The organism is Dictyobacter vulcani (assembly GCF_008974265.1).
Lineage (GTDB): Bacteria > Chloroflexota > Ktedonobacteria > Ktedonobacterales > Ktedonobacteraceae > Dictyobacter > Dictyobacter vulcani.
On the sequence record NZ_BKZW01000001.1, the window covers coordinates 865073 to 1326445 of the forward strand.

The 461373-nt window shown below is 48.5% G+C and carries 381 protein-coding genes, 11 tRNA genes, 3 rRNA genes, 1 other RNA gene and 10 pseudogenes (2 of these 406 only partly in view); 189 read left to right on the top strand and 217 right to left on the bottom strand.

Annotation, left to right across the window (positions count from 1 at the left end; all coding sequences use genetic code 11):
- On the bottom strand, positions 1-91 hold the beginning of the coding sequence (locus KDW_RS03600; protein ID WP_151754692.1) for a cytosine permease. Its footprint begins 1295 nt before the window's first position; only the first 91 of its 1386 coding nucleotides appear in the window; its start codon is at positions 89-91; the stop codon falls past the left edge of the window.
- Between the two features lie 639 nt (positions 92-730).
- On the opposite strand from KDW_RS03600, the gene KDW_RS03605 reads away from it, so the two are divergent.
- A complete protein-coding gene (locus tag KDW_RS03605; protein WP_151754693.1) occupies positions 731-2839 on the top strand; it encodes a GAF domain-containing protein in 2109 nt (702 codons plus the stop codon).
- A gap of 212 nt (positions 2840-3051) precedes the next feature.
- Here the strand turns inward: KDW_RS03605 and KDW_RS03610 are convergent, their stop codons facing one another.
- The 3 genes from KDW_RS03610 to KDW_RS03620 form a co-directional block, all read right to left on the bottom strand.
- Positions 3052-3678, bottom strand: coding sequence for a TetR/AcrR family transcriptional regulator (locus KDW_RS03610; protein ID WP_151754694.1), 627 nt, complete (start codon positions 3676-3678; stop codon positions 3052-3054).
- Positions 3679-3805: 127 nt separating this feature from the next.
- Positions 3806-4816, bottom strand: coding sequence for a cation diffusion facilitator family transporter (locus KDW_RS03615; protein ID WP_151754695.1), 1011 nt, complete (start codon positions 4814-4816; stop codon positions 3806-3808).
- Entirely contained in the window at positions 4813-5253 is a 441-nt protein-coding gene (locus KDW_RS03620; protein WP_151754696.1) for an ArsR/SmtB family transcription factor, read from the bottom strand. Before KDW_RS03620 ends, KDW_RS03615 begins: the two co-directional genes overlap by 4 nt.
- Positions 5254-5402: 149 nt before the next feature.
- On the opposite strand from KDW_RS03620, the gene KDW_RS03625 reads away from it, so the two are divergent.
- Positions 5403-7421, top strand: coding sequence for a sensor histidine kinase (locus tag KDW_RS03625; protein WP_151754697.1), 2019 nt, complete (start codon positions 5403-5405; stop codon positions 7419-7421).
- A gap of 3 nt (positions 7422-7424) precedes the next feature.
- Here the strand turns inward: KDW_RS03625 and KDW_RS03630 are convergent, their stop codons facing one another.
- Positions 7425-8201, bottom strand: coding sequence for a transcriptional regulator (locus KDW_RS03630; RefSeq protein WP_151754698.1), 777 nt, complete (start codon positions 8199-8201; stop codon positions 7425-7427).
- Positions 8202-8246: 45 nt separating this feature from the next.
- Positions 8247-9212 (bottom strand): ROK family protein, encoded by a 966-nt coding sequence (locus tag KDW_RS03635; RefSeq protein WP_151754699.1) that lies wholly within the window; start codon positions 9210-9212, stop codon positions 8247-8249.
- A 376-nt stretch (positions 9213-9588) separates the two neighbouring features.
- Between KDW_RS03635 and KDW_RS03640 the strand changes: the two genes are divergently transcribed.
- Positions 9589-10101 (top strand): hypothetical protein, encoded by a 513-nt coding sequence (locus KDW_RS03640; RefSeq protein ID WP_151754700.1) that lies wholly within the window; start codon positions 9589-9591, stop codon positions 10099-10101.
- 11 nt (positions 10102-10112) lie between these two features.
- Entirely contained in the window at positions 10113-10517 is a 405-nt protein-coding gene (locus tag KDW_RS03645; protein ID WP_151754701.1) for a PleD family two-component system response regulator, read from the top strand.
- 128 nt (positions 10518-10645) lie between these two features.
- Here KDW_RS03645 and erpA read toward each other — a convergent pair whose 3' ends face one another.
- Positions 10646-11047, bottom strand: a complete 402-nt coding sequence (gene erpA / locus KDW_RS03650) for an iron-sulfur cluster insertion protein ErpA (RefSeq protein ID WP_151754702.1) — start codon at positions 11045-11047, stop codon at positions 10646-10648.
- Positions 11048-11278: 231 nt separating this feature from the next.
- Positions 11279-12913: a S8 family serine peptidase gene (locus tag KDW_RS03655; protein ID WP_162004922.1), complete on the bottom strand. Its 1635-nt coding sequence runs from the start codon at positions 12911-12913 to the stop codon at positions 11279-11281.
- Between the two features lie 223 nt (positions 12914-13136).
- Here KDW_RS03655 and KDW_RS03660 point away from each other — a divergent pair, with 223 nt between their 5' ends.
- Positions 13137-14237, top strand: coding sequence for a M20/M25/M40 family metallo-hydrolase (locus KDW_RS03660; RefSeq protein ID WP_151754704.1), 1101 nt, complete (start codon positions 13137-13139; stop codon positions 14235-14237).
- A 363-nt stretch (positions 14238-14600) separates the two neighbouring features.
- Positions 14601-15551, top strand: a complete 951-nt coding sequence (trxB, locus tag KDW_RS03665; protein ID WP_151754705.1) for a thioredoxin-disulfide reductase — start codon at positions 14601-14603, stop codon at positions 15549-15551.
- A 57-nt stretch (positions 15552-15608) separates the two neighbouring features.
- On the opposite strand, the gene KDW_RS03670 is transcribed toward trxB, so the two are convergent.
- Positions 15609-16127: a hypothetical protein gene (locus KDW_RS03670; protein WP_151754706.1), complete on the bottom strand. Its 519-nt coding sequence runs from the start codon at positions 16125-16127 to the stop codon at positions 15609-15611.
- A 188-nt stretch (positions 16128-16315) separates the two neighbouring features.
- The gene (locus KDW_RS03675) at positions 16316-17239 is read right to left on the bottom strand and encodes a class I fructose-bisphosphate aldolase (protein WP_151754707.1); all 924 of its coding nucleotides are present in this window, start codon (positions 17237-17239) and stop codon (positions 16316-16318) included.
- 510 nt (positions 17240-17749) lie between these two features.
- Here KDW_RS03675 and KDW_RS03680 point away from each other — a divergent pair.
- A complete protein-coding gene (locus tag KDW_RS03680) occupies positions 17750-18247 on the top strand; it encodes a hypothetical protein (protein WP_151754708.1) in 498 nt (165 codons plus the stop codon).
- Positions 18248-18356: 109 nt separating this feature from the next.
- Here KDW_RS03680 and KDW_RS03685 read toward each other — a convergent pair whose 3' ends face one another.
- On the bottom strand, positions 18357-19055 hold the full coding sequence (locus tag KDW_RS03685; RefSeq protein WP_162004923.1) for a DUF4397 domain-containing protein: 699 nt from the start codon (positions 19053-19055) through the stop codon (positions 18357-18359).
- Positions 19056-19494: 439 nt separating this feature from the next.
- On the opposite strand from KDW_RS03685, the gene KDW_RS03690 reads away from it, so the two are divergent.
- Together KDW_RS03690 and KDW_RS03695 are read left to right on the top strand one after the other, a co-directional pair.
- Positions 19495-20202 (top strand): RNA polymerase sigma factor, encoded by a 708-nt coding sequence (locus tag KDW_RS03690; protein ID WP_151754710.1) that lies wholly within the window; start codon positions 19495-19497, stop codon positions 20200-20202.
- On the top strand, positions 20199-21461 hold the full coding sequence (locus tag KDW_RS03695; RefSeq protein ID WP_151754711.1) for a hypothetical protein: 1263 nt from the start codon (positions 20199-20201) through the stop codon (positions 21459-21461). Before KDW_RS03690 ends, KDW_RS03695 begins: the two co-directional genes overlap by 4 nt.
- Before the next feature lie 38 nt (positions 21462-21499).
- On the opposite strand, the gene KDW_RS03700 is transcribed toward KDW_RS03695, so the two are convergent.
- Positions 21500-22648: a zinc ribbon domain-containing protein gene (locus KDW_RS03700; RefSeq protein ID WP_151754712.1), complete on the bottom strand. Its 1149-nt coding sequence runs from the start codon at positions 22646-22648 to the stop codon at positions 21500-21502.
- A gap of 140 nt (positions 22649-22788) precedes the next feature.
- The gene (locus tag KDW_RS03705; RefSeq protein WP_162004924.1) at positions 22789-24522 is read right to left on the bottom strand and encodes a S53 family peptidase; all 1734 of its coding nucleotides are present in this window, start codon (positions 24520-24522) and stop codon (positions 22789-22791) included.
- Positions 24523-24809: 287 nt separating this feature from the next.
- Between KDW_RS03705 and uvrB the strand changes: the two genes are divergently transcribed.
- The 3 genes from uvrB (at position 24810) to KDW_RS03720 (ending at position 29002) form a co-directional block, all read left to right on the top strand.
- Positions 24810-26801 (top strand): excinuclease ABC subunit UvrB, encoded by a 1992-nt coding sequence (gene uvrB / locus KDW_RS03710; RefSeq protein ID WP_151754714.1) that lies wholly within the window; start codon positions 24810-24812, stop codon positions 26799-26801.
- Positions 26802-27139: 338 nt separating this feature from the next.
- Positions 27140-28249, top strand: a complete 1110-nt coding sequence (locus KDW_RS03715; RefSeq protein ID WP_151754715.1) for a homospermidine biosynthesis protein — start codon at positions 27140-27142, stop codon at positions 28247-28249.
- A gap of 318 nt (positions 28250-28567) precedes the next feature.
- Entirely contained in the window at positions 28568-29002 is a 435-nt protein-coding gene (locus KDW_RS03720) for an S-adenosylmethionine decarboxylase family protein (protein WP_151754716.1), read from the top strand.
- Between the two features lie 286 nt (positions 29003-29288).
- Here the strand turns inward: KDW_RS03720 and KDW_RS03725 are convergent, their stop codons facing one another.
- Positions 29289-30689, bottom strand: a complete 1401-nt coding sequence (locus tag KDW_RS03725) for a transposase (protein WP_151754717.1) — start codon at positions 30687-30689, stop codon at positions 29289-29291.
- Between the two features lie 402 nt (positions 30690-31091).
- On the opposite strand from KDW_RS03725, the pseudogene speB reads away from it, so the two are divergent.
- From speB to KDW_RS03755, 5 genes and pseudogenes are all read left to right on the top strand, one after another.
- Positions 31092-31837 (top strand): annotated as a pseudogene (gene speB / locus KDW_RS03735) (agmatinase).
- Between the two features lie 529 nt (positions 31838-32366).
- The gene (locus KDW_RS03740; protein ID WP_151754720.1) at positions 32367-33761 is read left to right on the top strand and encodes a hypothetical protein; all 1395 of its coding nucleotides are present in this window, start codon (positions 32367-32369) and stop codon (positions 33759-33761) included.
- A 222-nt stretch (positions 33762-33983) separates the two neighbouring features.
- Entirely contained in the window at positions 33984-34928 is a 945-nt protein-coding gene (locus KDW_RS03745; protein WP_151754721.1) for a radical SAM protein, read from the top strand.
- Positions 34929-35146: 218 nt separating this feature from the next.
- Positions 35147-36136: a polyprenyl synthetase family protein gene (locus KDW_RS03750; RefSeq protein ID WP_151754722.1), complete on the top strand. Its 990-nt coding sequence runs from the start codon at positions 35147-35149 to the stop codon at positions 36134-36136.
- A 16-nt stretch (positions 36137-36152) separates the two neighbouring features.
- Positions 36153-36899, top strand: coding sequence for a ubiquinone/menaquinone biosynthesis methyltransferase (locus tag KDW_RS03755; protein WP_151754723.1), 747 nt, complete (start codon positions 36153-36155; stop codon positions 36897-36899).
- Between the two features lie 83 nt (positions 36900-36982).
- On the opposite strand, the gene KDW_RS03760 is transcribed toward KDW_RS03755, so the two are convergent.
- From KDW_RS03760 to KDW_RS35770, 4 genes and pseudogenes are all read right to left on the bottom strand, one after another.
- Positions 36983-37378 (bottom strand): hypothetical protein, encoded by a 396-nt coding sequence (locus KDW_RS03760; protein WP_151754724.1) that lies wholly within the window; start codon positions 37376-37378, stop codon positions 36983-36985.
- 81 nt (positions 37379-37459) lie between these two features.
- Positions 37460-37771: an NUDIX domain-containing protein gene (locus KDW_RS03765; protein WP_307767749.1), complete on the bottom strand. Its 312-nt coding sequence runs from the start codon at positions 37769-37771 to the stop codon at positions 37460-37462.
- Positions 37666-37923 carry an NUDIX hydrolase gene (locus KDW_RS33615; protein ID WP_233097600.1) on the bottom strand — a complete coding sequence of 86 codons (258 nt, stop codon included), beginning with the start codon at positions 37921-37923 and terminating at the stop codon, positions 37666-37668. The genes KDW_RS03765 and KDW_RS33615 overlap by 106 nt, the downstream gene beginning before the upstream one ends.
- Positions 37907-38826: pseudogene (locus tag KDW_RS35770) on the bottom strand (P-loop NTPase). Before KDW_RS35770 ends, KDW_RS33615 begins: the two are co-directional and overlap by 17 nt.
- 322 nt (positions 38827-39148) lie before the next feature.
- Between KDW_RS35770 and KDW_RS03780 the strand changes: the two are divergent.
- Both KDW_RS03780 and KDW_RS03785 read left to right on the top strand, forming a co-directional pair.
- Complete coding sequence (locus KDW_RS03780) at positions 39149-39649, top strand: redoxin domain-containing protein (protein WP_151754728.1); 501 nt, start codon at positions 39149-39151, stop codon at positions 39647-39649.
- Between the two features lie 113 nt (positions 39650-39762).
- Positions 39763-40998, top strand: a complete 1236-nt coding sequence (locus KDW_RS03785; protein ID WP_151754729.1) for a trans-sulfuration enzyme family protein — start codon at positions 39763-39765, stop codon at positions 40996-40998.
- Between the two features lie 151 nt (positions 40999-41149).
- Here KDW_RS03785 and KDW_RS03790 read toward each other — a convergent pair whose 3' ends face one another.
- The 9 genes from KDW_RS03790 to KDW_RS03825 form a co-directional block, all read right to left on the bottom strand.
- Positions 41150-42148, bottom strand: a complete 999-nt coding sequence (locus tag KDW_RS03790) for a BON domain-containing protein (RefSeq protein WP_151754730.1) — start codon at positions 42146-42148, stop codon at positions 41150-41152.
- 251 nt (positions 42149-42399) lie between these two features.
- A complete protein-coding gene (locus KDW_RS03795) occupies positions 42400-43029 on the bottom strand; it encodes a DUF4126 domain-containing protein (protein ID WP_151754731.1) in 630 nt (209 codons plus the stop codon).
- 122 nt (positions 43030-43151) lie between these two features.
- Positions 43152-44534 (bottom strand): glycoside hydrolase family 1 protein, encoded by a 1383-nt coding sequence (locus KDW_RS03800; protein WP_151754732.1) that lies wholly within the window; start codon positions 44532-44534, stop codon positions 43152-43154.
- 195 nt (positions 44535-44729) lie between these two features.
- A complete protein-coding gene (locus KDW_RS03805) occupies positions 44730-46784 on the bottom strand; it encodes an FAD-dependent oxidoreductase (protein ID WP_233097602.1) in 2055 nt (684 codons plus the stop codon).
- Between the two features lie 50 nt (positions 46785-46834).
- A complete protein-coding gene (locus KDW_RS33620) occupies positions 46835-47137 on the bottom strand; it encodes a 2Fe-2S iron-sulfur cluster-binding protein (RefSeq protein WP_233097603.1) in 303 nt (100 codons plus the stop codon).
- A 207-nt stretch (positions 47138-47344) separates the two neighbouring features.
- The gene (locus KDW_RS03810; RefSeq protein WP_151754733.1) at positions 47345-49753 is read right to left on the bottom strand and encodes an FAD-dependent oxidoreductase; all 2409 of its coding nucleotides are present in this window, start codon (positions 49751-49753) and stop codon (positions 47345-47347) included.
- 32 nt (positions 49754-49785) lie between these two features.
- Positions 49786-51117, bottom strand: a complete 1332-nt coding sequence (locus KDW_RS03815; RefSeq protein WP_151754734.1) for an NADH-ubiquinone oxidoreductase-F iron-sulfur binding region domain-containing protein — start codon at positions 51115-51117, stop codon at positions 49786-49788.
- A complete protein-coding gene (locus KDW_RS03820; protein ID WP_151754735.1) occupies positions 51110-51850 on the bottom strand; it encodes a hypothetical protein in 741 nt (246 codons plus the stop codon). The genes KDW_RS03815 and KDW_RS03820 overlap by 8 nt, the downstream gene beginning before the upstream one ends.
- 3 nt (positions 51851-51853) lie before the next feature.
- Positions 51854-52384 (bottom strand): NADH-quinone oxidoreductase subunit B, encoded by a 531-nt coding sequence (locus KDW_RS03825; protein ID WP_170296553.1) that lies wholly within the window; start codon positions 52382-52384, stop codon positions 51854-51856.
- A gap of 554 nt (positions 52385-52938) precedes the next feature.
- Between KDW_RS03825 and KDW_RS32640 the strand changes: the two are divergent.
- From KDW_RS32640 to leuB, 3 genes and pseudogenes are all read left to right on the top strand, one after another.
- Positions 52939-53240, top strand: a pseudogene (locus tag KDW_RS32640) (Gfo/Idh/MocA family protein); the annotation flags it as partial.
- Positions 53214-54011, top strand: coding sequence for a Gfo/Idh/MocA family protein (locus KDW_RS03830; protein WP_233097762.1), 798 nt, complete (start codon positions 53214-53216; stop codon positions 54009-54011). The pseudogene KDW_RS32640 and the gene KDW_RS03830, both read left to right, overlap by 27 nt.
- 122 nt (positions 54012-54133) lie before the next feature.
- A complete protein-coding gene (gene leuB / locus KDW_RS03835; protein ID WP_151754737.1) occupies positions 54134-55252 on the top strand; it encodes a 3-isopropylmalate dehydrogenase in 1119 nt (372 codons plus the stop codon).
- A gap of 29 nt (positions 55253-55281) precedes the next feature.
- Here leuB and KDW_RS03840 read toward each other — a convergent pair whose 3' ends face one another.
- From KDW_RS03840 to KDW_RS03885, 10 genes are all read right to left on the bottom strand, one after another.
- Positions 55282-55506 (bottom strand): hypothetical protein, encoded by a 225-nt coding sequence (locus KDW_RS03840; protein ID WP_151754738.1) that lies wholly within the window; start codon positions 55504-55506, stop codon positions 55282-55284.
- Between the two features lie 23 nt (positions 55507-55529).
- Positions 55530-59723: a hybrid sensor histidine kinase/response regulator gene (locus KDW_RS03845; protein WP_151754739.1), complete on the bottom strand. Its 4194-nt coding sequence runs from the start codon at positions 59721-59723 to the stop codon at positions 55530-55532.
- Positions 59720-60067: an Hpt domain-containing protein gene (locus tag KDW_RS03850; RefSeq protein WP_151754740.1), complete on the bottom strand. Its 348-nt coding sequence runs from the start codon at positions 60065-60067 to the stop codon at positions 59720-59722. Before KDW_RS03850 ends, KDW_RS03845 begins: the two co-directional genes overlap by 4 nt.
- Before the next feature lie 144 nt (positions 60068-60211).
- The gene (locus KDW_RS03855; RefSeq protein ID WP_151754741.1) at positions 60212-62308 is read right to left on the bottom strand and encodes a methyl-accepting chemotaxis protein; all 2097 of its coding nucleotides are present in this window, start codon (positions 62306-62308) and stop codon (positions 60212-60214) included.
- 77 nt (positions 62309-62385) lie between these two features.
- Positions 62386-62988 carry a chemotaxis protein CheW gene (locus KDW_RS03860; protein ID WP_151754742.1) on the bottom strand — a complete coding sequence of 201 codons (603 nt, stop codon included), beginning with the start codon at positions 62986-62988 and terminating at the stop codon, positions 62386-62388.
- Between the two features lie 115 nt (positions 62989-63103).
- On the bottom strand, positions 63104-63469 hold the full coding sequence (locus KDW_RS03865; protein ID WP_151754743.1) for a response regulator transcription factor: 366 nt from the start codon (positions 63467-63469) through the stop codon (positions 63104-63106).
- Positions 63470-63574: 105 nt separating this feature from the next.
- Positions 63575-63946 carry a response regulator gene (locus KDW_RS03870; protein WP_233097604.1) on the bottom strand — a complete coding sequence of 124 codons (372 nt, stop codon included), beginning with the start codon at positions 63944-63946 and terminating at the stop codon, positions 63575-63577.
- Positions 63947-64000: 54 nt separating this feature from the next.
- Positions 64001-65404, bottom strand: coding sequence for a DUF4388 domain-containing protein (locus KDW_RS03875; protein WP_151754744.1), 1404 nt, complete (start codon positions 65402-65404; stop codon positions 64001-64003).
- 934 nt (positions 65405-66338) lie between these two features.
- Entirely contained in the window at positions 66339-67061 is a 723-nt protein-coding gene (locus tag KDW_RS03880; RefSeq protein ID WP_151754745.1) for a response regulator transcription factor, read from the bottom strand.
- A gap of 88 nt (positions 67062-67149) precedes the next feature.
- On the bottom strand, positions 67150-69864 hold the full coding sequence (locus KDW_RS03885) for a sensor histidine kinase (RefSeq protein WP_151754746.1): 2715 nt from the start codon (positions 69862-69864) through the stop codon (positions 67150-67152).
- Between the two features lie 528 nt (positions 69865-70392).
- Between KDW_RS03885 and KDW_RS03890 the strand changes: the two genes are divergently transcribed.
- Positions 70393-72081, top strand: coding sequence for an alkaline phosphatase D family protein (locus KDW_RS03890; protein ID WP_162004927.1), 1689 nt, complete (start codon positions 70393-70395; stop codon positions 72079-72081).
- Positions 72082-72184: 103 nt separating this feature from the next.
- On the opposite strand, the gene KDW_RS03895 is transcribed toward KDW_RS03890, so the two are convergent.
- The 3 genes from KDW_RS03895 to KDW_RS03905 are packed head-to-tail and all read right to left on the bottom strand — an operon-like array spanning position 72185 to position 75625.
- Positions 72185-73192, bottom strand: a complete 1008-nt coding sequence (locus KDW_RS03895) for a lipocalin-like domain-containing protein (protein ID WP_162004928.1) — start codon at positions 73190-73192, stop codon at positions 72185-72187.
- On the bottom strand, positions 73128-73640 hold the full coding sequence (locus KDW_RS34815; protein WP_162004929.1) for an MMPL family transporter: 513 nt from the start codon (positions 73638-73640) through the stop codon (positions 73128-73130). Before KDW_RS34815 ends, KDW_RS03895 begins: the two co-directional genes overlap by 65 nt.
- Positions 73589-75625, bottom strand: coding sequence for an MMPL family transporter (locus KDW_RS03905; protein ID WP_151754749.1), 2037 nt, complete (start codon positions 75623-75625; stop codon positions 73589-73591). Before KDW_RS03905 ends, KDW_RS34815 begins: the two co-directional genes overlap by 52 nt.
- Positions 75626-75994: 369 nt before the next feature.
- On the opposite strand from KDW_RS03905, the gene smpB reads away from it, so the two are divergent.
- Together smpB and KDW_RS03915 are read left to right on the top strand one after the other, a co-directional pair.
- Complete coding sequence (gene smpB / locus KDW_RS03910) at positions 75995-76492, top strand: SsrA-binding protein SmpB (RefSeq protein ID WP_151754750.1); 498 nt, start codon at positions 75995-75997, stop codon at positions 76490-76492.
- A gap of 8 nt (positions 76493-76500) precedes the next feature.
- Complete coding sequence (locus KDW_RS03915; protein WP_198925184.1) at positions 76501-76869, top strand: VOC family protein; 369 nt, start codon at positions 76501-76503, stop codon at positions 76867-76869.
- A gap of 116 nt (positions 76870-76985) precedes the next feature.
- Here KDW_RS03915 and KDW_RS03920 read toward each other — a convergent pair whose 3' ends face one another.
- The 10 genes from KDW_RS03920 to KDW_RS03965 all read right to left on the bottom strand — a co-directional run bounded on the left by KDW_RS03920 (position 76986) and on the right by KDW_RS03965 (position 86915).
- Positions 76986-77180 (bottom strand): hypothetical protein, encoded by a 195-nt coding sequence (locus KDW_RS03920; RefSeq protein ID WP_151754752.1) that lies wholly within the window; start codon positions 77178-77180, stop codon positions 76986-76988.
- 246 nt (positions 77181-77426) lie between these two features.
- Positions 77427-78137, bottom strand: coding sequence for a GNAT family N-acetyltransferase (locus KDW_RS03925; RefSeq protein WP_162004930.1), 711 nt, complete (start codon positions 78135-78137; stop codon positions 77427-77429).
- A 100-nt stretch (positions 78138-78237) separates the two neighbouring features.
- Positions 78238-79221: a GNAT family N-acetyltransferase gene (locus KDW_RS03930; protein ID WP_151754754.1), complete on the bottom strand. Its 984-nt coding sequence runs from the start codon at positions 79219-79221 to the stop codon at positions 78238-78240.
- A 79-nt stretch (positions 79222-79300) separates the two neighbouring features.
- Positions 79301-80131, bottom strand: coding sequence for an ABC transporter permease (locus KDW_RS03935; RefSeq protein WP_151754755.1), 831 nt, complete (start codon positions 80129-80131; stop codon positions 79301-79303).
- Between the two features lie 12 nt (positions 80132-80143).
- A complete protein-coding gene (locus tag KDW_RS03940; RefSeq protein ID WP_233097607.1) occupies positions 80144-81100 on the bottom strand; it encodes an ABC transporter ATP-binding protein in 957 nt (318 codons plus the stop codon).
- 293 nt (positions 81101-81393) lie between these two features.
- Positions 81394-81588, bottom strand: coding sequence for a hypothetical protein (locus KDW_RS03945; protein WP_151754756.1), 195 nt, complete (start codon positions 81586-81588; stop codon positions 81394-81396).
- A gap of 176 nt (positions 81589-81764) precedes the next feature.
- Positions 81765-82124: a hypothetical protein gene (locus tag KDW_RS03950; protein WP_151754757.1), complete on the bottom strand. Its 360-nt coding sequence runs from the start codon at positions 82122-82124 to the stop codon at positions 81765-81767.
- 111 nt (positions 82125-82235) lie between these two features.
- Positions 82236-84728 (bottom strand): transglutaminase TgpA family protein, encoded by a 2493-nt coding sequence (locus KDW_RS03955; protein WP_151754758.1) that lies wholly within the window; start codon positions 84726-84728, stop codon positions 82236-82238.
- Positions 84729-84741: 13 nt separating this feature from the next.
- A complete protein-coding gene (locus tag KDW_RS03960) occupies positions 84742-85944 on the bottom strand; it encodes a DUF58 domain-containing protein (protein WP_151754759.1) in 1203 nt (400 codons plus the stop codon).
- A 2-nt stretch (positions 85945-85946) separates the two neighbouring features.
- Entirely contained in the window at positions 85947-86915 is a 969-nt protein-coding gene (locus tag KDW_RS03965) for an AAA family ATPase (protein WP_151754760.1), read from the bottom strand.
- A gap of 311 nt (positions 86916-87226) precedes the next feature.
- On the opposite strand from KDW_RS03965, the gene KDW_RS03970 reads away from it, so the two are divergent.
- The 4 genes from KDW_RS03970 (at position 87227) to KDW_RS03985 (ending at position 90384) form a co-directional block, all read left to right on the top strand.
- The gene (locus KDW_RS03970) at positions 87227-87523 is read left to right on the top strand and encodes an acylphosphatase (protein WP_151754761.1); all 297 of its coding nucleotides are present in this window, start codon (positions 87227-87229) and stop codon (positions 87521-87523) included.
- Positions 87524-87550: 27 nt separating this feature from the next.
- Positions 87551-87841, top strand: coding sequence for an Asp-tRNA(Asn)/Glu-tRNA(Gln) amidotransferase subunit GatC (gatC, locus tag KDW_RS03975; RefSeq protein WP_151754762.1), 291 nt, complete (start codon positions 87551-87553; stop codon positions 87839-87841).
- Between the two features lie 6 nt (positions 87842-87847).
- The gene (gene gatA, locus KDW_RS03980; protein ID WP_151754763.1) at positions 87848-89305 is read left to right on the top strand and encodes an Asp-tRNA(Asn)/Glu-tRNA(Gln) amidotransferase subunit GatA; all 1458 of its coding nucleotides are present in this window, start codon (positions 87848-87850) and stop codon (positions 89303-89305) included.
- 104 nt (positions 89306-89409) lie between these two features.
- Complete coding sequence (locus KDW_RS03985; protein WP_151754764.1) at positions 89410-90384, top strand: D-alanyl-D-alanine carboxypeptidase family protein; 975 nt, start codon at positions 89410-89412, stop codon at positions 90382-90384.
- Between the two features lie 75 nt (positions 90385-90459).
- Here the strand turns inward: KDW_RS03985 and KDW_RS03990 are convergent, their stop codons facing one another.
- Positions 90460-91458, bottom strand: coding sequence for a sugar phosphate isomerase/epimerase family protein (locus KDW_RS03990; RefSeq protein ID WP_151754765.1), 999 nt, complete (start codon positions 91456-91458; stop codon positions 90460-90462).
- A 207-nt stretch (positions 91459-91665) separates the two neighbouring features.
- A complete protein-coding gene (locus KDW_RS31530; RefSeq protein WP_162004931.1) occupies positions 91666-91824 on the bottom strand; it encodes a hypothetical protein in 159 nt (52 codons plus the stop codon).
- 147 nt (positions 91825-91971) lie between these two features.
- Here KDW_RS31530 and KDW_RS03995 point away from each other — a divergent pair, with 147 nt between their 5' ends.
- The 5 genes from KDW_RS03995 to mfd all read left to right on the top strand — a co-directional run bounded on the left by KDW_RS03995 (position 91972) and on the right by mfd (position 98732).
- On the top strand, positions 91972-93228 hold the full coding sequence (locus tag KDW_RS03995) for a metallophosphoesterase family protein (protein WP_151754766.1): 1257 nt from the start codon (positions 91972-91974) through the stop codon (positions 93226-93228).
- 16 nt (positions 93229-93244) lie between these two features.
- Complete coding sequence (gene pth / locus KDW_RS04000) at positions 93245-93964, top strand: aminoacyl-tRNA hydrolase (protein ID WP_151754767.1); 720 nt, start codon at positions 93245-93247, stop codon at positions 93962-93964.
- A 23-nt stretch (positions 93965-93987) separates the two neighbouring features.
- Complete coding sequence (locus KDW_RS04005) at positions 93988-94707, top strand: helix-turn-helix transcriptional regulator (RefSeq protein WP_151754768.1); 720 nt, start codon at positions 93988-93990, stop codon at positions 94705-94707.
- 62 nt (positions 94708-94769) lie between these two features.
- The gene (locus KDW_RS04010) at positions 94770-94952 is read left to right on the top strand and encodes a hypothetical protein (protein WP_151754769.1); all 183 of its coding nucleotides are present in this window, start codon (positions 94770-94772) and stop codon (positions 94950-94952) included.
- Between the two features lie 267 nt (positions 94953-95219).
- Entirely contained in the window at positions 95220-98732 is a 3513-nt protein-coding gene (mfd, locus tag KDW_RS04015; protein ID WP_151754770.1) for a transcription-repair coupling factor, read from the top strand.
- A gap of 93 nt (positions 98733-98825) precedes the next feature.
- Here mfd and KDW_RS04020 read toward each other — a convergent pair whose 3' ends face one another.
- From KDW_RS04020 to KDW_RS04035, 4 genes are all read right to left on the bottom strand, one after another.
- Positions 98826-100247, bottom strand: a complete 1422-nt coding sequence (locus tag KDW_RS04020) for a hypothetical protein (RefSeq protein WP_151754771.1) — start codon at positions 100245-100247, stop codon at positions 98826-98828.
- 65 nt (positions 100248-100312) lie between these two features.
- On the bottom strand, positions 100313-102583 hold the full coding sequence (locus KDW_RS04025) for a DUF2079 domain-containing protein (protein WP_151754772.1): 2271 nt from the start codon (positions 102581-102583) through the stop codon (positions 100313-100315).
- Positions 102584-102706: 123 nt separating this feature from the next.
- A complete protein-coding gene (locus tag KDW_RS04030; protein ID WP_151754773.1) occupies positions 102707-103720 on the bottom strand; it encodes a glycosyltransferase family 2 protein in 1014 nt (337 codons plus the stop codon).
- A 212-nt stretch (positions 103721-103932) separates the two neighbouring features.
- Positions 103933-104706, bottom strand: a complete 774-nt coding sequence (locus tag KDW_RS04035) for a glycerophosphodiester phosphodiesterase (RefSeq protein ID WP_151754774.1) — start codon at positions 104704-104706, stop codon at positions 103933-103935.
- A 178-nt stretch (positions 104707-104884) separates the two neighbouring features.
- Here KDW_RS04035 and ssrA point away from each other — a divergent pair.
- Positions 104885-105255, top strand: a transfer-messenger RNA (tmRNA) gene (gene ssrA, locus KDW_RS04040).
- 91 nt (positions 105256-105346) lie between these two features.
- Here ssrA and KDW_RS04045 read toward each other — a convergent pair.
- The 10 genes from KDW_RS04045 to KDW_RS04085 all read right to left on the bottom strand — a co-directional run bounded on the left by KDW_RS04045 (position 105347) and on the right by KDW_RS04085 (position 112039).
- Entirely contained in the window at positions 105347-106501 is a 1155-nt protein-coding gene (locus KDW_RS04045) for a tyrosine-type recombinase/integrase (RefSeq protein WP_151754775.1), read from the bottom strand.
- Between the two features lie 60 nt (positions 106502-106561).
- Entirely contained in the window at positions 106562-106768 is a 207-nt protein-coding gene (locus KDW_RS04050) for a helix-turn-helix domain-containing protein (protein ID WP_151754776.1), read from the bottom strand.
- Positions 106769-106778: 10 nt separating this feature from the next.
- Positions 106779-108434 carry a hypothetical protein gene (locus KDW_RS04055; RefSeq protein ID WP_151754777.1) on the bottom strand — a complete coding sequence of 552 codons (1656 nt, stop codon included), beginning with the start codon at positions 108432-108434 and terminating at the stop codon, positions 106779-106781.
- Between the two features lie 44 nt (positions 108435-108478).
- On the bottom strand, positions 108479-108679 hold the full coding sequence (locus KDW_RS04060) for a hypothetical protein (RefSeq protein ID WP_151754778.1): 201 nt from the start codon (positions 108677-108679) through the stop codon (positions 108479-108481).
- Positions 108679-108810, bottom strand: coding sequence for a hypothetical protein (locus KDW_RS34820; RefSeq protein ID WP_269822427.1), 132 nt, complete (start codon positions 108808-108810; stop codon positions 108679-108681). The genes KDW_RS04060 and KDW_RS34820 overlap by 1 nt, the downstream gene beginning before the upstream one ends.
- An 875-nt stretch (positions 108811-109685) precedes the next feature.
- Positions 109686-110156: a hypothetical protein gene (locus KDW_RS04065; RefSeq protein ID WP_151754779.1), complete on the bottom strand. Its 471-nt coding sequence runs from the start codon at positions 110154-110156 to the stop codon at positions 109686-109688.
- The gene (locus tag KDW_RS04070; RefSeq protein ID WP_151754780.1) at positions 110099-110578 is read right to left on the bottom strand and encodes a hypothetical protein; all 480 of its coding nucleotides are present in this window, start codon (positions 110576-110578) and stop codon (positions 110099-110101) included. The genes KDW_RS04065 and KDW_RS04070 overlap by 58 nt, the downstream gene beginning before the upstream one ends.
- 77 nt (positions 110579-110655) lie before the next feature.
- Positions 110656-111057 carry a hypothetical protein gene (locus KDW_RS04075; RefSeq protein WP_151754781.1) on the bottom strand — a complete coding sequence of 134 codons (402 nt, stop codon included), beginning with the start codon at positions 111055-111057 and terminating at the stop codon, positions 110656-110658.
- Positions 111058-111075: 18 nt separating this feature from the next.
- Positions 111076-111573 (bottom strand): lytic transglycosylase domain-containing protein, encoded by a 498-nt coding sequence (locus KDW_RS04080; protein WP_151754782.1) that lies wholly within the window; start codon positions 111571-111573, stop codon positions 111076-111078.
- A gap of 253 nt (positions 111574-111826) precedes the next feature.
- Positions 111827-112039, bottom strand: coding sequence for a hypothetical protein (locus KDW_RS04085; protein WP_151754783.1), 213 nt, complete (start codon positions 112037-112039; stop codon positions 111827-111829).
- Between the two features lie 476 nt (positions 112040-112515).
- On the opposite strand from KDW_RS04085, the gene KDW_RS04090 reads away from it, so the two are divergent.
- The 3 genes from KDW_RS04090 to KDW_RS04100 are packed head-to-tail and all read left to right on the top strand — an operon-like array spanning position 112516 to position 113721.
- Positions 112516-112929, top strand: a complete 414-nt coding sequence (locus tag KDW_RS04090) for a hypothetical protein (RefSeq protein WP_151754784.1) — start codon at positions 112516-112518, stop codon at positions 112927-112929.
- Positions 112930-112945: 16 nt separating this feature from the next.
- The gene (locus KDW_RS04095; protein WP_151754785.1) at positions 112946-113371 is read left to right on the top strand and encodes a hypothetical protein; all 426 of its coding nucleotides are present in this window, start codon (positions 112946-112948) and stop codon (positions 113369-113371) included.
- A 5-nt stretch (positions 113372-113376) separates the two neighbouring features.
- Entirely contained in the window at positions 113377-113721 is a 345-nt protein-coding gene (locus KDW_RS04100; RefSeq protein WP_151754786.1) for a hypothetical protein, read from the top strand.
- 63 nt (positions 113722-113784) lie between these two features.
- On the opposite strand, the gene KDW_RS04105 is transcribed toward KDW_RS04100, so the two are convergent.
- Positions 113785-114099: a hypothetical protein gene (locus tag KDW_RS04105; protein WP_151754787.1), complete on the bottom strand. Its 315-nt coding sequence runs from the start codon at positions 114097-114099 to the stop codon at positions 113785-113787.
- A 628-nt stretch (positions 114100-114727) separates the two neighbouring features.
- Between KDW_RS04105 and KDW_RS32645 the strand changes: the two genes are divergently transcribed.
- From KDW_RS32645 to KDW_RS04115, 3 genes are read left to right on the top strand one after another with little or no spacing between them, the layout of a single operon-like run.
- Entirely contained in the window at positions 114728-115324 is a 597-nt protein-coding gene (locus tag KDW_RS32645; RefSeq protein WP_198925186.1) for a hypothetical protein, read from the top strand.
- The gene (locus KDW_RS04110) at positions 115284-117980 is read left to right on the top strand and encodes an Eco57I restriction-modification methylase domain-containing protein (protein ID WP_198925187.1); all 2697 of its coding nucleotides are present in this window, start codon (positions 115284-115286) and stop codon (positions 117978-117980) included. Before KDW_RS32645 ends, KDW_RS04110 begins: the two co-directional genes overlap by 41 nt.
- 2 nt (positions 117981-117982) lie before the next feature.
- Positions 117983-118627: a hypothetical protein gene (locus KDW_RS04115; RefSeq protein WP_151754788.1), complete on the top strand. Its 645-nt coding sequence runs from the start codon at positions 117983-117985 to the stop codon at positions 118625-118627.
- 246 nt (positions 118628-118873) lie between these two features.
- On the opposite strand, the gene KDW_RS04120 is transcribed toward KDW_RS04115, so the two are convergent.
- On the bottom strand, positions 118874-119365 hold the full coding sequence (locus KDW_RS04120) for a restriction endonuclease (protein ID WP_151754789.1): 492 nt from the start codon (positions 119363-119365) through the stop codon (positions 118874-118876).
- Positions 119366-119809: 444 nt separating this feature from the next.
- Between KDW_RS04120 and KDW_RS04125 the strand changes: the two genes are divergently transcribed.
- A complete protein-coding gene (locus KDW_RS04125; protein WP_151754790.1) occupies positions 119810-121303 on the top strand; it encodes a sensor histidine kinase in 1494 nt (497 codons plus the stop codon).
- A gap of 200 nt (positions 121304-121503) precedes the next feature.
- Here KDW_RS04125 and KDW_RS04130 read toward each other — a convergent pair whose 3' ends face one another.
- A complete protein-coding gene (locus KDW_RS04130; protein ID WP_151754791.1) occupies positions 121504-121989 on the bottom strand; it encodes a hypothetical protein in 486 nt (161 codons plus the stop codon).
- A 413-nt stretch (positions 121990-122402) separates the two neighbouring features.
- Between KDW_RS04130 and KDW_RS04135 the strand changes: the two genes are divergently transcribed.
- From KDW_RS04135 to KDW_RS04150, 4 genes are all read left to right on the top strand, one after another.
- Positions 122403-123974, top strand: a complete 1572-nt coding sequence (locus tag KDW_RS04135; protein WP_151754792.1) for an MFS transporter — start codon at positions 122403-122405, stop codon at positions 123972-123974.
- A 610-nt stretch (positions 123975-124584) separates the two neighbouring features.
- Entirely contained in the window at positions 124585-124785 is a 201-nt protein-coding gene (locus KDW_RS04140) for a hypothetical protein (RefSeq protein ID WP_151754793.1), read from the top strand.
- A gap of 337 nt (positions 124786-125122) precedes the next feature.
- Positions 125123-126301, top strand: a complete 1179-nt coding sequence (locus KDW_RS04145; RefSeq protein ID WP_162004932.1) for an AI-2E family transporter — start codon at positions 125123-125125, stop codon at positions 126299-126301.
- A 78-nt stretch (positions 126302-126379) separates the two neighbouring features.
- The gene (locus tag KDW_RS04150) at positions 126380-126835 is read left to right on the top strand and encodes a hypothetical protein (protein ID WP_151754795.1); all 456 of its coding nucleotides are present in this window, start codon (positions 126380-126382) and stop codon (positions 126833-126835) included.
- Positions 126836-126979: 144 nt separating this feature from the next.
- Here KDW_RS04150 and KDW_RS04155 read toward each other — a convergent pair whose 3' ends face one another.
- From KDW_RS04155 to lexA, 3 genes are all read right to left on the bottom strand, one after another.
- Complete coding sequence (locus KDW_RS04155; protein WP_233097608.1) at positions 126980-127777, bottom strand: DedA family protein; 798 nt, start codon at positions 127775-127777, stop codon at positions 126980-126982.
- 97 nt (positions 127778-127874) lie between these two features.
- Positions 127875-128957 carry a hypothetical protein gene (locus tag KDW_RS04160; protein WP_151754796.1) on the bottom strand — a complete coding sequence of 361 codons (1083 nt, stop codon included), beginning with the start codon at positions 128955-128957 and terminating at the stop codon, positions 127875-127877.
- Positions 128958-129250: 293 nt separating this feature from the next.
- A complete protein-coding gene (gene lexA, locus KDW_RS04165) occupies positions 129251-129895 on the bottom strand; it encodes a transcriptional repressor LexA (RefSeq protein ID WP_151754797.1) in 645 nt (214 codons plus the stop codon).
- 340 nt (positions 129896-130235) lie between these two features.
- On the opposite strand from lexA, the gene KDW_RS04170 reads away from it, so the two are divergent.
- On the top strand, positions 130236-130772 hold the full coding sequence (locus KDW_RS04170; protein WP_151754798.1) for a bifunctional nuclease family protein: 537 nt from the start codon (positions 130236-130238) through the stop codon (positions 130770-130772).
- On the opposite strand, the gene KDW_RS04175 is transcribed toward KDW_RS04170, so the two are convergent.
- Both KDW_RS04175 and lysA read right to left on the bottom strand, forming a co-directional pair.
- Positions 130769-131374: a hypothetical protein gene (locus KDW_RS04175; protein ID WP_151754799.1), complete on the bottom strand. Its 606-nt coding sequence runs from the start codon at positions 131372-131374 to the stop codon at positions 130769-130771. The two genes, KDW_RS04170 and KDW_RS04175, sit on opposite strands and share 4 nt — an antisense overlap.
- Before the next feature lie 89 nt (positions 131375-131463).
- A complete protein-coding gene (gene lysA, locus KDW_RS04180; RefSeq protein ID WP_162004933.1) occupies positions 131464-132798 on the bottom strand; it encodes a diaminopimelate decarboxylase in 1335 nt (444 codons plus the stop codon).
- Positions 132799-133008: 210 nt separating this feature from the next.
- Between lysA and KDW_RS34825 the strand changes: the two genes are divergently transcribed.
- The 10 genes from KDW_RS34825 (at position 133009) to KDW_RS04225 (ending at position 140900) form a co-directional block, all read left to right on the top strand.
- On the top strand, positions 133009-133467 hold the full coding sequence (locus KDW_RS34825) for a glutamate--tRNA ligase family protein (protein ID WP_198925188.1): 459 nt from the start codon (positions 133009-133011) through the stop codon (positions 133465-133467).
- Positions 133464-134531, top strand: a complete 1068-nt coding sequence (gene gltX, locus KDW_RS04185) for a glutamate--tRNA ligase (RefSeq protein WP_198925339.1) — start codon at positions 133464-133466, stop codon at positions 134529-134531. Before KDW_RS34825 ends, gltX begins: the two co-directional genes overlap by 4 nt.
- A 93-nt stretch (positions 134532-134624) precedes the next feature.
- The gene (locus tag KDW_RS04190) at positions 134625-135281 is read left to right on the top strand and encodes a DUF6483 family protein (RefSeq protein ID WP_151754801.1); all 657 of its coding nucleotides are present in this window, start codon (positions 134625-134627) and stop codon (positions 135279-135281) included.
- A 235-nt stretch (positions 135282-135516) separates the two neighbouring features.
- Positions 135517-136152: a CPBP family intramembrane glutamic endopeptidase gene (locus tag KDW_RS04195; protein WP_162004934.1), complete on the top strand. Its 636-nt coding sequence runs from the start codon at positions 135517-135519 to the stop codon at positions 136150-136152.
- Between the two features lie 308 nt (positions 136153-136460).
- Positions 136461-137411, top strand: coding sequence for a UDP-glucuronic acid decarboxylase family protein (locus KDW_RS04200; protein WP_151754803.1), 951 nt, complete (start codon positions 136461-136463; stop codon positions 137409-137411).
- A gap of 591 nt (positions 137412-138002) precedes the next feature.
- Positions 138003-139172 carry a lysylphosphatidylglycerol synthase transmembrane domain-containing protein gene (locus tag KDW_RS04205; protein ID WP_162004935.1) on the top strand — a complete coding sequence of 390 codons (1170 nt, stop codon included), beginning with the start codon at positions 138003-138005 and terminating at the stop codon, positions 139170-139172.
- A gap of 138 nt (positions 139173-139310) precedes the next feature.
- Positions 139311-139499, top strand: coding sequence for a 30S ribosomal protein S21 (gene rpsU, locus KDW_RS04210; RefSeq protein WP_151754805.1), 189 nt, complete (start codon positions 139311-139313; stop codon positions 139497-139499).
- A gap of 137 nt (positions 139500-139636) precedes the next feature.
- Positions 139637-140209 (top strand): rRNA maturation RNase YbeY, encoded by a 573-nt coding sequence (gene ybeY / locus KDW_RS04215; protein WP_151754806.1) that lies wholly within the window; start codon positions 139637-139639, stop codon positions 140207-140209.
- Complete coding sequence (locus KDW_RS04220; RefSeq protein ID WP_151754807.1) at positions 140206-140631, top strand: diacylglycerol kinase family protein; 426 nt, start codon at positions 140206-140208, stop codon at positions 140629-140631. Before ybeY ends, KDW_RS04220 begins: the two co-directional genes overlap by 4 nt.
- Before the next feature lie 38 nt (positions 140632-140669).
- A complete protein-coding gene (locus KDW_RS04225) occupies positions 140670-140900 on the top strand; it encodes a hypothetical protein (RefSeq protein WP_151754808.1) in 231 nt (76 codons plus the stop codon).
- A gap of 95 nt (positions 140901-140995) precedes the next feature.
- Here the strand turns inward: KDW_RS04225 and efp (KDW_RS04230) are convergent, their stop codons facing one another.
- From efp (KDW_RS04230) to KDW_RS04240, 3 genes are all read right to left on the bottom strand, one after another.
- Positions 140996-141565, bottom strand: coding sequence for an elongation factor P (efp, locus tag KDW_RS04230; RefSeq protein WP_151754809.1), 570 nt, complete (start codon positions 141563-141565; stop codon positions 140996-140998).
- A gap of 108 nt (positions 141566-141673) precedes the next feature.
- Positions 141674-142726, bottom strand: a complete 1053-nt coding sequence (locus KDW_RS04235) for a THUMP domain-containing class I SAM-dependent methyltransferase (RefSeq protein WP_151754810.1) — start codon at positions 142724-142726, stop codon at positions 141674-141676.
- A 382-nt stretch (positions 142727-143108) separates the two neighbouring features.
- Positions 143109-143906: a hypothetical protein gene (locus tag KDW_RS04240; RefSeq protein WP_151754811.1), complete on the bottom strand. Its 798-nt coding sequence runs from the start codon at positions 143904-143906 to the stop codon at positions 143109-143111.
- A gap of 380 nt (positions 143907-144286) precedes the next feature.
- On the opposite strand from KDW_RS04240, the gene KDW_RS04245 reads away from it, so the two are divergent.
- The 3 genes from KDW_RS04245 to KDW_RS04255 all read left to right on the top strand — a co-directional run bounded on the left by KDW_RS04245 (position 144287) and on the right by KDW_RS04255 (position 146675).
- Entirely contained in the window at positions 144287-144760 is a 474-nt protein-coding gene (locus KDW_RS04245; protein WP_151754812.1) for a MerR family transcriptional regulator, read from the top strand.
- Positions 144761-145024: 264 nt separating this feature from the next.
- Positions 145025-145810: a lipoate--protein ligase family protein gene (locus KDW_RS04250; protein ID WP_151754813.1), complete on the top strand. Its 786-nt coding sequence runs from the start codon at positions 145025-145027 to the stop codon at positions 145808-145810.
- A gap of 28 nt (positions 145811-145838) precedes the next feature.
- Complete coding sequence (locus tag KDW_RS04255) at positions 145839-146675, top strand: PIG-L deacetylase family protein (protein WP_162004936.1); 837 nt, start codon at positions 145839-145841, stop codon at positions 146673-146675.
- A gap of 78 nt (positions 146676-146753) precedes the next feature.
- On the opposite strand, the gene KDW_RS04260 is transcribed toward KDW_RS04255, so the two are convergent.
- Positions 146754-147815, bottom strand: a complete 1062-nt coding sequence (locus KDW_RS04260) for a C39 family peptidase (RefSeq protein ID WP_151754815.1) — start codon at positions 147813-147815, stop codon at positions 146754-146756.
- Positions 147816-148331: 516 nt separating this feature from the next.
- Between KDW_RS04260 and KDW_RS04265 the strand changes: the two genes are divergently transcribed.
- Both KDW_RS04265 and KDW_RS04270 read left to right on the top strand, forming a co-directional pair.
- Positions 148332-148604, top strand: a complete 273-nt coding sequence (locus tag KDW_RS04265) for a hypothetical protein (protein WP_151754816.1) — start codon at positions 148332-148334, stop codon at positions 148602-148604.
- Between the two features lie 61 nt (positions 148605-148665).
- Positions 148666-150270 (top strand): asparagine synthetase B family protein, encoded by a 1605-nt coding sequence (locus KDW_RS04270; RefSeq protein ID WP_151754817.1) that lies wholly within the window; start codon positions 148666-148668, stop codon positions 150268-150270.
- A gap of 48 nt (positions 150271-150318) precedes the next feature.
- Here KDW_RS04270 and KDW_RS04275 read toward each other — a convergent pair whose 3' ends face one another.
- Together KDW_RS04275 and folP are read right to left on the bottom strand one after the other, a co-directional pair.
- A complete protein-coding gene (locus KDW_RS04275) occupies positions 150319-151743 on the bottom strand; it encodes a bifunctional folylpolyglutamate synthase/dihydrofolate synthase (RefSeq protein WP_151754818.1) in 1425 nt (474 codons plus the stop codon).
- Positions 151744-151750: 7 nt separating this feature from the next.
- Positions 151751-152656: a dihydropteroate synthase gene (folP, locus tag KDW_RS04280; RefSeq protein ID WP_233097609.1), complete on the bottom strand. Its 906-nt coding sequence runs from the start codon at positions 152654-152656 to the stop codon at positions 151751-151753.
- 307 nt (positions 152657-152963) lie between these two features.
- Between folP and KDW_RS04285 the strand changes: the two genes are divergently transcribed.
- Positions 152964-153458, top strand: coding sequence for a hypothetical protein (locus tag KDW_RS04285; RefSeq protein ID WP_151754819.1), 495 nt, complete (start codon positions 152964-152966; stop codon positions 153456-153458).
- Positions 153459-153534: 76 nt separating this feature from the next.
- Entirely contained in the window at positions 153535-154653 is a 1119-nt protein-coding gene (locus tag KDW_RS04290; protein WP_151754820.1) for a polyprenyl synthetase family protein, read from the top strand.
- 26 nt (positions 154654-154679) lie between these two features.
- Here the strand turns inward: KDW_RS04290 and KDW_RS04295 are convergent, their stop codons facing one another.
- A complete protein-coding gene (locus tag KDW_RS04295) occupies positions 154680-155921 on the bottom strand; it encodes a WD40 repeat domain-containing protein (RefSeq protein ID WP_151754821.1) in 1242 nt (413 codons plus the stop codon).
- A 496-nt stretch (positions 155922-156417) separates the two neighbouring features.
- On the opposite strand from KDW_RS04295, the gene KDW_RS04300 reads away from it, so the two are divergent.
- The 6 genes and pseudogenes from KDW_RS04300 to ligA all read left to right on the top strand — a co-directional run bounded on the left by KDW_RS04300 (position 156418) and on the right by ligA (position 166364).
- The gene (locus KDW_RS04300) at positions 156418-158226 is read left to right on the top strand and encodes a M28 family peptidase (RefSeq protein WP_151754822.1); all 1809 of its coding nucleotides are present in this window, start codon (positions 156418-156420) and stop codon (positions 158224-158226) included.
- Positions 158227-158358: 132 nt separating this feature from the next.
- Positions 158359-160011, top strand: a complete 1653-nt coding sequence (locus KDW_RS04305) for a putative manganese-dependent inorganic diphosphatase (protein ID WP_151754823.1) — start codon at positions 158359-158361, stop codon at positions 160009-160011.
- 258 nt (positions 160012-160269) lie between these two features.
- Positions 160270-162528, top strand: coding sequence for a sodium-translocating pyrophosphatase (locus KDW_RS04310; RefSeq protein ID WP_151754824.1), 2259 nt, complete (start codon positions 160270-160272; stop codon positions 162526-162528).
- A gap of 145 nt (positions 162529-162673) precedes the next feature.
- Complete coding sequence (locus KDW_RS04315) at positions 162674-163759, top strand: phospholipase D-like domain-containing protein (protein WP_162004937.1); 1086 nt, start codon at positions 162674-162676, stop codon at positions 163757-163759.
- 174 nt (positions 163760-163933) lie between these two features.
- Positions 163934-164221, top strand: a complete 288-nt coding sequence (locus KDW_RS04320; RefSeq protein ID WP_151754826.1) for a putative quinol monooxygenase — start codon at positions 163934-163936, stop codon at positions 164219-164221.
- A gap of 56 nt (positions 164222-164277) precedes the next feature.
- Positions 164278-166364: pseudogene (ligA, locus tag KDW_RS04330) on the top strand (NAD-dependent DNA ligase LigA).
- Positions 166365-166464: 100 nt separating this feature from the next.
- On the opposite strand, the gene KDW_RS04335 reads toward ligA, so the two are convergent.
- Together KDW_RS04335 and glyA are read right to left on the bottom strand one after the other, a co-directional pair.
- Positions 166465-168195: a serine/threonine protein kinase gene (locus KDW_RS04335; RefSeq protein WP_151754829.1), complete on the bottom strand. Its 1731-nt coding sequence runs from the start codon at positions 168193-168195 to the stop codon at positions 166465-166467.
- 292 nt (positions 168196-168487) lie between these two features.
- Complete coding sequence (gene glyA, locus KDW_RS04340; protein ID WP_151754830.1) at positions 168488-169783, bottom strand: serine hydroxymethyltransferase; 1296 nt, start codon at positions 169781-169783, stop codon at positions 168488-168490.
- 723 nt (positions 169784-170506) lie between these two features.
- Here glyA and fusA point away from each other — a divergent pair.
- Positions 170507-172567, top strand: coding sequence for an elongation factor G (gene fusA / locus KDW_RS04345; RefSeq protein WP_151754831.1), 2061 nt, complete (start codon positions 170507-170509; stop codon positions 172565-172567).
- A gap of 75 nt (positions 172568-172642) precedes the next feature.
- On the opposite strand, the gene KDW_RS04350 is transcribed toward fusA, so the two are convergent.
- The 4 genes from KDW_RS04350 to KDW_RS04365 all read right to left on the bottom strand — a co-directional run bounded on the left by KDW_RS04350 (position 172643) and on the right by KDW_RS04365 (position 177273).
- Complete coding sequence (locus KDW_RS04350; protein WP_233097610.1) at positions 172643-173893, bottom strand: MFS transporter; 1251 nt, start codon at positions 173891-173893, stop codon at positions 172643-172645.
- 221 nt (positions 173894-174114) lie between these two features.
- Positions 174115-176106 (bottom strand): aldo/keto reductase, encoded by a 1992-nt coding sequence (locus tag KDW_RS04355; RefSeq protein ID WP_151754832.1) that lies wholly within the window; start codon positions 176104-176106, stop codon positions 174115-174117.
- Positions 176107-176223: 117 nt separating this feature from the next.
- Positions 176224-176580: a hypothetical protein gene (locus tag KDW_RS04360; protein WP_151754833.1), complete on the bottom strand. Its 357-nt coding sequence runs from the start codon at positions 176578-176580 to the stop codon at positions 176224-176226.
- A 39-nt stretch (positions 176581-176619) separates the two neighbouring features.
- Complete coding sequence (locus KDW_RS04365; protein ID WP_151754834.1) at positions 176620-177273, bottom strand: LON peptidase substrate-binding domain-containing protein; 654 nt, start codon at positions 177271-177273, stop codon at positions 176620-176622.
- 426 nt (positions 177274-177699) lie between these two features.
- On the opposite strand from KDW_RS04365, the gene KDW_RS04370 reads away from it, so the two are divergent.
- A complete protein-coding gene (locus KDW_RS04370) occupies positions 177700-178398 on the top strand; it encodes a protein kinase family protein (protein ID WP_151754835.1) in 699 nt (232 codons plus the stop codon).
- Positions 178308-179015: a hypothetical protein gene (locus KDW_RS04375; protein ID WP_151754836.1), complete on the top strand. Its 708-nt coding sequence runs from the start codon at positions 178308-178310 to the stop codon at positions 179013-179015. The genes KDW_RS04370 and KDW_RS04375 overlap by 91 nt, the downstream gene beginning before the upstream one ends.
- A 479-nt stretch (positions 179016-179494) precedes the next feature.
- On the opposite strand, the gene KDW_RS04380 is transcribed toward KDW_RS04375, so the two are convergent.
- Positions 179495-180826 (bottom strand): putative glycoside hydrolase, encoded by a 1332-nt coding sequence (locus KDW_RS04380; RefSeq protein ID WP_162004938.1) that lies wholly within the window; start codon positions 180824-180826, stop codon positions 179495-179497.
- A 216-nt stretch (positions 180827-181042) separates the two neighbouring features.
- Here KDW_RS04380 and KDW_RS04385 point away from each other — a divergent pair, with 216 nt between their 5' ends.
- Positions 181043-181996, top strand: coding sequence for an SDR family oxidoreductase (locus tag KDW_RS04385; protein WP_151754838.1), 954 nt, complete (start codon positions 181043-181045; stop codon positions 181994-181996).
- Between the two features lie 98 nt (positions 181997-182094).
- Here the strand turns inward: KDW_RS04385 and KDW_RS04390 are convergent, their stop codons facing one another.
- The gene (locus KDW_RS04390; protein ID WP_151754839.1) at positions 182095-183102 is read right to left on the bottom strand and encodes a Gfo/Idh/MocA family protein; all 1008 of its coding nucleotides are present in this window, start codon (positions 183100-183102) and stop codon (positions 182095-182097) included.
- A gap of 47 nt (positions 183103-183149) precedes the next feature.
- Positions 183150-184277, bottom strand: a complete 1128-nt coding sequence (locus KDW_RS04395; protein WP_233097611.1) for a DegT/DnrJ/EryC1/StrS family aminotransferase — start codon at positions 184275-184277, stop codon at positions 183150-183152.
- A gap of 379 nt (positions 184278-184656) precedes the next feature.
- Here KDW_RS04395 and KDW_RS04400 point away from each other — a divergent pair, with 379 nt between their 5' ends.
- A complete protein-coding gene (locus tag KDW_RS04400; RefSeq protein ID WP_198925189.1) occupies positions 184657-185331 on the top strand; it encodes a sugar transferase in 675 nt (224 codons plus the stop codon).
- A 740-nt stretch (positions 185332-186071) separates the two neighbouring features.
- Here the strand turns inward: KDW_RS04400 and KDW_RS04405 are convergent.
- From KDW_RS04405 to KDW_RS31535, 11 genes are all read right to left on the bottom strand, one after another.
- A complete protein-coding gene (locus KDW_RS04405) occupies positions 186072-186800 on the bottom strand; it encodes a response regulator transcription factor (protein WP_151754841.1) in 729 nt (242 codons plus the stop codon).
- Positions 186801-187640: 840 nt separating this feature from the next.
- Positions 187641-188087, bottom strand: a complete 447-nt coding sequence (locus KDW_RS04410; RefSeq protein WP_151754842.1) for a divergent PAP2 family protein — start codon at positions 188085-188087, stop codon at positions 187641-187643.
- A 20-nt stretch (positions 188088-188107) separates the two neighbouring features.
- Positions 188108-188332, bottom strand: coding sequence for an exodeoxyribonuclease VII small subunit (xseB, locus tag KDW_RS04415; RefSeq protein ID WP_151754843.1), 225 nt, complete (start codon positions 188330-188332; stop codon positions 188108-188110).
- A 23-nt stretch (positions 188333-188355) separates the two neighbouring features.
- Positions 188356-189576: an exodeoxyribonuclease VII large subunit gene (xseA, locus tag KDW_RS04420; RefSeq protein WP_151754844.1), complete on the bottom strand. Its 1221-nt coding sequence runs from the start codon at positions 189574-189576 to the stop codon at positions 188356-188358.
- 5 nt (positions 189577-189581) lie between these two features.
- Positions 189582-190106 carry an acetyl-CoA carboxylase biotin carboxyl carrier protein gene (locus KDW_RS04425; RefSeq protein WP_151754845.1) on the bottom strand — a complete coding sequence of 175 codons (525 nt, stop codon included), beginning with the start codon at positions 190104-190106 and terminating at the stop codon, positions 189582-189584.
- Between the two features lie 79 nt (positions 190107-190185).
- Complete coding sequence (gene efp, locus KDW_RS04430; RefSeq protein ID WP_151754846.1) at positions 190186-190743, bottom strand: elongation factor P; 558 nt, start codon at positions 190741-190743, stop codon at positions 190186-190188.
- A 15-nt stretch (positions 190744-190758) separates the two neighbouring features.
- Positions 190759-191859 carry a M24 family metallopeptidase gene (locus KDW_RS04435; protein WP_151754847.1) on the bottom strand — a complete coding sequence of 367 codons (1101 nt, stop codon included), beginning with the start codon at positions 191857-191859 and terminating at the stop codon, positions 190759-190761.
- Positions 191860-191875: 16 nt separating this feature from the next.
- Entirely contained in the window at positions 191876-192313 is a 438-nt protein-coding gene (aroQ, locus tag KDW_RS04440; protein WP_151754848.1) for a type II 3-dehydroquinate dehydratase, read from the bottom strand.
- 6 nt (positions 192314-192319) lie between these two features.
- Positions 192320-193978 (bottom strand): 3-dehydroquinate synthase, encoded by a 1659-nt coding sequence (aroB, locus tag KDW_RS04445; protein WP_151754849.1) that lies wholly within the window; start codon positions 193976-193978, stop codon positions 192320-192322.
- 27 nt (positions 193979-194005) lie between these two features.
- On the bottom strand, positions 194006-196666 hold the full coding sequence (locus KDW_RS32655; protein WP_151754850.1) for a CHAP domain-containing protein: 2661 nt from the start codon (positions 196664-196666) through the stop codon (positions 194006-194008).
- 45 nt (positions 196667-196711) lie between these two features.
- Positions 196712-196864, bottom strand: coding sequence for a hypothetical protein (locus KDW_RS31535; protein WP_162004939.1), 153 nt, complete (start codon positions 196862-196864; stop codon positions 196712-196714).
- A gap of 332 nt (positions 196865-197196) precedes the next feature.
- Between KDW_RS31535 and KDW_RS04455 the strand changes: the two genes are divergently transcribed.
- A tRNA-Val gene (locus KDW_RS04455) sits at positions 197197-197270 on the top strand.
- Between the two features lie 38 nt (positions 197271-197308).
- A tRNA-Val gene (locus KDW_RS04460) sits at positions 197309-197385 on the top strand.
- A 137-nt stretch (positions 197386-197522) separates the two neighbouring features.
- Here the strand turns inward: KDW_RS04460 and KDW_RS04465 are convergent.
- The 10 genes and pseudogenes from KDW_RS04465 to rpsB all read right to left on the bottom strand — a co-directional run bounded on the left by KDW_RS04465 (position 197523) and on the right by rpsB (position 208371).
- On the bottom strand, positions 197523-198935 hold the full coding sequence (locus KDW_RS04465) for a S53 family peptidase (protein WP_151754851.1): 1413 nt from the start codon (positions 198933-198935) through the stop codon (positions 197523-197525).
- Positions 198936-199344: 409 nt separating this feature from the next.
- Positions 199345-200583, bottom strand: coding sequence for a flavodoxin-dependent (E)-4-hydroxy-3-methylbut-2-enyl-diphosphate synthase (gene ispG, locus KDW_RS04470; protein WP_151754852.1), 1239 nt, complete (start codon positions 200581-200583; stop codon positions 199345-199347).
- Positions 200584-200602: 19 nt separating this feature from the next.
- Positions 200603-201805 (bottom strand): M50 family metallopeptidase, encoded by a 1203-nt coding sequence (locus KDW_RS04475; protein WP_151754853.1) that lies wholly within the window; start codon positions 201803-201805, stop codon positions 200603-200605.
- A gap of 128 nt (positions 201806-201933) precedes the next feature.
- Positions 201934-203109, bottom strand: a complete 1176-nt coding sequence (locus KDW_RS04480) for a 1-deoxy-D-xylulose-5-phosphate reductoisomerase (RefSeq protein ID WP_151754854.1) — start codon at positions 203107-203109, stop codon at positions 201934-201936.
- A 170-nt stretch (positions 203110-203279) separates the two neighbouring features.
- A complete protein-coding gene (locus tag KDW_RS04485) occupies positions 203280-204185 on the bottom strand; it encodes a phosphatidate cytidylyltransferase (protein ID WP_151754855.1) in 906 nt (301 codons plus the stop codon).
- Positions 204186-204350: 165 nt separating this feature from the next.
- Positions 204351-205123, bottom strand: a pseudogene (gene uppS, locus KDW_RS04490) (polyprenyl diphosphate synthase).
- Between the two features lie 11 nt (positions 205124-205134).
- Complete coding sequence (frr, locus tag KDW_RS04495; RefSeq protein WP_151754856.1) at positions 205135-205692, bottom strand: ribosome recycling factor; 558 nt, start codon at positions 205690-205692, stop codon at positions 205135-205137.
- 82 nt (positions 205693-205774) lie between these two features.
- Positions 205775-206509, bottom strand: coding sequence for a UMP kinase (gene pyrH / locus KDW_RS04500; protein ID WP_151754857.1), 735 nt, complete (start codon positions 206507-206509; stop codon positions 205775-205777).
- A 136-nt stretch (positions 206510-206645) separates the two neighbouring features.
- A complete protein-coding gene (gene tsf, locus KDW_RS04505; protein WP_151754858.1) occupies positions 206646-207242 on the bottom strand; it encodes an elongation factor Ts in 597 nt (198 codons plus the stop codon).
- Positions 207243-207462: 220 nt separating this feature from the next.
- On the bottom strand, positions 207463-208371 hold the full coding sequence (rpsB, locus tag KDW_RS04510) for a 30S ribosomal protein S2 (protein WP_151757293.1): 909 nt from the start codon (positions 208369-208371) through the stop codon (positions 207463-207465).
- A gap of 649 nt (positions 208372-209020) precedes the next feature.
- Here rpsB and KDW_RS04515 point away from each other — a divergent pair.
- From KDW_RS04515 to KDW_RS04530, 4 genes are all read left to right on the top strand, one after another.
- Positions 209021-209752, top strand: a complete 732-nt coding sequence (locus KDW_RS04515) for a response regulator (protein ID WP_151754859.1) — start codon at positions 209021-209023, stop codon at positions 209750-209752.
- Positions 209753-209900: 148 nt separating this feature from the next.
- A complete protein-coding gene (locus tag KDW_RS04520) occupies positions 209901-210467 on the top strand; it encodes a Crp/Fnr family transcriptional regulator (RefSeq protein ID WP_162004940.1) in 567 nt (188 codons plus the stop codon).
- 11 nt (positions 210468-210478) lie between these two features.
- On the top strand, positions 210479-210667 hold the full coding sequence (locus KDW_RS04525) for a helix-turn-helix domain-containing protein (RefSeq protein WP_162004941.1): 189 nt from the start codon (positions 210479-210481) through the stop codon (positions 210665-210667).
- Positions 210667-211338 (top strand): ABC transporter ATP-binding protein, encoded by a 672-nt coding sequence (locus KDW_RS04530; protein WP_151754862.1) that lies wholly within the window; start codon positions 210667-210669, stop codon positions 211336-211338. Before KDW_RS04525 ends, KDW_RS04530 begins: the two co-directional genes overlap by 1 nt.
- A gap of 35 nt (positions 211339-211373) precedes the next feature.
- On the opposite strand, the gene dxs is transcribed toward KDW_RS04530, so the two are convergent.
- The gene (gene dxs / locus KDW_RS04535; RefSeq protein ID WP_151754863.1) at positions 211374-213311 is read right to left on the bottom strand and encodes a 1-deoxy-D-xylulose-5-phosphate synthase; all 1938 of its coding nucleotides are present in this window, start codon (positions 213309-213311) and stop codon (positions 211374-211376) included.
- Between the two features lie 959 nt (positions 213312-214270).
- Between dxs and KDW_RS31540 the strand changes: the two genes are divergently transcribed.
- On the top strand, positions 214271-214516 hold the full coding sequence (locus KDW_RS31540) for a hypothetical protein (RefSeq protein ID WP_162004942.1): 246 nt from the start codon (positions 214271-214273) through the stop codon (positions 214514-214516).
- 278 nt (positions 214517-214794) lie between these two features.
- On the opposite strand, the gene KDW_RS04540 is transcribed toward KDW_RS31540, so the two are convergent.
- Complete coding sequence (locus tag KDW_RS04540; RefSeq protein ID WP_151754864.1) at positions 214795-216042, bottom strand: Glu/Leu/Phe/Val family dehydrogenase; 1248 nt, start codon at positions 216040-216042, stop codon at positions 214795-214797.
- 80 nt (positions 216043-216122) lie between these two features.
- A complete protein-coding gene (gene gatB, locus KDW_RS04545; RefSeq protein WP_151754865.1) occupies positions 216123-217610 on the bottom strand; it encodes an Asp-tRNA(Asn)/Glu-tRNA(Gln) amidotransferase subunit GatB in 1488 nt (495 codons plus the stop codon).
- Between the two features lie 650 nt (positions 217611-218260).
- Between gatB and KDW_RS04550 the strand changes: the two genes are divergently transcribed.
- From KDW_RS04550 to KDW_RS31545, 4 genes are all read left to right on the top strand, one after another.
- Positions 218261-218845, top strand: a complete 585-nt coding sequence (locus KDW_RS04550) for a GTP-binding protein (protein WP_126626005.1) — start codon at positions 218261-218263, stop codon at positions 218843-218845.
- Positions 218846-219253: 408 nt separating this feature from the next.
- A complete protein-coding gene (locus KDW_RS04555; protein ID WP_151754866.1) occupies positions 219254-219943 on the top strand; it encodes a LuxR C-terminal-related transcriptional regulator in 690 nt (229 codons plus the stop codon).
- A 520-nt stretch (positions 219944-220463) separates the two neighbouring features.
- Entirely contained in the window at positions 220464-222821 is a 2358-nt protein-coding gene (gene glgP, locus KDW_RS04560) for an alpha-glucan family phosphorylase (protein ID WP_198925190.1), read from the top strand.
- A gap of 657 nt (positions 222822-223478) precedes the next feature.
- Positions 223479-223634: a hypothetical protein gene (locus tag KDW_RS31545; protein WP_162004943.1), complete on the top strand. Its 156-nt coding sequence runs from the start codon at positions 223479-223481 to the stop codon at positions 223632-223634.
- Between the two features lie 200 nt (positions 223635-223834).
- On the opposite strand, the gene KDW_RS04565 is transcribed toward KDW_RS31545, so the two are convergent.
- Positions 223835-224449: a GtrA family protein gene (locus KDW_RS04565; protein ID WP_151754868.1), complete on the bottom strand. Its 615-nt coding sequence runs from the start codon at positions 224447-224449 to the stop codon at positions 223835-223837.
- Between the two features lie 445 nt (positions 224450-224894).
- Entirely contained in the window at positions 224895-225350 is a 456-nt protein-coding gene (locus KDW_RS04570) for a VOC family protein (protein ID WP_151754869.1), read from the bottom strand.
- 373 nt (positions 225351-225723) lie between these two features.
- On the opposite strand from KDW_RS04570, the pseudogene KDW_RS35775 reads away from it, so the two are divergent.
- The 4 genes and pseudogenes from KDW_RS35775 to KDW_RS04590 form a co-directional block, all read left to right on the top strand.
- Positions 225724-225783, top strand: a pseudogene (locus KDW_RS35775) (hypothetical protein); the annotation flags it as partial.
- A complete protein-coding gene (locus KDW_RS04580) occupies positions 225773-226390 on the top strand; it encodes an HAD family hydrolase (protein ID WP_233097764.1) in 618 nt (205 codons plus the stop codon). The pseudogene KDW_RS35775 and the gene KDW_RS04580, both read left to right, overlap by 11 nt.
- 24 nt (positions 226391-226414) lie before the next feature.
- Positions 226415-227362 carry a quinone oxidoreductase family protein gene (locus KDW_RS04585; RefSeq protein WP_151754872.1) on the top strand — a complete coding sequence of 316 codons (948 nt, stop codon included), beginning with the start codon at positions 226415-226417 and terminating at the stop codon, positions 227360-227362.
- A 259-nt stretch (positions 227363-227621) separates the two neighbouring features.
- Positions 227622-228842 carry an aminotransferase-like domain-containing protein gene (locus KDW_RS04590; RefSeq protein ID WP_198925191.1) on the top strand — a complete coding sequence of 407 codons (1221 nt, stop codon included), beginning with the start codon at positions 227622-227624 and terminating at the stop codon, positions 228840-228842.
- Positions 228843-228893: 51 nt separating this feature from the next.
- On the opposite strand, the gene KDW_RS04595 is transcribed toward KDW_RS04590, so the two are convergent.
- The 5 genes from KDW_RS04595 to KDW_RS04615 all read right to left on the bottom strand — a co-directional run bounded on the left by KDW_RS04595 (position 228894) and on the right by KDW_RS04615 (position 238385).
- Positions 228894-230447: a hypothetical protein gene (locus KDW_RS04595; protein ID WP_151754873.1), complete on the bottom strand. Its 1554-nt coding sequence runs from the start codon at positions 230445-230447 to the stop codon at positions 228894-228896.
- Positions 230448-230515: 68 nt separating this feature from the next.
- Positions 230516-231385: a flippase activity-associated protein Agl23 gene (locus KDW_RS04600; RefSeq protein WP_151754874.1), complete on the bottom strand. Its 870-nt coding sequence runs from the start codon at positions 231383-231385 to the stop codon at positions 230516-230518.
- A 12-nt stretch (positions 231386-231397) separates the two neighbouring features.
- On the bottom strand, positions 231398-233692 hold the full coding sequence (locus KDW_RS04605) for a flippase activity-associated protein Agl23 (RefSeq protein ID WP_162004944.1): 2295 nt from the start codon (positions 233690-233692) through the stop codon (positions 231398-231400).
- A gap of 58 nt (positions 233693-233750) precedes the next feature.
- Positions 233751-236324, bottom strand: a complete 2574-nt coding sequence (locus KDW_RS04610; protein WP_151754876.1) for a DUF2298 domain-containing protein — start codon at positions 236322-236324, stop codon at positions 233751-233753.
- A 252-nt stretch (positions 236325-236576) separates the two neighbouring features.
- Entirely contained in the window at positions 236577-238385 is a 1809-nt protein-coding gene (locus tag KDW_RS04615; protein WP_151754877.1) for a phospholipid carrier-dependent glycosyltransferase, read from the bottom strand.
- Between the two features lie 211 nt (positions 238386-238596).
- Between KDW_RS04615 and KDW_RS04620 the strand changes: the two genes are divergently transcribed.
- Positions 238597-239082, top strand: coding sequence for a BsuBI/PstI family type II restriction endonuclease (locus tag KDW_RS04620; RefSeq protein WP_151754878.1), 486 nt, complete (start codon positions 238597-238599; stop codon positions 239080-239082).
- A 17-nt stretch (positions 239083-239099) separates the two neighbouring features.
- Here the strand turns inward: KDW_RS04620 and KDW_RS32660 are convergent, their stop codons facing one another.
- From KDW_RS32660 to KDW_RS04640, 5 genes are all read right to left on the bottom strand, one after another.
- On the bottom strand, positions 239100-240032 hold the full coding sequence (locus KDW_RS32660) for an AAA family ATPase (RefSeq protein ID WP_198925192.1): 933 nt from the start codon (positions 240030-240032) through the stop codon (positions 239100-239102).
- Positions 240033-240082: 50 nt separating this feature from the next.
- Positions 240083-241603: a Clp protease N-terminal domain-containing protein gene (locus KDW_RS32665; RefSeq protein WP_198925193.1), complete on the bottom strand. Its 1521-nt coding sequence runs from the start codon at positions 241601-241603 to the stop codon at positions 240083-240085.
- A gap of 330 nt (positions 241604-241933) precedes the next feature.
- Positions 241934-242009, bottom strand: a tRNA-Arg gene (locus KDW_RS04630).
- Positions 242010-242144: 135 nt separating this feature from the next.
- A tRNA-Arg gene (locus tag KDW_RS04635) sits at positions 242145-242220 on the bottom strand.
- Between the two features lie 331 nt (positions 242221-242551).
- Complete coding sequence (locus tag KDW_RS04640; RefSeq protein ID WP_198925194.1) at positions 242552-242971, bottom strand: ArsR/SmtB family transcription factor; 420 nt, start codon at positions 242969-242971, stop codon at positions 242552-242554.
- Between the two features lie 289 nt (positions 242972-243260).
- On the opposite strand from KDW_RS04640, the gene KDW_RS04645 reads away from it, so the two are divergent.
- Positions 243261-244433, top strand: coding sequence for a hypothetical protein (locus KDW_RS04645; RefSeq protein ID WP_151754879.1), 1173 nt, complete (start codon positions 243261-243263; stop codon positions 244431-244433).
- A gap of 177 nt (positions 244434-244610) precedes the next feature.
- Here KDW_RS04645 and aspS read toward each other — a convergent pair whose 3' ends face one another.
- From aspS to KDW_RS04665, 4 genes are all read right to left on the bottom strand, one after another.
- A complete protein-coding gene (aspS, locus tag KDW_RS04650) occupies positions 244611-246404 on the bottom strand; it encodes an aspartate--tRNA ligase (protein WP_151754880.1) in 1794 nt (597 codons plus the stop codon).
- A gap of 299 nt (positions 246405-246703) precedes the next feature.
- Complete coding sequence (locus KDW_RS04655) at positions 246704-247639, bottom strand: hypothetical protein (protein WP_162004945.1); 936 nt, start codon at positions 247637-247639, stop codon at positions 246704-246706.
- A complete protein-coding gene (locus KDW_RS04660; RefSeq protein WP_162004946.1) occupies positions 247551-248105 on the bottom strand; it encodes a hypothetical protein in 555 nt (184 codons plus the stop codon). The genes KDW_RS04655 and KDW_RS04660 overlap by 89 nt, the downstream gene beginning before the upstream one ends.
- Entirely contained in the window at positions 248090-249148 is a 1059-nt protein-coding gene (locus KDW_RS04665) for a Stp1/IreP family PP2C-type Ser/Thr phosphatase (RefSeq protein ID WP_151754883.1), read from the bottom strand. Before KDW_RS04665 ends, KDW_RS04660 begins: the two co-directional genes overlap by 16 nt.
- Before the next feature lie 250 nt (positions 249149-249398).
- Between KDW_RS04665 and KDW_RS04670 the strand changes: the two genes are divergently transcribed.
- The 5 genes from KDW_RS04670 (at position 249399) to KDW_RS04690 (ending at position 256447) form a co-directional block, all read left to right on the top strand.
- Positions 249399-250697, top strand: a complete 1299-nt coding sequence (locus KDW_RS04670; RefSeq protein WP_151754884.1) for a zinc-binding metallopeptidase family protein — start codon at positions 249399-249401, stop codon at positions 250695-250697.
- A 660-nt stretch (positions 250698-251357) separates the two neighbouring features.
- Positions 251358-252533 (top strand): glycosyltransferase family 4 protein, encoded by a 1176-nt coding sequence (locus KDW_RS04675; RefSeq protein ID WP_162004947.1) that lies wholly within the window; start codon positions 251358-251360, stop codon positions 252531-252533.
- Between the two features lie 93 nt (positions 252534-252626).
- Positions 252627-254168 (top strand): sugar transferase, encoded by a 1542-nt coding sequence (locus KDW_RS04680; protein ID WP_162004948.1) that lies wholly within the window; start codon positions 252627-252629, stop codon positions 254166-254168.
- A 4-nt stretch (positions 254169-254172) separates the two neighbouring features.
- The gene (locus KDW_RS04685; protein ID WP_151754887.1) at positions 254173-255309 is read left to right on the top strand and encodes a glycosyltransferase; all 1137 of its coding nucleotides are present in this window, start codon (positions 254173-254175) and stop codon (positions 255307-255309) included.
- Positions 255310-255706: 397 nt separating this feature from the next.
- Positions 255707-256447, top strand: a complete 741-nt coding sequence (locus tag KDW_RS04690) for a hypothetical protein (RefSeq protein WP_151754888.1) — start codon at positions 255707-255709, stop codon at positions 256445-256447.
- A gap of 119 nt (positions 256448-256566) precedes the next feature.
- Here the strand turns inward: KDW_RS04690 and KDW_RS04695 are convergent, their stop codons facing one another.
- Positions 256567-257778: an acyl-CoA dehydrogenase family protein gene (locus KDW_RS04695; RefSeq protein WP_151754889.1), complete on the bottom strand. Its 1212-nt coding sequence runs from the start codon at positions 257776-257778 to the stop codon at positions 256567-256569.
- 436 nt (positions 257779-258214) lie between these two features.
- Positions 258215-259855 carry an IS1634 family transposase gene (locus KDW_RS04700; protein ID WP_151754429.1) on the bottom strand — a complete coding sequence of 547 codons (1641 nt, stop codon included), beginning with the start codon at positions 259853-259855 and terminating at the stop codon, positions 258215-258217.
- A 167-nt stretch (positions 259856-260022) separates the two neighbouring features.
- Here KDW_RS04700 and KDW_RS04705 point away from each other — a divergent pair, with 167 nt between their 5' ends.
- Positions 260023-260655: a glucosaminidase domain-containing protein gene (locus KDW_RS04705; RefSeq protein ID WP_151754890.1), complete on the top strand. Its 633-nt coding sequence runs from the start codon at positions 260023-260025 to the stop codon at positions 260653-260655.
- 93 nt (positions 260656-260748) lie between these two features.
- Here the strand turns inward: KDW_RS04705 and KDW_RS04710 are convergent, their stop codons facing one another.
- Positions 260749-261627: a CHRD domain-containing protein gene (locus KDW_RS04710; protein WP_151754891.1), complete on the bottom strand. Its 879-nt coding sequence runs from the start codon at positions 261625-261627 to the stop codon at positions 260749-260751.
- A gap of 304 nt (positions 261628-261931) precedes the next feature.
- The gene (locus KDW_RS31550; protein ID WP_162004950.1) at positions 261932-262069 is read right to left on the bottom strand and encodes a hypothetical protein; all 138 of its coding nucleotides are present in this window, start codon (positions 262067-262069) and stop codon (positions 261932-261934) included.
- Between the two features lie 193 nt (positions 262070-262262).
- On the opposite strand from KDW_RS31550, the gene KDW_RS04715 reads away from it, so the two are divergent.
- Entirely contained in the window at positions 262263-263474 is a 1212-nt protein-coding gene (locus KDW_RS04715; RefSeq protein WP_151754892.1) for a tRNA dihydrouridine synthase, read from the top strand.
- A 263-nt stretch (positions 263475-263737) separates the two neighbouring features.
- Here the strand turns inward: KDW_RS04715 and KDW_RS04720 are convergent, their stop codons facing one another.
- Positions 263738-263938 (bottom strand): hypothetical protein, encoded by a 201-nt coding sequence (locus KDW_RS04720; RefSeq protein WP_151754893.1) that lies wholly within the window; start codon positions 263936-263938, stop codon positions 263738-263740.
- A gap of 956 nt (positions 263939-264894) precedes the next feature.
- On the opposite strand from KDW_RS04720, the gene KDW_RS04725 reads away from it, so the two are divergent.
- Together KDW_RS04725 and KDW_RS04730 are read left to right on the top strand one after the other, a co-directional pair.
- Positions 264895-265608 (top strand): SRPBCC family protein, encoded by a 714-nt coding sequence (locus KDW_RS04725; RefSeq protein ID WP_162004951.1) that lies wholly within the window; start codon positions 264895-264897, stop codon positions 265606-265608.
- Between the two features lie 168 nt (positions 265609-265776).
- Positions 265777-266367: a DUF1003 domain-containing protein gene (locus KDW_RS04730; protein WP_151754895.1), complete on the top strand. Its 591-nt coding sequence runs from the start codon at positions 265777-265779 to the stop codon at positions 266365-266367.
- 640 nt (positions 266368-267007) lie between these two features.
- Here the strand turns inward: KDW_RS04730 and lepA are convergent.
- Together lepA and mnmA are read right to left on the bottom strand one after the other, a co-directional pair.
- Positions 267008-268816, bottom strand: coding sequence for a translation elongation factor 4 (lepA, locus tag KDW_RS04735; RefSeq protein WP_151754896.1), 1809 nt, complete (start codon positions 268814-268816; stop codon positions 267008-267010).
- Complete coding sequence (gene mnmA, locus KDW_RS04740; protein ID WP_151754897.1) at positions 268813-269991, bottom strand: tRNA 2-thiouridine(34) synthase MnmA; 1179 nt, start codon at positions 269989-269991, stop codon at positions 268813-268815. Before mnmA ends, lepA begins: the two co-directional genes overlap by 4 nt.
- Positions 269992-270448: 457 nt before the next feature.
- On the opposite strand from mnmA, the gene KDW_RS04745 reads away from it, so the two are divergent.
- A complete protein-coding gene (locus KDW_RS04745) occupies positions 270449-270853 on the top strand; it encodes a hypothetical protein (RefSeq protein ID WP_151754898.1) in 405 nt (134 codons plus the stop codon).
- Between the two features lie 131 nt (positions 270854-270984).
- Here KDW_RS04745 and KDW_RS04750 read toward each other — a convergent pair whose 3' ends face one another.
- The gene (locus tag KDW_RS04750; RefSeq protein ID WP_151754899.1) at positions 270985-271266 is read right to left on the bottom strand and encodes a hypothetical protein; all 282 of its coding nucleotides are present in this window, start codon (positions 271264-271266) and stop codon (positions 270985-270987) included.
- 209 nt (positions 271267-271475) lie between these two features.
- On the opposite strand from KDW_RS04750, the gene KDW_RS31555 reads away from it, so the two are divergent.
- Complete coding sequence (locus tag KDW_RS31555; RefSeq protein ID WP_162004952.1) at positions 271476-271646, top strand: hypothetical protein; 171 nt, start codon at positions 271476-271478, stop codon at positions 271644-271646.
- A 468-nt stretch (positions 271647-272114) separates the two neighbouring features.
- Here KDW_RS31555 and KDW_RS04755 read toward each other — a convergent pair whose 3' ends face one another.
- The 4 genes from KDW_RS04755 to KDW_RS04770 form a co-directional block, all read right to left on the bottom strand.
- Positions 272115-273338: a glycosyltransferase gene (locus tag KDW_RS04755; RefSeq protein ID WP_162004953.1), complete on the bottom strand. Its 1224-nt coding sequence runs from the start codon at positions 273336-273338 to the stop codon at positions 272115-272117.
- 177 nt (positions 273339-273515) lie between these two features.
- Positions 273516-274352, bottom strand: a complete 837-nt coding sequence (locus KDW_RS04760) for a hypothetical protein (RefSeq protein ID WP_151754901.1) — start codon at positions 274350-274352, stop codon at positions 273516-273518.
- Positions 274353-274427: 75 nt separating this feature from the next.
- The gene (locus KDW_RS04765; protein ID WP_151754902.1) at positions 274428-275276 is read right to left on the bottom strand and encodes a histidine phosphatase family protein; all 849 of its coding nucleotides are present in this window, start codon (positions 275274-275276) and stop codon (positions 274428-274430) included.
- 416 nt (positions 275277-275692) lie between these two features.
- Positions 275693-276718: a DUF929 family protein gene (locus KDW_RS04770; RefSeq protein WP_151754903.1), complete on the bottom strand. Its 1026-nt coding sequence runs from the start codon at positions 276716-276718 to the stop codon at positions 275693-275695.
- Between the two features lie 289 nt (positions 276719-277007).
- Between KDW_RS04770 and KDW_RS04775 the strand changes: the two genes are divergently transcribed.
- From KDW_RS04775 to KDW_RS04785, 3 genes are all read left to right on the top strand, one after another.
- Positions 277008-277424: a VOC family protein gene (locus KDW_RS04775; RefSeq protein ID WP_151754904.1), complete on the top strand. Its 417-nt coding sequence runs from the start codon at positions 277008-277010 to the stop codon at positions 277422-277424.
- 144 nt (positions 277425-277568) lie between these two features.
- Positions 277569-277642: transfer RNA gene (locus tag KDW_RS04780), tRNA-Glu, on the top strand.
- Between the two features lie 78 nt (positions 277643-277720).
- A complete protein-coding gene (locus KDW_RS04785; protein ID WP_151754905.1) occupies positions 277721-278968 on the top strand; it encodes a molybdopterin molybdotransferase MoeA in 1248 nt (415 codons plus the stop codon).
- A gap of 37 nt (positions 278969-279005) precedes the next feature.
- On the opposite strand, the gene KDW_RS04790 is transcribed toward KDW_RS04785, so the two are convergent.
- From KDW_RS04790 to serS, 4 genes are all read right to left on the bottom strand, one after another.
- On the bottom strand, positions 279006-280091 hold the full coding sequence (locus KDW_RS04790; protein ID WP_151754906.1) for a sigma-54 interaction domain-containing protein: 1086 nt from the start codon (positions 280089-280091) through the stop codon (positions 279006-279008).
- Between the two features lie 43 nt (positions 280092-280134).
- Entirely contained in the window at positions 280135-281673 is a 1539-nt protein-coding gene (locus tag KDW_RS04795; RefSeq protein WP_162004954.1) for a DUF4388 domain-containing protein, read from the bottom strand.
- Between the two features lie 296 nt (positions 281674-281969).
- Positions 281970-282053 (bottom strand) — tRNA-Ser (locus KDW_RS04800).
- Positions 282054-282305: 252 nt separating this feature from the next.
- Positions 282306-283586: a serine--tRNA ligase gene (serS, locus tag KDW_RS04805; RefSeq protein WP_151754908.1), complete on the bottom strand. Its 1281-nt coding sequence runs from the start codon at positions 283584-283586 to the stop codon at positions 282306-282308.
- Between the two features lie 150 nt (positions 283587-283736).
- Here serS and KDW_RS04810 point away from each other — a divergent pair, with 150 nt between their 5' ends.
- The 9 genes from KDW_RS04810 to KDW_RS04850 all read left to right on the top strand — a co-directional run bounded on the left by KDW_RS04810 (position 283737) and on the right by KDW_RS04850 (position 294427).
- Positions 283737-284561 (top strand): sugar phosphate isomerase/epimerase family protein, encoded by an 825-nt coding sequence (locus KDW_RS04810; protein WP_162004955.1) that lies wholly within the window; start codon positions 283737-283739, stop codon positions 284559-284561.
- 622 nt (positions 284562-285183) lie between these two features.
- On the top strand, positions 285184-286821 hold the full coding sequence (gene abc-f / locus KDW_RS04815; protein ID WP_162004956.1) for a ribosomal protection-like ABC-F family protein: 1638 nt from the start codon (positions 285184-285186) through the stop codon (positions 286819-286821).
- 239 nt (positions 286822-287060) lie between these two features.
- Positions 287061-287534, top strand: a complete 474-nt coding sequence (locus KDW_RS04820; protein WP_151754911.1) for a ribonuclease FAU-1 family protein — start codon at positions 287061-287063, stop codon at positions 287532-287534.
- Positions 287535-287588: 54 nt separating this feature from the next.
- On the top strand, positions 287589-288023 hold the full coding sequence (locus KDW_RS04825; protein ID WP_151754912.1) for a hypothetical protein: 435 nt from the start codon (positions 287589-287591) through the stop codon (positions 288021-288023).
- A gap of 174 nt (positions 288024-288197) precedes the next feature.
- Positions 288198-288554, top strand: a complete 357-nt coding sequence (locus KDW_RS04830; protein WP_151754913.1) for a GlsB/YeaQ/YmgE family stress response membrane protein — start codon at positions 288198-288200, stop codon at positions 288552-288554.
- A gap of 309 nt (positions 288555-288863) precedes the next feature.
- Positions 288864-289328 carry an HAD family hydrolase gene (locus tag KDW_RS04835; RefSeq protein ID WP_162004957.1) on the top strand — a complete coding sequence of 155 codons (465 nt, stop codon included), beginning with the start codon at positions 288864-288866 and terminating at the stop codon, positions 289326-289328.
- 13 nt (positions 289329-289341) lie between these two features.
- Entirely contained in the window at positions 289342-290286 is a 945-nt protein-coding gene (locus KDW_RS04840; protein ID WP_151754915.1) for a DMT family transporter, read from the top strand.
- Between the two features lie 39 nt (positions 290287-290325).
- The gene (locus tag KDW_RS04845; protein ID WP_151754916.1) at positions 290326-291690 is read left to right on the top strand and encodes a GNAT family N-acetyltransferase; all 1365 of its coding nucleotides are present in this window, start codon (positions 290326-290328) and stop codon (positions 291688-291690) included.
- Between the two features lie 259 nt (positions 291691-291949).
- Positions 291950-294427 carry an AMP-binding protein gene (locus KDW_RS04850; protein ID WP_151754917.1) on the top strand — a complete coding sequence of 826 codons (2478 nt, stop codon included), beginning with the start codon at positions 291950-291952 and terminating at the stop codon, positions 294425-294427.
- On the opposite strand, the gene KDW_RS33630 is transcribed toward KDW_RS04850, so the two are convergent.
- From KDW_RS33630 to KDW_RS04865, 4 genes are all read right to left on the bottom strand, one after another.
- Positions 294422-294589 carry a hypothetical protein gene (locus KDW_RS33630; RefSeq protein ID WP_233097615.1) on the bottom strand — a complete coding sequence of 56 codons (168 nt, stop codon included), beginning with the start codon at positions 294587-294589 and terminating at the stop codon, positions 294422-294424. The two genes, KDW_RS04850 and KDW_RS33630, sit on opposite strands and share 6 nt — an antisense overlap.
- A 47-nt stretch (positions 294590-294636) precedes the next feature.
- Entirely contained in the window at positions 294637-295212 is a 576-nt protein-coding gene (locus KDW_RS04855) for a GTP-binding protein (protein WP_151754918.1), read from the bottom strand.
- Positions 295213-295227: 15 nt separating this feature from the next.
- Positions 295228-295722, bottom strand: coding sequence for a roadblock/LC7 domain-containing protein (locus KDW_RS04860; protein ID WP_126626057.1), 495 nt, complete (start codon positions 295720-295722; stop codon positions 295228-295230).
- Between the two features lie 61 nt (positions 295723-295783).
- Positions 295784-296149 (bottom strand): roadblock/LC7 domain-containing protein, encoded by a 366-nt coding sequence (locus tag KDW_RS04865; protein WP_151754919.1) that lies wholly within the window; start codon positions 296147-296149, stop codon positions 295784-295786.
- Positions 296150-296442: 293 nt separating this feature from the next.
- Here KDW_RS04865 and KDW_RS04870 point away from each other — a divergent pair, with 293 nt between their 5' ends.
- Positions 296443-296994: an N-acetylmuramoyl-L-alanine amidase gene (locus tag KDW_RS04870; RefSeq protein WP_151754920.1), complete on the top strand. Its 552-nt coding sequence runs from the start codon at positions 296443-296445 to the stop codon at positions 296992-296994.
- Positions 296995-297031: 37 nt separating this feature from the next.
- Here the strand turns inward: KDW_RS04870 and guaB are convergent, their stop codons facing one another.
- From guaB to KDW_RS04895, 4 genes are all read right to left on the bottom strand, one after another.
- Complete coding sequence (guaB, locus tag KDW_RS04875) at positions 297032-298534, bottom strand: IMP dehydrogenase (RefSeq protein ID WP_151754921.1); 1503 nt, start codon at positions 298532-298534, stop codon at positions 297032-297034.
- A gap of 397 nt (positions 298535-298931) precedes the next feature.
- The gene (locus KDW_RS04880; protein WP_151754922.1) at positions 298932-299099 is read right to left on the bottom strand and encodes a lmo0937 family membrane protein; all 168 of its coding nucleotides are present in this window, start codon (positions 299097-299099) and stop codon (positions 298932-298934) included.
- 344 nt (positions 299100-299443) lie between these two features.
- On the bottom strand, positions 299444-301720 hold the full coding sequence (locus KDW_RS04885) for an ATP-binding protein (RefSeq protein WP_162004958.1): 2277 nt from the start codon (positions 301718-301720) through the stop codon (positions 299444-299446).
- Positions 301721-301723: 3 nt separating this feature from the next.
- Positions 301724-302881, bottom strand: coding sequence for an AAA family ATPase (locus KDW_RS04895; protein ID WP_151754924.1), 1158 nt, complete (start codon positions 302879-302881; stop codon positions 301724-301726).
- A gap of 289 nt (positions 302882-303170) precedes the next feature.
- Here KDW_RS04895 and KDW_RS04900 point away from each other — a divergent pair, with 289 nt between their 5' ends.
- From KDW_RS04900 to KDW_RS31560, 3 genes are read left to right on the top strand one after another with little or no spacing between them, the layout of a single operon-like run.
- Complete coding sequence (locus tag KDW_RS04900) at positions 303171-304139, top strand: ABC transporter ATP-binding protein (RefSeq protein WP_151754925.1); 969 nt, start codon at positions 303171-303173, stop codon at positions 304137-304139.
- Position 304140: 1 nt separating this feature from the next.
- Positions 304141-304932, top strand: a complete 792-nt coding sequence (locus tag KDW_RS04905) for an ABC transporter permease (RefSeq protein WP_151754926.1) — start codon at positions 304141-304143, stop codon at positions 304930-304932.
- Between the two features lie 29 nt (positions 304933-304961).
- Complete coding sequence (locus KDW_RS31560; RefSeq protein WP_162004959.1) at positions 304962-305135, top strand: MOSC domain-containing protein; 174 nt, start codon at positions 304962-304964, stop codon at positions 305133-305135.
- Here KDW_RS31560 and KDW_RS04910 read toward each other — a convergent pair.
- The 5 genes and pseudogenes from KDW_RS04910 to KDW_RS04930 all read right to left on the bottom strand — a co-directional run bounded on the left by KDW_RS04910 (position 305132) and on the right by KDW_RS04930 (position 311420).
- The gene (locus tag KDW_RS04910) at positions 305132-305641 is read right to left on the bottom strand and encodes a vitamin K epoxide reductase family protein (RefSeq protein ID WP_151754927.1); all 510 of its coding nucleotides are present in this window, start codon (positions 305639-305641) and stop codon (positions 305132-305134) included. The two genes, KDW_RS31560 and KDW_RS04910, sit on opposite strands and share 4 nt — an antisense overlap.
- 142 nt (positions 305642-305783) lie before the next feature.
- On the bottom strand, positions 305784-306809 hold the full coding sequence (locus KDW_RS04915) for an ABC transporter ATP-binding protein (RefSeq protein ID WP_151754928.1): 1026 nt from the start codon (positions 306807-306809) through the stop codon (positions 305784-305786).
- 27 nt (positions 306810-306836) lie between these two features.
- Positions 306837-307918 (bottom strand): annotated as a pseudogene (locus KDW_RS04920) (ABC transporter ATP-binding protein).
- A 198-nt stretch (positions 307919-308116) separates the two neighbouring features.
- Positions 308117-309799: a RecQ family ATP-dependent DNA helicase gene (locus tag KDW_RS04925; protein WP_233097618.1), complete on the bottom strand. Its 1683-nt coding sequence runs from the start codon at positions 309797-309799 to the stop codon at positions 308117-308119.
- A 154-nt stretch (positions 309800-309953) separates the two neighbouring features.
- Positions 309954-311420, bottom strand: coding sequence for a response regulator (locus KDW_RS04930; RefSeq protein ID WP_162004960.1), 1467 nt, complete (start codon positions 311418-311420; stop codon positions 309954-309956).
- A gap of 397 nt (positions 311421-311817) precedes the next feature.
- Here KDW_RS04930 and KDW_RS04935 point away from each other — a divergent pair, with 397 nt between their 5' ends.
- The 3 genes from KDW_RS04935 (at position 311818) to KDW_RS04945 (ending at position 315296) form a co-directional block, all read left to right on the top strand.
- Positions 311818-312945: an ABC transporter ATP-binding protein gene (locus KDW_RS04935; RefSeq protein ID WP_162004961.1), complete on the top strand. Its 1128-nt coding sequence runs from the start codon at positions 311818-311820 to the stop codon at positions 312943-312945.
- A 197-nt stretch (positions 312946-313142) separates the two neighbouring features.
- On the top strand, positions 313143-313679 hold the full coding sequence (locus tag KDW_RS04940) for an RNA polymerase sigma factor (protein ID WP_233097619.1): 537 nt from the start codon (positions 313143-313145) through the stop codon (positions 313677-313679).
- 12 nt (positions 313680-313691) lie between these two features.
- Positions 313692-315296, top strand: a complete 1605-nt coding sequence (locus KDW_RS04945) for a WD40 repeat domain-containing protein (protein ID WP_151754931.1) — start codon at positions 313692-313694, stop codon at positions 315294-315296.
- Positions 315297-315495: 199 nt separating this feature from the next.
- Here the strand turns inward: KDW_RS04945 and KDW_RS33635 are convergent, their stop codons facing one another.
- The gene (locus KDW_RS33635; RefSeq protein WP_233097621.1) at positions 315496-315663 is read right to left on the bottom strand and encodes a hypothetical protein; all 168 of its coding nucleotides are present in this window, start codon (positions 315661-315663) and stop codon (positions 315496-315498) included.
- 304 nt (positions 315664-315967) lie between these two features.
- Between KDW_RS33635 and KDW_RS04950 the strand changes: the two genes are divergently transcribed.
- Positions 315968-317119: a hypothetical protein gene (locus tag KDW_RS04950; RefSeq protein WP_198925195.1), complete on the top strand. Its 1152-nt coding sequence runs from the start codon at positions 315968-315970 to the stop codon at positions 317117-317119.
- A 430-nt stretch (positions 317120-317549) separates the two neighbouring features.
- Here KDW_RS04950 and KDW_RS04955 read toward each other — a convergent pair whose 3' ends face one another.
- Positions 317550-317771, bottom strand: a complete 222-nt coding sequence (locus tag KDW_RS04955) for a hypothetical protein (protein ID WP_151754932.1) — start codon at positions 317769-317771, stop codon at positions 317550-317552.
- Positions 317772-318068: 297 nt separating this feature from the next.
- On the opposite strand from KDW_RS04955, the gene KDW_RS04960 reads away from it, so the two are divergent.
- The gene (locus KDW_RS04960) at positions 318069-318290 is read left to right on the top strand and encodes a hypothetical protein (RefSeq protein ID WP_151754933.1); all 222 of its coding nucleotides are present in this window, start codon (positions 318069-318071) and stop codon (positions 318288-318290) included.
- A gap of 129 nt (positions 318291-318419) precedes the next feature.
- Here KDW_RS04960 and KDW_RS35780 read toward each other — a convergent pair whose 3' ends face one another.
- The 9 genes from KDW_RS35780 to KDW_RS05005 form a co-directional block, all read right to left on the bottom strand.
- Positions 318420-318548, bottom strand: a complete 129-nt coding sequence (locus KDW_RS35780; protein ID WP_151757296.1) for a LuxR C-terminal-related transcriptional regulator — start codon at positions 318546-318548, stop codon at positions 318420-318422.
- 85 nt (positions 318549-318633) lie between these two features.
- Positions 318634-318705 (bottom strand) — tRNA-Arg (locus KDW_RS04970).
- Positions 318706-318941: 236 nt separating this feature from the next.
- Positions 318942-319916, bottom strand: coding sequence for a tyrosine-type recombinase/integrase (locus KDW_RS04975; protein WP_162004962.1), 975 nt, complete (start codon positions 319914-319916; stop codon positions 318942-318944).
- Between the two features lie 10 nt (positions 319917-319926).
- On the bottom strand, positions 319927-321837 hold the full coding sequence (locus KDW_RS04980; protein WP_151754935.1) for a hypothetical protein: 1911 nt from the start codon (positions 321835-321837) through the stop codon (positions 319927-319929).
- Positions 321837-322070, bottom strand: a complete 234-nt coding sequence (locus KDW_RS04985) for a hypothetical protein (protein WP_151754936.1) — start codon at positions 322068-322070, stop codon at positions 321837-321839. Before KDW_RS04985 ends, KDW_RS04980 begins: the two co-directional genes overlap by 1 nt.
- A gap of 498 nt (positions 322071-322568) precedes the next feature.
- Positions 322569-323672, bottom strand: coding sequence for a hypothetical protein (locus KDW_RS04990; protein WP_151754937.1), 1104 nt, complete (start codon positions 323670-323672; stop codon positions 322569-322571).
- Positions 323673-323746: 74 nt separating this feature from the next.
- Complete coding sequence (locus KDW_RS04995) at positions 323747-324148, bottom strand: hypothetical protein (protein WP_151754938.1); 402 nt, start codon at positions 324146-324148, stop codon at positions 323747-323749.
- Positions 324149-324166: 18 nt separating this feature from the next.
- On the bottom strand, positions 324167-324664 hold the full coding sequence (locus tag KDW_RS05000; RefSeq protein ID WP_198925196.1) for a lytic transglycosylase domain-containing protein: 498 nt from the start codon (positions 324662-324664) through the stop codon (positions 324167-324169).
- 281 nt (positions 324665-324945) lie between these two features.
- Positions 324946-325158, bottom strand: a complete 213-nt coding sequence (locus tag KDW_RS05005) for a hypothetical protein (protein WP_151754940.1) — start codon at positions 325156-325158, stop codon at positions 324946-324948.
- A 196-nt stretch (positions 325159-325354) separates the two neighbouring features.
- Here KDW_RS05005 and KDW_RS05010 point away from each other — a divergent pair, with 196 nt between their 5' ends.
- The 5 genes from KDW_RS05010 to KDW_RS05030 all read left to right on the top strand — a co-directional run bounded on the left by KDW_RS05010 (position 325355) and on the right by KDW_RS05030 (position 331167).
- Complete coding sequence (locus tag KDW_RS05010; RefSeq protein WP_151754941.1) at positions 325355-326200, top strand: hypothetical protein; 846 nt, start codon at positions 325355-325357, stop codon at positions 326198-326200.
- A 429-nt stretch (positions 326201-326629) separates the two neighbouring features.
- Positions 326630-327373, top strand: a complete 744-nt coding sequence (locus tag KDW_RS05015; RefSeq protein WP_162004963.1) for a ComEA family DNA-binding protein — start codon at positions 326630-326632, stop codon at positions 327371-327373.
- The gene (locus tag KDW_RS05020) at positions 327374-327649 is read left to right on the top strand and encodes a hypothetical protein (protein ID WP_151754943.1); all 276 of its coding nucleotides are present in this window, start codon (positions 327374-327376) and stop codon (positions 327647-327649) included.
- Between the two features lie 136 nt (positions 327650-327785).
- Positions 327786-330050, top strand: coding sequence for a ComEC/Rec2 family competence protein (locus KDW_RS05025; protein WP_162004964.1), 2265 nt, complete (start codon positions 327786-327788; stop codon positions 330048-330050).
- A gap of 544 nt (positions 330051-330594) precedes the next feature.
- Positions 330595-331167, top strand: coding sequence for a hypothetical protein (locus KDW_RS05030; protein WP_151754945.1), 573 nt, complete (start codon positions 330595-330597; stop codon positions 331165-331167).
- A 46-nt stretch (positions 331168-331213) separates the two neighbouring features.
- Here the strand turns inward: KDW_RS05030 and KDW_RS05035 are convergent, their stop codons facing one another.
- Positions 331214-332224, bottom strand: coding sequence for a tyrosine-type recombinase/integrase (locus KDW_RS05035; protein ID WP_151754946.1), 1011 nt, complete (start codon positions 332222-332224; stop codon positions 331214-331216).
- A gap of 262 nt (positions 332225-332486) precedes the next feature.
- On the bottom strand, positions 332487-332894 hold the full coding sequence (locus KDW_RS05040) for a hypothetical protein (RefSeq protein WP_151754947.1): 408 nt from the start codon (positions 332892-332894) through the stop codon (positions 332487-332489).
- An 833-nt stretch (positions 332895-333727) separates the two neighbouring features.
- Between KDW_RS05040 and KDW_RS05045 the strand changes: the two genes are divergently transcribed.
- Both KDW_RS05045 and KDW_RS05050 read left to right on the top strand, forming a co-directional pair.
- Positions 333728-335683, top strand: coding sequence for a sensor histidine kinase (locus KDW_RS05045; protein WP_162004965.1), 1956 nt, complete (start codon positions 333728-333730; stop codon positions 335681-335683).
- 21 nt (positions 335684-335704) lie between these two features.
- Positions 335705-336370 (top strand): response regulator, encoded by a 666-nt coding sequence (locus tag KDW_RS05050; protein WP_151754949.1) that lies wholly within the window; start codon positions 335705-335707, stop codon positions 336368-336370.
- A 23-nt stretch (positions 336371-336393) separates the two neighbouring features.
- Here the strand turns inward: KDW_RS05050 and KDW_RS31565 are convergent, their stop codons facing one another.
- The 3 genes from KDW_RS31565 to KDW_RS05060 all read right to left on the bottom strand — a co-directional run bounded on the left by KDW_RS31565 (position 336394) and on the right by KDW_RS05060 (position 339804).
- On the bottom strand, positions 336394-336570 hold the full coding sequence (locus KDW_RS31565; protein ID WP_162004966.1) for a hypothetical protein: 177 nt from the start codon (positions 336568-336570) through the stop codon (positions 336394-336396).
- Between the two features lie 74 nt (positions 336571-336644).
- Positions 336645-338387 carry a protein kinase domain-containing protein gene (locus KDW_RS05055; RefSeq protein WP_151754950.1) on the bottom strand — a complete coding sequence of 581 codons (1743 nt, stop codon included), beginning with the start codon at positions 338385-338387 and terminating at the stop codon, positions 336645-336647.
- Between the two features lie 397 nt (positions 338388-338784).
- Positions 338785-339804, bottom strand: a complete 1020-nt coding sequence (locus KDW_RS05060; protein WP_151754951.1) for a hypothetical protein — start codon at positions 339802-339804, stop codon at positions 338785-338787.
- A 510-nt stretch (positions 339805-340314) separates the two neighbouring features.
- Here KDW_RS05060 and KDW_RS05065 point away from each other — a divergent pair.
- A complete protein-coding gene (locus KDW_RS05065; protein ID WP_151754952.1) occupies positions 340315-340845 on the top strand; it encodes an RNA polymerase sigma factor in 531 nt (176 codons plus the stop codon).
- 18 nt (positions 340846-340863) lie between these two features.
- Positions 340864-342609 (top strand): PQQ-binding-like beta-propeller repeat protein, encoded by a 1746-nt coding sequence (locus KDW_RS05070; RefSeq protein ID WP_151754953.1) that lies wholly within the window; start codon positions 340864-340866, stop codon positions 342607-342609.
- 84 nt (positions 342610-342693) lie between these two features.
- Here the strand turns inward: KDW_RS05070 and KDW_RS05075 are convergent, their stop codons facing one another.
- The 3 genes from KDW_RS05075 to ade are packed head-to-tail and all read right to left on the bottom strand — an operon-like array spanning position 342694 to position 348374.
- Positions 342694-345654: a molybdopterin-dependent oxidoreductase gene (locus tag KDW_RS05075; protein WP_151754954.1), complete on the bottom strand. Its 2961-nt coding sequence runs from the start codon at positions 345652-345654 to the stop codon at positions 342694-342696.
- Positions 345655-346623: an FAD binding domain-containing protein gene (locus KDW_RS05080; protein WP_151754955.1), complete on the bottom strand. Its 969-nt coding sequence runs from the start codon at positions 346621-346623 to the stop codon at positions 345655-345657.
- 5 nt (positions 346624-346628) lie between these two features.
- Positions 346629-348374: an adenine deaminase gene (ade, locus tag KDW_RS05085; RefSeq protein WP_151754956.1), complete on the bottom strand. Its 1746-nt coding sequence runs from the start codon at positions 348372-348374 to the stop codon at positions 346629-346631.
- A gap of 342 nt (positions 348375-348716) precedes the next feature.
- On the opposite strand from ade, the gene KDW_RS31570 reads away from it, so the two are divergent.
- Both KDW_RS31570 and KDW_RS05090 read left to right on the top strand, forming a co-directional pair.
- Positions 348717-348992 carry a hypothetical protein gene (locus tag KDW_RS31570; RefSeq protein ID WP_162004967.1) on the top strand — a complete coding sequence of 92 codons (276 nt, stop codon included), beginning with the start codon at positions 348717-348719 and terminating at the stop codon, positions 348990-348992.
- Positions 348993-348996: 4 nt separating this feature from the next.
- Positions 348997-349968, top strand: a complete 972-nt coding sequence (locus KDW_RS05090; RefSeq protein WP_162004968.1) for a uroporphyrinogen decarboxylase family protein — start codon at positions 348997-348999, stop codon at positions 349966-349968.
- A gap of 54 nt (positions 349969-350022) precedes the next feature.
- Here the strand turns inward: KDW_RS05090 and KDW_RS35785 are convergent.
- From KDW_RS35785 to proS, 8 genes and pseudogenes are all read right to left on the bottom strand, one after another.
- A pseudogene (locus tag KDW_RS35785) lies at positions 350023-351446 on the bottom strand (putrescine aminotransferase).
- Between the two features lie 493 nt (positions 351447-351939).
- Positions 351940-352533 (bottom strand): hypothetical protein, encoded by a 594-nt coding sequence (locus KDW_RS05100; RefSeq protein WP_151754958.1) that lies wholly within the window; start codon positions 352531-352533, stop codon positions 351940-351942.
- A 182-nt stretch (positions 352534-352715) separates the two neighbouring features.
- Positions 352716-352976, bottom strand: coding sequence for a hypothetical protein (locus tag KDW_RS05105; RefSeq protein ID WP_151754959.1), 261 nt, complete (start codon positions 352974-352976; stop codon positions 352716-352718).
- A 379-nt stretch (positions 352977-353355) separates the two neighbouring features.
- A complete protein-coding gene (argJ, locus tag KDW_RS05110; protein ID WP_151754960.1) occupies positions 353356-354519 on the bottom strand; it encodes a bifunctional glutamate N-acetyltransferase/amino-acid acetyltransferase ArgJ in 1164 nt (387 codons plus the stop codon).
- 82 nt (positions 354520-354601) lie between these two features.
- Positions 354602-354793: a hypothetical protein gene (locus KDW_RS05115; RefSeq protein ID WP_151754961.1), complete on the bottom strand. Its 192-nt coding sequence runs from the start codon at positions 354791-354793 to the stop codon at positions 354602-354604.
- Between the two features lie 5 nt (positions 354794-354798).
- Positions 354799-356544, bottom strand: coding sequence for a proline--tRNA ligase (locus KDW_RS05120; RefSeq protein ID WP_151754962.1), 1746 nt, complete (start codon positions 356542-356544; stop codon positions 354799-354801).
- Positions 356545-356553: 9 nt separating this feature from the next.
- The gene (locus KDW_RS05125; protein ID WP_151754963.1) at positions 356554-357225 is read right to left on the bottom strand and encodes a B3/B4 domain-containing protein; all 672 of its coding nucleotides are present in this window, start codon (positions 357223-357225) and stop codon (positions 356554-356556) included.
- Positions 357226-357267: 42 nt separating this feature from the next.
- Positions 357268-358723, bottom strand: a pseudogene (gene proS / locus KDW_RS05130) (proline--tRNA ligase).
- A 580-nt stretch (positions 358724-359303) separates the two neighbouring features.
- Here proS and KDW_RS05135 point away from each other — a divergent pair.
- The 13 genes from KDW_RS05135 to KDW_RS05195 all read left to right on the top strand — a co-directional run bounded on the left by KDW_RS05135 (position 359304) and on the right by KDW_RS05195 (position 372741).
- Positions 359304-359681: a plastocyanin/azurin family copper-binding protein gene (locus tag KDW_RS05135; protein ID WP_151754964.1), complete on the top strand. Its 378-nt coding sequence runs from the start codon at positions 359304-359306 to the stop codon at positions 359679-359681.
- A 754-nt stretch (positions 359682-360435) separates the two neighbouring features.
- A complete protein-coding gene (locus KDW_RS05140) occupies positions 360436-361563 on the top strand; it encodes a hypothetical protein (RefSeq protein ID WP_151754965.1) in 1128 nt (375 codons plus the stop codon).
- Between the two features lie 96 nt (positions 361564-361659).
- On the top strand, positions 361660-362670 hold the full coding sequence (locus tag KDW_RS05145; protein WP_151754966.1) for an ABC transporter ATP-binding protein: 1011 nt from the start codon (positions 361660-361662) through the stop codon (positions 362668-362670).
- A 36-nt stretch (positions 362671-362706) separates the two neighbouring features.
- Positions 362707-363381, top strand: coding sequence for an ABC transporter permease (locus tag KDW_RS05150; RefSeq protein WP_233097625.1), 675 nt, complete (start codon positions 362707-362709; stop codon positions 363379-363381).
- 11 nt (positions 363382-363392) lie between these two features.
- A complete protein-coding gene (locus KDW_RS05155) occupies positions 363393-364046 on the top strand; it encodes an ABC transporter permease (RefSeq protein ID WP_151754967.1) in 654 nt (217 codons plus the stop codon).
- Between the two features lie 90 nt (positions 364047-364136).
- The gene (locus tag KDW_RS05160; RefSeq protein ID WP_151754968.1) at positions 364137-365114 is read left to right on the top strand and encodes a glycine betaine ABC transporter substrate-binding protein; all 978 of its coding nucleotides are present in this window, start codon (positions 364137-364139) and stop codon (positions 365112-365114) included.
- A 196-nt stretch (positions 365115-365310) separates the two neighbouring features.
- Entirely contained in the window at positions 365311-366219 is a 909-nt protein-coding gene (locus KDW_RS05165) for an LLM class F420-dependent oxidoreductase (RefSeq protein WP_151754969.1), read from the top strand.
- Positions 366220-366240: 21 nt separating this feature from the next.
- Positions 366241-366759 (top strand): TIGR03668 family PPOX class F420-dependent oxidoreductase, encoded by a 519-nt coding sequence (locus KDW_RS05170; RefSeq protein ID WP_151754970.1) that lies wholly within the window; start codon positions 366241-366243, stop codon positions 366757-366759.
- Between the two features lie 99 nt (positions 366760-366858).
- Positions 366859-367644 (top strand): RNA ligase family protein, encoded by a 786-nt coding sequence (locus KDW_RS05175; protein ID WP_151754971.1) that lies wholly within the window; start codon positions 366859-366861, stop codon positions 367642-367644.
- Positions 367645-367723: 79 nt separating this feature from the next.
- The gene (locus KDW_RS05180; protein ID WP_198925198.1) at positions 367724-368905 is read left to right on the top strand and encodes an AAA family ATPase; all 1182 of its coding nucleotides are present in this window, start codon (positions 367724-367726) and stop codon (positions 368903-368905) included.
- Positions 368906-369044: 139 nt separating this feature from the next.
- Positions 369045-370754 carry an ABC transporter substrate-binding protein gene (locus KDW_RS05185; protein WP_151754972.1) on the top strand — a complete coding sequence of 570 codons (1710 nt, stop codon included), beginning with the start codon at positions 369045-369047 and terminating at the stop codon, positions 370752-370754.
- A 77-nt stretch (positions 370755-370831) separates the two neighbouring features.
- Positions 370832-371794 (top strand): ABC transporter permease, encoded by a 963-nt coding sequence (locus KDW_RS05190; protein ID WP_151754973.1) that lies wholly within the window; start codon positions 370832-370834, stop codon positions 371792-371794.
- Positions 371795-371808: 14 nt separating this feature from the next.
- On the top strand, positions 371809-372741 hold the full coding sequence (locus KDW_RS05195; protein ID WP_151754974.1) for an ABC transporter permease: 933 nt from the start codon (positions 371809-371811) through the stop codon (positions 372739-372741).
- Here KDW_RS05195 and KDW_RS05200 read toward each other — a convergent pair.
- Together KDW_RS05200 and KDW_RS05205 are read right to left on the bottom strand one after the other, a co-directional pair.
- Positions 372738-373661: a protein DA1 gene (locus KDW_RS05200; protein WP_151754975.1), complete on the bottom strand. Its 924-nt coding sequence runs from the start codon at positions 373659-373661 to the stop codon at positions 372738-372740. The two genes, KDW_RS05195 and KDW_RS05200, sit on opposite strands and share 4 nt — an antisense overlap.
- 83 nt (positions 373662-373744) lie before the next feature.
- Positions 373745-374617, bottom strand: a complete 873-nt coding sequence (locus tag KDW_RS05205) for a GNAT family N-acetyltransferase (RefSeq protein ID WP_151754976.1) — start codon at positions 374615-374617, stop codon at positions 373745-373747.
- 519 nt (positions 374618-375136) lie between these two features.
- Between KDW_RS05205 and KDW_RS05210 the strand changes: the two genes are divergently transcribed.
- Entirely contained in the window at positions 375137-376417 is a 1281-nt protein-coding gene (locus tag KDW_RS05210) for an alkaline phosphatase family protein (protein WP_151754977.1), read from the top strand.
- A 57-nt stretch (positions 376418-376474) separates the two neighbouring features.
- On the opposite strand, the gene KDW_RS05215 is transcribed toward KDW_RS05210, so the two are convergent.
- From KDW_RS05215 to KDW_RS05225, 3 genes are all read right to left on the bottom strand, one after another.
- Positions 376475-379231, bottom strand: a complete 2757-nt coding sequence (locus KDW_RS05215; RefSeq protein WP_151754978.1) for an ABC transporter permease — start codon at positions 379229-379231, stop codon at positions 376475-376477.
- The gene (locus KDW_RS05220; protein WP_371876246.1) at positions 379231-379920 is read right to left on the bottom strand and encodes an ABC transporter ATP-binding protein; all 690 of its coding nucleotides are present in this window, start codon (positions 379918-379920) and stop codon (positions 379231-379233) included. The genes KDW_RS05215 and KDW_RS05220 overlap by 1 nt, the downstream gene beginning before the upstream one ends.
- 153 nt (positions 379921-380073) lie before the next feature.
- Positions 380074-381381: an RNA-guided endonuclease InsQ/TnpB family protein gene (locus KDW_RS05225; RefSeq protein WP_151754980.1), complete on the bottom strand. Its 1308-nt coding sequence runs from the start codon at positions 381379-381381 to the stop codon at positions 380074-380076.
- A 758-nt stretch (positions 381382-382139) separates the two neighbouring features.
- On the opposite strand from KDW_RS05225, the gene secD reads away from it, so the two are divergent.
- From secD to KDW_RS05240, 3 genes are all read left to right on the top strand, one after another.
- A complete protein-coding gene (gene secD / locus KDW_RS05230) occupies positions 382140-383540 on the top strand; it encodes a protein translocase subunit SecD (protein WP_151754981.1) in 1401 nt (466 codons plus the stop codon).
- An 11-nt stretch (positions 383541-383551) separates the two neighbouring features.
- Positions 383552-384841: a protein translocase subunit SecF gene (secF, locus tag KDW_RS05235; protein WP_151754982.1), complete on the top strand. Its 1290-nt coding sequence runs from the start codon at positions 383552-383554 to the stop codon at positions 384839-384841.
- A gap of 167 nt (positions 384842-385008) precedes the next feature.
- The gene (locus tag KDW_RS05240; protein WP_162004969.1) at positions 385009-385905 is read left to right on the top strand and encodes a VOC family protein; all 897 of its coding nucleotides are present in this window, start codon (positions 385009-385011) and stop codon (positions 385903-385905) included.
- Positions 385906-385942: 37 nt separating this feature from the next.
- Here the strand turns inward: KDW_RS05240 and KDW_RS05245 are convergent, their stop codons facing one another.
- The 4 genes from KDW_RS05245 to KDW_RS34840 all read right to left on the bottom strand — a co-directional run bounded on the left by KDW_RS05245 (position 385943) and on the right by KDW_RS34840 (position 388839).
- Positions 385943-386449, bottom strand: a complete 507-nt coding sequence (locus KDW_RS05245) for an HD domain-containing protein (protein ID WP_162004970.1) — start codon at positions 386447-386449, stop codon at positions 385943-385945.
- 338 nt (positions 386450-386787) lie between these two features.
- Positions 386788-387372, bottom strand: coding sequence for a CHAD domain-containing protein (locus KDW_RS34830; RefSeq protein ID WP_151754985.1), 585 nt, complete (start codon positions 387370-387372; stop codon positions 386788-386790).
- Between the two features lie 2 nt (positions 387373-387374).
- Positions 387375-388187: a CHAD domain-containing protein gene (locus tag KDW_RS34835; protein ID WP_151754986.1), complete on the bottom strand. Its 813-nt coding sequence runs from the start codon at positions 388185-388187 to the stop codon at positions 387375-387377.
- Entirely contained in the window at positions 388147-388839 is a 693-nt protein-coding gene (locus KDW_RS34840; protein ID WP_151754987.1) for a Ppx/GppA phosphatase family protein, read from the bottom strand. The genes KDW_RS34835 and KDW_RS34840 overlap by 41 nt, the downstream gene beginning before the upstream one ends.
- Before the next feature lie 306 nt (positions 388840-389145).
- On the opposite strand from KDW_RS34840, the gene KDW_RS05265 reads away from it, so the two are divergent.
- Together KDW_RS05265 and KDW_RS05270 are read left to right on the top strand one after the other, a co-directional pair.
- Positions 389146-389231 (top strand) — tRNA-Leu (locus tag KDW_RS05265).
- Between the two features lie 233 nt (positions 389232-389464).
- Positions 389465-389551, top strand: a tRNA-Leu gene (locus KDW_RS05270).
- A gap of 46 nt (positions 389552-389597) precedes the next feature.
- Here the strand turns inward: KDW_RS05270 and KDW_RS05275 are convergent.
- The 4 genes from KDW_RS05275 to KDW_RS05285 form a co-directional block, all read right to left on the bottom strand.
- Positions 389598-391106 (bottom strand): serine/threonine protein kinase, encoded by a 1509-nt coding sequence (locus tag KDW_RS05275; RefSeq protein ID WP_151754988.1) that lies wholly within the window; start codon positions 391104-391106, stop codon positions 389598-389600.
- A gap of 319 nt (positions 391107-391425) precedes the next feature.
- A 23S ribosomal RNA gene (locus KDW_RS05280) occupies positions 391426-394388 on the bottom strand.
- Between the two features lie 132 nt (positions 394389-394520).
- Positions 394521-394676, bottom strand: coding sequence for a hypothetical protein (locus KDW_RS31575; protein WP_162004971.1), 156 nt, complete (start codon positions 394674-394676; stop codon positions 394521-394523).
- 17 nt (positions 394677-394693) lie between these two features.
- A 16S ribosomal RNA gene (locus KDW_RS05285) occupies positions 394694-396172 on the bottom strand.
- A gap of 753 nt (positions 396173-396925) precedes the next feature.
- On the opposite strand from KDW_RS05285, the gene rrf reads away from it, so the two are divergent.
- Both rrf and KDW_RS05295 read left to right on the top strand, forming a co-directional pair.
- Positions 396926-397042 (top strand): 5S ribosomal RNA (rrf, locus tag KDW_RS05290).
- 212 nt (positions 397043-397254) lie between these two features.
- Entirely contained in the window at positions 397255-400167 is a 2913-nt protein-coding gene (locus KDW_RS05295; RefSeq protein ID WP_151754989.1) for an ATP-dependent DNA helicase, read from the top strand.
- Here the strand turns inward: KDW_RS05295 and KDW_RS05300 are convergent.
- Positions 400157-400621 (bottom strand): lipocalin-like domain-containing protein, encoded by a 465-nt coding sequence (locus tag KDW_RS05300; RefSeq protein WP_151754990.1) that lies wholly within the window; start codon positions 400619-400621, stop codon positions 400157-400159. The two genes, KDW_RS05295 and KDW_RS05300, sit on opposite strands and share 11 nt — an antisense overlap.
- A 470-nt stretch (positions 400622-401091) precedes the next feature.
- Here KDW_RS05300 and KDW_RS05305 point away from each other — a divergent pair, with 470 nt between their 5' ends.
- Entirely contained in the window at positions 401092-401616 is a 525-nt protein-coding gene (locus KDW_RS05305) for a DUF4126 domain-containing protein (RefSeq protein WP_151754991.1), read from the top strand.
- Positions 401617-401736: 120 nt separating this feature from the next.
- Here the strand turns inward: KDW_RS05305 and KDW_RS05310 are convergent, their stop codons facing one another.
- Complete coding sequence (locus KDW_RS05310) at positions 401737-403053, bottom strand: MFS transporter (RefSeq protein WP_233097626.1); 1317 nt, start codon at positions 403051-403053, stop codon at positions 401737-401739.
- A gap of 557 nt (positions 403054-403610) precedes the next feature.
- Here KDW_RS05310 and KDW_RS05315 point away from each other — a divergent pair.
- From KDW_RS05315 to KDW_RS05360, 9 genes and pseudogenes are all read left to right on the top strand, one after another.
- The gene (locus tag KDW_RS05315; protein ID WP_151754992.1) at positions 403611-404246 is read left to right on the top strand and encodes a hypothetical protein; all 636 of its coding nucleotides are present in this window, start codon (positions 403611-403613) and stop codon (positions 404244-404246) included.
- A 338-nt stretch (positions 404247-404584) separates the two neighbouring features.
- Positions 404585-404989: a GntR family transcriptional regulator gene (locus tag KDW_RS05320; protein WP_151754993.1), complete on the top strand. Its 405-nt coding sequence runs from the start codon at positions 404585-404587 to the stop codon at positions 404987-404989.
- Positions 404986-406092, top strand: a complete 1107-nt coding sequence (locus tag KDW_RS05325) for a DUF1648 domain-containing protein (RefSeq protein WP_151754994.1) — start codon at positions 404986-404988, stop codon at positions 406090-406092. The genes KDW_RS05320 and KDW_RS05325 overlap by 4 nt, the downstream gene beginning before the upstream one ends.
- 998 nt (positions 406093-407090) lie before the next feature.
- Positions 407091-408568 (top strand): annotated as a pseudogene (locus tag KDW_RS34845) (isochorismate synthase).
- Positions 408569-408577: 9 nt separating this feature from the next.
- On the top strand, positions 408578-410410 hold the full coding sequence (gene menD / locus KDW_RS05340) for a 2-succinyl-5-enolpyruvyl-6-hydroxy-3-cyclohexene-1-carboxylic-acid synthase (RefSeq protein ID WP_151754997.1): 1833 nt from the start codon (positions 408578-408580) through the stop codon (positions 410408-410410).
- 7 nt (positions 410411-410417) lie between these two features.
- The gene (gene menH / locus KDW_RS05345; RefSeq protein WP_198925199.1) at positions 410418-411296 is read left to right on the top strand and encodes a 2-succinyl-6-hydroxy-2,4-cyclohexadiene-1-carboxylate synthase; all 879 of its coding nucleotides are present in this window, start codon (positions 410418-410420) and stop codon (positions 411294-411296) included.
- 287 nt (positions 411297-411583) lie between these two features.
- On the top strand, positions 411584-412402 hold the full coding sequence (gene menB / locus KDW_RS05350) for a 1,4-dihydroxy-2-naphthoyl-CoA synthase (RefSeq protein ID WP_151754998.1): 819 nt from the start codon (positions 411584-411586) through the stop codon (positions 412400-412402).
- A gap of 148 nt (positions 412403-412550) precedes the next feature.
- On the top strand, positions 412551-413735 hold the full coding sequence (gene menC, locus KDW_RS05355) for an o-succinylbenzoate synthase (RefSeq protein ID WP_151754999.1): 1185 nt from the start codon (positions 412551-412553) through the stop codon (positions 413733-413735).
- Between the two features lie 83 nt (positions 413736-413818).
- Positions 413819-415354, top strand: coding sequence for an o-succinylbenzoate--CoA ligase (locus KDW_RS05360; protein WP_151755000.1), 1536 nt, complete (start codon positions 413819-413821; stop codon positions 415352-415354).
- On the opposite strand, the gene KDW_RS05365 is transcribed toward KDW_RS05360, so the two are convergent.
- The 4 genes from KDW_RS05365 to KDW_RS05380 form a co-directional block, all read right to left on the bottom strand.
- A complete protein-coding gene (locus KDW_RS05365; protein WP_151755001.1) occupies positions 415328-415882 on the bottom strand; it encodes a methylated-DNA--[protein]-cysteine S-methyltransferase in 555 nt (184 codons plus the stop codon). The two genes, KDW_RS05360 and KDW_RS05365, sit on opposite strands and share 27 nt — an antisense overlap.
- 106 nt (positions 415883-415988) lie before the next feature.
- Positions 415989-417083, bottom strand: a complete 1095-nt coding sequence (locus tag KDW_RS05370; protein ID WP_151755002.1) for a winged helix DNA-binding domain-containing protein — start codon at positions 417081-417083, stop codon at positions 415989-415991.
- Between the two features lie 252 nt (positions 417084-417335).
- Positions 417336-417932 (bottom strand): Uma2 family endonuclease, encoded by a 597-nt coding sequence (locus KDW_RS05375; RefSeq protein WP_151755003.1) that lies wholly within the window; start codon positions 417930-417932, stop codon positions 417336-417338.
- Positions 417933-418335: 403 nt separating this feature from the next.
- A complete protein-coding gene (locus KDW_RS05380) occupies positions 418336-418929 on the bottom strand; it encodes a Uma2 family endonuclease (RefSeq protein WP_162004974.1) in 594 nt (197 codons plus the stop codon).
- 343 nt (positions 418930-419272) lie between these two features.
- On the opposite strand from KDW_RS05380, the gene KDW_RS05385 reads away from it, so the two are divergent.
- The 4 genes from KDW_RS05385 (at position 419273) to KDW_RS05400 (ending at position 420947) form a co-directional block, all read left to right on the top strand.
- A tRNA-Ser gene (locus KDW_RS05385) sits at positions 419273-419359 on the top strand.
- 9 nt (positions 419360-419368) lie between these two features.
- Positions 419369-419440: transfer RNA gene (locus tag KDW_RS05390), tRNA-Trp, on the top strand.
- A 295-nt stretch (positions 419441-419735) separates the two neighbouring features.
- Entirely contained in the window at positions 419736-419954 is a 219-nt protein-coding gene (locus tag KDW_RS05395; protein WP_151755005.1) for a hypothetical protein, read from the top strand.
- Positions 419955-420767: 813 nt separating this feature from the next.
- A complete protein-coding gene (locus KDW_RS05400; protein ID WP_151755006.1) occupies positions 420768-420947 on the top strand; it encodes a hypothetical protein in 180 nt (59 codons plus the stop codon).
- A gap of 58 nt (positions 420948-421005) precedes the next feature.
- Here the strand turns inward: KDW_RS05400 and KDW_RS05405 are convergent, their stop codons facing one another.
- A complete protein-coding gene (locus KDW_RS05405) occupies positions 421006-423591 on the bottom strand; it encodes a tetratricopeptide repeat protein (protein WP_162004975.1) in 2586 nt (861 codons plus the stop codon).
- A 150-nt stretch (positions 423592-423741) separates the two neighbouring features.
- On the opposite strand from KDW_RS05405, the gene KDW_RS05410 reads away from it, so the two are divergent.
- From KDW_RS05410 to KDW_RS05420, 3 genes are read left to right on the top strand one after another with little or no spacing between them, the layout of a single operon-like run.
- The gene (locus KDW_RS05410; RefSeq protein ID WP_151755008.1) at positions 423742-424710 is read left to right on the top strand and encodes a hypothetical protein; all 969 of its coding nucleotides are present in this window, start codon (positions 423742-423744) and stop codon (positions 424708-424710) included.
- Between the two features lie 9 nt (positions 424711-424719).
- Positions 424720-425040 (top strand): hypothetical protein, encoded by a 321-nt coding sequence (locus KDW_RS05415; RefSeq protein ID WP_151755009.1) that lies wholly within the window; start codon positions 424720-424722, stop codon positions 425038-425040.
- A complete protein-coding gene (locus KDW_RS05420; RefSeq protein WP_198925200.1) occupies positions 425018-425557 on the top strand; it encodes a hypothetical protein in 540 nt (179 codons plus the stop codon). The genes KDW_RS05415 and KDW_RS05420 overlap by 23 nt, the downstream gene beginning before the upstream one ends.
- Before the next feature lie 145 nt (positions 425558-425702).
- Here KDW_RS05420 and KDW_RS05425 read toward each other — a convergent pair whose 3' ends face one another.
- From KDW_RS05425 to KDW_RS05455, 7 genes are all read right to left on the bottom strand, one after another.
- Complete coding sequence (locus KDW_RS05425) at positions 425703-428156, bottom strand: DNA polymerase domain-containing protein (protein ID WP_151755010.1); 2454 nt, start codon at positions 428154-428156, stop codon at positions 425703-425705.
- A 143-nt stretch (positions 428157-428299) separates the two neighbouring features.
- Positions 428300-429367, bottom strand: coding sequence for an SGNH/GDSL hydrolase family protein (locus KDW_RS05430; protein ID WP_151755011.1), 1068 nt, complete (start codon positions 429365-429367; stop codon positions 428300-428302).
- Between the two features lie 54 nt (positions 429368-429421).
- Positions 429422-430684 (bottom strand): Gfo/Idh/MocA family protein, encoded by a 1263-nt coding sequence (locus KDW_RS05435; protein ID WP_151755012.1) that lies wholly within the window; start codon positions 430682-430684, stop codon positions 429422-429424.
- Between the two features lie 228 nt (positions 430685-430912).
- On the bottom strand, positions 430913-432121 hold the full coding sequence (locus tag KDW_RS05440; protein WP_151755013.1) for a sensor histidine kinase: 1209 nt from the start codon (positions 432119-432121) through the stop codon (positions 430913-430915).
- 126 nt (positions 432122-432247) lie between these two features.
- On the bottom strand, positions 432248-433231 hold the full coding sequence (locus tag KDW_RS05445; RefSeq protein ID WP_151755014.1) for an MBL fold metallo-hydrolase: 984 nt from the start codon (positions 433229-433231) through the stop codon (positions 432248-432250).
- A 20-nt stretch (positions 433232-433251) separates the two neighbouring features.
- Positions 433252-435171 carry a PAS domain-containing sensor histidine kinase gene (locus tag KDW_RS05450; RefSeq protein WP_233097766.1) on the bottom strand — a complete coding sequence of 640 codons (1920 nt, stop codon included), beginning with the start codon at positions 435169-435171 and terminating at the stop codon, positions 433252-433254.
- Positions 435172-435586: 415 nt separating this feature from the next.
- The gene (locus KDW_RS05455; RefSeq protein ID WP_151755016.1) at positions 435587-437827 is read right to left on the bottom strand and encodes an ATP-dependent Clp protease ATP-binding subunit; all 2241 of its coding nucleotides are present in this window, start codon (positions 437825-437827) and stop codon (positions 435587-435589) included.
- Positions 437828-438472: 645 nt separating this feature from the next.
- Between KDW_RS05455 and prfA the strand changes: the two genes are divergently transcribed.
- The 3 genes from prfA (at position 438473) to KDW_RS05470 (ending at position 441466) form a co-directional block, all read left to right on the top strand.
- Entirely contained in the window at positions 438473-439552 is a 1080-nt protein-coding gene (prfA, locus tag KDW_RS05460; RefSeq protein WP_151755017.1) for a peptide chain release factor 1, read from the top strand.
- Positions 439553-440043: 491 nt separating this feature from the next.
- Entirely contained in the window at positions 440044-440802 is a 759-nt protein-coding gene (locus KDW_RS05465; protein ID WP_151755018.1) for an HAD family hydrolase, read from the top strand.
- Positions 440789-441466 (top strand): hypothetical protein, encoded by a 678-nt coding sequence (locus tag KDW_RS05470; RefSeq protein WP_151755019.1) that lies wholly within the window; start codon positions 440789-440791, stop codon positions 441464-441466. The genes KDW_RS05465 and KDW_RS05470 overlap by 14 nt, the downstream gene beginning before the upstream one ends.
- Positions 441467-441589: 123 nt before the next feature.
- On the opposite strand, the gene KDW_RS05475 is transcribed toward KDW_RS05470, so the two are convergent.
- Together KDW_RS05475 and KDW_RS05480 are read right to left on the bottom strand one after the other, a co-directional pair.
- Positions 441590-442309, bottom strand: a complete 720-nt coding sequence (locus tag KDW_RS05475; protein WP_198925201.1) for a cysteine hydrolase family protein — start codon at positions 442307-442309, stop codon at positions 441590-441592.
- A 62-nt stretch (positions 442310-442371) separates the two neighbouring features.
- Entirely contained in the window at positions 442372-443145 is a 774-nt protein-coding gene (locus KDW_RS05480; protein ID WP_151755020.1) for an NUDIX hydrolase, read from the bottom strand.
- Positions 443146-443582: 437 nt separating this feature from the next.
- Here KDW_RS05480 and KDW_RS05485 point away from each other — a divergent pair, with 437 nt between their 5' ends.
- The 13 genes from KDW_RS05485 (at position 443583) to KDW_RS05545 (ending at position 459623) form a co-directional block, all read left to right on the top strand.
- Positions 443583-444512, top strand: coding sequence for a serine/threonine protein kinase (locus KDW_RS05485; protein ID WP_151755021.1), 930 nt, complete (start codon positions 443583-443585; stop codon positions 444510-444512).
- A gap of 29 nt (positions 444513-444541) precedes the next feature.
- Positions 444542-446740, top strand: coding sequence for an ATP-dependent DNA helicase (locus KDW_RS05490; RefSeq protein ID WP_162004976.1), 2199 nt, complete (start codon positions 444542-444544; stop codon positions 446738-446740).
- A gap of 109 nt (positions 446741-446849) precedes the next feature.
- Positions 446850-448112, top strand: a complete 1263-nt coding sequence (locus KDW_RS05495; protein WP_151755023.1) for a hypothetical protein — start codon at positions 446850-446852, stop codon at positions 448110-448112.
- A 91-nt stretch (positions 448113-448203) separates the two neighbouring features.
- The gene (locus KDW_RS05500) at positions 448204-448545 is read left to right on the top strand and encodes a histidine triad nucleotide-binding protein (RefSeq protein WP_151755024.1); all 342 of its coding nucleotides are present in this window, start codon (positions 448204-448206) and stop codon (positions 448543-448545) included.
- Positions 448546-448576: 31 nt separating this feature from the next.
- Positions 448577-449392: a glycosyltransferase gene (locus tag KDW_RS05505; protein ID WP_151755025.1), complete on the top strand. Its 816-nt coding sequence runs from the start codon at positions 448577-448579 to the stop codon at positions 449390-449392.
- Positions 449275-449748, top strand: coding sequence for a glycosyltransferase family 4 protein (locus KDW_RS05510; RefSeq protein WP_151755026.1), 474 nt, complete (start codon positions 449275-449277; stop codon positions 449746-449748). The genes KDW_RS05505 and KDW_RS05510 overlap by 118 nt, the downstream gene beginning before the upstream one ends.
- A complete protein-coding gene (locus tag KDW_RS05515) occupies positions 449745-450899 on the top strand; it encodes a glycosyltransferase family 4 protein (RefSeq protein WP_151755027.1) in 1155 nt (384 codons plus the stop codon). The genes KDW_RS05510 and KDW_RS05515 overlap by 4 nt, the downstream gene beginning before the upstream one ends.
- Before the next feature lie 13 nt (positions 450900-450912).
- Positions 450913-452046: a glycosyltransferase family 4 protein gene (locus KDW_RS05520; RefSeq protein ID WP_151755028.1), complete on the top strand. Its 1134-nt coding sequence runs from the start codon at positions 450913-450915 to the stop codon at positions 452044-452046.
- 262 nt (positions 452047-452308) lie between these two features.
- Entirely contained in the window at positions 452309-453109 is an 801-nt protein-coding gene (locus KDW_RS05525) for a DUF4352 domain-containing protein (protein WP_151755029.1), read from the top strand.
- Positions 453110-453312: 203 nt separating this feature from the next.
- Positions 453313-455160 carry a S9 family peptidase gene (locus KDW_RS05530; RefSeq protein WP_151755030.1) on the top strand — a complete coding sequence of 616 codons (1848 nt, stop codon included), beginning with the start codon at positions 453313-453315 and terminating at the stop codon, positions 455158-455160.
- 553 nt (positions 455161-455713) lie between these two features.
- Entirely contained in the window at positions 455714-456916 is a 1203-nt protein-coding gene (locus KDW_RS05535) for a protein kinase domain-containing protein (protein WP_162004977.1), read from the top strand.
- A 214-nt stretch (positions 456917-457130) separates the two neighbouring features.
- Positions 457131-458321, top strand: a complete 1191-nt coding sequence (locus KDW_RS05540; protein ID WP_151755032.1) for an FHA domain-containing protein — start codon at positions 457131-457133, stop codon at positions 458319-458321.
- Between the two features lie 123 nt (positions 458322-458444).
- On the top strand, positions 458445-459623 hold the full coding sequence (locus KDW_RS05545; protein WP_151755033.1) for a protein kinase domain-containing protein: 1179 nt from the start codon (positions 458445-458447) through the stop codon (positions 459621-459623).
- 47 nt (positions 459624-459670) lie between these two features.
- On the opposite strand, the gene KDW_RS05550 is transcribed toward KDW_RS05545, so the two are convergent.
- A complete protein-coding gene (locus KDW_RS05550) occupies positions 459671-460153 on the bottom strand; it encodes a response regulator (RefSeq protein WP_151755034.1) in 483 nt (160 codons plus the stop codon).
- 188 nt (positions 460154-460341) lie between these two features.
- Positions 460342-461373: the final stretch of a GAF domain-containing protein gene (locus KDW_RS05555; protein ID WP_151755035.1), read on the bottom strand. 1116 nt of this gene lie beyond the right edge of the window; the window shows 1032 of its 2148 coding nt (coding positions 1117-2148); the start codon falls outside the window, past its right edge; the stop codon is at positions 460342-460344.

Sequence of the window (461373 nt, forward strand, 5' to 3'; positions counted from 1 at the left end):
CATGCGTTCTGGCCTGTGGAGAGACACGTTCGATTCCATGTGTCTCGATACCCTGTTCCATGACAGGGGTATCAACTGTATCTGTAGCCAAGAATGAAGGCTCCTTTGTAAATAAGGAAGACAATAATGCGACAAATAAAAAAAACAGACTAAAAAAAGCAAACAAATATGCGAAAAATCTCCATCAGCTCTTCAATTATAACAGGGAAGGATGATCTTCTGTCAACTTGTAAATACAAGTGTAAGCATTCATGTATGAAGAACTGCACATATTCTCAGTCACTAAATACGGAGACAACCAAAAGATTTTCTCAATAAAAACATCCAGTAAAATAAATTTCCTCAAAAGTATTCAGTTAATAATCATTTATCATTGATGAAAAAATGCCAAAAATAAGCGAAAAGCTTCCATTGAAACAGGCACAATTCAGTGCTTTTCAACTACTTTCTTAATGAAAATGTTTAAGCGAAGGTTAAACTCTAGACGTAGAGCAAGAAAATGGGTACAATGGCTCATATATAGTTATGGACGGAGTATCCATATGAAGCTAACCTGTAAAGGGCGACCAATGATGTAGCGCTCCCAAGTCTACACCATCTGGTCGCCCATCAACACATTCGGCACAATGTACACAGAATTCGAGACTTCTATGACAACCACGGTTCCAATGGTTGCAGCGGTGGTGACAGACGCACACCTGTGCTAGCAGTTGTCAGATCAGGAGGTTGCATGTCTTTCAAGGCAAGTACAAATCATCAGCTTCCCTCTTGTTCCCCCACCGACTCGGAGCAGTCGCTTGAGCAGTTACAATTGGAAATTAGCGAACTGCGCAACGAGATCGAGATGCGGACACAGGAGAATACCCTACTTAATGAAGTAATTTCCACCGTCGGCTCAACGCTGAGGCTTGATGATGTGTTACGTCACCTTGTGGACACAGTCGTCCGCGCTACGTCCTGCCAGATGGCATTCATCTATCTTTATGACAAAGACAAAGAACGACTGGTGCTGGCCAGCACCAATGAACGCTATCGCCACCTGGTAGGAAAAATCACGATGGGGGTTGGAGAAGGGATTGCGGGTTGGGTTGCACTACACCAAAAACCAGTCTTCCTCACTGATGAGGCCCTGGAAGATCCACGCTTTTGCTATTTCCCTGAGTTGGAAGAGGAAAAGTTTCAGTCCATTATGACTGTGCCGATCATCACAAAAACACGCCATCTGATCGGCGTCATCACGCTACAGGCCATCGCTCCTCATGAGTTTACAGAACAACATCGTTTATTTATCACCAATACTGCGTCCCTTGTTGCCAGTGCCATTGAAAATGCACAACTCTACGAAAACACACAACGCAAACTGAGCACGCTCACCACACTTTCCATTCTCAGCCAGACGATCAGTTCTGGTCTGTATCTCGATGATATGCTCCGTTCACTTGCAACCCTGACCGTACAATTAATGGAAGTAGATTTATGCGTCATTATGCTGATGGATCAGGCACGTGAACGTGATCTTGAAAGCTCCCGGCAAGCCAGACGCCTGACAGTGCGCGCTTCCTCCCCTAATCTCAATGATCGCGCTCAGTTTCACGCCATCGACATTGATCGCACGACCCTTGAACGCCTGCGCGAGTTGAATGAAGCAAATCTGGCAAAAGACAATACCCAGTCCTCTCTTGAGCTTGATCTAGAAAATGAACATGCGCTCGAACGGCTCAATCCACTCAAAGATAATCAATATCGTGCCTTGATTTCAGCCCCGTTGATCTCTGGCACGGAACAGCTAGGCTTGATCAATTGTTATTCGAACAAAGCCCGGCGCTATTCACCAGAAGATCAAACGCTCCTAACCACTATCGCTAATCAGGCCGCGATTGCCATTAAGAATAGCTACCTGGTAAACCAGCTGGCACAAAAAAATCTGGTGAAAGGTTTCTTTGACGATTTGATGCAGGGCACCAGCGATTCAGAGGATTCACTGCGGCAACGCGCGCATTTCCTTGGCTGCGATCTGACACGTGCACATGCGGCTGTAATGGTGGAAATTACGCACGTGGATGCGCGCTGGGATGATGCCACAGCTACTCCCCAGAAACAGGCCAGGCCAGAACGGAAACGCGATCTGCCACGTCCGGCCAGTTCAGATAATCCAGCCTATTCCCAGGGAATCACCTTACAGGCCGCATACAAGCGTATGGGAGGTATTGTTCGACGTCGCATTCAAGATAATTATTCAGGCTCAGTTTTCTATGAGCATGAAAATTTGATTACGTGCATTCTTCCGCTCAGCAAGGATCCCAATGGCTCACGCCTGAAACTCTGGCTTAAGGACCTGGCAGTGCAGATGCGCAATGAATACGATGTCTTCCTGTCAATCGGTATTGGCAACACCTGCCAATACATCAATGACTACCGACGCGGCTTTGCAGAAGCGAATGAAGCACTACAAATGGGACAGAATCTACAGGAGCCGAAATTGACGGAAGGAAAGAGAGTTCCTATCGTTACCCATTTCAATGATCTGGGAGTCTATCGCTATCTCTATAAAATCGCCCATATGGACGATTTGCGCGATGTGTACCAGGATCAAATTGCCCACATTGATAACTATGACCGGCGCAAAAATACTGATCTTCTGGATACACTGGAAACATATCTTGAGTGCGCGGGCAATCTGACCAAGACATCAGAAAAGCTTTTTGTACACCGTAACACCTTGATCCAACGTCTGGAACGTCTTCAGTCACTGTGCGATATTGATTTGCAAGAACGCAGTAACTGGCTGACATTGCAGGTTGCAATTAAAGTCTATAAGTTACGTAGTAGCGGCGAGTAATCAGTAGTCTGTTGTATCTTCTGGCTCTTGATGATCTTTCACAAATAAATCAGGTATAAAGAGGGGCATCGAGCCCCTCCTGCCGGGGTATGGGGTGCCCCCCACTCATCTCATCCCCTCGCCTCCCACCATAGGTGGGAGAGCTTTTTATACCTTCTTTAAAATTAAAGATCATCAAGAGCTAACGACAGGAAAAATACAGGATGGAATGACTATTGCGCGGCAATGCCACGAAAGAAGATTTTTCCGACGTGGATAACGATATCTTCTGGGGAAAGTTTATCTTCTGAGATCAGGCGTTCATAGCTTTTCGGAGATAACAAGCTTAAAAAAATACTGGTCATCACACTCGTTGGGAGCGTGGCATCGAACTCTCCCCGTGCCTTCCCTTCTTCTAAGAGCAAAGACACACGCTCAACTACACTTTCCCATAAAGATTTGATGCAATTTCCTTTTTCCGCAAACAGGCGGCGCATATCAACGCTATGATAAATGGTGGAGAGGAGTTGTGTACGTTTGTGGAACAGTCCTGCATACATAAAATACAGCAGCGCCTCTAACTTGGCCTGGGGAGAGGACTGGGCATCCAGGCTGGCATCCAGATGGCGCAAAATCTCTTGCATATCGCGAGCAAAAATGGCCACAATCAAATCATCTTTGCCTGGAAAATGCAGATAGACGGTACCTTTAGCGATGCCAACCCGGCTGGCAATTTCATCCATTGAGGTTTCATGGTAGCCGCGCTCTAAAAAAACCTCTTCAGCAACCTGAAGGATTAATGTCTCGCGTTCCTGCCGCTGCTTTTCTTTCAGGGAACGTGGTGATTGTGACGTTTGCATCGCTGTACCTCTTCACTGCTGCCATAAAGGCATCTTCTTGCGCTTAAATGCCTGCCACACAAAAATAGCACGGCTGGCATTCCATGTCAAGCAAAACACAGCATCATCTGTCAAAACGGCATAGCTCTTACTTTGTCAGAGATTGGGCGCTGACCGCCTCATGATCATGATCACAGCACTCATCCTGAGCACCTGAGCTTAAGCGACAATAAAGGCTTTCATCGCCACAGCAGGATGAAGCATGATCCTTACATTCAAACTGGATCGTCGCATGGCTGATATTATATGTCGTTTGTAACATGGTCTGAATCTGGCCTAAGGTTCGCGCGTTTTCCTGGGGGGCCAGATCACAGATGGAGACATGGCAGGAAAGGGCCGACATACCACTGGCAATACACCAGACGTGTAGGTCATGCACGTCATTCACCCCATCGAACGACTTGATATCTTCCACGAGTTGTTTGAGGGAGATATCAGCAGGAACAGCTTCAAGCAAAATGTCGGTGGTTTCGCGTACAATACCCCACGCGCCAAAAGCGATGAACGCGGCAATACCTACTGAGAGCAGAGGATCCACAAATGTCCAGCCAGTAAAGTAGATGATCGCACCTGCGAGAATAACTGCAACCGCAGCGCCGACATCGCCAAACACATGCAGACTTGCTGCACGCATATTAAGATTATGGCTCTCCTTACTCAATCCAAAACCAATAAACAGATTGATGGCAATGCCAATACCAGCCGATACAAACATGATCAATGGCTCAACAGGCTCAGGATGCTGAAAGCGTTGCAGGGCTTCCCAGGCGATAAAAACGGCGATCAGAATTAAAGAGATTGCGTTCAGCAAGGCAACGAGAATACCAACACGATGATAGCCATAGGTTTTACGCTCGTTTGAAGGTCGCTCAGCCTGTCCCGCAGCAAACCAGGCCAATCCCAACGCAAAAAGATCAGTTAAGGTATGTCCCGCATCTGATAGCAAGGCCAGTGAGTGCGACAGAATGCCACCTACGATACCAGCCAGAAAAATGATAATCGTCAGAAAAAAAGCGGTTCGCAGCGTCTTTCTGGCCATGCCATGCGTATGATCGTGATGATGTCCATGCGCGTGTGTATGTGTATGTCCTGAACTCATTGCGCTACCTCACGATCTACTGCACTTCCTGATATCTGGCCTTCAGCAGTATGATCAATACCCATGCGTAATAAGTGGCGAATATGTTCATCAACCAATCGGTAATAGACCACGCGACCGACTTTGCGCATCGTCACCACTTTCTGTTGCCGTAACACTCGTAACTGATGAGAGATAGTCGTATCGTCACGCCCGAGTCCAGCGGCCAGATCACAAACGCATAACTCACCTGTTGGAGAGGATAAGAGAGCATGCATGACCTGCAAACGTGTTGGATCACTCAACACAGAGAAAAGCGTGGCGATCCGCAAAGCATCATCTACTGGAAGCCCGTTATGCCGAATCGCGGCCACATGTTCAACATGGATTACGCGCTCCTGACATATCTCATCAATAGCAGAAATATTGGCAGGAGAAACAACTGATTTCGCAGCCATACTCTTCTTCATCCTTTCCTCGCATACCTGCACATACGTACAGCTATTCATCTAATCAGTATACCATATTCCAGGCCAAGGCTCAAGAAAGATTTGCCATACAGCCCGGTTGACTTGCGATAGTGGATTTTAAAGTGCTACACTTAAGTGTGTCTACTGCATTTAGCTCTGAACAGCATACAACTCATGTCTGGTGGCAACGTCTGCGTCCCAGACTTACAATCTTATATCTGGTGGTCGCATTGCTTCTAGTGCTGATCAGTGGAGCAGGGCATTTACGTCTGTTTCATGAGTTTGGGAAAGTCTTTGGCGGTTTTACCTGGGCTATTGATAGTGATAGCTCCAATGGACAAATTGTCATCATCACCACCCCCCCACAACTGCCTCCTTTTGCGATTCCGTCCGGGTCGCTGACCAGTGATACCCATATCATTAAAGCCAATAATACGCCTGGTGCAGCTGGTATGCAGAAAGTATATCAACATGCACACCCGGGGGAGATCATTACCTACACCGCTGGAGGTGACCAGACATCATCGATGATCTTTACCCGGCCAACCTCTGTTTTTAACTGGGATTTGTGGTGGCAAACCTTTGGAATGACCTTTATCGCTGGCATAAGCTGGCTGATTGTCGGCATCGTCTTACTCGCGACAGCCTCTGAATGGACGGGAGCGGTTGAAGGACTCACCTTACTTCCACCTGCAATGTTGCTTCTGCTCTATAGCCATTGGGGAAATATTCAAAGCGCGACCCCACCGGATTTTATTGTGCAAATGGTCTGGATCCCTTGCTTTGCCTTACTGGGAGCCGCCTTCATCCATCTAAGCCTCACGTACCGACCAATTGCCATGATGAAAGAGCGCAATCCTAGCTGGCTCATCGACGGCTTACCTTACGCTCCCCTATTGCTCTTGATAGGATATGAATGGCTCTCTTTTTTGACAATTGGCCATGTACCCATACGTACAAATATTGAGCTCAGTCTGGGCTATGCAGTACTGGGAGGAGTGGTTAGCTTAAGTATTGGCATCGTCTCAATCCTCCAGATGCTGAATCTCTGGCCAGCAAGCAAGCGTCGCCCTCAGGAAGTGCGCGGACAAATTATTCCTTCGCGAATCCGCCATCACATCGGTGATTTGTTAACATTATGGATTGGTGGGATCGGCCTTGGTTTCTGCTTTGGAGTATTGCCGATACTACTCACTGGAAAAACCCTGCTGCCGCTCTCAACCTTCTATATGCTCGCTACTATTTATCCACTGATCTTGCTTTACGCCATTCGTTCTCTCCGCTTGATCGCTCGCTTGCATGTCACTCTCGACCAGCGTGAGGAGGCACTGCAGGAGCAACAGAAGACTGCCCGCGTCTTACAGAAAACGAATGAAGAACTTACCCATGCAACTGAACTTTTGCTGCATGCTGATGCGCACCTGCGCTCTCTTTTGTCACAGCGCATCCACGATCAACCCAAACAACAGGCGCTACGCATTCGCTCATTACTTGGTTACTGGCAGCATAAGCTACGGCTGGAGATGGAGCGTTCCATAGATGGAAAAGTAACTGCGCCGCAAATTATTGAGGCATTGGGGAAGGTGCGTAAAATCAGCGAGGAGCTTGAAAGAGATCTCCATGGCTTACAACTGCTGGTCGAAGATGCTTACCAAAGGCGTAGTCTGGGCTTAAAACTACACCTGGAAAAGCTTGTACGCGAGGATTTACCCCAGTTGCATCCTGAATCTTCTCTGCAGATTCAAGCCGATCTCTGGGCCCTGGATGCGTTAAGTCTGGATTTAGAGCAAACAGATATCGGTGAGAAGATTGCGGAAGCCATCTCCTACACGGTGACACAGGCTTTACTCAATATATATAATCACGCGGGAGCAAGCTTCGCTACCGTGCGCACCACATGCGAGGAAAACATCCTCAAAGTGGAAATCGCTGATGATGGCCATGGTTTTAATATTCGCAATGTTCCACCCGAGAAAACAAGTCTGTTCAAAGGTGAATTAAAAGTGCGCGCCGCCCACGGCACCCTTCACATAGAGTCTTTTCCCAGTCCTGGACCCAACCATGGCACGACCATCCTGCTAGAGATTCCTTTACCACCAGAGGCACAACTTCCAGTCTCTCAAGCATTACCTGATTATAAAGAACAATATAATTAAGCTTTATAGTGGTGAAGGCTCGCGCCGCAGTCCAGCGTAGGCTTCATAGGCATGAGCCAGCAGGACACGGCGACCTGGATCACTGGGGGCACCTTCTATCGAAAAGAAATTGTACAGTTCACTGACAAGATTCTCAACCGGACCAATATTGGGAGCGCCTTTGGTATTCAGAAAGCCCATGCGTAAAGCAATATCATCATTGCTTAATCCTTGAGCAATCAAGGTGGCGCATTCTTCCTGCCGCGGCGTCAGGCGCAAGCCACGTAGGCGTTTAAGCAGATAATTCAAAACCTCGGGATCAATAAAGGTTTCTTTACGCTGCACGACCTCGGCAGCAATATGTTCTAAATAGTCGGGTTCCATATTGTTGAAAAGCGCATAACCATGCAAGCCTGAAGCTTTGCCCGCGCGCCGACTACGACTGCGAAGAGTCCCCCGACGTGTATACTCATGCCGAAATACCTCAGCCGCCAGCGTCCAACTAGGATCCTGCGTATAGATAACCACACGGAGACCCGGAGCGATCTCTAACAACGCACGCCCCAGTTCCACGCCATTGCTTGAGCCGAGGCGCAGATCCGACAGAACTAACCAACCAGAAAGTGCAGCATTTTCAGCCTGTTGCAGACATAACTGCTCAATCAATGTGATCGCGCCCTGGGCATCCCCAGACTGTCCTTGAATTTGTAGAAGCGTTGTCTCTTCCACAAATTCACATACTCCTCGGCGTTTAACGGGAGTATCGTCAATCACAATCACAGGAATCTGTGTGTTTTTCATAGAAATAGTATATGTTCCAAAATCTAGCCTTGTCCAGGATGTATGTTAGAGACCAGCAAAAGGTACAATCGAACCAATCAAGGCGGCATCGTTTCTCAGACAGGATGATACAACTTCGGTCCGCTGAGACAAGGCCAGCGGAAAACGGGCGCTAATCAGTGTGCGTATCTGCGCAAGCAAACTTTCGCCTCCATATAATACACCACCGCCTAAAATAAAAATACCTGGTTCAAATAAGCTGATATAACAACTAATAGCTTCAACCAACCAGCGCGCAAGTTCACGATAAATTTGTAGCGCCAGATTATCGCCACGCGCCGCCTCCTCACCCAATAATTGATGGCTAAACACTTCATGACGCTGAAAACGCTGGGTTAAGGTTGTTTCTTCACCACGTCGCAGGGCCCGTTGCACCATCCGTTTGACCGCTTCAATCGAGAGTAACGTGTTAATGCAACCAGGCTTACCACAACTACAACGCGGTCCGGTGGAAGATATAGGAACATGACAGACATGGCCGACATATTGCCGGCCAGAGCGCTCAAGCTGACCATCTATCACCAGCGATGCACCTACCACCGCGTTTACGGTTAAGTACAGTAAGCGCTGGTGGGCTTTTCCAGATCCAAAACGATGCTCTCCGAGAATAGCGGCATCGACATCAGCATAGATGTGAGTGGGAAGTGCATAACGACTTTCGAGGAGGTCCGAGAGGGGAAAATTATTGAGGGAGGGGAGAATCGGTACGTGCAATGGACGACGGGCCGCGCTATCTACTGATCCAGGGAGACTGATACCTATACCAAGGACTTCCATTTCGTGCTCCCTGGCATGTGTTAGCATCATATCAATTGCGCGTAAATATGGGTCAAGGGTTGCGACTGCTGGACGACTCCGTAATGTTTTGGCAATACAGCGTTGTTGCACATGCCCTTCCTGATCAATTAATGCAACCGTTGTTTGCCCTCCTCCAATCTCTACCCCAACCGCAACGCCCTTTGCTACGCTCATGGGCACCTGTCCTGCATGTCTGCATTCTAGTAATACACTAGAACTCTTGTTCTTATTATGCTACGTATCAAGCAATAGAGATGAGAACGATTTATACTTGTATATACCAGAAGTATAATCAGTAATAGAACATATGTCAAGTACAGATGTTTTGAATATCTGTACTTTAACTATTGCATGTTAAGCTGACAGAGCAAGAAACGAAGTGCTACTATAATTATTGGAAAACTTGTACGGATGCGACTGGCGTTGTAAGCTATGAGAGATTACATTGCTTTACTGATAACATTGAAATGAGGTAGCAGTACAGCAACAATGCCCTGTGGCGTTGCTGATATGTTGTATTGTTGGTTAAAGTACGCAAGGAGTTTCTACTGTGCCTGGCAAACATAATTCTGAACAATCTGGTAAAGCCCCGATTCTGGGACAGGGCCATAATTTGAGCAATGCAGAAGGGGAAATGATCAAACAGATGATCCGCGAAGAACAACATTCTCAACGCGAGCTGTTCATTCCTCAAGAAGATCTTGCTGACGAGGCGACAACCACCATGTCACCACCAACTGCTCAAGTGATCGCCGCCAGCCATATCCGCCCGATCCTTGAGATGTTTAACCGCGATTTTCTTTATGGACAGGGACGCTTCTACGAGTATAAGGCCGGCCTGATTTTTAAATGGGGAGATGGTTATTCACGTCGCCATATCTGGGCAACCGTGGAGGATGGCAACCTGGTGCTGGAAACCAGCCATGCAAAAAAATGTGATAAGCCTTATTGTAATGGCACCCACCATGTTCTGACTCCCGAGCTCTATACCGATCAAACATTGATCAATCAGGAACTGGGCGATCGTTTCCGCCGGCCTGTCTATGAAAGTACCGAAGATTAGGAAGAAATATTGTGGCTACTACTATTATTACACTGGAAAAAGATCTCTTTTTCTCGGTGAAAATTCGCGATACGCTCAGTCATCATGCTATGGATGTCTTGATCGCTCGCAATCTGTCAGCCTTTGAAAAGGGCTTACAGACACCCCATAAGCCAGTTCTGGCAATTGTGAATATCGCGATCCAGGGTGTTGATTGGGAAGAGGCGATTCGGGCAGCCGTCGTTCAACAGGTGCCAGTGCTGGCCTTTGGCTCGCATATGGATCTGGAGGCACGGAAACGTGCACTTGAGGCGGGTGCCAACAAAGTCGTGGCTAATTCAAAATTCACCAGCGATATGCCTGGCCTGGTACAGCGCCTGCTGACCACACCTGCTGAAAGCGACCAGGATAACGACACATTCTCTGAAGACGAGTAAATTGCGCCGGTTAGTACATGATACAAAAAAAGGAAGACTCCCAGAATATGATATTCACGGGAATCTTCCTTGCTTAGCATAGCGAATCAGTCTACAAACTGGCTTGCTATGCTATTTTCATCTATTCATTAGTGACCGCAACCGCAGCTACGGGACTCGCCACCGCCATCGGCAGTTTTGAAGGAATGACCACAGCCACAGCTTGAGACAGCATTAGGATTATTCACGGTGAAGCCAGCACCCATCAAGCTATCAACATAATCGACTTCACTACCTGTGATATACCCCAGGCTCATGTCGTCAACGAAGATTTTGATGTCGCTCATGGAGATGACGGTATCGCCATCCTGCTCTTCATCAAGAGTCATGCCGTACTGGAGGCCTGAGCAACCACCACCTGCGACGAAAACGCGCAGACCTAAAGCGGGATCATTTTCCTGCTTGAGCAGCTCGCGAACTTTTTCTGCTGCGGCGGATGTCATGGTCAGAACACTTGTCTCGGTCGCCGATTGCTGGTTCTGCTCAATCATATAAATTCACCTCTCCGAAAGGGTTGCCAAGGAACCCTTTAACTATCCAGATAACATAATTGTTGTGGCTACAACTACTTTTGCGTGTATTGTAACCTACAAAAAGTGAAGCGTCAAGAAATGATGCCCACTAATAAAAACAAGGAACAGTAAGAATTTATTTCCACTTTGACTTGAATAAAAAAACGGGATGAATCGGACAATGGATTAATTTCTCTATTTTTTATAAATTTATATCCCAAAGCGTTGTTGCACATAAATCATATTAGCAAGCAGACTGGTTAGATCAGGTGGAGTGCCAAACGCAATATCGCTCCGTTGCTCCTGTCCAACTGAGAGACGAGTAATGATGTTGGAAGCAGACCACCCCTGTGCCATCAAATGTGCTCCCAGAGCAGTGATCATGGCAGTGGAAAATGACGTCCCGCTCCAGTCGGCCCAACCGTTATAATTCGTTTCGCCGGTGGGGAAGGTGGGCGAGATGAACACTCCCCGCACAGCATCTTGCAGGCCATTTTTATCTAAGAGCCCCGGACTATCGCCGCCAAAGGTGGCCACACCCGCTTCACTGGTAGGTAGATTAGCTGCGTTCGCGAATTGGGAGGGCATAAAATGGCTATTGACAGAGCTCACCCCCAGGGTCGAAGCATAACGGGCAGGCACCCGTGGCGGGCGCGGTGGCAGGTCCATCTGGACGGCCTGGGTAGAATCATTGCCAGCCGCAGCAACGATGAGAGCCCCGTGAGCCTGCAAACTTTCAAACAGGAGGCGCAAACCTTCTTCCAACGAGGTTAATGCGTGTTGAGCTCCCAATAATTGGGCGGTGGGCCATTGGCGCTCTTGAAACCATAGATATGGCAAACGCCGCATATCTGGCATAATGGTCAGACTGAGATTAATAACCAGCCGACGTATAGTGCCGGAGACCAGCTCGTGCTCTAGATCAGTGAGAATCGCAAAAAGCGTATACAGGTCACTCCCACCAAAATCATTCAACGCCCGTACCAGGCGAATCCGAGCACGTGGGGCCAGGTCGCGAATAATGCCAGAGACAAAAAGACCATGATCAGGCATTAAATAATAACGCGTAAGCTGGTCGGCATCATGTCCTGTACGGACATCATTGGTCAGTGTATAACGATCATACTCAACCACAAACGAGCCGTCTTCCAGGCGCATATCCTCAGCCAGACGTTGTAACAGCCAGTTGCGGCGTAGCTCTGGACGTGTGGCGGCGCTGCGAATTCGATCAGCATGATGGGCCGTATCAAGCACAACCACGACCACATCTTCCGCTGCTCGCGCATCCAGCGACAGACCTTGCGGAGCAAATTGTAAATGCCATCCAGGCAGTGTATTGGCAGAATCTGGTAGGTCCAGAGCCGGCGCGGGACGTGGTGGGGCCACCGGGCCACCATCATTGTAAAATAATGGGGCCGCCGTCACTAACCAGTTCGGCATCGCTGAGATAATATGCAGACCTATTTGTGCGAAATACGCGACATTCGCATGTATATAAGAAAGAGCTGCAGGCAAAGGATCACCATCGCGAGTATCAAGTTGCCGGGCATGAAAAAACAGTGCGATGAGCGGTTGCTTACGATCCAGACCAAAGACAAAGGCACGACGACGCACCGGTGGCATCACCGGACTCTCACTCCAGCGGCCTGCCGTCCCATAATGGTCTACCGTCAATTGATAACGGACTAACAACTTATTCAGTTGGAGACGAATCTGTTCGGCTACTGTGTCAAGAGCATCATCTAGAGGAATGCGAGTCAGACGAGCAATCACAATCATTTCGCCAGGAATCCAGTGAAACAACCCGGCTGGTGTTCCCATGAATTCCGTTGAACTACGAGACATGCACGGAATCCCCCCTCCACGCAAATGTGGTATTTGAAACCATTTGAAAATAAAGGCGGTGGTACTGCTTCCTGAGAGCGCGGTACAAGCTGAAGCGAAGAATGTCACCATTATAACCTAAAGGGGTGCAACTGGACAACAAAACCATACTACTGGCTGTATTCATCGGAAAGGCTGGCTAGTTCGTTGTGATATTATGAGGATGTAGAGGAGAGCGAAAAAAATGTTTATCTATGCCGAACAACTTTACCGTACACTGGAAGAAATAATTCGTATTCCCAGCACTTCGGGACAAGAAGAATATGTGCGTGCTTATCTGGAAAAGCACCTGACAAGCCTGGGTTTGCAGACCCGGGTTGATGCTATGGGAAACTTGATTGCTACCATGGAAGGCGAAGGAACGCCCATATTGCTGAATGCCCATATGGATCGTGTAGCGCCGGGACTTGGGCACACGCCTATCTTAAAAGATGGGGTGCTCTACAGCGATGGGCAAACCAATCTGGGCGCTGATGATGCGGCAGGCATCACCATTATTTTAGAGGTGATACGTCGCGCCATCGAACAACAGATACAACTTCCTCCCCTGGTTCTACTCTTTACAGTACAGGAGGAATGTGGTTTGTGTGGTGCCAATAACTTTGATGTTAGCCGTTGGAACGTGGCCGATGGCCTTGTATTTGATAATGCGTTTGAAGCTGGTGTAGTCGTCTCGAATGCTGCTTCATATGAGACATTCGATATCACCATCCATGGCAAGTCCGGGCATCCTGGCAAAGATCTCACAGGCACGGTAAGTGCGATTGATATTTTCCGGCAGGCGAACTTCGTCAGTGGATCACTTTCATTGGATCAGACACGTATCAATATCGGCCGCATCAATGGTGGAGTTGCGCGTAATGCAGTGCCCGATACATTGACGATTGAGGGTGAGATACGCAGTTTTGAGTCCGCTGAAATACGTCAGCAATATAAAATGCAGATACAGCAGGCTTTTGAAGAGACCGCCCAACGTTTGGGAGGGCGTGTCAGTATCAACTTTAAGATGCTACATGAGAGCTATAGCATTAGTCCAGATGAACCGCTGCTTAATGCCTATAGAGTAGCCCTGGCACAACGCGGGGCCAACCTGCAGATGCAGCCAACGTTCATCGGTAGTGATACAGCAGGCCTGCGTCCAAATATCCGGGCGTACACTATTTCGACTGGCGTGGTCAATGAACATACCACCGAAGAGCATATTGCGCTCGAGCCCCTCGAACAAATCGTGATCGATACCCTCCATATCCTTCACCTCTGGCGCACACAAACCAGCCAGCAATAAACCATCAATAACAGCCTGGTTGGAAACTTCCAACCAGGCTGTTACCGGATAAACGCCCCTCACCTTTCCTTCGAGAACGAGAGAGCCTGGCAGTTCGTAGCATAAAACTTGCCACAAAGTGCATCAGACCAGTAAAATGGTGATGGTAATCAAACCACAACCCATAATCATAATTATTGAAAAGCAATCGTGAACAGTCAGCTCTAACCACATAAGAAATTGGCCAGGAATAGACTGTTGTTTTACTCTATGCAGGTACATAGTTAAAACGGACAGCCAGCACATCAGGTTCTCGGCATAAATTAACCCGCCCATGTGTTATCATTGGCAGAAGTTAAGCACGCAAGTAAGGAAAAAATCAGAATGGCAAAAATATACGGTGTAATCATCATTGGCTCTGGCCCGGCAGGCTATACAGCAGCTATCTATGCAGCTCGCTCAAATTTATCTGTACTCATGCTGCAGGGATATTCCGCTGGTGGACAGTTGATGCTGACCAGTGAAGTCGAAAACTTCCCTGGCTTTGAGACGGGCATTTTAGGTCCTGAGATGATGGAGAAATTTGAGAGTCAGGCTCGCCGCTTTGGTACAGAAATGCTACCCGAAGATGTTATCTCTGTTGACTTTAGCCAGCGCCCATTTACGGTCAAAACAGATCTGGGTGAATACCAGTCTCGCTCAATCATTATTGCGACAGGAGCCAGCGCCAAATGGCTGGGACTGCCAAGTGAGAAACAGCTACAAGGACGCGGTGTGACCGCTTGTGCGACGTGTGATGGCTTCTTCTTTAAGAATCGAGATGTCATCGTGATTGGTGGTGGCGATACCGCTATGGAAGAGGCAACTTTCCTGACACGTTATGCCAACCATATTACCATCGTACATCGCCGTGATACGTTCCGCGCCAGTAAGATCATGCAGGATCGTGCCGCTAAAAATCCTAAAATCAGCTTCTTGATGAACAGCGAAGTAACCGAGGTGCTGGGTGATGAAGCAGTAACTGGTGTGCGCTTACGCAATACCAAAACTGGCGAGGAGAGCACTTTTGATACCCAGGGTGTCTTCCTGGCGATTGGTCACCAACCCAATACTGAACTGTTTAAGGGTGTTATCGATATGGATGCAGCCGGATATATTGTTCCGTCTGAATTCACGATGACAAACATTCCTGGTGTCTTTGCCGCTGGCGATGTCACCGATCATCGCTACCGTCAGGCTATCACCGCCGCTGGAGACGGCTGTCGCGCTGCCATTGATCTGGAGCGCTGGCTGGCTGAACAGGGTGATGATGTTGGTGTCGAAAACTGGAATTAATTCAATCACAAGCTTCTAGCAGTATTCAGTGATGCCACAAGCAGTCTACATTTCTTTTTAGACTGCTTGTGGGGCATAAAGCTCATTTATCAGCCCCTGAAAGGAACTTTCACTCAGTTGCCGTTGCCCAAAAACAGCTATCCGCTCAAGAAGCGCAAAAATACTTTCTTCGTTATATCCCTCCAAACCCGCTAGCCCTTCTTCTTCGGCCAGTTTCCGGCCCTCTTCTTCCACACATGCTCCATCTTGAAATAATACATGACGCAACAGGTGTCCATCTACAAAATACCAGAAACCATAGATGTTCGCGGCACATTCGATCACAAACGCAAAAATACGTCGGTGTTGAGAGAAAGCAGCCAGCATTTGTTCACGCCAGGTGATAATACACAAAGGATCACATACTACTGTCCATGCGTCGATCTGACCTATGGCGAAAGGCACAGGTAATTCTGAAGACAGGGCTTGTGTCGCCTGAAAAGTCTGGCCCGTTAATAAAAATGTACTAGGAAAGCAGGCGATGAATTCTCCTATTGTCATATCTTCTACGCAAAAGGCAGTTGTGTGCCATAGCATACTCGCACCTCCTTTTCCCTGCTATTTTACCATGTATCAATACTAGCTCTATATATCTAAGACGATGAAAACTATCCAAAATGGATTTGCTCTGGTCTGATCCTTCCAGTAACAAAAACTCCCCCCACGCTGTTAACGCAGGGGGAGTTTTCAAACACGCTTCTTAGCGAAAAATGTTTGGGAAATGCTTATTTTACTGAACCTTCATAGATTCCCATGATATTGCCCAGGAATTTAACGGCATCGGCGCGGTTACGCTGGAAAGAGTTACGGCCAATAATTGAACCGAAACCACCACCATCGCGAATTGCGCGTGCTTCATCAAATACCTGATCATCAGCAGCGGTTGCGCCACCGGAGAAGATCACAATACGACGACCATCAAATGAGCTCTGAACGACATGTTTGACGCGTTCAGCCAGGGTCGAAGTAGGAATCTCGTACTTCTGGTATACTTTCTGGGCTTCAGGAAGTTCGACCTTCGCACTTGGTAGTTTGACTTTGATGATATCAGCTCCCAGTTGTGCCGCAATCTGGGCAGCATAGGATACGACATCAATAGCGGTCTCGCCTTCTTTACTTAAAGAACTACCGCGAGGATAGGACCACACGACGGTAGCCAGACCAGCGGACTTGGCTTCCAGCGTCAGTTCACGTAACTGCTCATACATGTGAGTACGCTCGGTGGATCCCGGGTAAATAGTAAAGCCAACAGCAACACAACCCAGGCGTAACGCATCCTCAACCCCTGAGGTAATAGCAGAGATAGGATCACGCTCATCATTGAGCACGTCATGGTTGTTGCACTTTAAGATCAGCGGAATTTCGCCAGCAAAATCGGAAATACCAGCCTCCAGGGAGCCGAGAGGAGCAGCATAGGCATTACAGCCCGCTTCAATGGCCAGTTGGAAGTGATAGCGTGGATCATAACCCGCCGGGTTAGGAGCGAAACTACGTGCTGGACCGTGCTCAAAGCCCTGGTCTACTGGCAGAATCACCATTTTACCGGTGCCACCCAGACGACCATGGTTGAGCATGCGAGCCAGATTTGTACGAACGCCAGGATTTTCGCTGGAATACCAGCTTAAAATTTCTTTGATACGGTCTTTCATTGTTATATCCTTATTGTACTTTCCTGCAAGGAACCTACCATATTTACAGTGGTAGTATATACCCTCTATTGTATCACGATGGAAGTGGGACACGTATGTCAATACTATACATTTCCATCGTTTATAAACATGAAAAATCCAGCGGAGGTGGATCCCAGGGGTTGCCCACTTCCTCTGTTGTTTAAGTAAGCACTCTTAGTGTAGCACACAGCCAAAAAGGCCACAAGCATAAGCTTTATAGCTGATTATATGCACATAAACTACAAAAATTACTGATTTTTCATCCGGAAATCGCAGCCAGATACCTATCTGCGGCGCTCGCCACTGCTCGATGAAACACATAATATACATTTGCAAAAATGTGTTTTATGGTATATCAGCAACTTACTAAACCTGTTACTGCTCTTTATATTGATACGTTTCAATATCCAGACACCAGAGATGAGAGGCTTTATTTCTGCTTATCCACAAAGAAGATGACATAAAGCACATTAGAAGGAGATAGATAGTATGGGCGGCAGTAGTTTTGATCTGATCGCGCAAGAATTGCAAAAACAAAATCATATCATGGAAAAGTTGAAGGCAGAAAATATCAGCCTGCGCCAGCGACTTATGGATCTACGTGCAGGACAGGGCATCTTCCTTGAAATCGATGGGACACGTATGGCACTCGATATCCAGGAGTCAACCGGGCCCGGGGCTACCAGTGATGCTCCCCGGCAGTCGCTACCAGCGAACATTGAACAAGGGCCAGATACATCCACTGCTGAAGCCAGACAGACAAAGCCGATAACACCAGTGGAAGCAAAGACTGCTCCACTGTCAGTTGAACGCAAAGAAGCCAAACAACCCACATTCCTGGAAGAAATTATGCTCGATGAATTCCAATCGGCACTTACATCACCTCAGGCGACCTTACAGGATCCTGAAAAGAAACCCAAAGAATCTGCAGAAGAACAAAAAGCTGCGTTACGCCGGGAATTAATGGGAAGTTTCCTGCTTGAATAAACTGTTCCATGGTCTGAAACAAAAGGGCAGAGAAAAGGCAAACACTATTCAGCCTTTCTCTGCCTTTTTTAAATGCTATAAGCAACTCAATGTTGCATGACAACGTTCGTTATGAACTGGCTCCAGTCGTGGTCGAGACGACAAATTGTAACGACGGCGTACCTTTATATAATCCGAGCGCGAAGACGCTGGTGATGGTATCCTTTTTGAGGGTTGCCTTCACTGGAACAGTAACGCCAGCCCGCACTGCGTGTACATCAAATGTATATGATCCAGCCGGCACTGTCAGGTAATTACTGGCTCCTTTGTAACCAAGCTCAGTAATCACATGCTTCCCCTTCACCAACACATCAACAGGACCTGCATTAGGGGACAAATGATAGACACGAACCTTCGCTGAACCCTCTTTGATGGAGTTATCATCAGCGAAGGTCTGCAAATCTAAACCCTTCTCTTTGGTCCCAATAGCAGCAACTGTATAGACATGACCCGAAGGGATGCGGCCAGAACTGGTAATTACTGCAGCCTTGATGCCCTTGCCAGCCGGAGCCACTTTAATTGTGTGCTCACCGGATGGTATTGCGGTATAGCTGGTAACAGTTCCAAAAGCTAGATTCTTGAGGACCGCTTTTCCGTCCACAAACACATCAACAGGACCTGCATCAGGAGACGCATGGACGATACGGACCAGGGACGTGGTGTCTGCAGCCGCAAATGCGTTGCCTGACATACCAATAAAGAGGACAAGAATACTGAGGGTCAAAAAGAGGTGCTTAAAGCAGATGCCGAATGATCTTTTTTGTTTCATTCTCACTCTCGCTTCTTCCATGCTGCTGGATTCATCATCGCTAATGTAAGCCCGGCAGCTTTACGAAGGAAAGAAAGGGGTCCCTCCATCCTTCATCTTAGTGACGCTCTAACCACCTAAAAAGTAGTAAAAATAAGTCACCCTGATAAAATTTGTTATCTACCTCAGCAGGAACATTTATGCTATATATCCGGCAATATTGCTTATTGGACTGAACAACTGTGCGGCAGGTTGAAGAGTTGGGCGCTAAAAACATGTGACATACATATTTAGCGTTTGAATTCCTACCCTGTTTGTAATTTCTTTACGTCGTGTCTTTAGGTGATTTTTAAAAGATGAGCATATCATCACAGCCCTGTGATTAAAATACCTGGAGTACAAGGAGGCGTGTATCCAGCCCTCAGCCAATGGAGACTAAGGTCACTGGCACGAACGAATTGTGAGGCAAAATCAACCAATAACAAACAAACAAAGTAAAGAAGAGATCGTTGTTCCTCCTATTATTGAAGATCAGCACTCCAGAGATGGAGACTGGCAAGCAGCAATGGTCACGCGTTTTCTTGCAGGAGACGAGTATGCATTCACTCAGATAGTGGATCAATACGGCTCCCTGCTTCTGCGTACAGCTTATTTATTAGTACGTGATGAGGAAACAGCACGGGACATCGTGCAAGATTCTTTTATTCTGGCCTGGAAGAATATGCGTAAACTACGTGAACGGGTGTATTTACGGGCCTGGCTTTTAAAAATTGTAGTGAATCAAGCAACTAGCTTTAAAAGACAGCTAGCCAGACGTACAGCTCTTTTTAAAGAGCAGCTGGTTCAATATACCACTGATCTATCAACTGAGGTAACCGATGTGCACAAAGATAGTATAGAAGACACTCTCGATATGGCCCAGGCTATCAATACATTACCTTTCAATCAACGCACCGTCCTTGTGCTTTTTTACTATCATAAAATGACAATGCCTGAAATTTCTGAAACATTAGGCGTGGCTGAAAACACGTTGCGTAAACGCCTTCAGTCAGCACATGAGAAATTACGACGCGTGCTACATGCCCATAGCACGCAGACACCAGTTTCAACACAACAGGCAGATCGCCAGGATGCACCAATGACCTTAAACAGGGGAGAAGTACAATGAACCAGCGTGGCAGGGATGACCATGAGCACTCATCTAATAAAGCGCAGCACTCTTCAGGTGTGACAACCAATCACACGATGGAGTCAAACATCGCCCACTTCCTGCGAGGAGAAGCAGAAAAAATACATTTTACGCCTGCCTTGCGTGCTCGGATCTTGCAAGAAATACCTTCACCGCGATCGCAACAGCGTACAAGGCTCACCTATATCGTGTTAGCCTCAGCGACGGCATTCATCCTGGTACTAAGCGGGCTCACCTATCTCTGGCGTCAGCCAGAAATTCAGACCACTGGTATCTACTATGTACAACATAAAGAGATTACAGTGGCCCCACAACTTGCCAATGGAGGACAGTTACTTTCCTTAGATCCTACCGAACAGCGCATCGTCTATCAACCTGCCAATCAAGCTGGTGTCCTCTATATGGCAGATCTCATAAATCCGGTCCAGAGCAATGCACTGGCGATGCGTTATGCCAGAGATATGGCCTGGGCACCCGATGGATCAGCCCTGGTAGCAACAGTACTGCCACCCATGACCGCCCAACCCCTCCTCGCACTTGTTCCCAATGGGCAATATATGCATCTCCTTGGACAGAATACGGCGCTGGCTGCAGACTGGTCACCTACCCATAGCGATCAAATCATGTTTGCCCGCCAACAAAAAGGTCAGACTCAACTCTGGTCCACGAATACATCAGGAGCAGTCGTCACGTTACAGCTGACGATGCATGAGTCCCTCTTGATACACCATATGAATTGGTCACCCAATGGACAATATCTGGCTTTGATTGCCTCGCAGAACAAAACAGTGACCAGAGCAACGCTTGATCAGCCCGGCCGCGTAATCTATATCATGGATATTCAAACCCATAAGCTGAACCAGCTGATGGCACCAGGCAATTTTCAGGTGGGAAATGTGAGCTGGTCACCCGATGGACATGCGTTGACATTCGAACAGATCAATCCCAATCAAAAGACGATCCTGCAAACAGTTACGATCAACAAACCAGGGGAAATCAGCAGTATCACTCCCAAACAACATCTGGATGGCTGGACATGGTCACCAGACGGCCATGCCCTGGTTTACAGCGATGGAGGCAGGCTTTCAGCCTATGTATTTCATGGCTCGCCGATAATTTTTCCACAAACGCAAGCACGCTATGTTTCGCCATTCTGGCTGAAAAATGGACAGATCCTCTGTATGAATGTGACCGGTGACAAGGGCGTCCTTACACTCCTAACTCCACAGAAAAAATAAGGAGGCATCCTGGTGGATGCCTCCTTCATAACAAACCGTTAGAGAGCAATATTGACGGTACCCGGATCAAACCCATCAGTATTCTTCGAACCAAGGACCAGCGTCACAGTAGTGACATCCTGAGGTATCAAGAAAACAGCCGATCCAGCCTGATCCTTTACTTGAGAGGCAAAATTCAATGGAATGGTCGCTTGCACTGGTGCGATGGACGTATCGCCGGATTTTACACGCAAGTAATCAAAGGGAGAGCCAGCAATGACTGGCTGCATTAAAGGATTTCCTATCTTCAAATTAACCGAAAGGTAACGCATTCCTTTGGGAGCCTGCTGACCATCCAGGCTCATTTGTGTTGTAACCTGGGTAACCAGATAATCCAGACTCAAGTAACTGGTCTTTTTGTTGACATCACTCGTTTTTGCTGCATACTTGCCCATATCAGCATGAGGCTGCAGTGGGATATTCAGACGAGCCTCAGCAGCGGATCCCAGCAGCAATGTCAACTGATTTACTTTGGTAGCAGCAGGCACCACAAAATCAACAGTATTACTCCTGGTTTCACCAGGTGCAACGGCAGTATAGTCTGAGGCATAGACCGGAGCAAGTTCATTCCCACCGGGAAGCAATAGATGGGCAATAGTCGGGTAGATCAGCACGGCAGCTTTTTTATTTTTATTCGTTGCCTGCACATGCAACCTGAGCATACCATCTGAATGCGTTTGAGGATCATCAATAAAATTAGCTGCTTGCTGTGCATTCACCAGCGTAATATCCATCCCCGCATAATTCACGGTTGTCTGTAGATCACTCGTCGTAATAGCCGCCTGGGTCGCTTTTCCAATACCGAGCAGGGGCAATACAAAGTAGCCAGCCACGCCTAAAATCAGCAAAACCGCCATGACTAATAGGACCACTCCAATCGGTCCCACACGACGGCGCTGTGAACTGGATGACAATGGAGGGGCTGAACCCATCAAGAGATCCTCATTCTGCGTTGACCGTGGGGCTGAGGATTGGGCTGGATACTGTCCTTGAAATCCTGGAGAAGAAGGCTGTTGTGGTTGGGATGGAAAACGCTGCTGCTCTGAATTTGATAAGATAATTGGTAATCCGCAATTAGCGCAAAACCGTTGCCGGGGATTTGTTTCTGTGCCACATCGTGGACAATAAGGGGGAAGTGCCTGTGCCATACCTATGCTGCTCCTTGCTAGTATCTTTGCTTGCTCTGCTTTTTCTATTGTACAACACAAGTGATAAGGCAGAAACAACATAGGTACGAAGTCAGGGCTCACCGATCGATAATAGGGTCTTATCGATCGGTGCTTAAAACTTATCGACCTGCCACGGCGTAGAAATCTCGAAGATTGGGCGTTCCCAATCCTGTCGTATAATCCCAACCTTGAGCAGCACGATAATAGAGATTATCTCCCTGGGTTACATCATAGTAAGCACGATTATTCTTCTTAGCGACATCATAAAACATCTGAGGGGAATAATTAAATGCTTTACCTTGCTTTAATAACCCCTGGTTCACAAGAGCCAGAGCAGTTGCCCAGATAGGCGCGGCAGCACTGGTTCCACCAACCGAGCCCCATTGTCCCTGATAATAGACAGCCAGGCCATATGCGGCAGCGGAAACATCAGGAATCTGACGCTTACCATTAGACTGGTTATTTTTAACACCAGACTGATTCTGCCAGGAGGGCATGCTAAAGACTTTACTTAAACCACCACCTGTGCCCCAACGGTTTTTACAACTACTATGATTAGAGCCATCTGACCAGGAAGTCTCGTTAGCACGTGACTGTCCTCCATCTACTTGTAGAATGGTTCCACCCACGGCAACAGACCAGGGATCGCTGGCCGGAAAACTCACGGCGAGATTACCATAACTGTGGCTACCGAAAGCGCCACAATCACCGCTGGCGACAAAAACGGTCATATGCTCAACCTTGGTCAACTGCTGAATGCTTTGATCCAGGGCACGCAGATCTGATTGGGACATTTCTTCTTCGGCCGCTCCCAGACTGATGCTGACGGTACTACCGGCATTGGCATTATTGACATTATCATTCAGAATCTGTTGCAATTCATCATTGACATTCACCCAGATATCGGACGAATTGTTGCTCGTGCCATCTGTTTGATACACTTTGATATTCGCAGAACGAGCCAGACCGGCCGCCATTTGAATATCTAATGTCGATTCTCCCAATGTGTCCTGTGGATGACCATCAACATTAATTGATGTAACTTTTCCTTTGAAGCTGATGCAGTCCAGATAATTCTGCACATCACTGCGCATTGAGCCATCAATCTCTACCAGATTGATCGTCATATTTTCTCCATGCAAGCCTTGATTCCAGAGTTGATCAACGCCATAAGCATGGGCAATGTCCTTTGGCAATAATGTTTGATCAGGAGGCGAGCAGTCCGCAGCCGGTTTTTTTGACTGCGCCGGAACCGCTGGCTGGAAAGAGGCTTGATGGACTGGCTGGGTACTATAATTGTCCAGACCTGTCACCGCTTCAATAGAACCCACCAGGAATTGAGGTACCATCGCCGGCTTCTTGGCATCAGGTGCATAAAAAGTGCGACCATGATAATTATGGTTCACAAATTTCGTATTCAAGACTTTAGCAAAGGTACTGGCTTTAGCATCGATTGAGAGATGGGTACGCATCTTACTCAACTTTAAGGTGATACCCTGCGGATTAAAAAAGTCCTTGAATTTTTGATAGGTGGCATCATCAATACCAATCTGGTTGGCCAAATTTTCCAGATGTGATGGCTTACCAGGTTCTATTTTTTGATTCTGAGCCTTTTGCATAAGCTTAGGGTCGATTTTAAAGGTAATCCTTGCATGCAAGACGGTGTTATCTGGTACTGAGCCAGTCACCTTTGAGTTCAACGCCTCAGCAGGTATGCCAAGATCGAGGGGGACCGATTTTAAAGCTTCAGTGGTCCCACAACTTGCCAATGGCATCAAAACAAGACACAGGCCAAGCAGGCCAGCGACTATGCGTCCGATACGAACCGAGCTGTTATCTAGCAGCCAACGCATAAATACATACCCTCCGGAACTATAGAATGAAGTGTATGAATACACGACTACGATGTGCATTAATGAAAGAAAAATGAGTTATACCTTTCTGTATCACGCATGAGCTCTATAAAAAAGTTCAACACTGGTTTTTTTATGCTGGAACGTACAGGCAACGCCATGGATGAACACCAAAAATATGGTAGGTTTGAGGTGAAAAACCAGTGCATAGCCCCCTTAAAGTGGTATAATAAAGGGGTAATTGGAAAAAATATTCTATGCTAGCAGAAGATAGAGGAAGACGACGCATGCCAGCATTTAAGGTTGAAGCCCCCTTTGAACCAACTGGTGACCAACCAGAAGCAATAAACCAACTTGTTAAAAGTATTACTGATGGCAACAAATATCAAACATTACTCGGTGTAACTGGCAGTGGTAAAACATACACGGTAGCAAAAATTGTTGAACAGCTACAACGCCCAACTCTGGTACTAGCTCCAAACAAAACCCTGGCTGCACAGCTCTATAGTGAGTACAAAGAATTTTTTCCTAATAATGCGGTTGAATACTTTGTTTCATATTATGACTACTATCAGCCAGAAGCGTATATTGCCCGTACTGATACCTATGTTGAAAAAGAGAGTATGCTAAATGAGGAGATTGAGAAGCTCCGACTTTCGGCCACGCGTAGTCTGTTTGAACGGCGCGATGTCTTGATTGTCGCCTCAGTCTCATGTATCTATGGCCTGGGCAGTCCTGAAGAATATGGCCAGGTAGTTCTGACCCTGAAGGTGGGAGAGGAACGCCGACGCGATAAGATTTTACGCCATTTGACCGAGATTCAATATGAACGCAACGATGCCAATTTTGTGCGTGGCCGTTTTCGCGTGCGCGGAGATGTCCTTGAGATCTTTCCTGCGTATGAAGATGTCGCGGTACGTATTGAGTTTTTCGGTGATGAAATTGAACGGATGACGGATATTGATCCGTTAACTGGCGAGATTCTGAATAAACGCCAGCGCCTGGATATTTATCCCGCTAAACACTGGGTCACCACGCGTGAACGGCTCTTCAAATCTATCGAATTGATTGATGCAGAATTAGAGGAACAGCTCAAGGTTTTTGAATCCGAAGGTAAGTTGCTGGAAGCAGCACGTTTGAAACAGCGTACCAATTTTGATATGGAGATGCTGCGCGAAACAGGCTTTTGCTCGGGTGTCGAAAACTACTCACGCCACCTGGCCGGACGAGGATCAGGTGAACAACCATGGACGCTCCTCGATTATATGCCAGATGATTTCCTGATGGTCGTTGATGAGTCACACGTCGCCCTCCCCCAGGTGCGCGGCATGTTTGCAGGCGATCGTTCCCGTAAACAGGTACTGGTGGATTATGGTTTCCGCTTACCATCAGCAATGGATAATCGTCCTTTGACCTTTCCAGAATTTGATGGTGAACTCAATCAGTCACTATATGTATCTGCCACGCCCGGACCTTATGAGTTTGAACACAGTTTGCAAGTGGTTGAGCAGTTGATCCGCCCTACTGGATTGATCGATCCTGAGATCAGTGTACGACCCACTAAAGGTCAGATCGATGATCTGATCGCCGAAATACGACTGCGTGTAGAGAAAAAGCAGCGTGTGCTGGTGACAACCCTGACAAAAAAGATGTCAGAAGATCTTGCAGACTATATGCAGGAGCTCAATATCAAGGTGCATTACCTGCACTCTGAGATTGATACGATTGAGCGCATTGAGATCCTGCGTGATCTACGCCTGGGTGTCTACGATGTGGTGGTGGGAATCAATCTTTTGCGTGAGGGCCTTGATCTACCAGAGGTTTCCCTGGTAGCTATTCTGGATGCAGATAAAGAGGGATTTTTACGTTCGGAAGGTTCACTGATCCAGATTATCGGCCGTGCGGCTCGTCACGTCGAAGGTAAAGTGATTATGTATGCCGATCGGAACACCAGATCCATGCAACGTGCTATCGATGAGACAAATCGCCGCCGTAAACTTCAGCTGGCGTATAATGAGGAACACAATATCACTCCTCGTGGTATTCAGAAGGAAATCAAAACACTATCAGAGCGTCTCAAAGCGATGAGCGGTAGCGAGGATAAAGGCAATAGCAAGAGTCCCGCTGCAATCCTGGCTGGTATTCCTAAGGATGAAGCATTACGCTTGATCAAAGATCTGGAATCGCAGATGCGAACTGCGGCCAAGCAATTAGAGTTTGAGAAAGCCGGTCAGCTTCGTGATCAGATCATTGAGTTGCGCCGTTCAATGATCGAGTAAAAATTTGTTCATCCAGGAGAGGTATTTTCATACCTCTCCTTTTTTTTACTGCTACTTTACTACAGTTCTCATGAAGCTAATGAAATTAAATATCAGGTGCTTCTCCTACAAATTAAGTCGTATTCGCTATACTGAGTCATATCCATTTATCTATAATTAGTATAACTGCGAAGCATAAGAAAAATTCGACATTAGATAAATACCATCTTTTTAAAAGCTGCGTTTTTTTGCGATCTAAACTCTCACTCTTCCTATAAACATTGTACGTAGCAGCTAAAAATCGAGTATAGTATACTGTGTTTTCTGAATCCAATTATTGAAAGGAATCCGATACAACCATGACCGATCAGCATGAACATTCATCTGAGCAACATCACAGTGATTTGTTAAGCGGACCCAAAATTCTCCCTCGCCGTGTCCGACCAGATATGACCGTCACCGAGCTCATTGATGAGCAGTTTCAGGCGTATAATGGCGCGCGTCTGAATGAGGCGGCTCGCGTTTTTGCAGAGCGTATGTTGAATCCAGAGTTAGATGTTACCGTGGGGCTGACTATGGCCGGTGCTTTAACACCGGCTGGCCTGGGAGGTTGTGTGCTGACGTTGATGGAGTATGGCTTTGTTGATTTTATTGTCAGTACGGGAGCCAATCTCTATCACGATATGCATCATGCACTGGCGATGTCGCTGCATCGCGGTGATTTCCGCCTGGACGATGTAAAATTACAGGAAGAGGGAGTCATCCGTATTTATGATATCCTCTTCGAGGACAAGGTTTTGTTGGATACGGATGCGTTTGTGCGTGAGAGCCTGCGTAGCCTGCCCAATCGACCCATCTCCACATCGGAGCTCCATTACCATCTGGGACAACAATTACTCAAAATCGGAGTGAAGCCGGAATACTCTGTTCTGGCTCAGGCAGCTGCCTGGAATGTGCCTATCTATACATCTTCACCAGGCGATTCCTCTATCGGTATGAATGTGGCTCGCAACGCATTGGAAGGCAGTCTGCTCACACTTGATCCACTGGCAGATGTCAATGAGACAACTGCTATCGTGCACCATTCTACACGTAATGGTGTGATTATCCTGGGTGGCGGCAGTCCAAAAAACTTCTATCTCCAGACACAACCACAATTATGGGAAGTACTTGGAATCCAAAAAGGCGGCCATGATTACTTTGTCCAGATTACCGCTGATGCTCCTCACTGGGGTGGACTCTCAGGTGCAACCCCTTCAGAGGCGGTCTCATGGGGAAAAATTAAGCCTGATCAACTGAATGATACAGTCGTTGTTTATGGAGATTCTACTATTGCTTTACCTCTCCTGACCGCCTACGCGGTGAGCAAAGCGCAGCCGCGCCCTCGCCGGGAACTCTATGCCAGACGCCAGGAAATGCTTGATGAGTTAAAAGAGGCATATGAAACGGGTAAACAGGCCCGTCCTTAGCTCTTTTCTCGATCTAATGCGCAGCGTAGTTGTGTTTAGGTAGAGACCAAAATTTCTAAATGGCATTTAGGTTGATTGCTAAATGCCATTTAGGTTGATTGCTTACTGCTAATTAGGTTGATTGCTTACTGCTAATTAGGTAGAAATGCATTCCCAATTAGGTAAAAAAATCGGCTTTCCTTTGGCATTTGCTTGACAACCTAATGTATAATATCCAACAGTGTGCAGAAAAATGTAGCACACAGTTAAATTGCAGGACGCAACCCATTATGGGGGCTCGACCCCTGCATAATCGGAACATATTAGGAGGAAAATGCGATGCTGGTCCATTTGATGCTTGAACTCTATAACATTGACCGTGACATCCTGAGTGATGAGTCATTGTTGCGTCGCACACTGAGTGAACTGCCAGAGCGAGTCGCGATGGAGAAAGTTAGTCCCGTACATCTCTATGATATTGACACATCGAATCCGCTCGACGCTGGCATGTCAGGCTTTGTCGTTATTGCCCAGAGCCACGTGAGCCTCCATGCATGGCCCGAGTATGGGGAAGTTGATATCGACATTTGTTCCTGCAAGGAATTCAGTCAGGAAGATGCCATCGCATTTGCGAAAGAGATCTTTAAGACCGAGGACGTTGAAGCCCATTTTGTGGTGCGCGCAACCCGTTCACTACGTCCCGAAGAGCCAGATCCAGTGCGCTATGAGCAGGCGATGGAAGCCCGCCGCTTAGCCAAACTGGGGGTGCGCTAAGGGCAATAAGCGTAAAGCGAAGTGTATCTTCGCAAATTTAGCCCCGGACACGGGAGGGTGAGGTGCCAGGCCATATGAAGAGGAAGGCACCTCACTTTTTTTTGTGTTCTCGCCACGGGGGCAGACATGCTACAATATCTTCACAGCAAGCCTGGCTTACTGGCAGAGATGTTCCCTCAGTGACATAGTGTTTGATTCTCGTGTACTCCATCATTTCTCTGCATGAGGTTTCGCACCTGCGGTGCGAACAAGGGTATGAGTCATCCCGAATTTTCGGGATGCTTTTCTAACACCTTTTATCTGACAAAGACTGTAATGTCTGGATATTGGGAGCCAAAAGGTAGCCAAGGCTTGGACGATAGTCGTCCCACAGACGGCTGATCGCCCAACGTAAGCGGTAAAGCGGTGCAATAGCTTTTTTGCATCGCTTTCCGGTTCTTTTGCACTTCAAATGCAAGATCATTTCAACAAGATCCCCGTGGATAGGAGTGAGTAAATGGAGGAGAAAAGCATAAACAAGTGTCACGATACCTAACAGCTTGAGTCGGTTTTCCATCGCGTACAAACGCGGACTCTCCATCGCCAGCTCACTCTTTCCATAGCGGAATACGAGTTCTATTTGCCAACGTCTCCGATAAGCAAAAACAATCTCCCAAGCCTGCTCTGCAGTTCGAATACGCTCATTAGTTACCAGATACCAGACTTTCTTATTCACGCGAACTTTTACGAGATAAAGTTGATACTCGTATTGCTCATGCCATATCGGCGCCCACCAAACATCACAAGGCATCTTTTCACCAGTATGGCTATCACGTATTTCTTTATGAGATAAATACTTTTTATGTAATCCAATCTGCCATAATTTCTTCTTTTCCCCTTTCTCATTGAAAAAGAAATGCCCTTTTTTCCAGCGAATCACAAAACGCACACGTAATTTCTGTAACACTTGTATCCAAGGGCCTGATGCTGCTCCACGATCAAATATGTGAAGGAGCTGATCCCCCCATTTCCGAACAACTTTTCTCAATAACTTTTCTTGTTGTTCTCTTAACTTTGTCGCATCATCACCTCTGGTAGTCCACCAGCTCATCACTGCTACTTTTACCCTTCCTTCCATTCCTATGATCAATGCTGCTGTCCACTGCATTCCTGCCACTGTAATCGCTTTCTTTGGTGGAAAATTAAAGACCAGGCCTTTTTTTGAGCGCTGCAATCTTTTCGCTTTACTAGAAGTTACTGGACAGATTCCTTCTAATTTCTCGCTTTCTGCTTTTTCTATGACACTCTCATCCCAAGGGCAAATAATCCTTTTCCCTTGTTCTCTCATACGTGTCACCTCTTTATCAGCTTCTTCTAGTAAATAGTGATCTATCTGCAAAAAATTCCATTTTATGGAGCGAAGCAGGTTTCCCACTCTCTTCGTTCCAGCAGTCGCTGTTTTTGATTGCTGCGCATATCCATCGAGGTAGGAACCTAATTCACTCAAAAGTAGTCCCTGCTTGTTATTTCTGAAACGAATAATTGCAACGCATACCTGTACTAACGTTCGCACTAACCTCTTATCTATCAGCCTATCAAGCACAATCAAAAGTGGCATAAGAAATTCTTCAAGCAATTGAGCTAATTCCTGTGATGCTCTCTGCGCATCTTGTTCCTCGGGTTGAAGTATGTCATACTGAAATGGCATGAGTTGGGGGCCTCCTGGTTTTTTGCTGTCAGTTGAATTTTTAACAGTTTAACTCAGGAGACCCCTCTTTGCCTAGTTCTTACTTTTCCGGTTTTCTCTCTTTCTTTCCGGCTAGAAATGTTCCTCAAAAATTCGGGATGACTCATAGAAGTATGGGTGCTTTAGCGCCCGAGTGCGGCTGACTGCATGCTCCCCGATGAGGGTAGGAATCAAACACTATCTGAAGAGCAAGCAGTGGAAAAGTAAAGATTGTTACATAAAGGAAAGCGTTGTGTTATGGAAGAAGAGCTGATCAGTCAGTTTGGGGCTCCTGATGCTCCTCATTGTAATCCTGAAACGGCAAAGGTTGCTATTATTCCCGCCCCCCTGGAATATAGTGTGTGCTATATGGAAGGAACACGGATGGGTCCTCAGGCTATTTTAAATGCGTCCAGCCAGATGGAGCTTTATGATGAGGAACTGGATTGCTGTCCGATTGAGGCAGGTGTCTATACCTATCCCGTCTTAGATTATAGTGGAATGGATCACGCGACGGCCTTGAAGACCACTGGAGATGCGGTCCGCAAGGCACTGGCACAGGGACAGATTCCCTTAACGCTGGGGGCGAACACTCGTTATCAGCACCGGTCATTGCAGCCGTTCACGAACAGTATCCGGATCTGACCGTGGTGCATATTGATGCCCATGGAGATCTACGTGATGAATACGAAGGAACCCCACTATCGCATGCCTCAATCGAACGTCGCGTAGTAGCTATGGGAATTCCACTCCTGGAGATCGGTATTCGCAGCTTTAGTCCTGAAGAAGCTGCATTTATGCGCACGCAACCAGATGTCGCGATTGTCTGGGCTTACCAGTTAGCGAAAGGCCTGGCTCGTATTCCCTGGGAACGCCTGAGCAAACATACCTATGTAACCATTGACCTGGATGCGTTTGATCCCGGCGAGATGCCCGCCGTCGGTACACCTGAACCAGGTGGTTTAAGCTGGTATCAGGTCCTTGAACTGTTTCAAGAAATCAATCAGCGCAGCACCATCGTTGGTATGGATGTTGTTGAGTTATGTCCCATGGAAGGCCAGACCCGTGCTGATTTTCTAGCTGCCAAACTGGTCTACAAGATGATTGGCTATCGCCTCTTCTCCAAATAAGCTGACAGCAGTGGATATCTGTAGAGAGCAGATGTGACTATTACAGATATCCCCCTCTTCAATAGCATTAGAGCGGCTACCAAAGTGCTGGCACTTTTTGGCCGTGCCAGACGAGTTATATAGGAAGCATTTTATCCCTTTTCTCCGCCTCACGGCTAGTTTACAGGGGACAGGCCATTATGGGTAGAGTAGTAGAAAGATCAAAAGTTGTGGTATACTAACAGGGACGCGCCCCACCAATCCTGGCATCACGGAGCACAGCGCGTTAAGCATTGCAGAGTAGATGCGGAACGACTGACGGGAGGAAATCTCGATGAAGATCTTGCCGATCTGTCCACTACTTTTAGTACATCCCCATATGGTACGCCATGCCATTCAATCAGATGAGTAAAGGCGCTAAAGAAGGCGATGGAAGACACAAGAAGCTTCCACGTAAGCTCATCCAAACAATACGGGTTGCCAATGCGCCAAAGCAAGCCGCGGAAGCGAATGTCTGATTGCTTTTTACAGCTTGACATTGAAAGGAAACATGACCAGAGAATTCAACAAGCAACGACGAGATGGCTCACGTCCGCCATTTCGCAATTCAACCTCCAACCGCTACGGAGAAGAGAAGTCTTCACGTCCAGCTCGGCCTCGCCTCAACCGAGAAATGGTAGATCGCGCCTGGGAGAATGGAGCAGCACGAACACACGCGGATTACCATCCACGTAGTTCCAATGGATCAGCTCAATCTCCACGTAATAACTGGCGCAGAAATAACAACGACAATTCCTCCCAGCAAACACAAGGTGATCGCCGACCTTATGGCCAGCGTCAGGGCGGCAATTATCAACGCTCAGAGCGTCCTTATGGCAATCAACAGGGTCCACGCTCCCGACCCTTTAATAACGGCAACCGCTTTGATGAAACCGGTGCTGATAAGCCAGGATACGGTAATCGTCCTGCCTATGGCAATCGTTCTAATGATGGGGGTACTGGCCGACCCGGTTATGGCAATCGCCCTGCCTACGGTAATCGTTCTAATGATGGGGATACTGGCCGACCCGGTTATGGCAGTCGTCCTGCCTATGGCAATCGTTCTAATGATGGGGATACTGGCCGACCCGGTTATGGCAGTCGTCCTGCCTATGGCAATCGTTCTAATGATGGGGATACTGGCCGACCCGGTTATGGCAGTCGTCCTGCCTATGGCAATCGCGCAGGTCAGGGATATGGTAATCGCCGCAGTACTGGTGAAACTACCTATAATCCAAAAGGACGTCCGGGATCTCGACCGCAAGCGCCAAATTCCGCTCCATCAGCCCAGCCCGAATATACGCCTGGCACGCGCGGGGCTGCACGCCATACACGTCCGGACAAGAAAGCCGATGGGCGTGGCAATCCACGCCAATCCTTTCGCCCACGTCCTCAAGCTCCACGTGCTCCCAATCCACGCTGGTTAAGCAGGCCAGAAGTTCAGAAAGCACGTGATGAGGAGCGTCAAAAAGAGTACATGCAACAGTTCGAGGGTGATTACGAACAGTTTGATGACTCAGAAATGCCACAGCGACCCTTTATACAGACCGAGCATGGCAAGCGCTACCCTCGTCAACGTAGTGAGCAGGGACCAGAAAAACATGTGACACGCTTACCAAATGGCCGTGTCATCAAAGGTTCGCGGCCCGCTCAACGCAAAAATGCTCAGTTCTGGACAGACATCGATGATGATACGGAAAAGCTCGTCGAGCAGGTAACTGAGCGAACACCTGTAGAAGATCCAGATGCCGAGGATTCCAGATCGACATCTACCAACCGAGCGCCACGACGCTCAGGCACTTCACGGGGTAAAAAGGTTGGTAAAAAAGCTGAGAGTAAAAAGTCATCAGGACCAAGTGGCCCGAAGCCTTCACAAAAAGGCTTTAAATGGCCATCTCAGCAGTAAGTATTCGTTTTTCAAGCAATGATGCATCCCGAATTTTTTCCATGGGGATCAGGATTCCCCCACCGGAGATACTTCTGGACCCAGATCAGCGGCGCATAGCCATTGATCATCCAGCTTGTCGCACGGGGCAAAAATTCGGGATGACTCATGTTTTATCAATGGTCAATTTACTAAACAGCCAACATTGAGTACCCCTCTCAGGAGGGGTTCGGAGTAGCTTGTATGTCTTATCCCAGCTATCTCAATCTCTACGAAACAGGCGAATTGGCAAAACGTGCAAATGCCGCCTGGGATGTTTTGCGCAGTTGTACTATCTGTCCGCAGAATTGCCGCTGTGACCGTACCGCTGGAAAAACTGGCGTTTGCCATTCTGGCACAGAAGCTATTGTGGCCTCATGGAATGTTCATCGACGTGAAGAGCCCCCCATCAGTGGCACACGTGGCGCCGGTACGATCTTCTTTGGCTATTGCCAGGCACGGTGCACCTATTGTCAGAATTTCTCACTCAGCCAGGGTGGTCTGGGACATCGTGTTGGGCCAGAACGCCTGGCGGATATGATGCTCTATTTGCAGAAGAAAAACTGCCATAATCTGGATCTGGTGACGCCAACCCACTTCGTGCCACAAATTCTAGCAGCACTCGTCATCGCCTGTGAGAAGGGCTTACGTCTGCCGCTTGTGTATAATTGCGCGGGTTATGAAAACCTGGAGACGCTACAGTTACTGGATGGTGTGGTTGATATCTATCTGCCAGATTCAAAGTATTCTGATAATAAAAATGCGCTACGTACCTCCAAAATGCCTCGCTATGTTGATCATAATCAGGTGTCTTTGCGAGAAATGTATCGCCAGGTTGGTCCGCTTCAATTAGATGAAGAGGGAATTGCACGGCGCGGTTTACTCATTCGCCACCTCGTGATGCCAGAAGATGTTTCGGGCACCCGTGACGTATTACGCTGGATTGCCGAGGAATTGGGACCTGATACACCAGTAAGCCTGATGGATCAGTATTTTCCAGCCTGGAAAGCTGTCAATGATCCTGTACTTAATCGACGCTTATCCTGGGCAGAATATAATACCGCCCTGGATGCGCTCGATGAGTTTAACTTCACTGCCGGATACGTCCAGGAAGATCTGGTTGAAGTCGATACAACATCTGATACGTAATACTGATAAAGAGTTATCATTATGGCTTTAGCAAGCTAGTCAAGATTACTCTGTCATACAATGGACCAGGCACGTTATAATCTGTAGGGGAAAGCTACATCTCTCAATGTGAGAAAAGTAATGGCAGTCGTAAGGATCTGACATACCTTGTAACCTACATAAGCTGTCAGAGGACATCTGGTTACGTGCTAGAAGACATGTAAAATTGGAGAACCCTTATGAACACTACGGCCACGTTGAGCCGAATATTCGCAGGCATCCAGCCTGAACTTGATCAAGTGGATGCCCTCTTTCAGGAAAGAGCAACATCTGGACTCTCAATCCTTAATTCTGCTTCCATGCATGCGCTTGCTTCACCAGGTAAACGCTTACGGACAGCTTTAACTGTGCTCTCTGGAAAACTTAATCACTATGATTTTGAAAAATTATTGCAATTGAGTGTGGCTTTTGAAATGGTTCACCTGGCCACGCTTATTCATGATGACATTATTGATGAAGCCTCGACACGGCGCGGCAATCCTACCGTGAATGCTCTCTGGGGCGATAAGATCGCTATCCTGTTGGGCGATTATTATCTGGCTAAAACGTCCGGTCTGATTGCTGAGATTGAAAATCCACGCATTGATCGCCTGTTCGCAGATACGGTTGCCACGGTATGTGAAGGCACGATCCTCGAAATGATGACATCCGGTCGCGCGGATCTCACGGTTGAAACCTATTTCGAAAAAATTAAAAATAAGACGGCGTGCTTGATTGCGGCATGTGCTAAAGGTGGCGCGATTTTGAGCGATGCGACGGATGAGCAGGTTGAGTTTCTGCACTCCTATGGCTTAAATCTGGGCATTGCCTTCCAAATCATTGATGACATTCTGGATTACACTGAAGATCAAACCACCATTGGTAAACCTGCCGGCAATGACTTGCGTCAGGGTATGGTAACACTCCCATTAATCTATGCCTTACAAGAAACACCCCAAAATGGCCATCAGGTCCAGGTACAAAGCTTACTCAATAGCGATGAGCACAATGAAAAAGATATATTGGACATAGTAGATTGGGTAACTCACGGCTATGGCGTCACTATGTCGATGAAAGAAGCCCACAATTATGCTAATAAAGCGCGTGAGGATCTTTATCATTTTCCTAAATCGCCCGATCGTGATGTATTAGATGAGCTGATCGATTTTGTGATTAGCCGCAGACGTTAGTGGAATAAAAAAAACAATGACAACAAATACTGCTTTAGAAGAAAAATTTCGTGAAGTCGGGGGCAAACGTCCCTATGTACAGCGACTGTTTGGACGGATCGCTGGTGTCTATGATTTGATGAACAAGTTAATGAGCCTGGGATTGGATGGCTACTGGCGCAAACGCGCCGCACGCTATCTGGCTCTGGCCACTGGTCAAACGGGACTGGATCTTGGTGCAGGGACTGCTGATCTTTCTATCGCAGTTATCAATGGCTCGGGCCCTGGCACCAAAATGATTGGGATGGATATCACTCCCGAGATGCTGGATGAAGGACGCCGTAAGCTAGTTCGCATGGGATTGCAGGACCGCATCGAGCTACGTGTTGGTGATGCCGAACATATCGAGCTCCCAGATAATAGTGTCGATGGTTGTTGCTCAGCCTTTACGGTACGCAACCTGACAAACATTAAGCAAGGATTCAGTGAGATGTTGCGGGTCGTTCGTCCTGGTGGCCGGGTAGTCTGCCTGGAAATCAGCCATCCTCCTGGTAAAATCTTTGGCACGCTCTTCTATCTATACTTCTATAAACTGGCCCCCCTGTTCGGTACGGTGATCGGGAAGGCTTTTGAAGAGTATAACTATCTACCCAACTCGCTTACAACGTTTCCGAAGGCGCCAGCTTTGAAGGAAATTATGGAAGAAGCAGGATGGAGTGATGTGCGTTACTATTACCTCAACGGTGGCATCGTTGCTATCCATGTTGGTACAAAAGCTGAGTGAACAGCTCCCTGGTTGGTGAAGATTGATTGCATTCATTCTGTGGCATAAAATTGGATGAATACAATCAATCTTCACTTTATGTATTATCCCTTTTTTCTTCCAATAGATGAGATGTTTCCTAGAAAACTCTCCAGCGCAGTTGCCAGATCGTGGATCTGGGCGGCTTCAACCATGGAGACCTCATGACCCGCATGTGCAATGCGATACAGCAATTGAACAGTAGGATGTTTCGTCGAGGAGGTTTCTCTAGAAGGGGCGCCAAGCAAGGATGCCCGCATCGCATCGACACTGGCGTTTACTTGCTCTAGATCAGAAACGTCAATAAAACTGGTAGCTCGGGGCGTTGAATCCTGCCCGGATCCATTGCTTGCCTCCCACTGACGCCTGGCACGCTTACCAGCCGAACAATAACAAAAACGTGGTTGGTCCGCATCAGAATTAATTAAACCGCTGTCATCACAAATTGGACAAATTGGCATTGCCTCTCTCCTTGCTCGTCCAGCGTAGCCGCTGGCTCTTTCCCACTATATCATACATAGGAAAGATCCTTCTCTACAGCTCTATGAGAGACATTGACGACCACTCAGATAATCCTTAAGCATGTGTTCACAATCAAAGGCCATGTGGCCTAGAACGGACTCAGGTGCCATCCAGCAGGCCTTCCCTTCACCAGAACTGTGTTCGGCTCCGCCCTGAATATGTCCACGATAAGCAATTGAGACCGCTCGAAAGCGTGGATCGCGATCCACCGATGAATAAATACCTACTAATCCTGTAATCCCAACATCATAGCCTGTCTCCTCATTAGCTTCCCGACAGACACACTCTTCAAGTGTTTCTTTATAACGTACAATTCCCCGGGAATGGTATATCCCAGTCCATCGCTGCGATCTACCAGCAAAATTTTGCCATCTTTTTCTACAATGACGCAGGCACTAAGGATCGGAGAAATCTGGCCTAAGGTCAAAAGAGCGATGAGTCGAAAAATAATACCAGCCAGAAGACCTTTAATCTTCTCTTTCATGCATATCCTCTTCTTTATCTGGCGCTGCTGTTGTATGTTGATCGACGCTTTGTGATTTTCTTGCCGCAAGCTGCTGGACTACTTGCACAGCAACTTGCTCAAATGCCAGGGCCACCGGAGAATCCGCCAGACTAACAACGATCGGATATCCTTTATCTCCATTGGTGACTGCAACAGGATCTAAGGGGATGCGTCCCAGACAGGGCAACTCATCTAATTGGTGCCGGTGTTCATGACTCTCAGGAAAAATAGCAACCGCCTGACCGCAATGAGGACAAACAAAACCATCCATATTCTGTACCACACCCAGTACAGGAACATTGGCACGCTGAAACATCGTGACCGCTTTCGCCGTATCAATACGAGCAATCTCCTGGGCGTGGTCACCAGGATAGCCCCCGCCAGCGCTATCTCACGACATAACGTAGCCTGCGGCTCACTGGTACCCGGAGGCAGATCGATAATCAGATAATCGAGTTCTCCCCAGTTCACGGAATAGAGCAGCTGCCGTATCAACAACCCCAATGCGTCCGGCATGGGCGCAACAGCCTGTTCTTCGCCAATAAAAAAACCCACCGACATAATTTTGATGCCATAACGCAGCAATGGAGGAATCTTTTTCTCAGATGCCAGATCTTTGCGCTCTGCCAGCGGTAAAACCGCCTCTGATTTTGCATCTGCGCGTTTACGGACACCCACCATCATCGGAATGCTAGGCCCATAGGCATCTCCATCCAGCAAGCCAACACGAGCCCCCTGTCGGGCAAGCGATACCGCCAGATTCACACTTACCGTCGACTTGCCAACGCCCCTTTGCCACTGCCCACAACAAGAACAGCACCAATATGTTCTAATTGTTCGCTTCGCATCTGATGACTCATCATCCCTCCCCAAAAAATACAAATACCCTGTCTGTACAAATCAGTATAAAAGTAATTTATGCATTTGACAAGCTCTCGCAGTGAAAAATTTGTATTTTAAGTAAAGGACAGGTTTCCATCAGATCAATTTAAAGCTAGAATAGTGAAAAACAGAAATAGCAAACTCCAATCCACATATGAGTAGGTAGCGCCACACAAGAAGCCATCTTTAGCGGCTGGATGTCAATGGAATTTTTTGTTTGTAGATCAACTAACTATAGGAAGGGGTCGCGCAATACTATATAATAATGGAAAGAATAGTGAAAGTTACCTGGCTATATCATTGATATACTTGAGGAAGTACCATGTCCAATATAAATCAACCCCATATTCCAGAGCTGGAACCTGGACAAATCATACCAGCCTTCAATCTGGCTGGAGCAGATGGTATGCCCCATAGTCCATGGGATTATAAGCAGAGAATGCACCTGGTGATTCTCCTGCTACAACACTCATCCTCTGCCGATGAGCGGAAACTATTACAGGATTATGCACGATCCTATGCAGATTTTCGCGAAGAACAGTGCGCTCTGCTGGCAATTACGACTGATACCGTACTGGTGAACCTGGGGACACAAGAAGAAATGCGTCTGCCCTTCCCATTGCTCTCAGACGTAGATGGAAAAGTTATTGCTCGCTATACACCATGGACAGCAGAAACCCATACATTAGCGCCAGCTATCGTGCTGGCAGATCGCTATAGCGCCCTCTATCAACGCTGGATAGCTGAAAAGCCAGGTGATCTGCCTGGCGTACAGGACCTGTTGGATAGTTTACAATATCTAAATAAGCTGTGCACTCCATAAATGGACCGTTCTTTATTCTAGAGGCGCCAGCACAGGCTAACTTCATCTGGCAATGCCAATGCACAGATGAAGTTAGCTAACGACATCGTTTCCCCTGTCATGAAAGGATAGCTATGACACAACACAATCCATCACAAACAACAGAATGGAATCTGGCAACCAGACTCGTCCATGGAGGCCGCAACAAACACGCAGCGCCTGCAGATGGTGGGAATCCAACTGTTCCACCCATCCATGCCAGTACGACATATGTGCATGAGAGTGTGGAGGCGCTGGATCAGGCGTTTAGTGGCAAGACATCTGCCGGTCAACCCTCCTATGTGTATGCTCGCCAGGGTAATCCAAATGCATATGGCTTTGAGAGCGCTATGGCTGATATTGAAGGTGGCGTGGGAGCAGTGGCGTTTGGCTCTGGTATGGCAGCCATGCATGCGGCTCTGCTGGCCGCTGGTCTGACTACAGGAACAAAGATCGTCGCCTCACAAGATCTCTATGGTCCAACGATCACGCTGTTGCGTAAGTTATTTTCTACTATTGGGACACAATTACTGCTGGCCGATTTTTGCCAATCGGAGATCTATGAGCTGCTACGCAACGAGGAACCAGACGTTATTTATGTCGAAACCGTCTCTAATCCCCTCACCAGAATCGTGGATCTGGATGCTATCAGTGCCGTTGCACGAGAAATCGGGGCAGTCACAATTGTAGACAGCACCTTCAGCACACCCTATCTGACTCGACCGATTGAACATGGTTTTGATCTGGTTGTCCATAGCGCGACGAAATATATCAGTGGACATGGCGATAGTACGGGCGGTGTTGTAATCAGTGCGAAAAATACACTTCTTAATCAGCTACGCGACTACAGCAATCTGCTGGGCGCTATGCTGAGTCCTTTTGAAGCCCATTTGATGCTACGCGGACTGCGTACCCTCTCCTTACGCATGGAGCGCCAGTGTAACAATGCGCTGGAAGTCGCCCGCTTCCTCCAACAGCATCCAGCTGTCGCGCGTGTACACTATCCGGGCTTGAGCGACTATCCATCCCACGAACTGGCCTGCAAGTTGATGGATCACCAGCAGTTTGGTGGACTACTGGCTTTTGAGCTCAAGGAGCAATCTCGCGAAGCAGCTTTTCGCTTTATGAATAAGCTGGATTTGTGTATTTCAGCTACTTCGCTGGGCGATGTCTTTACACTGGTCAGTTACCCTCCTATCTCCTCCCATCGCACATTAAATGCCACTGAACTCCACAAGATGGGTATCAGTGACGGTTGCGTGCGCTTATCGGTTGGTATTGAGGATAGCAAAGATATTATCCAGGATCTGGATCAGGCACTGAACGGCTAAATAGACAAAAAGAAGCAGGCTCGTTACTTACTGCCTGCTTCTTTTTGTTATGGCTACTGAAAAGGCAAGATTCGCCAGAAACATACGTTATGCCAGAAGAAAATGATTGCTGGTAAAAATGGAGATAGATGCGACCTCGCCCCTTATATAGCTACTTGGTATGTCGGATATATTTGCCAGGAATCAAATCCTCACCATCGCCACCCGCAGAAGAGGCCATAACATTTAATCCTTCTGTTTTAGGATTAACTAGCAATTCGTTGTTTACCGAGCGCACGCCCTCAAAGCTACGTGCGATCTCCTCAGCCGCAGCCTTCTGCTGAGCCGTACGGACAGTTCCACTCAAGCGGACAGAGCCCAGACGCGGATACACACCGACCGGCAGGTCTCGGGTGCGCTCATCACGTCCGAGAGCCATGGCCAGATTAGCAGCCAGCTCGTCATCACCAACCAGGCGATTCTTGATCTCAAGTAATCCCTGGACACCTGAAGCCTGATCCTCAACCATATCACCACGCAAAGAGCTGGAGATATTCCCATCCAGATACAACACACTATCCAGCACCCGGACTCTCATACCAGGAAAATCAACATGAATCGGAGCCATATCAAAAAGGACAGATTCAACCTCGCGCTGTAAATCTTCATCTGTGCGGTATGCAGCTAATGTCTGGAAAACGGGTTCGGGCACATTCGTAGAGATTACGCCAGCATCCACTTTAGTGATATATTCTGGGCGCAGCAAAAGATCTTGATTGGCCCTGAGCGAACGAGCAACTACATAGGCCAGTTCGCCACTTTGAGGATATACTGCCACTAACTTCAATGTACCACGTGAATTCGAGCCAGTTTCCTGAACACTACTGCGAGCATCCAATAGTACACCAGTTGCCTGCGTTGGGGATGCGGTTAGCTCATCACAGGTCAGCGAAAGAACTACACCATTACCTGAAGCTGCAGTTACAGCAGAAAAAGGTACATACACAGTTTTCTTCAAAAAGCGACCAACTTTCACACCCAGTGAAACGATGCGCCGCGAATTGGGATCTACTCCCAGATGGGAAAGCGTACCATCTTCTCCATCAGTACAAAATACTTTACCTCCGAAATGGAATGTCTCCATCTCAGAAATGCGAGCTAATTTCTCCATCTAAAATCTAACCTCATCTTAATTATGCAACCAGGACAGCCTGAAACAGACTATATCGTTATACTAGTGTGAGTGTAGCACCTTCTACTCGTGAATGACAAGAGACTTTACTGCTGGCCGATGGCTGATGTATACATATATTACGTACTGGTTAAAAAAAGAATGACAGAGGTCTATTTTGCATATACGGGCAGGCTCATTCATCAAGCCTGCCCGTATATTTTGAACATGGGAGATGTGGAGGAAGCAATTTAGTTCCGTCTCGATGAGCTTTGCTGAAGTGGAGTAGTAACGCCCGCCCGATTGGTTCTTGCCTGACGCCACTTACGAAAACGACGGACAATTTTTGGGGCCAGGATCAGAAAGATGACAATAAAAATGGCAACGGCTACAAGCATGACATACGGAGCCACAAAAGAAAGCAACACACTCAAGATCATCACAATATCTTCACCAATACTCAATCCCGTGTTCAAAAAACCGGCGGTAGTTGCGGTAGAAGTCACGCGTGTGGTGGCTTTGGTAGTATGGGTGACACCAGCGATACTCGCACCCACCGCCAGGGTTACGGCCAGCAACCATTTACTATCCATCATCTGATTACCGGCCGCCGCTGCGACAAGGGCACCTGTGATAGGACGAATAATGGTATGAATGGTATCCCAGACATGATCAACGCCTGGAATCTTATCGGCAACCAGATCAGCCACCGCCAGAATCCCCATCACCACCATAAACCAGGGCTGTGTAATAAAGGAAAAGTTTGAATTGACATGAAAATTTCCAGGAAAAAAGTGCGCTGCTAATGCTAATGAGAGCAAAGGAAGATATGCATTAATACCAGATGCAAAAGCGAGACCTAAGGATGTCCCTATATCCATGCTTATATTTCTCCATACCCAATGAGATAAAAAAAGAGATTCACATCAGTTTGGGGTATTATTATCCCTTTACTATAAACGTAACGTGTCTTCTGAGATCCAAACAACGCTCCAGAGAAGGTTCAAACATGAATCACTTTTCCCTGCAAACCGCTTTTCCCAAAGATAGATTCCCTGAGTTCGGGAGCATAGCGCTCAACAATAGCTTCGGTGATCGCATTCGCCTGACAGATCTCGCCGAACATACTGGCGCTACGGCGAGGTATGCGCCGTTGGGTGATAGGATCAAGCTCGATCAGGCCAAAACGGACATACCAACCATCGTTCCATTCAAAATTATCTACCAATGTCCAATGAAAATAGCCACGCACCGGTATCCCATCCTGACTAGCGCGCTGCAAAACAGCCAGATGCGCCAGCAGAGCCGCGGGCCGAAAATCATCGCGCCGATCACTGAAACCATTTTCAGTAATATAGAACGGTTTATTTCCTCGTGTCCGTTGATAGATCGATTTTAAGACCCGATAGAGCCCCCAGGGATATATTTCGCCAAAGCCATCATTAATACCCTCATCATTACGAGGCACATTTGACCGTACAACTCTGCGTCCAAAGCCTTCACCAGGGAGCAAAGGATCAAAACGCACCATCTCACGGGTGTAATAATTGACACCGTGATAATCGCGTGTACCAGCAACATGCGTGAGCGGCGGTACGACCTGTCCCACAGGAAAGGTCAGGCGACCTGTTTCTGCGGCCTGCAAAGCCGACCAGGTAAACATGCTTTCCTGCAGTGAGGCCGCACTTCTATCTAACGGCGACAACGCGTTGAGAGGATCAAACAGACGATAATGCAGACAATAGCCAATCAAAGCTTCTGGTTGAAGGTTGCGAATTGCATAGAAAGCTTCAACATGCGCCTGCATAAGATTGCGCAGCACCACAAAGGTACGGAGCAGATCTTTTTCGCCAGGGGGAAAAATACCCCTCAAATACCCTTGAAAGGCATATACATTTGGTTCATTAATCGTAATCCAGAAAGAGCAAACATCCTGCAAGGTCGCAACCACATGTTCAACATAGCGCACAAACAAGCGGATATTCTCGGCCTCCGCAAAGCCCCCGCGCTCGGTAAACCAGAGAGGATCGGTAAAATGATGCAGGGTTACGACTGGCGTCATGCGCAGGCGACGCAAATCCAGTAGCATAGCACGATAACGCTCCAGCGCTGTATCATCCCAGCGACCTTCTTCTGGCTCAATACGGCTCCATTCCAGACTTAGGCGTAATGCATTATTCTCCATCTGCTCAGCCAGCAAAAAATCATTCTCCGCATACTCCCACCAATCAGCCGCCTGACCACAGACATCACCACTGTGAATATGCCCTTGCTGTTCCCAAAGATACCATTGATTATTGGTATTCCCTCCCTCACATTGATAAGCAGCCGAGGCAGTGCCCCATAAAAATCCACGTGGAAAACGTAATATACGCTGTTGACTCATCCCATAAGCTCCATAGATTCTCCATGACAGTGTGGTCCCGCCAATAGCAATCTGAACACAGTCAAGCACAATTGCTGACCCGGTGGCTATAACAGGATACTTATAATTGTAACACGAACGGCAGGAAATTCAGGATGAGACAACAAAAACCGAACCTCCGAAGAGATCCGGTTTTTGTTGTCTTCTTTGTGCGGATTAGTCGCGGATCGAGCGAGCAGGCAATGGACGCACCAGCGGGCTCATGACCGGCAGGTCTTTCTTGCCACGTGGTAAGCGCTGACGCACCAGATAGTTTGGTGCATTGGCCAGGTCGTTCTTCTCCAGCGTCACATCTTCGCCAAAGCGGTTGAAGAAGGAGAGCTCAAAGTTCGGGGTCTCACCCAGCGCACCGTGAGGGCACACCTCGACGCAGTCGCCGCAGAAGATACAGCGATCCAACGCGAAGGAGTAGCGTGAGAGCGAACGCTCAGCCATCATCAACGAACCGGTTGGGCAGACCTGCACACAGGCGCCACAGGAAACGCAGTCGGTATCATGCAGGCTGACATTGAAGGGAGTCGAGACAATCGTATTAAATCCCTTACCAAACATACCGTAGCAGTCGGGTCCAATCACATCGTGACAGACACGCACGCACTGGGTACAGTTGATGCACTTGTTGGGATCGCGCAGGATAAAGCTGTGCGAAAGATCCGTGTCATAATCATGATAATCGCTGGGCTCACCATCATGGAAGCGGTTGTCGGCCAGACCATGCTCGATACTGTACTTCTGCAGATCACACTGACCGGCAGCCGGACAGGCACACTGCAGACAGCGAGCCGCCTCACGCTGAGCCTGCTCTTTCAAGTAACCCATCTCGATCAGAGCAAAGCTCTTCTCGCGCTTCTCATATGGCAGCATCGGCATCTTGACTTTGGGCTCAACTGGCTTGTACGGCACGATGTCGAACAGGTCAGGACGGCGCTCCTCAAGCTCCAGGCGGCGTGCCACCTCACTCATATCCTCACCCATCAGATAGGAATGGATTGAGCGCGCACCCAATTTACCTTGCGCCACACTCTCAATAATTGTACTGGCCCCTATCTGGCAGTCACCACCAGCAAAAACACCCTCGCGGTCTGACATGAAGTTATGCGGATTGGTCTGGATCGTCTTCCATTTGGTCCATTTGACGCCGGAAGCATCATCAAGCACTTTGGTATCCACAGCCTGGCCAACCGCTGGTATCACCGTGTCACAGGCAATAGTAAATTCAGAACCTGGGATAGGAACTGGCCTACGACGCCCACTGGCATCGGGCTCTCCCTGCTTAGTCCGCTGATACTCGATACCAACAACCTTACCATTCTCTTCCAGAATCCGCTGCTGGGCAGATCGCACCTGTAAGTGTGTCCCCTCAGCGATACCATCCTCAATCTCCTCGGCAGTAGCGGTCATATCAGCACGCGTACGATAATATGTGGTGTGAACAGTTGCACCCAGGCGCAACGAAGTACGCGTGCAATCAAAAGTGGTAAAACCACCACCAATCACCACGACCTCATCCCCTTCTTTCACAGGAACTGGCTTACCCTCAACTTTATCGTACAGGAAGCGGATAGCGTTGACCACCCCCTCGGCATCCTCACCCGGCACACGCATCGACTTACTGGTCCAACAACCAATGGCCAGATAGACAGCATCAAATCCCTGCGCGAATAGATCATTAAGCTCAAAATCGCGGCCCATCTTGACATTGCTCTGCAGGTCTACACCAAGCTGCCAGACCTGGTCAAGCTCACGATCCATCATATCCTTAGGCAAACGATATTCAGGAATACCATAACGCAACATACCACCGGCCTGTGGCTGCATATCGAAAACCTTGCAGTAATGACCACGCAAGGCCAGATAATATGCACACGAAAGACCTGCAGGGCCCGCACCAACAATAGCGACTTTTTTACCCGTCGGAGGATCCTGCACATACGGCAGCGGAGCATCCAGCAGACAAGTTTCAGCGGCGTGGCCATGCATACGGCAGATGGCAATCTCTTCGTCCACCAGCGTACGGCGGCAAGCCTGCTGACAGGGAGCGGGACAGGTTAAACCCAGGATATAGGGAAAAGGTAGGACCTCTTTGACCAGGCGGGCCGCTTCCTTCATCTCACCCTGAGCGATCAGTTCCAGGTAACCCGGTATATCGATATGTGTCGGACAATCGACCTGACAGGGAGGCTGGCAGTAAGCATTATGGTCTGAGAGCATCAGCTCCAGGTTGGTGCGGCGTAAATGGAATAGGTCATCGGAAGTAGTGGTTACACGCATACCAGGGGAAACGGGGTGTTACAAGAGGGCAAGGGTCGCTCAATGCCGTCGATATGTACCAGGCACATCCGGCAAGCCGAGGTCGGCTCCAGCTTCTCATCATTGCACAAATTTGGGATATCCGAAATCCCGTTGTCAATGGCCACGCTCAAAATTGTCTGTCCCTCATACGCCATCAACATCCTACCATCGATGTTGACTGCAAAACCAGGGTGCCCCAGTTCATTTCGCGTTATTGGACTGGAAAATTCTTGAGACGTGAGAGAGAACGTATCGCGTGTTACGATCGTCATAGTTCTGCCTCTTTTTCGTAGTTCCTGAACAGTAGGAACGACTTCTTATGATGTACGTTTCATAGAATATATCTATCCTTATAGTACCTCAAACAACTAAAAACAACCAGGGAATAGGAGATTTTTCGCTATTTAAGTGCAAAAAAAGAAGACAACAAAAACCGAACCTCAGAAGAGATCCGGTTTTTGTTGTCTTCTTTGTGCGGATTAGTCGCGGATCGAGCGAGCAGGCAATGGACGCACCAGCGGGCTCATGACCGGCAGGTCTTTCTTGCCACGTGGTAAGCGCTGACGCACCAGATAGTTTGGTGCATTGGCCAGGTCGTTCTTCTCCAGCGTCACATCTTCACCAAAGCGGTTGAAGAAGGAGAGCTCAAAGTTCGGGGTCTCACCCAGCGCACCGTGAGGGCACACCTCGACGCAGTCGCCGCAGAAGATACAGCGATCCAACGCGAAGGAGTAGCGTGAGAGCGAACGCTCAGCCATCATCAACGAACCGGTTGGGCAGACCTGCACACAGGCGCCACAGGAAACGCAGTCGGTATCATGCAGGCTGACATTGAAGGGAGTCGAGACAATCGTATCAAATCCCTTACCAAACATACCGTAGCAGTCGGGTCCAATCACATCGTGACAGACACGCACGCACTGGGTACAGTTGATGCACTTGTTGGGATCGCGCAGGATAAAGCTGTGCGAAAGATCCGTGTCATAATCATGATAATCGCTGGGCTCACCATCATGGAAGCGGTTGTCGGCCAGACCATGCTCGATACTGTACTTCTGCAGATCACACTGACCGGCAGCCGGACAGGCACACTGCAGACAGCGAGCCGCCTCACGCTGAGCCTGCTCTTTCAAGTAACCCATCTCGATCAGAGCAAAGCTCTTCTCGCGCTTCTCATATGGCAGCATCGGCATCTTGACTTTGGGCTCAACTGGCTTGTACGGCACGATGTCGAACAGGTCAGGACGGCGCTCCTCAAGCTCCAGACGGCGTGAAACCTCGTTCATATCCTCACCCATCAGATAGGAGTGGATCGATCGAGCATTCAGCTTACCCTGTGCGACGCCTTCAATAATCGTCTTCGCGCCCATCTGGCAGTCACCACCAGCAAAGACACCTTCACGATCCGTCATGAAGTTATGCGGATTGGTCTGGATCGTCTTCCATTTGGTCCATTTGATACCGGAGGCATCATCAAGCACGCGGGTATCCACTGCCTGACCGATAGCCGGAATGACAGTATCGCAGTTCAGGATAAACTCTGAACCAGGGACGGGAACTGGACGGCGGCGACCGCTGGCATCAGGCTCACCCAACTTATTACGCTGGAACTCGACACCGGTAGCACGACCATCTTCAGTGATCACACGAGTCTGGCTCACATAGAGTTGTAGATGTGTGCCCTCGGCCTCACCATCCTCAACCTCTTCAGTTGTAGCACCCATCTCAGTACGACCACGACGATACATAGTGTGCACGTCAGCACCCAGGCGCAACGAGGTACGGGTACAGTCGAAGGCAGTGAAACCGCCACCGATAACGATGACTTCATCGCCGCTCTTCACAGGAACCGGCTTACCCTCAACTTTATCGCCCAGATAGCGGATAGCGTTGACCACCCCCTCGGCATCCTCACCCGGCACACGCAGGTCGTTACTGGTCCAACAACCAATCGCCAGATAGATGGCATCAAAGCCCTGTGCGAACAGATCATCGAGCGTGAAGTCACGACCCAGTTTCACATTCGCCTGGAAATCAATACCCATATCCCACAGCTGCTGGAACTCACGGTCCATCATATCCTTAGGCAAGCGATACTCAGGAATACCATAACGCAACATACCACCAGCCTGTGGCTGCATGTCAAAAACTTTACAGTAGTGACCACGCAAGGCCAGATAATATGCAGCGGTCAAGCCCGAAGGACCACCACCAATAACAGCAACTTTTTTACCCGTTGGGGGATCCTGCACATACGGCAGCGGTGGATCCAGCAGACAAGTTTCAGCGGCGTGGCCATGCATACGACAGATGGCAATCTCTTCGTCCACCAGCGTACGACGGCAAGCTTTCTGACAGGGAGCCGGACAGGTCAGACCCAGTGTGAATGGGAATGGCAACACCTCTTTAACCAGGCGGGCCGCTTCCTTCATCTCACCCTGAGCGATCAGTTCCAGATAGCCCGGAATATCAATATGCGTCGGACAATCAACCTGACAGGGAGGCTGACAATAGGCATTATGGTCTGAGAGCATCATCTCCAGGTTGGTACGGCGCAGATGAAATAACTCGTCAGAATTGGTAGCAACCACCATTCCTGGCTCAGCTGGCGTGTTACAGGAAGGCAAAGGACGCTCCGCCCCTTCAATGTGCACCAGACACATACGACAAGCCGAAGTTGGCTCCAGCTTCTCGTCATTACATAAATTTGGGATATCCGAAATCCCGTTATCAATCGCCACACTCAGGATCGTCTGGCCTTGATACGCTTGCATGGTCTTCCCATCAATGGTTAGCGTAAAACTGGGATGCCCCACATCATTACGCACCATCGGAGGCTGCGAAGCCTGAGCTGCTGGTGAGAAATTATCTCGGATTGATATAGCCATGTACTTCCTCTTCCGAAGTTCCTAGGATCTAACTAAGGCAGAACGTGCTTCGTCACAAAACGATGGGCACGCACCGGAACACAAGTGCCAGTGGGGCAGCGCTGTTCCTGAATATGCGTTGTAAAATGCTCTGGCCAATAACGTTTTGCAGTCTTTAAGGGGTTGGTCGCCTGAACGCCAAAGCCACATAAAGAGCCATTGGGCACATAATCTGCGAATTCATCCAATACATCAAGGTCCCCACTTACGCCGAGATCGCTCACGATCCCTTCGAGGATACCTGTAATACGTTTCACCCCGAGACGACAAGGGACACATTTACCACATGATTCTTTGGTCAGATATGCGCTCTGGCCCATTGCCCAGGATACCATACAGGTATCAACGGGTAGCAATTCTATAATGCCTGAACCAACGATCACACCCGCCTCTTCCAACGGATCAAAATCATATGCTGTATCCAGAGCGGACAGCGGTAAGGCACCACCTTCGGCTCCTCCAACCACCACAGCACCAGCAGCGTTAGCCGCCGTACTGAGTCCGGCATGGTCCAGAATATCACGCAAGGTAGCTCCGAAAGGAACTTCCACCACCTGTGGCTCACTGGTAGGCGATGCGTAAACGGTAAGTAGCTTTGTGCCACCGGTCATCGCTGAACCGACGCTAGCAAACGCTGCCGCACCCTCACGGACGATATATGGTACATTGACCAGCGTCTCGACCGAATTGATCGCGGTTGTTTTGCATATCCATAAGCCATATTGCGCAGGGAAAGGAGGACGTTGCTCAGGCATACCACGACGCCCTTTAATCAGCGCCATTTGCACAGTCTCTTCGCCACCCATGAAGCCCATTTCAGCGCCGAGCACGCTAATAGTACAAGAAAAATCAGTGCTGAGAATATCACGCCCGACAAGATTAGCTTCTACAGCTTCCTGCACGGCCTGCTGGACCGCGGCATGTGCTGCTGCTGAGGTGCTACGAGTAAAAAGATATGCCTCCGAGGCACCTACTGCATAGGCGGCCAGGAGAATGCCCTCGATAACCTGATGAGGATTTTGTTCCAGCAATGTGCGAGCCGCCAATGAGCGGCTATCGGCGTCATAGGCGTTACAAATAACGTATTTCTGATCATCTTCTGACTGCCGTGTAATACGCCATTTTTCACCCGTTAAACGACCAGCACCGCCACGTCCACGTAATTTTGCGTCAATAACCTGCTGATTCACCTGTTCAGGGGACAGTTCGCGAAGAGCTTTTTCCAATGCACTATAGCCACCCTTGCTGCGATAGGCGCTCAAAGAGCGCACATCGGCGTTGGCGCTGTGCTGTAGTACACGATAAGATTGTTCAAATTTAGGCATCTGGCTGCCTCACATGATTAATATTTCCCCATACACCACGCTTACTTGAGGCCAGACCACGTGAAGGTTGATCCTCACGAGTAATGCCTTTGACAGCAGGAGCGGGTTTAAACTTTGGACTCATTGTAGCGATGCCAAAGATATCGCTAAGATCTACACCACGAGCCTGGACGATACGCTTGGCCGCCTGCAATGGAAAATACCCATAGATATCCATCACTGCATCTAGCAGACCAGGAAGGGCACCGGCTTCTTGTGACCAGGTGGCCAACAACATATCAACCTTGCTCAGGTCAATTTCTGGCTCCAGATGATCTTTTACCGGCATAGCCACACAGGGGGTCACAGGCTTGTTGAAGTAATCAACCGCATACTCAGAGATACGCGATTTGTAAAAGCCAGCATGAGAAGTGCCGGTGGCAGGTGCAAGCTTACGTGGAGTGAACTTTTCAGCTCCCTCACGGATGTAAGACTTAAACCACGGACGATCTTTCCACTCCTGAAGGGGCTCATACTCAATCGTGATGGCACGAGGAGGACAGGCTTTTTCACAGAGCAGGCAGGATTCACACTTCAAATTAAACTCGGTCTTCAGACCTTCCTGCGCGATTAATTGAATCAAACCACGGCTGCGCGGTGGCAGTTTGGGCTTCTCATAAGGATAGAGTCGTGTTACCTTTGGCCGAAACATATGGCTAAAGGTCAGACCCATGCCTTCCAGGATACCACGCATACACTATACCTCGATTTCCTTTTCGCCGCGCACTTTCAGACCTTGTTTGGCAATCTTCTCACGTAACTTCAGGATACCTTCAACCAGTGCTTCTGGTCGAGGAGGGCACCCTGGCACATATACATCGACAGGGACGATGGTGTCGACACCCTGCACGGTATAGTAGCTATCGTAAAATTCGCCACCAGAGTTTGCACATTGACCCATGCTCAATACCCACTTTGGCTCAGGCATCTGCTCCCAGAGAAGACGAAGGCGCGGACCCATCTTCACCGAAACGGTTCCAGCCACGATCATCAGGTCAGCCTGACGGGGACTGGAACGGAAAACCTCTGAACCAAAACGAGACAAGTCATAGTGCGCCTGGGCTGAAGCCATCATCTCAATAGCGCAACATGCCAGTCCGTAGCCTAAAGGCCACACGGATTTCGATCGGGCCCAGTTCTGCGCCCACTGCAGCATATCAGCTACGCTTGTAAGCTGAACTGGAAGCTCTTGATCTCCCGGGACATATTCATGGGGTCCGGTCGCCATCGATATTGGGATTGGTTTACGACGACCTGCTGTTTTCCCATTTTCGTTGATTTCGCTGCTCATTATAATTTCACTCCTAGGCAATGGTTCAGCAGCACCTATTGCTTGGTATGGATGATTGTAGGGTTCTTTCTCAAGACGGGGGCGATGTATATACACTCCATCTGCGACCTATTATAGCACGTTTCGCACAACCACGCTATAAACACCCACACAAGCGTGCGCCCCACGCGAGTCCCCTTTTCGGCCGGAATTCAAGGGACAGAATCGCAGTCTCTCCCTTGTCAGACAACCAGACGCTTTGGTAAACTGTGGAGTGTTGATAACATTTCAATGGACCCGACTGGTGCCAACAAGACATCAACACCATCTATTTAATCTGGCTTATCCCAAATTATACGAACGGCATTGCTTTGATCCTATCCACAATGTGGTGTCTGTTTATTAAGACGTATCACCCCTATTATGTGGATACTGCTTTAACAGGTACGTCCTGAAGGTCGCTGCCAATATGCAAAAACGATCAGCAGCATTAGTAGAAAGAGATAGAAAAGATGGATCTCACATCTCTGAACGTTGCCATTGTCGGTTGCGGTAATATTGCCGGAGCCTATGCCAAAACACTCCAACCATATCCACAGATCAAGCTGCTGGGAGCAACCGATATTGATCTGGCACGCGCTGAAGCCTATGCCGCAACGTATGGGGCAAAGTCTATCCTTCACTGGAAGCGATACTTACAGATGAAGCGGTCGATCTGGTGATTAATCTCACCATTCACCATGCTCACGCTGAAGTGATTACTCAATGTTTAAATGCCGGCAAGGACGTGTATAGTGAGAAGCCCCTCGCCCTGACTTCTGAAGATGCCCGGCGTCTGGTCAGTCTGGCACAGGAGAAAGGTCGCCGTTTAAGTGGTGCTTCCATCACTATTTTAGGTGAAGCCCAACAAACAGTATGGAAAGCTATTCGTGACGGATTAGCAGGCACGATACGTCTGGCCTACGCCGAAGTCAACTGGGGCCGCATCGAATCCTGGCATCCAGCACCTGGACCCTTCTATGATGTCGGCCCTCTCTTCGACGTCGGCGTATATCCCTTAACGATCCTGACCAGCATTCTCGGGCCAGCACGCACTATTACGGCCTTTGGTAAAGTGCTCTATCCTGATCGTGTCACAAAAGAAGGCGTTGAATTCCATATCTCTACCCCTGATTTTGCCGTGGCCGCGATCGAGTTTGAAGGCGGCGCCGTAGCTCGACTGACCACAAATTTCTATGTCGGCCATCATGGAAAACAAAAAGGCATCGAGTTTCACGGAGACAAAGGCTCGCTATACTTAAGTGATTGGCAAAACTTCAATGCCAGTGTGGAGCTTGCTGAATTTGGTGGTCACTATGAGCCCATTCCTTATGTCAAAGAACCCTATACAGGTACTGAATGGAGCCGTGGCGTAGTAGATCTGGCAGAGGCCATTCAAAACAATCGCCCACAACGCATTACTGGTGCACAGGCAGCGCACGTAGTAGAGATATTGTGTGGCATTCAAGAGTCATTCCGTACAGGCAAGCCAACCACCCTGACATCAACCTTTACACCACCGGAACCAATGGATTGGGCTCGCTAACCTTACGTACCAGGGGCTCGTCCAGTCCGAATTATTGTTCCACTGCCAGCAAGAAGAAAACGTCTTTGCTGGCAGTGCTCACCCCTAGCAAATGTAGTCAAGCAGAAGAAAGGCAATATCGTATGGGAAACTATACAATCACTGTTCTACCTGGAGATGGGATTGGTCCAGAGGTTACAGAGCAAGCCATTCTCGTTCTAGATGCCATTGCCAGTCGCTACCAGCATACCTTTACCTATCATAAGCGTCTGGTAGGCGTGGCCGCAATTGAGGCTGAAGGTGAAGCTATTTCAGATGAGTCCCTGGCATTATGCCGGCAAAGTGATGCCATTCTGTTTGGTGCCGTAGGTGGTCGTTCTGACTATGCGGGTCGAGATAAAGTCAAACCAGAACAAGCTCTTTTTAAATTACGCAAAGGATTACAGTTTTTTGCCAATCTGCGCCCGGTAAAGCCGCTCAAAAATCTACTCAGCGCCTCAAGCATCAAGCCAGAAATATTACAGGGTACCGACCTGCTGGTGGTGCGTGAGTTAACTGGAGGACTATATTACGGACACTTAGAGCCACCAGTTCCCGGTAAACCAAGCGAGATTCGCCAGACAGAACATGGAACAGAGGCTATCGACACGCTGCTTTATACAGAAGCCGAAATCGAACGTATCCTGCGTGTCGCCTTTGAGGTTGCCCGCGATCGCCAGAAGAAAGTAACTTCTGTGGATAAAGCGAATGTTCTGAGCTCTTCAGTCCTGTGGCGACAGGTAGCGAACCGTGTTGCGGCAGAGTATCCCGATGTTGCATTTGAGCATCTCCTGGTTGACGCCTGCGCCATGCATTTGATCCGCAAACCAACCAGCTTTGATGTCATTGTAACGGAAAATCTCTTTGGGGATATCCTCACTGATGAAGCATCTATGCTCGCGGGTTCAATGGGTATGTTGCCATCAGCAAGCCTGGGTACACAGAAGACAGCCCACGGTCGCCTGGGCCTCTATGAACCAATCCATGGTTCAGCACCCGATATTGCAGGACAGGGCAAGGCAAATCCGATTGCCGCAATCCTCTCCGCAGCCATGCTTTTACACTATTCACTGGGATTAAAGGACGAGGCATTCGCAATCGAGGCCGCTGTCGCAAAGACCATTGAAGAAGGATATCGCACAGAGGATCTGCGTGAGGCAGGAGCGACAATCATCAACACACAGCAAATGGGACAAAAAATCGCAGCCGCTGTGCTTAAATAAGCATATAAAAGCATAGCAACTGCGATTTGTTATCCCATCATCGCTTTCGGGCAATGACCCAGAGCTTTTAATTTTCCCCGGGTCATTGCCAATTTTTGCAGAAGTTCCTCGGAAGAAACCTGCGCTGTATCTACAGGTGCCGCCGTTTCTGAAGTTCCCTGGCTCGCGGCCACCCGGGCCTCTAATTGTGCCAGTTCATCCAGGATCATTTGACGCTGAATATACCAGCGCGTTACCGACCGTTCAACACCCATCAATACACCTGCATTCTATCTTCCTAACGAGTTACTGCTCCATATACTAATGAATTAATAGTATTGAGCAATTCCTCATCTTGATATGGCTTCACCACATATGCACTTGCACCAAGTGACATTGCACGTTGCTGGTGTTTAGCCGCCGCACGTGATGTGAGCACTACCAATGGTAACGTTCGATACTGTTCCTGCGCTCGCACAGTAGAAATCAGTTCATAGCCATCCATACGCGGCATCTCAATATCGAGGAGAACCGCAGCAGGAGTGTCCTGAGAAATCATTTCCAAGGCTTCAACACCATCACGGGCCATTTGAACCGTCCAGCCATGCTGTTTAAGCATATTGCTCACAACACGACGGACACTCGGACTGTCATCGACCACCAGGATATGCTTACTACCACTTTCTGGTGTCGTGGCTGCCGCTGCAGTGGGCCGCAATGGCAGATTTTGTGACTTGTTCGAGACATCAACACGCTGTTTTACCTGTCCAATTGAGGCAACTACGTCACGCTTTAAGAGTGGCATACTACCAATCTTCGAGGAGAGCAACGAGGTTAGCTCAAGCACAAGGACGACGTGACCGTTACCGAGAACAGTACCTCCAGCGATTCCCTCGACATCTCGTAAGTGTGGACCGAGATTCTTCATCACCGTATCAAACTTACCACGGATCTCATCAACCACCAGAGCAACGCGATGACCACCAGCATTTACCAGCAACAACTGCGCCTTATCATCGATAGACGCCGTAGTAGGCAAAGATAAGTACTGTGCCAGCATGTTCAAAGGATACAGGTCATTGCGCACAATCACTGCTGCCTGTCCACCAGAGCTGGTGCGCTTAAAGTTATCCAAGCGACCAATCGACTCTACGTGAACCGTTGGAATGGCAAACTGCTGTCCAGAAACCTTAACCATCATCGCGCTTTGGATAGCCAGGCTGGTAGGGAAGGTCATGGTAAAGGCAGTGCCTAATCCAGGAGCAGATTCGACCGCCAGGGTACCACGTAGACGTGAGACGCTATCGCGTACTACGTCCAGACCAACCCCGCGTCCACTTTCTTCACTCAGGAATTCCGCAGTCGAGAAACCCGGTTGGAAAATCAAGGATACTACGTCATCTTCACCAATGTGCTGATCAGCACGAATAATGCCACGCGCGATAGCCGTACGCCGTACCTGCTCACGATCGATACCATTGCCGTCATCGCGCACCGTAATCATGATCTGATTACCTTCATAAGAAGCCGAGAGCTTGATCTGCCCCATCGGAGACTTACCGCGCTGGATACGTACATCTGGTCTTTCAATCGCATGGTTAACTGCGTTACGAACCAGATGCAACAAAGGCCCGGCAATCTCTTCATAAACAGTACGGTCAACCTCAGTGGTCTCACCTTCCAGCACAAAGTCGATCTCTTTACCCTGTTTAAGCGCCACCGCACGCGCTGCGCGGTACAATCGAGGAGCCATCGTTGACAACGGCACCAGACGAACCTTCATCAAATGATCCTGGAAAGTCGCATTCAAGCGATTTTCACGAGCAAATACACCTTCACATTCACGAATGATTGTATCCATTTCGGTGCTCAATGTTGCCATATCCGAGATACCTTCGCTCAAACCACGAGCAAGTTGATGGAATTCGGTATAGCGGTCAAGTTCTAGTTCATCAAATTCTGATAAGTGAGCAGGTACCGCACGTCCGTTTTGCCCTGTTCTGCTCTCAACTCCCTTAGGAGCAGGCAATCCAAGGGCTGTATTAGAGGCAAGCAAGCCACTCTGAGTACCACGAGAGAGACTTTGATCGCCCTCACCAGGCATAGCCTGGACCGAACGTCCGCTAGGCAAGGTCGCGGCTTCAAAACGACTATCTAACTTCTGGCCGACATCACCCAGACGATTACTACTTACAGCCACGTCCGAAACCAGACGCACCAGACGCTGAATACGCTCCTCAAGTACGCTACGGTTCACCAGCATTTCACCAAAGAGGTTGACCAATTCGTCCAGTTTTTGCAAGCGCACACGCACACTCAGATCACCATGTGTACGAGGTGTAGGTCCATCAGGCGTCTGCTCGCCAGCCACAGTGTTTATCGCTGGTTGGACAGTACTATGATCATCATCATCCAGATCTTCTTCCATGATCTGGTTAGATGAACTGCGCTCGCCAAGGAATTCTACGTAGCGTCTATGCAAATCCCGAACTTTACTGTCCGCAATCACAGCATCATTTCCTGTGATCAACAGTTCTAAAGCCTCTGCCGTATCCAGGATCAGGCTAACCACTGTTGGCGAGATCGCCATGGTCCCTTCCATAATCAGATCAAGCAGATCTTCAGACACATGGCTTAAGTCGGCGATGGTTTTAAAGCCCATCATACCTGCGGCACCCTTAAGGGTATGGGTTGCACGGCGAATACCCTGGATCAGATCCCGATTTCCAGGATTCTTCTCAAGCGCGGCTACGTGCATACTGATCGATTGCAGATGTTCCTCTGCCTCGAGTCGGAAAATTTCTGCCGCCTCTTCGCCAAAGTCACTTGTGCTAAACGAACTTGCCGTCGTAGTCTTACCAGTTGCTTCGGTCACAGGCATCGATACGACAGGAGGTTTTGGTGCCGTCCGGGTTGGATCAGGCCCCATAGGTGCAACATTGGAAGAGGGCACCGTGGTTGTCAATCCATGGGTATTCGATCTACCCTGGTTTTCAGGCGTCGTTCCACCTGATGTTAAACCTGCTGCCAGTGCTGCAGATTCATCACCACCCCTATTCATAATCTGGTTCAGGAATTCCTGCCGAACCTGAATCTCAATGTCGCTACGCAGACGAGATTCTAATTCCTGCATCGATTCGCCATTGAGCGCTGAAGAATTGGCAACAGGCCCTTGCGTCCTTTGGAGATTCGCATATTCCTGGCGCACCTCATAGCGAATCTGCTGCTCTAGCTCGGCTCGCTCACGTGCCGAAACGCTGCTTTGAGCCGCATATTCCTGACGTAACTCTTCACGTAACTGCGCCTCAATCTCAGCTCGTAGGGCAGCGGGATCTCCCTGGCGCTCAAACGTTACCCGTTCACGCAATCCATTAGTATTCGGGTCAACCGTTACATCCCATGGGCTCCAGCCCATATCTTGTCTTAACTCATGAACATTGCGGCCATTCAGCTGCTCAAATGCCTCACCACAGGACTGGATGGAAATATGTAATTGCTGCAGAGTTAACTGCATTTGCTCATCAGTCAGTTCAACCCCACCCGTAATTTTGTGAATAAGGTCTAATACCTTTTTGAGCTTTGCATTAGAGACCCACATCACCGAAAGTGGTAAATAGCGACGAACTTGTTCAGGACTATTGCGCAAGTTCAGGCCCATAGCCTTGCCTGCCCATATTTCCATACGGTCAAGCGCATCTTTTGAACCATTCAAGAAGCCCTTAAATTCACCGCGCTGAGCTTCGATGACACCCATCGCATCTCGCAACTGCGCCACTACATTCTTTAATGAGGCCGCCTGCGTTTCCAGTGATTTCGTCTCGTTCTGGACATCTTCATATGCCTGTGGCAGATGAGACGCCTGTTCTTCAACTGGGAGATTCGCGGGAACTGATGGAAGCATGTATTGCTGCTCATTTACATCAGTTGGGAGCAGGTACTGCTGCTCGTTTCCACCAATCTGACTATCATATTGAGGGTATGTCATTGATGGCTCTTCAGCACGAGAAACACCGGGATCGGCAAATATTGAAAACGGCTGGACAGACTCCGGCATCTCAACAGGACGCCGTGTAGAAGCCATCAACGTATCTAAGGCGCTGGTTGGTGTATTCTGGATAGTGGGCTCCGCTGGAGCAGGCTCTGGCGGATTATATTCTGGCTGCGTTGGAGTCACTGGCACAGGTGACATTGAGGAGGTTGTATCAAAACGCGTCCCCAATGCGGGCTCTTCAGGCCAACCAATATCTTCACCGGATGGAACAGATTGAGTTCGGAAAGAAGCCAACACCTCATCAAACGAAGGCATCGATGATGATAACGGCGATTGAGGTGGAGGCATTTCAAAAAATGGCGTAGGCGGAAGAGAAGAAGGTGTAGCCGGCGTCTGAGCAGGGTAACTTTCCTGAACAGGTGCGCCATCTCCCACAGGAGAATTAGCAGATTCAACCAGAGCACGATAGCGAGCATAGTCGGCATCATCCTCCGCAATCACAGCTTCTTCATCAATACCACCGCGGATACCTCCAGGAGTCTACGCAGACGGTCTAATGAACGCTCTAGAAGTCCCCTTGAGGGATCATCCAGCGTAATTAGACCATCCAAAGCGTCACCCAGGATGTCTTCCATACCATGAGCCACATGGGCCAGGCCAGGAAAGTCCATCATGGAAGCGGAACCGCCAATGGTGTGAGTGCGGCGGTAAGTTTCTTCGAGGGCATCCATGTCGCCAGGTGACTGTGCCAGTCGCCCGAGGTTCGTCTCGATTTCTGGCAAATAGCTATTCACCTCTTCGATAAACGAATCGAGGACGGATAGTTTATCAAATGTGTTCGACATGTTGCGCGTACTCACTTAACTATTCTGGTGTTACCTCTCCCTCGCTCTCCTCTTTCATCTCTAGAGAAGAACAACCATGGGAGAAGTAACACCTTACTTCTATAGACTTACTACATCATAATTGTAGAGAGGCTATATGAACGATTACTGATTCTGGTCGTGAATTTCATTCTGCCAGCTTGGGCGTGAATTAGTAGCCTGACCAGGATACTGTTGTGGCTGCTGCTGATATGGTGACGGAAGCAATCCAGAGTTGGGCACCTGCTGTCCAAAACCAGAATTCGCTGGTGGATAGAAGGGCTGACCCGGATTAGGATTGCCAAAGTTCTGGCTCGGGTTTGAACCACCAAAATTCTGACCCGGATTAGGATTACCAAAGTTCTGGCCAGAGTTGGGAACACCAAAGTTCTGGCCGGAGTTTGAACCACCAAAGTTCTGGTTAGAATTATATTGTGATGCACCAAAACCAGCATTCTGGTTCTGTTGATTATCAAACTCACTTAAATCGCTGAAATCTAACTGATTTCCAAAGAACTGCTGGTTATTACCATTCCCACCAAAGTTGTTCTGGTCTGGCATCTGAGACTGGAAACCTCCAGGTGGCAAGGCAGCTGCATTATTGAAGTCTGACTGACCATTCAGTGAAAACTGTCCAGAACGGGTTCCCATAGAAACTAATGAACCACTATTGCCAGGCTCAGGGAGCGGTGGAAAATTCCCACCGAAGCTCTGTCCCCAACCATTATCGGAGCCAGCACCAAGGGCATTTCCAAAGGACTGATCGCCCTGGTCAGACATTTCACTCATTGCGCTTACATTAGAGAACGAGCCAAGCATGTCATTTGTACGATCTGGCAGGCGGAAAGTTGATACCGAAGCACGCAATTGCTCAGAGAGTTCGGCCAGATAACTTACACTTACTGCTGCTTCCTGTGTACCAGCATCGGTCTGACGTGTGATTTCCGAGATACGACCCATAGCAACAGCAACAGCTTCAGAAACTGAAGTCTGTTCGTTCGCAGCGCGAGCGATATTTTCAATCATTTGCGCCTGTCGTTCTACCGCACTATAAATAGAGTTCAATGAGCGACCAGCATCGTCAGCCAGTTGGGATCCTTTAACCACTTCCTGGGTGCTATCTTCCATAGCCACAACAGCTTCGTAGGTATCACCCTGAATACTTTTTACCAGTGTGGCAATACGTTTGGTAGATTCTGTTGAACGTTCTGCCAGCAGGCGGATTTCATCAGCAACAACGGCAAATCCACGACCATGCTCACCAGCCATAGCCGACTGAATAGCGGCGTTCAACGCCAGCAAGTTGGTCTGATCAGCGATGTCCTCAATGATACGAACAATTTCACCGATTTCGTTCGAACGCTCACCAAGACGTTTAATTTTCTTAGCGGTCTCCTGTACGTTCTCACGAATGAGCATCATACCCTCAATCGTTTGACGCACAGCTTGTTGACCATTATTGGCACTACGGAGCGCTTCCTGCGCCATATCCACACTCAACTGGGCGTTGCGAGCTACGTTCTGGATAAAGACGGCCAGCGCTTCTACAGCCTCAGTCGTCTGGATAATTTGTTTTACCTGTGTCTCTGAGGCCTGAGCCAACTCAGCCGAGCGGTCCAGAATGCGCCGTGTAGCATTGGTTACCTGTACAGCGGTGGATTGTACACGACCTACAACCTTGGCTAGCTCTTCAATCATATAGTTGAACGAGTCGGCCAACACACCCAGAGTATCCGGTGTTACCTCAGCCTGTACACGTAGATCACCATCACCAACTGCACTTACTTCCTGCAGCAACTTCTCAATCTGTGCTTGCAAGGCGGCTGCGTCATTTCCACCGCCACCCATAGCCACACTGGGTGAAGAACCCTGGCCGTCTAAAACAGCATTTAATGAGCTGGCCAGCTGACTTAGCTCACCATCACCATTTACCGCTGCACGTACCGAACGATCTCCGCTGGCAAAATCGCGACAGACCTCTGCCAGACCCAGTAAATTGCTTTTGATACTGCGTTGTATACTAAGAGTAAAGAAGAAACCAATAATAGCAACAATAACAGCACAGGCAAAAGCAACATAACCAGCGGCATTTGCACCTGCACCTAAAGCCAAAAAACCAACGACGAATAAAAGTATTGCAGGAATAATAGCCGAGGAGCCATATAGCCCTAGCTTAAGCGGCCCGCTAATCGCCGAACCGCTTCTATTTTGATCGGGATTCATCCGCCAGACCTCCAGTGATAAAAAATATATCTATCTCAATTTAGGCAACCATACGACAGGTTACCGCCCTATTATCATTAGGCCTTATAGCGCTGCATTTTTTCAGAAAAAAGAATATGGGCTACATCCAGGACTACAATTACGCGATTTGCTAATACCGCGCTTCCTGTAGCATATGGAGCCACCCCGGATGGAATAGTAGCCTGGCGTACATTTCCATTGATGGCTGAGGCTGGAATCGGCAGCATTTCACTCACCCCATCCACAGCTAAACAGATAACCATTTCATTACTCTGTAGCGATAACAAACGCGTACGTGGAGTATATGCCATCTGCTCTACGCCTAAAAACATTCGTAAGTCTACCACTGAGACAATAGAACCACGCAGGTTCATTACCCCTTTAACCCAGGAGACAACATTGGGGACTGGCGTTAACTCAACGAGTCGCTCAACGCCTTGTACCAACTCAGCCTTGACCGCCAGTTCATGATCAGCTAAAGAGAACACGAGGTATTGCTCCCCAATAGCTGCAGGAGGTGGATTTTCTCCATCCGGAGAACCCACACCGAATTGTCCCTGCGCGAGTTGTAGCTGCAGGGCTGCAACTGATGGCGACTGTGAGATTAATTGCTGAATGGCAGCAAAGGCTTCACGTTTTTTCTGATCTTCACTGGACACAAAACTTACTCCATATAGGGCACAAGAAGCGGGAGGCTCTTATGCGAGATCATTGGCGGAAGATAAGCAGAGGCGAATCCTTTGCCCTTGCTTCACCCTCCACCAGTGCAATATCTTAAATAAGACGTCGCACACTAGCTACTAACTCATCACCATTAAAGGGCTTGGTAATATAGAGGTCAGCCCCCTGTCGCATTCCCCAGGCTTTATCCAATGGGGTATTCTTGGACGTCAACAAAATGATTGGGATATTCCGGCTCATTTCTGAGTTTTTCAACTTCCGGCATACCTGGAAACCATTTTGTTTTGGCAACACGACATCAAGTACGATACATTGTGGACGTTCTCTAAATACTTTCTCCACCGCCTCTTCCCCATCAACGGCCGTCACAACATCAAAGCCGCTATTGCGCAGTGGCGTGACGATCATCGTCAGCTCTGTCCAACTATCGTCCACAACGAGTATTTTCTGCCCAGGCATCTGATTATAACCTTTCCTAACAAGCCAATCTGCATTGGGAATTCTAGCTCACCCTTCAAACCGCCCTACCAAAGATGCCGAGCATCAATAGTACTATGACCGGGATTAGCCGCGATAGCGTAAGCGAGGGCGTGTCCCCTCCTGTTGGGCGGGTACACGTTCTTGCCAGTTCGCAAGATGCTTTTTGACTGTTTGCACTAATTCAGCCGAGTCAAATGGTTTCGTTAGATACTCTGTGGACCCCGCTAAGCGGCCTCGCATCTTGTCAAACAAGCCATCCTTCCCACTCAGCATAATAATGGGAATTTGCCGAAACTGCAAGTGTTTGCGTATTATCTGGCAAATTTGGTACCCATCCATCCGCGGAAGTTGGATGTCTAACAAGATAAGGGCCGGCATCTCATCAGCAACAGAGGTCAACGCGCTGAGCCCATCGCCAACGGTCACCACCTTGATATGTTCTCGCTGTAATGTCATTTGCATTGCGCACAGTGGGACTATCGTCTACGACGAGTACTGTTGGTTCAGCCATTAGATTGACCTCCTTCGCGTATCAGGCGACCACATTTCCCCATTATTATCAGCGGGGTTCTGCCAATTTTGTACAATTCCTAAAGAAGAGGGTTGAATAGTGTCTCGACCCCGGGACAATTGGGTGTTTCGATGCGCCCGGTAAATCTGATATTGTTGCACTTCATGATCGATCTCAGACAGGAAAATCCGCCAGGCAACGGTTAATTGCCGACCAATATGCGAATTACCAACTTCGTCGCGCAACAATTCAGTAAAGATCATACGCAAAAAAGCCACCAGGCCTTGTACGGCTTCCCAATAAAATTCTTCGAGTTGCTCGCCCTTCACAAGCTTGTTGAGGGTCAGTATATCATTACAATCAAGTTGACCATAATGGAATGATGTTGTTTCCAGAATAGGAAATTGTTGTCGGGCAAAGGCTTGCAACTGGGGCATAAACCGGCGTTCCAGATAACGGGCGATTTCCATGGAGGGTATATTTCCGCGTCCACGTAAACTGCGCGCATAGGAGCCGTGGTGTACTAATAACCCATTAATACATTCTGAGAGCGTGGTAATCAATCCCAGCAGGTGTTGCTCAGGATTTGAAGATTGGCGCTGCTGCGCCAGTAAATATTGACATTTGATAATAATATTAGATAAATCACTCTGCAGTTCAGTCTCCAGAGCAGTATCTACCACTTCAATCAAATTTAACTCGAGCAGGCGAGCCATAATCCGGGCGACCCGAGCTTCAGGAGACATCAAAGCAAGAGCAACGGCTTGCAAAGTCAGTTCTCCATTGGAGAGGCACAAAACCTCAATACCCTCTTGATTCAGCCCTAAATTGCGAACATCATTGCTTACCTCGGGTTGCCAGCGAGCAACGGTTGTACGGGTCAGATGGGTCACACCTTCACCCATAATCTCTTCCCATTCATCCGCTTGCCGTAAAGCTTCAAGCAACACTGAATCAACGTCTAATGGCTGCATCTTACTTTCCATAGGAATAACCTGGCGATGAAAAGCAAAACGCCCATTGACCCAGCGCAAGGCATGGCTGATGGACTGCGTCACTAAAAATTCAAGTCGACGCTGCATCTCACTGGCGGTCATCCAGCCACGTTCAACCAGCAAAGCTAAAGACATATGCATGTCTCCACGCGCCAACTCACGAATATATTGTGCACGAGGAGGATCCAATTTATTGAGCAGACAAAGCATGCCCAACACATCGGGTTGGGGGACTCCATCTTCATGTAATCCAACAATCTGCCCTTTACGTAAGCTGATCGAAAGTGTCTCTGGTCCTGAGGTCACAAATAACTTTCCAGTTTTTCCACTCAGGGCCAGCATTTTTAAAATAGATTGAAGACCTAGCGTTTGCAGATCTCCATCCATGATGCGGTCTTGCTGCTCCATTCTTTTCCCAGTTCCTTTACCAGACTAGCTTGCGGATGCGATAAATATGTTCTATGCAAGCGGTCTTGTCACAGGCTCCTTGCGGATATCTATCCATAACTCCACATGGCCTGTTATGCCGGCAGCAAATCCCTGCCCCCACTAGCAGGTACGCAAACACAGCCGCCGTTGCTTTCTATGACATATGAGTGGTTTAGAAGACATCCAGATACATATTACGCAGATCCCTGATAACGGTTATACCAGCGTATAGCCCGCATACTGCAAGAGACCCATGTAGCTATGAAAAAAAGAGTTGCGTTGTCACGCACTATGGATGTCATTCTCATCATTGCTCCCATTCCTCCCCCCAACCTAAAAACACTGCTATCTTCCAACCGCATGTTCAGACGAAACAATCACAAACAATATGGGCAACATCTACACATTTCTACCACAAATATATATCTATTTTTATCTTCGCTATGATAAAAAGGGAGATTTTTTCTTCGGTACTTTGAAGAGGCATTTCCTTTTAGCGGCATAGATAAAAGGTCTATCCTCAAAGATAGCGGCTGCTATCCCTTCCCATCATAAGATATTGTGTCTTATCCATATATCCCCTCCCAACCCAATCCTGTTATCCTTCCACACATCAGGAAAGTTCAACAGATCTCCGGCATTAGCATACTAGAAATCCCGACTTTTCACCACCCCACTACTCTTCTGGGTATATCTATATACTATCGCGATTCAGTGCACAATGCCAGAACTTATTATGGCATACAGTAGCATAAAAAGAAACATCTTTGCCACCTTGTTTTTCCTATCCGCATGCCGTAACAATCAGCGTTTCCTGAAAAACTGAAAAATTACCTTCTTTAAAGTGTACTGCTAAATGAGTTAGGTCGCTATAAAAAATCAAGATACGGCATTAAAATTTTATTAAAGTTTTTTATGAATCGCCCTGTGAGCGGAAAACATAGCCAATGCCAGGCTCTGTAACGATATATTTTGGTCGCGATGGCTCGGACTCAACTTTTAATCTGAGTTGCCGAACATAGACACGCAGGTAGTCAGCTTCTTCGCCGTATTCTGGTCCCCAGACAGCACGCAACAGTGAACGATGGGTCATTACTTTGCCAGCATATAACATCAATTGACGCAAAAGTTCAAATTCGGTGGGTGTCAGGCGAACTTCCTGGGAACCAGCCCGGACCTGTCGCCGCACAACATCCATATAGAGATAACCGTCCTCGCTCGTCAATATTTCTGGCTCACGCTCATTGGCAGCTTCCTTTGAACCAGACCGGCGCAAGCAAGCGCGCACGCGCGCCTGGAGTTCATCATTGCTAAACGGCTTGGTTAAATAATCATCGGCCCCAAAGTCCAGAGCTTTGATTTTCTGCTTCTCCTCAGCGACTGCCGAAAGAACAATGATCGGTGTCTGGGTAAATTGGCGCACCTGAACACATACCTCTACGCCATCCATACCTCCCGGGAGACAGATATCCAACAAAATCAAATCTGGTTGATGTAGTCTGACCATGTCCACGGCCTGGCGTCCACTTTCTGCGACCAGAACATCATAGCCTCCAGCCATCAAATTGCGACGCAAGATGCGCTGAATCGGTGGCTCATCGTCCACCACCAGGATACGTTTCCCTTTCACTTTCATGGCGCTTCCTCCTTACAGGTATCCCAACCTCTTACAGGTATCCCAACCTGCCACATTGATCTCCCACCGACACATTTCTTACCTCTTGCTAGCTGCGTGTATGCGATATCCGATCAATTTCATCAGGCCCTGCCAGCATCCTTGTTTCCAGATGGGTAACCGTTTGAGGATGGATAGGCAAGAGGAAAGTAAAACACGAACCTCCCTCATCGGATGCCCCAGCCCAGATACGACCTTGATGAGCTTCAATAATCCCTTTACAGGTTGCCAGGGCCAGACCATTGCCATATGACGAAGCCTGACTTTGGAATGAGGTAAAAATCCGTTCGCAATCATCCTCTGGGATCCGTACACCGTGATCAATTACACGAACGCGTAACTCTTCTTTTTCATGATGCAATATATCAATAACTAAAGAGATAGTAGAAAAATCCGGACTATGACGGGCTGCATTTTCGACTAAATTATAAAAAACTTGTCCCAGCCGTGCATGATCGGCGTAAACCAGTGGTAGGGTCGCGGGTATCTCTGGTAATAATTGCCGCCCGGCCAGTGCGCGCTGCAATTTTTTCGTGGTCGCATAAAGAATTTCAGCCACATCACACCATTCCAGCTTTAATTCCATCGCACCCATTTCGATACGAGATAACTCAATTAAGGCATTCACCAGCATAGTAAGATGATCAGCCTCACTATCAATATCCACCAGCATATCATTGCGATCAGCTTCTTCCCAATCCAGGTCAGACTGTAACAGACCGGTAACGGCTGCCTTAATGGTCGTCAGAGGAGTACGCAAGTCATGAGAAAAGGCTGATAGTAACGCGGAACGATTTTTCTCTTCCCGTACCTGCTCGGTGACATCCTGTACCTGTAATGCAATGGCCTCTAACTGTCCCGATTGGGTGTAAAGAGGATAGCGTGTAAACTGATAGTGATGATCACTGGTTGCTCCTTCGTCGCGCATGCCGTTTCCATTCAGTTCTGAGCGCTTAGAGGCCTGAACATCGAGTGGTTCATTGGCAAGGACACAACGAAATTCGGGACGATACATACTCTCTTGCGCAAAATCTTGCAAATAATTCCGTAGAGCCTGTTCATCACGTATCCGTGGTAATAGATGTGCAAATACTTCTTCAATAGAAGGCCCCAGTGCCTGTCCCTGTACGACTGATGAGACCAGCATATGCAGGTAATAATCCGTAGACATAGCTTCAAGATTCAGTTCACACCATTGACGGGCCGCAGGATTCATAAAAAGGCAGGAACCATCTGGATCTACCACAAACCAGGGATCGCGTACCCAGTTGGTTGATTGTTTTAAATGTGTGATTAAACGGCTGAGTTCACCGATCATTGCAGCCCGTGTCAGAGCGGATTCCGCAGTCTGAGCGAGCAACGCCTGGGTTTCACTAAAAGGGGCATCTGGCTGTAACACTGGCTCTTCCAGGAAGATTGGCGACACGGTCATATGCTCGGTTTCGAGTGATGACTTGAAGGGATCCACGAGTTGTTCGTGCTCAATCGCTGAACGGATCTCCTGCAGGTTTCTTTCATTCTGCGTGAGCAGTTGCTCACTCACCCAACGCATTAAATACGGAAGGCTCACACCAAACGTGCGCTGGGTCTCTTCGCGCATCTCTCTAAGTAGCTTGAGTTCCTCTCGCTCCTGTTCCTCTACAGTACGGGCTTCACGAGTATGCTGGACTAATTCGAAACGCTCAAGGGAAGATTGAAATCTTCTACGCTGGTTAACCGAAGTTAAGAGCATTCCATTATGAATAGCCACGGTTGCTTGATTGGCAAAAAGAGCGAGAATATCGGTCTTGAGTGGTGTGAAGCCACCGGTTTCGGTTGAGCACAGCACTAACACACCATAGACAGCAGGCCCATTTGCTAAAGGATAGCAGTATAATGATCGCAATCCGAGCTCGGTTGCTAACCCCTGATTCTCTGGATAATGCTCATCCGTTGCGAGATCGATCGAAACCACTGGCTGTCTGCGTTTAATGGTTTGCCAGAGAATACTTTTCTCGCTCATATGACTGTGCTGTAAAAGGTGCTCAAGCAACTTTTCATCAAGCTCAGCTTGAGCTTCCAGGTGTAAGGTAGCCGTCTGCCGATCCTGCAGAGTGATAAAGGATGCACCCCCTAATGCCTTAGAGACACCCGTCACGATCTGCTTGAGGACAGTTGAGAGCTCCATCTTTGAGGTAAGCGCGCTGGTAACATCTTTGAGGGCCTGCCGCTGACGATCCTGAATAGCAGCATTGCCTCCCAGTTGGACACTTTCAATCGAGGCAGCCAGCATTTTCACCACCGCGTCAACGAGGCGCTGCAAGTGGTGATCGGCATACGTATGCAGAGCGGTACTCCCTAGTTCCAGAGTACCAAGCACACGGTTTTCTACTTTTAGGGGTGCGATCAAGGTAGAACGCAACTGATGATATGAGCTAAGAGCATCGCCACTTGTGGCAGGAGAACCATCGAGTCCATCAGGATAATCACGAACCTGGAGTGCTGGCTGGTTCAGAACCTGCTGGAGCATAGAATCGGTTAAGGGATGCTGATGCAAAAAAGCTTTCCATCCGCCACCATCACGCTGGCAGACCGTTACCCGCACAGCCTGTCGATCATGGCGCAACAACACAACACCAAACACATCAAACGGGACAGCCGATTCTAGTTCTGCTGCCAGACGTGTATAATCAGGTTTCGCGCCACGCACACTGAAAACAATACGAGCAACGCGTTCTATTATTGCAGACTCTTCCAGAGCGGAGGTATGTGTTCTCGCTTCCATCACTTCCTGCCAGGCTACAGCGACGCATTCATCAACAATGATGAAGATGAAAACTCATCTCTCTTTAAGACGAGATGAGCATCAGGCGTACTGTGTACACTTTTGTTACACATAAACTGCATTACACTTAAAATAATGCAGAGAAACACCAACATTCACCATCACATTTTATGCACACCACAAACAAGTACAACCCAAAAATGGCTCAAATCCCTATCTACCCGCAAAATGTCTGTTTGCTATTGCCACAAAGTATACCACATCCATACTAGTCCAGGTCAATGGCTGCACAGACGATGAAGAGGATTGTTATAAAAATCACGTCAGTATCAAATCGATCTCAAGTAGCTTTCAAACTATCTTTATCTCAATTCTGATCCACAGAAAATTCTGTATTTCTTTCTACTTATTTAACGTAGATTTGATCTGATTCTGTTATAGAATAAGTAATATAGCTAGTGCTTGTGACAAATTTGAAAATTTCTACTTATGCTATTTCAGCAAAGCAGCAGATGGAGCGCTAACACCATGCCCGATATTTGTATTGGCCCACTTGTACGTGCAGTCAGCCCAACCAGTATTGTCATCTGGGCTGAATTGACAGCGGCGGACACCGTGACTTTACATGCTCAATCAGAGATTCCTGGTGAGGTTGCCAGAATGATCAGCCAGGCCACCATTCAAGTCGGAGGTCATTATTATGTGGCCCTACAACTACAGGGCTTGCAACCAGCAACCTGGTATCGTTATCAGCTAACAGGCACCGATCCACACCACGATTTGAAAATGGTGACAACTGAGCAGCCATTACACTATTTCCGAACACTGCCAGATGAAAAAGCAACCGAGGAGGGTACAGCAGTATTACGCATTGCTTATGGCTCATGCCGTAAATCTGAGACCGGACAGCCTGATGTTTTCAGTTTTTTTGGAGACTGGTTAAAGGAGCACTTTACCGAACGTGAGGCGAACTGGCCACATCTGTTGCTGCTCATTGGTGATCAAATTTATGCAGACCAACCTGCACAGCAGCTACGTCAGACACAACCACAGCTAGGCCCTGAAGCAACTAATTTTGAAGAGTTCAGGTTGTTTTATCAGCACGCCTGGGCCTCTGATCCAGGCGCCCGACAAGCACTGGCCTGCATCCCAACCTATATGATTTTTGATGATCATGAGATTACCAATAACTGGAACTCGCTGCCCGACTCGCGTTCCAGAATTATTGAGGCGGGCAAGGAACAAATACTGATTGATGGTACACTGGCTTACTGGATCTACCAGGGATGGGGCAATCTGGATCAGACCAACACAGAGCATCCACTGCTGGCGATTATGCAAGCTGCCGCTCTGAGTGGAGAAGATGTGCTGGAGGCGTTGCGCTCCTGTATTCGACGTGATCTTTATGGCGAAGTACTTTTACCCTGGCACTATGAAATACATTCATCTCCACCTATCTTCGTAGCCAATGCGCGCACTGAACGTACTGCCGTCCTGGTAGACAAACAGGAAGAGATTTACGATCCCATGCGGATTATCAGTCACACACAGACAACGGATCTGCAAAAATGGTCTGATAGCAATCCCGGCACGTTATCTATTATTGTCTCCTCCGTACCAATTCTGCTGCCACCAGCTATTGGCTGGATTGAATACCTCATCGGACAACGCATCTGGCTCAAGAAGCGTGGCGGGCTACGCTGGCTGGGTCGCCAGCTAGCAAGCCTCCAACAAAAAGTTGCCACACGAGCAAGTTTTGATCACTGGCCACTGTATTCCCTTTCATGGCGAGACTTTGTGCTGTTATTTGAGCAACACCAGAAAGATATGCTGATTCTTTCTGGTGATGTGCACTTCTCCTATGCATTGACGGCAGAGGGAACGACAGAGGCGGCCCAGAACCACTATCTTTACCAGTTTGTTTCTACTCCCCTCCAAAACGCCTTGAGCCCATCAGATCAGCGTAAAATAACGTTACAGGCGCGTGTCTCGCGGCTGCGCTATGGAGGTCTTACGCAACAGATCCTGCCTCTGACGCCTGCAGTCAAAGATATACATATCGACCATAATCTCCTGTTTGAAAACACAATAGCAATCCTCAGTCTCCAGACTGATCAGCAAGGACGTTATATGCCCCAGCAAGAATATCTGGGCTATTATCATGGACAGCTACAAAAGATCGCGACCACGGTTCTGCCGAAACAGAATTCCCATTAAGTGCTCGCTCTTCTTGCCTCTAAACAACAAAGGAAGATGCTGAGCCAACTTGTGACAGCATCTTCCTTTTTCTCGCATAGGTAACCTTATAGCGTGGCTACCGTTACGATTTTTTATATCCAGTTAGCTCGACATACCCCTCACCGGCGATGGAATGTCCATGGTTCTGGCCTTTAATACTCACGGCTCCCTCCCAATAGATATTGCCGGTTGATTTTTGTACCACCAGTTCCTGGTTCTTGAGCAATGGCTGAATGGTCAGGGCAGCCTGCAAGTGTGGATCTTTAATCTCGACACGCCAACCAGACGGATAGCGAATACCAGTCTTTGGACTGACCCAGGTATCGAGTGCTTCGAGATGGAGCGCCTGCTCTGGCAACACCACCGATTTTGCGTCGGCGGTAGTATAGCCTGCATAAGTAGAAATGGTTTTACCACTGGCATCACGAATAACGTACAGCATAAGCTCGGTGTTGTTATTTAGCTGGATGCTATACCAATCCCATCCGCCGCCACCGAGCGTCAGGAAGTTTCCCCATTGGTGATCCATCCAGGCCGTACCAGTCACCTTTAAAGGCTGGTTGTGATCCATTAAGGTACCAGCCACAGCCATACGGGTCCGTGAGTAATAATAGGAAAAGCCACCAAGCCCATAAGTAATCAAGCCATTGCCGTTATGCAAGGTCGCATCTTTCTGGCCTGTCAGATTAAGATTAATAGCATAGTCCTGCATTGCAGCCGTCAGATGATCCTTACCATTCAAGCCCTGAGCCGCCCAATCACCAACCCGAACGTTAATTCCCTGCGTGGATTGCCCATCGGGTCTGGACTGACCAAAAGCGGTCATGCTCCGCTGATCATAGTGGAACTCGTTCCGGCTGATATCTGTAATAGCAAAGTGCGCAGGACGCACGGCGGGCAGGGAGCTACGTAGGGCCTGGAAAAAGACCAACTCAAAGCCATACGTACGCTGTTTACCGCTGGCATCAGTGGCCTGCATATGTCCTGTGTAGTACCACCATTCGGTCAGATTATTGTGCGACCCTTCATCCTGAGGAAAGTGAATAGGCGGCAGGTTTGTCTGCTCTGGCTGCTGTTTGACCTGTGGCAATGTTGCCGAGGTAGAAGCTAAACCAGGAAATGTACAGGACGATAAAGTCAATGTAAGTAGCAGGCAAACAAGCAGGGTCCAATACCTGGAAAAACACAGTATGCTTTTTTTCATTTTTTGCCCCTACATGCATATCAGAATCAGTAGATGGAGTGGCTGCATCTTCAGTACCGGAAACACCTGACACGCTAGCTTCAGCCAGAGAAGGGGGATGGCGTTGCACACCAAAGAAGGGCAGCCACCAGTTCCAATCGCCCAACAGACGCATTGTGGCTGGCACCAGCAAACCACGGACCAGTGTGGCATCGATCACCACCGCCAGGGCCATTCCCAGCCCCAGGGCTTTAACCAGGATCATATCAGCAGTAGCAAAACAGGCACTCACCACAATCACAATCACTGCCGCGCTGGTAATAATGCCGCCACTACGCTGTAAACCCAGTGCCACCGCACGGCGATTATCCCGGTCTGCCAGAAAGCCTCCTGAATGCGGGACAACAAGAAGACCTCATAATCCATCGATAAGCCAAAGAGAGAGCAGAACAGTAAGATTGGACTCGAAGCTTCGACAAAGCCAAGGGGTGTAAAACCTAATATCTGGTGCAAAAATCCATCCTGGAAAATCAGGACCAGGGCCCCATAGCTAGCCAGAATCGAGAGGGTATTCATGATGATAGCTTTTAATGGCAGCAGTAGGGAGCGAAACAGTAAGAGCAGCACTATATAGGTGGTAATCGAGATAATCAAAATCGCAATGGGAAAGTCGGTATAGAGAGAATGAACGTAATCAATATTGCCTGCCGTTCCACCATCTACCAGTACTGAGATACCGTTGCCGGGATTGGTATTACGGATGGTTTGGACCAGCGTCTGCGAATTTGGATCAACCATTCCGTATTTGCTGACCACCTGCACCAGCAAGGTATTACCAGAAACAGAGGACTTAAGAAAGGCTCCTAGATAAGGGTCGGCAATTAAATCTGGATGCGTATACAATAATTGATATTGCGACAGCGTAAAGCGTGGATCGGCACTGACGATACTATCCACGCGCTCGACACGCGGATCAGCCTCAATGCGCTTCACATAATAATAGAGATTTTTGATATTATCAGGTGTCAGAGCATTCCCTTTGGTCTGTACAGCCATCAGAATAGGTGTGGTTTCGCGCTGATTAAAACGTTGTACCAGTAAATCATAGGCGGCACGCGAGGGTACATAAGACGGTAAGATCGAAGCATCTGGCGCTGAAAAGCGTACGCCTAAAAAGGGCGCACCAAAGCCAAGCAGCAGCAAGAGAACGGGAAAGAAGACACGTAGCGGATAGCGCATCACGAATTGAGAGAGACGATACCAGTAGCCATGATGAGGATCCAGTTCTGTGTTTACAGCAACCGAACGACGTCCAAAGCGTGGTACGCGTACCGGCAAGGCATTGACCTTCAAGCCCAGAATCGCCAGCATAGCGGGCAACAGGGTGATAGCTGCCACCACAGCGAGAAGCACGACGAGGATACCACCCAATCCGACTGAATGCAGCATGTTGATATGGAAAAAGGTCAGACCAAATAAACCAATCGAGACCGTCAAACCCGAAAAAGTGACGGCACGCCCGGCAGTAGCTACGGTAATCGCTACGGCTTCCTCAATATTTCTCCCGTGCAGCAATTCTTCGCGGAAGCGACTGACCATAAATAGCGAGTAATCTACCCCAAGTCCCAGACCAAAGAGGGTGGTGATATTAAGGACAAAAATGGACAATGGCGTAATATGACCAAGACCAAAAATCAGGGCCAGTGCAACCACAACGGCAAACCCACCCACCAGTGCTGGCAAGATCGCCGCGATCACTGAACGAAAAACCAGGAGAAGTGCAATAATGGCAAAGGGAAAGGCCAGCAATTCTGCTCGTCGCAAGTCATTTTCACTGACACGCTGAATATCCTCATAAAAAACGGGGCCTCCACCAATCTTCGTCTGAAGATCAGGCACTTTCTGCAAGCGCTGCTCCAACTCTGGAAGCTGTTTGGCGGCAACATTGGCATCCGTTTTCATTTGAATATTTACATATGCGGCATGGCCATCCTGAGAGACCTGCCGCGGATTCTCTAGATAACTGGTAACCTGGGCAACATCTGACCAGGAACGAATCCTGGCTAAAGCTTGCTCGGATTGTTGCGTAAATTGTGGATCAGCCACAGTGTACCGATTGCTGGTAAAGATTACCTGCACAATGGTCTCATTCACATGTAGCTTCTGGACCAGCGTATCAATAGCCTTCTGCGACTCTGAATCTGGACTTTCAAATCCACCTGATTGTAGTACCTGGTTTGCTCGGGGAGCAAACGGCAACGCAATCACCGCGGCAAGTACCCACAACCCAACAATCAACCAGCGATGGCGGGTGGCAAATTTGCCTAAACGGTAAAACATAATAGGGCCTTTCTCTAGGACAATGCAAAAGATAACAAACTGTACTCACTCTGTTTTATGACGATACTATTCACCTGGAGGGGTAATACTAGCATCTGCAAAATCTCAACCTTGCCAGGAATGCATATTTTTTCGCGCTCTGGGAACTAACTTCAACTGTATACCCATGATGTTGTATAATAATGGCATCATCCACTACACCTATGCAACTGCATCTTTCCTGCAATGCCCGGAGTTGACAGCTTTTTACTATCCAGTTCTGGCAGGAAAGATGAACCTGCAATGCAGTGTTCCTGGGATATTGCTGTAGACGCTATCGCAACAGCGATATTCCAGATAGACGTCCTTTATCTAGAAGGAGTTTCTCCGATGGCCAAGCCAGCCACCAAAAAGAAAGAGACGGCACCAACAAACCACGTGCCGATTAAAGTTATCTCGGTCAATCGCCAGGCTTATCATGATTATGAAGTCGAGCGCACCCTGGAAGTGGGTATCGCCCTGGTTGGCACCGAGATCAAGTCGATCCGCGATGGCATGATTCAGTTACGCGGCGCGTATGCAATCGCACGCAAAGAAGAACTCTGGCTGGAGAATGCCAATATCGCCATCTACGCCCACGGCAACCGCTACAACCACGATCCGATGCGTAGCCGTAAATTGTTGTTACATCGACGCGAAATCAACCAATTACTGAACCGCGTAGCGACCAAAGGTTTAACCCTTGTGCCCTTGAAAATATATCTCAAAGGCGGACGGGCCAAAATTGAGTTAGGGCTCTGTCGTGGTAAAAAACTGTATGATAAACGCGAAGCCATTGCCAAGCGCGACGCCCAGCGAGATATTGAACGTATAGTACGGGGAAGGTAAAAGAGATCGTGACGATTACCGGGGTCCATCATGCACAGATCACTATTCCAGTGGGAACAGAAGAACAGGCGCGGCACTATTATTGCCACTTACTTGGCCTGCCTGAAGTTGAGAAGCCAGATTCGCTCAAGGGGCGAGGTGGCTTCTGGCTACAAGTAGGAGATCGCCAGGTGCATGTTGGGGTGGAAGATGGTTTTGAGCGCACCAGCACTAAAGCGCATCTGGCCTACCAGGTCACCGATCTTTCAAGCTGGAAACAGAAGCTAGAGGCACACAACTTTAGTATCCTGGATGGTATACCCATTCCTGGCTATGATCGCTTTGAGACCCGCGATCCTTTTGGTAATCGTCTGGAGTTCATTCAGCCCCTCACGTAAAATCCCACCGCCACGAGCCGCCTCTCTAGCGAGGGCGGCCCGATTGATGAATGCATAAACGCAAAAAACTGATCCCGAAAAAAATAGTAAGCAAACAGCAGACATAATCAATCGTATTATTCTTCAGGAAAACGATCTGAGTTTGTGGAACGCGCCTTGATGTGATTATATAACGTCCATAAGGCAATAACAGCACCAGCAAGAATCAAACCAATCGCCACAACCAACAGGATCAGCAGAAGTCCACGCATATTATCCGCATTCGCTGCATTTCTCATACTGGTAGCAGCCACCATCAATAATACAGGCATAGAAAATTTTTATTCTACCTTCCTATTTGTACATGATTATGCCCTCGCGAGCAATCATAGCACTATGTACTAGGACTCTATAAAGCGGATAAAGGTAACAATTTTGAGCGTGAATAAACTGCCAGGCAGTTTTATTATTCTTGATTCTTGCCTGTAAATCAGCATATAAAAACATATAAAAAAACACGCCAGAAGCGTCATTCTGGCATGCTGTAGCACTAAAAAATGTCCAAACATATTCTTTTTTTATCCAGCAACGCATGGTAGAGCAACTTTCGGCTCGACGATACGCCTCTGACCTCCAAGCGCTTTTTCATAGATAGCATATTTTTGTGTTTGATAGACATCCGCAGATGAATGCTGATTTCTGGCTTGACTCGACTCATGAGGTTGAAGCTCAACTTGCAGGGTCAACATACCATCAACGGCTGAAAAAAATGGCTCGGCCATCTGCTCCATAGCAATGGACATACATAAAAACTGCTGGATCAAGCAATATCCTTCATAGAGAAGAACTTCATACAATCGCTCACTAGAACTATCAATCGAGATGCGTACCTTGATTTGCTGGTTACCCACAATGATTTGCTGGTCACCCACAATCACCAGGCCAAGTTGACGGATACGTTCTTCCCCCAGACGTATCAACAATGACTCGATACCGCGTCCATGATACTCAGGATCAACATATAGCCTTAATGCAAAGATAGGCTCGGACTGCTCGCTCTGGCGCTGCACATCGGCATAGCCAATAATCTCTCCTTGCCTGGTTACAATCAGCCAGGCATCCTGAGACAACTGGAAATAAGCATCTTGCCAGATACTTCTCAGTTTCTCCTCAGAACACTGGCCTGCGTACAGTGGATTTTCCTCCTGTATATTGATCAAACGTGCAACCGCGGAAAGATCCTGTAACCGTGGGGCACGTGCAGATAACTGGTGTAAACGTATAATCACAACGGTGCTCCATTCTTCACGTGAGAACTCACTGCTAAATACACATGCGTCCTCACGTGGGTTAGATGGAGACAAGAGATAGTCAGGCTGTAGGCCCCCTCTATTCTGCTAAGGTTTGAGTGCCTAACGCCTTACCGCCTCGTAGCTCCTTCATATAATGGCTGGATTGCTGGGTTATATGCATGCCAGCCCGCTCGTATAAACGCGTCGCGCCGGTCAGACTCTGTGCATCCACCGAGAGATAGACCTGATGAATACCGCGCTTAAAAAATTCGCCAAACGTGTAGTGCAAAAGGGATAAGGCCAGACCGTTACGCCGCCAGGGCCGCCGAATGCCAAGAACATGTATCCAACCATCTGTATCTCTTTCAATAGCACAAAGTGAGATACCAGCAATTTCTTTGCCATCCATGGCGATATACCAGAGCGACGGATCAAAATCTGCTCGCTTCACCATCCAGCGCGACCATTCTTCATAGGACTGGCTGATAAAGCCCCAGTGATCTTGAAAAATGTCTTCATCCGCTTCATAAATGGCATGAAACATATCCGGCGTTGCTGTCACGATACGGATGTTTTCCGGCCATGAGGGGGCGGTGGGTTGGGTTTCCAGTTCAATTCCCATCCGCCAGAAGGTACGCTCTGGCTGAAATGCATGTCGCTCAAGTGCTTTCAGCCAGGCTTTATTTTCATGCATCGCATATGCCTGCAAGGTCACACGTACATCCGGAGCGGCCAGGGGCACCTGCTGCTGTGCCCAGTGTTCGGCTGTCTCTAATAGAAAGTCATCAATGCCATCCTCAAGATATGCAGGATGAACGCTACAGCGAATAGAGAGGCGAGCATGCCGGGTGTGCGCCATCAAAGCATAGCCAACAACTTCTTTCTGGGCTGAAAAAACGAGCCAGCTATCCGTAGCAAGATTGATCTCAGGTGAAGACCATAGCACACGTAATTCATCTAAAGTCATAGTCACCATGCCCAGCCAGTGCAACTGGCTAACCGAGATAAGCGCAAAGACCTGCTCCACATCCTCCTGGACGGCCGGGCGCACAATATAGGTATCCGCAAGTGTACTTACCATGATTTTTTCTCCATTCCTTTGGAGAGTGGAAGCGACCTGATACACGCTTCCACTCCTGCTTCACTAGTTGTGCTGGCAATTAGCCATTACGTTTGAGCTTACCGGTGCGCTTGGCGTAGCGCTCAGCCAGGCTAAAGATGTAGATGCCCACAGGCACACTGATCACGCCAATGATAATCAGAGGCCAGGTACTGTTCCACACGATAGGCGACCAGATCGGTGTGCCATCCAGAATACCGGAGCGCAGTCCAGTCAGGACGTAGGTAGCCGGGGAGACCTTGGCCAATGGCTGCATCCAGGCGGGCATAACGCTGATATCGTAATAGACACCCGAGACGAGCAATAAAAGCGCGCGGATAATATAAGACATCTGCGAGCCACGCTCGGTAAAGAGCAAGGGCAAGACTGAAGCAGCAATACCAAAACCGATGAAGGACACACTGCCAACCAGTAACATAAAGATCGCGGTCAGGTAATTGGCTCTGGCCAGATCCAGATGAAAGAACGATCCTACAATCAAAAGTTGCAAAAAGGTAAACAGAAGTCCGTGCGCAATGGCATACCAGCAGCTACCGACCAGGTGTGTAAAGCGTGAAATAGGTGCCATGAAGGTATGCTCAATCGTGCCTTCCCAGCGCTCGATGGTGATCAAATCGGTCACACCTTCGAAGGTTACGCTGAGATAGGACCAGACCGAGGTACCAATCAACAGGAACAGAATCAAGCGATTCGTATCAACACCTTTCCCACCCCAGTTTTGTGCGCTCGCCCCCAGGAAGGTAATAGAAAGGGCATTGGCAACGTTATAGACCAGCCAGACAATTTCCCAGGCCCAGTAGCGCTTCGTCAGATTCCAGTTCCGTTCGAAGAACGCATAACTGGCTCGTGCCTGATGAATCAAAGAAGACATGTAGATTCCCCCTTATTCTTCTTCCTCGCGCTGGGCTTCCAACGCTTCAAAAGCTTTCTCCCAGCTGCCATAACGCTTCACTTGTTCTTCCGTGATCAGGTGGGCAGCGGTATAATGCATAAAGACTTCATTCATCGAGACTGGCTCGACCTGGCCGCGTATATCGGCCACGACGCGTTTCAGGGCCTGAGTCTCACCCATAGCCACAATGCGTCCCTTATCAATAATGGCTACCCGATCACAAAGAGCTTCCGCCTCATCCATGTCGTGCGTTGTAATCAGAATGGTGGCATCATGCACGTCCCGCAATTCGTTGACAAACGTCTGCACGTCGATCTTGGAGCGTGGATCAAGTCCTGTCGTTGGCTCATCCAGCAACAGCAGGATAGGTGAGGTCAGGAAGGCACGTGCGATCGCAACTTTCTGTTGCATACCACGGGACATATCCTCTAATGGTGCATCAATGCGATCCGGCTTGATTCCCAGGCGTGTCAGAATCTCGCGGATGTTCTTCCTCGCTTCTGCACCGCTCATATTGTAAAGTCGCGCTGCGTACAGCAGGTTCTCCATGGGAGAAAGCTTTTTGAAGAACGAGGCCTCAACACTGACCCGATTGATCAATTTCTGTACAACAGCCTCATCCTTAATAACGTCATAGCCGAAAATACGCACCGTACCTTCATCCGGAATAAGTAAGGTGGAAAGCATACGGATCAAGGTAGATTTTCCCGAGCCGTTGGCACCCAGGATCCCCACAATCTCGCGCCGCTTAACGGTCAGATTTACGTTATCTACCGCGCGCACTTCACGTTTCTGTTTAGCTTCTACGGCTTCTTTGTGCCAGCGACTCAGAAGAGGACGTGACTTTTTAAAAATTTTTGATACGCCATCAATAACAACGGCATCATTGGCCGGATCAATCGTAATATCTTTTAACAGAGAATTCATTTCTAAATCCAGAGTAGCCAAGAGTTTTTCTCCTTCGCAATATCCAGTCCTGTTATCACCCTGGATAGCGTAATTTGACGGGTGAATTTGTACATCGTACATTTGAACAGTCCAGGATCTGTACAAGTTGCCAGTAACAAATCAGTCGCTTCTACCATTTCATCTTCCTACCTCCAAATAACATCACACCCTCCTGTGGCAAACAAAACACCATACAATTCCAGAAAAAAGCACAATAAAAAACCGCGGGACTGGATTTTCTGCTTCACCAGTGCCCACGGCTTGAGGGGTTTCTTCTTACATTCGACTCACCGTCAAATTATGTCCGGTGGTCTCCCCCAGGAGATGGGCGCACTGATCCCAATGGCGACAAACAATGGAAGTCCACTATGCACAAAGGCAACAGTATGCATGTTGTTCATGGCATCAGGCAAAACACGAGTTTTGTGGTCGGTAATATCTGGGAATTCACACGCGCAGGTGGTGAATAGCATACGACCAGTTATCATGCTTGCCATCTCCTTTCATTAGATTTGCGAAAAATATGTAGAAAATCGTCTCACGAATACGTGAGGTATTGGGGATTACACATGTAATCCCCGCTCAGTTCAAGTATACGGAATACACTTGCGATATGTCAAGAGGAATATCAGAACAATTTCATGACCAGAATAACCAGTGCAAACTATTTCTGCTTTAGATAGGTTTTTAACTTGCCTTGCTGGATAACCTGCACCAATTTAATGTGCCGCTCAATGGCATCATCTGCGTCCTCAGCCGCAAACTCACAGACTGGTAAACGCACCAGCGTATGATAGCCACCCTGCTGGGGATAGACATACGTCACATAGGCACGCCCCATATTCGGATCAGCAAAAGTAGCAACAACATACTGCTTCTTATCGGGCGCGATGGCAATATGCCGGGCCAGATCAAGCGTCTGCAGGCGCATAGGTGCAGCACCCGGGAGCTCTAAATCCCGTTTTTCAGGAATCACCAACGGTATTAAAAATTGCTCTGAATTGACAACTTCATTCTCAGACATGGAATCCTCCTACCAAACAATAACCATAGAAATTGCAGCCCACAGTTAGCATGACAGGAGGCCGCAACCTATAGTGTACGAGAATGGACACTATAGGTCAAGCACTCCATGCTAAAATTCAATCTGCGGAGTTTTGCGCTTGCGCCGTTTTTTCTGCACGCTTTTATAGAAGCGCACCAATGCATCCGGTACGCGCCGTAAGAAGGCCGGATGCCTGAGTACATAGAAAAACAGGTGCAAGCGCAAGCGTTTCCATAAACCAGGCAATTCATTACTCTCATCCGCAGACCGGGGATGTTCAGAACTTTCAGGATCAGCCCAGCGTTCACGCACATAGATATCTGCCAGACGATCAAGCGCCACTGCATCATCCTTTGTGGATAGAGCCGAACCGGCAAGATAGCGAAAATACTCATATGGCGTCTGTGATGAGCTACGCTTAATACCCGCCCACTCAGCCAGAGTACAGACACGACCATACAACTGCGTGGCCAGACTATACTGGCTAAAAAGCCGTCGCCACCAGAATGCAAAAATCACGCCTGCCATGACAATCAAAATCAAGATACTTCCCAGGGTAATATACAATTGGGTCAAAAACTGTTCCTGTGCTTGATTGTTTGTTGAACCGCCACTACCACTATCAGCAGGATTATCAATATTACGATTACGATGAGCATTGATTCCCGGTGCTGGTAGCGTAATATGATTGTCTCCAGGAGTGGTTGAACTACTACCAGTATATTGATCAGGCAAAGGACGCGTAAAGGTTTTAAAACTGGCCGACGGCTCAAAATTAATCCAGCCATAGCCAGCAAAATAGACCTGAGTCCAGCTATGCGCATCCACACCACGAATTACATACTGACCACTGTCATACGTACCGGGAGCATAGCCAGCAACTTCTCGGGCAGGGATGCCCAGCGAGCGGGCCATCAAGGTCATAGCCGTTGAAAAATAGTTACAATAGCCGTCATGATTTTTATTATCAAACAAGAACCATAGCACGGGATCCGCCCCGGCCCGGGGATGAATATTCGTATTGTAACTGTAGTGCAAACGCAGATAACTTTCCAGCGCCTCTACCTTGTCATACATCGTCTTCGCCCCGGACTGTGCGACAATTTTCTCCGCCAGATCTTTAATACGTTTGTCTTTCTGTAAATAGGTAGGCACCACACTAAAATCTTTTACTGTCTGGGGATTAAAATATTCAATGGGCTCTTCTGCATTAGGATTTTGATTGGGATTAAAGGCAGGGGCATCAGCGGGCATGGGAATGGCACGCAAAGATTCTTTATCTGCCGACGAGGCCGTGGAGACGACGGTATAATGCATACCAGCCTTCAAACTGGTCGTGTCATCTCCCAGCCAGGCAATAATCCCTCCACTCCCGTCTAAAGCATTGGCAGGTACAGACATTTGAATAATATCGGAGGCACCCAATAGATATGGTTGCTGCTCACCTGGAGCTAATACCACATCAATTGTCTGCTTTACCGTATGGGTTTTCTTTGTGCTGGTAACCAGCGTCGTGTTGGCGGCAATATGATACTTTTGATCGGAGTAAGCAATTGACCAGCCTTGATCATATGTATCATACGTCACCAATGTAAGATATTGAGGGTCAGGAGTATCGACCTTCACTTTAAAAACGGTATCGGTGGTCAGATTGGGATTGCCACCCAGAGTAAGCGTGTCTTTGAAATTGCCATGATTGGCAGCGACTTGATTGTTTGAGTTAGCAAAGGAATTATTAAACACATTAGCAAACTGCCCCAGCGGTCCTTTTGTCGTCCAGATCTGCGCCAGATGCGGCTCTGCATAGTAGCCAGGAAGAAGCCAGGAAAAAAGCAGGATGCCAATGGTGATCACGATTCCGGTTTGCATGAAATCCCAGCTAAGATCATCCGAGTAGCGCAGACCTTTGCGTCGCCAACCATAGATGGCTTGATAGAGATTGACCCGCAACAATAACAGCAGCGCGGCCAACAGAAAGATAGCCAGCAAAATTACATAAGGAGTAGCAACGCTATTCAAGTTGAAGATCAAAGCAACCGCATTCAATACCACGACAAGCCAGGGATGATGCCAGCGATACAGTAAAAGCGCGCTGAAGTAGGTGAGTATATAGCAAGCAAAGATGATAAACAGGAAGAATATGCCATCTTCACCATTAGGTCGATTCGCCGATACAAGTGCAAACCAATGAGCGGCTCCCTGTAAACCCTGACTCATACTGCCATTATAAAAAAGTGCCAGCATGCGCCAGACGGCGAAGAGGATCCCCAGGACGATTGCACTTCCATAGACGAACACAGGAGGGAAATGCCGCTGCTTCGCCGACCAGACACCAAATATCAAGGCTAAGAGGGTTGAAAAAGTCAGTGTATTCAGATTATCAACCCAGTTAGCGACCTGGATACACCAGGTCACACAGAAGACCAGCAGGGCCAGGAGAAAAAATGAAAACCAGCCTTCATCTAAATGAACAGCAAAACTTTTCGCCGAAAATTTATTCTCATTGCTGGCCCGACTACGCCGGGGCCTTTCTGGAGGATCTGTAATAAGTTTGGAAAGACGTTCCATCGCCGCATTGCGCATACGTTCACCTCTGTTATCTTGAACGCATAGTAGAACCAGTTTCTAAAAGCTGAGAAATCGCTTCACCACTTCGCACATGAATGACCGGAATGCCGGATCCTTCGAGCAAAGCAAATGTGTCTTCGTCTGGTGGTTGCTCTTCAAAAGAGGCAGCATCAAGTCCTATCACCGCCGTTTGGACACCTCGTAACTTCAGGTGGCGCAAACTTTCATGCCAATCCTGTGAATTAGCCGGGGTAATAACGATAGCAACCGTATTTCTGCCAAAGTGGAATGAGTCCATGGCCAGAGCTTCTTTAAGCTCAGGACCAGGACCAGCAGTTACGACGGCCAATAGTTCCAGCACACGCTCAATCTGCCGCTCTCCACGGTCAAGCGAGAGCACTTCCCGTCGCTCGCCATTGACAATCATGCCCAGAGAAAAATCTTGCTGTAACAGGTACGTTGCCAGTGTGGCTGCAATCGTCACCGCATATTCTTCAGTAGACTCTTCACCCTCACCAGCCTGCACGGCTTCATGGAGATCTAAAAAGATCCAGGCATCCACCGCCGGGTCCAGATCAAATTCTTTGACCATTAATTTATTGTAGTGCGCACTGGAACGCCAGTGAATACGGCTCAATGCATCACCACTCACATATTCACGGATAGTAGTAGGTGTCGTTGTCGTCTGCAGTGCACGGCGAGAATGCTTGCCTCGTCCCGGCAATCCACCGGTAAAAAGGGTGAAATTCGACAAAGGATATACACGCGGCAGAACCATTACTTCCCTGGCAGGCGCCAGCACAATGTGGCGCCGAAACAGGCCAAAAGGATCGCCGCTCATAGCCATGACGGGTCCCAGTTGAAAACGGCCACGCTGTCGACAAATGCTGCGGGCACGCCATCTGGCTCGCTTGCGTCCACCCATGCTGGCAACATAGCCAGCCCAATGGCCTGGCAACGTGGAACCATCAGCAATCTGTACCCAGAGCTTTGGCATTGCACTCAGGTTGTCCAGCATCAATTCCTCTTCAAACATTTCACCAACCTGTACCCGCCCTACTGACGAGTTGCGGCGAAAAACCATCTGACGCAGACTGAAGCGCGTCCATATCCAGGACAACACAAACATGACCACCAACACATAGGTAAGCACATACAGCACTTTCCAGGCACTGCTCACAGCAAAAAAGGCCAGAACCAGAATAAGTAAAAAAACTTGCCAGGGACGCATCGTTAGCGCCCCCTTCCACCAACCCACGCATTTGGTACTGGCACTTCTTTTAAAATCTCATCCAGGAGATTTGCTGAGGTGACCGAGCGTACACGTGCAGCAGGCGTAACAATGATACGATGGGCGAGTGTAGGCTTGGCTAATAATTTCACATCATCAGGAATCACATAGCCACGGCCACGAATGGCGGCCAGAGCCTGGGCAGCACGAAAAAGGGCCAGAGAACCGCGCGGGCTCACACCCAGATAGATCTGTGCATGCTTGCGCGTCGCGTTAGCGATGGCCACAATATATTCACGTATCGATGGATCAACATGTATGCTACGTACCTGCTGCTGAATCAATACCAGTTCTTCAGCGGTCATAATCTGGGCCAGATCTTCGAGGGGATGATGGTGTTGATGGCTATCCAGAATATTGATTTCATCTTCTGGCTTTGGATAACCAAGCTGAATACTCATCATGAAGCGATCTAGCTGGGCTTCTGGTAAAGGAAAGGTACCTTCATACTCAATGGGATTCTGGGTAGCCATGACCATAAAGGGCTGTGGCAGACGGTACGTTACACCATCCACGGTAATCTGCGCTTCTTCCATGGCTTCAAGCAAGGCAGATTGGGTTTTGGGAGTCGCTCGGTTCACCTCGTCTGCCAGCACAATCTGTGACATAATCGGTCCCGGGCGAAACTCAAAGTTGCCATTCTTCTGATTGTAAATAGAGACACCAGTCACGTCACTTGGTAACAAATCAGGCGTAAACTGGATACGTTTAAAAGAGCAACCAATTGAACGCGCAATTGATTTAGTAAGTACAGTCTTACCGACTCCAGGGACATCTTCAATCAAAATATGCCCATGGCAAATTACCGCAATCAAACTAAACGCAACGGGCTCAGCTTTACCTACAATGACCCGTTCAACGTTTCCAATAACACGCTGCACAGCGCTAGCAAGGTCTTGTACTGACTGCATTCATTACTCCACTCAAGATTTTATTTGAACGGACGCATCGACACTATTTATTCAAAACTGCGAGGAACAGCGACTGGTATCTACTATGGTATCACTTACCCATCCTGAGTACAACAAAGCTATGCTGTTCATGGTGAAGATAACGGTGCGCAGACTTTTCTAATTAGTACGATGCGTGATATGTTTTTGTTGCATCCTTCTTTATAAATATACGCCTATCCTTATTCATATATCTCAGGAATAGTTATAATATCTTCGTCCACCCTAACAGGGACTATCCTCAAAGGCCAGTCTATGCTATTATGGAAGACATGAGCCAGAACAATCCGCACCAAAAAGAAGAACTCTACGCAGTGGTAGTCGGACTTGTACAGGGTGTAGGTTTTCGCTATTTTGTCGTCCAGAGGGCCCTTACCCTGGGATTAGATGGATACGTTCGTAATGATAGTACTGGCGACGTTGAAGTAGTCGCCCAGGGGACGCACTCCGCTCTCGAACAGCTTCTGGCCCTGTTGCGACAGGGACCATCAGCGGCACAGGTACACGACGTACAGACAACCTGGAGACAACCCACGGAACATGTAAGCGGCTTCCACATCAGATGGTAGCAGGTTAGAGATAGAAGAGGATACTGTATGATTGATCGCGAGACGGTACAAAATGTAGCCAAACTCGCCAGACTGGGGCTGAGCGAGGAAGAGGTTGATACCTTTGGCAATCAACTTTCCGCCATTCTTGACCACATCCATATTTTACAGGAAGCGGATGTGAGTGGCGTTTCCCCAACAGCACATGCCTCGCGCAAGACCAATGTGATGCGCGTGGATGCGCCAGAGCCATCCTATCCACCCGAGGTGTTGCTGGCGAATGCTCCTGATCAGGATGAAAATTGCCTGAAGGTTAATGCGGTACTGGAGGAGGAGTAGGCTACGATGACTGAGTTATATAAGTTAAGCATTACTGAAGCTGGCGAACTGTTACGTCAGCGTAAAATTTCGGCCGTCGAATTGACACAGGCTCATCTGGAACGCATTCGTGAGGTAGAGCCGAAAGTAAAGGCCTTTACACTGGTCACCGATGAGCTTGCGCTCGAGCAGGCCAGGGAAGCCGATAAGCGCTTTGCGAGCGGCGACAATCTCCATCCTCTAACGGGTATCCCACTGGCTATAAAAGATGTCATCTGCACCAAAGATATTACCACCACCAGTGGCTCACGGATGCTAGAGAACTTTAAGCCTCCGTATAACGCAACGGTCATGGAGCGCTTGAATGAGACGGGCTTTGTCATGGTGGGTAAGACCAACATGGACGAGTTCGCGATGGGATCCTCCACCGAACATTCAGCATTCTTTCCCACCAATAATCCCTGGGACCTTGAACGGGCTCCTGGCGGTAGTAGCGGCGGCTCGGCGGCGGCGGTTGCGGCTGGCATGGCAATGGGCTCGTATGGTAGTGATACCGGCGGCTCGATTCGCCAGCCTGGATCACTCTGTAATCTGGTTGGACTGAAACCAACCTATGGCCGTGTCTCGCGCTTTGGCTTGATTGCCTTTGCGTCTTCGCTGGATCAGATCGGACCCTTTGCCCGCAACGCTCGCGACGCAACTCTCCTGCTCCAGGCCATTGCTGGTCATGATCGCCGCGATGGTACCAGCTCAACTGAACCAGTCCAGGACTATGAAGCTGCGCTCTCAGGCAGCATCAAAGGATTGCGCATTGGTGTTCCCGAGGAATATTGGGTTGAGGGTACACAGCCTGGCGTGGTCAGTACGGTTAAAGCCAACATTGAACGCCTGCGTGAACTCGGTGCGGAAATCAGCCCGGTCTCACTCCCTCATACAAAATATGGTGTCGCCGCCTACTATATCATCGCTCCAGCTGAGGCCAGCTCAAATCTGTCTCGCTACGATGGTGTGAAATATGGCTACTCCTATCGCGATACCAGCGATATGTGGGAAGCGATGGAAAAGACGCGCGAAATTGGCTTTGGTGCCGAGGTAAAACGCCGTATCATGCTGGGTACCTATGCACTCTCAGCCGGTTATTATGATGCATATTACAAACGGGCAGAGAAGATCCGCGCGCTGATCAAACAGGACTTTGATCAGGCTTTTGAGAAATTCGATGCTCTGGTGAGTCCTGCGGCGCCTACCGTCGCCTTCAAAATTGGTGAAATCTCAGATCCCTATCAGATGTACTTGCAGGACGTCTTTACTATTCCTGCGAACCTGGCTGGTATCTGCGGCGTCTCAATCCCTGGTGGCTTCAATGATGGCCTGCCAGTTGGACTGCAATTGCTGGGCAATGTCTTTAAAGAAGATGTCATCTTACGCATTGCTGATGCCTTTGAGAAAGTCACCGATTACCATACCCTCTGGCCTAACCTATAAAACTTCTTTTTTGACGCTCTGTTCCTTCTCATCTATCTTTACAGGAAGGACCAGAGCGCCTTTTTTACCATCTACTATAAAAAATGAATAGGTAATAGAGTATAATGGGACGTCGTATTCTTGTAGTTTCTCTTCTTTGCCTGGCAATTTTTTTGCTGATTTTAACTTCCGTTCTTGTTTTTACCCCCGCAGGCACCTCTTTTCTCACGACGACCGGCATCACCGCCCCACCAACTCCGACCCCGCTACCACTGGCATCACCAACACCTGTGCCAACCCCTCAACCAGTATTGACAGCAAAAGGCTCACCTCCCGACATTACAGCCACCGCCAGCCTGCTCCTCGATGCCGATACAGGCCATGTCCTCTATGAGAAACAAGCGGAAAAACCATTGCTGATGGCTAGCACAACGAAGATTATGACTGCTTTGATCATCATTCAAACGGCGAATCTAGATCAGCCTATCCATGTCCATCAGGATGCCATTGATCGGGTGGTACTGGATGATGGAAGTAGCGCAGGCCTGGTAGTGGGGGATGTGTTGCCGCTCAGGGATATGCTCTATGCTTTGATGCTAGCCTCTGGTAACGATGCTGCCTATGCGATTACCGATGAACTGGGTGGTGGAGATCGAACCGTCTTCGTTGCACGCATGAATCTTTTTGCCCATCGCCTTCACCTCTTCCAGACACATTTTAATAGTCCTGACGGCCTGACTGCCGACAGTACAACACACTACACCACAGCCTATGATCTGGCGATCTTAAGCCGCTATGCCATGAGTATTCCACTCTTTGCGCAGATTGTGCGCACACAAACCTATACCGCCCACGCTCCCAATCGGGATCTGGTATGGACCAACACCAATAAGTTGCTCGGGACATACCCGGGCATCAGTGGGATTAAAACAGGACACACCTTTGGCGCCGGCTACTGTCTGGTCTTCTCTGCGGCACGCGGGCAGCACCATTTGATTGGCGTCATTTTGAATAGTCCGGATGAAACACTGCGCAATAAAGAAGCAGCCACGCTGCTGGATTGGGGTTTTCAATTACCAGTGCTACCACCAAAGGAATAACTCTGCAGATCAGTTTTTCTATACAAAAAGAGGACACCGTTATGGCGTCCTCTCTCTTTATCGCGCTGAATACCCTTATTTTTTGCTGAAAGCCGCATCAAAAGCCACATTTGATGGTGCAAAGTCAGAGCGACGTACAAAGGCCAGCGCATCCTGGGCTCCATACTCACGATCCATACCAGAATCTTCCCATTCGATGGAGAGCGGACCCTGATAACCAATGCGGTTCAATGTACGGATAATCGACTCGAAATCCACATCGCCATGGCCAGGTGAGACAAAATCCCAACCACGCTCAGCCTCACCAAAATTCAGGTGGGAAGCCAGGATGCTGCGGCGACCATTCAAATGGCGCTTGGAATCCTTCACATGCACATGATAAATGCGCTCCGCGAATTCTGCCAGGAAGGTGGCTGAATCCAGGAACTGTGGTACCAGGTGGCTGGGATCAAAGTTGATGCCAAAACCTGGACGATTGTTAATGGCATCCAGTGTCTTACGCGTCGTCACAAAATCATAAGCGATTTCGGTGGGGTGAACTTCCAGAGCAAATTTGACACCCTCTTGATCAAAGACATCGATAATAGGATTCCAGCGCTGCGCGAATTCTTCATAACCGCGCTCGATCTCGGCAAAATCATTGGGCGGGAAAGAATAAAGCATATGCCAGACGGCCGAACCAGTAAAGCCAGTCACACGGTCGACTCCAAATTTGGCGGCGGCACGCGCGATATCTTTCATACGCTCAGCAGCCCGTTTACGCACACCTTCTTGTTCGCCATCGCCCCAGATTTCGGCAGGCAAAATATTTTTATGGCGCGGATCAATTGGATCACAGGTTGCCTGACCGATTAAGTGCGCACCAATGGCATACACTTTTAAGTTGTGCTTATCTAAAATCGCACGTAGAGACTCTGCATAGCCAGGCTCATTGAGGATACGTACTTCATCAAAATGCTGACCGGACGAAGCCAGTTCAAGGCCATCAAACCCCCAACGGCTCGCTTTGGCAGCAAGCTCTTCTAAAGGCAGGTCGCCCCATTGGCCAGTGAAAAGTGTTACAGGTCGTGCCATTACGTCCCCCTTACAAAAACTTTTTCGATCGTTCCATCGACCAGGCTATATATATAAAGGAGAAGTCGCCACGCTGGCCGATCAGAAACTGCACTATCATTCGAACTTGAGTATACCATAAGGGACACATGTTTTTCATCTGCATCAACAAATCATGCCATTCAATCGTGTGAGCGAAGTCGCCTGACTGGTTGTCACGTTTCCGCACTACTGATCAGCTTTCCATTGTTGCGTTGTGGCGATTTCGCTAGCCACGATTGAGTGACGTTCACGATTGCTTTTTAATACAGGGCTTTCCAATTCTCGTTGCAAGCGGGGATGCAAGGGGCGGCCAGCCCCTTGCCGGAGCGCGAGGTGTCCTCGCATCTCCTCCCTCTTCTCCCGCCGAAGGCGGGACAAAAAGAGAATTGGAAAGCCCTGCTTTTTAATAGTAGACTACTAGTAAGGTTGTCTCAAACATGATAAAATAAGTCTCACTTACAAGTATTATATATTTTGAATAGAGTATGCTGCATGCGTTACGCAATCTTTACCGATATTCACGCGAATTTAGAAGCACTAGAAGCAGTGCTTGCCAAAATTGATGAAATATCTCAAGAGGAGCCAATCGATGAGGTCTGGTTCCTGGGAGATCTGGTTGGCTATGGACCAAATCCCAATGAGTGCATTAAGAAACTGCGAGAACGCACGGATGTTATTATCGCTGGTAATCACGATTGGGCTGCGGTCGGAAAACTAGATTTAGATGATTTTAGCGAGGCCGCCCGCATCTCTGCGGAGTGGACTGCGACCCAACTCACTGATGAGAATCGCGAGTTTCTCGCGAATCTACCCGAGCGAATTCAAAAAAATGAGTGCTTATTGGTCCATGGTAGTCCTTATGGACCGCTCTGGGAATACCTGACTGAAGAGATTCTCGCAGAGCGAAGTTTTCAACACTTCAATAGCCGCTTCTGTTTTGTCGGCCATACCCATGTGCCTGTTATTTTCCAGCAACCCGATACGGTGGCAAACACACCCACTCGTCCTCTTGAAGTCGATGAAATCACCGAAGGTCTCGATGAGACAGAGAGTGAGCCACAAATCGATGAGGATGAGAAAAAAGCGGTGGTCGAAGCTCTGCTCGAAAAAACAGAGACCAGTGGAGCAAGCCATGCATTTGCCCAGAACAATCCGGCAGCTGAACAAACTGAAGGTCCCCATACCGAGGCCGAACATCTGCAAAATCTGGTCGCAGATGCAGCTGACGCCATCGCAGATCTACAACATCAGATCGCAGATGATGCTCCTGAGGTCAACCCTGATACTCCCTCTGATCTCAAAGAGATAATTACCAACCAGAAAACCAAAGAGGATGAAGAACAGGTAGAGATCCAGGAAGAGAATACAGACGACGAGACATTTGAAGAGCCCGTCGATGAAGTCTCATCTGAAGAGACCATCCAGAGTGCAGAAGAGCGCAGCAATCAGGAGATCGAAGAGCTCCTGACGCTGCTAGGCCTGAGTCAGAGTATGATTGAGGTCACGAACGAGATGCTGGTGCCACCCGAGGGCTTCTGGCAGGCTCCATCCGGCTATCGCGCGATTGTGAATCCCGGTGGTGTCGGCCAACCACGTGATGGAGATCCACGAGCAGCCTTTATGGTGTATGATACCGAACGTGGCTTCGATTTTTATCGCATAGCTTATTCATTTGGAAAAACACAGGAAAAAATCGAGAAGGCCAAATTGCCGCATTATCTGGCAACACGTCTGGCTTTCGGTCGCTAACAGGTAAGATATAGGTATGAAATTAATCATCGGCCTGGGCAATCCCGGCTCCCAATATGAAAAGACACGCCACAACGTGGGTTTCCACGTTGTGGATTTCCTTGCTACCACGTATTCTATGCGCTGGGAACGTCGTGGCCGGGCCATGATCGCAAATGGCACGATTGGCATTGAAAAAGTTGTGCTGGTCAAACCAACTACGTTTATGAACAATAGCGGCGAGGCGGTTGGTGAGCTGGTACGCTGGTTCAAAATCGAGCCTGATGATATTCTTGTCATCTATGACGAATTAGACTTACCGATGGGACAAATACGCCTGCGCCCGCAGGGCAGTTCCGGTGGACATAATGGCATCAATAGTCTGATCAGTCATCTCCATACCAACCAGTTTCCACGTCTGCGCGTCGGTATTGGCCGTCCCGCTAATTCGCGGATCGATACCGTCAATTATGTACTGGGTGTGCCAGCGGGAGACGAGCGTATCGAGCTAGAAATCAGCGAGCGCAAGGCCGCGGAGGCGATCCCTCTGTACCTGGAAAAAGGATTGGAAGCAGCTATGAACCTGCTCAATGTAGATCCTGAAGCGCAGAGAAAAGCTGAAGAAAAAAAGCGCCTCAAACAGGAACGGCGAGAACAAGAGAAACGCCTTAAAGCCGAGCGTATTGAACAGGAAATGACCTCAAAACAGGCAGCATCAGGTCAGCAGGAGCCAGAAAATCTCTCCGTCTCCGACTGACCCAGTCAGGGAAGAGGTTTTCTATGTATCATCCAACCACGCGTCTGTTGACCATTCTTGAATTACTGCAAACGCATCTTCATCTAAGTGGAGATGAACTGGCACGGCGCCTTGAGGTAGAGCCGCGCACGGTACGTCGCTATATTGGTATGTTGCAAGATATGGGCATGCCCATTGAAGGCAATCGTGGTCCCGGTGGTGGGTATCGTTTACGAGCTGGCTTTAAACTCCCTCCCCTCCTGTTTACAGAAGATGAAGCCACCGCCGTGGTTCTGGGTCTGCTGGGCACATCCTGGCTGGAAATTGACTTTCCTGCTGTCAGCGTAGAAGGAGCGCTCGCCAAGGTTTATCGTGTTTTACCAGCAAAAGGACGCGAGCGCTTGCAGGCTATCTCTACACATATGCTGCTTTCGCCACACCAGCAGGAGAGCCGTCCCGCGCTCAGTTTGCTGATCGAACTTAGCACTGCAATTCATGAACATCGTCGCATCAAGTTTGCCTACCGTTCTCATCATAATCAACTCACACAACGCGAGTTTGAACCATACGCGGTAGCGGGTTGGAAGGGTCATTGGTACGCGGTTGGATATTGTATGCTGCGTCAAGAGCAGCGGATGTTTCGCCTGGATCGGATGCAAGAGGTACAACTACTTACAACCGAATTTGTGCCGAATCCGAATTTTGATTATCAGGCGTATATTATTGAACGTCTGGGTACGATACCCAACAGAGATGGAAGGTAACGATAGAGTTTCAAGCCGAACTCTACGAAGTACAGCATAAGATCCCTTCAACCCATGGAACATTGGCGAAAACTCCATATGGTGTACTGCTGCAAAGTCATCATGTGCACTTACCCTCCCTGGCCCGCTATCTGATCGGACTCGATTTACCCTTTATCGTTCACGAACCACCAGAATTGCGCAGTACATTACTGGAATTAGCTGCGGACATTACACGCATCGCCACCATGCCTGCTCCGCAGTAATCTTCACGCATCTTCAAAACGGTTAGTTGTTTGGTATATCTATAATAAAGATACGTTCAAAAGCTTTCATAAACTTAATATGACATAACTTCGAATGAAGCTATCATAAGACAAAAGAGGTACTGTGTACCGTTTTGTCTAGACGCCGGGGGGGTCAGTACGGTATATGATAACAAAAGTACAGAATAGAGACGATACTCACGACACCCCCACTGAAGTTGCGGAGGGGGTGCTGTTTATACTGTCTGCCCACTGCTGGAGGATGAATTGACACTACAGGGTTTATTAACAATACTCACACAAAGGCCAGAATTTCGCCGTCTCAGCGAAAAACTGCAAAATACAGAAGGCATTCCAGCTCTTACGGGGATTACCGAGGCCGCACGCCCTTATGTCGTCGCTAGCCTGGCAGTATCATTCAAACAACCGATTTTGCTGGTGGTCAGTGATGAACATGAAGCCACGCAGGCGGTTGAGATACTCAAAAGTTTTGTGCCAAATCCGAGCGATGTCTTTTGTCTACCAGACCGCAACGCCCTTCCTTATGAGCGTCTGATTGGAGATGCTCTGACAACACAGCAGCGCATGCAGGCCTTGATGGCGATGGTTGAACGCGAGCGTACGCCAGTCGTCGTTTGCTCTGCGCGTGCTTTAACGCAGTTGATCATTCCTCCAGAGGAACTTGCGGGGGCCATCTTCCGTCTCCAGACTGGTCAGGAAGTCGATCTAAATATGCTGATTGAGCATCTGTATAATCTTGGTTATGAGCCAGTTGCGGAAGTTGAAGATCCAGGACAATTTAGTCATCGCGGTGGCATCATAGACTTATTTCCACCAACACTGCCACGTCCAGTGCGTGTGGAGTTTTTTGGTGATGAAATTGAATCGATCCGTACCTTTGATCAAGAGACGCAACGCTCTCTCAATACGATCGAAAGCTGTACCCTGGGACCTGCCCGTGAAGCGCTGCCCGCCCGTGGGCCGGAAGCGATCAAAGAACTCGCTCAACTCGATACCCGCCTCCTGAATAAAGACGCCGAAGCACGCTGGAAAAACGATATCGAGTTACTGAATCAGCGACGCTCATTTGAGGATATCGCCTTCTACCTTCCCTATCTGCATACTCCAGCTAGCATTATTGATTATCTCCCACGCCATGGTTTACTGATATTAGATAATCCTGCCAGTATCCAGAATCATATCGCGCAACTCGAGTCACAGGCACAAGAAACCCGTGAGCAACATGAGAAGGAGCGGGAAAATCCTGCCCACCTGCGCGAGGCGGCATTGGATTGGAAACGCATAGAACCTCAGATCCAGCAACGCCGACAACTTCGCTTCGCTGATGTTCTTTCAACCGCCGAAAGCGACTTTGATGCACGCCAGCAGGGAGGAACTGAGAATCTGGTGCCAACCTGTCATAGTGCCAATTCCTATGGTGGTCGCTTACGCGCTTTTGTACAGGATTGCCGCAAGGCGTTAGATAATCGCGATCGCGTGGTTATCGTAACGATGCAGGCACGACGCATGGCCGAAGTTCTGGGCGATGAAGCTATTCTGCAAGACCACACCATCGATGTCAGTCCAGGAACACATATCAATCAGTTGCCAGAGGCTGGTACCCTGACCTTGATTCAGGGGCAATTAACCGAGGGCTGGCAGTCCCGTTCGCTGGCACTGTATGTCTACACCGATACGGAGATCTTTGGCTGGTCCAAACGCCGCAACGTTCAACGCCGTAAACCTGTCACACCCGCCTCATTTCTAGCCGAGGTCAATCCCGGGGATTATGTCGTTCACCAGGAACATGGTATCGGACGTTTCGAGGGCCTGGTCAAAATGAATCTGACGGGCGTCGAACGCGAATACCTGCTGATCCATTATGCGGGAACTGATAAACTCTATATTCCTACCGACCAGTTAGATCGTATCACCCGCTACATTGGTATGGGGGATTCAGTACCCGCTTTAAGTAAATTAGGGACGACAGAATGGACGCGGGCCAAATCAAAAGTCAAAGAGAATGTCCAGGAAGTGGCTCGTGAGTTGCTCAGACTCTATAGCGCCCGTGAAGCTGCTGAGGGACATGCATTTCCACCTGATAGCGAACAACCATGGCTACAAGAACTAGAAGACGGCTTTCCTTATCAAGAGACGCCCGATCAACAGCGCTCTATCGATGAAGTCAAAGCTGATATGGAACGTCCCCGACCAATGGATCGCCTGGTCTGCGGTGACGTTGGTTATGGCAAGACCGAGGTTGCACTCCGAGCGGCCTTTAAATGCGTCCTGGATCAGCGCCAGGTAGCCATCCTGGTACCTACGACTGTCCTGGCCCTGCAGCATTATAATAATTTCAAAGAGCGCTTAAAAGCGTATCCAGTACGCGTAGAATTGCTCAGCCGTTTCCGGTCAGAAAAAGAACAAAAACAGGTTCTGGAAGATCTGGCGCTGGGCAAAGTCGATATTATTATTGGTACACATCGCCTCATCCAAAAAGATGTCGTGTTTTTGAATCTCGGCTTACTGGTTGTGGATGAAGAACAGCGTTTTGGTGTGATTCATAAAGAACGCTTAAAACAACTACGTACAGAAATTGATGTCTTAACGATGACGGCAACCCCTATCCCCCGTACCCTGCATATGTCCCTGGTTAATTTGCGCGATATGAGTATCATTGAGACCCCACCACAGGAACGCCTGCCGATTCGTACGACCATTCGCGAGTATGATGACGCCTTGATCCGCGAGGCTATCTTACGCGAGATTGATCGCGGTGGGCAGGTCTTCTTTGTGCACAACCGGGTTCAGGGTATCCAGGTGCTGGCACAAAAACTGCAACGCCTGATTCCGGAAGCACGCATTATCGTTGGGCATGGACAGATGAATGAGGAGCAACTCGAACGGGTCATGGTGGGTTTCTCGAATGGGGATTATGATGTGCTCATCTCGACGACCATCATTGAGAACGGTCTGGATATTCCTAATGCCAATACGATTATCGTGAATAATGCGGCCTTCTTTGGACTTTCTCAGCTCTATCAGTTGCGTGGACGCGTCGGACGTGCCACTCAGCAGGCATATGCCTATTTCTTCTATGCCAGGAATGCCAAATTGACCCCCATTCAGGAAAAGCGCTTACGAGCGATCTTTGAGGCCACCGAATTGGGTGCAGGTTTCCGCATCGCGATGAAGGATCTAGAGATTCGCGGCGCTGGTAGCTTATTGGGAGCTGAACAATCGGGCTTTATGAATTCTGTTGGCTTTGATCTTTACTGTAAATTGCTCTCCGATGCTGTCCAGGAACTACAGGGCAAGCAGGCGGAAATAGGAACGGCAACCACATCCGTCGATCTGCCCATTGATGCTTATCTGCCAGATGAATATATTGGAGATCGTACGTTAAAGGTGAATTTCTATCAACGCTTAGCCAACCTGAAAGATGCACACCAGGTCGAAGCCATGACTGCCGAGATGACGGACCGCTTTGGTCCTGTGCCGGAACAGGTCAGTAATCTGCTTGAGTTGGTCAACTTAAAAGTTGAAGCGGCTCAATTGGGCTATGAGGCTATTTCGGTCAAAGATAATGAGTTTGTCTTAACCGTCAAACGAGATATCGTCCCTAACCGCATTATCCTTTATCGACGCTTCCGCAATGAAGCGAGGGTCCAGCAAGGCGTCATTCGCATTCCGCGTCGCCTGTTAGGACAGACCTGGATGAAACAGTTAAAGGATTTGTTGCCGATGATCACAGCCTCTGCCTCCTCAACCGCGTCCTGACATCAATATACCCGGGAGAGCACCGTCACAGACACCCGATAATCATTATCCTTGTGCTAAAACATAGAGGATAATGATTATCTTTAGGTGCTATTATTGGCGGCGTGTATGCATCAAGTGGAACATGAGCGCCTGTTTATAGTCCAGCACAGTTACCAGACCGGTTTTGATCACCTGATTAGACAGGTTTAATAATGTTGAGACAACCTGGAGACGGGTCTCATCAAAACGAGCTTGCTGACGAAGCATTTCTAATAACTGAGTTGGACTCTGACTGGTAATTTCTAAACCCGCGCTAATGGCTTCAACCCGTAACCAGATAATCAATTGGTGGCGCATCTGTTCAAAAATTGCCACATCATCCTCACCAACCGACATCATCTCACGCGCATCCTTCGCAGTTGCGGCCGCCATAGAAGCTGATGAAGTAAGAGAAGAGCTCGATGGCGACAGATTGCGAGATGGACTCATGGTTGCTGTTTTAGATGCTGGTGGCGCAACGACAGGTGACGGCATGGTCTCTCCTGGCGGCGATGTAGGAGGATGGGTTCCGTTTGTACCATTGGATCGAGCTGCAGCTGGCGTAGGAGCTACCGGTACCGGAGCAACAGGAGCTGCAGTTGGCTGCGAGCTGCGATTAACTGGAGCAGCCGTCTTAGTATCATGAGGTTGAGACAAGGAATCTAACTTACGTGGCGCTGCCTCAGCCTGCTGGGCCGTCCTGGTGGCGGGCGAAGTCACTACGGTAGCTGCTGGTGCTGCTGTTCCTCTGGTAGTAGCTGCTGGCGCGACGGGTTGCGCGGCAGATGTGGTGGGTTTTGGTGCTGCTGGTGTGCCAGACTCTTTCTGCTGCGGTATACTGGCAGGATTTGCTGTTGCCGAGCGTGAGGCCCCATTAGTCGAGTAGTGTTTCGCTGAACTTGCTCCAGCTCCAACTGCAGCTGGAGTCTGCGCCTGAGCGGCGGCGGCTGGCTTGCCTTCACCACGAATCTCTTGAAGCTGCTGCTGTAAAAGCAAGGTCGAAGACGAGATCTGTTCCCAGGTAAGCTCAGCTTTGCCACTAATGCTTGGAGTTGCCCAGGAAGCAACTGGACGTGGACTACCAAAGGGAGCACTACCCGCGGCAGGCTTCTGATTCGTTAAATGATTGCGCAGATTCTGCGCCACAGTCGATGCACATGTGCTGATCAACAAACGAATATCAGACATACGGCGGCGACCTTGATCTCCAAAGAAGTTACGATTGCGCTGGACAAACTGAATAAACAGGCGCTCTACCTGATGCTGAAAATCAGCTGTTGTCAGGTCAACGCGGCCCCAGGCAGTAAAATCAACAGAGCTGAGGTAGAGCCATACTTCCTGGCGCTTGGCACGGTCAACCGGACGCATCTGTAATGACTCGGTACGATGATCAAAAAAACGCGGATAGCAGAAATTTGCGATCAGCGTCTCAGCTAATTCAGCTTTTAAGCGCGCGATTTCCGCGGGCAGGAGTTGACCTAAATAAATGCCCATCCTACATCCTCTTTCATTCTACTGCGGGCATGCCATAAAGACCTGGTGATGCCGCCGGTCAGACATTAGTCGACAATAGTTAGTGGCATCAATTGCAACGCCTTCGTACTTTGATTGACGCTAACTGTACCTGGCGCATTCAAAACCTGCAAAGGCAGCCGGGCTTGTACATCCATTATTGTACTCGATGTTTGTGCTTGTGGTAAAAGGGCAATGGACATTTGTGCTAGCCCATTTGCTATACCACTCTTTTGTAGATTAAATGTGCGGCTCGTCAGGCGCACGATAGAGCCGGGTTTCCAGGTCTGAGTCGGACACCAGGCAAGGTCTGATACATCTGTACTGACAAAGTATTCATGTCCATTGTCCCCACGTAACAGAATGAGCTCCTGCAATGGCAGTTTGCCAACCTGATCAACACGCCAGTATGTCGTCAATGTTCCGTACCCATTCGTCCGGCTAAATGGACTACTCGCCCCTACCTGATAACCAATCAGCTGCATTTTCCCGCCGTCTTTTTGCTGGAACTGGACTTGCAGAGGATTCTGGACCTCTTTTTCAGAAACATAGATATTAGAACAGAAGCCTGGCGGTAAATCAAATAACCGGGAGGCTGGATTCTGAGCCTGCCCTGTTCTGGGTAAGGTATGTGGTGCCCGAAGGCCACGCTTCAACAAAAGATAACCATCCTGTGCGGCCAGGACGCCATACTTTCCTTCTGCCAGCACGCTTTTCACCTGGGTAATATATTGCGGTGACTCAAAATATGGATAAATATCGCCAGTTACATCTAACAAAACGTAGTCAGCTAGTTTATCAGCATATTGTTTTCCCGTGAGCGTGGTATCAACTGCGTAGGGAAACATGTAGATATTTTTTCGATGGCTAAGATGCGGTACCAGCTTTGTCTGAGCCGAGACAGAGGCATCCTCTGGAATCATAGCCATAAACTTCTGTGCCAATGCCTCATGGGCTGATGCCTGTGGCCACTGAAAGCCAATCGAAACAGGTAACTGTCCATGAAAGTAGTAATCAGTACGCAGAGTACTCCCCAGCACTCCGACAAGTAATAAGCTTATCAATATCGCAGACAACACATGCTGATTGAACCAGCGACTGCCTGGAAATTGTAAAGATGAGGCGTCTACACCTCGGCGGGCCAGTCCCGCCAGACTTATCTGCACGAGCCAGCGCACAACTAGCAGAGCTTCTATGGTCGAGAAAATAATGATCGGCACAAGGTCAGCATTATAATGAAACAAACCGCTATATTGCTGTGAATTTGAGCTTAACATATTAACCGCCAGCGAAGGTAAGCCCATCACCAATATCCATGGTGCTAGCATGGGCAAATAGAAAATCCCACCACCATGTGGTTTTGGAATGTAGCCAGCTGGTGCCAGCACAGCATGAATATAAGATAGATGCTTATACTCAAACACATAGGTATGCAGAAAGTTTATTGGATGAAACAAAGCATCTTTGAGCAGCAAACCAGCCCCGCCAGTCCCTCCGTAACGACCACTGAGTAGCGGTAAACCAGTTGGACTGAAGTGTGGCATAATCACTTTTGTCGCCACAACAAACCAGACCAACGCCAGCAATGCCAGAGCCAGACCACTCTTCCAACGACGCTGAAAAAGTACAGACCACAAACCTATACTCGCCACAACCAGGGGTATATTCTCTTTACATGCCATAGACAGGATCGCAAAGACAAAGAACCACAACGTCTGACGTGTATACATAAAATAGAGTGTAAATAACAAGAAGGCGGTTGTTAAGGTCACCGCATGAAAATCAGATGTAGTAGCCTGTAACTGCGCTGGATAGAGCAAATAGAGAAAAGCAAATGCGCCCCCAAGCCATTCATTGCGCAAGCGTAAACGAGCCAGCCAGAAGGCTGGATATGCTCCCAATGCAACAACGAGAGTTTGCAGGAAAAATAAGACGCGAGGATCAGACCAGAGAAAATACAGCCAGGAAATAGGAAATAAGATCGGCTCAAAATGTATAGCGAAACGCACATAGCCATCTGGTGATGCACAATTCGTATCACCTTTAATATTGCAAATACTATCATGCAAAATATTTCCATGGGAGGTATTCCAGATTGACTGATCCATAATACCAAAATCTTCAGCATTCGTCTGGAAGGCAAGGTGGCGAGCGCCCATATAAGAGATATAGAAAACACAAAAGCAGACGACAGCCAGCGTGATCAGGCCCGTCATCACCCAGAATGTACGTGTACGCGGCAGCGGCTGTGGCTCCGGATACAAACATAAACGATCTCGTGCATAAACAAGACGCTTACGCCAGATTTCCTTACTCACCCCCTGCACCTCTTTCCATCATTGGCAGTACGCCCCACAAAGCCAGGAAAACACCACATCCCCCAACGGGTAGCCACCTCCGGCATACCCGTTGCCCCGATCCTGAAAGGAGCTTCCCCGGCATTAAAGAAGTTCCTGTCTGATACTATATTCTTCGTCTGTCTCAAAGGCATAGTGACGAATCATCTCACTCTGTAAGCCTGCCAGGAAGAACTGCACACCAAAGATCATCAGCAAAATACCAACGAACAGCATCGGCTGCTGGTGGATCGGCTCGTGAATCCAGAAGTAACTGCGCAGGACTATAAAGAGATCAACCAGCACACCTAACACAAAAGCCCAGAAGCCGAGGGTGGCAAACAGACGCAGTGGTCGGCGCAGGTAGGTGGTCAGGAACAGAATGTTCAGCAGGTCGATCAATCCCTGGGCAAAACGCTTGGCGCCAAACTTGGAGACACCAAACTGCCGGGGGTGATGAGTAACTTTAATTTCCGCCACCCGGAAACCGCGGGACTTGGCAATAACGGGAATAAAGCGATGGAAGTCGCCATAAAGCTTCAGCTGTGGATCCTCAATAACTTCGCGTCGATACGCCTTAAAGCCACAGTTAATGTCGTGCAAATGCACACCCGTCAGTTGACTGACCACACCATTGAAGATACGCGAAGGAAACGTTTTGGAGATAGGATCCAGGCGAGGAAACTTCCAACCTGTCACCAGGTCGTAACCTTCATCCAATTTCTCCAGATACCGTGGAATCTCCTGCGGATCATCCTGCAAATCGCCGTCCATGGTAAAAATGACATCGCCACGGGCACGCTCGAAACCGGCCACGAGCCCAGGGGTCTTACCAAAATTACGGCGGAAGCGCACCACACGCACGATTCCCGGGTTTTCCTCATGAAGGGCTTTTAAAACCTCAAAGGTTTTATCTGTACTACCATCATCTACAAAAATAATTTCATACGCTTTACCAAGTTGCTCGATTTGCGCCTGTATTCTTTCAAACAGAATACGAATGCTCTCTTGCTCGTTCATCAAAGGAACGACGATCGTGATATCAATATGCTTCGATAACGATTCAGGAGCAGCCAGCTCAGACGCGTGCTCTTTTAATGCGATTTCAGATTGCTGCATAGCCTCAGATTCTCCACTCACAACAGAGATTCAACCCGCCCTATGGCTGGTATTCGGGGCTCATTATAACATACCCTCGAGTACGAGCTATAGGACATGGTACCATTGCTCTTTCTGGTAATACAAACGGATAACTATTCAGAGCAGACACATTCATACGCTGAACCATTACTTAATTGTGAGTACCCTAGAAAGCCATATGCAGTAAAAGGCTAGAGATACGCAAAAAGGTCAGGACGATCGGTGGTTAATGAATCCACACCAGCATCCGCCAGCATATGCAATTCCGCAAGCTCATTGACGGTCCAGATACCCAGCTTAAAACCATTATGATGAATCAGGGACAGGATTTCAGGAGTAAAAAGCTGCCGATCCAGATGGATCCAGTTACAGCCGGCCAGCGTTATCTGCTTCGCCAGTTTCACCAATTGAGGATCATCATCTGCGGACCAGAGATTATCGCTCACAATCGCGCCTGTCACCAGATCAGCTTCCAGGCGGCGCAATTTAGCCAGCATCACCCAATCAAAAGAAATCACAATGACCTGATCCACCATCTTCGTCGCCCGCAGATCCCGCACCACCAGTTCAGCAATATGAGGATAGCGGCCATAGTTTCCATCGCGCTCGCTAAACTTAATCTCTATACAGACACGTGTACGATTGCGCGCCAGTGTCAGTACCTCGCGCAGAGTCGGCATCTGTTCTGTCTGTGGCCACCCACCAGCAAAATGGGCCGCGGCATTCAATGAACGCAGATACGCAAAGTCCAGGTCCAGTATATTGCCCTCACCATCGGTCAGACGCTCCATCGTAGCATCATGAAAGACAACCAGCTGGCCATCACTACTCAGCTGTACATCCAGCTCAACCATATCCACAGGCATCGTCAAAGCATTACGAAAAGCCGCCAACGTATTCTCTGGCGCAAGTTGAGAGCCACCACGGTGAGCAATACGCAGCAACGAGCGTTGAAACCCGGCCATAAATATCCACCTACCTTATAGTAAAAATAGTCCAAGTACAGGCAACGCAAATCATTATACAACAGAACAAAAAAGCACATAATAGTGCTAATTGTCAACCTCCATGCTATAATATTGAGTACATCAAACGCATCCTGGACCTTCAAAAGCCAGCATGTATTGAAAGATTTCTTCATCTGGGGGTGTCGGGTTTCGACAGGTAGTCAGATTGAAGAATTGCAGGTCGAGGTGTCGGTACGCACTCTCGTTAAACAACCGACAAAACATTAGTTGCCAAACCAGCAACCAATAACTTCGCTCTCGCTGCCTAAGAAGTAGCGACACGACGTCTACCCAACTTTCCCTCATGGGGTTGGGATCCAGGCGCCATAAACATGAGGTGCTATGACGACGACCGTCTACTAATCGTCATAAAAGACTAGTGGGCCAGCGCGAAGGTATCCTGTCGGTGGGAGACCAAAGCGTCCAAGAAAACATCGACTAAGCCTGTAGTACATTCCTCGGTAGGACTATTTGGACGGGGAGTTCAACTCTCCCCCATCTCCACCACACAAGCCGCTTGTGAACCCTTCACAGGCGGCTTTCTTTTACTCTCTCTTGCTACATACTTGTGTTTGACATCCATTCTGACATCCAAAGCTCAATTGACATCATCTGACATCCAATCCTGTTTGAAAACCTCATCAAACTTATCTGCTATGAATTGGAGCATAGAATAATTGACATGACCATAAACACCCAATGTTGTAGTGATGTCTTCATGGCCCGCAAGTTCCTGCACAGACAGAGGATCAATCTGCATACCAACCAGGAGAGACAAAACACTATGACGAAGATCATGTATTCTCATATGAGGCAGGCCAGCACTTTGTAAAAGCTTAGCAAACATCTTCAAGATATAACGAGGATTCAGATAGTTACCTTCTAACCCACAAATCACAAGATCAAGATCAACCCAATCACTACCTACTTTAAGCCGTTGCTCTAACTGGCTAACCCGGTGAGCTTTTAACATCGTGACCACAAACAAAGGGAGCAGGATATCACGACGGCTACGTTCTGTTTTTGGTTCATTCTCCACATAGCCATAGCGGGCAATGAAATCAACAGTACGACGAACATGCAACACATGCTTATCTAAGTCAACATCAGACCACCGAAGCGCTAGCAACTCACCTCGACGCATACCCGTGGTAAGAGCCAGAGCAATAAACATCTCTAAACGATCCCCACGAGCTGCCAGCATCAAGGCGCGAGCTTGTTCTAAATTCACAGACTGTTTCTCTTTTTTCCTAATACGAGGAGGTTTAACCATACTCGTTACATTACGTGCAACCAGGTTCCACCGCATAGCATTATCAAGCGCATTATGCAAAAGACCGTGAACATTCTGTATGGTTTTAGGGGACAAACCTTTTTTGCCCATTTTTGTGTACAAAGCTTGTACATGTTGAGGCATCAACTTCTGTAGCTGGAAACCACCCAGAGCAGGAACAATATAAGAGTTAATCAGCTTTCTATACTTCACATAGCTACTAACCCGCAAAGTAGGTTTCTGAACTTCTTCTAACCATTGTTCCAGGTAAGCACCGAGCTTCAAATTAGGTCCAGTGACTAACATTCCTTGCTCATCTTCACGTTGAGCTTTACGAAGCTTAGCCAATGCTTCTTGCTGTGTAGAACCATAGACAAAATGCCGCTTACCATCCTCAGAATAAAAAGCACCATGCCACCGACCATCTTTGCGTTGAGTGACAGTACCTTCACCATGCCCGCGACGCCCTTTTTTTACCATGAATATACTCCTCAAAAACTAGCCTCGCACCCTTGCAAAATCACGAGACAAGAACCAAATCTAAGCAATCAATTCCTCGTGAGATTTAAGCCAATCTTGCAAAGAGTCAGGATGAATACGACGAACACCACGTATGAGCATAGAAGGCAATCCCTCATAATAGAGATATTGGTATACCGTTGTACGGCAAACACCAATCATAACAGCCACATCAGCCACGCTCAAAAGTAAAGGTTGAGCAGTCGAAACTTTCTTCTTACGAGCCATATAGCACCTCCTATGCAATATCAATTAAACCATTGTCATCAGCTTGAACTCTGTTTTTCTTTTCTATCTGGTTGCGCGGAGAGCGCAATTCGTCGAATATTGTGTTGATCTCGGACGGAGCCAGGTCAACGCCGTAGTATTTCCGCTCTTCTTCCAGCCGTTGCGCCGTGATAAAGCCATAGGCTAGACGCTTTTTCCAGACCTCTTCACAATAGACCCGTTCCTTTTTCTTATCATAGTCCTGCATTTTTTTCAGGACCCATAGAGCATCAGAGTAGAGGTCTGGTTGACGGACCCGCTGACCTGAAATGCTACTGACCTCGCCAATCTCATCAGGAGGAGCCAGGGCAACAGCTGAACGAAACGCACCAGCCAGGAGCGCAATCAGACTTTCAAGCTTTGCCATGCGCCGATCTCGCTTGACCAATGTGGTAAGCACTTCTTCAAAGGACTTCGGAGAGAGATGGTCAAGTAGTTGGGTCAGCTGATCAGGAGACAGCCCGGCCAAGGTAGAGCGTGCCAGATCGCGCAGCACGTCCACCGGAATATCACGCAGGCTTTCTTCCAATGCTGCATATTGTGCGCTCACTTCAGTCATACACCGCTTTTCCAGAATGAAGGTGAGGAAGGCCACCGAGAGCAGACAGCGCGACCAGGTCAAAGGCCCCTTTTCAGCGAGCACCAGCAGGTGCAGTTCCTCATCCGACCAGGTCAGTACCGTTTGCACTTCCTCATCCAGACGGATATATTCGGCCTGTTTCACCACCTGCAAAGGCTTCTCCTGAATAATCTGCTGAAGACGGTTCTCTTGTTCGCCAGCTGGATCAGCTGTGCAGGTGTCATGCTGGACACTATACGCCTGCTGGACCAGTTCCCAGACTGGATGTGTCGGCAGACGGGAGGTATTCGAGTCACTGGACTGGTTCAGATCCACAAAGCGGAGCCATTCTTCCGTGGCATATTTCCAGAGTGCTTCAAATTGTTCAATCACCGAGAATGCTTCATTCAGATCATATTTATTCAGAAACTTCCGCTTAAAACGGAACTCAATACGCCAAATCTCTGAAACGCCATCCCAACCATTTGACCGCCAGATCGCTTCAAACCATTGTTTCTGATGCTTTTTGATTTCTAAGGTCTTGTTATAAATCTGTGCTGAAAGTTCCGAGGCATGAGAACCAAAATCAAGCGTGGCAATCCGTCGGTGTGTCGTGCGTAACGCAGGTTGCAAAAACAACTCCTGTTCAAGTTCATGCTTGTCCTGTTCAATCTGTTGCTGCAATTTGGCATAGCCCAGGTCAGTAAGCCCCCCCTCTTGTTCCTCATTCGTCGGAGGGAGCGGGCGATCACTAATATTGGTCACGCGAGAGACGAACGGGAAGCGGTCAGGATCATGGATGCACAGCGTGGAGAAGTCAAAGCCCTGAAGATCCAGACATAAATGCACTTCAGAGGCTTGCTGATGGAACAATTCACCAATGAACTCATGCAGCATCGACTCAGTTGCCACAATGGATTGTTCCGGCCCGATCATATGCAACAGGTGCGAGGAGAAACGCGCCTGACAGAACACATTCCCTTTCAGTGTGCCATAGGACAGGTTGATTTTCACATCATCCGAGTAGAGCAGCCAGGACCAGGGACTTGACCCATGTTCACGCATCATCAAGGTTTGACTGTACGTCTGATCACCTGCCCAATAGGTAAAGGTCAGCGACGTTGGTACATGTGTATGTTCTTTTCGTGCGGTCTTCTGCCAGGTATCCAGCTGATCAGCAATATGATCAGGGAGCGGCTCACCATTGGGACGGCCATCCGATCCAGGAACTTAAAGTTCACAAAGAAGGTGTCCGAGTTGTGGTTAACCGCTTTTAATTCCACAGGAGAGACCAGAAGCCTATCTTTTCCCATTACTGCACCTCCTGTTCTTCCGTTGCTTCTTCCAGAATGAGAGACAACCCATCAGCCCAGCGTGTAATCACACCATCAGGAGCAGCCACCGCCACACGTGCCACATGCTTGAGTCGATATCGTTGCATCAAAGCCAGGGCGGCCAGCAGTGGAGAAGATGCTTCAATATCATCAGTAAACGGGAAATCGGCCGTCGGCCAGAACCGCCAGAGGCCACATCATAGGTTATCATTGCGACACCTCCAGGAATGAACAAAGAGAGAAAGAGCAGGTATTTTGCACCCCACGTGTTACTGGTTTCGTGGGGTGCCGTCCGTATGCCAACGTGAGAGGAAAGCCAGCGTAAAAGCTGAGAGAACTGACCAGCGTGTCGTGTGACTAGCGTCTCCACCTGGACACTCTGTGCAGTGCATTCCATGCCGACGGTGCCAAGGTGATATACTCAGATGCTTCCTTAGCACCGTCGCCATTCCAATTCTGGCACAGGTGTACAGGTAGAACGCTTGCTTCGCACCGTCACAGGGAAACAGTATCAAACGTGAATGTTTATGCCTCAGGAAGCCAGATAATGCCTCAGGAGTGTTGGCTTGCTCGTCTAGAATGTTTGTTTCCATGAAAAAAACCTCTTGCTATTTCTTAATGGGGAGGAAGGCCCGGACCACGGGAGCGACGGGCGCACCTCATGAACCGGGCGGTTGGCGGTTGGCGCTAAAAGAGCCAGGAGAAAAGAGAAAAGAGATAAAAAATTATTGATCGAGTCGACGCATACGGGACCGAGATGGTTCATTGAGTTCAGGCGGAGCAGGTGCGCGCCGATTACTGAGAATATCCTTGAAGACCTGGCGTTTCAATTCAGCAAGAAATTCGGCGTCTTCCTTCTCTTGCTGAACTTTGATTTGCAGCAGGAGAATTTCTGTTTCAGCTTTGGCCTCAATCGTTTTGCGCTCACCTTCAGCCTGGGCGATCTCGCGGTAGATTGTGCCTTTTTCGCGCTCACCACGGGCGATCAGTTTAAGCGGCTACCATCTATTTTGGCGAGGAAGAAGGCGGTCGACGCATCACCCAGGATGAAACCAGCAACACGCGAGGCAACAAACACATAGAGGATGGTCATATTCGTATTAGCCCCAGGATTTTGTGAGATGACATGCAGCAGGAAGGCCGCCTGACTGATAATATTAATGGCAGCGAAGACCAGCCACATACCAGTACAGTCCAACCAGATCTCACCCTCTTCACGTTTGCTCACAATGCCACCGGACTCGCGTTTCTCTTCCAGATCACGCCGTTTAATCGCCACACCAAAGGTGACAAACATCATGGCCAGGTCGATGAAAAGCGCACCACCCGCAATGACATAATCAGCAGTGTCACCAGCTGGGACCAGACGAGTCAACACATAGGCAACTTCTGAAGTAGTCAGAGCAACAAAGGCAATCGGCCCAATGAAGAGCCAGAACTTGAGAAGGAAGAGCATAAAGCGTTCATGTGCAGGCCGTCCGAACTTAGCCCTTCGACCAGGTTCATACGCCGGACCCGTAACTGCTCAGGAGTCATCAATGAGGTATTCAAACGGGGACCCACCGCAGATTGTGTCTCGATGGAATAATCTGCTGGTAGTGCTTCTGTGCTCGTGGACGGAGCCGTTGGACGAGGAGCGCGAGAAACCGCAGCCCCGGCTCCTGGGTCCTCATCATTACTAAAGGCCGAGCGCAGCCGACCGAAGAAGCCAGGTCGAGGAGCACGCTGTTGGCGTGAGGCATTGATCGCCCGTCCCAGTCCCTCAGTATAAGCAGCCGCCGGATTTTCTTTCACCAGGTCAGCGAACTCCTGTGTATCGGTATAATTCGGAACTGGAGGCGGTGGAATGAGTGATTTTTCATACTCACTTAATGACATAGCCTTGATCTCACTTTCTGCCTGAAGTGGCAAGAAGAGCGGTCATCCCAAGTAGGGACAACCGCAGTACAAACAGATTATTCGTCATCATCTTCGGAGAGGCCGAGATCACGTAAGTTGGTGACCTGGGTGCGAACTTGCAGGATAGTGCGCTTTTCGCCCGTTGACTTGTCTTCTATTTCGCGTTCACCAGCTGACTGACTGACAAAGGTCACTTTGACTTTATGATCAGCTAACTCTTTTTTGAGCGTGTGAATTTCAACATCACGGCCCTTATCATCTTTGCCCGGTTTAATGTCCACCAATTCCTTGTATTGACGATCATTGCTTCGCAGCTGGCAGGAATAGACGCGACCATAGCGAGGATCAGTAATTTCAATGGAGAGGAAATGCCACTGCTCACCAGCGCGAGAACCAGCCTCAATAACGCCACCAACCGGACGAATGCCATTGATCACACCTGTTAATACGAGAGCCATAGGAACACCTCTTCTTTCTTAATGTTGTTGTCCAGACAAAATGACAGTGATATAGTTTTGTGTTTCTGCAGGAAGGCAGCGTTGCCATTGTGATCCACATTGATCAACTGCCGTGGCGACATTGCCAGGACCAGCATTATAAGCAGCCAGAGCAGCCGCATAATTGCCGTGATACATCTGGTTGTAGGAGGCCATCAGACGAGCAGCCCCCTTCAACGCCTGTTCAGGATTCCAGGGATCAATACCAAGAGAATGAGCCGTTGCAGGCATAAACTGTGCAATCCCTTGCGCACCAGCTTTAGAGAGCGCACGAGGATCAAACTTACTCTCTTGCTGAATCTGCCGCTCAAAGAGATCAGGAGGAATACCTGCATCAGTCGCCGCTTGACGAGCCATCGAGACATAACTGGTAACCGAAGAGCTTGAGCTTGATTGATGCTGTGCTGTGGCCTGAAACGAGGGATACAGCAAGACCGCAACTATAATCACCAATCCGATAAGAAGCAGTTTGCGCATAGGACCTCCTTGCCTCAACCAGGTCCTATGTGAGAGAATCACAGGGAGGACCTAGCTAAACTTACAGCAGTGAAACTAGTACTCGACCGTTGGGCTAGGTGTACCAGACCTAGCTCAACATCCCTACTTATGCGCTTTCCGTTTCTTCTTACAATCTGTACAGACATAGATCAGATATGGACCCACCTTGACTTCAACAAGGCGGATCCCGCTTCTATTGCAGTCAAAGCAACTACGCATAGGCCCGACCTCCTTAGCGTCGAGGACGCATATACACTTCATTTTCATCAAGATAGCGACTGACAGGCCGAGGAAAAGCATGCTGAACAGGTTGTGTATGCACCTCCTGAAAATGACTATAATGCTTCCTTGTCAGGGAGGACGCCAGGAAAAAACCACCGACTAAACCAATCACAACACCAATGAGCACCGCAATGATCAACCAGGGCAGCATTAAAGAGAACATCCTAAACTCCTTTTACTAAGCAACCAACGTACCAACCGTTCGACCTTGAACAAGCGACTTAAAAGATACAGGACTCCAAAGGAACAAGACATCAAATGTTTCAAAATGTACAACCTCAGCACAATTAACACAGAATAATTCAACTTCAGAAGAAGGACCCAGCGAATTGATAACAGGAACTAAGCCCTCATGCTCTTCCTGGCAGCACTCACATCGTTCCATACTAAGCTTCCTCTCTTAAATCGAAAAACTAACCTACAGACCTAACCTCTCATGAGTCAGTTTTGTTTGTTTGACTCAATCACCTCACATTCACAATTATAGTCAGTCAACTTATGTTCTGTCAACTCTTTTTGACTCAAATAATATAAGTTGACTTCATCTTAATACTTTCTTAATATCAACTGACTGAATTTGACTAATTTTACTAATCTGACTATAATATCTGTAAGAGGCTAAAAAAGGAGAGTCAAATCATGAGTCAGGAAAGATACATCTCATCAAAAGAAGGCGCAGCCTTATTAGGTGTGCAGCGACAATCGTTCTTTTACTATGTAGAGTCAAGAGGGATAAGAAGGCGAGAGCTTAACGACGGAGGAAAAGACCAGTATGAGTATAACTATGAAGACCTTATAAAGATCCAGGATGAAGTAAAGTCTAAAACAGCAAACCGAAAAAAGAGCACTGTCAATAAAAGCAAAGCCGTAGAAAGCCACAAGCAACCATCAGGAAAAACAGCGTGGGCAACAGCTGAAGACCTGCCATACATATATGCCCTCGACTGTGACATATATGGGCTTGAGTATTCTGTTCCACCGACCAGGACTATCCACTGGTGGCAAAAAAACCAGACAGCTATTAGAGTACTCTACAACGAAAAAAAACCGTAAGGACATATGGGGATGCTTGACTCTCTTACCAATGGAAGAAGAAACGATCATTGATCTACTAAAAGGCGACTTAAGCGAGCAGCAAATAACAGCAGATCACATCCAAACCTATGAGCCAGGTAAAGAATACAATTGCTATGTTACTTCTTGCGTTATCAGGCCAGATAAAAGCAACTCATTCAGCTTACTTCTGAATAGCGTGCTAGAACACTGGATAAACCATCCTGAAATCAAGATCAACAAGTTATACGGATTCGCAGCAGGGACAACAGAGGATATGTCTGAAGTAAACGACGGCATGAGGTTAGTGAAAAAACTATTCTTCAGTCCACGCTATGACATAGATAAAAATGCATGGGAACTGAACTTAAGTTACTATAATCCATCCCCGATTATTCAAAAATACCAGAAACGATTAAAGGAAACAAGTGAAAGGATTTAAGCAGGATGCTACAGCAATTCTTTACATCTATCCCCAAATGGTTGTACTTTTTACTGATCTTAGTAGCTTTTGAACTGGTTGCAGATATACTAGCCAAACAATTTGCAATCAGTGGCAAATATACTTTTGCAATTTTGTCTATTGCTGGTTTTATTGCAGCCAATGCTGCATGGTTAGTAAGCTTAAGAACTGGTGCAGAATTAGGAAAAGGTGCAGTCCTTTTTTCTGTGCTCTCAGCTATTGGAGCAGTTATAGTAGCTGTGCTCATTTATCACGAAAAGGTAACAACTTATCAAGTTGTTGGCCTTGTGCTGGGAGTTATAGCAATTGCTTTTCTTTCAATCGAATAGTAGTAACACAAAAAGAAGCACCCGGAGCAAATAGCCCAGGTGCTTTTTCTTATGTCAAAAAATCTAAGAAGGCGGGAGACGATCAAGGAGTAACTTTTCTAGACGGTCAAACTTAGTATGTAAAGTTTTGACATCCTGTTTAATTTCAGATAATTCTTGCCTAATTTCAGATATGTCCTGTTCCATAACCTTGATATGATGCTCTTGTCCAGACGCGATACCAAGAAGCATAGTAAGGCGGTGATTTACCTGTCTGGCATCATATAATTGATCAGATGAAGGACTTTGTGACGTTTTATTCTTCTCATAGAGACGTTCTAACTCTATATCTGCAACTTTTTGTTCAAGCGCAGCCAATCTATCTTCTTGTGTTGTCATAGAAGAAAAGCCCCCTTTCAAACCAGAAACCTATAGATAATCACGACCTTACTTGTTCGCAATTATACCATAATCCAAACGTGCACACTGGTAAGCAAACCAAAGTAATGGAGATCCTCCACAAAATTGTAGTGGGATTGAACTAGAACCAAAGACGAAAAAGTGCTATAGTAGCTTTACAGACCCATACCCTTTAAAATTCTGTTCGATGACACAGACCACACCATGTAAAATCAGACATCCATTTTGACATCTTAGAGGTCATATTGCACTAAACTTTACTCATCACAACTGGACAAAAATAAATAGCAGATGAAGCTCAAAAAAGGCAGAGAAGCGCCCCGGAAGGACATTTAACTTGACATCACTCGTGGTTTTCAACTCTCCCCCATCTCCACCACACAAGCCGCTTGTGAACCCGCTTCATAGGCGGCTTTGTTGTGTAGTACAAACGGTCATTGTATCACAACACCATGCTCCAATCATCCTGCTTTTCCTAGAAGTATCGAAACCCTTAAAGAGTGTGGTGCCCATATTCTTTATAATCCGGAACAATATTCACCTCCCAGGCTTGTCCCCTGGAAGTGATCTTAAGCACTTTGCATGAAATAAGAGGTACAGATAGAAAATGTTATTAAATATTCAGCGCACCAGACAATATTTAAAAGACTTTGACTTCAGATTATTGTTTCGTGAAGACCTTGGATGGGATAGTCACACAGAAAATAGGGAGGTGTTAGTTGACAATAAATACTTTGCCCTACAGGCAATTGCCCAAAAGCGTGGTATGGTTGCATTTGTTTGTCATTCTTTGTCAGATGGCACTATTCCTAACTACAACGTAAGAAGAAAAATTGAAAGACAACTGGCTAAAGCTGTCCACGAGCATTTCATCATCTATACAGACACAGATAAAACGACACAAATATGGCAGTGGGCTAAAGGATCCATAGGGAAACCTATTTCCTGCTCAGAACATATATATCATGTAAGTCAACCAGGCGATTCGCTCATGCAAAAACTACAAAATATTACTTTTAGCTTCGAAGAAGAGGAAAGTATTACAATATTTGACGTCACAAGCCGTGCGCGGACCGCATTTGACATAGAGCCGATCACCAGGAAATTTTTTGATAGGTTTAATATAGAGCATAAACATTTTTATCAAGTCATTGAGGGAATTAATGATGATACGCATCGCCATTGGTATATCAATTCTGCTTAATCGTTTAATGTTTCTCTATTTCCTTCAGAAAAAAAATTTCCTGAATAATGATCCGCATTACTTACATAATAAGCTAGTAGAGAATCAACAGAAAAAAGCAGACTCTTTCTACAAAGATTTTCTATGTACATTGTTCTTTCAAGGTATTGCTAAGCCAGAAAATGAGAGGTCTAGCGAGGTTAATGAAATATTAAGCAAAGTACCTTACCTTAAGGGTAGTTTATTTTCATATCATTACGTTGAAGAAATGTATGGTTCAAAAATACAAATAGGGGATGCTGCATTCGAAAAATTATTTAAATTTTTTGAGATGTACCAATGGCACTTAGATGAAAGGCCGTTACGGGAAGACGATGAGATAAATCCAGATGTACTTGGCTACATTTTCGAAAAATACATCAATCAAAGACAAATGGGAGCTTATTACACAAAAGATGATATTACCGATTATATCTCCAAGGCTACTATTATTCCACTTGTATTTGAAAAGGTCGAAAAGTCCTGCAATATTTCCTTTAAATCCAATAATATATTATGGCATCTTTTAAGAGATGATCCTAATCGCTATATTTATCCCGGTACTCGTAAAGGCATTGAACTCTCTTTACCTCCTGAAATATTAATTAGCTCTGCAAGTACTCACCGACACACAAAATGGAATAAGCTCGCTCCCGAAGTATACGCATTGCCAGGTGAAAGTTGGCGTGAAGTTATCATACGACGTCAAGAATACGAAGTAGTTCGAAAGAAGATTGAAAATGGAGCAATCTGTTGTGTAGATGATTTTATTACAAATAATTTAGATCTACGTCAGTTTGCACAGGATATCATAGAAAACTGTGAGAACCCTGAATTGCTACGCGCTTTCTATGAGGCATTAGCAACTATCTCAGTGCTTGATCCAACATGTGGTTCAGGTGCATTCCTCTTCACAGCTCTCAATATTCTTGAACCTCTTTATGAGGCTTGCCTCGATCGAATGCAGTCCTTCCTGAATGAATTTAATGTCCTTGATAAGGAACACATTGCTGAGGCATATGTTGATTTCCGTAAAATACTTACGCAAGTCAAGGAACATCCAAATCGACGTTACTTCGTATTAAAATCTATTATGCTCAACAACCTCTTTGGTGTGGATATCATGGAAGAAGCTGTTGAAATCTGTAAATTACGTCTCTATCTGAAGCTTGTGGCGCAATTAGAGTATATAAATGACATCGAGCCTTTGCCGGATATTGATTTCAATATCCGCGCTGGTAATACATTAGTGGGATTTGCGAATTACGATGAGCTCAAAAGAGCGCTCTCTTCCCAATTTGATTTTGACAACACATTAGAACTCATAGAGAGAAAAGCAGAAACAGTAGATCAAAAGTATCAAGAATTTCGCCGGATACAAACACAACACATAGTAGCTTCTGGAACATACAATCAGGTAAAATCAGAACTTCGCAAAAATCTTAATGACTTAGTTACAGAAGTCGATTGTTACCTGGCGGAGCAGTATAGAATGGGGCTATCAAAGGACAAGCAGAACTTCCAGATATGGAGTAAAACGCACCGGCCATTTCATTGGTTCGCAGAGTTTTACAGTATCATGAAACGTGGTGGATTTGACGTTATTATTGGCAATCCTCCTTACGTTGAATACAACAAAGTAAAAACAGAATACACTCTTCTTAAAAAGAGTTTCCAAACAGAGTCATGCGGGAATTTGTACGCATTTGTCATGGAACGCAATGAGTTATTGCTATCTACCCAGGGACGGTCCGGTATGATTATTCCTCATTCTGCCTTCTGTACTGATCGCATGGAACCCATCATAAAATTATTCCAAAAGAGACCGTTTTGGATTTCAACATATAGCATTAGACCAGCAAAACTATTTGCTGGGGTTGATCAAAGGCTCGCTATTTATATTCTGGGATCATCAGATCAACCTCAGCAGTACATGACAAAATACCATTGCTGGAATGAAGATTTCCGGCCTTTCTTATTCCAAAACCTACATTACTTCTCCATATTGAACTATAGCTTTGAAAACTCATACCCCAAAGTTAGTTCTTTACTAGAAGAATCCATTTGGAAAAAAATTCGTAAGCATAAGCCAATCTCCTTAAGTTTTTCAGGAAATACATTAATATACTATCATAATGCCCCACGATATTGGATTAGAGCGATGACATTTCCCCCATACTTCTGGAATGAGCGGGGAGGTGAAAAAATATCTTCTCATCTAAAAGCACTACGGTTCGCGAACGAAACCGATGCGGCAATTGCTGCGGCAGTGCTAAATAGTAGTTTGTTCTTCTGGTGGTTTATACTACTATCAAATTGCCGTGATCTCACTAGCCGTGAGATAGAACGTTTCCCTTTAGAAATTGCCAATATAGAGCCAAAATACCGAGAGTCACTCGTCCATATAATGGATAGATTAATGGAGGATTATCAAAAGCATGCGATAAGAAAAGAAGCTCAATATAAAGCCACGGGGAAAGTAATTTACGACGAATACTATCCAAGACATTCCAAGCACATCATTAATGAGATCGATCAGATATTAGCACAACACTATCACTTTACGGATGAAGAACTCGACTTTATCGTCAACTACGAGATCAAATACCGTATGGGTCGAGATAAGGAAGGAGACTAAAATTGTTACCAAGATATCCAGATGACGATGCTCGGCGTAAAGCATATCAAAATGAACGTTCTCAAAGATGGAGCCTGGAGGAGAAGTTACTCATACCTATCTCAAATTTAATTTGCGATGTAATTCGAATAGAATCAGGATACAGTGCAACGTATCAAAAATACGCAGAGCCATTAATTGATAATTTTAAAAATTCACATCCATCAACTCAAACAGTGCCAGATGAAATCAGGGGAGCACCAGATCTAAAAATTCAAGCCAACAATCGTGAATGGTTTGTAGAACTAAAGATCAAGAAAATGGCGTATCACAATACAAGAAATGGCTCAATTAAAGTTCCCAGATATGGATGTGAATCACACTATCTGGATGATACACCTGTCTATGTCAACTTGCTTAAGCATGCAGCTACATACAATATTAATTTAGAAGATATTGTACTTTTGTATGCAGTTAATCCAGGTGCAGCAACTACTATGCGAACTCCTTTAGCTCCTGAAGAGTGGCATTTAGAATGCATCAAATTAAATGACTTGAAAAGAAACGTAGAATCAAAACGTTATTTCAAGTACACTGAAGGTTATGGACAGCCTGCATGGCTCATAAGGTGTGATGATATGCAAGGTGTTTCACAGACTTTTATATAGAACCCGTGAAGTATATGCCTGCTACAAGCAACTGAGAAACATACATAGAGATAGTATGATGCAACAACTTTGAAGCATCACACTATCTCTATATTGACCAAAATATTGTCAGAACCAGGGTATATATTGCTTATTTTGTACTTAAACAAACTCATTAAGGGGCGCTAGACGGATTGCTATTGGAAACCTCAAATGATTATCACAGAAGAAGGATTGGCAGTTTCAGCAGGTTAATCCCACTTTAGCTTAGAGAATTTCTACGCCTTTTCTGTTGCTTAGGATAGCTAAAATACGGTTCTCTGCATCATTACGCTGAATCTGACAAACAGACAAAATAGATCCAAGCGAACGCAGAATATCCTGTTCAAAAATAGAACGCGGAATCTCCTTCTCAATCCACTTTACTGTACGTGTATGCCGTATATTAAATAGTAAATCTGGATTATATTGATACGGTCCTGTAATTCTACCTACAGCAAATGCCGAGCGACCTTTGAGAGGAACCATAATTAAGTCACCTGACTGGATTTTCTCACGAAAAGTCCATAGTTGACCAGCCCAATTCGCAATAGTTGCAGATTTCTCTAAAGGGTAATTTTTAGCACATATAACTGCCAGATCTTCTTTTGACTTCATTGTCGATAAATCGGGAATTTTTTCCCAACCGATAAATATCAGTCCTTCATCCAGGGCTATAGGTTGTACATCCCCACTTAAACGTATCTGCCATACCGCCATCAGGCATTCTCCTGTAATGCTTCCCATAAATACCGATATGTCAATTCCACCTGATTGAAATAATATCTATAGTGTGCTAAACAGACATATAGTATTGCCAGGAATTTTTTTGCTATAGATATGCTGCCTATCTTACAAGAGCTAAGTACTCAAGTCAAGCTACAAATTCTAAAACAGGATCCCACATACACAACTCCACGCACAACGGTAGCACATCAATAGTTCTACAGAGCAGGAAAAGATTCCATATCTGTCCATTGCTCTCCAAAAAAGATATAATACCAGGGTTGAGTAGCATGCTATCAAACAGCAATGCCGATATAGATTGGCAAACTAAAAACTATTCTTACGTAATCTCCTCAGTGGAAAACGGTCTGCTGATGCTATAATATATTACAAATTCTTGTTAGAGCATCGAGCACTGCTAAAAGAGGATAAAATAACATGGCATCACGGGCGAAGAAAATCACATGTGCTGATGTCACTGAAAGTCAAAAAGCTGGAGAAGCACTCAGACAAAGGGAAGAAGAATTAGAGATAATCTTCAATAATGCAACCTTCGGCATTGCCTTGATAGATGATCAGGGTCACTTCCTGCGCATCAATCCCGTATATTATACGCTCAGTGGCTATAATAAAGAAGAGCTTTCTGAGAACAACTTTTTTCAAATTATCCATCCCGACGATCACACACAGCTATTGCAATTGATACAAGAGATGACTGCAGGAAAAACTTCATCTGGTGCCATACAACAACGGTATCTCAGTAAAGATGGCAAGGTAATCTGGGTGCAAAATAGTATTTCGATAGTAAAAGATGAGCACAATAATATACACTATTTTATTGTCGTATCAGAACCTGTACCCTATCGCCAGCAGATTGATGAAAAAGCGATCCTCGCCGCCATTGTTGACTCTTCAGATGATGCAATCATTAGTAAAACACTTGATAGCATTATTATGAGTTGGAATCATGCGGCCGAAGAAATGTTCGGCTATACAGCTGAAGAAGCTATCGGGCAGCCAATTACCATTATCGTACCTCCTGAGCTACAACACGAAGAGCCAGAAATCATTCAAAAACTGCGCATGGGCATACGTATCCGACATTATGAAACTGTTCGCGTGCGCAAAGATAAATCCCGCCTTGATGTCTCTTTAAGTATATCTCCGGTTAAAAATAGTGAGGGAAAAATTATTGGGGGAGCAAAGATTGCTCGTGATATTAGTGAGCAAAAAGCTGCCGAAAGACAAAAGGATGAGTTTATCAGCATGGCTAGCCATGAACTGAAAACACCTATCACCAGTCTGAAAGGCTTTACCCAGGTGTTGCTGCGCCGTTTTAAGCAGCAGCATAATGAGGACGCCATACACCTCATATCACGGATGAATCGCCAGGTCGATCGGATCACCAAGCTTATCAACGAAATGCTGGATGTTTCCATCATCGAAACTGGACAGCTCGAATATCATAAAGAAATATTTGCTCTGGATGCACTTGTGCAAGAAATTGTGGAGACAGTACAGGAGACAACGCTAACCCACCATATAGTGATAGAGCACCTGGAATGTGTGCAGGTCTTCGGTGATAAAGATCGCATAGGACAGGTTATAATGAACTTGCTAACGAATGCTATCAAATATTCACCACATGCCAATCAAGCAAATATACGTGTCGAAATCGATAGTGAGAAAAAAAATGCCATCATCCGTGTGCAAGATTTCGGTTTAGGGATTGCAAAAGCTCACCAGCAGAAAATTTTTCAACGCTTCTATCGCGTTAGTGAACAAAAAAACCAGACCCTGACAGGGCTCGGCATTGGCCTCTATATCTGCGAAGAAATCATCAAACGTCATGCTGGCAGTATTACCATCGAGAGCAAAGAAGGAAAAGGATCCACCTTCTCCGTTATACTTCCTATCGCAGAGATAGAGTGAAATTCACTCCTATGATTCACGACAAATAATCTTTATGTCATCCACAAATAGCCCGTCACAATCAGTCTTTGTAAAACCAAATAACCTGCGCCGCGGAAATTACTCCGTTGTACAGGTTACCCGGCAAACATCTATGCAACAGCGGTAGCTATCTTTAGATGCCCATTATATAGTGGTCTCAGACGCCCAATTTTATATCTTTATAGAGCTTGCAATATCTGATTCAGTAAGTCTGTTATACTTGTCAAAGGCGCACCGCCGTTAAGCAGGTTAGCAACTGCACAAAGCAGATTTCCAAGCAAGTTACCAGGACCAGATTGTGCATCAATGTTAAGTACAACCTGATTTAGATGGACTGTCAAACCTAAAAGATTAAGATCCAACGGCCCAAGGTTCAGATGTAGGACCGGGCACGATCCTGCAGCTGAAGTTACCGGAGTCTGGAACGGTACATTTGTCACATTCCCAACGACCTGACCAGTTGCATTGGTAAGTGTTCCGTTTAATGTACCAACTGCATTGAGTTGTCCATTCTGCGAAACAAATTTGGTAACGGTATAAGCACCACTGAAAGTGCCGCCATTAGCCGTTGTACCTGTAACTGGTTGGGTCAACGTACCGCTCGTTGGAGCAGTAGCCTGGGCATGTGCTGAAGTGCTTAAGGGCGTCAGCAAAACAAAAGCCATAAGCGTTACCAAATTGGCCCCGCTGACTAAACTTAATTTTCTTCATAGTAATTTTCTTCCTCCATCCTTGGCCTACATAGTTTAATACCATATAACTTTTTAGACCATCTATCGACCACTTTATAGTTAAAGATTCATCTACATAAATAGATGCAAAAAGATTATTTGATAATATTATCTCGCACATAAAGTACTAATTCGTGCTACGCACAAATAGTTGAGTTAATACGCAGATCTATATTGCCAGAATATCTATCAGGAACTCATTCTGCCACAAATATACATATGCACCATTTTCTATGGCTATTACCATGCAATATGTAACCATCAAACTGGAAGATATTCGCTTCCGGTTTTGTTATAGCTAAAGACACAAAAGAAAACGTTATCTTTTTCATGGAAAGAAGTACAAAATGTATGATGAACGCAAGAATGTTGCGTACGACAAATTTGAAACGGCCACCTATAGTGAGGCCTTACCTGTTTCAGGAGATCTTATTACTTCGTCAGTCCAAACAGCTTCACGTACAGCAGAGCAACATGGAGCAGTTAATAAGTGGGCAATCCTGGGTTTAGCCGCTTCAAGCGGCTTTTTAACGACGCTAGATGGCTCAATTGTCAATATTGGCTTACCAGCTATTTCTCAGACGTTCCATGTTGGCGTAAGTGGCGCTATTGAATGGATCATTATTGGCTATCTGGTCATCATTGCTGCAGTCCTTTTGACCTTTGGTCGCCTGGCCGATATGATTGGGCGTAAGCCGATTTTTTTAACTGGCCTGGTAGTTTTCATCGCAGGTTCGGCTTTAAGTGGTATGGCTCCATCATTGCTTTTACTGATCCTGGCGCGCATTTTTCAAGGACTGGGAGGCGCATTGATTTTTTCTGTAAACATCGCGATGATTACCAGCACCTTCCCTGATACTGAACGTGGACTGGCACTGGGATTGAATGCAGTTATTGTATCCCTGGGTGTCAGCGCGGGGCCAACTATTGGGGGCTTGATTACTCAATATTTGACCTGGCGTTGGATTTTCTATGTCAACGTTCCTTTAGGTTTATTGGTTCTCCTGACTGCTTGCTACATCTATAAAGAGAAACGTACTGCTCATGGACAGCGCGGACGCTTTGATCCTCTTGGAGCAACTTTACTGGGGATCGGACTGGCTTTACTCACACTCGGGCTCTCATTTGGTCAGGAATGGGGCTGGTTTTCTCCTGCTATTCTCAGTACGATTGGCATTGGAGTTGTAACGCTGGCTATCACTGTTTTTGTGGAGAGCCGGATGCCTTATCCTATTTTAGATCTGCACTTGATTACCAATCGTACATTCGCCTTTGCGAATATCAGCTTTATGCTGTGCATGATGGCACTGTTTGCACCAGGATTTTTGATGCCATTCTACTTTGAACAGTTGCGTGGTTTCTCCACAGAACAAACAGGATTGCTATTGACACCTCTTCCGTTGACAATGGCTTTACTTGCACCGCTCAGTGGCTCACTGGCGGATCGCTTTGGCTCACGCTGGCTATCTCCAATAGGTTTATGCATTGCATGTCTTGGACTCTTTTTACTGGCCCAGATCAACGCTCAGAGCGCATTATGGGATATCATCTGGCGTCTGGTGGTGATTGGAATCGGGCAGGGGATCTTTCAATCGCCTAATACACGGACCATGATGGGAGCAGCTCCACGCAGTGCACAGGGAGAAGCCTCCGGCTTACTCGCAACAGGACGTGTTGTGGGGCAAGCACTGAGTGTTGCCTTGATTGGCACGATCTTTGCCGCGTTCGGTGGCTCATGGGCAGGCAATGTGCTCTCAACTCAGTCTCATTCACTGGCACCTGCAAAATTACATACGCTGCAACAGGTATTCATAAGTGGCTTTCACGCTGGCTTGTTCGGTTGTGCAGCCTTTGCCGCCATTGGTATCTTTACAGCCGTGGCACGCGGCAAGGGAGCCACAGTGGAACGGCCCCATTAAATAACACAGCGCTTCGTAACAACACATGCCAATTCAGAAGAGCGTTCAAACCAGATCCTTGAGTGCAATCAACTGGCATGCGTTGTTACGTACTCCATATTTTAACCTGGCAAGCACTTATCAAGAACATATGCAAAATAGCCAATCTCATTAAAAGGAGTAAAAAAATATTGTTTTTTGCATCAAAGTAGGCTATACTGCAAGAGTCTTATAGTTGCGAACGAGAACCATGTTCCTCTTCCCAGACGGCGTTCACAACCAGTGCTTCCCATGAACGCTGCCACTTTATTGGTGCTCGCGTTCACATCATTTTGCATGGAAGCGTCGATGTTTAGAGACAGCTCAAACGTGTATCCTGACGAAATCCCAGCGTGCGTTTATTTCCACTTGCCAATACATTCTCTGATGAGTGTTCAATTGCTTTATAGCACACGCATGACGCGTTTTGAATGTTCACTTTTGTCTATACATATTACACACGGGTCTACCACCGGTAACCCACCACAGGAATATCCAGATAAGACACGATGTTATGTGTTAAATATCTGCGAATGATCCTACTACCATACTTTAAACCCATTATGGGATTTTCAGCGGAGGTATTTCAGCAATGAAAAATCGCTACTATGTCCAACCTTTAACTGATCAGATTTTTTTGATTCGCGAACGTACATCCATGAGTGGCGAACCCGGACCAAATGATCCAATCGTTCGATCATTCAGTGTACGTCATGATGCTTATATGTATGCCGGAAAAATAAATAACGAGGGGCTTGAAGCCAATCCTGTGATAGAAAAAAAGCGTTCATAACCCATGCTTTTACCTGTTTATTTCTTCACACCTTCTGTTTGAAAGAATTTAACGGCGACGCCATTCACACAAAACGAATTTTAGTATGTCGTGTTGAATAATGTGTATTACGCATTATTCAACACGACATACTAAAACAAGAGTGCCCATCACATGCTCTTCTCACTCCAGAGCAGGTCCGAGGCCGTAAAATCCGCCCCATTATTCCATCTTTTGGTTGAAGCAAAGTATTGACCCTTCTGCTATCTTCTCATTACTATCCTTTGCAGCACTGCTTGTGTGTTTTTAGTACATAGGTCGATGCATGCACAGTTGGTCTACAATGAGGAGAAAGCCAATGTCCTCTTTTCCAAATTTCAATGCTGTCCCGAAAGGCAATACAAATTCCAATGCACTATGGACGAGACGCTTTCTCATTGCATTAACTATTGTCGCCTGGATGATCATTCTGACAGGAGTATGGTTCATTTTAAGCAAGGTGCTCGGTGCCTTAATTATTCTTGGCATCTCAGCCTTGATCGCCTATGTGATCTATCCCCTGGTAAGGCTGCTGGAGCGTTATATTCCCCGTCCCATCGCTATCTTGCTTGTCTACCTGGGGGTCCTGACCTTACTCCTCCTCCTGATCTATTTTGTGATTCTGACCGCGATAGCGCAACTGGCCACCCTGATCGTCTCGATCCAAAAGAGCCTGCCCGATCTTCTTAACAGGATTCAGCCACTTATCAGCAATATCACAAAGACCAGTATCTCTCCCAATCAGTTACTGGCCTCAAGTGAACAAATTCTTAATTACCTGCTATCAGTAGCAGGTAATATCTTACCGCTGGTAAATAGTATTTTCTTAATTGCGATCAACATTATCATTGTTACCTCTTTAAGTGTGTATTTCCTGCTGGACGGACATCATACTATCCAGTGGCTACGTGAACAAACACCGGTACGGATACGTGCTAAAATCAACTTTTTCCTGAATACACTCCACAGTACAATGGGAGGATTTGTACGTGGACAAATCACGTTAGCGACAATCATTAGCGCGATTATGTGGATTGGGTATACAATTATTGGCGTTCCTTATGTTATGCTTATTGCGATCATTATTTTTGTGTTTGAATTTGTACCACAGATTGGCTCATACATTTCAATTGGCATCGCTATCGCTCTAACACTCGTAACAAAAGGATGGCAGACCGCCTTGATTGTAACGATATTCTCTGGTATCGTACAAGGTGGATTAGATGGCCAGGTGTTAGCGCCGCGTATTCTCGGGCATTCAGTAGGCATACATCCGATCATTTCAATTGGAGCACTACTGATAGGTGCCGATCTATTTGGTCTCCTCGGGGCTCTTTTTGCCGCCCCGATTGCTGGCATTATACAAATTTTTGTCCTGACATATTGGAATACCTGGGTAAAACGTCATCCAGAAGAGTTTCCCGAAGAGATCACAAGTCAGTTGCCTGTGCTTCCTCGCAGTGTCACAAAGACGATACCGGAAGCCAGACCTACATGATTACCATAAACACGGGAGGCATCGGGCGGCTAAACTTTCTAGTTGAGGCCGTTTTCATTGTCCGGTGGAGGAAAAATTGTGACTGCCAATGTGGCTCAATTCGCAGGAGCATTACAAGCGATTTCCACTCTGACTGCCCGTCAACCAGCACAACCGGTGCGCGTCGCGATCATCGGATCCACATCCTTCTCACCATTATCACTGGTCACGTCCTTTATCGCCCATTTGCCAACCAACTGTGTCATCCTCTCCAGCCAGACAGACAAGGTTAATCAACAGGCGCTTACAACAGCTCGCCACTATGGATATAAAGTTGAAGAGTTTATGCTGGATTGGACACAGCTAGAAGCAGGTTCAGTGGATGCAAAGGATAACGAACTCATACATAGCGCTTCGATTATCGTAGCGTTTTGGGGTAACCAGGGTCAGGGCATCGCCAGTATACTTGCTGCCGCGCGTGAAGCAAAGATACCAGTCTTTACCATTTCACCACCTACATCGCTTCCCCGGCCTATCCAGCGACCACTTTTTTAACTGAAAAGTTCACTGAAGCATAACAGTAAAAAGACAAAAATCAGCCTTGTTAAATCAGGACTATTGTCTTACGCGAAAAGGGAGTGCCTATCCAAACGGATAACAGGCACTCCCTCTTATTTAGAGACTAACAATTTCTATTTTTTACCAACGAGGAGGTTGAGACTGGGTTGGCTCCTGGGGCTGCTGAGACTGCTGATTCCAGGGCTGCTGAAACTGCTGGTGATTGATTGGCTGACCGGGTGTAGCGGTCTGGGCTTCAGCTTCAATTTCAGCTCTTTCGGCAGTAGCGTGTTCGGCACGGGCACGTCTGTCATTGCGTATATGACGCCAGATGTACAGAACAACCAGCACAACAATGGCGGCTACAACCACATACTCGAAGCTTTTGTAGTATGGCTCGATGGTGGCCATGTTACCATTCAATACAACACCGGCATAAGCAAGTAAGACACACCATGGGAAAGAACCAACAAATGAATAAATACAGAATTTAATAAAAGACATCCTGGTGATGCCAGCTGGCAGGGAAATGTAGGTACGTACGACGGGAAGCAAACGCGAGAAAAACGCCGTTGCACTACCCCAACGCTGGAAGAAGCGGTCCGCTAAATCAGCATCGTGCTGTGAGATCAAAACATAGCGGCCATACTTTAGCATCAACGGACGACCACCTTTATAGCCGATCCAATACGCTAAGATAGAACCAATAAGACATCCCACGGCACCGGACAAACCTAACAGCACAACACCAACAGGAGTACTCACGCCTGGAAGAAGCTTATGCTGGGCTAATAATAATCCTGCCACGGGCATGACGATTTCACTGGGCAAGGGAATACAACAGCTTTCAATCGCCATCGCCAACACGATACCTAATAGACCAGTTGAGATATAGAGGTTGGTAATAAAAGTCGTTAAAAGATCCGAAATCTGGGCCACGTCTGCCTCCTTCGTAGAGCTTGCAATTTTGCCTCATACTAGCACATTTTATCGAAAGAGGCTAGGATCATCGGTCCTGAAAAAAGGGCACCAGCATTTATTCATCATCACGTCCTGGGGCCAGATTGCGTGAGGAGCGACGTGTTTTCGGTGGCTCAACCTGCTGTGCCAGCTCGCCTTTTAGTGCATCATCATCATACATATATGGTGCGCGGCGCACAAGCGGTTTTTTCAAATTTCCAGTTGAAATTTTTTGATCGAATACTTCTGTTTCAGGATCTGTATATTGGTACTTTTGGGAGGATAACGGCTCTTGATGCGACGCAAAAGAGCGATAAGAGCTATCCGGATCTGGACTGGCATCAACAATGCGCCGACCTCTTCGTGGATAATCCTCTGGATCACTATCTTGTTGCGCACGAGCGTTCTGACGATATCCATGTGAAGTAGGCGGCTTCTGAACAGGCCGTTGTTTATTAGTATCTTGATAGCGTGACAAAGGTGCAGAAGGACGCCGTGAACGATAGTCAGTATAATCCTCCGAAAAGCCCTCTTCGGCACGCTGGGATGCTTCCTGACGAGCAATACGCAAAGCCCGCGACTGAAACTGGCCTCTGGTCATTTCTGATTGATAGCCAGGAAAACCTGGTGGGTTGAGACGCCGTGTGGTTGCCCGTCGGCTGGGGCTCTCAGTATCACGTCGAGATGGTTGCCTTGATGCAGGCATGCCCTGTTGTGTCGAAGGCGATCGATACGCCGGATATTGATCTGAGTCAGTATAACGTGAGGAAGGTGCCGGGAGTTGCCGCCGGGGAGCGGGAAGATAGCGTAGATCATCTTCATAGTCTTCGTCTCTGACTCCACGAGCAGACGGCATATCTTCTTGCGCTTCTATATAAAAGGTTCTGGCAACCCGTTCAGGCACTTCTCGATATTCATAGATAACCTGTTGAGGTTCAGCATAAAACTCCTCTTCTTCTTCCATTTCGGTGTGCACATGCTCATCATGGCGACGTGAGAGGTAAGCAAAAAGAGTTAAAGAGATGGGAATGCTAAGGAGTAAGGCCGCCAAACCACCGATCAAGCCCCCTAAAACCCAGGAATTCAAAGTATTCGCGTACCAGAGAACAACCGCAGCACCTATAATAAACACAAGTGCCGCAGCAACAGCCTTTAACAAAGGCCCGCTTCCTTTCTGAGCTCCCACAAAACATTGGGACTCACAACAGAAAAATCCCTACAATCCTATTAGTTGGAGTATACCAAACTTGGTGAAAGAGTACAAGGGCATAGGTCATTCAGGAGGGGTGACAGGGGCAAGAACAAGCGAAAGTGCATATAGGATGGCATATATTCAACATTTTCGGATAATACAAACACAAGGCGAAGCACCAAGAGATATCTCGATACGTGTATCTGCGACTGCTTCGCCTTGTGTGCGCCGTCCAAACTCCAGGAATGCCTGATAGTTTCTCAGGCAGCAGTAATGCATTGCCGGAAGATCGCCACCACTTTACCCTGAATCTGCCATTCACGATCCCAGATAGTTTTAGGGATCATAATAGGATCAAGCTCAGAGTTAGCAGGTTGTAAACGGACACGGTCGTGGTCTTTTTCCTGGAAGAAGCGTTTGAGTGTAGCGCTCCCGCTCACCCCTTCTTGCATATGAACAGCGACAACGATGTCTCCATCGCGACAGGTGGCCTGTTTTTTAATCACCACATAGTCCCCATCACAGATGTGATCCTCAATCATTGAGCGTCCACGCACGACCAGGGCATAGGTATTCTCTGTATCTGTAAAATTTTGGCCCACATCGACTGATTCAGTTGCACCCTCGAAAATATCCAGGGGCTCCCCAGCTGCGATTTTGCCCATGACAGGGATACCGTCTTGAGTCTGCTTGGTCAACTTAATGCCACGGCTCTTTTTCGCCTGGCGAGAGATCAAGCCCTTTTTTTCTAGCATGGTGAGATGATAGTCAACATGGCCGGTGCTGGCAATATTTAATTCGCGACCAATCTCTCGATTGGTGGGGGGCATCCCCTCAGATTTCATATAATTCACAATGAAATCATACATGCGGCGCTGTATTTCGCTGGCTTGCTCCAACGACATAGTATGGTCTCCTGCCTTTCTGAACACCTCAGCTAACTCCCCCACACAGCCAAAAACTAGAACGACTATTCCAAATGATCATACCACAACAGCACAAGCAATTCAAGCTTTTTTTGAACGTATTTTTCAAATATTTATGCGTATAGCTTTCATATAAGGTATGTTTACGCTCAGGACTTGGCAGTGACTGTGGGTTTTGTTATACTCCCTTGATAGGGAACATTGAGATATGCGAAGCTATCCAAAGATGCGCATTGATTTGCGTCCAATACTTTGCTAGGTGTACAATAGAGGCATTGGTAATCGGCGGATCCATGCACGAAAGAGAGTCATAAAAACTATGGTAGAGATGACGGTTGAGAGCGTGCGCATAAACCTGGCTACGCAACAGCGAGTGGTCATCTTAAAAGCGACGAAGCAAGAGCGCTATCTCTTTATCTGGATAGCGTATGCAGAGGCATATGCGATTGCCGTTGAACTTCAGGGGACGACATCGCCGCGACCACTCACCCACGATCTCCTTAAAAATGTTATTGAAGAATTACATGCAAAAATTGAAAGCATCGTAATCTCTGATTTGATTGATGAGATCTACTACGCCCGCATTGTACTCGATGTAGATGGACGCCATGTAGAGATCGATTCTCGGCCAAGTGATGCGATTGCGTTAGCCGTGCGGACTAAAACAACCATTTATGTCGATGAAAGTGTCCTGGAACGTGCTGGCGTTGTTCCTGAACAGGATGAAGAGCCGCAACCTCCGATGGTGAAATCTGATATCAAGCACGAAGATGAGTCCGAAGAAGAGGAGAATCTGGATGCGTATCGTGATTTCATTAATAGTCTGGATGTCCTGGATGAATTCGGCAAAGATTAGTTGGTTGAACCTGCTGTCTTGCTCGCGCGCATGTCTGTTTCTGTGCGTCTATCGACCGTCAGATACGCTTTGACAATAATTTTCAAGAGATGCACGAGTATACGCGAACAAATGCCATAGACAATCACCGCTAATAGTGTGTAGGGCTCTACATACATAAATAGTTCCTGGTGCAATGGGGGTAGCAGGATATGAAATGGTAGTAGCGCCAGTTCACTGCTCGCATACACACCATTCACCCATACCAACGTGGTAGCGGAATGCCAGATCTTGAGCGTGAAACGCAGTAATAGCAGTAATTGCAGACCCACAAAACACATGCCTATACCTAAAGGTACCAAACGTAACACAAATGCAGGTATGAGTTGAGGCCACCTCCAAACTTGCCAGAGAGGATACGCGGGCCTGTCATGCTGAGTAGATGGTGGTTGAAAGGTTGCCCCACTGGAGGTCGGGACAGGAACAGTAGTATAGAGCTCAGGTAACTTGTCTTGATTACCCTGACCAGACAGAACCGAAGCAGATCTGGGTACCGGCTCCGTGGGCGAATCGTGTTCATCTATTTCTTCAGCTTTTCTTCGGACAAAATGTAACCCCTTCATAGATGCATCTCCCCTGGTGCACACAGATAGAACGACACATCAACTTGCCACTATATCTGTCTCTATTCACTACCTGCTGGCATAACTTATCACACTGGATAACGTCTGAGAATATCATCATATGTCTCACGACGTTCCATTATACATATCTGTTCCTCATCAATCATTATTACGGCTGGCCGTGGAACGAGGTTGTAATTACTAGCCATAGGTAAACAATAGGCACCAGAGGTTGGTAAACAAACTAGATCCCCTTCATGTAACGCTGGTAATTGCACCTGTTCAATTAACATATCGCCAGATTCACAGTAACGTCCAGAAAGACAATAGGTCTGGTCGGAGTCTTTATCCATATATTCAGGCGCGATAGCAGTATATTGTGCATCATAGAGAGCCGGACGAATATTGTCAGCCATACCACCATCAACAAAAAGATAATGAATTCCGCCAGGCGTGGCTTTAGTGGCACCAATACGATAGAGAGCAACTCCGGCTCGCGCAATGATCGAACGCCCCGGCTCCAATACCAGCATCGGCATGGCCGCTGGTAGTTGTGACTGAAGTTGCTCGACTTTACGCTGCAAGGCTTGTGCCAATAACGCAATATCAGGCATCTGCTGTGCTTCTGCAGTATCAATACCCCAACCGCCTCCTGGACTGATCTCTTCAGGCCACCAGCCGGTCTCCTGCTGTACCGCACAGGCCAGCGCCAACAAACGTTCCAGACACTCTTCATACGGCCGCGTCTCGCGTAACAGGGTTCCACTATGGGCGTGCAAACCCACAAGCTGTAATTGATCTTCCTGAAGGATGCGTAGCAGGGCAGCTTTTGCTTCTCCAGATTGCAATGGAAAACCAAACTTGGCTGCGGCATGCCCGGTCTGCAAATATTTATGGGTATCTGTCGCAACATCCGGGGCGATACGCAGTAAAACCTGGGGGCGTTGCTGGTATTGTCGCGCGATGCGTGTTAAACGTTCAAGCTCATGCCAATTATCTAAAATAATACGCCCTATCCCCAGTTTCAGCGCCAGTTCCAGCTCAGCTTCAGATTTATTATTTCCATGAAAAGAGATATGTTTCATCGGAAAAGCAGCCTGTTGTGCCACGAGTATTTCGCCACCCGAAACCACATCCAGACCCAGATCCTGTTCGGCTAACAGTCGCGCAAGGTGAGGAGAAATATACGCCTTAGAAGCATACAGAAAACGTACGGACGAGGCACTATATTGTGTAGTAAAAGCCTGCTGATATGCGACACATGCATTAATAATAGTACTGCGATCATATATATAAAGTGGCGTACCATAGGTATGAGCCAGTTCACGCAAGCTTTTCCCGGCGATAGTTAGCTGTCCGTCTGCAGAAATCGTGGTAGTATCAGGAAGGAGTTGGAGGTTAACAGCACGTTGTGGCGATAACATAAAAGACGACCTTTCATCAGAGGAGTGCGTCCAGCGCATGCCATATACGCTCTTGAAAAGCAATCATAGATACGGCTCGCACCAGACTGGCTTTGCCCACACCGTTGCAGGCAGCAAAATATCCCGCTGAGCACGCTATTCAGTACAGTTATGCTATGTTACAATAGATTGGTAATGTAGTAAAGAAGTTGAAGGAGAACCATTCTTCGTATGACACAGACTGACAACCGTATGGAGGGGCAACTATCGTCGGTGAGTACAAAAACTCCTCGCCTGCGTTTCGCACCTAGCCCTACCGGATTTCTACACATTGGTGCATTTCGGACCGCCCTTTTTAGCTGGCTCTATGCCCGCCACAGCGGTGGCAAGTTCATTTTACGCATTGAAGACACAGACCTGGCACGCACTGTAGAAGGAGCGGTTGAAGATTTTACGAGTGGACTAGAATGGTTGGGCATGGATGTCGATGAGGGTCCGGTCATTGGTGGACCCTATGGCCCCTATTATCAGGTACAGCGTAAGGCTCTTTATCAGCAATATGCAAGCCAATTAATAGCATCAGGACACGCTTACCATTGCTATTGCACACCTGAGCGCCTGGACGAGATGCGCAAAGAGCAGATCGCCAATAAGCTCCCCCCCGCTACGATCGGCGCTGCCGCTATCTGAGCGCTGAAGAGAGAGCCGCCCATGAGGCCGCCGGAGAATCCTGGACGGTGCGCTTTGCGATGCCCTTAGAAGGCGAAACAGTGGTTCCAGATAAATTGCATGGCGACATGGTGTTTAAGAATAGCGATCTGGATGACACCGTGATCCTCAAAACAAATGGTCTGGCCCCCTACCACCTGGCTCATTTAGTTGATGACCACCTGATGGGCATTACCCATGTCTTGCGTGGTGAAGAGTGGATCTCCAGTGCGCCACGCCACGTCCAGATTTATCGGGCACTTGGTTGGGAGACGCCATTGTACTACCATGTGCCAAATGTGCTGGGTAAGGATAAAAAGAAACTCAGCAAACGTCGCAATGCTCCTTCCTGGTCCGATTATAAGAAAGAAGGCTATCTTCCAGAAGCGGTCTTTAACTTTCTGGCGCTTCTAGGCTGGGCTTACGATGATCAGACTGAACTCTTTACCAAAGAAGAGCTGATTCAGGCTTTTTCACTAGAAAAAGTGGGTATCTCTTCAGGTATCTATGATCCAGATAAACTGCTCTGGATGAATGGCGTCTATATCCGAAAATTGTCTTTACAGGAACTGGTAGAGCGCACGCTGCCTTTTATGGAGCGCCCGGAGGCTGAGGGTGGCTTGCCCGATAGCATTCAGCGTCCACTGGATCGTGACTATACGACACGCGTCCTGACACTGGAGCATGAGCGGCTGAAGACATTAGGCGAAGCTTCTCACGTCGTTTCTTTCTTTTATGAGAAAGAGATAGATTATGGGCTGGACATTTTGATTCAGAAGAAGATGGATGCCGCCAGTACCCATACTGCGCTGGTGAAGACACGCGAGTTGCTTAATAGTCTGGAGACATGGGAGCATAGCGATCTGGAAGCACGCCTGCGCGAACTGGTGACCACTCTTGGTATTAAAAATGGTCAGTTGTTTGGTACTATTCGTAGCGCTGTCAGCGGACGAACAGCCACCCCACCACTGTTCGAAATGATGGAAGTTCTTGGTCGTGATGTCTGCATGCAACGTATTGATCAGGCTATTGCTAAAGTAGCTTAGCAGCGATACGCATGACTTTGTAACATAGGGCACTCATGATGGGTGCCCTTACGTCTTTTTATAGCGTTATTTCGCCAGGCTTTGAGGACACGTATGATTAATAAGGACTATATCTTACGGCTCGCGGAACAGATAGGATATGAAATCTCTATCCTGCTACGCCTGCGTAAGCGTAACCAATATGAGGATGAATTATTGGCTATTGATAATCTTCTCCTCAAATACACGGGAATGACCTCTCGCTTTATCAACTCTCTCTCGGATGAAATGTTGCTACAAAGCCTCTCCCCTCTTGGAAAGCTCAATGTTGATGCTGGTCTGTGGATCGCTTCGCTACTTAAGGAAGAGGGAGCAGCCTACGATGCGCTACATAATAGTCATGAAAGTTATTACCGCTACACAAAATCTCTGTACCTGCTCTTAGAACTGCTCTATCAGGAACATGTTCCGTTCGATTCTGAGCTCTATCAGGAGACCACTGATCTGATTGCGAAGTTAACTGACTTCGAATTGCCTGAACAGTTAGAACCAAAGCTTTTCCGCTATTATGAACAAAGAGGGATGTATGCCCAGGCAGAAAATATCCTCTTTGACTATCTGGAGCATCATCCTTCAAAGGATATGCTTGAAGCTGGACACGCTTTTTATGAGCGGCTACAGAAAAAAAATACGGCAGACCTGGAGCTGGGTAATTTTTCTCAGGAAGAAGTGCTTGAGGGAATTGAGCAATTAAACCAATTTACAATCTAGGAAACGTTTATAGGTTCGCTACACAAAAACACACATCAGAACCAGAATCCACACAAGGATTCCGTTGCCCGGAACTATGAGGTTCTTCCTGGCCCCTGGACAAATAACACCTTTATTGATTACACTTACTTAACATCTTTTAACATTCTCTTAAAGGAATACACTAAGAAAGTTCGTGTAATCAATGGCATTAACACAAGCAAAAACTGTCTTTTTACCGAGAAGAGGAAGTCGTGTGTCATCAGTAAAATCTTCTCAACTCGTCTACTCAACTCCAGGCAAAACCTGGCGTTGGATGTGGCCTGATATTCTCATGCGCATTATTCCGATGGGCACGGTCCCTCTCATCTATATTGCTATCTTTCATTTACCACTGGCATTTTTAGGGCTGACCCTGACTTCAGTTCCGCTGCATCTTCTCGTTGGCTTACTGGTAGGTACAGGCATGGCTGCCTTTGCGGCGACATATCGCATGTTCATTGTTGGACCCTGGTTCCGCAAACCAACTGCATGGGATCAATGCATACAAACGCTCTTCTACCTCTTTGTGAATGGACCGGTTGAAGAACTGTTTTTCCGGGGTTTCATGCTGGCGGTCATAGCCCAATGGACCCACTCGCTCTTTTTTGGCTGGTTAGTCAGCTGTATTGTGTATACTCTTTATCATCGCCTGGGTAAATGGAACTGGCGCAGTGTCGGTGGGGTTGGATTGGCAGGACTGGTCTTTAGTCTGGTGTATCTGGCACTCCCAGGACCACATTCTCTGCTGGCAGTTATTATTGTTCATGGTTTCACAACCAGCGGCTTCCTCAGTTGGGGTGATGAGGTGCTCTATCAGCGGTGGAAACGCTTACAACCAAAGGCACAATAAGAATTAAGTAATATAATCAAGCTGCGACGAATTTCAGCACCAACACGTATTGATTGTAGGAATAAAACAGCTTAAAGCCATCCATACCCACAGGGTGTGAGTAATGGCTGGATAAAGACTCAAGCATCATACTGAACCAGGGAAAAACGTGCTGGAAGCCAGCAATATCCATCCCGGAGATTTATGATGTACACAAAAACGAGTAGCAACCTTTTGTGCTATATTCGTTACCGGGCTGTGCACAATTCGTCTACCCATTAGGTACAAAATATCTAGCAAGCAGATATTATCTATGTCTGGAGGTTCTCTTGAAAATTCTAGTTACTGGCGGAGCAGGTTTTATTGGCTCCAATCTTTGTGCACGCTTACTTGATGAAGGACATACTGTTTTTTGTGTTGATAATTTAATTACTGGCTCAACTGAAAACATTCAAGCATTCATTGATCATCCTCATTTCAAATTTCTCAAACACGATGTAACCGAGCCATTTGAAAGCGATGCAGAGGTTATTTTCCATCTGGCCAGCCCAGCCAGCCCTGTAGGCTATCTCGAACATCCTATCGAGACAATCATGGTCAATAGCACTGGCACGCATCGCATGCTGGAACTGGCTCGTAAAAATAATGCCCGCTTCTTAATATCCTCGACATCAGAGATCTATGGCGATCCACTGGTCCACCCACAGCGTGAGGATTACTGGGGAAATGTGAATCCGATTGGCCCACGGGCTTGCTACGATGAGAGCAAACGCCTGGGAGAAACATTGGTTATGGAATACTATCGGCAGTTTCAAACCAATGTACGCATCGTACGTATCTTCAACACCTATGGTCCTAATAGTGCCATTGAAGATGGTCGCATGATCCCTAACTTTATTACGCAAGCGCTCAAAAATACACCGATCACGATCTATGGAGATGGCAATAAAACGCGCAGCATCACCTATGTCAGCGATCTGGTTGATGGCTTGATGCGCGCTATGTTCAGTCCGAATACCACTGGTGAAGTCTTTAATCTGGGAAGTTCAGAAGAGCATACAGTACTGGAATATGCACAGATGATTATTCGCCTCTGCAATTCCTCGTCTGAGATTCTGTTTGAAACCAGCCGGGTTGATGATCCAGAACGCCGACGTGCGAATACCACCAAAGCCCAACAAATCCTTGGTTGGCAGCGCAAAGTGGATATGGAAGAGGGGCTGCGCCAGACAATTGAATGGTTCGGCAAACGCATTGCCCAATACTCAACCGTTTCTTAAGCATTGATTCCTGCCTTATAGGCCTGCATAGAAAGGCTATCGGGCATCACAATTACTGACAAAGAGAGAAGTAAAACATATAGTCTGTATAGCAGCAGGCATGAGAGATAGCATTCCCCAACGGGATAATGTATCCAACGGTGGTAACCTTTCAATTCTATGCCCTCTGCATTTCCTGGCTTATTTTATCCTCCTACACGTGTGTATGAGTACATGTATAGTTTGTACCAGATAGCAAACGGCGAGGTTACACCACTTCTCTCTTTGTATTTCTACTTCATTACACCCGGGGTCAGGAAAGTGAGGTTACAACATGAGTATTCATGCCGTTGCTGGCAGAAAAACTATCCCTTGTTTTCCTGGCGAATCGATCCCTCCAGACTCTGCGCCGGTATCTTTTTCAGGTGTTCCGGTATACTGGGTAGAGATAGAGCTTATACGAGCGCACTTGCGGTCTATGCCTGCTCAATCCCAATATGTATGCTAGCGATCAGTCTCTAGCTGCATAACTCCAAACTAGCGATATATTCCAGGAGTCATCAGTGCGCTTACTGTAGAGCACAGCAGAATCTAAACACTATGGAGGATATCTTGATTGGTGATAAAGGTAAAGCCCGGCGCTCCAGCCAGGTTGCGATAGAGGGTACTGACGAACAACAATCGACATCTGGAAAATCTATGAAAGAGACAACACCTCTCGATGAGACCAGGGATGATGACACAGGTAATAGCGAGATTACACGCGATCAACTCGCCTTAGGCAAACGCTTGCTGAATTGGCGTACCCTGGTTCCACTGGCCTTAGTTATCGTCGCATTGGTTTTTGTGGCTCAAAAAGCCAACATCAATCCGCAAAAAACCTGGAACGCGGTGAAGCATGCGGATATTTTCTTCTTTCTGGCGGCCTTTGTCATCTATTATCTTTCATTTGGCCTGCGCGCTCTCCGCTGGAAGTTACTATTAGAAAATGTTGGCTTTACATCTGAAAATGGTATTCACCTTCCCAGGTATCTCAAATTAGTTGAGATTGTCTATATCTCTTTTTTCGCGAATGTAGTAGTTCCAGCAAAATTAGGTGATCTTTATCGCGCGTATTTATTGCGGCAAGAGATTAACGTTTCGACAACACGGAGTTTTGGGACCGTGCTGGCTGAACGCCTTTTGGACCTGATAGTACTTCTGCTCCTCTTTATTCCTGCTATTTTGATCAGTCTCCATCAGAGTATGCCTCCCCAGGTCGCTCTCGGTATGCAGATCCTGTTAGTAGCTGTGGCCATTGGCATTGCCGGACTCTTCGTCTTACGCATGGCACGGGAACATATCGCCCGGCTGGTGCCAGTCCGCTTTCGCGAACAGTATTATCATTTCCAGGAAGGAACGCTCGGCTCCTTCCGCCGCCTCCCATTGTTATCAGTCCTGACAGTCGGCGTCTGGGGATGCGAGGCGCTGCGCTTCTTTTTTATCGCCCTGTCTCTCCATCTGATTGGTGGCAATATCGCCCACATACTCACCGCTTCGATTTTCATTGGGCTGGGAGAGGCGTTACTGACAGTCGTTCCTGCCACCGGTGGTGGTATTGGCCTGGTCGAAGGGGGAATGGCTGCTATGATTGCTCTCTTTTACAAAGGAGGGGATCTGGTCAATCAAACAACGGCTGCGATCCTGCTTGACCGCATTATCACCCTATTTAGTATCCTGGTAATTGGCTTTATCGTTTTTATGATAGCTTTTGGTAAAAAAGCAGCTCGATCTTCTAAGTAGGTCTGGCAACAACAAAAAACACCTTGACATGTTGAAAAGCCTAAACTATAATTTCTGCGCAGGTCCACGAAAGAGATGTGGGCAATACTACAACTGCCACGTCTATTTCGAAAACAGGCCAGGAGAGGGGGGGATCTGGTGTCAGAAGTAAGAATCGGTGAGAAAGATATGTTTGAGACGGCGTTGAAACGCTTTAACCGCAAAATTCAGCAGGATGGTATCCTCGCTGAGGCGCGCCGCCGCGAGCACTATGAGAAACCGAGCGTAAAGCGCAAAAGAAAAGCTGCCGCACGACTGCGTAAGCTTGCTCGCAAAGCTAATAGTTAAAGCCAGCGGCTCATTACTCGTGTGTACAAACTACGACAAAGCCTGGTTTAAGAGGCACTATAGCATTCACCACTAACGCTCATAGTGCCTCGGATAAAACCTTTCCGCTACCCTTCTATTTCGAGGAATCTTTTTTTATGCAAGCACACCCATCCATTGAGCTCTATGTGAATTTAAATGATGAGCAACAAAATAAGCAAGTAGAGCAAGCTCTTTCTACTATCAATCTGGATAGTGTGGTGATCAATACCTTACAGCTGGCGGGCATCACACTGCCCGTGATGCTAACCTTACTGATTACTGACGATGCGGGCATTCAAGATATGAATAAGCAGTATCGTGAACAGGATAAAGCAACTGATGTTCTTTCTTTTCCTTTGTTAGAACAACCAATCGTGCAAGCACCAGAAGATCAATTATGGACACCACAGATAGAAGAGGGCGCTGGGGCAGAGCAGTCAACCCCCGCCTTCGTGACACCTCCAGGTATGCTTACCAATCTAGGTGACATTGTAATCTCCTGGCCAACCATTCTGCTTCAGGCCCAGACCGCAGGTCATGATCATCTGACTGAATTAATTTACCTGTTCTCCCATGGCGTTCTGCACCTGATTGGTTATGATGATCAGACAGAAGCTGGGTACCAGGCCATGGTGGGTATTCAACAAGCAGTCTTGCAAACAATGGGACAAAAGGCATATCGTGCATGAATCAGTCAACGGAACCGCCAGAATCTTCAGGAGATAAGCAAACGTTGACTGATAGATTCAGGAAATTTATTGCCGGTTTTGGCTATGCCTTTCAGGGGCTCTGGTATACCATCCGTACCCAGCACAATGCCCGTGTACATGTTATCATTGCGATCCTGGTCATTGTGCTGGGTATATATTTGCGTATTTCCGCTCTCGAATTTGCAATTATCTTTATTGCGATTAGTGGCGTCTTTATCACGGAGATGCTCAATACAGTGGCTGAACTTTGCGTAGATCTGGCCTCGCCCACCTACCATCCACTGGCAAAAATTGCGAAAGATGTGGCGGCAGGAGCCGTATTGGCAAATGCCATTCTGTCGATCATTATTGGTCTATGCATTTTCGGACCCCATCTATGGGGACTATTTTTCCATCAATAATACAGGGCCACTCTTAGCGTAGAAAGAAGTTTATTGGAATGTCTTTGCTTTCAAATCCAATGATAGTTCTGCTATTGTGGATCGTTGCAATCATTGTGGTTGCTGCCATTATTCTGCTACGTGTCTTAAGAAATCCTCGCGAACACAGACGACAAGCTTTGATTGAAACCCTGCCAACCATTCTCGCCTTCGCAGCCCTGCTATTGATCATTTTCTTTTTCCCGGGTATATTTACGTATCTACGCGACCTGGTTGCACACAAACGCTAATGTATTTTCTTACATATGACAAGAAAAAAATGCACATCAACAATGGGCTGGTCCACTGTTGATGTGCATTTTTATAGGGTATATATGCAAATATTTTACTGCTTTACGCGCTCGACATATTGACCAGTACGTGTATCTATCCGAATACGATCACCAGGATTGACAAAAAGCGGTACGTTGACCACTGCACCACTCTCCAAGGTTGCGGGTTTGGTCACGTTGTTCGCAGTGTCACCGCGCACACCTGGCTCAGCGCTCTCAACGGCGAGTTCCAGAAAATTTGGCAACTGGACAGCAATAATATTTTCGCCATCAACAAGCATCTCTACTTCATCTTGTTCTTTCAGAAATTTAATGGCATCACCCAGCATTTCTTTCGCAATCGGCTGCTGATCAAAGGTCGCTGTATTCATAAAGACATAATCATCACCATCGACATAGAGAAATTGCCAATTCTGGTGCTCAACGCGTACCTCATCAACTTCTTCACCTGCACGGAAACGTTGTTCGATCACGCGTCCGTTTTTGAGATTCTTCAAGCGAGTCCGTACAAAAGCACGCCAGTTACCTGGACTGACATGGTGGAACTCTGTAATGGTCCAGAGATCATTGTTATAGCGGATCACCATACCGTTGCGAAAATCGGTGGTAGTTGCATTAGCCAAGGGAGTAATCTCCTCTCTCTTACTTGAGTTTTTTTCAGTTATCTGAGCCAGAAGTTAGTACGCGAACTTTTCGGAATAAACTGCTGGCTCTATTTATGCCCACGCTGGTTACGCTCGTTCAGATACAAAAATACTGGCAGGCTGACCGAGTACCACGAAGACAACTTTTTTCTGTGTACGCCAACCATGTTCCTGTAGAATAGTATCCCACAGGCGGTCTTCACTGGTTAATGAAACCATTAAGCCATTGGGACCCATCACACGGTCGAACTCTTGTATTAATGCAGTATACAACTCTTCGTTCTCTGCACGTGTACCAATCTGCTTACCAAACGGCAGATTAGTAATGATGCGGTTGACACTTGAGGCTTCGAGGGGTAGCTCACGCGCGTCCCAGACTTTCCACGTCGTATCCACATCAGCCGAGCGGGCATTGCGCCGCGCCAGCGTGATAGCCTGTTCTCGTATATCACCACCTAGTAATCGCTGAGATGGTGCTAGCAGGCCTCGTTCAATCAAGATCGTGCCTGCACCACATAGTGGATCTACGACGATATCTTCAGCAGTGGGACGGGATAGCCAACTCATAGAAGCAGCCACAGTCGGGCGCAGGGAGGCTGGTAGATGCTCTCGCTTGTATTGTCGATGGCGCATCGTAGCATTGCTGAGGCGCAATCCAATCAGGACGTCGTTACCACCAAGCCAGAGCCAGATCTCTAGATCAGCATCATCCTCAACAAGGCGTATCCCACGTGGCATCGTTTTACGTAAGGCATCGATCACAGCCTGTCCGCCATCCATGCGGCGAAAATCATATGAGCCAGACATCTGACTGACAACGCGCCATGTACGTGGTTTCGCACCATGGTGTGCACGCCTCCAACTGGCAATCGCACCCACCAGATCCGCATTTAACGTAGCACTATGTAAAACACGCAACGCATCTTGACCACGACGCAGCCCTTTGATATGGGCCAGAGTAGCAAAAACGTCTTCAGTGGTACGCAAATCCAACAGATTTTCAGGTGAGGTCGTCAGACGGAAGAGTGCGATGCCGCGCATAAATTTTACCAGTTCAGAATCAGGTATCGTTGCACGAATCTCACTAAAAGCCAGTGTTTCCAATCCTGGCATCGTCATTGCATAGAAAAGATCTGACATGTATTCCAAATTTCTTGCTGATTACTCTGCTCTACACATGGAGCCAGCATATATCGCTGCCCGACACCACAAACACATCTATCGGTATGGAGCATGGATAGGTTTTTTACTGTACATACCCTGATCTTCGTCAGGTAGAGGAAAAAGGCGAAGTGGCTGTCCAGCATTACACATAAGCAAGTACAACCAGTTGCCACGCCTCTTTTTAGAGTACAAAGCCTGGCACGTACGCTCATTCATCTCAGCGTGTCATGATACCATAGACAACCTGATCTCGCAATCCCTGCCTTTCCTGCATAAACACAAACGACGTTATTTCCTCTTTTGTTTATAAACGCAACACTATGTGGAGGAACGCTCGCCATAAATAACATTGTGGTGTTTATGCCAGCAGGTCCATCACTGCAGTAATCTCATGCGAAAATTTTGCCAGCCGCTTCTTTTTCAAGTTTTCGCGCAAAATCCAATTGATGTCTGTATCATTCCAGAGCGCACACTCACACATAAGCGCAAAACCCTGCTCTGGCAGCACTGCGGTAACCACGCTGAGAGTATAACCTAAGGCCCGCCGTAAAATACGAAAATCTTCAGATTTACGCGCTGTCGCAGGAGTATTATTCAAATGCTCAAAGACAGTTCGCTGCAAGAGAAGCGCGTTTTCGGCCAGTTCTGGTACATACAAAAGACGTGGTTCAGCAATAGCTGCCACTGCTGCCCGCTGCTGCAAGAAGTTTTTGCTGACGGCCAGTCGAGAGAGATATGGTAATATCTTCTGGGCATCCGCAGTCAAAAGATGCTGAAAGGCGGTCGCCACAGCCTCTCTGACACGCCAGGAAGAGCTACAGGCATAGTGACCAAGCATTTCAATAACTTGCTCTCGCCATTCACTGCGTACAGCCGCACAGGCTCCGGCAGACACGATGCCACAAAGCATCACAAACTCCGCCGGGGTGTTATCAATCAGGGTTTGCCGATTGCCATTAGAAAATGCATGAATCAAAGAAAGAACAGTATCTGGATGTTTGGAGCTAGCAGACGCTAATAAATAGGCCAGATCGTTGGCTAATTCCAGATTGGCGCGTGGCCCTGGAAGGCGACTGTGCTCACGCAGGTAAAACTCTAAGGGTCGATGATGGCCTGTCACCGCCCTCTCAACCAGGGAGGATAATGTGTCGTGCATATCAATTATCCCTTGCATCAAAACAACGAAAACAACGCCGTTCTCAATTCAATTGCCTGCATAACGTTATAGATATATCGCTATTTTCTGACGCCTGACACTTCCAAAGGAATATTTCGCATGTCCAATAGCCAGTGCGAGGGCCTTACGGATTGTTACACTCATCATTTTACCATACCTCTTCCAATAAGAAGAGCCTTATCCTATCGATCTGGCTGTTATGCTCAACAAACTTTTTGTTCTAACATTGACGTTCACGTTAAAGTTGTGCTACAATAATCAGCGTAAGTGAATTTTCTAGCTTCCTGATTTCCATAGTATTGGGAAAGCTATTTGATTGTTTCATCTCAGACTATACGAATAAGAAAGTTTGCGTAATTATGACGCACCCAGAAGATATCTCACCAGATCCGCATAAAGCTGAAGCAACTTATTATACAATTGAACAGGTTGCGACACGGACGCAGTTAACCAAGCGTACCCTACGCTACTATGAAGAGATGGAATTGCTGCCCCAGGCAGAACGAACCGAGGGAAATTACCGCCGCTACACTGAAGATGATCTTCAGCGTATTCTGTATATCAAGTCACTACGTGAGTTGCTGGGCTTTTCACTCGGTGATATCCGTAAGTTCTTGCAGGCTGAGGATGAACGCGAGCAGGTAAGAACAGCTTTCCTTCAGCAGACTGATGTGCAACAAAAAATCGCTCAGCTAGATCGCGCCGATGAACTGATTCAGGAGCAACTTACACTGGTTGAGCAAAAAATCAATGGGCTGGAACAGATGCGCCACCAATTACTCCAACGTTTAGAGAAACATACTCACAAACGTTCTATCCTCCAGAATTCCTGAGCTTGTCGGGGCTGTTAGCAAGCTCAATACATCAGGTCGTGACAGCAAGCGGCGTGCGTGATAAAATCAGGAGCATTCATACTAGTATCTTTGCCATACCAGGCCTGCTGATGGTCGTCTCAAGATATGATCACAGTTAAGGATGGTCAAATATAAACCCTTCTCTGGCTGGCCTACGGATTAGCGCCAGGACAACGGTTGTTGTTGGATGCTGATCAAAGATCGCCAGAGGATAAAGCAAAAAGAAAATGTATTAAAGGCTCTATGAGTAACTGGCTCATCTATCCATTGACAATTGCAGACCAACAACGGCATATTGAGCAGGGTGAACACCTGCTGACGACTGTCCAGGCTGGCGATCCCGCGACTCTTTTCTGGTCTATTGCCGAGCCAGCCGGACTGGTACTCGGGTTTTCCCAAAAGCAAACGGTGATCAATCCTGCCGCTTTGCTAGCGGGATCACTGCCTATTTATCATCGGCGCGCTGGTGGGACCGCAGTACTGGTTGGTCCGACTCTGCTTAGTCTGGATGTCATCTTGCCTGCCGATCATCCTCTCCAATTACCAGATCTGGTTGAATCTTATCGCTGGTTTGGAGAAACCTGGGTGGCCGCGCTGGCACAATTAGGTGTCACCACACGCGTCGTACCACCGGCGGAGGCTCATGCCCAACGTGCCTTACGCAAGCAACCAGAAACACGTGAATACGAGTTATTGATGAACCGCGCTTGCTATGGTTCGCTCTCCCCCTATGAAGTTGTGGTGGGACAGCGCAAAGTAGTTGGCTTTGATATGATTCGGCGGCGCACGGGTAGTTTATTGCAGGCAGGCGTACTCTTGCAATGGGACACCCAAGTATTAGCACATCTGCTCGGTCATACACCAGATGAACAAATAACGCTACAAAAAGGCTTATTGGATCGTGCGGTGGGATTAGATACCCTACTTGGACGTGTTATCACTAGTGACGAGGTAATCAGCGCATTTGAACGCGTCCTCATTCCAGATGAGCGTCAGCGTTTTGTGGTTGATCCACTATCCTCTCTTTAAATTTAGACGAAAGGTTTTTTTTCATACAATGGGAGATCGAACAGCTGAGGGCGCAGTCGAGATGTTGACTGAGCCAGATTATGAGGCGATGGTAATCGGGGCACACCCTGATGATAATGACTTTGGAACTGCCGCAACCTGCGCATTATGGGCCAGTCAGGGCAAAAAGATTGTCTGGGTCGTTATGACCGATGGCACAGAAGGTAGTGAGATTCCCAGTCAGAGCGATGAAGAGTTGATGCTGCTCCGTGAGCAGGAACAACGCGCTGCGGCTGAAGTATACGGTGTACAAGCCGTTGAGTTTCTGCGCAATCGTGATGGTCACCTGGTTAATACCGAGGATGTACGCCGCAATGTGGTCAAACTCATTCGCAAATATCGTCCACGCGTCATCTTCACACATGATCCTACATCCCATATCATGGCTCCTGATCCAGATGAAAAACCAGATGCAACCGGTTATCTGAATCATCCAGACCACCGCGCAGTAGGGAATATTGTTGTGGATTCTATCTTTCCGTTTGCGGGCAATCCTCGCTCCTTCCGAGAACTACTGGCTGAAGGTCTACAACCCTACCGCGTACACGAAGTGTATTTCTTCGGTACCTTGCAGACCAACACCTATGTAGATGTTACGGAGAGCATCGAGAAAAAGGGGCAGGGACTGATGTGCCATGCTTCACAATTTAATCCAGAAGATACTGAACGTATGGCTGCGCGCATGCGCGATCGAGCCGCCAGTGTGGCGAAAGAGGCTAAAGAGAAAAAGGGCCTGGAGATGCGCTATGCCGAATCTTTCCGCCGCATGAAGCTGCATATTCCACCAGAACCCAAAACAACTACCCTGCCTGGCAGCGAAGAATAACGCAAGGGCAGAATACAAACAGGGCTGGTTCCATATGCGGAACCAGCCTTGTTTGTGTTCTGCCTGACTGCTTTTCTGCTATTTGGGGGTCACAACAACAGCAAAACCACCCCAGAGGGAGAGGAATTTCTGCTTGGACATCATGGTTTGATTTAAAATTGAGGAGTCAGCCAGATAGACATTGTTTCCCTGACCACCCCGTAGGACCAGGATATGCCCGCCTGGAACACGTGAGGGTGGGAAACTTACGATCACCGGGTGGCCTTGATTGGCGATTTTGAGCACTTCATCAAGCGAAGGATTGTTTAAGTGCGTGGCATTAAAACCGAATTTGTCGACGGTTATATCGATACCACTCGGCTGCAATAAACCGCTCTCAGGCGTAATCTGGTGCAGGTTGGACTCGACTTTTAAAATGTCAGTCACACGGAAATGAGAGCCACTTTTATAAGAGTTGATGACTTCGGTCATAGCTGCGGCTGAACAAGCGGATGCCGCCCATTGGTCAAATTCATTTTGAGAGGTATACTGCTCAACTGACATCTGATTGACACGTAACAAAGCTTTCGATGCGCCAGACACACCGGCAAAGAGCGGCTGTGAAGGTTGCGTGACAGGCTTTGAGCCTGCCTTTGGCGCTGGATTATTGGAGGTATCTGGCATCGTTACGTTCCAGAACGATTGAATAGAACTGGAAGGTGCAAAGAGCAATGGCTGTAATGAAATGATTCCAAAGCCAAACAAAGCCACTAAAATTAAACACATTCCTAACCACGGGGTAGGCTCTCCCTGGCGTGGTTGGATAAGTTGTCTGACATCGAGCAGCGAAAAAAAGCGGGACCAGGTGCCTGCGACTGGCGCGGCAGATTCCGCGAAATCATAGGTCTCATAGGTATAGCGCATTTGGGGTTGCTGTACACGGGCTGAGCGCTGAGCACGGGCGGTTTGCTGTAACTGCGTATTTTTACCACCACCGTATACCTGACCACCAGACCTACCATATAGTCGCTGTCGGGCCTCATTACGAGACGCGTATGAGATATCGCGACGGTTGGAGGTTTGCGTTCTGGGCGACAGAAACAAGCCTGCAACAACTAGTGTCAAAGCAATACCCAACAACGTCAGCAGGACAATAATCATTCACAACTCCCTGATATGTAAAAGAAACTCACTTTTTATACAATGTTGACAGATAATCATCTATAACTATATCTGACAATTGCTACGACTCCAACCCGGGTAGCCAGAATGTAATTCGCACCTCAACAATATGGGCGGAGACCGCTTCAATACAGGTATCGAGCTAGCATAAATCTTTATTAGTATACCATACAAAACAGGTGGATGCCATCAAAATTGCAATCAAATACAGCTATCTACATTAAAAAATAGTAATTTAACATGGCAGGATCTTGCAGAAAAAAACGTGAAGGCTGCTCTCTCACGGCTAACATTGCAATACAAGACTATAGGACATTATAAGCACAACTATTCGAGGAGATTTTTTGTTGTCTCTCTGTGGCTTAACAGACGCTCGGGATCATGATATGATCTAGGTGTTTTATTTCTAGTGAGCAAAGCAACACATCAAAAATGAACGCGCTTCTTGCTACAATTTGCAGGCTCGACAAGTGATGCAGCAAAAGAGGGAGAACTATGTACGTCTACTATATTTTACGCGGAACACAAAAAAATCAGTCGATTGAAATTGATGGGGATGTCACGGATGAACTGTTTCCTGGCCTGGATCGATCAGAAGGTCCTGATGTGATCAGCGCCGTGATCAAAAAAAATGAAGAAGAAGGTACTAGCGCCGTGTGGACCGAGTGTGATCTGACCAATGAGTATTATGATCGTGATGATACGTATGTCTATGCACAGAAACGCTGGATCCGTCGCTCGGATGTTCCCCTGGGCAATAATCGTTAGCGCACAGATCGCTAGCCTGTAAGGCTGTACCTCCAATCGAGAAAAGAAAGGCAAGGAACAGATGCCTGTACTTGCAGGATGGTTAACCGGCGAACAGGTGCCACAAGAGGCCATTGAGCAGACGCTTACAGCCATGGGTGGTGTCCTGGCCAGCCACGGTGGAGAGCCAGCCAGCACCATCCAACCGGGTGCTGGTCTGATTGCATTTTCCGATACAGCGTATACAATGCAACAGAAAGAGCCAGCTGTGCTGGATTGGGTGCCCGATCGTCGAACGCTGGTTTATCGCCGGCCGCTTTCGGGCCTGCATCCTCTATACTATGTCGAGAACTGGCCAGCAGAGGGAAATCTTCTTTTTGCCAGCGAAATCAAAGCTCTGCTCGCGGTAGGGGTGCCCAGACGCTTACATATAGCGGCACTGACTGCGCTGGTCCAGTATGGTTCTATTCCAGCTCCCTGGACGGCATTTAAAGATATTCACGTGGTACCTGCCGGCTCAATTTTGCGCTGGCAACATACAAAAGTGGTGCTCAATCATGCCAGTGACTTCGTGTTAGAAACCCCTGACTCGCCAGGCACCAATTTCGAAAAGCTAGATGGCTTGCTCTCCCAGACCACCCGGGACCTCCTACCATCCCATGAACAATTGGTGGCGCTGGTGAATGGGGATCGGGCATCACTATTGGTTGCCGCACTGGCCTCACAATACAAACAGACGGCGGTGCCACTGGCGACCCTGGGACACGATCAGCCACTGAACGATAGAGCCTGGCAAAACATCCAGGCAGTTACCGACAAGTATAGTTCCCCGCTACTGGCCATTACTGGTGTAGATCAACCAGAATACTGGCAGGCCACCCTCCTCGGCTTAGAGTCTCCTTGCTGCGATAGCCGGGGCCTGGCAATTCACCAGTTGCTACATACGAGTTCAATGGAAACAGGGGCTCGTGTGGCTCTCAGTGCCCTGGGGGCACAAACGCTGATGGGATTAACCAGTAAACGTCTCCCTGCGAGCATGAATAACACAACTGATCTGTTAGCTGCCCAGCGCCAGCTGACGCAGCCACTGCTGATGCAACAACTTGAAGAAATCTGGTCACCAGCGGCTCATCAACTGCTGCAATCCAGTGAATCCTGGGAGGATACCTTGCATGCGCGCAAGCTCCAGCGCCACGCACAGCAATATACAGATCACAATCTGGGCATGCACTATCTGGATCTGCATATCAATCTTGCGGATAGACTGGTTCAGCCCTTCTACCAGCTAGCACTGCAAGAACAGATGATCATACGCTCACCATATCTGCAGCCAGCAGTCATGGAGACGCTGATCAGTCTGGCACAACCGCTGGCACAGGATCTTAACTATAGGAAGAGCATGGTTAAGATGATCAAACGCCATATCCCCAGGTTATCAAATGTGCCTGCAGCCCTGCCACTTTTGCTGCCAACACCATCATTACAGATATCCAGGCATAAAGAAAATGAACTGCTGCAACAAGTATTGTCACCAGCAGCCATCCAAAAACTGGACCTGTTCAATTTCACTAATATCCAGGCACTGCAGCCACGCGCAGCAGGAGATTGGATCACAGATCAAGCATTGATCTTTGTCTTTACCACGCAGTTATTCTGTGTCCTGTTTGGCATCGAGGAATGGGCATAAAAAAAGAGCGCCCGTAGCTAAACTACCCATGGCGCTCTTTCATCAATCCTAATGATCAACTCCTTCAATCTCATCGGCTGCGGTAGCATTGCCATGGCTGGCCGCCCAGCGTAACGCTTCACCTGCCAGGTAAAGAGACCCGGTAGCACAGATCAGATCTGAAGAATCAGCCAGATCGCAGGCAAGATCCAGAGCCTGTTCACAGGTGTCTGCTAACTGGACAGAAACGTCCGGTGCATATTCAGCCATCAGTTGTTGCAACTCTTCGGGTTTCATCGCACGAGGATTATTCGCCTGTGTGAGCACGATGCTATCAATGCTGGCTAATTCCTGCAACATACGAGATATATCTTTGTCTTTATTGACACCTACAACACAGATCAAACGATGTGGTTCAAAAGTTGAGCGCAGGGCTAGCAGCAACTTTTGCATCGAGTCGGCGTTGTGAGCGCCATCGACAACTATAGTGGGCTCATGGCCGACGACCTGTATACGCGCAGGCCAATGAACCGAGGCCAGGCCTTTATATAGGGCCTCCTCATCCCATTCAATCCCTTTCTGCCGCAACTCCTCTAGTGTAGCAACCGCAACCGTGGCGTTCTCGACCTGGTGCTCACCAATCAATGGTGTCCATAGATCAGCATAGGTTCCTGCCGGAGTCTGAATCGAGAAACGCTGGCCGTGTTCGTTTTGCTCGTGGATCTGATAGCGATAACTAAAAGGCAGCAAGTTACCTGCCCTGACCTCGGCCTCTGCCAGATCCACGGCATCAGGTCCAACGCGCATCATACGAGCGTTGCGCTGGCGAGCGATCGCGGCAATGGCTAGCAGGGCTTCAGGAGCCTGCGCCGAAGTTACTACAATCCCATTGGGTTTGATAATACCAGCTTTTTCAGTGGCGATTTTGGTAAGGGTATCGCCAAGAATGCTCATATGGTCGTAGCTTATCGAGGTGATAACCGAAACCAGCGGCTGCGTCACATTCGTCGCATCCAGACGCCCACCCAGGCCAACTTCTACGACCGCATGCCGTACCTGCTGGCGTGCGAAATAGAGGAAAGCCAGGGCGGTACCAACTTCATAGGTAATAAAGGGACCATATTCCTGACTGGCCTCGATCTGCTCAACTGCGGCTTTGATCTCTGGAACCAGCGCGGCTACCTCTTGTTCTGTGATCAGGTGGCCATTGCACTGGGAACGTTCACGAAAAGTGTGCAGGTCCGGCTGGGTGTATAATCCAGTGCGCAGGCCAGCTTCACGTAACACACGCTCAATATATGCTGCGGTAGAACCTTTGCCTTTAGTGCCTGCGATCAACGTATTACTATACTGCAAATGAGGATTTCCCAGACGCTTCAGGAGTTCGACTTCACGCAACATATTCTCATTACGATCACGGGTATATTTGCCGTTCCGTTCATAATCGGTAAAGCCATAAATATAATTTAATGCTTCAGTGTAATTCATCATCATCACCCTCTCATATCAGGGACTGCTGAAAAGTTCCACGTACAATCGCGTCGCTCATTTTGACCACACGCATCATCTCGCGTACATCATGAACCCGCACAATATCAGCACCCTGCTCAATACCCAGCGCAACGGTGGCGGCAGTACCCTCTATGCGTTCGGCCGGAGGCAAACCACCGAGCACCAGTCCAATCGTCGATTTACGTGAGGTTCCCAGCAGTAAAGGGCGTCCCAGCACACGCAACTCACCCAGGCGGCGTAACAGGGTCAGGTTCTCTTCCGGAGTGGTGCCAAAACCAATACCTGGATCTATAATAATATGCTCCCAGGCAATCCCTGCTGCCAGCGCTCGATCGATCGCAGTGGAAAGAAAACGGGTCACATCACTAACAATCTCATGTTTTTGATATCCACGCATATTCGCCATCAGCACCACTGGCACGCCATGTGCACGCGCGACCTCGGCCATTGCAGGATCCTGCTGGAGGGCCCAGATATCATTAATTATATTAGCCCCCGCTATCAATGCTTGATCGGCTACTTCAGCTTTATAGCTATCAATAGAGATGATGATCTCCGCGGGCAATGCCGCACGCAGAGCCTGGATCAAGGGAACCACGCGCTCAATCTCCTGCGCCGCTGTAACCAGTTCAGCGTGAGGACGAGTTGACTCGCCACCAACATCGATAAAGGTTGCACCGTCCGCCACGAACTGTTGCGCCTGCGCCACCGCGCGCTGGATCCAATCGCCATCCGTTTGTAAACCATCGCCAGAAAATGAGTCTGGCGTCGCATTAACAATCCCCATCACATACGTAGAGCGCCCCCATTCAATCCGATAATCGGACCATTGTGTTGGAGAAAAAGTAGTTGCCAGTAATGATGCCATGATGAAACCATCCTTCTGTTCAGACACAAGAAACTCTCCTCATCATATCTTGTCACTCAACCCACGGGCAACTGTCAGTCTGGCTTCAATCTTCTCATTCAGGATACGATAGGTAGAAGTAGGTACTGTCGCGCAGAGACAAAGCACTGCTATAGGTCTTTTAGGCAGATTGACAACAACTCAGCAGCCTGATTCGTTATACTCCACAGATCTACCAGTGCTATACTACCTGGTAACAGGTTCTTAAAAAACACGTTCTTAAAAATATCTTATTGTACAGCTACGATTGCGCTCCGGCCGCAATCACTCAATAATGACAAGGGAAGAAAATAGTATGAGCAACACCACTGAGTCAAAAGCCTATCAGCGTAGTGTTAATGCCGCTCGTCGTTGTCATGAATGTAATGAAGAAGCACTCGGGCGCTGTCCTGATTGCCATATGGGGTTCTGTCAGCAGCATTTTCCCAAGCAACAACATTCTCCCTGTGCTGAAAAACAGATGAAGCTAGCACAAACTCAGGTCTGCTATCTCTGTGGTACCCAGGTCTATCCAGATCAGTGGTCGCTCTCAAAGACGGCTCACTATGTGGATCAGTCCAACTGCCATGGTTGTGGTCGCTATATCTGTGATGATTTACATACGCAAAGCAAAGATGAGGATGTGGTCATTTCACGCGAAGGTTTACGTGGCCATCGCTACCAATATATTAATCGCTACTGCGATATGTGTTCACCATTCAGACGTGTGGGCGGCCTGCGAGGCGTCACGCGCATTTTGGTAGGCATTGGAACGGTAGCCGCAGGAGTTTTCTTCTACCTGCATCCATAAATCGAGATACTGAGGAGAGAAAGGGGGACGAGGCGAATAGCGAGTACGCGCTATACCATCTCGTATCGTCATATTCATGGTCTTATCGACAAATTTACAATCTACGTTGCTTCGACACCAACGTTCGATTGATACAGCCCTACGGACAATGCTGAGCGCGGTTGCTACCGCATCCGGGGGCGCAGCTCTGGATGCCTACTATGGGCAAATGCAATATCATCTTGGTTGGGTCGATGCTCAATTGGCTCCCACCCGGAGTAATCCGGGTAAACTGTTACGGCCAACCCTGCTCCTGCTGGCTTATGAAGCAGTTGGAGCCTGGGGACTGGCCGGTATGGCTGAGGAGGAAGATACTGGTTACCTGCAACGCGCCATGCCAGCGGCCGTCTCGGTTGAACTGACACATAATTTTTCACTCATTCACGATGATATCGAAGATGGAGACACCGAGCGTCGTCATCGTCCTACGATGTGGAAGGTCTGGGGCATTCCACAGGCCATTAATACCGGCGATGGGATGTTTGGTCTGGCTCGCTATGCCTTGTGGGGCGTTCTGGAGCACGACGTGGAAGGTGATATTGCTGCTCGCCTGGGTGTCGTACTCGATCAGACGGTTCTGGAGATTGCGGAAGGGCAATATCTGGATATCAGCTTTGAGCAACGCCAGGATATTTCCGTCTCGATGTATATCGATATGATTGGCCGCAAGACTGCTGCTTTGATGCGTGGCTCGGCTAAAATGGGTGCAATGATTGGCACACGCGACGCGAATGCTATTCAGCGTCTGGCTAGCTTTGGTCAGGCGATCGGTATTGCATTCCAGGTGCGCGATGACTTGTTGGGTGTGTGGGCGACTTCAGCGGAACTGGGCAAAACCCAGGCTGGTGATGTCTATCGACGCAAAAAAAGCCTGCCCATCTTACATGCGTTGGAACATGCCAATCCCCACGATTTACAAGCCTTGCAGGCGATTTATCAGCAGGAAGGCCCGATAACCAGCGCGCAGGTCGAGCAGGTCCTGGACATTTTTACACGCACACAGACACAGGCATATTGTCGCAACTTCTTGCAACAACAGTGTGATGCAGCCTACGAAGCCTTGAACAATGTGCCACAGGTCACTAGTCCTGTGTCAGCGCGCGCGATCAATGATATGAAAACGATGGTTCAGTATATCGAGGCAGCTACCCATTAATTTCATACAATGCTAACACTGGAAGGTTATGCGATAACATCCCACACGATCACCTGGTTTCCTGTGGCAGTGGCAACTTGCTTACTGGTGGGAGACCAGGTGATGCTATGTACATTGCCATTGAGTTTCTGAGAAAAAACTTGTTTCATCCCCTGGGTTACCTGTAAGACAATAAAGGTGCCATCCTGGATCCCGACTGCAAGAAAGTGGCCATCTGGTGACCAGGCCAGCGCACGTAAAGGTACTTTAGCAAGCTGCAACCGCTGGGGCACATCCTGGCAGACAACACCTGCTTGTTTTGTACAGGTCAGAGCTTGCCAGATACGCATAATTCCATCATCCCCACCCACAGCCAGGGTTGACCCATTCGGAGCAAAAGCCAGTGTGCGCATGGCCGTCTGGGCATCCAGATAATAACCATGCGTGTCCTTCCCGGTAACCGCATTCCATATTCTGACAGCACCTCCCTGGGAAGAAGTAGCCACAGTTTGACCATCCGTACTCCAGGAAACAGCATCGATCGGATTTGTATGACCCTGATAGGTAAGCACCGCACGAAATTGTTGTGGATCCCAGATAACAGCACGTTTGTCAGCGCCCACAGAGACAAGTTGCATTTTATTTTGCGTTGCCCAGGCCAGACCTGTAACCATCTGGACATGACGTCGCGTTGAACGCGTCAGGAGCTTCCCGGTGGCACTATCCCAAAATGCGACCTGATTATTGGCACCGGTTGCCAGACGCGTACTATCTGGTGACCAGGCCAGAGTATGCACGCCTGCTGGATGGGTAATAGTACGCTGAATGTTTCCCTGCATATCCCACAAAAAGACTTGCTTATCATCCGCACCGCTGGCCAGCATATTCCCGATAGGTGACCAGGCAATACTACGGACGGCCTGTTGATGTTTTGTGAACGTTAACCGGGCTTTAAACGTAGGCATAGCATGCTGCCCGTTTTTTTGCGTGGGCATCTTTGCAGGAGTTACAACAGGAGCCATGGTTTTTGGAGCTACGGGTTGAAACCAGTTATGATAGGCTGCATAGCCTACACCAGCCCCGCTCACACCACAGATCGTACCCAGGGTAAGCAAAAACGCCCGGCGAGATACGCCTTTTCGCTGCTGAGAACCACTGACATCCACGGGTTCCGGCACTGCTTCCTGAGAAAGAGCGGGAAATTGGGTCTGATCAGAAAGGGTATCAGATGTATGCAGGGTCGGATCAGCCAGCGCTCTCGCCTGTAACGGAACAGCATCTGGTGCCACAGGGCAATCGAGATAGAACGACCTTCAGTACTTGACGAATCCAGCATCAAACGCATTCCTGGGAGTATCCCGGCCTCGGTGAGAGTTTTCTCCACGGGAAGGATACGACCACTGGCCGCATGGCGCAGGGTATAAACCAGGGGTTCCCAAACAAGTCACTTTTTGGTAACTGCAGTATGTCCACCAGCCTGGGAAGCACAACAGATACGGGAACTTCCAGGGCAATCGCGACCGGACGCGCTGCACCTAATGTGTCTTGCTCTATTAAAATCTCAGATTTCTGCATAGATATCTTCCTATCCATCATTCACTATGTCTAGTGTATCACGATGGCTCTTCTTTTTTCACCTTTATGAGTAAAAAAGGCTAGCGAAGCAGAGAAGTGACACATATATCTCTACCAAAAGAAAGGTGAAGCAAAGGAACAGGAATAACTGCTGGCTTCTGTGGTATGATTAGCGCAAACATCTAAAGACATTTGTTCAGGAGATATTGCATGAGTTACCGTGCTCTACGGGTGGCTTTTTTCGTATTCCTGCTTTTATGCAGCGCTTTACCCTTCAGCGCTCTCAATAGCAGTCTTCCAGTACAGGCACAGAGCAGAACCATACCACAGAATGGTCTGGTCGCGGATGACCTACCTGTGGTTGAACCAAACTATATGTATCAACAACTTTTTTTGCTGGCAACGAAATTTCAGCACCGCGAAGCCGGCTACGATACTCATCTCCCGGCTACGGATAACGGACATGAGGAATTTGCCAGTTACTGGTCGCAGGAAATGCGCAAGGATCTACAGGGGTTTAGCGCAGCAACATGGACCGATGCTTTTCCTATTCGCGGCTGGCGCGGTCGACCAACGACGGTACCTGCCTCAAACATCGAGGTAACTATTCCTGGTGCGGTTCATCCTGAGCAGGTTGTGGTTATCGGCTGCCACTACGATGGTATGGCGACCTCGACACAATCGGCCAATGATGATGCCAGTGGCTGCGCCATTGAACTGGGCGTTGCCAGGGCAATGGGAAATTATTGGAAACAGCATCATGTGGCACCACAACGGACCCTGCGCTTTGTACTTTTTGATGCCGAAGAGCAAGGGCTTTATGGCTCTTACCATTATGTCAATTCTACCGTCAATGGCGATCTTAGCAATATCGTAGCCATGTTTAATGAGGAACAGAACGGTATCGCCTATCCTCTCCGCTATCTTGGTCAGATGCAAAATGCATTGATGCCTTTCTATGTTGAGCTCTCACCAGTGGTAAACGGTCCGCAAAAAGAAAAGATCATACAGTTCAGGCAGTTGATGGGCCGGGCAGTACCAGCCGTATTTCAACAAATACGCAACCTTGGTATACAGAGCCTCACCTATCATGGTGCAAACAAACAAGATGTAGCACAACCAATCTTTACCAATGATCAGCTTTCTTATGTGAAACAGGAAGATGATACGTTGGGTTCAAGCGATCAGGTACCCTTTACCCAGGCAGATATTCCCTGTGCGACCTTTGCAGGAAACTCGACCTACTATCAGGGTAACGCTCCCCAGGCCTCCTATCCCTATGATCAACCGACAGATACGATCCAGATGATGAATACATTCGCATCTGGCAATACTACCCAATCAGCAGCCTTGACTCTCTCTCTGGCTCTGCCAACCCTCCTGACAACCTGGATGCTCCATCAGCCAGCCATACTGGGTGAGACCGCCAGTTCCAACCAGAGCCTGACGACGATCAGCGATATCGCGAAAACACAGACAGGCCAGAATTTCCTGGTGTCTGCGCAAAGCACAGAACTGACCCGACCAGCTACACGTAGCTATACCTGGGACTTTGGTGATGGGCAGAGTGCCACTGGCCCGGCAGCCCACCATACTTATACCCGGGATGGACAGTATCAACTGTCGCTCAATGTCAAGACAGCAACAGGGGTCCAGCATATCAGTAAAAGTATTGCGGTCTCCAACAACAATCCTACCTATACAAATATGTATGAGCAATATTATGGGAGTGGAATGCCACGCGCTAATGGACGTGTGATGTTACCGCGGCCTGACGCAACCATGTCGGATAAAACGTTGCTCAAGCCTGGCTCTGTTTGGGAGACAACCCTTGCCGTTGGGCAGACAGGTACCGATAAAATGGTACCCCAGCCTGCTACAGTCGCCCCCTTGTCATCCAACAAAAAAGAGTCTATGATACCTGAACCTTTCCTTTTCCTGATACTCGCAATACTTTTGTTGCTGGTGGTCGGAATTATTGGCCGCGTTATCTTGCTCAAGCGCAGGCACCAACATTGAGTAATATAGTCACAATACCTGGAAAAGCTTGACGAGACTATTCATAATAGACATAGGTTGACCAAATGGTCACCCCAAACATCCTGCAAAAGAACCAGGAGCAAACTTGACCCTGAGCCGGAGATCTACTATATGACAAAACCAATGTATGTTATGGGACATAAAAATTCTGATATGGATTCCGTGGCTTCTGCCTATGCGTATGCTTATTTGCTACGTGCACAAGGTGAAGACCAGGCAATTCCCGTACGCCATGGAGATCTAAAACCTGAGATTCGCTTTGTGCTCGATCGCTTCCAGGTAGAGGCGCCCGAGGCCATTGAAGATGTATATTTACAGGTACGCGATGTGATGCGCCGCGGTATTATTTCTGTGTATATCGATCAACCTGTTTTTGAAGCCGGTCAGCTCCTTCAAGAACACCAGCGGGGCTCCATGCCAGTCATCGACAAGGACAATTATGTTAAAGGCATGATTGCTCACGATGATCTCGCCAAACTTTTCTTTAATGATCTGGATCCCTCTTCTCTTAATCGTATCCCTCTGCGCCGTGATAATCTGGTGCGGGTACTTAAAGGCCGCGTTCTGGTCGAAGGTCGCCGTCAACTTGGCAATCGCGTGCTGGTTGGGGCGATGGAAGCCGATACCATGGTCGATTATATTGAACCCGGCTGTCTGGTAATTATTGGGGACCGCGAGGATGCTCAGCTCATGGCAATTGAGTCTGGGGCAGCCGCTCTGGTCATTACCGGTGATCTCCTGGTTTCTGAGCGCACCCTGACTGCCGCACGTAAGCATGGCGTTATGGTGATTGGTACTGCTCATCATACTTTTACGGCCATTCGCCTGATCAACTTGAGTATTAATATTCAGGAGATTATGAACCAGGAGTTTACTTTCTGCCATCCAGATGATCATATGAGTGATGTGCAGGCAACGTTAGGACGCCTGCGCTCAATGCCCGTTGTGGATGATGATGGCAAACTTGTCGGCTATATTTCGCGTACCGATCTGATTAAAGCTCGTCCTAAACGTGTCTATCTGGTAGATCATAATGAGCAGTCACAGGCAGTCGATGGTCTCGAAGAGGCCGAGTTACTCGGCATTATCGACCATCACCGTATCGCTGATGTTCATACCAGCAAACCCATTCTCTTCCGCGCCGAACCGGTTGGTTGTACAGGCACCATTATTACTGGACTGTACCATGAAGCAGATGTTGAGATTCCAAAGGATGTGGCTGGTTTAATGTTGGCCGGACTGCTCTACGATACGTTGATCCTGCGTTCACCAACCTGCACCGTACGCGATGAGCGCGTGGCCGCTGAACTGGCCGCGATCGCGGGTGAGGATATTGAAGAATATGGACAGGCTATCTTTACAGCCGCCGCTCAAGATCTGGCCGAGAAACCTGCTGAAGCGCTGATTACCTCTGACTTCAAGGAATTTACCGTCCATGATCAGAAATTTGCGGTTGGTACCGTCGAGACGGCCAGTCCAGCCAGCATTGAAAGCCGCAAAGATGAGCTGAAAGAAACGATGCGGCATATTGCGCAGGAACGGGGCTATGTTTCATTCCTGTTTATGATTGTTGATATCATCAATATGCGGTGTAATCTGCTGATTTGTGGGGGAGAACAGGCGGTAGCCGAGGCGTTTAATCGCCCACTGGAAGCCGATGGAAGCTCCATTAAAGTGGAAGGCCTGGTCTCCAGAAAGAAACAGGTAGTACCACAGCTTACACGCATTGAAGCCATTCTTGCGGAAACAACGAAGGTACGGTAATTAGCTTATAATGCTCGTGCTCTTGTAATGTAACATTCACTATGTTACACTATGATACGACTTGGATTCGCCTTGTTAGGTAGAAGTAGCTATTATTAAAATTTAACAAATACACCGTAGAGCTCAAAACGTTCAGGTTCTGTAGTTAGAATTCAGTAGTTTACTTCTACCATGGTTCGATCACGATGTCCCTGCTGCTATCACAGTTGATATGCACTGAACTTCTTCTTAGTTTCCTATAAGGAGGGCATTTTTATCGTGAACAACTATATCTGGGTTCCAATCGTAGTAGGAGTTCTTGCTGTAGTGTTTGCTGGCTACCTCGCCCGCTATGTATTACGCAAAGATACCGGTACTCCTGCCATGCAAAAGGTTGCAGACGCCATTTTTAAAGGGGCGATGGCGTTCCTCAATCGTCAGTATCGTACCATTGCTATCCTCTCCCTGGTCGCGGCAGTTGTGGTTGCCGCCGTCCTTTATCTCCTGAGTAGTGGAGATAGTGCCACAAAGTTTGATCTGGCATGGCGTACAGCGATCGCATTCCTCATTGGAGCATTGTGTTCAGGTATTTCAGGCTACATTGGCATGTATGTCGCGGTAAAATCAAATAGCCGCACAGCCAGTGCCGCGACCCGTAGTCTGGGTGAAGCCCTGATGGTCTCGCTCCGTGGTGGTGCAGTCTCTGGTTTCCTGGTAGTGTCCCTCTCGCTACTGGGTGTGTCCCTGATCTTCTTACTCTATAGTATTGGTAATAGCATCGACAAAGTGCCTTCTCTCATCGTGGGTTTCGGTTTTGGTGCCAGCTTTGTGGCGCTCTTTGCGCAGTTAGGCGGTGGTATCTTTACCAAGGCAGCCGATGTTGGCGCGGACCTGGTTGGTAAAGTTGAGGCGGGTATTCCTGAGGATGATCCGCGTAATCCAGCAGTAATCGCGGACCTGGTCGGTGATAATGTTGGTGACTGCGCAGGACGTGGTGCCGACCTCTTCGAGTCAACCGCAGCTGAAAATATCGGCGCCATGATTCTCGGAGTTGCCCTCTACCTCGCCACCAAAAATCCTGGTTGGATCCTCTTTCCGCTCGTTGTACGCGCATTCGGCTTGATTGCTTCAGCTGTAGGTCTGCTCTATGTTCGACCTTCGGTGGTTATCGAACCGGATAAAGCGGCAGGCCGCGATCCCGGCGAAATCGCGATGAAACAACTGAATATCGGCTACTATATCACCTGCGGACTCTCAGTCATCGGTGTCTTTTTGGGCAGCTACCTGATGCTGGGTGGACAGGCCATTAGCAGCAATAACCTGCCAGCCTGGGCCTGGTTTGGCCTGGCGGGAACGGTCGGTATTCTGCTCAGTATCGCCTTTGTCTTTATTACCCAATATTATACGGCTGGCACCTGGCGGCCGGTGCGCGAAATCGCGAACTCAACCTTAACGGGTCCAGCGACCACTATCATTACTGGTATGGCCGTGGCTTTCGAGTGTACCGCACTCCCCGTACTGGCTATCGCGGCCGCTCTGGGACTCTCCTTCTTCTTTGGCAGTCAGGTCAGTATTCCTATCAGCGCCGCCATTAATCCTGGTGTCATCAATGTTGGTGGCATCTTTGGTACTGCGGTGGCGACAATGGGCATGCTGATGAGTTGTGCCTATATCCTGGCCATGGATACCTTTGGACCCATTACTGATAATGCCGGTGGTATTACAGAGATGGGTGGCGAGGCCGAATCTGTACGTGATATTACTGACGCACTGGATGGGGTCGGCAATACAACCAAGGCTCTCACCAAAGGATATGGCATTGGCTCAGCCGCACTGGCTGCGTTCCTCCTTTTTAGCGCCTACCTGGATGTACTCTATTCGTATAAACATAATCCGGCAGTCTATCGCGTCGATCTGGCCAATATCCAGGTCTTTATCGCGGCACTGATTGGTTTGACCCTGATCTTCTTCTTTAGCTCTCTGGCTATTCGAGCTGTGGGAGATGCGGCCAAACGTATGATTGAAGAGGTTCGGCGTCAGTTCCGTGATAATCCAAAGATTATGGCCGAACGTGTGGAAGATCGTGTGGATCCTGATTATGCGCGCTGCGTGGATATCAGTACGCGTGGTGCGTTGCGCGCGATGATCCTGCCAGGTATTGTAGCGGTCTTTACTCCTGTGCTGATTGGTGTCATTTTAGGACCACAGGCGGAAGCTGGCTTACTCATGGTGGGAACCATGGGTGGTGTGGTGCTGGCTCTGGTGCTGAATAATGGCGGCGGTGCCTGGGATAATGCAAAGAAATACATCGAAGCCGGTTATCTGCGTGTGAATGCAAACGGCGAGATGGTTGATCGGAACGATCCTGCGGGAACCGTGATGGGAAAGAATAGCGAGGCCCACAAGGCCAGTGTCGTTGGTGATACTGTTGGTGATCCTTTTAAGGACACCGCCGGTCCCTCACTACACGTCTTGATCAAACTTTTAAGTACGATTACCCTGGTACTTGCTCCACTGTTTATCGCGCTCCACCCCTAGTATCCCTGATCTCACAACCGTATAGTTAAACACTACCGGCGTTCTCGATTCCCTTTTTAGGGAGCGAGAACGTCACTTTTTTTTCCGCTTTTAACCATGATGGATGCATATAGATAACAGATATATCCCATCTCAAGGAGGAAATATGGTCCATTCAATGGTACGTCAATATATGCAATACAAACTATGGCCAGTATTCATCTGTATTCTTCTCTGTCTTCCTCTGACAGGATGCGAAAAGAGCATCAATAGTAGCAGCAATCAGTCCTCCCCATCCCAAACGGGCGATACAACGCTGGCTCAAGCCAGTGTGGGCGCGCAGGGGGTCAAGTTATTTATTGAACCAGCTGCAGGCGAGCAAGTGATTACCAGCGTTATCAATAATGCTCAAACATCTATCTGGCTAGAGATGTATCTTTTGACGGATAAAAAAGTGATCAGCGCTTTGGAGAATGCTGCTCATCGGCATGTGGAGGTACGCGTAATGCTTGAAGCGCATCCCTATGGAGGCAGTTTACTCTCTCCGCAACAGACGCTGGATCGCCTGCAGGCCGCTGGCATCCAGGCCAGAACCAGCAATCCTCAGTTTGCTTTAACACATGAAAAAGGGATGATTATTGATGGTCGGACTGCTTATATCATGACCTGTAATTTTACTGCTTCAGCCCTTGGCAATAGTCAGTATACGCTCAATCGCGAGTATGGCATTATCGATACCAGCACACAGGATGTCACAGCGGTACAGGCTATTTTCAATGCTGATTGGCAACGCATACCAGTCAAACTCGCGAGTCCACGCCTGGTGGTCAGTCCGCTCAACTCACATAGCACCTTTCTTTCCTTGATCCATCACGCTACAACATCACTTTCTATTGAAGCTGAAGAGCTGCAGGATAGTCAGGTTCAGCAGGCGCTCACAGAGGCGCGACAGCGCGGTGTACAGGTACGTATTATCCTTCCTGCCAGTACGGGAGGTCAGGACTATAACCTCGCTGGCATCACTGCAATGCAAAAAAGTGGGGTACAGGTCAGGCAAGATACGCAGTTATATATGCATGCCAAAATTATTGTTGTCGATCAGAAAAAAGCATTTGTCGGTTCTGAAAATATCTCAACGGCCTCGCTCGATCAAAATCGTGAGCTGGGCATTCTCGTCGCAGATACCTACGTGCTGTCCGCTTTGAGCAACACCTTTCAGCAAGATTGGTCAAACTCGCAAGCAGAGCGATAAAACAACAGCGTCAGTGGCAATACTTATAATGGACATGATCTTATTGATCATGATAGGATACATTTAACAACCAGGACGCTTGCAGCCGCCTGCTGAATACGCTTCTTCAGAAAGAAGTGGATCTATCTGTAGCACGCTATCTACTTCATCATGTATCAAGTAAGGAGTTTTACTATGGTTACCGAAGTTGCTATTTTTATTGCGCTTTCAGGCAAAGAAGAAGAGCTCGGCCAGGGCATTATTCAGGGACTGGAGTTTATTCGTCAGCATCCAGAGTGCATTTCAGCCAATGCAACACGCTGTGTTGAAAGACCTGGACGCTATATGTTAACCGTTGTCTGGTCATCACTTGAGGCGCATACCGAGGATTTCCGCAATGGCCCGCTCTTCACCCAATGGAGAGAGGCTATTAATGGCATGTTTGAAAGCAACCCGGAAGTTTTCCATTATCAGGCTTACTAAAAAGAATAGATTAAGAGAAAAGATAAAACAATACATTTTTGGTAGGAGTAAGTAGTATGTCAGATGTCCATGAGGGGCAAAAAGAGCGTGAGTCGGTAACAAGTACGGCACCTTCATTGTCAAATCAGGAAGAGGGTAGTGAGGAAGAAAAACTAGAAGCGCATGTAGAAAAGTTACGGCATCAGATTGAAGAAGCAAATTATCAATATTTCATTAATGATAATCCCGTGCTCACTGATGCAGAGTACGATCAGTTGATGATCGAGTTACAGCGCATTGAGCGTGAGCATCCTGAACTACAATCGCCCGAATCGCCAACCCAACGTGTCGGCACTGGTCCCGTTCAGGATGTTCCTCAACATCGACATCCCTTACCGATGTTAAGCCTGGCCAATGCACGCAGCGAACAAGAATTACGGGATTGGCATAAACGGGCACAAAACATTCTACCGGATGCGACCTTTAGTTATGTTTGCGAGCTAAAAATCGATGGCCTGGCCATGGCTTTAACGTATGCCAAAGGACGCTTGCAGATTGGCGCTTCACGCGGAGACGGGATGGTTGGCGAGGATTGGACACCGAATGTACGTAGCATCCGTACCATCCCCCAAAACTCCGGGGCAACAATACACCCTCCAAAGTAGAGGTACGTGGCGAAATCTATATGCCCATCAAGAGCTTTGAGCAACTCAATGAAGAGATGAGCGATGATCGCCTGTTTGCCAATCCACGTAATGCCGCCGCAGGTTCACTACGACAAAAAGATCCTCGTATCACCTCCACCCGCAACTTAAGCTTTTTTGGTTATCAAATTGGCTACGTTGAGGGGATGCGCATCAATAGCCATTGGGAAACCCTGGAGTTATTGCGGGAATGGGGCTTTCCTGTCAATCCCCATATACAAAGGGCTGACACGCTCGAGGATGTGATGGCCTACTGCAATAAATGGGAAAAAGAACGCTTTAACTTACCCTATGAGATCGATGGAGTGGTCATTAAAATCAATGATCTGGCGCACCAGGAAGAATTGGGTACGGTAGCACGGGATCCACGCTGGGCCATCGCTTTTAAATATCCACCTATCCAGGTCGCAACCAGACTACTGGACATCCGTGTCAACGTTGGTCGCACCGGCTCACTTAATCCCTGGGCGGTCCTCGAACCTATCAACATTCGTGGCGTCACCGTATCACGTGCCTCGCTGCACAATGAAGGTGACATCCAGCGCAAAGATTTACGTATCGGCGATTGGGTCCTGGTCCAACGCGCAGGTGAGGTCATCCCGCAGGTGGTAAAACCTGTGCTCGAACGACGCACCGGAACAGAAGAGGTTTATCGTTTACCGGAACAGTGTCCGTTCTGTCAGACTCCAATAATTCGCATTCCCGATCAAGCTATGGCCTATTGCCCCAATAAAGAGTGTCCAGAACGCATTCTGCAAAGTGTCATTCACTTTGTTTCTAAGGGCGCAATGGACATGGAAACCATCGGCGAGAAGATGGCGGCGCAACTTGTCAACGCAGGCTATATTAAAAGTCTGTCAGACTTCTATCAACTGACGGAAGAGCAACTTCTGGCACTGGGAGGCATCAAAAAGAAGAGTGCGGATAATATGCTGGCCGCGATTGAGGCCAGTAAAGAACGACCCTTCTGGCGTGTCTTATTTGGCTTAAATATCCGCTATATCGGCGAGAAATCTGCCCAGTTACTGGCCACTGCTTTTGGCGATATCGATGCCCTGGCACAGGCCAGTGCCGAGGAGATCATTAAAGTGCCCGGGGTTGGCCCTGAGATCGGTCAAAGCGTCTATAACTGGCTACAGGATACAGACAACCTGGCGCTGATTGAAAGGCTACGTGCGGCGGGTCTGACACTTGCAGAAGAGAAGGTAGAAAATACCGGACCACTCACAGGTCAAACATTTCTGGTCACCGGTCGGTTAGAGGCGATGACACGTTCCGCTGCGGAAGAAGCCATTACACGCCTGGGTGGAAGAATCGCGACCGGTGTCAGTAAAACACTCAGTCATCTGATCGTTGGTGAGGATCCTGGTTCTAAATTAGCCAAAGCCCAGAAGGTTGGTGTGCCCATTCACAATGAAGAATGGCTGGTCGATTTGCTCAAACAACACAACGAAGACTGATCCATCTTTATAACCATTTCTTTTACTAAGAGGAGGTTGTGAGGCGAGCGCGCTCGCCTCACAACCTCCTTTCTGCTACGTATTTTTCTTCCCAGCATTATCAGACTGGTAGCAAACGGGAAGAAGGCAGAAAATGGATTCCGTCCTCATCCTGGCCGACAACATAGGTACCGGTATAGTTTTTGTAGAGGGTCATACCGCTATCATCAACCTCGGTTGTTACAATAGAGACATTTACTTTAATAGTGTTGTCACTCCCCGGAGAAACACTATTAATAGTAACACCATCCTGCTTGGTATGTTTATATCCATCCGCGAATGACGCAAAAGGATGTTGATTTTGATATTCTTTATTCCAGTGTGTATAAGCTCCCTGGTAATTGGAATGGTTGATGTCATCAAAATAGCTTTGCACAAACGCATTGGCACTATCCATAGTAAGCACAGGAGGTGGGGTAGCGGTCGCAGTTGGCTCAGGGGTCGGTGCTTGAGTTGGCGCAGCCGTAGGCTCTGCTGGTTTTGGAGTGGTAACCACAACAGGCGTCGCCGGGTGGTCAAAAACGCTTTCCATCAGATGGGGACCAAAAATAAACCCGACGAAACAAAGGACCAGCAGCACAAAGAGGGTCAAGCCCCATCCTAACCAGACTGAGGTGTGTCTTTTGGGCGGCGAAGATTGATGCAGATAAGGCACCAGAGCGGTATCTACCTCTGTTCCTGTCTGGTAATGGGACTGCGCAGCATATTGGGCTGGCGATGAAGTATGTTGCTGCGGAGTAACAGGAGCAGGTGGATAGCTATATGGCATCTGCTGCGCAGAGGCTGTCCTCTGAGCAACTTCAACCGGTGGCGGGGGGGAAGCAGGATAGCCCACGTTCTGTGGATAAGAAAGACCTGGTGAAGAAATCGGATGAGAAGGGCTAGCAGTAGGTTCCGCATAAAATCCCTGTGCCAGAGAGTTTGATATGCCCAGCGCCTGGCGCAGCGCATCAACCATCTCACGTACGGATTGATAACGGGCAGCTGGCTCTTTTGCAAGAGCTTTCTGTACCACTGCATCCAGAGCTGGCGAAATCATAGGATCTAAGCTCGTTAGCGAGACGGGACGTTCGTTGATGTGCATCGCGGCAATAAAAAGCGCTGAGCCACCTTGAAATGGAACCCGGCCAGCCAGCATCTGAAAGAGTACAATACCTAGCTCATAGATATCTGCGCGATAGTCAACCTTCGCACCCTGCACCATCTCGGGCGCCATATAATCCGCTGAACCCAGAAACTGTCCAACCGCCGTCAATGATGGATCTGAAAGATCACTGACAGTTTTATCCCGCGTGATGCGGGCAATACCAAAATCAACCAGCACCAGGCGTCCATCAGCATGAAAAAGCATATTACCTGGCTTGATATCACGATGCACAATCTTATGCTCATGCGCATATTGCAGGGCGGAACCAGCTTGCTCAATATATTTAAAGGCCTCAAGAGGCGAGAGTCGTCCTTTTCCCTCAAGCACAGTACGCAAGCTCCCACCTGCCAGGTAAGGCATCACGAGATAGGCTAATCCATCTTGCTCAGCATATTCATAAACAGGCAGAATGTTCACATGATCAAGCTGAGCAATCACATTGGCCTCACGACGGAAGCGCGCAAGAAATTCCTGATGCGCTTCAGTATAGATGCCTGCACCTGATCTTAAAACCTTTACTGCAACATCGCGTACAGGACGCGTCTGATGAGCAAGATAGACCATCCCCATTCCACCTGAACCAACCAGGCGCTCAAGGACACAGGTACCAAGCTGTTTCCCGATGAGATGATCATTACTTTCCATGAAAAGATATCCATTTCCATTCTTCTATTGTCTCAAGCTGAGATGGATTCATTATGTGGGGCTGCACACCACTATCATTAGACATATACGTTCTATAAACCCTCTATTTGCTGATCTTTCATAGACAGGCATAACAAAGACTATTTTTGCGATAGGTACACATGACAGATTGTAAAATATAAGCTTCTCTGCTATTTATTAACGAGACAGTGAATAAAAATGTATCGAGTCCGGGCATAAATAAACCTATGGCGTATAGATCAGTACTGTTGCTGATCTATACGCCACAAAGTTAGACGTAGCGCATTTCTACATAGCGTCCACGTAAAGTGTTTACCTGTTCTTTGACATTTTTACCACGCACCGCATCGTGAAGAAGTTGTGCCAGCTCTCCCATCGCCCGCTCATCCATACCGAATCGCGTCATCTCTGATACACCAATGCGCAAGCCCGAGGGATTACGAGGATCGGTATCACCTGGCAACATATTATAGTTAACGATAATGTCGCTATCCTCCAACCGCTTCGCCACATCAACGCCACTCCCCCATTGAGCCACGTTAACCGCGATCATATGGCTCTGCGTATAACCAAATTCCCGCGCCTCAACGGGCGTACCTGACTCGTCCAGGCTACGTCCAAGCGCCTGAGCATTGCGGACAATCTGGGCTGCATACTCACGACCATAGCGTTGCATTTCACGTGTCGCTACCAGCAAAGCAGGTAACGTATGCAGATGATGATTGCTGGATGAACCGGGGAAAACGCCGCGATCGGCTGGCTGCCAGTATTTCTTGATGGCGGCAGCATCGGTCAGGTTGGAGAGAATAACGCCGCGCTGGGGTCCTGGAAACGTTTTGTGTGTGCTTCCAGTCATCCAGGTTGCACCCTCTTGCAATGGAGATTGAAACTGTCCACCCGCAACCAGACCGAGCACATGAGCCCCATCATAGAGGACTGGAATATTCTTTGTTTTACAGAAAGCGGCTATCTCTGAGACCGGCTCTGGAAACAAGAACAGACTTTTGCCAAGGATCACCAGCTGCGGATTAAGCTGATCAACCAGCTCGATCGTCTTCTGCGCATCCACATGGTAGCGATCCTCGGTCAGTGGCAGATAGTGCAGGTTAATCGCCTGCTCGCTACCAATTTTAAGGGATTGGCCACGGTTCTGGATGCGGCGTCCAAAGACACCAACCGCTCCGTGGCTGATATGGCCCCCGGCATCGGTCGAGTTGGCAATCACCGTATCTCCACCACGTAAGATGCTCAGAGCCAGGGCTGTGTTGGCGGCGTTACCACTGATTGGACGCACATCTGCCTGTTTGGCTCCAAACAATGCCAGCAATTCTTGCTCCGCCATCCGCTCTATCTGGTCGATATAGCGTGTGCCCTGATAGTAACGGTTCACATGTTCCCCATCATTGGGGTGTCCTTCCGCGTAACGTCCCATAAAATCGGAAGTCTGGACACGCCGTACAGCCTCACTTGGCGTATTTTCACTGGCAATCAGGTTTATTGCCTGTCGCTGGCGCCATGTATCTTGCTGCTCAATAAGCGCTTCAATGTCATGTATATCAACTGTCATCGTGAACTCCCTTCTGCTAACCACATCGAACAAATATGCCTTCAGTATAGCACACGTTATTGCCAGAAAATGCCGTCAAAACTCTCTATCCTTATTGCTCTACTTTGCGCTGGAGCAATGGTTTACACGACAATACTATTTCGGATTATATTTTAACACTATAAGAAATGGCAGGCCGTGATGGATATCATCCTCAAGCAAACAATTTTAAGAATGCTGCCAGTGGCTAAATATCCATATACCATGGTCGATTATATTTATATAACCTGGAAGATCTCGCATTCTCTCTCCTCTATTCACACTACACATAGTCTTTCAAGCTGATACTCATTTTCTGGATTGCCACAGGTAAATCCAGACAGACACATTATATACATACAGAAAAAATTACTATTGTAAAAATAGAGGATTCACTACCGTTACAGCAGCTAAATCAGGTTTATTGCCAACGCCCATAGAATAAGTAGCACAATAATTGAACATAAAAAAACATACATTGAGGCCTGATATAGCAAAATATTATGCATTAGTGTACGGTTGAACATGTTGCATAATTTTGATATACTAGGTCTACACCTACGAAATGAGAAGAGAGGAGTACACAACTTTTCTCTGGACCGCAAACAGCCATTCGCATGGCCGCACTGGTGGTCTCTAACAGACCTCCCCACGTTAGTCTGATTCAGACCGCTATTGCGTAGAAACTCAGGAGGATTGGGTTTTATGAAGGTTTATCAGGCGGAACACATTCGCAATGTAGCGCTCATTTCTCATGTTGGAGCTGGCAAAACTTCCCTTGTGGATGCTGCCTTGTTTGACACTGGTGCAGTCACACGGCAGGGTAGAGTGGATGAGGGCACCTCCATCGTTGACTATGATCCTGAAGAACTGAAACGACGCATGTCGTTGCAGGTCAAAGTCTTACCAGTTGAGTGGAGAGATCATAAAATCAATTTTATCGACACCCCTGGTTATCCCGACTTCGTTGGTGAGGTAAAAGCTGGCCTGCGTGTCGCGGATGCTGCTCTCGTAGTGGTAACAGCAGAAAGAGGGGTGGAAGTAGGCACCGAGCTCACCTGGCATTTTGCCGATGAACGTAATCTCCCCCGGATCGTCCTCGTAAATAAGTTAGATCGCGAAAACACGTCCTTTGAACAAGCCCTGGAATCCTTACGCAATCAGTTCGGTCCAAAAGTTGTCGCACTCCAACTTCCCATTGGGGAACAAGCCAACTTTAGAGGTGTGATCGATCTGGCAACGTGTAAGGGCTATACTTTTGAAGGGGGCAACAAAGTACAGGAAGTTCCGATTCCCTCTGAATTAAAAGACAGTGTAGCAAGCTATCGCGAACAATTAGTTGAGGCCGCCGTCGAGAGCGACGATGCCATTATGGAACGTTTTTTGGATGGCGAGACACTGAGCAATGAAGAAGTACTCTCAGTAATTAAAAAAGCTACCTGTACAGGCGGTATTATTCCGGTTCTATGCAGTTCAGCCAACAAAAATATTGGTATCCAGACCCTCCTGGACACCATTGTGGATTATATGCCCAGTCCATTGGATGCCGTAGCTGAGGATACAAAAACCTTTGGCGACTCGGTCTCTGCTTTTATCTTTAAGACCGCGGCCGCGCAGGTAGGAACCATCTCTTCCTTCCGCGTTTTTAGCGGCTCGCTCAAATCAGATATGCATCTCAACAATATGCAATCAAGCACCGATGAGCGTATGAGCCAGCTGGTCATTCAACATGGAAAAACTCAGGAACCCGCGACAGAGATATCAACTGGAGATTTCGGTGCGGTCGCCAAACTTTCAAACAGTCATACAGGTGATACGCTGACTAATAGCAAAGAGGCTACAGCTCCGCTAGATGAGATTAATCTCCCACAGCCGTGCTACACAGTAGCGATTGTGCCACGTAGTCAGGCTGATCTGGACAAGATGAGCAATGCATTAGCCCGCATTGTAGAAGAAGATCGCACCATTCGTGTCTCACGTGATCCTGAAACCGCTGAGATGCTGCTTTCAGGTATGGGCGAGACACATATCCAGATCGTTGTTGAAGGCATCAAGCGCAAATACGCAGTGGATCTATTAACCCACGACCAGCGCATCTCGTATCGCGAAACTATTCGTAAAAAAGCGCGCGCCAATGGTCGCCATAAACGTCAGAGTGGTGGACATGGACAATTTGGAGATGTCTGGCTGGAGATCGAGCCATTGCCACGCGATAGCGATAAAACCTTTGTCTTTGAGGACAAGATTGTCGGCGGCGTGGTGCCTGGACAATTTATTCCTGGTGTCGAGAAAGGGGTTCGTGAGTCACTGAAGCGCGGTTTCATTTCTGGACACCCAATGCTCTATGTCAAGGTGGCACTTGTCGATGGCAAATATCATCCAGTAGATTCTTCGGCCCAATCCTTTGAGGTGGCGGCCTCACTGGGCATGCAAGAAGCCGTCCCCCAGGCTAATCCAGTTCTGTTAGAGCCAATCATGAATGTGATAATTGAAGTGCCCGAGCAGAATATGGGTGATGTTATGAGTGATATTAATACCAAACGTGGACATGTGATGGGCATGGAATCGCTGGAAAATGGGGGGCAGCGTATCACGGCCGCTGTTCCACAGGCTGAAATGCTCCACTATGCAACCGATCTGCGCTCAATCACCCAGGGACGCGGCTCATTTAGTATGGAATTCGCACAATATGCCGAAGTTCCTGCCAATGTCCAGGAGAATATTATTAGCGAGCGTAAAAAACAAGAAGAAGCAGCCCACAAATAAGAACCTACCTTTATAGCCAGACAGGACGCCTTCCAGTGGTGGAAGGCGTCCTGTAAAATTTCTATTTTTTTGATCTTATGTGCGGCTTTGTAGATACATTCTCATTTTGCGCGTATTTAAGGCGTAAAAGCCCAGAGCAATCAAGAGCATCAATGAAGCAACCGCACAGACGCCATTCCAGCGAGCCAGACTCCAACCTAGCGTACCCAGCAATGATCCTAACGATCCTCCAACGAAGTAGAAAAACATATAGGCCGTATTCAGGCGATTACGTGCCTCTGGCCGCATGCTATAGATACGCGCCTGACTTGAAATCTGGTTGGCCTGCGTGCCAAGGTCCAGTAATATCGTACCGATAATCAAGCCAAACAACCATTGGCCGGTCAACCACATACACACAAAAGCCAGCAAGACGATGACTAGCGCCAGACCATTGGCAGCCCGGGGATCACGCCGATCCGCAAATTTTCCAACAAAGGATGCCGCTAGCGCCCCGGCAACCCCAACCAGACCAAATAAGCCTGCGACCTCACTCCCAAAATGATACGGCGGTGTTGCCAGTAAAAACGAGAGCGCAACCCAGAACGCGCTAAAGGCGGCAAAGGCCATAGCCCCGAACAGCATCACTTCTCGCAGCACAGGCTCTTCTCGTACCAATCCCCACAGTGAGCTCAGCAGGCGTGGATAGCTCATATCGCCCTTCTTAGCCTTGTCACTCGGTAGTAAAAAGCGCATCAAGATTGCCAGTACTACCATCATAGCTGCCGCAATCCAATACATCGCACGCCAACCTGAATGGGCCGCCACCAGACCGCTGATAGTTCGTGCCAGTAAAATACCAATCAATAAACCGCTCATCACTGTTCCTACTACCTGCCCACGCTCCCGAGCAGAAGCCAGGCTAGCGGCGTAAGGAATAATCAGTTGCGGCACCACCGTGGCCACACCCACCAGAAAACTTGCCACCGTTATCAGCATAATCGATGGCGCACTGGCCATAAAGACTAATGCCAGCGTAACAGCAATCAACATACCTACAATCAATTTGCGCTGATTATATTTATCTCCTAGAGGAATTATAAATAATAAGCCACAGGCATAACCGATTTGTCCCATCGTTGCGATAAAACCCATTTGATTGGCCGAGACTGCAAACTCTTGCCCCATAATTGCTAATAATGGCTGTATATAATAGAGATTGGCCACGGAAAGAGCACAGGCAATCGCCATAATAAAAACCAGGCGTTTATCTAATGCGGCAGGCTCCTTGCGCTGCTCTTCAACTACATCTATAGGTTCTACTATATCGATACATTCTTTATTCAATCAACTCGTCCTTCCAACTATTCCATACCATATCCATCCATTTCTCTAAAACAAAAAAAAGGACCTATTTTATTGCAACCAGGCAGTGATATAGCACAAAGATATCATCAGCCACTTGCTGAAGCAACTGGTGAGAAGAAACAACAAAAAGGCGGCGCATAGTTCATAACCTAGCTATGCGCCGCTGCCTATATGAGCCATCACTGGGCTGCTATGAGCGATTATGCTTCAAGATTCAACCAGCGAACTTCTTCAGGAGAAAGATCCAGTGTTAAAGCCGGTAGCGAGGTCCGAGTCTCCGAGAGTTGCCGCGGACCAATCAGGGGAAAGGTTGGAAATGGCTGATTTAAGACATAGGCCAGGGCGACTGTAATGGGTAAGACACCCCGCTTATGAGCCAGTTCATTCACGCGCTCCAGACGCTGGAAGTTGTCCTGACTATACCAGCAGCGAACCAACTCTGAATCCGAGTGATCATCAGGACGAGTCCGACCGGTAAAGAAGCCCCGGGCCTGACTTGACCAGGGCATGATTGGTAATTGGGTCTTTTCCAGCCAGGCGCGAAACGCTGGATCAGAAGCGGCAATACAGCCAGCCCAGACAGGATCAATCATGCGGGCCAGACTAAGGTTATTGCTTAGAGCAGAGAAACCAACCAGACCATGTTCAGCCGCCCAGTCGTTGGCTTCCTGCAAACGCTCCAGCGACCAGTTGGAAGCCCCAAAGGCGTGCATCCGACCAGCGTTTTTGTGTTCATTCAGGACCGTGATGAACTCGCCGACCGGAATATCTGTATTATCACGATGCATCATGTAGACATCAACATAGTCAGTCTGTAAGCGCTCCAAACTCTGCATAAACTGGGAACTCAGCGCCTGAGGATTACAATGAGGTGTGTGCGCGCCTTTATCCAGAATGACCACCTGCTCACGAATACCGCGCTGCTTAATCCATTGTCCCAATATCTTCTCACACTGACCACCACCATAGATATAAGCGCTATCGAAACAATTTCCTCCTTGCTCAAAGAAATCATCAAACATGACTGAAGCATGCGGCCAGTTCGTCTGATTATCGACCCCCATCACCAGACGCGAGACAGGTTTTTCTATTCCTGCAATAGAGCCATATTTCATGATTGTCTGCGAGCGTACTGCTAATGGACGTTTGTGCACTGGAAGATGTTGATCTGGACCCTCTGCTTGCTCAGTTGGATAGGTCAGACTGATAGCAGCCCGCCACTGATCTACCGTACGCATATTACCCAGCGTATCTTCCCAGTTCATGGTTGGCGATTGGCGATCCTCAATATGGGCCGCCACAGTATCAGCCTCGATTCCATATAAGTCCTCTGTCTCAAAGGTATATTCGGTAGCTTCGCCATCGCGCTTCACAATAAGTCGGGTGGTTTGTCCTGCGCCAGGATTCCAGGGGACCGGTATGGTAATGGAGCCTGCGGTTCCGTAAATACGGACTTCGTTGTCTGGAGTAACCTGGATGCCAGTCAGCAACTGCGCGACGATCCCACCAGGGAAGGCCAGAGAGGCAACGGTATATTCATCTACATGACTGACTTCACCAATATAGCCGGTGGCCGTTACCTGCGTTGGATCTGCAAAAGGCTTACCTGTAGCGACCCCGGCAACCAGACGAGCCAGAGAGGCACAATAACAACCCACATCTAAGATACCGCCACCACCTAAATCACTCCTGAACAGACGACTCTCGGGATCGTAGTTGGAGCGAAACCCAAATGCAGCCTGTATGACACGTACCTCGCCGATTGTACCTGCCTCAATCAACTCAATGAGTTTAGCCATTTGCGGATGTGTACGATACATAAAAGCTTCCATCAAAAAGATATCGTGGCGCCGGGCCGCTTCGATGATAGCCATGGCATCAGCATGGTTGAGCGCGATGGGTTTCTCGCATAAAATATGTTTACCTGCTTCTGCGGCTTTGATTGCCCACTCGGCATGCAGCGGATGAGGAGTTGAAATATAGATGGCTTGCACATCGCTATCGGCCAGTAAATCTTCATAACTACCATAACAGCGCGAGACGTTCCAGGTAGCACCAAAGCGGTCAGCAGACTTCTGAGTACGACTGCCCACAGCCAGGAGCGTACCTGTTTTTGAATGTTCCAGCCCCCGGGCAAACACGCCCGCAATGCGTCCTGTACCAAGGATACCCCAACGTAGCGTTTGAGTCATGATAATCCTCCAATAATCATGTGCAATCCGACGACATTTTTCAGCTTTTAGCTTATTTTGGAGGTTATATCATGAAATCAACGAGCGCGTCAAATAGTATCAAGCTCAAAAGAGACGCTATTTTTGCTGCTGTGAACGTGAGGATTTTTTGTTTGGTGCTGAACGCGGTGCTCCACTGCCACCATTTTTCCCTCGATTCCCCTGGGGTCCTTTCCGAGGAGAAGAGGGACCTTTAGCAAATACAGCTTGAGCCTCAGTACTGTGGCCATGAGTGACTAACCACTCTTTAGCCTGAGGATGGAGATCTTTCGTCGTCAGGCTACCAGCAATCATCATCCACATAGCAAATTCGGGATCCGCGGGTGCCCCTTCATCCCAGTGGCCTTGCTCGACCAGAAATTGCCGAACCTTTTCAACATCCAATGTGCGCAAAACGGCATCTAGTTGTTGCCGAAACGTGTGGTACTCGGTCATGCTTCTATTTATTCTCGCTTTCAAAAGTAGTATTGACTTTTAGTTTAGCATAGTAAGGTCATCATCGGGTCGGTTAAAGAGTAACTGACGCAAAAATGGTACCTCACGACGCAACACAGTGATTTCTTCAGTCAGACGCTGGTAGGTTGAGGTCAGTTCCAGATAATGCTGCTTCTTACTATCTTCTATTTCTAGAAAATAGGCAATGAAGTGCGAGAGATCCTCTGGCGCTTCGGGCAGATTCGCATGAATATCGTTCTCTTGAGGAGCATTGAGGAGCATATTCAGATAGGTTTCAAACAAGCTACGCACCTGCTGTACCACCCCGGTCAATTGTTCCTCTGACGCATGCTTATCTTCATAGGGCTCGACCAGAGCGGATAGATACGATTTCTCGCGATGTTGACTGACAATACGAAAGCGTCTGATCCCTACTGCCATCAGATCATAACCACCATCTTCGAGTTGGTGTAGATTATGAATTTCGGCCAGCGTACCAACTTCACAGGCTTCTTCATGCATAAATGTACTGCCGGCCTTCACCAGAACCACCCCGAATGGTTTATCTTCTGCCTGGCAATCTGCCACCATTTGACGATAGCGTGGCTCAAAGATGTGTAACGGCAAAACAGTTCCAGGGAAAAGAACCACATTCAATGGGAATAAAGGCAATTCAATCGCGGCTGCAGACATATCAAACACCCTCCATTGTTAAGAACCATTACCTTCTCGGCCCTGCACAGATAGTGCATCAAAATTATGCTGTCCCCTGTACACAGTAGCCATCCTCTCTTGAGACGCCTTCAGGGATAGGTTATGAGGCAAATTAAGCAGACAACATACAAAAAGCCTGGTAACCCCATCTATTATACTTACTATGACCTTTACACTGTACCTTATGTTTTGGTACTTTTGCAAGCGCATTTCACGCAACTGAAGCAAAATACGCGGCATACAAATGTGCACAGAGCATTACGTAAATCAGCAGAAGTCATATAGGTGACAACCAGACACAAACATGAGTCATCCCGAATTTTAAGGTCGGGCTTGTAAAAAGACACCTCCCGAGAGAGACTGAAGAAAGTAACGAATATTCAGTCAATCCAGGAGGTGTTTTTCATGTCTTCTCAGTATCTCACACGGCTTGAGGAGCCACAAGTTCCACCATATCCTCCAGACAAGATGGCCCAGGGATTGTATGGGAGTCTTGCTCAGTTTCTTGCACCCTTGCTCATCGAAGTCGATACCCGCATTGATAAGCGGCTCGTGCGAACGTTGTTGCAAACCGTGGTGGTGATTTTGACTTTCCGTGATCGAGTGAATGGCTTGCTCCTCTCAGAAATGGGTGGCTATCTCGACACGCCAGACAAAGCCCCAGCTGGCACCAAGCGCCTTTCGCGTCTGTTGCATTGTTCCAAATGGTCTGCCGAGCTGATCCGATCCTATCTCTGGCATCGAGCCACCCAACGTTTGGCGACGTGGAAACAGGCTGGAATGGATGCGCTGGCGCTCTGGGATGAGAGCGCTTGGGAGAAGCCGGAAAGTATCGCTTCTGACGATCTTGGTCCGGTGCGCTCCAGTAAGGCGGCTCGACTTACCCATGTGAAGAAGGGCTACTACACCCCGCCTCGTGGCCCCATTTTTGTGCCTGGCCTTCATTGGCTAGCGGTAGTCCTGGTGGGCTGCGACCAGTCGGCTGACCCTCCAGCGTTGGCCTGCATGCGCTGGTGGACCAGCCGCGGGCGCGTGCCTCCTTCAAACGCGATGAGCAAGCCAAGCTGTTGCTGCAAGGAGTTCTGCTCTGGGGGCGCGAGGTGATGCATGTCTTTGACCAAGGCTTCGCCAGCAGTTTCTGGCTTGGTTTGCTCGTGGCCTTCTCGCTTCGTTTTGTATTGCGTTGGAAAAAAGACTATCAGCTGGTGGATGAACAAGGCCAACGGCGCGCTGCCTGGAAAATCGCACGTGGCAAACGGGGATGGCAACAACGTCTGGTCTGGGATTGCCGTCGTCACCAGTGGGTCATGGCCAGCATTCTCGCTTTGCCCGTTACGCACCCAGACCATCGTGAACAACCATTGTGGTTGGTGGTAGCCCGACGCAAAGGTGGCCTCCCTTGGTATCTGCTCACCGCTGAGCCGATCGCCAATGCGGACGATGCTTGGAGGATCATGTTTGCGTATGCCCGTCGCTGGCAAATCGAATTAACCTGGAAAGAGAACAAAAGTGAGTTGGCCTTCCAAAGCCCCGTGTGTGGGAGTGGGAACCACGGGAAAAACTCTTGCTGCTGGCAGCACTGGCGTACGCATTTCTGCTCACCTTGCTGGCGCCGTTTTACACGCTCTTGCGCCGCTGGCTGCTGCGCCGCTACTGTCATCGAACGGGTCGCCATTGCCGACAGGCTCATGCTCCCTTTGCGCGGATGCGCATGGCGCTGAGCCGGCTGTGGCAAAGTGTGCCTCCGCACTGGGAGTCCCTGTCGGGCCGAGGCCAGCCAACGGTCTCGGTGACCATGCTCTGATGAGGCGTTGAGCCTGCACCACCGCTGAACCATTCCATGGCCAGGACTGCCTGACCGCGGGGGCGTGTGACCGGTGTTCATCCAGCACAACGATCGCAACCAGCATATGGAGCGATCGCACACAAAACATGGATGCCTGTTTTCTCGCTGGAAACCGAGGTGATGCTCTTGGTGTGAACACGTCTTCGTTCTGTTCTCTTTTCTCCCGTTGGTTTTCTAGGAGAAGGAGATCACCAGCAAGAAGCACTTCATCAACCGCTTTTCTTGGAGAGAACTGAAGCGAGCATTTCTCCACTTCTTGAGGAGAAATGCTCGCTTCTTTCACAAGCTCATCCCTAAAATCTGGGATGACTCATGTTGCCGATCGCATCTCACTATCAGCAACAGAATAGTGGTCTAAACTTTGAGTAAGATGCGGGCCGACATGGCTGGCAACGTAAAGCTATGTTCAAGACTCTTGCCATATGGATCAACATAAGCAGCAGAGCCAGGAGTGGTAATCTGAGCAGCAGAATTCGTTGGATTCGCCACGACTTCGCCATCAGTAAAATCACGCCAATAAACATACTGCGATTCATACATGTCACCTTTGGCAGTACCAATATGGGCGTGTAATTCAGGAAACTGCTTGGAGTAACCATACGCTTTATAACCTGAAATATTCACCATCGCGAGCCGTTGATTGGCCATTAAATAGGAGGCATAAATCCATTGTGTATCGGCTGCATCTAGCTTTTTTTGCACCTGATTGACAACAAAGAATGGCTTATTCTTTGCCTGAACAGCACCGATATATTGCACCATATGCAACCAGTCACTACCACCGAGAACGTGATTGCCAAAATGGGTAAAGCCGCTCTCATCCAGCACACCATCAACATGATCTAATACAGTCTTGGAAGCCGGAGCATTAATTGTCACCGCTCCAGTACTAAAGTTACCAATTAATAACAAAGGATGAGGCAAGGCATGCAACTCTGTCTGCATATGCACAACCCAGTTGGCCTGATCTGTCTGCCAGTGGACATCTGTGTTTTGACCTGTATAGAGTTGTACCCATTGTCCATGCTTATCAAAATGGCCACAGGCACCAAAGATATTTTCCATATCAATGTTGTCAACAGCCAGGGCATCATAACCGGCTTCGCTGGCCGGTTGAACGTAGGTTTCCATTTGCCACTTCACCACCTCAGGATTGGTGATGTCAAAGGGAATGTTTTTATCGGTATACTGCAAAGCTGGTGTCGTGTGATCACATTTATAGAGAATCCAATCGGGATGCACCTGTTTCCAGTAATCCAGCCGTCCCTGGCTCCCTAAATCGGTTTCAGTAAAGGTGCCATCATCGCGATGAATCGTCATGTAATAGCTTAAAACAAGTTTGGGGTTGACCTGACGATACAGGGGCAGATTCTCTTGTCGAGCACCCCAGACGAAATCATAGTCGTTGGCGATTGCAGCTGGATCCTGGACGCGATAGTCAAAAACCAGTACAGAATGAATATTTTCGCTGGTATCAACAAAAGGCCGGGTACCTTTGACAGGATTAAAATTCGTACATTGAGCCAGGCGACATACAGGCACCTGGATACCAACAGGCTCAGGAGTACCCTGCTGTGAAAGATTGCCAGGAGATGCCGGCAAAAAAGTACATCCGCTCAACGAAAAGACTAAAATCAGGGCTAGAAATAGAAGTACAGATCGTTTAATACGTGGATGTCTTAACATAAAGGCTTCCTCTATACTATTCATCATAACAATATTCATCCAATGCCAGCATTCAAGTTTACAAAACAAAAGTATAGCATAGCAATAAATAAGCAATATTACCTGATTTGGGTAGATATCTGGCAATGTGGGAATTGTTTAAGCTCGATTTGTAAGAAAGGGGAAGTGCACTGACTTTTTCCTGGCAGGAGAAAGTACTAGTAGCACAAACAGAGTATGAGTTCAACACGTTATCTTGTGACAGGTGGAGCGGGCTTCATTGGTTCACATATTACAGCCACCCTGCTACAGCAAGGTGAAAATGTACGTATTCTGGATAATTTTTCGACGGGTCGTGAGAGCAATTTACAAGCGTTTGAAGGGCTTGCTGGTACCGTGGAAATTATTCGTGGGGATATCCGTGATCTTACTACAGTCAAACAGGCAGCCGAAGGGGTTGAGGTCATCTTTCATCAAGCAGCCCTGGCATCTGTTCCTCGCTCAATTGCTGATCCAGTCAGTTCGTTAGAAGTAAATGTCAATGGAACCCAGAATGTGCTGGTCGCCGCCCGGGATGCTCAGGCGCGCCGCGTGGTGTTTGCCAGCTCTTCATCTGTTTATGGCAATACGCCCACGCTGCCCAAGCATGAAGGGATGCCAACAGCTCCCATGTCACCGTATGCAGTACATAAACTGGCCGGGGAACTTCTCTGTGCAGTCTTTACCGACATCTATGGCCTGGAGACCGTCGCGCTACGCTATTTCAACGTTTTTGGACCACGCCAGGATCCCAAATCCGAGTATGCAGCTGTTATTCCACGCTTTCTGACGGCCCTGCTCACTAAAGAACAACCAATTGTGTTCGGGGATGGAGAGCAGACGCGCGACTTTACCTTTGTAGCCAATGTGGTACAGGCCAATATCAAAGCAGCCTCAGCCACTGATGCTATTGGACAGGCTATGAATGTAGGATGCGGCGAACGTATCTCGCTTAATGAAGTGTTACACATCGCGGGAGAGCTACTGGAGACGAGCGTCAACATCGATTATCGAGATCCTCGTCCTGGTGACGTTCGAGACAGTCTGGCCGATATCAGCAAAGCACAGCGTCTGCTCGGCTATGATCCTGCCATCAAGTTTCCAGAAGGATTAGCCCGAACGTTAGAAGCTCTGCGTGTGGGCATTGTCTGAATACAACACCTGAACAACATTTCAACAAAAGAGATGGACGCGGCCGCAGCATATCTGTTACCACGTCCATCTCTTTCACATTGAGAGCCACAAAAAACCTACTTCACGGTCACGGCAGCACTGATATTCTCTTGCTTCTCCAAAGCCGCCTGAGCAGCCTCCAAAACGCGCACAACGGCCAGGCCAACCTCACCATTCGCCCGGGGTTGCTTTCCAGTCAGAATGGAATTGACAAAGTCTTCGCATTCCAGGCGCAACGGCTCGACCCAATCGATATGAGGAATAGTAATCGCACCATGGCGATACGAAACCACAGGATCAGCATGAACATCCGCGCCTTTATTATAGACTTTGATCATCTCTGATGGATTAGTATCATCATAAACCACCATCCTGGCATCACCAATGACAGTAACACGGCGAATTTTACATGGATGCAGCCAGCTCACGTGAATATGTGCTGTCATCTGATCAGGAAATTCTAAGTCCAGATGAGCAACATCGCAGATATGAGACTGCAAATGGGCATTTGCCTGCACCTTGACGCGCTCAGGAGCTTTACCAAATAGATAAAGCAATATCGATACATCGTGTGGTGCCAGATCCCAGATAACATTAATATCACTGCGAAACAAACCTAAATTGACACGTTCGGCTTCCACACAATAGATTTTGCCCAGGTCGCCATTCTGGACCAGCTTGCGCAGTTCATTCACGGCCGGGCTATACTCAAACGTGTGGCCCACCATCAAAATAAGTTTCCGCTGCTGTGCCAGCTCAACTAATTCCTCAGCTTCAGCCACACTGGCGGTCAGTGGTTTCTCTACCAGCACATGCTTTCCATGTAGTAAAGCCTCTTTTGCCAGGCGATAATGAGCACGCACGGGTGCCGCGATCACCACACCATCCACATCAGAATTTAATATGTCGTGAAAATCGGTGGTGGTTTTGATCCAGGGCTGATTAACAGCAACCGAGGCCAATCGATTCTGATCCAGATCCGCTACCATTGTCACTGATGCCTGGGAAAGGCCATCCAGATTACGGGCAATCTTGGGACCCCAATATCCCCAACCAATAAGGCCAAAACGTAGATCTGTTCTCATGTACTCATTCCTTTAGAACGTTACCTGAAGAGTCTTTACAATGATCATTAACGCTGCGAGGCAAGAGAATTAGCATATTTCGTAACCGTATGGATCACATGCTGAAGCTGGGACTCAGTCAACTCTGGATACATAGGTAAGGAAACAATTCGTGAGGCCAGGGCTTCTGTAATCGGCAACATCCCTGGCTTATATCCATATCGAGCACAGGCAGGCTGAAGATGGAGGGGGGTAGGATAATGGATGTTCGTTCCAATATTCTCTGCCTGAAGGATTGAGCGGAAAAGGTCACGTTGTGGAACCTGAATGACGTAATAACAATACACATGACTTCCCCACCCACGCTCCACCGGCACGGCATCAACGACATTGCGTAAATGTTCAGTATATACTCGGGCATGGGCCTGACGAGCTGCATTCCAACGCTCAAGGTGCGGCATCTTGATCAGCAAAACAGCCGCCTGTAACTCATCCATACGCGCATTGGAGCCGATCACTTCGTGCAAATAACGCACCCTTGATCCATGGTCGCGATACATACGCATTTTCTCTGCCAGCTCGGCATCATTCGTTGTACAGATACCAGCCTCCCCGAAAGCCCCGAGATTTTTACTGAAATAGAGGCTAAAACAACCAATATCGCCAAATGAACCAACCCGTTGTCCCTGATAAGTGGCACCATGAGCCTGCGAAGCATCTTCAATCACACGTAATCCATGAGCGTGAGCAAAATCCATCACGGGTTTCATCTCGACAGGATGACCGTAGAGATGTACAGGAACGATAGCCCGGGTACGTGGGGTCAAAACACTTGCCAGTTGTTGCCAATTCATCAGGTAGGTTTCAGGATCAATATCAACAAACACTGGAATAGCACCAACCTGAGCAATGGCTTCAACTGTCGCAATAAACGTGTTTGATACAGTAATGACTTCATCACCAGAACCAATATCGCACGCCCGCAGCGCAAGCTCAAGCGCATTTGTCCCAGAAGCATTCCCCACACCATGCTGACATCCACAATACGCGGCAAATTCTTGTTCAAAGGCCTTCTGGCGAGGTCCGATGAACAATTGCATACCTTCCAAAACTTCTTCAAAAGCCGCCATAATTTCAGGTTTTAATGCCAGATATTGAGCGCGCAAATCTACAAGAGGTACATGTTCAGATGCCACTATTTTTTATCACTCCTTAATAATAGCTAATCATTCTCTTTTCGCAGCCTCGTTACACCAAATTCCCCAAAACGACCCACTTTATACATTTATTAAACATAGACTCATGCTGACTATAATAGCAAATAAAGGTAGTAATTAGATGATTATAAGGGTGTAAGATAGGTTAAGGTAGGGCTAATCAGTAAAGAATACACAACCCTAAGCAAATCAAGCTTAGGGGGGCTTACGTTTTTATCACCTATTTTACAACTCTTTACCATATCTCCATAAAAATACTCACCGATTGTACACCTGAGTCATATACTATTGAAATCAGAATGAATAGAGACTGTGAAATATTAAAGCTTTTTTCATGTGCATATTGGGGGAGGAAACAATGGTTGTTCAGTCGGCGCCCGTCCGAACGATCAGCATCAATACGGGCTACCTGAGAGCAAAGCGTATACTAGATATTGCATTTACGCTTCTCATTGCACCATTGGTGATTCTGGTTGGTATCGTGGTTGCGATCTGTATTAAAGTAAATTCTGATGGTCCTATTTTTTTTCGCCAGAAGCGAATTGGGCAAAATGGGACCGAATTTGAGATGCTGAAATTTCGATCAATGTATGTAAATAGTGACCAGAGGGCCCATCGTGAAAAAATTCTCCAATACATGAATGGTCAAAAACTCAATGAAGACAATACGGGCAAAATGTCATACAAACATGTTCATGATCCGCGCATTACTAAAATCGGCCGCTTTATCCGTAAAACCAGCCTCGACGAGCTTCCACAATTTTGGAATGTACTGAGAGGCCAGATGTCTTTAGTCGGGCCACGACCTCCATTGCCCTATGAAGTGGAGTTGTATACGTCTCATGAGTGGTTACGCATGGTAGGGAAACCTGGCTTAACCGGCACATGGCAGGTGTATGGCCGCTCACGGGTAACATTCCAAAACATGGTTGAGATGGATATTGAATACCTTGAACATCAATCGCTATGGAATGACCTTAAGCTTATCATTCTTACAGTTCCAGTAATGATATTTTCCCGCGGTGGTGCATAATACATCCCAATATATATATACGCTTATTCCAAACGATGATACAGTTTCTTATTTGGAGAAGTAAGAAACTGTATCATCGTTTGTAGCGGTGGTATCATGGGGCCTGCTTGTGAAAGCACGTGTTGTCGACATCTATGTTTAGGTTGTTCCTCACGCTCAGCTTGTTCTAAACGTCTTAAAATAAGATGCATACAGCGTGCATCAATGATAACAGCGAAGATCTGACAACCGGTCAAATGGCCAATATACGGAAAAATACACACGCTCCCCTGATCTGCAATTGCCACAGTTAAAACACGGTGGGACTTTCCAACGACAATACATTGATAGCGCAGCATCAAGCTCAGAGGTAAAAGAGCACGATACCTGAAAGGCACGCGCCGAAGTGGAGTTAATCTGGGCACCAGAAACATCACATTCGCCAGGTAGGCGTTAGATTTTTTTCCTTTTTCTCCGTATCTATGGCACATATCATCTCTCTATATAACAAGATTCCTCCTTCTAATAATAGAAGATGTACATAGAAGAGAGATGTTGAATTCATGAAAAGTGAGGTGGTAATTAGCAAAGGAAGTAGAGGTTCAAACACTGCTTTTATCTGCACTGATCTTGTGCGGGTAGGCCCATCATCATTTTATAGAATAGACTGACATAAACAAAGATAAGCAAGAAATTGTCAAAAAACACTGCTGAAAGATGATAAGCCACTCGCACAAAATGTTCATATGTATGGATAGTACTTATCTAGAAACGACACGTAGAGGACGGATTGCCTCATCGTCCGCTGAACGGCGCAACAGGGTATAACCAACTCCGGGAACCGTCAGGATGTAATATGGATTACCTGGATCAGGCTCTATTTTCTGACGCAGGTGCCGGATATGGGCTTTAATGAGACAAGCATCACCATCGCCATCATAGCCCCAGACGTGTGTCACAATTTGATTTGCCGTACACACATCGTTAGCATTAATCGCTAAGAAATGCAACATTTTACTTTCGGTTGGTGTTAATCGCAAGGTTTTGCCATTCACAGTCACTTCGTTGTGAAGAGAATCGACACAGATTGGCCCAACATGAATAAGTGAAGAGGGTCGACGCTCCAATGTACCTCGAGAGCGACGGCTGACAGAACGAATACGTGCGAGCAATTGGGAGGGGAAAAAGGGTTTGCGCAAGTAATCATCCGCTCCAGATTCCAGGCAACGTACCTCATCCTGTACATCTTTGCCATCTGTCACAACGAGGGTCAAGGCATCATGTTTTATACGCAAATCGCGGCAGAGAGCCAGAAGATCAACATCTTTCAATGCCGTATCCATAATAACAAGGTCTGGCTTCTGCTCCAACCATTCGAGTTCGGCGCGTTCCGCTGTATATGCTCGATGAACTTCATAGCCCAGTGTCTTTAACCAGCTCGTAAGCATCTCGACCAAATCACGGTCACTGTCGATGACCAATAATTTCATTGTCTCCTCCCAACTTTGTTATCACCATTTACCATTAAATATCTGTAGACGAAGAGGTATGGAAAGTGACATTACTATCAACTACAGATTGCACTATACACACCTGACTCATCGCTATCAGATATTTCCACACACTTACCTGGTTCTATAATGTCGCACATACATATTTCAATATACAACTAAAAAAATTTGTTGAGCAAAAATTTTTTTCTAAGTCTTCAGCCAGTGGTAGTTCACATCCATGAAAGGCATGTGAAATATATTTCTCTCTACACTATGATATAAACGCCAGGCAGGTAAATATTTATAACATGGCTTTTATTCGTTGTATTTATAAGCTTTGATATTTAAAACTGAAGTGAGGTATCGATATATTTTTTTGTAGTAAAGCTGGATCTAAAAGTCTTGTAGCACATTAATCTTATAATTGTGTTTTTACTTAAAAATCACCAAATTCCAATTATGAAGATGTTGGATGCACTAAAAGCGTCAAAGGATGACCTGGTTGTAGTCTTTGTTTATCACCTGATGAAGACTATACCTTATACACTTTTAAATTTCAATGTATCTCTCTGGTAATAGGTCACAATTTGTAGTGGTAGTGCACCTTTCCACTGTTTTTCACTATGATCGCTTTTAAGCATTACTGTTAAATCTAAAGATATATGAAATCATTATAGAGAAGTACAGTGGATATATCGGCATTGCGATGCTTACAGCGTATAGTACTACAGGAGGAAGAAAAGCGGATCACAGCCCCGGACCGCCGGCCCGGGGCTTGCTGGACTTAGAAGTAATTATATTTATGCATAAATATGCTACTATGCTCTATAATACAGATTATCGCGTGCACAGAAATCCTACACAGATCCCAAGAATTCCACCCACAACTACTTGTATTGGCGTATGACCAATAAGTTCACGCAGGCGCTTTTCTGCCATAGGGCTACCTTGAAATGCTTCTTCGATCATCTGGTTGAGGATACGTGCCTGAATGCTCACAGCACGACGCACGCCAGCGGCATCATACATCACAATGCTGGCTAACACAACCGCTATTGCAAAGTCGGCCGATGCAACTCCCAGTGTACGGCCAGCGGCAGTCGCCAGACCTGTAACCAGGGCTGAGTGAGAGCTGGGCATCCCACCCGAAGAAACCAACCGGCCCAGGGCAAGTTTACGCTGCTTAAATAATTCAAGAATGGTCTTACTTACCTGAGCAATCGCCCAGGCCAGAAAGGCCGCGACTAAGACGCGATTATCAAAAATCGAGGTGCTATTAAACATACGTTTCCGTATCTCCCCCTTTATAAATCCAGGGGTGAAAGAGAGAGTGTATCAGTACTCTCCTCAACACTAAGTTTCTGCACCGAGAGCTCTGCTTGTTGCAGGAGTCCGTTGCAATATTGTGCCAGATGCATGCCATCTTGATACTGCTTTAACGCCTGATCGAGGGGTATTTTCCCTTCTTGCAACGCCGTGATAGCAGCTTCTAGTTGTTCAAACGCTTCTTCAAATGACAAAGAATCCATCTTGTCCCCTCGCAAATCTTTTCTCATGAAGGACGGACTTCGACAGATAGGTGTCCATCCTGAACTTGAATGCTCAAAACCTCACCAGCCTTAACCTGATGCACGTTCGTGACAACTGTTTGATCCTGCTTGCGTACAACAGCATAACCACGAGCAATCGTTAAGAGTGGACTCAAGGAGTGCAGTTGTAAACTTACCCCACGCAGTTGCTCAGTTCGCAAGGAGATGATATGTTGCATATGATTCTGCAAGCGATCAGTATATTCATCCAGTTGCTGACGGCGCTGAATGATGCTATTCTGCGGGCTAGCGCGCTGTAAGTCGCGCAGCGCATACGACATCTGATCTTTCAGGTCTGCAATATGGTCAAGCATCAGGGTGGTCAACAATTGCTCTTTAGCGGCCAGATCTTCTTGCCAATCCGAGATATCAGGAACGGCCGCGGTCGCTGCTCCCGTTGGGGTTGAGGCACGATGATCAGCCACAAAATCGGCGATCGTAAAATCGGTCTCATGTCCAACTCCACTGATCACGGGAATACGTGAGCGAGCGATGGCACGGGCCACAATCTCTTCATTGAAAGCCCATAATTCCTCAATAGATCCACCACCACGTCCAACGATAATTACATCGGCTTCACCGTGCTCATTCAACAGATCCAATGCCGCGGCAATGGATGCTGGAGCCTCAGCGCCCTGCACCAGAGAGGGCGCAAAAATAACCTGTGCCAGAGGATACCGATTACGCAATGTTCGTAGCATATCTCGTAAAGCGGCAGCCTGAGGCGAACTCACAATACCGATTATAGCAGGTTGGACTGGCAAGGGGCGTTTACGAGCGGGATCGAATAGTCCCTCAGCCTCTAACTGGGCTTTCAGCCGCTCAAATTTGCGAAAGAGGGCTCCTTCACCCAGGGACATAACTTCATCCACATAAAACTGAAGTTTGCCATCACGCTCGTAAAATGACACACGACCATTCACGGCCAATGCCATGCCATCACGCAAAGGAGGAGCCGAGGTTCGGAGCCGAGCGTTTTTAAAAAACACACATGGCAACTGGGCATCGCCCTCTTTTAGCGTAAAATAACAATGACCAGAAGGATAGGTTTTACAATTCGAGACTTCACCGTGCACCCAAATATTTTGCAAAATATCATTGGTCTCGAGCAGTTCTTTCAGATAAAGTGAAAGAGCCGAAACACTGATTGCAGATGGGGTGCCGAGAGAGTCTTGAAAGAGCATAGGGCTTACGCCTCCTCTGAGCTATCGATCACGATCAATTGTTGGCCATATTCAACCGCCTGACCATCCTGGATCAGGATCTCGACGACACGACCAGCATGGGTGCTTTCAACCTCGTTAATCACATTCAATGATTGAATTGTGCCCACAAGCTGTCCTGCTTTGACGCGATCTCCGACCGCAACCAATGGATTTCCTTTTGGTTTACCCCAGCTATGAAAAATACCGACAAGAGATGCGTTAATAGTATGTCTGGTATCGCTGGGAGTAGGGGTAGATGTCGCAGCAAGATCATCTTCAGTAGCAAGGACTGGATAAGACTCCACCTGGCTACCCGCTTGCAATTTCGCTTTGCGCAACACCAGTTGCATCCCTGCTTCAGCACGCTTGATCTCAAGTTCAGAGACATCACTCTCATCTAGCAACCGGACTAATCGTTGCAGTTGCTCAACACTTATCTGTTTGGTCGGGACGGAATTCTCATTCGACATTGTTTCGACCTCAGCAGGATTCTTTCTGTTGCGACCCATAAAACGACTCCAATATAGTAGATAGGCGGTAAAAGCTAGCCGTCACAACAAGCCATGTTGAGACGGCCAGGATGAACGTTTAAGCACGCTCGACGTAGGTACCAGTTGTGGTGTTGACACGAATTAGATCATCGCTAGAGATAAACAGTGGCACCTGCACAACCAGACCGGTCTCGGTCGTAGCTGGCTTGTTTCCACCGGTAGCGGTATCCCCTTTATAGCCAGGCTCGGTGTAGGTAACCCGTAAGACCAGCTTCTCAGGGAGCTCGACAGATATTGGCTCTTCGTTATAACGAATAATATCCAATTCCAGATTATCAACCAGATAATTTTTGGCTTCACCTAACTGTGATTCCATTAATACAATATCTTCATAGGTACTGGTATCCATAAAGTGATACTGCTCGCCCTCTTGATATTGGTACGTGACATTTGAGCGATCCAGGTAAATACGTTTGAATTTATCACCGGCATCGCAGGTACGATCTACCGTCGCGCCCGAACGCAAGTTACGCAATTTCAGACGCACAATCGCGCCACCGCGACCAATCTTTACATGTTGCCACTCAAGAATCGAACACAACTGCCCCTCAAACTCGATCGTGACACCTTTTTTCAAATCACCAGTTGAAATCATGAACAAAAATCTCCTTTAGCGCTGAATCACCAGATCAGTTGGTGACTGCGTTAATACTTCAACACCATCTTCTTTAACCAACACGCAATCCTCTACGCGGGTACCTGTCCATCCAGGAATATAGACACCTGGTTCAACCGTCACGACAGAGCCCGCTGGCAATGTGACATCTTCAGGGGCACGTTGTGAAAGCGAAGGATTTTCATGTATCTCCAGACCGACACCATGGCCAGTGCTATGGATATAGTACTCTGCCAGTCCTGCTTCTGCCAATACATTACGTGCCAGGGCATCAGCTTCCCGACCGGATAAGCCGGCATGCAACCCCTGCTCGCAGGTCTTCATGGCGCGCAAAACAGTCTCATACACCTCTTTCATGCGGGGCTCGGCTGGCTCACCCAGGCAGATTGTACGCGTCATATCAGCACAGTAACCTTTATAGCGCGCGCCCATATCAATGGTAATCAGCTCACCCCGTTGAATCTGACGCTGGCCTGGAATCGCATGAGGCATCGATCCATTGGGACCCGAGGCAACAATCGAATTAAACGATGTACCATCTGCACCTAACTCCACCATTTTACGAGATATTTCCCACGCCACATCTTGCTCGGTCATGCCTGGCTGAATCCATTGGCACAGGTGCGTAAATGTCTCATCAGTAATGGCGATAGCACGCTTCAGCAGTTCCAATTCATGCGGCTGTTTGACATAGCGCAGGCTATTGACGACCGATTCCGCAAACGGATGCAAGGTAAAAATACCCTCGCCAGCCTGGCGTAACTGCTCATAACTGGCATAGCTCACTACCGTTGACTCAAAACCGATCTTCTGCCAACCATGCTCCTGAGCGAGAGAGACAAGTGCGCTGGTATAATTGCGGCCAGCAGGAATGACAACATCCCAGCCTGGAGCTTCACGCGCGGCAACCTCACCATACAATGGATTGGTGAAAAGAATCTGTTGTTGCGCACTGACAACAACAGAACCAGCGCCCTCCTCATCATTGAGCCATCCACTCAAATAAGAAGCACTCTGTGGCTGTGTCACATAAAAAGCATCCAGTCCCTGCTCGGCGATCCATGACCGAAATTGTTGTATGCTTTCTTGACTCATAGTTATCTTTTTCTCCTCACTCGTTTACCAATGTTGTCAAAGCCTCCAGGGCCAATCGGTAGCCAAGCCATCCCAGACCAGCTATTTGCCCTCGACAGACTGGAGCGATTACCGAATGCTGACGAAATTCCTCACGGGCATACACATTGCTTAAGTGTACCTCAATCGTGGGCAAAGCAGCATCAGCCAGAGCATCGCGCAAGGCAATCGAATAATGTGTCAATGCGCCAGGATTGATAACAATGCCAGCGGCACGTTGGCGCTGTTGCTGAATATAGTCGATCAACGCCCCTTCGTGGTTGGATTGGAAACACTCAACGCTCACACCCAGCGTGGTTGCACGTTCACGAACCGCAGCATGGATCTGCTCCAAAGTCATCGTACCATAAATTCCAGGTTCACGCGTACCTAACATATTGAGATTTGGGCCACTTAGAATGAGGAAATTGCGCATTTCTTCTTACTTTTCTCCCATGAACGTTGTAATGACACGCTCAACCAGCTCATCTGGCAACGGCGTAATCTCTACCTTGCCAATCTGTCTGGGCATAATCCAACGCACACGCTTGCCAACCACCTTTTTATCCAGCTGCATGGCCGCCAGAATGTCTTGTGCTCGCACCTTACCCGTATAGGCAATCGGTAATCCCAGAGCAGCCAGCAATTGATTCTGGCGCATAGCATCCTGTTCATCAAACAAACCTGCCTCTTGAGCAAGTTCAGCCGCCACGACCATGCCAATTGAAATCGCCTCACCATGCAGCCATTCGCCATAACCAGAAACGTTCTCCAGGGCGTGTCCAAAGGTGTGGCCATAATTCAAGATAGCTCGCTGCCCTTGTTCCCGCTCATCTTCCTCAATCACACCTGCTTTAATGTCTATGCAACGAGCAATGATGCGACAGAGTAGCGCGACAGGAGGCTGGGAGAAATCTCGCAATGCGTTCGCATGCTCCTCCAGGAGGGAGAACAACTCAGCGTCAAGTATGATACCATACTTTACAATTTCTGCCCATCCCTCGATACGTGAGCGCGTCGGCAGCGAAAGAAGCGTAGCAGGATCGGCCAATACCAGGCGCGGATGATAAAAAGCACCAATTAAATTTTTGCCGCGAGGATGGTTGATACCAGTTTTGCCACCTATAGCGGAATCCACCTGTGCTAGTAATGAAGTGGGTACCTGAATTAAGGGAACTCCACGCAAATAGGTCGCAGCCACAAATCCAACCAGATCTCCAACCACGCCACCACCCAGCGCAACCAGAGCCTCACGACGCTCGGCCTGATGTTCCAGCAACCAGTCGTACAGGGCAAAGAGTTGTTGCTGGGACTTACTGCCCTCCCCTGCTGGCAGTGTATAGACCTGAGGCTCAAAGCCAGCGGCAGTCAATTGTTGGAGGAGTGCAGGAATATAAAAATCATGGATATTGCTATCTGTCACAAGAAATATCCGTGGAGGAAGTTGGAGTTGTTTCAGATAAGTAGCCAGGCGTGACAGTCCTCCCCACTCTACAACTGCATCATAGCCAGCACCGATATGAACTCGCCGTATCATTGAAGTTACCTGTTCAGGGGAAGTGGAATCATCAAGCATCGTCATAATCTCCAGAGCTACCTGCTCAGCCTGTTTTCCCTGCGTAAAACAGGTATATTCAGCTTCTTGATACCACGCCTCACGAACTGCCAGCATCTTCTGTAAATTAGCCAGAGGATCAGGACCCGATAAGAGAGGGCGTACTTCCACCACCTGACCGCTTTGTTGCTCGTGTGCATGTTGAGCCTGCAAACGCCTGAGCGAAATCAGCGGATCAACCTGGAGGAACACACGCACGCCAGATTGCGCCATTAACGCGCGATTCTCTGGCAATACAACAATGCCACCACCGGTAACGATGATGGCATTTGATGGTTGCTGAATGGCTTGAGCCAGGATGCGGGCCTCCAGGGAGCGGAAATGAGCCTCACCATGTCGTGCAAAAATTGCAGGAATGCGCTCTCCATACTCCTGTTCGATGAGCGCGTCGACATCCAGTAAGGGACGTCCCAGTCGCTGCGCTAAAAGACGCCCGACGGTACTTTTTCCACTCCCAGACAACCCAATCAAAAACACATGTCGCATAGTGGCTATTGTATCACGATTTCGCCTTTAATAGAGCTCTTCATTACGAATACTGGTGCTCAAAGAATTGACGACACTGAATACCGTTGTATCCACCGACTTCACGTGCTCTTGTACAGATGCCCCGGTACGTAAGAAAGACTGAATACGATTATCATACACAGAAAACTCACGACCGAAGGAAAAGACATATTGTTCAAGTTGTCCAGTCTGCCGATTGAGAACCAGGATGGTATCATCTTTGGAACAATCAGAGCTCTGCGTACAATTAGCACGATTCGTAAAAGCTCCGACCAGAATCTGCCAGCGCTGATCCCAGGTTTTGACCAGATACTGATGGGCAATATCTAGTTTTTTATCAAAGGCAACAAAAGTGCTTTGCGCCGTCTGACTGTCATACAACATAACGCTGAGCGTCGGCATACCAAAGTGGCCTACATACAGGATTTTGTGTGTCCCTACGCTCGATTGTAATTTCTGCTGTGCCAGGACCAGGTGCTGATCAAACTTCAAGACCTGGATGTCACCACTAACAGGATCATACAGGAGTACCTGGGCGCGACCAGCATCAATGAAATCACCACTGTAGACCACCCAGTTGCCATCCAGATGGTGCTGCTCATGATAGTCGCGTACCACTAACTGCTGATCAAAATCCATGATCCGACCTTCGCCCATGGTACGATCATACAGGAAAACTCCATCCTGCTGCGCATTGACGAAGCGCCCAACATAAACCTCCCAGTTCGAATGCCAGAGAGTATAGCTTTGCTGATGCAGGATGGTCAGATCCGGCTTAAAATCTATAACCTGGACATTCGCGCTACGCCCCTGCTTCTCCCAATCATTCAACGGACTACCACTCAGTTCTATACCTGTAGTACTAGACTTATTAGCAGTCTCATCCGCAGGTACAACGTACCTGGTTTGAGCAGTCTTTTGCACGGCCGTCGTCTTTGTCGGTTGTGCAGTCGCTGAAGCAGCAGGTGTTTGGGTCGGCGCTGCCGTTTGTGTGGCAGCAGGCGCTGTAGTTGGCACCGGCGTTGGCACCGCTGTCGGTTGTGGCGTAGCCGTCACGACCGGCGTCTGGGTAGGCGCGACTGGTGACGTTGCTGTCGCCGTTGGCGTTGCTGTCGCCGTTGGCGTTGGCGTAGCCGTCGCTGGTGGCGTAACTGTCACCGTTGGCGTTGGCTTTACAACTGGTGTTGCCGTAGCCTTTGGTGTAGGTGTAACCTTTGGCGTAGGCGTCGCCTTCACGGTTGGCGTCGCTTTTACGGTTGGCGTTACATCAGGTGTTGCCGTAGCTGTTGGCGTCGGCGTACCCGGTGTGTTTGTTGGTGGATCAACAACAGTCGGATCGGTATTGGCAACAGGAGCAGGATCCGTAAGAGCCTGAGCAAAACGCTTGTACATGAAAATGCCACTGCTCTTTCCATTAAAGCGTCCAACAGAAATCTCCCACCCAGTTCCGATATCAGCCAAAGAAATGTGCTTTTTGATGTGAAGATTGGCATCCAGACGTAAAAGTTGTAGCGTGCCAGCCACACGATCATATAACAGAATTTCAGAAGCCTTGCCACCAGAGAAATTTCCAATATGGATATCCAATGTTGAACCCCACCCACCTGTCGGAGTAGTGGCATCTCCCAGATCCACCAATGGAGAGGCCGCATCAGGTACATGGAGCAGTTCATCATCTGGCGCACCATCAATCAAGTGAGGCCGGACTTTTTGCGAGGGCACCCGCTGCTGATTCAATTTATAGATCTGAATCCCGCCGCGCTGTCGATTATAAAGCAACAGATTGCTGGCACCGGTCCCGGTAAAGTCAGCATTAAACTCTTGATCAGATGACGCCGGTGATAGTCCTAAAGCGATACGATCACTGGTATACGTCGCCTGCTGCTGAGTGACAGCAGTATTGGTAGCACCTGTCGTATCAGTAACGCCTGCATTGCTATCAGGGCTCGTCGAAGAAGTATTTAAGGCGGTATTCGCCTGATTCACCGAAGCGATGGGATCGCCAAAGTTTCCCATACCTGGCAATTTCGCAAACAAAGTGGCGTCAACTTTGTGCGGAAAGTAAATAAAGCGTAACTGACCATTTTGATAGCGAGGCTGATTAATGACCGAAACATTGTAATTCTTACTGGCATACATGTATTTCGGATCATTGAAGTTTTGGTAGGTCACATCAAAACTAGCACCATCGGCACTCACAGCAGTCACAAAAGCGACATGCCCGGCCGAGCCTGCAGCCCAGGTTCCATCTCCTACAGGAAAGACGGCAATCGAAGCTACACGTGGTGTTGTTCCCACACTAAAACCGGCACCCGTTGCATCCATGGCCCAGTCAGCTGCATTACCCCAGTTCACTGGCAAATTATAGCCGAGTAAATGCCATTGTTCCCAGGCCCACCAGACACAGTTTCCTCCCAGAGGATAAGGACCTGGACAAAGCATATAGGGATTGCCATCCGGCGAAAAATAGGAAGCACCACACCAGTTCGGCATATGCTGAACATTAGCCCGTGCACTCACTGGAGTAGCTATTAAAGGCGAGAATTGTACAAAGATGAGCATACAGAGAAGAAATACGCCAACACTTTTTACCCGGATGCGGTGACGCGAGTAACCGCCAAACATACGTGTTGCCTTCAGCATCCTTCCCTGGGCTGAAACAAGCATACAGGTCACACCTTCCTAAGAAATGCAGGGATGGTAAAAGGACGATTAGTTACTTCCCTGAATAGTATGGCTATTCAATCGTGTACGTAACGTCGCCTGCCAGGCAGCACCATGTTCCGCGATGCTGATCAGCTTTCGGTAGATGAGTTGTAGCGACGTCTGAGCCGCGGGTGAGCGGCAGTCACGATTGCTTTTCACTAGTATGCAATCAGATACATCAATGCAAATATTTCGAACCACAAAACAAAAGGTGTGTCTATAGACACACAGATTGATATATCAGTTGCAAAGGTAGCAGACAGTCTTATCAGGAATTGTAAAAAATAGGCACCCCTGACATACAGAAAATTATAACATTGTACTTATAAGGAATCAAGGCACCCATCCTCATTTTTAGTACTTACGTGTGTAGAGAGAGCCATAAACCTCATCCGATACGGAGTATCTTATCTACCAGCCCCGCGCATGAAATTTTTTGCGGCAAAGTGCTTGACAACAGGTAAGATCGATGCTATTATTGTCTCCGTTGAGGGCGATTAGCTCAGTTGGTTAGAGCGCTACGTTGACATCGTAGAGGTCACAGATTCGAGTTCTGTATCGCCCACTTATACACCTGGAAATACTTTTCCATCATTTATTCCTGGTCGATTAGCTCAGTTGGTTAGAGCGCTACGTTGACATCGTAGAGGTCACAGATTCGAGTTCTGTATCGACCACCAGCACAAAAAGGGACCGCCCACTTATTCAGGTAAGTGGGCGGTCCCTTTTTGTGCTGATCAAATCAGCAAGGAGGAAAGTTGTTATAAGTCGGGCACTGATGCCCCCGGGTTAGCAGGGACATCAGAACCATGTGTAGCTATTTGATGGTTGCGGTCTGGGCATCGAATTCATGCTCGTGTTCACCACCGGTCAACAGAGACAGGAGAGGTACAAGCTTGGAAACGACCGGTGAACCCCAACCAGTCGTGGCATCCCAACCTTTTTTCGCCTCATATCCGGGAATCGTTACTGTGTTACCAGCATTGTCCACAAAAGTGAAGGTATTGTTGCCGGATGTGATGTCATGGAAGGTTGCGGAATAGATGCCGTTTATGCGGCCAAAGAGCAGATAAACGACAGGATTGATGAAGCCAACACGTTTGTTACCATACTGGCTGGCCAGAGCAGCAATACCAGCCCACTGGGGAGAACCAGCGCTCGTACCACCAAAGATGAAGACTCTTCCGAGTCCAGCACCGCTATCTGAAGTAACAGTCAACACGCCACCATTGATGGCTGCGTTATAAGCTACATCAGGAACACCGCGCTCTTTACCTGGGATATTAGACAGACCATACTGGTAGAATGGCTTGCTATAAACTTTGCTGAAGCCACCACCAGTACCAGCGCCGAATTGTGGCTCATTCCAGGTGGTCTCGCTCTGGTAGGCACCTGTAACAGCGTCAGCGACGAGTTGGGTACCACCAACACCTGTTACGAATGGATCGTTGGCAGGGGATGAGGCGGAAAGGATGTATGAGCTACCATCACAGGAAGGCTGAGCAGCACCCTGGTCACCAGCGGAGGCGAACAGCGTGATATGCTTGCGGGCAGCAGCCTGGAAGGTTTTGTGCCAGCTCTGTGTGGTTGCAGCGTCCAAACAACTCTCAGCTTCGCCAAAGCTCATCGAAACGGTATCACCGAGATTGTTATCGATGGCATACTGGAGTGAAGCTTGCAGGTCACTGTCGTTACTGCTCTTCGCCAGCACCAGGTTGATGGTGGCATCTGGTGCTACCGCGTGGGACCATTCAACGTCCAACGCAATCTCGCCAGCCCAACCAGTCTGTTCTGGGCTACCATCAAATGGAGTTAAGGAACCCTGGCCAGGAACGATGTTCAACGTGGGATCGTTCAAGCCAAAGAGCTGATCAAACGCATGCAGATCATCCTGGATGTGGGGAGCACTGTAAGCGTCAAGGATCACAATCGAGCGACCTTTACCAGTGATACCTTTATCCAACAGTGGCTGAATGCTATACGCAGTACGAATCTGCTTGGGTCCATAACAACGTACGGGGGCCGTATTCGATTGACAATTAAAGGTCTTGTCTTGCACTGTTCCCGCATAAATATGGTGGGGATTAACTACCGAATGCGGATTGGTATGACTCGATGTATGAGCATCCACGGTTTGTGCTGCGGCACCTGACGCCAATAGAGCTAATAGAAGTGTACAGGCGAAAAATCCATACAGCATCTCGGGAGCTACCATACGTCTCTGCGTCATAAGATATCCTCCATACTTTAAAATAATATAGTTAAAAGTGTCTATAGGGAATAGCTACTTCTTAAGTATAGAAGATAATAATTCAATTTGCCAGTTGAAATCCTGGAAATACTAAAATATGGGAATATTCAAACAAACATGATTAGTAGGTAGTAACTAAATGGAAGATATATTACTATCAAAACACACTTTGACACACAATGAAACAGTACATATAAACATCATCATCATTTTCATTTATAAACTGTCTGAAAATTGCCAGGAAAAAAGTACTATTTAGTAAATTTACGCAACATTATGAGCAACAAAATTCGAGCAAAGCTGAAAAGAAAGGTTGAGGATAAAGTGCGGCTCCTGGTCTTTCTTTTCATGGACCAGGAGCCGCACTATAGAATTTAAATCTACTATCTTATGCGCGGGGTAGAATAGGGAGATTCATCCCTTCATCGCGAGTGCGATGGGTACCAGCAATATCTTTAATGCCGCCTTCAGGATAGACCAGTTTGGCTTCTGCCTCCGGCAAGAGGCTAGCAACCTCTTTCAGGACTGCATCCAGGAATTGATCTTCAGGAACAGTCTTGACGACCTGACCTTTACGGAAAATGACGCCCTTTCCTTTTCCGCCGGCCAGACCAACATCCGCATCCCGGGATTCGCCAGGACCATTGACAACACAGCCCATCACGGCAACCTGAATAGGGGTCTGCACTTTTGAAAGTCGTTTTTCAACTTCATTCGCGACGCTGATCACATCAATCTCAACGCGGCCACAAGAAGGACAGGAGACGAAGGTGACACCACGATTACGCAACTCGAGTGAACGCAGAATCTCAAAGGCGACTGGAATCTCTTCTTCTGGCTCAGCACTCAAGCTAACACGAATTGTGTCACCAATACCTTCTGCCAGCAGCAAACCTAATCCCACCGACGATTTAACCGCGCCCGTCACCAGGGTACCAGCCTCAGTAATGCCCAGGTGCAAAGGATAATCAGAGCGCTGCGAGAAGCGACGATACGCTTCAACTGCCGTGAGGACGGTTGATGATTTCAGCGAGACATCAATATTGTGATAATCCAGCTCTTCACACCAGCTAATATACTCTAAAGCACGAGTGACCATCCGTTCAGCCAGATTTTCACGCTCAATACGCCGTGCCTCGGCGGGATCTGAACGCTCCAGAGTACCATCATCGCGCAAACGCACCTGCACACGTTGCATCTGCGCAACCTTATCCAGGGCATCGATCGAACCAGAATTGACACCAATACGCATCGCGACATTACGTTCTTTGGCCGCCAGCACGATCTCCTCTAACGACTTCCGTCCACGTAAGAGATTGCCTGGATTGATACGTACTTTATCAACACCCTGACGAATTGACTCAAGCGCTAATTCTGGATTGTAATGGATATCAACAACCAGGGGGATATTAATGCGTTTTTTAATCTCACTTAAAACAACGGCATCTTCCATCTCTGGTACAGCGACACGCACCAGTTCACAACCTACGTCCTGCAAGCGTTGAATCTGTGCAACAGTTGCGTCCACATCACGTGTATAGGTAGTGGTCATAGATTGAACGGCAATTGGTGCGTCTCCACCGATTGCAAGATTACCTACATGTATTTGTCGTGTTTTTTTTCGCATAATTGAAAGTAAACTCCGTTTAGCCGTTCCAATGCATGAGATCACTGACCGTGACCACAACCATGAGAACTAATAGTAAAGCAAAACCAACCAGATTTATCAGCCCTTCACGCTCAGGTTTCAAACGCTTACCGCCACGCAAAATCTCAACCAATATGAGAAAGACGCGTCCACCATCCAGAGCGGGGAAAGGTAAAATGTTAAAAATTGCTAAATTCAAACTTAAAGCGGCTGTCAGACTTAAAATGGGCCACCAGCCAACGACAGGGGTCTGCTCTGCCACAGTCTGTGTCACCTGCGCAATGCCAACCGGTCCAGAAAATTGAGGCTGAATAGCACCAATAATCATCTTACCAATAATGGTCAGATATTGACGAATAAAATCAAAGGTATGCAGAATGCCTCGATAGGGAGCCTGCCATAAAGGATAGTGCATAATCACTGTTTTGCTTCCAACACCCATTGCCCCCTGGCCCGGTGCTGGATGGGCACGTGCATTGACAGTAATAGCTACCGGAGCGGCTTCCTTCTGGTGCCGGACTGTCAACTGCAACGGCACAGTATTATGTTTCCCTTTATCTGCTCTAATCGCATCACTGACAACATTAAACATATCAGTAAAGTCTTTGACAGCCTTACCATTCACAGTTAAGACCGTATCATCAACCTTCAGACCAGCGGCAGCAGCAGGCGAGTTTGGCTGTATCGAACCAATCATTGCGGTTGGTGATGCCACTGGCTCACCCAGACCATACGCAACCGTAAACAACACAATACCCAGGAGAAAATTCATAAACACGCCAGCGCAGAGCACAATGATACGCTTGCCCGCTGTCTTGGCGGCAAAGCTGCCTTCATCATAGCGCCCCTGCTCATCTACAGTATCGCCACTCTCACCTGCCATACGCACAAAACCACCAAGTGGCAAAAGATTGAACGAGTAGAGAGTGCGCTCAGGTATGGGGGCATGCTCATCAACACTCGCATTGCCAAAAGGATCCTGGATATTGCTGGTATCAACAACCGAGCTGCCGCGTCCAAACCATAAAACCTCCCAACCACCCCGCTCACGTTTGCGCAAACTCACCACGTTGGGGGGAAAGCCCATACCGAACTCTTCAACTCGAATACCAGCCCACTTCGCCGCCATAAAATGGCCAAGCTCGTGAACAAACACAAGTAATCCCAAAACCGGAATAACCGCGAGTATATACCAGCTCATCCCTTATTCCTTTACTCAGCAAATGTCCAATTACATTATCTTGCCATGCAAGCGTGTAAGCCACTGCACAAACTCTGTGTCAGCAACATGCACGATTACCATTTGAATACATTGCCGCCACTAACTCCCTAAGCACGTTTCTTCCATAACTCTCGGACAGTGCGACGTGCCCAGGCACAGGCATCAAGGGTCGCAGCTACATCTGGTTGCTCGATTGATTGATGCCGTTCCAAAGCCGCATCAATCAACTGCGCAATTTCTATATAGCTAATTTTCCTCGTCAAGAACAGCTCGACCGCCTCCTCATCAGCTCCTACCAGAACACAAGGATACGTCCCACCACGTTTTCCAGCCTCAACAGCCAGCCGGAAACAAGGGAAACGTTCAAGATCCAGGTCCTCAAAATGGAGGGAGGCCACATCGGCCCAGCGCAGCTCACGGATAAAATCCGTCTCGGCAGAATCCAGGCGATCAGGATAGGCGAGAGCGTTCATAATCGGGAGATGCATACTTGGTAGACTGGCCTGCATCTTCACAGAGCCATCGATAAACTCAACCATGGAGTGAATAATGCTTTCAGGATGCACCACAACTTCCATCTTCTCGTATGGGACCCCGAAGAGCCAATGGGACTCAATAACTTCAAGAGCCTTATTCATCAAGGTGGCGCTATCAATGGTAATTTTTGGTCCCATACTCCAGGTTGGATGCGCCAGAGCTTGCTTGACCGTGACGGTCTTTAACTCTTCTAAAGGAGTCGCTCGGAAGGGTCCTCCAGATGCGGTCAATAACAGGCGATGAATGGAAGATGTTTCTTCACCCCGTAAACATTGCCAGATGGCACTATGCTCACTATCAATGGGATAAATAGGCACACCTACCCGTTGAGCCGCCTGCGTTACCAGATGACCTGCCATCACCAACGTCTCTTTATTTGCCAGTGCAATCGTCTTACCAGCACCAATCGCGGCCAGCGTGGGCATCAGTCCAACTAAGCCTGAGGTAGCCGCCACGACAATGTCTGCATCGCTATGTGTCGCAACGGCGAGTAAACCTTGCTCACCGATCAAAGCCTGCGGCAGTAATCGTCGTGCTTTGGCCTCAACCTCAGGGGTATCCGCGAAACAGGTCACTAACTCGGGTTGAAATTCCTGTACCTGCTGTGCCAGCAAATCCACATTACTGCGCGCCGCCATAGCCACGATACGAAAATGTTCGGGAAAGCGCCGCACAACATCGAGGGTTTGCCGACCAATTGAGCCCGTACTTCCTAATAAAGCAATACGTTTAGGGAACGTTGTCATGAAATTTAACCTATGAAAATATTGTAACGTACCCACATAAAATGGGCTACGAAATTATTTAGCCTCTCAACCAGATTATAACATGTATGCATCAATGCATAAGCAAGTAGACGAAAACAGGACATTTCTGCCATTACTGGCCAGCTACTTCAGCGAGCCAGTAAACTTAATCAGTGAAAAAACAGGGAAAATACATAGACGATAAACACCGCAAACAACAAGCTATCGATACGATCCAGCATGCCTCCATGTCCCGGCATGATCTGTCCACTATCTTTCACATGCATCTGACGCTTGATCATCGATTCTGCGAGATCTCCCAGTGTAGCTGAAATGCCAATGCATAAGCCTAACAGGATTGCCAGATACCAGGGCACGCCCAATGGAATCACCGTCAAGAGCAAACACGCAAGCACCGAAAAAACCAGACCTCCGGCCACGCCTTCCCAGGTCTTGGCGGGACTGATATGGGGAGCCAGTTTATGGCGTCCGAAGTAACGTCCTGAGAAGAAAGCCGCTCCATCAAAGCCCCAGACCCCTAAGAGGGTCGCCAGGAGCCACCAGACGCCACGGGGAAGCGTAACCCAGTAACCGCTCATCACGTGTAGCGTACTGGTCTCGTATCCGCGCAGCAATAAGAAGTAGCTCATCGACCAGCCCAGGTAGACGGGAACCGCCAGCGTCAGAGCCCAATCTACCATTGTGCCCTCCAATTGCTTGCGCATAAGTAGCCAGCAAAAGGCAACGAGCATTGAGGCCCCGATACCTACTTGAAGAATAAGCATATGTTGGGCGGGAAACATCGCTGAAAACAAAAAAAGGATCATCAGACCATAGCTGATCCAGGCAAGTGGCCGATAGCCAGCCTTGAATAGCATGGTGTGAAGTTCAATCATCCCCAATATCGCTACTAACAAACAGGCCACGAAAGCCCACCAGCCCCCAAACCAGACAAAGAGGAGCACAACTGGCATCGCGATTCCTGCGGTCAACCAGCGTTGAGCAACAGATGAATTCCCTTTTTTTTCGGGTTCAATGGAACCCTCTTTACTATGCTGTTTACTTGTGCCTTGCAAACAATTCACTTCCTCAGTCGAGCTATAATTATTTTATCATACACAGATATATGCTGTCCCACCACGTACGCTATCCACCCTCACAGATAGGGAAAGCGCAACAGCACAAAAAAAAGAATACGTAGAGCAATATCTGGTGGTCTCTACGTATTCTATCACTGTTTTTTACTTAGAGGGGACGTCTAGACGACCAAAGCGTCTACGGCGCTGATTAAAACTCTCAAGAGCAGCCAGCAAATCTTCATGCCCAAAGTCGGGCCAGAGAGTTGAGGTTGCATAGTATTCGCTGTATGCTGATTGCCAGAGCAAGAAATTGCTCACACGCATCTCGCCCGCAGTACGAATAACCATATCGGGATCTGGTAAATCGCGAGTATATAAATATGAGCTAATCATTTCCTCGCTAATCGTCTCAGGATCGCGCCCATCGGCAATAATCTGCCGAACCGCATCCACGAGCTCAGCTCGCCCCCATAATTAAAACAAACATTCAAGCCAATGCGTGTATTATCTTTTGTCAATTCAACTGACTCACGCACCGCCTTCTGAATATCAGGAGACAGATCATACAATCGACCAAGATGGCGCAAACGCACCCCATCGCGGTGGAGTTTTTCTAGATCCGAGCGAATGGTCTCCCAGAAGAGACGCATTAAACCTTCAACTTCATTCTTCGGGCGTCCCCAATTCTCGGTTGAAAAAGCATACACACTGAGCATTTGAATGTTTTCATCGGCGGCACACTCGACAACACGCCGAAGCGCAGTCACGCCTGCTTTATGTCCAGCCAGACGAGGCAAGTGCCGTTTGGTCGCCCAGCGCCCATTGCCATCCATGATGATGGCAATGTGACGCACGGGTTGCTCCTCAGATGCGACAAGGGACGTCTGCGCTAAATTCTTCTCTTTCCCTTTCATAGATGAAAAGAGTTGTTGCATCTTGGTCAAAGTTAGACCTCCAGGATCTCCAGTTCCTTCGCTTTTCCGATCTTCTCCATCTCATCGACGTAGCGATCGGTGAGCTTCTGCAGTTTGTCAGTGCTGCGTTTCAGCTCATCTTCAGAAACTTCTTTTTTCTTTTCTCGGTCGCGTAACTTATCCTGGACATCGCGACGGATGTTACGGATAGCGACCTTATGTTCATCAGATTTCTTATGGAGAGTTTTCACCAGGTCACGACGACGCTCTTCGCTCATCGGCGGAATGACCAGGCGAATAACCTGCCCATCATTGTTAGGGTTGATACCAAGATCCGACTTCTGAATCGCTTTCTCGATATCGACCAACAATTTTTTATCCCAGGGTTGAATTACCAGAAGGCGAGCCTCTGGGACGGTGACTGAGGCTACCTGATTAATCGGTGTGGGGGCTCCATAATATTCAACATTAATACGATCAATCAAAGCTGCGCTTGCTCGTCCGGCACGAATTGCATTGAGATCCTGTCTCAAGGCTTCAATGGCCTTTTGCATACGTCGCTCTGCATCCCCGAGTAAATCTGCTGTCATTGCATACTCCCTTTTTCTCCAGGTACAATATGCACCTTAAAAACGGGACGTGACGAAATCGGTCGTGTAACAGGTTGCACGACTACACAGGTTCTTTCACGTCAGTAGAGACAAGTGTACCATACTTTTCACCACGTATAATGGCTTCCAGAGCACCGCTCTGGTGCAGGTTGAAAACCAGAATAGGCATGTTGTTATCCTTACACAGCGAAAGTGCGGTACTATCCATGACTTTCAAACCCATGTTCAATGCCTTCATATAACTCAGGTCAGTGAAGCGCTGAGCATTTGGATTGCGCATAGGATCGTCATCATAGATTCCATCCACTTTGGTCGCCTTAAGCAGAACCTGCGCATTTAATTCGATCGAACGTAATGCAGCAGCCGTATCTGTGGTAAAAAATGGGTTTCCACTACCAGCAGCCAGAATAACGACACGCCCTTTTTCCAGATGGCGTACCGCGCGGCGACGGATAAAGGGTTCCGCGACCGGAGGCATCTCGATGGCCGTCTGTACTCGTGTGCTAATGCCGATTTTTTCCATTGCATCCTGCATTACCAATGAGTTCATAACGGTTGCGAGCATGCCCACGTAGTCCGCGGTACTCCGATCAATACCTGTCGCGGCAGCATCTGCTCCGCGCCACATATTTCCGCCCCCAATAACCATCGCGACCTCTACCCCCAGGTCGTGCACACGCTTAACCTCTCCAGCAATACGCCGTACGGTTTCGGCATCAATACCAGATCCCTGAGATCCTAGCGCTTCACCACTCAATTTGAGTAGAATTCGCCGATATTTTGGCTCGACTGACATCTTGACCATTCTCCCTTGTGCGCGACCATGAGGGACGCCTCTTCGTTTTTGTGTTCCGATATAAAACTAGTGAAGGATATCCTCAAAGGGATATCTGTTAGTGCTATGCTTGAAAATGGTAGCTCTGAAAAGCTACTTATTCTCCGAGAGCAAAGCGGCTGAAGCGGCGAACCACAATATTCTCACCGGTCTCAGCAATTACTCGACGCACAAGGTCACTGATTGTTACCGAATCGTCTTTTACCCAGGGCTGCATCATGAGCACCTGCTCGCTGAACTCTTTTTTCAACTTGCCACTGAATACCTCTTCACGGCGTGCTTCAGGAACACGAGCCATCGAGGGATCCTCAGCAAATTTCTTGCGGGCAGCCTCAATCACATCAGCTGGAACATCTTCATAATTCACATATTTAGGAGCAACGCCCACAATCTGGAGAGCCAGATCAGAAGCCAGGTTACGGAAACTCTCGCTACGAGCGACAAAGTCGGTGTTACAATTCAACTCAATCAACACGCCCAGGCGGTTGTTGTGGTGAACATACGAGAAGACGCCACCCTCTTTGGTCTCACGACCAGCAGTGACCATCTTTTCTGCTTTTTTATCGCGGCGTGCCTCAAGATACTTGACGGCGTCATCCCATGATTTAGCATCAGACAAAGCATTTTTGCAATCCGCGAATGTAGCACCAGTCTCTTCGCGCAACTTCTTTACATCGGTAGCTGCGAACTCCATAGGTTGGTTTCTCCTCAATCTTTATGTATGATACTCAGATCTTATGATCAGTACAACAACTGCTGTCCATTTTTTTTGACTCTGAGTGCTTGACAAATGAAAAATGTGCCGATTCCACGCTCAAATAGCGGGAAAAAGGACAAAGTATATACACAAAAAGGCGGGAGTCAGGGGGCTGATATGCCCCTTTTCTCCCACCAAGCATTCTGTTGAGTTTTGACTAATGAACCTCTTTAGAGACCAGTTCTGGCTCAACAGCTGGAGCTGCCTCGGCCTCTTCTTTAGGGGCTTCTGCTTTAGGAGCCTCTTCTTTAGGGGCTTCTGCCGTAGGAGCGGGGGCTGCGGGAGCCTCGGCTTCAACTGGTGCAGGAGTTTCAACTGGTGCGGCTGTCTCAGCAGGTGCAGCGAATTCAGTTGGTGCTTCGCTCTCACCTGGCTCGGCATCTTTCTGCTGAGCCTCAAGCTCGCGGCGACCCTCAACGGCTGCATCGGCAATTTTCGCACAAAGCAGGCGAACGGCACGAATGGCATCGTCATTAGCAGGGATAGGATAATCCATCTCGTCTGGATCACAGTTTGTGTCGGCCAGTGCGATGATAGGAATTTCCAGGCGACGAGCTTCCATCACAGCGGTACGCTCTTTGCGCGTATCGATGATGAAGATAGCGCTAGGCAAGCGGCGCATGTCTTTGATACCACCCAGAATACGCTCCAGGCGCAGGATCTCATCCTGCATGTGCTGGACTTCTTTTTTGGGCAGGCGCTCAAAATCGCCACGGTCACGGCGCATTTCCAGGTCACGCAGATAAGTAATACGCGATTGAATGGTTTTGAAGTTGGTCAGCATACCACCAAGCCAGCGCTGGTTCACATAGAACATTCCACAACGCTTGGCCTCTTCAGCAACAGCCTCTTGTGCCTGCTTTTTAGTGCCGACAAAGAGTAGGGTGCCGCCATCAGCAACGAGCTGCTCAACAAACTTGTAGGCATCGTTCAGGCGAGTCACGGTCTGCTGCAAATCGATGATATGAATGCCGTTGCGGTCCATGAAAATGAACTGCTGCATCTTTGGATTCCAACGGCGGGTCTGGTGACCAAAATGGACACCGGCTTCCAACAACTGTTTCATGGAAATGATATTAGCCAAAAAACGGACCTCCCTTGATCCTCCGCTCTCACATTACGGCGTCAGGGTCCCCGAAGGTGTATGTGTGTTCCAAACATCTAGAGAAGTTATGGACCCCAGGGTCAGCGCTTTCCCAGAGAGCGTGTGTACTTATGTGTTGTTTTTTCGCAGGCGATCAGTTCTCGCCTACTTCGACAGTGAAGTATAGCACAGAGCCCTTGAGGAAGCAAGAAATAAAGATTGGCAGGACTCCTCAGCACAAAAAAATTAAGGTATACTTGAAAAAGGCACAGAAGAGTTGATCAGGATGTGCCGTTGTGGCGCATAGAAGAAGAGGGTAGAAATGGGAATGTGGATGATGCGCAGAAAATCATATTATTATAAGATACATTTAATTGCTGACACGCCGCAGCTTCAGGCACCGATGTTCTTTGTTCCTCGCATGCCCAGTCCCTATCCTCCCCCCTTTCTAACCGCCTTCTTGCGCCTGGAAGGCTACCACGCAAAGTACTGCTCCTAAAAATAGGTGAATACCGTCCGCTTCTTGAAATCAGGCGTATAGTGTAAAGTGAAAGTACACATTTTTAGCTAATTGGTTGTGGGGCTGTCATACCAGTTCGGGGTTGCAGAAGTAGAAAGGGATTGATGAAAGATGGTACGTGTCTTAATTGTTGATGATCACTCATTAATGCGCCGCGCTGTACGTGAGGTAATTGAAAAAGAAGTAGATATGCAGGTCGTTGCGGAAGCCTGCAACGGGCAAGAGGCAGAGCTTCAGGCGATGGAGACGCAACCTGATGTTGTGCTGATGGATGTGGATATGCCGGATTGCACTGGCTTTGAAGCAACTGAACGTGTGCTGGCTTGCTCGCCAAACTCGCGCGTGGTTATTTTTACTTCAGCTCATCAGGAACAGTTACTTTTTCAGGCCATTCAAAAAGGTGCGATGGGCTATATTACCAAAGATATTGAGCCCGATGCTTTGATTCATGCCATACGCTGTGCCGCACGTAATGATCTCTGTATACCAGGTGCCTTTGCTACTCAGGTGCTTGCTTATTTGCGTTCCTCCTGGAAGGTGAATAGTGTCTATGGCGGGTTGATGTCATCGGCTGTCTCCTATCGTACACCACGCCGCACCATCCATATGTCTGTTGGAGGAGAAACCACCTTAACTGACGCCAGCTCAAATTTACCACGGCCGCTCACTGACCGCGAAAAACAAATCCTGGACCTGATGCGCAAGGGGCGTAAGAATAGGGAAATCGCGCTTGAACTGGCGATCGCTGAATCAACGGTACACAAACATGTACAAAACATCTTCGAGAAGCTGCATGCACGTAACCGTACTGAAGCAATCTATCTTACTACCGCTGAAGGCTAATATTCCATCCAACAAGTATGGTACAATAGCATCAAGAAACTTGAGAACAGATCAGAACCATTCACCCGGGTAAGCAATGTTGCTGACCTCGCATGTGCGGTGTTCACAAACGCTTTTTACAAGCCTATTATCATACAGGATGCTATACGTGCGAGAAAAACGAACGGGGCAGCCAGGAACAAAGCCAATTTCACAACCACCTGTTACAGAAAAAACGTCGTTCCTGGCTCAGTCCGCCATTTTTCAAGAGCTCAATGCGCAGGATATCAGCGACCTTAATCAAAGCATAACTTCACTTACTTGCCAACCGGGACACCTCATCTATCGTCCCGGCGAGGCCAGTACAGCCCTCTTCTTTATTAAAACTGGTCGCATACAACTCTATCATCTTTCAACCGATGGTAGGAAATTAATTACAATCACCCTCAGCACAGGAGCCTGTTTTGGCGAACAGGTATTGTATACCCCGCAGATCTCCACCAGTTTCGCTGAAGCCCTTACTCTTTCCTATCTCTATGTTTTGAGCAAGGCGGATATCAATCAGTTACTGGCACAGAATTCAGCCATCGCCACTGCCTTGCTGCAGTTGATAGGTCAGCGCCTGACGTATATGGAAACACAATTGGTGAGCACGACTTTTAAAAGCGTTACGACACGTCTGGCGGAGCTTTTACTCCAGTTAGCGGCCCTCCAACAGAAAAGTCGACAGAGTTAACCATTGATGGTTTGAGTCATGAAGAGCTGGCGGATCGCCTCGGTGTGTATCGTGAAACGGTGAGCACGGCTTTACGCGAACTCAAAGAAGCCCATGCCATTCAAATTGGACGTAAACATATTGTCATCCGCCAACCTGGCTTGTTACAACAACTCGCGCAAACCGGCGGCAAGACAGGCCTACATAGACGGGAATATTGATGGTTATCAAAGCACAGCATGTTACCAAGATTTATCGCAGTGGTCAACTACGGGTGGAAGCACTCCACGATCTTTCACTCACCATTGAACAGGGAGAAATGGTGGCGATTATGGGACCCAGCGGTTGCGGAAAAACAACCTTGCTCAATTGTTTGTCAGGTTTAGATACGATTGATGAGGGCGATATCTATATCCGTGGTCAGAATTTACGGGATTTAAGTGAGCGCGAACGTACTGCCTACCGCGGACAACATATGGGCTTTATCTTTCAGGATTTTAACTTGTTACCAGTACTGACTGCAGTGGAAAACGTTGAGTTACCGCTGCTGGTCTCAAAAATGTCCAGTCGCAAGGCCCGCTGGCGCGCACTGGAGATGCTGGAGGTCGTAGGACTGTCCGCACGGGCTCGCCATCGACCAGCCGAGTTATCGGGCGGTCAACGGCAACGTGTCACGATTGCACGCGCTCTGGTCAACAATCCTGCCCTGGTCTGGGCTGATGAGCCGACTGGGAATCTGGATAGCGAAACAGCGGCTGAGGTGATGGAATTACTCTTGCGGCTCAATCGCGAGCAAAACCAAACCTTTGTCCTGGTGACGCATGCTGAAACTATTGGACAACAGGCTCACCGCATCATTACCATGCGCGATGGCAAGATTCTGCCCTCCTGAAACACCAGGAGAGCAGTACAGCCGCCCACGATAGCTTATTTAGCTATCGTGCGATTTTCAGCGGTCAACTGGCTGCGCACGACATCTTTAATGTGTGCTGAGGAGAGTCCATAGAGTTCTTTGAGGATGGTCAGAGCCCCATGTTCCACAAACTTATCGGGCAATCCAATCACGCGCACATCCACATCGTTGAGTCCATGCTCTTCCAACAACTCCAGGACAGCACTGCCAAATCCACCCGAGACAACATGATCTTCAATCGTAACCACATGTCCCGTTCCCCTGGCCAGCCGTAAAATCATTTCTTCGTCCAGTGGCTTGGCCCAGCGTGCATTCACAACGGCAACATGAATACCTTCATCCGCCAGTTCTTTGGCCGCAAGCTCGGCCTGCGCTACTGTGGCACCATAAGCCAGTAGCACTGCCTGCTGACGCTCAGCGGACTCGAGCGTGTCAGGACTGAGCAGTTCCGCTTTACCAACCTCTAGCATCTGAAATTGCTTGCTCATTGGTACACCCAGAGCTTTGCCGCGAGGATAGCGTAAGGCAACTGGCCCATCCAGGTAGACGGCGGTATACAACATCTGGCGTAGCTCTTCTTCATCCTTAGGAGCCATAACTTTCATACCAGGAATCATCCGAGAGAAGGCAATATCAAACACACCATGTTGCGTCTGACCATCCTCACCAACCAGGCCTGCCCGGTCCATCGCAAATACCACGTGCAGATCCTGGACCGCAATATCATGAATGATCTGATCAATGGCGCGCTGCATGAAGGTTGAATAAATCGCCACGACTGGAGTGAGTCCACCAACTGCCATACCGCCAGCGAACGTGACCGCATGCTGTTCCGCGATACCGACATCGAAGTAGCGCTCAGGAAAACGCTGGCGCAGCTTTTTCAGTCCAGTGCCTTCTTCCATCGCAGCGGTAACACCAACCACCTTGGGATCCTGCTCGGCAATCGCTACCAGAGCATTGGCAAAAACCTCGGTATACGAAGGTGGATCGCCCGCGTTTTTCTTGATGATACCGGTGGTATAGTCATAGGCACCAGGTCCATGCCATTTCGTGGAGTCGCCTTCAGCAACTTCCCAGCCCTTGCCTTTTTTCGTCACCATTTGCACAATGATCGGGCCGTCAACATGTTTGACATTTTCGAATACATCGAGGAGGGTTGCCATATCATGACCATCAAAAGGACCAAAGAACTTAAAGCCGAGCTCTTCAAAAATGGCCCCGCTCTTGCTGTGCATCATAAACTGTTTAAAGCTGGTCTCAGCACGACCAGCCGCTTCACGCGCTTTATCACCAACAACAGGTAAGCGCTCAATCGACCCTTTGGCCATATCACGCAAGCGCTGGTAACTTGGGGAAGTCTGCATACGGCGCACATTACCCAGGTATTGTGAAATCGCACCAACATTATCAGAGATAGATTTATCATTATCATTAAGTACAATGATCAGATTTTTCTTCAGACTGCCAGCGTTATTGATTGCTTCTAATGCCATACCACCAGTTAATGAACCATCCCCAATAATTGCAATGACCTTATGACTCTCCCCCTGGAGATCCCGGGCCGCTGCCATACCCAAAGCAGCAGAGATCGATGTACTGGCATGACTCGCACCAAAGACATCAAAATTACTTTCGTCCCGACGCAGATAGCCCGAGAGACCTCCAAACTGGCGAATAGTATGAAAACGTTCGCGACGACCGGTCAGCAACTTATGCACATACGCCTGATGGCCGATATCCCAGACGAGCATATCATTCGGTGTATCAAAAACATAGTGCAGCGCCATGGTCAATTCAACCACACCAAGATTGGGAGCCAGATGACCACCTCTCACCGACACTTTCTCGATGATCTCACGCCGAATCTCCTTCGCCAAAAGCTCCATCTGTGGAACTGACAGGGCACGTAGTTGCTCTGGGCCATTAATGGTCTCAAGAATGCTTGTCAATGGTTTCCTCCAAATTACTAGGCACTGGCTTCCCTTTGTATATCTCGGCAACAAGCGACCAGTAAATATTTTCATAGAAGCAGCTCACGCCACTATAATGAAGATGCATAAAGTTCTGATAAAGGGTCTATCATAATGGTACCTTTCACAATATTATAGATATGTTCGTAGATACTGGCAAACGTTCCAGCCCTAAAAATTCATGCACTTGAGGTCTTGACAAGCCTTAAACCAGCCTGGTAGGCTACTTTAAGGCCATAAAAGGTTGCCCTTGACAGCTTTCATCTTTCTTCTTATTATGATCCACATATGGTACCACTCACAGTTTGGGGCCGACAATTCCAGACTGTATATTGTCAGCCGACAGGTAAATAGGCATTTTTCCTAAAAGGCGAGGAGAATAAGCAAGAAAGCAGTGCCATACCGTGGACACCCGATCTGAATAAAAACAGGCGTAAGTGCTCTATTCGCCTACCAGTTCATGATTCACCACTGTCACAAACACTGAAGAATCCTGACTGGAGGAAAAATATCCGGCCAATCGACGGCCTGTGTATGCGTCTATGGTGCCTCTTACTGATAGGCACTCTCGTCTCACACAGGTCGGCTAAGAACTGAGTACGTCTTGAAAATACAAAGGAAGGTAGGAGCGGTTACTCGTTCTCATAAGGACGAAGAACTGCACATCTTATGACAAGAAAAGATAGCGAAAAAGATTCAGAGAGACCACATTACTATTCCCAGTTCTGGCTTGATGTCGCTGCGGGACGCCGCGTGATTGGTGCCCAAAACCGGAAGATGGTGAGGGAGCAGAGACAGAAATTCCAGAACCCGCCCCACAACGTCGGGGCCGCTTCAGCGACGCTAGCGATGGACAGGGCGACAAAATCGTTCACCCCGTTGCTGAGCCAGTACGGACACCTCAGGATTTTATCGAGCCTGATACAGAGGAATATGAGTTGCCCTCGAATGATCAGGAGGAGCTCAGCTACCAGGATGAGAAGGTAGAAGATGCGGACGTCCCCGATATGGATCTTGCTTCCGAGGAGGAGGAGGAAGAAGAGCTGTTCGAAGACGAAGAGGAGGAGGAGGAAGAGGATGATGACATGAATTGGGGCCGCGGCCGTAAAAAAGCCAAGCCTACACGTGCATCAAAACCTGCTCCTAAAAAACCTGGTAAACGTGACCCTCGTCGCCCTTACTAAGCTAGTAGTCTATCAGACATCATGTGATGGGGAGGCGGGGATGCTAGCGAGCATGCCGGCGGGCGATTGATCAAGCTGGCGTAGCCCCTTTGACTGGTGCTGGGGATCGGGGCTGGCCCCGGAATCTCTCCCCCCATCCCGCCCGCGTAGCGGGGGCACAACTCATCACACGAAATTAGACAAAGTACTGGTTCTGCTTCAAAAAGCAACATACAAGCGACCGCAGTGATTGCGGTCGCTTTTTGTGATGAATTGTTTGCTTATCTAGATATCTTCAGTTACGGATATATACCACGAACCTGCGTTGCTTCAGACACCCGCGAGATGGCAAGCATGTTGGCTCCCAGGCGCATATCACAATGATAGAGATCGGCCTGATCCGCCACCGCATCGAAAGCCTTATTCATAATCACTTCCAGACGAGCAATAATTTCCTCATTGCCCCAAAAGATGCTTTGCAGATCTTGCACCCATTCAAAGTAGCTAACAGTTACCCCGCCGGCATTGGCCAGAATATCCGGGATAACCAGCCTGCCCTTCTCGAAAAGGATCACATCGGCTTCGGGCGTGGTTGGACCATTGGCGGCTTCAGCAATAATGCGCGCCTGGATAGTGTCAGCATTATGTTCGGTAATCACTCCTTCCGTGGCGGCTGGAATCAAGATATCACAGGGAACGGTGAGCACATCCGCAATGCTAATACTTTGGCCATCTGGATATGTTGCGACCGTCCCATAGGCCAATTTATGGCGCTGCACCGCTCCAGGGTCCAACCCTTCCTCGTTATACAGGCCACCAGAGGTATCGCTTACGGCCACAATCTTACAACCCTCAACATGAAACAAACGCGCTGCAATACTACCAGCATTTCCGAAACCCTGAATGCTGACCCGTGCACCTTTGAGGGACATGCCTAGTCGTTGCGCGGCACGACGCGTGGTAAACAATACACCAGTTGCGGTGGCTTCATTGCGGCCTTCGCTACCACCAATCGAAAGAGGTTTTCCTGTCACGACCGCTGGAACAGAAAAGCCTGAATGCATGGAATACGTATCCATCATCCAGGCCATAACTTGTGAGTTCGTATTCACATCGGGGGCGGGAATATCACTATGGGGACCAATAATGATTGAGATTTCAGTCGTAAAACGACGCGTTAAGCGCTCCAGCTCGCTTGCAGTCATATTTTTAGGATCACAGATCACACCACCTTTGGCACCACCATAAGGGATCCCCACGACTGCACATTTCCAGGTCATCCACATTGCCAGAGCCTTCACCTCATCCAACGTTACGTCAGGACTGTAGCGGATGCCTCCTTTGGCAGGGCCGCGATTCACATTATGCTGGACGCGATAGCCGGTCATGGTTTTAATTCTGCCATTATCCAGACGAACTGGAAAATTAACGATGAGTTCACGTTTGGGCTTACGTAAGATCTCACGCATATCTTCAGATAACTCCAGTTTGTCAGCGGCCAACTCAAATTGCTGAACGGCCATGTCGTATGGGTTAAAGTCTTGCATGATCTCTCCTCTATCGCAAACCTCGCAATGTTTGCCTTATGTATACATCCTTGTATACCCCCGCCCCCAGACGCAGGGAATTATCCCTGCGTCTCTTCTAACTTCTTCCTTAATAATGGGAGAACAACGTCGGCTTTCGCCTGACCACGGGTTTGCTTCATTACCTGACCCATAAAGCTTTGAATAACATTGGTCTTGCCATTACGATAATCAGTTACACCTTTTTCGTTTTTCGCAAGCACCTCTTCAATTATACGCTCTAAAGTACCCAGATCGCTAATAGGAGGCTTAATGCCTTTGCGTTCAACAATGGCTTCAGGCAACTCACCACTCACAAATGCTTCGTCAAGCACTTCTTTTGCCTGTTTGCCAGTAATGCGCTCTTTATCGAGAAGGTCCAGCAGGTTGGCCACTGCGTGTGGGGTCAGGGCTGTGTCCTGCACTGCAATCGCATTGGCTTTTAACAAGCGCACAACCTCACTGAGAACCCAGTTACTGGCGACTTTAGCACGTGCCTTACGATCCTTGACGGGCGAAGCTGCTACTACCTGCTCAAAATAGTCACCTAAGGCTTTATCTTCCGTCAGCACATTGGCGTCTTGAGTGGAAATACCATATTCGTCCTGATAGCGCGTCCGACGAGCATCGGGCAACTCAGACAACTGCTCCCGCAAACCTTCCACTAAGGGACGGCTAATAATCAATGGCGGCAGATCTGGCTCGGGGAAGTAGCGATAATCATCAGCCTTCTCTTTCACACGTTGAGTGACCGTGATACCCTTATTCTCGATCCAGCCACGCGTCTCCTGGCGGATCGTGCCACCGTTACGAATGACTTCGATTTGACGGCGCGCTTCGTATTCCAGAGCTCGCTCAACTGAACGGAAACTATTCATATTTTTAATTTCGGTTTTTACACCCAGCTCTTGCTGTCCACGTGGGCGCACCGAGACGTTCGCATCGCAGCGCAAACTTCCCTCTTCCATACGTCCAGAAGAGACACCGATGTAGATCAGGATTTCACGCATCTTCTGCATGTAGAGACGGGCTTCCTCAGGAGTACGCATGTCAGGCTCGCTCACAATTTCCATCAGCGGCGTACCAGCGCGATTAATGTCAATCAAGGTATACCCCTGACGATGGAGAGAACGGGCCGTATCCTCTTCTAAATGCACACGGGTAATCCCAATTTTGCGCTCCTCGCCCTCATTCCCGATCATTATATAGCCATCATTGCTCAGGGGAATATCATATTGAGAGATCTGATAGCCCTTCATCAAATCTGGATAGTGATAGCTTTTGCGATCAAACTTTGAGTATTCAGGAATAGAACAATGCAGTGCCAGTGCAGTCATAATGGTATAATTAACGGCTTCCTGATTAATAACCGGTAACACACCAGGCATTCCCATACATATCGGGCACACATGGGTATTAGGGGCGGCATTGGCATAGTTGGTGCTACAAGAACAGAACATTTTGCTCCTGGTCAACAACTGTGAATGCACCTCAAGTCCGATAACGACCTCAAAATCCGTATCAATCGGAGTATATGCATTTGTCGTCATGCGCGTATTCTCACTTTATTTCTATCGTATTACTATGTCTACAGCAGAGCAGCCTTATTTTGTCGTAAGTCTAGCCGTTTCTTTTTGATCCGTCAATGGGAAGGCACAGTTGCCCTCACTGCACGCATCGCGCGCACAATTTAGAGGTATCGCCATTTATTTTAGCACAGAGACATAATGCTCATTATTTCGGGCCCATCAACAAAAAACATCTTCCATGGACGTTCTTTCTTTTTGAAAGATGATAACCAGGTGAGCATAACGTATTGCTGTGCTGTAGCTACACAGGTGAAATCTTACATTTCCAGGAAAGATAGGCTAGCTATTGATGAGGTTGAGGGTAGAGCAGATTCCACGTTAGAAGCAGTCAGGCATACAATGTCCTCATAAGTAAATATACCTCAAAGATCGATATCAATCGGGCAGAGAAAAGGAGAGGAGTGAATAACTGTGTTTTCAGGCTTGAGCACAGAGAGAACACCGTGAAATATACACAAACCTGAACCAGAGCAATCAAGAACAAACGCGGTTGCAGGTAGCAATGGAATAATGTATACTGTTCCAGGAACGAAGTAGAATATAGTTTATAACTTACAGGCGTGCAGGTAGTCGCGCGCATACATAAGAGAGCGGGCAGGAGAGCGTTACGTATGTCTCTAATTAATATGGCGAAGCGCGAGATTAATTGTAAAATTGTCTATTATGGAATTGGTCTTTGCGGTAAGACGACAAATTTACATTATATACACCAGGCAGTGAATCCTCATGATGTAGGAGAAATGGTCTCAATTGATACCGAGACAGAACGTACTTTATACTTCGATCTACTGCCACTAGAACTGGGAAAAGTCCACGGCTTTAATATTCGCTTCCAGCTTTATACAGTTCCTGGTCAGATCCTGTATCAACAGACTCGTATCTCGGTGCTTAAAGGGGCCGATTGTGTGATCTTTGTCGCGGACTCACAGGCCAGCAAACTGCAAGAGAATATTGAGTGCTGGAATGAGCTACAAGAGCAATTGCGTCGCATGAATAAAGATGCTTCGAGCTTCCCACTGGTAATGCAATGGAATAAACGTGACCTCCAGGACACATTGCCGGTTTCAGTATTGGAAAAATACTTGAATCCTTATCGTGTCCCCAGTTATGAAGCAGTTGCGGTCACTGGAAAGGGCGTTATCGAGAGCCTGCGGGTTGGCATCAATTCAACTCTACGTAAACTCGAACGCATCTAAATTTTTTTTCTTATCTATCTTCGTACCATACACTTGAGCGCCCTGATGGGCGCTTTTTTTATGCCATTTAGAGGTGGGCAAACGAAATAAAGCTCCCCACAGTTCAAAGGGTTATCACAGCTCATACCAGACACTTGACAGGGTCTCATACAATCAAGACATACCTAAAGTACTAAACAACGACCGAGTCTATGGGGTAGAAACTCCTAGAAGGCCCATGAAATGGCTTGCCATCTTCTAGACGCTTAAAGCATTAATGTGTATAATGGGCAAAGCCATAAGGTCTACTGGTCCCTTAACCTAACAAGGGGCGTCCACTTATCTTGGGAGTTCATTTAGATAAAAAAGAGTGCAGGCAGCGTGCTATGGGCCTTTACGCTGTTCGCTTCTCTTCTATGAAGGGATTACATGGAAACGATACGTGTCATCATTATTGATGAGCAGCCACTCTTCCGTGAGGGTATCCGCGCGACCCTCCAACGAATGGGAGACTGCGAAATAGTTGGAGAGTCGACGGATGCAGCTGATGTACTCGAAATAGCTCGTACGTGCAACCCCGATGTAGCCCTCATCGACGCCGGACTGACATCCTCGGATCCACTCGAAATCGCTCGACAGATGCGGCATACAGCTCCACGTCTGGCAATCATTATTCTTACTCCATCTGAGGATGAAGAACGTTTATTTCAGTCTATCAAGGTCGGTGCCGCCGCGTATACGACACGCAACATTACCAGTGAGGAATTGGTAGACACGGTCCGCAAGGTAAGCCATGGTGAATATTTGATTCGCGATGATGTCCTTGCCAAACCTCAGCTTGCCAGTCGCGTCCTTAAATCTTTCCGCGAATTAACTGTGGAAGAAGAGGAGACCGAACAGAAGGATCTGTATTCGCCACTTTCTAGCCGCGAGGTTGAGATCCTTGACTATATCGCACGCGGAAATAGCAATAAAGAGATCGCCAAGTCTCTGAAGATTAGCGATCAGACGGTAAAAAATCATATTACCTCGATTCTCAAAAAATTGTCGGTCAATGACCGTACAGCGGCTGTTGTTCATGCTTTACGTCATGGTTGGATTAAGATGCACGATGAATAGATCGTCGTATTTCATTCGATGTCATCTATTCATGATGTCATAGCACAGCTGTCGAGCATGACCAGACAAGCCAGGCAGCAGGTATTATTTCTCCTCCTGCCAGAGGGGCTTGCACGACGGGAGCCGTAGTAGAGGGCAATGAACATTTGTGCCCTGAAAGTAACGCGAAAAAGTAGCTATTCATGGCACCTGAACAGCTTGCTCAAAAATAATAATACGGCAATCTCTCAATCAAAAAGCTGGTACAGAACATGGTTCAAGTAGCCCTCTATTGTACCAGCTTTTTATTTGGTCTAAACTCAGATAACAGACATTTCCTCCGTGCTATCAACTCCTTCTCAACGCCTCTTTGTTATTTCAGTATATGTTAAATTTTCACGAAAATATACCAGCAACATTGCTCGTGTTTCTGAAAAAAAGATATATGATAACTAGTAAAATATCCCGTAATAGAACAGTTCCTCATGGTAGTACAACAGCGTCACTACGGTATACAAGTTACGAAAGGAAAATATACAGCGTGAAAGTTTACGGTCGCATAACGGTTTTCCCAATTATGCCCGCTCGTATAAATCGCTTGTACGAATTAGCATATAATATGTGGTGGAGCTGGCATCCAGAAGCTCGCACCCTCTATAGCTCACTTGATCCTGAATTATGGGAACAGATCGGACATAATCCGGTCCATTTCCTGAGCAAAATTCAGCCCCAAAAATTAGAGCAGGCCGCGGAAAATACTGACTATCTGGCTCTTTATGATAGTGTTATTCGCAATTTCGATCACTATATTCATCCTCAGTCGGATGAAACCTGGTTCTCAATTACATATCCTGAGTTAAAAGACAAAACTATTGCCTATTTCTCTGCTGAATTTGGATTACATGAGTCATTACCTATTTATTCTGGTGGTCTGGGTATCTTATCTGGTGATCATTGTAAAGAAGCCAGCGATCTAGGGTTACCATTTGTTGGAGTTGGCTTCCTGTATCCTCAAGGCTATTTTAACCAGCGTATCAATCATGCAGGGACTCAAGAGGCATCCTATGATAAGCTCCACTTCTCTGAAGCCCCGGCGGTGCCTGCCGTTGGTCCTGATGGTAATGAGGTGGTCATTAGTGTAGAGTTGCCGGGCCGCCGTATTTACGCCAAAGTATGGAAACTGCTGGTGGGCCGCATTCCTCTGTACCTGATGGATACAGATATTGCACCCAACGCTCCAGCGGATCGTGAATTATCAGCACGACTCTATGGTGGCGATCATGAGATGCGCATCTCACAGGAGATTGTGCTAGGTATTGGTGGCGTCCGTGCGTTGCATGCCCTGGGAATCTCGCCAGCCACCTGGCACCTCAATGAAGGCCATGCAGCCTTCCTGAGCCTTGAGCGCTCCCGCGAACTGGTAGAATCCGGCTTGAGCTTCAATGAGGCCCGTGAGGTCGTAAAAGCGAATTCGCTCTTCACTACCCACACCCCGGTCCCTGCTGGTAATGATGCCTTTAGCTACGACTTGATCGACAAATACTTTTCCTCCTACTGGGGCAAGCTTGGCCTGACCCGCGAACAGTTCTTAGAAGTAGCCCATGAAGAGAACAGCTGGGGTCCAAGCTATAGCATGACGATTCTGGCCTTGAAATTCACCGGTCAACATAATGGTGTGAGTGCCTTGCATGGTGATGTCTCACGCAAAATGTGGCAGTTCCTCTGGCCAGGACTGGACAAGGACGAGGTGCCGATCGGTTCGATCACCAATGGCGTCCATACCTTCTCCTGGATCGCTCCTGAGCTGAATGAGCTGTATGGTCGCTATCTGGATAAGGATTGGGGTAAGCATGTTGATGAACAAGATTTCTGGGATAATAATATCCAGAAGATTCCTGATCTAGAACTCTGGAAAGCCCACTATCAACGCAAAGTAGCCCTGGCAGATTATGCCACGAAGCGTTTGCAGAAACAGCATTTGCGCCTGGGTGAGGGGGATCGACAACTGGCGGAGTTCGAAGGCATGCTTAATCCAAATGCCTTGATCCTTGGTTTCGCCCGCCGCTTTGCGACCTACAAACGCGCAACATTGATTTTCCGCAACATGGAAAAACTGCGCCGCATCGTAAATAATCCCAAACGTCCAGTACAGATCGTGTTTGCCGGTAAAGCCCATCCTGCTGATGAGCCCGGTAAGGCATTGATCGAGTATATCTACAAGATGTCACGCAGTGAGGAGTTCAAGGGAAAAATTATTTTCCTGGAGAACTATGATATTGATATGGCTCGTTACCTGGTCTCGGGAACCGATGTCTGGCTGAACAATCCTATTCGTCCCTACGAAGCCAGTGGCACCAGTGGACAAAAGGCTGCCCTCAATGGACAACCCAATTGTAGTATCCTCGATGGCTGGTGGGCTGAAGGCTTTAATGGCAAGAATGGTTGGGCAATCGGTGAGGAACGCGACTATCATGATCAGGAAGTGCAAGCGGAAGATGATAGTAACTCCCTCTATCACATCCTTGAGGATGAGATTATTCCTAGCTTCTTCGATCAGGACAGCGAGGGTGTACCCCATGGCTGGATTAGTTATATGAAGGAAGCGATCCGTACCTGTGCACCGCAGTTCAGCATGCGTCGCATGATAAAAGACTACACGAATAAATACTATGTCCCTGAAATACGAGCAAAGATCCGTGTAGAGGAAAATCACTACGGAGCGAACGTCGGCTTGCAGCCTGGAAAGAACGTATCCAACAGGGACCTGCCGCCAAAAATGGAATTGTATGTTACGGACGCGCGATGGTCAACCTCAGTCTATGGTTGGAAGCAGTCGATGTGCATGCCTGGGTGGTGTTGCGAGGCCGATCAACTTCCAACCAGACGATCTCTGTGTTGAACTTTGTCTATGGTGGCCAAAACGAAGCAGGCAGTTCTACGGCATGCCTTACAATGGAATATGTAAAGCGTTGAAAATGGATGGCCTCGGTTCGTTTATGATTCTGCAACTGAAGCCTGAGGATAGCGGTATCTTGCCTATAATATCGGTTTCCCGCACATCACAATCCTATTCGTCCTAGAGCAGTGGCAAAAAGTGGACAAAAAGGCTGCCCGTCAATGGACAACCGATTGTAGTATCTCGTGGCTGGTGAGAGAACTGAAGGTTTAATGGAAGAATGTTGGGCAATCGGTGGGAAGCGACTATCTTGATCAGGAAGTCGAAGCGAAGATGATAGTAATCCTCTATCACATCTTGAGATGAGATTATTCTAGTTTTCGATCAGGACAGGAGGGTGTACCATGGCTGGATTATAATGAAGGAAGCGATCCGTACCTGTGCACCGCAGTTCAGCATGCGTCGCATGATAAAAGACTACACGAATAAATACTATGTCCCTGAAATACGGCAAAGTATACGTGTAGAGGAAAATCACTACGAGAGCGAACGTCGCTTGCAGCCTGGAAAGAACGTATCCAACAGGCCTGGCCAAACTGGAATTGTATGTTGACGGACGGCGCGATGGTCAACTCAGTCTGGGTGAAAGCATCGAGGTGCATGCCTGGGTGCGAGCGATCAACTCCAACAGACGATCTCTGTGTTGAACTTGTCTATGGTGAGACCAAAGACGAGCAGGCAGTTCTACGGCATGCCTTACCAATGGAATATGTAAGCGTGAAAATGATGGCTCGTATCGTTATGATCTGCAACTGAAGCTGAGGATAGCGGTAGTCTTGCCTATAATATCCGGTCATTCCCGCAACCTTCTCTCACTGAGAAATATGAACTCGGGTTGATCGCTGGGCATAAAGTAACCATTTTACCAGCATAGAGAAAAAGCCGGGCTCCTCTTAGATTGAGAGGAGAAACCGGCTTTTTCATAGAACATATAATGGCGATAGTATTAAAGATTCTCATTGGTCACAACTGCTTTTTTTATGGCGATAGGTAAAGAGATGGTGAAATGAAAAGTTGTAGAAAAGCACTAGAATCAAGGCAATGGCCTGTGCCAGCATAGGCATAATATGCACTGCATGGCTAAAGAATTGCTGAATCAAAATGGTCAACAGGCTACCGACGAGCGATGTGGCATGGAAACGCGCACACCGCGCCAACCAGGAACGCTCTCGACCAGGCATATGCCGAAAGGTAAAGTAATCATTGGGAATGAAATTGGAAACCAGCGAGATTTCACAGGCGATTGCACCAGCAATCAAGGTGCGCCAGAAGTCGTTTAAGGACAGTGGAAGCAGGTAGAGTGCACCAGCAAACACCGCCAGATTGATCAACGCGGCTGCCCCACCGAAGAAGATGTAGCTAACAAAACGTACAACCCAGTCAGCTCGTCCACCAGATACGTCATCAACAATATCCAATCCACGATTCACAAGCTCCCAGCGGGTGGGATGATAACTCGGTCCCCGTCTCGCAGGGGTTACCTCCTCTACAATTCCTTCTACAAGCTCTTCTAAGTCATTAGATGGTTCGAGAACCTCTTCCAAATTTGTTTGTACTAAAGACTGATCCATGAATTTTTTTATATCTCCGTTTTTTTACTACTCATTTTTTTATCGAATACCTATACCTATTTGCCAGACGAGTTCCGATCAACCGTCGTCACAAAGAATAACGCTCATGGAAAACAGATAGTAGATTGTAATCCTTTGTACTTATTCTCTCAGCAGGTTTTCTCTTTGTTATGCTCAACTATACTCACTTAGAGACATATCCATCAACACATCATACGTTGAAAAAAGAAAACACGTCTATTTTGATAACGATTGGGACTGTATAGGCGTTTTTGCTGAGATTACTTTTAGGCCACAGAAGAAAATGCAAGAAAACTCTCTATTTAATAAAACAAGAAAATACATTGAGCAGGCAAGTAATTAAGCGAAAGTACTAATACGCCCTGAAGCCACCAACCATGAAATAATGGTTGGTGGCTTTTAAGAGGAGAGGAGAAGGTGGGGATTATGCTGCGGTACCCATAAATTTATTCTTGAACAGTGAACGAATACCATGGGTAGCTTCAATCAGTGCAAAAGGATTACCAGAGGGATCCAGGAAGACCGCCTCGACGCCATAGAGTTGGTTGGTTGGCTCACTGACAAAGGTTACTCCTAGCTGTGAGAGATGGGTATAGGTCTCCTGGCAATTATCGGTCACAAAAATGGATGAGAGCTTCTGTCGCTGCTTCCCTTTTAATTCATTCACGTAGGTCTCACCATACAGAGCAACATCAGGCTGAGCCAGCGCCAGTTCGGGTTTCTTTTGTCCCCTGGGCGCAACCGTCAAAAAGCGTAAACCTGGACCAAAATCTATATCGCTACGTTTCTCAAGCCCGAGTACTCGCGTATAAAATTGGAGTGCCTCATCCTGATCATTTACCAGGATAGAGATTAGTGTGTGTGGTGAAATAAGCCTCATAGTTCCCTGTACTCACTATCTTGATAGGTGCAACAACTACAAACCCTCCCTACAATATTGCATGAATGTGTGGCATTCACGGTTGCTTTGCAAAAATATATGACTCCACCGGGGCTCCTCTATTATATAAAACATTTGTTCTAATTGCAAGTAAAAACATGCCAGTGACACAATGTGTTTCCTGCATCATACGGGTAGCAGAAGGATTGCTAAAAGAGCTTGCCCGTCTCCTCTGATATTCTTTTTGTTTATCTTAAAAAACGGTCACCATACAGAAGTTTGTGAAATAATACTCATGTGTGATACAAAGAAACTATGTGGATAGCAATTTGTTCCTCACAGGGACCAATGTGGATGGAGAAAAGTAAATATTATGCATATTAATGGTTTCTTATTTGATTTAGATGGAACTCTAGCCAATACTGTACCTCTCTGTATTAAAATCTACCAACAAACATTTCAACATTTTTACTGGCCGTCACTATTCAGAAGATGAGGTAACCGCTCACTTTGGCCTGACAGAAGCAGGTATCTGCCAACGCGTGGTGCCAGAACATTGGCAAGAGGCACTGACATACTATCATCAGGCGTATGAGCAAGCTCATGATGAGTGTGCTGAACCATTCCCCGGTATCGTTGAGGCCCTGCAGCTTCTACGATCGAAAGGAGTGCGTATGGCTGTGGTCACAGGTAAAGGAGCACATACCGCCAATTTCACCCTTAATCATCTGAGGATTGCTAAATACTTTGAGATTGTAGAAGCGGGTCAGGAGGATGCGGTCGTCAAAGCAATAGCCATGCGGCGCATCCTGCGTGCCTGGCAAATGGATCCACAGGAAGCCGCATACATTGGAGATGCAGCGTCTGATGTCGAGCAATCAGCCGAGGCGGGCGTGCTGCCTCTGGCCGCTGAATGGGCTGAAACAGCCACGATTCATTTGCTGGAAGAGACTCGACCATACGCTAGCTTTACCTCGATCACAGATTTTATTAGCTGGATCACACAAAACGTTGAAGCCACTACTGCAGCTTCAAAATAGTCGCGTAAAAAGGAGCGTTCTGGCATGAAAGCTATTCAATTTTCCCACTATGGCGATCCCGACGTGCTACAAATCCAGGAAGTAGCTGATCCGATTCCAGCCCCGGATGAAGTTCTGATAGAAGTGAAAGCAACGACAGTCAATCGCCTGGATCTGTTCCAGCGCAATGGCAGCCGTCCCGTTGAAAAATTGCCTTTCACTCCAGGATTAGAAGCTGCTGGCGTTGTACTCCAGGATAGCAATAATTTCAAGGCCGGTGACCATGTCTTGACAACACGCGCCAGTCAGGCCCGTGGTGGCGGTGGCTATGCCAGCAAACTGGCAGTACCCGCCAGGGATCTGGCCCGTATTCCTGCCAACGTCAGCTTTGAACAGGCGGTAGCGGCGGGACTGACCGCATCGACTGCCTGGGGCAGCCTCTTTGATCTGGGAAATCTGCAAAAGGGTGAGCGGGTGTTAATCTGGGCTGGTTCAAGTGGCGTTGGCTCGATCGGCATTCAGCTGGCGAAACAGGCAGGAGCCTGGGTGGCCACCACAGCCAGCTCAGAGGAGCGTGTAGATGCACTCAAACAACTTGGAGCAGACCTGGTGATTAACCATCGCCAGCAAAGCGTGGGCAAGGTTTTACAGGAGACTGGTGGCGCCAATCTGGTGATTGAGCTTGTGAGCTCCAGTTTACAGGAAAGCTTGCAGGCCGCCGCTCCAGGTGGTCGCATTATCCTCATCGGCAATCTGGGTGGTAAAGAGGCCACCGTAGACACACAGGCATGGCGTTTAAAGCGTGTCAGTGTACTGGGAGGCGGTCAACTCCATACCTCGGTTGCTAATGAAGAGAAGTTCTTACAACTGATCGCGGAAAAAGCGATCACGCCTCTCGTGGCTCGCACACTACCAATCGAGCAAGCCGCTGAAGCACATCGTCTGCTGGATGCTGGCGAGCTACAGGGTAAAATCGTGCTACGCTACGTCTGAGTGAGAGAGCTAACTTTTGATCTTTCTACCTGCCTTCTCTGCCAGGCGAAGCTAGTTCTCATTCTATCATTCACGGAAAACCTATCCATTTGAACTAGACACACACTACCATCTAAGAGTAGACTGGTCACAGAAGATTAGATATGCAAGGAGCAGAAGACATTTTTCAGTTTCGAGCTTAAAAATGCTCCTCTTGCGTTGTACAGAGTTTTGACTGTAACCATGTATATTTTCACCAAAAAAGGAAGGCAGGTTTTATATGTCAGGTCAAGTTAGCAGTGAGCAAATTCTCTTTACCCGTGGGGTGCCTGCAGTTGAAGCGCTACCGAATACATTGCTCAGCGAGTGCATGCAGGCGGCCCTGGAGGGACCAGATGGCAAAGCGATCCTGCAATACGGCCATAACGGTGGCTATCTACCGCTACGTACGCTGATTAGCGAACAGTACCGCGTCTCACCAGATCAGGTGCTGGTTGGCAATGGTTCACTGCACCTGCAAGATATTTTGTCTGGCTTCCTGCTCAAACCAGGAGATGTAGTCTTTGTTGAGCAGCCAAGCTATGATCGAGCCATTAAAACGTTTCGCAGGCGCGGGGCCACGGTTATCGGGATTCCGCTGGATCTGGATGGGGTCAATCTCACAGCGTTAGAGCAAACCATCGCCCAACAAAAACCTGTCTTTATGTATGTCGTGCCTGATTTCCAAAATCCTGCCGGGGTCACCACCTCAGCGGAGAAACGGCAGGCACTGGTAGATCTGGCGGAGCGCTATGGTTTCTGGCTGGTTGAGGATGTTCCCTATCGTACCCTGCGCTATGCTGGCGAGTCACTGCCATTGTTGCGGGACCTGAATGCCGAGCGTGTCGTGACGGTAAGCTCTTACAGCAAATTGATCAGTCCGGGATTACGGGTCGGCTACATGGTTGGTCCAGCCTCGCTCATCAAACAGCTAACCAGATTGGCAGAAGAAACCATTCTGGCTCCGGTCTTGCCAACCGAGGCCGCTGTCGTAGAATTTCATCGCCGTGGCTACTTCGCGTCTAATCTGGAGAGTTTAAAACAATTATATGCTCCACGACTACAGGCAATTGTCCAGAGCATCAAAACATATTTGCCTGATGTACCTTTCGCTGAACCACAAGGCGGTTTCTTTGTCAGCATCACCCTTCCCACTCATTTCAATACAACCAATTTGCTGGCCCGAGCCAAACAGGCAGGACTAATCTTAACGGATGGGCGCGACTTTTTCGCCGATCCTTATGCTGCCAGTGAAGATCCTCACCAGGGCGAACGTTTTGTACGCCTGCCATTCTGTGCGTTAACCCAGAACAGATCCAGGAAGGCGTCAAACGCCTCTCGACACTGGTTCAGGCATAGAAGAGTCTGGCCTGCGTTAGAAAGTCACTGCTGGCTCTTCAGCGGCCTTTCCAGGGCTATCATCCCCAACATATCCTTACAACAAAGCGAGTCAGGCACTTAAGCGCCTGACTCGCTGTTGAGAAAACCTTATTCACAAGGTGCTGGATCATTCTTACGGGGTTACGTTTGTCTCACTGGTAACATCGTTCTTGATGAAAAGCCCCATATCATAGGAGCCATTGGTATCACCAAAGGCTTTACGCTGCCACCACCAACTCCAGACATTGTTCACCGCGCGCCCTAAATCGAATTTTGCTCCTGGAGGCGGATTATCACCATAGCTTAACCATAACCAGGGACCAACTCCGACATAAGCCTGAGGATCGGTACAGTGATCGGTCGCCGTAGGTTTACAGGCCGGCGGCATATACCCTTGATCCCATTGTGTGCGCATGTGATATTGATGGAACTGATACCCATTCCGATACTGGTACTGCATATTCACCATCTTATCCCCACTGGAAATAATCACAGGAATATTTTGGGCCGTGGTTGAACAACCATCCGGGAAATTGTAGCAAACATTTTTATAGTCACGCAGATACCAGGCAAATGGCCAGGTCGCATCATCAACCAGACCAATGGGGATCTGATGATCTCCCTTATAAAGTTTTTTATCCAGCGTATCGATTTTGTCCATCATGGTATTGATATCGGTTGAGGTCTGGACATAGATCATCATCTCATGTGGACCATCAGCAGAATGCACAAAGGTAACCTGGAACATATTCTGTAAGGTTGGTATCAAGAGCACAACGGCCAGAGCAATCGTGGCAACTGAGACTGCCAATGGAGTGCGCCGACGCGGGGTTGGCACGACAATACCAGCCGGAACAGGATCTTCGACCGGGGTGGTCACACCATCTGCATCCGAACTCTTTTCCGCTGTGATAGGCTGAGCCGCGCTTGCCTGCATACGTGTTTTAACTGCCTGTACAAGTGCCAGTACCGCAGGTTCCAGGGCGACAGCGGCCAGAATCATCATGGGCATGGTCATATGGATCATCAGCCAGGGCATCTTTTCGCCGGCCCAGGTGTAGATAAACACATTGCCAACAAACCAGAACACCAGAAAGAGTCGAAAACGGGTGGGACGCACGAGACAGCGTATAATACCAGCCAGTCCGAAAACCACACCGATCTGCTCATACAGAGGAATTAACAGGAAGTAGTAGTACCAGGGCTGGCCACCACGAGCCACCTGCTGTTGCTGTAACCAGTAATACAGTCCCTGCCAGATACCATCACCAATACCACCAGGCAGATTCGTAAATAGCACCGTAAACAGGATCACAAAGAGAAACCAGCTACAGACCAGGGCAAAAAACCAGTGGGTCCAGGGCATGGTTAAAATAGTATCGAGTACAGGCTGTTTGCGGCGATCTATCCGTAACGCCAGACCATGTCGGTCGGACTGCGCATACCCCTTAAATTCACGGAACAGAAGTATACCAATCACTACAGCCAGCAAGATACCCAGCCAGGGTAACGTCCGTATTGTTACGTCTTTTAAGTTGGCAACAAAAACATCCGCGGTACGGGTATTGGCGGTATTGCTCGTGATAAAAATAGATAATTCTTTCAACTTACCAAAGAAGATTTTGGCAATAATCCCCAGAATACCAAAATAGATCAGCAGCAATACTGGTGCCCAGGTAGTGGGCAAATATTTTTTCCAGCCATCCAGTTCTCTATCACCAAAATCAAGAGCTTTACGTACCCCTAACTCCCAGACTACCAGTGCCCCAGGAAGCTCCCAAAGATACCAATGGTCAGGAACGTAGCCTCTTTTGTAGCGTAAGAGAGGGTAAAGGCCAGAGCAGCAGTTAATAACCAACCCGCGTGACGAGTCCGGATATAGCGAGCAACCGCTACAACCAGCAGCAGGGTGAAGCAGGCCATATAGATATCTTCGCGAGCAAAGCGTGAATAATAGACCATACTCGGCGAGATAGCCAGCAAGAAACAGGCCAGCCAGGCACCATAACGGCCAATATAGTCCCGCACGAAGTAGGGCAAACCAACCAGAACTGAGCCCAGAGTGGCCGCGGCGATACGCACGGTTGTTGTGTTAATGCCATTATCAGGCACTTGAAGAATCTGGCTAATCTTATAGATAAATGCAATGATATGAAATTGGAACGGTCCATGGGTCAGTGGATCATAGCGGTAACAGGAATTTGCGGTGGTTTGCGCACAATTGATCCAATGCTCCATATTATTATGCATCAGTATCAGAGAAAAATACGCATGCAAGCTTTCATCATGATGTAATGGCTTGTCGCCCAGACCCCAGAAACGTAAAATCGCACCCAGGATAATTACGCCCCAAAAAGCAATGCCGGTCCAGAGTTGCTCTCGCGTCGGGGGCCGGAAATGCCGGGCTGGCACCACTTCTTCTTCTGGCTGCGCCGCTTCCTGCTCGGCAGCCAGATCAACCTCTTTATCCTGTACCGCTGCAGGCTCAATAGACTCCTCAGTCGATGCAGGCACATCAGCAGCGGTGGCGACAGAATCATCACCACCACTGCTGACATTTTCTTCAGAAACCAGACCATCAGGAGCATCTATCTCTTCTTTTGGTTTGTTTTCATAACTCTTCAATGCGTTCTCCCCTTATGGATTTACTCCTAAATCACTGCGCATAAAAAATCCCATATCGGTTGTTCCAGCGGTACTACCAAAAGGTTGGCGTGTCCACCACCAATCCCATACATGTGTAGACGCGAGAACAGGATTAAACAGTGCACCGTCAGGAGGCGTATCACCATAGCTCAACCAGAGTAGAGGGCCAACCCCACCCCAACTGGGCTCTCCCTGACAGGAGTTTGCTCCACTGGGAACACATGCTTTGGGTTTATATCCCTCATCCCACCAGCTACGCAGATGATAGCGGTGAAACAAATAACTGGATGATTTGCCACTACTAGAGCCAGGCGAATCATGCACTTGATTTTTATCCAGGTTGTCGCCACCTGTAATGATTATGTCAGGATTTGCGTCAGCACAACTTGTAGGGAAACCATAACAGACATTTGGGTAATCACGCAAGTACCAAAAAAATGGCCATGATACCTCAGACATGACTCCAATGTTCGTGTGATGTTTTCCTTGATACTTTTTCTCATCAACCAGATCAATTTTTTTCATTACAGTCTGCACATCTGTTGTGGTCTGCACATAGATCATCATCTCATGTGGACCATCAGCAGAATGCACAAAGGTGACCTGAAACATATTCTGTAACGTCAAAACCAGCAGGCCAATTGCAATGATTGTCCCCAGGATAGTGCCAACGACTGTCCCTTTCCTTCTATTTGATTGTACCTGATTTCTTACACTTTTTGTATACTCACGCCTATTAGTTACTAATAGACGAACATTATTCAGCAAAGGTTCCAACCCAATAGCAGCCAACAGGATCATGGGCATCACCATGTGAATCATCAGCCAGGGCATTTTCTCGCCAGCCCACGAATAAATACCAACCGTTCCTACAAACCAGTAGACCAGGAAAAGACGGAAAGGATCAGGATGGCGTAAACAACGAATTACTCCTGCGATCCCAAAGACGATGCCAATCTGCTCATACAATGGGATCAGTATAAGGTAATAATACCAGGGTTGGCCGCCACGAGCGACCTGCTGTTGTTGTAACCAGTAATACAGTCCCTGCCAGATACCATCGCCAACGCCACCGGCCAGATTGGTGAAAACGACAGAATATAATAAAACAAAGAGAAATGAACCCGCTACCAGAGCCCAGAACCAATGACGTCGGGGCATAGTGACAACGGTATGCAAGACTGGCTGAGAAACAGGCTCAATCCGGCTGGTCCAGCTTCTTTTCACAGGTTTAACGGGCTTTTTAAACTGCTCTAAAATCCAACATACAAGGACATAACACATCAGTGCCAGACCAAGCCAGGGCAAAATAGCTACTGTCTGTGACTTTAAATCTTTGACCATAGCATTCGCGGTAGTGGTATTGGTGTTGATATAGATAGAGGCTTCTTTCATCCAATTGAAAAACCAGCGGGCCAGTGGCGCACAGATCATAAGTAAAAGCAGAATGCTCACAGGGGCAGCGGTTCTTGGAGCGTATAATCCCAGAGCTGTATCAGTCTTAAAACGGGAACGGAATGCTACTCTCGCCCCAATCTCCCAGCAAATCAGACCAATTAAGAAGCTGCCAAAGACAGCTATGCTTAAAAAAGTAGCTTCCTTGGTTGCGTATGAGAGAACAAAGGCCAGGGCACCAATCACAAGCCAGCGTCCTTTATGATTGCGTACATAACGACCAGCCGCAACCACCAGCAACAATGTAAAACAAGCCATGTAGATATCTTCACGAGCAAAGCGCGAGAAATAGACCATACATGGAGAAATGGCCAGTATAAAGCAAGCGAGCAAAGCTGTAAGGCGACCACCCAGATAATCGCGAATAAAGTATGGCAGCCCAACAATAATCGTCCCCAGACTGGCTGCGGCTATACGCAGTGTGACATCATTCACGCCATGATCGGGAACACCTAACCACTGACATACTTGATAAACCAGCGCAATGATATGAAACTGGAACGGACCATGTAAAAGAGGATCGTACTGATAACAAGTGGTTTTAGGGTCAAAGCAAGCCTGCCAGTGTTGCAAATTATGCATTAACTGTAATGAGAAATAGGCATGTAAGCTTTCATCATGATGCGCTGGCTTCAAATTCAGTTGCCAGAAGCGTAGCAGGGCTCCCAGCAATATAATAGCCAGAAAAGGAAGCCACCGCAACCATTGCTCACGGGTTGGCAGGCGCAAACGAAACTCTCGCTTGCGCCCCTTCCCCGGATCAGCAAGTGTGTTGCCTCTCACCTGCTCTATAATCTCTACCATACTCGACGTATCTTTATTTATATTCATCGGTCTACTATTCCCTCCTATCATCCCATCCATTCAAGAGCGTATCAGGGATTTTCCCCTATTCTACTTTGTAAATCACAACGCCATGCTCATGATAAACTGTTTGCATAAATTTTCCAAAACGCTTCAGGTCAGCATCAGGATATTTTTTATGCTCAAAAGCACCGACATAGATGTATTGAGCATCATAGTAATCCATGATTGACAATACCTCCATAGATGAAGAGGCCGTATAGATCTTATCGAGATCCTCACTGCGTTTATGAAAATCATCCTGATTCTGGGGATTATTCAGCCAGTTAACGCGCCATTGGAATTCATGGCCTGGCCAATTAATCAGTGTAGGCAAGCCTGTAAAGGCGGACACACGCCCACCATAATGATAATCATCACCATTCGCTTCCACAATAACTGGATCACCAGAAACATGCGTATTTAACCAGCGAATTGCTTGATAATCTGCTGATGTATCATAATCACAGACTGGTGGCTGACAATGGGCCAGATAAGCCATCCCATCCAGAGTTTGAGTATTTAACAGGTACGGCTGAGCATGTGTATCATCGATACGCCAGTAGCGTGTATACGGTGCCAGCAATGGATAGGTCATACTCGCCAGCACGAGTAAGACAAGTCCCAGGCTCCACGCACCCACCACACCAGACAGGATCCAGCGAGCTTTCCGGGTACGCACTTTTAGCGTGTGCAAACTCTCAATGATAAAGTAAAGTCCAGCGCCTGAACAGATTGAGAGGAGCGCCCACGCCTGAAAGTAAAATTTAAACAACGTATTCATACGCTGGGCAGTGCCACCCGAAAAAATGTCTTTCAAGAAAAAGATTTCGCAACCAGCGATGATTGTAAAGGCGGCCGCCCCGAGAAACAATGTAAAGGCATGGGCCCGATTTTCTAACTGATAGAACAACAAACTTACACCCAGCAACGCCAGTGACAGACCAGCAACACAGGTTGTGTAGTATGGAAAAAGGTACAGGACCACCAGACAGCTCACCAGGAAGAGAGCTATTCCCAGCCAGAGCAAACGGAACCATCTCCGACTCAAGCGTTGCGCAGGTACCTGTTCAGTTTCTCCTTTCTCCTCCTGCTCGGCGACCGCAACCTGTACAGAGGGGGTCTCCAACAGGTGCTCCTCATTGTTTTGCAGAATGTGTTCCATATATGGACCCGTCTCGAACATCAGCCCGGAGGATACAGCCGGACCTGGATTAGAAGGTCTATCTACAACTGGATAGACAGGACTATCTGGCAGGGAAGGCGCTGGCGTGGAAGTATGGAAAGGACGTAGTAAGGCGCTGCACACCAGGAGCGAGAGAAACATAAAAATAAAGAGTCCATAAATAAGGATCTCACTACTAATGGTGGAATGGTTTGTGGGTGAAGCAATACCGATACCCTGCGAAGGAGATACAAAGTTGAGGTAAAAAGGCAAATAAAGGTAATACGAAAGCCCCACCAGACTGATTGCTACCAGAGCAACATGAAGCAAAGTAGAAAAACGCAACCAGGGTCGATGAGCCAGCCCCTGTTGTATGCCAATCGCCACCAGAGTCAACCCCATATAGGTCGGATAATCCCAACCATTCATGACAAATAATCCACCCAGCACAATCGCCGTGACAAGCAGGTTGAGATATCTGGACCAGCCCGTACCAAAGAGCGCAAAACCTTTGCCCGCTGGCTCTAGAAACCAGTTCAAGGCCAGGCCAATACAAAAAATAGTAAAGGCCAGGGTTAACACATGGGCATGAAAACATGATAAGAGAAAACTAAAAGCAGGAAACTCATTGATCGTTCCATCAATCACGCGCGAAGGAGTGAACCAGTTAAATGTAAAGCCAGCCTCCGCATGGTGATCCCACCATTGTTGGGTCGCGGCGAGATTCCCCACAATCAGTGCCAGGAAGATGCTAAGCAAACCATAGGGAAGCGTTGCCTTGAGAGAACTTTTTTCGTTCACAGCGTCATCTCCGGCACGTTGAGTCCGCTGACGACTCCAGGCAATAATATTGCATGTCACCCCAAACAGATTGAGGGCCGTCAAACCATAAAAAAAACAAATTCCCGTATTAAAGGCTATTGATGCCGATTGACCAATCAATTTAGCCAGGGTCGCAATTGTATAATGGGCATAGTAGTAATAGTTGATACTATGTCCCGCAAACCACATATCATTAGGCGGAAAATGTGAGCTGCGCATAATGCTGGCAACAAAGCCTGCATCCATGAACATTTCAAAGTTATAAATATCAGGCTTCAGGGAACGTAAAATACCTAAGAGGACCATCATCCCCAGGAAAACCACCTCGCTGCTTACGATGTACAGGAGATGGCGTCGAGCCAGTTGGAGCATTTCTTGCCAGAGTGAAAGAAATGCAAAGCCACTGCAAGCAGCCAGTATCAGGAAAATTCCGAAAATGAATATCTGACTATAGGGTAAGGAATGCAGACACATTAATAAAATCCAGACACAGAAGGCCAGAATGATCACACCCAGGACCTTACTAAAAGCCCAGCCTCGATCTGGAAGATTGCGAAATACGGTAAAAGTGAGCGGGAGACACAGGAGGCCTAGCACTTCCACCAACATCCACATCTGAAAAAGTTCGCTCATAGATTCTCTCTTAATATACGATGTCCGACCAAAGCAATGCGGTCCTCAGCATGCTCGATAATCCTGACCGGGATTGCTTTACTGGATCTGTCGTTCTACGGGTTCACAAATACCTTATTCAGGTATATGATACACCGAGCAACAAATCTGCCGATTGCGGTGCTATTGGATTTTTGATCTTATAAAAGCCAGTAACGCACATATTTGCAATCAGCAGGCAGAGAAATCGAATTCTATCAAAGTATAAAAGTACTACTTGGGGGGAAGATGCAAACCAACCAGCAATTTAGCTTGCAATTGTTCGGACGTGTATGGATAGGTACTATCCCGCACAAAGATATGCGCTGTGGGATGATCGAAAACCGAGTAACTTTCATCAGCCTCACTGTCATCGAGGACAATACCAAACAAATGGGGAGGATTCTTAAAAGTAGCGGCCAGATGAAAGCCGAGTTGTCCACTGTACAGTAACTGGTAGTAGCGCGTGGTTAAAGGATAACGTGCAGGAGAGCGTGGAATCGACTTATCTAATCGACCTGTCGGCATAGTAATCACATTAATGGTTGGTAATAAAGTTGCAAGTTGCTTCGCCTTGGCTTGCGTATCATCACCATATAAATCGAGTCCGGTGGCTGACTGCCCGGCAGCATCCTGATAGGTGGCCTGAACATACTCAGATGGCTGATGAGAGCCAATCGTAACTGGCAGGGCATCATCCCATTGCTCATACGTAAGAACACTACCCTTTGGCACATGCTGATAGATCCAATTGGAAGCCTGAATGCGCGTATTTTCCTGACTATACACATTCAGCAAAGCCAGGCCCTGAAAAAGAGTTCCTCCAACAACTATCACGAACAAGCTCGCCTGGATACAGGGCTTGAGCCACACAAAACGTGTCATAACATGCTGATCGAGCCGGCGTATCTGTCCTGTTAGCATAACTAAAAAAGTGGCCGCAATCACTACTAAAAAAGGATATACAGGTAGCAGGTAACGCATAAATTTTACGTAGAAGCTACCAATGATGCCCCCATATATCACAATCCAGGCCATAATCAACATCCAGGAACTAGATGGATGACGCCAGAGATAGCAGCACAACCAGACACAACCTGCCAGAGCACTACATCCTGCGGTAATACCCATACCCCAGAGAACGAGATTCTGGCCTTGATAGAGAAAAGGTAACGTCCCCGCAAATTGTCGCACATAGGGTAAGTCTAAAGAGCCCCGCACCAGATTTCCTTGCTCGGAAACCTGCTGGATAAAATTTGACCTATCAAGAAAAGCATATGGCTGCGTCACAAAAAAGCTAAAGAGGACCAGAACGGCTGCCCAGAGCAGGTCTACCGAAATACCAAAAAAATCTTTTTGCTGACGCCAGCGCAACCAGGCTGCCAGCAAGAGTGGCACGGCCAGAGGTGCGGCACTAAATTTAGTGGCCATGGCCAATCCATATGAGATACCTGCCAGCATAGCCCAGGCCCAGGATCTTTTCTGACTATCCACCCATAAAACACAGGCAAAGAGCGTCAATACAACAAAAAAAGCCAGCAACGTATCAACAGCATAAAAATGCGATAACTGTAGATGGAGAGGCATAAATGCCATCAAAACGGTGGCTAAGAGTGCGATATTCCAGCGCTGAAACTGCAAGGATTTCGTTTTTCTGACCAGTACATATGCCAGACAACCTGTCAGCAGAACCGTGCCACTATCAAATAAAGCTGAGACCACCCGGCCTAACATAGTCAGCGCAGGAAAACTATTGGGATCATGCAAATTATACCTGAGTAGGTAGCCAATCACGGCCAGCAAATAAATGGGAAAAGATCCATACGCGAAAAATTGTGGATTGAGTGGTGATTGAGCCGGATCAAGAAATTGGGCCATACTCTTCGGCCAGGACAAAGCCGTAACGTGAAAAAGAATCTGTCTCTCATCAGGATGAAAACTATTGCCAGCATCCCAATTCACGCCATAGACACGTAAAAAAAAACCTAGCACAACCAGACTTAAGATGCCCCAGAATTGCCAGCGAACAAATAACTGCTTCACGCGCTCCCTTTCTTGAAATGTGCTCTCATGAATGAAAATAAGCCATAGTTAGCAACAAACATCAATGCATCATACAGTATATGGTTTACCTTACAGGTGGTCAAGGGTTTCCATTGGACCACGGGTGGCTCTTTCCTCTTCTGAGACCATCACGGGTATTTTTATAGTACAGTTTCTATTTCCTTGATTCTTTTTTTGTACGGGAGCTCACATGCAACAGATACACAATACAACGCTGCAACAGTTAGATGGGTCTTCGTTCTCTTTCGCCCCACCTGGACCTGATCGACATAATTCGCTACTGGTTGATACCATTGAACTGTTCAGTCCCCGCTATGCCCCCCATGCGTATATCTTATATCTCCAGGATCCAGCCAATATGGTGAAAATTTATGAATGGCAACAGTTAGTTGCCCTGGGCATCCAGGCAGTAACAATAACTGATCTCCCCGATATCCTGCTCTATCAAGCCAGAAAACAGGTACTCTATTGCATTGATGTTTTTACTTTACATGGTGTTATCTCCAACCAGCGCAAACAAGCTATTGAGCAGACAATGAAACATTGTAACTTACGGCGCATCTATATCAGCGCATGTTATGATCTTTCAGACTATAAGCAATGCGTGGAGCAGATTGTCTGGGGAAGTTATATCTGGTTGGCACATAAACCGGAGCATACAATTTTCCACTGGTAACTGGATAGAATACAGGTTCAAGCGGCGGCATGCCCTGTCCTATTGATACTGGAGGAGAGCACAACATCGGTCGCAGACTGTATGGTGATGGCAATTTCACTGTCGACGACATCAGCAATGACCACATCCCCTGGAATACATTTTCCGCGCAAGAGCGCCTCCGCCAGAGTATCTTCCAGGAGACGTTCTACGGTCCTTCGCAAGGGTCGGGCCCCATACTCTGCATCGTAGCCACGTTCGACCAGCAAGGCCCGCGCCAGCGCGGACACGTGAAGTTCAATGGATCTGGCTGCGACCCGCTGCTGAGTCCGGGAGATCATTAAATCTACGATCTCACGCAAATGAGTGATGTCCAGTGGATGAAAGATGATGGTCTCATCAATACGATTCAAGAGTTCAGGACGAAAAACTTCTTTGAGTCCTTTCATGATAGGTTCGCGCATACGCTGCTGATTGGCCAGGCGTAACTCCTTTTCTCCACGTTGCGCAGTAAATGTCATACTGCCAGGCTGTGCATGGGTGGTACCAATGTTTGAGGTAAGAATAATAATGGTATGTTTAAAATCCACTTTCAAGCCATGAGCGTCCGTCAAACATCCATCTTCCAAAACTTGTAGCAGCAAGTCAAACACTTTTGGGTGGGCTTTCTCCACTTCATCAAATAAGACCACACTATAGGGGCGACGCCGAATCGCTTCCGTCAATTGACCCGCCTGATCATAGCCTACATACCCTGGAGGAGCACTGATCAGGCGGGAGGCATTATGGCTCTCCATAAATTCAGACATGTCCAGTTTCAAAATGGCATCTTCTGTGCCGAAGAGCGTGGTTGCCAGGGCACGTGCTAGCTCGGTTTTGCCAACGCCGGTGGGTCCAACAAAGACAAATGAGCCTATCGGACGACGGCTATCGCGCACATTGGCCCGTGAACGTCGAATCGCCCGAGCCACCGCCTGGACAGCTTCATTTTGACCAATGACATGCTTATGCAGATCCTCCTCTAAATTGAGTAGCCGCAGTCGCTCTTCCCCTCAATTTGAACCACAGGGATACCAGTCCACATAGCTACGACGGTGGCAATATCTTCAGCAGTCAGGACTGGCCCATGTTCACGATGATAGGTCACCCAATCCTGCTCGACTTGCCATAAAGATTGGCGCAGTTGCCGCTCTTGCTTCAACAGATGAGCCGCATGCGAGAAATCCCGTCGCACAATGGCATAATCTTTCTCATGATGAACAGAGGTCAGGCTATCGCGCAACTGCAGGATCTCATCTGGAAAAAATGAACGCCGCACACACACACGTGCCGCGGCCTCATCCAGAACATCTAATGCTTTATCAGGTTGATACCGATTTTGAATATAACGGTTAGACATTTTCACGGCAGCCTGTAAGGCTTCATCACTCATTGTCAGGCCATGAAATTTTTCATAGCGCGAACGCAATCCCTTAAGAATTTGCAGCGTCTCTTCGTTTGTGGTCTCTGAAACCATCACAGGCTGAAAACGCCGCTCTAAGGCGGCATCAGCCTCAATACTTTTGCGATATTCATCCAGAGTCGTCGCACCAATACACTGGAACTCACCACGAGCCAGCATAGGTTTAAAAAGATTCGCCACGTCCAGTGATCCCTCAGCCACTCCCGCCTGAGCCAGAGTGTGCAGTTCATCAATCACGACAATAATACCCGGTGTAGTTGTAATCTCACGGAGAATATGTTTAAGCCGCTCTTCTAGATCCCCACGAAATTTGGTGCCAATCGCCAGTAAACCGACATCGATCGCCACCACCCGATGATGCAGCAAATTTTCCGGTACCCTCCCCTGAATAATTCTCAAAGCCAGACCTTCGGCTATCGCTGTCTTTCCAACACCAGCGGGTCCGATCAGAACAGGATTATTTTTGGTGCGGCGCGTTAAAATCTGCATCGTACGCTCGACTTCAGCTTCACGACCAATTAAAGGATCTAATAGATCGTCGATGGCAGCCAGTGTCAGGTCACGACTGACCTGATTAAGCATTGGGGTCGCCTCAAAACGTGCGTGGTATTGGGTAGATAATACGAGGCGTTCATAACCTCCATTCATAAGGGCCGCAAATTGCTCACGCGCAACATCGAGATGAATACCAAAACTCTCCAACACCCCCAGGGCCACGCTATTCTGCTCCTCCAGGATAGCAAGGAAGAGATGCTCCAGGCAGACCAGTTCAGCTACAGCTTCACTGGCAAGCTCTTCTGCCCGCGCCAGCGTCGCACGAGCCGCAACATTTAAAGACGGCTCACTTAAAATAGCTTTATTCCCTCGTCCCATGACAAAATCAAGCGCCTGGGTAATACTGGTGGTACTTACATGGAGAGACGCAAATAAGCCTTCGATCAGCGTGTCGTGTAATCTTAGAATACCAAGTAGGAGATGCTCAGACCCGATTAAGCGATGCCGTAATCGTTGGGCATCCTCACGAGCATATGCTATGACTTGCCGCATATCCAGGCTGTATTTGTCGTATCTCCCCATCATCTCGCTCCTTGTACATCATTATCATTTGCATGCTATTAAAATGCAATCGTGAACGCTGCTCCTTCGTGACTCGCGCAGTCACCACAATTCAACGCATGCAAGCTGATCAGTAGTACAGAACCGCTATAGCCTGTCAGGCGACTTCGCTTACACGATTGAATGGCATACTATATGAGATACAATCGGGAGTAACTTCTATTTTTAACAGAGCCATGAGTGGAAGCGAGCCAAATTAGAGGAGAAAGTCCTTACGATTTACCTGAAAACACGCAGAATGCTCGTTAAAAGAGGACAAAAAAAAGAACTGGTCAGACTACCAGTTCTTTGTAATGGTGTACCCGATAGGAGTTGAACCTACGACCTACAGATCCGCAATCTGTCGCTCTATCCACTGAGCTACGGGTACTCATGCTGTCTTTCGACGTTCGTTCGAGAAGTATAACAAACTCTTTAAGAAACGTCAAGGTATGAGCAGTTACCTTACCTGACACATGAAAACGCTTTGCCCTCTATAATCCTACATAAGGCAAAGCATTATGTGTGGTGTACCCGATAGGAGTTGAACCTACGACCTACAGATCCGCAATCTGTCGCTCTATCCACTGAGCTACGGGTACTCGTATCAGTATTCTTGATGGACATGTGATTGAATGCTTCGCATCGTCTCGCTCATGTCTCTTGCTGACGGAGATAATAATATCAGAACCACCGACCCTTGTCAATACATTTTTAGCCAGAAATAGAAAACTCATTGGTTTACTGGTAAAAACCAGGGTCCCACATTGTGAAACCCTGGTGAAAGTATTTCTGACAATAGGCATTATGCGGCCGCAACATCCATTGGTGAAAAATATACCAGAAAACGTTCGTATCCAGCCTTGAGCACTATTTTTAAGTAGAGAAACAACTCATGTTATAACCTACATACGTCAACATACTGCTACGCTATTATGCAAGTCCATCAATCACATCACGAGCACGATTGAGGGCATCACGACGCACATAATAGTAAGCCCAGAGCCCTTTTTTGCGACAATCAACCAGGCCAGCATCCCTTAAGATACGCAAATGATGTGAGATTGTCGGCTGCTCTAATGTGAAGCTTTCTACAATTTCAAAGACACATACCTCGCCTTCGTGACGGCTCAATAAACTCAGGATACGTAAACGCGTTGGATCCGCCAGTGCTTTGAGGAGCCGGGCCTGAACAACGGCGTCTTCTTCAGTCAGCGTGGGTACAAATTTTGGAGTAATTACACTGGGGTTATTGAGGGGAGCTGTCTGCCTGTTGAGCATGCCAACTGTGTTTGCCGTGCCGTTTGGCACCGCACCTGTTCGATTCGCATTTCCCTGATTCATGGATGTCATTTTCTTCTCCTTCCATCCTCCCAACCGGATGTAAAACCTATAATAGATTTGTGGCTTATGGTATGTGTATACCTACAATTATTATAGAACTCTATCCAAATTGTTAGCCGCAAATATGGTACAGCTACACTAAGTGGTGGATGCGTTGAAAAAGGGACTTGAAAAATGACGTATTACACGGCACACTGTTTGTATGAAAAAACAACAGAAAGCGCCAATGAACACGTCTTCTCAATTTTGCCCTAATTTGACGTGTTCCGCAAGGGGTCAAAAAGGGCAAGGAACTATTGTGGTTCATGATCGTCAACGTGAACGCTATCGTTGTAAGGTCTGCAAAAAAACGTTTACATCCCGAACAGGAACCATGTTCGAAGGGCTCCGCAAACCAACCGAGCTCATTGTCATTGTGGTAACTTTGCTTGCCTATGGCTGTCCGGTGCAAGCGATTGTCAAAGCCTTTCGTTTAGATGAAAGAACCATTGCCAACTGGCGAGATCGCTCTGGAGCACATTGCCAACGGGTCCATGAACAAATGATGCAGCAGGCTGACCTCACTCTGAGTCATGTGCAAGCCGATGAAATTCGAGTCAAAGGAAGAAAAAAGGTCATCTGGATGGCCCTGGCGATGCTGGTTCCTACGAGATTGTGGTTGGCAGGCGTGGTGCAGCCAACTCGCGATACTCCGTTAGCCGATCGGTTGTTTGAGCAGGTTCGTCAGTGGACCAAGCACATCAGTGCGATCCTGGTCTGCGTGGATGGCTGGCCAGCCTATCCACACAGTATTGAGCGAGCCTTTCGCTCAAAAATCAAGCGCACAGCTGGAAGAGGACGCTGTTGTCTGGAAATGTGGTCGGGATTGGTGATTGGACAAGTGATCAAGCGTCAATACAAGCATCGTGTGGTTGAAGTGGAACGGCGTTTGCTACGTGGGGATCCGCATCAAGCACAGAAGTTGTTACAAACGACACCAGGATGCACGATTCTCAATACGGCGTACATTGAACGATTGAATGGCACCATGCGAGAGCGTTTGGCACAGTTAACCCGGAAATGCCGACATGCCGCATGTCGGCTTGAGAGCTTGCATCACGGCATGTATCTGTTGGGTGTCACCTACAATCTCTGTTGGTCCCATCAACAGTTGAGCACAAATCAGCAGCAGATCAGTCCGGCGATGGCCAGCGGTTTAACCGATCATCTGTGGAGTATTGTTGAGTTGTTAACGTACAAGGTCGTGCCCGAACCCTGGCACGAACCGAAAAAACGAGGACGCAAACGGATCAAACCGTTGCCTGATCCTAATCAGTCAAAGCGACCACGAGGGAGACCTCGTCTTCGACCGTTGCCTGATCCCAATCAGCCAAAACGGCCGAGGGGGCGACCTCGTAAAGTCATTTTGAGCTCATCCACCGTAGTGTGGCTGTACCGCAAATATGCATCTTTTCGCTTTTATATTTTTTAAACCAGTTTATTTACCTTTTCAAAACGCGTTAAAAAACAAATAAATATTCATTAATGCTAATGCAATGATGAAAAAAAAAGAAGAAAGGAGGAGGGTATTGAGCCTGCGCAGGCTCAATACCCTCCTCCTTTCAGGAATAGAGAAGCTAAAAAGTTACAGTTTCTTTTGGATTGTGCGCTAACCGCGCTTTTCCTCAGGGCGTAGACTCAGGTGCAATTCTTGCAGTTGTTTGTCTTCTACTTCCGCTGGAGCTCCCATCAAAAGATCCATGGCGCTCTGCGTTTTGGGGAAGGCAATCACTTCACGAATACTATCGGCATCAGCGAGAAGCATTATCAGGCGATCAACACCCAGGGCAATACCACCGTGGGGTGGAGCGCCATATTCAAAGGCTTCCAACATATGGCCGAATTGCTCTTTGATCTGCTCATCATTCATATTCATCAACGAGAAAACCTTCTGCTGTAATTCGGCGACGTTGATACGCACGCTACCACCACCGATCTCAAAGCCGTTGCAGATAATATCATACTGCCTGGCGCGAATGTTCAGTGGATCACTATCTAACCGGCTCACATGCTCCTCATCCATACCTGAGAACGGGTTGTGCTCGGCATCGTAGCGTTTCAGTTCATCATCATAGTGGAACAGCGGGAAGTCAACAACCCAGCACAGGGCCATCTCGTCAGCATCGATCAATTGCAGACGTGCAGCCAGTTTATTACGTAAACGGAAAAGGACATCATTGCTGACTTTGGCGCTATCGGCAACAAAAAGCAACAGGTCTCCTGGCTTGCCCTCAAGGCGCTCTATGATGGCCTGAACCTCTTCAGCAGTCATGAACTTTGTCAAAGGAGATTTGATATCACCACTGGCGTTAATAGCCAGTGTGACGAGTCCCTTGGCACCTAGCGTGCGGGCAAACTCGGTTAGCTCATCAATTTCTTTGCGCGTATAGCTCGCTGCTCCTGGAACACGGATACCTTTGACGATGCCTTTGGCGGCCAGGGCACTGCGGAAGACACCAAAGGTGCCTGCATTGGCCAGATCAGAAATCTCAACCAGGGGGAGATCAAAGCGTAGATCAGGATGGTCTGAACCGTAGCGATCCATGGCATGCTGAAAGCTTAAGCGTGGGAAAGGACGCTGCTTGATACGCTTGCTGGTGGTGGTTTCAATCAGGCGAATCAGCAAATCTTCGATCAACGCCATGACATCTTCTTCCGAGACAAACGACATCTCCAGGTCGAGCTGAGTAAATTCAGGCTGGCGATCAGCACGCTGATCTTCATCGCGGAAACAGCGTGCAATCTGGAAATAGCGATCCAGACCGGCAACCATCAATAACTGCTTCAGCTGCTGAGGGGATTGGGGCAACGCATAAAATTCGCCCGCATACAATCGGCTCGGTACCAGGTAGTCGCGAGCTCCTTCTGGAGTACTCTTCATCAGGATCGGCGTTTCGACTTCAACAAAGCCTCGCTCATCCAGATAGTCGCGCATGGCTTTAACCACGCGGTGACGCAGAATCACGTTCTCACGCATTTTTGGCCGACGCAGATCCAGATAGCGATATTTCAGGCGCAGAGCTTCATCAACCTGGGTGGTATCGTTAATTGGAAATGGCGTTGTACGGGATGGGTTTAAAATTTGAATATTCTCTGCAACAAGCTCGATCTCACCAGTGCTGAGTCCTGGATTCTCTGTTCCAGCCAGCCGACGAACCACCTTACCAGTTACCTGCACCACATATTCCGAACGCAGTTCACTGGCCACTTTATGTGCCCCTGCGGACTTTTCAGGATCACAGATAACCTGCGTCATCCCATAACGATCCCGTACATCCAGAAAAATCAGTCCACCATGGTCACGGCGACGGTTCACCCAGCCAGCCAACGTCACGACCTGGTCAATATTTGATGTGTTTAATTCACCGCACGTATGCGTGCGGTATTGTACCTCAAAACCCACGTGAGTATTACTCCTTTAACTTGTTACAGAAGTGAAGGGCATCATCGATACAGCGCTGAGACTCTCCGCAAGTGCGCTGTGAACAGTCTAACCGCCCTCGTCGCTCTACGAGAAGGGCATACAACTGGACTGATTGGACTAGCGCACACATTTCCAGGGGGATTCAACCATCTACACCGACCGCCAAATTCCTTCTTGAGCGAATTTATATATCGTGATTAAAAATCACTGCTGAACTAAAAAGTTAACAGCAGTGAAACAGATAGCTTTCTTTTATTGTGGCACGAGCAGTCAATCCTTTAGGGTGCCTTACTACAAGCCGTCGGCGAAGAAACATTGATGTCGACCTGATTGCTAGCTGCAGAGTTTTTGGCTCCTGCTAACAGATGCAAGTGGTTCAGGCGTGGATCAAAAGCACTGCTCTTGACACCAGAAACCACATTGGCCGATACATACTGTTGCTCCAGGCGAGCACTCAGGGTTGCTGGTGCCGATGGCGCCACTACGCGTCCTCCTACCACACTATTATTGTTTGGCGTAGCAGATGCCGTTGGCGCTGCATTTGGCGTGACCACAAAGTTCAATACACGATGATTGGTATTGTCCACAACAAATAAGTGGGGCACTTTGTTAATTAAGCCGGCTGAAAGCAAGGACTGCGGTGTTTGCGCCGTTGGTGGTGGTATCGTTAAGAACTTGACAATTGGGGTCGTCGGCGTCGCGATTGGGGTCGCAGCAGTAAAGGTTTGCGCATCCTGGAACCAGGGCGTATTTACTGTCTGCTGTACTACCACACCATTTTCAGATGGTTTGGATGGCGTAAAATGCAGGCTCTTCAGTTGTCCATCGCTATGAAGCAAGACAAGCTGCTTGTCAGGTAACGCAACCGCACTTACCAGGCCAGTAGAAATAGAAATCTCTGACTTCGTTGGTTCATTGCCCAGCTTATCTACCTGATAATTTAAAAGCGTTGCCTGATTCTGGTTCGCCTGACTAGAGGCTGAAATAACATAGATGTCGCCACCCCAGGCCGTCAACAACAATGGGGTCTGCCCATTGATCAAATCTTGCTTGACTTCCGTGCCATTATTAACCTTTTCAGTCAGTTTGCCGTCCTGCAGCATTTTATAGGCATGCAAACGATAATTAGCGCCGGTTTTTGCAGAAGTCAGGGTATAGAGGTACTGCGACTGCGTATCGCTGGTAAGCAGAATAACTTTCGTTACCAGTCTCAATTTTCTTCAGGTTATGTTGCTCATCAACCTGATATACTTTCCCATCTAACCCCAGAATATAGTTGCTGGTATGTTCTTTATCGGTCCAAAGCATGGCCATCGAGCTCGTCTGAACCTCGGTTCCCGCCGGTGAATTTAAGGTCACAGGATTGAGATTAGGACATGGCAAAGTGGACGCTGATGCGTGCTGATTAAAGTTTGTCAGCGCTGCTTTAAATTGAGAGGCAAGATCAGTTTGTAGTGAAGTTAACTGACTATTTTGCTGCGCGCTGAGTATAGCGCCTTTGAGGCTATTAAGCTGTGTCTGTGCTTTTGTTAAATTAGTCAGTGCCTGATCGGGTTTGTCCGTCACGTTTGTTTTTGCCTGACTAATGAGAACATCAGCCTGATTCAGCGCATTCTGTGTATCTGAAGGACGTAAGAAATAATAGCTTCCAATTGTCCCGATAGCTACCAGTAACAACACACAAATAATAATGCTTGGCAACAATAAACGGCTGCGCTTATGCTTACGTTTTGGCGCCGTAACAGCTGCCTGTGGTGCGGTAAAGCCGCTGGGAGATGCAAAGCTTTGATCGGAGCCAGCTGGCAACGGTCGACTATTGCTTCGCCCCCCTCCGTGCGTGTCGCGGTTGAAGCCACACCCAATGAGGAAGTAGGCACCCGACCCAGAGCTGCTGTATTCTCTTCAGAGATATGCCCGGCTGGCCCGACAGAAACAGGATGCTGCAAGGTACTGGGAATATCGTCACCAGCTTCCTGCACAAGCACGACGATAGCAGTGATATTATCTGGGCCGCCATTTTCATTGGCACGCTCTACCAGGTGATAGACACTTTCCTGTGGCAAATATTTATTCACAATTGCCAGCAGATCTTCCTCGCTTACCGGGCCAGAAAGTCCATCGGAACAGAGCACAAAATTATCGCCGTCTTCTAAGATTTCTGTGAAGACGTCGACTTCAACTTCAGCCTGTGTACCCAGAGCACGGGTAATAACATTACGCTGTGCATGGGAACGAGCCTGCTCTTTGGTTAATAAACCCGCTCGCACTTGATCTTCTACCCAGGAATGGTCCTGTGATACTTGTTTCACATGACCCTGGCGTACCATATATGCACGACTATCCCCAACGTTGGCAACATAGGCTACCCCACCACGTAGCACTGCTGCTACACAGGTGGTACCCATACCACTACGCATCATGTTTTCTGCCGCTCGTTGATGAATCAATGCATTTGCTCTTTTAATGGCATTCATCAATGAGAGAGGGATATCATCGGTCTCATCTTGGTAATAGACATTGCTCACTGTGTCTACAGCGATCTCGCTCGCCACTTCCCCTGCTGCATGTCCCCCCATGCCATCAGCTACAATAAAGAGCGCACCCTTTTTGGCCATAACCTGGCTGTCTCTTGGAATGACATACGCCATATTATCTTCATTATGGGGACGTTTACGGCCAACATCTGTTAGCTGTGCGACATCGAGCCGGAGTTGTTTAGACAACGCGCTTCTCTCCCGTACTTAGTAGCTCTCGATTTGTGCGCACTGCCCACTAGGCAGTTGCTGGAACTTTAGGCTATAATACACCGATACAGAGAAAAACGCAACGTAATACCTATTTTTTTGCTGCGATCTTCTCACTCATCTACTACTTATACCGCTTACTGCACATGAGTATACTCTCTCAAACCTCAGCATGCAAGATATCTAGACGGCGGTACTAGCAGCTCTGTTTCAGGAAGGAAGAGAATTTATGGCATTTTCAACAGCGCAACAAATTCTTTGCCGGGCCATTGATGACCAGTTTCCTTCATACCTGAATGATTGGCAAAATATATCCCATCAATGTTATACGTCACCAGACACTAAGATACAAGAGCTCTTTTTTCCACTTTTGCACCACAATGGTTTTTCGGTACAGTATTTAGATCCAGATCAGCAGATTTTGTACGGAGAGTACATGGTTCAAGCGCCACAAACGTTGCTCTTCTATGTGAAGGATACAGCGCAAGCTTCAGCTCAACAGGTAGTCTTTCCCTTGTTCTCTCAAATGGCTGCATTACAGGCCTATATACATTCTTCTGGCCCCCCGCCTGTGAATATCAAGTGGCTCATCAGCGGACAAGGGCAAACGGCATTGCCTTCCCTGACACGAATTCTTTCAGAGCAACCCCATCTCTTTCAGGCAGATGGCTGTATCTTGTATACCACAAAACACGAAATAAGCAAAGTCATAGATCAAACGGAAATTATTTTAGGTAGAAAGGGCCATCTCGCGGTTGAGATTTTGTTGCAAGTAGCTGAACAAGCGATACCAATCAGTTATGGAGCGATTGCTCCCAATGCGGCCTGGCAGCTACTCTGGCTACTGGCTTCAGTCAAAAATGAACACGAAGAAATTTTATTGGATGGTTTCTATGATAGCCTGCTACCTGCTGAAGATGAGGTAATTGAGGCACTCTCCCACCTGCCAGATACGTCAGAGGAGCTGGCCGCATCCTGGGGAACTGCACAACTTCTGTTGAAATTGCAAGGCGTACAACAACATTATGCCTGCTTTCTGACACCAGGTTGTAATATTACTATGCTTGACAGTAAACCAGCTACACAGCTCCAGGTAGAAAATAATGAAACAGAAACATCAGAATTGTATATTCCGCCACAGGCCAGAGCACGACTGGATTTCTGTCTGTTAGCAGGACAGGATCCTTACAATATCTTCACAAAACTTGAGCCACAGCTACAGAGCCAGACCTCTTATCCTCTGCATTGTCGCTTAGTGGCTGCACAACCGCCCATCTATACCTCAGTCAATACGCCACTGGTACAACAGTTGATTCAGATTCTAACCAACGTCTATCAACACCCCCCGATCCTCCTTCCTCATAACTCTGAGACAGCCATATATACCCTGTTAGCCCGGCAGCTTGCCGCACCCACTATTGGCATAGCCCCGCCCCTACTCTCCAAATTAAGTACAGAACAGGCCTCTCTACAGCTGGCCCAAAACATCAAACAGAGTATCCTCTTTCTAGCGAGCATGAGAAAGTAACGCTTCTCCCAGCATACAAACCAATTCTCTATTCAAGCATGTAAGCATAGTTCGCCCTGATCAAACGACGCTTACAATTGTTTTTCCAGCGCATGCCATTCAATCGTGTGAGCGAAGTCGCCTGCCAGGCTGCACCGCTTTCCATACAACTGATCACCTTGCCATTGGTGCATTGTGGCGACTTCGCTCACACGAGTGAGCGGCGTTCACGATTGCTTTTCAATAGCAAGCCATTAGTGCCATTTACTAGGCCAATTCCAGACATGAGAGTATACTGGGATATGTACATATGGCTCATAGTCGACATAATGTGACAGGTCATGATCAATGCCGTCCGGTGGTAGTCAGGGGTACAGCCAGTATTTATCTTTTTATGGTATGTGCTCACAACACATAAGCACTCTTCCTATTTTTACATACCTCGGACTGGCTTCTATGGGATATTTTTATGTACCGGGTATTAACAAAAAACCATACTTCTCATGCCGCGAGCAGGAATCATCTGGTCAAAAATGAAGCTTTGTGACCACTCGAAAAGAGAGGACGTTTAATATAACAATTACTGATCAGCAAACTCTCATGATCGAGTAACATCTTTTCCACATGAATCATCCGGACAGTCGCAGTCTTGAGAGGTCTGATGAGGAGAACACAACAAGAATGCACATCGGCATCAACGCACAGTTGTTATCTTATGGTCAGAATTATCGCAATGGTGGCGTAAGTCGGTATATCCGTTATTTACTTACCCAGCTGGCAAGACAACCAGGAGATCATACATATACGGTATTTGTTAATGGACAGGACGTTATTGATCATCTGGAACAACATCCACAGATAACCTATGTTTCCGCCCCATGGCCTGAATCTCGGCCAGTTGCCAGAGTTGCCTGGGAACAATTAACGCTGCCCTCGTTAATCAGGCAAAGAAATATTGATGTGTTACATTCTCCTGTCAATGTTCGACCAGAACACCTGCCTGCACAATGCGCCAGCATTGTCACTATCCATGATCTGGCTTTTTTGCGCTTCCCCCATGTGCTTACACGGGCCAAACGCCTGTACCACCGCACATTTACCGTTCGTAGCTTAAAGCGTGCTACAATGCTCATTACTGTCTCAGAAAGTACAAAAAAAGATGTACATGAGCTGCTAAATATTCCTTGCGACCGTATTCAAACTATTTATCCGTGTATCGATGAGCGTTTTTCGAACGTTTCTATAGAAGAAAAAGTACACACATTCCGTGAGAAATATGCAGTTACAGACGGTTATATTTTGTATCTGGGCACATTAGAGCCACGCAAAAATATTGCGACGTTGCTCGATGCCTATGCACTCCTGAAAAAAGAACATCAGATACAAGAAAAACTGGTACTGGCCGGGGGCAAGGGATGGCTCTATGAGACGATTTTTGACAAGGTACGCCAGCTCGGACTAGAACAAGACGTTCTTTTTCCTGGCTTTGTTTCGGATAGTGAGCAAGCGCTCTGGTATCAAAGCGCCGCCGCCTTCGCGCTTCCTTCACTCTATGAAGGCTTTGGCATTCCGGTAGCGGAGGCGCTGGCCTGTGGCACACCTGTAGTGACCTCAAATGTATCTAGCTTACCTGAAGCCGGTGCCGGGCTGGCCCTGTGCGTTGATCCACACGATATACAGGCGCTCAGTGCGGCCCTCTATCAGGCTCTAACGGATCAAGTTTTGCGCACAAAGTGCCAGATAATGGCCCCAACGGTTGCGCAGCAATTCTCAGCGCAAACCATGGTTGAAAAAACCATTGCAGCATATGAACAGGCTGCTAAAATACATCATCAGCAACGTATAACGTTTGTTTAATAGTACTGAGATCGTATAAAACATATGGCTCGAATGATACATAGCAACGAAACAAAACAAAAGACCAAGACACTAGAGGCATCGCAAGAAATCATGAGCGGAGCAACTGGTCCAATCACCAAAGTTATCTCTCAACGCCGATCGCTACGACGACACTGGCGTATCGCTGAGATCGCCTTTATGGTGATATTAGATATATTCCTGGTTTTTACAGGCTGCTATCTGGCTTACTACTTGCGCTTTAAAACCTTCAAAACCAATGTGGTGTTAGACTGGTTACGGGAGCGTATTTTTGGTGGCGCACCGTCAGCCTATGTCTACCAGAATTTTTTATACTTCCTGCCATTATGGATAGGTATTGTCGCTGGCGTTATCTTCATCTTTGCATTTCGCCGTCTGTACCATATCCGGCTTACAGGTAACTGGTTTCAGCAGGCATGGAAGATTGTCGTTTCCATCACTATTGGGATGGCCTTCTTAATTACGTACTTTTTCTTCTTTCAAAATCACAATCAACCCGATACGAATTTAATGGTGCCTAATTCACGTCTCTTGATTCCACTGATGTGGTCCACCTGTATCGTCGTTCTATGTGCAGGACGCTTGCTGGTCTCTGGCGTGATGGGATTACTCTATCGTATGGGACTTGGTGAGACGCGTGTGCTGGTAGTGGGTTCAGGCCGCCTGGGCAAAATGGTGATGCAGTGTCTGGCTGCCAGTCCCAATCTGGGCTTTTCAGTAGTGGGCTTTCTGCACGATTTGACTGAACCACCTGGTGATTTTGGCCGCTTTAAGATGCTGGGTACCATCAATGATATCGGTATGGTGATCCGCTCGATGCAAGTGGACGAAGTCATTATCGCCCTCCCATCCGATATGAATAAACACGCCATTGATAGCGTAAAACTGTGCGAGCGTCTGGGAGCTTCTTTTAAACTGATTCCTGATCTATATGAACTCAACCTTTCACGGATTGATGTAGAAAATATCGAAGGTATCCCCCTGCTGGGTATCAGGCAGGTATCACTCAATACGCCACAACGTATTGTGACCCGTGCCATCGATATAAGCCTTTCATTAATGGGATTGATTATTGGCTCTCCACTCTATCTCTGCATTGCACTGGCGGTGAAGTTGACCTCACCAGGACCCATCATCTATCGACAGGAACGGGTAGGGTTGAATGGTGAACACTTTCAAATGCTGAAATTCCGCTCGATGTCACAGGATGCCGATCGGCAACAGGAACGGCTACTGAGCTTGAACGAGGCACAGGGACCGATCTTTAAGATGCGGGTCGATCCACGCGTGACACCTGTTGGCTCGATACTCCGTCGTACCAGTCTGGATGAGATTCCGCAACTTATCAATGTACTCAAAGGCGAAATGAGTCTGGTAGGTCCTCGGCCACCACTGCCACGCGAGGTAGCCATGTATGAAGAATGGCAAAAAGGACGCCTGGCCATCAAACCAGGTTGTACCGGACTCTGGCAGGTGCGTGGTCGCAGCAATATCAGTTTTGATGAAGGCGTCTTAATGGATATCTACTACATCGAAAACTGGTCGCTGCGCCTGTATATCCAGATTCTGCTGCGAACCATTCCAGCCATTGTATTCAGTCGAGGAGCGTATTAAGACTATGAAAGTTGCATTAGTCCATGATTATCTGAATCAAATGGGTGGAGCCGAACGTGTCGTGATGGCGTTTCATGAGATTTTTCCTGATGCGCCAATTTATACGTCCATCTATGATCCACAGCGCGTCGATCCTGCATTCCAAAAGATGGATATTCGCACATCTTTTATGCAAAAGTTGCCGCTGGTCACCAAACATCATCAGCCGTACTTACCACTCTATCCATTTGCGATGGAGAACCTGGATCTGCGCGGCTACGATCTGGTATTGAGCAGTTCCAGCGCCTTTGGCAAGGGCGTGATCACCCGGCCAGAAACAATGCATATCTGCTATTGCCACACTCCGATGCGCTGGTGCTGGAATTATGAAGAATATGTGGAACGCGAACAACTGGGTAAAGTGGCAAGGGGCATATTGCCGTTTATGATGACGGGCTTACGAGTCTGGGATCAAATGAGCGCGATGCGCGTGGACCACTTTATCGCGAATTCACCAGTCATCGCAGAACGTATCCGCAAATATTATCGGCGCGAGGCGGCATATATTCCACCACCGGTTGAAGCCACCCGCTTTCCCTTTGAACCCGATATTGTGCCAGGAGATTATTTTCTAGCCCTGAGCCGATTAATCCCTTATAAGCGCCTGGATCTGGCGATTGAGGCGTGCAATCGCCTGCAACTGCCACTGGTAATCATTGGCACAGGACGAGATGAAGAGCGCTTAAAGAAGATGGCCGGACCAACTATACGCTTTATGGGCCGGCTCACCGATGAAGAAGTTGTCTATTATTTTAAGCACTGTCGGGCCTTCCTGTTTCCAGGTGAAGAGGATTTTGGGATTACTCCACTAGAGGCACAGGCATGTGGTCGACCAATTATCGCCTACGGAGCCGGTGGAGCCCTGGCATCGGTCATTGATGGCGTCACAGGTACCTTCTTCCAACAGCAAACGGTAGAGAGCCTGGTGGACGTGCTGGCGTCATTTGACGAGCATCATTTTGATCCACGCGTCATTCATAATCATGCACTGGATTTTGATACGTCGCGCTTTAGTCGCCGTATATTACAATTCATTGAGGCCAAAATGAGTGAGGGCAAAAAACCAACGCTCCCATTGCCAGCAAGTGATACTGTTCTCTAAAGAAAAATATCTAAAGATATTCCAATCACTATGCCTTATTAGTAGCAACTGGTAACTCTTCCACACATGGCCAGGCCTGGCAGAGCTCTATTTGACTTGCAAGCTCTACCAGGCCTTCTAGTTACTCAATTCCTAGCACCTAAGTACATCTTATTGACAGTGGAAATTAGAGCCTTTATAGTAAAACAGGTTTGTTGGATGAGGGAGTAGACTATAACAAAGGTAAATTTACTCTACTTATTTCCATATGGAACGCATACACAGATATTTTATATAAAAAACACAGAGAGAAACAGGCATGGTCAGCTCAGGCAATGTGCGCGTTTGCTTAACACATTGCAGCCGCTAACCTGTAACACACCATAACAGAACATCGCGACTTATGAGGAGGACAAGCATGCAAGGACGAGAAGGCCAGGAGAGTGGGTCATTCGAACGACTACCATCTCAAGAGCTTCCCCCCCTGAATGGAACAAGTAAGCACCGCGCCATTATGCGCAATCCCAATGAAGGTACCAGTAAACATCAGGCAATTCAGAAGGTGATCGAGCAAAAGACCAGTGAGCATCGAGCAATTCCACGCCGTCCTGCCGGGATGACACGTGTCGAAACTCCACCAGAAGCACCACGTGTGCCTCGTCCAACCCATGAGCTGCCACAGCCTCAAAAGTTCCGTAAACGTCTTCTGATGTTTACTGGTATTCTTATAACATTGGCAATCGTCGCCTGTACCGTAGGCTACTTTTTGGCGACAAGTATCAACACAAGCGCAGGACCCAGTACTACCGCGACAGATTTTCTGAATGCACTGAATACGAAAGACTATGCTCAGGCCTACAAAGATCTGGGTCCGGCAATCACGATCCGCCTGTCACAGGAGCAATTTACCAGACAGGCACAGGTTCTCGATACCTGCTATGGAGCGGTACAAGATTACTCTGAGATCGCGAATAGCGCGCAGAATCAGGATAATAGCCAGAGTTATTCCTACAACATCAAACGCACCAAAGGTTCAAAAAACATCCCCTATAAACTCCAGGTGACGCTACAAAAAGATCTGGATGATGGAAGCTGGAAAATCACAGACTATAGCAATAATATGGGTCCGGCCCAGCCTGCGCCTGCCTGCAGCAAATAACGGAGAAATAAAAAATTTCACTTTTATCAATCTAAAGAGAGCCAGGAAAGATCGCAATTGAAAAGCGATCTCTCCTGGCTCTCTGGCTATATACAACCTGAAAAAGCATTCAAGCAGGATCAGGAAAAGGCGTTTTCACCAGTAATAGCCTGCCCGATAATCAAGGTATGGATGTCATCAGTACCTTCATAAGTAAAGACTGATTCCAGATTATTCATATGGCGGATAATCGGGTATTCTAAAGTAATGCCGTTGGCACCTAAAATAGAACGGGCCTCACGAGCCGTCTTTAAGGCTTCGCGAACATTATTGCGCTTGGCAATTGAGATCTGGACAGGATGAAGCTGACCCTGATCTTTGAGTCTTCCCAGTTGTAAGGCCAGTAGTTGCGCTTTCACCAGTTCGGTTGCCATTTCAACGAGTTTTTGCTGTACAAGCTGAAAACGTGCGATCGGTCGCTGAAACTGCTCACGCGTTTTCGCATAATCCAGGGCAACCTCATAACAGGAGCGCGCAGCGCCAACCACACCCCAGGAAATCCCATAACGCGCTTCGTTTAAACAGGAAAGCGGTCCACGCATCCCACGGACATCTGGCAGCATATTTTCGACAGGCACACGGCAGTCTTCAAAATGCAGCTCAGAAGTCACTGAGGCTCGTAGTGAGAGTTTACGGTGAATATTACTGGTCGAGAAGCCAGGCGTGCCACGCTCGACGATAAAGCCACGTACGCCATCTTCAGTTCTGGCCCAGACAACAGCAATGTCAGCGATCCCCCCATTGGTAATCCACATTTTTGTTCCATTGAGGATATAGCTCGTGCCATCACGGCGCGCATTCGTACGCATGTTGGCAGCATCACTACCGGTATCCGGTTCCGTCAGACCAAAGCATCCAATCACTTCACCCTTCGCCATCGCTGGTAACCAGCGCTGCTTCTGCTCTTCAGAGCCAAAGGCAAAAATTGGAAACATCGCTAATGATCCCTGGACGGAAACAAAAGAGCGTATGCCACTATCGCCCGCCTCAAGTTCCTGACAGGCCAGGCCATAGCTCACCGCGCTCAAGCCGGCACAGCCATAACCGTCCAGGTGCATGCCAAGTAATCCTAATTCAGCCAGTTCTGGCACCAACTCTCGTGGAAAGGTACCCGCCTCGAAATGTTCACCTATTACTGGATTCACACGCTCACGCACAAATTTTTGTACGGTATCGCGTACCATCCGTTCTTCTTCTGAAAGCAGGGAGTCCAGCCGATATAAATCAGTAGCCACAGGCAACTGCGCCTGGGAAGATGCATGTGTATGAGCTTTACTGGAAGTTTCAGTCATATTTTTTATCCTCTCTCCAAAGAGATCTTCTTTGCTCATATATGATAGCTTTTCAAGCGTACCATGATACACTCTTCTCTCGTGGTTCATGAAATCACGCCATCCCGGCTAGAAACAATTGACGCATGGTGGCAAATCTATACAATCTATCCACCAACTTCACAGACACAATTGAAGAGCGTGCTACTCAACATTGAGTAGTTTATAAGCACTTTCATTATAACGCACAATCACGGTTCATGCCCGTCCACATTCCTCAATTGCTAGCGTTTTCCAATTCTCAAACAGAAGGTGCATGAGGACTAGAACTTTGTCCTCAGCTTCCCGTATTATAAAATATACATCAACTGATTAATGCGATGCTCGTAGCCTTTCTTTGCCACCTCGCGCCTGCAAAGCTCGCTTTATTTTTGTGTGGAACCCACATTCCGCAGTTTCAATCTGAAAAAAAATAGAATTGTTGATAGGCTGGTCCCAGTAACGAAAGGATCTTTTGATGCAGTGGCTGCAAGCGGAGGACAACCGACTCCGTTCTGGTTCCTGTGCGGATCTGCAACAATTCAATGCCTTCAAAGCATTGGAACACCCAGCGCATCGTTGGTCGAGCCGTAGGCTTGTTGACTTGATTGGGGATCGTTTGCCCGCTTGCCAGCAATTGCTCACGCAAGCGATGTTCAGCCAGACGGTACACCAACAACGCGAGCACCATGATCAAGCTCAATGCCACAATGCGTTCTGGTTTTTTTACAAAGACCGAGGAGGCCAGAAACAAGGGATCTTTCAAGAAACGGAAGCCCCGTTCTACGCTGCCCTGCTCCAGATACAGGCTGATCACCTCCTCATTGGAGGTGTCCGCTTCATCCACGACATTGGTGGCGATGACAAAACAGGCTTTGCGCTGAGCGTAGGCCAGCAGCTTCGTTTCGTTGAGGATGACCTGCGATGTGACACTCCAGCGCAGCCCGCTTGGCTCCGCATCCCGAGCAGGACGGCCTCGTCCTTCAAAGACCGCCTGGCTCTTGAGTTCCACCGAGACTTCCAGCCACTCCGGCAGGCCTTTCAAGCTCTGCTCCCAGGCCTGTTGCGCATCCTCTCGACAGGCAAACGACTTGGTGCTCACATGCCACAGCTTCTTTGCCCACGCGTCTACCTGCTTGTCAGCTTGCTTGCGAGCCGTCTGCAACGCGCGCTTGACCCCATCGACACTGCGAACCACGATCCAACGCTCCGGTCCTTGCGGCAGATCCATCTGCTGCACAATCATGCTGCGTGTCCCATCAGCGCTGGGCTGCCACGCATCCTCGGCTTGGATCACGGCAGCTTTGGCTTCTTTGCTGGTTTCAGGAACACGACTGACCCACCTCACCCCAGCTTGATTGAGCTGGCGCACATTTGCCGTACTGTAGAGACCACTATCGGAGACGTAGATGGTTTTTTCTTCGGGCTCTTGCTGCCGCAATTGAGCATGCAGATCCGCAATAACCTTAACCAGGCTCTCTTTATCGCTGCTGTTCCCCGAAAGAGGCTGCAAAAAGAGCGGAATATCTCCCTGATGCGTGGTCGCCAGTGCCAACATCCACTGTTTGAGATCTTCGCGATGATCCCGCGAGTAGCCATGGGTAATGGCAATCACGTGCTCGTTTTCCTGGTTGGTTTCGTAGGCTCCATTGACCGAAAAGGAAGTGGTATCCACATGAAGATGCCGTGCTTTCACCCCAAAGCGTTGGCGGGCCTGATGGGCGATGCCAGCGAACACGGTGGTCACATCTTGCGCGTAGAGCCAATCCAGGGTACGTCCCAGGCAATCGTCGTTGAGCATATCAGCGCTGATACCTGCTCCCAGCAGGTGGGCAACCGGCTTGTTCTCGAAGAATTGTGGGACCAGATAGAGTTGGCGATTGGCAAAACCCAAGCCGTTGAGAATCATGGCGACGGTTGCAGTTCCATAACTCACCACACGTTGCTGTTTCGGTTCCAAGGCATCCAACCACGCGGCCAAGCCTATTTCCTGACAGACTCCCGCGACAATACCCAAATGATCCAACCGTTCGTTCTGGTAATCCTCAGCTCGTTGCATGCTCTTTTTCTGCTCCTTTTTGTGCTGAGACTACCTTATCGAATTTTAGATTTCCTGTCAATTACCCTGCGGAATGTGGGGTGGAAACAATTGGCGAGCACAAAAAAAGTCACACATCACGTTAATCAGTAAAAATAGCTATATTGAGATTTAAGGAATAAAAATCTATGCCAAAGGTGAGAAAACGCAGCTATCGTACCACGTATCGTAGAAAACGACAAAAATTTACCCTTAGATCTACATTCCATCTTTCAGTTATTTTTCTGGCCTGTATCGCAATCTCTATCGGTATTATCAGCATCATCATATCTATGACAAATACTATATCTGACCATTCAGGACCTTATAACGTTTCTGGTGCTCCAACCATTAGTGCTGATTTTATTGAAAAAGTACTTGAACAGTATGACTCGCCAGCAAAAGGAAAGGGGCAGGTGCTCTATAATGAAGGCCTCAAATATAATATCGACCCGGCCTATGCACTGGCTTTTTTTATGCAAGAAAGCCGCATGGGAACACAGGGGGTGGCCGCAATAACCCATTCCCTTGGCAATATCAGAGCCTCCGCAGGCTATGTGAACTATCATGGGTATCGCCAGTATGCGAGTTGGGATGAAGGCTTTGAAGACTGGTACAAGCTGATTTCACAACAATATATTCAGGACTGGGGTCTGCATACAGTTGATCAGATTATTCCGGTGTATGCACCTAATGCTGATAATAATAATGAGCAGCAATATATCAGCGCCATCAAATATATGGTTGACCGTTGGCGCAGTGGGCATATCGAAATTTCCTGACCAACAAACAAAAAGGAACCAGGATCGCTTGCACGCGATCTTGATTCCTTTTAGATATCGTTAGAAACGACAGATATCGTTAGAAACGCGATGTTAATGTAACGAGGTAATATCACCACAGGCAAAAGGATCATACATGGTCTGAGTTTTCAGCTCTGATGATCCAAGATGGATGTTAACATACCAGCCGTTACGTGGAACAGCACTGATGTTCGGAATGATGGTAGTAGAGGTTCCATCACCCGACGCATTTGCCACAACAGGTTTAAGATCATATTTGACCGGTCCCTGACTGGCACAACTGCCAGTATGCAAATGGGCCATGTGTTTTGAATTGGGGGCTAAACCCTTCAGATTGAGTGCGACGGTCAATTTGTTGTCTTTCACAGTAAGCTGTGCATCCCCACTGACCGCCTGATTGGCCGCAAATGAGTTGGCGAGCGTGGCCTGAACATTCTGGGATGATTTAGTAGAGGCCGCGGGATTAAACACATTGGCACAGGTGATAGGCATCGATTGATCACCACTGCTCATGCCTGGTCCATTGTTTACATCCACATACCAACCAGTCTCAGGAATACCTCCTGAAACATCTTTGATTTTGGTGATCACGTCCGCAAAACCAATTTGAGTGGCTTTAACGGCCGAAAGATTATATACCAGTTTGCCGTTGCTCTTGCAACTACCAGAGTTAATATGTGCCGGATGGCTACTTTTGGGCGTCAGGCCCGTAAGCGCCATGTGAACTGTCATGACATGGGAAGTATGATCCCACATAAGTTCGACTGTCCCAGACGGGCTATGCCGGACAATTGCGCTGGCAGAATTCACAGTCGAACTGGTTGGAGTCGCGGCTGCCGATCCATTTGAATCGTTGTTTCCTGAGTCACAGGCCGTAAGTAGCAATAGGGCTGCTCCTAGCAGCAAGGCAAAGTGGATAAAATTTCGCTTAGCAATATTTTTTGTAAGCATCTTGGCTCCTTTCCCACATTTATATCCCCACGCCTCTATTATAATTACATGCTATTACACTGGCAAATTTAATGTTTTAAATATATATGCAGACATATTACAGATAAAGGTTACTTTACATAATTATATGAGATATTAGCAGAAAAAAACGTAGGAAGGTGAGCACAAAAACAGCACTATTTTCCTCTCTCATTTCCTCTGCCACAGAATCCTTACAGTTTTTTCATAATTCAAATTCTGAAACAGGAGGTGCAGGAGAACGGCTAGTCCTCCTGCCGGGGTGGGGTGTCCCCCAATTTTTCCCTCACTTCACCGCCGCCGCAGGTGGCAAAAGAGATAACTGGAAAGCCCTGGGTTGGTCGGCAGGGCTTTCCAATTCTCGTTGCAAGCGGGGATGCAAGGGGCGGCCAGCCCCTTGCCGGAGCGCGAGGTGTCCTCGCATCTCCTCCCTCTTCTCCCGCCGAAGGCGGGACAAAAAGAGAATTGGAAAGCCCTGGTTGGTCGGTCACAATGTTGACCATAGACTATGAAAGCATGTATTATAGAAGGATAGAGAAAAAAGCAATCCTTTGTAACGAAGATTCTGGCGCCTTGTTTACATATGTATTGATGCGCCCCAAAAGTAGACTGAAACCATGAAGCAAACATCATTCTGGAACACATTCACACAACCTATTATCGGTCTGGCCCCTATGGATGGCGTCACAGATGCGCCATGCCGTACAATGCATGGCATCCATGGACGCCCTGATGTTATCTTAACCGAGTTTACCAATGTGGAAGGACTCTGGCGTGGCAGCGATCGCATTTTCCGCGATTTCCTTTATACGCCAGCCGAACGTCCTGTGGTAGCACAGATTTTTGGTTGCCGTCCCGAGTATTTTTATAAGGCCGCCCATATAGTCTGTGAGTTGGGCTTTGATGGCGTTGATATCAATATGGGATGTCCAGCCAGCTCGGTTGCAAATAAAGGCGGGGGGGCAGCCCTGATCCGTCTACCGGAAACAGCTAAAGCCATTATCAGAGCCACCCAACAAGGGGTACGCGATTGGGCTAATGGACAAACACTGGAAGATCTAGAGATGGATCCACTACGTATTCGCCAGATTCAGCAGATGAATGCAGATCGAGCACGCATCTGGGGTGATCCTCTCCGCTATGAACGCCGCCTGCTACCAGTCTCGGTAAAAACACGACTCGGCTATGATTCGATTGTGGTTAAAGATTGGATGCAAGAGCTTTTAGAGCTTGAGCCAGCGGTAATCTCACTGCATGGTCGCACCCTGGTACAGCATTACAAAGGCGAAGCCAATTGGGATGCGATCGCGGAAGCCGCTGAGGTCGTCCATAAAACTGATACATTGATCCTGGGTAATGGCGATATCCATAGTTTGCAGCAAGCAGCTGAACGTATTCGAACAACCGGGGTCAATGGCGTCTTAATCGGGCGAGCGACCTTTGGCAATCCCTGGCTCTTTAAAAATAAAGAGCTCCTCAAACAAATACTCAAAAATGGGGTTATCCCGACACCAGAGAATCTCCCTGATGTGCTACCAACACGTGAGGAACGCCTGTTGATGGCGCTGGAACATGCACGCATCCATGCGAAACTTAAGGGAGAGGTCCACTATGTGGAAATGAGAAAACATATGGGCTGGTATCTGGGCCACTTTAATGGTGCGAAACGCATACGCAATGAACTGGTGCGCATCAATAATCTGGCAGAAGTCGAGGAGATTATTCAGCGTGCCCTCGCAGAGCCGGCAAGGGATAGCAACGAACCCGAAGAAAAGATGCCGGAGATTGAGGTCCATGATTCCTCATTAGACCTTACCTGTTCCGCATAAACATTCAAAGATACACAAAAAAGTACAGCACAGAGCGTTCATAACTACATGAATACTCTGTGCTGTACTTTTTCCTGGCAAACTTTTCTTTTTACCGTACATTTTTAGCAGGCCACGTCCTATCTCTATGCGCGCAATGAGTCACTGTGAGACTGAGATGAGACAGGTAATAGTCATATCCCATAGGCTTCACCAACTTCGGAGAAGGGATATGCAGACGCCAGCGGCTAATAGTATGTCAGAGAAAAAACGCCAGAGGAAGTTTAGACCAGCACTCCCTCAAGCTCGCCAACTAACTTCTGAATCTCTCGTAAGCGCTGCTCGGCAATCTCAACATTCTCCAGTGCCTGTGCTAAAATACGTGCCTCCAGCGATGGATACGTCTCGACTATCTCGGGATCAATAGAGCCACCCAGCAGTTCTAGAGCGCGGCTCAAGTTGTTTTCCAAGGTTCCAATTGACATTGCTTGTTACCTCTCCGAAGCATAGAATTCAGCTACTACCAATGGGACAATCTATGTAAACAGTGTCTCACCAGGTATAAACGCGCTCTCCGTACTACCTTCTACTACGTAAGCACATGCTCATTGGTTACACTGATAAGCATGCACTTGAGTTTCTTCCTTTAACTCTACGTTTATATTACACCAGACGCAAACAGCGATTTAAAAGGGGTTCTAACTTGCCCTGGTGAGACCTGAATATTTTCATCCCAGCTCTAAGCCCCGTCTTGAGACATGGGGTACCTGACGGTTTGGCTTCTCGCTTTTGTCGTATTTATTTATATTCACCGTCAGCATAATACCAGGGTTTCCTCAACAATACAACAAAAAGGTACCTCTGTGCTTACTCCATTGCTCCCGCTCAGATTTATCTCAACCAGCTCGGCTTCTCTTCATATGATACCGTGAGAAACAACAAAAAGTCGAGATGTAAAGGCCTTATTATAATTTCATTTATCGCGAAAAATTCGCAATACATCATGGCTATTTGTCTTCAGAAAAAAACTACTTTAAGCCTTTTTCCAGCTAAAAAATCTTCACGCTTGCTATGAAAAGCAAGCGTGAGCACCACTCACACGATTGAATGGTATGCTCTGTAACTCACTGTGAGCAAATTTTTAATAAGATGGAACATGTTGAAGCGACCCTGAAATGAGAATCGTATAAAAAGGGATGCCAGTAAAAAGGGATGCCAGAACTATTGGTATTATACACAAAACGATCATTACCTGTTTTAGTCTCAAGGCGTATGTGCCAGAGAGGCTCTCCGGCCATTAGGGGAAAGCGGGGTGCAGGGGCGGCAGCCCCTGACGGAGCGCGATGGCAGGCATGCTGGGGGCATGACAGTCCTCGCAACCCTCCCCTCTTCCCCGGAAGGACGGAGAGCCGCCAGAGACTTAGTAGAAGAAGGATATATAATGCAGAAGAACTATTCAACGCACACCGCAGAAATTACAGTCAATGCTCCTGTCCATCAGGTATACTCCTTGTTCACCCATTTTAATGATTTCCCAAAATTCATGACCTTCATCAAGGAGGTTACATATCATGATGACCAGTCAAGCCATTGGGTCGCCGATGTCGTTGGCAATCATGAATGGGATGCTGTAAATGAAGGTTGGGTACCTGATCAGCAGATAGGCTGGCGCTCAACCAAGGGACTGGAAAATTTCGGGAAAGTTACCTTTATTCCGACCTCTAATGAGCAGACGACGGTCCAGGTGTCGATCAGCTATGATCCACCAGCAGGTGTATTGGGGGATGCAGGAGAAAAGTTAGGTGCTGGTAGCCGCTTCCAAAATGCCCTGGAACATGATCTTGGCCATTTTGCTCAGATGGTGAATGAGGCTCCGGCCGGCGCGCTCGATCCAAAATCCTCTAACTATCTGTTCCATGAGGATAGTGCTGCCAGTAAGGGTAAAACAACCGGTCGCCAGAACAATACAATGCAAGATGATAGTAGTTACGGCCGCACCAGTACTGGTATGCCAAAGCTGGATCGTGATATCACTGGTACCACTAACGATCGTCTGGCGGCCAGCGATAGTGATCTTGGCGGGACGCCCGTTGAGCCATCAGCTATCACCCCTGATGAAAACCCACATACAAACACAGGACGAAACAACTACTAATGAAACATCCTGTCTAAACGAAAGAAGAGCGGCTACGTTTCTCGTGAGATCGTAGCCGCTCTTCTTTCTGGCTGTCTATGACATAACATGGATCATTTCATAGTGATATAATAGATACTTCTATCTATCGCTCACAGGCTAAAGCCGAAGGGACTGTATAAATATTTTATGGATTCCAAGTATACGTCGAATCATGCTGCTTCAGATCTGCAATCCGAAGATCCAGAGCTCACAAAGCTGCTGGATATCGTTGAAAAAGATATTAATAGCCTCGTATCCATTCGCCTTTCCGAAGAACGTGGGACCAGTAGACACCAGCAACTCATTGAACGCATTACCCGCAATATACTCGGACGTCCTTCCACCCTATATACCATTATCATCATCACAGCCCTCTGGATAGTGTATAATCTATTTTGCCCTCTCATTGGTCTCAAACGTCTGGATCCACCACCATTCTCAGATATTCAGGGTGTGATAGGTTTTATTGCTCTTCTGACCACTACCGCGGTTCTGATTACCCAAAATCGTCAGGCCAGAATGGATGATCAACGCACGCATTTAGATCTGGAGCTTTCTTTGCTTATTGATCGCAAAGTCAGCAAACTGATCGCATTATTGGAAGAATTACGCCGCGATATACCCCATGTACAGGATCGCCATGATCCTCAGGCTGAAATCATGCAAGAAAATGCGGATCCAGCGCAAGTGCTTTCGAGCTTCCAACAAAATTATGAAGATGTTGTCAATGAGGGTTAACCGCCCTTTTAACAGATTTTCCAGCTGAGGAAAACCCGGTAAGCATAGAGGTCAGCACATTTAACAATCAACCGCTCGGAATTTCGCCATGGATAAGCCTTGACTTTTCAAAAATGAGATGGTATCGTATAGATATTCCAACAAGTGAGGAATACACCAGGGAAACAAGAGACCCTGGCACAAGGCCTGGCCCTTGCATAAGCACCCCGGAAGGAGATCTTATGATATCAAGCGATCTTATAAGAACCATGAAGAAACCAATTCATGTTTTAGGGGTAGTATTTCAGATTGACTAGGAACGCCCGTAGATACGGGCCGATCGATACCTCTGAGCTTCTAGCACCCCGTATTTTGTAAGGCTCTATAGCCCGTACAAGTCATGACGTACTATAAACGTCCGGGAGTAGCGGAGGTCAACAGAGGAGTATCGCTGTTACATTCAGTGATGTATGCTGTAGGTAGTAGTAAATCGGTTAACGTACAAACACGGGAGTTGTAATAAAAAAAAAGAGACACAGATGAGCTGGATAACCGTGATTATCCAGCTCTCTTTTTATATTCAAAGATGCTCCATCCATATCACATAAAAAAGCCGTCCGCTCCTATTAAGAGTTGGACGGCTTTTTCTTGCCTGGTAATACTATTCTTTTCCAAGAGAAAGGACGGCCATGAAGGCTTCTTGAGGAATTTCAACACTTCCGACCATTTTCATGCGCTTCTTACCTTCTTTCTGCTTCTCCAGCAGTTTGCGCTTACGTGAAATATCACCACCATAACATTTGGCCAGAACATCCTTACGCATAGCTTTCACCGTTTCACGTGAGATGACGCGCGAGCCAATAGCAGCCTGGATAGGTACGTCAAAGAGCTGACGCGGGATCAGGCTACGTAATTTCTCAACGAGCGCGCGGCCCTGATAGTAGGCACTTTCACGATGAAGGATCAACGAAAGAGCATCTACCGGAACTGTGTTCACCAGAATATCCATTTTGACCAGGTCTGAAGCCCGATAAGAACCAAAGTTATAGTCCAGAGACGCATATCCCTGGGTGCGCGATTTGAGTTGATCGTAGAAATCAATGATCAATTCGGCCAGTGGAATCTCATAGGTCATCAAAACACGTTCGGCTTCAATATACTTTAGATCTTTATACACACCACGCTTGGAGGTTACAAGCTCCATGATGGTGCCAATATAGCGGGACGGAGTAAAGATAGAGATGTCCATATTAGGCTCTTCAATCTGCTCAATCTCGCCAAAGTTTGGCATGTCCGATGGATTGGCAACCTCAATGATTTCTCCCCCGACTTTGGTCACATGGTATTCTACACTGGGAGCGGTAGCCAGAATCTCCAGATTATATTCGCGCTCTAAGCGCTCCTGGATAATTTCCATATGCAGCAAACCCAGGAAGCCACAGCGGAAACCAAATCCCAGCGCGTTCGAGGTTTCTGGCTCATAATGGAGGGCCGCATCATTCAGTTTCAGACGATCTAACGCCTCGCGCAACTCAGGATAGTCATTGCTATCAACCGGATACAGACCGGCAAAAACCATCGGTTTGGCTGGTTGATAACCTGGTAACGGCTCAATCACGCCCAGGGCGGCAGGTACGGTAACAGTATCCCCTACCTGACAGTCTTTAACGTTTTTAAAACCTGTGGCAATATAACCAACTTCGCCAGTAATTAATGTTTTGGTAGAGACCAGTTTAGGCTGGAAACAGCCAACTTCCAGGATATCAGCAGAACTGCCCGCAGCCACCATAGAAAGACGTTCGCCCTCAACCAGTTTGCCATCGATAATACGCACATAAGCAATGACGCCTTTATATGCATCATAATGCGAATCAAAGACCAGCGCTCGCAACGGACTCTCTTCTTTTCCCGAGGGAGGCGGCACAGAGTTGACAATCGCCTCAAGAATATCCTGTGTACCAATACCTTCTTTGGCAGAAGCCAGAATACATTCTTCTTTGGGCAGCCCGATCACATCTTCGACCTCTTGCTTCACCCGATCAGGCTCGGCACTGGGTAGGTCGATTTTATTGATGACCGGAATAATAGTGAGATCGGCCTCTAAAGCCAGATAGAGATTCGCCAGGGTCTGGGCTTCCACACCCTGGGTCGAATCGATCACCAGCAGAGCACCCTCGCAAGCGGCAAGGCTGCGCGAAACTTCATAGGTAAAGTCAACGTGTCCCGGAGTATCGATGAGATTCAACTCATATTCTTCACCATTCAAGGCCGTATAACGCATGCGTACAGCCTGTGATTTGATGGTGATACCCTTCTCACGCTCCAGGTCCATCTGGTCAAGTGTCTGCGCCTGCATATCGCGCTTAGAGACCGTACCGGTAACCTCTAACAGACGATCGGCAAGGGTTGACTTGCCATGATCGATATGAGCAATGATACAAAAATTCCTAATATGTGCCTGGTCCGTCATTCTGCAATAATTCCCCCACACAACACCTCAGCACCATCCTCCCCGCCATAGAAGACGGCGGCTTGCCCTGGTGTAATGGCCCGCTGTGGTTGTAACAAGGTAACACGCACGCGATCGCCCTCCAGGGGGGTAACCAGTGCTGGCTGCTCAGGAGCCTTATAGCGCACCCGCACCAATGCCTCAAATGGTTCGGTCGGGATCTCGCCACTTAGATAATGCATCTTTCCAACAACAAACTCTGACTTTTCCAGCGCGCTGGCTGGTCCTACCACGAGCGAATTGTGGGCAGCGTCAAGTTTCAAGACATGTAGAGGATCACGGGACGTAATACCCAGTCCTTTGCGTTGTCCAATGGTATAGTATGCCAGGCCCCGATGCCGACCCAGGGTCTTACCCTGTTGATCCAAAATAGGTCCTGGTTTAGGGATAGAAATCAAGCCAGTGCCCTGCGGTGAGGCTGGCGCGGCACCAACTGCCACGGGTACTTTTCCCTCTTGTCTGGTCTGAGCATAGCGATCAATAAAGCCGCGATAATCATTTTGCGCGACAAAACAGATCTCCTGGCTCTCGGCCTTTGTTGCCACCGTCATGCCACGCTCAGCCGCCATGGCTCGCACCTCTGGCTTAGTATAGCCACCCAGAGGAAAACAGGCATGGGATAACTGATGCTGATTTAACACATGTAGTACATAGGATTGATCTTTATCTGGATCGACGGCACGCCGCAGACGACGCTTCCCGGTCGCGGGATGGTCATCAACCCGTACATAATGGCCGGTTGCCAGATAGTCGGCATTCAAAGCCAGTGCTCGGTTCAGCAAAACAGTAAAACGGATATGGCGGTTGCAGTTCAAACAAGGATTGGGAGTACGCCCTTCTACATAATCATCATAGAAGGAATCAACAATCTTTTCTTTGAATTCTTCTTCAACATTTACCAGATAAAAGGGAATATCCAGTTTACGGGCCACTCGTCTGGCATCATCTACCGATTCAATTGAGCAACATTTATTCTGCGCAACACGCTCAATACCATCATCTTCGGCTTCAATAACACCAGGTTCTGACCAGAGGCGGAGCATGATACCGATCACCTCGTGGCCTTGTTCTTTGAGGAGCGCAGCGGCGACCGAGCTATCTACGCCGCCGCTCATTGCGACGACTATTCGTGCCATGTTAAAAATTCCTGCTTGTTTGTTACTAGTGTGTATCGTAGTAATAGGTTTATATAGAAAAAAGGACTAGCCTCGTGGGGGCTAGCCTTGTGAATCGCTGCTGTACGATCTGGGTAATGAATATGTTTTGCCCTTTCTTGCCAACAGTAAGAGTAGCACAGCCAGGGGTGCTTGTCAAATACACATGAGCTCAACTATGCCCTTCTCTGACACATAGAGCGGTGCAAACACTTTCGAAATGCCTTACCTGATGTACTGTTCAGGCTTGTCAACCAGGAGACATACTGTGTATAATAGCTACAATGTGCTACGTGAGATATTGCAGGTGCTAAGACGCCTTGAACTGGCAAGAGTGCACGTCTGAACGATGAGCCAAGCGTTTATATCAAGAACCACAGTCGCTCGAAATGCTGTATGTTTCTAACACGGCCATCGAGCAAGGGAGTAATAAGCCACAATGCCAAAGAAATCAGCAACTGCGCGCGGCGGAGCGCAGTATCAGAGACAAAAAGGGTTTGAACTGGTTCGCCCAGAAGGCGCTGAAAGCGAAGCTTCTCAGCCACAAAAAATAAAACCCACTACCTCAGAAAAAGCCAAAAGTGCTTTACCTATTTCACCTCTTCCAACTTCAGTCACAGAATCTGAAACAGGAGAAAAACCTGTAGAGGCTGCTGCCCCGAAAAGTGCATCAGCACGTCTGGCCGCTCGACGCCTGGCCGCTCAGCGAGCTCAACAACGCACGGGAACACCTATGGTGACGGCTGAGCATTTTGCCTACGTACGCCGTGACCTGATCACTATCGCTATCCTGGCCACTATCATGACGACGGCCATTGTTGTTCTCTATTTTGTTCTTGTTTAGGACACAGACGACCAATCATCACCTGTAATAAAAAAAAGATGAGACACTGTAATCCAACTGGAACAGTGCCTCATTTTTTTTGGTAGCAAATAATCACTACCGGTGCATCACAATATACTGCTGATCTCAGATTAGTGTGAGAGCGGGCCGGTACCTAAACCAGAAAGCACGCCGTGACGATGGGCCTCTGGAATCGTTACGCCCAGGATGCGCTGCATGGCCATTGTGTGGCAACAATCTCCCCAATCATGAAAGAAACGGCAGGTGCACTGCCACTCGCCATCATCATATCTGGTCGAGTGAACATCATTTTCACCCTGGAATTTTGCTTCGAAACTTGTGAACTGAATGCGCTCGGGCTCTTCTGCATAGCGTTTGGCTTTTGCAATTTTATTGATCATACTTGAGTTCATGATCGCACTCTCCTTCAATTCTAGCAACCACTCCGTAGCCACATGCACTATATTATTAGCTCCGTGAGGAGCGTAACATACATTTCCATTGCACTACTTTTAAGAGAAAGAAATTTCACAATCCTCCTTCCGTTACTCAAAATAAACACTCTCATCGCACCAGTCGCGACTTTTCTAAGCAGCAGACCGTTAACTTAAAAGCATGCTCGATGAGTACACAAAAACCGGGCTATCTAGCAAAGGTTCCTGTAATGAAAAAAGCACCAGGGAACTCTCTTTTCCCTAGTGCGGATTTACGGGTTCAGGTCAGCATTGCTCTGTGGATCGACCTCAGTGGCGGCCATCATCAAGCAGTGAAGATTAGCTCGCGCTTCTATTGAGACTACACACATAAGCATTCCACCCTCGCCAGGATTGTGATCCAGGCACAACTATCTGTACGCCCGTATATATTATTGGTAACAGGCTGAACGTTCAAATCGTGAATGTCTTTTGCTCTTGCAGTTGATTATACCATAGAGATAGGTGAAAGTCCACCCTCCAACAGACTAATATCTTTGCAATGACGTTGTTTTGAAATTGTTAAATGCACTAAGCTGTTTCTCTCTATTTCAAATGGTCTGAAAATTAGCTGCATTCGCTTTTTTACGAAACATTCTTACTGCAATTGATACATATTGTCATATAATTGTAGAGATCTTTTTCTACAAAAACACGACAACATGTAGTCACTATTGCATCCTGGCTCGAAATGTCAACCTGTTTCAGGGGTGGTCCTCGCTCCCCGGCAGGAGTGGCTAGTCGCTCCCCTGCCAGAGCATTAAATAGCTCTGGGGAGAGCCATGGCCCTATAAAGCAACGAGGCATTGACCAACACTGATCAGCTCGTCATAAATAGCCTCGACTTGCCGGGCCACGTGCTGCCAGGCAAACTGCTGAACAGATGGACGTGCGGCTGCACTCAATTGCTCACGTAAGTGATCATCACGAAGCAACATATCCAGACGTTCCGCGAAGAAGCCGGGACAACGGGGCACGAGGAAACCTGTTTCACCATGACGCACAACGGTCATCAGTCCACCAGCCCGGGTCGCCACGACAGGAGTGCCGCAGGCCAGGGACTCCACAGCCGCCAGGCCAAAGGTTTCATGGTAAGAAGGAACAACTGTCACGTCGGCAGCGCTATAGAATAGAGGCATCTCTTCGCGTGTCCTGGCTCCCATAAAGTGGACCCGTTGCTCAATTTGCAGCTCACGCGCCAGGGATTGCAGTTGTTGAAGATCTTTGTCATCAACCAGATTTCCCCCGACAATTACAATCTGGGCGTCCTCTTGCATTAAGGCAGCCGCCCGTAACAATTGATCGGGACCCTTAAATGGGTCCAACCGACCAGCAAACAGGAGTACTGGTTGCGCTGCCTGGAGACCGATTTTGTGCCGGGCCAGTTGTTTGTCATAAGGCTCAAAAAGTCGCAGGTCTACACCACAGGGAATGACATCTATCTGGTGCTGGGTTGCGCCACAGTAACGTATCATATGCGCACGCTCATCAGCCGTGGCAGCAATAATACGATCTGCCTGATGAATCAGACGTTGCTCCATCTCCAGCCTCAAGGGAGGCTCAGCCTCAGTTGGATTGGCCAGTTGCTTGAGTCGCCCCAGGGTGTGAAACATAGTGATATGCGGAACGCTCCAATAGCAGGCCAGGCGCATCGCAGCGACACCGGAGAGCCAGTAATGGCTATGGATAGCGTCATAACGCATATCTTCACGACGTCGAAATTCTTCAATACGGCGGGCAAAGGTCGGGGTGTATAGATAAAGTTCGTTTTTATGAATAGTGGCAATGGGGCCAGCGTCGATATGAATGACACGTACATTTGGATGTAACTGTACGATAGTGGGAGTAGTTTCCCGGGTTCGGCGGGTGAATATGTCAACCTGAACATTGTGTGCAGCAAGTTCTCGGGTAAGTTCACGAATATAAACATTCATGCCGCCCGCGTCCTTGGTACGCCCTGGATTATCCAATGGCGACGTATGGATGCTAAGCATGGCAATAGCATACGACATGTGGTAGTAACTCCTGTTCTTCAATTGTCTGGTGCAAGCTAACTGTTGCAGATCCGTGGCCAGCGTCCTTCGCCAGCAAATAGCTGATCTAGAAGCATAGGTGCTCCCTCCTTCTGTTGTCGTACATAGAAACATATTCTGACAAGACATCTATTCCAGGTATACGGAAAAACATACTTATGATTCTTTTTCATGCAGCTCAGTTATAGCATCAAACATACCCTGCATATCCATACCTGATCCCTGGGAGAGTTCCTGCATACAGGTAATACGTCGAGACAATGCTTGCTGGAAAGCTTGTGGATCCATACCGATCCAACTCGCCAGATTGGTAAGGAGCGCCTCATCAGCATGCTCAAACGTATCATCAAATGAGTTCCAGAGCGATAAAGGGATCGGAATAATGGCATCTGGCCGTTCCGGATCGACATGCGGTTGGATAAAGTGGGTACTGAACCAGCGCCGGCGTGCTGGATAGCTTCTGCCAGCCAACCCGATATTGATAATCAAGCCTAAACGCCGAATATGTTCGGGGGGAAGACGCAGATCATGTTGATACATATGCAATACATCGTCAATAGTGTCAGCATGCACACTGGTTGCCACGTGGTAGCCCTGTCCTGGCAGCATTAAATAACGGCGGGCAATCCTTCCCCACATATAAATTGGGAGGTGATCGCTAACCTCATTACAAAGCGCATAGGTGGTCGTGGGATCAATATCTGGCAAGCGTGTAAAAGAAAAATTTTCGTACATACCCGACATATAAGCCAGGGCTGTTCCTTCAGGAAGAAATTGCAGAAGTGCGTTGAGTGTTGTTGTTTTGCCAACACCAGGTTGTGGATCCGTGGGACCAGCCACCGTCAAGGAGACATGATGTTCAAGTAATAGCCAGACCAATCCAGCGGTCTCGGCATCCACGCTTTGTAACGCAATGATTTCGGCCACCGAGAGCGGTCGCCGTGATTCATAATGCCAGTAATAACGCTCATAGGGATCACGGGGATCAAACATGTTTAGCTTCCCTTCCAGACACAATCGAACGCACGCTAGAAGTTTTGTACTACATAGTACTGTACACAGAACGAACTACATTTTTTGCTCGCCAGCTTCTTGCGCATCTGTTGGAGCGGGTTTCTCTGGCGCTGGACTCTTTAGCCAGCTCGGCTGAGGACTCCAGCCAATGGCAATCACGTGTGGATGCACATCCTGTTGTTTGTCCCTCGACAACTCAACCAGACTTACCGAGGCATTATCAATAGACAAAACACCCGCCTGAGCAGGCTGTAATCTGGCATAGTGGGCAAGCAATAATTTCACGACATCAGCATGAGCTACAAAGGTGGGATAGGCTCCAATGTCCTCTCTGGCCAACCAGCGCTCCACAGCTGCGACTACCCGCTGTTGCACCTGTGGAAAGGTTTCGATACCTTCAGGGGCTGTAGTAGGATCCTTGACATACGCCTGCCAGTTCGGATCGTTTTTAGAGAGTTCTTGAATAACCTGACCAGCCCATGGACCAACATTCGTATCCATCAGATCTGGCTCCTTCATGATCTCAATATTCCTTCCCTGAACCAGGTATTCGGCCGTATGATATGCTCGCTCTAAAGGACTACTGATAATGGTACTGATCGGGAATACCTGCAACGCTTCTCCCAGGCGAGCCGCCTGCTGATGTCCTATCTCGTTGAGTGCAACACCAGAGAGTTGACCAGGCAGGCGATGTTGAACATTCCAGGTGGTTTGCCCGTGTCGCACAATAAGCAACGTTTGTTTCATATGCGTTTGTGTACTTTCTATAGATTCTGGAAATAGACTGAGACGCATACGCCAGTAGATAAAGCGCAACCCCACCTCCACATAAAACCACCCCAGATACAACCACCTGTAGATATTCACAAGCCACTGGTAGATATAAGCTTGTAGCTGTTTCATATCCCTTTATCATTTCTTTATGACGCTATACGTACCCACTATCAGGTGCCATATACTTGAAATGCTGCTTTCATTACCAGCACAGCGGTCGCAGCTTCGCGATGCAATTTCGATGCAGATGGCTAAACTACATCAGCCTGTCAGGCAATCTGGCACACACAATTGGATGGGCAGATTATACGCCTGGATGGCTTGCGCTATACTCGAGTTGATTAATTGTATCTCATTGTATCAGCGAAGATATTCACGATGCAACTGGCGCTGGGGCAGGTATAGGAATGTTTAAAAGCCACTAACTGCTTTGCTGAGGAGATTATAGGCTGTCTCCAACCTGATAGCTGGTACGTAAAAATGGATCGCATTATCTATGCGATCCATTTTACTATAAGAATTCCAGAGGATAGAGAAGATTATAATTAAGCTTGTATCTCCTGATACCGACGCCATGCCAATTCCTGAAGGCTTCTGATACTGGCAATTGCAGTATGACCTGTTGGCAGAGATGCTCGGGGTAATTTACCTTGTATGGAGGGTATAGGATCTGCAGTGCAGACCGTATCTGGCTGGTTGCTGGTAGTTTTACAGATCTGAGCGATTATATAGTTCGCGGCACCAAGCATGCCACGCGAGATGTCGGTGGTAGGATCTTTCATCTGACTGATAATATCGGTATAGGTATGTCCGGTCAACAAGGTAGGAGAAAAGTAGGAACCGGCCGAAACAAATTGATTTCCTACACTCATAAAAGGATAGCTACCGCTACTTTGCGCGCTGGTATAGGGCGGGGCATCATAGGTTTTCACCAGTTGTTGCTGCTCAGGCGAAAGGGATTCCTGTGTCTTGGGAGGAGACTGATTATCACTGACTTCAATGGGCACAAAATCCAGATACTGGCTCTTGTAAGCAGTTTTATAAAATGAGTAGGTGGGCACAAGCGATTCACTTGAGACGATGGGGGTGAGAGGTCTCTCAAATGTACCAAATTTGCTCAGGGCGATAATCATAGCCCAGCGTTGTGCTCCACAATAGGGACAAAATTCGCCACCCATGTAGAATACCTGAGGCTTGCCATTGGGTCCTTTAAGGAGGGGAGCGTGTTTTACTGGCTTCAGCACAGAACTGATAGTGGAGTGCAAACCTCCTGTATTCACGCTCGATAATAGGTCAGGCGAGACTGTGGTCAGACTCTTGAAGACATCCGGTTTAGCGGTCTTGATTATTGATGATTTCTGTTGCTCAGCAAAATAAATAAAGCCAGCAACAGTTAAGACAAGTACCACGACAATACCACCGATCACAAACAACGTGTTGCGTGTTGAATGCTGCTGTCCTCGTCTTCTGCCAGATACCCTGGTCTTCGTATTTTGGTCCCGTTGCTTGCGCCGTACACGTTCCTGTTCCCGCCGTTGCGCAGCAGACGTAGTATGCTTTGCTTTTGTCATGTGTCTACCTCTTCAATACATTGTTTATGCTTGTAATGAAAACTTCCAAACATTGTAACATGGAGAAACAATGCTGTACATTATCATACATGTTACCCTTCCTATTTCTATTAAACTGCTACCAATATCGCTATTATTCTGTACATTTCATAACCATTATTTCTCCTAAATAAGTAATATATTACTGGTAGCTGTTTAAATCACCTCTATCATTTATCATATTAGATCAAACTAATGGAATGTATATGCTATACTTAAGGAGTATTTTTGTAGCTGGGAAGGATTAAACATGCATTCCAGACACGAAAAAAATGGTATCCGCTTACCACGTTTGCAACACGTCTCTTTGTCTATTCAAGATGGCTCACAAGAGCAAATTCGGGCCTTCTATGGTGGTTTGCTAGGTTTTCGGGAAAAGGCAGTGCCAGCGATTCTCGCCCCAAAAGGACTGCTCTGGTTTGATGCCGGAGATGGTGAGATGGAGCTCCATTTTATCCCTGATACGCATCTCCAGGGCGCTGAGGAATCCCGTCACTTCTGCCTGGAAGTAGACAATCTGGATCTGTATCGCCAGAAACTCGAGCAGGCTGGTTATCCAATCATTGAAGCGGATCCGCTCCCAAACCGTCCGCGCTTCTTCACATTGGATCCTTCAGGCAATCACGTTGAACTAACCACCATCATTGATGATTATCGCAACTCATAAGGTTCACGCAATAATCTGAGCCTGAGAGTGAGGAGAAATTGAAGAATATTTATCTCTTTGTAAAAACAGATAAATTAATGCTTGACAAAGTCTCCGCAGTAAGATATAATCCACTTCGTTGACGCGAAAGCGATAACAAAACTTGCCTCGTTCGTCTAGCGGCCTAGGACATCGCCCTTTCAAGGCGGAGATCACGGGTTCGAATCCCGTACGAGGTATTTTTATTTTAGAAAAGCCTGGCATCACAAGATTATTTATGTGAGCCAGGCTTTTCTGCGTTAAGGAGGGTTCGGTTCATGATTAGCGTTGAAGAAGCACTCTCACGTATCCTGGCGGAAATTAAAGCCTTGCCCACGGTACGCGTTCCTCTGGCAGAGGCGGCTGGACGTGTCCTGGCGGAAGAAGTGGTAGCGCAAGAAGATATTCCTCCATTCGATAATTCTGCGATGGATGGCTTTGCTTTACTGAGTACAGATAGTAAACCTCAGGGCGATCAGCCGCCACATTTACGCGTAACGGGCGCGGTAGCCGCTGGCTATGTTGCTGACCATGCGGTAGAAGCAGGTACCGCCATGCGTATCATGACAGGGGCACCAGTTCCTCCAGGTGCAGATACCGTGATCCAGGTAGAGCTAACGCGTCATGGCGGTCCCGAGAGCGACTGGGTTGAGATTCTGCAAGAGGTAAAACCTGGTAATAATATTCGTCCTGCAGGCGAAGATATGCGCTGTGGCCAGAAGATTTTACCGCGTGGAACCGAACTGGGTGCATGGGAGATTGGTATACTGGCAACACTGGGCTGGGCAACTGTCCCGGTTGTGCGTCAGGCACGGGTAGCTATTCTCGGAACTGGCGATGAGATCATTGAGATTGATCAACCACTGGCTCCGGGTAAGATTCGCAATAGCAATAGTTATCTTTTAGAAGCCACTGTTCGACGAGCGGGAGCGCTGCCAGAACGCCTGGGGGTAGCCCGCGATACGGTTGAAAGTCTCCGTGAGAAGTTTGCTCAGGCCATGACCTATGATCTCATCCTGACCTCAGGCGGAGTCTCGGTAGGAGATTTTGATCTGGTAAAAGATATTATGGCGGAACAGGGTCAGGTCAATTTCTGGCGTATCAATATGCGACCAGGAAAGCCAGTAGCCTTTGGTCACATTGGCGGCGTGCCTCTGGTAGGACTGCCAGGCAATCCAGTCTCCAGTGCAGTCACATTTGAACTTTTTGCTCGACCAGTGATTCGCAAGCTCCAGGGCCACGCTGCTGTCTTTAAGCCTCAGGTAGAGGTAGTCGTGGAAGATGGTATCCAGGAGCGAGCACAGCGACGACACTATGTACGCGCACACGTGAGGTGGCAAAACGGCAAATTCGTAGCCCGCACGACTGGTAACCAGGGATCCCACATGCTTACGTCACTCTTACAAGCCAATGCGCTGGTCATCGTCCCAGAAGGCGGTCCTGAAGTCCCACCAGGCACAATGCTTAAAGCAATCATGCTCGACTGGCCTGAGGATACACAGGAAGAAGCGCTGGCCAGCTCATAGAGCCACCTACGATATTACCTCTACCTGTAAGCAAGATTCAAGAGATAGAAGAGCTTCTTCGGATGTCTACTCTATCTCTGAGGATCTGCGAACCTTTATCAGCCAGTCGATAGCGGAGCTTATCGCGGGATAGTCCTAATAATTGGGCTGCATGAACCTGATTGCCACCGCTACGTTTGAGAGCCTCCTGGATAAAGGTCTGTTCGATTGTGCCCAGCAACGCAGGCAGGTTAATACCATTATCGGGAAACTGCAGTTTCTGCAAAATTTCGCTGACCTGTTGAGCCGGATTTGGCGGCACTGGCATCGCACGCTGGATATCTGCTGGTTGAATTATATGATCAGTACAAAAGATACTACAGCGTTCCAACACATTTTGTAGCTCGCGCACATTACCCGGCCAGTTATAACGCAGCAGCAATTCCAGCGCTTCATCACTCATACGCAACTGCCTACCACGCCAGGCTCCTTCACGCTGTAGGAAGTACTCAATCAGCAGTGGAATATCCTCGCGTCGCTCGCGCAGTGGGGGCATTACAATGGGAAAAACACAGAGGCGATAGAATAAATCATCACGAAATGTTTTGTGGGCAACAGCAGATTGCAAATCACTATTGGTAGCTGAAATGATGCGTAATTTAACGTGCAACTCTTTCGTTCCGCCAACACGTCGAAAGCTGCGTGTCTCCAGGAAGCGCAGCAACTTTGATTGCAAGACCAGCGGCATGGAACCAATCTCGTCCAGAAAAAGCGTACCGCGATGGGCACGAGTCAGTAAACCATCACGAGTGACTTTCGCGTCGGTGAAAGCGCCCGCCTCTACGCCAAACAGTTCGGTCTCTAACAAGGTCTCAGGAATTGCAGCGCAATTGATCGGAACAAAAAGTCCACCAGAAGACGATGCACAGCCCAATTCGTGAATGGCACGGGCAAGAACATCTTTCCCGGTACCACTCTCCCCCTGAATCAAGACAGTAGATCCGGGATAGGAAGCAATCTGGCGCGCCGCTGCAATCACATTCAGCAACGGTTGACTATGTCCAATCAGCATGCCCTCGATTGGATCATCAGATGTCAGCGTCGTTACCCCATGAGCAAGCTGATTCTTTTCTATTGGTATCACAACAACCCCTCCACATAACCTGGACCATTCAAGTTAAAAAATGCTACATGCCAGCCTGATATCCGTTTGCGGCTGGCGCATAGTTGCCATTGGGATCATAAGAGAGTGGACCGCTAGACTGTAATGGTTGCATTGGCTGTGGCGTTGTCACCCATCCTCTTCCAGGCACAAAAGTCGCTCCATTTCCTCCATTCCCCCATTGGGATTCTGTTTCTACGCTGTTCCTACCCATAGGACCGTATGAAGGCGGGACTGCAACATCGGATCCAGGGACAGCCGGTAGAGAGGCTGACCACGGCGAAGCAGCCGCAGAAGCGTAGCCTGGGGCAACGTAGCCATTCCCCAGTCCAGAGGCGACCAGTTCACGTGCAACAGGTGAGGGCTCAGAGGGTGGATTCTCATCAAGCAAAGAAGTTGTAATCAGTCCTTCCGCAATCAATTCACCAACAATAGGACATACAATCTCTGGCACGGAACCGAGTTCCTGACAGATGGTTATAAGCGACGTGCGACCATCTACGCGGGTTAACACACACCATTGATCGGGAGTCACTTGTACCTGTGGGTTTTGATCGCGATACGCAGAAAGATCTTGCGGCAATAACACCATTTCTGGTTGCATAAAAGATGTGTCTATACGCCTGGGAGGCTCGGGATTCATCACTGGCACTGGCTGTAGTGACGGCGCACCGGCCTGCTCATTGGCATCACTATTGCCAAATAAAGATGGGAAACCTGAGTCGGTCTGGGCTGGTGCTACATCAGCAAACGCAGAAGAAATATCCGCAAATCCAGCCACATCAGCGAAGGATGGCATTTCAGGCTCTTCCTTAACTACCGGTGTCAGAGACTCCGTAGATGGGAATGATGTTGCAAAGGATGATGCGGCAAACGATGAATCATCCAAAAATTGTGAGGCGCTCATCAAGGTTGGCACCCTGGCAACATCAGGTGAAGGGGTGGAAGGGGTCAACGGCGTCATCGGTACCTGTGGTTGTGGATTGCCTGGTGTCTGCATGGGAGGAACTGGCTGTACAGGCAAGACCGGTGTAGCGGCAATGGATGTATAAACTGCCGGGGTAACATTCGGGGAGGCTGAAGCCATGGCATTAGCAGCTGTGGCAGATTCCAGCAGCGATGAAATCGACATTGAGACGAGCAGACGCTCTGTGGGTGCGTCGCTACTTTCATCAAAATAAATTTCACCGGTACTCCAAATCAGGAGAACCTTAAACACTTCGATGGTTTTGTTGATGGTCCAGGATCGTAATTCATCCCGGTTGACATAGCGTTGCTCGATTAAAGCTCGTGCAGCCTGGGATTCACTAAGTGCGGGATCAGTCAGGATACGCGCTGCCTGTTGGAATGTCGCTTGCGAAATAATACCATCTTGTAAGAGGCGTTCACCAAAAGTTGCATTTGTACGCAGCGGCCCGACACACAATAGGCGACCATCGCGGATATAGAACTCAATCCATTGCGCGCCTTGTCGAATTGTTAGCAGACCGGTCTTCTCATGTCCTTCAATGCGTTGCAACACATTGGCTAAACTGAATTGCTCTAATGTACCTATCAGTGACACAATACTTCACCGTCCGTCCAGAAAACGACTCTCATCTTACTATGCTTCCACTGGCTCATATACTAAATTTTATTTTGGGATGCATAGCCTGTAGCGCATGAGAGCCAACTACTACTTTTCATATTACATATCCATCTGTGTGCACAGAGTAGATTCTACAAAAGCACCGTGAGATTGGCTGACAATATGGATAACGGCCAGATACAGCAGAGGCAGGCACGATATCCCTGGCACGTGTGGGGCAAAAGCTCGTAAAGACAAATCTAGAGCAGATGTATATACTATCTGCTCTAGGGCGGAAGGAGAGGGATTCGAACCCCCGGGGCTCATCACCCAGCTGTTTTCAAGACAGCCGCAATCGTCCACTCTGCCATCCTTCCGCAGATAATATATCACAACCATGTCTACTTGTGAAGGGGTTTTTTTACGAATTTTAGAAATTTTTGGAATTTTTAGAATATTCCTAAAAATTGCCGCCCCTTGCCTGATCTGATGCCTCCAGAAACGTTTCCAACCTGCCCTGGGAATACTGGTCGTGCTCCTGGCACCTCCTGCTTTTGTAACTAACACATGCCTTTATAGTAAAATAAAACACTATACTCTAACATAAAATAGTGCGTTCTCATTAATTACTACGAAGAAGGAACTATTATAGATGCACCGATATAAGGACGTAATACTTTTGGGATAACAACCGACCCATCTGCCTGTTGATAGGTTTCCAGGATCGCTGCCATGGTTCTGCCAACCGCCAGACCTGATCCATTCAAAGTGTGGACATAACTGGTCCGAGCATGAGGGCTACGACGATATTTGATATTGGCTCGTCGGGACTGAAAGGTCTCACAGTTACTTATAGAGGAAACTTCCAGATAGTCTTTGATGCCTGGCATCCAGACTTCAAGGTCATAGGTTTTTGCGGCGGCAAATGGTAAATGTGCAGTATTAAGCGTCACAACACGATACGGCAGTTCTAGCAATTGTAGGATAGCTTCTGCATGCTGCACCATGTTCATCAATTCAGTGTAAGATTTTTCCGGCTCAGTATATTGAAAAAGTTCAACTTTGTTAAACTGGTGTAGACGTAGCAGGCCTCGTGTATGCCGTGAAGCGGAACCAACTTCGCGGCGAAAAGCTGTTGTCCAGGCGACATAACGCAAAGGTAAATGCTCGCATGGCAGAATAGTATTGTTATGCATTCCCACCAGTGGGACTTCAGCAGTCGGATTGAGGTAGAGCGCATCTTCGGTACAGCTGTAAGCCTGATCTTCAAACTTGGGTAGCTGCCCGGCTCCGACCATCACTGAGTGCCGCACCAATTGTGGTGGCATGATCTCGGTATAGCCATGCTCACGCGTATGCACATCCAGCATCAGTGAGATCAAAGCGCGTTCAAGCCGAGCGCCAGCACCTTTTAAAACGACGAAACGGCTACCAGCGATTCGCGCTCCCATGTCTGCATCAATAATATTCAGTCGTTCGCCCAGTTCCCAATGTGGAAGTGGCTCAAAATGCATTTGGCGGGGGTCAATCCGCTCGCCCCACTGCAGCATAACATTATCCTGATCTCTGGCGTTACCAACAGGAACGCTTTCATGAGGCAGGTTAGGAATCATCTGCAGTAGCAATTGTAAACGTGTATCCAGGTCGGCTCCCTGCAACTCAAGCGCGCTAATCTCCTCACCAAGAGCTTTAATCTGGCTATTCACATCTACACGTTGTTCTGGCGGCAAGGTACGTACGGCCTCTTTGTGTCTCTTTAAGGCTGCATACAATTCTTCCCGCTGCGTGATGAGCTTTCGACGCCGCTCATCTAAACGCAGTATCTCATCTATATCGCGTACCTCAGCACGCTTTTGTAGCGCATCGCGGACAATGCCGGGATGCTGATAAATAAAATCCAGGCTCAACATATATTTTAGTATAGCATAAGACGCACGATTTATCCGTTTTCTGGTACTGCTTGAGCTATGAAAGGCTATTTTGTTTGCAGCCAACCTTTTTGCGGGCATACAATGACCATAACACATCGATTTTGCACTGATGAGAAGAGGATAATCTGCATGAGCCAATCTGTACAATTACTTTGCTCAACCGGAGTTTTCAGTCGCTATCCTGACCTTACTGGCTATAGTGCTATTATTAAATATGGTCCTCTACTAAATGCCGATGGCTTTGAGGTAATGTTCTATCCTTCCTGGTATACACATATTGAAGAGATTGCGACAGCCCTTACTCGTACCGGACTACGCTTTCCAGCGATGCATACAGAAAAAGCTATCGGTACGGCATTGGGTCAACCAGATCCTGTGGAGCGTGAGCGTGGAGTAAAGTTACTGGCCGAAAACTGCCGACTGGCCAGCCTGCTGGGCTGTAAAGTCCTGGTTTTGCATCTATGGAACTGGCCCGAGCTTGATGATCAACTGGACAATAATTTGTCGCTCCTGCCACAATGCTATGATGTCGCGGAAAGCTATGGCATCGAGTTGGCACTGGAGAGTATTCCTGGTCGCCATTTTGATCCTTTGACCAATCTGCATCGCGCGCTCAAACATGAGCCACGCAGTCATTTTGGGCTGGATACTGAATTCCTGGCAAATTATGATCAGCTTGACGCCGTTTTTGAGACCCCCTGGCTATGGCAGAACGAGCGCACGAACCATGTGCATATCAAAGACTCCAACGGACAACCATTCGTGGATGGGAAACGCCGCTATCTGCATCCAGGTGAAGGCCATATTGACTTTGAGCGCTTTTTCAGTCGGCTCCAGGCGCAAGGTTTTAGCGGCAACATCAGTCTGGAATCACCCGCTATCACCATAGACAACGAAGTACATATCCAACAACTCCACGACAGTCTCGATCAGATCCGCCAGCACCTGTGGTAATCTCATTCTCAAAGCATACTGTTGCGAATCGACTCTTGCCAATTCGCAACCAGGGCTTTCCAATTCTCGTTGCAAGCGGGGATGCAAGGGGCGGTCAGCCCCTTGCCGGAGCGCGAGGTGTCCTCGCATCTCCTCCCTCTTCTCCTGCCGAAGGCGGGACAAAAAGAGAATTGGAAAGCCCTGATTCGCAACAGCAAGGCTTGACTTTCGGCTAATGATCAGGTAATATTTTTTATGTTATGAGAAATGAAATCATTTGCCGCGCCGAGCAAGATAAAATTGCTCAGTTTCTGGCTTACCACTACCCCTATCAAGCTATCACACATGTGCGCGCCGCATAAGCCTGGACATTTGCTTATGCGGTGGAAAGCAGTGCTGATGTCGTGAATGACGTACGCTCACTTCTCGGTGAGTTGTAGGTTTTTTTCTCCTTTTCTGTACTCCTCTTCTACCTGATCAGTGAAGCTACGCTGATTCTATCATCGTCCCTTCTTCCCTCTGCAGCCAAATGGCCAGGTTTTCTCCCCTACCCTGACGCTGTCTGCTGTATACCCAATCACTTCATGCAGTCCACATGATTTCCTCTGTGCGCTGCAACACTCGATCAGAAGGAAGATGCACGATGTTATTAGTACAATTCTCTAAGGTCAGCAAGGATTACGCTGGCAATGCAGTCTTCGATCAATTGGATTTAGAGGTTCTCACCGGTGAACGAATTGGCCTGGTGGGTGAAAACGGCTGTGGAAAATCCACTCTCCTGCGCCTGATGGCCGATCTGGATACGCCCACTGAAGGAACCATCTCCCGAAAACGTCGTCTAACAATGGGACATCTCTCGCAGGAGATTGATCCACGCCAGCATGCCAGGACGGTTTTTGAGGTGGTGCAGGAGGTCTCGGATGAATTTACCGCCCACCTCCACTACCAACAACAACTTGAAAAACAAATGGCCGATCCCACCATCATCAGTAATGCCGATGCACTTGAAAAGGTGCTGGATGCATATGGCAAGGCGCAGGAACGCTTTGAAACACTGGGTGGCTACATGGTTGAACATAAGGCCAAAGCGGTTCTAACCGGACTGGGTTTTAGCGCCAGTAGCTATGATCAAAAAGTTGGTTCGCTCAGTGGTGGCGAGAAAAAACTGGTCAATCTGGCGCGCATTCTGGTACAAACTCCTGATCTACTCTTGCTGGATGAGCCCGATAATCACCTGGATATGGACGCTAAAAGGTGGCTGGAAGACTATATCCGCGACTATCCAGGCACGGTTGTGATCATTTCGCACGATCGTCATCTGTTAGACCATACAGTTAAGAAAATCTTCCAGTTGGAGGATGGCACGATCGATACGTATACAGGAAACTACACGGCCTATGTGAAGGAGCGGCAGTTGCGCTTACAGCAACGCTATGAATATTATCTGACACAGCAGGATGAGATCAAGCGTCTTGAGGCCAGTCTGGTGCAGTTGCGCGAGTGGGCAAAAATGAATGATAAGTTTGCTGGTCGTATGCATAATATGGAAAAGCGTATTGCGCGTATCAAGGAAGATCTGGCAGAGAAGCCGGTGCTGGTGCGCAATAAAATGAAAGTGCAATTGGATCCTGAACGTAGCAGTAAAAAGGTGCTCGAAGTCAAACGACTGGAAGTGTCAATCGGGTCGCGCCTGCTGTGTAAGCCATTTGATTTGACGATCATGCATGGTGAGCGCATCGGAATTGTAGGTGACAACGGTAGTGGGAAATCTACCCTGCTCAAAATGCTCCTGGGCCTGCGTCCAGTTCAGCGAGGAGAAGTCAAGATTGGTCCCAGTATCGTTCCAGGCTATTATTCACAGGAACAGGAAACGCTACCATTTGAGAGTACCCCGATCCAGTTTGTGACACGGCTGAAAAATATGAGCGAAGGACAGGCGATTGCGCTGCTGCATCGCTTACTTTTCTCGTATCGGGATATGTACAATACGATTGGCAATTTAAGTGGTGGAGAGAAGAGCCGGCTACAGATCGCACGCCTGATGCTCACTGATGCGAACTTTCTCTTGCTGGATGAGCCCACCAATAACCTGGATATACCGTCTGTGGAAGTATTGGAAACAGCACTCCAGCAGTTTGACGGTACCCTGCTGATGATTTCACATGATCGTTACTTCCTGGATAAACTGGCGACCAAAATCATCGCCATCGAAGATGATTGCGCAGTCCGTACATATCCAGGCAACTATTCTTACTATAGCGAAAAATTATTGTGTGTCTAACAAAAAAATGTTGATCAGACTATGTCCTGACACGAATCTATTAAACTGGTATAAATTCGTGTCAGGACATAATTTTCTTTTTGTATAGCACGCTAAACCCGAAGGGTAATATCTATACGTTCAGGTATGGTGTTTCCTGCTTTATCCCTTTACAGCCATTGAATATTAGATAGATTTAGGCTACACTATAAACTGTTTGCACCAACATTTGTTGGTCCATTTTAGTGTAAAGAGGATGAATGATTACCGTTATTAAGTTAGATCCACAGAGAAACGAGAAGATTCGCTATACGGGCACAGTACTTGAGCGTTCAGCGCAACGGGCGGTTATTCTGGCCACCTGGACACTGGCAGCAAAAGAACTTGTTTATACCCGTTTTGAGCGCGGTGATCGTTTTGTGGAGTATTACTATACGGATCGCTGGTTTAATATCTTCGATATCATTGATCAGGATGGCCAACGCAAAGGCTGGTATTGCAATATCACAGAGCCAGCGCAGTTTCAGGTTGATCGCATTGAACAGGTAGATCTTTTCCTGGACCTCTGGGTGGATGCAGCAGGAACACCATTGCTGCTCGATGAGGATGAATTTGCGGCGGCTGACATGCTCAGTGCCGAACAACGTCAGGGTGCACAACAAGGTTTACAGACGCTACTCCAGCTGCTGGAAAAACGCCAGGAAGCTTTTTCTAGTCTGGCAGAATTTTCGTAGCGATTCTCTACTAGTTTTCCGGGCCATTATCGTGCCCAGAAAGGACATATCTTGATGGAAAAATGGGACGCCAGGCCGCTCCAATCCACATCTGGTATGCAAGCATACGATTGGAACGTTTTAGAGCTTGAGTCTCGTCAAAATCTTCACAGTAAGATCCGCGAGTTAATCGACCTGACTATTCATAGTTCCCTGTCAAGCAGGGAGATACAGAAACGCCTGCACCTCTGTCAGGCAGAATTCGGCAAGCTATTCGCCTTCCAGCTTGTCCGCTCACTCCAACGCACTGATGTAGATGAACGCGAAGCCGTTGTCTGGCTTCTCACGCAACTTCAGGATCAGTATACCGTTCCTCTGCTACAAAAGCTTTCACAACAGCCTCATCAATCCCGAGCTGTACGTCTATCGGCGGCACTGGCACTGGCAGGCCTGGGTGAGACACGAGAAATGCAAACAACTCCACCCCCACGTCTGTATGCCATTAGTTAAAGGTCAACCTCAAATTTCCTCCTGGATTGTGCGTTGGATTGCGTAGCTTACGCAATCCAGGCCTCGATTTATTCTGTTGAGCTTATTTTGTGCTCAAAATGAAGCGAAAAAGCTAGACAATACGTACTAAAAACAATTGTAATAATCCGAACTAATCAACATGGAGGTTACTAAATGCACTTCAGTTTTACATTTGTCGATCTACTGATCTGGCTTATTATTGCTTTAGTTGGTGCCTTTATTGGAGAGGCAATTGCACGCCGCCGCACTCGTGATGGGCTACTTGGAGCAACTATTATTGGCTTCATCGGGATGCTCATAGTTGTCGGCTTTCTTGGCTTGCATATCTCTAACGACTACTACATTGGTGGCGCCCCCCTCTTGACTTCTCTCATCGTGGCAGCCATTTGTGTTGCTCTCTGGAGTGGATTGGCCTATCGCCGCGTCTATCGTCCCGGCTATGAGCGCTATTATCGCCGCCGTGGCAGCTATGTTCGTCGCCCTCGCCGTCGTCGCCGTCGCTTCTTCTAAATCAACTATATTGGATGGAGAACTGTTACATATACATAAAATGCTCAAACAGGAATAATACGTTATATGTACATTTTGTCACTCCTTTTTTTCTACAAGAAAACGCCAGAAATAGTTTCTGGCGTTTCTTTATTTTGTGACGTATACTTATACAGGATTCAACAGAATGATACGTCATCCCCCCCCAGTATCCCCACTATCGGAAATAGTGACGGCGATCCGCTCTGACAATAGCGTCAGTAATTTGCACAAGGATCTATGATACGTTATGCTTTAAACAAGATTTATGTTCGAGGGAGAAACAAGCAATTGGCTATTAAAATTGAGATTCCCCAACGTGGTGTAATTGAACTGCAGCATGCAGTCTTCGATGTAAACGGCACCCTCGCTGTCGATGGTATTGCGATTCCTGGAGCTATTGATCGGCTCAAAACGTTATCTGAACACCTCTCAATCCATCTCATTACTTCTGGAACCCATGGCAAATTAGCTGAGATTGAGCGCACTCTGGGCTTTCCAATTCGTGAAATTCATCATGGCGATGAGAAGATGCGCTATGTACAAAGTTTGGGACCGGCTACCGTGATTGCTTTTGGCAATGGTGTCAATGATGCAAGTATGCTGCGCCTGGCTACCATTGGTGTCGCCGTGGTTACTCCCGAAGGTATTGCGACCCGCGCACTACAAGGGGCAGATGTCGTTGCTTACGGACCGTTGCATGCCATCGATCTGCTGCTAAAACCCAATCGCCTGATCGCGACGTTACGCGGCTAGATAGCAAACGGTTATGAAAGCGCGCTCAACCAGACAAACAGGAGAGCATGAACAGGTTCATACCTCAGCTGGGCAGGACTCTTCAGACGTTTCCACTCAGCGTAGTGGCTTGCTCTATGTCGTGGTTGCTGTGTTATTTTTCGCGACCAGCCCGGTGTTTATTCGCTGGTCGCAGCCCTTTCAGGCGGTTGAGATCGCTTTCTGGCGACTGGCGATTGCAGCGTTACTGGTAACGATTCTGGGTGTTGCGACCCATCAAAATATGCGCATCAATCGCCAGCAGTTCCCGCGCTTTATCGGTTACGGACTGGTAACGGCGCTCCATTTCTTTTTTTATATTGCGTCACTGAACTATACAACGACCGCCCATAGTCTGGCGTTGACCTATACATCTCCCATCTTTGTCACGCTCTTTTCGTGGCTATTTCTACGTGAATCGCTCCCTATACGCAAGCTATTTGGAATGTCGATAGCAGTTATTGGCGTTGCGATTATGGCAGGTTTTGAGCCACACTATACCAGTTGCACGCTCAATGGCCAATGTATGGTGCTGGGAGATGGGTTGGCACTGTTATCAGCACTTTGTTATGGTATCTACTCAATTATTGGTCGCAGTGAACGCACGCGTCATCCTTTATTTCGCTATACCAGCCATGTCTATGGACTGGCTGCCCTCTGGCTACTCCCCATAGCGCTCCTCTTTGCCTTCCGGCATCCCTATCCACTTCCCGCGCTGGGAGCGATTGCAGCCCTGGGCATCTTCCCACTGGGACTTGGACATACCCTCTATAATGCCGCCCTGCGTAAAGTCCATGCAACCTATGCCAATCTGATCGCGACACAAGAGGTAACCATGGGCATTGTCCTGAGCATCATCTTCCTGCACGATATTCCCTCCCTGAGCACGATTATCGGCGTCCTGGTAACGCTAGGTGGCATTATTAGCGTACTTATCTAGACGCCGCTGTCAGGATTATTTTTGATTAAGGAGATCTCTATGCAAACAACTGCCGACTCTTCATATCGCCGCGAGCTAGGAAATGGATTAGTGCTCCGCTGGTCAACGGAAGCAGATATCGGACGGATCGCGGCATTACACAGTATAGTGCACCGCAACCATGCTGATGATCCTCCCAATCCCAATGCAATCAAAGTTATTAACAGGATGATGAATAACGACTATCCTTTGATGGGGCCGAATGACTTTGCCATTATCGAGGATACCAGCAGGGATGGGAATCCAGTGGTGGCCTGTACCTGTATGTGGAAACAGACCTGGACCTATGAAGGCATCCCATTCTCCATCGGTCGTCCAGAGATGGTGGCAACTGATCCAGCATATCGTAATCGTGGACTTATCCGCTCTCTGTTTGAGATGTTCCATGCACGTAGCGAGGCGGAAGGAGATCTGGTACAGGCGATTACCGGCATCGCCTATTTCTATCGCCAGTTTGGTTATGAATATGCGCTCGAATTGATTGATCAACGTACAACACCAGTTGCGCTGATTCCCAAAATACCAGAGGGCGTTGCCGAGTCATTCACGCTACGCCCGGCCACCAGAGATGACATTCCTGAACTTGAGGCACTCTACAAACGGCGGGCGGACAGTGGTATTGTCACGGAACGGGTAAGTTACAAACAATGGCTCTATGAGGTTGAGACCTGGAAAGATCATCCTGAACTGGGGCATGCGCTCCATGTGCAGATTATTATCGATGCCACAGCACAGATGATTGGCTTCCTGGCAACCGATGTCAGGCGCAGTAACAACAAACTGAATGTATGGCTGCTGGAATTTGTTGATGGGGTGAATATGCAAGCAGCAATGCCTGCGGTCCTACGTGCACTGCAAACCTATAGCCTCAATATGGAATTGGCCCGTGCGGACACGCCAGTTTTGAGTGAGATCAGCTTCAATCTGGGGACCACCCATCCAGTACATGAAGTGCTGGGCAAAGAATTAGATCGTGAGACCGAACCTCCTTATGCCTGGTATATCCGTGTCAAAGATCTGCCCGCCTTTCTCAGACATATTGCTCCAGCGCTTGAGAAACGATTGGCGGCTTCTCCTTTAGCTGGATATAGTGGTGAGATCAAAATAGATTTCTACCGTGATGGACTACGCATGGTCTTCGAGCAGGGACGCATAACCATCATTGAAAGTTGGCGTGCGCCACTCTATGCTGCCGATGCAAACGCCAGCTTTCCGCCACTGCTTTTCCTGCAGGTGCTCTTTGGTCATCGTAGCATAGAAGCTCTACGCTATATATTTCCTGATATCTGGGTCAGCAACGAGGCCAGGCTGCTGCTCAAGATACTCTTCCCAACGCGACCATCATTTGTGCCCGGCTGGAATTAGTCACAGGGAAGCGTGTGGACGCGAACTGGTCGCAGCGACAAACGCTGCCGGTACGCTGATGTATTGAGGAGCGCTAATCCTGTGATATGTTCGGTAGCCAATGTATAGTGGCTGTGACACTATTGTGATAGCCACTAACTATTCTCCTGAAAGCAATCCTTTCTCTTATGGATGAGTGCAAAAACATCCGCATAGCATACCACGATGCGCTCCACCATAGTATGCTCCCTGGAAACGTGTTATAGAGGAGATATGGCTGATGAATAATTTAGGTCAATTTCTCAAGGAGTATGCTCACCAACATAACGCACGTATTGCCTATGAAATTAGACGCAACTTTCGCACAAAAAAAGTAAGCTTTGCGAATGTCTACTCACTGTCCTTAAAAACTGCAACATTCTTACGAGCACACAGCCTACAAAAAGGCGATACAATTGCCATCTGGGCGTCAAACATGCCGGAATACCCAATTCTGTATTTTGCTTGCTGGCTCCTGGGAATTATAGCAGTCCCCATTGATATTCGTACGACGGAGGAAACGCGAGGGCTCTTTGTCTCTACAGCACGCTGTAAGCTGGGTTTTAAAAGCAAGCTCATTGCAGGCGGCTTTCCCGCTACAGTCATGCACAGCTACTACCTCGAAGATTTGATTGAACTGGTCCAGGCATTACCCCAACTTGACGAAATTCCTGAAATTTGTCCCGCTGATCTTGCCGAAATCGCTTTTACGTCCGGTACAACTGGCACCCCAAAAGGAGTAATACTGACCCACGGCAATTTTTTAGCGAATGTGAGCGCGCTATGTCAGACATTTCCATTTAAACAGGAATATTGCATGCTGTCTTTACTGCCACTTTCCCATGCATTTGAGCAGGTGGTTGATTTTCTGGCCCTGTTTCAAATGGGAAATACAGTTGTCTATCTGGAACGTATCAACCAGATGAGTATCACCGCTGCGCTACACAAACATATGATTACCTCGGTGGCTCTTGTCCCTCAATTGCTACAACTACTGATGACGGGAATAGAGCGAGAAATAGAAAAAAGAAAACAATACCATCTCTGGTCAGGTCTGCAATGGATCGCCGGGTATCTTCCTCACTGGATGAGGAGACGCATCTTTTATCAGATGCGACGGCAGTTGGGAAAACACCTGCAATTTTTCGGCTGCGGCTCCGCTCCATTAAATAACAAACTTGCAAGAAAATGGGAGCATACAGGTATCTCGATTTACGAAGGCTATGGAGCCACGGAAACAACAGCTATTCTGACTATCAATACTCCAGCTGCGAAACGCCTGGGATCTGTGGGGAAGGCATTACCAGGAGTACAAATATTGCTTGATCCTATCACACATGAAATTATAGCTAAAGGCCCCAATATCTCCAGTGGCTATTTTCAGAATATGGAAAAGACACAAAAGGTCTTTGCTAACGGCTGGTACAGGACAGGAGATATTGGCAGGTTTGATACAAAGGGCTATCTGTATATCACGGGTCGAGAGGCTTTGAGAATTGTGTTACCTGGCGGTGAGAAGGTTTATCCAGAAGATATTGAGAATAAATTGAATGCACACCCCCTTGTGCGCGAAGCCTGCGTAGTCGGGGTGGAAGAAGAGATAGGAGAAAAGGTGCACGCGGCGGTGATTACAAAGTATCCAAAGAAGTTGGATGAGATTATCCACCAGGTGAACCGACAGCTTTCTTCACATGAGCAAATTTTGGCTTGGAGTGTATGGGAGCATGATGATTTTCCACGAACACCTATTTTAAAGATTGATCGCGCCAGAGTTGCCGCGGTTATTGGAGGTCGGACAGAAAAGATAGTATCGGGTGAATTAGCCAGAAGCGATATCCTGCACTCGCTTATCGCACAGGTGAAGAAAATATCCATTTCACAGATTAAAGAAACCAATGTATTAACGACGGATCTGGCCTTAGACTCGTTACAAAGAGTCGAACTGCTATCTTTAATAGAACAAGATGTAGGCGTAGCGATTACCGAAACAAGGATCACCGAACATACTACTGTAGCGCAATTAAGAGAACTTATGCAGAATGCGGATGTTGTGCCTGCAGCACTGCCATTCCATGCACTCAATTATCAGCCGTTGATTGTGAATTTAAGAGCCTGGCTGCAAAATATACTGGTATTTCCGCTCCACGCGCTGTTCGTTCCCCTGGAAATTACGGGACAAGAAAATCTGGTTGGTTTAGAGCTACCAGCAGTTTTTTATTTTAACCACATGGGTGTAATGGACGCAGTGTGTGCGGTACGCGCCCTGCCGGTAGCAATACGGCAAAAGCTAGTGATAGCCGCAACGCGTGATTTATGGAAAGAATGGAGACAATTTTTTGTCGAATTCTGGGGTGGTGGCTTTCCTTTTGATACCAGACAAAATATTAAAGCATCGCTTGAGCTGACTGGAGATTTTCTGGATAACGGCTTTTCAATATTGATCGCTCCAGAAGGTGGAATTTCTCAGGATGGGAAACTGCAACCATTTAAATCCGGGATAGGATTTATTGCGACACACATGGATGTGCCTGTGGTACCAATTAAAATTGATCCTGCCTATCGCGAAATATTCCCGCCTATGGATGAAGCACTCTTGGAAAATGTTCCAAAAAAAAGAAAAAATATCTGGGTAAAAATTGGCAAACCTCTAACATTCTCCAGGCAAACACCGATAGAGTTGGCGACAAAGGAAATACAACAGGCGATGATAGCTTTATAAGGTGGTGAAGTCTGGGAAGAGCTGAGAGTCCTCGACAATAAGTGTGGTGGACTCTAGCTGACAACACATGCAAGTAATAGGTTTGCGAAGAGAAGGGGCGCTGGTAAAGTCCAGACCAAAAATAGCGATCGCCTGAACGTGGGTCTCCACATTCTTGCTCAACGGTTTTATATCCCCTTCCCAACCACATACAATGAAAGAAATAAATATTACAATTGGGCCATCACGTTTTTACTGATTGAACGTAGCGTGGCAAACACGCCACGGCCATCAGCGGCCACGGACTCAAAGCTGGGGACATGACGGCGATTCAGGTAATGTTCCAGGACATTTACAGGCACGGCATTGGGCATGTCGCGCTTATTCCACTGCATGACCAGCGGAAAGGTTGCCAGGTTCTTCCCGATCCGACGCATGTTCATTTCTAGCTCGGCTATACTTTGAACGTTTTCTTCAAACTTCTCAGCTTGAGAATCGACGACAAACACAATTCCGTCTGCACCATTCAACACGGCCAGGCGGGTGCGCTCATATAAAATTTGCCCCGGTACAGTGTAGAGATGGAAACGTGTACGAAAGCCATGCACGGTTCCCAGATCGAGGGGCAAGAAATCGAAGAACAGAGTACGCTCTGTCTCCGTCGCAATAGAGAGCATGTCACCCCTGGCATTGGGATGAATGCTCTTATGCACATGTTGCAAATTGGTTGTCTTCCCACAATATCCGATGCCGTAATACACAATCTTACAGTGGATCTCATGGGTAGCAATATTGATGAGAGCCATAAACGACAGGTTCCTCTAATCGCGGAAAAGCAGATCGATGGTATCTTCGACGGACGAGCGAAACTGAAGATTGAGCACCGAAGATTTTGTGCGCGTTGTGTCACTACGCACACGCTCAAGGGTGCGTCCAAGTTCATCAGAAGCTTTTTTCGACAGAACTTTGACCAGGCCGATATGCGTTAGCTTATCAAAAATAATTACCAGGAGCCATTGCTCTTCGACCATGGTGGTGTAGATGTTTTCCTGCACCCCCTGCTGAAAGATATTACGGAAGTCTTTTTCGTCGAGAAGTTTAGCAACCTCTCGTGATGATGAAAAGACACCAGCGAGCAGCGCTCCCAGGGTTGTTGCGTTGCGACGTGTACCTGTTCCTTGCACGGCAACAACCTGGCCACTTTTATCAAGCAGCATAGCAGATGTGGCATTGGTATCATTCATCAACTTCAACAAGACAGCTGAAATTGTAGCAAGTTCGCGATCAGAAATGATAAGATTTGTTAATTGTTCCATGGACGCGCCGCCCTCCGTGTACACGTCTGGCATAAGGTATAATACACCATTTTATGTTGCGCTAAGCTTTATCTAGAGCCTCAAGAATTTCATTACGACTCGCTTTAACCAGATGGCGTACGCGACCAATATTCGAGGCATTATCTGAGAGTGTGACCATTAAGGCAAAATCTCCCAGGGGATCAACACTCACTATACCGTTTTCGTATTCCAAGAGCAACCCCACTGCGCTTCCTCGTCCTATCTCTTGCCCCAATGCCTCAGCGGTGCTAAAGCTTGTCGTTGTAATTGCACCCACCGCTTCCATGTCCTCTTTGCCCTCTCGTGTCATGCCTTCGATCATCAGACCATCCCGGCCAACGAGAATTGCCTGTCGGACTCCTGGTATTGCTAAGAAGCGGCTCAGCATCTGTTTTAGATCAACCATTGTTTCCTCCGCATTGTGGTTGCGATCTTGTTCCTGGTGGTGAGTCTGGGACCCTTGTTATTCTAACTGATGTCCTATTCGAGCGCAATGCTTTGGGACATCTTGGCTAATGTCTATCAATCACGCTGACCATGAGAAAGAAACTTTCTCTCTTCCTGCACGCGATTCTTTTTTCTCACCCATAGAGCAAGTCACCCTACCCTTGCTGTACAATAAAGAGACGATAACAAACAATCGTGCATGCCGCTCAGACGCGGCTTTGAAAAAGAACGACAGTAGTCCAAGGAGCTTTTATGGATGAACTACAGGCGTTATGGATACCTTCAACCAATTATTTTCCTGATCGCGACGGACATCGTCCGCGCTGGATTATAGTGCATGGGACCGCTGGTTTTACGAGTGCGGAGGAAGTTGGCTATTATTTCCAACAGGCTGATGTCAGCACCCATTATACGATTGGTCGCGATGGCGTGATTGTACAATCGGTACGCGAACATCATGGTGCCTGGGGAAATGGCGGAGTCACTGAAGGCCATGATCCCTGGTGGTCGCGTAGCCTGAATCCAAATAATGTGACGATCTCTATCGAGCATGTAAAACCACATCGCGATAACTCGGACGAGCTCACAGAGATACAAAAGACAGTGAGTTTCCAGCTTATTCAGCGTATCTGTGAGCGTCACCAGATTCCTAAACGCAAGGCCGATACATCCGGGGGATCACAGGGCACTCTTCAATGGATCCTGTCTATCGCAGCTTTTGTCCTGGCCCGTATCCCTGGGATGAACTTTTTTCGTTCTTGCGTGCTCCAGATACGCTCACATCAAGATAAACATGTAGCATAGAGGCATCCGAACTGGATGCCTCTGGCTTCTCTTAAACTTAACGATTCTTGGTACCGTAATTGGGCGCTTCTTTAGTAATCATGACATCATGGGGATGGCTCTCGCGCAGACCTGCATTGGTGATGCGTGTAAATTGCGCATACTCTTGCATGTCCTGGATAGTAGCCGCACCAGCATAACCCATAGCCTGCCGTAAGCCGCCAACCAGCTGGTACACGAGGGGTCCAAGCATGCCTTTATAGGGAACGCGGGCCTCAATACCTTCAGCGATCAGTTCATTTTCATCAACCTCGCCCTGGAAGTAGCGATGTTTGCTATAACTACGCTGCTTCATAGCACCGATTGATCCCATACCACGATAGTCTTTGAAGCGCTCACCATGGGAGATAATCAGTTCGCCTGGGCTCTCATCCACACCAGCGAGCAAACTACCTAACATAACGGTATCTGAGCCAGCGACGATGGCTTTGGCGATGTCGCCTGAGTACTGGATACCACCATCACCAATGATAGGAATGTTATGACGGCGTGCCACTGCGGCACAATCGTAGATAGCGGTAATCTGAGCCATACCGACACCGGAGATGATACGTGTGGTACAGATTGAACCAGCACCAATACCAACTTTGACAGCATCAACACCAGCTTCAATCAGGGCTTCGGTGGCTTCAGCAGTCACGACATTACCAGCCACAAGCTGCACTTTTTTGCCGAAACGCTCGCTGATCTGGGCAACACGCTCGATCACCATTCTGGAATGACCATGGGATGTATCCACAACCAGCGCATCCACACCCTCTTCAACCAGCGCGGCACAACGATCCAGCGAATCAGGGCCAACGCCAACAGCGGCGGCCACACGCAGACGACCAAACTCATCCTTGGAGGCATTCGGATAGAGGATTTTCTTTTGAATATCCTTCATGGTAATCAGGCCTTTAAGCATACCATGATCATCGACTACGGGGAGTTTTTCAACTTTACTGCGGTGGAGGATTTCACGGGCCTGCTCTAAGGTGGTACCAACGGGGACGGTAACGAGATTTTCGCGAGTCATCAGATCAAGGATTGGACGTTCTGGATTGTTTTCGAAGCGTAGATCACGATTCGTCAGGATACCGACCAGCCTGCCGTGCTCAGTGATAGGAATACCGGAGATGTGAAAACGCTTCATGACCATAAGTGCCTCACTTAAGGCCGCATCAGGTTCAAGAGTGATCGGATCAGTGATCATACCAGACTCAGAACGCTTGACTTTATCAACTTCTTGAGCCTGGAATTCAATGGACGCATTACTGTGAATAACACCAATGCCACCTTCACGCGCCATAGCAATGGCCAGGCGAGCTTCGGTAACGGTATCCATAGCGGCACTAACAACAGGAATGTTAAGGCTAATGGAGCGCGTAAAACGTGTTTGGGTGGAGACTTCGCGGGGAAGAACAGAAGAGGCTGCTGGTATAATCAGCACATCGTCAAATGTGAGGCCTTCTTTAGCAAACTTCTGGGCAAAGGAGTCCGGATTCTGTGCCAGAGACATGGTGTAAGACATCCTCCTTAAAAAAACACCAGCACACATCCAAAACGTGTACTGGTCCTTCATTGGATAAAAAACAGGCTCGCGCCTGGACAGCTTATAAGGTAAAGCGATTTAAGAATTCCTGATAGTGTAACATCTAGTATCAGGCAGCGTCAAATAGATAAGATCACAATCATCTCTCAGCATAAAATGTATGTTGTAGCAGCTCTCAGATCAGAGTGTGTCTGACTCCCATCCCAATGGGAGTGGTGAGTTTTCTGCCAGCCTGGGGAGCGCAGGCGCCCCCATTCTGTTTTATTGGTTGGTGCAGAGCACTTTCTGACCAGGAAATAGAAAAAAATCCTCTCCATGATAGCGGAGAGGATTTTGATTTATCGCGTCAGGCGAAAGCTTCTGTTTATAAGCTTCGGCGACCGCGGCTACCCATCACAACGTTGTAGATGATAACAACAACCGCGATAATGAGCAGAAGGTGGATCAATCCACCGGCAACGTGGAAAACTACGAAGCCAAGTAACCAGAGAATAAAGAGCACAACGGCAACAACCCAAAGTAAACCAACCATGATGCATCTCCTTTGACAAAAAGTGTAGGAACAATAATACCTTCACCACTTATCCATGAGGAAAATGGTTTTTATATAACTACTGTGTATACGTATTGTCAACAAAAATAGATGTGCAGTCCCACGAAACCAGCAAAGATAACAAGGACTAGGATAGTACAGTATGGTATTCACTGACTTTCTTCTTGATCTCCAACCTCACGTTTTCCCCTTGCAAGGATTGAGAATGGGTCATGACTGTAGCTTTTGATGAATCGGATCTATACCAAACGCTAACACTACCTGATATTCTGCACAATTTTTCTCTACAATCTTACCTTTTTATGTCCTTTACCTATCTAATATCAGGCATTATGCTGAACCCATACACGAAAGATGGGAGCAGAAATCCTGTATCCTGACTCGTTTTTGATGAGCAAATCTCGCCTGGCAAGGATGCGCAAAGCCCTGGAAATATTTTTATGCTGCGTTCCTTGTTCAATGTCGCTCCAGCTAACTTCTTGCGACTGATTACTGACATAGAGCAAACAGGCACGCTCGCTGTCATCACAACGTTTCCAGAGGTCATCAAAGTGGGCATCCCAGGATTCTACAAGCTGATTGACTGCAGAATAGATATCGTTAGCTTCGAGATAGTCTCTTTCATCAACATTGAGGTTATCGATGAGTTGAGAACAGAGAGCTTGAACAAGAAAAGGATGTCCATTAGTTTGCTGAATAATATGCTCAACAGTTTCTCTAAAAAGTTCAGCTCCTGGATAGCCTGGTTTGGGATGCAAGATCAACTGGCGGGCTTCAGACTGGCTAAGAAAACTGACTTTGAGGGTCTGAACATTAACGAAGTAGTTGGACCAGTTAAGTCCTGTTTGAGTTCCCATATCGCTAAAAGCGTGAACGCCACTAAACAGAAGAATGATACTAGGTCTATATTGAATGGTTTTCCGGCACCAGTCAAAAAACATGTTGAGGTCCAGATAGCCTTTATAGGCATACTCATCCAGTTTCTCAAATTCATCAAAGGCAAGCAATAAAGTGCAATCTCCTTCTTCCAGGAGATAAACCACTTTATTTAACCATCCCTCAAAGAATAGGTATGCCATAGAGTCATTAAAATAGCTGGATGCCTGCAATCGCTCAAAGGCCATAGGTTCTATGTGAATGCCTCGCTGGCTCAGTTCTTGTTGGATACCACTGGCAATGATCCCTAGAAAAATAGCAGTACGAGCGTAAATATTGGGATCCTGGAGATTATAGACAACGGGGATATAACTGGCCCCCAATACATAGGATAGTTGGCGCAGAGTACTGGTTTTTCCCATACGCCGCTCACCTTGCAATAATAGGGTAGGACGCCGATTACCCTTATTCAATGCTTGCTCTAATTGCAATGCTAAATCTTTACGCCCCACAAACAAGGGATCATGTGGCTCCAATACCTGTCCAGGTTTATAGGGATTATCTATGTGACCAATATCCTGGCCCATCCGTTCGAGAATTGCTCGTTCTTCCAAAGCAGCCTTTTGCCAGGTTTCGATAATTTTCCTGACGCGGCGATTCAAACTCTGGTCACGAAATGCGATATTAGGATGAATTTTTTGCAAATTGTCAATCATTCTATCAATAGCTTTTAGTCTGGCTTGTTGACCAAGTGGCTGCAAGCTACTCATAGCTTCACGACTGGCATCGCTCAGCCTGGTCAACGCACTCGACCAGACTGGATTACTCAGCTTTGTTTCTGGCGGCAGAATCTCATTCAGATTATGCGTAACTCCTGAGATATGCTTAATAGTGGTACATCCTTCCAAATCTTGGATCGCAATCTCTAGCGCTGCATTCCGAGCCGCCCGTAACTGTAATGGCCGCTCAGCTACAATAAAAGCAATCTCCTCCAGAGTTTGCTGTGGTTGTTCACTATAAGCCAGCAACAGTGTATGTTTCAAAAAAGGTAATGGAAGATAAACGCGTTCATCCCAATACAACGCTGAATGCTTCAATAACATCAAAGATTCATTCGACCGATTCCTACTAATTAAATATGTATAAAATACAGAAGTTCCACTTATCAAATAAAACGGGATTCGATATGCCCCCATGATACTAGCTATCCAAACAACTACCACAAATGTTGGATCAGCACTTATCCCTTCTATCAATGCAACTCCTACTGCAATTGCTGTTGCAATTGCTATGCCACCTCTTATGCCAAACATTACACAAAAAGCTATTCCAGCTCCTAACCCTATCCCTATCCCTCCTATTATTCCAGACCCTAATCCTATCCCTATCCCAACCCCTATACCAAATGTTATTCCTGATGCTACCCCAACCCCTATACCCAACACAGTAGCAAATACTATTACAAATAGTATTCCAACAATTGGGGACCAAAGAAAGCTAAACATATCTCTATAATAGACTAAATGAAAAAACATGCATGCCACATTGACAACAAGCACAATGAAGTAATCAATCAAAAATATAGGCAGAGCCATTCGTGCCATCACTTGCAAACGTTGCCTGTAGGTTGCTGGCTGCAGTTCTCTGATCAGATAGGTGGGTTGAAAAAATGCGTAGAACATCAGGCGCAAGGCTCTTACTTTTGATATCTGTCGTTCTATCATTATTTACTCCTTGACTACTGCCTGATATGTTTCATCTAATCTGTGCTTAAAATTATTTTCATAATATGTATCGTCCACATTCAAATTATCCTCCTGAGACTGTTTATCCTCCAGCAGCATTTTACCAACCAATTGTAGGTGTAACGGTGGCCAGTAGCACTCTCCGGAAGGCTTATGACGTGCCCCCCACTGCAAAAATGCCTCTCGCTCTTTCTTATTAAAACCAGCTTGTTGCCCTTTATTCTCTACAAAATCTCGCGCCTCCTGTTCTGTAAAAGGCTTGAGCGTAATTTGCTGCACTATATTGAAGAGCGGACTGGTCTGCCCGGTCAATCCTTCAATGATTTCTTTCAAAGGATGTTTGCTGGCGGTAACCAGAACTAGCCCATCATCCTGTGCCAGAGCACGAAGGCCATCAAAGAATTCGTGATTAAACTCCTGCCTATCATTAAATCCTTCAAATTCATCAATGCAAAGAACTGGGCGTATTCCCATATTTATCATTCCACGTATCGCCTGTGCCAATTGTGCAAGTGGCATCATGCCTGAAACATTTGCAGATATCGATATATTAAACTGCGTCAGCACATGTAGCACAAAGCTAGCCTGGTTCTTACATGTTGGATATGTGGCGCTGACCCTCACAACTCGATAGGAGGGATTATGCGTAGGCGCCACTAACTGTAGATACTCCAGGAGCCAGGTCTTACCGATGCGGCGCTCACCGATAATCGAGCTGGATCCTTTTTTTGCTAGACGCGTAATCAGCGTGTTTCTTGCTGCCGCCCGACCATAAAACTCATCTGGATCACTTAGAGATTCGTTAAACGAAAAGTAAGGTTGTCCTGACTTTTCTGCCGATGCTAATGATGCTAATGATGCTGACGCAGTACGATGATCAACAACAAATATTATTGCTGTTATGATAACCAGGACGACTCCTATAGCAATTGTAATGCTGAGATGCTGCTCCATCCAACCAACAGGAGTATTAGGGGCAAAATCTGTACTTGAGGTCATTCGAGTCGATATAATGTTGATTGCTAAACCTAATACAATGACAATCCAGAAGAAGCTTAATCCTTTACAGAGTCGATGGCATAGGCGAATCCAAAAAGGTGGTATAACAACTGGCTTTTGTGATCGCGAAGGGGTTGTCATCCTTAACTCCCGCAATTTATTATTATGTATTTTAGTATATAACGATTATTATTGCATGGCAATATGTACTTAATTTTTGACATACATAAACATGTATATCACTGGTGCAGATCGTATATTTCTTGTTATCTAATATGCTTGAATCGTCCGGCTTGTCATCTTGCCAAAACTGCTGTACTTTATTACAAAAGGATTACTGGATTTCTGGCTGTTTAACCCTCCCATAGTCTTCGGGATATTTGTGTAGGTAGAAGAAAAGGGATGGTTGTAGATAAAAGGAGTAACTCTTATGTCTGCTCAGACGCAGACAACGACAACGGTGGCTCAGACGGCGCAAAACGAGCGAGCGACCATTGTCGTTGAGAATTTCAGCAAAAGTTATGGCACGCATCGCGTTGTCGATGCATTAACATTCCAGGTTCAGCCTGGTGAGGTTTTTGCCCTGCTCGGTCCTAATGGCGCGGGCAAGACCACAACGGTCGAAACACTGGAGGGCTATCGCGCTCCCGATACAGGCACGATCCGAGTGCTTGGCCTTGACCCGATCAAACAGGCGGAAGCATTAAAGCCACGCATCGGAGTCATGCTGCAACAGGATGGTCTCTATCCAGCGTTGACAGCTCGCGAGGTCTTGCGCCTCTTCGCTGGCTATTATACACAACCACAGGATGTGGATGCGCTCCTTGAGCGCGTCGGACTGACTGATGCGGCGAAAACACGCTGCCGCCGTCTGTCGGGTGGACAAAAGCGACGACTGGCACTGGCAGTAGCATTGATCGGCAATCCAGAATTGGTCTTTCTGGATGAGCCAACAGCGGGCATGGATCCACAGGCTCGCCAGACTACCTGGGAGATTGTGCGCGAGTTGAAGCGCAATGGCGTGACGATCTTGCTGACAACTCATTTGATGGATGAAGCAGAACGCCTGGCCGATCGGGTAGCCATTATCGATCATGGTCAGTTGATCGCTCTGGATACTCCAGCCAACCTGACTAGCGGACAGAACGCCAATGTGGTGCGCTTTGTCGCTCCGGAAGGCCTGGATTGTCGGCAATTGACAGCTTTACCATCTGTACAGAAGGCTGAGGAGGTACGAGCTGGTAGCTATGTACTTGAAACGGATGATATTCCAGCCTTGCTGGTCGAATTGACGACATGGCTGCGCGATCAGGCTATTCCTCTCTCAGAGTTACGGGTCGGTCATGGCTCTTTAGAGGATCTATTCTTACGCTTAACTGGATCAGAGGTACGAGACTAATATGGCCACACAGACATCTTTAACGACCGAGTCGACGCCACGCCAGAACACACCAGCATCGGCAGGTCGGCAGATACTTAAACAGACACAATTCGAATTATTATTGACCAGCCGACGCGGCGAGAATGTACTGGTCACCTTGATTATTCCAGTGATGCTGCTAATTTTCTTTGCTTCACTCAATATTATTCCAGTCAAACAGGGTGGAAGTGCCGCAACATTTCTGTTGCCTGGTATCCTGGCGATTGCGATTATGGCCGCTGGAATGGTAAATCTAGGTATCGCGACAGCTTATGAGCGCTACTATGGGGTGCTCAAACGCCTGGGTAGCTCGCCACTGTCACGTAGTCGCTTGATTATTGCGAAGATTATCTCGATTCTAGTACTGGAGGTGGTGCAGGTAGCGCTCTTGATCGGCGTAGCCATTGCTTTCTATGGCTGGCGACCAGTCGGCTCACTACCTCTGGCACTGCTCGCGCTAGCCCTGGGAACCGTCACATTTTCAGCGCTTGGTCTGGCCATGGCCGGTGCCTTACGTGCTGAAATGACGCTGGCCGGAGCCAACGCACTCTTCCTGGTATTTATCCTGCTGGGTGGTGGAATCCTGCCACTGGAACATCTTCCTGCACCCATCGCTGCCGTAGCACAACTGCTACCAGCATCCGCGCTCACGCAGGCACTACAACAGACAATGACGGCCGGTGGCACGCTCCCGGTATATCCACTCGTCTTGCTGGCAGTATGGGCTGTGGTGATCCTGCTAGTGGCGATGCGCACGTTTAAATGGGAGTAAGGTAAAGGAAATAAATGGTTCAGTCCTAAATGGATATCGCAACCAGCGATATCCATTTAGGACCGGGCACAATGGGTGAGAATATTGTGCTCCAGGGGCTAACCTTGATGCAGGTGCCCCTGGGTACCCGCTTGTCGGTTGGTGAGGCGTTACTCGAACTTACTGAAGTTCGGATACCCTGTAAGCATACGAATTATGATTAGTTGGAGCGACTGCTGACCTGACGTACCTCTAACTCGTCTTCTTCATACTCTTCTTCATATGGTTCTGGCTGCGTCAATTGGAAGATTGCCAGTAAGAACATGACGAGCATGATTATGTGGAGCGCTGTACACCAGGCGCAAATATTATGCAGGTAGACAAGCTCGGCATAGACCAGATAGAGAGCGGTCAACACGCCTATCCCAAACCAGGCTACCTCGATGAGCTTGAGCTGCCGTCGCTCTGGCCAGACGCGCCAGGCCAGAAAGGCCAGAATGCCACTGACCACAAACCAGAGTAATCCTGGAACCGAGATGGGAATCGTGGTACCGGGTACTACCGAGAAGGAGCTGGAGAGGACACGTTCACAATTAATCACTCCACTCGTAGAGCAGGCAACGGGCACCTTATCATAATGGGCAATGGTTAAATAGATGGAAATCGCTACGCCGACTACTGAAAGTATAAGATAGGTGAGTTGAGCACCAAATCTACGCACATCCGTCATTCGCACCTCTTTTTTGTCTGTATGTTTAACCGTTATGACAGTCTACACTGCTGGTTGTTCTGTAGATAGCATATGCTGAGTTCTGCAAACTGTCAATCAATCTCCATCTATCATTCAGAGCTTTCCAGGACCCTTTGAGAGGTCATACTTTTGCGATGGGCGAGGTGACCTGATCAGAAAAATGGCAGGCGGCATAATGTTCGCGCCCCTCTTTGGCTTCAAAGGCTGGCTCAACCTGCTTACAAATATCCTGGGCCATCGGACAGCGGGTATGGAAACGACAGCCAGTGGGTATATGCATGGGACTAGGCAGGTCGCCGGTGAGGATGATGCGCTGGCGCTTTTTCTCAATCTGCGGATCGGGAATAGGCACGGCCGAGAGTAAGGCGCGCGTGTAGGGATGTTTAGGTGCTAGATAGAGTTCGTCCCGGTCGGCGATCTCTACAATTTTGCCCAGGTACATAACAGCGACGCGATCAGCGACATGACGGACAACACTGAGGTCATGCGAGATAAACAGGTAGGTCAGGTTGAACTGGCGTTGCAGACTTCGTAACAGATTCAAGACTTGCGCACGTACCGAGACATCCAGCGCTGAGACTGGCTCGTCGGCAATGATCAATTCAGGATTGAGCGCCAGTGCACGGGCGACAGCGATACGTTGACGCTGACCGCCACTGAACTCATGAGGATAACGATCAATGTATTCGGGTCGCAGGCCTACCACATCGAGCAACTCTTTGGTACGATCCTGGATCTCCTGTTTTGTGCCCATTTTATAAATATGCATGGGTTCCGCAACCAGGGATCCAATAGTGAAGCGTGGATTAAGCGAAGCGAAAGGATCCTGAAAGACCATCTGGACCTGACGGCGCATATTCCAGAGCTCATCGTTCCTGGCCTTCCCGAGATCCTTGCCCGAGAACAGAATCTCCCCAGAGGTGGGCTCATAGAGGCGCACAATGGTACGGCCAATAGTAGTTTTACCTGATCCACTCTCACCGACCAGGCCCAACGTCTGTCCACGTTCAATGCTAAAGCTGACATCGTCCACGGCCCGCACCTGACCAACGGTATGTTGAAAAATAATACCACGAGTAACGGGAAAATACTTTTTCAGGTTACGGACATCCAGTAAAAGCTGGTTGCCAACGAGCGTATCTGTCATCTAAGAGGCCTCCTCTCTGTCTCTAGCTTATGCGTCCTGCGTCGCGACTCTGGCTCCTACTGGCTGCAATTTTGCCTGTAGGGCTTCACGACGAGCCTGCTGTCGCTGGCGCGCCATAGCTTGCTGGCTGGGATCTGTAACATCGGCCCAGCAGGCTTTATGATGGGTAGGATCATCGGCAAGAGGATCCAGGGGCGGCATTTCCTGACAGGCAGCCCGGGCAAACGAGCAGCGCGGCATAAAAGGACAGCCGGTGGGTGGGTGCAGCAGGTCAGGGGCGAACCTTCAATGGTATTAAGTTCCTGCTGGCGCGCTTCATCCAGACGCGGCACAGAGGAAAGGAGTCCCAGTGTATAAGGATGGCTGGGATGGGCAAAAAGCTGGGCGGTGGGAGCTTCTTCAACAACTTTGCCCGCATACATGACGATGACACGATCGGCGATACCAGCGACAACGCCAAGATCATGGGTAATCAGAATCAATGAGGTCCCCAGGTCTTTGCACACTCCGTCAATCAATTCAAGGATCTGAGCCTGCACGGTTACATCCAGGGCGGTGGTGGGCTCATCAGCGATCAAAAGCTGCGGATTACAGGCCAGGGCGATGGCAATCATTACACGTTGACGCATACCACCACTGAATTGATGGGGATAAGCATCAATGCGCTCACGGGCTGCTGGAATACCCACCTGCTCCAATAAAGCAATGGCTCGCCGCCGGGCCTCATCAGAGCGGAGTTTCAAATGGATCTTCAGGCCTTCCGCGATCTGCTTACCAATCGTCATGGTTGGATTGAGGCAGGCCATAGGATCCTGAAAGATCATGCCGATCTGGCCACCACGCACGCTACGCATGGTTTTTTCCGAAACATCCAGTAAATCCTGACCGGCAAAGTTGATCGTGCCTCCCACATACTCTCCGGGTGGCTGTGCAACCAGGCGCATAATTGAGAGGGCCGTCACACTTTTACCACAACCACTCTCACCCACAATCGCGACTTTTTCACCAGCTGCGACTGAGAAACTGACGCCATCGACTGCGTGTACATAGCCACTCCGCGTCTTAAAATAGGTCTTTAAATCCTGAACATCCAGCAAATATTCCTTCAAATTCAACTCTCCTTTGGCTGAAAAGATGCTTTCAACGGGATCGAGACGGAAATTGCCAGGCCTACCTATCCACCCTGCTACTTATACCTTATACGATTACCGTTTTCTATCCGCTTCGGATGGAAGCAGAGAGCAAAAAAATTGCTTCTACCATAAAAGACGCCAGGGAAGCCAAAAAAGTGAAGAAATGCTGGCGCATCAGGATAAAGAGGCCGCCAGTAGCCCGCGCTCAACGATCAAATCTACAAAAAGCGTTTTATAGCCAACTTCATCGAACAGGACAACCATTTTATCGCCTTCATAGCGCAGGACCAGGCCACCTCCCCAACTTTTGTGCACGACTTTAGAGTTAATGGGGAAGGGTAGACTATTGATGTCTTCTATCACAATGATGCCTGCGTCACAATTATCACAGTTTGCACAGGGCTGCTGCTCCTGATTTTCACCAAAGTAGTTTAACAGGAATTCGCGACGGCAGTCGCCAACTTCAGCATAGCAGCGGATCATCTCGATGCGTGAGCGATCAAATTCGCGACGAGAATGGTGCGCATCCATAGCCGCCTGAGTTACTTCATCGAGATTGTCAATGACACCATTGGAGATAACTTCGCCAGTGGGGAGAGATTTGATAGCTCCGCTCTCTTCCAGGCGTGTCAGGGCCTCGGCCAGTTTTGAGCGCGAGAGATGTGTCTCAGCCGCCAGTTCTTGCAGGGTAACTGGTTCGGGCTGGTCCTGGATTATGCGTGCCACAAGTTCTACCTGGTCAATGTCGATACGACCGGCTCCAGCGAAGAAACGGTGGATACGCAGATCTTCGGTACGATAAAAGAGGATGGCACGTGCAGGCAGGCCATCACGTCCGGCACGACCAACTTCCTGATAATAGGAATCGAGCGAGTCGCTGATATCATAGTGATAGACAAAACGCACGTTGGGTTTGTCTATACCCATACCAAAAGCAACGGTGGCAACGATAACTTCAATCTCATCATCCATAAACTGGGACTGCACCTGCTCGCGCTCGACGGGCCGCATGCCTGCGTGATAATAGGCAGCCTTCACATCCAATGCACACAGTGCATTAGAGATTTCTTCAGCATGCTTGCGCGTGGCGGTATAGATGATGCCAGGCCGCTCGGATTCCAGCACACGTTCGAGCAGGGCTTTCTTTTTATCCGCTTCTTCGCGGAATTTCTCAACGCCCAGCCAGATATTAGGTCGATCAAAACCCTGTACAATCATCTGGGGATTTTTTAGTTGCAGGCGCTCAATGATTTCTTCACGCACCAGGGGAGCCGCCGTCGCGGTTAAGGCTACCACAGTTGGATGGCCAAGGGCATCGATAATCGCGCTCAGGCGCAGGTACTCAGGCCGGAAATCATGGCCCCATTCACTGATACAGTGTGCTTCATCAATGACAAAGAGAGCTGGCCGGGCCGCTTGTAGCTGAGTAACAAGTTCCTCGCTATTAAATTGCTCGGGAGCCAGGAAGAGAAAGTTGAGGGTCCCATCTTTAAGCTGCTCCAGGACCTTCTGACGCTCTGGCTCGCGCATGGTCGAGTTGATCAGAGCCGCCTTGCCGAGCTTTAAATCATCGATGGCTTCAACCTGGTCACGTTGCAAGGCAATCAAAGGAGAAACAATAATCGCTGGTCCTTTGAGCATCAACGTGGTGACCTGATAGATCAAAGATTTCCCTAATCCTGTGGGCAAAATAGCAATGGTATCGTTACCGTCAAGAATCGAGCGGATAGCTGCTGCCTGCCCTGGCCGCAACTCTTCATAACCAAATTTTTCACGAGTAATGCGTTCGAGCTGTCGTGTGCTCTTTCTTCTAATCATCCTCGTCGTCATCCGTTCATCAGTGATGTGGTGTGCCATTGCGTTTACTGCACCATTGCAATAAAGCATACAATTGGCCCATCCATAATAAGCATTCCCCACGGTCTGAAATAGACCATTGGAAGCTTCTGTATAAGGAACGAATGATATTGAAAAACGGATGAACTAAAGTATAAATGGATAAAATTGGTACTTAATTTCCAGCTGTAGCAGCTTCAGCATCATAGGTGATAGTCCAGATAGCATGGGTATGCGGCACTTGCATAGAACCATCATCCGCTGACGTGGGTGCCTCCGGATGTTGCTGAGAAAGAGGTAGAGTAATAAACAGGGCCCGGCGCTCATCAGGAAAAGTCTGGATCTCCAGGTGGCCGTTATGGCGCTCAACGATTTTCCGCGAGATATAAAAGCCAGCGCCGAGTGAGCTCACACCTTGATCGCGGAGTGTAATCATGGCTTCATTGCCTATTTGTTGCAACATGACCGTAGTTGAATTTTCCTGCTGTGTAGCCGAGCGGGTACTATCCAATAACATTGATAAAACCTGACGGATCTGGCCTTCATCAACTTCTACTTCCAGAGGTCCATTCCCACCTTCGTGCTCCAGTTTCATTGAGGTACCAGCAACCTCTTCTTCCAGAATGTTGCGGCACAACTGGGTTAGATCACAACGCTGACGACGCAGAATAAAACTCTTTGTCTCAATGTCTGAGGTATTCAACAATTCCTGTACCAGGAGTTCGGTGCGCTCGATCGAAACTTCGATATCGGCAAAACTTCTGGTTACAATCTCGGAGAGTTCACTGTTCCCCAGCTTCTGTTGAAGTAGTTGGGTCAAATTCTTCAGGCGTGTCACCGGTTCATTCAGTTCTTGCGAAACCAGGCTCACAACTTTATCTTTGGTGGAATGAGCTTCAGCCAGTTCATCCGTACGTTGCTGCACCAGCACTTCCAGGGAGCGTGTGTAGAGCTCTAAAGCTTGCTGCTGCTCCTGCACTTGATGGCGCAGCTCACAGGTCTGGATAGCTCGCAGCAAAGCGGCCACAAAGTTATCGCGCTCGATCGGCTTCTGAATATAATCGTAGGCGCCACCGCGCAGAGCCTGAATAGCTAAATCGTGCTCACCATGTCCGGTAATCAAAATAGTTGGAGTATCGGGCTGGGCCTCGCGAATTTTGCCAAGCAACGTCAAGCCATCCATTTCGGGCATCTTGATATCACTGACAACGGCTGCATAAGGCTTCTTTTGCAATAACTGCAAGGCCTCCTGGGCGGACTGGGCAGTCTCGACCTTCACTTCGGGCAACCGCAAAGCCAGCATACGAGGTAAGGCATGAAGTAGAGAAGTGTCATCATCAACAATGAGAATAGTAGAATTTGACGCGCTGGACGAGGCGGGTGACACATCTTGCTGTGAAAAACGGAACTCACAAGAACGAGCCAGCAGTCCACCATGGAGACGAATGCCAACCTGGTCAAGCGTCATCAGATACCAGCCTGCAGAGTCCATTGCAACCTGTCCTGGTACCCAGGAGCCAAAGACACGGATCTCTATACGTTCACCAGTTGATAGCTCATGGCCATCCAAAAGCAAGTGATTGCGTTCTTCATCAAAAACAAGTGTCCAATTCATCTCATGAGTAATTTTATCATCCATCATTGTTGTCATTCCATTATTTGTATTTAACATATATACAGGAAGCCTGACAGAATCACACTGCCACCCCCTGGACGTTATTTATCCTTACTTGCAATAGATTCTTACGTTTTTACGTTTACCTACAATGCCATTCACCATAAAAAAACTGCGTAAATACGCTATAAGCGTTTCTGAATACGATATCATTGTCCCATTATCCTGTGCAATCTGACATATAGAATAGCCAATATGGGCCTGTACATTAGTACCTTAAGCGCTATGACCCATTTGCATAGAATCATTCACTTTTGCTCACTTTTGATATATTCTTTAATTGTAGAGGTATGAAGTATTTTTCTATAGATGAGGTAAATCTTCACGACGACACGAGCAGATATCAATGGAGATATGGGCAAAAATGAACACATTAGAAGTACAAGCAGTTGTAAAGCGCTTTGGTAACATGCTCGCCCTGGATCATTTGAGCCTGACACTGGCCGATGAGGATTTTTTAACATTGCTCGGTCCCTCAAATAGTGGAAAATCTACCCTCTTCCAACTGATTGCTGGACTTGACCATCCCGATACAGGACGTCTATATTGGAATGCCATCGATATGACGGACAGGCATTCAGCCTTGCGCAATGTAGCACTGGTCTCACAGAAATATGGTTTAATGTCTCAGTTGAACGTTTATGATAACGTCGATCAGGCGTTACGTTTTCGTCGATTATCAAAAAAAGAACGCCAGCAGCGTGTGTTGAGCGCACTGGAACTACTTCAACTACAGCCACTACAGAAAAGCTCTCTGAAAACGTTATCTGGGGGTGAATTACAGCGGGTGGCGATTGCACGCGCAATGGTACGAGATGCTGACATATATCTTTTTGATGAGCCAACCACACAGCTAGATCCGCATGCACGCTATCGTGTCCAACAGGCCATGCTGCTAGTCCATCGAATCAAGTCCTCGATCAGTATGTATGCAACGCAGAGTCCTGCGGATGCCTTTGCCATGGGAGGCCGCATCGCTATTATCAACCAGGGACGCATTGAACAGATTGGTACTGCCGATAGCCTGTTAAGCCGACCAGCTAACCTGTTTGTGGCACAGCTTCTAAATCAACCATTGCTGAACCAGTTGTCAGCCACCCTTCAAACTACTGAAGATGGCTATATAGTAAGATCCGGAGAATTAAGGCTCGTACTAAATGCCAGTTGGCGCGCCGCATTATCACCATCAGGACCGCAAACACAACTTATACTCGGTATTCGGTCCGGAAAAATCATGTTTGAGTGGACACTCAAGTCAATCAATACAACGAACTATATCTTACTTAAGGCTTATGTTCTTGGAATCGAATTATTAATGGGTCACTGGACCGTTCAACTCAACATTGGCCACAAAGTAACGTTAATGGCCGAGCTAAAAGATATCCAGCAACCCACACTCCAGATAGGTTCCTACATCACCATCGGACTCGATCCAGCTGACATCTATCTCTTCGATCCCCACACCACCACCCTCATCTCGCCCCAGTTGTAAGCGCTAACCAATCAAGGGGAAAGCTCAAACCAATGGGGTGAGAGCTGAGGCCAATCGAGGTCAAGCCTCGAACCTACGGGACGTGTTTTGTGATGCGTTGTAACACTTTTTCGCAAAACCCGATACTATATGCGGATCAAGTGCGTGCCACTCAATCGAGTGACTTCGCCTGATTATCAATAGTATGTTAGGAACGAATGATGCAGGAACCATCGCTCTCAACCCGTAAAGACAGCACCAGCATTTCTGCGCTCTACCAACAATATGCAGCCAGTGTTTTTTCTTATCTGCATGCCCATAGTGCTTCCCGCGAGGATGCGGAAGATCTACTGGTGGAAATTTTTCTGGCTGCCCTGGAGAGTCCTTCGTTTCTCCAGATGGCCGCAGAACATCAACGCCTGTGGATATGGCGTGTAGCCCACAATAAAGTCGCAGATATCTATCGGACGCCCGTCTACCGCTCTCAACTGCGTATGGATGAACTCACGGACGAGATACAGGATAGTGAAGGTGATCATCCCGAACTCGTTGCAGAACGCAACGAGAGATATACACGTCTTCATCACCATATTCAAACGCTACCCGGCATTCAACAACATATGTTGCGGCTACGCTTTGTATACGGCATGCGCTGCAATGAGATCGCGGAACAGATGGGCAAGAAACATGGCGCGATACGAACCCAACTTTCTCGTACATTGAATACATTACGCTCGATTTATGAAAAGGATTAAGGGAGAAACGCGATGTCTATACACGAAGAAGAGTCATTTCAACCCGAACTGCTAGATGAGCAAATTGAACAATGCTTAGCGACGGGCACACAACAAAAGACCAGCATGACTTACCAGATGCTACAAGATTTACAGATCTCCCTGGAAATCGAAGCCGAGAAAGATCCCAGGGCTGCGGATAAGCACTCGCTCGAACAAGCATGGCAACGCATCTCACTCGCGGGTAGCATTGATACACATTCAAGCATCCAAACAAGCCAAAAAGATGTAGCACCGCTACCAATAATAGTACCGCAACAATATCGCAGACAAACGGCTCGTAGTCAGCGCTGGCCACACCTTAGTGTGTTAGTAGCAGTACTGGTTGCGGCACTCCTGGTGGGAAGTATGTTAATAACATTGAAGGTTTTTCAAACTTCCCAACATACAGCACAACCCACTACTCCAACCAAACCCATTGGCTCAGTCATAACACATATTGATAAGCCTGTTCCCATATTGTTTTTATGGTCAAGAGACAGTAAAAACCTTCTATCATCTAATATTGACCCAAACCAACATCCAGGTATTAATATATGGAATGCATATACGGGAAAACCCAAAAGTATATCATTACATCTAAATGATCCTAAAGATGGTCGTGCACTTTTAATGTCACCTGACCAAAGGTCTATTGTTGATATAGTTCCAGATAATATTAACATTTGGAATATAGAGAAACGATCTATAGCCACCAAACTAGCCTTATCCCATTCACTTAAAATGTCTGATGTGGACTATTCTGCGACATGGTCACCTGACTCTACTAAATTGGCGGTAGATAGTAATGGTAAATTGACAATTTGGGATGCCAAAAGTGGACAGGTGCTCCATATATTCTCAGTTCCTGCCAACCTACAAAATCTTAGACTCAAATGGTTACAAGATAATGTTCATCTCATTGGGATTAACAAACAAGCAATTATGAAATGGGATACTTCCACTGGACAGTTGCTACAATCCTTGTCGCTTACATCAGAATTAGCAAACAAGGAGGAAATATATTCCATTGACTCATCTCCTAATGGTAAATATATAGCAGGCATATTCCATACAACAATTAAAGATCAAGTGATTCTTCATATATGGGATACAAATACCCTTCAGGCAATTCCAGCAATGAACAAAACACTTGAAAATCCTGCCATGATAAATACAACGTCAACCAGATTACTTACCTGGTCTCCTGATTCTACACGGCTGGCTTTAAATATTCAACATGCTGCATTAAATCAGCCAGATGAAATTCAAGTAATTAATGCAGCAACAGGCCAAACTATGACACATTTTCAAGATAAATACTCAATGATCCGTGAATTGGATTGGTCACCTGATAGTAAACATATTGTGTCATCAAGCCTTGATAAAAAGAATGCAGTGGTAGCCAATCCATATAAAAACACGACAAAAGACATTGTAAGCGTGGTACAAATCAATAATGCGGCAAATGGAGAGAGAGAATATACATTTGCGCCTCAGAATGGCATGACTATACAAATAACATGGTCACCAGATGGTAAGCTGATTGCAGGCCTTCAGACAGGAAAAAATTCCATTTACGTGTGGAGTGCAGCTTGAGCACATAGCGCTATACGAGGTAGATATTGTCCGCAATGGATAGTATCTATCTCGTTTTTATGTTCTCAGGAGCAGCATTACCAGTTCACATACTCTATGTTAGAAGCCCACGTCATCTGGTCTCAAAAGCACAACCAGGCAGATATGTTATACTATAAGAAATTCAAGTGCAGGTTATGGGACAGAAGAAAAGCCAGGCTTATTCTTCATTCTGCCTGGCAAGAATTCTGAGGTACATCATGACGGAAATAAAACCACAAACATTAACGAGCATACCAAGCCCTCCATAGCCGGTGCAGAGAGTTAAGAGTCCAATTGAGAAACAAATAGCGCTGAGTATCGCCCATTTGCGGCCAGGAGTTTCCATCCCATTTCCCCTTTAAATCAGGATCAGATAACATGATACTTTTTTGATATATTCTTATGCAATTATACACAATATCCATTCTGTTAGACGCTCTTTACGATATACAGATTAGTGCTAAAAGCCAGAAATTTTATGGAGGCTGGCTATACAAATATGCTATATCCAAATGTACCGAGATTTTTTGGCTATTTATACCCTTCCATTACATAAGAGGTTGTAGAATAGAAGAAAAGCTTTATTTTTCTATCGATTGCGCCGATCTTCATAGATAATTATTTATTTTTTTGCTAGCAAGGATTACTACATGTACGATCGAGACAAAACTATGCCGTTGCCAGGCATTCCACCCCAACACGATCGAGACAAAACTATGCCGTTGCCAGGCATTCCACCACAACACAATCCGAAACAAAAAAAATATAGTCGCCGTCTGATTATTTCGGTGGTTGGAGCCAGCCTGGTTATTATTAGTGCACTCATGTTTTTACCTTTTGTACAGACATATTTCAATTCATCAACAAATGGTGCGCAGGCGGTGAGGCCAAAACCAAAACCGAAGCCAACCTCGACACCAACCCCAACTCCGATACCGTTTAATCCTTCGGTTGGCGCAGTGCTACCCACACATCGGGTCGTAGCTTTCTATGCAGTGCCTGGAGCTGAGGTAACAGGACCTGCCTATGCGCCGGATGCTCAGATGCTAGCAAATCTAAAGGCACAGGGAGCCGCCTATACCAATGCAGATCCAGCCCATCCTGTACAACTGGGAATAGATCTGGTCGTCAGCGTGCCCGATAACTATCCTGGACCACAGCAAACGTATAGCCATCATGTTGATGCTGCGACGATTCAAAGCTATATTGATTTCTGCAAAAGTAACAATCTACTTCTCTTCCTGGACCTTAACTTTGGGCAAGCGCCCATCAAGCCTGAGCTAGAATATTTTATGCCGTATCTGGAGCACTACGCATTTGTGCATATGGCGATTGATCCAGAATGGATGTTTCCACGCCGTGATGGAATTCCAGGAACAAATTTGAGTAATGTGCGAGCCGCAGACTTAAAACCAGCCATTGAGGATCTGGCTGACATTCCAATGAAGTATCATCTACCACGAAAAATCTTGATCATCCACCAATATCGAGGTGATGGTGACTTGATGAATAATCCTTTTGATGCTGGTCAGGCCGAGATCGCCGATAAACGGAACCTGTTTTCAGATCCGCGCGTCGATGTGGTCATGCATGTGGATAGCGTGGGTGGTTTTCCAGGCGATCATCAGGAAAAAGAGCTACAGTATAGTCAATGGGTCAAAGATGATATGCAAAAATACAATAACTTCAAGTATGGTGGATTTAAAATCTTCTATCGACTTGAAGCCAAGATGGGGTTAATGACTCCACAAGAGGTTCTATCAATGGCCCCGGCTCCGATGGTCGTTACCTATGGTAACTGATGAGCAATCAACATTTGAGTACCCCGGTATCTTGCTGCTGCGTAAGCAAATCCAGAGTGAGGCTGAGACCTGAGCTTGCATCAATTCCATTTGAAGCCATAGTGCATACAGTCCTTTTCTCTTCTAAAAATTAAAGTATGACAAAACATAACCCACCACAAACCACTGTGATTTGAACCCGGCCGCATAGGCAGTACAACTATTCAACAAACATGCAGGCAGATACGCTCGATGGCATATAGAAATCTCACATTGTTATCGGCGATTTATTAATAATGTTGCGCCACGAAGAGAAATACTAACCAGAAAGGCTATCCGGGCAAATTACTGATTTGGTAAATTTGCCGGGATAGCCTTTCTGGTTAGTAAAAATCCAGGAGCAGTGTAGATGCTATGGAGGAAAGAAATGGCCGTGATTTAAAAAGCGTTCTTAATGAAAGTAGAAATGATACAAGACGACGAGAACAACGATAATCATGATTATGAATGCAAGCGAAACCAGGATAGATGCTTGTCTGGAAAGCTGCCATTTACCAGAGGACGAATCTTCGCTAAATGTGCTATAAGCCTGCTGTTGTTTTGTACGCTCTAAAACTTTTTCCCTTGCCATATGCTCTGCCTGCTTTTGGAGATGGTCCATCATATTATCCATTATTTTTACCCTATATCCTCTTCAAATTTGCCTGGCATATTTTCATTTTATAGCATGCATATTTTACCTATGACAACGATATACACCTACCCTTTTTATAACTATTAGTTATTATCTATATAACATATTGCAATTAACCTTGTCAAGCTACAATAGCACGAAAAATTATAGTGCCCATCACCGCTTTCCACCTACAACCAATCATGCAGAAAAATTCAACGCCATCCTGCCATCAACTCATAGGTTGCGGGACATAACTGAAAAGCCCACTTGTGTTTGCAAGTGGGCTTTTCAGTTATGTCTTTACTTTTGCTGCTACCAGCCGCCGTGGTGATGATGGTGGCCATGGTGGTGGTGATGATGTTCACGGCCATAGAAATCCCCGCCATAAAAGCCTCGACGCATATAGGGGCGGCGGAAAAAAAAGGATCTGCGATATGGGCGATAGTAGCCGTAACCCATCCAACGTCTGGGTCTGAACAGGCTGCCCAGAGCAGTGAAAAGTATAATCACGAATAATATCACCAGTAGAAACATGGTAGCCTCCTTGTGTGTGCTGGCCTTTTATACCTTAATGCAAGTGCATATCATTCATACCATTAGTTATATACGGATATACGTAGAGATGTTGCAAAAATAAAATACCCATCAGGCAAGACCCAATTGGTGGACCAATACCACCAGTTGGGCTCGATCGCGGGCACCCAGTTTGGCAAAAATATGGTTGCTATGGGTTTTGATAGTAGAATCGCTGACCGAGAGGGAGAACCATCTAATTACGTTGCAGTCAAACTGCTGTCACGCGGAAACCGTTGGGATCGGGACAAAAAAAAGAACCCGCCACTAAGGCGGATTTAGAGAGTGTTCCCGACTGGAATCGAACCAGCGCCACCGGTTCCGGAGACCGGTGCTCTATCCACTGAGCTACGGGAACTTCATAGAAGATTATAACACACCTGTCAAACTTTCTCAATACGCCCCACAAGCCGCATAACACCACATCATAGGAAAACCCCTTATAGCTTGTTTTACTGGCAAATTCAGTGTGTCCTGTGCCGTAAACAACCAATAAGGGATGTTTTGCGCTCTATCATAAAGCAAGGCTAGAGCCTCATTAATGGTATAGTCAGAGTCAAAAACTAGGCCGCACAATCCGGTGCTGTAGCCCTATTAGTCAAATAAGGCATCAGACCGTAGTGTCCTATCTCTCACCACTTTACGCACCCGATTAACCGGAGATAAATGATCATGATCGCGCCTAGCCTCTCGACTCTGAAATGATTTTAAGTATTCCTCTGTAGTTTTAATATCACTGTGTCCGAGCAGACGAGAGAGCTTATATACATCACCGCCATTCTTGAGATACATAATAGCAAAAGTGTGGCGGAACGTATGAGGAGAGACACGCACATCAGAGAGACCGGCTTTATCACCAGCCTCAGATATCAAACGTGCTACACCACTACGAGTCAAAGGCTCACCAGCTCGATTGATAAACAATAATTGCTCATTCTCATCAGATGTATCTCTGAACTTATGGACATACTTCCATACGCACTTAACCGTATCAGAATGCACACCCACTTCACGTTCCTTACGGCCCTTGCCCAGGACTCTAACATAGTCCTTATGAATATCTTGTAAACGCATACCGCATAATTCGGACACTCTGACACCAGTGTCAAGGAGAAGCATCATTATTGTATAATCTCTATACCCAAGCTCAGTACGCAAATCACAAGTGTTAAGCAATGCCTTAATCTGATCTTCAGTAAAAGTGGAGATAACATACTCACCGATCTTAGGTCTCTCCAACTTTACAGAAGGATCAATTTTTAATAGATCTTCGCTCACACACCAACTGAAGAAGCCTTTTATAACCTGCACATAGCCCTTGACTGTAATCTCAGATACATTTTCCTTAGTACGTGACTTCATAGCCTGAATAGCGATTACAAAAGCACGCAGATGCATCAGAGTAACAGATTTTAAGTCCCTTGTACCCTGTTGATCCAGCATATAAGCACAAAAGAAACGCAATTTCTGATCATACCATTCAATGGTTCTGTGAGAAAAACCTTTCGACTGGCACCGAACAATATAGCCATCAATAGCATCTTTAATTTGAAGAGCTTTACGAGCCATAAAACACCCCCTATGCAATATCATTCAAATCATCATAGTCAGCGCCAATGCTGCTATTTTTCTGTTGCGGTTTGCGCGAAGAGCGCAGTTTGTCAAAGACCGTGTTGATCTCGGACCAGTCAGCCGGAGCCAGGTCAACGCCGTAGTATTTCCGCTCTTCTTCCAGCCGTTGCGCCGTGATAAAGCCATAGGCCAGACGCTTTTTCCAGACCTCTTCACAATAGACCCGTTCCTTTTTCTTATCATAGTCCTGCATTTTTTTCAGGACCCACAGCGCATCAGAGTAGAGGTCTGGTTGACGGACCCGCTGACCTGAAATGCTACTGATCTCGCCGATCTCATCAGGAGGAGCCAGGGCGACCGCTGAACGAAAAGCACCAGCCAGGAGTGCAATCAGACTGTCAAGCTTTGCCATGCGCCGATCGCGCTTGACCAGAGTCGTACGCACTTCTTCAAAGGACTTTGGGGAGAGATGGTCAAGCAGTTGGGTCAGCTGATCAGGAGAGAGCCCGGCCAGGGCAGAGCGTGCCAGATCGCGCAGCACATCCACCGGCACATCACGCAGGCTTTCTTCCAATGCTGCATATTGTGCGCTCACTTCCGTCATGTGGAACTTTTCCAGAATGAAGGTGAGGAAGGCTACCGAAAGCAGACAGCGTGACCAGGTCACAGGTCCCTTTTCAGAGCGCACCAGCTGGTGTAGTTCCTCATCCGACCAGGTCAGTACCGTTTGCAATTCCTCATCCAGACGGATATATTCGGCCTGTTTCACCACTTGCAAAGGCTTCTCCTGAATAATCTGCTGAAGACGGTTCTCTTGTTCGCCAGCTGGATCAGCTGTACAGGTGTCATGCTGGACACTATACGCCTGCTGGACCAGTTCCCAGACTGGATGTGTCGGCAGCCGGGAGGTATTCGAGTCATTGGACTGGTTCAGATCCACAAAGCGCAGCCATTCTTCCGTGGCATACTTCCAGAGTGCTTCAAATTGGTCAATCACCGAGAATGCTTCATTGAGGTCATATTTATTCAAAAATTTCCGCTTAAAACGGAACTCAATACGCCAGATCTCAGAGACGCCATCCCAACCATTCGAGCGCCAGATAGCTTCAAACCATTGCTTTTGATGCTTTTTGATTTCTAAGGTCTTGTTATAAATTTGTGCGGAAAGTTCCGAGGCATGAGAACCAAAATCAAGCGTGGCAATCCGTCGGTGTGTCGTGCGTAACGCAGGTTGCAAAAACAACGCCTGTTCAAGTTCATGCTTGTCCTGTTCAATCTGTTGCTGCAATTTGGCATAGCCCAGGTCAGAAAGGCCCCCCTCTTGTTCCTCATTGGTTGGCGGGAGCGGGCGATCGCTGATATTCGTCACGCGAGAGACGAACGGGAAGCGGTCAGGATCATGGATGCACAGCGTGGAGAAGTCAAAGCCCTGAAGGTCCAGACATAAATGCACTTCAGAGGCTTGCTGATGGAACAACTCACCAATGAACTCATGGAGCATCGACTCAGTTGCCACAATGGATTGTTCCGGCCCGATCATATGCAACAGGTGCGAGGAGAAACGCGCCTGACAGAACACATTCCCTTTCAGTGTGCCATAGGACAGGTTGATTTTCACATCATCCGAGTAGAGCAGCCAGGACCAGGGACTTGACCCATGTTCACGCATCATCAAGGTTTGACTGTACGTCTGATCACCTGCCCAATAGGTAAAGGTCAGCGACGTTGGCATATGTGTATGCTCTTTTCGTGCGGTCTTCTGCCAGGTATCCAGCTGATCAGCAATATGATCAGGGAGCGGCTCACCATTGGGACGGCCATCCGATCCCAGGAACTTAAAGTTCACAAAGAAGGTGTCCGAGTTGTGGTTAACCGCTTTTAATTCCACAGGAGAGACCAGAAGCCTATCTTTTCCCATTACTGCACCTCCTGTTCTTCGGTTGCTTCTTCCAGAATGAGAGACAACCCATCAGCCCAGCGTGTAATCACACCATCAGGAGCCGCCACCGCGACACGTGCCACATGCTTGAGTCGATATCGTTGCATCAGAGCCAGAGCGGCCAGCAGAGGAGAAGATGCTTCAATATCATCAGTTATCGGGAACTCAGAGGACGGCCAGAACCGCCAGAGGGCCACGTCATAGGTTATCATTGCGACACCTCCAGGAATGAACAAAGAGAGAAAGAATAGGTATTTTGCACCCCACGTGTTACTGGTTTCGTGGGGTGCAGTCCGTATGCCAGCGTGAGAGGAAAGCGAACGTGAGAGGACGGCCAGCGTGTCGTGTGACTAGCGTCTCCACCTGGACACTCTGTGCAGTGCATTCCATGCCGACGGTGCCAAGGTGATATACTCAGATGCTTCCTTAGCACCGTCGCCATTCCAATTCTGGCACAGGTGTACAGGTAGTACGCTTGCTTCGCACCGTCACAGGGAAACAGTATCAAACGTGAATGTTTATGCCTCAGGAAGCCAGATAATGCCTCAGGAGTGTTGGCTTGCTCATCTAGAATGTTTGTTTTCATGAAAAAAACCTCTTGTTATTTCTCAATGGGGAGGAAGGCCCGGACCACGGGAGCGACGGGCGCACCTCATGAACCGGGCGGTTGGCGGTTGGCGCTAAAAGAGCCAGGAGAAAAGAGATAAAAGTTATTGATCGAGTCGACGCATACGGGACCGAGAAGGTTCATTGAGTTCTGGCGGAGCAGGTGAGCGCCGATTACTGAGAATATCCTTGAAGACCTGGCGTTTCAATTCCGCGAGAAATTCGGCGTCTTCCTTCTCTTGCTGAACTTTGATTTGCAGCAGGAGAATTTCTGTTTCAGCTTTGGCCTCAATCGTTTTGCGCTCACCTTCGGCCTGGGCGATCTCGCGGTAGATGGTGCCTTTTTCGCGCTCACCACGGGCGATCAGTTTAAGCGGGCTGCCGTCCACTTTGGCGAGGAAGAAGGCGGTCGACGCATCACCCAGGATGAAACCAGCAACACGCGAGGCAACAAACACATAGAGGATAGTCATATTCGTATTAGCGCCAGGATTTTGTGTAATGACATGCAGCAGGAAGGCCGCCTGACTGATAATATTAATGGCAGCGAAGACCAGCCACATACCAGTACCCAACCATATTTCACCCTCTTCACGCTTGCTCACAATGCCGCCGGACTCTCGTTTTTCTTCCAGATCACGCCGTTTAATCGCCACACCAAAGGTGACAAACATCATGGCCAGGTCGATGAAGAGCGCACCACCCGCAATCACATAATCGGCAGTGTCACCAGCTGGGACCAGACGAGTCAACACATAGGCAACTTCTGAAGTAGTCAGAGCAACAAAGGCAATCGGCCCAATGAAGAGCCAGAACTTGAGGAGGAAGAGCATAAATCGTTCATGTGCAGGCCGCCCGAACTTAGCCCCCTCGACCAGGTTCATACGACGGACCCGTAACTGCTCAGGTGTCATCAATGAGGTATTCAAGCGAGGGCTTACCGCTGGTTGAGTCTCAATAGAATAATCTGCTGGTAATGCATCAGTATAATTAGAAGGAGCAGCCGCCCTCGTTTGTGTTACTGAATCATTGCTAAAGGCAGAAAGCAGCCGCCCGAAGAAGCCTGTACGTTGTGACTCTTCTTGCTGCCGCCGCTCTTGTGATTCACGTATGGCATGCGCAAGCCCATCAGTGTAAGCCGCAGCCGGATTTTCTCTAACCTGGTCAGCAAACATCTGTGTGTCAGTATATTTCTGTGTCTCATCCATGATCAAGGAACCTTTCTGTTGTATTGAGGAAAAAAGCGGTTATCCCAGCCAGGGACAACCGCAGCACAAACAGATTATTCGTCGTCATCTTCGGAGAGGCCGAGATCGCGTAAATTGGTGACCTGAGTGCGAACTTGCAGGATAGTGCGTTTTTCGCCCGTTGACTTGTCTTCTATTTCGCGTTCACCAGCTGACTGACTGACAAAGGTCACTTTGACTTTATGATCAGCCAAATCGTTTTTGAGCGTGTGAATTTCAACATCACGGCCCTTATCATCTTTGCCCGGTTTAATGTCTACCAATTCCTTGTATTGACGATCATTGCTTCGCAGCTGGCAGGAATAGACGCGACCATAGCGAGGATCAGTAATTTCAATGGAGAGGAAATGCCACTGTTCACCAGCGCGAGAACCAGTCTCAATAACGCCACCAACCGGACGAATGCCATTGATCACACCTGTTAATACGAGAGCCATAGGAACACCTCTTCTTTCTTAATGTTGTTGTTCAGATAAAATGACAGTGATATAGTTTTGTGTTTCTGCAGGGAGGCAACTTTGCCAGTGTGATCCACATTGATCAACTGCCGTGGCGACCGCACCGGGACCAGCGTTATAAGCAGCCAGAGCCGCCGCATAGTTGCCGTGATACTGTTTGTTGTAGGAGGCCATCAGACGGGCCGCCCCCTTCAACGCCTGTTCAGGATTCCAGGGATTAATACCAAGAGAGCGAGCCGTTGCAGGCATAAACTGTGCAATCCCTTGCGCACCAGCTGGAGAGAGTGCACGGGGATCAAACTTACTCTCTTGCCGAATCTGTCGCTCAAAGAGATCAGGAGCAATGCCCGCATCAGTCGCCGCTTGACGAGCCATCGAGACATAACCAGTGGTAGCAGACACCGAGCTTGATTGATGCTGTGCAACCGCCTGAAAGGATGGATACAGCAGGACAGCAGCAATAACCACCAATCCCAGAAGAAGTAAGTTGCGCATAGGACCTCCTTGCCTCATCCAGGTCCTATGTGCGAGAATCACAGGGAGGACCTGGCTATTGCTACAAGCGAAACTAGTTGCTCAATCGTTGGGCTAGGTGTACCAGACCTAGCTCAACACTTCTTATGAGTTATTCACAAGAAGCATCATAAGAAGTGCATTGAGGGTTATGGCAATGACCACAATAACTACATGTCCAATATCCACAAGCACACAATCTCGATAATCCAAGAGCAAATAGAAGACAACGAACAACCACCTTCATGATAACTATTACCTCCTTAGTGGCGAGGACGCGCATACACTTCATTCTCATCAAGATAACGACTGACAGGCCGAGGAAAACCACGCTGGATAGGCTGTGTATGAATCTCTTGAAAATGGCTGTAATGCTTCCTTGTCAGAGAAGACGCCAGGAAGAAACCGCCAACTAAACCAATCACACCACCAATGAGTACCGCAATGATCAACCAGGGCAGCATTAAAGCGAACATCCTAAACTCCTTGAACTGCTTGTAACAATTACAGAAATTTCAATCCACGTCAATTATTATACATTGTAATTTCTGAAATATCAATGATTTTAGGACCAATTTAAAATGAGGGTTTAAAAATATTATCAAAGTTTCAGAAATGTTGTATAATTTCCATAAATACACAAAGAGGCCAATGCAAGCGGAGGAAGCAATCATGACAGAGCTATTAACATCCAGTGAAGCCAGGACACTGCTAGGGAATATGTCCCCAAGCACTTTTAAAAATTTAGTTGATAGTGGAAAGATAAGAAAAGTCACCCCACCAGGAAAATCACAAGGTAAATACATCCAGGAAGATGTGATCAAAATAGCCGCAGAGCTAAAACCTTTTATTGATGCAGATCATCACAGCAGGCAATTACGGAGACAAGCAGGAAGTTACAAAGAAAATCCTAGCCATCCAGCTGCTACAGACTGGACAAAAGCCAGTGACCTTCCTTACTTACTTGCATTTGATTATGAAATGTACGGAGTCGAGAATACTGTAGATATCTCTATCACACATAAATGGTGGGAGAAAAATCCTTATATGGCAAGGTTATTGTTTAATGCAAACGACCGAAAGGACATATGGGGAGCCATAACCATCATGCCAATGAAAGAAGAAACAATCTTTCGTATCCTCAGAGATGAATTGAAAGAGCGAGACATCACGGCTGACGACATTTTAACTTACCAGCCAGGAAACGAATACATAGGTTATGTAGCATCAGCCACCGTCAAAAAGGAATACGCAACGCACTTCAGAGAACTACTAAGAAGTGTTTTTACTTTTGCTTGTGATCAATATCCAGATATTAAAATAACAAAACTCTATGCATATGCATCTAGCCCAGAAGGCTGGAACTTAATCAAGCGCTTATTCTTCTCACCCAGGAAAGACCTTGATAGAAATGCATTCGAGTTAGATTTGTTCGAGCGGAACCCTTCGTCCTACCTAAAATCTTTTCATGAATGCTTGAAACACAAAGGCGCAGACATTTTTGAACCAGAATGGTAAATGAAGTTTTAAAGCAAAAAAAAGCCAAGTCTTGTGCTCTATAAGTGCATATGACTTGGTTTTTTCTTATGTATAAAAGCGCATCAATGCTTAACTGAAATAGTGATAATTTCCGAAATTACAACCAGCAAGACCGGTGCTCTTGATGAAATTTCAAAGTATGAAGCGGCTTGAGAAGCTGAAAAAATGGGGTATCTAATCCGGAGACCGGTGCTCTATCCACTGAGCTACGGGAACGTCATTTATAAATATACCATATTCGTCAAGCTTTCTCAAGCATATAGCTCTTATGTCAGGCGGCTCTATCCGTAATTGCTAATTTTCAGCTTGACTGAGAAATCACTACTTTTATCTATTGATATACATCAACGCATGTGGTATTCTTTGTGGGCGAAGACGATTGGTGGTGTGGATAGAAGGGAGCAACTTATGATGTCTTTTGAACCTCACTCAACTCCTCCAGATAAGCTGTCCTTGTATGATGTTACCCAGCAACAAACTCAACCGTACTCGATACCAATTGATGTGGTCGATCCTCTTACAGAACCTGATATCACGCCTGTGACGCCTGGACATACATATAAGCAATATCTCCCACGCGCATTCGCGCTGGGTTTGGTACTGGTTCTGATCGCCAGTCTTGTCTGGCTCTGGCAGCAACCTTCATCAGCTGCAGCTCCTCAGGTTGCGCTCACACCAACCGGTACAGCGACTACTGCCACCGATACTGCGGCGTCCGATACTGCTAGCGATGGTAATATTCAAGTCTATATTACAGGAGCAGTTCAGCATCCTGGCGTTTATACTATTGCCAGCCAATCGCGGGTCTATCAATTGCTGCAAGCGGCAGGTGGTCCACAACCAGGTGCCAATCTGGCAGCGTTGAATCTGGCCACCCATTTGAGTGATGGTCAACAAATCTATGTGTTGCATGCCAATGAGACACCTGCCGCCAATGGATCCGATAGTGTTACCTCAAATTCAATGACAAAGATCAATATTAATACGGCCAGCGCCGATGAATTACGGCAAGGACTCCAGCTCAGTGCTAAGTCGGCACAGACTATTGTTAATTATCGTTTACAACATGGCCTATTCACATCCGTAGATACATTAGCAACGGTTGTCAGTAAAACAATTTACACAAAGATAAAGGACCAGGTAACTGTTTAAATGACAATTCCACATGAGATTATAGTCGTGCTACAAGTTGTGATCTGGATTGTGTGTATGCTGTTAGGAGTAGGGTTGGGCACTCTGGCTGGTCGCTGGCTGGGCACACTTCTGGGCTGGATGATAGCCACATCGCTGGATGCAAATATCTCCAGGGGAGGTCGTCTGGGTAAGAATCTGGGCACTCTTGGGGGTATCGCAATCGGGATCTATGGCGCATTCTTTTACGCGTCCCAGTTCTCGGCCCTGGCGGCCCAGCAATTTACTATACATTAATCGGTGTTTCTTCTATAGATGTTGCTTGATAAAGAGCATCTAGCTTGTGTTGTTTGTAACATAATAGCGATGCCTCTGGCAGTATAGTAGCTGCCGCTGATGCTTGATGATAGCGGGGATGGGAGGAAGAGGCGTAATGAAACATATCTCACATTTTCAGAGTGGCTCGTCATTCCAGCTACGAGGTCTGGCCATAGTTGTTCTGGCCATAGCATGGCTAGCTGGCATCGTGCTGGCATCCTGGTTTGCCTTGCCGCCCATCCTGCTGCTGGGTATCAGTGGCTGCACTATCCTGACCATGCTCCTGGCACGCCAGTTTCCGCTCAGCCGCTTCGCGTTCCTGGCCCTCTTATGTATGGCTTTAGGAGCGTGGCGCTACACGATTATCCAACCAGCCAACGATCCTCAAGCGATTATGCATGCGATCGGTCCGCGTGTAGTCAAAATAAAGGGTATGGTCAGCGATGCTCCAAAGCTAGCTGGTCGTGCCCGCCAGTTAAAGATCGCGGTCAGTGACCTTAATCGTCCCGGTAGCAGCGACTGGCAGGCTGTCCATGGAATGTTAGAGGTACAGACGCCTGGCACCACGATTGAGGATATCTATGGCGCAAACTATGGCGATATCGTTACGCTGCAGGGTAAGTTGGTCGCGCCAGAGGCGCATACTCCAGCGGATATTCAGGCACAGATGGCCTTTCCACGGATCACCATCAACCAGCATGGTGGCAATCCGGCGATTGTTTTTCTCTACCACTGGCGCGTACGCTTCGCCACAATCCTGGAGCAACTATTACCCCAACCTTCAGCGGCCCTGTTGATCGCCATTGTTCTCGGACTGCGTACCCCGCAACTCGCCCCACTATCACAGGCCTTTAACGTCACCGGGACTGCACACCTGATCGTGCCATCAGGATTTAAAGTAACGATACTGGCTGGATTGGTGTTGAGCAGTACACGCTGGCTATACACGGGTCGCCTGGCTGCCTATCTACCAGGATCGCCCAGGCGCATCTGGCAACGCTGGCTCAGCACGACTATTGTTCTGTTGAGTATCGCAGCCTATACCATCCTCAGTGGCGCTGGTGCGGCCGCCATTCGCTCGGGTGTCATGGGTAGCCTGCTCGTCCTCGCACCTCGTATCGGCCGCAGCTATAATATTTATACCGCGCTGGCAGTTACTGCTCTCGGGATGAGTGCGCTGGACCCACTGGTGCTCTGGGATACAGGATTTCAGCTTTCTTTTCTTGGCACGCTTGGCATTGTGCTCTTTACTCCCTATGTCCAGCGTCCTTTACGTCCGCTGGAAAAGTTTCCTGGTGGACATTTTCTGGCGGAAACGTGCGCGGTAACGATGGCGGCCCAGATCGCCACGTTGCCAATCTTTGCGATTACATTCGGTCAAATCTCGTTTATTGCACCAATCGCCAATATGTTAACCGTCCCATTACTGGGCTTGAGCATTACGCTTGGTCTCTTGCTCTGTCTGCTGGGACTCATCTCATTGCCTCTGGGTATGCTGGGAGGCTGGGTCGTCTGGCCGTTGCTGTGGTATATGGGTCAGAGTATTCTTTTCTGCGCTGCCGTACCCGGAGCATACATCACTGTCAGCGCTGTCGATAACCACATCGGCTGGCTCTATTATGTACCACTTGTATGTATCCTGCTATTCCTGCTACGCCGCTGGCCACAGGCAAACATAATCCAGGAACATAAGCCCCGGCAACAAATATTCTCCAAACGTGCACAGCGCTGGCTCTATGCAGGTATAGCGCTCATCATCATAGCTTCGACTGGCATCGCTTCACTACAATCCCAGGCCCACGAGACATTCTCGCTGACCTTCTTACGCGTGGGCCCTGCCGGCAAGCCAGCACAGGGAGAAGCAATCTTTTTACGCACTGCTGAAAATAAGACGCTCTTGCTGGATGGTGGACTCGACGCTGGATCGCTGTCACAGGCACTGGATAGCCGCCTCCCCTCCTGGCAACGCAACCTGGATATGGTTATGCTGACAGTGCCCCGACCAGAACATCTAACCGGTTTGCAGGATGTAGTGACACGCTATCGGATCAACGCGATCATAGATGGCGGAATGCTCCATCCATCTACCGCCTACGCCCGCTGGAAACAGACCATTCAGGAGCAGGAACAGCCATATCGCGCCGTCAGTCAGGGACAAAAGCTTTTTTTAGGCCAGCAAACACAGCTACAGATCCTCTGGCCTCCTCCACAGTTGCATATCAGCAATGACACACGTGACAATACACTTATCACACGTCTGCTGAACACCTGGACTGCGCATACTCTTTCTGGGAACGTCCGCGCAGAGTTCCTATGCCCTCTCTCAACTGACTATCCACACAACCGATGCCTCGCTCCACGCCGATATTGTCCAGATTGAGGGAGATACCACCAGACCATTAACCGGTGAACTTATCACACTTTTATTAAAAATACATCCCGCCCTCCTGATAGTTACACCGCCGGCCAGCCATCGACAAACGGGACGATCATCCAGTCCAACCACGACCAGATCACCCATTCGTCTTCCACCGCTACTTGCAAATATATCTATGCTCAGCATTGAAAAACATGGCAATATCGAGATCATTGGAGATCAACATGGCTGGCACCGTCTGTAAAAGCAACCATTATAACCACTCACGTTCATATCCAATCAGATATATCACAGGCAGCGATGTACACTACTGGCTACAACCCATGCCTGACCATTACGTACAAGTAAGTAATATACCTATCTTTTTGAAACGGTTCATACCTGCTCAGCAGTTTTAATACAAAGGATTATTTCAAAAAGTTGTAGTATTTGCGTATCCATTGAGATCAGAGGGACTCGGCAAACCATGTTTTGTGAACGTTGCGGAAAAGAAATAACAGAAGCACATAGAATATGCCCCGCATGTGGCAGTGTTGTCAGGCACAACTTGCATAATAATCATGCACAGATAGCCTATGGTTCCCATCCAGAACCAACGCCAACGTCATCTCATCAGCTGCATCAAATTTATCCCCCGCCAGCGGATTTCCCTCCACCACAAGGCAATCCACATCCCTTCAATACGCCTTATAGCAATGGCTATACATCTTCTCCCCCACCATATCAGCGACCTCAGAACTATCAAGGTCAGGCGCCAGGCTATGCGCCTGGGATCAATCCTAATACCATTACTATTACCCAAACCAGCAATACAGCACTGGTGGCAGAGATTATCTGCTCCCTGTTTGGTATCTTCGGAGTAGGCTGGCTGATGACACGTGAAACAACTCCTGGCACGGCGTTACTGGTTGGCAGCTTCTTAATTTATTGGCCAATGATGATACTGGGCACGCTCCTGACACTGGGCTTAGGATTGATCTGTCTGGGGCCACTGGCTATCTCGGCCATTATCATCAATATTATCTTGCTCAACAATGCGATCAAACGCAAAGCCACCCATGTAGTGATTACTCCCCGACCACCATCCCAATCACTAACGGTGCCGCCACAGGGCTATTAAGAGGCAAAAAAATGCAGCAGGAGAAGATTTCTCTTGCCGCTAAGAATTATTTGGGAAATGCCAGGCGACGATATTTTTCCCGCGCTTCCAACCAGGCTTCATCAGACAGGCCAAGCTTTTCACGCAAGCCATCCAGCGAAGTACCGGCCCGCAATTGCTGGACCGCATAGGTATCGCGCAATAGTTGTAGTGTGACACGCTTCTGAATATCTGCTGCGCTCACCGCGCGAGCCAGAATATAATTCAAATTGCGATCGGTACAGGGAAAAACCACGTCCGTTACGCGATAACTTTGCAGATAACGCCGGAAGATATCGGTGAATTCTGCGGGTAACGCAATGCGGCGCTCACGATGCTGTTTATTAGCTGATGCAGCAAAGCGGATCGAAACCAGGGGTGTATTAGGATCAATCAGGTCAACATGATGAACTTTCAGACCCATAACTTCTTCTTTTTTGAGTCCGGCCCGCAAGATCAAGTAGACAAGGCAGTGACAGCGTGCATCTTCCTGCGCCGCCTTCAGCAAACTACGTACTTCATCATAGGTCAGTACATCAGGCAGAGGTGGTTGGGGACGTTCCAACGTTAAACTGGAGGAAGGATTTTCACGAATAACATGCTCGCGCTCCAGCCAGGTAAAGAAATTCTTGAGGAAGGTAACCCGTCGGGCCATGGTTTTAGGAGCAAGCGTCACACCAGGAGTTCCAAACTTCAACTTCATCAACCAGTCAGTCACCATATCTTTGGTTACACGCCCCACGGGCAGATCCGGCCCCATAAACTTGACCAGCATCTTTAAATCCGAGAGGAAGCATGTCACGGTATAATTAGATTTGCCGCGCAGCATTAATTCTTTCCGGTATGGCTCAATAAAAGCCGCTAGACTTGTCTGATCTGTTAAGGCTACCATATGCTCGGGTGGGGCAGCTGGTGCCTCCGGATCATCGCTTTCATCGTCAAGCACAATGGCAGTTCCAAAAAGATTATCCTGTTCCACCAGCGCTTCTTCAGTCTGCACCGCGATAGGCTGTGTTTCCTGCTCAGAATCCTTCTGCATGATTAGCTCCTCGCTACTTTATGTATTCCTATTGCAATCTCTTTTTCAGCGCCACGCAACCCTGTCTATTTTTGCTGGTACTCATGGTAATGCGCATCTTTCTCCGCATTCCACGGCTCTTGCGCGTGACATACATATGTATTTCATTATAGCAGAACATTAGAAGATAGCAAAGCATCGCTTTTTCCGCAAAATAAAGCCATCCAGCATACTACTGGATGGCTTTAACAAGATAATTTTATTTTATAGAAAAGATCTGGAACTACTCTTCGATCGCATCCAGATCTTCTGTTGCCCACTCGTCTTCGTCCTCTTCTTCATCCTCATCGTAATCGGAATAACTCAACTCTTCCAATTGGGAATAGTCAGTTAAATATGATTCACGACGAATCTGAATCGTCGGGTGAATAGTCGGAAAAGGTTTTAACCCATTAAGTGCATTTGGACCTTCCATCTGCAACTCAGGCGTCGGAGAACTTTCTCGCACTAAAACGTTCTCTTCCAGAGCCACGGATTCAAATCCCAGACGCCGTAGATCCATCACCATTCCGGGCCAGATATCTTCGGCGTCGATAGCCCACCATTCGCGACCCATATAGCGCACCGGTCGGACACGCAAAGGTCGGTTTCTCAGTTCGTCCAGAACGGCTATAAGTGTTGTTGATCCCACGAAGCACCTCCATTAATTACTGTGGAGAGACTTGTATCTCGTATCTCCGGCCTTCGGCATCCTTTTGGGATACCCGTAAACCTGAACACCTGGTTGCCTAATAATACCACGCTTTTCTTTGTAATTCAAAGGCAAATTAGGATTTCCTCAAATACTTCTACAACAGGCGATAAATACCTGCAACTCCCCTTGCACATTCTTCAGAATGGCTATGCCGGCTTTTATCTATTGTCGTCCTTGATCACGTTCACTTACGTTATCAGCATGCTAGCAATGTTCACCATTGCTTTTCAAGAGCATGCCATGTAGGGCTACTAAAATTATACCACGTATAGACGGGCTTAGTCATGGTAGTCAAAGTCATCTGAATATGGAATAAATAGAATAAATCCAACATCAACCAATCAAGAACATTACTATATATACACCTATATGATATCTATTTCTTTTTACGATGGGTAGACCTGGATGATCAATATTTGATAATCAGCTTTTTTCCATCATCTACTCTATAGAACAATCAGGCTTCACCACACATTCCACAAAGAAAGACCAATAGAAGCCATTCATTTCCTTGAAAGCACAAAAATCCATTATCATGTGCTATCGCTCTGTACCACTGTAATCATTGCTGCATATATATATAATTTTGGCGACATAAAATTTTCAGGCAAAGCACTTTATAAGTGGAAAGCTGGAATGATAAAGTATCAGCTATGAAATATTACAATTCTGGTATTATTCCATAGACACTCAACAATAAAACAATGCATAATTGATATAAACATATGCTTGTAATAACAGCTTCTTTGCTTATAGAGGTGATAAATGGAATGAGTCAATCTGGAAAAATTTTTCGAGCCAGGAATGTGCCAGTCGCTACCCTGAGGAGACTACGTGTTATTCCCAGCTATTTTTTCCTGATCTGGCGCTGGGGCATGTGGCTCTATGCCTTTATCGTGATCGTCTTCTCACAGCCAAGCTACATTGATACGCCAGGTACAAATTATCACACCATGGCTGCACTCCTGTTAACCATCACTTTTATTGAAACGCTGATCGTCACGCTCTATGCGCCCGTATTACAGATTGTATTCCCACGCTTACTTTCCAGAGCATCGCGACAGCGCAAGAAGCAAGGGCGACGAGAGCACCTTCATGAGCAATTGGAGGATGGTGCGGAGATCTTGCCACCTTTTGTACAGACGCGTAACCACTATTGGAATATCGCTATTTATAGTATGGACGTCGTCATCTGTGGTCTGGTGATGTATTTTAGTGGTCCATTTTCCAATCCCCCGTTCGGCCTCGGCTCGCCTTTTTATCGTTATGGGATGTCGACTGTGTTTGCCGCCGCTTCCGCTTTCAGCTATAAAGGCGGACTCCTGGCAGCATTAGGCTATAATCTTTTCGCCCTGCTCGGGATGTTTGTCCATGCTCCTGGTGCAGTACCCTATACCCCAAACGCGGTTGATGTGGTTGGCTCATTAGTTGATACCCCCATTTTAGCCGTTCTGGTAGCGTATCTATCAAATCTGCTGGAGAATTATGCCCACAGCAAGCGTCAGGAACGCGAGAATGCCCGTACTCAGGCCGCACTGGTCCATATAGGAGAAACACTACTCAAGAGCACTGGCGATCGTCAGGAGCTATTACAGCGCAGTATTAAACCCATTCAACATGGCCGCTTTGACCGCCTCACGATTGCCCTGGTTGATCTTCTGCATGATGAAGATGTTCCTATTGGTCCTCGCGCTCAACAATCCAAAACAATTATCTGCACAGAGAGCACCATATCCACAGATGCGCTACCAGATGATAGCGAGAACTTGATCCAGAAAGTATTGCACAATAAACAAAAATTGTTGACCTTTGATCCCCTGAAAAATGAACAGAGCGGCATTGCCAGACTCTATGTGCCTCTGCATATAGATGGTCATGTGCAGTTGGTGTTGGGAGCGGAAAGCTTACGGATGACACCATTTAAGCCACAGCACGAGAAATTTCTGACCATCGCCGGAACGCAATTACTGGTTGCGCTAGAAAACATTCGTCTGGCGGAACAAACAGTACAACTGGCAGCCGATGCTGAACGCGGTCGGATTGCCCGTGATATTCATGATGGTATTGCACAACTCACCTATATGTTAAGCCTGCAGGCCGAGACATGTGAAGCACAGGCCCAGAGGATCATTGAAGCCTCTGAAGAGGATGCTGAACTGATTGCCCCGCTGGCTGAGCGGTTAGGAAAAATGGTCACGATTTCCAAACAGGCACTCTGGGAGACCCGCAACTATATGTTCTCCCTTAAGCCCCTGATGAGCGGCTCCACGACCCTGACGCAGATGCTTGATAACCAGTTACGCGAGTTTCAGGCGATCAGCGACTTACCTACGCATTTAACAGTCGAGGGTTCTGACCAGGACTATGAGGAGCAGCGCCTGCACTCGCGCCGTTATGCACAGATTGGCACGACCTTCTTCCGTATTGTGCAGGAGGCGCTCACCAATGCGTATAAACATGCACAGGCGACCCGGCTGGAAGTGTGTTTACGCTATCATGCTGATCATATTGAAGTTGATATATGTGACAATGGCCGTGGCATGCCCACACGCTTGAACGGTACGCCAGACATCAAAGAGTCATATCTAGCAGTTGAAGAACCACATATCCTGTCCGGTCACGGCATGGGTGGGATGCGTGAGCGTGCAGCCGAACTAGGTGGACAATTCAATGTCCTGACCACGCCTGCGGGCGGCACTACTATACGAGTAAGCATACCACTATAGCCAGACAAAAAGGAGTTTGCAATGGCCAGAATACGCCTGATGATTGTCGATGATCACGAAGTTGTACGCCTGGGTATGCGTGCCGCCTTTGAACTTGAAGCGGATATCAACGTGATAGGAGAGGCCAGCAATGGGGCCGAAGCCCTGGCCAAGATATCAGTCCTGATGCCTGATGTAATTTTAATGGATGTACGCATGGAGAAAATGGGAGGTATTGAGGCCTGTCGCGAAATCAGAAGTCAGTATCCTCGCATCGCCGTCTTGATGATCACCTCGTATCCAGATGATGAAGCCGTGACCGCTTCTATTCTGGCCGGTGCAAGTGGCTATCTACTCAAGAATGTCAGTCGGGCCGAACTACTCAAAGCGGTTCGGCAGGTAGCCGGTGGCAAATCCCTACTCCAACCAGAGGCGAGCAAAAAAGCCATTGCGCAGATGACCACGCTGGCACAGCGCTCAAATCCTCTGCCAGGTAGTGAATTAACCGAGCGCGAACGAGAAGTTCTTTCATTGATCGCGCGCGGCTATACCAATAAACAAATTGCCGAGGCCCTCTACATGAGTGAGAAAACAGCCCGTAACCATGTCAGCCATATCCTGGAGAAGCTCGGACTCTCCCGGCGCAGCGAAGCGGCCGCATACGCAGTAGAGCATAAACTGGTCACGCGGCGTGACCAGCAGCCGTAAAGTTACAACCGGTGTCTATCCACTTAAGCAAGTGGGTAGACACTGAGATTACTATACACAACGTTGGTAGCATCGCCTTTGTCCGAACTGGCTAAGAAACCAATATTGCCCGTATCCAGGGTAGCATCTTGAATTGGTGCTGGCTGATACACACCATTGATATACAGGAGAATGGTATTATCGCGCGCAATTACTTGCAAACGATTCTTCGCTGTCCCGGTCTTCAAGGCCGTTGAATTCAATCACGCAACGTCAGTTCAATCACGCAACACCGTCATGTACCCAGTTGATAGTTCTTGGAAACAGAGACTTTATAATTGCCGTTATCATCAATTTCGAAGAGATACCCTTTAAAGGGCGCATCACCCATGCGAAAAAAGAGTCCACCCGAATGTCCACTTTGAATTGAGACATCAACCTGGGCCGTGAAATTTTGAAATTGCTTGGCAGCCTCATGGCATTGCGCGAATGCATTCAAGCTCGACGCCTGCACATGATAGCCATCACCTTGAAAGGAACACGTCGTCCCATCATTATTCCACATGGCCGCCTGCGTATCGGCATTGTCCTTATTATTTAAAGGATCGGTATAGAGTGGCTGGCCTGCGATAGCGGTCTGAATGACGCCAGCAGTGGCACTGGCTTTAGCCTGTACGGTCGCCGTAACGTTAGCCCGAGCCGTCGCTGTCGCCTGCTTCTTCTGCGTCGCCGTCGCCGTCGCATTGGCGTGTGCTGTCGCCTTCGCCTGCGCCACACTCGTCGCCGTCCCATTGGACTGCGCCAGCGCGGTTGAGGTACCGCTCTGAGCCGTCGCCTGCAGGTTCGGCGTCGCCGTCGGAACCGGCGTACTACCACTACTAATGGAAGGATGATTAATATTATTGGTCACGGCATAAGAAATAAAGACACCCATAATCAACAGGGCCAGCAAGGCCATAATCGTTACCACCCATGCCTGAGTACGGGCCGTCTTGTTTTTCTGCGGAGGTGGTGGATAATATGGATCGTGTTCCGGATACATCTCCGGCGCAGCCCCATAACGACCACTGGCAGGCGCAGCCATGGTCGGAGCAGTCTGGGTGGTGCGTGGATAGGAAGCCGGTGGCATCGCTTGTCGTGCAACAGGACTCAACGCTCCGCTCCGCTGTTGCAACTGTGGACTGGCCACGGGAATTTGTGCGGTCGCTTTGGCAGTAGTAGCGCGACAAAAGGCGGTAGCCAGTTCACTGCCACTCCCATAGCGCAGTTCTGGTCGCTTCTCTAGAGCCTTGAAGACAACTTGTTCAACCGCCAGTGGCAAATTGGGCACATAGGTTCGTGGCGATGGCGGCAACTTATTGACATGCATTGCCACGACCGCAATTTGATTCTCCGCCACAAATGGCAAATGACCAGTCACCATTTCAAAGAGCAGCACGCCCAGGGAATAATAATCGCTACGAGCATCGGCCCGATAATTCGATTCAAAGAGTTCGGGGGCGATATAATCGACGGTGCCCAGTACATTCCCCGTACTGGTTAACTGCGTGGAATCCGTAGCGGTACGTGCAATACCAAAGTCGGCCAGATAACAGCGTCCATCAGCATCTAAGAGCACATTGGAAGATTTAATATCTCGATGGATAATCCCTTGCTCATGCATATAATCAAGGGCATCGCCAATATCGCGCAGATAGCGACACGCCTGCTTCAACGGAATAGCAGAACGGCGTATACGAGAACGCAACGTCCCACCATCCATGAAAGGCATCACAATGTAGTATGCATTCATGCCATCAACACGACAGGTTCCTGTATCATAGACAGGCATAAGATGCGGATTGTGGAGGGATGCCATCAACTGGGCTTCGCGAATAAAGCGTCTGAGCAGATCTTCATCCTCGCGTTTAAACACCTTTACGGCAACTTCACGCTCAAAATGGGGATCATAAGCCCGGTAGACATCCGCCATACCACCCCGGCCCGTGAGTTGCTGTAATTCATACCGATCGAGGGATCTTCCCTCCAGGTCTGCCATATCTTACTCCAATAAACCCAAAAGCAAACAGATCGTGCCTGCTGCCATTCTTTTTTGATACATACAAGATATAAAACGATCTTACATGCGTTTCGTTGCTATATCTTGAGATTCTCTATAAAAAGATACAACGAAATGTGAGTATAAAAATAAAGGGAGCAAAGCGATCAACAGGAGAAGCGTAACGCAAAAAGGTGTTGCACCGCACCTATGATCATTACGACCGCCCCCTTGGGATGTGTATTTGAGCTGAAGGGGATAAATATTCCAATTTCAAAATGCTACATTCAATACAAAAGTGAGGCAAACCTTGCCTGCCACAAGTGTCTGCCTCACTATATCACGAACCAGCTATTTTCTCAATGCGAAACGCTTATCTATGCTTGTCTCATTCAAGTTAGAGTTTGACATACAAACGTGTAGCAGGATCATAGCGATAGATGGGATCACCGCCATGATAACTCAGATGACCACCTTTGTCTTGCAGCCAGACCAGTATCTGGGTTCCGGGAGGAGCATGAAATTTGTAGTTCCAGTGGTCTAACGCACTGGATCCGGTTACGCCGAATAACCATGAGCCACCATCAACGTCAATGGTATTAGGATCCAGATCGCTACAGGCCGCTGAGTCATCATCATGGGTATCATTGGCTTGAAAATCACAGGCCTGCAAGGTCATACCATTCAAACTCGCATTGGGGTCAGCATAAGGATACTGAGAAAAGCCCGAGATTTCCTTGCGTGCCAGCCTGGCCTGAGTCCAGATCCAGGCACCGGGATGGAGTGCGAGGGTGGTATGAACCATCAGGCGAACCTTTACTTCTGGCGTGATGCGCACGGATAACAGACATCCTTTTGAACAATCGGGAGCATAATCTTCTTTTGATTGTACTTTAATCAAAGGAGTCGGTAATACTTCTCGCGCGGTCGCAGCATCAATCTTTAAGAGAACGCCTCCCAGAGCAACCAGCGGATATTGAGGCGAGAGCCTCATTTTCATACCGGGCTGCAAACTATGGCAGTCCAGGCCCACATCCTTACTGAGTTGTTGGACAGTCGTTGGATTGGTATCACTAAATACCTCACTCGCACCAAACATATTCATCTTATAAGTGAGAACTGCGTCACAGTTATCTCCCTCGCCGATGGTATGCTCAATCGAACCGACACGCGGCAAAACGGTCGGAAAGGCAGGTAGGGGTGTTGGAGTTGGTGCGTTAGAAATATTTGACAACGTATAAAACATATTGGTAACAGATGATAGGACGCCACTCCCCGCATGGGCACCATAGATAAAAGTAGGGACCGCAAGGACTATCATGATAGGCAATATTACCATTAATTTCCATGGTATGGAACGATAAAAGATATGTAGATTCTCTTTAGGCGTGCTTCTCGGATGAAAACGACGAGCCATGGACGACTCCAATCTAAACTAGTCTTATCCCACACGCATTATAGCAGGGAATGACGGTAAGAACTATCAATAAAAATAGGAATAGTACCTAAACATACTAAAAAGCATGCCGGCAGTCATCCCGTTCCATCTATTAAAAATGACGCTTGTGTCTGGATGTATCATTATGTCTCAATACACCTGCAACTGCTGTGTAGCCTATTTGTCCTTCTTATTTATGGCGACACCATGATAACACTTCATGGATACGGAGAAGAAGAAGAATCGCGTAGTCTCTATTTATTATATTCGGCTATCCAGCTATTTTTTACATAGAAATATACCAACAAAAAGGACTATTTTCCTGCCAGGTACTAACTGCCATCAATACTTGCAAATCCGTTTCTCTTTCTATCAGAAGTACTACTTTTTTCATGACAGAATGAGGAATCTGGTATTAGCTGGAAATTCTGTAATGTTTTTTGCTTAGCTGCGATATATATGCGAGATCTCAAATAAAGCGAGAGAAAAATGCAACAGAAACAAGCAACATTTATGGAGAATACGCCAGCGTCATTACTCTATCAGCGCCATGCCTCTGCACTCCTGGCCTACATTTATCGCCAGGTCAAATCCAGAGAAGATGCCGAGGATATCTTATTAGAGGTATTCATGGCGGTATTGGAACGCAAAGAGTTCTGGCACTTAAGAGAAAATGAGCAACAGGCCTTTCTCTGGCGGGTTGCAAGCAATAAAGTAGCGGATCACTATCGACGCTTTATCCGGCGTCCTAGTGTCTCTCTCAAAGATATGACTGATTCCATCTACGAACATGACGATCTGGCTCCGGACCAGATCGCCTTAAAACAGGAAGAATATGCGTACTTGCATCAAGTTTTAAAGGCACTACCAGCAAAACAGCGGGAGTTATTGCAGTTGCGCTTTGGCCACGGATTGACCTGTGCAGAGATAGCCCCGGTTCTCAATAAAAGCGAAGGGGCAATACGGACGTTGCTTTCGCGAACGCTCAAGGCGTTACGCACCATCTACAAAAACCAGTAAAAGAAAGGAGCTTTTATTATGCACGACGAACATGATTTTTTGTCACCCGAGCATGTAGATGAATATATCGAGCAATTTCCGAAAAGTTTGAATACCGATGATGCTTATCTCATCAACGATCTACAGCAGTATTATCAGGAGAGCGCACAACAGCACACAACGTCCCTCAATCACGTCTGGGAACGTATGCGTGTCCAACAAGCATACAAGGACCATGCCACCGAAAATGCTCTGGCAAGTACAGCATCCACTACATCCCAACAACCTGTTGAGATGCAGAAAAGGATCATTACAATGCAACAAAAGTCCGGTGCACAAAACAAGACCAACAAACAGAAAATTGGCCTGATCACAACCACAGCCGCAGTAGTAGTGCTGGTCGCCAGTATGCTGATCGCCTTTACTGCCCTGCAGCCAGGGAAACAAAAAGGCCACACCTCCACAGCGAGCAACAATACAACAACCAAAGCTGCTACTCCATTTGTCCCACACATCGGAGCCCCTGACCCGGGTATCTATATCACCACGGTTGGCAACGGCAATGACATGCCGCTCAAAAAGATCGATCTTAAAACGCACAAAGTTGTCTGGACATATAAACTGGGCAACAGTAGTTTAACCACACCGGTTGCTCAAGAAGGGGCAATCTATATTGCCCATGATCAGACACCAGGCAATGATAAATTTGTCACCGCCATTGATAGTAAAACAGGCAAACCACGCTGGGAAGCCGACCTTGGTTCAGACATTGAAATCCAACACATCCCAATCACGGATGAAATGCGTGCAGCGCATGAGGAAATGGGTAGCCCTTTTCCTGCCAAGCAAAAGTACATTGACAACATGGTTGATCATAGCTGGTTAGCAACCCCTACCGTGGTCAATGGCGTAGTCTATATGGAAAATGAGGGGGGAAGAATTACCGCCCTGGATGCCAGCACTGGTAAACAATTATGGGTGCAAAAGGTTGGAGATATCGCATATGTAGATGGCACTCGCTATAATGCGAATCCACTGGTAGTTGTTAACAATGTGGTCTATGGCTCAATCCATAAAACCCTGTTCGCACTGGATGCCAACACAGGCAAGAGGGTGTGGCTCAAAACTATTGATGACCAACAAATTTTTGCAGCACCAGTAGTAGATAATGGCATGATCTATCTCACATCAGCCCATGCTGGAAGCCATACCACCACCAACGCCTCTGCAACCGCCTATGCCTACAATAGTCAGAATGGCCAATTAGTATGGAGCAAAGATCTGGGCAAGCAATATACAGTAGGATCAATCACGCTGGCCAATCATATGCTCTACGTAGGTACCCTTGCCATGACAGGGGGAACAGACATGGGAGCCGCGAACTTTACCTCACATATGTTTTTTGCACTCTCCGAGACCAATGGCGAGATCAAATGGCAAAATACTGTCGGTTCTCCTTTTGTGACACCTTTGTTCGAAAATAATATTCTGTACTTACAGGAAGCCGCCACTTTTAATAATGGTGTGAAACAGACACCAGATATCCTGCACGCTTACAATCCCACCACTGGCGTACAATTGTGGCAAAAGAACATTGATGGGATCTCTCCTGCAGAACTTCATGATGGCATCATCTATGGTACTGGCCCTGGACATGATGTTTCAGCGCTGAGCGCGAAGGATGGCAGCGTCCTCTGGCAGGGTGAATATGCCGCGAAAGCCATTGACAAAATGGGTGAGGATGGCGGTCGCGTCTTTAGCTTAACGGTCGTACCACAAAAGTAATTGATGTCTTCATAACAACAAAAAAGAAGCTCAGCACGATAATGGTGCTGAGCTTCTTTTTTGTTGTTATGATAAGCTTATTGGCTAGCCAGCCTGCCGGGCCATATAGGCATGAATTGCCCGCAGGATGCGCTCAGGAGTAAAAGGAAGCTGGCGAATGCGGATATCTACCGCATCCAGGATCGCGTTGGAGATAGCCGGGGCGATGCCATAAAGGGCGATGCCTGCTACAGCTCTGGTCCCAAATAGTTCGGAGGTATCCTGCGATTCGACCAGGTAGGTTTGCAACTCGGGCATCTCCGCCGCCGAGAGGAGATGGGAGGTCTGCCAGTTGGCGATCAATGGCACCCCATCAGCATCATAGAACATCTCCTCACTCAGGCTTCTTCCCAGCGCCTGAGTGACGTCTCCTTCAACCTGCGCCTCTAGAAGGGTAGGATTGATCGCACGACCCGCGTCAATGGCGGTAATCGCTTTTACAATGCGAATCCCGCCAGTCTCGATATCTACCTCTACTTCCACACCCTGAACCGCAAAGGTCAGTGGAAGATGCTGCGCCTTCCAGGATGAAGTAGTCATGAGCTGACGGCTTTCGGTATACATCGTGTGAACAGCTACCTGGGCCAGCGTCAACTGAACATCTGAAGTTCCACGGATGGTCCCATTTCTGATTTTCAGCGTTTCAGGAACAGCACCCAACATCCTACCAGCAACCATCGTAATCTGGCGCTTAATCTGCTCCGCAACTTTCTTGACTACATTGCCACCCATATAAAAGGCAGTAACGTCATTAGAACTACTGTCAAACGGTGCAATACTGGTGTCGGCGCTATGCAACCGGATGTCGTTGCTGGAGACCCCCAGGACTTCCGCGGCGATCTGGATTAAATAGGTGTGGAGTTGAGTACCATTTTCGCTATGACCAGCGAACAGATCAAAGGAGCCATCTTCATTTAATTTGATACTGGCTCCACTGGTACCACCAACCACGCCTGCATCTCCATAGAATGAGAGCGCGATACCAACGCCATGGCGATAGCGATCATTGCTCTTATGACCACGTTTGGCCTTCCACCCTGATTTCTCTTCAACCAGGCGTAGACAGGCCTCCAGCTCGCAATGCTCGATCAACACATTTCCATTCCGGGTCCCACCCACGGTCGCGGGTAGTGGATAGTGATCGCCCGCCTTTAACCAGTTCTGCCGCCGCAGAGCCAGCGCATCCATCCCCAACTGACGCGCCACATCATCCATATGGCTCTCTAAGGCCAGATACTCATGCTGTAACTCATAACCTTGAGAAGAGCTGGCCGGAGCATGGTTCGTGTAGAGTACTTCAGCCAGGAAGCGCATATTCTGACAGGGATAGAGGGCCTGGGCCTTGGCAGAGCGCACATGATTGGTCAAAGCATGCGTGGCATACGCACCTGTATCGGCCAGAACCACCATTTGACTGGCCAGCAGAGTGCCATCACGCCGTACGCCTGTTTTCATGCGCAAAATATATTGCTGACCCATATGGTTACTCTGGAACTCTTCAGTTCGCGAGTATTCTAGCTTGACTGGCCGCCTGGTAATCATAGTTAGCAGAGCACAGAGATCCTCACCCTCGATATGTTGCCGCGTACCAAGGTTACCACCAATCTCCGCCTGCTCAACACGAATCCGCCGCATCGGCAGGCCAATGACCTGAGCCAGCGTCCGGCGCAAATAATGAGGTAACTGGGTATTTGTGCGCACAACCAGATCTTCTTCAGCGTCAAAATAGGTGATAACGCTATACTTCTCAAGCGGCGCCTGTTGCGTTGGAGGCACCAGATATTCGGTCTCGATAACGTGATCAGAAGCAGAGAAACCTTGCTCGACATCGCCAATTTCAGTACGGACACGCGCGGCGATGTTACGTCCCCCATCCAGGATGCCTTGCGATTCACGCTCGGCGTGTACGCGAACAGCTCCTGGAGCCAGGGCCTGTCGCTGATCCAGAACGGCTGGCTGGACCTCATATTCAACGTTAATTAATTTCAGAGCCTGCTCGGCCACCTCAGCGGTCTCCGCCACCACCACAGCCACCCGATCTCCAACATAACGCAGCACATAATCCAGGCAATATTGATCAAGCAATGGCTCTTCACCAGCAGCGCGCTCGATACTGGAGTAGGGCACACGCGGCACATCTTTATAGGTCAGCACCGCCAGCACGCCCGGTAAAGCCTGGGCTTCAGAAACATCAATCGCACGAATCACGGCATGAGCATACGGGCTCGGCAAAATACGAGCATAGGTCATCTGATGAAGCGTCTGATCGCCGGCGAACTGGTTTTTCCCAGTTACGGCTTTCAGGGCATTCCGGGCCGGGGTAGCAGTTCCAACGACCTGGAGAGGGATACGGGGCCTGGGTACGGTTGGTATCGGGCTAGCCGCCGCCATCATCTGTGGAGTCAAAGCTGGAATCTGAGTAGTGACGGCACCAACCCTGGAGTTCATACCGCCTGCCATCATTGCTGGCTGCTTACCAGTCGCTGACTGTGCTGCTGGCTGCTCTTCGGCAGAAATAGTGGCAGGCACCACAGGCTCAACTTTCTCACCACGCAGAAGGGCAGCTGCACGCAAGACAGCCTGCACCGGTTTAGCATAGCCAGTACAGCGGCAAAGGTTGCCGGACAGGGCATCGCGTACCTCTGCTTCCGAAGGCGCAGGATTACTCTGCAGCAGGGCGTGAGCTGAAAGCAACATGCCAGAGGTACAAAAGCCACAACCGGTGGCACCCAGTTCACTAAAAGTAGCCTGCAAAGGATGCAACTTTGTGGCCGTCCCCAGGCTTTCTACCGTTGAAAGTGAGCAGCCACCAACCTGTGCGGCCAGCATCACACAACTCGGGCGTGGTACCCCATCGACCAGAACCGTACAGGCCCCGCATTCACCCGTTTCACAACCATGCTTCACGCTGGTATAGCCCTGACGACGCAATAATGAGAGTAGCGAATCATTAGGAGCGACATCAAGACCCTCAATAGTTCCATTGATACTTAATTCGAGTTCCATTTAGCTTCCTCTTTCCGACGAGACCATGCTGCGCCAACAGGCTATATTCATCGCCTCTTCCAGCGCCCGGTAGGCCAGTCCCATACCGCTCACACGCCGATAGCTACTACTGGCACGGAGATCTGCCGGTGGACGAAACGTCGCCATACCTTCCTGTAACACAGAGAGAAGCTTCTGACTGTTGAGGGGATTCATGATAGGCGTGCCTTCAAGCAGACGCTCAACGGCAAGCAAACGCGCTGGCTCCATTGAGGCTCCCCCCATTGCCAGGCGCACCTTCCGATACATATTGTCCTCGATTTCAATGACTGCCGCAGCATTAATGAGGGCCACATCTGCGGGCGTACGGCTTACACGTATAAATGACGCGCCACTACTCAGGCTCGGCCGCGGCACAATAGCCTCAATAATGAGTTCACTCGGGCGGCGCTCAACCTGCGCATCACGACACGCAATACGACGCTCATGCTTTCCTTTATAAACCACACCAGCCAGAGCCAATCCTGGTCGATCAATAGTTCCGCCACTCAGATCTACCTGTGTTTTTGATCCTGAGCGCACAAGAATCTCCGCATCCAGCGCCACCAGGGCAGTGAGCAGATCCGCCTGTGAATTGATACCAGTCGCGATCGTACCACCAATGGTCGCACTATTGCGTATTAAGCGGGATGAAGAGGAGGCCGCGGCTGAACGCACCAGCAGGCCCGTGGCAAAGTCTTTGAGCAGTGGGGATTCCACCAGCTGCTGCAGGGTGGTCATCGAGCCAATGTGGAGGCCGCGTGTATCTTCAGAAATATAGGCCAGCTCCAGGTCACGTAAATCCACAACAGCTTCGATACTGTCATCTTGTATACCCAGGAGATACGTTCCGCCAGCCAGCGGCACGGTCTTAACGTCAAGACGGCCCAACAGCAGGAGGACATCATCGATATCCTCCGCCCAATGATATTCAATCAGCTCCAGTAGCATACCTATTACCTTTGTAGAGGGATACGAGTGAACGTTTCAACGTCAATCAAGCCCTGATCCGTCAATTTAAGTGACGGAATAACTGAAAGTGAGAGGAAACTAAGGGTCATACAAGGATGCTCTAGCGAACATCCCAGCTCAGCAGCGGCTGCATCCAGTTGGCGCAATTGCTGCACCACATCTGCTGCCGGAAGCGGCGAGACCAAGCCACCGATTGGCAAGGGTACACGTGCCCTGACCTCTCCATCGACGACACAGACAAAACCGCCCCCCATCTCTTCCAATGCATACGCCGCCTGAAGAATATCCTTATCACTCGCACCCGCAATGACTATATTGTGGGCATCGTGAGCAACACTGGAGGCAATCGCCCCCTTACGCAGGCCGAAGCCTTTCACCAGGCCTAACCCGACACGTCCACTGGCGTGGTGTCGCTCAATCACCGCCAGTTTTAACAGGTCACGAGCAGGATCAGCCACAATCTCATCCTGCCGTAGTGGAGCCTCCTCGCGCAAGTGTCTGGTCGTGATCTGTCCAGGCTCTATCCCAATCACCTCGACCAGACCAGGTTTGCCAGGTATACACAAGTCAGCTTCAGTGACGTTTCCAATATGCACGGTACCAGTGATGTTGGTGATGCTTGAGGGTTCCTCAATGATCTCGGTCAGCAAAGAGCCATCCCGCGCAGTCAAGACGCCATCTTTATAAACTTCGGCTATCTGAAATGTCGTCAGGTCATCTAAAACTACCAGGTCGGCTCGATAGCCAGGAGCAATCGCACCACGATCCTGTAAACCAAAATATTGCGCTGTATTGTATGAGGCCAGGCGTATGGCCTCGACCGGCTCCAATCCTAACTCGATCGCACGACGCACCATCGAATCAATATGTCCACGCGTCATGATATCTGAGGGATCACGATCATCAGTCACAAAAAACACGCGGGGAGGATGTAACTCCTGAACCAGGGGTAAGAGGGCGTCGAGATTCTGGGCGGCCGAACCTTCACGAATCATCAACCACATACCCAGGCGAATACGCTGCCGTGCCTCTTCCACTGTTGTGCACTCATGATCTGACTGCACGCCTGCAACTACGTATGCATTCAGGTCCTGCTCAGTAACACCGGGTGCATGGCCATCAACGACCAGCCGGTGTTGTTGGGTGGCCTGAATTTTTGCTAATACCTGGGTGTCAGCTCCCAGCACGCCTGGAATATTCATCATCTCAGCCAGACCCAGCACGCGCTCTTCACTTAACAGTTGTACCAGATCCTCGGCCAGCAAGGTTCGGTAGGGGCTCTCAAAACTGGATGCAGGCACGCAGGATGAAAGCATGACATAGGCGGTCAGGGGCAGATTATGGCCTGCTTCCAACACATAACGAATACCATCCAGGCCCAGCACATTGGCGAATTCATGGGGATCAAGCATCACAGTAGTCACGCCACGCGGCACCACCAACCGGGAAAACTCGGCCAGGGTCAACATTGTGCTCTCGATATGCATATGGCCATCGATCAGCGCAGGTGCCAACCAGCGACCCTGCAAATCTCGCACCTCACGAGCAGCGTAGGGGGAGCGTATACTATCATCCTGCGCCAACACGCCCACAACCATCCCATCCGCAATCGCGACATCAGCCAGATAACACTCACCGCTACAAACATTCACGAGTTGAGCATTACGCAGCAATAGATCTGCTGGCTCCTCACTACGCGCGATCCGAATACGCCTTCGTAATTCATCCATTGATATCCTCACTTCTGCATCAAAATAGCTGCACCCCAAAATCCCAATCCACTACACTGCTTTGGGCTATGCACTCACTGCCAAATGCCACCTTTTCTCTGCTCTGGCGAGAGCCAGTTGCTATCGAACTCAGTAGCAGATTTTAACACATAGATTTACTTTTGCTATAATTCCATCAACTCGGTAACCATTATGGGTGTACGTGGGTACCAAACTGAAGACACAATATCATATAGGAACACGTTGACGCCAGACTTTCATCCCACAGGACATCTCTAACGTATACTTTATAGCAATTGATTGTTAACGTCACTGCGCAGATAATGAAAGGATAAACCATTTATGGATAATAATAATAACACGGTTGGCGGCGCGATCGTTAAGATCGTTGCATTGACCGGCGGCGCGATCGCTGGCGCAATCCTTGCCAACTGGTTCGATCAGTTGTTAAGTAATATGGCCCATGAGCGCTCGGATTTTGATAAATCCCGCTATGCCCAGGGACTCAGCTCGCAGGATCTACCGGCCCAGGAGAAGCGTGCGATCAATACCGAACCACGTATCATCAAAATTGAACATGGTGAGTATCAGGGTTATCAGGAGGAAGGAGACCTCTAAGTATATGTCTCATCAGATGACGCCAGGCGAACGGGTACGTGCCGCCTTGCAGGGAAATGCAGTAGATCGGGTGCCGTTCTGTTTCTGGCACCATTTTCAGCCACAGGGATCGGGCGAACGGCTAGCGGCTGCTACCTTTGAGTTTTTTAAGACCCAATTTGATCTGGATATTGTCAAAATCATGCCAGATCTGCCCTATCCCGAGCCGGCGGAAAAAATTCAGGATGTGGAACAGTTACGTTTGCTCCCACAACTGGATCTGGAGACACCAATCTTTCAGGAACAACTGCTCTGTATCCGCTTATTGCGCAAGCAGTTGGGACCCGACTATCCTTTAATACTGACACTGTTTAGTCCACTCACCTACCTCTTTAATTTTATGGGGGCAGACTTCAAGGGAAAAGATCTGGTGATAGCGACCGCGCGCCAGAATCCTGCTCCGATCGAAGCGGGACTGGCCACCGTGGCGGCCAATCTGCAACGCCTGATGCGAGCAGCAATTGAGGCTGGTGCCAGTGGTATTTTCTTTTCTTGCATGGGGGCAACCAGCGCGGATTTTAGCCGTGAAGAATATCTACGCTTTGGGCATCCTTATGATCTAGAAGCCCTGAAGGGAGCGGAGGCCGGCTGGCTCAATATTGTGCATATTCATGCCGCGCCTGAGCAGGTAGAGGATCAAATTTATTTTGATCTCTTTACAGAGTATCCAGTGCCAGCATTGAGCTGGAGCGATCGTCTGACCGGTCCAAGTCTGAGCGAGGCACTGACAATGACCGATAAATGCTTGATGGGCGGTCTCTGGGAGCGCGGTCCTTTAACCCATGGTAGCGAGACCGAAATCGAGAATGAGATGCTGGGAGCAGTTATGCAAACGCGAGGTCAGCGCTTGATTCTGGCCAATGGCTGCTCAATTCCCGATGATGTGTCGGACCGGCCACTCCAGATTGCGCGCAGGCTCGTTGATCAATTGCAATAAGTTGATATGGATGTGCTCCATTTTGCGTAACGGAGCACATATCCATCATGTAGTTTATGCTACGACATGGCTTTCACTACTACCTGGCAGGATAGACAAATTTGGCAGATCTGCACCTGTACCTGAAATGCTACTATGCAGTGCCTGAATAGTGTCTTCTAGACGATTCAAGACTGTATCAATCTCATCCATCGTCATCACCAGAGGCGGCTCAATACGAATAACACGTGAGTTATTCAGGGTACCCGAAATCAAGACACCGCGTTGGAACAGGCCAGCAGCAATCTCATAACCAATGTCATCATTCACGAAGTGTTGTCCGATCAACAAGCCTTTGCCAGTGATATCAGTATAGATATCTGCATGCCGAGCCGCAATCTCTTTCAAGTGTTTGATGAAATACTCGCCTTTCTCGGCTGCCTGCTCTACCAGATTCTCTTCAAGGGTAACATTGATCGCCGCAATGGCAGCGGCACAGGCTAAGGGATTCCCACCGGTGGTTGAAGTATGAATAAAAGGATTGCTATTAAAGACACTCCAGATTTTCGGAGTAGCCATAAAAGCTCCAATCGGCATCACCCCACCACCAAGAGCTTTAGCTGAAGTAATAATATCCGGTGCTACATCCCAGTGCTCCACCCCCACAACTTGCCGGTTCGTCCCAGTCCTGTCTGCACTTCGTCCGCGATCAGCAGAACCTCATATTCGTCACAGAGTTGGCGGACGCGTGGCCAGTAATCATCTGGTGGGACAATCGCACCAGCTTCACCCTGAATCGGCTCCAGCACTACCGCTGCAATATCATTGCCCACTTCTTTAGCAATCTGTAACTGCTGCTCAATCGCCGCAGCATCTCCAAAGGGCACATGGTAGATATTGTTATGTAGCGGCATGGCTGGTCGGCGAAAGATGGATTTACCCGTTAAGGAGAGAGAACCTGTTGTCTTCCCATGGAAACCACGTACAGCTGCAATGAAACCACTCTTGCGCGTATACAGCTTGGCAACTTTCATTGCGCCTTCTACCGCTTCGGTACCACTCCCGACAAAGAAACTATACTGGATATCGCCAGGAGTAATCTCTGCCAGCAGATGGGCCAGCATACCACGTAAGGGATCTAATAATTCCTGGGTTGGCAACGGACTCTTTTGTAGCTGTGCCTGTACGGCCCCAACGACCTTAGGATGCGCCCAGCCCAGGTTAAAGAGGCCAAAGCCACCCAGGCAGTCGATATACTCCTTACCCATTACATCTCGGAAGGTAGCACCACGGCCAGTCCATTCCACAGAAGCAAAATCACCTGCTTCAGCTACTGATTTACGATACTCGATAAATCCACTATTATAGTATTTGGCGAAATTCTCAACCGTGGTCTCTACCAACCACTCAGCTTCACTCTTCCCTAACTGAGGCTTATGTACAACGTCGAGATAGCGCTGGGAGTCATTAAGGGCCTTTAGTAAACCATCGGAACTCATATATATCCTTTCCGGAAATGCGGCAAAAACAATCTATTCCACAGTCGATCCGCATACATCTGACAGCACTTCTACATGTACTTGCTTGCAAGCAACCAGTGCTTGTGGATAGAGGAATACCTATCCCTGAAGATAGGGGTGAATAAAAATGACACGCCTGGCTGAGTAATACTATTTTTAAGCTATTGCACCACAAAACGTGCATCTGTGAATTTTATGACACAAAGATACACGGTCTTACTAGAGAAAAATGCTAAAAGATAAAGTCAGCCAGGTAGAAGAGACACAGAGGCAGTAGGCTCAGGGGTAGCAAGTGGACAAATGAAAGCCACAAAATACATAGAATTTCGGGATGTAACCACCTTTTTTTGGGTTGGAGGCAAGTGCTTTTTTCATAAGACACCATTCTTTAAATTTGAGCCTGGTGAAGTTTCCTTGTCTCCTAGTATAGCTGACAACCTGGAATAAAGCAAGCACCATATTGTCCACTTCACTACTGGGAGAAACTCACGATACCCTGGGCGCGCATTTGTTGGATGATGTACATGGTAGTCTCGGTTGAAAGGCGACTGAGCAGGGCAATTCGTTCGATGGTACGCTGTCCATCAATCAATTGATACACTTTTCGCTTGCTCGCATCTTGAAATTGATTGAGCTCGGTTTCCCGTATGCGATAGACAATAGCCGACGAGGTAAGCGGCATAACCGCTGGTATAGCAGGAGCAGTCTCGGCTGAGGATGGGGAAGGTGGTATTGACAAAGGACCTGTTTGTGAAGATAGATAAACCCTGGCAATCTGGTCTGTATTACGCGGACTCATCATTGCTGTTCGCCATTCCAGCGTACCAGCACGATTGAGGATGTTTGTAATCTGATCCAAAGCAATCGATCCTTGATTCAGGCCAATCCAGAGCTGACAGGCAACTATTTGACCTTTGTTAAAGGTAATTTCTATCTTCCCGGACGCTTTAACGGAAGCAATATTATGCATTTTCGCGACTGGAATCTCAGCCTCTAACAGGCCATTAAATCCAGTGGTATGCAAACGATTAACGATTATTGCTCCATCAAGTTGTAAACTATTCACATTCTCATCCTAAAATTTTTTAGATCTCCATAATATCATTGCATGGCAAATAAACTGTATAACTAAAGTTCATGAAAAGACAACCAGACAATAGATATTCATCTGTAATACGGATGATCAAGCATAAATAGATACATAAAAACAGGCAAGTATACTAACCTGCCTGTTTTTAACGATCCAATCTAGAAACCAGAGACCTTTTTTGATGCCTGCGTGGCACGGCCGGATGACAGGGATCTGGATCTATTCGGAAGCAGCAAGAGACCAAAGAAAACCAGGAGTGAGACAGAACCTACAACAATTAAGCTTACTTCGTAGGATGGCTGACCACTCACAATCGCATCATAATCTGTGATCAAAAGGAGTGTGACTTCAAGGCATAAAAGTGCAGTTAAGGTTATCAATATAAGCGTAAACCAGGAATACATTGCTTTCCAATCCATCGCATTATTCCCTTCCAAACTGCTCACGACAAAAATAATGATGAGGGGAGAGTCGAGTCGTTAAGTAAAAATAATTATAGCATAATTCGCTATTAAATACAGTATCTTGTCAGCTCAACTCAACTATGATAATTTTATCAGTGTCGGATCTATGACTATTAATAGATGTTCGTCTTTAACCATTCTAAAGGCATAACTATGCGCAAAATATTTAGTACTGAGGCCAAAATCTCTCGTGCGGATGCCCGTACACAAATCTTTCAGCAAACACTGAGCTTCCTGCAACAAATTCCATAAACTATTTCACATATAGAAGAGAGCCAGCATCAGCATAGATAATCTATGTTGGTACTGGCTCTCTTCTATAGAGTAAAGTAATCTATGTAGTATATTCGCCGTTGATCTTAACGTATTCATAGGAAAGATCACAGCCCCAGACGGTAGCCCTGGCTTCGCCAGTTCCGAGCGAAACATAGATGGCAACTTCAGTATTGTGTAGATACGCTTCGAGCTGCGGCAGATTCTCCTGACCGAGTGGCTGTCCCTGGTAGACAAGCAGGTCTCCGAAGGAGATAGAGACATTCTCGGGCAAGATATCGGTATATTGATGGCATTTGCCGATCGCCATCGCAACGCGGCCCCAATTGGGATCAGTACCAAAGATAGCGGTTTTGACAAGGGGTGAGTTGACGATGGATTTAGCAACGGTCTTCGCCTGCTCAAATGAGGCCGCCTGCGATACCGTTACTTCTAATAGTTTCGTCGCTCCCTCACCATCGCTGGCCAGATCCCGAGCCAGATCAGTCGCCATCTCAAGCAAGACCTGCCGAAAATCGGCCAGGGGGACATCACCGGCCAGTCCGTTGGCCATAATAGCGACGGTATCACTGGTACTGGTGTCGGTATCAACACTGATCATGTTAAAGGTCAGGTTAACCACTTCTTGAAGACACTGTTTGAGATAATCCTGAGCAATCCGGGCGTCGGTGACAAAATATGCCAGCATGGTCGCCATATTCGGCTCAATCATACCAACACCCTTGCACATTCCTACCAGAACAGCATCACCGATGCGCCGGGCACGCATCTTAGGGCGGGTATCAGTGGTCATAATCGCGTGAGCTGAAACATGGAGTCGTCCCGGACGCATCTCGGCTGCGATGCCTGCAATACCGGCCCGCAAGTTTTCCATGGGCAACTGCCAGCCAATGACACCGGTCGAAGAGGGCAAGATATCCTCGGCTGCGATGTGCAATTCCTCGGCCACACGCCGGGCAACTTCACGAATATTGGCCAGACCCTGCTCGCCGGTAGCGACATTGGCATTCTTACTATTAATGACAAACGCCTGTAGCTGGCCATTGGCAACATGCTCCCGGCCGACTGTGATCGCAGGTCCACAAAAACGGCTCTGCGTAAACATCGCCGCTGCCGCTGCCGGTACATCCGAAGCAATCACCGTAAAATCGAGTGTAGTATCTCTGATGCCCACGCTTTTGGCGCATGAGCGAAAACCCTGTGGATAGAAAGGTAACGATTGCATAGGTACCATTCCCCCGTTGTAACTAGTCAATTTTTCCAAATAAACCAGGAGAAGTACACCATTGGGCTCCCCAGGTGATCGGCTACCTGCCAGGTGCCAATAAGGTGAGGGAGAAAAAAGCGGCGTCACCCTGTTCTTCCCAACCATTCTTCGTATAAAATTTGCGTGTGTAGGATTCCTTTTGAATAGGTTCAGACCATCCTGATGCGCGGGGGATAGTAGTAATCGCACTACTATCCTCCAGGCATACTTCACGAATAGTGATTTCGCCCATGCCTTTTAGTCCTGTTTGAGTCCTTGCTGGATCTCGTGTTGGATGACTTGAACGGCTTCGGCAAGCGGAACAATGCGGCTCTCTTTCTGACTGCGCAGTTTGAGTTCGATACCGCCATTTTTCAATGAGCGTTTACTGAGCACCGCACGCAAAGGCAGACCAAGCAGGTCAGCATCATTAAACTTGACACCGGCACTCTCGATACGATCATCGAAAAGCACCTCGATACCGGCAGCTTGTAGATCCTGATAGAGTTGCTCGGCCAGTTGTCCGTTATCGCCTTTGTCCAGATCCAGTCCGACCAGAGCAAGCTGATAGGGAGCGATACCAAAGGGCCAGATGATGCCTTTTTCGTCGTGACTCTGCTCAACAGCGATCGCCATCAAGCGACCAATACCAATGCCATAACAACCCATCAAGAGGGGCTGCTCATTGCCCTGAGCATCCAGGAAGGTAGCTCCAAAAGGAATGCTATAGCGGGTGCCCAGCTTGAAGATATGTCCCAGTTCGCTACCACGCACGACATGCAAGGTACCACCACAGTTGGCGCAGCGAGCACCATCATAGGCGGAAGCAATATCTTCCCAGGCATCTACGCGGAAATCACGGGGATAGTTGACATTCTTCACATGATAGTCGACCCGATTAGCACCGGCGACAAAGTTATTGCCTGACTTCAGTGAAGTATCGGCCATGATAAAGATGTCTTTACCTTTGTCCAGCGGCGATGTAAAGCCTGCGACGATACCTGCGCGCTGTAACTCTTCGGCGGTAGCAAGATGCAGGTCGCTGGAAGGGATACCTGCGCGACGCAGTGCATTGGTCAACTTGACCTCGTTGACATCAAGATCTCCACGAACAGTTGCCAGAATCATTTTGCCACCAGCGCCATAGCAAACCACTTTCATGGTTTTGGCGGCCGAAATGTTTAAGAAGGCGGCCAGATCCTCAATAGAAGTGGCGTTGGGTGTATGCACTTCTTCTAAGGCAGCCTCTGGCTCCTGCGCCAGTTCGCTGCGCACAAACTCGGCCTTCTCAGTATTGGCGGCATAGCCGCAGGTATCACATTCAACGGCATCATCTTCGCCGGCATCAGTAATGGCGATGAATTCCTGGGAATCTTTGCCACCGATGGCTCCGCTATCAGCCTGAATAACAATGAAGCGTAGGCCACAGCGATTGAAGATAGCATTGTAGGCCTGACTGATGGCACGGTAGCTTTTATCCATGCCCTCTTCGTTCGCGTCAAAGCTATAGAGATCTTTCATCAAGAACTCACGGGTACGCAGCAGACCACCACGAGGACGTGGCTCGTCACGCAGTTTGACCTGGATCTGATAAACAAGCTGTGGCAGATCGCGATAGCTGCGCACGAACTCTTTGGCTAACAGGGTGACGACTTCTTCATGGGTAGGTCCAAGGACCATGTTGCGGCCTTTGCGATCCTTTAGATTGAAGAGCACATCGACGCCTTCAGCACGTGAGGGGCCACCATCGGCTGGTTTGACTTCCCAGATATCTCGAGGCTGGATCACCGGCATGATGACTTCCTGGCTGCCAGCACGATTCATCTCCTCACGGACAATGGTTGATATTTTCTGAATTACCCGATTACCCAGAGGCAAAAAGCTATACACACCTGAGGTAAGCTGGCGCACAAAGCCTGCTCGCACTAATAACTCTTGATTGACACCCTCGGACTCGCGTGGTACTTCACGCAGGGTGGTGGTTAATTGCTGTGAGATCCGCATGAATTGCTCCTAAACAGTGAGCACGGCCAGATCACTGACCTGCCCACCATGACACTCTATCATTCGTTGCGCGACAAGAGATGCGTGACGCTCGATCGTCGTTAGATCGCTTTCCGCCGGCGCATACATTACGACTAAAATTTGTGTAGTCTCGGTCGTTACTTTGGTATGTTCCGAATCCGAGACGGTGGTTCCCATTACCCCATTGTCATCGGCGATGATGACTTTCTGCTCGACTTGAAAGACCTGCCGGCCAATGCCAGGATAGGCGGTGCCGGCGGCGGCGATACGCACCGTGGCGCAGCCGCTGACGTGCTGCAAGTCATACATACACATCGGCAACAGAAACTCTAACGAACAGAGATTATTAATATCGACTGCGCTATTGATCTGCGGCAAGGCTTGTCCCTTGAGTACCCGCCGCAATAAGGCTTCGGATGAAGGACGGTAGCGCGTCGGATCAAAGCCAAAGGCGCGCTGCATACCACGTACCGCCGCGATCTGTGGTTGCTCGCTCAGTTGCTCCAATTTGTAGTCAGCCGCCATCTGCTGGCCGAGGGACTGCATCTGCTGCCAGACCTGTTCATCATGGCTGCGCACCAGTATTCCACTGATAGTGGCACAACCAAAACGGACACCAAAAATGCGTTCCCGCAAACTGGCATCAAGCTGTAGTAACATGGTAGTCCTTCCTTTCAGCTATCCTGACCAGATCAAAAAAACTTAGTAGGCACGAGCAAAGATGGCTTCACAGGTTGCCGGCTTACCCGTATAGATACATTTGCCCTGCACGCCGCCTTCTGGCTGCTCAAACGGAATGACACGCAGCGTCGCTTTGGTCTCTTCCTTAATAGCCAGTTCAGCAGCCGTATCTTCGGCCCGCCCATTTCACGCGTACAAAACCACGCTTCTCAGCAATGATCGCTTTAAATTCATCATAGCTGTCAGTACTATATGTATTCTCTGCTCGGAAAGCCAGGGCGCGCTGATAGAGGGCCTGCTGTACTTCATCCAGAAGCTCTGGCAGGCGTGTCTCCAGAGCTTCGACTGAGACCGGTTCTTTGACACGATTATCGCGCCGCACCAGCATCACGTTATTGTTCTGCACATCGCGTGGACCAATTTCCATACGCACCGGCACACCCCGCATCTCCCATTCATTATATTTCCAACCCGGCGTATTCTCGCTGCGATCCACTTTCACCCGAACCTTGCCTTTAAGCATCTTCTCAACACGGTTGACCAGTTCGTTAACGGCCGCCTGCTCTTTCTCTTTACGCCAGATCGGCACAATCACAACCTGATAAGGAGCCAGACGCGGTGGCAAGATCAAGCCGGATTTGTCGCCGTGGACCATGATCAGTCCGCCGATCATGCGCGTACTCATGCCCCAACTGGTGGTGGAGCAGTATTTACGCTGCCCATCGGCATCCAGGAACTGAATATCAAAGCCACGGGCAAAGTTGTCGCCCAGATTATGGCTGGTAGCCGATTGCAGGGCTTTGCCATCGCCCATCATGGCCTCGATTGAATAGGTGCGCAGTGCTCCAGCAAATTTCTCGTTCTCACTCTTACGGCCAGCAATGACGGGAATGGCTGCATCTTCCTCAGCAATAGTGCGATACACCTCAAGCATCAGCCGGGTACGCTCTTCAGCCTCTTCCAGGGTACGATGAGCGGTATGGCCCTCCTGCCAGAGAAATTCCGAGGTACGCAAGAAGAGTGCTGTGCGCTTCTCCCAGCGCATCACATTAGCCCACTGATTGATAATCAATGGTAGATCGCGATAGCTCTGGATCCATTTAGCGAAGCTATGCCCGATAATCGTCTCGCTGGTTGGGCGGATAGCCAGAGGTTCCTCTAACTCTTCGCCACCACCACGCGTTACCCAGGCCAGTTCAGGCGCAAATCCCTCAACGTGCTCGGCCTCTTTTTGGATAAAGCTCTGCGGAATCAGCAACGGAAAATAGGCATTCTCCACATCATTCTCTTTAAAGCGTGCATCCACGCGCTGCTGCAAGTTTTCCCAGAGGGCGTAACCATATGGACGTATGATCATACAGCCTCGTACAGGAGCATGGTCGGCGAGTTCCGCCTTACGGACCACCTGGTTGTACCACAACGAGAAGTTATCGTCTTGATCGGCGATATCCTCGACAAATTTTTCTTCGTTGACCATTCGACTTCCCTTTTCACTTAACAACAAATGAGCATAAAAAAAACCCGTCCTCCGAAAGGACGAGCATATAACCCGTGGTACCACCTCTTTTGAACCATCCTGCAACCTGTGCGGCAGCCAGTTCCACTCATGCGGTCAATAAGAAACCGCACCTTCTGATAACGGCGAAGGGGTCCCGGTCAGGTTTTGTACTGACGCTCTCAGGTGGGTTCAATGCAGGCTACATCTACCGGCTTGCACTATCCCGGCTCGCTGTTAGATCCCCTGAACATCTACTGGTCCTGATCAGTGCGTTAACATCTTCTGTTTAGTTATGCCAAGCATACACCATCCCCCCATACGTGTCAAGCAAGAGTTTGCAAGTGTACAATGCTGAGATTAAACCAAAAGTCAGGTTTTTTTCCTGATAAGAAAATCAGGTGGTATTTTACTATGGCTAACCCTATAATAGGGTCAACACTATCGATCTACTAAAACCAACAAAGATCGGTATTATTACGTGGCTTGCATCAGGCCATCAGCCAGCAGGCTCGTAATGAAGTGCCATCTTTGCCGTACCTTCAGGAGTATATTCGCAACAATGAAAAAGTTGTTTGGTATCTTTATAATGCTCAGTCTCTTTACTGTTATTATTTCGGCCTGCGCGGTTGGCGGAAATACTGCGACCGGCCCGAATCCTGTGCATATGGATAGCATGAGCTTTAAAGTGCTCTCCATCACCATTAAAAAGGGGCAGGTAGTGACTTTTATTAATGATGAAGTCACACCACATACCGTCGTCAATGGTACCTGGGATGATAGTACGCAAAAACCAGGAGTTGAGTCTGGTGCGCCAAAAACGAATATCCAGGTTGACGGCTATGGCAGTGGCACCGTGGGACCATTCAATACCTCCGGCACCTTCAAGCTTTTTTGTACATTACACCCAGGCATGAAAATGACTGTCGTGGTTAAATAAGCGCGACGCCCGAAAGCAGGAGCACTCTTTTTTATTTAGGATAAAGAGTGCTCCTGCTTTTTATGTTGCTAGCAACCAGATTTCCCTACTGTGTGCTGCCCACATGAGCGGACGATTGAACCGGGGTCGCGGTTGGTTGTGCAGGATCAATGGGAGTATTTGCATGAGACGATGCTTCATCCATTTCTCCTCAAAGACAAGAACCCACATTACACTAAATGACAACAAAGCGCGTCTATAGGCAGATGGGTTTTACGCGATTGAGCACAGTTCGCTGCGGCCAGGCAACCTTTTCGAGTGGTCTTCAAACGCATCCACCAGGATCGGGAAGAGCAGGTTGGCTACTCATGAGAATGAACGGCAAGATAGAACAGGTTCGAATTTTTTGGTGGGCCTCAACCAAAAGGGCTAGCATCTGGTTGCGTTTTGCGGTACAATCGAAATGCGTAACTATAGTTACATCCAACAAGGAAGAAAGCGATGAGGAAGACAAAAATGATCGAGATATGCAGGTAAGCGAGACGAACCAGGTGAATTTATCGTATTATAGATAATGCTCATAAATGGTTGAGTAAAAAAAGTGGTACAGCTACACTAAGTGGTGGATGCGTTGAAAAAGGGACTTGAAAAATGACGTATTACACGGCACACTGTTTGTATGAAAAAACAACAGAAAGCGCCAATGAACACGTCTTCTCAATTTTGCCCTAATTTGACGTGTTCCGCAAGGGGTCAAAAAGGGCAAGGAACTATTGTGGTTCATGATCGTCAACGTGAACGCTATCGTTGTAAGGTCTGCAAAAAAACGTTTACATCCCGAACAGGAACCATGTTCGAAGGGCTCCGCAAACCAACCGAGCTCATTGTCATTGTGGTAACTTTGCTTGCCTATGGCTGTCCGGTGCAAGCGATTGTCAAAGCCTTTCGTTTAGATGAAAGAACCATTGCCAACTGGCGAGATCGCTCTGGAGCACATTGCCAACGGGTCCATGAACAAATGATGCAGCAGGCTGACCTCACTCTGAGTCATGTGCAAGCCGATGAAATTCGAGTCAAAGGAAGAAAAAAGGTCATCTGGATGGCCCTGGCGATGCTGGTTCCTACGAGATTGTGGTTGGCAGGCGTGGTGCAGCCAACTCGCGATACTCCGTTAGCCGATCGGTTGTTTGAGCAGGTTCGTCAGTGGACCAAGCACATCAGTGCGATCCTGGTCTGCGTGGATGGCTGGCCAGCCTATCCACACAGTATTGAGCGAGCCTTTCGCTCAAAAATCAAGCGCACAGCTGGAAGAGGACGCTGTTGTCTGGAAATGTGGTCGGGATTGGTGATTGGACAAGTGATCAAGCGTCAATACAAGCATCGTGTGGTTGAAGTGGAACGGCGTTTGCTACGTGGGGATCCGCATCAAGCACAGAAGTTGTTACAAACGACACCAGGATGCACGATTCTCAATACGGCGTACATTGAACGATTGAATGGCACCATGCGAGAGCGTTTGGCACAGTTAACCCGGAAATGCCGACATGCCGCATGTCGGCTTGAGAGCTTGCATCACGGCATGTATCTGTTGGGTGTCACCTACAATCTCTGTTGGTCCCATCAACAGTTGAGCACAAATCAGCAGCAGATCAGTCCGGCGATGGCCAGCGGTTTAACCGATCATCTGTGGAGTATTGTTGAGTTGTTAACGTACAAGGTCGTGCCCGAACCCTGGCACGAACCGAAAAAACGAGGACGCAAACGGATCAAACCGTTGCCTGATCCTAATCAGTCAAAGCGACCACGAGGGAGACCTCGTCTTCGACCGTTGCCTGATCCCAATCAGCCAAAACGGCCGAGGGGGCGACCTCGTAAAGTCATTTTGAGCTCATCCACCGTTTAGTGTGGCTGTACCAAAAAAGTTCATGCCGACGAAAAAAATTGTGATAAGGTATAATAAGACTCATTATTGTATTTTTGCGAGAGGAAAAGCCACTGCATGGCCACAATCGTCTTTAACGAGATTACCAAGCGGTATGCGGGTACAGAAGCTCCAGCCGTTGACAATGTTAGCTTTGAGGTAGCTGAAGGAAGCACCTGCATGCTAGTGGGCACCTCCGGCTCCGGAAAAACAACATTGTTGCGCATGGTCAATCGTTTGATTGAACCAACTTCCGGTGAAATCCTGCTGGAGGGTAAAAATGTCCTGCAAGAAAATCCAATTGAGTTGCGGCGGCGCATCGGCTACGTGATTCAACAGGTTGGTCTCTTTCCGCATATGACCATTGCGGAAAATATTCGCATTACCGCCGATATTGCAGGTGGATGGGATAAGCAAAAGATCAATCAACGTATCGATGAATTGATGGATCTGGTTGGACTTCCACCTGCGGAGTATCGCAAGCGCTTTCCACGCCAGTTATCGGGCGGACAGCAGCAGCGCGTGGGACTGGCCCGTGCCCTGGCTACTGATCCAGCGATCCTGTTGATGGATGAGCCGTTTGGCGCGCTGGATGCGATTACACGAGCACGTATGCAGGATGAACTTTTACGTATTCAGCGTGATGTACATAAAACCATTTTGTTTGTGTCGCACGACATTGAGGAAGCCTTTAAACTGGGTGATCAGGTTGCTGTGATGTCCCAGGGCAAATTGATTCAACTAGGAACACCAGTTGAACTGCTGGCCAGACCAGCCAATGACTTTGTCAGCAAACTGGTTGGTGCCGATAACATTGTGCGCCAGTTACAATATCTACCAATTAGCGGCACACTGGATAACAGGCCAGAGACAGTATCTTCAGCCCATTGGGGAGATGTTCCGACGATTTCAAATCAGGCAACCTTATTCGATGCCCTCTTGAAACTCCTCGAAACAAATGCTCCAGCCCTTGCCGCCGAAGATCCTCAAAACCAGCAACGTACCGGATATGTGACACTTTCCAATATCAATCAGGAAATCTCCCAGTTACGTGGAGAGCAGTCGTCACGTGCTGAATCCAGAGTCTAGACATAATGGGTTTTAGTCCTGGATCGAAGGAGTTCTATGAATAATCCCTTGAGGTACTTGCTGAGTGGCTATAACTATGATTTGAGCGATCCCACCAGCATCCCTAATCTGGCTTTGCAGCATCTCTATCTGGTTGGATTGACGATGGTAATTTCATTGATCATTGCCATCCCGGTAGGGATCCTGGTCGCGCGCAATCGCTGGCTCTATACACCGGTCATCACTTTTACTGGTGTACTTTATAGTATTCCTGGCATTGCACTTTTAGCTATTCTGATCACTATTCCAGCGCTTGGATTAAGTATTGCGACTATTATCATACCGCTGGTGGCATATACACAGCTGGTTTTGATTCGTAATACCGCAGCGGCCATTAATGGCGTTGATCCATTGCTGCTCGAAGTTGGCAAAGCCATGGGCATGAGTCGCTGGCAATTGTTGCGCAAGGTCACATTGCCACTGGCCCTACCGGTAATTATCGCCGGTATACGCATTGCTACCGTGACCACGGTTGGTACGGCTTCGCTGGCTTCCCTGGTTGATGAGGGAGGATTAGGAGATCTGATCTTTAAGAATCTGACCAGTGGTGATGAACAGGCGATCATTGCCGGAGCGATCCTCATGAGTTTGTTCGCCATTGTCGCCGACCTCATTCTGCTGGGAGTACAAATGCTCCTGAGCCGAGGGCGTAGCGCGACCGCGGTTGCATAGGAGAAGAAACCATGGGCGAATTGTTGCAGTTTATTAATGATCCGACAAATGCATTTGCAGATCATACATTGACGTATTTAAAAATTTGCGCCTTTTCCATTTTCTTCGCGATCCTGATCGGAGTAGTACTCGGGGTCGCGGTTTCGCGCAATGCTCTGCTCGCTTTTGCCGCCGTTAATTTAAGCGGCTTGATGCGTGCCGTCCCGGTCATCGCCTTTTTGATTGCGGCACTTCCCTATCTGGGAGTAGGCTTCACACCAACCGTGGTGGCGCTGATCGTGCTGGGTATTCCACCAATTTTGTTGAATACCTATACCGGCATTCGTGGTATCGATCCTGCCATCATTGATGCTGCACGCGGCATGGGAATGACCCAGTGGCAGATTATTAGCAAGATTCAGACGCCGCTGGTATTACCAATTATTGCCGCGGGTGTACGCACTTCGGCGGTACAAATCGTCGCCACTGCCACGCTGGCTGCCATTATTGGTGCCGGTGGGTATGGTGAATATATTATAGACGGCTTAAACAGACTGAACAACATCGCAATCCTGGCCGGTGCAATACCAGTAACCTTACTGGCCATTCTTGTTGAGTTGCTTATGAGCTGGCTACAACGTATTCTAACACCAAAGGGACTACGAACCGTAGCCCAGTCCAACTAAATTCACCCTGGACAACATGCGTGCCAATTCTGACGCGCAAGCAGCCCATTAGCGTTAATGTATTATTGTCTGAAATTTTCAGGAGGAAAAATGCCTTCATTATTCGGCTCAGTACGAGCTAAAGCTTTATTTGCCCTGGCCTGTGTGCCATTATTGCTCTTGAGCGCCTGTGGAAACAACGGCAACGGCGGTGGAGCTGGCACCACCGGTTCAAATACCAGCAAAAATGCGAGTATCTCCATCACCGTTGGCGGTAAGTTGGATACTGAATCCCAGTTGCTTACCAAACTCTACACACTCGTCCTGCGCGATCAGGGCTTCAAGGTAAATGAGAAACCAGCCTTTGGTAACAATACCATTGTCTTCCAGGGCATCAAAAGCGGTGCCATCGACCTGTATCCAGAATTCACCGCCACCGGCCTGGATGCCTTGAAGAAGACCTCAACACTGGACGATCAGAAGGACTATGACACCGTCAAAGCGGGCTTTAAGGATCAGTTCCAGATTGATTGGTTGGATTACTCTCCACTCAATGATACATATGCCATCTGCGCCAAAGACGGAAACAGCATGGGCCTCAAGACCGTTTCAGATCTGACCGCTAAAGCCAAACAGATCACCTTTGATCTGCCGAGCGATAGCGCGTATGTGGTTGACTACCTGAAGGCTAAATATGGTCTGACCATGCAGAGCTTTAAAGCCACCCACAAAGTTGACTACGCAATCGGCTTTAAAGAGGTTGCCGGTGGACAGGCTGATGCCAACTTCTGCTATTCCAGCGACAATGGCATCAACGTCAACAAACTGGTAGCTTTACAGGATGACAAGCATGCCTTCCCTGCCTACCATCCTGCTCCAATCGTGCGCGATAGCGTCTTGCAGAAAGCTCCTGCCATCAAGGATGCGTTGAATGCACTGGCTCCTAAAATCACAACCGATGCCAGTCTGCAATTGCAGAAGGATGTAGATGCCAATGCTGCCCAGGGTATGTCAAAATCCAAAGCCATCACCGAAGCCGCTACGAAATTCCTGAAAGACCAGGGACTTTGTAAGAACGGCTGCCAATAGATTAGTCTATGGCAACAACGGTCGCCCTCTTTTCTGGAGGGCGACTTTTTTTATCTGTAAATGACCCACTTCCCCTTATTCCTCTCATCTATGGAATGATTCTGATACGTCAGATGGTTGTATATTGGAGAGAGCGACCTGCCCACAACGATCAATTGTATTGTCTATTTACTCAAATATAAGACAGGAGTTTCATATGCGTTTAGGATTACAGGTTCCAAGTTTTACCTGGTCAGAGAACCAGGCACAACTAGGAGATACATTTGCGACCATCGCTCAGCGGGCCGAGCGAGCAGGGCTTTATAGCCTATGGGTAATGGATCACTTCTTCCAGATCCATATGGTTGGACCAGCCGAAAATGAGATGCTGGAAGGTTGGAGCGCCCTGGCATTTGCGGCCGGTCGCACCAATCACATCAAGCTGGGTACGATGGTGACTGGTGTCACTTACCGCCATCCCGGACTGCTGATTAAAACGGCCACCACCCTAGATGTACTCTCAGGTGGTCGGGCTTATTTAGGTATCGGGGCCGCATGGAATGAGGAAGAGCACAAGGGCTTAGGTGTGCCGTTCCCACCATTGGCCGAGCGCTTTGAGCGTCTGGAGGAGACGTTACAGCTCGCACACCAGATGTGGTCCGGGAATGATAAACCCTTCAACGGTACCCACTATACGCTGGAGCGCCCATTGAACTCACCTTTGTCGGTTCAAAAACCACATCCACCCATCTTGATCGGTGGTACAGGTGAAAAGAAGACCCTGCGCATGGTGGCTCAATATGGCGACGCCTGCAACCTCTTTGCGCGCCTTGGCAAGGAAGAACTGCAGCGTAAACTGGGTGTGCTACAGGATCACTGCCAGACCCTGGGACGTCCATATACGGACATCGAGAAAACCACGCTGGATGTTGTTCACCTGACGAAAGATGGGCGCAATAATACACTCTCCCCCAATGCCGCCATCGATCTCTTTGGTAGCCTGGCTGAGCAAGGCATCGATCAGGCAATCTTCAGTATGCCAAACGTTGCCGAGTCAGAGCCATTTGAACTGCTGGCCACAAGGATTGTGCCAGAAGTAGCAAAAATTAAAGTGGCTGGTCGCTAGTCATTACAGGAGGAACCATCAATGGCCACACGGACAGAATTAAGTGCCGCCGAGAAGGATTTCGTGTTACACCTACGGGTCGCCCGCCTGGCGACCTCCGATGAGCATGGAAGCCCGACGCTGGTGCCAGTCTGTTACGCCTTCGATGGTTCCTCTTTCTATACCCCGCTGGACCAGAAACCCAAGCGTGTTCCGGGCATACAGTTGCGCCGGGTACATAACATCGAAGCCCGCCACGAAGCCAGTCTGTTGATCGATCACTATAGCGACGACTGGACCCAACTCGGCTATGTACAGATTTATGGCCACGCCGAACTGCTTTATCCCGATCATCCTCTCCACGCACCCGCCCTACGCTTACTCCGCGAACGCTACAGCCAGTATAGAGAGATGAACCTCGAAGCATCCCCCATTATTCACCTCATCCCCAACGCATCCGCTCCTGGGGCACACTACAATTCACATTCACGTAACGGCAACCTTCATGGCTGCGACCTCTCGTACCAGCAGAGCTTGCCGCTGCAACCTGTGCACGTATGAGTACGTTCCCTGGTGGACGTAAATTGACGAAAAAGCTTTATTGATGCATAATAGATTGACTCATCGACCCGAACAGATAGAGCTTCAGGAGGTTCCCCGATGTCGGCGATCTATAAGTATCCGCGTACACCTCACCTGGAAGGTTCTGGCTTGCAAAAAGGGGATGAAGATTTAGCCATTTTGCCTTTTCGTAGTCTGGCAGGCAAGCAACTAGTGATTGAGGAAAAAGTTGATGGAGCCAACAGCGCCATCAGCCTGGATGCCCGTGGACAACTCCTGCTCCAGAGTCGTGGCCACTACCTGACCGGGGGGCCACGCGAAGCTCAGTTCCAGCTCTTGAAAACCTGGGCCTATAGCCATACCGCCGAGTTCTGGGAGGTGCTGGCCAATCGCTATATTCTCTATGGAGAATGGCTCTACGCCAAGCATACCGTCTTCTATACCGCGCTTCCCCACTATTTTCTGGAATTCGATATCTATGATAAGCAGCCAGAGACATTTTTAAGTACCGCTCAACGCCACATCTTGCTTGAGCAATTACCCTTTGTCGTCTCGGCCAGAATTGTCTATCAGGGACAACTACAAAGCCTCCAGCAACTTCAGGAGCTACTCACGCGCTCACCGTATATCGGTGACAACCATCTGAAAAAACTACAGGAAAGCTGCCAGAAAAAGCTGCTCCGTAGCGATCTGGCCCTTAAAGAGACCGATCCCAGTACGCTTATGGAAGGCCTTTATATTAAAGTCGAAACAGCAGGTAGTGTGACAGAGCGTTGGAAATATGTGCGGCCTGGCTTCAAACAAGCACTGCAAAGCTCTGAAAGCCATTGGATGAATCGTCCGATCATCCCTAATCTCCTCCGCCAGGATGCCACTCTGTTCTAACTGGCGATGATAAAACCGTAAGATATTTTTATATCTTACTAGCACCCGAAAAGACACGTCAGGAGGAAGAGGGATTTCTATGTCACATACACCTTATATGCTTGATAGCAATGCAAAAAACGACATGGTAAGCTTTCCATTTTGTCCCGTAGCTGAACAGGGATGGCGATTGGATTGGGAGGCCATCCAGCAGCAGTTCTCATGGATTCAGGCGATGGATGGGGTACCACAATATCCTGCCTATCACGCAGAGGGCGATGTGCTGATTCATACGCATATGGTGACGGAGGCACTGGTCGCGCTGGACGAGTGGCGTGCCTTACCAGCACAGGAGCGCAGCTTGCTATTTGCGTCCGCCCTGTTACACGATGTAGGCAAGCCAGCCTGCACTAAAATTGAGTCCGATGGCCTGATTACTTCGCGCGGCCATAGCCGGCGAGGCGAGTTTATAGCACGACGCATCCTCTGGCTGGGCGAAGAGTTACAGCAACCTTTACCCTTTGCGCAACGTGAATATATCGCGCGCCTGGTACGCTGGCATGGGCTGCCACTACAATTCTTGAATCGCTCTCAGCCAGAGAAAGCGGTGATTGAGGCCAGTCAGAATATTCGTATGGATCATCTGGCTTTGCTGGCAGAGGCAGATGTGCGTGGCCGTATCTGCACGGATCAAGAGGAACTGCTGGAGCGCGTTGAGCTTTTCCGCCTGTTGTGTCAGGAACAGAACTGCTATACCGAGCCACGCGCTTTTCCATCGGCCCATAGCCGCTTTGTGTATCTACACAGCGAACATGGCTCTCCTGACTATGCAGCCTATGATGATACACGCTTTGAGGTGATCTTACTGGCAGGCTTACCCGGAGTCGGTAAAGATAGCTGGCTACAACAGAACTATGCTGGCTGGCCAGTGATCTCATTAGATGCCATTCGGCGCGAACTCAAAATCACAGCAGAAGATAATCAGGGCCAGGTGGTACAATTAGCGCGTGAGCGGGCACGCGAGTATATGCGGAAGAATCATTCATTTGTCTGGAATGGCACAAATGTGACGCGCCTATTGCGCCGTCAACAGATTGATTTCTTTATTTCTTATGGAGCCCGCACCCATATTGTATATCTTCACGCCCCTTATAACGTCATACTAAAGAGGAACAGTGAAAGGAGCGCCAATGTGCCCCTTTCGGTCATTACTAAATTAGCAGGGAAATTGGAGGTACCCGATATTACTGAGGCTCACCAGGTTGAATGGATTACAACCTGATTCAGCCAATACACAATTAACGACGGAAAAGTAGTTCGACCATGTATCGCTATTACCTCATCTGTTGCAGAGAAGCTATTTTTACTGGCAAGGCTGTCAATTGCTTCTTACAGCAGGTTACATATTTGAGGAGTAAAACATGCTCGCGAAAAATCGACAACGCTATCGTTTCAGCATTCTCGTCTTTTCCTGCGTCTCGCTGCTGGCTCTTATCTTGAGCAGTTGTACGCCAGCAGGCACTGCTACCAAACCATCAGATACAACATCGGCCAGCCAGGTTACCAATGGGGGCACCTGGATTGATGATCTGGTCAATGAACCGGATTCATTTATCCCCAATGGCACGGTACAAACCTTTGCGCAAATGGTTATGCAGGCCTTATATGCTCCCCTCTTTGTGGGAGACTCTAAAGGACTGATTCATGAGGGCCTGACAACCCGCGTTCCTAGCGTGGCTAATGGCGATATCAGTAAGGACCAGAAGACCTGGACCTTCCACCTGCGCCCGAATCTGGTCTGGTCAGACGGTCAGCCACTTAACGCTGATGATGTCTACTTTACCTGGCAGCTCTGGAAAAATCCTTTGTTTGCCGCATCTAATACTTCGACGATCAACCATATTCAGTCTGCAGAGGTCTCTGCAGATAAACTCTCCATTACCTTCCATCTCAAGGATGCCTATGCTCCATTCCTGACTGCATGGACAGATGGCGGTTATGCTCCCTTGCCCAAGCATCACTATGAGAGTATTCCACCCGATCAGATCAAAAAGTCCAGTGATAATCTCTCACCGAGCGTGGTCAGTGGACCCTTTATGATGGCTGAAAGCAAACCCGGCGATCACTATACGGTTGTGCGCAATCCCAAATATTATCGCGCGGCGGAAAAACTTCCACATTTGGATAAAGTGGTGTTCCGCGCCGTTACCAGCCAGGCAACTGTGCTGGAGGATCTGAAATCTGGCTCCATTGATTCGGCCTGGTTCCTGGATGCTTCAAAGATTCCTGCCTATAAGAAGCTGAGCAACTACCAGTTGTTCCAGACTGTTTCCGCTAGCTACGAAGCGATCCACTTTAATGAGAATAATCCTGCACTCAAAGATGTGAATGTACGCAAAGCCGTCGCATTGGCAGTCGACCGTCAACAGTTGATCCAGATCGCCCGTCAGGGTGCGGCCCAGCCGATCTGTACCGACCATAGTTCCGCTTATAAACCAGGTTATCAGCCAGATGCCCAGTGCCCGGCCTTTAATGCGGATGCAGCCAACAAATTGCTGGATGATGCTGGGTGGAAGATGGGTGCCGACAAAGTACGACAAAAGAATGGCTTGCGTCTGGAGTTTAAGTATTCCACAACTGCCAATAATGCCTGGCGTGAGGAAGATGAGACGATCAATCAGGGCAATTTACAGAAGATCGGTATCAAACTCGATATTCAAAATTATCCTGCCTCTACCTTCTTCAGTACGTTCTTGAGAGGTGGCAAACCTGGTACCTACGACTTGGCCGAGTGGGCAAGCAGCTATAGCTATGATGCCAACGATGCCTCCAACTATGCCTGCGACCAGATCGGGAAATCAAACTTTAACTGGTATTGTAATCCCGAGCTGGATAAGCTATTCAGTAAAGAGCAGCAGACCACCGATATGAATGAGCGCCAACAGATTTTCAATCAGATTCACGATATCCTCCTGAAAGATTATCCTACCGCGACCCTGTTCAGTCCCAATGATCTTTCAATAGCACTCAATGGTACCCACAACTATCAGCCAGGTCCTTTCGTGGCCTCAGAAACCGTCAATATCATGAATTGGTGGTGCGACAACGGAAAATGTCCGGCTAAAGGTTAAATACGTAGAAGAAGGTTGGGGCACTTGCCCCAACCTTTGTGCACCGCCGCAGGTGGTAAGAAGGAAGGATAGTGTCTATGGGACAATATCTGATACGGCGACTGCTACAAGCGATTCCTCTGCTGATACTGACATCCATCTTGATGTTTTTATTGATCCATGCCATCCCAGGTGGCCCGGACGCTGTATATGATAATCCAAATATGGATCAAGCTGGTCGCCAGGCGCTGCGCGCCAGCTTTGGCCTCAATGATCCATTACCAGTGCAATATTTTAAATGGGTGGGTAATGCATTGCATGGGAATTTTGGCACCTCACTCTATACCAGTCAGCCGGTGAGCGAGGTGTTGACGCAGCGTTTTCCCGCCACCCTGGAATTATTTCTGAGTGCCTTTGTGCTGTCTCTGATCATGACGGTGATACTGGGCACTGTCTCCGCCGCTTATCAGGGCAAAGCGCTCGATTATACCCTCACATCACTGGCATATTTTGGCATCTCAATGCCCATTTTCTTGCTGGGACTACTGATGCAAGATGTCTTTGCCTCATCGCTGAACTGGCTTCCTCCCTCTGGTACAGCGACATTGGGCTACACGTTTAGTCCTTTCAATGCTTTTCTGGACCATCTGATGCATCTCGTCATGCCAATGATTGTGCTGGCCGTCACCTTTACTGCTCGCTGGAGCCGCTATCTACGTACGAGTATGATTGATGTCACCCGACAGGATTATATGCGGACGGGACGGGCGAAGGGCGTGACGCCTTCACGATTGCTGCTACAGCATGCGCTACGCAATGCGGTGATCCCACTGATCACGATTGTGGCGATCGACTTTGGTTCGGTGGCCGGGGGAGCCGCGATTACCGAGGGCGTCTTTGCCTGGCCCGGCATGGGACAACTCTTTATCGATTCTTTGAATCGCCGCGATTATCCTGTGCTGCTAACTTCCTTGTTGTTAAGCGCGGTCTTCGTGATTCTCTTTAATTTGCTGGCCGATGTGCTCTATGGCGTGATGGACCCACGCATTCGTTATTCATAAAAGGAGGGGTCGATATGGATGCATCCAAACAGGTACACGTGCCAGAGGAAGAGTTTGAAATCCCACAGGAATTGACCGCCGAGCTCAGTCAGAAGAGACGTAGCCAGGGACGGATCATTTTTGATCGCTTCGTACGCAATAAAGTAGCCACGGTGGGGGCTATTTTCCTGACGATTCTGGTGCTCTGCTGTCTGCTGGTCCCCTTCATTCCTGGCCACACCACACCCGATACCGTGGGACAGACAACACCGTTTGCCGGTATGTCATGGCAGTATCCTTTCGGGGGCGATAACCTGGGACGCGATACATTTGCTCGTGCGATGATCGGTGGACGCATCTCGCTACTGGTCGCGCTAACCTCGATGCTGATCTCGATCCTGCTGGGTACGGTCGTCGGTGCCCTGGCAGGCTACTATGGTGGCTGGGTCGATAATATTCTGATGCGCATCACCGATACGATTCTCACCGTCCCACTCTACCTGCTGCTTTTTGTGCTCTCAGCTACCTTCACCGATGGTACACCCACCAGCGTAATCTTCTTGATCGCGATCTTTGGCTGGACCACATCAGCACGTCTGGTACGCGGAGAATTTCTGGCCTTGAAGCAGCGCGAGTTTGTACAGGCCGCCTCCACGATCGGTGCACGAGGGATGCGGTTGATGTTCTATCATATCCTGCCAAATGCCGCCGGACCCATTATCGTCAATGCAACGTTACTGGTAGGCAGCAACATTATTCTGGAGTCGGTGCTGAGTTTCTTTGGCTTCGGCGTCAGTATTCCGGTTGCCAGTTGGGGAAGTATGATCAACCAGGGACGCGACTATTTCGACTCATCTCCACGTCTCATCTTGATTCCAGGTATCCTGATCTTCCTGACGGTGCTGAGCTGTAATCTGGTCGGTGATGGACTGCGCGATGCGCTCGATCCACACATGACCGAGCGCTAGTGTTTGACGACTGGTAGCTTTCCAGTTGTGCGCAATGTCTCGATGAGGCGCGGGAAACCAACACGATCGGCCAGCTCACGCATGCGCCGAAAACCTTCGCCATAGATAGGATCTGGATTCTGCTCTTTACTGGTGCTGTGATATCTGCTCTCCTGCGTGTTGGCCTCAACGTAATAACGATAGGAGAGCAGTTCGCAGAATCCTTCTTCTGCCCAGGCTGGCAGATTATGCACACCAGCCACAATCAACCAGACATGACCAAGTTCGTGCACGGTCACACCCTGGAAAAGGATCGCCGGTAGACCTTGCAACACAGCGATGCCATTAATCTCGGTGCGAATCAAACGTCCATTCTGGGTATACATCGCGCTGGTCGTGGCACCAAGCGAGTGACCAACATTTCCTTCACGCAACAAGTCATCAAGATGGGCACGCCCACACAGATCCAGGCTCAGCTTCAGATTGTTATACATCAATCCCTGAACATTCATCCAACGAATGACACGTGAGAATAACGGTTTGGCTTCAGCAGAGGTCTCAATAGCCGTACCGCGGCAGATGGGACAGCGATTGGCCTGAGCACCTGTTTCTTGCTGTTGAGGAGAGATCAGACGGCCACAATAGGCACAATGAGGAAACTGTTTTTCGTGTTCACGACAGAACTTCTGTCCCCAATAATCAATCAGATATTCACCCATCAATGGCTTGCTACAGTACACACAATGGGGAGCAATCTGACGACGATAACACTCGATGTGATAAGGAGAGCCTTGATGCACTTGAAAACTGGTTCCCTGGATAGGCTGTCCGCAACCAGCACAGAGAAAATGCTCTGGATGCCAGGTGGCACCCAGAGCCCGGAAGTAATTTCCCCGGATCATCTGCCCACAGCCCTTGCAGACTGGCTGCACTATACCCATAACTGTTTGACCCTCCCCACTTATGTATAATAGTCTGAAAAAACACGCTACCAGGCAGTTTCTTCAGACTATCGCAGGGGTGATTAGATTGTCTGGCGATAATAATCGTCGCTGGACACCTGTCTGAAGCCACACGAAGTATATAAGCCTAAAGCGTTATCGTTATCTACTGACACTTCTAAAACAATATGCTGCTGATCATGGCGCAGAATCTCTTGAATCGTCCAATTCATCATCTGCCGTCCATAGCCACGGCCTTGATACTCTGGCAACACACCGAAGCCCGCAATATAGGCCTCCTGCACATCATAGTTCACATCGATTTTCCCAACCACCCTGGAATCAATACTGGCTAGATAATAGGTACGTGTGGAATACTTGATCGCCTTCTCCGTATACCAGTCCACACCATCTACCGGCATCTGAAAAGCGGCCGCAGTGACAGCCTTGAGGATAGGTAGATCTTCAACCTGAGCCTGACGAAACTGTAACACCGATGATACTACTGGCACAGGCACAACTGCCGGATCCCATGTCATATGATACTCTGAATGATCATACTGAGGATGCAAGGCTGCGGCAAAGGCCTGTCCTGAAGCAGAGTGATGTTGGACGATAAACAACAAACTGGGCAACTTACGCCGCTGACATTCTTTACGTGCAGCATCCAGAAGGGTTGTAAAAATACCACGGCGACGCCATGCTGGAGAAACCATGCCGCTAATCTCTGCTTCATGAGTATTAAAATGGAAGACTGCCAGATACCCAATCAGCTTTCCCTGCTCATAATATAAGAAATCGCTGCTCTCCTGCTTTGAGCGGCTGTGCAACGTCGGCCAATTCAACTTCAGATCTAACTGTTCGTAGTTATTGCATTCCTCGGCCAGCGCTCTGATCGCCCCCAACTCGTCCTCTGCCAACCCCTGTGCAGCATAAAAACCCTGTCTTAAACTCATACGTGTTTATGTATCCCTTCTAGCATTACCTATTCCCACCCCCTCGATTAATACTCATCTATATACATTCATCATACAATAAAAGCGTCTAAAAGTACAGAAAATTTATCCTCGGCAGTAAGCTTTCCAGACACACTTATTCCAGGCTATAAGATAAACACATAAAGACTTCCAACCGATAGTGACATGTGCTCATATTTACCAACTCACAGACAAGCTAATGTGTAAGCAAGCCAAAGGGCTCAAAAAATGAAGCGAAAAAGAAAATTTTTCCTTAAAAAATATATCTGCTTCCTGAGTGTTCCGTGATATACTGTTGAATAGACATTCCATACTAGCCAGAAAAGTATTTGTGGACGCCGTTCTCTCACGGCTAACTACGCGCTCACACGCTTGCATGCATAGCGGTGCTCTTGAAAAACAATCGTGAACGCCGCTCACTCGCGGCTAGCTACACACACATGTTTGAATGGCAGACAAAAAAAATATAACCTCACCTATCTAGGAAGCAGGAACAAGATGCTCAATTCAGTTTCACTGAAGGCTGTGAATAGCTCGCGCTTTTCGCAGCGTTTTATCCGTCCACGTTATGATTCCTATTGCTTCTCTAATATTCCCTCGACAATTCAGTTTCTGCTCACAGGTAACGGTCAAAGCGCACTGCCACTCGATGTTTTTGGGGACTTGCCAACGCAGTATGATACTGTTGTCTTGTTTTTTATCGATGCGTTTGGCTGGCGCTTCTTCGAGAAGTATGCAAACAAGTATGAGTTTCTCAAGACGATTGTCGATGAGGGCGTGGTCTCAAAATTAACGTCACAGTTTCCATCAACCACGGCGGCCCATGTAACCTGCATTCACACTGGACTCAATGTGGGTCAGAGCGGCGTCTATGAATGGAGCTACTATGAGCCACTGGTCAATGATATTATTTCGCCGCTCACTTTTTCTTTTGCTGGCGATAAGTTTGCTCGCGACACCATCAAGCACTCGGGCATTGCGCCAACAGCTTTTTTTCCTCAGAAAACCTTTTATCAGACCCTGGGTGAACAAGGTGTAGATTCACACATCCTGCAATTTCAAGCCTATACACCTTCGACGTATTCTGATATTGTTTTTCGCGGAGCTGAGGTTCATCCCTATCGGGTGATCTCTGAAGCCTTCACCAATCTCAGCGTGATGCTGAGACGTCCACAAAAGCGGCCAACCTACTACTTTCTCTACTTTGATCGCATCGACACCACCTGCCATAACTATGGTCCTTCCTCAAAGCAACTGGATGAGGCGGTCGATTCCTGCTTTAAGCAGATGAATGAGCTTTTCCTTAAAACCACCCGCCATAAGGCAGGCAAGACGCTGTTCATGATGACCGCAGACCATGGACAAGTGGAGGTCAGTCCTTATAAAACCTATTATCTGAATCAGCAGATGCCAATCATCAATCGCTACCTGAAAACCAATAGCCATGGCCGCGTCCTGGCTCCGGCCGGCTCGGCACGCGATATGTTCCTGCATATTAAAGAGGAATATCTGACGACGGCGGTCACAGAGTTAAAGCAACGCCTGGCGAATCGAGCCGAGGTGTATCTGACGAAGGATCTACTGGCTCAGAATTTCTTTGGCCTGCAGCCTCCATCACGTACATTCTTGAATCGGGTCGGCAACGTGGTGATCCTTCCTTATAAGCGTGAGACCGTGTGGTGGTATGAGGAAAATAAGTTTAGTATGCACTTCCATGGCCATCATGGCGGCTTAACCCCTGAAGAAATGGAAATACCACTTTTGTTGCTCGAACTTTGATAAGCAACAAAAGTGGTACATTTGCGTATTATGCTCGTAATAGTTCAGCTTTACGGCTTATTCGTAGCGTAACACCTCTAGAGGCCGCACACGCACGGCACCCCAGGCAACGCAGATCGCGATCAGCATCGATAACACAACCGAACCAAGCACCAGTCCCAGCACAGTAGGGGTATCAACAGTAAAGTTCGCGCCAAAGACCTGCTGGCCAAGGATCCAGGTAATCAACGACGCCAGCGACATCGCAACCAGCGCCCCCAGTCCACCAACCAGACCATTTTCGAGCATGACCTCGCTCAAGATCGTCCGACTGGTATAGCCCACAGACTTCAGAATACCAAGCTCACGGCGCCGCTCTAGCATGGCCAGCGCCACCGCGTTCGCGATAATAATCAAGCCCGCAAGCAAGGTCAGGGAAGCAATAGTGGTCAGAGTCAGCAGGATATCATTCAGAAGCTGATTAATAAAATCCGTCAGACTGGCCAGATTTAAGAGAAAGGCTTTGGGAACCGTCTGTCCGATCAGGTCCACAGCGCTATTCAGTCTGGCGGGATCGATCTTCATATAAAAGGCCGTCTGCGCGAGGCCAGCGGGTGAGAGTGCTTTGACGGTATCAACTGTGCCCAGGATCGGTTCCAGGTTTGCTCCCAGAGTCTTAGAATCATAAAAGCCAACGATGGTCACCGTTTTACTGCTCGCCTGATCCACACCGATCAGCGTAATCTTATCGCCAACCGCTAATTTCACGCCCTCCAACTGTGTCAGGGATGAACGCACCAGCACATTGTTCGTTCCAGCATCATTACTGGTAAGGTTACGCCCTGCCTTGATCTCCAAAAAATTGAGCGAGGGAAGCTGATTATTACCGACATCATAGCCTTCAACACCATTTAAGAAGGAGGTCAACTGGCGGCGCACCTTCTGTGTTTTGCTCCCATTCAGATAGATTTGAACAGGCTGTCCCTTGATAGCAGCAGGCACCGTCGAGGCCAGATCGCGCTGTTGATAGGCACCCAATCCAGGAATACGCGGCAGTAGATCATGCAATTTCTTGCTGTCGTCATTCGAGGTAATCGCATAGACATTATAGTTGAGCGTATGCGAAATGACCTCATTCACCTGAGTACGCAGATTTTGTCCCAATGCCAGGATCAGACCGATCGTGAAGATGCCGACAAAGAGGGCCAGCATCGTCGTGGTTGTGCGTGCCCGCTGCCTGCCCAGATTGCGCAAAGCCATTTTGGCCGTCGCCTTCATGCTGCGCGGAACAAACATAATAAGCAGTCCCAGCAGCGCAAAACCCAGGAAAAGTAGCCCATAGGGCGCCTGCACCCGATAGAGTCCATAGGCTACCGCCGCCACGACTACTACCAGTAAAAGATGCCAGAAACTAAAGCGTTCCGGCACGGGTAAGCGACTGATCAGCAAGATCAAGAGACTCAGGAACAGGCTGAGCAAGCCGAGGAAGATGAAGATACCATACACTGAGATCGCGCCCAGGCGGATATCACCGTTAAGAATTACGATGGAGAGTACGCAGAACAACACCGAGAGCACAATCAACAAGAGTCCAGTCAGCAAGAGACTCCCAACGCGCCGACCCTCTGGCAGTTCGCGAATAACATTCAATGGCCGAATATTGGCGGCCTGTACAATCGGCAAGAGTCCAAAGATCAGCGCGGTTGCTACGCCGATCATGACGCCGCCCAGGATCGTAAACCAGTCAAAGACAAAAGGCACATTTAAACCAAAGTTCTGCTCAACCAGGTTACGTACCAGATAACTGATACCTGTGGCAGCCAGGGCTCCGATGATACCACCAAGCAGTCCGAGTAGTCCTGCTTCCAGACCGAACAACAGATAAAGGTCAAAACGCCGATAGCCAGTCGTCTTGAGCATCGCGATCTCGGTACGTCGACGCGAGAGCAAGACCTGCATTGTGTTGACAATGCCAACACCACCGATCAGCAAGGCCAGCAAACCAGCGATCTCCAGAAATTTACGAATATTATCAATAACCGTTTGCTGCTGCTTGAGGACATCGGCCGCAGTCTGCGTGGTCGCAATCGGGAATTGTTGCTGGATCTTTTTGACCGCGCTATCGATTTTTGCCTGCTCGGCCGTCACATCTACCGTATCATAGGTAATCGCCGCTTTAGGGTCAGCCGCTTTATAATCATTGACCGCCAGCAGGACCACGCTACCCGACTGGGCCAGCACACCCGTTTCGGTCACGATACCAGCAATTCTGGCATGGATAACACGCCCGGTTTTGACGGTCAGGCGACCACTACCACTGAAGCCACTCCCGATGGTGATATCAAAATGATCGCCCAGCTTCATTTTATATTGATCAATAAAGGGCTGGGTCACCACTATCCCGTTGTCTTTGACCAGATCAGCCAGATTACCCCGACTGGGACTGGTAAAGGTGGGTGGAGTCACGGTCGCGGCTGGATAATGTGCCGCATCAATGACACGGATGCTAAAGGTTTGCCGCTTTGAGGCCTGGCCTCCCGTGGAAGCCTGGGTGGTGATCACAGGAGTATAATCGGTGATCGTGCCATCTTTTTTCAGGGCCTCAAAATGCTTTAAATCATCCTGGCTGAAAGATTGCTGCGAACGAATAGCGATATCACCACCGTTGGCATCGCGCACATTGCCGGTAAAAGCATTGTTAATCATCAAGCCAACCAGTTGCAGGGCCACAATCGCCATCACCCCCACGGCCACGCAAAAAACAGCCAGCAGGGTCCGCTGTCCGCCCCGAAAGAGGGAACGTGAGGTATAGTTAAAGTACATCGAGGCTCTCATTACTGCGTGATTCTCCCGCCTGTGGCATCGATGTCTCCAACCAGACCATCAACAATGCGGATGGCATGGTCAGCATGGCTGGCTACATTTGGATCATGGGTAGCGATGATAAAAGTTTTTCCGGTCTGCGCACGGAGGTCTGCAATCAAGCTCAATACATTTTCGCCGTTGCGGGCATCCAGGTTACCGGTTGGCTCATCAGCAATTACAATGGCAGGATCAGTCGAAAGGGCGCGAGCGATAGCCACACGCTGCTGCTCACCACCAGACAACTGGCTGGGGCGGTGCCCCAGGCGGTGCGAAAGGCCAACCAGCGTCAGCAGTTGTTTCGCTCGGGCCGAAGGCGATCCTTTATGTTTGCCAACATACAACGGTACCTCGACATTTTCCTGCGCCGTCAGCGTCGGAATCAGATTGAAGGCCTGAAAGACCATACCGATCTTCTGATTGCGCACCGCCGCCAGTTTCCCCTCACTCATCCGTGCGATATCAATCCCATCCACCAGCACCTGCCCACTGGTAGGATTATCCAGTCCAGCGATAATGCCCAACAACGTACTCTTACCGGAACCAGAAGGGCCTACGATCGAGACAAACTCACCACTGAGAATCTGAAAGCTAATACCTTTAAGAATATCTATGCGCTCTCGTCCTAAGGGAAGACTTTTCGTAATATCACGCACATCCATAACTATGTTGCGCGACGCCAGAGAGACCTGATTCTTCTCTCCTGTCGCCTGTTGGGTAACTATTTCATCCATGGAAGCAACCGCTCTCCTTTTATACAGGGCAATATACATTGAAACGATATATCTTTTCTATACAAGTCAAATACCCCGGTCTCAAGACGCGGGGCTTGGATCTAAGCTCCATCGCAACTCAGCATACTTTTGCAAGCGTGCTGCTTTGATTTCATCGCTCGATCCATCAGGGGTTAATGACAACAACCCTGTACTCGTCCAGTCTTGCCGGACGAGCAACGTGCGCATCGTGACATTTCTCGCTCCTACCAGATCGGCATGAAGCGTATACATACAATTCTGACAGACAAAGAGCAAGCCATGCTTGGGACGATTATCCGGTGTGGTATGCCCACACATCGGACACGCTTGCGAGGTGTAATGGGTATCTACCTTGATTGCCATCGAACTATGCAAGAGGGCCTTATAAGCAATCATGCTCTGCAATTCAGCAAAACTCCATTTGGAGTACGCATGATTTGCCTTACGTTGTTTTTTTGACGCTTTCTTCCCCTTGCGACGGCGGGTTCGCTCTCTGATATCTGCCAGATTTTCTAAACCGATCAAACTGTGAGGGTGAGCTGTGACGATGCTTTTTGAGACTCGATGATTGGCGTCTAATTTTAACCGTCTCTCTCGTCCACTGATCGCCACCAAACGGCGGGTCGCAGAACGAGTGCCTTGTTTCTGAAGACGCTTTCTCAGTCTCGCGTAATGGTTCGCTTTGGGCACAATTTGTTTGCCTGCATAGAAGGTACATGCGCCTTTGGTGTCACTCGTGACAGCCAGATAGCGTACACCAACATCCACACCAGCAATACCTGTATGCGTGTCAGGTGTTGGATCTGCCGTATTGATTTCCAGGGCGACTAATAAATAGAACGTTTTCCTGGGCTTATCATACCAAAGTTGCGCTGCACCAATGTCTGCTCCATGTTGAATGAGTGCAACATGCTGGTTATAGCCTGTATACGAGACAATAACACGGCCCTCAAGCGTCAAGATGCTCACCTGTTGATCTTTCTTAAAGGTATAATCTTTGCGGCTCTGATACGTCAGCGTCGGAGAGACATACTTGGGTGCTTGATCCAATCCCTTATACCGTTTCTTGGTATATCCGGACTTCCGTGCTTCTGCGTTTTTCTTTACTTTCGTCCACAGGGCTTTATACGTAGCTCCGACCTGGCGAGGGACGGAACAGGCCATTTGCGAAGGGAGATGAAAACAAGCGCGAATCTCATCATAGGTGCCTTCTTGCAGCCGCACAGCATTACTCATCTTGCCATGTGTAAAAGCGTACTGACTTACAGAATTCAATGCATCCCGATATGCAAGTTGAGTAGCACGTAATGCGGCAAACTGTTCTGATGTCGTATTCAGTTTTAACTTCGCGGTAATCATCGTTTTCATATAAAATATTCTGTCATATTTTCAACTACCTGTCAAGTAAAAATAAAGGCTGAACGAACGCATGTTTCACCCTGATACCCAAGCCCCAAAGAAGGTAGGTCCATTCCTTCCCGGTCTCAAGACACGGGGGCTCCTGGACTGATCATGTGACATTAGGGCCCGCGGAATCGGGTCAAGGGGAAATCACCTGTCAGGAGGTAGTCGTCGATGAGTACCGCTACGTAGCATAGCACGTAAAAAAAGAGACGAATAGAGATTTACGTGTCTTGCTAACGCTCTCTAAACCAGCATGAATAGCGCTCGCTGGCGCTATTGCCATGGCTATTTCTATAGCAAGCGACAGGTACTCATATACTAATCTATATACTGATACGTAACAGCTTTCGCTCAGGTTATATCTATAAATGAAAGTGCTTATGCGTAGGCCCGTTGCTAGTTTATAGCATGGTCATCGATTTTCGGCCGTGTTATACTTCCCTGTAAATAGGGTTAAAAAAGCCATTAGGGATGAAAAAAGCCTTAATGGCTCTTCGTGATGGGCTGGCTTCTGGCCTTTTTTCATGGTTTCCTGGTTAATGGCACGTTAAATTGTCAATCCTATTGGTCTATGCTATACTGCACAGAAATAGTGTGGCGCATTCTGTGTCCCAGTCTAACAATGTTCCAGTGATAATGCGCCCAATGGGAAGAAGATAGGGGCATCTTTACAGACGCTCCTGGAAAAGATTTGAACCTACCCAGTTGAGAGGAAAATATTTATGCGGCGAGGAACAATTGGCCTCCTCTTATTTATCATTTTGTTAGCCGCGGGCGCATCATTTGTCGTCTTCTGGCCCAACGCTAGCAATGGTAAGCCCCTGTATGGTATCAACAATCCATTTACTACCACTTTAGGTCTGGATCTACAGGGCGGCACGCGTATCCAACTCGAGCCGAAACCAGGCCAGGGCTCGATTAACCACGATAATATGGAAACCACACGCCAGTTGCTCGAAACCCGTATCAATGGTGGTTTGAGTGTTAAAGAGCCCAGTGTGCGTCTCCAGGAGGGTATTGGTACCAGCAATATCAGTATCGTGGTTGACCTGCCAAAGTTCAGTGGTAACCAGGAAGATGCCCTGCGCACCCTGTTGAAAACCGGTAAGTTGGAGTTCTGGGATACCGGCACCAGCGGTGGCCTGCAACAGAATCAGGCATTTGATCCTAATCAGTATGCACAGTATAATCCCGGTGGCAAAGCTCTCTTCACCGGTAATGATCTGGATCCGAATAATTTAAGCCCTGGTCAGGATCCACAGACAGGTGCCTACCTGATCCAGTTCCAGATGAAGAATAATGGTGCGGCTGCCAGATTTGGCTCATTTACAGCCAGCCATATTGGTCACTACCTGACGGTAACGCTGGACCGCGTGGTCGTCACCTCACCAGTCATTCAAAGCGCTATTACTGGTCCTGGTAGCATCAATGGTAACTTCACTCTGACTGAGGCCCAGCAGACCGTTAACATCCTCAAGGTTGGTGCTCTGCCGATTGCGCTTCAGGAGACCAGCGAACAAGTTATTGGTGGCACTCTGGGTGCAGAGACAATTAGCCGTAGCCTGCTGGCTGGTGCGATCGGTCTCAGTATCGTTGCCCTCTTCATGCTGATCTACTATCGCCTGCCCGGCTTGCTGGCCGACGTCGCGCTGGTCCTGTATGCAGTTTTGACCTTTGCCATCTTTAAACTGATCGGTGTAACCATGTCGCTGGCCGGTATCGCCGGTTTCATCCTGTCGATTGGTATGGCGGTAGACGCGAATGTGCTCATCTTTGAACGCGTAAAAGAAGAGCTGCGCTCAGGCCGCTTATTAGCATCCGCCATCGATATTGGTTGGAAACGCGCCTGGCCTTCGATTCGCGACTCGAACATCTCAACGATGATCACCTGCGCAGTCCTGTATGCCTTTGGCAGTAACTTTGGTGCCACGATTATCGTTGGTTTCGCCACTACACTGTTCCTGGGCGTCATCATTAGTATGTTTACCGCCGTTGTCGTCACCCGCACCTTCTTGAATCTGCTTGTGCCGACGGGCGTCATCAATCACCCTGCACTGTTTGGATTACCTGCCGATGCTCTGCCTAGCTCAAAAGTGGCTGCACGGCGCAACAGCACGGTGTAGAGGAGGCTGCAGTGTTAAACTTAGTCAAATATCGCAAGCTGTTCTTGCTGATCTCGCTGATCGTCATTATTCCTGGTACCATCTCGTTGATCATTTTCGGCTTAAATGTCGGTATCGATTTTGCCGGTGGTTCCAACGTGGTGTTGCGTCCGCAACGTCCGTTTACAGACACCGATACTGTACGTAAGCTGCTCACGCCTCTCCACCTGGACGGCGATACAGTCGTACTGGGAACAGATGCCAAATCGGGCAGTAATACCGCCTGGATTCGCCTGGATTCGCAGATCGATAGTGCAGGAATTCAAAAATTTGAAGATGCGCTGTCAAAAAAATATAACCAGCAACCTTTACACTTTGATGTCAGTACTATTCCTGACAAAAAACCTTATACACTGCTGGTCGCTTCTCAATTAAAAGACTTGCCCACATCCTCTGATGTAAAGTCTACCTTAAGCAGCGTTTCTACCAATAGTGATGCCAGCAAGTCAGCTAAAGTACAGGATGTACAGGTTGGCAATAGCAGTCAGACCGTTAATATCCTGACCAAGACATCTATCATCCGGGCTGCCGGTAGTGATAGCAACAAAGTAGATCTGAACCAGGTCCAGAATGCCTTCTTACAAAACGGTGGACCATACTTCCTGGTACAGAGTAGCTCACAGGTAGGTGCTTCGGTAGCTGGCCGTACTATTGAGATGTCGATCCTGGCTGTGATCGCGGCTTCGTTCCTGATCCTGCTGTATGTCTGGTTCTCGTTCCGGAAAATCCCACGCGCCCTGCGCTATGGCGTCTGTGCTATCGTCGCCTTGCTACACGACGTACTGGTGGTGCTGGGTATCTTCTCGATCCTGGGTAAATTCTTCAACATGCAGATCGACTCCCTGTTTATCACTGCCTTGTTGACGGTCATTGGTTTCTCCGTCCACGATACTATCGTAGTATTCGACCGGGTGCGCGAAAATATGCAGCGCCAGACGGTTGAAACCTTTGAAGAAGTGGTCAACGCCAGCCTGATTCAAACCCTGGCTCGTTCGTTGAATACCTCCCTGACCGTGCTTTTTACCCTGTTAACCCTGACGCTCTTTACAGGTATCGGCACCGATATCCATACGTTTACCCTGACCCTGCTGATCGGTATTTTCAGCGGTACCTACTCCTCGATCTTCAATGCCAGTATGATGCTGGTCATCTGGGAAAAAGGCGAGCTGGGCTTCAAATACCTGCAGCGCAACCGTGATGAGAAACAGTTTAGCAGCAAGCGCGATCGCGAGGTCCGTGAGTTTGCACAGACCCGTGGCTAGTACTCTGTAGCCGCTGCTGTCCTCTCAAGCACACATTCAGTGAGAACCGATTGACAGACATGTCCGTTAGAATGGACAATGAAAGTCAATCGGTTCTTTTCATTTATAGAAGTTACCAGAGAAAAAATGCTACGGGCTTTTTAGATATGAGTAACATGGGAGTAACGATGTTAACTGCGTTGGATCACATTATTATCGGGGTCAATAATCTCACGCACGCTGATCGTCTATTTGCTGAACACCTGGGATTAATCAGCAGTGGTGGCGGGAATCATCCCAGCGGGGGTACAGCGAATCGCATTATTGTGATTGGGGATACGTATCTGGAATTGATTGCGGTACGTGCGCCCGAGGAAGCCCAGCAGAGTATGCTGACACGCCTGGCGAAGGGGGATGGCTACTTGAACTGTGTCCTGGCCTCTGATGACATCGTGAGCGATAGCCGGGCTATGTTTGAACGCGGCGTCAAAATTATTGGGCCAAATCAAGGATCATTGAAAAGTGCCGATGGAAGTGTCAGGAACTGGCAACGTACCGATGTTGAGCGACCTGATCTCACACAACATTATCCCTTTATTATCCAGCACGATAGCAGCGGCGAGGAGCGGCAGAGACGACTGGCTGGCGGCAAGATACCCCCTATCCATCCATTAGGAGTCCAGTCTGTCCTTAGCGCTACCCTGGCCACCTCAGAGCTGTCAGAGGCCCGTCAGCGTTTCCAGCACATTTATGGCTTAACACCGACTACCCAATCACAACAAAGTACCTGGGGAGCAGAACTGGTGAGCTTTCCACTGGCAAATCAGCAACAGAGGTTGGAACTGGCGGCGCCGGTAGCGGGTCAGCAGGTTGAGCTAGCACTAGAGGACACACTTGCCACGCATGTACGAAACTTTGGGGAAAGTCTCTATCGCATTACCCTGGGAGTAAGCAACCTTGCTGCCAGTCAACAATATCTGGATAACCATAATGTAGGCTACACAGCGCTGCACGTGGGTCAGCCAACGCTATGGTTACATCCAAAGCAAACCGCCGGGGCAACAATTGTCCTGCAGGAAGCCTGATAACACCGCTCAAAAAAGTAGAGCCGGCACTTCGTGACTATTCATATCTGGTCACGAAGTGCAGCTTGCGATCAAATACCTTCTCAAATAAATCAGCCTTTTCTTGCGCATGTTCCAGCTCTACATCGATATCTGCCAATGCACGAACCCATAGGTATATAGTCCAATGCTTATCTGTACAATGATCAAGATCAGCAGCTACCTTGAGTATGCGACCATCATGATTATAATCAAAGGCGTCGGCAATCCGCAGCAGAGCCGCCAGTGCGGAGACTCGTTTGCGCGAAGATGCCGAGAGGGTGGCGTATTCTTCATGTTCAGTACTGGGTAAGGCTCGTCGATGATAGCGAGCAATACAGGCAATCTCATGACGCTGCTTCTCAGAAAAATCAGGCAAGGGTGTAGCATTAATCAAGCGGTAAGAATGCTTATGATGGCGGCGGGCTTCCACCATCATACCTGTATTATGCAGCAGAGCGGCTCGCTCTAATAAACGCAATGCATGCTTGCCGTATTTGTGCAGTGGCCGCGTTGCTTCAAACAACTGTATGGAGAGACGCATTACTTGTCGAGCATGGGGCCAGTCTTCAACTTGTAGGCCCCGCTTAAACGGAGTTCATCCGTCGTCGGTTGATCATGTCTCATCCAACTCAATGTTTCAACCGAATCTTGCATCATCATGCGTATTTACCTCCAGAAATACAGTAGATATCCAGGGCTTTCCTTGGGCCGCCAATAATTCCCCCCACCCGCAACATTCTCATCATTTCACTCATTACACGAACCTGACACAACAGTAGTCACAGTCATTATGCTTCTTTTTTATCAAGAAGGAAAGACTATGCAACCATTATTCCTTTTAGTTATAGCTGACAACCCTGGCTACGCGTCCTTGAGTATATCCAGAACTTGTCGCTTGAAATTTTGTGCTTTAAGCTGATACCAGTGCTCACGAAACTCGTTGTACTGGTGCTCACGTTGCTGCTGCAATTGGTTGAGCAATACTTCCAGTCCTTCGCGCTGCTCTGCCGTGAGCTTCGAAGAAGGCTGTAATAAGTGTTCAACCAGAGCTGGATTGACCATGAGACGACCATTATCAGCATGTTGAGCAACTGTAGTGAGCGCATGCTCATAGACGGATCCACTATCCTGTCCACCCAGACAGAGGCGCAGCAAAGCGATCATCACATCATCATCGTGTAACGAGCCCAGTTCTTCTTGAACTTGTTCTACTTCTTTGAGAATTTCCCCACTTTCCGCGGTGAAAGCATCTGAAAAGATCTCCAGGGTATAACGCAAGCGCTTGGCAGCGATGCGCAAATTATGCAGGCTTTGTATTTCGTAGGGATTGTCGACATAGGCATCCCAACGATACATTTCTTCCAGACGGATACTGGCAATTTTGCGTGCATTCTCCCCAACGGAAGCGTGCACATCCAGACCTGTAACTTTTTTTGCTTTTACCATGATCAGGCCTTCCCTTCAGGTAAGCAGGCGTGTAGGTCTTGCAAGAACGCCTTATCATCCAGCTGCCGCAAATATTTCTCCAATTGTCGCTGATGCTGCTGGCGATAATTATCTAATTGCTCAACCAGCCAGTTACAAGCAGCCTGCTCAGCTGAAGAGCTCTGCTCTCCTTGCTGACGGATATTCTCAATCATTACATCTGTATCACGTGCCAGACCCAGTATGTCGGCAATATTTTTTACCTGTTGATAGGCAGTTTTAAAACGTTTAGGCTCGCAGACGGATTGATAAGCATCCATAACTGCCCGTAAGCGTCGCGAGGCCACACGCATCTTATGGACCGCTTCAATATCATCATGCCGCAGTACCGCTTCGCGCCAGCTGAACATCGTATCAGCACGCTCCTGGAACATTCTGCGCCCAGCCTCACCAAAAGATTCTTGCGCGATCATGGTGTCTGAGGACGCTATGTTATCCTTGATTAATTGCTGGGAAGCCTCTTCACCTTGTCTGGCCTGCTGCTCAGCATGCTGTAACCATTGCTCTCCATTGCGAGCATACGCGAGAGCCAGGCCTTCACGAATACCGAATGAACTAATGTGAAGCTCCTTAAGCTTGAATGTCTCAAGCAGAGCGCTCAAAATCAAGGCTCCAGCGGTTATAATCCGCGCACGCTTAGTATCTAGCTGATAACGCTCAGCAATCTCTTCGGCAGGTAAGGCCCAGAGGATTCCCTGGCAGCGTAACAGGTCGTCATGAGTAAGCGTGGTTCGCTCAGCGTCGAGACCAAAGGCACGTTGGGCAAGGAGTAACAAAGTGTTTGCGCTCCCCCCGTGGCCAGGAGCACAGGAGGAAAAGATTTGATGTTAAGCCCCCAAGGTAGGTGCGTAAAAATGTGAGGGCTGTTGTGCGGTCAGCCTCGGTTGGTGGATCACTTAAATAGCGATCATGTAGCCAGCCAGAGCCAATTGGTAGAGACGTATGCCAGGAGATTTCCAGGTTCCGAGCAAAAACTAACTCGGTGCTACCGCCGCCCATGTCCATGACGGCAATTCGCGTTGGTGACTGAGGACGCTGACTCACCTCATATGTTGCACCATAGAAAGTAAGTGTCGCCTCAACATCGCCGCTAATGCAGTGTACCTCGATACCTGTCTGCTCATAGATAGCTTGCAAAAAAGCATCGCGATTGGTCGCTTTACGAATCGCTTCTGTCGCAATAGCTACTATAGTATTTGCCGCATGCTTTTCGGCTAAAGATTTAAATTTCTTTAACACCGAGAGGGCATGTGCTTGCTTCTCAACAGAAATTTCGCCAGTAGCATTGACGCTTTCACCAATGCGGACCAATGCCTCATCAGCATCCAGAATCTGGAACTCTGAGGAAGAACAGCGGGCAATCACAACACGTAGTGTATTACTACCAATGTCAATTGCAGCACATATAGTTGCGATTTTTTCTTGCATGAAAGGCACCAAATTTCTAGCATTCTACAAAACACGTATACGTCAATACATAATGTATCGAGCAATAGTACTCCAGGCACACAGACACCCAGGTTTATTCCTTGGGGAAACATCAATGTTATTATAACATGAATTTAACTAGTCTATAAGGTTGATTTTAGAGAAAGATAAAGCTCTCCTAATCATTAGTTCGTCCAAATATACTGGATAGCATAGCAAAGAGAAACCGAGCCAGAATAGTCAAAAATTATGCGCTTAAAACTATTGACAGTCTGAGGAAGATCCTGTAAGATATACCCATCCTAAGCCGAAGTGGTGAAATTGGTAGACACGCAACGTTCAGGGCGTTGTGCTCGAAAGGGCATGGGGGTTCGAGTCCCCCTTCGGCACCAATAACCGCCTTCCATTGATTGACGATGGAAGGCGGTTTTGTTTTATATGCCAGGTAGGTCCGTGCCTCAACAAAAGCTGCAATATAACCAGCGTACAGTAAGAGAATCAAAAAAATGGCAATACCATCTATCTCTTTTTGCCTGCTCCGGAAAAGAGCGTAAAAAAAGATGCTAATGCATGAAATATCTCATTGACAAGTTGAGGGAAATCCTGTAAGATATATCCATTCCAAGCCGAAGTGGTGAAATTGGTAGACACGCAACGTTCAGGGCGTTGTGCTCGAAAGGGCATGGGGGTTCGAGTCCCCCCTTCGGCACCAATAACCGCCTTCCATTGATTGACGATGGAAGGCGGCTTTGTTTTTATTATCCTGAAAAATTAGCCTGCTCAATTTTCCATAATCCATCAGCCTGTCTATCAATGCTACCCTCCCAGTAATAATAGTGCATATTTTTATCGCTGCTTACCTGTACAGTTAAAATAACATCCACATCGGTGCTGGTGTGTTCAACCAGTTGGCGAAACTCAATGTCACTATGTTGGAAGTGATCATAACTATTTATGAAGCGCTGATAGTTTACCTGTTTCTGAAAATGTGGACTGCACAATGCGTATGCTCCCTGGTAATTCTGTTGATGAAGATCTGCATAAAATTGATCGACTACTATTCTCGCTTGCGCCGCAGGAGTTAAGGGTGGGCTGGCGAAGGCTCCCAGGATATGCAAAAAGCCAAGAGCAACAATCACAACCAGGACTAAAAAGGGCATACTTTTTAGTAGCAGAGAGTGTATTCCATGGGATTTGCGGGAGATGGTTGAGGGGAATGAGAATAGCCACTCTGGCTGGATCGATAAATCGCTCTCCTCTATCTGCGGAGTGCTCTCCGCGAGCTGCTTATTTTCCAGCTCAGCAGTGCTGCCAGGGAGATAAGCAAAGGACGGGGACATGGAAATAGCGTCAGGTGGACAGAGATCAACCAGAGTAGATATAGGAGTTGCAGGATGAATATAGTGCATACTCTGTTGTGGCGATCTGGTAGCTGGTGCAAGGGCTAAAGCAAAGGCTCTGGCTAGCTCACCGGCCGAGTGATAGCGCTCTTCACACTTCTTTGCCGTTGCTTTCAGCAGCACTCTGGTTAACACCGGAGGAAGTTCTGGATTCAGAGCATGTATGGAGGGCAGTGGCTCTTGAAGATGCTGACGCATAATTGCATATGCGCTTTCGGCTTTAAAAGGAACATGACCAGAGAGTAACTGAAAGAGCAAGATACCTAACTGGTAAATATCGGATGAAGAGGTCAACAGCTCGCCCTGAACCATTTCTGGAGACATATACAGGGGAGTTGTAACGTATTCTCCTGCCTGATCACTACCCGAACTTGTGGGACGCATGGACATGCTGGCGAAATCAGTAAGGACTAAATGACCATCTGGATAAAGCAGGCAATTTGCTGGCTTTAGATTGCCATGGATTATTCCTTGTCGATGAATATAATCAAGGGCAGTAGCAATCTGTAATAAATATGTCAGTACTTGCCGGGGCGCTAATGTACCATGCCGCTTTAATACATGCTCCAGACTACCGCCACCAATGTAAGGCAGCACCAGGTAAGCCTGTTGATTACAATCATCATAGTCTAACAACGAAATAATATTAGGATGGTCCAGTTGAGTAAGGCCAGTCATAGTATGAGGAAATTTCAAAGAAGAGTCATGATCAACTGGAGAATGAGATTGCGCTACCTTCACGGCCACCAGGCGTCCAGGATGTAACTGCCTGGCCAGATAAACAGTACTCCAGTCGCCATAGCCAACAATTTTCTCGAGTGTATAGTTTCCCAGAACTGTTCCGCTAAAATCATCGTTTACCTTCATGAAGATAGACGCCCTTTTCACTAAATTGGTACAATGTAAAAAGGCTGCAAGTATGAATCTTGAATAGATAAATCGCTTTACATGAGAAAGACGTGAAAAGCAAACGGAAAAATAAGTGATGACGGATGTTCAGGAAACTTGTCACACAAACAAAAAAAGGACTCGTTATATATATAACGAATCCAGGAGGGTTTTTCTGTATGCTATGTTTTTAAACAACTGCAATAACGTATATCCTCAATTTTGCCGAGCGCCTCTGCCAGCCGATGAGCTGAAGCCGAGTGCACTCACGAGAGTGTCCACGATGAAGATACTGATGTGAAACAAGCCGTACGATCATTAGGGCGACTTCGCTACGCCTGTTACCAGGTGTCCACGTGTCGTCTATCTACCAGGTCGTCTTCCTGGGATCTTGATCACACGAAGTGATGGGAAAACTCGTCTTGGGTGCGGCTTCGCGCTTAGATGCCTTCAGCGCTTATCCTTTCTCGACATAGCTATCCAGCTCTGGCCCGGGCAGGCCAACTGGCACACCAGCGGTCGAGCCATCTCGGTCCTCTCGTACTGGAGATGACGCCCCTCAATTTTCCTACGCCCACGACGGATAGAGACCGAACTGTCTCGCGACGTTCTGAACCCAGCTCGCGTGCCGCTTTCATGGGCGAACAGCCCAACCCTTGGGACCTACTCCAGCCCCAGGATGCGACGAGCCGACATCGAGGTGCCAAACCTTGCCGTCGATATGAACTCTTGGGCAAGATAAGCCTGTTATCCCCGGGGTAGCTTTTATCCGTTGAGCCACACTCCTTCCACTCGGGAATGTGGGATCACTAAGCCCGACTTTCGTCCCTGCTCGACCTGTCCGTCTTGCAGTCAAGCTCCCTTCTGCCTTTGCACTCTTACGGGTGATGTCCATCCACCCTGAGGGAACCTTTGGGCGCCTCCGTTACGCTTTGGGAGGCGACCGCCCCAGTCAAACTACCCGCCTGATCTTGTCTACGTCCCGGCTCACGGTGACGTATGAGAAACAAACCGCAACGAGAGTGGTATTTCACTGTTGTCTCCCCTACCCCCACAGGGATAGGTTCTCCGACTCCCACCTATGCTACGCACGCTTCAACTCGTTTCCAGGTCAAGGTGTAGTAAAGCTCCACGGGGTCTTTTTGTCCTGTCGTGGGTAACCCGTATCTTCACGGGTACTTCAATTTCGCCGAGTCCTCTGTCGAGACAGCGCTCAACTCGTTACTCCTTTCGTGCGGGTCGGAACTTACCCGACAAGGAATTTCGCTACCTTAGGACCGTTATAGTTACGGCCGCCGTTCACCGGGGCTTAGATTCGCAGCTACGATCACCGCTCCTCGTAACCTTCCGGCACTGGGCAGGAGTCAGCCCCTATACTTCCGCTTTCGCGTTCGCAGAGACCTGTGTTTTTGGTAAACAGTCGGTTGAGCCAATTTCTTGCAACCCCCTCACGCCGCTCCGAAGAGCCTCGCTACTAGGGCACCCCTTCTTCCGAAGGTACGGGGTTAATTTGCCGAGTTCCTTAACAGAGGGTCGCTCGATCACCTGGGGAGATTTCCCCCTGCCTACCAGTGTCGGTTTGCGGTACGGGCGGAGAAGCATTCTGGCGAGAGGCTTTTCTCGGCGGCGTAGGGGCCAATGACTTCCGCGGACTGACGTCCGCTCGCTGCACGTGTCATGCACAGGAAACCGGGATTTTCCTCGGTTTCGCACTTCGCCGTACAGACCCATCCTGTCCAATCGATGGGCTCACCTTCCTTACCGCGTCCCCCCATTGCTCATAACAAATGTCTCCGGTGCAGGAATGTCCAACCTGCTTGCCATCGCCTACGACTATAACGTCCTCGGCTTAGGACCCGACTCACCCTGGGACGATTGACGGTGCCCAGGAACCCTCAGGCATTCGGTGTGTCTGGTTATCACAGACATGACGCTACTCATTCCGGCATTCTCACTTCTCTTCGCTCCACCAGTCCTCACGGTCTGGCTTCTCTGCTTGAGAACGCTCCCCTACCAATCCTGTAAAAACAGGATTCCATGGCTTCGGTATGATGCTTGAGCCTCGGTACGTTGTCGGTGCCACTACACTCGACCAGTGAGCTATTACGCACTCTTTAAATGATGGCTGCTTCTAAGCCAACATCCTGGCTGTTTGGGCGTACTGACTCCCTTTTACACTAAGCATCAATTTGGAGACCTTAGCCGATGGTCTGGGCTGTTTCCCTTTTGACGACGAAGCTTAGCCCCCGCCGTCTCACTTGCATGCATGCTGTCCTGGCATTCGGAGTTTGGTTGAGTTTGGTAACCAGCACGTGGCCCCTAGCTCATTCAGTGCTCTACCTCCAGGATAGTGTTTCATACAGCTGTACCTCAATACATTTCGGGGAGAACCAGCTATCTCCGTGTTCGATTGGAATTTCTCCCCTATCCACAAGTCATCCCCCAGTTTTGCAACACTGGTGGGTTCGAGCCTCGACGGACTGTCACATCCGCTTCACTCTGCTCATGGATAGCTCACACGGTTTCGGGTCGCATCGCCGCAACCGCTCGCCTTGTTCAGACTCGGTTGCCCTGGGGCTCCCCAGCTTTACCACTGGTTAACCAGGCTACGACGATGCACTCGCCGGATCATTCTACAAAAGGCACGCCATCAGCCCTTAGTTCCGCAACGGAACAGTGGCCTCTGACTGCTGGTGAGTACGTGGTTTCAGGGTCTCTTTCATCCCCCTCTCGGGGTGCTTTTCACCTTTCCCTCACGGTACTTGTTCGCTATCGGTCGCTAAAGATGTGTAGCCTTGGAGGGTGGTCCCCCCAGCTTCCCACAAGGTTTCACGTGCCTCGTGGTACTCAGGATACCGACCCACGCTTCTCGCTCGTCCTCTACGGGACTGTCACCCGCTCTGGTTCTGCTTTCCAACAGATTCAAGTAAGCAAAAATTGTTTGTTGTCGGTCCTACAACCCCGATCATCTCGAAAGATGGTCGGTTTGGGCTCCTCCCGGTTCGCTCGCCACTACTACGGGAATCTCGGTTGATTTCTTTTCGTCGAGTTACTGAGATGTTTCAGTTCACCCGCTGCCCCCCGTCACTGCCTATGTGTTCAGCAGGCGGTCTCCAGACATCACTCTGGAGGAGTTGCCTCATTCGGAATCTCGGGGTTCATCGCTTGCATGCAGCTCCCCCCGAACGTTTCGCCGGTCTCCGCGTCCTTCTTCGGTCTTTAGCGCCAAGGCATCCACCTCGTACTCTGTGTAGCTTGTTCTCTGATTCTTCATCATGTGTGTCTGTGAATGCTTGATCTCTTGATTTTTTTCGCAAAAAATTGCGATCCTCTGCTTCAACTCTGGCTGGCATAAATCGCTCAGCAAAATTGAAGATATACGTTATTTAGTTGTCAAGGTGCGATGCTGGCAGGCCACACACCGGAGCGTGTGTCTGTTGACCCCAACATCTGGAGAGTGGAAACCAGTCCAACGGCTGGCACAAATGCGTTCTCGTCCTGTTCGACCTGGAAGTGTGATGAGTATAAACGTCTTTCGGTGAAAGACACCCATCAAAGCTCCCTAGAAAGGAGGTGATCCAGCCGCACCTTCCGGTACGGCTACCTTGTTACGACTTCACCCCAATCACTGACCCCACCCTCGACGCTTGCCCCTCTTGCGAGTTAGCCCAGCGGCTTCAAGTGTTGCCAACTTTCGTGGTGTGACGGGCGGTGTGTACAAGACCCGGGAACGTATTCACCGTAGTGTGCTGACCTACGGTTACTAGCAACTCCAACTTCATGGAGGCGGGTTGCAGCCTCCAATCTGAACTGAGGCCAGGTTTGACGAGATTGGCTCCCTCTCGCGAGTTCGCGACTCTTTGTCCTGACCATTGTAGCGTGTGTGTCGCCCAAAGCGTAAGGGCCGTGCTGACTTGACGTCATCCCCGCCTTCCTCCATTTTAAAATGGCAGTTTCGCTAGAGAAATTCAACTAACGACAGGGGTTGCGCTCGTTGCGGGACTTAACCCAACATCTCACGACACGAGCTGACGACAGCCATGCAGCACCTGTGGATCCGCCCCGAAGGGACAGCCAATTACGGCTGGTGCAAATCCATGTCAAGCCTTGGTAAGGTTCTTCGCGTTGCATCGAATTAAACCACACGCTCCGCTGCTTGTGCGGGTCCCCGTCAATTCCTTTGAGTTTTAATCTTGCGACCGTACTCCCCAGGCGGACCACTTCTTGTGTTAACTGCGACACTGAGGGGGTCGATACCCCCAACGTCTAGTGGTCATCGTTTACGGCTAGGACTACCAGGGTATCTAATCCTGTTCGCTCCCCTAGCTTTCGCACCTGAGCGTCAGATGCTTCCCAGGACACTGCCTTCGCCATCGGTGTTCCTCCGGATATCTACGCATTTCACCACTCCACCCGGAATTCCGTGTCCCTCTGAAGCCCTCAAGTCAGACAGTATCCGAAGTACTTCGTCAGTTGAGCTGACGACTGTCACTCCAGACTAATCTGACCGCCTGCGTGCGCTTTACGCCCAATAAATCCGGACAACGCTTGCCCCCTACGTATTACCGCGGCTGCTGGCACGTAGTTAGCCGGGGCTGATTCCTCTGGTACCGTCCGTTCTCGTCCCAGAGAAAAGCAGTTTACGATCCGAAAACCTTCATCCTGCACGCGGCGTTGCTCGTTCAGGGTTGCCCCCATTGACGAAAATTCCTCACTGCTGCCCCCCGTAGGAGTCTGGGCCGTTCTCAATCCCAGTGTGGCTGATCGTCCTCTCAGACCAGCTATCGATCGTCGTCTTGGTAAGCCATTACCTCACCAACTAACTAATCGAGCGCAGGCTCATCCTCAGGCGCCCTTACGAGCTTTGCTCTTGCGAGCCTATGCGGTATTGTCGGCGATTTCTCGCCGGTATTCCTCACCTGATGGTAGATTGCCCACGTGTTACTCACCCGTCCGCCACTCCCTGCTTGCGCAGAGCGTTCGACTTGCATGTGTTAGGCACGCCGCCAGCGTTTATCCTGAGCCAGGATCAAACTCGCCATCCAATTTTTTATATAACAGCTACTCAACGAGTAACTATTCATTGCATGTGAAGTTGCGATCAAGGCCAAGTCTTACAACATTGGCTGTAATTGTTCGCAGATTATTGTTGTGATCACTACTATACTTGCATACAGTAGGATCGAATTGACAGGAAACTAGAAACGATTTATGTTGTTCCAGTTGCTGTTCTGCTTTCCACTCTTCAGTTGTCAAGGTGCCCACGAACCGCAGTTCGTGTGGAACGATCAAGCGCTGCATTTCTGCTTGCTTGTCTCGTGTGGCTGTAGTATCGCAGATCTATTGTGCTTTGTCAAGCGTTTTTCCGACCAATTTTTCAGGTCCGCCGAAATCTCATATCCCTGCTCGTAAGAGCCGGGATCCATACACCTCTCTGCAAAAAAGGCCAAAGCCTTCTCATTTTCTCAACATATGGTTGGGAAGACACAGGAGATCTTTGATCTCGAGGAAACCACCTTAGCGTGGCACAACGGATGCGAAGGGACAGGAGCACTCCAGCTTGTTAAGCCTGGTGATTGTCGTCTTTCTGCAGCTCGATGATTATGCCATACCCTGGATGTTCCTGTCAAGTACTTTCTCTCTTAATTTTAACTCGACCACAAAATTAATTCTCCGTTCAAAAGAAAAAAGGAAAATCGCGGCCCGGGTAAAAATTGTTGTCAAAAAGGGGGTTGACAAGGATCAGTCTTTCAGGTAAGATACTCCTCGTGAACAAAACCACTTGTCTGTGCAGGCGAGCTGGTGACTGTAGCGAAGAGGGCACACCCGTTCCCATCCCGAACACGGAAGTTAAGCTCTTCATCCCCGATGATACTACGTGGGCAACTGCGTGGGAAAATAGGAAGTCGCCGTCTCACCTGCCCATATGGGTGGTTTTTTTATGCCCCTCGGCCCCCTCCAGGTAGATTCTCACTCTCCAGATAAATCTAATTTCCCAAATTATTGAAAAGTGTTAAAAAAACAGGCGCGATGCGTATATCTATCTAAGAATCAGAAATTAACTCATGGCCATTTCTGCTGACCTCCTGCTTTAAGTCTCCAGATAATAGAGAAAGAATATATAGATATGACGCTAGAGCCCCATAGTAATATTTCCCCTCTCCTTACCAGACATTATGCAATGAATAGCGAGCAAATCCAGATTATTTCACATCAGCAAGGTCCACTACGCGTCATCGCTGGACCAGGCTCTGGCAAGACATATAGTTTGATACTGCTGGCCATGAACTTACTTTTGTGTGGACAGACTCCACCAGAAGGTATTGTGCTCTGCACCTATACGCAAAAGGCAGCCTATGAAATGCAGGATCGGCTCCTGCAAATCGCTCGCGCAATCAACTATCAGGCAGATCTATCACAAATCAAAATTGGCACCATTCATAGTATCTGCAAGCAGTTTCTTGTCCGTCACCTTCACCATACCCCACTGGGTAATAATTTCGAGACGTTGGATCAATTCTCTCAACAATTGCTGATCTATCAACAGTTAGATACTCTGTGTACAGCACCGATGCTGGCCTTTTTTCAGACACAATGGGGAAGTCCATGGCAGATTGCCAGGAAGCTCCAATTCTTGTTTGATAAAATCGCAGAGGAACTGATTATCGACAAACTACTCCAGGTTTTTCCTCAACCGCGTTTTGATGCAAACAGCGATCAGCAAACCATAGCCGCTCTGCTCCCCCACATCTATCAAAACTATACTACGCTGTTACAGGCAGCCAATTATGTGGACTTTGCCCATCTCCAGCGTTATGCATATGACCTGCTGCAAAAACCCGTTGCGTTTCAGCAAGTTGCACGGGATATTCGTTATGTGCTGGTGGACGAGTATCAGGATACGAATTATATCCAGGAAAAAATTCTGACCTTGTTAGCCTCAGCTACTGAAGAGCAAAATCTCTGTGTGGTAGGGGATGAGGATCAGTCACTCTACCGCTTTCGGGGTGCAACTGTGCGCAATATTCTTGAATTTATACATACCTTCCCTGATTGCAAACAGGTTCAATTAACGACGAATTATCGCTCACATGCAACAATTATCGATACCTGCAACCAATGGATGGAATCCCTGGCAGTTAATTTCCCCAACACTCATGGTGATTTTGCGAATATCTTTCGTACCGATAAAGTGATCAGACCAGCTAAACAAGCTCACCACGAAGTAGCTTATCCTGCAGTAATTACGCTGGCTTCAGAGGATATTTATGCTGAGGCAGAACAGTTTGCACGTCTGATCAGTGAGCTCAAACAATATGGACGCATTCAGGATTATAGCCAGGTTGCTATTCTTTTACATAGTGTGCGCTCAGACTTTAGTCGCCCCTACATCGAAGCATTGAAAGGTTATGGAATTGCCGCCTATTGTCCACGGGCACGCGACTATTTTGATCAGCCTGAGATTCAATTACTTATCGGCTGCTTTGCACTCTTGCTACATTTACAGGAGGCTGACTTTACAGATGAACAAACGAACTTTGTAGAGTATCTACAACACTGCCAGAGCATGCTCACACGAGCATACCAGCAACATACCGATTTTAAAACTGAATTACAAGCCATTCAAGAGGATATCTGGTTGGCCGATGAGCACGATGAAACAGCCGAAAAACAACTGGCAGATTATTTTTATCGTCTGATCTTTACGACCGCCTTTGAGGGTTTCCGCGCTGAGAAGTTGGCCATGGCTAACCTGGTGATTTTTTCACAATACCTCAAGATATTTTTGACCAGTTTTCGACATGAGACGATTAACACGCGCACACTGGCAGCGCTTCGCTATGATTTCTTCCATACATTTATCTACCTGCTACACCTGGATGGTGTCAATCAGTTTGAGCATCCTGATGAGCTAGTTCCACTTGATCATGTACAGATCATGACCATTCACCAGGCCAAAGGACTAGAGTTTCCGGTGGTGATCGTGGGCCGATTGGATAAGGCTCCTCCCCAGGGAGGCAATGAAGATCGAGCCTTGCGGGATTATTATCATCGCAAGCCAATCGAGCCAGAGAAATATATTCCGGCTTTTGACTTACGGCGTTTATTCTATGTGGCTTTTTCGCGTGCGCGTCAGGCCCTGATTCTGAGTGCGCCCAGGAAACCGCACGCCCAATTTTCACACCTCTGGCATAATACGAGCGCTCTGGAGTATCACTATCGGGAATTAATGACGATGCCCGCGGCAGATCCAGTCAGTATGCACGAACCACCTAAACGTCGGCTGAGCCTGACCAGCCATATCTCCCTCTACGCTACCTGTCCTCGACAGTTTGAATATTTACGCGAGCATAACTTTAGTCCAGCCCACTCGGCAAATACCTTTTATGGACAACTGATTCACCAGACGCTAGAGGGACTTCATCGCCTGGCACTGGAACAGCCTATCTCTTCACTGCATGAGGATACATTAATAGAGCTATTCGAGCGCACCTTTTACTTTCTCACCTGCACAGGTATGATGCCACTGGATAACACAACTAAGAATAAAGCACTGGTACAGATATTACGCTATTTCGATCAAAATCAAGGCGTGCTCGGACGTATTCAGGATGCGGAACATAGCTTTCAGATTGAGAAGGAAGAGTATATTCTGACTGGAAAAATGGACCTGCTGGTTGAGGGGAAACAAGGGATGGAAATTATCGATTTTAAAACGGGGCCTCGACCAGAGAAAGATACAGCCCTGGTAAATCGTTATACCCAGCAGCTCTATTTATATGCCTATGCACTGGAACGACGGACCAGAAAGCTACCATCTCATCTCTATCTTTACTGGACCGCTGAAAAAAATAAAGCGGATGCACTGATGGAGATTCCATTTCATGAAGAGGATCTGGAACAGATGAATAACTATTTTGATACGATTAGTAGCCAGATCCTCAATAAACAGTTTGCTGTGACTACACCACCGCCTTCCAGTGTTTGTCAAAGCTGTGATATCCGCTATCTTTGCCAGCAACAAGGCATCATTCAATAGTACCAGGAGTCTGAACGTGCCGCTTCCAGATCAGATAGCCGATGCCTTCTCTACCCGAAGCCAGCAAGGGAGCCGAACGCAGTATCAGTTGCTCGCCATCAACTGCTTCGATAAAACGCCGCTGTTGCTGGCCGACCCAGTTGGGAAATAAACTGACTTCGACATGATGGATGACCTCGTTGCCATGGATTTCATAGGGACCGCCGTAGGAGATATAAGAGCGGGCCGCTCGCGCCTGTTCTTCAATTGTTCCGGTGAGGATATCATCGGTCGTGAAATGTACGCGTTCACTGGCACTGATAACAGCCGACATATAACCATCAGCGGCATACACCAGGTGTCCCCTGGCCTGCAGTCCCCAGGGATAAATGATATCACCATCGCTAAAGCGTATTTCAACCGCTGCGAGTTTCCAGGTGCCCGTTAATACGGCCGGATCTATGTTCTGTTTCATGCAGCTCTACTTTCTTACAACTGGATACTTTGACCTGCTACTAAAAAGCTCTATCGTTAAGAAAAGCGTAATTAAATATGAAGATACATAAAATCATTCATCCATATTACAGCGGCATTGTCAAATATTCTATCAGTTAAAAAGCTCCTTTCTGGCTCCTGCAAAATTTTTTCATGCATTCTTAATATCAAAATATATCCTCCTACCTCTTGCTACCTCTCTGCAAGGACTGTATGGATATTCTTGTCTGGCCTACCAATGCTACAACTTTTTCCAGGCCTCAAACGTGTACAGCCATATACCATGGGTAATGCGACAAAAGATTACGTTAGCGCGAAGTAATCGGTGCAAATCCTGGCAGACGGATCAGTCTACAGAGGCGTTCAATTGCCTTATTTGCACCAGTCAATTTCGCTCAGACGTGTAGGATAAAAGCAGAGGGAATTATACTATAGAAAGGGAAGGTAGAAATGAGCGCCATACGTACAGATAAAGATAGAACTTATTTCACTGGAAATACCTCTAACTTTGGGTTGACAGGGGAAACAATTGAGGCGACAGACGCGCTGAAAAAGGCGTCCTGGTTGGGTATGGTGGCGGGTTTGCGCTCAATGACTCCTCTAGCTGTTCTGGCCTGGACGAATGAGGAGACAGCGCCGATACAAAAAAATATCACAACCGTCTTAGCCGTTGGGGAAATGATTGCTGATAAATTGCCCTTTACACCGAGCCGGATTAAATCAGGTCCTTTTCTGGGCCGCATCGCTCTTGGAGCGGTTTCCGGCGCGTTGCTGTGTAAACGCCTGGAGCAACCGATGCTCTCTGGTGCTATGCGTGGGGCGTTAGGAGCAGTTGTGGGTACTCTGGCTGGCTCTACCTACCGTAGTATTATGCCACAGGCTACAGGCCTGCCGGATTTTGTCCTGGCTCTTGTTGAAGATGGCGCCGCCATCGCCCTGGGCTTCGCTGCTGCTACCCCTGAAACACATGCATAAAGGCATAGCAGCAGGAAAAATTGTAACGTAACGTAACTTACTTACTTTTAGTAACAGAATCTTTTTTCTATGCGCCGTCGGGAACCATCAAACTGTGTAGCTGACTGAGAAATGCCGACCCTATCCAGGTTGCTTCTCAGTTTCTCGCAAGGTTCCTAGACGGCGCATTTCGGGCCATAAGAGGACCACGCAGACAACCACCACCACGGTTCCGATACCTCCTGCGACTACTGAAAGGATCGGACCAAAAAGCTGTGCGGTTAAGCCAGATTCGAATCCACCAAGTTCATTTGAGGCTCCAATAAAGAGTGAATTGACGGCGGAGACACGTCCACGCATCTCATTCGGTGTGCGCGTCAATAAGAGTGAGCCGCGAATAACCACACTGACATCATCCAGGCCACCTAATAAAAACAGCATGGCCAGCGAGAGCCAGAAGGAATGTGAGAGTCCAAAAACGATCGTGGCAACTCCAAAGCCAGCTACGGCGAACAGCAGGATCGGGCCTGCACGCTTAAACGGCGGGCGATGGGTTAAAATCAAGACGACACAGAGCGCGCCAATCGAGGGAGCCGCCCGTAACCAGCCCAGCCCGGTCGGACCAACGTGCAGGATATCTTTCGCGAAGATTGGTAGCAGCGTGGTAGCTCCTCCCAGCAGGACCGCAAAGAGGTCCAGCGTAATCGCCGCTAACAGGACTGGTGTGCGCCGCAAGAAATGCACACCTTCAAAGACTGATTTCCAGCTGGTCTTTTCTTCCAGGCTTTTTTTCGCAATTGGTTGATGGCGCGCCTGAATAAAAACCAGAAGAATTACGAAAATAAAGATGGCCAGCGTGTTCAAGCCATAGACGAGGGTGGCACTATGAAAAAAAGCCACCAGCATGCCTCCCAGGCCTGGTCCCAACACCGATGCCATTTGCCAGGAACTACTGCTCCAGGTCGCAGAGTTTTCAAAGGCCTCTTCAGGTATGGTCTGGGAAGCAAGTGCAGAACTGGCTGGACTCAGAAAAGCGCCGGCTGCACCAATGACAAACAGACAGGCATAAATAAATGCGATCGAACCATGCACGATCGATAATAGCGTCAGGGCCAGTGAGGCCAGTACCATCACGCTCTGGGAAACAAGCACGATCCCTTTGCGATTAAAACGATCGGCGATATGTCCGGCCGGCAGCGATAAGAGAATGACTGGAATAATCAAGACCAGGCCAACACCACCCAGGACCAGTGCGGAATTGGTGCGTTCGTAGAGTTCCCAGCCTAATGCGACCTCAAGCATACGCTCACCCATCGATACAATGAATGAGCCAATTAATAATAAGCGGAAATCACGAAAACGCATGGCCTGATAGGGATCATGCGTTTTCGGAGCTAACGGTGAAATTTCAGAGAGTGCAGAGCTAGATTGTTGATCGTCCTTGTCGACAAGACTCACGTGTGTACCTCTTAACTAGTTCACTCACACTAACTATGTGATATGTGGAGATTTTTACGGCGGAGATTACCTTACCAGCACTATACCATAAATTAAATTGAAGCATTTATGTATATAAGAAATACCTATCTGATCCATACTATTGCTCTATATAATCTAAAAACATTCTATGCACAGACATATTAGCCAGATTTTTTCCTATCTCCCTATTACTATAGGATGATAATAACTTTTTATGGATCAGTTGTGTTACAATACTCATGCATGGAATCATTCGCGATTATATCAATTGGTCATTCCTCCGAGCGTGGTTTTTGACACCCGATTCCTGGCTTGTTTTCGCTTTCTATGCGTATTTTGCGTTCTCCAGTCTAAAATGCTGGATCGGTTGTCCTTTTGCTCTTTTGACACCGCCTGCCAATGCAAGCGCTAACCTTGGTATAGTAAGGTCTACTATTCTTGACTTTATCATTAGACTATATGCAAAAAGGGCAGCATGGTTACTGGCACATTGAGAGGTTTGCCTCTCCACGGATTGTTTTTTTAGAGGGTTTGCGATGTATAATCTCGGTCAATCGACTCTCCTCCAACTTTTACAGGGGTATCGTCAGAATGGACGCTTACGCGCTCAATTGCCTGATGGTATCTTTGGCTTGCAAGGCGGCTACGTCTTTCTCGATGTGGTTCAGGGTAGCGCCGTTGCTTGCCACCTGGTCAATATGTATGGTCAGCTGGCTCTCTCAGGCAATGAAGCAATGAGTATGATTGCCAATATGGGAGTGCTGGATTGGGTGGTAATACAGGAATATATGCAGACCAGCCCACATTTGCCAGCCATTCGGCAAAATACCTCTGGCTTACAAGCCATTCGACAACAAACTTCTGGCTTACCAGCTATCCGGCAAAATACCTCTGGTCATTTACCTGCTATTACTTCTCAATCATATATCGGTCAGGGTTCAAGTCCTCATCCAGCAACAGTATTTGTGCCCCAAAGATTGATATATATTGATACAGAAATCTTGAAGCGTTTTCCCCGCCATATGCGACGCGTGCTGGTACTGGTGGATGGGGTGCGGACGGTGGGAAAAATTGTGGACATCCTTTTTCCGCATGAGGATCGCATTCGTGAGGTTTTGCTTATCCTTCGCGAGCTTGAAGATATGAGCGTTTTAACAATTAAACGCTCTTGATCTGGCTTATCCAGTACGGGCAATTGAACATTCGTCAATCGCCCGCTGACTTTTCCCTTCTTTAAAGTTTGTGGATGCTCATGTTTTTCACATTCTCTCCACCTGCATTTCCACGCATACGACACTCAAAAATCTGGGGACTTTAGTGCCCGATTATGACGACATCCTCTGATCCTGATAGGTGTGAGCTTCAGATACGCTAATCTCCATTTTTGTTACAGCAAGTTATGGATATCTTTTTTAGCGGTTCCTTAAAATTGCCTTTATAACATATTGCAATTCTTTGTTCTATTTGTTATAGTTTATATATGATAAAGAACTGAAAGGTTTATAAGACCATGTTCTTGATGATCGAGATTGATAGCGATAAACCCATCTATATGCAGATACGCGACCAGGTCATTGAAGGGATTGCCAGTGGACAGTTACCTCCAGGTACCAGTCTGCCTTCCATCAGGCAGTTGGCGGCTGACTTTGGCATCAATCTGCATACGGTCAATAAGGCCTATGATTTATTGGAGCGTGAAGGCTTTATTCAGCTCAGGCGCAAAACAGGAGCCGTGGTACAGATTACTCCGATGCTATCTGATACCTGGAAAGAGCGGCAACGGGCGCTACTGGCTGAAGCATATGCGAAAAATGTCTCTTCTGAAGAAATTTTAAAGAATTGTCAATTGATTCTGCAGGAGTTTGCTGAGCAGCATGCGCTACCCGACAACTCGCAGAAGTGGAGCGAGCTATGAATGCGGCATATATTCTGATGAGTCTTATGTCTCTGTTGCTGGTAGTTTTTGCCTGGTTCTGGACTTCTTTGATGGCTAAGACGCTACCCTTTGGGGTACGTATCCCTCCTGATCGTATCGATGAGCCAATCATTCAACACGTCTACCGGGACTACTATACTGGCTTGATTGTCATTTTGCTGCTGGTTGAGGCTGCAGGCTGGTTTTTTGCGACCTCTTATAATTCTCTGCCCATTGCCACTACCGGTGGCATCTTTGTAACCTTGCTCCTGATCTACCTGGATTTTTATAGCGCACGCCGCCGTATTGCGCAGGCGAAAAAGAGTGGCAACTGGTATGCGGGACTGCGCCAGGTGGTGATGGCCGACATCAGTAGCAACCAGCAACCGGCTCACATTTCATTACTATGGTTTATACCTGCATTCATCATCCTGATTGCCATGATCATTGTAGCCATCGTGCGCTATCCAGTCCTACCACAACAACTTCCCACCCATTTTGGGATCGATGGGCAACCCAACCGGTGGACCGATAAACTGGTGGCGCTGTGGACGTTACCGTTGCCAGCAATCTTTACGACTGCTCTATTGTTCGGCCTGGCACGCTATATCCCTCAAGCGCGCCAACAGGTAGATCCTGCCAATCCCGAAGCGGATGTCGCCTATCAACATGAGTTGCGCCACCGCACCAGCCAGATCCTGCCCCTACTGGCCACGATGATTAATCTGATTTTACTGGTCATCTCAATGATCACATTTGGTATCCTGCCGACCAGTAATGTCAACGCAGTCGTACCAGTACTGATGGTCATGCTCTTGATCGTCATTATCGGGATTATGGTCTACCTGACCCGCACCATCACGCTACGCAATCAACGTCAGACTCGGACCCAGCCCAACACAAAATTTGTAGCGCAGGACGATGATCGCTATTGGATCGCTGGCATGTTCTACTATAATCCTGATGATCCCGCGCTCTGGATCGAGAAACGTATGGGCATCGGCTGGACCGTCAACCTCGGCAATCCCTGGGGAAAAGTTTTCATCATCTCTGTAGTTGCGATTATTCTTGTAAGTATCGGGATGAGGGCCCTAGTACGGTAAAGCAGATCGACTGGTGTAGCCCATTTGTCCTACGCATATAGATCCAATTTTCTGCATATAGGGCGAATAATGGGCAAAAATAAAGGGTGACCTGGATGCTTTTAAGTCTCCCTCGGGGTTACCTTTAGCAGAAAAATGGTTACCTGAAAACAAAAATGGTTACCTGGGTCGCCTTTTTCGGTTTTTCTGTTGCCCATAAAAAGGTTACTCAGGTCGCCCTTCTGTTTTTTGCTAAAGGTTACCTTGCAATCATAAAGGTTACCCAACTAATCTCCGATAAGGTTCCCTGCAATCATAAAGGTTACCCGGCTAATCTCTGATAAGGTTCCCTGCAGCACAAAAAGCGTCCCGGATAACCCTGATAAGGTTACTTGCAACCCAAAAGGCGACCCGGGTAACCTTTGTATCGATATTATCGATTAGATATATTTTTAATATATCGTATTTAATTTTCTTAAATCGATAATATCGATACAAGAGCAGCAGCAGTTTTTCGCCTGTTGAAATGTTTGACTATCCTTGCTATACTGGATAAGTATCAATTCACAAACATCCCTCATCGGTAACCTTTCTCCTTTAGGACTATGGCTAATTGCTCTTCCCATCTGCTTACAGCTTTGTTGGTGTGCTGTTCTCTCTGGATTTTTCGGGCTCTTGGTACGAAATTAAATGGCGTGCTATAATACTACAGGCACTGCTTTTGGCGTCTGGCTGATCCACCACCGCAGTATGTCGCCCCACATGGTCATACTCCTGTTCTATGTAGATTACTTTTGACAATTCACTATGGGCATGACTGGCGGGTGACCCGGTGGATAGATAGAGGGTTGTCAACTGGAGTGGAGATTTTCAGGGGACATGAGCAACGTATTTGTCCTATGCTATCTATGGGCTCTCTCTATCTCCTTACTAAATGTTGAACTCATAGATGAGTATATTCCGCTATGATCGCACGATTGCTTTTGATATATTAACTATTCAAACTTCTGGTGAGATAAATGGATACAGCTTTTACTTATAATGAGCGTAGTGCAAACAATTCAGGGTCCTTGTTTTACGAGCAGGACCACTTTGTGAGGACCTTCCAACTGGCGACGGAGCGCGCTGAACAGCTAGGACGCCAGATTCTTGTGAGCATTACCCTCCCCATTGCTCTTTATGATCCCCATTTGCTTTTTACAACTTTGCAACAGCTTGATCTCGGGGATCGTTTTTTTTGGTCCCGCTCGTCCGATGCGCGTGCGCTGGTTGGCGTAGGGCAGGCTGCACTGATCGAGACAACAGGACCCGAGCGCGTGGCGACGGCTGCGGCCATCTGGCGCGAATTACGACAGCATGCCATCATTGAGAAGCATTCAGATATGTTACCGGCATATACTTCAGGCCCGGTACTGCTGGGTGGCTTCACATTTAATACACTGACAGCGCATACCGACCTCTGGAAAAACTTTCCTGATGGTTTGCTGATTTTGCCCTATCTCCTGTTTCATTCTGATGAGGATAAAGCGGGCCTGACAATTAATGCTTTGATTGGTGCTGATGATGATTATGCACAACGTGCCAGTACGCTGGTCGAGACATTGCAACGCCTGGCGAACGCCTTACAAAATCAGTCTGCACCACTAACTACACAGGTAACCACCACGGAGGAGTTTACAACACATAATCTGCTGCCAGCCGAGCAGTGGAAAAACCAGGTGGCCCGAGCAGTAGAGAAGATTCGGGCGGGCGCGTTTGAGAAGGTTGTGCTGGCTCGTGGCGTACAGATTGAACAAGCTGAGCCTTTTGATGTGGATGGTACGCTGCAACGCTTGAGTCAGTCGTATCCAGGCGCTTATGTGTTTGCGATCCAGCGCGGAGCACGCTATTTTATGGGTGCGACCCCTGAACGCCTGGTCTGTAGTGAGGATGGGCAGATTCAGACAATGGCGCTGGCAGGTTCGGCTCCGCGTGGCGCGACTGAAAAAGAAGATCAGCGCCTGGGTGCGGAACTGCTCAAGAGTGAGAAAAATCAGGGCGAGCATCATTTTGTGGTTACTACGATTCGCGATGCGCTCTCGGCCCTTTGTTCGCATGTCTGGGTAGCGGATGCCCCCACTTGCTGAAACTAAAGAACATCCAGCATCTGGAAACACCAATTATGGGTAACCTTTTGCCGGGACATAGTATTCTGGAGGCGATTGAAGATCTCCATCCCACGCCTGCGGTCGGTGGCTATCCACGCCTGCCAGCCCTGGAGGCGATTGCAGAGGATGAGCATCTGGACCGTGGTTGGTACGCGGGTCCGGTTGGTTGGATTGGAACTGGTGGCAACGGGGAGTTCGCGGTAGCGCTGCGTTCAGGCCTGGTTGAAGGCCGACAGGCAACGCTATTTGCCGGTTGTGGCATCGTGGCGGATTCTGATCCGGAAAGCGAATTGCAGGAGTCTTGCTTGAAATTACAGGTAATGCTACGTGGTCTCGGCGGCGAGAAGTAAGAAGGTCTTATGGCAGAAGTAAATAATGCACAGTATCAAGCACAGATTGAGAATCCTACCTATGCGTATGTGAATGCTTTTATTGATGAATTGCAACGTTCAGATGTGCGCCATGTGGTGATCTGTCCTGGCTCGCGCTCGACTCCATTGTCTCTGGCGCTTGTTGCTCATCCTGCGATAAAGGTCTGGATGCATGTGGATGAGCGCTCGGCAGCTTTTTTTGCGCTGGGCCTGGCCAAACAAATAAATCGACCGGTCGCCCTGGTATGTACCTCAGGAACGGCGGCCGCGAACTTTCTGCCTGCGGTGGCGGAGGCGCATTTGACGCATGTACCGCTGCTGCTTTTGACCGCCGATCGGCCACATGAGCTACGTGAGACTGGCGCGCCTCAGGCGATTGATCAGAATCGTTTGTATGGCACGCACGCCAAGTGGTTTGTTGAGGTTGCGCTCCCCGAGGCGACCAACGAAGCGCTACGCTACATCCGTACGCTGGCCAATCGCGTGGCGGCCCTGGCCTGTGAGGTTCCTGCCGGTCCGGTCCACCTCAATTTTCCTTTTCGCGAGCCACTGACTCCGGGCACACTGGCTAATCAGCCGCTGCCACCGCTTGAACAACGGGATCCCATCGCCTGGCAGGGGCGGCCAGATAATCAACCTTATGTGAGCGTGATGGATGCCCCCCTGGGCACATTATCCACACCTGAAGTCCAGCAACTCATTAAGCGCATCCAACATACTCCACACGGCTTAATTGTCGTTGGTCCAACTGCTAATCCCGCCCTGACGGCCCCCCTCTTACAACTGGCCCGGACCCTCGGCTATCCCATTCTGGCTGATCCGCTCTCACAGTTGCGTGGTGGTCCACACGAGCAGAGCCTGATTCTCAGTAGCTACGATGCCTTTTTACGCCTGGAAACTTTTACAGATCAGCATGTGCCTGAACTGGTGCTGCGCTTTGGTCCCATGCCGGTAGCGAAACCGCTCATGCTCTATTTGAAGCGCTACGCGCATTGCCCACAGATCGTAATTGATGCCCAGAATGATTGGCATGAGCCAACCCAGCTGGCCGACACAATGCTGCATACTGATCCGGTCTCCTTCTGTGAACAGCTTACCGGCTTGCTATCCGAGTCGGCAACCTATCAGCGGGATGAGCAGTGGCTTGAACGGTGGCAGCGCGCTGATCGTCTGACACGGCAGGCTTTATACACGGCCATCCAGGATTTTCCGGCAACATTTGAGGGCCGCGTCTTCACTGAACTGGCCGAGCTGTTACCGACGGGCTCGACGCTGTTTGCGGGTAATAGCATGCCGATACGTGATATGGATACTTTTTTCTGGGGTGCCAGACATAGCATCCAGACAGTAGGCAACCGTGGCGCAAATGGGATTGATGGAGTAATCTCCAGCGCGCTGGGAGTGAGTGCGAGCAAACAGGAACGCACACCAACGGTGCTGGTGATCGGCGATCTGTCGTTTTACCATGATCTGAATGGTTTGCTGGCGGCACGCCTGCATCAATTGGATCTGGTGGTCATCTTAATCAATAATGACGGCGGTGGAATCTTTTCTTTCTTGCCCCAGGCTGCCTATCCAGAACATTTTGAGCAGGTATTTGGCACACCAACTGGACTTGAGTTTGAGCCGGTGGTGCGCATGTATGGTGGCACTTATCAGCAACCTGCCGATTGGAATGCTTTCCGCCAGGTGTTTCAGCAGGATATTCAAACGAGCGGACTCCATGTAATTGAGCTACGTACCGAGCGCGCAAGTAATGTTACTATGCATCGTCAGTTGTGGCAGATAGTAGGGAGTGCACTCCGTAAACAGGAGGACTAAATCAAAGATGGAAATGCAGTCCCTTACCTATAAAGATGGTGAACATCGGCAAATAGATGTTAATGGGGTACAAATGGGGGTGGTCGAGTTTGGGAGGCCGGTAAGCACGGATGTGACAGCAGGGCCAACACTGGTATTTATCCATGGCTTTACGGGCAATGCGACCAGCTGGGGTCCGTTACTGGAACATTTTGCGGCTCAGCAGATGCATGTTATTTCCCTGGAGATGCTGGGCCATGGACACTCGACCGCTCCCGAGAATGCGCAACGCTATGCGATGGAACATTGTCAGGCGGATATCCTGGCCGCCTTGCATAGCTTGAATATTGGTCCAGGCGTGGCGATTCTGGTTGGATACTCGATGGGTGGACGCATTGCCCTCTATACAGCGCTCTCAGGCTATTTCCGGGCCGTGATCCTCGAAAGTGCATCACCAGGACTATCTTCAGCGAATGAGCGTGAGCAGCGCCGTCGTAGTGATGATGCGCTGGCAACCTGTATCGAGGATTATGGTATTGAGGCCTTTGTCAGCTACTGGGAAAAACTTCCGCTCTTTGCTAGCCAGGAAAAGCTCTCCATCCAAAAACGCAATACGCTCCGCGAGCAGCGCCTACGCAATAATCCGCGTGGATTAGCCAATAGTCTGCGTGGCGTCGGCACTGGTGTCCAACCAGCGCTCCACGAACGCCTGAGCGAAATCACAGTTCCAGTCCTCCTGCTCACCGGTGAGGAGGATCCAAAGTTTTGCGGCATTGCCCGCACGATGGCTACTCAAATACCACACGCACAACACCAGATCGTAGCCAACGCCGGACACACTGTCCACCTTGAACAACCTGAAGCATTCAAAGCACTGGTTCGAAACTTCTGTCGTTCTGTGCAATAATATGTACATGATTACTAAGGTTTTTATAAGAGGTAAGGTATGAGCATCAGCGTGGATTGTCACCACTCGGAACCACGATCAACATAGGTTCGCGGCTTGCCCCGATTGCGCTCCCCACGATAATGCCTGACCAACATGATGTATGTTCACTCATATGACCATCACATCCGGATCAGGTACGGGAAACCTATCGTAATACGATGCAATCGTGATACGATGTAATTGTGGGCAGACCACAAACATAAGTGAAACGTGTTCTATCATATAAACAATAAAAGGAGACTCTGATGTCAGTTGAATGGCAAAAAATTCGTGATTACCAGGATATTATTTTTGAGAAGGCCGACGGCATGGGCAAAATCACCATTAATCGCCCTGAAGTACGCAACGCCTTCCGACCTCAGACGCTTAATGAGTTGATCGAAGCGTTCATCATCTGCCGCGAGGATCCTGAGATCGGTGTGGTTATTTTCACCGGCCAGGGCGATAAAGCATTCTGTTCTGGTGGTGACCAGCGTGTACGCGGCGAGGGCGGCTATGTTGGCGAAGATGGTGTGCCTCGTCTGAATGCGCTTGAGCTTCAGAAAATCATCAAGTATCTGCCTAAACCCGTAATTGCAATGGTAGCAGGTTATGCCATCGGCGGTGGCCATGTCTTACATATGCTCTGCGATCTCACCATTGCGGCAGATAATGCCCGCTTCGGCCAGACAGGCCCACGCGTCGGTAGCTTTGACGCTGGCTGGGGCGCGACCTATATGGCTCGTATCGTTGGTCATAAGAAAGCCCGTGAGATCTGGTACCTCTGCCGTCAGTATGATGCTCAGGAGGCACTGGATATGGGCCTGGTCAATACCGTGGTTCCCCTGGCACAACTGGAAGAAGAGACAATCAAGTGGGCACAGGAGATTCTGGAAAAGAGTCCAATCGCACTGCGCTTCTTGAAATCAGCCTTTAACGCCGACACTGATGGCCTGGCCGGTATTCAGGAACTGGCTGGTAATGCCACAATGCTTTACTACATGACTGAAGAGGGTAAAGAAGGCAAGAATGCTTTCCTTGAGAAGCGCAAACCCGACTTCTCGAAATTCCCACGCCTGCCATAGGCATACTGCCTATCCTATTACATAGAAGGCTCCGGCACACTACAATCGCTGGAGCCTTTATGATTTTTTTCAAGCTGCGTACGTGAGTAGAAGATAGGGACAGGAATCTTTTCTGCGATATCTATGTAGAAAGTCTGGAGCATAAAAATTGCGTAACGAGAACCAGGATCCAAAAGAGCGCGCAGCGCGGATGCCAGTGGTACACGCATTGCGCTGGGACGCTTATCGGATTCCTTTACCTGCGAGCTTTACGAGTGCCCATGAAGAACTGGCCACGCGCCAGGGTTTTATCCTGACGTTACAAACCAGTGAAGAAGATATTATCGGCCTCGGTGAGTGTGCCCCACTTCCGAAGTTCAGTGGTGGCACGATCGAGGATGCACGTGCGAGTTTTCAGACCCTCCCTCCATTAATCCAGGGACAATCCCTGACGGCCGCGCTTGAACTTGTTTATCAACAGGTTGATGCGCTTCCCACTACAGTAGCCTATGCCCTGGAAACGGCGCTCCTGGATGCGCTGGGACACTATTATCACTGCTCTCTGGGTACCTTGCTGGCTCTTCCCACACTGGCTGAGCCATTAACTTCCAACATGCTAGAGACTACACGGACCGGTTTACGTGAGCAGGTAGCGATAAATACCGTTGTTGGCGCTCAGACCATTGCTTCCGCAGGCGTGCTGGCGCTACAGGCAGTTACCAATGGCTATACCTCTATCAAACTCAAAGTCGGAGCAGATATCCATCAGGCGCAAGATCTGGTTGCGGCAGTACGAGCTACGATTGGTCCTGGACCACAGCTACGCCTCGACGCCAATGAGGCCTGGACTTTTGAGCAGGCCCGGACGATACTCACGGCCTGTGAGCCATACAATATTCAATATGTTGAACAGCCCCTGGCCCGCACCGATCTACCAGGTATGGCCGCGCTACGCCGCCTGACCAGTATCCCGATCGCCGCTGATGAAGTGCTTTCCGATCTGGCCAGTGCACGCCTGATACTTGAGGCGGAAGCAGCAGATATTCTGGTAATCAAGCCGCAACTCGCCGGTGGACTACGCAACGCACAACAGATCATCCAGCAAGCCACTGCCGCAGGCATCCAATGCGTAATTACCAGCACCATCGAGTCTGGTATCGGTGTGGCCAGCGCGCTCCATCTGGCCGCCGCCTCACCGGAAATACAATTGGCCTGCGGCCTGGCCACGCTACCCATGCTAGCCGACGATCTGATCATCGAAAACCTGCCCATCCACCAGGGATGCATGACAGTCCCAACCGCTCCTGGCCTCGGCGTCCATCTCGACCAGACCGCTCTGACCCGATACACGTAGATTCGGCCCTTACTCTTTCATACAAGAGATATGCAATGATGCATTTTATCAACATGTGCGATTTCATCTGCTGGAGATAGATTATGAATATAGCCGAGACACATCTGCCTAACTGGTTGCAGCGTAGTGCGGACAATACACCACACAAAATCGCGGTCAGTACACCTGAGATCTCCTGGTCTTTTACCGAGCTTAATCAACAGGCAATGCAACTGGCACGTCAGCTGGCAACGCTGGGTGTGAGACCAGGAAGCCGGGTCGCCTTGCTGGCCAGTAATGGTCTGCCCTTTGTAGTCTGCGTACACGCATTAATGCGCCTGGGAGCGATCCTGGTGCCCTTAAACGTACGGTTGACGCTTGAGGAGCAGATCTGGTTGCTACGCGATGTCGAGGCTCTGGCCCTGGTCAGTGATCTGCATTATCAGGCACGGGCCACAGAACTTCAACGTGCGCTCCCTTCTCTGCTTGAGGCAACTCTGCTCCTTGATACAACCAAACGCCAGGTAACCCTACAGGATATCTCACCAGACGCACAGACCAGACTGATAGACGAGATTGATCTGGAGGCGGTCCAGTCTATTATGTATACCTCCGGGACCACAGGAACCCCCAAGGGAGTGATCATCACGTATAAGATGCAGTGGTGGAATGCGCTGGGATCAGCCTTGAACCTGGGTCACCATCCTGAGGACGATTGCTGGCTGCTGTGTATGCCACTTTTCCATATAGGTGGCCTGTCGATTCTCCTGAAGAATGTTATTTATGGCATCCGCATTATTGTCTATGAGAAGTTTGATGCTCCCCTGGTAAACCAGGCCATTCAATCCCAGGGTGTCACCATTATTTCGGTGGTGGCGGTTATGCTGCAGCGCATGCTGGCGGATCTGGATAGTCGTCAGCAACAGTATCCTTCCACGTTACGTTGTGTCCTGCTGGGTGGTGGGCCAGCGCCACGACCGCTGCTGGAGGCGTGCGCTCAACGCCACGTCCCTGTCGTCCAGACATATGGCCTGACCGAGTCCTGTTCTCAGGCCGTGACGCTGGCACCTGGCGATGCTTTGCGCAAACTAGGCTCGGCAGGCCGTCCGTTGCTGCCTGTACAATTGCGGATCATGGCAGAAGATGTGGTCGCGCAACCACAGCAACCCGGTGTGATCTGCCTCAAGGGTCCCAGCATTACCGCCGGCTATGATCATCGTCCAGATGCTACTGCCGCCACGATTACCGATGGCTGGCTGGCCACCGGCGATATCGGCTATGTGGATGAAGAGGGATATCTGTATGTCCTCGATCGGCGCAACGATCTGATTATCTCGGGTGGCGAAAACATCTATCCCGCTGAGATCGAAGCGATCCTGCTAGCACATCCCGAAGTTGAAGAGGCCGGCGTCTGTGGTCAGGCCGATGCGCAATGGGGACAGGTACCCATTGCCTTTGTCCATCTCCACACGGGTAGTTCACTCTCACCAGAGACCCTGCAGGCTTATATCACACCAGGATTGGCGCGCTACAAATTGCCGCGCGCCATTTATATCGTGGATCATCTGCCGCGTAATTCCTCAGGCAAATTGCTCAGGCGCGAACTACCAGCCCTACTGGACCGGGAACGCCTGAAATAAGGCGCTCCCGGGCTCAACCAGCGCGGGCAAAGTCAGACCTTCATGGCTCAGTAGCCAATGCTTACGCTCCAGCCCGCCAGCGTATCCAGTCAAAGAGGCATTCGCTCCAATCACCCGATGGCAGGGCACCACAATACCAACTGGATTTAGTCCATTGGCTGCTCCGACCGCCCGCGAAGCCGTTGGTCGGCCCAGACGCGCCGCCAGTTCCCCATACGTCATCGTCGTGCCAACTGGAATTGTACGCAAAGCCGCCCAGACCTGCTGCTGGAAAGCGGTCCCGCCTGTATTGACAGGAATGTCATCCAGACTATGATAATCACCTGCCAGATAGGCGCGCACACGGCTACTGAAGCCGTAGGGATCAGTTGCCTGTGTCAACTGGACGGCTCCATAGCGCCTCCGCAATAACAACTGCATGCGCTCTTCATAATCCGCATACTCCAACGAACACAACTGCTCACCATCTACCACCAGCACAAGCGTACCAATCGGAGATTCAAGCTCATCATAGCGTAATTCTTTCACCACAAGCTGCCTTTCTTACCCATACTCCTGAACAATAACCAGTCTTTATCCTAAACCCGTCCTTCAACCCACACTGGCACATTTCGGACCTGTTCATTGAGACATGTTATATGATCACTGGTTGTATCGTGGTGGCTGATAATGGTAGGTTCAGAAAAGCGCTATATCGCCTGGCAGCTTCGCTGACGTTCGTTTCAGTTTCTGCATCGCCCGATTGTATGAAGGGCTGAAGTTGTATCTCAATAGCATTTTTCTTCAACGTACGTTTCCAGATACCGGTAACCTGGCCTGAAGCAACCATCGTAGGCATAAATACGCCATTGTTGCCTGGAACAATTTTAAAAGTATGCTCTGCGGCCAGGACGGCACTGCGATCTTTATAACCAAGCAGATATTCATCAAAGCCTGGCAACAAGTGCAGACTGGATGTTAAATATTCATCGCGGCTCGGAGCATCGGCAGCAATCCAATAGCTCTGACCATTAATCTTTTCCAGCTGGAACTTTGATTTTACGGATTCAAATCCGGCTTTCGCCTCCGTCAGCGTCAAGCCAGCCCACCAGGCGAAATCCTGAATAGTGGCTGGTCCATGACTGGTAATGTAGCGAAAAACAAACTCGGCCAGTGCCTCCTCGCGCGAGAACTCCCGAGGACGAAGTACCCACTCATCAAGCAGTACAAACGTTTGCTGCTTCTTCTCCATTGGCCCCATACAGAGCGTGCCCGACTGCGATAGATACCACAGCAAATGGTAGCCGCGCTGTCCCTTAGTGCTGATGCCCGCATCCTCCAGCAGTTGCATCGCATCTGGACGCGTCAAACGCTCGCCGCCTTGCAAAGCCGCAACAAAAAGCTCTCTGGCGCGCTCAATGATCTGCTCATTGAGTTCAAGCAGTTCCTGCCTGCGTTTATCCCTGCCAAGCATACGCACAGCCGAAAGCGCCAGCATCCATTTCGCATCCTCTGCCGGCACAAAATGCAACGTCCCCCGCATAGGCCACGTCCGCAAAATCTTCCTATCACAGACCGCCTGCTCCACATCAGCCAGCGTCGCCGCCTGCGTACGCAGACCAATCGCCCACAAAGAAGCCTGATAATCCTGCGCCTGCATCGCCCCCATCCATCGCACCACATCTTCCGGCCGCTCAAATCGCCCACTATCGATACGCTGATTAAATAACCGCTGATGAGCAATATCCATAGAAAACCATAATCCCCCAATCTCTGCATTTGATCCCTAAGTATACCATCCACCCGGAATACGGTTGGCAAATTCATCGCATGGCCATAGAGCCAAAAGCGGTAGGTTCGGCTCTGGCGGCCGATTGGTTCCCTCACCGATCCTGTCCGATAAAAAGCTTAGACATGGTTCAAAGAAAGCTCAAAAGAATGTGACAGGTGGCACGGAAAAAGAGTGGGCAGGATATATGTAAAGTTGATAGAAAGATCGGTGTTAAATGCGTTCGTTATCAGTGGATACATGCACATACACATCAACTAGAGGAAGCGAGAGAGCCATGCTATGCAACTGGGCAGACTCCCCAGCATGATAGCGATGATACTGCCAGGAGTCTCCTGATCGGGTAAAGACCTCTATGGTTTGTTGCAAAACACTAACCAGGACATACTCCTGTATGCTTTCCAGTTGCTGATAGTAAGCAAACTTTTTGCCGCGGTCATATGCCTCTGTTGATGGTGACAATACTTCAATAATCACGCGAGGGTCATAGATGGTGTCGTTGTCTTCCTGGAGATCCTCAGGAGCACAACTGATCGACACATCAGGGAACATGTAGTGTGTAGGGTCAACTCTTACCCGCATGTCTGAATTAAAGACACGACAGGAGCTGTTTCTGAGTAGTCGATCAAGCAAAACAATCAGGTTAATGGATATCCAGGAATGTGCTGCACTTCCACCAGCCAGGTCCTGAGGATCTCGCAGATTGTACACCACACCGTCGGCATACTCATATTTTGCGTCTGGACTGCTTTGATCAAGCTGCAAGTATTCCTCAACGGTCATATGTTGGCGATTGGGATCAGCGGCCATAGCATGTGTTCCTCTCTACTGTTGCATGGAATTTTGTTTGCGGCTAAAAAAACGTTGTGTTGAAATCACACTAAAAATTACCTGTAATTTTTTCCTTCTGCCTCAACTCATTGTCCTTCCTTCGTTGATCTTTGGTCTTTCCATGTTGCCATCATACCATTGTTGTAGAGAACATCCAGGGCTTTCCAATTCTCGTTGCAAGCGGGGATGCAAGGGGCGGCCAGCTCCTTGCAGGAGCGCGATGGCAGACATGCTGGGAGCATGTCAGTCCTCGCATCTCCTCCCTCTTCTCCCGCCAAGACAGGACAAAAAGAGAATTGGAAAGCCCTGGAGAACATCATACAGGCTTGACTAAGAGCTTAAGACATTTTGCGTAAATACAAAGCTTAAGCTCTTAAGCTTTTTATCGTGTAGAATCATGATCCATTGCTACGCGTGCATAGACTTCGGGCAGTGACAGGGAGATGACCATGCTGTGTAGTTGTGCTGGTGCTCCTGCTTGATAGAGTTGATAGTGCCAGGCGGATCCGGCACGGGTATAGACTTCAATAGCTTGCTGCTGAACACTGACCAGCACATATTCTTGCAGGCTTGCCAGTTGTTGATAGCAGGCAAACTTCTTGCCACGGTCATAGGCTTCGGTCGATGGTGATAATACTTCAATGATCACGCGTGGCGCATAAATGGTGTCTTCTTCCCAATCAGTAGGCTCACAACTGATAGTGATATCAGGATAGACATAACGTGATGCGGAAAGCTGGACACGCACATCGGATGTGAAGACCTGACAGGAAGTATCAGCCAGCAGCCGATCACACAACATCGCCAGATTGAGTGCAATCCGGGCATGTGCTAACGTGCCACCTGCTAGCGACTGAGGATCTCGCAAGTTATACACTGTGCCATCAATGTACTCATATTTAGCGTCTGGACTACTTTGGTCGAGCTCCAAATATTCTTCAACCGTCATCTGCTGGTGATGGAAATCTGTCGCCATTCTTAATATCTCCCCTCTCCCCTTTACTAAATCTATTCTATGCCTGCCCTGATATTTGTCAAGCCAAACAGCATAGCCACTTCCCCCATCTGATCGCACTACACTATATATACACCATAGCATACCTTACCCACTTCCTTTTGCTTCAGCTTGATGGACGCCAGCAGCAATCCCAGCCAATTGCTCAAGGTTCAGAGAAAACAGGGAAAAAAGTGTTGACAGGATAGATGTGGTATGCTATTATTCTTTTGCACGAAGCGGTTCACTCCTTTTGAGTACAGCGATTCAATAAAATTGATAGTTGCATGATAGATGGATGGACTAGCCTGGTAAAGCAGGTACTGGAGAGGTCGCATAGTGGCCTAGTGCGGCGGTTTGCTAAACCGCTGAAGGGGCAACCCTTCCGAGAGTTCGAATCTCTCCCTCTCCGCCCGGTTCTAGGGGAGTAGCTCAATGGTAGAGTCCACGTCTCCAAAACGTGTTGTTGCAGGTTCGAGTCCTGTCTCCCCTGTCATTAAAGTCTCTGAGTAACATCAGAGACTTTTTTTGTTACCCCGTACCGGCACGCTTGTCGCTGCGCCCTCTTCGCGTATGAGCAGGCATCACTCCCCGCATAACCATCAGACAGGTGCGAGGTTTCGGACGCGAACAGATCACAGCGACAAGCGCCAATACGTTTCGGTGAAGCGCTTTTGTGACCATAAAAAACATGGTGGAGAAAAGCAGCGAATCATCCGTGGAGTGGGCGCCACACGCGAGGCCGGCATGCGGCGTGATCGTGGAGCGAGGGGCTCAAAGAGCATCGCATGCCTGTGGCGCCTACACCGAGACGGATCCTGTTTCGTGATCCTCTTCGAGAAGGTACGGGGAGGATCCACACGATCCCTGTAGGCGCCACAGCACTGCGAAGTCGTTCTTGCACGCTGGCCTGCGCAAACGCAGCAGTGCGGCCTCCGCGTGTGGCGCCCTCTCCACGTACACCGTGCTTGCTGGTCACGTCGAACCATCTCTCAACGTCTCGCTAACCGAAACGTATTAGCGGCAAGCGCTGCCGGTACGGGGATATAGGGGGATATGGGGATATGGGGGGAGGACCAGGGTAGCCTGGAAAAATATCGGCCATCTCAAACCGTTGGTACCAGGCCACCTGCTAGTATTATAACATGTGTTGTACATCTTTTGTTACCTCTTTCCTGCATCCTCAATTTGCCAATTTCCCCTGACATACCAATTTTCTAGGACCCCAAATAATCTTTACGCAATTTTAATAGTCAATTTGGGCCCAAAACAAGCCATAATCCACCATAAACTTCAATCCCTGAATTCGCTCAATGCGCTCCACATGCGACACTGGCGTATGGTCGTCAACTTTAGCAACTGGCATAGTACTTTTTTAGTACTGGTTGAGGGCAAACATGATGATTTGCAAAAAATCTTATACCTTAGATCTTGTTGATGGTGTTGTTTCGGTATAAGACAAACGAGAGCGCGACGCTCGACAGGTAGAAGAAATACTTGTACCTGTCTTCTACCGAAAAAATTAGCTGAGGCTAGCGTGGGATCGTCAACATCGGAAAGTCGGGTAGGAAGATTGGACATATAGACATTCCGACTACCTGCTCAAATGTGTAGCGTCGCACACTTGTTAGTGACCCAGCCTCTGGATGAGCGCGCCTTCTAGAGGTTGGAGCAGCTGCCACGGTGCGGCAACCGATTTACCGTAGTTTTTCATTGATATGTTTGACAACATGTAGTAAGCCCGGATAATGCAGGCAAGACGGTAAAGAGCAACCGTTCAGAAGCGGCTCTGCAATCTCGGGCACAGGAAAGGGATCATCATGCGTAAGCAATATCTTCGTTGGATCTTACCAATTCTCGCCCTCCTAATTATGGCCACCGTCCTCGTACTAGGACCCGCCATCTTCAGCCACGCAGCCGGCGTCACAACAGGCACCCCAACGCCCGCCAGCACCGCACCCGCTAGCCCAATAAAACCCAGCTGGTCAATTTTTAACTAATTAAGATAATAAGCAGGTATTCGAGAATTGTTACTTCTCGAATACCTGCTTATTATTGTTATTTGATAGACTCTAACCAACGTCTTGCCTCTTCAGCTTTACGATGCCCCATAGCTTCTAATGCCTTCACATTTTCTTCCCCACGTATTTTTGCCTCATCAAGATCTCCTTGAATAGCTGCAACATATGCCAGATTATAATTTGCTAATGCAAATAAATCTGGATATTCAGGACCAATAACTTGTAAAATCTCTTGAAAGTTTTTTTTGGCTTCGTCAATTTGTTGGCAATCTATATACAATTTTCCACATTCATACAAAGTCATCGCCGTAAAATATGGACGACCAACTTGTTTTGCTAACTTTACACTGTCTTCAAGATAAACTTTAGCTACTTCATAATTACTTTTTTTTCTTGCAATCTCTCCTAAATTAACAAGAAGAACAATAGTTGATTCTAAGTGATTAAATTGACGCGCTAAACTCAATCCTTCTTGAAAATAGGTTTCTGCTTGATTATAATTGCCTTGTTCTCCAACTAAATCACCTAAATTTATAAGCAAAACACAAACCTGCTCACGATCACCTATTCGTCTCGCAAGAGCCAAGCCCTCTTTATAGTATTTTTCCGCCTTTGTAATATTTCCTTGATCACCTTCTATTTTGCCTAAATTGCTTAATAACACACAGATTTGTTCTCTGCTATTTAATTGCCTTGCCAGCGCAAGCCCTTCCTGGAAATAGACTGAAGCTTGATTGTAATCACCATGGCTACCAACTACCGATCCAAGAATACGTAAAAGACCAACAATAATTTCTTTATCATCAATCTGGCGTGCTAATGCTAATCCTTCTTCCAGGCAGGATTTGGCTTGCTCATGCTGGCCCATACGCCATTTGACGGATCCAAGGCCGGTGAGGAGTTCGCAGATGCGTTCTTTTTCTTCTTCGCGGCGGGCGAGGTTGAGGCCTTGTTGGAAGTATTGTTCGGCTTGCGGGAAGTTGCCTTGTTTCTGGCTGATCTGGCCGATATAGAGGAGAGCTCCGGTGATGCCGTAGTTGTTGTTTTGTTGTTGCGCGACTTCATAGACGCGCTCTAGCGCTTGCAGTGCCTGGGGATAGGAACCGCGCATGATCAAAAAAGGCGCAAAGCCGCAGACGAGGCGGATCTGTTCTTCGGGTTTGTCGAAGGCCAGGGTACTTTCAAGGGCAGCTTCGATAGTGCTGCTCTCTTCTTCAAGCTGTTCATAGTCTTTGCGGTGCGCTTCAACGTAGGTGGTGAAGTAGTCGATGAGCCGCTCCTGGGCCTGGTCGAGCTGGTCGTCGGAGATTTGTAGCAGGGCATAGTCGGAGATGACCTGGTGCAGTTGATAGCGTTCGCCGCTGCTTTCAAGCATACCTGCGTCCGAGAGGGCATCGAGTTCGTCGGTGTCGCAGTCGGCAACGGCCATGGCGGCCTCTTCTGAGAAGGTGTTGGGTTTAGGCGGAAAGACACAGAGCGCATAGAGGGTGGCACGGGCCTTTTCTTCTAAGAGCTGGTCGGTGACGGCGATGATGGATTGCATAGATAGCGATTGTTCGCCGGACAGGCTGGGATGGCTCTCCGCTGGAATGTGCGGCTCTTTGAGTTTCAGGCGGTTCTCGGCTTTGCTGAGGCGGTCCATGGCCGTGGTGATACGCCGCGCTGGACCACTGTAGGCCTGTTTGCGCAGGTAGTTGCCGATCAGGGTCAGGGCCAGCGGGAGGCCACCAACGGCGTGGACGAGGTCATGGACTTTCTGTTGCTCACGGTAGATAACCTGCGGGGCCAGCAGGTTCAGCAGGCGAATACTTTCGCTCTCGCCCAGTTCTTTGATTGTGATGGCGTTACTCAGCGTCATATGCACAGCGATATTCGGGAAGCGTGTGGTGACCAGGTGGGCGCAGTTACTGCCGCCAACCCGAAAGGCCAGTGCCTCCTCCAGCTTCCAGGCGTCATCGATGACAATCAACATGGTGCGGTTACCAATCGCATTACGGATCGCTTTGGCCCTGGCTTCATCGCTGCCTAAATTGGTCATCTGCGAAAATGAGATCCCCAGCAGGTTGCCCCATCGGCTGAAGATACTGGATAGATTAGGCAAAGGTCCCAGGCTGGCCCAGAGAATGCCATCCTTAAAGTACTCCCGGATCTCGCTATCATGGGCCAGCGCAACCGATAGCGCGGTCTTGCCCACACCTGGCAGGCCATTCAAGGCTGTCAGGGCGCTATTACCACTACCCTTGAGGCTTTGCTTGATCAAAACCAGATCTTTTTCGCGGCCGACAAGCTGGACCGCTGGCTGGAGAGGAATGGCAGGATCATAGATGGTCTGTGGCACCACCAGGGCAGGTGCGCTGGCCACCGTACTGGCGGCGCCCGCAGAACGGCTGGCACGTTCGGACTTGACCGGCTGCAAGTCTAACTCGGCTTCGCTCTTATTGAAAAGCGCACTCAGTTTGCGCCGAAAGTAAGGATTAGGCCTGGTTACCCCACGTTCCCAACGACTAACATTCACATAGGTAGTGCCAATTTCATCGGCAACCTCTTGTTGCGACAGGTTATAGCTGGCACGCGCTTCAGTTAAGCGCATGCGCGGCTGATGGGGCGTCTCTGAAGTCGGCATCCGTTCACCATTCTTCCTAAACCGTAAAAAATGATAAATATGATAAATGGTTCTGATAAATCTGTCATTAAAAGTATACCTCATATTGATACATAATTAGCATAGAAAAAGTTTGTAGTGAGTAAATGCAAGCAAAGATACGGACGGCACATGAGACACGAGAAGTTAAACGACATCATCACCCTGGTGATTGAATCAACCGACGAACGTACCGCTGTGATGAACTGGCTCTACTACCATCTGGACCAGCAGTATCAACAGCCGATCGTCGTTGTGTTGCCGCAAGATGCCGTTTTTCGGCGTCCGGGAGATTTGCGTGAGTTGCAGCAGGTTACCGCACAGCACGATGCACGCCTGGTTCTGGTTATAGAGGGCAACGAACGACTGCGCTTATGGGCTCGCCGACATGGCTTTACCGTCTTTTCGACGGTTGAGACCTGTCATCGGGCATTAAACCAACGAGGGAATCCGCCATCCTGGCCGTCTCTCTCGGATGGCATCCGAGTACAGTCTGAAGTTCGCCCGGTGATTGAGCAGTCACCCGTTACCAGTTTTACTGGTCAATGGAACAGCTATGAAGGAACCGACGCTGGTACGCAGGGGGAAACGTATCATACCGCATTGGCTACGGTAGCGACTGCTACCTCACGCAGAGCATCCGGTCAATTCACACCAGCGAGCAGGACCGCCGGCCAGGTACAGGTGGCCGAGCGTCCTTTCACTCCTCGTGTCACAGAGCCGTTGTTACTCAATCTCCCCACCTATGGATCAGTGAAAGGTGGGGAGAGAGTCCGTGAGGTGCGCGCTCGAGCGACCGTGGCATTGGTAGAAAAAGAGTACGACACACCATTTTTGCCAGATGTCGAGTTCTCTTTAGATATACCAGTGCCCGCAGAAGAGACGGGAAAAGTGGCCGCGATCAGCACTGCTGTCGCGCCGTCTCCACTCCGCGCGCACTTCCTGCAGTTGCAACAGGATAAGCTCTTGCTGACCCTGGTGGCACTGGTCATCCTGGGTATTCTGGGTGGAATCGGCTTCAGTTATCTACTACAAGTCGTGCAAAGCACCCCGAGTCACCAGTTGCCGGTCTCACTCATTCAAGCAATCTGGGGGATATAGTTAAGCGCTATGGCAACATATGTACATCGTATTCATCTAAATCGTCCCATTAACACCCGGTTAATCATCGCTGTGCGCTTTGTCGTCACGGCTGCGGACGCTCGCATCTCATCAGGACCGGATACTATGCAGTATACTCAGAAGAGTACTACACGTAGTAATGCGTTATCGCGCATCACGGCACCAGGAGAGCAGAGCTATCGCACCACTAGCCGAGAGGCGGCCACGGTTGGTGTACGCGGGACAGTGGCGATGCGGTTGAGAGTGGCAGGTCATCAAGCAATACCTGCTATGAAGGAGTATCACCATGCAGAAAGTCTACCTGCGTAAACCCAAAGCTACAGCAGACTACACGAGCCAACAACAAAATAAAATATTGCACTTTTCGCTACAGGATTCATTGCCCGCCGGCCATATCATGGTTCTGAACACACACTTTGGAACCCTGTCATATCTGGCCTGTGATGAGATGAACATACCACGCCTCTTAAAGCAGGAGCAGTTCACCAATACCGAGATGAGTGTCTTAATGCCACTCCTCGAACTGTTTCCCTACTATTGTCCTTATGAGGTCCTGTACGCTCACTTTTATGCCGGCGGCAAAGCCAGCGAAGCAGATATAGTCAAAGCCCGTGAACATTTGGAAGATGCGATGGCTGAAGGCATCTGGGATCAAGAGATGCGGCCTGTCCGCTGCGCCCTCTCGCGCACCCGCCTCAAGATGCGCTCATTCAATGTCGACATCTCATCCATCCTGGCCACTGGCTACATCCTGCTGGTCACCGGCGAACCCGACGAAGAAGAAGAATACGAGGAATCACGCAAAGCCGTTGCCGGAAGACGCTAACGCATACACCACTCTATGTCCTCCCTGTGCTTTCTGGTTGTACGAACAGGACCGAGCCATATCCCACGATGGCCCGGTCCTGTTTCTGTCTATTAAAGTACCGGCAGCGCTGGTACTTTGGTATCCTCGCCCATACTATGGTTTCTTATGAATGGCGGATCCATAAGGGTTGGATGCTTTCGACGGGTGGATCGTCGTCGAAGAGGCTGGGTTGCTGGTCGGTGCGGAAGAGTTGCTCGAAGGCTTCTTTGCTGAAGGCTTTACTGAGACGGGTCGCGTAGGAGCTGCGCAGGACCTGCACGTAGTGTTCGACATCATAATCACGGCGATCGGCGATGTCTTTGTGCGTCACTACCACGGTCTTTTTCTGGGCTGCGGGCTTGCCATCGGCCTGCTCACGCCAATCGGTCACCACGGTGGCTTCTTCGTTCTCATCGGGCAGCCAGACATAACCTCTTTTCGTACGATAGAAGCGCACACGCTCACCTATGTGCCAGTTAGTTCGGCCTGCTTTGAGCAAGGCCTCATAGGCTGGCTCCTGATGACCGTGACGGGCCGCCTGATAGGTTTCTGGAGCCTTGGAAAGCCGGACGCGGGTAGCCAGGTCCGAGGCCGGTAGCCGACGATTACGCAGGTCTGAGACGGTCTCCAGATACAGGTTGCGCACGCTGATGATGTCGCCCACCATCGCGCATTGCAGGGCTTTACGTAAGAAGCGTTCCCCGAAGGGCTCGGACCGGCTGGAGCGTAGCGCCACGCCATGGACGAGCAGGCGATTATCATAGGTCAACAAGGCATAGTTTTTGACTTCATGACTGAGCATGGCCCGGTAGCGTCCCTCATACTCCAAGCGGATACCATCGGGGAGCGCGGAACCTATCTCATTGACCAGCGCCAATTCTTGCGCCTGCGTCCAACCTGCAGGGACAGCAAAATAGACGCCGTCGGTATCGGCTTCGATCAAGGCCATCCCGCGCTGGCGCAAGGCATCCAGGATCATATCCAGGATGCCACGACCACGGCGCGTGACTTCTCCGGCGGCCTTGCCATCGGCAAAGAGGGCCATCGAGCCGGCTCCCATGTAGCCGTAAGCGGCATTGATCAGGATTTTCATAGCGGCCTGGGTGGCGCCATGATGATTGGCCTCGATTGAACCCCGCCGCGCGATCCGCGCCTGTTCTTTATGCTCCAGCCGCAGGTCGGTCAGACGGGCCAGAATATTGAGGAAGATGCCCAGCCGATCACAGGATGGTCCGATTTGAAAGGTGCGCATGATTGATGGATACAGCGAGGCCACATCAGCTTTCACCACCTGCTCGGCAATGCCTGCCGCGAAGAGATGGACGGCCCCACCTTCGTGCATACCATCCTCGGCGCTACTCTGGGCCGCCTGATACGGCAGGGCAGCGCCACGCTTGAGATAGCTGCGCACCAGGATCGGCTCCAGAATCCCCATAGCTGGACCCGCCGAGGCCAGCCGCTCATAGCGCCTGGGTGCCATCCCGGACAAAGCAAAAGGGGCTCCCAGCAGGCGACGCGAGAGTCCATCTACCTCCCGTACATCATCCATAGCATAGTGCCGCACACGCTCAGGATTGTTCTGGTAGGTCTCAAAAATATCCGCGCCTTCGATATAGACGCGTTTGGATGAGGCCAGGCCGAAATATTTGGCCACTTCTTTCAAGCCATAACTGGGTATATCGCGCACCACAAAATCGTGCCGCCGCACCGCATCCAGCGTATCAATCAATTCGCGACCCGCCACACTATAACGGTTACGCTTACGCGCGTCCGGACCAACAGCCAGCGTCTCCTGATAGCTATCCAATATCATCGATCCGCCCTCGCGCCCGATCTCCAGCGGGACCCGATGCACGACTGCGCGATGCTCCAGAAAAGGCAGGTCAAAACCAAACAGGTTATGGTTTTCGATCACATCAGGATCCCGCTCACGAATGAGCGCGCACAACTCATAGATCAGGTACGCCTCTTCTTCGGGCGTGGCGGCCTCCAGGATACGCTCAAAGCCACGATTATCATGGATTGCTACCAGAAAGATACGTCCACGGTGTGGATCGAGGGCCGTGGTTTCCAGGTCAAATTGCAGGCGGTGCAGATCATTATAGGTCAGCCCACGAAAATAGACCTTGCCACTCCCCATCAAATATTGTTCCACCGGCCCGACCCGATAATACGCATCACCCAGTTCACCGATCGTGTTATAGGGACGCCGCAAACGGTGGCCCGCTCCTTCGAGGATGGCTCGTTCCAGCGTACGCGAGTCACGCGCAAACAGCAGATAGCGATAAGACGGCTCGGCCCCCTCCAACTCACGATAGCGCAGGGTGACCTTATGGCCAACGTGCTCATTATAGGGCTGCAAAGCAGGACCAAGATACGCGACATCCTGCAACGACGTTGCAAGCACCCAGGGCCGGTACCGTTCAGTTGAACGCACAATCGTATCCCCGACGCGCCGCCACACCAGCGCCCGCCCATCTCGATGCGCCCAGACAGAGACAATCCCTGGCGTAGTATTCCAGCCAAAGAGGTACTCATCCTCGGTCTCTATGGGTATAGGATCAGTTGGTGCTTGCATAGATAAATACGCACTCCCGCTTGCATGTAATTGAGGGTCAATACAGCATAAAAAAACGTTTGTTCTAATCATAACATGAGATAATCATCCGAGGCAAGCTTCAACACGTACTTCATTCTATTCGCGAGGCAATACACCCTTGCTTATACTTCTCCTGCATGTCGATGCTGTAACAGTTCTGCCAGGTAGCCAGCCACCTTGTTTTGTCCACTATCGCTGGGATGAATACCATCGGTAAAATCGGACGAACCAGGTGTAAGCCAGCCAGTCGTATCAACATAGAAGACATTATGATCGCCGGACGCATTGAGCATATAAACAGCCGCCCGCGTCGGCAATTCCATATACCCTGAGAAGGTCCGCATCACATAAATAGCTGTATTGGGGTAGCGCTGACGCAGATTCTGGATAAAACCCAGATATGACAATTCAAACGCGGGCGCAGATTGTCCGTGATTATAATCATTGGTTCCCAGATTAATCACCACCGCGTCCGGTGTATAACGCTTACTATCCCATAATGGAGAATCGGGATACTGAATGGTCTGCATCTTAAAAAACTGGGTATCCATACCGGTACAGGAAGGGGCCGTGGAGCTCAGACAGATACCCGAGGTAGCGATCTGCACATGCTCTACCCCTAATTTTTCACCCGTCAACCAGGCATAGCTGGAGAGCGCATTCAACCTATCTGAATAACCGGCAGTAATCGAATCACCCACAAACTCGATCACGTCGGACGAGGTGGTGGGCATGATGATACTGGCACCCGGATCAAGCACCAATCCCTGAAAGTGCATACTGGTCCATTCAGAGCCACTGGCCACGCGTAGCGTATGCTTGCCCGCCGCCAGCGGCCGTGGCGTCAGATTTACCAGTCCATTAACGCCATGATAAGAAATATCCGCTCCACCATCGATGCTGATAAAGAGTTCAGCCTTCTCAGCCAATCGCAGCCTGATATGCTGACCACTAAACGCCGTCTTAAAATAGGCCCCCCCCCAGTAGCTGACAAACTCCTTCAGATTAGAGGTATCCCAGCGCCCATAATATTTAATATCAGCACTGATGGGGGGAATCTTTTTTGGCAATATGCCTGGCACTGGCTGATGCTGCCTCTGCCACGCATACAATGTATAAATGATCGCCACAATCAGCACCACAATCACCAGCACAATCACACTATAACGCCTCATTGACCTCAGCCACATAAAACCACCCCTCTCTATTTCTCACTTCCATTGTACCCACCAAACCTGCATATCTTATTGCAAATGCTGGCGAAACTCGTCTAAGGCGATGACCTGTCTGGTCAGGCGGGCCTCTTCTGCGGCAAAGGCCATCAAATGACTCTGGACCGAGGTGGCGGCCGAGGTACGACCGACCTGCTGACCATCCTGCTGCACCAGGCGCACAAAGTCACGCATCAAACCAAAATCACCACCACCGTGTCCAGCTGTGCCCTCGACACTCGGAAAGGTGATCACCTTGCGCGCTTTACTGGCAAAGTCGATAACTTCAATTTCACCTTTCTCCATCGCCCCTCGGATCTCCCCCTTAGTACCCATCAACTTGATAGTACGTTCGCAGTTCTCGGTAAAGGCGCACATCGTAAAGACTGCGGTGACCTGATTGGCGAACTCAAGATTCACCACCTGATGATCCACCACATTATTATCACAATGATAGACACAGCGCCCATAAGGTCCCTCTTGCAAGGCTTGCAAGCGCGCGGCATAGCTGTGATCCTCGCTGATAGTGCTGGCTGGCCAGCTGGTGTTTTCAGTCAAATAGTGTCTGGGTGCATAATACAGACAGCTATCAGCGACAGGACATCCATCCAGACAGCGCTCCGGGGCTCCCTCGGGAGCGTTCTCGGCGGTAAAGTGGGTCAGGGTACCAAATGAGGAGATATGTTGACAGTCGGCCCCAGCCAGCCAGAGCAGGATGTCCATATCATGACAGGACTTGGCCAGGATCATGGGACTGGATTGCTGGGAGTTGCGCCAGTTGCCACGGACGTAGCTGTGGGCATAGTGCCAGTAGGCCACGTTTTCGTTGTGCTGAATAGAGATCAGGCGACCAATCTCTCCTTGATCCAGCAGTTGTTTGATGGTGGTAAAAAAGTTGGTGAAACGCAATACATGACAGATTGAGAAGATGCGCTCATGCTTCTCAGCACAGGCTCCCAGTTCCAGGCATTCACGGGGATCAGGTGACATCGGTTTCTCTAGTAAGACATGATAGCCCGCTTCCAAAGCTGCCATGGCCGGTTCATAATGCATTGAATCTTGCGTACAGACCAGTAGCGCATCAGCCTGCCTGGGCTGCGCCAGCAGTTCGCGCCAATCAGCATAACAATTCTCATCAGCCAGACCATGGGCCAGTTGGAAACTTGTGCGCCGCTCAGACTTTGCATCAGCAACCGCCACAAATTCAACCTCATGAGGAAATTTCAACGCATATTGCGCATAACAATTCATTCCTCGCTGTCCGGCTCCGATTAAAGCCATCGTCACTTTTTTCATGGCATTTGCTCCCTTCTCAAACGTCGAACACATCTATCAAGCTCTATTATACCAGCCGTACCGGCAGCGCTCGTCGCTGCGACCTCTCCGTTCGTGCTGTGTAACGTTGTCTGGGATCATTCAAGACCAACATGGGGAGCAGGCACCCGTACGGTTTCGGACGGGTGATGGTCTTCGCTGCCAGGAACATGATCAGACGCGACAAAGCCACAGCGCTGATCGCTGCAGCTACAAGGGTAACTCAACAAAGAAGGTACTGCCATGACCAGGCTCAGACTCACACCAGATACGTCCTCCATGTCGTTCGACGATATCTTTGGTGATCGCTAAACCCAGGCCCAGGCCGCGCTTCGAGGAAGATTGCGCATCAGGGGTACGGTAAAATGTCTCAAAAATCTGCTGCTGCTGATCCTTCGCGATGCCCCGGCCATGGTCCTGCACCGAGATCAATACATGCGTGGCCTCTGCCTGCAGTTTAACGTCAACGGTACTTCGCTCCGGCGAATATTTCAGGGCATTGCTGATCAGGTTGGTCATAACCTGGGTCAAGCGATCCGCATCCGCATTAATACACACGGGTTCAGCTGGTACTTCAAAAGTGATGTGGCGCTCAGAAAGTAATTTGTGATCATCAATCACATCCTGGCAGAGAGATGTCAAATTACAGACGCGCTTGTTCAGGACCACTTTGCCAGCACGCATACTACTGACGTCCAGCAGTTCCTCGATCAAGATAGTCAGGCGACCAGTCTGATCATTGATCCGCTCTAATGTGGTCGCGATCCCATCCATATCGACGGTTTTTTTCTGGTGCGAGATGCGCCGCAACATCAGCTGCGCCTGCCCACGAATCGTGGTGACGGGTGTCTTGAGCTCATGCGAGGCAATCGACAAAAAGCGGTCCTTCATTTGATTGGCATCTTCAAGTTGCTTATTGGTTTCCTCTAACTCCCGGGCATATAATTGCAGTTCCAGTTCGGTGGCCAGCGCCTGGAAACGGGCGCGCTCACGCTGGGCGGTAATCAGAGCAATAATCAGTCCAGAACCAATAAAGGGTACTATTTGCAAGCTATCACGCCAGTTGGTGAGATCATAACCAATCGTGGGATAGACAAAGAAATAGTAGAGGGCCGCTGAATTGAGCAGGATCGACCAGATGGCGGGTCCAGCACCCCAGAAGAGGGCCACAAATAAAATAGAGATGACACAAAAGGTGCTGGGGAAAAAGAATTGCCCGAACATTTTCGCAACATAGATCGTACAGATCAACACTGCTGCAGTGACCGGTATAGTGACCAGATAGCCAATAAATGGAGAACGCCATTTAGGGACATTAGCTATATAGTCTTTGCGTAACTGTGTCCGTTGGGCCAGCGTCATCCGCCGATAGCGCCGGCCTCGCTTATCAGTATATGTATCGCCATGAGCTAGTCTCATGCTTAAATCCACTTCCTCTCGCAACCAGATCAACAAGAGCGGGCATGTTCCTCCACTGATTCCGCGCTACCACGAAAGTCCAGTGGCTGCTAAGACCTGCCTGACTCCTCTCTCTTCCACAGCTGCTTATACAGTATGGGTCTGTAATCGTCTTTGCTCGATAGTCATAAATGACTCTTGCAATTGACCATCATGCATACCAATCATAGCTATTTCCGGATGCCTCCGGGAAAAATGGTGTAAATCAATCAGGGTCTGCCTGGCCGTTGCATCGTCGCTGGTAACCATTGACCAGAGAATAGGATGCATGGTGGCCGGCTCGGCATAGTTATTTGAGAGCCAGGCCGCATCGCCAACCAGAAAGACGCGTGAGCCATGGGCCCGATTAATAAACATGCCTACCTGCCCGGGCGTATGCCCTGGCAAGGGGACCAGCACAATTGATCCATCGCCAAACATATCATAACTACAGCGGAAACCCTCATAGGCGGGTCCGGTAAAGTCTAATAAGTTGACAGGATTATTCGATAATAAACGCCTTACCAGACCCTGATTCTTTTCTAACAGGCCCTGGCTGGCAAAATCATATTCAACCCGGTTGACGTGCAAAGGGACTCCTGGCAGGTCGGGGATACCGGCCACGTGATCCCAATGGAGATGTGATAAAAGTGCGAAATCCAGATCAGAGGGTTGCAGCTGCAGTCGCTCCAGATGCGCGCACAACGGTTTTTCCAGCTTGAAACGTCCCACGGTATTGCTAAATATGAAAGACTGATCCAACATAAATAAAGGAATATCGGCGCAGAGGCCAGTATCATACAGAAACGTTGCTTGCGGATGCCGGATCAGTACGGCACCATAAGCAATCGTGCGCGGAGTCAACGAAAGCGAGCCACGTACCGCAATACACTCTGGAATAACAGTGCTTCCACAGCGTAAAAAAGTGATATCAATCTCTGGCAAGTTCTGCAGAGGCATGGTTGCTTCCACAGGACGCTCATAGAGCAACTCGGTCCCAAATGGCCGGGGCAGAAAACTTTTGACGGTCGTCCCCAGGGCCACTGAACCAAGCGCAATTCCTCCTAGCGTTAACCAGTTACGTAGCTTCATAAATGTTCCTTCTACATGTACTAGCTTTCGGCAATCGCCTGCTCTCCCTCTGAGAGCGGTAAGGTGAACCAGAATAGCGATCCTTCTCCTGGCACACTTACGACGCCAACCTGACCTCCATGCCTTTCGATAAGTGTCTGGTTGATGTACAAACCAAGTCCCAGTCCCACACCAGATCCACTTACGGGTTTGCTGCTCGGCGACTGATAAAAACATTCCCAGATATGCGGCTGCTCCTCTGCCACGATGCCTGATCCTTTATCCTGGACAGTTACACGCACCTGACGGCTGCCTGCTATCTCTTGATCCAGTTGGACAACCACTGCAACCGGCTGATCAGCCTCTGAATATTTTAGTGCATTTGACAGATAATTATTCACGACTTGCTTGATGCGATCTGGATCGACCATAATCAGCATCGGATCCTGGCTGGCAAAGTGCACAGTTATATTACGTTCAGGTACAGCTTTGTGTTGCTCTTTAATTGCCGTTTCAACAATTTGTAAGAGTTCACATGGTTCCTGACGCATATGCATCTGCAAACGACCTGCCTGAATACGCGAGACATCTAACATGTCTCCAACCAGGCGATTCAGCACACCGACCTGCCGATCGACACGCTCTAACATGTCGAATGAGGCCCGCACCTTGCTATCCGTTCCCTCTAACAAGAGCTCGGGTCGCTGCAGGATACTTTTCAAGCGCCGCATGGATAACTGGGTATTCGCTTTGATGGTTGTCAGAGGTGTACGTAGCTCATGACTGGCTAAACCCAGAAAATCCTCCATGCGCGTCCTGGCGTCTTGCAGTGCCAGCACGCGGGACTGAGCCTCGGATCTCTCGGTCAGGAGCCGTGGCCGCTCAAGAACCAACGCGGCTAATCTGGCAATAGTACTGGCAAGCATACGTTCATTGGACGTGTAGGTGTGCTGCCCCATACCATGGTCTATCGCTAATACTGCCAGCAAACAGCCTCCAAATAAGATCGGTACCACCAGCAAGTTTTCTACTGGATACAGCCGCTGCCAGGTTGTGAACTCAGGCTGGCGTGCATCAATCACCAGCGTTTCATTCTCCATGAAAGCGGACAGCATCGCTGGTGGCAATAGCGTAGCTAAATTCACAGACTCGCTGGACAGCCAGCGCGCACACGCCTGTTCCTGCTCCTCAGACCATCCCAGGGCTGCCAGCATACTTAACGTATGCTTCTCCCCTTCCACCATATATATTCCCACATGCGCACAGTCTAGCACACTACACGTTAACTCTGTCAACTCACGACCAACGATCCTGATATCTTCACTCGTCGCAGATAACTGCAGCAAACCAGCGGTCTTTTCCAATAAACGCGTACGGACCTGTTGCGTGTACAATTCTATTTTATCATCCTCTGGACCAGTTTGTCTGGCGGCCACGACTTCAGTACCCAAAATATCGAGCGCGGCAGGTGGATTGGAGGTAGCAGTTTTTTCTGTGCTGTCCTGTATGACCTCAACAAAACCCAGGATTACATAGTCGTGACTCGCACTGGAACCGGATGAGGAGAACATGACTTTTGTCGCCACTGAAGCATCATCACGCCGTAGATAACGTATGTTGACCGTGGCAGTTGAGACGCTGGCAGTGGCGATTTGATGAAAAATAGTCAGACCGGCTTCCCGATCATCCGGATGGATAAGATCTTCAAAACGGCGCTGCAATAGTTCCTCTTGTGTGTAGCCGAGCAACGCACAAAACTTCTGGTTCGCATGCAGGCAATTTCCTCTGGTATTGAGAGAAATAATACCAAGCGCCGCATGCTCAAAGAGTGATTGATAAGAGGGCATGCTTTTACCTTTCCAGACTGGTAGCGCTTGATCCTCACTACACAAATTCATTTTTTCATTTATTTGTTGTGTTTTTATATGTCCAGCATATTTATCTGTCGTGTTTTTCATCATTATTGTCACACCACCATCTCCTCGTTTCTTCCCCCTATCGCCCCGCTATTTCCATCACAAAAATCTACGCAGCTCGAGAAAAATATAAGGAGATCAGTATCTCTACTGTTTATGTACGCTACACGATAAAACAATACGTCCTACTAATAGCTATTAGTAGAACTGCGTGTCCGGCCAATCGACCGACCCCAAAAAAAGTTGGCATGAGCTCAGGTTGTGAGTCAAGCTCTAGTATTTACACGATCAGCCTTCTTAAACAGATGCGTGCACTCCTCCCTACATTACATATTTCTTTCTATGCCAACCTCATCTATTTGTGCTATTTAGATCGCTATATATATACATAAAAATGGAAGCCATGTAACGTTCTCACGTTGCATGGCTTCCTGTGAGTCACTCCAGGAAGATCTGCACATTACAGGTTTTGTATCTGCATGCGCTCCTGTGCTTCAACCACCACTTTACCATCGTTCATCGTCAACAGAGCGGCCTGACCACTGGCAAGTTCGTTTGCCAGCAAAGCATCGGCCAGGGCATCGTCAACATAGGTCTGGATCGCACGGCGCAATGGGCGTGCTCCATATTCCTCGTCAAACCCTTCCTGTAACAGGAAGTCACGCACCTCATTACTGATGCCCAGCTCAATATGCTGTTCCGCCAGACGATCGCGCACCTGGTTCAACAACATATCCACGATCTGATACAGCTCGTCTCGACCCAGGGAATGGAAGACCACCACCTGATCAATACGGTTGATAAACTCGGGGCGGAAGATTTTCTTGAGTCCATCCATCGCCTTTGAGCGCATGGCCTCGTGCTGCTCATCGAGCGCATCATCACCCTTTTTATGCACGAAACCCATGTTGACCGCTCGGCGCAGGTCCGCGCTACCAGCGTTACTGGTCATAATCACGACCGTGTTCTTAAAGTCTACGGTTCGGCCCTGGCCATCGGTCAGACGACCATCATCCATGATCTGCAACAGAGAGTTAAAGACTTCTGGATGGGCCTTCTCAACCTCGTCCAGCAGGATCACGCTATATGGGCGGCGGCGTACCTGCTCGGTAAGCTGTCCACCATCATCATGGCCAACATATCCCGGAGGGCTACCGAATAGACGCGAGACCGTGTGGGGCTCCATATATTCGGACATATCCAGGCGAATCAAGTTGTCCTCACCACCGAAGAGATCGGCGGCCAACGATTTAGCCAGCTCGGTTTTACCCACACCGGTTGGACCCAGGAACAGGAAGGAGCCAATCGGGCGTTTGGGATCTTTGAGTCCGGCACGGGAGCGTCGAATGGCACGGGCGACGGCACCAATGGCCTCGTTCTGACCAATTACACGCTTACGCAGATCACTTTCCAGATCACGTAGATTCTGGCGCTCACTCTCCAACATCTGACTCACCGGCACACTGGTCCACATCTCAACGACGTGCGCAATATGTTCCGGCGTCACAATCAGCGAAATGGTATTCGTCTTATCGGAACGCGCCTTCTCCAGATTACCCAGTACGACGAGTTCTTTCTGGCGCATCATCGCGGCATGCTCATAATCTTCAGCATTGGCGGCCGCTTCTTTTTGGGACTGGATCTCTGACAATTCTTTCTCAAGGTCTGAGATGGTTGTAGGACTGATGATGCCTTTTTCTGTAGCTTCCAGACGCAGGGCAGAGCCAGCTTCATCCATCAGGTCGATAGCTTTATCCGGCAAGAAACGATCATTGATGTAGCGATCTGACAGTTTCACTGCCGCATCAACCGCTTCATCAGTAATCGTCACGCCATGATGGGCTTCGTAGTTGGAGCGTACAATGCGCAACATTGTGATGGCTTCTTCAAGCGTGGGCTCATTCACCTGGATGGGCTGGAAACGGCGCTCCAGGGCGGCATCCTTCTCAACGTGTTTGCGGTATTCGTTCAGGGTCGTGGCACCAATACAACGCAGTTCACCACGCGCCAGCGCTGGCTTGATCATATCGGCCGCACCAACGGCACCTTCCGCTGCGCCTGCGCCAACCACGGTATGCAACTCATCAATAAAGACGATAACTTCAGTTGCCTGACGCAACTCTTCCAGGATAGATTTAATACGCTGCTCAAACTGGCCTCTGAACATTGCTCCAGCGACCATGCCACCAATATTTAAGGAAACAATCCGCTTGCCACGCAGGGTTGCCGGCACATCACCTGACTGGATCTTCCGTGCCAGACCCTCGACAATAGCGGTCTTACCCACACCTGGCTCACCAATCAATACAGGATTATTCTTCTGACGGCGACCCAGCACCGTAATTAAGCGCCGTAATTCGCGCGCTCGACCCGCTGCAGGATCCAGTTTGCCTTCGGCAGCCTCTTCCGTCAGGTCTCGACCATATTGATCCAGGGTTGGCGTCTTACTATGCTTTTTATGTCGCTCAGCGGTCGCTGTATTAAGATTTCCAGAACCGGATTTATTATTGGAGGTATTATTGGCAGAAAAACCAATAGGAGCACTGGTAGGACCCTGGCCATCCATATCCCCAAGTTGACCAATTGCGCTCATCATCTCATCTACACATGACTGGCAAAGAAAGTGGGACTCACGACGACCATCAATCATCTGTTCTACACGTACCCGGGCAGGATTCTTCTGGCACCGTTCGCATTTCATGTCTGGTATGCTCCTCGCTCTATTTTTCTGTGGCTTTCCACATACGCATTTCTGGCAAAGTTATTCAATGACTGCTAATATTGATTATAACACATGAGTTTTCTATTGACTGGCACTCATCATTATAGATTGCTAATCCACTTATTATAACATAGATGACTGACATCCTATTCCTGTTATCCCACAAAAAAAGTACCGGCAGCGCTTGTCACTGCGACCTCTCCCCCTCCGAGCAAGCCTTGAAGCTCTGACAATATGGCTATCCCATGAACACAAAAAACATGGTATAATAATAAACGTGAAGCTACAGCAATTCTTTATCAACAACATACATCTGTTTCGGCCACAGTGTGCATGGGCTCTGCAGCAGACACGCCATGCGACAATTGAGCGCTACCTGCTAACCGCCGGGTAGCGACGCCTTCACTTACCTCAAAAATCATCTCTTCTGCATGCAAGTATATACTCATGCTTTATTTGAGAGGATAAACCACACTAAACAGACGACCGATTCGTAGATATTCTTTATATAGCATTCGTATGTCCGCCCCCTCTGTGTCGATACCATATTAGCGATAACCTTGCTCATTCTGGACACACAAACATGCTTCCGGGCGGATTGTGAGATATTGGGAGGAACTTAGCATGGATTTTATGGGTAAACTGGCCAGTTTATCTGCGCGTTATCAGGAATTGAATGAGCTGATGGCTCAGCCAGAGGTACTTTCGGACATTGCGCTCCTACAACGTTATGGCCGCGAACATGCCGAACTGGAAGATGTGGTCCATAAGTATGATCAATTAAAAGATATTAATCAGCAGCTCGACGAGGCCCAGGAGCTCTATGAGAGCGAAGAGGGCGAGATGCGCGATATGGCGTATGAAGAGGTCGAACGCCTGCGAACACATAAAGACCAGATCATGGAAGAGGTAAAGGTCGCCCTGCTGCCAAAAGATATTATGGATGACAAAAATGCCATCATTACTATCCAGGGTGGTGCCGGTGGCGATGAGGCCGCTCTCTTTGCCGGTGAGTTGTATCGGATGTACACCCGCTACGCTGATGGACATCGGTGGAAGATCGAGGTGCTCGATGTCAATGATACTGAGCAGGGCGGCATTAAAGATGTTACCTTCGTGGTCAAAGGCAAGGGCGCGTATAGCCGCATGAAGTATGAGGGTGGCACCCACCGTGTACAGCGCGTACCAGTCACCGAGGCCAATGGACGCATCCATACTTCGACCGCCAAAGTCATTGTACTGCCAGAAGCCGACGACGATATCAACATTGATATCAAAGAGTCCGATGTACGTGTCGATGTCTATCGCTCAACCGGTCACGGTGGTCAGAGCGTTAATACCACCGACTCAGCGGTCCGACTTACTCACATCCCAACCGGACTGGTGGTCACCTGTCAGGATGAGAAATCTCAGCTGAAGAATAAGACCAAGGCCATGGGCGTACTCAAAGCCCGCCTCTGGGATCTAGAGGAAGCCAAACGCCAGGAAGAGTTGAGTAAGAATCGTCGCTCTCAGGTCCAGACTGGTGATCGTAGTGAGAAAATTCGTACTTATAACTTCCCACAGGACCGCGTAACGGACCATCGCATCGGACTGACACGCCATAATCTACCCGGCGTCTTAAATGGCGATATCGATGAGTTCCTGAACAACCTGATCGCCGTCGACCAGGCCGACCGCCTGCAAAACATGTTCCAGGTATAATCCATCCAGCAACCTTACTCTGGGGGCGCTGACGCCCCCAATCTCATTTTTATGGTGTTGCAGCAGGAGCACATTGCGCTCCTGCTGCAACACCATAAAAATTGTGAGAGCGCCGTGTGGCGCGAGATTCATGCGCAGTAAGCAGAGTAGCCACACAATCATAAAAAAGGTTACAGGAACTTTAGTGCCCCGATGCTCCTGAGAGAGACGACCTCGACAAGAGCGAGAATCAGACACTTCACAAAAAAGATGAGTTGAAATTAACAAAAATTCCATAAACAATCATAACTTATCTTTTCTGCACCTACGACAATTCGTTTGACAATCCAGCAGCCAGCATGCTAGACTTTCTATATTGCTCGTAAGGGCAGATCCAGAGTGTATAAAGTAATTATCCTGTAGAATAAACAGCTCAAGCCATGATGTTAATATTCTTTCAGGATAGGCAGACACTTTTACTATAAATGTCATCTGCAGATAGGTAGCGCTTCATGAAGCTAGAACAACCACAATCTATCCGAACCGTCTTCTTCGATGCTGGCTTCACCCTGCTTCAGCCTCATCCTTCTATTCCAGAAATCTGTCAACAGGTGTGTCAACAACTTTCATTGCATATTAACCTGGAACAAATTCAAGCCCAGATTGAAAACGCAGAAGATTTTTATTTCCGTCATATTCGTTCTAACCCTCTCACCTGGGCAGACAATCAGGATATTAATACATTTTGGGTTGAATATTATACCCACCTTCTGCGACCGTTTATAGCAGAACATGATGAGAAACGTCTTTATCAACTGGCAACAACAATCAATGATGAATTTGATAAACATACAAGCTGGCAGCTCTATCCAGATGTCTACGAAACCTTAAACACGCTACGCGAGCGTGGCTATACGCTTGGTGTCATTTCGGATTGGGGCATCTCACTGGGACCCATCTTACGTAATCTGCAGTTGACACAGTATTTTGACTGTGTGCTGATCTCGGCCGCCACGCGTGAGGCCAAGCCTTCGCCAATGCTCTATGATCTGGCTCTACAGCGTGCCAATGCTATTCCTGATTACACCATTCATATCGGTGACTCTTATATAAACGACGTGATCGGAGCGCGCACAGTCGGCATTACACCGGTGCTACTCGACCGTGCCCACAGAGTAACGGAAAAAACACTTGATTGTTTACTAGTTCACTCACTCACAGAGCTACTTGATATATTGGAGGTTGAACGACTTGAAGGTGAGCACAAATAAACGGAGCTTACTACTTGTAACTGGCACAACCCTGAGTGTGGTCACAGGGGCGACCTCGCTGTTAATACGTTACGTGCGTCGGGAGATCCAACGCCGTGGCTATCCAGGTTGGGAGGAATGTCAGTGCGACTTTAAAAACCAGGAAACGATTTTTCAGGTCTGGCATAGTCGCCATGAGCAACGGGGAGAAACGATTGTTTCCCAGGAATGGGGCACCTATCTGGTGCATCCGCCAACATGGCTCCGCCAGTTGCTACACCATAGCACGCAAGCCCTGGCCGTCTTAAATCCCCTGGATCGCTATATCGAGCGCGTCACACTCAGTCCTCAGCAATCATATCAGTTCGCGGGCATCCTGCATGCCAGCACCACGAATGAGGATTTGCCCGAACCAGACTTCCAGAATGAAGCCTATGTCGTCTGGCGGCGCGAGATCCTGCATGTGCCACGTTACCTCTTTGACGCCTGCCTGCGGCGCCTCTATCCCGTCAATCTTCCCCCTTCACGGGTAAGCGATGTGGAAGCACTGCCGGTCCTATGGGATCCCGCCAATAACTTACCCCTGCCGAATGAAGGTCCGCTGCTGGATACGCCCGTAGGGACACGTATTGACTGCATCGGCTGGGCACCAGCACAAATCGCATACTGTACGGTCCGACGCTAAGCAGGACACTGCTCCCGCGTCCCCTTACCAGACAAGACAACATAGAGCGAGTTGACCATGGTTATCCACGGCCAACTCGCTCTATGTTGTCTATTGCTTATTACGATACACTCGTCTGGATATTTATTTGATGGCACGCACAACTTCGATGCCATTCAGGCTCATATGATGAAGGAACAACAGGTGTAAGACCTCGCTATCATGGGCATGAATACCCAGTTCTGCGGCTGTCGCCACGGGAGTATCATAGGTATGGACGGCGTTGGCGGGCACAATCACACGCAGCGGCAGATTGTGTGCATTCGCGTGCAACCTTAAGTGCATCGCCGTCTGATAGACACACAGATCAGTACAATCCCCAACCACTATAGCTACCTGCAGGTCTGCACGCTCCTCTAACCAGTTACCGAGCCCGGTACCATGAAAAGCACTCAACGAATTTTTCGGCACGATCTTGTAGAGATCAGCAAAGGGGAGGTTCGCCAGTTCAGGAATATTCTCAGCTTCCGAGGTACCTGCCTGGCAGTGCGGAGGAAAACTCGCGAACTCCACCGACTCAGGCGTATGGCTATCCTGGGCCAGGATAAAATCTCTGACACCTGCGGCGTAGGCTCCCTCAAAGACATCTACGACCATTGGAATAATTGCTTCAACCCGTGGACTGGCCAGGGCTCCCTTGTGACAAAAACCATTGATCATATCAATACTAAAGACGGCCGCCTGCCCGACCCGAGTTACCCCGGCAAGCTCTTGCCACGACAGATCAGGTAACTGTTGTTCCCAGTCTACAATGGCTTGCATAAAGAGATTCGCCCGGGCCATAAACTGTTCTGATGTTGCCATGCTTCTCACGCTCCAGTCATCCTGACAAAACCCCTGGCGAGCATATGGTGCTTATTGCAAGATCACAACTTATGCTCAGCTGCGGGATTAAACCGATACAGGCGCGCGGGACGGTGGGTTCCCTCCATCTTTTTAGCTCCTGTATCCTCTAAAATATTGGTTGAGACAATCTTCTTACGAAAATTACGCTTGTCCAGCCGCTTGTGCAGAATAATCTCATAGACACGTTGCAATTCGCGCAAGGTGAATTGCTCGGGTAGCAGATTAAAGGCAATGGTCGTATATTCAAGCTTATTCCGTAAGCGATTAAGCGCATAATCAACGATTTCCTGGTGATCAAAGGCCAGTTGGGGCAGTTCATAGACAGAAAACCAGCCGACTTCGGTCGCATCACTGGCGGCACGCAGTTGCAAACGTTCAGAATCCAGTAAAGCAAAATACACCACCGTAATCACACGTGTACGTGGATCACGGCCAGGATCACCAAAGGTATAGAGCTGCTCCAGATATACATCCTGGACGCCCGTCTCTTCCTGTAACTCACGTTTGGCAGCGGACTCCAGGGATTCATTCATATTGATAAACCCACCAGGGATGGCCCACATATCCTCATATGGCCATGAACGCCGCTTGATCAACAGCGTTTGCAGGTCGCGCTGGCGCAAACTCATCATCAACACATCTACGGTTACCGATGGGCGCTCGTATTGATTCACATCGTACTGTTCCGCTTCCGATGGTTGCCCATTCACAGGAACAAAAGATTCATGTGGCAACTCATGCAAACCTGGGGGACCACTGGTACCATTTCGCGTTGCGTCACTTTGCTCTTCCATGTTTTATCGCCTTCCTGGTGTAAACGGACAAATTTACTAATGAGATTCTTACCGTTTCTCTCTTCTATTTCTCACAAACTCGACATATCTATAGACTAGAGTGTATTATATTCTTACTATAGAAGAAGGCAATTTCGTCCGCTTGCCTTACCTCATCATCTCTCTACTTAGTGTACATCATACACCATTTATACCTTACCCGGCTATCCCTGTCAAGTCTCAAGTAACCCGGCTCATTTTCTTTATGTATACAGCTACCAGACATACAGGGATAAATTTACTTTCAACCCTTGATGAATATCGACGCAAATATGACGTCACAGCAGCCTGGAAGCCCTGTGATTGGAGTAGCGGTAGTTTGTTCCCAGAACATCACTGTGCTATACTGCACCATATAAAACAAAACATGTGTTCAAATATTTGGGGAGAGGCAAAACATGGCAGAGGTAGAGCTTCAGCAGATCGGTGCATACACAATTACTGGACTGCTGCACGAGAGTTCTACGAGCAACTTTTATCTAGGAAAAAATCGTAAGAAGAATGTTCTTATTCAAAGAATCAACATTCCTTTTGCCAATGCCGAGGACAAAAAGGCCTTTTTAGCTCGCACGAAACAACTCAAAAAATTAAAAGATCGGACCATTGTCCCGATCCTCGAAGCGAATTTTGATGGCGATACTGCCTATCTGGTCATTGAACAACCCACCGGTAAACCACTACAACAGATCGTTACGCCTGGTGTGTGCCTGTCATCCGATGTGGTGCGACGCTATATTTCTCCGATTGCCAGCGCTCTGCACTATGCCCATATGAATCATGTCATTCATGGCAATCTGCATCCTGGAGCGATCCTGCAAACCGAGCGCCTGGAGATGTTACTGACAGGCTTCGCTCTGACCCCACCAGGATTTACGCCTTCATTGGATAATGAAGCGGCCGCCATTCCCTATATGGCTCCCGAACATTTACAGGGCCAACCAACCACCGCCAGCGATCAATATGCGCTGGCAGTAATGACGTATGAGTGGTTATGTGGTCGTCGCCCTTATGAGGCGACCGAACGGGAACAGTTGTTAGCCCAACAGCAACAGGCCGATTTTCCTAAACCCTCAAGCCTGAATAAAAATATCTCTGCCCTGGTCGAACAGGTACTGCTGCAAGCCCTGGCGCTCGATCCCGAGCAGCGCTTTCCACATACCCAGGCCCTGGCCAATGCCTACCTGAGCGCCTTGATGGGTCTGCCGGTCAAAACGCCAGAGATCCGTAGCAGCGCGCGTCCGACAGTACCTACGACACCCACGCTGCGCCGCTCCGAGCCACTGCACCAATGCCAGCGTCAGTATCTGTTGAGCCTTCACGCCCCATAAAGACCCGCTCCAAACAGATCCTTGAGGATATGCCATCCCAACCGAAAACAGCAAAAAATACCAAAGCGGTGGCTGAACAGCAGGTAGAGGTCCTGGACACGCTCCTCCAGCATAATGCGGAGGAGGTGCTGCCAGTCAACGATGTACCTGATCCTGGCACGAAAACGACGGCTTTCTCGCCCGAAGATCTCAAACGCCTGGACACGTTAGAGGATGAGGAAGAGGAATCACCACTGCGGGACTCCCGTCTGGTGTCGATGGTTTCAGAGGACCTCCGCCAGGGTGGCGTACTTTCCCGCAGCCTGCCGGGCTATGAGGAGCGACCAGCGCAGATCGAGATGGCCACGCTCGTCTCACGGGCCATCAACAAAAATGTGCCGGCCATTATTGAGGCTGCAACTGGTACCGGTAAATCACTGGCTTATCTGGTTCCCGTGGTACGCTCTGGACAGGTAGCTATCGTCAGTACCGCCAATAAAGCTCTGCAGGAACAGCTTTTCTATAAAGATATCCCCTTCGTCCAGAAATACATCAAGCACTTTGAGGCCGCCCTGGTAAAAGGGGTCAATAACTATATTTGCCTGGATCGTGTCGAGAGTGAACGCGTGGGGATGCAGTTTTTCACCAAGAACCGGGATTTCCAACGCCTGTATGACATGATCCAGGATCCTGAGACCGGCTATAGTATGACCGGTGATTTTGAGACTCTGGGTTTCCAGCTGGCCTCGGATGTCCGTGGGCGCATCGCGACCGATAGTGATCAGTGCGCGTGGTCCAAGTGTAGCTTTTTTGATGAGTGCTATGTGCGCCAGATGCGCGAGCGCGCCGAGCGAGCCCAGGTCATCGTGGTCAATCACACGCTGCTCTTACTGGATGCCGCCATTGGTGGCTTCCTCTTACCCGAACGAGACGTGATTATCCTGGATGAGGCCCATCACCTGGAAGAAGAGGCCACACGCTCGTTTACGATTACGATCAATCCTGGTCAGATTCAAACCCTGCTGGCCCAACGCATGCTCAAGGATCATACTCTGTTGAGCCTGCAGGATGATGCGATGCGCGCCGCTCAGCTGATGTGGATGCGCCTGGAACAGGTGGCGAATCCCAGCTTCAAGGGACGCGTCAATCTGGAAGCTCCATTGGAAGAAGGATTACGCCTGGCCACCACTATCTCTGATCTGTCCGACTCCCTGCGTAAGCAACGTCCAAAGGATCTACCGGAGAAAGAGGCACAGCTCTACGACAAATTATTGAAGCGTACCCAGAATTTAGCTGAAAATATACGCACGGTCTTTTCGGTCGCTGATCAAAATAAATTTGTCTATTATGTGGAACGGATGGAGGGCTCGGCCTCGCGCGGCTTTGTGCTGCAAGCCTCCGCGGCCCCGCTGGATGTCACGTCCTGGTTGCAGGAACGCCTGTTTAATAAATGTAATGTGATCAGTACCTCGGCTACTCTCGCGACGATCGGACCCAATCCCGCGAAACCGGACGAGAAAGGTCCTAACTTCTCGTATTTCCGTCGCCGCGTCGGACTTGATCCGGTTGAGCGACCCGATGTGATCGAGAATATTTTGCCGCTGACCTTTGATTATGAGAGCAATGCCTTGCTATATCTCCCACGCCACTTGCCCCCGCCGACCTTTGGCGCGGGCGCGGATGACTATATGGTGGATATTGCGCGTGAGATGTATCGCCTGGTCAAACTCTCACGTGGGCGCGCCTTCTTGCTTTTCTCCAGCCGCCGCATGCTGGATCGTGCCTATGAGTTGATGTCTCCCCACCTGCCCTATCCACTCTTGAAGCAGGGTGATATGACGAGACTGGAACTCACGCGCCGCTTCCGGGAGGAAGAAGGCTCGGTGCTCTTTGGCCTCAAGAGCTTCTGGGAAGGCGTGGATATCGCTGGCGATGCCCTCTCATTGGTGGTCATCGATAAGCTTCCTTTTGATCCACCCGATGATCCAGTCCATGAGGCACGCGTGGCACAGATGAAGGCTGCTAATGAGAACTGGTTTGGCACCTATGTGTTGCCACAGGCGGTGTTGCGCCTCAAACAGGGCATTGGACGCCTGCTGCGCACACGTGAGGATCGAGGCGTCATGGCGATCCTGGATACACGGCTGCATACCAAGGGCTATGGTCGTCAGGTGCTTAATGCCATGCCACCTGCCCGCCGGACCTCCAGCGTACGTGATGTGGAACGCTTCTTTGCTGAAGAAAACTGAGTCTTCAAATCCAGGGTAGACAGAACCGCACAATGAGAATAGAATAAGAAGTGCATTCCGACGCATGATATAGCAGCAAAAAAATTCATTGGTACAGGGGAGTTCGCGCATGAGCAAAACAAAGATGCGTTGTATCACCTGCGGCAAGTGGTTCCAGTCGGCTAATGCTAGAGAAGTCACTTGCCCTGATTGCACGCAAAAAGCCCGAAAAGAAAAGTTGGCGACGAAAAATATGCCGCCCACGTCAAATAAAGCTGCAGCCGCTGGCGCTTCAACAGCTTCACGGCCTGTGCCTCCTCCGCCGCCTCCTAAACCGAAGGCGGCTAAAGGCGGAACAAATCAATGGCTTGACAATCTTTCCGATGTGAAGGTAGGCGAACCCGATCAGCCACCTCCACGTCCTAAAATGCCATCCCCTCCTGTACAACGTGACCGCCGCACCGGCGAAACAGGAGGCGCTCGTCCCTCGCAACCAACCAGTTCAAGTAGCCTGAATACTGCTACCCGCGACACACAACAGCAGCACGGCGCTGGTCCTGGCCGTGCTCCCGCTGCATATCCGGTCAACAATGGTCCGGGAGCAGCAACGGCACCTGGCCCACGCCCTTATCGCCCGGGCGGTCCTGGCCGTGGTCCCGCGAAACCCTGGGCGAAAAATGCGGGTCCAGGTGGTCCTAAGCCGGCCAGAAAACCTAAACCGGCCAGACCTGCTACTCCGCCAAAGCCAAAGCGTGAGAAAACACCGCCACCAGAGCCATTCACGCCAACAGAAGAGCAGATTAAACAGGTTGAAGAGCGCTACACCGTGCTGGCTCAACCAGCCGAGTTTGATGGCATTCGCACCCAGATCGCAAAGGAATTCAGTATTCCTAAAAAGGCGGTTAAAAAGATCATCAAGGATCTACGCGATCGACAACATATTCCCAGCTGGTGGGAAGTCCAGACCTATAAAGGCAGTCAGGAAGAGTTGGAGCGTATCAAAGAGGTCTACCAACCTTATCTGCCGGTTCCGCCAGTGGGGGTTCACAAGCAGATTTCTGATACGCTGAACCTGAAACCGGGCACAGTCTATCAGGCCATTAAAACGATTCGCGTCGAGATGAACCTGCCTCAATATAATGATCCAAAGTATCATGAGGAAGAACTGGCCGAACATATCAAACGCGCGCAGGCCAAAAAAGCCGCAGCCGCAAACGCCTCGACTGAACCGGCTTCTGCAAACAATGCTGAAAAGCCTGTAGAGAACTCAACAGCTGAAAAGCCTGTAGAGAACTCAACAGCTGAAAAGCCTGTAGAGAACTCAACCGAGGCAGTGGCTTCAACAGAAGCGGTAGCATCAACCTCCGACAGTAGTCCTGCTGCCAATGAATAGTTCGATGGGACTTTAGTCACTCTCTTTGTCAGCTTAGCTGTTCAAACCAGATGGGTTAGGCGATAATTCATCTGGTTCTTGAGGTTTTTTCATGGAAGATTGTGTATTCTGTAAAATTGCATCCGGCGAGATTTCCAGCACAATTGTGTATCAAGATGAGAATGTGGTTGCTTTTAAGGACCTGGAACCTCAGGCCCCGAAACATATTCTCTTTATCCCACGTCGTCATATCGCTTCGATGGCCGATATGACCGATGCTGATGGTCCACTCCTGGCCAGTATCTTTACGGCTGCCAGCAAGGTAGCACGCGAATTGGGACTGGAACAGGGCTACCGCTTCTTAACTAATGTCGGCCCTCAGGGAGGGCAAAGCGTCTCTCATCTGCACTTCCACCTGCTCGGTGGCCGCCAGATGAAATGGCCTCCGGGCTAAATCGGGGCCACATCAATACAAAGGTAATTCTATGCGTATTGCGATTGACTATACGGCGGCGATTCGCCAGGGGGCGGGTATTGGCGTGTATGTGCGCAACCTGGTGTCCGCGATGCTCGCACAGGATGCGGAGAGCCGCTATACGTTACTGACAAGTGGACGCGCCAGTTCGGAGCGTCCATTTCCTGTTGCGGAGAATGTGCGTGGTCGAGAGGTATTGATCCCTGATCGCTATTTGAATATTCTCTGGTATCGATTGCGCGCTCCACTGCCGGCGACGCTTTTTACGGGTCGGACTGATATCTATCATGGACCTGATTTCGCGCTGCCACCATTAGGCAAAGGGGTTCGCAAGGTAGTCACAATCCACGATCTCGCCTTTCTGGAACATCCCGAGTATGCCGTTCCGGCTCTGGCTGAGTATCTACGCAAAGTAGTACCTGCATCAATTGAAGCGGCAGATGTGGTGGCGGCAGTCTCCAGCGAGGTCCGCCGGACCCTCATCGATCACTTTCAAACTCCACCAGAAAAGCTGGTGGTCATTCCAAATGGCGTGCAGCCCTATTTCCGCCGTATCACTGATCCCATTATCCTGGATGCGACCCGCCATAAATTTAAGCTGCGACATCCGCTGGTACTGGCCGTTGGTACCCAGGAGCCACGCAAAAACCATAAAAGTATCATCAAAGCGTTCCATCAAGCCCAGCAGCACAGCAGCAGGGTCCAGCCATGCTGGCTATCGCCGGAGGGAATGGTTGGCTGTATGAAGAAACCCAGCAACTGGTGCGCGATCTCAAGCTTGAAAAGAAGGTGCATTTTCTGGGACGCGTTACCGATCTTGAGTTGATTACCCTGTACAGTCTGGCCGATGTGTTTGCCTTCCCATCTTTCTTCGAGGGCTTTGGCATTCCACCACTTGAGGCTATGGCCTGTGGCGCACCTGTCATTACCTCAAATACCTCGTCGCTTCCCGAAGTCGTGGGCGATGCCGCCTTGCAGGTCGATCCCCACAATATCGAGGAACTGACACACGCAATACTGCAGTTATTGAAGAACGAAGGCTTGCGCGAAGATTTACGCCAGAAAGGCTATCTCCGTGCGCAACAATTTACCTGGGAGCGCTCGGCCCAGAAAATGCTGCATGTGTATCAGCAGCTCTATGCAGGACAAAGTAACTTTGTAAGCGAGGCAGACCCACAATGAAAATCGGTGTGAACGCACATTTCTTTCAGTTTCCGGCTACGGGCAGCGGCCAATATCTCTCCCACTTACTCAACGCCCTGGCTGAAGTGGATGATCATAACGACTATCTTTTATTTGGTCCTCAACCACTTGCGCAGGTGCCAGTTACGGCCTATCCTTACCAGGCACATGCCGTGCCAGCTCTGGCCGCTAGAAATGAGAATATTGAAAAGGTGATGTGGGAACAATTTACTGGCCCCCGGGCGGCACGCCAGGCCGGAGTAGACCTGTACCATGTCCCACATTTTGCCCCGCCATTATTTCCGCGTACCCCGACGGTGGTCACGATCCACGATGTGATCGCCCTGCGCTTGCCCGCTTATCAACCTAATGGCAAGGTCAAAGCATATACCAGTTTGATTAGCCGCGCAGCCCATCGGGCCAGTATGATTATTGCGCCCAGCCAGCATGCACAAAAAGATATTATCGAAACCCTCAAGCTACCAGCTGAACGCATTCGCGTCATCTATGAGGCCGCTGGTGATGAATATCGACCAGTTGAGGATCCCGGGGTGCTGGCGGCCGCGCGAGCTCGTTATGGACTGGGTGAGCGCTATGTCTTCTATCTGGGTGGATTGGATCAGCGTAAAAACATTATCCAGCTGGTACGCGCCTTTGCGCAGTTGTATGCCCGGGTTGGTGATCCCAATCTACAACTCCTGATCGCTGGCAATCCCGACAAAAAAAAGGGGCCCCTTTTTCCGGATCCCCGTCCGGTGGCGGAGGAACTGGGCATCAGTGGTCAGATTATTTATCGCTTTATCGAGGAAGAAGATAAGCCTGCACTCTATAGTGGGACCAGCGTATTTGTTTTTCCTTCTCTTTATGAAGGCTTTGGACTGGATCCACTGGAGGCCATGAGCTGTGGTGCTCCGGTCGTCTGCTCTAACCGTACTTCACTGCCAGAGGTTGTCGGGGACGCGGCCATTAGCATTGATCCAGAGGATACCAGAGCACTGGTTGATGCCATGTATAGTGTGCTGACCAATGATGAGCTACAGGCCACGCTGCGCTCACGTTCAATTCAACAGGCGGGACGCTTCCACTGGCGCACTGCGGCACAACAGACCCTGGCGGTCTATGAAGAGGTTCTGGCACAAAAGAAAAGATAGAGAAGAAACGACAATGCGAATTTTGATGCTTTCTAAGGCCCTGGTGGGTGGTACCTCGCAACGCAAACTAGAAGAGATCGCGAAATGTCCTCAGGTCGAATTGACCCTGGTGACACCTCCTTACTGGCATCATGATGATGGCAGTAAGCAGATGCTAGAGCGACTCTATACGGATGGCTATCGTATGATTGTGACGCCGATGGCCTTTAATGGCAAGTATCACTGGCATTATTATCCCAAACTGGGCCAGATTATGCGTGAGGTCCAACCTGATATCGTGCATATCGATGAAGAGCCGTATAATCTGGCAACGTTGCAGGCGATGTATCTGGCCAGAAAACAAGGCGCTCAGGCGTTATTTTTTACCTGGCAGAATCTCTATCGCACCTATCCACCACCGTTTCGCCAGCTTGAACAATATAACTATAAACATGCCGCCATGGCGATCGCTGGCAATCGCGATGCCTCGGATGTCCTGCGTCGCAAAGGCTACCAGGGACCGATCAGCATCATTCCACAGTTTGGCTTTGACACCGATATCTATCAGCGCAGCACTCCACGTCCTCTACGTACTCCGGACTCCCCTTTTACCCTCGGCTTTATTGGACGCCTCAAGGAAGAAAAAGGTCTGCCCCTGATGGTTGAGGCACTGACCTACTTGCCCGAATACTGCCAGGTTGTTTTTGTGGGACATGGCCCGATGAAAAGTCACTTAGAAGAACTGGCCACACGCCTGGGTGTCAGTCAGCGTGTCACCTTTAAAGCTGGTGTCTCCACTGATCAGGTCCCACACGAGATGGAGATGCTGGATGCATTTGTGCTCCCTTCACTGTCACGTCCCAATTGGATCGAACAATTTGGACGCGTGCTGGCCGAAGCTATGTCCTGTGAAACTCCAGTCATCGGCTCCGATAGTGGTGAAATTCCACAGGTCATTGGCGATGCGGGACTGGTTTTCCCGGAAGGAGATGCGCGTAAGCTGAGCGCCTGCGTACAAAAACTGCTGGATGATCCAGAACTGTATGCCTCGCTCGCACAGCGCGGTCGCCAACGCGTCCTGGAAAATTACACACAGGAAAAGATTGCCCGCCAAACCTACGAAGCCTATCTCTCCATACTTTCAACAAAAGGGCATCAACATAGCTAAAAACCCTTTGGGCAGCATCCTCTCCAAATCCTTAAGCATGAATTATTTTTCATTGGATAATGAAAAATAATTCATGTCAACTCCATCATTATAAATAATATGATTTCGCTATTTTATCTTTATTACAAAAAATTCATATTTATAATTACAGTATATTCATCATAATAAAAACCCCTTGCACTGCAATTGAAGCTATAGTATACTTCGCAAACACTCATTTAAATCTTTATGCATGCCAATATGTCGAGGAGAGAATACGTTTATGCAGAGCAATCCAAATTTTCCTGAGCAAAATGATCCAAATTTTCCTAATCAATACAATCAGGCTGGACAACCACAGCAACCCTATCCCTATAATCAGCCCGGTCAGGCACCACAACCAAACCAGCCCCCTTATAATCCACAGCAACCCTATCCACAGGGACCTGCTGGACCGCAGCAGCCATATGGTCAGCCATTTTACCCACAGATGACTCCACCACCAAAGAAGAAATCAAAGGTCGGGCTGATCGTGGGCATTATTGTGGGCGTGGTGCTGTTGTGCATTGTGGTCGGTATCATTGGTGCAGCTATGACTGCTTCAAAAACAGCCACGACCCCCACAACGATTACATCCTCTGATAAAACGAATGCCACACCAGCGCCTACTGATAAGCCGGCAACTGATGCTTCAGGACATAACAAGGTTGGTACTGAGGTTAAGGTCAACGATAAGTGGACCGCTAAAGTCATAGATGTCAAATCATCTACCGGCAATGACATTATTAAACCTAAAAGTGGCAATGTCTATCTAATCGTCCATGTGAGTGTCAAAAACACATCGGCTGAGACCCAGAATGTCAGTAGTTTGCTTTCATTTAAACTTCAGGATAAAGATGGACAGACCTATAACGAAACCATCTATCCTGATGCTGGTGCCACACCCGATGGAAAGGTAGCTCCTAACTCTCCTTTGGCTGGTTTCATTGCCTATGAGGTTCCTGCCGCGCAGCATAATTATACGCTGCAATTTACACCAGATATCGTTGGCAACGATCAGGCCACCTGGGATCTCGCGATCTAATAGCAAAAAACTGTCTAAGGATGGTGCGCCCTGTCAGGCCGTACCATCCTTTTCTTTTTTCCATTCTGGCGACTCCCCACCTGCACATCTAACAAGATCGGGCTCAACTTTCCTCTGCAATGATACGTAAAAGAAAAAAGAACGTACAATAGTCTTATGGGCATACCACTACGAGGTGTGCCGAGAAGAAAAGAGGAGTTTTCATGACTGTTTCACCGCATGCGGAACTACTTCCGCGTCGGATCTTGTTTGGCAATCCCGTGAAGGCCGCTCCGCGTATTTCTCCTGATGGTAAACGCCTGGCGTATCTGGCACCGGTGGATAATGTGCTGAATGTCTGGGTCGGTACGATTGGCAGCGATGATGCGCATCCCGTCACAAAGGATACGGAGCGTGGTATCCGCTTCTATTTCTGGGCCTTTGACAATAAACATATCCTGTATACTCAGGATGTGGGCGGTAATGAAAACTGGCGGCTCTATGCAACCAATCTGGAAACACATGAGACACGCGATCTAACACCGTTTGAAGATGTACAGGTGCAGATTATCGATCAAGATAAACATTTTCCCAATGAGCTCTTGATTGCGATGAATAAAGAAAATCCACAGGTCCATGATGTCTATCACCTGCATCTGAGCAGTGGCGAACTGACACGGGTGGCGGAGAATCCTGGCAATATCGCGGGCTGGATTGTGGATACGCAATTCAAGGTGCGCGGCGCGATGGCTGCCCGGCCAGATGGCGGTATGGATCTGCTGGTGCGCGATAATCCTGGGAGCGAGTGGCGTCATACGCTGGGCTGGGATTCAGATGATGCTCTGACCAGCGGCGGCCTTTTCTTTAGCGCCGATGGACAGTCTATCTATCTGCAGGATTCGCGCGAGGCTAATGCCGGTCGGCTGATAAAGTTGAACCTGGCCACCAATACACAGGATGTCATCGCTGAAGATCCTCAATATGATGTCGGTGAGGTCATGGTTCATCCAGATACGTTTGAGATTCAGGCGGTCGCCTTCAACAAGGATCGGGTGGAGTGGCAGATTCTGGACGATTCAATCAAGTTGGATTTTGATCGGATCCATGAGATCCATCAAGGCGATTTCTCGATTGTCAGTCGCGATAATGCCGATGAGACCTGGATCGTGGCCTTTGTGGTCGATAATGGGCCGGTACCGTATTATGTCTATCATCGTAAAGAACAGAGTGCCGATTTTCTGTTCGTGAATATGCCTGACCTGAACAATTATACGCTGGCACATATGCAGCCGATTAGCTATACTGCACGCGATGGCTTGACGCTTCATGGCTATCTGACCCTGCCGGTCGGTGAAACGCAGACCAACCTGCCACTGATCGTCAATGTCCACGGTGGTCCATGGGCCCGCGATAGCTGGGGACTGAATCCTGAGGCACAATGGCTGGCTAATCGCGGCTACGCCTGCCTGCAGATCAATTACCGTGGCTCGACCGGCTATGGTAAAGAGCATCTCAATGCGGGCGACCGCGAATGGGGCCGCAAGATGCATTATGATCTGGTGGATGGCGTTGAGTGGGCGGTCAGGCAAGGCATCGCTGATCCGCAGAAGGTCGCGATCTATGGTGGCTCCTATGGCGGCTATGCAGCCCTGGTCGGTGCCACGTTTACACCGGACCTCTTCTGCTGTGCCGTCGATATTGTCGGACCCAGCAATCTGATCACGCTCATCAAAACGATCCCTCCCTACTGGTCCACGGCCCTGGCGTCCTTCCAGAAACGCGTCGGCAATGCGGATACGGAAGAGGAATTCTTGAAGTCCCGTTCGCCACTATTCGCGGTGGATAACATCAAGATTCCACTCTTAATCGCTCAGGGTGCCAACGATCCACGCGTCAAGCAAGCTGAAGCGGAACAGATTGTCGCAGCGATGAAGAGCAAAGGCATCAACTATGAATATATGCTCTTCCCCGATGAGGGTCATGGTTTTGCCAGACCAGAGAATCGCCTCAAGTTCTATGCGGCCGCAGAGAAGTTCCTGGCTCAACATCTCGGTGGACGTTACGAAGAATAGGCCTCACATACACACATAGTACCTGGTGTGTCACGGTATTCAGAGCTCATCCGTGAGAGATATGGATATTCCATATCTCTCACGCTGAAAACGCAGTGGTGCAAGCCGCTCACCACATGGGAGAGTGACAGGAGTATGGCCGAGGGGGTAGATGTAACAGTATTTACCCGAAGTTCATCTCCGAACGGAGAAGCGCTTGAACGTTTACTGTAAGTAAGTCTGTCTCTTTGCTATTTGAATAACAAGGATTGGGGATATCCAATCAGTTCTGTCGAGCGGCTTGGTACTGATGAGATATTCCGGGCCAGTAGTCCAAACTGCTATGGACGATGACTGGTCACTAGTACACCATACCCACTGCTGTAAGGTATCAGCCTGTCTTAGCGTTCTTGATTATAGAAGGAACTACGCCTGATCGCTAGTAATTTCAGGCTTCAGGCATAGTCCAATGGTAAGCGCGGCTAAGCAGCAATCGAAGTATCATGACACAAGCGAATGGATGGTGTATAATGTAGCCGCAAACAGTAGCCTACTATTAGAGGAGTTCACGCCCATGAATGGTGACATGATAGGTCGTGTCATCAAAGGTCGCTATAAACTTATAGATGAACGCGGACGCGGCAGCTTTGCCACCGTGTACGTGGTTCGCGACCTTGGAGACAACCGGATCTACGCGCTGAAGGTGATGCACCTTGAGCTATCCGGTGATGGCGAACTGCTAGCTCGTTTCCAGCGAGAGGCGCATATCCTTTTGAATCTCAGTGATTCACATGTGGTGCGCATCTTTGATTATGGAAACGATAATAACATGCACTATATTGTGATGGATTATATTGATGGACAAAACCTTAAGTATTATATGATCAATCAAGGACCAATGGATCCATTACGTGCCATTAACTATGCACGACAAATAGCGGAAGGGTTGGACGCAGCATATAAACAAGGAGTTGTGCATAGAGATATAAAACCACAAAATATCTTGATTAATAGTAAGGATATCGTAAAAATTACCGACTTCGGCCTGGCCCGCGGTCGGGACACTGTTACACTGACGCAGTCGAATGTATTTATGGGCACCGCCTATTATATTTCGCCTGAGCAAGCCGAAAGTGGACGTTCAGCGGATAGCCGTTCTGATCTTTATTCAGTAGCTACAGTTTTGTTTGAGATGCTGGCTGGCCGACCTCCCTATGAAGGGGATACCGCCGTCGATATCGTGATCAAACATATGAATGAGAAGGTTCCATCGATTTGTCGTTTGCGCCCTGATCTGCCAATGGAGATGGATACTTTCATGCAAAAGGCTCTGGCAAAATCGCCAGCCAACCGCTTTGCTACCCCTCAGGATTTCATTGCGGCCCTTGAAAAACTTATTGAAGTATTACCACCCAAACAAGATACCGGAGAACCCGAAAAGCCCATTGCTCCACTTCCACCGCCTCTCATCAAGGAGGGCCGGATCGTGGTTATCTCTAGTGGCAACATTATCCCTTTAAAAGGGGATAAAATGGTAGTTGGCAGACAAGATCCAACCCTGGGTATTTATCCTGAGATTAATCTGGCCGATAAGACGGTGGGAAGACGACATGCCTACTTGCGTAATCAGCAGGGGGTGTATACAGTTGAAGACTTGAATGCTCTGAATAAAACTCGTTTGAATGGCGTGACCTTGACACCACACGAGGAACGTACTCTTAAAGACGGTGACATTTTACGCTTTGGAAGCGTCGAGGTGCGTTTCGAATTGCGTTAATTCGAGGCCAGTTTCGGATACTATAGTATAATACACAACAATGCGCTCGCTGTGGTGTGTATAGCACTGAGCCGCAGTTGTAGGGGTACCCAGGAAGGGTGCCCGATCCAGATCGGGTGGCAACACCTCGCATGTAGCCCGGCTATTTGTCGGATAAGCAGCCTACATCCAACGAGAGACTTTGCCGCCCCTACGCTTAGAGGGGTGAACTGTTATGAGAGAGCCATATTTGATGACCTTTGCATTTACAATCTTAGCCAGCCTTGTTACACCGCCCGTTATCGTTGGCGCAATCATTGCAATTGCGGTTATACTTGGTATTGGCGGCGTTTTCGTTTTGCGTAGCAATAAGAAAAAACCAGGCACAACTCCGGGCGCGGCCAATAGCGCTAGCGATTGGCAACGTCAGGCTCAACCCGGCGGCGCCGGTGGCTGGAATCCACAGTCTTCAGCCAGTAATTGGAACCAGCAGCAACAGCAGCAGGGTCAGGCACAGAATAGCTGGGGTGGGGCACAGGGAATGCCTCAACAGCAAAGTGCTAATGCTAATCCCTGGGGTACACCCAATCCTTCACAGGCTGCATGGGGCAATAATCCTTCCCAACAATCAGCGCAGCCTGCTAATCCATGGGGCAATAACCCGACTCAACAGCCAGAACAGCCGGCTAATCCATGGGGCAATCCTGCCCAGCCTGCTGCAAACCAGCCCTGGGGCAGTTCTAATCCTTCACAGGCTGCATGGGGCAATCAGGGCAATCAGCCCACTCCATGGGATGCCGCTCCGGCACCTGCCCCACAGACCCAGGATAACTGGAATCAGCCACAGTCCGGTTCAGGACCACAGTGGGGAGCGCCTGCTAACCCGGCCGCGCAACAGCAACAGGCTCCAACCGCCTGGGGTCAACCACAGCAGCAACAGCAGCAACAAGCGGATCCATGGGGTGCACAGCCCAAGCAACCTAATCCAGCTTCAGCTCCTTCCTGGCAGCCTAATCAGGGCGGTTTCGGGCAGCAAGATCCCACGGCGATGTATGGCAACAATGTAGATAACGATAAGACGATGCTACGCCCGCAGGGACCACAGGGAATGGCTCAACCCGGTAGCGTTGGCTTTGTCCGCGTTGAGGAAGGCAAAGAGCCTGGCCGCATCTATGAGATCCGCAAAGAGTCGTTAAGCATGGGACGTAGCCGTGAGAGCGATATCTTCCTGGAAGATCTGGCCGTTTCACGTCTGCACGCCTCACTCGTCAATATGGGCAACGGAAGTTATGCGCTCAAAGATGAAGGTAGTGCCAACGGAACAAAAGTCAATGGCCAGCTTGTTAATAAATTCCAGACCTATCCGTTACAAGAAGGAGACCGCATTCAGCTTGGCCAGACCGTTCTCGTGTTTGCCAAAAAGTAAGCGGATTTTCTGCTATTCGTATTCCAATGTTTATACTATGCTCATAGAATAGCGCCATTTAGAGAGGGAAAGGGCCACATAGTTGCGCTAGAAAAGCTGCTACTACCAGTGTGGCCCTATGACATGATGCAGCAAGACGATCTGATTGGAACCATGCTCGGCAATTACCGTATCCTGGGCACACTGGGACAGGGCGGAATGGCACGGGTGTATAAGGCACACCAGGAAAACCTGGGACGCGATGTGGCCGTAAAAGTGTTACCTCCCTGGTATGCCGCTGACCGTAGCTTCGTTGAGCGTTTCAATCTGGAAGCCAGGTTGGTCGCATCGCTCACCCATCCAAATATTGTGACCGTACATGATGCGAGCGAACAAAATGGTCATCTGTATATTGTGATGCAGCTTGTCGATGGTGGCACATTAAAACAACGCTTCGATAGATTCCTACAGGAGAAGCGGGCCATTGATACGGCTGAATTGATCTCTATCTTTATCCAACTGGCAGATGCTTTAACCTATGCTCATGGTCAGGGGGTCATCCACCGTGATATTAAACCGGTCAACGTACTCATGGATCGTTCCGGTCGCCCGATTCTGTCTGATTTCGGGATTGCCAAGGTATTAGCCAGTACAGAGACCAACCTCACACGCCCCGGTGCCGGCGTCGGTACACCCGAATATATGTCACCCGAGCAGTGTCAGGGTGGTCCAGTAGATGGACGAGCAGATATCTATGCGCTGGGAACTATGTTATTTGAGGCTGAGACCGGGCGGACGCCGTTCGTGGGCGATAACTACCCTGCACTGGCCCATAGCCATATCTATGAGCAACCACCCCGGCCACGGGCGCTAAATCCGCTTACACCACCACCGATTGAACAAATTATTTTAACCGCACTGGCCAAAAATCCTGCCCAACGCTATCAGACTGCCAGAGATATGGCGGACGCGTTGAATCAGGCGTTGCAGATGTTCAATAATCCATCGCAATCAGCCATTGGTGGCTATTTTAATCCACCACCAATGCCAGCAGGACCAGCCGGATTCGTGCCACAGCATCTGCTGCCACAGTCCCAGCCACCGATGATCCAACAGCCACCAGTACTACAGTCACACACGATGGTTGATAACCGCCAGCAGAATATGTTGTATGCCTGTTTCAACTGCCAGCATCTGAATAAACCACAGATGCGCTACTGTACACGCTGTGGCTATCTACTCAACCAGTGCACTGTCTGCGGTGAACGCAATCCCATTGGTAATCGCTTCTGCACCCACTGTGGGCAACCTCTGGCTATTTAAACATAGGAGCCAACGCTAAAAGAATCAAGCCAGAGGAGCGGGCACCGCTAATAGACAAATTCATCAGGCTGGGGGGAATGCAACCGCTTTAAGGTTTTCCTTTGCTCATCCATGCGCTTATGCTGCAACATGGCGCGCTGCTCCGTACTTAAAGCCAGCAAAGTCCGTACCCGCTCAACAATCACACTGGGCTGCGTCGGCTTGGTTAGATATTCAATGGCTCCTTCTTCAAACACCTGCATCTGCTCACGTAACTGTACCAGTGCACTGACCACCAGGACTGGAATATGCGGCAATAAGCGATTTGCGCGCAACCAGTGGAGAACGTCCCAACCTGATCCCGGTTGCATGACCAGATCAAGAATAATCAGGTTCGGCTGAAAATCTGGAATGATTTGCATCGCTTCCTGACCATTTGAAGCTGCCATAACCTCAAAGTTATGGTGCTTCAAAAAGAAACAAAGAACCTGTTGGATAGCCATCTCATCCTCAACAACAAGTATCCTTCTTTTGTAGTTTGCATCATACATACTCTTTGACCTCTACTATCCACCAAGCGTATCACTAAAACAGCACATATCCAGGATAAAATACCGGCTTCAGTGACACCATATCACAAACTGTTGTTTTAAAAATTTGGATGTATCTACGGCATATATGTACAGGCGAAGCGCCAGTTATGAAAATGCAATTGTGAACACCGCCCATTGGCGGCATACTACTTGCGACTGCGCCTGACCAGGGGAAAACGAACTTCAGAGATAGTGCGCTCGACGGGTGCATTATTGTCTTGCGCGTTCCGATTTGAAAGGGTTACCAGACCACGGCGTAAGGAGAATTTACCTTCTAAATCTCCAATCAGATGCTTGATAAGTGATAGACCCAGGCCCTCTGAACTTCCTTCGGCAGACTCATTAAACGACAATTCAAAGGTGGGCCCCACGCCATCATCTAATACTTGCACGGTCACCATGCCATCTTCTTCCAAACCACGAATGATGATCGAGCCTTCGTTCTTATTGGCCATACCGTGTTTGATGGAGTTCGAGATCATCTCGTTGACGACCAGTGCCAGCACGGTAACGGCCCGCGATGGAATAACGATCGGACTCGGCTCAACCTGGAAGGTGATGCGCTTTTCGGGCGGACACAGGTTTGAATGGGCTACACCAACAATCTTACGGGCAATTTCATCGACGCGGGCTTCGCTGACATCCTCATGGGCCAGCAAATCATGGGTCGAGGCCAGGCCCTGGACACGGTTGACGCTCTCCGCCAGCGTGGCACGAATCTCTGGTGATTTAGTGCGGCGGCGTTGCAGTGAAAGAATTCCGGCCACGGTGGCCAGGTTGTTCTTGACACGATGGTGCAACTCACGCAACAATACCGACTTTAATTCCAGTCCACGGCGTGCCTCTTCATATAAACGCGCATTTTCAATCGCAATAGCTGCTTCATTGGCAAAAGTAATCACTAACTGCATCTGCTCCGGACTTAACAGGTGCCGGTGGTTACTATAGATACAGATGCATCCCAGTACCTTCTGTTTGACCTTCAGAGGCACACAGAGGACCGAGTGGATCTCTGATGAGACAAAAGGATCACTATGGATAAAACACGTCTCATCGGCCTGAAAACAATCGACAGCCATGCTGGGGCGACCGGTTTGTACTGAGCGTCCTGCGCAACACTGCCCTACCCCGATCTGAATGCTGGAGGCCAGATTCGTATCCAGACCATAGTGGGCCAG

Coding starts and splice junctions, on each gene's coding strand:
- KDW_RS03605 (WP_151754693.1), top strand. CDS start 731: ATGTCTTTCAAGGCAAGTACAAATCATCAGCTTCCCTCTTGTTCCCCC.
- KDW_RS03610 (WP_151754694.1), bottom strand. CDS start 3,678: ATGCAAACGTCACAATCACCACGTTCCCTGAAAGAAAAGCAGCGGCAG.
- KDW_RS03615 (WP_151754695.1), bottom strand. CDS start 4,816: ATGAGTTCAGGACATACACATACACACGCGCATGGACATCATCACGAT.
- KDW_RS03620 (WP_151754696.1), bottom strand. CDS start 5,253: ATGGCTGCGAAATCAGTTGTTTCTCCTGCCAATATTTCTGCTATTGAT.
- KDW_RS03630 (WP_151754698.1), bottom strand. CDS start 8,201: ATGAAAAACACACAGATTCCTGTGATTGTGATTGACGATACTCCCGTT.
- KDW_RS03635 (WP_151754699.1), bottom strand. CDS start 9,212: ATGAGCGTAGCAAAGGGCGTTGCGGTTGGGGTAGAGATTGGAGGAGGG.
- erpA (WP_151754702.1), bottom strand. CDS start 11,047: ATGATTGAGCAGAACCAGCAATCGGCGACCGAGACAAGTGTTCTGACC.
- KDW_RS03655 (WP_162004922.1), bottom strand. CDS start 12,913: ATGTCTCGTAGTTCAACGGAATTCATGGGAACACCAGCCGGGTTGTTT.
- KDW_RS03660 (WP_151754704.1), top strand. CDS start 13,137: ATGTTTATCTATGCCGAACAACTTTACCGTACACTGGAAGAAATAATT.
- trxB (WP_151754705.1), top strand. CDS start 14,601: ATGGCAAAAATATACGGTGTAATCATCATTGGCTCTGGCCCGGCAGGC.
- KDW_RS03670 (WP_151754706.1), bottom strand. CDS start 16,127: ATGCTATGGCACACAACTGCCTTTTGCGTAGAAGATATGACAATAGGA.
- KDW_RS03675 (WP_151754707.1), bottom strand. CDS start 17,239: ATGAAAGACCGTATCAAAGAAATTTTAAGCTGGTATTCCAGCGAAAAT.
- KDW_RS03680 (WP_151754708.1), top strand. CDS start 17,750: ATGGGCGGCAGTAGTTTTGATCTGATCGCGCAAGAATTGCAAAAACAA.
- KDW_RS03685 (WP_162004923.1), bottom strand. CDS start 19,055: ATGAAACAAAAAAGATCATTCGGCATCTGCTTTAAGCACCTCTTTTTG.
- KDW_RS03695 (WP_151754711.1), top strand. CDS start 20,199: ATGAACCAGCGTGGCAGGGATGACCATGAGCACTCATCTAATAAAGCG.
- KDW_RS03700 (WP_151754712.1), bottom strand. CDS start 22,648: ATGGCACAGGCACTTCCCCCTTATTGTCCACGATGTGGCACAGAAACA.
- KDW_RS03705 (WP_162004924.1), bottom strand. CDS start 24,522: ATGCGTTGGCTGCTAGATAACAGCTCGGTTCGTATCGGACGCATAGTC.
- uvrB (WP_151754714.1), top strand. CDS start 24,810: ATGCCAGCATTTAAGGTTGAAGCCCCCTTTGAACCAACTGGTGACCAA.
- KDW_RS03715 (WP_151754715.1), top strand. CDS start 27,140: ATGACCGATCAGCATGAACATTCATCTGAGCAACATCACAGTGATTTG.
- KDW_RS03720 (WP_151754716.1), top strand. CDS start 28,568: ATGCTGGTCCATTTGATGCTTGAACTCTATAACATTGACCGTGACATC.
- KDW_RS03725 (WP_151754717.1), bottom strand. CDS start 30,689: ATGCCATTTCAGTATGACATACTTCAACCCGAGGAACAAGATGCGCAG.
- KDW_RS03740 (WP_151754720.1), top strand. CDS start 32,367: ATGACCAGAGAATTCAACAAGCAACGACGAGATGGCTCACGTCCGCCA.
- KDW_RS03745 (WP_151754721.1), top strand. CDS start 33,984: ATGTCTTATCCCAGCTATCTCAATCTCTACGAAACAGGCGAATTGGCA.
- KDW_RS03750 (WP_151754722.1), top strand. CDS start 35,147: ATGAACACTACGGCCACGTTGAGCCGAATATTCGCAGGCATCCAGCCT.
- KDW_RS03755 (WP_151754723.1), top strand. CDS start 36,153: ATGACAACAAATACTGCTTTAGAAGAAAAATTTCGTGAAGTCGGGGGC.
- KDW_RS03760 (WP_151754724.1), bottom strand. CDS start 37,378: ATGCCAATTTGTCCAATTTGTGATGACAGCGGTTTAATTAATTCTGAT.
- KDW_RS33615 (WP_233097600.1), bottom strand. CDS start 37,923: ATGAAAGAGAAGATTAAAGGTCTTCTGGCTGGTATTATTTTTCGACTC.
- KDW_RS03780 (WP_151754728.1), top strand. CDS start 39,149: ATGTCCAATATAAATCAACCCCATATTCCAGAGCTGGAACCTGGACAA.
- KDW_RS03785 (WP_151754729.1), top strand. CDS start 39,763: ATGACACAACACAATCCATCACAAACAACAGAATGGAATCTGGCAACC.
- KDW_RS03790 (WP_151754730.1), bottom strand. CDS start 42,148: ATGGAGAAATTAGCTCGCATTTCTGAGATGGAGACATTCCATTTCGGA.
- KDW_RS03795 (WP_151754731.1), bottom strand. CDS start 43,029: ATGGATATAGGGACATCCTTAGGTCTCGCTTTTGCATCTGGTATTAAT.
- KDW_RS03800 (WP_151754732.1), bottom strand. CDS start 44,534: ATGAGTCAACAGCGTATATTACGTTTTCCACGTGGATTTTTATGGGGC.
- KDW_RS03805 (WP_233097602.1), bottom strand. CDS start 46,784: ATGCTCTCAGACCATAATGCTTACTGCCAGCCTCCCTGTCAGGTCGAT.
- KDW_RS33620 (WP_233097603.1), bottom strand. CDS start 47,137: ATGACGATCGTAACACGCGATACGTTCTCTCTCACGTCTCAAGAATTT.
- KDW_RS03810 (WP_151754733.1), bottom strand. CDS start 49,753: ATGGCTATATCAATCCGAGATAATTTCTCACCAGCAGCTCAGGCTTCG.
- KDW_RS03815 (WP_151754734.1), bottom strand. CDS start 51,117: ATGCCTAAATTTGAACAATCTTATCGTGTACTACAGCACAGCGCCAAC.
- KDW_RS03820 (WP_151754735.1), bottom strand. CDS start 51,850: ATGCGTGGTATCCTGGAAGGCATGGGTCTGACCTTTAGCCATATGTTT.
- KDW_RS03825 (WP_170296553.1), bottom strand. CDS start 52,384: ATGGCGACCGGACCCCATGAATATGTCCCGGGAGATCAAGAGCTTCCA.
- leuB (WP_151754737.1), top strand. CDS start 54,134: ATGGGAAACTATACAATCACTGTTCTACCTGGAGATGGGATTGGTCCA.
- KDW_RS03840 (WP_151754738.1), bottom strand. CDS start 55,506: ATGGGTGTTGAACGGTCGGTAACGCGCTGGTATATTCAGCGTCAAATG.
- KDW_RS03850 (WP_151754740.1), bottom strand. CDS start 60,067: ATGTCGAACACATTTGATAAACTATCCGTCCTCGATTCGTTTATCGAA.
- KDW_RS03855 (WP_151754741.1), bottom strand. CDS start 62,308: ATGAATCCCGATCAAAATAGAAGCGGTTCGGCGATTAGCGGGCCGCTT.
- KDW_RS03865 (WP_151754743.1), bottom strand. CDS start 63,469: ATGCCTGGGCAGAAAATACTCGTTGTGGACGATAGTTGGACAGAGCTG.
- KDW_RS03870 (WP_233097604.1), bottom strand. CDS start 63,946: ATGACATTACAGCGAGAACATATCAAGGTGGTGACCGTTGGCGATGGG.
- KDW_RS03875 (WP_151754744.1), bottom strand. CDS start 65,404: ATGGAGCAGCAAGACCGCATCATGGATGGAGATCTGCAAACGCTAGGT.
- KDW_RS03880 (WP_151754745.1), bottom strand. CDS start 67,061: ATGAAAGTGAAAGGGAAACGTATCCTGGTGGTGGACGATGAGCCACCG.
- KDW_RS03885 (WP_151754746.1), bottom strand. CDS start 69,864: ATGGAAGCGAGAACACATACCTCCGCTCTGGAAGAGTCTGCAATAATA.
- KDW_RS03890 (WP_162004927.1), top strand. CDS start 70,393: ATGCCCGATATTTGTATTGGCCCACTTGTACGTGCAGTCAGCCCAACC.
- KDW_RS03905 (WP_151754749.1), bottom strand. CDS start 75,625: ATGTTTTACCGTTTAGGCAAATTTGCCACCCGCCATCGCTGGTTGATT.
- smpB (WP_151754750.1), top strand. CDS start 75,995: ATGGCCAAGCCAGCCACCAAAAAGAAAGAGACGGCACCAACAAACCAC.
- KDW_RS03920 (WP_151754752.1), bottom strand. CDS start 77,180: ATGCCTGTATTATTGATGGTGGCTGCTACCAGTATGAGAAATGCAGCG.
- KDW_RS03930 (WP_151754754.1), bottom strand. CDS start 79,221: ATGGTAAGTACACTTGCGGATACCTATATTGTGCGCCCGGCCGTCCAG.
- KDW_RS03935 (WP_151754755.1), bottom strand. CDS start 80,131: ATGTCTTCTTTGATTCATCAGGCACGAGCCAGTTATGCGTTCTTCGAA.
- KDW_RS03945 (WP_151754756.1), bottom strand. CDS start 81,588: ATGATAACTGGTCGTATGCTATTCACCACCTGCGCGTGTGAATTCCCA.
- KDW_RS03950 (WP_151754757.1), bottom strand. CDS start 82,124: ATGTCTGAGAATGAAGTTGTCAATTCAGAGCAATTTTTAATACCGTTG.
- KDW_RS03955 (WP_151754758.1), bottom strand. CDS start 84,728: ATGCGCAATGCGGCGATGGAACGTCTTTCCAAACTTATTACAGATCCT.
- KDW_RS03960 (WP_151754759.1), bottom strand. CDS start 85,944: ATGCGTCCCTGGCAAGTTTTTTTACTTATTCTGGTTCTGGCCTTTTTT.
- KDW_RS03965 (WP_151754760.1), bottom strand. CDS start 86,915: ATGCAGTCAGTACAAGACCTTGCTAGCGCTGTGCAGCGTGTTATTGGA.
- KDW_RS03970 (WP_151754761.1), top strand. CDS start 87,227: ATGAGCCAGAACAATCCGCACCAAAAAGAAGAACTCTACGCAGTGGTA.
- gatC (WP_151754762.1), top strand. CDS start 87,551: ATGATTGATCGCGAGACGGTACAAAATGTAGCCAAACTCGCCAGACTG.
- gatA (WP_151754763.1), top strand. CDS start 87,848: ATGACTGAGTTATATAAGTTAAGCATTACTGAAGCTGGCGAACTGTTA.
- KDW_RS03985 (WP_151754764.1), top strand. CDS start 89,410: ATGGGACGTCGTATTCTTGTAGTTTCTCTTCTTTGCCTGGCAATTTTT.
- KDW_RS03990 (WP_151754765.1), bottom strand. CDS start 91,458: ATGGCACGACCTGTAACACTTTTCACTGGCCAATGGGGCGACCTGCCT.
- KDW_RS31530 (WP_162004931.1), bottom strand. CDS start 91,824: ATGCGAGGACACCTCGCGCTCCGGCAAGGGGCTGGCCGCCCCTTGCAT.
- KDW_RS03995 (WP_151754766.1), top strand. CDS start 91,972: ATGCGTTACGCAATCTTTACCGATATTCACGCGAATTTAGAAGCACTA.
- pth (WP_151754767.1), top strand. CDS start 93,245: ATGAAATTAATCATCGGCCTGGGCAATCCCGGCTCCCAATATGAAAAG.
- KDW_RS04005 (WP_151754768.1), top strand. CDS start 93,988: ATGTATCATCCAACCACGCGTCTGTTGACCATTCTTGAATTACTGCAA.
- KDW_RS04020 (WP_151754771.1), bottom strand. CDS start 100,247: ATGGGCATTTATTTAGGTCAACTCCTGCCCGCGGAAATCGCGCGCTTA.
- KDW_RS04030 (WP_151754773.1), bottom strand. CDS start 103,720: ATGCAGCAATCTGAAATCGCATTAAAAGAGCACGCGTCTGAGCTGGCT.
- KDW_RS04035 (WP_151754774.1), bottom strand. CDS start 104,706: ATGGCCGGGTTTCAACGCTCGTTGCTGCGTATTGCTCACCGTGGTGGC.
- KDW_RS04045 (WP_151754775.1), bottom strand. CDS start 106,501: ATGGTAAAAAAAGGGCGTCGCGGGCATGGTGAAGGTACTGTCACTCAA.
- KDW_RS04050 (WP_151754776.1), bottom strand. CDS start 106,768: ATGGCTCGTAAGAAGAAAGTTTCGACTGCTCAACCTTTACTTTTGAGC.
- KDW_RS04055 (WP_151754777.1), bottom strand. CDS start 108,434: ATGATGCGTGAACATGGGTCAAGTCCCTGGTCCTGGCTGCTCTACTCG.
- KDW_RS04060 (WP_151754778.1), bottom strand. CDS start 108,679: ATGGGAAAAGATAGGCTTCTGGTCTCTCCTGTGGAATTAAAAGCGGTT.
- KDW_RS04065 (WP_151754779.1), bottom strand. CDS start 110,156: ATGCTCTTCCTTCTCAAGTTCTGGCTCTTCATTGGGCCGATTGCCTTT.
- KDW_RS04070 (WP_151754780.1), bottom strand. CDS start 110,578: ATGTCATTAAGTGAGTATGAAAAATCACTCATTCCACCGCCTCCAGTT.
- KDW_RS04075 (WP_151754781.1), bottom strand. CDS start 111,057: ATGGCTCTCGTATTAACAGGTGTGATCAATGGCATTCGTCCGGTTGGT.
- KDW_RS04080 (WP_151754782.1), bottom strand. CDS start 111,573: ATGCGCAAACTGCTTCTTATCGGATTGGTGATTATAGTTGCGGTCTTG.
- KDW_RS04085 (WP_151754783.1), bottom strand. CDS start 112,039: ATGTTCTCTTTAATGCTGCCCTGGTTGATCATTGCGGTGCTCATTGGT.
- KDW_RS04090 (WP_151754784.1), top strand. CDS start 112,516: ATGAGTCAGGAAAGATACATCTCATCAAAAGAAGGCGCAGCCTTATTA.
- KDW_RS04100 (WP_151754786.1), top strand. CDS start 113,377: ATGCTACAGCAATTCTTTACATCTATCCCCAAATGGTTGTACTTTTTA.
- KDW_RS04105 (WP_151754787.1), bottom strand. CDS start 114,099: ATGACAACACAAGAAGATAGATTGGCTGCGCTTGAACAAAAAGTTGCA.
- KDW_RS32645 (WP_198925186.1), top strand. CDS start 114,728: ATGTTATTAAATATTCAGCGCACCAGACAATATTTAAAAGACTTTGAC.
- KDW_RS04110 (WP_198925187.1), top strand. CDS start 115,284: ATGATGATACGCATCGCCATTGGTATATCAATTCTGCTTAATCGTTTA.
- KDW_RS04120 (WP_151754789.1), bottom strand. CDS start 119,365: ATGGCGGTATGGCAGATACGTTTAAGTGGGGATGTACAACCTATAGCC.
- KDW_RS04125 (WP_151754790.1), top strand. CDS start 119,810: ATGGCATCACGGGCGAAGAAAATCACATGTGCTGATGTCACTGAAAGT.
- KDW_RS04130 (WP_151754791.1), bottom strand. CDS start 121,989: ATGGCTTTTGTTTTGCTGACGCCCTTAAGCACTTCAGCACATGCCCAG.
- KDW_RS04135 (WP_151754792.1), top strand. CDS start 122,403: ATGTATGATGAACGCAAGAATGTTGCGTACGACAAATTTGAAACGGCC.
- KDW_RS04140 (WP_151754793.1), top strand. CDS start 124,585: ATGAAAAATCGCTACTATGTCCAACCTTTAACTGATCAGATTTTTTTG.
- KDW_RS04145 (WP_162004932.1), top strand. CDS start 125,123: ATGTCCTCTTTTCCAAATTTCAATGCTGTCCCGAAAGGCAATACAAAT.
- lexA (WP_151754797.1), bottom strand. CDS start 129,895: ATGTCGTTGGAGCAAGCCAGCGAAATACAGCGCCGCATGTATGATTTC.
- KDW_RS04170 (WP_151754798.1), top strand. CDS start 130,236: ATGGTAGAGATGACGGTTGAGAGCGTGCGCATAAACCTGGCTACGCAA.
- KDW_RS04175 (WP_151754799.1), bottom strand. CDS start 131,374: ATGAAGGGGTTACATTTTGTCCGAAGAAAAGCTGAAGAAATAGATGAA.
- lysA (WP_162004933.1), bottom strand. CDS start 132,798: ATGTTATCGCCACAACGTGCTGTTAACCTCCAACTCCTTCCTGATACT.
- KDW_RS34825 (WP_198925188.1), top strand. CDS start 133,009: ATGACACAGACTGACAACCGTATGGAGGGGCAACTATCGTCGGTGAGT.
- KDW_RS04190 (WP_151754801.1), top strand. CDS start 134,625: ATGATTAATAAGGACTATATCTTACGGCTCGCGGAACAGATAGGATAT.
- ybeY (WP_151754806.1), top strand. CDS start 139,637: ATGCAAGCACACCCATCCATTGAGCTCTATGTGAATTTAAATGATGAG.
- KDW_RS04220 (WP_151754807.1), top strand. CDS start 140,206: ATGAATCAGTCAACGGAACCGCCAGAATCTTCAGGAGATAAGCAAACG.
- KDW_RS04225 (WP_151754808.1), top strand. CDS start 140,670: ATGTCTTTGCTTTCAAATCCAATGATAGTTCTGCTATTGTGGATCGTT.
- KDW_RS04235 (WP_151754810.1), bottom strand. CDS start 142,726: ATGTCAGATCTTTTCTATGCAATGACGATGCCAGGATTGGAAACACTG.
- KDW_RS04240 (WP_151754811.1), bottom strand. CDS start 143,906: ATGCACGACACATTATCCTCCCTGGTTGAGAGGGCGGTGACAGGCCAT.
- KDW_RS04245 (WP_151754812.1), top strand. CDS start 144,287: ATGACGCACCCAGAAGATATCTCACCAGATCCGCATAAAGCTGAAGCA.
- KDW_RS04250 (WP_151754813.1), top strand. CDS start 145,025: ATGAGTAACTGGCTCATCTATCCATTGACAATTGCAGACCAACAACGG.
- KDW_RS04255 (WP_162004936.1), top strand. CDS start 145,839: ATGGGAGATCGAACAGCTGAGGGCGCAGTCGAGATGTTGACTGAGCCA.
- KDW_RS04260 (WP_151754815.1), bottom strand. CDS start 147,815: ATGATTATTGTCCTGCTGACGTTGTTGGGTATTGCTTTGACACTAGTT.
- KDW_RS04265 (WP_151754816.1), top strand. CDS start 148,332: ATGTACGTCTACTATATTTTACGCGGAACACAAAAAAATCAGTCGATT.
- KDW_RS04270 (WP_151754817.1), top strand. CDS start 148,666: ATGCCTGTACTTGCAGGATGGTTAACCGGCGAACAGGTGCCACAAGAG.
- KDW_RS04275 (WP_151754818.1), bottom strand. CDS start 151,743: ATGATGATGAATTACACTGAAGCATTAAATTATATTTATGGCTTTACC.
- KDW_RS04285 (WP_151754819.1), top strand. CDS start 152,964: ATGAGCAACACCACTGAGTCAAAAGCCTATCAGCGTAGTGTTAATGCC.
- KDW_RS04290 (WP_151754820.1), top strand. CDS start 153,535: ATGGTCTTATCGACAAATTTACAATCTACGTTGCTTCGACACCAACGT.
- KDW_RS04300 (WP_151754822.1), top strand. CDS start 156,418: ATGAGTTACCGTGCTCTACGGGTGGCTTTTTTCGTATTCCTGCTTTTA.
- KDW_RS04305 (WP_151754823.1), top strand. CDS start 158,359: ATGACAAAACCAATGTATGTTATGGGACATAAAAATTCTGATATGGAT.
- KDW_RS04315 (WP_162004937.1), top strand. CDS start 162,674: ATGGTCCATTCAATGGTACGTCAATATATGCAATACAAACTATGGCCA.
- KDW_RS04320 (WP_151754826.1), top strand. CDS start 163,934: ATGGTTACCGAAGTTGCTATTTTTATTGCGCTTTCAGGCAAAGAAGAA.
- KDW_RS04335 (WP_151754829.1), bottom strand. CDS start 168,195: ATGGAAAGTAATGATCATCTCATCGGGAAACAGCTTGGTACCTGTGTC.
- glyA (WP_151754830.1), bottom strand. CDS start 169,783: ATGACAGTTGATATACATGACATTGAAGCGCTTATTGAGCAGCAAGAT.
- fusA (WP_151754831.1), top strand. CDS start 170,507: ATGAAGGTTTATCAGGCGGAACACATTCGCAATGTAGCGCTCATTTCT.
- KDW_RS04355 (WP_151754832.1), bottom strand. CDS start 176,106: ATGACTCAAACGCTACGTTGGGGTATCCTTGGTACAGGACGCATTGCG.
- KDW_RS04360 (WP_151754833.1), bottom strand. CDS start 176,580: ATGACCGAGTACCACACGTTTCGGCAACAACTAGATGCCGTTTTGCGC.
- KDW_RS04365 (WP_151754834.1), bottom strand. CDS start 177,273: ATGTCTGCAGCCGCGATTGAATTGCCTTTATTCCCATTGAATGTGGTT.
- KDW_RS04370 (WP_151754835.1), top strand. CDS start 177,700: ATGTCTTCTCAGTATCTCACACGGCTTGAGGAGCCACAAGTTCCACCA.
- KDW_RS04380 (WP_162004938.1), bottom strand. CDS start 180,826: ATGTTAAGACATCCACGTATTAAACGATCTGTACTTCTATTTCTAGCC.
- KDW_RS04385 (WP_151754838.1), top strand. CDS start 181,043: ATGAGTTCAACACGTTATCTTGTGACAGGTGGAGCGGGCTTCATTGGT.
- KDW_RS04390 (WP_151754839.1), bottom strand. CDS start 183,102: ATGAGAACAGATCTACGTTTTGGCCTTATTGGTTGGGGATATTGGGGT.
- KDW_RS04400 (WP_198925189.1), top strand. CDS start 184,657: ATGGTTGTTCAGTCGGCGCCCGTCCGAACGATCAGCATCAATACGGGC.
- KDW_RS04405 (WP_151754841.1), bottom strand. CDS start 186,800: ATGAAATTATTGGTCATCGACAGTGACCGTGATTTGGTCGAGATGCTT.
- KDW_RS04410 (WP_151754842.1), bottom strand. CDS start 188,087: ATGTTTAATAGCACCTCGATTTTTGATAATCGCGTCTTAGTCGCGGCC.
- xseB (WP_151754843.1), bottom strand. CDS start 188,332: ATGGATTCTTTGTCATTTGAAGAAGCGTTTGAACAACTAGAAGCTGCT.
- xseA (WP_151754844.1), bottom strand. CDS start 189,576: ATGCTCTTTCAAGACTCTCTCGGCACCCCATCTGCAATCAGTGTTTCG.
- KDW_RS04425 (WP_151754845.1), bottom strand. CDS start 190,106: ATGGGTCGCAACAGAAAGAATCCTGCTGAGGTCGAAACAATGTCGAAT.
- efp (WP_151754846.1), bottom strand. CDS start 190,743: ATGATTTCAACTGGTGATTTGAAAAAAGGTGTCACGATCGAGTTTGAG.
- KDW_RS04435 (WP_151754847.1), bottom strand. CDS start 191,859: ATGAGTCAAGAAAGCATACAACAATTTCGGTCATGGATCGCCGAGCAG.
- aroQ (WP_151754848.1), bottom strand. CDS start 192,313: ATGCGCAATTTCCTCATTCTAAGTGGCCCAAATCTCAATATGTTAGGT.
- aroB (WP_151754849.1), bottom strand. CDS start 193,978: ATGCGACATGTGTTTTTGATTGGGTTGTCTGGGAGTGGAAAAAGTACC.
- KDW_RS32655 (WP_151754850.1), bottom strand. CDS start 196,666: ATGCTTGTTTCAGCCCAGGGAAGGATGCTGAAGGCAACACGTATGTTT.
- KDW_RS04465 (WP_151754851.1), bottom strand. CDS start 198,935: ATGACGCAGAGACGTATGGTAGCTCCCGAGATGCTGTATGGATTTTTC.
- ispG (WP_151754852.1), bottom strand. CDS start 200,583: ATGCGAAAAAAAACACGACAAATACATGTAGGTAATCTTGCAATCGGT.
- KDW_RS04475 (WP_151754853.1), bottom strand. CDS start 201,805: ATGAGCTGGTATATACTCGCGGTTATTCCGGTTTTGGGATTACTTGTG.
- KDW_RS04480 (WP_151754854.1), bottom strand. CDS start 203,109: ATGACAACGTTCCCTAAACGTATTGCTTTATTAGGAAGTACGGGCTCA.
- frr (WP_151754856.1), bottom strand. CDS start 205,692: ATGACAGCAGATTTACTCGGGGATGCAGAGCGACGTATGCAAAAGGCC.
- pyrH (WP_151754857.1), bottom strand. CDS start 206,509: ATGTCAGTCGAGCCAAAATATCGGCGAATTCTACTCAAATTGAGTGGT.
- tsf (WP_151754858.1), bottom strand. CDS start 207,242: ATGGAGTTCGCAGCTACCGATGTAAAGAAGTTGCGCGAAGAGACTGGT.
- rpsB (WP_151757293.1), bottom strand. CDS start 208,371: ATGAAACAGTTGTTGGAAGCCGGTGTCCATTTTGGTCACCAGACCCGC.
- KDW_RS04515 (WP_151754859.1), top strand. CDS start 209,021: ATGGTACGTGTCTTAATTGTTGATGATCACTCATTAATGCGCCGCGCT.
- KDW_RS04530 (WP_151754862.1), top strand. CDS start 210,667: ATGGTTATCAAAGCACAGCATGTTACCAAGATTTATCGCAGTGGTCAA.
- KDW_RS04540 (WP_151754864.1), bottom strand. CDS start 216,042: ATGCAAGACTTTAACCCATACGACATGGCCGTTCAGCAATTTGAGTTG.
- gatB (WP_151754865.1), bottom strand. CDS start 217,610: ATGACGACAAATGCATATACTCCGATTGATACGGATTTTGAGGTCGTT.
- KDW_RS04550 (WP_126626005.1), top strand. CDS start 218,261: ATGTCTCTAATTAATATGGCGAAGCGCGAGATTAATTGTAAAATTGTC.
- KDW_RS04555 (WP_151754866.1), top strand. CDS start 219,254: ATGGAAACGATACGTGTCATCATTATTGATGAGCAGCCACTCTTCCGT.
- KDW_RS31545 (WP_162004943.1), top strand. CDS start 223,479: ATGCCTGGGTGCGAGCGATCAACTCCAACAGACGATCTCTGTGTTGAA.
- KDW_RS04565 (WP_151754868.1), bottom strand. CDS start 224,449: ATGGATCAGTCTTTAGTACAAACAAATTTGGAAGAGGTTCTCGAACCA.
- KDW_RS04570 (WP_151754869.1), bottom strand. CDS start 225,350: ATGAGGCTTATTTCACCACACACACTAATCTCTATCCTGGTAAATGAT.
- KDW_RS04585 (WP_151754872.1), top strand. CDS start 226,415: ATGAAAGCTATTCAATTTTCCCACTATGGCGATCCCGACGTGCTACAA.
- KDW_RS04590 (WP_198925191.1), top strand. CDS start 227,622: ATGTCAGGTCAAGTTAGCAGTGAGCAAATTCTCTTTACCCGTGGGGTG.
- KDW_RS04605 (WP_162004944.1), bottom strand. CDS start 233,692: ATGAATATAAATAAAGATACGTCGAGTATGGTAGAGATTATAGAGCAG.
- KDW_RS04610 (WP_151754876.1), bottom strand. CDS start 236,324: ATGAGCGAACTTTTTCAGATGTGGATGTTGGTGGAAGTGCTAGGCCTC.
- KDW_RS04620 (WP_151754878.1), top strand. CDS start 238,597: ATGCAACAGATACACAATACAACGCTGCAACAGTTAGATGGGTCTTCG.
- KDW_RS32665 (WP_198925193.1), bottom strand. CDS start 241,603: ATGATGGGGAGATACGACAAATACAGCCTGGATATGCGGCAAGTCATA.
- KDW_RS04640 (WP_198925194.1), bottom strand. CDS start 242,971: ATGACATCCATGAATCAGGGAAATGCGAATCGAACAGGTGCGGTGCCA.
- KDW_RS04670 (WP_151754884.1), top strand. CDS start 249,399: ATGGCATTTTCAACAGCGCAACAAATTCTTTGCCGGGCCATTGATGAC.
- KDW_RS04675 (WP_162004947.1), top strand. CDS start 251,358: ATGCACATCGGCATCAACGCACAGTTGTTATCTTATGGTCAGAATTAT.
- KDW_RS04680 (WP_162004948.1), top strand. CDS start 252,627: ATGAGCGGAGCAACTGGTCCAATCACCAAAGTTATCTCTCAACGCCGA.
- KDW_RS04685 (WP_151754887.1), top strand. CDS start 254,173: ATGAAAGTTGCATTAGTCCATGATTATCTGAATCAAATGGGTGGAGCC.
- KDW_RS04690 (WP_151754888.1), top strand. CDS start 255,707: ATGCAAGGACGAGAAGGCCAGGAGAGTGGGTCATTCGAACGACTACCA.
- KDW_RS04695 (WP_151754889.1), bottom strand. CDS start 257,778: ATGACTGAAACTTCCAGTAAAGCTCATACACATGCATCTTCCCAGGCG.
- KDW_RS04700 (WP_151754429.1), bottom strand. CDS start 259,855: ATGCAACGAGCTGAGGATTACCAGAACGAACGGTTGGATCATTTGGGT.
- KDW_RS04705 (WP_151754890.1), top strand. CDS start 260,023: ATGCCAAAGGTGAGAAAACGCAGCTATCGTACCACGTATCGTAGAAAA.
- KDW_RS04710 (WP_151754891.1), bottom strand. CDS start 261,627: ATGCTTACAAAAAATATTGCTAAGCGAAATTTTATCCACTTTGCCTTG.
- KDW_RS31550 (WP_162004950.1), bottom strand. CDS start 262,069: ATGCGAGGACACCTCGCGCTCCGGCAAGGGGCTGGCCGCCCCTTGCAT.
- KDW_RS04715 (WP_151754892.1), top strand. CDS start 262,263: ATGAAGCAAACATCATTCTGGAACACATTCACACAACCTATTATCGGT.
- KDW_RS04720 (WP_151754893.1), bottom strand. CDS start 263,938: ATGTCAATTGGAACCTTGGAAAACAACTTGAGCCGCGCTCTAGAACTG.
- KDW_RS04725 (WP_162004951.1), top strand. CDS start 264,895: ATGCAGAAGAACTATTCAACGCACACCGCAGAAATTACAGTCAATGCT.
- KDW_RS04730 (WP_151754895.1), top strand. CDS start 265,777: ATGGATTCCAAGTATACGTCGAATCATGCTGCTTCAGATCTGCAATCC.
- lepA (WP_151754896.1), bottom strand. CDS start 268,816: ATGACGGACCAGGCACATATTAGGAATTTTTGTATCATTGCTCATATC.
- mnmA (WP_151754897.1), bottom strand. CDS start 269,991: ATGGCACGAATAGTCGTCGCAATGAGCGGCGGCGTAGATAGCTCGGTC.
- KDW_RS04745 (WP_151754898.1), top strand. CDS start 270,449: ATGCCAAAGAAATCAGCAACTGCGCGCGGCGGAGCGCAGTATCAGAGA.
- KDW_RS04750 (WP_151754899.1), bottom strand. CDS start 271,266: ATGAACTCAAGTATGATCAATAAAATTGCAAAAGCCAAACGCTATGCA.
- KDW_RS31555 (WP_162004952.1), top strand. CDS start 271,476: ATGAGTACACAAAAACCGGGCTATCTAGCAAAGGTTCCTGTAATGAAA.
- KDW_RS04755 (WP_162004953.1), bottom strand. CDS start 273,338: ATGTCGTATGCTATTGCCATGCTTAGCATCCATACGTCGCCATTGGAT.
- KDW_RS04760 (WP_151754901.1), bottom strand. CDS start 274,352: ATGTTTGATCCCCGTGATCCCTATGAGCGTTATTACTGGCATTATGAA.
- KDW_RS04765 (WP_151754902.1), bottom strand. CDS start 275,276: ATGAAACAGCTACAAGCTTATATCTACCAGTGGCTTGTGAATATCTAC.
- KDW_RS04770 (WP_151754903.1), bottom strand. CDS start 276,718: ATGACAAAAGCAAAGCATACTACGTCTGCTGCGCAACGGCGGGAACAG.
- KDW_RS04775 (WP_151754904.1), top strand. CDS start 277,008: ATGCATTCCAGACACGAAAAAAATGGTATCCGCTTACCACGTTTGCAA.
- KDW_RS04785 (WP_151754905.1), top strand. CDS start 277,721: ATGATTAGCGTTGAAGAAGCACTCTCACGTATCCTGGCGGAAATTAAA.
- serS (WP_151754908.1), bottom strand. CDS start 283,586: ATGTTGAGCCTGGATTTTATTTATCAGCATCCCGGCATTGTCCGCGAT.
- KDW_RS04810 (WP_162004955.1), top strand. CDS start 283,737: ATGAGCCAATCTGTACAATTACTTTGCTCAACCGGAGTTTTCAGTCGC.
- abc-f (WP_162004956.1), top strand. CDS start 285,184: ATGTTATTAGTACAATTCTCTAAGGTCAGCAAGGATTACGCTGGCAAT.
- KDW_RS04820 (WP_151754911.1), top strand. CDS start 287,061: ATGATTACCGTTATTAAGTTAGATCCACAGAGAAACGAGAAGATTCGC.
- KDW_RS04825 (WP_151754912.1), top strand. CDS start 287,589: ATGGAAAAATGGGACGCCAGGCCGCTCCAATCCACATCTGGTATGCAA.
- KDW_RS04830 (WP_151754913.1), top strand. CDS start 288,198: ATGCACTTCAGTTTTACATTTGTCGATCTACTGATCTGGCTTATTATT.
- KDW_RS04840 (WP_151754915.1), top strand. CDS start 289,342: ATGAAAGCGCGCTCAACCAGACAAACAGGAGAGCATGAACAGGTTCAT.
- KDW_RS04845 (WP_151754916.1), top strand. CDS start 290,326: ATGCAAACAACTGCCGACTCTTCATATCGCCGCGAGCTAGGAAATGGA.
- KDW_RS04850 (WP_151754917.1), top strand. CDS start 291,950: ATGAATAATTTAGGTCAATTTCTCAAGGAGTATGCTCACCAACATAAC.
- KDW_RS04855 (WP_151754918.1), bottom strand. CDS start 295,212: ATGGCTCTCATCAATATTGCTACCCATGAGATCCACTGTAAGATTGTG.
- KDW_RS04860 (WP_126626057.1), bottom strand. CDS start 295,722: ATGGAACAATTAACAAATCTTATCATTTCTGATCGCGAACTTGCTACA.
- KDW_RS04865 (WP_151754919.1), bottom strand. CDS start 296,149: ATGGTTGATCTAAAACAGATGCTGAGCCGCTTCTTAGCAATACCAGGA.
- KDW_RS04870 (WP_151754920.1), top strand. CDS start 296,443: ATGGATGAACTACAGGCGTTATGGATACCTTCAACCAATTATTTTCCT.
- guaB (WP_151754921.1), bottom strand. CDS start 298,534: ATGTCTCTGGCACAGAATCCGGACTCCTTTGCCCAGAAGTTTGCTAAA.
- KDW_RS04880 (WP_151754922.1), bottom strand. CDS start 299,099: ATGGTTGGTTTACTTTGGGTTGTTGCCGTTGTGCTCTTTATTCTCTGG.
- KDW_RS04885 (WP_162004958.1), bottom strand. CDS start 301,720: ATGATAGAACGACAGATATCAAAAGTAAGAGCCTTGCGCCTGATGTTC.
- KDW_RS04895 (WP_151754924.1), bottom strand. CDS start 302,881: ATGACAACCCCTTCGCGATCACAAAAGCCAGTTGTTATACCACCTTTT.
- KDW_RS04900 (WP_151754925.1), top strand. CDS start 303,171: ATGTCTGCTCAGACGCAGACAACGACAACGGTGGCTCAGACGGCGCAA.
- KDW_RS04905 (WP_151754926.1), top strand. CDS start 304,141: ATGGCCACACAGACATCTTTAACGACCGAGTCGACGCCACGCCAGAAC.
- KDW_RS31560 (WP_162004959.1), top strand. CDS start 304,962: ATGGATATCGCAACCAGCGATATCCATTTAGGACCGGGCACAATGGGT.
- KDW_RS04910 (WP_151754927.1), bottom strand. CDS start 305,641: ATGACGGATGTGCGTAGATTTGGTGCTCAACTCACCTATCTTATACTT.
- KDW_RS04915 (WP_151754928.1), bottom strand. CDS start 306,809: ATGACAGATACGCTCGTTGGCAACCAGCTTTTACTGGATGTCCGTAAC.
- KDW_RS04925 (WP_233097618.1), bottom strand. CDS start 309,799: ATGGCACACCACATCACTGATGAACGGATGACGACGAGGATGATTAGA.
- KDW_RS04930 (WP_162004960.1), bottom strand. CDS start 311,420: ATGATGGATGATAAAATTACTCATGAGATGAATTGGACACTTGTTTTT.
- KDW_RS04935 (WP_162004961.1), top strand. CDS start 311,818: ATGAACACATTAGAAGTACAAGCAGTTGTAAAGCGCTTTGGTAACATG.
- KDW_RS04940 (WP_233097619.1), top strand. CDS start 313,143: ATGATGCAGGAACCATCGCTCTCAACCCGTAAAGACAGCACCAGCATT.
- KDW_RS04945 (WP_151754931.1), top strand. CDS start 313,692: ATGTCTATACACGAAGAAGAGTCATTTCAACCCGAACTGCTAGATGAG.
- KDW_RS33635 (WP_233097621.1), bottom strand. CDS start 315,663: ATGGAAACTCCTGGCCGCAAATGGGCGATACTCAGCGCTATTTGTTTC.
- KDW_RS04950 (WP_198925195.1), top strand. CDS start 315,968: ATGTACGATCGAGACAAAACTATGCCGTTGCCAGGCATTCCACCCCAA.
- KDW_RS04955 (WP_151754932.1), bottom strand. CDS start 317,771: ATGGATAATATGATGGACCATCTCCAAAAGCAGGCAGAGCATATGGCA.
- KDW_RS04960 (WP_151754933.1), top strand. CDS start 318,069: ATGTCTTTACTTTTGCTGCTACCAGCCGCCGTGGTGATGATGGTGGCC.
- KDW_RS04975 (WP_162004962.1), bottom strand. CDS start 319,916: ATGGCTCGTAAAGCTCTTCAAATTAAAGATGCTATTGATGGCTATATT.
- KDW_RS04980 (WP_151754935.1), bottom strand. CDS start 321,837: ATGGGAAAAGATAGGCTTCTGGTCTCTCCTGTGGAATTAAAAGCGGTT.
- KDW_RS04985 (WP_151754936.1), bottom strand. CDS start 322,070: ATGATAACCTATGACGTGGCCCTCTGGCGGTTCTGGCCGTCCTCTGAG.
- KDW_RS04990 (WP_151754937.1), bottom strand. CDS start 323,672: ATGGATGAGACACAGAAATATACTGACACACAGATGTTTGCTGACCAG.
- KDW_RS04995 (WP_151754938.1), bottom strand. CDS start 324,148: ATGGCTCTCGTATTAACAGGTGTGATCAATGGCATTCGTCCGGTTGGT.
- KDW_RS05000 (WP_198925196.1), bottom strand. CDS start 324,664: ATGCGCAACTTACTTCTTCTGGGATTGGTGGTTATTGCTGCTGTCCTG.
- KDW_RS05005 (WP_151754940.1), bottom strand. CDS start 325,158: ATGTTCGCTTTAATGCTGCCCTGGTTGATCATTGCGGTACTCATTGGT.
- KDW_RS05010 (WP_151754941.1), top strand. CDS start 325,355: ATGACAGAGCTATTAACATCCAGTGAAGCCAGGACACTGCTAGGGAAT.
- KDW_RS05015 (WP_162004963.1), top strand. CDS start 326,630: ATGATGTCTTTTGAACCTCACTCAACTCCTCCAGATAAGCTGTCCTTG.
- KDW_RS05020 (WP_151754943.1), top strand. CDS start 327,374: ATGACAATTCCACATGAGATTATAGTCGTGCTACAAGTTGTGATCTGG.
- KDW_RS05025 (WP_162004964.1), top strand. CDS start 327,786: ATGAAACATATCTCACATTTTCAGAGTGGCTCGTCATTCCAGCTACGA.
- KDW_RS05035 (WP_151754946.1), bottom strand. CDS start 332,224: ATGCAGAAGGATTCTGAGCAGGAAACACAGCCTATCGCGGTGCAGACT.
- KDW_RS05045 (WP_162004965.1), top strand. CDS start 333,728: ATGAGTCAATCTGGAAAAATTTTTCGAGCCAGGAATGTGCCAGTCGCT.
- KDW_RS05050 (WP_151754949.1), top strand. CDS start 335,705: ATGGCCAGAATACGCCTGATGATTGTCGATGATCACGAAGTTGTACGC.
- KDW_RS05055 (WP_151754950.1), bottom strand. CDS start 338,387: ATGGCAGACCTGGAGGGAAGATCCCTCGATCGGTATGAATTACAGCAA.
- KDW_RS05060 (WP_151754951.1), bottom strand. CDS start 339,804: ATGGCTCGTCGTTTTCATCCGAGAAGCACGCCTAAAGAGAATCTACAT.
- KDW_RS05065 (WP_151754952.1), top strand. CDS start 340,315: ATGCAACAGAAACAAGCAACATTTATGGAGAATACGCCAGCGTCATTA.
- KDW_RS05070 (WP_151754953.1), top strand. CDS start 340,864: ATGCACGACGAACATGATTTTTTGTCACCCGAGCATGTAGATGAATAT.
- KDW_RS05075 (WP_151754954.1), bottom strand. CDS start 345,654: ATGGAACTCGAATTAAGTATCAATGGAACTATTGAGGGTCTTGATGTC.
- KDW_RS05080 (WP_151754955.1), bottom strand. CDS start 346,623: ATGCTACTGGAGCTGATTGAATATCATTGGGCGGAGGATATCGATGAT.
- ade (WP_151754956.1), bottom strand. CDS start 348,374: ATGGATGAATTACGAAGGCGTATTCGGATCGCGCGTAGTGAGGAGCCA.
- KDW_RS31570 (WP_162004967.1), top strand. CDS start 348,717: ATGGATAATAATAATAACACGGTTGGCGGCGCGATCGTTAAGATCGTT.
- KDW_RS05090 (WP_162004968.1), top strand. CDS start 348,997: ATGTCTCATCAGATGACGCCAGGCGAACGGGTACGTGCCGCCTTGCAG.
- KDW_RS05105 (WP_151754959.1), bottom strand. CDS start 352,976: ATGGATTGGAAAGCAATGTATTCCTGGTTTACGCTTATATTGATAACC.
- argJ (WP_151754960.1), bottom strand. CDS start 354,519: ATGCAATCGTTACCTTTCTATCCACAGGGTTTTCGCTCATGCGCCAAA.
- KDW_RS05115 (WP_151754961.1), bottom strand. CDS start 354,793: ATGGGCGAAATCACTATTCGTGAAGTATGCCTGGAGGATAGTAGTGCG.
- KDW_RS05120 (WP_151754962.1), bottom strand. CDS start 356,544: ATGCGGATCTCACAGCAATTAACCACCACCCTGCGTGAAGTACCACGC.
- KDW_RS05125 (WP_151754963.1), bottom strand. CDS start 357,225: ATGTTACTACAGCTTGATGCCAGTTTGCGGGAACGCATTTTTGGTGTC.
- KDW_RS05135 (WP_151754964.1), top strand. CDS start 359,304: ATGAAAAAGTTGTTTGGTATCTTTATAATGCTCAGTCTCTTTACTGTT.
- KDW_RS05145 (WP_151754966.1), top strand. CDS start 361,660: ATGGCCACAATCGTCTTTAACGAGATTACCAAGCGGTATGCGGGTACA.
- KDW_RS05150 (WP_233097625.1), top strand. CDS start 362,707: ATGAATAATCCCTTGAGGTACTTGCTGAGTGGCTATAACTATGATTTG.
- KDW_RS05155 (WP_151754967.1), top strand. CDS start 363,393: ATGGGCGAATTGTTGCAGTTTATTAATGATCCGACAAATGCATTTGCA.
- KDW_RS05160 (WP_151754968.1), top strand. CDS start 364,137: ATGCCTTCATTATTCGGCTCAGTACGAGCTAAAGCTTTATTTGCCCTG.
- KDW_RS05165 (WP_151754969.1), top strand. CDS start 365,311: ATGCGTTTAGGATTACAGGTTCCAAGTTTTACCTGGTCAGAGAACCAG.
- KDW_RS05170 (WP_151754970.1), top strand. CDS start 366,241: ATGGCCACACGGACAGAATTAAGTGCCGCCGAGAAGGATTTCGTGTTA.
- KDW_RS05175 (WP_151754971.1), top strand. CDS start 366,859: ATGTCGGCGATCTATAAGTATCCGCGTACACCTCACCTGGAAGGTTCT.
- KDW_RS05180 (WP_198925198.1), top strand. CDS start 367,724: ATGTCACATACACCTTATATGCTTGATAGCAATGCAAAAAACGACATG.
- KDW_RS05185 (WP_151754972.1), top strand. CDS start 369,045: ATGCTCGCGAAAAATCGACAACGCTATCGTTTCAGCATTCTCGTCTTT.
- KDW_RS05190 (WP_151754973.1), top strand. CDS start 370,832: ATGGGACAATATCTGATACGGCGACTGCTACAAGCGATTCCTCTGCTG.
- KDW_RS05195 (WP_151754974.1), top strand. CDS start 371,809: ATGGATGCATCCAAACAGGTACACGTGCCAGAGGAAGAGTTTGAAATC.
- KDW_RS05200 (WP_151754975.1), bottom strand. CDS start 373,661: ATGGGTATAGTGCAGCCAGTCTGCAAGGGCTGTGGGCAGATGATCCGG.
- KDW_RS05205 (WP_151754976.1), bottom strand. CDS start 374,617: ATGAGTTTAAGACAGGGTTTTTATGCTGCACAGGGGTTGGCAGAGGAC.
- KDW_RS05210 (WP_151754977.1), top strand. CDS start 375,137: ATGCTCAATTCAGTTTCACTGAAGGCTGTGAATAGCTCGCGCTTTTCG.
- KDW_RS05215 (WP_151754978.1), bottom strand. CDS start 379,231: ATGAGAGCCTCGATGTACTTTAACTATACCTCACGTTCCCTCTTTCGG.
- KDW_RS05220 (WP_371876246.1), bottom strand. CDS start 379,920: ATGGATGTGCGTGATATTACGAAAAGTCTTCCCTTAGGACGAGAGCGC.
- KDW_RS05225 (WP_151754980.1), bottom strand. CDS start 381,381: ATGAAAACGATGATTACCGCGAAGTTAAAACTGAATACGACATCAGAA.
- secD (WP_151754981.1), top strand. CDS start 382,140: ATGCGGCGAGGAACAATTGGCCTCCTCTTATTTATCATTTTGTTAGCC.
- KDW_RS05240 (WP_162004969.1), top strand. CDS start 385,009: ATGTTAACTGCGTTGGATCACATTATTATCGGGGTCAATAATCTCACG.
- KDW_RS34830 (WP_151754985.1), bottom strand. CDS start 387,372: ATGGTAAAAGCAAAAAAAGTTACAGGTCTGGATGTGCACGCTTCCGTT.
- KDW_RS34840 (WP_151754987.1), bottom strand. CDS start 388,839: ATGCAAGAAAAAATCGCAACTATATGTGCTGCAATTGACATTGGTAGT.
- KDW_RS05275 (WP_151754988.1), bottom strand. CDS start 391,106: ATGAAGGTAAACGATGATTTTAGCGGAACAGTTCTGGGAAACTATACA.
- KDW_RS05295 (WP_151754989.1), top strand. CDS start 397,255: ATGACGCTAGAGCCCCATAGTAATATTTCCCCTCTCCTTACCAGACAT.
- KDW_RS05300 (WP_151754990.1), bottom strand. CDS start 400,621: ATGAAACAGAACATAGATCCGGCCGTATTAACGGGCACCTGGAAACTC.
- KDW_RS05305 (WP_151754991.1), top strand. CDS start 401,092: ATGAGCGCCATACGTACAGATAAAGATAGAACTTATTTCACTGGAAAT.
- KDW_RS05315 (WP_151754992.1), top strand. CDS start 403,611: ATGTATAATCTCGGTCAATCGACTCTCCTCCAACTTTTACAGGGGTAT.
- KDW_RS05320 (WP_151754993.1), top strand. CDS start 404,585: ATGTTCTTGATGATCGAGATTGATAGCGATAAACCCATCTATATGCAG.
- KDW_RS05325 (WP_151754994.1), top strand. CDS start 404,986: ATGAATGCGGCATATATTCTGATGAGTCTTATGTCTCTGTTGCTGGTA.
- menD (WP_151754997.1), top strand. CDS start 408,578: ATGGCAGAAGTAAATAATGCACAGTATCAAGCACAGATTGAGAATCCT.
- menH (WP_198925199.1), top strand. CDS start 410,418: ATGGAAATGCAGTCCCTTACCTATAAAGATGGTGAACATCGGCAAATA.
- menB (WP_151754998.1), top strand. CDS start 411,584: ATGTCAGTTGAATGGCAAAAAATTCGTGATTACCAGGATATTATTTTT.
- KDW_RS05360 (WP_151755000.1), top strand. CDS start 413,819: ATGAATATAGCCGAGACACATCTGCCTAACTGGTTGCAGCGTAGTGCG.
- KDW_RS05370 (WP_151755002.1), bottom strand. CDS start 417,083: ATGGATATTGCTCATCAGCGGTTATTTAATCAGCGTATCGATAGTGGG.
- KDW_RS05375 (WP_151755003.1), bottom strand. CDS start 417,932: ATGGCCGCTGATCCCAATCGCCAACATATGACCGTTGAGGAATACTTG.
- KDW_RS05380 (WP_162004974.1), bottom strand. CDS start 418,929: ATGGCGACAGATTTCCATCACCAGCAGATGACGGTTGAAGAATATTTG.
- KDW_RS05395 (WP_151755005.1), top strand. CDS start 419,736: ATGCCTGTGGCGCCTACACCGAGACGGATCCTGTTTCGTGATCCTCTT.
- KDW_RS05400 (WP_151755006.1), top strand. CDS start 420,768: ATGCGTAAGCAATATCTTCGTTGGATCTTACCAATTCTCGCCCTCCTA.
- KDW_RS05405 (WP_162004975.1), bottom strand. CDS start 423,591: ATGCCGACTTCAGAGACGCCCCATCAGCCGCGCATGCGCTTAACTGAA.
- KDW_RS05410 (WP_151755008.1), top strand. CDS start 423,742: ATGAGACACGAGAAGTTAAACGACATCATCACCCTGGTGATTGAATCA.
- KDW_RS05415 (WP_151755009.1), top strand. CDS start 424,720: ATGGCAACATATGTACATCGTATTCATCTAAATCGTCCCATTAACACC.
- KDW_RS05420 (WP_198925200.1), top strand. CDS start 425,018: ATGCAGAAAGTCTACCTGCGTAAACCCAAAGCTACAGCAGACTACACG.
- KDW_RS05425 (WP_151755010.1), bottom strand. CDS start 428,156: ATGCAAGCACCAACTGATCCTATACCCATAGAGACCGAGGATGAGTAC.
- KDW_RS05430 (WP_151755011.1), bottom strand. CDS start 429,367: ATGTGGCTGAGGTCAATGAGGCGTTATAGTGTGATTGTGCTGGTGATT.
- KDW_RS05435 (WP_151755012.1), bottom strand. CDS start 430,684: ATGAAAAAAGTGACGATGGCTTTAATCGGAGCCGGACAGCGAGGAATG.
- KDW_RS05440 (WP_151755013.1), bottom strand. CDS start 432,121: ATGAGACTAGCTCATGGCGATACATATACTGATAAGCGAGGCCGGCGC.
- KDW_RS05445 (WP_151755014.1), bottom strand. CDS start 433,231: ATGAAGCTACGTAACTGGTTAACGCTAGGAGGAATTGCGCTTGGTTCA.
- KDW_RS05450 (WP_233097766.1), bottom strand. CDS start 435,171: ATGATGAAAAACACGACAGATAAATATGCTGGACATATAAAAACACAA.
- KDW_RS05455 (WP_151755016.1), bottom strand. CDS start 437,827: ATGAAATGCGAACGGTGCCAGAAGAATCCTGCCCGGGTACGTGTAGAA.
- prfA (WP_151755017.1), top strand. CDS start 438,473: ATGGATTTTATGGGTAAACTGGCCAGTTTATCTGCGCGTTATCAGGAA.
- KDW_RS05465 (WP_151755018.1), top strand. CDS start 440,044: ATGAAGCTAGAACAACCACAATCTATCCGAACCGTCTTCTTCGATGCT.
- KDW_RS05475 (WP_198925201.1), bottom strand. CDS start 442,309: ATGGCAACATCAGAACAGTTTATGGCCCGGGCGAATCTCTTTATGCAA.
- KDW_RS05480 (WP_151755020.1), bottom strand. CDS start 443,145: ATGGAAGAGCAAAGTGACGCAACGCGAAATGGTACCAGTGGTCCCCCA.
- KDW_RS05485 (WP_151755021.1), top strand. CDS start 443,583: ATGGCAGAGGTAGAGCTTCAGCAGATCGGTGCATACACAATTACTGGA.
- KDW_RS05490 (WP_162004976.1), top strand. CDS start 444,542: ATGCCATCCCAACCGAAAACAGCAAAAAATACCAAAGCGGTGGCTGAA.
- KDW_RS05495 (WP_151755023.1), top strand. CDS start 446,850: ATGAGCAAAACAAAGATGCGTTGTATCACCTGCGGCAAGTGGTTCCAG.
- KDW_RS05500 (WP_151755024.1), top strand. CDS start 448,204: ATGGAAGATTGTGTATTCTGTAAAATTGCATCCGGCGAGATTTCCAGC.
- KDW_RS05505 (WP_151755025.1), top strand. CDS start 448,577: ATGCGTATTGCGATTGACTATACGGCGGCGATTCGCCAGGGGGCGGGT.
- KDW_RS05510 (WP_151755026.1), top strand. CDS start 449,275: ATGCTGGCTATCGCCGGAGGGAATGGTTGGCTGTATGAAGAAACCCAG.
- KDW_RS05515 (WP_151755027.1), top strand. CDS start 449,745: ATGAAAATCGGTGTGAACGCACATTTCTTTCAGTTTCCGGCTACGGGC.
- KDW_RS05520 (WP_151755028.1), top strand. CDS start 450,913: ATGCGAATTTTGATGCTTTCTAAGGCCCTGGTGGGTGGTACCTCGCAA.
- KDW_RS05525 (WP_151755029.1), top strand. CDS start 452,309: ATGCAGAGCAATCCAAATTTTCCTGAGCAAAATGATCCAAATTTTCCT.
- KDW_RS05530 (WP_151755030.1), top strand. CDS start 453,313: ATGACTGTTTCACCGCATGCGGAACTACTTCCGCGTCGGATCTTGTTT.
- KDW_RS05535 (WP_162004977.1), top strand. CDS start 455,714: ATGAATGGTGACATGATAGGTCGTGTCATCAAAGGTCGCTATAAACTT.
- KDW_RS05540 (WP_151755032.1), top strand. CDS start 457,131: ATGAGAGAGCCATATTTGATGACCTTTGCATTTACAATCTTAGCCAGC.
- KDW_RS05545 (WP_151755033.1), top strand. CDS start 458,445: ATGATGCAGCAAGACGATCTGATTGGAACCATGCTCGGCAATTACCGT.
- KDW_RS05550 (WP_151755034.1), bottom strand. CDS start 460,153: ATGTATGATGCAAACTACAAAAGAAGGATACTTGTTGTTGAGGATGAG.